The 458,013-nt window shown below is 64.1% G+C and carries 410 protein-coding genes, 3 tRNA genes and 7 pseudogenes (2 of these 420 cut by a window edge); 201 read left to right on the forward strand and 219 right to left on the reverse strand.

The window, feature by feature from the left end; translation table 11 throughout:
- Both ACX1DW_RS14980 and ACX1DW_RS14985 read right to left on the reverse strand, forming a co-directional pair.
- Positions 1-1,065 carry the 5' portion of a sigma-54-dependent transcriptional regulator gene (locus ACX1DW_RS14980; RefSeq protein ID WP_200600611.1) on the reverse strand. It extends 324 nt beyond the left edge of the window, so only the first 1,065 of its 1,389 coding nucleotides appear in the window; its start codon is at positions 1,063-1,065; its stop codon lies beyond the left edge, outside the window.
- Positions 1,058-2,539: a sensor histidine kinase gene (locus ACX1DW_RS14985; protein ID WP_102839452.1), complete on the reverse strand. Its 1,482-nt coding sequence runs from the start codon at positions 2,537-2,539 to the stop codon at positions 1,058-1,060. Before ACX1DW_RS14985 ends, ACX1DW_RS14980 begins: the two co-directional genes overlap by 8 nt.
- Before the next feature lie 149 nt (positions 2,540-2,688).
- Between ACX1DW_RS14985 and ACX1DW_RS14990 the strand changes: the two genes are divergently transcribed.
- Entirely contained in the window at positions 2,689-3,078 is a 390-nt protein-coding gene (locus tag ACX1DW_RS14990) for a DUF4168 domain-containing protein (protein ID WP_458991778.1), read from the forward strand.
- Positions 3,079-3,247: 169 nt separating this feature from the next.
- Here ACX1DW_RS14990 and ACX1DW_RS14995 read toward each other — a convergent pair whose 3' ends face one another.
- From ACX1DW_RS14995 to ACX1DW_RS15005, 3 genes are all read right to left on the reverse strand, one after another.
- Complete coding sequence (locus tag ACX1DW_RS14995) at positions 3,248-3,565, reverse strand: hypothetical protein (RefSeq protein WP_191121578.1); 318 nt, start codon at positions 3,563-3,565, stop codon at positions 3,248-3,250.
- 60 nt (positions 3,566-3,625) lie between these two features.
- Positions 3,626-3,988: a hypothetical protein gene (locus tag ACX1DW_RS15000; protein WP_110778328.1), complete on the reverse strand. Its 363-nt coding sequence runs from the start codon at positions 3,986-3,988 to the stop codon at positions 3,626-3,628.
- Positions 3,989-4,130: 142 nt separating this feature from the next.
- Positions 4,131-5,027, reverse strand: coding sequence for an alpha/beta fold hydrolase (locus ACX1DW_RS15005; RefSeq protein ID WP_200600616.1), 897 nt, complete (start codon positions 5,025-5,027; stop codon positions 4,131-4,133).
- Positions 5,028-5,317: 290 nt separating this feature from the next.
- On the opposite strand from ACX1DW_RS15005, the gene ACX1DW_RS15010 reads away from it, so the two are divergent.
- The gene (locus ACX1DW_RS15010) at positions 5,318-8,107 is read left to right on the forward strand and encodes an AsmA family protein (protein WP_458991779.1); all 2,790 of its coding nucleotides are present in this window, start codon (positions 5,318-5,320) and stop codon (positions 8,105-8,107) included.
- A gap of 595 nt (positions 8,108-8,702) precedes the next feature.
- A complete protein-coding gene (locus ACX1DW_RS15015; protein ID WP_200600622.1) occupies positions 8,703-9,269 on the forward strand; it encodes an RNA 2'-phosphotransferase in 567 nt (188 codons plus the stop codon).
- On the opposite strand, the gene ACX1DW_RS15020 is transcribed toward ACX1DW_RS15015, so the two are convergent.
- From ACX1DW_RS15020 to ACX1DW_RS15075, 12 genes and pseudogenes are all read right to left on the reverse strand, one after another.
- Positions 9,246-9,695, reverse strand: coding sequence for a hypothetical protein (locus tag ACX1DW_RS15020; protein WP_200600624.1), 450 nt, complete (start codon positions 9,693-9,695; stop codon positions 9,246-9,248). The two genes, ACX1DW_RS15015 and ACX1DW_RS15020, sit on opposite strands and share 24 nt — an antisense overlap.
- A 1,279-nt stretch (positions 9,696-10,974) precedes the next feature.
- Positions 10,975-11,975: pseudogene (locus tag ACX1DW_RS15025) on the reverse strand (hemagglutinin repeat-containing protein); the annotation flags it as partial.
- Between the two features lie 66 nt (positions 11,976-12,041).
- Positions 12,042-12,350, reverse strand: a pseudogene (locus tag ACX1DW_RS15030) (transposase); the annotation flags it as partial.
- Between the two features lie 801 nt (positions 12,351-13,151).
- Positions 13,152-13,853, reverse strand: a complete 702-nt coding sequence (locus ACX1DW_RS15035) for a transposase (RefSeq protein WP_200600626.1) — start codon at positions 13,851-13,853, stop codon at positions 13,152-13,154.
- A gap of 848 nt (positions 13,854-14,701) precedes the next feature.
- Positions 14,702-15,085, reverse strand: a complete 384-nt coding sequence (locus ACX1DW_RS15040) for a hypothetical protein (protein ID WP_200600627.1) — start codon at positions 15,083-15,085, stop codon at positions 14,702-14,704.
- 584 nt (positions 15,086-15,669) lie between these two features.
- The gene (locus tag ACX1DW_RS15045; RefSeq protein ID WP_234464354.1) at positions 15,670-16,002 is read right to left on the reverse strand and encodes a transposase; all 333 of its coding nucleotides are present in this window, start codon (positions 16,000-16,002) and stop codon (positions 15,670-15,672) included.
- Positions 16,003-16,282: 280 nt separating this feature from the next.
- Positions 16,283-16,639: a hypothetical protein gene (locus tag ACX1DW_RS15050; RefSeq protein WP_458991780.1), complete on the reverse strand. Its 357-nt coding sequence runs from the start codon at positions 16,637-16,639 to the stop codon at positions 16,283-16,285.
- An 89-nt stretch (positions 16,640-16,728) separates the two neighbouring features.
- Positions 16,729-17,292: a hypothetical protein gene (locus ACX1DW_RS15055; RefSeq protein ID WP_200601150.1), complete on the reverse strand. Its 564-nt coding sequence runs from the start codon at positions 17,290-17,292 to the stop codon at positions 16,729-16,731.
- A pseudogene (locus ACX1DW_RS15060) lies at positions 17,231-17,942 on the reverse strand (transposase). Before ACX1DW_RS15060 ends, ACX1DW_RS15055 begins: the two are co-directional and overlap by 62 nt.
- A 179-nt stretch (positions 17,943-18,121) precedes the next feature.
- Positions 18,122-18,418, reverse strand: coding sequence for a hypothetical protein (locus ACX1DW_RS15065; RefSeq protein WP_200600629.1), 297 nt, complete (start codon positions 18,416-18,418; stop codon positions 18,122-18,124).
- On the reverse strand, positions 18,415-26,682 hold the full coding sequence (locus ACX1DW_RS15070; RefSeq protein WP_458991781.1) for a two-partner secretion domain-containing protein: 8,268 nt from the start codon (positions 26,680-26,682) through the stop codon (positions 18,415-18,417). Before ACX1DW_RS15070 ends, ACX1DW_RS15065 begins: the two co-directional genes overlap by 4 nt.
- An 81-nt stretch (positions 26,683-26,763) precedes the next feature.
- On the reverse strand, positions 26,764-28,479 hold the full coding sequence (locus ACX1DW_RS15075) for a ShlB/FhaC/HecB family hemolysin secretion/activation protein (RefSeq protein WP_411848495.1): 1,716 nt from the start codon (positions 28,477-28,479) through the stop codon (positions 26,764-26,766).
- 348 nt (positions 28,480-28,827) lie between these two features.
- Between ACX1DW_RS15075 and ACX1DW_RS15080 the strand changes: the two genes are divergently transcribed.
- Positions 28,828-29,274 carry a DUF2147 domain-containing protein gene (locus ACX1DW_RS15080; RefSeq protein ID WP_200600634.1) on the forward strand — a complete coding sequence of 149 codons (447 nt, stop codon included), beginning with the start codon at positions 28,828-28,830 and terminating at the stop codon, positions 29,272-29,274.
- Positions 29,275-29,337: 63 nt separating this feature from the next.
- On the opposite strand, the gene ACX1DW_RS15085 is transcribed toward ACX1DW_RS15080, so the two are convergent.
- The 3 genes from ACX1DW_RS15085 to thiI all read right to left on the reverse strand — a co-directional run bounded on the left by ACX1DW_RS15085 (position 29,338) and on the right by thiI (position 34,753).
- A complete protein-coding gene (locus ACX1DW_RS15085) occupies positions 29,338-30,975 on the reverse strand; it encodes a methyl-accepting chemotaxis protein (protein ID WP_200600636.1) in 1,638 nt (545 codons plus the stop codon).
- Positions 30,976-31,311: 336 nt separating this feature from the next.
- Positions 31,312-33,132: a translational GTPase TypA gene (gene typA / locus ACX1DW_RS15090; RefSeq protein WP_063539459.1), complete on the reverse strand. Its 1,821-nt coding sequence runs from the start codon at positions 33,130-33,132 to the stop codon at positions 31,312-31,314.
- A 166-nt stretch (positions 33,133-33,298) separates the two neighbouring features.
- Positions 33,299-34,753, reverse strand: coding sequence for a tRNA uracil 4-sulfurtransferase ThiI (gene thiI / locus ACX1DW_RS15095; protein WP_200600638.1), 1,455 nt, complete (start codon positions 34,751-34,753; stop codon positions 33,299-33,301).
- Between the two features lie 340 nt (positions 34,754-35,093).
- Here thiI and glnA point away from each other — a divergent pair, with 340 nt between their 5' ends.
- The 5 genes from glnA to ntrC all read left to right on the forward strand — a co-directional run bounded on the left by glnA (position 35,094) and on the right by ntrC (position 40,531).
- Positions 35,094-36,500, forward strand: a complete 1,407-nt coding sequence (gene glnA, locus ACX1DW_RS15100; RefSeq protein ID WP_003303004.1) for a glutamate--ammonia ligase — start codon at positions 35,094-35,096, stop codon at positions 36,498-36,500.
- A gap of 165 nt (positions 36,501-36,665) precedes the next feature.
- The gene (locus ACX1DW_RS15105) at positions 36,666-37,220 is read left to right on the forward strand and encodes a DUF4124 domain-containing protein (protein WP_200600640.1); all 555 of its coding nucleotides are present in this window, start codon (positions 36,666-36,668) and stop codon (positions 37,218-37,220) included.
- A complete protein-coding gene (locus ACX1DW_RS15110; protein WP_200600642.1) occupies positions 37,217-37,846 on the forward strand; it encodes a DUF4124 domain-containing protein in 630 nt (209 codons plus the stop codon). Before ACX1DW_RS15105 ends, ACX1DW_RS15110 begins: the two co-directional genes overlap by 4 nt.
- A gap of 169 nt (positions 37,847-38,015) precedes the next feature.
- Positions 38,016-39,098, forward strand: a complete 1,083-nt coding sequence (gene glnL, locus ACX1DW_RS15115) for a nitrogen regulation protein NR(II) (protein WP_017244102.1) — start codon at positions 38,016-38,018, stop codon at positions 39,096-39,098.
- Entirely contained in the window at positions 39,095-40,531 is a 1,437-nt protein-coding gene (gene ntrC, locus ACX1DW_RS15120) for a nitrogen regulation protein NR(I) (protein ID WP_013981495.1), read from the forward strand. Before glnL ends, ntrC begins: the two co-directional genes overlap by 4 nt.
- Positions 40,532-40,615: 84 nt before the next feature.
- Here ntrC and ACX1DW_RS15125 read toward each other — a convergent pair whose 3' ends face one another.
- Entirely contained in the window at positions 40,616-41,062 is a 447-nt protein-coding gene (locus ACX1DW_RS15125; protein ID WP_458991782.1) for a hypothetical protein, read from the reverse strand.
- On the opposite strand from ACX1DW_RS15125, the gene ACX1DW_RS15130 reads away from it, so the two are divergent.
- The 4 genes from ACX1DW_RS15130 to ACX1DW_RS15145 all read left to right on the forward strand — a co-directional run bounded on the left by ACX1DW_RS15130 (position 41,061) and on the right by ACX1DW_RS15145 (position 44,186).
- A complete protein-coding gene (locus ACX1DW_RS15130) occupies positions 41,061-41,543 on the forward strand; it encodes a tRNA (cytidine(34)-2'-O)-methyltransferase (RefSeq protein ID WP_013981493.1) in 483 nt (160 codons plus the stop codon). The genes ACX1DW_RS15125 and ACX1DW_RS15130 overlap by 2 nt on opposite strands.
- Positions 41,544-41,855: 312 nt before the next feature.
- Positions 41,856-42,392, forward strand: a complete 537-nt coding sequence (gene hslV / locus ACX1DW_RS15135; protein ID WP_014821912.1) for an ATP-dependent protease subunit HslV — start codon at positions 41,856-41,858, stop codon at positions 42,390-42,392.
- A gap of 27 nt (positions 42,393-42,419) precedes the next feature.
- Positions 42,420-43,763 (forward strand): ATP-dependent protease ATPase subunit HslU, encoded by a 1,344-nt coding sequence (hslU, locus tag ACX1DW_RS15140; protein WP_063539452.1) that lies wholly within the window; start codon positions 42,420-42,422, stop codon positions 43,761-43,763.
- A 48-nt stretch (positions 43,764-43,811) separates the two neighbouring features.
- The gene (locus ACX1DW_RS15145; protein WP_011911581.1) at positions 43,812-44,186 is read left to right on the forward strand and encodes a gamma-butyrobetaine hydroxylase family protein; all 375 of its coding nucleotides are present in this window, start codon (positions 43,812-43,814) and stop codon (positions 44,184-44,186) included.
- Positions 44,187-44,324: 138 nt separating this feature from the next.
- On the opposite strand, the gene ACX1DW_RS15150 is transcribed toward ACX1DW_RS15145, so the two are convergent.
- Positions 44,325-44,600: a polyhydroxyalkanoic acid system family protein gene (locus tag ACX1DW_RS15150; protein WP_458991783.1), complete on the reverse strand. Its 276-nt coding sequence runs from the start codon at positions 44,598-44,600 to the stop codon at positions 44,325-44,327.
- Positions 44,601-44,848: 248 nt separating this feature from the next.
- Here ACX1DW_RS15150 and ubiE point away from each other — a divergent pair, with 248 nt between their 5' ends.
- The 10 genes from ubiE (at position 44,849) to ACX1DW_RS15200 (ending at position 51,456) form a co-directional block, all read left to right on the forward strand.
- Positions 44,849-45,619 carry a bifunctional demethylmenaquinone methyltransferase/2-methoxy-6-polyprenyl-1,4-benzoquinol methylase UbiE gene (gene ubiE / locus ACX1DW_RS15155; protein WP_063541658.1) on the forward strand — a complete coding sequence of 257 codons (771 nt, stop codon included), beginning with the start codon at positions 44,849-44,851 and terminating at the stop codon, positions 45,617-45,619.
- Positions 45,619-46,242 (forward strand): ubiquinone biosynthesis accessory factor UbiJ, encoded by a 624-nt coding sequence (locus ACX1DW_RS15160; RefSeq protein WP_458991784.1) that lies wholly within the window; start codon positions 45,619-45,621, stop codon positions 46,240-46,242. The genes ubiE and ACX1DW_RS15160 overlap by 1 nt, the downstream gene beginning before the upstream one ends.
- Positions 46,239-47,849 (forward strand): ubiquinone biosynthesis regulatory protein kinase UbiB, encoded by a 1,611-nt coding sequence (gene ubiB, locus ACX1DW_RS15165; protein WP_102839438.1) that lies wholly within the window; start codon positions 46,239-46,241, stop codon positions 47,847-47,849. Before ACX1DW_RS15160 ends, ubiB begins: the two co-directional genes overlap by 4 nt.
- Before the next feature lie 49 nt (positions 47,850-47,898).
- Positions 47,899-48,294 (forward strand): phosphoribosyl-AMP cyclohydrolase, encoded by a 396-nt coding sequence (hisI, locus tag ACX1DW_RS15170; RefSeq protein ID WP_102833503.1) that lies wholly within the window; start codon positions 47,899-47,901, stop codon positions 48,292-48,294.
- Positions 48,287-48,619 carry a phosphoribosyl-ATP diphosphatase gene (locus tag ACX1DW_RS15175; protein WP_011911574.1) on the forward strand — a complete coding sequence of 111 codons (333 nt, stop codon included), beginning with the start codon at positions 48,287-48,289 and terminating at the stop codon, positions 48,617-48,619. The genes hisI and ACX1DW_RS15175 overlap by 8 nt, the downstream gene beginning before the upstream one ends.
- Before the next feature lie 20 nt (positions 48,620-48,639).
- Positions 48,640-48,873, forward strand: coding sequence for a twin-arginine translocase TatA/TatE family subunit (tatA, locus tag ACX1DW_RS15180; protein WP_003303029.1), 234 nt, complete (start codon positions 48,640-48,642; stop codon positions 48,871-48,873).
- Between the two features lie 71 nt (positions 48,874-48,944).
- Positions 48,945-49,367, forward strand: a complete 423-nt coding sequence (tatB, locus tag ACX1DW_RS15185; RefSeq protein ID WP_102833502.1) for a Sec-independent protein translocase protein TatB — start codon at positions 48,945-48,947, stop codon at positions 49,365-49,367.
- Positions 49,364-50,167, forward strand: coding sequence for a twin-arginine translocase subunit TatC (tatC, locus tag ACX1DW_RS15190; protein ID WP_102839436.1), 804 nt, complete (start codon positions 49,364-49,366; stop codon positions 50,165-50,167). Before tatB ends, tatC begins: the two co-directional genes overlap by 4 nt.
- Positions 50,164-50,871 carry a 16S rRNA (uracil(1498)-N(3))-methyltransferase gene (locus ACX1DW_RS15195; protein ID WP_458991785.1) on the forward strand — a complete coding sequence of 236 codons (708 nt, stop codon included), beginning with the start codon at positions 50,164-50,166 and terminating at the stop codon, positions 50,869-50,871. The genes tatC and ACX1DW_RS15195 overlap by 4 nt, the downstream gene beginning before the upstream one ends.
- A gap of 165 nt (positions 50,872-51,036) precedes the next feature.
- Complete coding sequence (locus tag ACX1DW_RS15200) at positions 51,037-51,456, forward strand: UPF0158 family protein (protein ID WP_458991786.1); 420 nt, start codon at positions 51,037-51,039, stop codon at positions 51,454-51,456.
- Between the two features lie 3 nt (positions 51,457-51,459).
- On the opposite strand, the gene dtd is transcribed toward ACX1DW_RS15200, so the two are convergent.
- Together dtd and pip are read right to left on the reverse strand one after the other, a co-directional pair.
- On the reverse strand, positions 51,460-51,897 hold the full coding sequence (gene dtd / locus ACX1DW_RS15205) for a D-aminoacyl-tRNA deacylase (protein WP_458991787.1): 438 nt from the start codon (positions 51,895-51,897) through the stop codon (positions 51,460-51,462).
- Positions 51,894-52,868, reverse strand: coding sequence for a prolyl aminopeptidase (gene pip, locus ACX1DW_RS15210; protein WP_458991788.1), 975 nt, complete (start codon positions 52,866-52,868; stop codon positions 51,894-51,896). Before pip ends, dtd begins: the two co-directional genes overlap by 4 nt.
- 78 nt (positions 52,869-52,946) lie before the next feature.
- Here pip and ACX1DW_RS15215 point away from each other — a divergent pair, with 78 nt between their 5' ends.
- Positions 52,947-53,372, forward strand: a complete 426-nt coding sequence (locus ACX1DW_RS15215; protein WP_156245422.1) for a hypothetical protein — start codon at positions 52,947-52,949, stop codon at positions 53,370-53,372.
- A 21-nt stretch (positions 53,373-53,393) separates the two neighbouring features.
- On the opposite strand, the gene ACX1DW_RS15220 is transcribed toward ACX1DW_RS15215, so the two are convergent.
- From ACX1DW_RS15220 to ACX1DW_RS15240, 5 genes are all read right to left on the reverse strand, one after another.
- Entirely contained in the window at positions 53,394-53,930 is a 537-nt protein-coding gene (locus tag ACX1DW_RS15220) for a lipocalin family protein (protein ID WP_200600652.1), read from the reverse strand.
- A 27-nt stretch (positions 53,931-53,957) separates the two neighbouring features.
- Positions 53,958-54,212 (reverse strand): outer membrane protein assembly factor BamE domain-containing protein, encoded by a 255-nt coding sequence (gene bamE, locus ACX1DW_RS15225; RefSeq protein WP_200600654.1) that lies wholly within the window; start codon positions 54,210-54,212, stop codon positions 53,958-53,960.
- A 71-nt stretch (positions 54,213-54,283) separates the two neighbouring features.
- Positions 54,284-54,886, reverse strand: a complete 603-nt coding sequence (locus ACX1DW_RS15230) for a DUF924 family protein (RefSeq protein WP_200600656.1) — start codon at positions 54,884-54,886, stop codon at positions 54,284-54,286.
- A 3-nt stretch (positions 54,887-54,889) separates the two neighbouring features.
- Positions 54,890-55,900 (reverse strand): class 1 fructose-bisphosphatase, encoded by a 1,011-nt coding sequence (locus ACX1DW_RS15235; RefSeq protein ID WP_063541628.1) that lies wholly within the window; start codon positions 55,898-55,900, stop codon positions 54,890-54,892.
- 182 nt (positions 55,901-56,082) lie between these two features.
- Positions 56,083-58,533 carry a glycogen/starch/alpha-glucan phosphorylase gene (locus ACX1DW_RS15240; protein WP_200600658.1) on the reverse strand — a complete coding sequence of 817 codons (2,451 nt, stop codon included), beginning with the start codon at positions 58,531-58,533 and terminating at the stop codon, positions 56,083-56,085.
- A 204-nt stretch (positions 58,534-58,737) separates the two neighbouring features.
- On the opposite strand from ACX1DW_RS15240, the gene ACX1DW_RS15245 reads away from it, so the two are divergent.
- Positions 58,738-59,139 (forward strand): YkgJ family cysteine cluster protein, encoded by a 402-nt coding sequence (locus tag ACX1DW_RS15245; protein ID WP_020306829.1) that lies wholly within the window; start codon positions 58,738-58,740, stop codon positions 59,137-59,139.
- A 179-nt stretch (positions 59,140-59,318) separates the two neighbouring features.
- Entirely contained in the window at positions 59,319-59,771 is a 453-nt protein-coding gene (locus ACX1DW_RS15250) for a thioesterase domain-containing protein (RefSeq protein WP_020306830.1), read from the forward strand.
- Between the two features lie 59 nt (positions 59,772-59,830).
- Here ACX1DW_RS15250 and cysQ read toward each other — a convergent pair whose 3' ends face one another.
- Both cysQ and nudE read right to left on the reverse strand, forming a co-directional pair.
- Positions 59,831-60,649, reverse strand: a complete 819-nt coding sequence (gene cysQ / locus ACX1DW_RS15255) for a 3'(2'),5'-bisphosphate nucleotidase CysQ (RefSeq protein ID WP_156245419.1) — start codon at positions 60,647-60,649, stop codon at positions 59,831-59,833.
- Positions 60,646-61,212 (reverse strand): ADP compounds hydrolase NudE, encoded by a 567-nt coding sequence (nudE, locus tag ACX1DW_RS15260; RefSeq protein WP_110778352.1) that lies wholly within the window; start codon positions 61,210-61,212, stop codon positions 60,646-60,648. Before nudE ends, cysQ begins: the two co-directional genes overlap by 4 nt.
- 115 nt (positions 61,213-61,327) lie before the next feature.
- Between nudE and yrfG the strand changes: the two genes are divergently transcribed.
- From yrfG to ACX1DW_RS15280, 4 genes are all read left to right on the forward strand, one after another.
- A complete protein-coding gene (yrfG, locus tag ACX1DW_RS15265) occupies positions 61,328-62,008 on the forward strand; it encodes a GMP/IMP nucleotidase (RefSeq protein WP_063541668.1) in 681 nt (226 codons plus the stop codon).
- Between the two features lie 169 nt (positions 62,009-62,177).
- Positions 62,178-64,739 (forward strand): hybrid sensor histidine kinase/response regulator, encoded by a 2,562-nt coding sequence (locus ACX1DW_RS15270; protein WP_458991789.1) that lies wholly within the window; start codon positions 62,178-62,180, stop codon positions 64,737-64,739.
- Between the two features lie 113 nt (positions 64,740-64,852).
- Complete coding sequence (fdhD, locus tag ACX1DW_RS15275) at positions 64,853-65,698, forward strand: formate dehydrogenase accessory sulfurtransferase FdhD (RefSeq protein ID WP_200600665.1); 846 nt, start codon at positions 64,853-64,855, stop codon at positions 65,696-65,698.
- 171 nt (positions 65,699-65,869) lie between these two features.
- Entirely contained in the window at positions 65,870-66,331 is a 462-nt protein-coding gene (locus ACX1DW_RS15280; RefSeq protein ID WP_102839423.1) for a YMGG-like glycine zipper-containing protein, read from the forward strand.
- Positions 66,332-66,435: 104 nt separating this feature from the next.
- Here the strand turns inward: ACX1DW_RS15280 and ACX1DW_RS15285 are convergent, their stop codons facing one another.
- Genes ACX1DW_RS15285 through ACX1DW_RS15300 form a run of 4 tightly spaced genes read right to left on the reverse strand, consistent with a single transcriptional unit; the run spans position 66,436 to position 71,125 of the window.
- Complete coding sequence (locus tag ACX1DW_RS15285; RefSeq protein ID WP_020306837.1) at positions 66,436-66,867, reverse strand: acyl-CoA thioesterase; 432 nt, start codon at positions 66,865-66,867, stop codon at positions 66,436-66,438.
- Positions 66,868-66,905: 38 nt separating this feature from the next.
- The gene (locus ACX1DW_RS15290) at positions 66,906-68,069 is read right to left on the reverse strand and encodes an iron-containing alcohol dehydrogenase (protein ID WP_200600667.1); all 1,164 of its coding nucleotides are present in this window, start codon (positions 68,067-68,069) and stop codon (positions 66,906-66,908) included.
- Positions 68,070-68,093: 24 nt separating this feature from the next.
- Complete coding sequence (locus tag ACX1DW_RS15295) at positions 68,094-69,884, reverse strand: acyl-CoA dehydrogenase C-terminal domain-containing protein (RefSeq protein WP_200600669.1); 1,791 nt, start codon at positions 69,882-69,884, stop codon at positions 68,094-68,096.
- Positions 69,885-69,886: 2 nt separating this feature from the next.
- On the reverse strand, positions 69,887-71,125 hold the full coding sequence (locus ACX1DW_RS15300; protein WP_458991790.1) for a 3-hydroxyacyl-CoA dehydrogenase: 1,239 nt from the start codon (positions 71,123-71,125) through the stop codon (positions 69,887-69,889).
- Positions 71,126-71,226: 101 nt separating this feature from the next.
- Here ACX1DW_RS15300 and ACX1DW_RS15305 point away from each other — a divergent pair, with 101 nt between their 5' ends.
- The 3 genes and pseudogenes from ACX1DW_RS15305 to ACX1DW_RS15315 form a co-directional block, all read left to right on the forward strand.
- Complete coding sequence (locus ACX1DW_RS15305; RefSeq protein WP_458991791.1) at positions 71,227-72,126, forward strand: LysR family transcriptional regulator; 900 nt, start codon at positions 71,227-71,229, stop codon at positions 72,124-72,126.
- A gap of 227 nt (positions 72,127-72,353) precedes the next feature.
- Entirely contained in the window at positions 72,354-72,698 is a 345-nt protein-coding gene (locus ACX1DW_RS15310; RefSeq protein WP_458991792.1) for a con-10 family general stress protein, read from the forward strand.
- Positions 72,699-72,966: 268 nt separating this feature from the next.
- A pseudogene (locus ACX1DW_RS15315) lies at positions 72,967-73,527 on the forward strand (ATP-dependent Clp protease proteolytic subunit); the annotation flags it as partial.
- A gap of 600 nt (positions 73,528-74,127) precedes the next feature.
- Here ACX1DW_RS15315 and ACX1DW_RS15320 read toward each other — a convergent pair.
- The 6 genes from ACX1DW_RS15320 to ACX1DW_RS15345 form a co-directional block, all read right to left on the reverse strand.
- Complete coding sequence (locus ACX1DW_RS15320; protein ID WP_458991793.1) at positions 74,128-75,339, reverse strand: aldose 1-epimerase family protein; 1,212 nt, start codon at positions 75,337-75,339, stop codon at positions 74,128-74,130.
- A gap of 127 nt (positions 75,340-75,466) precedes the next feature.
- Positions 75,467-76,027 (reverse strand): histidine phosphatase family protein, encoded by a 561-nt coding sequence (locus ACX1DW_RS15325; RefSeq protein ID WP_458991794.1) that lies wholly within the window; start codon positions 76,025-76,027, stop codon positions 75,467-75,469.
- A gap of 110 nt (positions 76,028-76,137) precedes the next feature.
- Positions 76,138-76,560: an HPF/RaiA family ribosome-associated protein gene (locus tag ACX1DW_RS15330; protein ID WP_017244747.1), complete on the reverse strand. Its 423-nt coding sequence runs from the start codon at positions 76,558-76,560 to the stop codon at positions 76,138-76,140.
- Positions 76,561-76,686: 126 nt separating this feature from the next.
- On the reverse strand, positions 76,687-77,262 hold the full coding sequence (locus tag ACX1DW_RS15335) for an Sbal_3080 family lipoprotein (RefSeq protein ID WP_458991795.1): 576 nt from the start codon (positions 77,260-77,262) through the stop codon (positions 76,687-76,689).
- Positions 77,263-77,302: 40 nt separating this feature from the next.
- Entirely contained in the window at positions 77,303-78,613 is a 1,311-nt protein-coding gene (locus tag ACX1DW_RS15340; protein WP_458991796.1) for an NTP/NDP exchange transporter, read from the reverse strand.
- 10 nt (positions 78,614-78,623) lie between these two features.
- Positions 78,624-79,541 (reverse strand): aldo/keto reductase, encoded by a 918-nt coding sequence (locus ACX1DW_RS15345; protein WP_458991797.1) that lies wholly within the window; start codon positions 79,539-79,541, stop codon positions 78,624-78,626.
- Between the two features lie 232 nt (positions 79,542-79,773).
- Here ACX1DW_RS15345 and ACX1DW_RS15350 point away from each other — a divergent pair, with 232 nt between their 5' ends.
- Positions 79,774-80,412, forward strand: coding sequence for a hypothetical protein (locus tag ACX1DW_RS15350; protein ID WP_458991798.1), 639 nt, complete (start codon positions 79,774-79,776; stop codon positions 80,410-80,412).
- Between the two features lie 58 nt (positions 80,413-80,470).
- On the opposite strand, the gene ACX1DW_RS15355 is transcribed toward ACX1DW_RS15350, so the two are convergent.
- A complete protein-coding gene (locus ACX1DW_RS15355; RefSeq protein WP_458991799.1) occupies positions 80,471-82,030 on the reverse strand; it encodes an ABC transporter substrate-binding protein in 1,560 nt (519 codons plus the stop codon).
- Positions 82,031-82,392: 362 nt separating this feature from the next.
- Between ACX1DW_RS15355 and ACX1DW_RS15360 the strand changes: the two genes are divergently transcribed.
- Genes ACX1DW_RS15360 through ACX1DW_RS15375 form a run of 4 tightly spaced genes read left to right on the forward strand, consistent with a single transcriptional unit; the run spans position 82,393 to position 87,394 of the window.
- A complete protein-coding gene (locus ACX1DW_RS15360) occupies positions 82,393-82,698 on the forward strand; it encodes a PqqD family protein (RefSeq protein WP_156245405.1) in 306 nt (101 codons plus the stop codon).
- Positions 82,695-83,768 carry a hypothetical protein gene (locus tag ACX1DW_RS15365; RefSeq protein ID WP_458991800.1) on the forward strand — a complete coding sequence of 358 codons (1,074 nt, stop codon included), beginning with the start codon at positions 82,695-82,697 and terminating at the stop codon, positions 83,766-83,768. Before ACX1DW_RS15360 ends, ACX1DW_RS15365 begins: the two co-directional genes overlap by 4 nt.
- Before the next feature lie 6 nt (positions 83,769-83,774).
- A complete protein-coding gene (locus ACX1DW_RS15370; protein ID WP_200600691.1) occupies positions 83,775-85,205 on the forward strand; it encodes a type III PLP-dependent enzyme domain-containing protein in 1,431 nt (476 codons plus the stop codon).
- Complete coding sequence (locus tag ACX1DW_RS15375; RefSeq protein WP_458991801.1) at positions 85,205-87,394, forward strand: urea transporter; 2,190 nt, start codon at positions 85,205-85,207, stop codon at positions 87,392-87,394. Before ACX1DW_RS15370 ends, ACX1DW_RS15375 begins: the two co-directional genes overlap by 1 nt.
- A gap of 15 nt (positions 87,395-87,409) precedes the next feature.
- Here ACX1DW_RS15375 and ACX1DW_RS15380 read toward each other — a convergent pair whose 3' ends face one another.
- Positions 87,410-88,291, reverse strand: a complete 882-nt coding sequence (locus tag ACX1DW_RS15380) for a dienelactone hydrolase family protein (RefSeq protein WP_394375381.1) — start codon at positions 88,289-88,291, stop codon at positions 87,410-87,412.
- 559 nt (positions 88,292-88,850) lie between these two features.
- On the opposite strand from ACX1DW_RS15380, the gene ACX1DW_RS15385 reads away from it, so the two are divergent.
- Positions 88,851-90,872 carry a methyl-accepting chemotaxis protein gene (locus ACX1DW_RS15385; protein WP_458991802.1) on the forward strand — a complete coding sequence of 674 codons (2,022 nt, stop codon included), beginning with the start codon at positions 88,851-88,853 and terminating at the stop codon, positions 90,870-90,872.
- On the opposite strand, the gene ACX1DW_RS15390 is transcribed toward ACX1DW_RS15385, so the two are convergent.
- The gene (locus tag ACX1DW_RS15390; RefSeq protein WP_458991803.1) at positions 90,869-92,794 is read right to left on the reverse strand and encodes a RecQ family ATP-dependent DNA helicase; all 1,926 of its coding nucleotides are present in this window, start codon (positions 92,792-92,794) and stop codon (positions 90,869-90,871) included. The genes ACX1DW_RS15385 and ACX1DW_RS15390 overlap by 4 nt on opposite strands.
- Positions 92,795-93,088: 294 nt before the next feature.
- Between ACX1DW_RS15390 and ACX1DW_RS15395 the strand changes: the two genes are divergently transcribed.
- On the forward strand, positions 93,089-93,331 hold the full coding sequence (locus ACX1DW_RS15395; protein WP_013981452.1) for a DUF2790 domain-containing protein: 243 nt from the start codon (positions 93,089-93,091) through the stop codon (positions 93,329-93,331).
- 74 nt (positions 93,332-93,405) lie between these two features.
- On the opposite strand, the gene ACX1DW_RS15400 is transcribed toward ACX1DW_RS15395, so the two are convergent.
- From ACX1DW_RS15400 to ACX1DW_RS15415, 4 genes are all read right to left on the reverse strand, one after another.
- A complete protein-coding gene (locus ACX1DW_RS15400) occupies positions 93,406-94,008 on the reverse strand; it encodes a nitroreductase family protein (protein ID WP_013981451.1) in 603 nt (200 codons plus the stop codon).
- Between the two features lie 163 nt (positions 94,009-94,171).
- Positions 94,172-95,716 carry a phosphoenolpyruvate carboxykinase gene (locus ACX1DW_RS15405; RefSeq protein ID WP_458991804.1) on the reverse strand — a complete coding sequence of 515 codons (1,545 nt, stop codon included), beginning with the start codon at positions 95,714-95,716 and terminating at the stop codon, positions 94,172-94,174.
- Between the two features lie 217 nt (positions 95,717-95,933).
- The gene (gene hslO / locus ACX1DW_RS15410) at positions 95,934-96,821 is read right to left on the reverse strand and encodes an Hsp33 family molecular chaperone HslO (protein WP_017244738.1); all 888 of its coding nucleotides are present in this window, start codon (positions 96,819-96,821) and stop codon (positions 95,934-95,936) included.
- 120 nt (positions 96,822-96,941) lie between these two features.
- Complete coding sequence (locus ACX1DW_RS15415; RefSeq protein WP_152480691.1) at positions 96,942-97,340, reverse strand: RNA-binding S4 domain-containing protein; 399 nt, start codon at positions 97,338-97,340, stop codon at positions 96,942-96,944.
- A 101-nt stretch (positions 97,341-97,441) separates the two neighbouring features.
- On the opposite strand from ACX1DW_RS15415, the gene rimB reads away from it, so the two are divergent.
- Positions 97,442-97,909, forward strand: a complete 468-nt coding sequence (gene rimB, locus ACX1DW_RS15420; RefSeq protein ID WP_014821964.1) for a retropepsin-like aspartic endopeptidase RimB — start codon at positions 97,442-97,444, stop codon at positions 97,907-97,909.
- Positions 97,906-98,811: a 30S ribosomal protein S6--L-glutamate ligase gene (gene rimK, locus ACX1DW_RS15425; protein WP_014821965.1), complete on the forward strand. Its 906-nt coding sequence runs from the start codon at positions 97,906-97,908 to the stop codon at positions 98,809-98,811. Before rimB ends, rimK begins: the two co-directional genes overlap by 4 nt.
- Before the next feature lie 22 nt (positions 98,812-98,833).
- On the opposite strand, the gene ACX1DW_RS15430 is transcribed toward rimK, so the two are convergent.
- The 5 genes from ACX1DW_RS15430 to ACX1DW_RS15450 form a co-directional block, all read right to left on the reverse strand.
- Positions 98,834-100,165 carry an ATP-binding protein gene (locus ACX1DW_RS15430; RefSeq protein ID WP_200600695.1) on the reverse strand — a complete coding sequence of 444 codons (1,332 nt, stop codon included), beginning with the start codon at positions 100,163-100,165 and terminating at the stop codon, positions 98,834-98,836.
- A gap of 76 nt (positions 100,166-100,241) precedes the next feature.
- Positions 100,242-100,976 carry an osmolarity response regulator transcription factor OmpR gene (gene ompR, locus ACX1DW_RS15435; protein WP_014821967.1) on the reverse strand — a complete coding sequence of 245 codons (735 nt, stop codon included), beginning with the start codon at positions 100,974-100,976 and terminating at the stop codon, positions 100,242-100,244.
- 92 nt (positions 100,977-101,068) lie between these two features.
- Positions 101,069-102,418: an HlyD family type I secretion periplasmic adaptor subunit gene (locus tag ACX1DW_RS15440; RefSeq protein WP_458993410.1), complete on the reverse strand. Its 1,350-nt coding sequence runs from the start codon at positions 102,416-102,418 to the stop codon at positions 101,069-101,071.
- Positions 102,419-102,425: 7 nt separating this feature from the next.
- The gene (locus tag ACX1DW_RS15445) at positions 102,426-104,594 is read right to left on the reverse strand and encodes a type I secretion system permease/ATPase (RefSeq protein ID WP_458991805.1); all 2,169 of its coding nucleotides are present in this window, start codon (positions 104,592-104,594) and stop codon (positions 102,426-102,428) included.
- 21 nt (positions 104,595-104,615) lie between these two features.
- Positions 104,616-105,965, reverse strand: coding sequence for a TolC family outer membrane protein (locus tag ACX1DW_RS15450; protein ID WP_208217269.1), 1,350 nt, complete (start codon positions 105,963-105,965; stop codon positions 104,616-104,618).
- A gap of 305 nt (positions 105,966-106,270) precedes the next feature.
- Between ACX1DW_RS15450 and ACX1DW_RS15455 the strand changes: the two genes are divergently transcribed.
- On the forward strand, positions 106,271-115,078 hold the full coding sequence (locus ACX1DW_RS15455) for a retention module-containing protein (RefSeq protein ID WP_458991806.1): 8,808 nt from the start codon (positions 106,271-106,273) through the stop codon (positions 115,076-115,078).
- A gap of 69 nt (positions 115,079-115,147) precedes the next feature.
- Positions 115,148-115,477: a tryptophan synthase subunit beta gene (locus ACX1DW_RS15460; protein WP_208217267.1), complete on the forward strand. Its 330-nt coding sequence runs from the start codon at positions 115,148-115,150 to the stop codon at positions 115,475-115,477.
- On the opposite strand, the gene ACX1DW_RS15465 is transcribed toward ACX1DW_RS15460, so the two are convergent.
- Together ACX1DW_RS15465 and lapG are read right to left on the reverse strand one after the other, a co-directional pair.
- Positions 115,442-117,424, reverse strand: a complete 1,983-nt coding sequence (locus ACX1DW_RS15465) for an EAL domain-containing protein (RefSeq protein ID WP_458991807.1) — start codon at positions 117,422-117,424, stop codon at positions 115,442-115,444. The genes ACX1DW_RS15460 and ACX1DW_RS15465 overlap by 36 nt on opposite strands.
- A gap of 9 nt (positions 117,425-117,433) precedes the next feature.
- Positions 117,434-118,129, reverse strand: a complete 696-nt coding sequence (lapG, locus tag ACX1DW_RS15470) for a cysteine protease LapG (RefSeq protein ID WP_458991808.1) — start codon at positions 118,127-118,129, stop codon at positions 117,434-117,436.
- Between the two features lie 239 nt (positions 118,130-118,368).
- On the opposite strand from lapG, the gene ACX1DW_RS15475 reads away from it, so the two are divergent.
- From ACX1DW_RS15475 to gshA, 3 genes are all read left to right on the forward strand, one after another.
- On the forward strand, positions 118,369-120,687 hold the full coding sequence (locus ACX1DW_RS15475; RefSeq protein WP_458991809.1) for a Tex family protein: 2,319 nt from the start codon (positions 118,369-118,371) through the stop codon (positions 120,685-120,687).
- A gap of 2 nt (positions 120,688-120,689) precedes the next feature.
- Positions 120,690-121,079, forward strand: a complete 390-nt coding sequence (locus tag ACX1DW_RS15480; protein ID WP_014595543.1) for a PaaI family thioesterase — start codon at positions 120,690-120,692, stop codon at positions 121,077-121,079.
- A 126-nt stretch (positions 121,080-121,205) separates the two neighbouring features.
- Positions 121,206-122,783, forward strand: a complete 1,578-nt coding sequence (gene gshA / locus ACX1DW_RS15485) for a glutamate--cysteine ligase (protein ID WP_458991810.1) — start codon at positions 121,206-121,208, stop codon at positions 122,781-122,783.
- Between the two features lie 33 nt (positions 122,784-122,816).
- Here gshA and argA read toward each other — a convergent pair whose 3' ends face one another.
- The 4 genes from argA to ACX1DW_RS15505 form a co-directional block, all read right to left on the reverse strand.
- A complete protein-coding gene (gene argA / locus ACX1DW_RS15490) occupies positions 122,817-124,115 on the reverse strand; it encodes an amino-acid N-acetyltransferase (protein ID WP_013981432.1) in 1,299 nt (432 codons plus the stop codon).
- Positions 124,116-124,160: 45 nt separating this feature from the next.
- Entirely contained in the window at positions 124,161-125,312 is a 1,152-nt protein-coding gene (argE, locus tag ACX1DW_RS15495; RefSeq protein WP_049341209.1) for an acetylornithine deacetylase, read from the reverse strand.
- A 118-nt stretch (positions 125,313-125,430) separates the two neighbouring features.
- A complete protein-coding gene (locus ACX1DW_RS15500; protein ID WP_152480686.1) occupies positions 125,431-126,696 on the reverse strand; it encodes an inorganic phosphate transporter in 1,266 nt (421 codons plus the stop codon).
- Positions 126,697-126,737: 41 nt separating this feature from the next.
- Positions 126,738-127,415, reverse strand: coding sequence for a TIGR00153 family protein (locus ACX1DW_RS15505; protein ID WP_102839398.1), 678 nt, complete (start codon positions 127,413-127,415; stop codon positions 126,738-126,740).
- A 113-nt stretch (positions 127,416-127,528) separates the two neighbouring features.
- On the opposite strand from ACX1DW_RS15505, the gene ACX1DW_RS15510 reads away from it, so the two are divergent.
- Together ACX1DW_RS15510 and ACX1DW_RS15515 are read left to right on the forward strand one after the other, a co-directional pair.
- Entirely contained in the window at positions 127,529-128,893 is a 1,365-nt protein-coding gene (locus ACX1DW_RS15510) for a CYTH domain-containing protein (protein ID WP_458991811.1), read from the forward strand.
- A gap of 98 nt (positions 128,894-128,991) precedes the next feature.
- On the forward strand, positions 128,992-130,776 hold the full coding sequence (locus tag ACX1DW_RS15515) for a GspE/PulE family protein (protein WP_458991812.1): 1,785 nt from the start codon (positions 128,992-128,994) through the stop codon (positions 130,774-130,776).
- Positions 130,777-130,970: 194 nt separating this feature from the next.
- Here the strand turns inward: ACX1DW_RS15515 and ACX1DW_RS15520 are convergent, their stop codons facing one another.
- Positions 130,971-131,684 (reverse strand): murein L,D-transpeptidase catalytic domain family protein, encoded by a 714-nt coding sequence (locus tag ACX1DW_RS15520; protein ID WP_063541542.1) that lies wholly within the window; start codon positions 131,682-131,684, stop codon positions 130,971-130,973.
- A gap of 224 nt (positions 131,685-131,908) precedes the next feature.
- On the opposite strand from ACX1DW_RS15520, the gene ACX1DW_RS15525 reads away from it, so the two are divergent.
- The 4 genes from ACX1DW_RS15525 (at position 131,909) to ACX1DW_RS15540 (ending at position 139,239) form a co-directional block, all read left to right on the forward strand.
- A complete protein-coding gene (locus ACX1DW_RS15525) occupies positions 131,909-133,501 on the forward strand; it encodes a L,D-transpeptidase family protein (RefSeq protein ID WP_458991813.1) in 1,593 nt (530 codons plus the stop codon).
- Positions 133,502-133,686: 185 nt separating this feature from the next.
- Entirely contained in the window at positions 133,687-138,396 is a 4,710-nt protein-coding gene (locus ACX1DW_RS15530) for a PAS domain S-box protein (RefSeq protein WP_458991814.1), read from the forward strand.
- Between the two features lie 67 nt (positions 138,397-138,463).
- Positions 138,464-138,772, forward strand: coding sequence for a DUF2388 domain-containing protein (locus tag ACX1DW_RS15535; RefSeq protein ID WP_458991815.1), 309 nt, complete (start codon positions 138,464-138,466; stop codon positions 138,770-138,772).
- A gap of 41 nt (positions 138,773-138,813) precedes the next feature.
- Positions 138,814-139,239, forward strand: coding sequence for an OsmC family protein (locus ACX1DW_RS15540; RefSeq protein ID WP_458991816.1), 426 nt, complete (start codon positions 138,814-138,816; stop codon positions 139,237-139,239).
- An 82-nt stretch (positions 139,240-139,321) separates the two neighbouring features.
- Here ACX1DW_RS15540 and ACX1DW_RS15545 read toward each other — a convergent pair whose 3' ends face one another.
- A complete protein-coding gene (locus tag ACX1DW_RS15545) occupies positions 139,322-140,428 on the reverse strand; it encodes a TRAP transporter substrate-binding protein (RefSeq protein ID WP_102839393.1) in 1,107 nt (368 codons plus the stop codon).
- Between the two features lie 295 nt (positions 140,429-140,723).
- Between ACX1DW_RS15545 and ACX1DW_RS15550 the strand changes: the two genes are divergently transcribed.
- From ACX1DW_RS15550 to ACX1DW_RS15565, 4 genes are all read left to right on the forward strand, one after another.
- Positions 140,724-141,275, forward strand: coding sequence for a TRAP transporter small permease subunit (locus ACX1DW_RS15550; protein WP_011911501.1), 552 nt, complete (start codon positions 140,724-140,726; stop codon positions 141,273-141,275).
- Positions 141,268-142,644 (forward strand): TRAP transporter large permease, encoded by a 1,377-nt coding sequence (locus tag ACX1DW_RS15555; protein ID WP_458991817.1) that lies wholly within the window; start codon positions 141,268-141,270, stop codon positions 142,642-142,644. The genes ACX1DW_RS15550 and ACX1DW_RS15555 overlap by 8 nt, the downstream gene beginning before the upstream one ends.
- 88 nt (positions 142,645-142,732) lie before the next feature.
- A complete protein-coding gene (locus ACX1DW_RS15560) occupies positions 142,733-143,938 on the forward strand; it encodes a methyltransferase (protein WP_458991818.1) in 1,206 nt (401 codons plus the stop codon).
- Between the two features lie 97 nt (positions 143,939-144,035).
- Positions 144,036-144,111, forward strand: a tRNA-Thr gene (locus tag ACX1DW_RS15565).
- 86 nt (positions 144,112-144,197) lie between these two features.
- Here ACX1DW_RS15565 and ACX1DW_RS15570 read toward each other — a convergent pair.
- From ACX1DW_RS15570 to ACX1DW_RS15585, 4 genes are all read right to left on the reverse strand, one after another.
- Complete coding sequence (locus ACX1DW_RS15570) at positions 144,198-144,374, reverse strand: hypothetical protein (RefSeq protein WP_458991819.1); 177 nt, start codon at positions 144,372-144,374, stop codon at positions 144,198-144,200.
- Positions 144,375-144,439: 65 nt separating this feature from the next.
- Positions 144,440-145,243 (reverse strand): DNA adenine methylase, encoded by an 804-nt coding sequence (locus ACX1DW_RS15575; RefSeq protein ID WP_458991820.1) that lies wholly within the window; start codon positions 145,241-145,243, stop codon positions 144,440-144,442.
- Between the two features lie 144 nt (positions 145,244-145,387).
- Entirely contained in the window at positions 145,388-145,951 is a 564-nt protein-coding gene (locus ACX1DW_RS15580; RefSeq protein ID WP_458991821.1) for a lysis system i-spanin subunit Rz, read from the reverse strand.
- Positions 145,942-146,499, reverse strand: coding sequence for a glycoside hydrolase family 19 protein (locus ACX1DW_RS15585; protein WP_458991822.1), 558 nt, complete (start codon positions 146,497-146,499; stop codon positions 145,942-145,944). The genes ACX1DW_RS15580 and ACX1DW_RS15585 overlap by 10 nt, the downstream gene beginning before the upstream one ends.
- Before the next feature lie 104 nt (positions 146,500-146,603).
- Between ACX1DW_RS15585 and ACX1DW_RS15590 the strand changes: the two genes are divergently transcribed.
- Positions 146,604-147,053 (forward strand): hypothetical protein, encoded by a 450-nt coding sequence (locus ACX1DW_RS15590; protein ID WP_458991823.1) that lies wholly within the window; start codon positions 146,604-146,606, stop codon positions 147,051-147,053.
- Here the strand turns inward: ACX1DW_RS15590 and ACX1DW_RS15595 are convergent.
- The 34 genes from ACX1DW_RS15595 to ACX1DW_RS15760 all read right to left on the reverse strand — a co-directional run bounded on the left by ACX1DW_RS15595 (position 147,050) and on the right by ACX1DW_RS15760 (position 172,863).
- Positions 147,050-147,679, reverse strand: a complete 630-nt coding sequence (locus ACX1DW_RS15595; protein ID WP_458991824.1) for a DUF7338 family protein — start codon at positions 147,677-147,679, stop codon at positions 147,050-147,052. The genes ACX1DW_RS15590 and ACX1DW_RS15595 overlap by 4 nt on opposite strands.
- 80 nt (positions 147,680-147,759) lie before the next feature.
- Positions 147,760-148,146, reverse strand: coding sequence for a phage tail protein (locus ACX1DW_RS15600; protein WP_458991825.1), 387 nt, complete (start codon positions 148,144-148,146; stop codon positions 147,760-147,762).
- A 10-nt stretch (positions 148,147-148,156) separates the two neighbouring features.
- On the reverse strand, positions 148,157-149,026 hold the full coding sequence (locus ACX1DW_RS15605) for a gp53-like domain-containing protein (RefSeq protein ID WP_458991826.1): 870 nt from the start codon (positions 149,024-149,026) through the stop codon (positions 148,157-148,159).
- The gene (locus ACX1DW_RS15610; protein WP_458991827.1) at positions 149,026-149,619 is read right to left on the reverse strand and encodes a YmfQ family protein; all 594 of its coding nucleotides are present in this window, start codon (positions 149,617-149,619) and stop codon (positions 149,026-149,028) included. The genes ACX1DW_RS15605 and ACX1DW_RS15610 overlap by 1 nt, the downstream gene beginning before the upstream one ends.
- Positions 149,610-150,671, reverse strand: coding sequence for a baseplate J/gp47 family protein (locus ACX1DW_RS15615; RefSeq protein WP_458991828.1), 1,062 nt, complete (start codon positions 150,669-150,671; stop codon positions 149,610-149,612). The genes ACX1DW_RS15610 and ACX1DW_RS15615 overlap by 10 nt, the downstream gene beginning before the upstream one ends.
- The gene (locus tag ACX1DW_RS15620; protein ID WP_458991829.1) at positions 150,664-151,104 is read right to left on the reverse strand and encodes a phage GP46 family protein; all 441 of its coding nucleotides are present in this window, start codon (positions 151,102-151,104) and stop codon (positions 150,664-150,666) included. Before ACX1DW_RS15620 ends, ACX1DW_RS15615 begins: the two co-directional genes overlap by 8 nt.
- Positions 151,101-151,619, reverse strand: coding sequence for a phage baseplate assembly protein V (locus ACX1DW_RS15625; protein ID WP_458991830.1), 519 nt, complete (start codon positions 151,617-151,619; stop codon positions 151,101-151,103). Before ACX1DW_RS15625 ends, ACX1DW_RS15620 begins: the two co-directional genes overlap by 4 nt.
- Positions 151,619-152,716 carry a phage baseplate assembly protein gene (locus ACX1DW_RS15630; RefSeq protein WP_458991831.1) on the reverse strand — a complete coding sequence of 366 codons (1,098 nt, stop codon included), beginning with the start codon at positions 152,714-152,716 and terminating at the stop codon, positions 151,619-151,621. The genes ACX1DW_RS15625 and ACX1DW_RS15630 overlap by 1 nt, the downstream gene beginning before the upstream one ends.
- The gene (locus ACX1DW_RS15635) at positions 152,713-153,849 is read right to left on the reverse strand and encodes a DNA circularization protein (protein ID WP_458991832.1); all 1,137 of its coding nucleotides are present in this window, start codon (positions 153,847-153,849) and stop codon (positions 152,713-152,715) included. Before ACX1DW_RS15635 ends, ACX1DW_RS15630 begins: the two co-directional genes overlap by 4 nt.
- A gap of 137 nt (positions 153,850-153,986) precedes the next feature.
- Entirely contained in the window at positions 153,987-154,610 is a 624-nt protein-coding gene (locus tag ACX1DW_RS15640; protein WP_458991833.1) for a pseudaminic acid biosynthesis-associated methylase, read from the reverse strand.
- A gap of 80 nt (positions 154,611-154,690) precedes the next feature.
- Positions 154,691-156,280, reverse strand: coding sequence for a tape measure protein (locus ACX1DW_RS15645; RefSeq protein ID WP_458991834.1), 1,590 nt, complete (start codon positions 156,278-156,280; stop codon positions 154,691-154,693).
- Positions 156,281-156,412: 132 nt separating this feature from the next.
- On the reverse strand, positions 156,413-156,718 hold the full coding sequence (locus ACX1DW_RS15650) for a phage tail assembly protein (protein ID WP_458991835.1): 306 nt from the start codon (positions 156,716-156,718) through the stop codon (positions 156,413-156,415).
- The gene (locus ACX1DW_RS15655) at positions 156,709-157,068 is read right to left on the reverse strand and encodes a phage tail tube protein (RefSeq protein ID WP_458991836.1); all 360 of its coding nucleotides are present in this window, start codon (positions 157,066-157,068) and stop codon (positions 156,709-156,711) included. Before ACX1DW_RS15655 ends, ACX1DW_RS15650 begins: the two co-directional genes overlap by 10 nt.
- A 15-nt stretch (positions 157,069-157,083) precedes the next feature.
- Entirely contained in the window at positions 157,084-158,568 is a 1,485-nt protein-coding gene (locus ACX1DW_RS15660; protein ID WP_458991837.1) for a phage tail sheath subtilisin-like domain-containing protein, read from the reverse strand.
- Entirely contained in the window at positions 158,565-158,738 is a 174-nt protein-coding gene (locus ACX1DW_RS15665; RefSeq protein WP_458991838.1) for a DUF2635 domain-containing protein, read from the reverse strand. Before ACX1DW_RS15665 ends, ACX1DW_RS15660 begins: the two co-directional genes overlap by 4 nt.
- Positions 158,739-158,740: 2 nt before the next feature.
- Positions 158,741-159,355, reverse strand: coding sequence for a phage tail terminator protein (locus tag ACX1DW_RS15670; protein WP_176481675.1), 615 nt, complete (start codon positions 159,353-159,355; stop codon positions 158,741-158,743).
- Entirely contained in the window at positions 159,352-159,813 is a 462-nt protein-coding gene (locus ACX1DW_RS15675; RefSeq protein WP_095939878.1) for a hypothetical protein, read from the reverse strand. The genes ACX1DW_RS15670 and ACX1DW_RS15675 overlap by 4 nt, the downstream gene beginning before the upstream one ends.
- Positions 159,810-160,148: a phage head closure protein gene (locus ACX1DW_RS15680; protein WP_095939877.1), complete on the reverse strand. Its 339-nt coding sequence runs from the start codon at positions 160,146-160,148 to the stop codon at positions 159,810-159,812. Before ACX1DW_RS15680 ends, ACX1DW_RS15675 begins: the two co-directional genes overlap by 4 nt.
- Position 160,149: 1 nt before the next feature.
- Positions 160,150-160,701: a hypothetical protein gene (locus ACX1DW_RS15685; RefSeq protein ID WP_095939876.1), complete on the reverse strand. Its 552-nt coding sequence runs from the start codon at positions 160,699-160,701 to the stop codon at positions 160,150-160,152.
- Between the two features lie 2 nt (positions 160,702-160,703).
- Positions 160,704-160,946, reverse strand: a complete 243-nt coding sequence (locus ACX1DW_RS15690) for a hypothetical protein (protein ID WP_458991839.1) — start codon at positions 160,944-160,946, stop codon at positions 160,704-160,706.
- 56 nt (positions 160,947-161,002) lie between these two features.
- A complete protein-coding gene (locus ACX1DW_RS15695) occupies positions 161,003-162,313 on the reverse strand; it encodes a phage major capsid protein (RefSeq protein WP_095939874.1) in 1,311 nt (436 codons plus the stop codon).
- Between the two features lie 63 nt (positions 162,314-162,376).
- Positions 162,377-163,327 (reverse strand): S49 family peptidase, encoded by a 951-nt coding sequence (locus ACX1DW_RS15700; RefSeq protein WP_095939873.1) that lies wholly within the window; start codon positions 163,325-163,327, stop codon positions 162,377-162,379.
- A complete protein-coding gene (locus ACX1DW_RS15705; RefSeq protein ID WP_095939872.1) occupies positions 163,320-164,594 on the reverse strand; it encodes a phage portal protein in 1,275 nt (424 codons plus the stop codon). The genes ACX1DW_RS15700 and ACX1DW_RS15705 overlap by 8 nt, the downstream gene beginning before the upstream one ends.
- Positions 164,595-164,596: 2 nt before the next feature.
- On the reverse strand, positions 164,597-164,773 hold the full coding sequence (locus ACX1DW_RS15710) for a hypothetical protein (RefSeq protein ID WP_176481674.1): 177 nt from the start codon (positions 164,771-164,773) through the stop codon (positions 164,597-164,599).
- Positions 164,770-166,593, reverse strand: coding sequence for a terminase large subunit (locus tag ACX1DW_RS15715; protein WP_458991840.1), 1,824 nt, complete (start codon positions 166,591-166,593; stop codon positions 164,770-164,772). Before ACX1DW_RS15715 ends, ACX1DW_RS15710 begins: the two co-directional genes overlap by 4 nt.
- Entirely contained in the window at positions 166,556-167,047 is a 492-nt protein-coding gene (locus tag ACX1DW_RS15720; protein ID WP_176481673.1) for a P27 family phage terminase small subunit, read from the reverse strand. Before ACX1DW_RS15720 ends, ACX1DW_RS15715 begins: the two co-directional genes overlap by 38 nt.
- 157 nt (positions 167,048-167,204) lie before the next feature.
- Entirely contained in the window at positions 167,205-167,567 is a 363-nt protein-coding gene (locus ACX1DW_RS15725; RefSeq protein WP_458991841.1) for an HNH endonuclease, read from the reverse strand.
- On the reverse strand, positions 167,548-167,889 hold the full coding sequence (locus tag ACX1DW_RS15730; protein WP_458991842.1) for a phage holin family protein: 342 nt from the start codon (positions 167,887-167,889) through the stop codon (positions 167,548-167,550). The genes ACX1DW_RS15725 and ACX1DW_RS15730 overlap by 20 nt, the downstream gene beginning before the upstream one ends.
- Before the next feature lie 300 nt (positions 167,890-168,189).
- Positions 168,190-168,720, reverse strand: a complete 531-nt coding sequence (locus tag ACX1DW_RS15735) for a hypothetical protein (RefSeq protein ID WP_458991843.1) — start codon at positions 168,718-168,720, stop codon at positions 168,190-168,192.
- Positions 168,713-169,057: a hypothetical protein gene (locus ACX1DW_RS15740; RefSeq protein ID WP_458991844.1), complete on the reverse strand. Its 345-nt coding sequence runs from the start codon at positions 169,055-169,057 to the stop codon at positions 168,713-168,715. The genes ACX1DW_RS15735 and ACX1DW_RS15740 overlap by 8 nt, the downstream gene beginning before the upstream one ends.
- A complete protein-coding gene (locus ACX1DW_RS15745; protein ID WP_458991845.1) occupies positions 169,054-171,759 on the reverse strand; it encodes a bifunctional DNA primase/polymerase in 2,706 nt (901 codons plus the stop codon). Before ACX1DW_RS15745 ends, ACX1DW_RS15740 begins: the two co-directional genes overlap by 4 nt.
- A complete protein-coding gene (locus ACX1DW_RS15750; protein WP_458991846.1) occupies positions 171,756-171,959 on the reverse strand; it encodes a TraR/DksA C4-type zinc finger protein in 204 nt (67 codons plus the stop codon). Before ACX1DW_RS15750 ends, ACX1DW_RS15745 begins: the two co-directional genes overlap by 4 nt.
- Positions 171,952-172,440 carry a phage regulatory CII family protein gene (locus ACX1DW_RS15755; RefSeq protein WP_458991847.1) on the reverse strand — a complete coding sequence of 163 codons (489 nt, stop codon included), beginning with the start codon at positions 172,438-172,440 and terminating at the stop codon, positions 171,952-171,954. The genes ACX1DW_RS15750 and ACX1DW_RS15755 overlap by 8 nt, the downstream gene beginning before the upstream one ends.
- A gap of 165 nt (positions 172,441-172,605) precedes the next feature.
- The gene (locus ACX1DW_RS15760) at positions 172,606-172,863 is read right to left on the reverse strand and encodes a YdaS family helix-turn-helix protein (protein ID WP_458991848.1); all 258 of its coding nucleotides are present in this window, start codon (positions 172,861-172,863) and stop codon (positions 172,606-172,608) included.
- Positions 172,864-172,968: 105 nt separating this feature from the next.
- On the opposite strand from ACX1DW_RS15760, the gene ACX1DW_RS15765 reads away from it, so the two are divergent.
- From ACX1DW_RS15765 to ACX1DW_RS15840, 16 genes are all read left to right on the forward strand, one after another.
- The gene (locus ACX1DW_RS15765; RefSeq protein ID WP_458991849.1) at positions 172,969-173,730 is read left to right on the forward strand and encodes an XRE family transcriptional regulator; all 762 of its coding nucleotides are present in this window, start codon (positions 172,969-172,971) and stop codon (positions 173,728-173,730) included.
- 138 nt (positions 173,731-173,868) lie between these two features.
- Positions 173,869-174,051 (forward strand): hypothetical protein, encoded by a 183-nt coding sequence (locus ACX1DW_RS15770; protein WP_458991850.1) that lies wholly within the window; start codon positions 173,869-173,871, stop codon positions 174,049-174,051.
- Positions 174,048-174,626: a deoxynucleotide monophosphate kinase family protein gene (locus ACX1DW_RS15775; RefSeq protein WP_458991851.1), complete on the forward strand. Its 579-nt coding sequence runs from the start codon at positions 174,048-174,050 to the stop codon at positions 174,624-174,626. Before ACX1DW_RS15770 ends, ACX1DW_RS15775 begins: the two co-directional genes overlap by 4 nt.
- Before the next feature lie 9 nt (positions 174,627-174,635).
- Positions 174,636-174,920, forward strand: a complete 285-nt coding sequence (locus ACX1DW_RS15780; protein WP_458991852.1) for a hypothetical protein — start codon at positions 174,636-174,638, stop codon at positions 174,918-174,920.
- A complete protein-coding gene (locus ACX1DW_RS15785; protein WP_458991853.1) occupies positions 174,917-175,297 on the forward strand; it encodes a hypothetical protein in 381 nt (126 codons plus the stop codon). The genes ACX1DW_RS15780 and ACX1DW_RS15785 overlap by 4 nt, the downstream gene beginning before the upstream one ends.
- Entirely contained in the window at positions 175,294-175,533 is a 240-nt protein-coding gene (locus tag ACX1DW_RS15790) for a pyocin activator PrtN family protein (RefSeq protein WP_095939855.1), read from the forward strand. The genes ACX1DW_RS15785 and ACX1DW_RS15790 overlap by 4 nt, the downstream gene beginning before the upstream one ends.
- A 62-nt stretch (positions 175,534-175,595) precedes the next feature.
- Positions 175,596-175,946 (forward strand): hypothetical protein, encoded by a 351-nt coding sequence (locus ACX1DW_RS15795; RefSeq protein WP_095939854.1) that lies wholly within the window; start codon positions 175,596-175,598, stop codon positions 175,944-175,946.
- Positions 175,947-175,981: 35 nt separating this feature from the next.
- Positions 175,982-176,803: a YfdQ family protein gene (locus ACX1DW_RS15800; protein WP_095939853.1), complete on the forward strand. Its 822-nt coding sequence runs from the start codon at positions 175,982-175,984 to the stop codon at positions 176,801-176,803.
- 72 nt (positions 176,804-176,875) lie between these two features.
- Positions 176,876-177,376 (forward strand): hypothetical protein, encoded by a 501-nt coding sequence (locus tag ACX1DW_RS15805; RefSeq protein ID WP_458991854.1) that lies wholly within the window; start codon positions 176,876-176,878, stop codon positions 177,374-177,376.
- A complete protein-coding gene (locus ACX1DW_RS15810) occupies positions 177,373-177,924 on the forward strand; it encodes a 3'-5' exonuclease (RefSeq protein ID WP_458991855.1) in 552 nt (183 codons plus the stop codon). Before ACX1DW_RS15805 ends, ACX1DW_RS15810 begins: the two co-directional genes overlap by 4 nt.
- The gene (locus ACX1DW_RS15815) at positions 177,921-178,496 is read left to right on the forward strand and encodes a phosphohydrolase (RefSeq protein ID WP_458991856.1); all 576 of its coding nucleotides are present in this window, start codon (positions 177,921-177,923) and stop codon (positions 178,494-178,496) included. The genes ACX1DW_RS15810 and ACX1DW_RS15815 overlap by 4 nt, the downstream gene beginning before the upstream one ends.
- Entirely contained in the window at positions 178,493-179,032 is a 540-nt protein-coding gene (locus tag ACX1DW_RS15820) for a hypothetical protein (RefSeq protein ID WP_458991857.1), read from the forward strand. Before ACX1DW_RS15815 ends, ACX1DW_RS15820 begins: the two co-directional genes overlap by 4 nt.
- Positions 179,029-179,304: a hypothetical protein gene (locus ACX1DW_RS15825; protein ID WP_458991858.1), complete on the forward strand. Its 276-nt coding sequence runs from the start codon at positions 179,029-179,031 to the stop codon at positions 179,302-179,304. Before ACX1DW_RS15820 ends, ACX1DW_RS15825 begins: the two co-directional genes overlap by 4 nt.
- On the forward strand, positions 179,301-179,762 hold the full coding sequence (locus ACX1DW_RS15830) for a hypothetical protein (RefSeq protein WP_458991859.1): 462 nt from the start codon (positions 179,301-179,303) through the stop codon (positions 179,760-179,762). The genes ACX1DW_RS15825 and ACX1DW_RS15830 overlap by 4 nt, the downstream gene beginning before the upstream one ends.
- A 15-nt stretch (positions 179,763-179,777) precedes the next feature.
- Positions 179,778-179,990 carry a DUF4224 domain-containing protein gene (locus tag ACX1DW_RS15835; RefSeq protein WP_095939847.1) on the forward strand — a complete coding sequence of 71 codons (213 nt, stop codon included), beginning with the start codon at positions 179,778-179,780 and terminating at the stop codon, positions 179,988-179,990.
- Positions 179,987-181,135 carry a site-specific integrase gene (locus tag ACX1DW_RS15840; RefSeq protein WP_458991860.1) on the forward strand — a complete coding sequence of 383 codons (1,149 nt, stop codon included), beginning with the start codon at positions 179,987-179,989 and terminating at the stop codon, positions 181,133-181,135. The genes ACX1DW_RS15835 and ACX1DW_RS15840 overlap by 4 nt, the downstream gene beginning before the upstream one ends.
- Here the strand turns inward: ACX1DW_RS15840 and ACX1DW_RS15845 are convergent.
- Positions 181,132-181,893 carry an NYN domain-containing protein gene (locus ACX1DW_RS15845; protein ID WP_458991861.1) on the reverse strand — a complete coding sequence of 254 codons (762 nt, stop codon included), beginning with the start codon at positions 181,891-181,893 and terminating at the stop codon, positions 181,132-181,134. The two genes, ACX1DW_RS15840 and ACX1DW_RS15845, sit on opposite strands and share 4 nt — an antisense overlap.
- 541 nt (positions 181,894-182,434) lie before the next feature.
- Here ACX1DW_RS15845 and ACX1DW_RS15850 point away from each other — a divergent pair.
- The 7 genes from ACX1DW_RS15850 (at position 182,435) to ACX1DW_RS15880 (ending at position 194,259) form a co-directional block, all read left to right on the forward strand.
- On the forward strand, positions 182,435-182,611 hold the full coding sequence (locus ACX1DW_RS15850) for a helix-turn-helix transcriptional regulator (RefSeq protein ID WP_139113518.1): 177 nt from the start codon (positions 182,435-182,437) through the stop codon (positions 182,609-182,611).
- 263 nt (positions 182,612-182,874) lie between these two features.
- On the forward strand, positions 182,875-184,395 hold the full coding sequence (locus tag ACX1DW_RS15855) for a YfjI family protein (protein ID WP_437235237.1): 1,521 nt from the start codon (positions 182,875-182,877) through the stop codon (positions 184,393-184,395).
- A gap of 212 nt (positions 184,396-184,607) precedes the next feature.
- The gene (locus ACX1DW_RS15860) at positions 184,608-187,106 is read left to right on the forward strand and encodes a type I restriction-modification system subunit M (RefSeq protein WP_458991862.1); all 2,499 of its coding nucleotides are present in this window, start codon (positions 184,608-184,610) and stop codon (positions 187,104-187,106) included.
- Positions 187,099-188,427 (forward strand): restriction endonuclease subunit S, encoded by a 1,329-nt coding sequence (locus ACX1DW_RS15865; RefSeq protein ID WP_458991863.1) that lies wholly within the window; start codon positions 187,099-187,101, stop codon positions 188,425-188,427. Before ACX1DW_RS15860 ends, ACX1DW_RS15865 begins: the two co-directional genes overlap by 8 nt.
- A 1-nt stretch (position 188,428) precedes the next feature.
- Positions 188,429-190,084 (forward strand): ATP-binding protein, encoded by a 1,656-nt coding sequence (locus tag ACX1DW_RS15870; RefSeq protein WP_458991864.1) that lies wholly within the window; start codon positions 188,429-188,431, stop codon positions 190,082-190,084.
- A gap of 147 nt (positions 190,085-190,231) precedes the next feature.
- The gene (locus ACX1DW_RS15875) at positions 190,232-193,561 is read left to right on the forward strand and encodes a type I restriction endonuclease subunit R (protein ID WP_458991865.1); all 3,330 of its coding nucleotides are present in this window, start codon (positions 190,232-190,234) and stop codon (positions 193,559-193,561) included.
- Positions 193,558-194,259 (forward strand): M48 family metallopeptidase, encoded by a 702-nt coding sequence (locus ACX1DW_RS15880; protein ID WP_458991866.1) that lies wholly within the window; start codon positions 193,558-193,560, stop codon positions 194,257-194,259. Before ACX1DW_RS15875 ends, ACX1DW_RS15880 begins: the two co-directional genes overlap by 4 nt.
- Before the next feature lie 53 nt (positions 194,260-194,312).
- On the opposite strand, the gene ACX1DW_RS15885 is transcribed toward ACX1DW_RS15880, so the two are convergent.
- The 6 genes from ACX1DW_RS15885 to ACX1DW_RS15910 form a co-directional block, all read right to left on the reverse strand.
- The gene (locus ACX1DW_RS15885; protein ID WP_045633827.1) at positions 194,313-194,873 is read right to left on the reverse strand and encodes a recombinase family protein; all 561 of its coding nucleotides are present in this window, start codon (positions 194,871-194,873) and stop codon (positions 194,313-194,315) included.
- Positions 194,874-195,425: 552 nt separating this feature from the next.
- A complete protein-coding gene (locus ACX1DW_RS15890; protein WP_313482228.1) occupies positions 195,426-196,994 on the reverse strand; it encodes an anti-phage dCTP deaminase in 1,569 nt (522 codons plus the stop codon).
- A gap of 393 nt (positions 196,995-197,387) precedes the next feature.
- On the reverse strand, positions 197,388-197,879 hold the full coding sequence (locus ACX1DW_RS15895) for a hypothetical protein (protein WP_313482227.1): 492 nt from the start codon (positions 197,877-197,879) through the stop codon (positions 197,388-197,390).
- A 1,108-nt stretch (positions 197,880-198,987) separates the two neighbouring features.
- Positions 198,988-199,341 carry a hypothetical protein gene (locus tag ACX1DW_RS15900; protein WP_139375115.1) on the reverse strand — a complete coding sequence of 118 codons (354 nt, stop codon included), beginning with the start codon at positions 199,339-199,341 and terminating at the stop codon, positions 198,988-198,990.
- A gap of 61 nt (positions 199,342-199,402) precedes the next feature.
- Positions 199,403-200,650, reverse strand: coding sequence for a tyrosine-type recombinase/integrase (locus tag ACX1DW_RS15905; RefSeq protein ID WP_458991867.1), 1,248 nt, complete (start codon positions 200,648-200,650; stop codon positions 199,403-199,405).
- 130 nt (positions 200,651-200,780) lie between these two features.
- Positions 200,781-201,776 carry an IS5-like element ISPsp6 family transposase gene (locus ACX1DW_RS15910; RefSeq protein ID WP_003282265.1) on the reverse strand — a complete coding sequence of 332 codons (996 nt, stop codon included), beginning with the start codon at positions 201,774-201,776 and terminating at the stop codon, positions 200,781-200,783.
- A 620-nt stretch (positions 201,777-202,396) separates the two neighbouring features.
- Here ACX1DW_RS15910 and hsdR point away from each other — a divergent pair.
- The 7 genes from hsdR (at position 202,397) to ACX1DW_RS15945 (ending at position 212,050) form a co-directional block, all read left to right on the forward strand.
- The gene (gene hsdR, locus ACX1DW_RS15915) at positions 202,397-205,864 is read left to right on the forward strand and encodes a type I restriction-modification system endonuclease (protein WP_458993411.1); all 3,468 of its coding nucleotides are present in this window, start codon (positions 202,397-202,399) and stop codon (positions 205,862-205,864) included.
- 91 nt (positions 205,865-205,955) lie between these two features.
- Positions 205,956-207,467 carry an RNA-binding domain-containing protein gene (locus tag ACX1DW_RS15920; RefSeq protein ID WP_458991868.1) on the forward strand — a complete coding sequence of 504 codons (1,512 nt, stop codon included), beginning with the start codon at positions 205,956-205,958 and terminating at the stop codon, positions 207,465-207,467.
- 66 nt (positions 207,468-207,533) lie between these two features.
- Positions 207,534-209,117 carry a class I SAM-dependent DNA methyltransferase gene (locus tag ACX1DW_RS15925; RefSeq protein ID WP_458991869.1) on the forward strand — a complete coding sequence of 528 codons (1,584 nt, stop codon included), beginning with the start codon at positions 207,534-207,536 and terminating at the stop codon, positions 209,115-209,117.
- Positions 209,110-210,480 carry a restriction endonuclease subunit S gene (locus tag ACX1DW_RS15930; RefSeq protein WP_458991870.1) on the forward strand — a complete coding sequence of 457 codons (1,371 nt, stop codon included), beginning with the start codon at positions 209,110-209,112 and terminating at the stop codon, positions 210,478-210,480. Before ACX1DW_RS15925 ends, ACX1DW_RS15930 begins: the two co-directional genes overlap by 8 nt.
- 27 nt (positions 210,481-210,507) lie before the next feature.
- Positions 210,508-210,780 (forward strand): winged helix-turn-helix domain-containing protein, encoded by a 273-nt coding sequence (locus ACX1DW_RS15935; RefSeq protein ID WP_458991871.1) that lies wholly within the window; start codon positions 210,508-210,510, stop codon positions 210,778-210,780.
- A 54-nt stretch (positions 210,781-210,834) separates the two neighbouring features.
- Positions 210,835-211,443 (forward strand): restriction endonuclease, encoded by a 609-nt coding sequence (locus ACX1DW_RS15940; RefSeq protein ID WP_458991872.1) that lies wholly within the window; start codon positions 210,835-210,837, stop codon positions 211,441-211,443.
- A gap of 175 nt (positions 211,444-211,618) precedes the next feature.
- On the forward strand, positions 211,619-212,050 hold the full coding sequence (locus ACX1DW_RS15945) for a hypothetical protein (RefSeq protein ID WP_458991873.1): 432 nt from the start codon (positions 211,619-211,621) through the stop codon (positions 212,048-212,050).
- A gap of 20 nt (positions 212,051-212,070) precedes the next feature.
- Here ACX1DW_RS15945 and ACX1DW_RS15950 read toward each other — a convergent pair.
- Positions 212,071-212,558: pseudogene (locus ACX1DW_RS15950) on the reverse strand (nucleotidyltransferase family protein).
- A 130-nt stretch (positions 212,559-212,688) separates the two neighbouring features.
- Between ACX1DW_RS15950 and ACX1DW_RS15955 the strand changes: the two are divergent.
- Positions 212,689-212,913: a DUF2188 domain-containing protein gene (locus tag ACX1DW_RS15955; RefSeq protein WP_003284021.1), complete on the forward strand. Its 225-nt coding sequence runs from the start codon at positions 212,689-212,691 to the stop codon at positions 212,911-212,913.
- Between the two features lie 32 nt (positions 212,914-212,945).
- On the opposite strand, the gene ACX1DW_RS15960 is transcribed toward ACX1DW_RS15955, so the two are convergent.
- On the reverse strand, positions 212,946-213,584 hold the full coding sequence (locus tag ACX1DW_RS15960; protein ID WP_003284022.1) for a peroxiredoxin: 639 nt from the start codon (positions 213,582-213,584) through the stop codon (positions 212,946-212,948).
- A gap of 47 nt (positions 213,585-213,631) precedes the next feature.
- Positions 213,632-214,207, reverse strand: coding sequence for an RBBP9/YdeN family alpha/beta hydrolase (locus ACX1DW_RS15965; protein ID WP_011911458.1), 576 nt, complete (start codon positions 214,205-214,207; stop codon positions 213,632-213,634).
- 256 nt (positions 214,208-214,463) lie between these two features.
- On the opposite strand from ACX1DW_RS15965, the gene oscA reads away from it, so the two are divergent.
- The 6 genes from oscA to ACX1DW_RS15995 all read left to right on the forward strand — a co-directional run bounded on the left by oscA (position 214,464) and on the right by ACX1DW_RS15995 (position 219,874).
- On the forward strand, positions 214,464-214,643 hold the full coding sequence (gene oscA, locus ACX1DW_RS15970) for a sulfur starvation response protein OscA (RefSeq protein WP_011911457.1): 180 nt from the start codon (positions 214,464-214,466) through the stop codon (positions 214,641-214,643).
- A 270-nt stretch (positions 214,644-214,913) separates the two neighbouring features.
- Positions 214,914-215,912: a sulfate ABC transporter substrate-binding protein gene (locus ACX1DW_RS15975; RefSeq protein ID WP_458991874.1), complete on the forward strand. Its 999-nt coding sequence runs from the start codon at positions 214,914-214,916 to the stop codon at positions 215,910-215,912.
- A 188-nt stretch (positions 215,913-216,100) separates the two neighbouring features.
- Positions 216,101-216,919 carry a sulfate ABC transporter permease subunit CysT gene (gene cysT / locus ACX1DW_RS15980; RefSeq protein ID WP_458991875.1) on the forward strand — a complete coding sequence of 273 codons (819 nt, stop codon included), beginning with the start codon at positions 216,101-216,103 and terminating at the stop codon, positions 216,917-216,919.
- A gap of 10 nt (positions 216,920-216,929) precedes the next feature.
- Positions 216,930-217,805, forward strand: a complete 876-nt coding sequence (gene cysW / locus ACX1DW_RS15985; protein WP_458991876.1) for a sulfate ABC transporter permease subunit CysW — start codon at positions 216,930-216,932, stop codon at positions 217,803-217,805.
- The gene (locus ACX1DW_RS15990; protein WP_283269871.1) at positions 217,802-218,788 is read left to right on the forward strand and encodes a sulfate/molybdate ABC transporter ATP-binding protein; all 987 of its coding nucleotides are present in this window, start codon (positions 217,802-217,804) and stop codon (positions 218,786-218,788) included. The genes cysW and ACX1DW_RS15990 overlap by 4 nt, the downstream gene beginning before the upstream one ends.
- Positions 218,789-218,884: 96 nt before the next feature.
- Positions 218,885-219,874 carry a 2-hydroxyacid dehydrogenase gene (locus ACX1DW_RS15995; protein WP_458991877.1) on the forward strand — a complete coding sequence of 330 codons (990 nt, stop codon included), beginning with the start codon at positions 218,885-218,887 and terminating at the stop codon, positions 219,872-219,874.
- On the opposite strand, the gene ACX1DW_RS16000 is transcribed toward ACX1DW_RS15995, so the two are convergent.
- The 9 genes from ACX1DW_RS16000 to ACX1DW_RS16040 all read right to left on the reverse strand — a co-directional run bounded on the left by ACX1DW_RS16000 (position 219,864) and on the right by ACX1DW_RS16040 (position 231,707).
- Positions 219,864-220,541 (reverse strand): uracil-DNA glycosylase family protein, encoded by a 678-nt coding sequence (locus ACX1DW_RS16000; RefSeq protein ID WP_458991878.1) that lies wholly within the window; start codon positions 220,539-220,541, stop codon positions 219,864-219,866. The two genes, ACX1DW_RS15995 and ACX1DW_RS16000, sit on opposite strands and share 11 nt — an antisense overlap.
- A gap of 10 nt (positions 220,542-220,551) precedes the next feature.
- Positions 220,552-221,088 carry a DUF3299 domain-containing protein gene (locus tag ACX1DW_RS16005; protein ID WP_458991879.1) on the reverse strand — a complete coding sequence of 179 codons (537 nt, stop codon included), beginning with the start codon at positions 221,086-221,088 and terminating at the stop codon, positions 220,552-220,554.
- Positions 221,089-221,141: 53 nt separating this feature from the next.
- Positions 221,142-221,393 (reverse strand): GlsB/YeaQ/YmgE family stress response membrane protein, encoded by a 252-nt coding sequence (locus tag ACX1DW_RS16010; RefSeq protein WP_013981402.1) that lies wholly within the window; start codon positions 221,391-221,393, stop codon positions 221,142-221,144.
- 84 nt (positions 221,394-221,477) lie between these two features.
- Positions 221,478-222,563 carry a 5-(carboxyamino)imidazole ribonucleotide synthase gene (locus tag ACX1DW_RS16015; RefSeq protein ID WP_458991880.1) on the reverse strand — a complete coding sequence of 362 codons (1,086 nt, stop codon included), beginning with the start codon at positions 222,561-222,563 and terminating at the stop codon, positions 221,478-221,480.
- Between the two features lie 76 nt (positions 222,564-222,639).
- Positions 222,640-223,128, reverse strand: a complete 489-nt coding sequence (gene purE, locus ACX1DW_RS16020) for a 5-(carboxyamino)imidazole ribonucleotide mutase (RefSeq protein WP_003297758.1) — start codon at positions 223,126-223,128, stop codon at positions 222,640-222,642.
- Between the two features lie 161 nt (positions 223,129-223,289).
- The gene (locus ACX1DW_RS16025; protein ID WP_458991881.1) at positions 223,290-225,782 is read right to left on the reverse strand and encodes an ATP-binding protein; all 2,493 of its coding nucleotides are present in this window, start codon (positions 225,780-225,782) and stop codon (positions 223,290-223,292) included.
- A gap of 117 nt (positions 225,783-225,899) precedes the next feature.
- Positions 225,900-227,825: a bifunctional sugar phosphate isomerase/epimerase/4-hydroxyphenylpyruvate dioxygenase family protein gene (locus ACX1DW_RS16030; protein WP_458991882.1), complete on the reverse strand. Its 1,926-nt coding sequence runs from the start codon at positions 227,823-227,825 to the stop codon at positions 225,900-225,902.
- Positions 227,826-227,892: 67 nt separating this feature from the next.
- On the reverse strand, positions 227,893-230,628 hold the full coding sequence (locus ACX1DW_RS16035) for an AMP-binding protein (RefSeq protein WP_458991883.1): 2,736 nt from the start codon (positions 230,626-230,628) through the stop codon (positions 227,893-227,895).
- Positions 230,629-230,774: 146 nt separating this feature from the next.
- Positions 230,775-231,707, reverse strand: a complete 933-nt coding sequence (locus ACX1DW_RS16040; protein ID WP_458991884.1) for a LysR substrate-binding domain-containing protein — start codon at positions 231,705-231,707, stop codon at positions 230,775-230,777.
- Between the two features lie 162 nt (positions 231,708-231,869).
- Here ACX1DW_RS16040 and ACX1DW_RS16045 point away from each other — a divergent pair, with 162 nt between their 5' ends.
- Positions 231,870-233,294, forward strand: a complete 1,425-nt coding sequence (locus ACX1DW_RS16045; RefSeq protein WP_458991885.1) for an aspartate ammonia-lyase — start codon at positions 231,870-231,872, stop codon at positions 233,292-233,294.
- A gap of 91 nt (positions 233,295-233,385) precedes the next feature.
- Positions 233,386-234,645: a dicarboxylate/amino acid:cation symporter gene (locus ACX1DW_RS16050; RefSeq protein ID WP_458991886.1), complete on the forward strand. Its 1,260-nt coding sequence runs from the start codon at positions 233,386-233,388 to the stop codon at positions 234,643-234,645.
- Between the two features lie 11 nt (positions 234,646-234,656).
- Here ACX1DW_RS16050 and ACX1DW_RS16055 read toward each other — a convergent pair whose 3' ends face one another.
- Positions 234,657-235,475 carry a helix-turn-helix domain-containing protein gene (locus tag ACX1DW_RS16055; RefSeq protein ID WP_152480667.1) on the reverse strand — a complete coding sequence of 273 codons (819 nt, stop codon included), beginning with the start codon at positions 235,473-235,475 and terminating at the stop codon, positions 234,657-234,659.
- 171 nt (positions 235,476-235,646) lie between these two features.
- Between ACX1DW_RS16055 and ACX1DW_RS16060 the strand changes: the two genes are divergently transcribed.
- The 3 genes from ACX1DW_RS16060 to ACX1DW_RS16070 all read left to right on the forward strand — a co-directional run bounded on the left by ACX1DW_RS16060 (position 235,647) and on the right by ACX1DW_RS16070 (position 239,092).
- Positions 235,647-237,068, forward strand: coding sequence for an alanine/glycine:cation symporter family protein (locus ACX1DW_RS16060; protein WP_458991887.1), 1,422 nt, complete (start codon positions 235,647-235,649; stop codon positions 237,066-237,068).
- Positions 237,069-237,179: 111 nt separating this feature from the next.
- Positions 237,180-238,163 carry an asparaginase gene (locus tag ACX1DW_RS16065; RefSeq protein ID WP_458991888.1) on the forward strand — a complete coding sequence of 328 codons (984 nt, stop codon included), beginning with the start codon at positions 237,180-237,182 and terminating at the stop codon, positions 238,161-238,163.
- A gap of 119 nt (positions 238,164-238,282) precedes the next feature.
- A complete protein-coding gene (locus tag ACX1DW_RS16070; RefSeq protein ID WP_458991889.1) occupies positions 238,283-239,092 on the forward strand; it encodes a substrate-binding periplasmic protein in 810 nt (269 codons plus the stop codon).
- A gap of 3 nt (positions 239,093-239,095) precedes the next feature.
- Here ACX1DW_RS16070 and ACX1DW_RS16075 read toward each other — a convergent pair whose 3' ends face one another.
- The 6 genes from ACX1DW_RS16075 to ACX1DW_RS16100 form a co-directional block, all read right to left on the reverse strand.
- Positions 239,096-239,794, reverse strand: coding sequence for a carbonic anhydrase (locus tag ACX1DW_RS16075; RefSeq protein ID WP_102839317.1), 699 nt, complete (start codon positions 239,792-239,794; stop codon positions 239,096-239,098).
- 41 nt (positions 239,795-239,835) lie between these two features.
- Entirely contained in the window at positions 239,836-240,744 is a 909-nt protein-coding gene (glsB, locus tag ACX1DW_RS16080; RefSeq protein WP_063541246.1) for a glutaminase B, read from the reverse strand.
- A 65-nt stretch (positions 240,745-240,809) separates the two neighbouring features.
- The gene (locus ACX1DW_RS16085; RefSeq protein ID WP_161612128.1) at positions 240,810-241,112 is read right to left on the reverse strand and encodes a P-II family nitrogen regulator; all 303 of its coding nucleotides are present in this window, start codon (positions 241,110-241,112) and stop codon (positions 240,810-240,812) included.
- Between the two features lies 1 nt (position 241,113).
- Entirely contained in the window at positions 241,114-242,055 is a 942-nt protein-coding gene (locus tag ACX1DW_RS16090) for a sodium-dependent bicarbonate transport family permease (protein WP_011911434.1), read from the reverse strand.
- Positions 242,056-242,244: 189 nt separating this feature from the next.
- Complete coding sequence (gene oadA, locus ACX1DW_RS16095) at positions 242,245-244,059, reverse strand: sodium-extruding oxaloacetate decarboxylase subunit alpha (RefSeq protein ID WP_458991890.1); 1,815 nt, start codon at positions 244,057-244,059, stop codon at positions 242,245-242,247.
- Between the two features lie 10 nt (positions 244,060-244,069).
- A complete protein-coding gene (locus tag ACX1DW_RS16100; RefSeq protein WP_111481783.1) occupies positions 244,070-245,485 on the reverse strand; it encodes an acetyl-CoA carboxylase biotin carboxylase subunit in 1,416 nt (471 codons plus the stop codon).
- Positions 245,486-245,723: 238 nt separating this feature from the next.
- Between ACX1DW_RS16100 and ACX1DW_RS16105 the strand changes: the two genes are divergently transcribed.
- The gene (locus ACX1DW_RS16105; protein WP_063541226.1) at positions 245,724-246,683 is read left to right on the forward strand and encodes a LysR family transcriptional regulator; all 960 of its coding nucleotides are present in this window, start codon (positions 245,724-245,726) and stop codon (positions 246,681-246,683) included.
- Here the strand turns inward: ACX1DW_RS16105 and ACX1DW_RS16110 are convergent.
- Together ACX1DW_RS16110 and hexR are read right to left on the reverse strand one after the other, a co-directional pair.
- The gene (locus ACX1DW_RS16110) at positions 246,628-246,840 is read right to left on the reverse strand and encodes a PA3496 family putative envelope integrity protein (RefSeq protein WP_003296781.1); all 213 of its coding nucleotides are present in this window, start codon (positions 246,838-246,840) and stop codon (positions 246,628-246,630) included. The two genes, ACX1DW_RS16105 and ACX1DW_RS16110, sit on opposite strands and share 56 nt — an antisense overlap.
- A 91-nt stretch (positions 246,841-246,931) precedes the next feature.
- Complete coding sequence (hexR, locus tag ACX1DW_RS16115; protein ID WP_014595478.1) at positions 246,932-247,798, reverse strand: transcriptional regulator HexR; 867 nt, start codon at positions 247,796-247,798, stop codon at positions 246,932-246,934.
- A 141-nt stretch (positions 247,799-247,939) separates the two neighbouring features.
- Here hexR and zwf point away from each other — a divergent pair, with 141 nt between their 5' ends.
- The 8 genes from zwf to trhP all read left to right on the forward strand — a co-directional run bounded on the left by zwf (position 247,940) and on the right by trhP (position 256,652).
- Positions 247,940-249,382, forward strand: coding sequence for a glucose-6-phosphate dehydrogenase (gene zwf / locus ACX1DW_RS16120; RefSeq protein ID WP_458991891.1), 1,443 nt, complete (start codon positions 247,940-247,942; stop codon positions 249,380-249,382).
- A 627-nt stretch (positions 249,383-250,009) separates the two neighbouring features.
- Positions 250,010-250,525, forward strand: coding sequence for a diaminobutyrate acetyltransferase (ectA, locus tag ACX1DW_RS16125; protein WP_110778446.1), 516 nt, complete (start codon positions 250,010-250,012; stop codon positions 250,523-250,525).
- Positions 250,522-251,799 (forward strand): diaminobutyrate--2-oxoglutarate transaminase, encoded by a 1,278-nt coding sequence (ectB, locus tag ACX1DW_RS16130; RefSeq protein WP_063541229.1) that lies wholly within the window; start codon positions 250,522-250,524, stop codon positions 251,797-251,799. The genes ectA and ectB overlap by 4 nt, the downstream gene beginning before the upstream one ends.
- 13 nt (positions 251,800-251,812) lie before the next feature.
- Complete coding sequence (locus ACX1DW_RS16135) at positions 251,813-252,214, forward strand: ectoine synthase (protein WP_063541230.1); 402 nt, start codon at positions 251,813-251,815, stop codon at positions 252,212-252,214.
- A gap of 67 nt (positions 252,215-252,281) precedes the next feature.
- Positions 252,282-253,190: an ectoine hydroxylase gene (gene thpD / locus ACX1DW_RS16140; RefSeq protein ID WP_063541231.1), complete on the forward strand. Its 909-nt coding sequence runs from the start codon at positions 252,282-252,284 to the stop codon at positions 253,188-253,190.
- 154 nt (positions 253,191-253,344) lie between these two features.
- Positions 253,345-254,775: an aspartate kinase gene (locus tag ACX1DW_RS16145; RefSeq protein WP_063541232.1), complete on the forward strand. Its 1,431-nt coding sequence runs from the start codon at positions 253,345-253,347 to the stop codon at positions 254,773-254,775.
- A 166-nt stretch (positions 254,776-254,941) separates the two neighbouring features.
- On the forward strand, positions 254,942-255,160 hold the full coding sequence (locus tag ACX1DW_RS16150; RefSeq protein WP_095461209.1) for a YdcH family protein: 219 nt from the start codon (positions 254,942-254,944) through the stop codon (positions 255,158-255,160).
- Between the two features lie 121 nt (positions 255,161-255,281).
- Positions 255,282-256,652, forward strand: coding sequence for a prephenate-dependent tRNA uridine(34) hydroxylase TrhP (gene trhP / locus ACX1DW_RS16155; RefSeq protein ID WP_458991892.1), 1,371 nt, complete (start codon positions 255,282-255,284; stop codon positions 256,650-256,652).
- Between the two features lie 34 nt (positions 256,653-256,686).
- On the opposite strand, the pseudogene ACX1DW_RS16160 reads toward trhP, so the two are convergent.
- Positions 256,687-259,549, reverse strand: a pseudogene (locus tag ACX1DW_RS16160) (putative bifunctional diguanylate cyclase/phosphodiesterase).
- A 249-nt stretch (positions 259,550-259,798) separates the two neighbouring features.
- Here ACX1DW_RS16160 and uvrD point away from each other — a divergent pair.
- From uvrD to ACX1DW_RS16175, 3 genes are all read left to right on the forward strand, one after another.
- On the forward strand, positions 259,799-261,988 hold the full coding sequence (gene uvrD, locus ACX1DW_RS16165; protein ID WP_458991893.1) for a DNA helicase II: 2,190 nt from the start codon (positions 259,799-259,801) through the stop codon (positions 261,986-261,988).
- A gap of 73 nt (positions 261,989-262,061) precedes the next feature.
- Positions 262,062-263,165 carry a TRAP transporter substrate-binding protein gene (locus ACX1DW_RS16170; protein WP_041755207.1) on the forward strand — a complete coding sequence of 368 codons (1,104 nt, stop codon included), beginning with the start codon at positions 262,062-262,064 and terminating at the stop codon, positions 263,163-263,165.
- Between the two features lie 185 nt (positions 263,166-263,350).
- A complete protein-coding gene (locus ACX1DW_RS16175; RefSeq protein WP_152480654.1) occupies positions 263,351-264,193 on the forward strand; it encodes a Tim44 domain-containing protein in 843 nt (280 codons plus the stop codon).
- A gap of 131 nt (positions 264,194-264,324) precedes the next feature.
- Here ACX1DW_RS16175 and ACX1DW_RS16180 read toward each other — a convergent pair whose 3' ends face one another.
- Together ACX1DW_RS16180 and ACX1DW_RS16185 are read right to left on the reverse strand one after the other, a co-directional pair.
- A complete protein-coding gene (locus ACX1DW_RS16180) occupies positions 264,325-265,275 on the reverse strand; it encodes an alpha/beta fold hydrolase (protein WP_458991894.1) in 951 nt (316 codons plus the stop codon).
- Positions 265,276-265,313: 38 nt separating this feature from the next.
- Positions 265,314-265,742 (reverse strand): organic hydroperoxide resistance protein, encoded by a 429-nt coding sequence (locus ACX1DW_RS16185; RefSeq protein WP_011911415.1) that lies wholly within the window; start codon positions 265,740-265,742, stop codon positions 265,314-265,316.
- Between the two features lie 119 nt (positions 265,743-265,861).
- Here ACX1DW_RS16185 and ACX1DW_RS16190 point away from each other — a divergent pair, with 119 nt between their 5' ends.
- The 9 genes and pseudogenes from ACX1DW_RS16190 to ACX1DW_RS16230 form a co-directional block, all read left to right on the forward strand.
- On the forward strand, positions 265,862-266,698 hold the full coding sequence (locus ACX1DW_RS16190) for an AraC family transcriptional regulator (protein WP_156244774.1): 837 nt from the start codon (positions 265,862-265,864) through the stop codon (positions 266,696-266,698).
- Between the two features lie 151 nt (positions 266,699-266,849).
- Complete coding sequence (fdnG, locus tag ACX1DW_RS16195) at positions 266,850-269,924, forward strand: formate dehydrogenase-N subunit alpha (protein ID WP_458991895.1); 3,075 nt, start codon at positions 266,850-266,852, stop codon at positions 269,922-269,924.
- Positions 269,924-270,859 (forward strand): formate dehydrogenase subunit beta, encoded by a 936-nt coding sequence (gene fdxH / locus ACX1DW_RS16200; protein ID WP_458993412.1) that lies wholly within the window; start codon positions 269,924-269,926, stop codon positions 270,857-270,859. Before fdnG ends, fdxH begins: the two co-directional genes overlap by 1 nt.
- Before the next feature lie 57 nt (positions 270,860-270,916).
- Positions 270,917-271,540 carry a formate dehydrogenase subunit gamma gene (locus ACX1DW_RS16205; protein ID WP_102839300.1) on the forward strand — a complete coding sequence of 208 codons (624 nt, stop codon included), beginning with the start codon at positions 270,917-270,919 and terminating at the stop codon, positions 271,538-271,540.
- A gap of 127 nt (positions 271,541-271,667) precedes the next feature.
- On the forward strand, positions 271,668-272,585 hold the full coding sequence (gene fdhE, locus ACX1DW_RS16210) for a formate dehydrogenase accessory protein FdhE (RefSeq protein ID WP_458991896.1): 918 nt from the start codon (positions 271,668-271,670) through the stop codon (positions 272,583-272,585).
- Entirely contained in the window at positions 272,582-273,991 is a 1,410-nt protein-coding gene (selA, locus tag ACX1DW_RS16215) for an L-seryl-tRNA(Sec) selenium transferase (RefSeq protein WP_458991897.1), read from the forward strand. The genes fdhE and selA overlap by 4 nt, the downstream gene beginning before the upstream one ends.
- Positions 273,988-275,904 carry a selenocysteine-specific translation elongation factor gene (gene selB, locus ACX1DW_RS16220; protein WP_458991898.1) on the forward strand — a complete coding sequence of 639 codons (1,917 nt, stop codon included), beginning with the start codon at positions 273,988-273,990 and terminating at the stop codon, positions 275,902-275,904. The genes selA and selB overlap by 4 nt, the downstream gene beginning before the upstream one ends.
- 39 nt (positions 275,905-275,943) lie before the next feature.
- Positions 275,944-276,039 (forward strand) — tRNA-Sec (locus ACX1DW_RS16225).
- Positions 276,040-276,093: 54 nt separating this feature from the next.
- Positions 276,094-276,207 (forward strand): annotated as a pseudogene (locus tag ACX1DW_RS16230) (DNA-binding protein); the annotation flags it as partial.
- Between the two features lie 102 nt (positions 276,208-276,309).
- On the opposite strand, the gene ACX1DW_RS16235 reads toward ACX1DW_RS16230, so the two are convergent.
- The 3 genes from ACX1DW_RS16235 to hdhA all read right to left on the reverse strand — a co-directional run bounded on the left by ACX1DW_RS16235 (position 276,310) and on the right by hdhA (position 279,118).
- A complete protein-coding gene (locus ACX1DW_RS16235) occupies positions 276,310-276,972 on the reverse strand; it encodes a hypothetical protein (RefSeq protein ID WP_458991899.1) in 663 nt (220 codons plus the stop codon).
- A gap of 36 nt (positions 276,973-277,008) precedes the next feature.
- Positions 277,009-277,995, reverse strand: a complete 987-nt coding sequence (locus tag ACX1DW_RS16240) for a hypothetical protein (RefSeq protein WP_458991900.1) — start codon at positions 277,993-277,995, stop codon at positions 277,009-277,011.
- A 355-nt stretch (positions 277,996-278,350) separates the two neighbouring features.
- Complete coding sequence (hdhA, locus tag ACX1DW_RS16245; RefSeq protein ID WP_458991901.1) at positions 278,351-279,118, reverse strand: 7-alpha-hydroxysteroid dehydrogenase; 768 nt, start codon at positions 279,116-279,118, stop codon at positions 278,351-278,353.
- A 312-nt stretch (positions 279,119-279,430) separates the two neighbouring features.
- On the opposite strand from hdhA, the gene ACX1DW_RS16250 reads away from it, so the two are divergent.
- A complete protein-coding gene (locus ACX1DW_RS16250; protein ID WP_125841906.1) occupies positions 279,431-279,748 on the forward strand; it encodes a hypothetical protein in 318 nt (105 codons plus the stop codon).
- Positions 279,749-279,832: 84 nt separating this feature from the next.
- Here the strand turns inward: ACX1DW_RS16250 and ACX1DW_RS16255 are convergent, their stop codons facing one another.
- Both ACX1DW_RS16255 and ACX1DW_RS16260 read right to left on the reverse strand, forming a co-directional pair.
- Positions 279,833-280,297, reverse strand: coding sequence for a glycine cleavage system protein H (locus ACX1DW_RS16255; protein WP_102839294.1), 465 nt, complete (start codon positions 280,295-280,297; stop codon positions 279,833-279,835).
- The gene (locus ACX1DW_RS16260; protein ID WP_458991902.1) at positions 280,294-280,668 is read right to left on the reverse strand and encodes a DsrE family protein; all 375 of its coding nucleotides are present in this window, start codon (positions 280,666-280,668) and stop codon (positions 280,294-280,296) included. Before ACX1DW_RS16260 ends, ACX1DW_RS16255 begins: the two co-directional genes overlap by 4 nt.
- Before the next feature lie 154 nt (positions 280,669-280,822).
- On the opposite strand from ACX1DW_RS16260, the gene cfaB reads away from it, so the two are divergent.
- On the forward strand, positions 280,823-282,004 hold the full coding sequence (gene cfaB, locus ACX1DW_RS16265; RefSeq protein WP_125867690.1) for a C17 cyclopropane fatty acid synthase CfaB: 1,182 nt from the start codon (positions 280,823-280,825) through the stop codon (positions 282,002-282,004).
- A 31-nt stretch (positions 282,005-282,035) separates the two neighbouring features.
- Here cfaB and ACX1DW_RS16270 read toward each other — a convergent pair whose 3' ends face one another.
- From ACX1DW_RS16270 to ACX1DW_RS16280, 3 genes are all read right to left on the reverse strand, one after another.
- The gene (locus ACX1DW_RS16270; protein ID WP_458991903.1) at positions 282,036-282,887 is read right to left on the reverse strand and encodes a universal stress protein; all 852 of its coding nucleotides are present in this window, start codon (positions 282,885-282,887) and stop codon (positions 282,036-282,038) included.
- Positions 282,888-282,901: 14 nt separating this feature from the next.
- Entirely contained in the window at positions 282,902-284,389 is a 1,488-nt protein-coding gene (locus tag ACX1DW_RS16275; RefSeq protein WP_458991904.1) for a SulP family inorganic anion transporter, read from the reverse strand.
- 294 nt (positions 284,390-284,683) lie between these two features.
- Entirely contained in the window at positions 284,684-285,907 is a 1,224-nt protein-coding gene (locus ACX1DW_RS16280) for an HD-GYP domain-containing protein (protein WP_458991905.1), read from the reverse strand.
- A 203-nt stretch (positions 285,908-286,110) separates the two neighbouring features.
- On the opposite strand from ACX1DW_RS16280, the gene ACX1DW_RS16285 reads away from it, so the two are divergent.
- Positions 286,111-287,874 carry a sensor histidine kinase gene (locus tag ACX1DW_RS16285; protein ID WP_063540993.1) on the forward strand — a complete coding sequence of 588 codons (1,764 nt, stop codon included), beginning with the start codon at positions 286,111-286,113 and terminating at the stop codon, positions 287,872-287,874.
- Between the two features lie 31 nt (positions 287,875-287,905).
- Positions 287,906-289,249 (forward strand): sigma-54-dependent transcriptional regulator, encoded by a 1,344-nt coding sequence (locus ACX1DW_RS16290; RefSeq protein ID WP_316958823.1) that lies wholly within the window; start codon positions 287,906-287,908, stop codon positions 289,247-289,249.
- Between the two features lie 212 nt (positions 289,250-289,461).
- Here the strand turns inward: ACX1DW_RS16290 and ACX1DW_RS16295 are convergent, their stop codons facing one another.
- From ACX1DW_RS16295 to ACX1DW_RS16305, 3 genes are all read right to left on the reverse strand, one after another.
- Positions 289,462-290,703: an RNA polymerase sigma factor gene (locus tag ACX1DW_RS16295; protein ID WP_316958822.1), complete on the reverse strand. Its 1,242-nt coding sequence runs from the start codon at positions 290,701-290,703 to the stop codon at positions 289,462-289,464.
- A 2-nt stretch (positions 290,704-290,705) separates the two neighbouring features.
- The gene (locus ACX1DW_RS16300) at positions 290,706-291,062 is read right to left on the reverse strand and encodes a YciI family protein (protein WP_102839286.1); all 357 of its coding nucleotides are present in this window, start codon (positions 291,060-291,062) and stop codon (positions 290,706-290,708) included.
- Positions 291,063-291,147: 85 nt separating this feature from the next.
- Complete coding sequence (locus ACX1DW_RS16305) at positions 291,148-291,609, reverse strand: YybH family protein (protein WP_011911394.1); 462 nt, start codon at positions 291,607-291,609, stop codon at positions 291,148-291,150.
- Positions 291,610-291,905: 296 nt separating this feature from the next.
- Here ACX1DW_RS16305 and ACX1DW_RS16310 point away from each other — a divergent pair, with 296 nt between their 5' ends.
- Genes ACX1DW_RS16310 through ACX1DW_RS16320 form a run of 3 tightly spaced genes read left to right on the forward strand, consistent with a single transcriptional unit; the run spans position 291,906 to position 295,455 of the window.
- Positions 291,906-294,113, forward strand: a complete 2,208-nt coding sequence (locus tag ACX1DW_RS16310; RefSeq protein WP_285360355.1) for a TonB-dependent receptor — start codon at positions 291,906-291,908, stop codon at positions 294,111-294,113.
- Positions 294,113-295,243 (forward strand): PepSY-associated TM helix domain-containing protein, encoded by a 1,131-nt coding sequence (locus ACX1DW_RS16315; RefSeq protein ID WP_285360356.1) that lies wholly within the window; start codon positions 294,113-294,115, stop codon positions 295,241-295,243. The genes ACX1DW_RS16310 and ACX1DW_RS16315 overlap by 1 nt, the downstream gene beginning before the upstream one ends.
- Entirely contained in the window at positions 295,240-295,455 is a 216-nt protein-coding gene (locus tag ACX1DW_RS16320) for a hypothetical protein (protein WP_152480638.1), read from the forward strand. The genes ACX1DW_RS16315 and ACX1DW_RS16320 overlap by 4 nt, the downstream gene beginning before the upstream one ends.
- Here the strand turns inward: ACX1DW_RS16320 and ACX1DW_RS16325 are convergent.
- Both ACX1DW_RS16325 and ACX1DW_RS16330 read right to left on the reverse strand, forming a co-directional pair.
- Complete coding sequence (locus ACX1DW_RS16325) at positions 295,418-298,207, reverse strand: response regulator (protein WP_458991906.1); 2,790 nt, start codon at positions 298,205-298,207, stop codon at positions 295,418-295,420. The genes ACX1DW_RS16320 and ACX1DW_RS16325 overlap by 38 nt on opposite strands.
- Positions 298,204-299,361, reverse strand: a complete 1,158-nt coding sequence (locus ACX1DW_RS16330) for an acyl-CoA dehydrogenase family protein (RefSeq protein ID WP_110778481.1) — start codon at positions 299,359-299,361, stop codon at positions 298,204-298,206. The genes ACX1DW_RS16325 and ACX1DW_RS16330 overlap by 4 nt, the downstream gene beginning before the upstream one ends.
- 152 nt (positions 299,362-299,513) lie before the next feature.
- On the opposite strand from ACX1DW_RS16330, the gene ACX1DW_RS16335 reads away from it, so the two are divergent.
- Entirely contained in the window at positions 299,514-300,677 is a 1,164-nt protein-coding gene (locus ACX1DW_RS16335) for a lactonase family protein (RefSeq protein WP_458991907.1), read from the forward strand.
- A gap of 10 nt (positions 300,678-300,687) precedes the next feature.
- Here ACX1DW_RS16335 and ACX1DW_RS16340 read toward each other — a convergent pair whose 3' ends face one another.
- From ACX1DW_RS16340 to flgB, 12 genes are read right to left on the reverse strand one after another with little or no spacing between them, the layout of a single operon-like run.
- The gene (locus ACX1DW_RS16340) at positions 300,688-301,725 is read right to left on the reverse strand and encodes a hypothetical protein (protein WP_458991908.1); all 1,038 of its coding nucleotides are present in this window, start codon (positions 301,723-301,725) and stop codon (positions 300,688-300,690) included.
- Positions 301,726-301,739: 14 nt separating this feature from the next.
- Positions 301,740-302,648 carry a flagellar hook-associated protein FlgL gene (gene flgL, locus ACX1DW_RS16345; RefSeq protein ID WP_458991909.1) on the reverse strand — a complete coding sequence of 303 codons (909 nt, stop codon included), beginning with the start codon at positions 302,646-302,648 and terminating at the stop codon, positions 301,740-301,742.
- 21 nt (positions 302,649-302,669) lie between these two features.
- The gene (gene flgK / locus ACX1DW_RS16350) at positions 302,670-304,049 is read right to left on the reverse strand and encodes a flagellar hook-associated protein FlgK (RefSeq protein WP_458991910.1); all 1,380 of its coding nucleotides are present in this window, start codon (positions 304,047-304,049) and stop codon (positions 302,670-302,672) included.
- Positions 304,046-305,158, reverse strand: a complete 1,113-nt coding sequence (locus ACX1DW_RS16355) for a lytic transglycosylase domain-containing protein (RefSeq protein WP_458991911.1) — start codon at positions 305,156-305,158, stop codon at positions 304,046-304,048. Before ACX1DW_RS16355 ends, flgK begins: the two co-directional genes overlap by 4 nt.
- 8 nt (positions 305,159-305,166) lie before the next feature.
- Positions 305,167-306,264 carry a flagellar basal body P-ring protein FlgI gene (locus tag ACX1DW_RS16360; protein ID WP_253748924.1) on the reverse strand — a complete coding sequence of 366 codons (1,098 nt, stop codon included), beginning with the start codon at positions 306,262-306,264 and terminating at the stop codon, positions 305,167-305,169.
- 15 nt (positions 306,265-306,279) lie between these two features.
- A complete protein-coding gene (gene flgH / locus ACX1DW_RS16365; protein ID WP_200600817.1) occupies positions 306,280-306,948 on the reverse strand; it encodes a flagellar basal body L-ring protein FlgH in 669 nt (222 codons plus the stop codon).
- On the reverse strand, positions 306,948-307,733 hold the full coding sequence (flgG, locus tag ACX1DW_RS16370) for a flagellar basal-body rod protein FlgG (protein ID WP_102839274.1): 786 nt from the start codon (positions 307,731-307,733) through the stop codon (positions 306,948-306,950). The genes flgH and flgG overlap by 1 nt, the downstream gene beginning before the upstream one ends.
- 14 nt (positions 307,734-307,747) lie before the next feature.
- Complete coding sequence (locus ACX1DW_RS16375; protein WP_110778489.1) at positions 307,748-308,476, reverse strand: flagellar basal body rod protein FlgF; 729 nt, start codon at positions 308,474-308,476, stop codon at positions 307,748-307,750.
- Positions 308,477-308,485: 9 nt separating this feature from the next.
- Positions 308,486-309,676 carry a flagellar hook protein FlgE gene (gene flgE / locus ACX1DW_RS16380; protein WP_458991912.1) on the reverse strand — a complete coding sequence of 397 codons (1,191 nt, stop codon included), beginning with the start codon at positions 309,674-309,676 and terminating at the stop codon, positions 308,486-308,488.
- Between the two features lie 37 nt (positions 309,677-309,713).
- On the reverse strand, positions 309,714-310,379 hold the full coding sequence (locus ACX1DW_RS16385) for a flagellar hook capping FlgD N-terminal domain-containing protein (RefSeq protein ID WP_200600823.1): 666 nt from the start codon (positions 310,377-310,379) through the stop codon (positions 309,714-309,716).
- Positions 310,379-310,807: a flagellar basal body rod protein FlgC gene (gene flgC, locus ACX1DW_RS16390; RefSeq protein ID WP_014595442.1), complete on the reverse strand. Its 429-nt coding sequence runs from the start codon at positions 310,805-310,807 to the stop codon at positions 310,379-310,381. Before flgC ends, ACX1DW_RS16385 begins: the two co-directional genes overlap by 1 nt.
- On the reverse strand, positions 310,807-311,172 hold the full coding sequence (flgB, locus tag ACX1DW_RS16395) for a flagellar basal body rod protein FlgB (RefSeq protein WP_230726742.1): 366 nt from the start codon (positions 311,170-311,172) through the stop codon (positions 310,807-310,809). The genes flgC and flgB overlap by 1 nt, the downstream gene beginning before the upstream one ends.
- A 215-nt stretch (positions 311,173-311,387) precedes the next feature.
- On the opposite strand from flgB, the gene flgA reads away from it, so the two are divergent.
- The 4 genes from flgA to ACX1DW_RS16415 all read left to right on the forward strand — a co-directional run bounded on the left by flgA (position 311,388) and on the right by ACX1DW_RS16415 (position 314,855).
- Positions 311,388-312,065, forward strand: coding sequence for a flagellar basal body P-ring formation chaperone FlgA (flgA, locus tag ACX1DW_RS16400; RefSeq protein ID WP_200600827.1), 678 nt, complete (start codon positions 311,388-311,390; stop codon positions 312,063-312,065).
- A 170-nt stretch (positions 312,066-312,235) separates the two neighbouring features.
- On the forward strand, positions 312,236-313,147 hold the full coding sequence (gene lafA, locus ACX1DW_RS16405; RefSeq protein ID WP_200600829.1) for a lateral flagellin LafA: 912 nt from the start codon (positions 312,236-312,238) through the stop codon (positions 313,145-313,147).
- Positions 313,148-313,521: 374 nt separating this feature from the next.
- Positions 313,522-314,376, forward strand: a complete 855-nt coding sequence (locus tag ACX1DW_RS16410) for a winged helix-turn-helix domain-containing protein (protein WP_200600831.1) — start codon at positions 313,522-313,524, stop codon at positions 314,374-314,376.
- On the forward strand, positions 314,373-314,855 hold the full coding sequence (locus tag ACX1DW_RS16415) for a hypothetical protein (RefSeq protein WP_110778496.1): 483 nt from the start codon (positions 314,373-314,375) through the stop codon (positions 314,853-314,855). Before ACX1DW_RS16410 ends, ACX1DW_RS16415 begins: the two co-directional genes overlap by 4 nt.
- A 36-nt stretch (positions 314,856-314,891) precedes the next feature.
- Here ACX1DW_RS16415 and ACX1DW_RS16420 read toward each other — a convergent pair whose 3' ends face one another.
- The 17 genes from ACX1DW_RS16420 to ACX1DW_RS16500 form a co-directional block, all read right to left on the reverse strand.
- Positions 314,892-315,827, reverse strand: a complete 936-nt coding sequence (locus ACX1DW_RS16420; RefSeq protein WP_196111808.1) for an OmpA family protein — start codon at positions 315,825-315,827, stop codon at positions 314,892-314,894.
- Positions 315,824-316,696, reverse strand: coding sequence for a flagellar motor stator protein MotA (motA, locus tag ACX1DW_RS16425; RefSeq protein WP_110778498.1), 873 nt, complete (start codon positions 316,694-316,696; stop codon positions 315,824-315,826). Before motA ends, ACX1DW_RS16420 begins: the two co-directional genes overlap by 4 nt.
- 21 nt (positions 316,697-316,717) lie before the next feature.
- Positions 316,718-317,452 carry a FliA/WhiG family RNA polymerase sigma factor gene (locus ACX1DW_RS16430; protein WP_102839265.1) on the reverse strand — a complete coding sequence of 245 codons (735 nt, stop codon included), beginning with the start codon at positions 317,450-317,452 and terminating at the stop codon, positions 316,718-316,720.
- 11 nt (positions 317,453-317,463) lie between these two features.
- The gene (locus ACX1DW_RS16435) at positions 317,464-317,913 is read right to left on the reverse strand and encodes a flagellar basal body-associated FliL family protein (protein ID WP_102839264.1); all 450 of its coding nucleotides are present in this window, start codon (positions 317,911-317,913) and stop codon (positions 317,464-317,466) included.
- A 35-nt stretch (positions 317,914-317,948) separates the two neighbouring features.
- The gene (locus ACX1DW_RS16440; protein WP_458991913.1) at positions 317,949-319,106 is read right to left on the reverse strand and encodes a flagellar hook-length control protein FliK; all 1,158 of its coding nucleotides are present in this window, start codon (positions 319,104-319,106) and stop codon (positions 317,949-317,951) included.
- Positions 319,103-319,426: a hypothetical protein gene (locus ACX1DW_RS16445; protein ID WP_230726756.1), complete on the reverse strand. Its 324-nt coding sequence runs from the start codon at positions 319,424-319,426 to the stop codon at positions 319,103-319,105. The genes ACX1DW_RS16440 and ACX1DW_RS16445 overlap by 4 nt, the downstream gene beginning before the upstream one ends.
- The gene (fliS, locus tag ACX1DW_RS16450; RefSeq protein ID WP_102839262.1) at positions 319,410-319,805 is read right to left on the reverse strand and encodes a flagellar export chaperone FliS; all 396 of its coding nucleotides are present in this window, start codon (positions 319,803-319,805) and stop codon (positions 319,410-319,412) included. Before fliS ends, ACX1DW_RS16445 begins: the two co-directional genes overlap by 17 nt.
- Positions 319,805-321,070, reverse strand: coding sequence for a flagellar filament capping protein FliD (gene fliD, locus ACX1DW_RS16455; protein WP_458991914.1), 1,266 nt, complete (start codon positions 321,068-321,070; stop codon positions 319,805-319,807). Before fliD ends, fliS begins: the two co-directional genes overlap by 1 nt.
- Positions 321,071-321,386: 316 nt before the next feature.
- The gene (flgN, locus tag ACX1DW_RS16460; RefSeq protein WP_458991915.1) at positions 321,387-321,827 is read right to left on the reverse strand and encodes a flagellar export chaperone FlgN; all 441 of its coding nucleotides are present in this window, start codon (positions 321,825-321,827) and stop codon (positions 321,387-321,389) included.
- Complete coding sequence (flgM, locus tag ACX1DW_RS16465) at positions 321,824-322,099, reverse strand: flagellar biosynthesis anti-sigma factor FlgM (protein WP_156244808.1); 276 nt, start codon at positions 322,097-322,099, stop codon at positions 321,824-321,826. Before flgM ends, flgN begins: the two co-directional genes overlap by 4 nt.
- A 146-nt stretch (positions 322,100-322,245) precedes the next feature.
- Positions 322,246-322,668: a flagellar FliJ family protein gene (locus ACX1DW_RS16470; protein WP_458991916.1), complete on the reverse strand. Its 423-nt coding sequence runs from the start codon at positions 322,666-322,668 to the stop codon at positions 322,246-322,248.
- Positions 322,665-323,999, reverse strand: coding sequence for a flagellar protein export ATPase FliI (fliI, locus tag ACX1DW_RS16475; RefSeq protein ID WP_458991917.1), 1,335 nt, complete (start codon positions 323,997-323,999; stop codon positions 322,665-322,667). Before fliI ends, ACX1DW_RS16470 begins: the two co-directional genes overlap by 4 nt.
- A 3-nt stretch (positions 324,000-324,002) precedes the next feature.
- Complete coding sequence (gene fliH, locus ACX1DW_RS16480; RefSeq protein WP_156244811.1) at positions 324,003-324,701, reverse strand: flagellar assembly protein FliH; 699 nt, start codon at positions 324,699-324,701, stop codon at positions 324,003-324,005.
- A 1-nt stretch (position 324,702) separates the two neighbouring features.
- Positions 324,703-325,770, reverse strand: a complete 1,068-nt coding sequence (locus tag ACX1DW_RS16485; protein ID WP_110778507.1) for a FliG C-terminal domain-containing protein — start codon at positions 325,768-325,770, stop codon at positions 324,703-324,705.
- Positions 325,742-327,418 carry a flagellar basal-body MS-ring/collar protein FliF gene (gene fliF, locus ACX1DW_RS16490; protein ID WP_458991918.1) on the reverse strand — a complete coding sequence of 559 codons (1,677 nt, stop codon included), beginning with the start codon at positions 327,416-327,418 and terminating at the stop codon, positions 325,742-325,744. The genes ACX1DW_RS16485 and fliF overlap by 29 nt, the downstream gene beginning before the upstream one ends.
- Positions 327,419-327,438: 20 nt before the next feature.
- Positions 327,439-327,759, reverse strand: a complete 321-nt coding sequence (gene fliE, locus ACX1DW_RS16495; protein WP_102839254.1) for a flagellar hook-basal body complex protein FliE — start codon at positions 327,757-327,759, stop codon at positions 327,439-327,441.
- A 19-nt stretch (positions 327,760-327,778) separates the two neighbouring features.
- Positions 327,779-329,161: a sigma 54-interacting transcriptional regulator gene (locus ACX1DW_RS16500; protein WP_458993413.1), complete on the reverse strand. Its 1,383-nt coding sequence runs from the start codon at positions 329,159-329,161 to the stop codon at positions 327,779-327,781.
- A gap of 438 nt (positions 329,162-329,599) precedes the next feature.
- Here ACX1DW_RS16500 and ACX1DW_RS16505 point away from each other — a divergent pair, with 438 nt between their 5' ends.
- The 7 genes from ACX1DW_RS16505 to flhA all read left to right on the forward strand — a co-directional run bounded on the left by ACX1DW_RS16505 (position 329,600) and on the right by flhA (position 336,712).
- Positions 329,600-330,439 carry a FliM/FliN family flagellar motor switch protein gene (locus tag ACX1DW_RS16505; protein WP_458991919.1) on the forward strand — a complete coding sequence of 280 codons (840 nt, stop codon included), beginning with the start codon at positions 329,600-329,602 and terminating at the stop codon, positions 330,437-330,439.
- Entirely contained in the window at positions 330,436-330,807 is a 372-nt protein-coding gene (gene fliN, locus ACX1DW_RS16510; protein ID WP_458991920.1) for a flagellar motor switch protein FliN, read from the forward strand. Before ACX1DW_RS16505 ends, fliN begins: the two co-directional genes overlap by 4 nt.
- Complete coding sequence (gene fliP / locus ACX1DW_RS16515; RefSeq protein WP_267931754.1) at positions 330,804-331,559, forward strand: flagellar type III secretion system pore protein FliP; 756 nt, start codon at positions 330,804-330,806, stop codon at positions 331,557-331,559. Before fliN ends, fliP begins: the two co-directional genes overlap by 4 nt.
- A gap of 851 nt (positions 331,560-332,410) precedes the next feature.
- Positions 332,411-332,683 (forward strand): flagellar biosynthetic protein FliQ, encoded by a 273-nt coding sequence (locus ACX1DW_RS16520; RefSeq protein WP_014595416.1) that lies wholly within the window; start codon positions 332,411-332,413, stop codon positions 332,681-332,683.
- 21 nt (positions 332,684-332,704) lie between these two features.
- Positions 332,705-333,484 carry a flagellar biosynthetic protein FliR gene (gene fliR, locus ACX1DW_RS16525; RefSeq protein WP_267938241.1) on the forward strand — a complete coding sequence of 260 codons (780 nt, stop codon included), beginning with the start codon at positions 332,705-332,707 and terminating at the stop codon, positions 333,482-333,484.
- On the forward strand, positions 333,477-334,619 hold the full coding sequence (gene flhB / locus ACX1DW_RS16530) for a flagellar type III secretion system protein FlhB (RefSeq protein ID WP_102839249.1): 1,143 nt from the start codon (positions 333,477-333,479) through the stop codon (positions 334,617-334,619). Before fliR ends, flhB begins: the two co-directional genes overlap by 8 nt.
- Positions 334,616-336,712, forward strand: coding sequence for a flagellar biosynthesis protein FlhA (flhA, locus tag ACX1DW_RS16535; RefSeq protein WP_110778514.1), 2,097 nt, complete (start codon positions 334,616-334,618; stop codon positions 336,710-336,712). Before flhB ends, flhA begins: the two co-directional genes overlap by 4 nt.
- A gap of 15 nt (positions 336,713-336,727) precedes the next feature.
- On the opposite strand, the gene ACX1DW_RS16540 is transcribed toward flhA, so the two are convergent.
- On the reverse strand, positions 336,728-337,069 hold the full coding sequence (locus ACX1DW_RS16540) for a PilZ domain-containing protein (protein ID WP_326429320.1): 342 nt from the start codon (positions 337,067-337,069) through the stop codon (positions 336,728-336,730).
- A 112-nt stretch (positions 337,070-337,181) separates the two neighbouring features.
- Complete coding sequence (locus ACX1DW_RS16545; RefSeq protein WP_110778515.1) at positions 337,182-337,412, reverse strand: hypothetical protein; 231 nt, start codon at positions 337,410-337,412, stop codon at positions 337,182-337,184.
- 188 nt (positions 337,413-337,600) lie between these two features.
- Here ACX1DW_RS16545 and ACX1DW_RS16550 point away from each other — a divergent pair, with 188 nt between their 5' ends.
- Positions 337,601-339,022 carry an iron-containing redox enzyme family protein gene (locus ACX1DW_RS16550; RefSeq protein ID WP_458991921.1) on the forward strand — a complete coding sequence of 474 codons (1,422 nt, stop codon included), beginning with the start codon at positions 337,601-337,603 and terminating at the stop codon, positions 339,020-339,022.
- 23 nt (positions 339,023-339,045) lie between these two features.
- Entirely contained in the window at positions 339,046-339,993 is a 948-nt protein-coding gene (locus ACX1DW_RS16555; RefSeq protein WP_458991922.1) for a methyltransferase, read from the forward strand.
- 127 nt (positions 339,994-340,120) lie between these two features.
- On the opposite strand, the gene ACX1DW_RS16560 is transcribed toward ACX1DW_RS16555, so the two are convergent.
- From ACX1DW_RS16560 to ACX1DW_RS16575, 4 genes are all read right to left on the reverse strand, one after another.
- Positions 340,121-341,053: an AEC family transporter gene (locus ACX1DW_RS16560; RefSeq protein WP_011911386.1), complete on the reverse strand. Its 933-nt coding sequence runs from the start codon at positions 341,051-341,053 to the stop codon at positions 340,121-340,123.
- Positions 341,054-341,171: 118 nt separating this feature from the next.
- Positions 341,172-341,690 (reverse strand): hypothetical protein, encoded by a 519-nt coding sequence (locus ACX1DW_RS16565; RefSeq protein WP_013981338.1) that lies wholly within the window; start codon positions 341,688-341,690, stop codon positions 341,172-341,174.
- Between the two features lie 59 nt (positions 341,691-341,749).
- Positions 341,750-342,922 (reverse strand): zinc-dependent alcohol dehydrogenase, encoded by a 1,173-nt coding sequence (locus ACX1DW_RS16570; RefSeq protein WP_011911384.1) that lies wholly within the window; start codon positions 342,920-342,922, stop codon positions 341,750-341,752.
- Between the two features lie 235 nt (positions 342,923-343,157).
- On the reverse strand, positions 343,158-344,018 hold the full coding sequence (locus ACX1DW_RS16575) for an NAD-dependent epimerase/dehydratase family protein (protein ID WP_458991923.1): 861 nt from the start codon (positions 344,016-344,018) through the stop codon (positions 343,158-343,160).
- A gap of 131 nt (positions 344,019-344,149) precedes the next feature.
- On the opposite strand from ACX1DW_RS16575, the gene ACX1DW_RS16580 reads away from it, so the two are divergent.
- The 3 genes from ACX1DW_RS16580 to ACX1DW_RS16590 all read left to right on the forward strand — a co-directional run bounded on the left by ACX1DW_RS16580 (position 344,150) and on the right by ACX1DW_RS16590 (position 348,626).
- Positions 344,150-345,070 carry a hydrogen peroxide-inducible genes activator gene (locus ACX1DW_RS16580; protein ID WP_108241253.1) on the forward strand — a complete coding sequence of 307 codons (921 nt, stop codon included), beginning with the start codon at positions 344,150-344,152 and terminating at the stop codon, positions 345,068-345,070.
- Positions 345,071-345,074: 4 nt separating this feature from the next.
- Positions 345,075-347,147, forward strand: coding sequence for an ATP-dependent DNA helicase RecG (gene recG, locus ACX1DW_RS16585; RefSeq protein ID WP_458991924.1), 2,073 nt, complete (start codon positions 345,075-345,077; stop codon positions 347,145-347,147).
- A 75-nt stretch (positions 347,148-347,222) separates the two neighbouring features.
- A complete protein-coding gene (locus ACX1DW_RS16590; RefSeq protein WP_458991925.1) occupies positions 347,223-348,626 on the forward strand; it encodes an HDOD domain-containing protein in 1,404 nt (467 codons plus the stop codon).
- Positions 348,627-348,690: 64 nt separating this feature from the next.
- Here the strand turns inward: ACX1DW_RS16590 and ACX1DW_RS16595 are convergent, their stop codons facing one another.
- The 9 genes from ACX1DW_RS16595 to gspE all read right to left on the reverse strand — a co-directional run bounded on the left by ACX1DW_RS16595 (position 348,691) and on the right by gspE (position 356,320).
- Positions 348,691-349,206, reverse strand: coding sequence for a type II secretion system protein M (locus ACX1DW_RS16595; RefSeq protein ID WP_458991926.1), 516 nt, complete (start codon positions 349,204-349,206; stop codon positions 348,691-348,693).
- A complete protein-coding gene (gene gspL, locus ACX1DW_RS16600) occupies positions 349,206-350,336 on the reverse strand; it encodes a type II secretion system protein GspL (protein ID WP_458991927.1) in 1,131 nt (376 codons plus the stop codon). The genes ACX1DW_RS16595 and gspL overlap by 1 nt, the downstream gene beginning before the upstream one ends.
- A 3-nt stretch (positions 350,337-350,339) precedes the next feature.
- Complete coding sequence (gene gspK / locus ACX1DW_RS16605; protein WP_267936309.1) at positions 350,340-351,308, reverse strand: type II secretion system minor pseudopilin GspK; 969 nt, start codon at positions 351,306-351,308, stop codon at positions 350,340-350,342.
- On the reverse strand, positions 351,305-352,018 hold the full coding sequence (gspJ, locus tag ACX1DW_RS16610; protein WP_458991928.1) for a type II secretion system minor pseudopilin GspJ: 714 nt from the start codon (positions 352,016-352,018) through the stop codon (positions 351,305-351,307). Before gspJ ends, gspK begins: the two co-directional genes overlap by 4 nt.
- Positions 352,015-352,434 carry a type II secretion system minor pseudopilin GspI gene (gspI, locus tag ACX1DW_RS16615; RefSeq protein ID WP_458991929.1) on the reverse strand — a complete coding sequence of 140 codons (420 nt, stop codon included), beginning with the start codon at positions 352,432-352,434 and terminating at the stop codon, positions 352,015-352,017. Before gspI ends, gspJ begins: the two co-directional genes overlap by 4 nt.
- Positions 352,431-353,000, reverse strand: coding sequence for a type II secretion system minor pseudopilin GspH (gene gspH / locus ACX1DW_RS16620; protein WP_394375311.1), 570 nt, complete (start codon positions 352,998-353,000; stop codon positions 352,431-352,433). Before gspH ends, gspI begins: the two co-directional genes overlap by 4 nt.
- A 3-nt stretch (positions 353,001-353,003) precedes the next feature.
- Entirely contained in the window at positions 353,004-353,438 is a 435-nt protein-coding gene (gene gspG, locus ACX1DW_RS16625; RefSeq protein ID WP_003284145.1) for a type II secretion system major pseudopilin GspG, read from the reverse strand.
- 5 nt (positions 353,439-353,443) lie between these two features.
- Complete coding sequence (gene xcpS / locus ACX1DW_RS16630) at positions 353,444-354,658, reverse strand: GspF family T2SS innner membrane protein variant XcpS (RefSeq protein ID WP_013981326.1); 1,215 nt, start codon at positions 354,656-354,658, stop codon at positions 353,444-353,446.
- Positions 354,659-354,805: 147 nt separating this feature from the next.
- On the reverse strand, positions 354,806-356,320 hold the full coding sequence (gspE, locus tag ACX1DW_RS16635) for a type II secretion system ATPase GspE (RefSeq protein WP_368852132.1): 1,515 nt from the start codon (positions 356,318-356,320) through the stop codon (positions 354,806-354,808).
- Between the two features lie 521 nt (positions 356,321-356,841).
- Between gspE and ACX1DW_RS16640 the strand changes: the two genes are divergently transcribed.
- The 3 genes from ACX1DW_RS16640 to ACX1DW_RS16650 are packed head-to-tail and all read left to right on the forward strand — an operon-like array spanning position 356,842 to position 359,734.
- Positions 356,842-357,963: a Re/Si-specific NAD(P)(+) transhydrogenase subunit alpha gene (locus tag ACX1DW_RS16640; protein ID WP_312954904.1), complete on the forward strand. Its 1,122-nt coding sequence runs from the start codon at positions 356,842-356,844 to the stop codon at positions 357,961-357,963.
- Between the two features lie 13 nt (positions 357,964-357,976).
- On the forward strand, positions 357,977-358,294 hold the full coding sequence (locus tag ACX1DW_RS16645) for an NAD(P) transhydrogenase subunit alpha part 2 (RefSeq protein ID WP_003284152.1): 318 nt from the start codon (positions 357,977-357,979) through the stop codon (positions 358,292-358,294).
- A 3-nt stretch (positions 358,295-358,297) separates the two neighbouring features.
- Positions 358,298-359,734, forward strand: coding sequence for an NAD(P)(+) transhydrogenase (Re/Si-specific) subunit beta (locus ACX1DW_RS16650; protein WP_458991930.1), 1,437 nt, complete (start codon positions 358,298-358,300; stop codon positions 359,732-359,734).
- A gap of 70 nt (positions 359,735-359,804) precedes the next feature.
- Here the strand turns inward: ACX1DW_RS16650 and ACX1DW_RS16655 are convergent, their stop codons facing one another.
- Together ACX1DW_RS16655 and ACX1DW_RS16660 are read right to left on the reverse strand one after the other, a co-directional pair.
- A complete protein-coding gene (locus ACX1DW_RS16655) occupies positions 359,805-360,395 on the reverse strand; it encodes an NAD(P)H-dependent oxidoreductase (RefSeq protein WP_014822094.1) in 591 nt (196 codons plus the stop codon).
- 120 nt (positions 360,396-360,515) lie between these two features.
- A complete protein-coding gene (locus tag ACX1DW_RS16660) occupies positions 360,516-361,505 on the reverse strand; it encodes a bile acid:sodium symporter family protein (protein WP_458991931.1) in 990 nt (329 codons plus the stop codon).
- Between the two features lie 87 nt (positions 361,506-361,592).
- Here ACX1DW_RS16660 and ACX1DW_RS16665 point away from each other — a divergent pair, with 87 nt between their 5' ends.
- The 6 genes from ACX1DW_RS16665 (at position 361,593) to ACX1DW_RS16690 (ending at position 365,907) form a co-directional block, all read left to right on the forward strand.
- Positions 361,593-362,393: an AraC family transcriptional regulator gene (locus ACX1DW_RS16665; protein WP_458991932.1), complete on the forward strand. Its 801-nt coding sequence runs from the start codon at positions 361,593-361,595 to the stop codon at positions 362,391-362,393.
- A gap of 164 nt (positions 362,394-362,557) precedes the next feature.
- On the forward strand, positions 362,558-362,758 hold the full coding sequence (locus tag ACX1DW_RS16670; protein ID WP_200596662.1) for a DUF1127 domain-containing protein: 201 nt from the start codon (positions 362,558-362,560) through the stop codon (positions 362,756-362,758).
- Positions 362,759-362,868: 110 nt separating this feature from the next.
- Entirely contained in the window at positions 362,869-363,186 is a 318-nt protein-coding gene (locus tag ACX1DW_RS16675; protein ID WP_458991933.1) for a DUF2388 domain-containing protein, read from the forward strand.
- Positions 363,187-363,296: 110 nt separating this feature from the next.
- Positions 363,297-363,593 (forward strand): DUF2388 domain-containing protein, encoded by a 297-nt coding sequence (locus ACX1DW_RS16680; RefSeq protein ID WP_063540960.1) that lies wholly within the window; start codon positions 363,297-363,299, stop codon positions 363,591-363,593.
- A 44-nt stretch (positions 363,594-363,637) separates the two neighbouring features.
- The gene (locus tag ACX1DW_RS16685; protein ID WP_017245875.1) at positions 363,638-363,958 is read left to right on the forward strand and encodes a DUF2388 domain-containing protein; all 321 of its coding nucleotides are present in this window, start codon (positions 363,638-363,640) and stop codon (positions 363,956-363,958) included.
- Positions 363,955-365,907, forward strand: coding sequence for a DUF7844 domain-containing protein (locus ACX1DW_RS16690; RefSeq protein WP_458991934.1), 1,953 nt, complete (start codon positions 363,955-363,957; stop codon positions 365,905-365,907). Before ACX1DW_RS16685 ends, ACX1DW_RS16690 begins: the two co-directional genes overlap by 4 nt.
- 63 nt (positions 365,908-365,970) lie before the next feature.
- Here ACX1DW_RS16690 and ACX1DW_RS16695 read toward each other — a convergent pair whose 3' ends face one another.
- The 6 genes from ACX1DW_RS16695 to polA form a co-directional block, all read right to left on the reverse strand.
- The gene (locus tag ACX1DW_RS16695; protein ID WP_063540958.1) at positions 365,971-367,017 is read right to left on the reverse strand and encodes a hypothetical protein; all 1,047 of its coding nucleotides are present in this window, start codon (positions 367,015-367,017) and stop codon (positions 365,971-365,973) included.
- A gap of 9 nt (positions 367,018-367,026) precedes the next feature.
- Entirely contained in the window at positions 367,027-370,803 is a 3,777-nt protein-coding gene (locus tag ACX1DW_RS16700) for a hypothetical protein (RefSeq protein ID WP_458991935.1), read from the reverse strand.
- Positions 370,800-371,621, reverse strand: coding sequence for a DUF4123 domain-containing protein (locus ACX1DW_RS16705; RefSeq protein WP_458991936.1), 822 nt, complete (start codon positions 371,619-371,621; stop codon positions 370,800-370,802). The genes ACX1DW_RS16700 and ACX1DW_RS16705 overlap by 4 nt, the downstream gene beginning before the upstream one ends.
- 3 nt (positions 371,622-371,624) lie before the next feature.
- Entirely contained in the window at positions 371,625-373,751 is a 2,127-nt protein-coding gene (locus tag ACX1DW_RS16710; protein WP_458991937.1) for a type VI secretion system Vgr family protein, read from the reverse strand.
- A 184-nt stretch (positions 373,752-373,935) separates the two neighbouring features.
- Complete coding sequence (locus ACX1DW_RS16715) at positions 373,936-374,454, reverse strand: Hcp family type VI secretion system effector (protein WP_003286458.1); 519 nt, start codon at positions 374,452-374,454, stop codon at positions 373,936-373,938.
- A 526-nt stretch (positions 374,455-374,980) separates the two neighbouring features.
- A complete protein-coding gene (polA, locus tag ACX1DW_RS16720) occupies positions 374,981-377,725 on the reverse strand; it encodes a DNA polymerase I (RefSeq protein WP_458991938.1) in 2,745 nt (914 codons plus the stop codon).
- A 76-nt stretch (positions 377,726-377,801) separates the two neighbouring features.
- Here polA and ACX1DW_RS16725 point away from each other — a divergent pair, with 76 nt between their 5' ends.
- From ACX1DW_RS16725 to ppnN, 6 genes are all read left to right on the forward strand, one after another.
- Complete coding sequence (locus tag ACX1DW_RS16725; RefSeq protein WP_003302522.1) at positions 377,802-378,086, forward strand: DUF2782 domain-containing protein; 285 nt, start codon at positions 377,802-377,804, stop codon at positions 378,084-378,086.
- Between the two features lie 25 nt (positions 378,087-378,111).
- Positions 378,112-379,065 (forward strand): homoserine kinase, encoded by a 954-nt coding sequence (locus ACX1DW_RS16730; RefSeq protein ID WP_458991939.1) that lies wholly within the window; start codon positions 378,112-378,114, stop codon positions 379,063-379,065.
- Between the two features lie 162 nt (positions 379,066-379,227).
- Complete coding sequence (locus ACX1DW_RS16735; RefSeq protein ID WP_208217182.1) at positions 379,228-379,854, forward strand: CDP-alcohol phosphatidyltransferase family protein; 627 nt, start codon at positions 379,228-379,230, stop codon at positions 379,852-379,854.
- Between the two features lie 50 nt (positions 379,855-379,904).
- Positions 379,905-380,525: a lysophospholipid acyltransferase family protein gene (locus tag ACX1DW_RS16740; RefSeq protein ID WP_110778541.1), complete on the forward strand. Its 621-nt coding sequence runs from the start codon at positions 379,905-379,907 to the stop codon at positions 380,523-380,525.
- Between the two features lies 1 nt (position 380,526).
- Positions 380,527-381,456: a phosphatidate cytidylyltransferase gene (locus ACX1DW_RS16745; protein WP_458991940.1), complete on the forward strand. Its 930-nt coding sequence runs from the start codon at positions 380,527-380,529 to the stop codon at positions 381,454-381,456.
- A gap of 255 nt (positions 381,457-381,711) precedes the next feature.
- On the forward strand, positions 381,712-383,085 hold the full coding sequence (ppnN, locus tag ACX1DW_RS16750) for a nucleotide 5'-monophosphate nucleosidase PpnN (protein WP_436785009.1): 1,374 nt from the start codon (positions 381,712-381,714) through the stop codon (positions 383,083-383,085).
- A 76-nt stretch (positions 383,086-383,161) separates the two neighbouring features.
- Here the strand turns inward: ppnN and ACX1DW_RS16755 are convergent, their stop codons facing one another.
- The 5 genes from ACX1DW_RS16755 to ACX1DW_RS16775 form a co-directional block, all read right to left on the reverse strand.
- Positions 383,162-383,869: a TSCPD domain-containing protein gene (locus tag ACX1DW_RS16755; RefSeq protein ID WP_063541785.1), complete on the reverse strand. Its 708-nt coding sequence runs from the start codon at positions 383,867-383,869 to the stop codon at positions 383,162-383,164.
- A gap of 63 nt (positions 383,870-383,932) precedes the next feature.
- The gene (locus tag ACX1DW_RS16760) at positions 383,933-386,083 is read right to left on the reverse strand and encodes an adenosylcobalamin-dependent ribonucleoside-diphosphate reductase (RefSeq protein WP_458991941.1); all 2,151 of its coding nucleotides are present in this window, start codon (positions 386,081-386,083) and stop codon (positions 383,933-383,935) included.
- A gap of 181 nt (positions 386,084-386,264) precedes the next feature.
- Positions 386,265-386,420 carry a 50S ribosomal protein L33 gene (rpmG, locus tag ACX1DW_RS16765; protein ID WP_003284185.1) on the reverse strand — a complete coding sequence of 52 codons (156 nt, stop codon included), beginning with the start codon at positions 386,418-386,420 and terminating at the stop codon, positions 386,265-386,267.
- 11 nt (positions 386,421-386,431) lie between these two features.
- Positions 386,432-386,668, reverse strand: coding sequence for a 50S ribosomal protein L28 (gene rpmB / locus ACX1DW_RS16770; RefSeq protein ID WP_102839211.1), 237 nt, complete (start codon positions 386,666-386,668; stop codon positions 386,432-386,434).
- A 296-nt stretch (positions 386,669-386,964) separates the two neighbouring features.
- On the reverse strand, positions 386,965-388,587 hold the full coding sequence (locus ACX1DW_RS16775; protein ID WP_458991942.1) for an AMP-binding protein: 1,623 nt from the start codon (positions 388,585-388,587) through the stop codon (positions 386,965-386,967).
- 170 nt (positions 388,588-388,757) lie between these two features.
- Here ACX1DW_RS16775 and ACX1DW_RS16780 point away from each other — a divergent pair, with 170 nt between their 5' ends.
- Complete coding sequence (locus ACX1DW_RS16780) at positions 388,758-389,543, forward strand: IclR family transcriptional regulator (protein WP_003284189.1); 786 nt, start codon at positions 388,758-388,760, stop codon at positions 389,541-389,543.
- A gap of 3 nt (positions 389,544-389,546) precedes the next feature.
- On the opposite strand, the gene ACX1DW_RS16785 is transcribed toward ACX1DW_RS16780, so the two are convergent.
- Positions 389,547-390,125 (reverse strand): TetR/AcrR family transcriptional regulator, encoded by a 579-nt coding sequence (locus ACX1DW_RS16785; protein WP_003284191.1) that lies wholly within the window; start codon positions 390,123-390,125, stop codon positions 389,547-389,549.
- A gap of 99 nt (positions 390,126-390,224) precedes the next feature.
- Here ACX1DW_RS16785 and ACX1DW_RS16790 point away from each other — a divergent pair, with 99 nt between their 5' ends.
- Entirely contained in the window at positions 390,225-391,109 is an 885-nt protein-coding gene (locus ACX1DW_RS16790) for an alpha/beta hydrolase family protein (protein ID WP_458991943.1), read from the forward strand.
- A gap of 145 nt (positions 391,110-391,254) precedes the next feature.
- Entirely contained in the window at positions 391,255-392,613 is a 1,359-nt protein-coding gene (locus ACX1DW_RS16795; RefSeq protein WP_208217175.1) for a spinster family MFS transporter, read from the forward strand.
- Positions 392,614-392,973: 360 nt separating this feature from the next.
- Here the strand turns inward: ACX1DW_RS16795 and ACX1DW_RS16800 are convergent, their stop codons facing one another.
- From ACX1DW_RS16800 to gabD, 5 genes are all read right to left on the reverse strand, one after another.
- Complete coding sequence (locus ACX1DW_RS16800; protein ID WP_458991944.1) at positions 392,974-394,116, reverse strand: acyl-CoA dehydrogenase family protein; 1,143 nt, start codon at positions 394,114-394,116, stop codon at positions 392,974-392,976.
- A 12-nt stretch (positions 394,117-394,128) separates the two neighbouring features.
- A complete protein-coding gene (locus ACX1DW_RS16805) occupies positions 394,129-395,325 on the reverse strand; it encodes an acyl-CoA dehydrogenase family protein (protein ID WP_013981301.1) in 1,197 nt (398 codons plus the stop codon).
- Positions 395,326-395,368: 43 nt separating this feature from the next.
- Positions 395,369-397,474: a 3-hydroxyacyl-CoA dehydrogenase NAD-binding domain-containing protein gene (locus tag ACX1DW_RS16810; protein WP_458991945.1), complete on the reverse strand. Its 2,106-nt coding sequence runs from the start codon at positions 397,472-397,474 to the stop codon at positions 395,369-395,371.
- Between the two features lie 222 nt (positions 397,475-397,696).
- A complete protein-coding gene (locus ACX1DW_RS16815) occupies positions 397,697-398,905 on the reverse strand; it encodes an HDOD domain-containing protein (protein WP_125872160.1) in 1,209 nt (402 codons plus the stop codon).
- Between the two features lie 157 nt (positions 398,906-399,062).
- Positions 399,063-400,511 carry an NADP-dependent succinate-semialdehyde dehydrogenase gene (gabD, locus tag ACX1DW_RS16820; RefSeq protein WP_256518349.1) on the reverse strand — a complete coding sequence of 483 codons (1,449 nt, stop codon included), beginning with the start codon at positions 400,509-400,511 and terminating at the stop codon, positions 399,063-399,065.
- 312 nt (positions 400,512-400,823) lie between these two features.
- Between gabD and ACX1DW_RS16825 the strand changes: the two genes are divergently transcribed.
- On the forward strand, positions 400,824-401,276 hold the full coding sequence (locus ACX1DW_RS16825; protein WP_458993414.1) for a c-type cytochrome: 453 nt from the start codon (positions 400,824-400,826) through the stop codon (positions 401,274-401,276).
- A 36-nt stretch (positions 401,277-401,312) separates the two neighbouring features.
- Here ACX1DW_RS16825 and ACX1DW_RS16830 read toward each other — a convergent pair whose 3' ends face one another.
- Positions 401,313-402,014: a cytochrome b/b6 domain-containing protein gene (locus tag ACX1DW_RS16830; RefSeq protein WP_458991946.1), complete on the reverse strand. Its 702-nt coding sequence runs from the start codon at positions 402,012-402,014 to the stop codon at positions 401,313-401,315.
- 160 nt (positions 402,015-402,174) lie between these two features.
- Between ACX1DW_RS16830 and ACX1DW_RS16835 the strand changes: the two genes are divergently transcribed.
- From ACX1DW_RS16835 to dctM, 30 genes are all read left to right on the forward strand, one after another.
- A tRNA-Arg gene (locus ACX1DW_RS16835) sits at positions 402,175-402,251 on the forward strand.
- 342 nt (positions 402,252-402,593) lie between these two features.
- Complete coding sequence (locus ACX1DW_RS16840) at positions 402,594-402,695, forward strand: type VI secretion protein (RefSeq protein WP_369806274.1); 102 nt, start codon at positions 402,594-402,596, stop codon at positions 402,693-402,695.
- Positions 402,696-402,715: 20 nt separating this feature from the next.
- The gene (tagH, locus tag ACX1DW_RS16845) at positions 402,716-403,915 is read left to right on the forward strand and encodes a type VI secretion system-associated FHA domain protein TagH (protein WP_458991947.1); all 1,200 of its coding nucleotides are present in this window, start codon (positions 402,716-402,718) and stop codon (positions 403,913-403,915) included.
- Positions 403,916-403,919: 4 nt separating this feature from the next.
- Positions 403,920-404,402 (forward strand): type VI secretion system lipoprotein TssJ, encoded by a 483-nt coding sequence (tssJ, locus tag ACX1DW_RS16850; RefSeq protein ID WP_458991948.1) that lies wholly within the window; start codon positions 403,920-403,922, stop codon positions 404,400-404,402.
- A gap of 2 nt (positions 404,403-404,404) precedes the next feature.
- Positions 404,405-405,736: a type VI secretion system baseplate subunit TssK gene (tssK, locus tag ACX1DW_RS16855; RefSeq protein ID WP_043298692.1), complete on the forward strand. Its 1,332-nt coding sequence runs from the start codon at positions 404,405-404,407 to the stop codon at positions 405,734-405,736.
- A 5-nt stretch (positions 405,737-405,741) separates the two neighbouring features.
- Positions 405,742-406,623: a type IVB secretion system protein IcmH/DotU gene (gene icmH, locus ACX1DW_RS16860; protein ID WP_053527763.1), complete on the forward strand. Its 882-nt coding sequence runs from the start codon at positions 405,742-405,744 to the stop codon at positions 406,621-406,623.
- Position 406,624: 1 nt separating this feature from the next.
- On the forward strand, positions 406,625-410,164 hold the full coding sequence (tssM, locus tag ACX1DW_RS16865; protein ID WP_458991949.1) for a type VI secretion system membrane subunit TssM: 3,540 nt from the start codon (positions 406,625-406,627) through the stop codon (positions 410,162-410,164).
- Positions 410,164-410,895, forward strand: coding sequence for a PP2C family protein-serine/threonine phosphatase (locus ACX1DW_RS16870; RefSeq protein WP_110778557.1), 732 nt, complete (start codon positions 410,164-410,166; stop codon positions 410,893-410,895). The genes tssM and ACX1DW_RS16870 overlap by 1 nt, the downstream gene beginning before the upstream one ends.
- Positions 410,892-411,863, forward strand: a complete 972-nt coding sequence (locus tag ACX1DW_RS16875) for a serine/threonine-protein kinase (protein WP_458991950.1) — start codon at positions 410,892-410,894, stop codon at positions 411,861-411,863. The genes ACX1DW_RS16870 and ACX1DW_RS16875 overlap by 4 nt, the downstream gene beginning before the upstream one ends.
- A 21-nt stretch (positions 411,864-411,884) precedes the next feature.
- Entirely contained in the window at positions 411,885-413,933 is a 2,049-nt protein-coding gene (locus ACX1DW_RS16880) for a type VI secretion system Vgr family protein (protein WP_458991951.1), read from the forward strand.
- Positions 413,934-413,981: 48 nt separating this feature from the next.
- Positions 413,982-416,279 carry a hypothetical protein gene (locus tag ACX1DW_RS16885; protein ID WP_458991952.1) on the forward strand — a complete coding sequence of 766 codons (2,298 nt, stop codon included), beginning with the start codon at positions 413,982-413,984 and terminating at the stop codon, positions 416,277-416,279.
- Complete coding sequence (locus ACX1DW_RS16890; RefSeq protein ID WP_458991953.1) at positions 416,279-416,689, forward strand: lysozyme inhibitor LprI family protein; 411 nt, start codon at positions 416,279-416,281, stop codon at positions 416,687-416,689. The genes ACX1DW_RS16885 and ACX1DW_RS16890 overlap by 1 nt, the downstream gene beginning before the upstream one ends.
- Positions 416,690-416,849: 160 nt before the next feature.
- A complete protein-coding gene (locus ACX1DW_RS16895) occupies positions 416,850-418,721 on the forward strand; it encodes a di-heme-cytochrome C peroxidase (protein ID WP_458991954.1) in 1,872 nt (623 codons plus the stop codon).
- Between the two features lie 20 nt (positions 418,722-418,741).
- A complete protein-coding gene (locus ACX1DW_RS16900; protein WP_458991955.1) occupies positions 418,742-419,878 on the forward strand; it encodes a catalase family protein in 1,137 nt (378 codons plus the stop codon).
- A gap of 144 nt (positions 419,879-420,022) precedes the next feature.
- On the forward strand, positions 420,023-421,171 hold the full coding sequence (locus ACX1DW_RS16905; RefSeq protein WP_458991956.1) for an ABC transporter permease: 1,149 nt from the start codon (positions 420,023-420,025) through the stop codon (positions 421,169-421,171).
- Complete coding sequence (locus ACX1DW_RS16910) at positions 421,168-421,953, forward strand: ABC transporter ATP-binding protein (RefSeq protein WP_458991957.1); 786 nt, start codon at positions 421,168-421,170, stop codon at positions 421,951-421,953. The genes ACX1DW_RS16905 and ACX1DW_RS16910 overlap by 4 nt, the downstream gene beginning before the upstream one ends.
- 1 nt (position 421,954) lies before the next feature.
- Positions 421,955-422,893 carry an MlaD family protein gene (locus tag ACX1DW_RS16915; RefSeq protein WP_063540337.1) on the forward strand — a complete coding sequence of 313 codons (939 nt, stop codon included), beginning with the start codon at positions 421,955-421,957 and terminating at the stop codon, positions 422,891-422,893.
- Positions 422,890-423,513, forward strand: coding sequence for an ABC-type transport auxiliary lipoprotein family protein (locus ACX1DW_RS16920; RefSeq protein WP_458991958.1), 624 nt, complete (start codon positions 422,890-422,892; stop codon positions 423,511-423,513). The genes ACX1DW_RS16915 and ACX1DW_RS16920 overlap by 4 nt, the downstream gene beginning before the upstream one ends.
- A 118-nt stretch (positions 423,514-423,631) precedes the next feature.
- Positions 423,632-424,708, forward strand: coding sequence for an HlyD family secretion protein (locus tag ACX1DW_RS16925; RefSeq protein ID WP_458991959.1), 1,077 nt, complete (start codon positions 423,632-423,634; stop codon positions 424,706-424,708).
- Positions 424,705-427,446, forward strand: coding sequence for a ribosome-associated ATPase/putative transporter RbbA (rbbA, locus tag ACX1DW_RS16930; RefSeq protein WP_458991960.1), 2,742 nt, complete (start codon positions 424,705-424,707; stop codon positions 427,444-427,446). Before ACX1DW_RS16925 ends, rbbA begins: the two co-directional genes overlap by 4 nt.
- Position 427,447: 1 nt before the next feature.
- Positions 427,448-428,575, forward strand: a complete 1,128-nt coding sequence (locus tag ACX1DW_RS16935) for an ABC transporter permease (protein ID WP_458991961.1) — start codon at positions 427,448-427,450, stop codon at positions 428,573-428,575.
- Between the two features lie 214 nt (positions 428,576-428,789).
- Positions 428,790-429,860, forward strand: coding sequence for a dTDP-glucose 4,6-dehydratase (rfbB, locus tag ACX1DW_RS16940; RefSeq protein WP_458991962.1), 1,071 nt, complete (start codon positions 428,790-428,792; stop codon positions 429,858-429,860).
- Positions 429,857-430,729 (forward strand): glucose-1-phosphate thymidylyltransferase RfbA, encoded by an 873-nt coding sequence (rfbA, locus tag ACX1DW_RS16945; protein ID WP_063540331.1) that lies wholly within the window; start codon positions 429,857-429,859, stop codon positions 430,727-430,729. Before rfbB ends, rfbA begins: the two co-directional genes overlap by 4 nt.
- Complete coding sequence (gene rfbC / locus ACX1DW_RS16950; protein WP_014595362.1) at positions 430,726-431,271, forward strand: dTDP-4-dehydrorhamnose 3,5-epimerase; 546 nt, start codon at positions 430,726-430,728, stop codon at positions 431,269-431,271. Before rfbA ends, rfbC begins: the two co-directional genes overlap by 4 nt.
- Positions 431,268-432,182 (forward strand): dTDP-4-dehydrorhamnose reductase, encoded by a 915-nt coding sequence (rfbD, locus tag ACX1DW_RS16955; protein ID WP_111481811.1) that lies wholly within the window; start codon positions 431,268-431,270, stop codon positions 432,180-432,182. Before rfbC ends, rfbD begins: the two co-directional genes overlap by 4 nt.
- A gap of 124 nt (positions 432,183-432,306) precedes the next feature.
- Positions 432,307-434,112 (forward strand): sensor histidine kinase, encoded by a 1,806-nt coding sequence (locus ACX1DW_RS16960; RefSeq protein WP_102839174.1) that lies wholly within the window; start codon positions 432,307-432,309, stop codon positions 434,110-434,112.
- The gene (locus tag ACX1DW_RS16965) at positions 434,109-435,503 is read left to right on the forward strand and encodes a sigma-54-dependent transcriptional regulator (RefSeq protein ID WP_102839173.1); all 1,395 of its coding nucleotides are present in this window, start codon (positions 434,109-434,111) and stop codon (positions 435,501-435,503) included. Before ACX1DW_RS16960 ends, ACX1DW_RS16965 begins: the two co-directional genes overlap by 4 nt.
- A gap of 341 nt (positions 435,504-435,844) precedes the next feature.
- Positions 435,845-436,840, forward strand: coding sequence for a C4-dicarboxylate TRAP substrate-binding protein DctP (gene dctP / locus ACX1DW_RS16970; RefSeq protein WP_125878112.1), 996 nt, complete (start codon positions 435,845-435,847; stop codon positions 436,838-436,840).
- 265 nt (positions 436,841-437,105) lie between these two features.
- Complete coding sequence (locus ACX1DW_RS16975) at positions 437,106-437,732, forward strand: TRAP transporter small permease (RefSeq protein WP_063540325.1); 627 nt, start codon at positions 437,106-437,108, stop codon at positions 437,730-437,732.
- Positions 437,732-439,012 (forward strand): C4-dicarboxylate TRAP transporter large permease protein DctM, encoded by a 1,281-nt coding sequence (dctM, locus tag ACX1DW_RS16980; protein WP_125867620.1) that lies wholly within the window; start codon positions 437,732-437,734, stop codon positions 439,010-439,012. The genes ACX1DW_RS16975 and dctM overlap by 1 nt, the downstream gene beginning before the upstream one ends.
- 78 nt (positions 439,013-439,090) lie before the next feature.
- On the opposite strand, the gene ACX1DW_RS16985 is transcribed toward dctM, so the two are convergent.
- Positions 439,091-439,699, reverse strand: a complete 609-nt coding sequence (locus ACX1DW_RS16985; protein ID WP_458991963.1) for a 2OG-Fe(II) oxygenase — start codon at positions 439,697-439,699, stop codon at positions 439,091-439,093.
- A 153-nt stretch (positions 439,700-439,852) separates the two neighbouring features.
- Between ACX1DW_RS16985 and ACX1DW_RS16990 the strand changes: the two genes are divergently transcribed.
- Positions 439,853-440,617 (forward strand): DUF2059 domain-containing protein, encoded by a 765-nt coding sequence (locus tag ACX1DW_RS16990; protein WP_458991964.1) that lies wholly within the window; start codon positions 439,853-439,855, stop codon positions 440,615-440,617.
- Between the two features lie 10 nt (positions 440,618-440,627).
- Here the strand turns inward: ACX1DW_RS16990 and bipL are convergent, their stop codons facing one another.
- Positions 440,628-441,566 (reverse strand): phospholipase BipL, encoded by a 939-nt coding sequence (gene bipL, locus ACX1DW_RS16995; protein WP_458991965.1) that lies wholly within the window; start codon positions 441,564-441,566, stop codon positions 440,628-440,630.
- 85 nt (positions 441,567-441,651) lie between these two features.
- Here bipL and ACX1DW_RS17000 point away from each other — a divergent pair, with 85 nt between their 5' ends.
- Positions 441,652-442,221: a DUF6436 domain-containing protein gene (locus ACX1DW_RS17000; RefSeq protein WP_458991966.1), complete on the forward strand. Its 570-nt coding sequence runs from the start codon at positions 441,652-441,654 to the stop codon at positions 442,219-442,221.
- A gap of 93 nt (positions 442,222-442,314) precedes the next feature.
- On the opposite strand, the gene ACX1DW_RS17005 is transcribed toward ACX1DW_RS17000, so the two are convergent.
- From ACX1DW_RS17005 to ACX1DW_RS17040, 8 genes are all read right to left on the reverse strand, one after another.
- A complete protein-coding gene (locus tag ACX1DW_RS17005) occupies positions 442,315-443,217 on the reverse strand; it encodes an ABC transporter permease subunit (RefSeq protein ID WP_394375254.1) in 903 nt (300 codons plus the stop codon).
- A complete protein-coding gene (locus ACX1DW_RS17010) occupies positions 443,214-444,110 on the reverse strand; it encodes an ABC transporter permease subunit (RefSeq protein WP_102839167.1) in 897 nt (298 codons plus the stop codon). Before ACX1DW_RS17010 ends, ACX1DW_RS17005 begins: the two co-directional genes overlap by 4 nt.
- On the reverse strand, positions 444,107-445,258 hold the full coding sequence (potA, locus tag ACX1DW_RS17015; protein ID WP_063540317.1) for a polyamine ABC transporter ATP-binding protein: 1,152 nt from the start codon (positions 445,256-445,258) through the stop codon (positions 444,107-444,109). The genes ACX1DW_RS17010 and potA overlap by 4 nt, the downstream gene beginning before the upstream one ends.
- A 146-nt stretch (positions 445,259-445,404) precedes the next feature.
- Complete coding sequence (locus tag ACX1DW_RS17020; protein WP_200600895.1) at positions 445,405-446,490, reverse strand: polyamine ABC transporter substrate-binding protein; 1,086 nt, start codon at positions 446,488-446,490, stop codon at positions 445,405-445,407.
- A 262-nt stretch (positions 446,491-446,752) separates the two neighbouring features.
- Positions 446,753-447,850: a polyamine ABC transporter substrate-binding protein gene (locus ACX1DW_RS17025; RefSeq protein WP_063540315.1), complete on the reverse strand. Its 1,098-nt coding sequence runs from the start codon at positions 447,848-447,850 to the stop codon at positions 446,753-446,755.
- 214 nt (positions 447,851-448,064) lie between these two features.
- Positions 448,065-449,423, reverse strand: a complete 1,359-nt coding sequence (locus ACX1DW_RS17030; protein ID WP_458991967.1) for an aspartate aminotransferase family protein — start codon at positions 449,421-449,423, stop codon at positions 448,065-448,067.
- Between the two features lie 84 nt (positions 449,424-449,507).
- The gene (locus tag ACX1DW_RS17035; protein ID WP_063540313.1) at positions 449,508-450,866 is read right to left on the reverse strand and encodes a glutamine synthetase family protein; all 1,359 of its coding nucleotides are present in this window, start codon (positions 450,864-450,866) and stop codon (positions 449,508-449,510) included.
- Positions 450,867-450,908: 42 nt separating this feature from the next.
- Complete coding sequence (locus tag ACX1DW_RS17040) at positions 450,909-451,655, reverse strand: gamma-glutamyl-gamma-aminobutyrate hydrolase family protein (protein ID WP_444815512.1); 747 nt, start codon at positions 451,653-451,655, stop codon at positions 450,909-450,911.
- Positions 451,656-451,895: 240 nt separating this feature from the next.
- On the opposite strand from ACX1DW_RS17040, the gene ACX1DW_RS17045 reads away from it, so the two are divergent.
- From ACX1DW_RS17045 to ACX1DW_RS17065, 5 genes are all read left to right on the forward strand, one after another.
- Positions 451,896-453,269 (forward strand): glutamine synthetase family protein, encoded by a 1,374-nt coding sequence (locus tag ACX1DW_RS17045; protein ID WP_063540311.1) that lies wholly within the window; start codon positions 451,896-451,898, stop codon positions 453,267-453,269.
- 74 nt (positions 453,270-453,343) lie between these two features.
- Entirely contained in the window at positions 453,344-454,000 is a 657-nt protein-coding gene (locus ACX1DW_RS17050) for a TetR/AcrR family transcriptional regulator (protein ID WP_125867614.1), read from the forward strand.
- Between the two features lie 126 nt (positions 454,001-454,126).
- On the forward strand, positions 454,127-455,008 hold the full coding sequence (aguB, locus tag ACX1DW_RS17055) for an N-carbamoylputrescine amidase (protein ID WP_458991968.1): 882 nt from the start codon (positions 454,127-454,129) through the stop codon (positions 455,006-455,008).
- Positions 455,009-455,101: 93 nt separating this feature from the next.
- The gene (gene aguA, locus ACX1DW_RS17060; protein WP_458991969.1) at positions 455,102-456,208 is read left to right on the forward strand and encodes an agmatine deiminase; all 1,107 of its coding nucleotides are present in this window, start codon (positions 455,102-455,104) and stop codon (positions 456,206-456,208) included.
- A 47-nt stretch (positions 456,209-456,255) separates the two neighbouring features.
- Entirely contained in the window at positions 456,256-456,660 is a 405-nt protein-coding gene (locus tag ACX1DW_RS17065) for a VOC family protein (RefSeq protein WP_458991970.1), read from the forward strand.
- Positions 456,661-456,668: 8 nt separating this feature from the next.
- Here ACX1DW_RS17065 and ACX1DW_RS17070 read toward each other — a convergent pair whose 3' ends face one another.
- The gene (locus tag ACX1DW_RS17070; protein WP_102839157.1) at positions 456,669-457,667 is read right to left on the reverse strand and encodes a GGDEF domain-containing protein; all 999 of its coding nucleotides are present in this window, start codon (positions 457,665-457,667) and stop codon (positions 456,669-456,671) included.
- Between the two features lie 124 nt (positions 457,668-457,791).
- Positions 457,792-458,013, reverse strand: partial view of a delta-9 fatty acid desaturase DesA gene (gene desA, locus ACX1DW_RS17075; RefSeq protein ID WP_161612317.1) — the final stretch only. It continues 969 nt past the right edge of the window; the window shows 222 of its 1,191 coding nt (coding positions 970-1,191); its start codon lies beyond the right edge, outside the window — the gene reads right to left on this strand; the stop codon is at positions 457,792-457,794.

Raw genomic sequence — 458,013 nt, forward strand, 5'->3', positions numbered from 1 at the left:
TCGCAGCTGCGCCAGTGCCGCCGGCGCGATGCCGCGCACCGGCCGCCCGCTGCGCGCGGCAAAGTGGGCGACGAAACCGGCGGCCAGCAGTTCGAGGTCCTCTTCGCGATCACGCAGCGGCGGCACCTGCAGGATGAAGGTTTCCAGACGGAAGAACAGGTCCTCGCGGAAGGCCTCGCGCCCCGCCTCGGTTTCCAGCGGGCGGTTGCTGGCGGCAATGATGCGCACGTCCACGCTCAGCTCGCGCTCCGCACCCACCGGGCGGATCGTGCCTTCCTGCAGCACGCGCAGGAGTTTGGCCTGCAGCGGCAGCGGCATCTCGCCGATCTCGTCGAGAAACAGCGTGCCACCGTCAGCCTGCTGGAACAGCCCCTTGTGCGCGCGGTTGGCGCCGGTGAAGGCACCGGCGACGTGACCGAAGAACTCGCTTTCCAGCAATTCGGCCGGCAACCCGGCGCAGTTGATCGCGAGGAACGGCCCCTTGGCGCGCTCGCTCTCGGCATGCACCGCCCTGGCCACCAGCTCCTTGCCGGTGCCGCTCTCACCGATCACCAGCACCGGCCCCTCGGCGCGAGCAAGTTGGCGGATCTGGTCGAACAAGCCACGCATCACCCGGCTGCGGCCGAGCATGCCGTGGAAGCGATCATCGCTGAGCAGCTGCTGGAAGCGCCGCACCTCGTCGCGCAGGCGCCGTGTCTCCAGCGCCCGGGCCACCGCCAGGGCGAAGTGCTCGAGGTCGAGCGGCTTGGTGAGGAATTCGTCGGCGCCCTCCTTGAGCGCCGCCACCGCCTGCTGGATGCTGCCGAACGCGGTGATCACCAGAAAGGCCGGCGCCGCCTGCATCGTCTTGACCCGTCGCAACAGCGCCATGCCATCGGCACCGGGCAGGCGCAGATCGCTGACCACCAGCGCCGGCTCCCAGCTTTCCAGCGAGCCGACCGCCTCCTCCGCGCTGGCCAGCGCACGCACCTGCAGGCCGCGATCTTCCAGCTCCTCGACCAGCAACTGGCGCAGGCTGTCGTCGTCCTCGACCAGCAGCACCCGCTCCTGCGTCACTTCAGTCATGCTCGACCTCCTCGTCGATCAATGGCAATGCGATACGGAAGGCTGCGCCCGGCAGGTCGCCGTCGACCAGTTCGATACGTCCGCCGCACTCGCCGACCACGCCATGGGCCACTGCCAGCCCCAGCCCGCTGCCCTCACCCACCGGCTTGGTGGTGAAGAACGGCTCGAACAGCGCCGCGCGGTTCGACTCGGCAATGCCGGGGCCATCGTCCTCGACCTGCAACATCAATTCGGCACCATCGCGCCACCAGCGCAGGCGCACCAATCCGCCAGGGCTGGCCTGGGCGGCATTGCGCAGCAGATTGGTCAGCGCCTGCTCGAAACGCGGCGGGTCGACCCGGCAGTACAGGGTTTGCGCCGGTGCCTGCAGCTCCAGCCGAACCTGCAGTGCAGCCAGCTCATCGGCCACCGCCGCGGCTGCCGAATGCGCCAGCACCTCGGCGGGCACCTTGCGCAGCGGCGAGCCGGCGGCGCGGCCGAAATCCAGCAGCTGGCGGACGATGGCACTGAGCCGCGCCACCTGCTGGCGAATCTGCAACAGCGCGCGGCGGTGGGTTTCGCCCAGCTCATCGTCGCGCAACACCCGCTGCGCCTTGCCATCGATCACGCTGAGCGGGCTGCCCAGCTCATGCGCCACCCCGGCTGCCAACCGCCCCACTGCCGCCAGCTGCTGGCTCTGACGCAGGCGCGCCTGCAACTGCTCCTCGCGGGCCTGCTGCTCGGCGACCTGGCGCTCGGCGGCGGCGATACTGTCGAGCATCTGATTCAGCGCGCCGGAGAGCACGACGATCTCCTGCGGCCCGCTGCGCGGCGCTCGATGCTCGCGCTCGCCGGCCGCGACCCGCTCCATGCTGCGCGCCAGCTGCTGCAGATGCTTGCCCACCGCGGAGCGATGGCCGAGCAGGATCACCACCAGCGCCACCCCGGCGAGCAAGCTGCCGAGGCCCGCAGCGATCAGCCGCAGGCGGCGGATGTCCTGCTCGAAATCACCCCAGCGTCGGGTCACCTGCAGCAGGCCATTGATCTGCCCGCCACTTTCTTCCAGCGGAACGAAGTAGGAATACACCGGGCGGCCATTGATGCGCTGATAGGTGCCGGTCCGCTCGCCACCGGCGGTGAGCTGCTGGATCGCCGACTCATCCTGATCCGGTTCCACCGCGCCGGCATAAGCCGCGAGCTTGCCGTCACGGTCGTAGACATAGGCGCCATACACACGACCGACGCCAAGCACCGATTCCAGCACCTGCTGCAGGGTGCGCTCGTGGTTCTTCTCCAGGCTGGCGCTGAGCGGCAGGCGCACCGCCCGCGCGACCAGCTCGACCTCGGCCTGCAGGCGCCGTTCGCTGCTGCGCTCGACCGTCCAGAGCACCACCGAACTGAAGCCGAACATGATCGCCATCAGCGGCACGATGACCTTGAGCAACAGCGCGCCACGCAAGCTCGCCGGACGCTGCCAGATTGATACATGTGTCATTCCGGCACACTACAGCAGGCCACTGGCTACGGCCAGCGCGCCCCGATGAAACGATCAATTACTTATATTTCAATCAGTTACGTTAAGAGTGAGCACCTGGCACGGCTGCTGCACTGTTGAAGGCGTCTTTAACCGAAGCAGGAATGAACATGACCCAGCACAACGCTCGTCTCGCCTTCGCCGGAATCTTCTCGCTGTTCCTCGGCCTGGCCGCCCCCCTTGCATCGGCGCAATCAGCCAACCCGGCCCCCACCGCGCAGCCTGCGGCCGGTGTACAGGCCCAGCAGTTCGGTGAGAAAAAACTGGAAAGCTTCGCCGAGTCGCTCGGCGAGATCATGGAGATCCGCGAGGAATTCACCGGCAAGCTGCAGCAGACCGAAGACGCCGACAAGGCCCGCGATCTTCAGCAGCAGGCCAACGAGAAGATGCTCGGCGTGATCGAGGAAAACGACATCAGCATCGACGAGTACAACGCCATCAACCAAGCCGTGCAGACCGACCCGGAGCTGCGCAACCGTGTGATCGCGATGATGAAGTGAAGCGTTGCTGTAGCGCTGCGTTAAGGCACGTTACGCGACGGGAAATGCCCCGCTCAGCAATGCGAGCGGGGCTGTTTCGCTTCATGTGGCCCGAGCGCGAGCCCCAGCTTCGCGCTCGGCATGCAACGGGTAGCGGCGGCATACGACGCAGCCCCCCTTTGACGAACGGTTACTCAAGCTCGCCTGGTGTAGCTGACTGGTGAGGCGGGTCTGCGGTCACCGTATCCTGTTCGGTCCGATGCAGATTTCGATTAGGTACCGATTCGCTGTCCGACAAACCTTCGACCGGCCGACCGTCCTCCGTGACGATCTGCCCCTGCTCGTTTCGATGTGTTTCGAGCTTCTCCTGAGGGGTCGGAATACCCATCTGACTTGCCCGCGAGCCGGTGTCATCACGAGGGGTACCTGCCGGCCATTGTGCGGCCGCATGCGGTACGGATAGAAAAAGCGTGGCCATTGAAATGGAAGCAAGCAAGTATCTGTTCATGGTGTTCTCCTCTTCCCTGAGCGGTGAGCCCAGCTCAGGGCGGTGGAAGCTTCTGCCCAATCAATTACTCGCTGCGCCTACTGGCTTGCAGACGAGCATGGCAATCGGGCCGCCCGCGGAATATTTACCGGGCACTTGCATGACGACCTCTTCGTTCGGGCTGATCGAAGCAGCGGGTGTAGCCGTCATGGCCGTTTCCTCAGGCAGAGCATGGAATTGGCAGGAGGCGATCTCCGCGCTGCGGTTGGTCACCTTGATCGCCGGTACACCACGAAGATCGACCTGTTCAGAGGATGCCGAAGGCACGCCAAGTTCCTCGATCTCCATATTCATGCCATTCAGACGAGTCACGACCATCGGGTCGTCGGCTAGAGCAGGGAGAGCAGACGCGAGGGCAGCGAACGCCAAAATTGGTCTTTTCATCCGGGTTCTCCATTGAGTCTTACCATGTGAGAACGGTTAGGCACCAAGGAGTTCGCTGGCCCGTCAGGTCACGGCGGGCCTGCAATAATCCGCGCCACCTCTCCCCCTCGGCTTGCAGATGCTCGGGCACGATGTCGTCTTTTCAACTGCCACCCTCTACAGCAGCAAGACGCGCACGAAAGTCGAAGTAGTGTTCAAGCACCCGCTCCGGCGCCTCGACCTGCGGGTAGTGACCGATGCCCTCCAGCAGCACGGTGTCGGGCGTTGGAATCAGCTCGCGGTAGCGCGCCACCATGTGTGCACCGGAGATCGGATCGGCAGCGCCGTCGATCACCCGCAACGGCACATTGCAGCGCTGCATGGCCGTAACCCAGCGCTCGCGTTGCCTGACCCGCTCGGGCATGTAGCGGATCAGCCGGTGCATCACCGCCGGTCCGTCGCTCTCGGCGATCAGGCGCCAGTAATCGTCCAGCTCGGCGTCGCTCGGCTGCGTCTGCGCACCGAACACCCGGCCGAAGGTCGCCCCGAGCGTACGCCGCGAGAACAGCCTGCCCAGCAGGAAGCCGAACGGGCCGAGCAGCAGTTTCTGCACCCGCACCGGATGATGGGTTTCAGGGAACAGCCCGCCATTGAGGAACACGCAACTGGCCAGTGCGATGCGCCCTTCGCAATGCCGCGCCAGCAGCTCCTGAGCCACGCTGTCGCCATAGTCATGCGCCAGCACATGGATCATGCCGTCGATACCCAGTTTCGCCAGCAGTGCCTGCTGCAGGTCGGCCTGCTCGATCAGGCTGTAAGCGTGCCCGCGCGGCTTGGCCGAATAGCCGAAGCCGAGCATGTCGCAGGCAACCAGCCGATAGCGCGCCGCAAGCGGCTGCCAGACCTTGTGCCAATCCCAGCTGGCGGTGGGAAAACCATGGATCAGCAGCAGCGGCTCGCCTTCGCCAGCCGTCCAGTAGCGGATGCGCTTGCCGCCAAAATCGAACTCGCGAGCGCTGGCGCGCCAGCTATCCAGTGCTATGCCGTCGGTGCTACTCATTCGTTTTTCTTGTTTTCGTGGAGACGAAGCCAGTCTAGCGGGGTGCCGTGGAATGACGACTTGCTGTGCCGGCCAGCTTGGTGGCCCGGCGAGTCAGCCGGGCGCTGCTATCCCGTCTAGTCCTTCGCCTTCGACGGTGAGGCCCTCGCCAAGCTGGGGCAGCGAGTAACTGCATCAGGGTCCGTTCGGCCGTCGGTAACCGCAGCGGCCGACCTCTCCCCGCTTATCGGGGTCGCACATAGGACACCCATCGATATCCATCCCATACGGCTTGCCGGAAGGAGGAACAGGTGTCCAAAGCGACCCCATGGCTGCTGGCCGGTCTTGCCGGCGTTCTCGTTCTGCTGGGCGGTCTTGCCCTGCTGGCCGAGTCACCCTGGGCCCGGCAACTGATCGAGCGTCAGCTGAGCCAGCGCCTGGACGGGCGCGCGGTGTCCATCGGCGAATTCGACATCGAATGGGGTTTGCCGCTGGGCGTGCAGCTTCGCGACCTGCGCATCGCCAACGCCGACTGGGCATCGGACGCACCGCTGCTGACGCTCGACGCGTTGCGTGCCCGGCTGGGCGTCGGCGCCCTGTTGACCGGTGACGTGCAGCTGCGGTCGCTCCAGCTGGTTCAACCTCAAGTCCACCTCGCCCGCCAAGCCGATGGCCAAACGAACTGGGCCGCGCTGCTGGGCGACGGCCCGGAGGAAGGCTCGCTGCCGCTCAGCCCCGATCCCTTGCGCATCCGCGACGGCGAGATCCATTACCGCGATGCCCAGCTCGACCTTCAGCTTGACCTGTCGGTGGCGACGCCTCCCAGTGACGAAGGCCCGCGTCGGCTGAACGTGAAAGGTTCCGGCCAATTCCGCGGCCGTCCCGTCAGCCTGACGCTCGTCGGTGACCCACCAGCGCGGGTGCTGGCGGCCGACGCCGCTTATACCCTCTCGCTGAACGCCCAGCTTGGCGCCCTGCAACTGCAGTTCGAGGGACAGAGTGCCTCGCTACCCAGCCTTGAGCAGCTGCAGGGCCAGTTGACGGCCTCTGCGTCGGACGCCATGGCCTTCGATGCGCTGCCGATCGACCTGCCGCCGTTCAGGCTGCAGGCTAGCACCCGGCGCGACGGCTCGCAGTGGGCGTTGAGCGACATCGACCTGCGTACCAATGGCAGTCATCTGACCGGTGCGGCGAGCGTGCAGGCCGGTTCCGAGCCAAGGGTGGCCATCCGCCTCGAAGGCGACCAGCTGGACCTCGACCGCTGGGGCCTGATGCCTCGTCCGACCCGCACGGGCGAGCGCCGCCCCATGGCAGCCGATCGCCTGTTGGGCAATGCCAGCGACCTGCTCGAACGGCTGGGTGAATACCGCGGCGAGCTGTCGCTGCAGCTCGATACGCTGAGCTATGCGGATAACGCGCTGCAGGACGTGGCCATCGAGGCACAGCTGGACGGCCAACACCTTGAACTGGCGCAGCTGCATGTCGAGCAAGGGCAAGGCGCTGTCTCGTTGCAGGGTGGCTTCGATTGGGCGGACGCCGGGCTGTCCAGCGCGCTCGATGCGCAGCTGGACCAGTTCGATCTCGGCCAAGCACTTGCCGCGTTCGGCCAACCCGGGCTTGGCGTGCTGGATGGCGAAATCCACCTGCGCCTGGCGCCAGACGCCGCCTCGATCGAGAACACCCAACTGCTGTACAAGTCACCGCAACAGGACCTGCGCGTGCGGCTAGGCGCCGCCTCGACCGCAGCGGGGCTGGCGTTGCACGGCACGGCCTGGCACCACCAGGTCCCGGTACAGTTCGACCTGCAGCTGGGCGCGCTACCCCAACTCTTTCGGGACGCCACCTGGCCGGTCGAAGGCGTGCTCCGCTCGGGCGACGCGCGCCTCACGCTCGACGGCCATGTAACCGACCCGCTGCAGCTGGACGCCGCCGTGCTGCAGGTGTCGCTCGAAGGCCAGCAGCTGGACCGTCTCGACACCTTGACCGGCCTCGACCTGCCCGCACTGGGCGATTACCGACTCGACGGCGAGTTGCGTTGGGAAGATAAGCAGCTACGGCTTCTCGGGCTTGACGCCCGCTGGGGTGAAAGCGACCTCAGCGGCGATGTGCGGCTCAGCCTGGCCGGACGTCCGATGCTCTGGGCCAACCTGCATGCCGATACGCTGCGTTGGCGCGACCTGCGCCCGACCACCGAGCGTGCGCGCGACAAGCGCCAGCTGTTCTCGGACCGGTCGCTGAAACTCGAGGCCCTGCAGGGCCGCGATGCCATCGTGCGCTTCAGCGCGGACAACCTCGTGGTTCGCGATGTCCCCCTCAACGCCGTGACGCTCAAAGCGATACTCGACGAAGGCGTCCTGGAAATCGAACCGCTGCGCCTGGAACTCGCCAGCGGCACGGCACATGGCACCGTGCGGCTGAATACCCGCGTGCCACGTCCCAGCGGCACGGCGCGCCTGTCACTGACCGGCGCGCGCTTTTCCCCGGTATTGCGCAGCGCAGACTTTCCCAGTGTCGCGCAGGATTCGGCTGCCGTTATCGGTGGCCAGCTGCGATTGGCCGTCAGCGGGCAGTCCGCGGCGGAGATGGCGGCCGGCGCCGACGGCCGCCTGGAGCTAGCCATGTCGGGCGGCCAGTTGGACAGGGTCGCGATCGAGCTACTCGGACTCGACGCGGGCGAAGCCTCGATCGCCGCGCTCATCAACGACGCGCCCACCGACATGAGCTGCGGCTACCTGCGTTTCGACGCCGACGCCGGCATCGCCCATCTGGAACGGTTCTTCGTCAGCACCCAAGACAGCAACCTGACCGGGGGCGGCCAGATCGACCTGGCCACCGAGCGGTTGAAACTGGCATTCGACGCCCACGCCAAAGACTTCAGCCTGCTATCGGGGCAAGCGCCGATCCAACTGCGTGGCACCCTGCGAGATCCGCAAGTGGAAGTGATCACCGACACGCTGGTCGCCCGCGGGCTCGCCAGCGTTCTGGGCGCCATCGTCGCGCCGCCCCTGGCGATTTTGCCGTGGCTCGACCCCGGTTTCGGCGAAGGTTCGGGCATGGGCTGCGACAAGGCGCTGAAGCAATTCGAACGGACCGGGACCTAGCCGTGCGCGTGTTGGAACATCGGTCCAGACCCGTTGCGCTGCACCCGCGTGCAACCGGCAACAGCGGCGCGACCAGAAAAAAGAGAAAAAAGGGGACAGATTTATTTATTCATGATCCCGCCAGCCTGGAAAATAAATCTGTCCCCTTTTCCTTAAGAAAGAGTCATGCGCTACAGCCTGTAGCACCGTTTTCCCAGTAAATTCGCGGCCTGCAGGGCAGTCTGTAGTCGCCTCTGTCTACAGCCGATTTTCGGCAAAACCGCGGCAGCCCAGTAACCACGCGGCTTTGGCGGCACCGGCAAGGTGCGTATGGTGTATAGCCAGATCACCGGGGTTGAAAGGGCCGGCAAACACCGCAAAAACACACCGGATTTAAGGGCAAACACCAGCCAGAGGGTCAAACCCTTCGCCAGCGGCCTGAGCGCTGGCAGCAGTAGCCGATAAGTAGCAGAAGATAGCCGCTCGATAGCTGAGAGATAGCTACAGATAGCTGATAGATAGCACAAAAGTAGTAACTCACCGGCGTGATGCAGGCATGTGGCAAGAATGATGCAAACCGCTGCCAATCAATGAATGATTTGAGGCGTTAGGCAGGATGGATACCAAGCAACTCAACGAGACCAGCAAGTTTCTTAGCTATGTACTCAGACATGAGCCTCAAGCTATCGGTTTGCAGCTGGACAGCGAAGGCTGGGCAGATATCGAATCCTTGATAGCCGGTGCGGCTAAGGATGGACGGACTTTAGATATTTCCCTGATTCAAACGGTCGTCAGCAGCAGCGATAAAAAGCGTTTCAGCATCTCGGATGATGGCCAGCGCATTCGCGCCGTGCAGGGCCACTCAACTACCAGCGTGAGCCTTCAACACGTAGAGAAAGAGCCGCCAGAGTTTCTCTACCACGGCACCGCCACACGCTTCCTTGAGTCGATCCGCCAGCAAGGGTTGATCGCAGGCTCTCGCCACCATGTGCACCTGTCGCAAGACATACCAACTGCTATTGCGGTTGGGCAGCGCTATGGAAAGCCTGTGGTACTAAAAATTGAAGCCCTCCGGATGCACCAACGGGGCTTCAAATTCTTTCAGGCAGAGAATGGGGTATGGTTAACTGCCCATGTGCCAAGTAATTTCACTTCCGAGTCAAACAACCGGCTGCTCATCTGATAAAGACACAGCTTCAGCCAACACATGGAATGCAACATTCTCCGATAGGAACTGAATACTAAAGTGCCTTACCTCTGACGAGCCGCCAGCAGAAACCGAGCCACATATCTCCATACTAGAGCTAACCCACTCTGAATCCATAAATTCTGTTAGTTCACCCAGGCTAAATTTACTTGAGTCACCATAAAACTCAAAAAACATACTTCCGGGAAAAGGAACCCGCATAAAGGCACGCACAGATTTAAAAGCAATCTCCCGCCTTAAACTCTGTACAGTATCAGCACCCTCAATACCCGGCACATCCCTCTCGTATTCAATATCCAATATCACATCCGCCCCTACGGAGCGGAATGATACTTTTGACTCACCGTACCCTGGCAGCCACTCATAAGGATTCAGGATTAACTTTGGCTGACCAATCTTCATGGGCGCACCGACTTTAGTTTTTCTGCGCCTGTCGGCGGAAGTTTATTATTTTTCAACTGATCTGCAGCCAGATCATTGAAGGTCTTGCCAGGATAAGCCTCAACACCCGTTTGATTTCGCCCAAACCACTGACTACGCGGAATTCCGGCCTGTTCAAGCGCCGTCGAGGTTCGTGTATTTAAAATAAGGCGAGTGCCATTCATATCCACATAGCCAACGGGAAGCTGACTCGGCTTAATAGTTCCGACCTTGAGCGCATCCGCCAAGTCATCCACTGTCTTGATCGGTTTACCAGCCAAGTCTGAATATATCTTTTGCCCATCTGGACTAAAGGAGCGGTCAGACTTAATTCTGTTCTGAGCAAAATTAGCCTCTGTCAGCACTCCTCTTTCTGCGTTACCGAGAGCACCCCCTGTTGCTTTTGGACCTTCGCCCACCTTAACCGGATGGTCATATGGTAGCCCAGCCTCCGCATCCGTTTGCCCACTATGCGGATTATGGTTCGTCGCTGGCGGATTGGTTTCCTTAACCTTGATGACTTTGCTGCCTGCACCACCAACCGCCGAGCCTACCAGCAGCGTACCAATGAGACCGCCGCCACCTAATAGGTAGGCATCGTTCTCGTATGAAGCTTCCAGGTCATGCCCTTCGACGCCTTCCGCTATGGCCTTACCCAAGACGCCTTTGAGGTATGCCTCATACTGGGCTACCTGCTCAGCGAAAGGCGTATCCGCCAGTGCCTGGCTGGCCGCCCACATCATCAAGCCTTTCGGTCCCTGAGCAGCTGCCAGCACGAAGCCGACAGCTTCAGCCTGATCCGGGTGAGCCTCTATATAAGAGTTTATCTCCGAGACTCGCCCCAGAATCACTTGCTCTGGACGCAGGCTTCCCGGCGTGACCGTCTGATCTGGTAAGACCACAGCATCAGCCAGCGACAGTAGGTTGGCTTCAGCTAACCCTTGCTCTGCCTGCTTAATGAGTTCTGGCTGCGTCGAAAAGGCATTGGTGATGCCTCGCAACTCGGCCAGCACCTGGTCTTGGAACGCCTGATCAGCCAACAGTGCCTTGGCCTGCTCCAGGCTCATGCCCGACATAATCAGACCGTATAGCGCCTGCTCAGCAATCTCGGCACCACCGGCTTCGACTGCGCCTTCCGCCAGCGCCCTGCCCGTCAGTTTCTCCAGTTCGTTCAGGGTCGCATTGGCCAGTACGCCAAGCTCCTTGAAATTCGCCTTGGCTGTTTCGTCGTAATTGGCAAGCTGTTTCCCCCAATTCTTGATTGTCTCAACCGGATCACCTACCGCCTCCAGCGACGACTTGCTTACATAAAGATCGGTACGCTCTTCCTTATCCTTGGTGATCTCATAAGCCTTGCTGACATCGCGGTTCAGCCCGGCCGTGGAGTCCTGGCTCGTTTCCGCGTCATTACGAACGATGATTTCCCCCGCCCCCACCGTGGCGCGGACGATCTGCTCGCGGTCCCGTTCGTATTGGTAGCCTTCGACGCTCCAGCCGCTTTCGCCTTGCGTACCCTTGCCGACCTGGCTGGCGTCCTGCTGGGTACCACCGTCACCCAGGCCATAGCTACCGCCCACGTTGAGGTAGTAGCTGCGTTCCTTGTCCTTGCCCGCGATATCGCTGAAGCCCAGGGTACCGGTGTCCAGCTTCAGGTTGCCGCTATCGGAGGCGATCAACGCGCCGTCAATCTGGGTGTGGTTTTCCGTGCGGATATCCAGCCGGTCCCGGGCTGTGATGCGGGTCTGCTCCTGTACCCAGTTGGTCTGGCCAGTGGTCTTGCCGTAACCGACCGAACCGCTGACACCCGCCCCCGGCCCGATGGTGACAGTGGCGCTCAGGTCGAACTCCTTACCCTTCACCTCGCCGGTATCCGGCAGCGACGACACGTGCAGGTCGCGACCCACCCGGCCGATAACCTCGTCGCCCCGCAGCTGCGCACCGGCAATGCTGGTGTCCTTGCCGCTGCTGAAGCTCAGGCGCTCGCCGGCATAGAGGTACGCCTCCTGCTGGCGTTCGCCTTCGCGCTCCAGATGGCCCTTGCCCAGGTTGACGCTGGCGTAGACGCCTATACCTTCGGTGCCAAAGGTCAGGCCGACTTCACCCCCCGGCGCTACGGCGTTCGCTCTCGCTGCTGCTGGCGTTCTGGACCGCACGAATGTTGAGGTCGTTGCCAGCCTTGAGGTCGATGTCCCGACCGGCCTGAACCTGGCTGCCGATCAGACTCAGGTCGTGACTGGCTTGCAGGTTGATGTCGCGACCGGCGGCGGGGAAAAAGGGGACAGATTTATTTAATTAGCCAACCTAACCGGCCGAAAAATAAATCTGTCCCCTTTTTGTACACAGCGTTCCAGATCGGCCTTCCAACCGATTGCGATACCGCGTGGCTCGTGCGGCGAGTGCTTTCATCAACTGACCAAGCCCGGCCATGGCCTCACCCGGTGCCAGTAGCAGGTGAACATGGTTCGTCATCAAGCAGTACGCGTAGACCTTGACGCCAAAGGCATCCTTCAGCTCGCGTAGATCAGCCAGGTAGCGCTGGTAATCTTCGTCAGCAGCGAATACGACCTGGCGGTTGTGACCTCGCTGGACGACATGGTGCGGGTAGTTCGGCAAAACAAGGCGGCCCATCCTGGGCATAGCGGCGCTCTCCATTGCTTGGAAAGACGTCAGGGTAGCGGAGGCGCGAGAAACAGGTTGTAGCGCCTCTCACGAACGGGGCCGAAAAATAGATCTGTCCCCTTTTCTTGTCAAGAAGCAGTTCGGACGGCGTGATGCACAGTCGCCTTCAAGCAACTCAAAAACACACATCAGCAACTGAAAAAGAACAGAAAAACAACACGAGACAACAGAAAGAGGACACCTGACAACTGAAAAGCAACACCGGCACGAGGCCGGTGCTGGGAGACTAATTAAATAAATCTGTCCTCTTTTCTTAAAAAATAGATCTATCCCCTTTTTCCGCTAGTTGCTTTTGGACCATCTAATCAGGCAAAACAACCAAAGAACTCCACAGTGGCGGAAGACCGAGCTCCTCCATGTAAGCCCCATAATCTACGAAAGTTTCAACTCCAATGGCTTCAGGCGAGAACCATGTCGCTTCACATTCTTGGCAAACATACAATATCTTTTCACTCGACTTAATCCGGGCTTTACAAATATCGCCTTGAGCACATCTTGGACAAAGCATTTTAACCCTCTACTTAACTGGGTACGCAGTAATTATCTTGTTCGCTCCAGGCCGAACAATGATTTTTATGCTGGTCTCGCCAGCGGTTCCGATAACACGTTCCATTGGAACAATATATGCGCCAGGGTCTTCTGACACAGAGCTTCCTTTCTTAAGCCACGCCTGATCGACCAAACCTAAAATCTCTTTCCGATCCAAATTAAAGACACTGTGCGTCGTTTTGTTTGGGTTGAGCGAAAAAGGGGACAGATTTATTTTTCCGTGAACGCTCGCGGCCTGCCTTGCCCTCTCCGCTCGATTCGCAGCCCGGCAATCCGCTCTACTTCGTCTACGAAGCGGCTATCCCCCGTCAGCTGGCCGCGCTGCAGGCCTTCACGAATCAGGGATAGCTCCGCTTGCGATACGGCGCCATGAACGAACGTCCGATATCGCTCGCTCCGCTGCTGCGCAGTGTTCCCTAACGCCAGGTAGCAAGGATCGGTATCCAGCCATCCCGTTGAATCACCAGTGTCTATTCGGCTGGTATAGCTAGACCAGCGGTATTCGCTTGGGTCAGCCACCATCCATGCTCGGACCGGGTTCAGCTCGATATAGCGAGAACAAGCCAATAGATAGGTATCGGTTTGGACGACGCTCGATCTATAGCGGCTTTCCCACAGCGTTCCAGATCGGCCTTCCAACCGATTGCGATACCGCGTGGCTCGTGCGGCGAGTGCTTTCATCAACTGACCAAGCCCGGCTATGGCCTCACCCGGTGCCAGTAGCAGGTGAACATGGTTCGTCATCAAGCAGTACGCGTAGACCTTAACGCCAAAGGCATCCTTCAGCTCACGCAGATCAGCCAGGTAGCGCTGGTAATCTTCGTCAGCGGCGAATACGACCTGGCGGTTGTGACCTCTCTGGACGACATGGTGCGGGTAGTTCGGCAAAACAAGGCGGCCCATCCTAGGCATAGTGGCGCTCTCCATTCCTTGGAAAGACGTCAGGGTAGCGGAGGCGCGAGAAGCGATCTGCCGCGCATCTCACGAACAGGACTGGAAAATAAATCTGTCCCCTTTTTTACCCTTGGAAGACATCAGGTTAGCGGAGCCGCGAAAATTGGTTTGCAGCGCACCTCACGAACATAGCCGGAAAATAAATCTGTCCCCTTTTCCTCGTTCGTTACTCGTTACTCGTTACTCGTTACTCGTTACGTTATCAGCGACACCATTTACTCGCTTTCCGTTTATGATTGTTGTGTACTGACGTTCAGCATATGGAACACTTCCATATATTTCTCGCACACCACTTTCATAGCTCTGTGCCTTGTCGATGGCTCGACCGCCGCTGATGGTCACGGGCTTGGTGGTTTCTAGAGCCTGACCAGTTGCTTTTGCACCAACTCAACAGCCGATTTTTTCCTACACCGGCCCCCAATAACCATGAAATGGATCTTGAGGAGTAACTAATCTCCAAGTAGCAGATGAGCCTAGGCACTTAAACCACTTTTCCTCAAAACCTGGCCCCGCGTAGCTTTCCTGAACAGAAACCTGCACCACCATCCCAGCCTTAACTTGGTCTGCGAGCCAAGCAGAGAATCGTGCATATTCCTGAAGGGATGAAAACCCCTCTATGATTTCCCAACTACAATCACTCATTGTTTTATCCAAGAAGAGTCGATTTTAATGGGAAAAAGGGGACAGATTTATTTAATTAGCCAACCTAACCGGCCGAAAAATAAATCTGTCCCCTTTTTGTATCCCCTTTTTGTACTGTCCCCTTTTTGTACTCTTTTTCTACTTTTCCCGTTGCGTTGGGCTGTTCACTTGGCATTGCGTAACACAGCTGTAGCTTCCCGCTTGGCTACTGGGGCTAGCCCATCTAAAAGACTTTGATCCATGGCTGCCCGGCGCATAAGGATCATCCCTATTGACTCACCGCAGGAAGCAAGAACGATATCGGATTCGTTATGGTCTTGCCCAACCAACATAAGCGCTGCTAGCACACTTTCGTCATCGAAGGCACCAAGGTCCATCGCTGCATCATCACGCTCATCTACTCGGGATTTTTTGTCCAACAAAATTTCAATTAAGCAATTCGCTTCTGACATATCTTTATCTCCACGACTGCTCAAGCGGTAAGTGAGTTCCGACAGCGCGCCCACCTGTTTGCCCTGTAAAGGGATTGACATACGTACCTTGACCATCTAAGCGTGCGTCAAACCGAGGCTGCTGACTGCCACTCCCTAGCCCGTCTCTAGTGCCGGCCACTGGCTTTATTTTCAAGCGCCATGAGAAACTTCCGTCAGGGTTTTTCACACCCCATACTTCAGGACCTTCCCCTATTTGCTTGACCCAGCCCTTACTATTTGCCCAGCCGCGCAAAGTACGAACATTCTGCTGCCCCAGTTTAGAAAGCGATTGGGCCGCCTCATGAAATTCTCCTTTTAAACCACCCGCTTTAACCCCAGCCCAATACTCATATGCCTTGTTTACCTGAGCCGACCCAATGATGGTATCCGTACCAGCCGGCCTGGATGGCCTAGACCCAGCAACCCCTGCGGCAAAGAACAATAGGGGACAGACCACGTTTTTCTAAATATCTGGCGCACTCTTGGGGCGCCCTGGCTTGCCTCTTGTGACTCTTCGCCCCAACGCTGCCTCAACTTCGGCAGAAAATTTCGGACTTCCCAGTGCGTAGTTTCCATTTGTTGCGGCACGTAACTGATCAACAAGCCCTGGGTCTAGCTGATAGCGGAACAATTCTCTATAAGCCTCAGACCTGAGCATCTCATGCTCGACCCAGTGCCTCATAGAGAGGATGTGGACAGCGCAGCGCTGAGAACTCACCCTGCGCATTGGCCCGGTAGCTCGACCAGCGATATTCCGCCGGGTGCTCAACCATGCCTGCACGGATAGGATTCATCTCAATGTATCGATAGCAAGCCAACACATATGCCTCTTCCTGCATGAGGCAAGAGCGAAAACGACCTTCCCACAGCATCCCGCTACGGCGGTATGTGCGATTAACATACTGCACGTAACGCTGCCCTAGCCCCTTCATCATGAGTCCTGCACTATCAGGGCTTTCGGGTGTGACCAACAAATGAACATGATTGGTCATCAGACACCAGGCATGGATCGTACATCCATGTTTTTTTGCTTGTTACGCCAATACATCCTGATAAAAAAGATAATCCTCATCAGCGTAAAAACAGCCGGAGCGATTGTCCCTCTCTGAATCAGGTGAAGTGAAACGCTTGGCAATGATATGCGTGCTCGACGTGGCATACAGACCTCCTTCCATGGAATTCCATAACCCTAGACCAATAAACGTGGTCTGTCCCCTATTGTTCACATGTCCCCTATTGTTCACAGCGCGCTAGCAGTTGCTTTTGGACCATCTAAATCTCTAGCTTAGACAAAGCCACGTCATCTGAAACTCTAACCACGCTATCAATGATGGACAAGTTATCCTCAGACTCCAAAACGCTAAAGCCACAATCCCCAAAAGCGAAATACACACCAACACAACCATCTTCCACACCCGAAATAACATACTTGTAAACAGCAAGCAGATCCTTGCCAAAGTATCTATCCAACTCATCCGACCTCTGAATCGGGTACGCGAAATCATCGGAAATCTCATCCAGCCCCAACAGCTCTGGTTCAGAACCAACGGACAAAATCCTTAACACACCCTCCCCAATATCTAACGAAACCCACCCCGACCTTGAAAATCTAAAAAACAGAACCAGCATTTTACAAACCAAAGATCCCGACATAAAAAATGACCGAAATCTAAACTCACAAATTCTCTCGCCAATTATCATAGAGCTATATCTCACAACTAAAACTTTGAGGATTTCTCTGGAATTAAAGTATCAAACTCATACTTACCACCAGGCAACACTCGCAAGCTCACAGTGCTATTGGTCTTGGAGCTGTAGACATGAATAAGATCATGACCTCCTCGAACAGCAGACTTAGTAATTAATTCACTAACAGCTGTAGCGTTTTCCAATGTTTCTTTAACTGTCAGCTTAGCCTGCTCAACACCTGCACGACTGGCCTCGTAAGGTAACCTACCTTCACCTATTTTCGCACCCAACTTTTTGTTTAGGTTTGCTGCTTGAGAGCCAAGAAACGCATCAACTCCACCGAGCTCAGGAAGTTTTTGAGTTCCTTTTGCGCCGCCCTGCAAAAGCAAATCAGCTCCATACTTTGCCTCAAGCGACGCTAGCGTTTCCTTAGAAACTTTTTCTCCGATGCGCCGAACAGCTGCAGCCTTGCTGGATGGTGTCGGGAACGCAAGATCTATGGCTATCGAAGCATCGAAAAAGGGGACAGATTTATTTTTCCGTGAACGCTCGCGGCCTGCCTTGCCCTCTCCGCTCGATTCGCAGCCCGGCAATCCGCTCTACTTCGTCTACGAAGCGGCTATCCCCCGTCAGCTGGCCGCGCTGCAGACCTTCACGAATCAGGGATAGCTCCGCTTGCGATACGGCGCCATGAACGAACGTCCGATATCGCTCGCTCCGCTGGCACGCAGTGTTCCTTAACGCCAGGAAGCAAGGATCGGTATCCAGCCATCCCGTCGAATCACCAGTGTCTATTCGACTGGTGTAGCTAGACCAGCGGTATTCGCTTGGATCGGACACCATTCGTGCACGGACAGGGTTCAGTTCGATATAGCGAGAACAAGCCAATAGATAGGTATCGGTTTGGACGACGCTCGATCTATAGCGGCTTTCCCACAGCGTTCCACAGCGTTCCAGATCGGCCTTCCAACCAATTGCGGTACCGTGTGGCTCGTGCGGCGAGCGCTTTCATCAACTGACCAAGCCCGGCCATGGCCTCACCCGGTGCCAGTAGCAGGTGAACATGGTTCGTCATCAAGCAGTACGCGTAGACCTTGACGCCAAAGGCATCCTTCAGCTCGCGTAGATCAGCCAGGTAGCGCTGGTAATCTTCGTCAGCAGCGAATACGACCTGGCGGTTGTGACCTCGCTGGACGACATGGTGCGGGTAGTTCGGCAAAACAAGGCGGCCCATCCTGGGCATAGCGGCGCTCTCCATTGCTTGGAAAGACGTCAGGTTAGCGGAGATGCCAGAATTGGCTCGCAACGAAACTCACGAACAGCGGGGAAAAAGGGGACAGATTTATTTAAATAGCCAAGCCAACCGACCGAAAAATAAATCTGCCCCCTTTTCGTTGATTATTAGTATTTGTACTTCTCCCGCTAATACCCTCTAAAAAAAAACATTAAAAAAAAGCCTACCAGCACAAAACCACCCATCAAATCTCTTCCGTACTTCATGTCTGTCTCTCCCAAAATCCCAAGACCTATGGAAATACGCCACCCACTAATATATGAGAAATATGCTTGACCAAACAAAGCCTGTACAAGCAGGGATGTAAACATGATTTCTAAATCATCTATTAGGGTTACACCATTCAACGCTGCTGAGCACAGCATTATCAAAAGCAACTTATACCTTAAAGGATAAAGTTTCCTTTCCAAACTACTTTGAATCATCGCATCGTCTCGTCGACTATATTGCTCCAGACGTCCGCTAAGTCTAGCGCAGTTGTAGCTTTATCCGCCGCGGCGGCAGGAACCCCTGACTTTATAGCAAATTGTTTGAAGCCTAAGCTCAAAGCAGCAGCAGAAGCAGCACTTTTTAAATCTTCTTTCAAGTATCCCGCTAACAGGCTAGCGGTTGTGGAGCCGGTACCAAGAAGCGCAGAAGCGCCACCTGTAGCAACTAAAGAACCATAACCTAACGCTTTACTTGTCTTTTCAATGGTGTCTACGTCTGCAGCTTTAATCCAAGCTATCGTTCCTGCATCTGAGAAGTCCAAGTTGGCACCAACAACTTGGCAGTCAGCGCTTCCACAGGAGAAATACCGCGGGTTGTACACCTTACCATCAACTACAACAGGCACCCGGTAACCATCCCCGGTCTCATCTAGCACATACCCTGTCAGTCTGTCCCTTTTTTCATTTGGGCGGACGACCGAGTAGTCATACCTAGGCACACTACGCACCTCATCATACAAGCCCCATCCATAGGCATCAGTACTCTCTTTGATGAACGCTATTACTTCATCGTCCGCGTTGGCAAACACCTGTAAGAATTGCTTATCCCCCACAGGTATCCATTTTCCATCCGGATCATACATTCCATCCTTCGTAGCAACTATGTCAGTGCCGGGGCTTACATCCGTACCCTTTATCGACGTCAGTCTCAACTGCTCCTCGATTTGCTCTGCTGTGTACTTCCCCTTACTTTCCGCAGCCAACCGCTTCGCCAAGACCTTTTCACTAGGATGCAATTGCCGATTATAAGCCGTTGCGTTCTTCGTCAATTGCGCTGTCTTGGCTAGGTCTCCCTCCGTCCAAGCTGCCGCTGCAACGCCTATAAGTTGCGACGCGGCAAGCTCAAGGTTTTTGTCTGCTTTAACCAATTCGGATAGCTGTCCAACTAACGCCTCGTTCGCACCTGCTGCGAGCGCTCCCGTTTCAAACGTGCCGCCAGCTGCTTTACTAAGCATGCCCCCCACTATCGCGTGCAGCGCAACTTTCTGGGGCGATCCATCTTCCCATTTGCCCTTGGCATAATCGCCCACAGCGTTGAACGCTACGGCCTGCAGGACCCCTTGCAGCTGGCTGGTCAGTGCGGCATTTAGATTGTCACTGAAGCTCCCGCCATTAATGACCGTCCCTACTCCAGCCTGGACGACCCCCGTTGCAGTTGCGTGCCCTGCATAGCCGAGCACATCCTTGAATGAGCCGAGATCGAAGCCTTTAGTGACCGAATTGGTTGGGTTTGTTTTACCGCCAAACGCCGGGTCAACGACCCCAGCCACCAGACCGGCAGTAATACCAGCCGCAGCGTAGCTCTTAAGGCTGTCAGACGAGTGAGTTTCTTTGAGTACGGCCGCCAAGTTGCCCTTGTTATTGATCGTGCTAACGGCCGTCTGAGAGACGGATGCATGGAATGCGCCTTGTGCCATAGCTCCTACGATCGTTCCGGCTGTACCGCCACCAACGGCACCTCCCGCTGCTGCAGCAATCGCCGTTCCGGCGCCAGCGGTAACAACGGACAGCACAATTGCAATAACAAGAGCTGCGCCACCACCTAACCCTGAGCTTTCGTACTCGAAGCTGTCATGAATCTCCTTCACCCGCCGCCAATCCACATCCCCGCGCGCTTCGGCTTCCTTGATCCACGCCAGCTCAGGATCGGCCTTGACCATGGCGTCGATGGTCTGGCTGACGGTCTGCTGGTTGACGTGCTTGATGTCGATCTTCAAGCCGTCCACCGCATTAATAACCGTCTCGCCTTTCGCAATCAGTACGCTCTGCCGCAGGGTTTCGTCTGTGGTGCCTTTGCCCTTGGCCGATTGCCAGGCAAGGCTGCTCTTGCTCTTCTCGTGGCTCTCCTGATCCAGGTCTTTCACCGCCTCGAAGGTGATAGCGCCGCCGCTATCCAGCGTGAGGTCATTACCGCTTTCCAGCCGGGCTTTCTGATAGAGCTGATCGCCTTCGCTGACGAGCGTCAGGTCACCGCCGGTGGTGATGGTGCTGCCGATGTTGCGAACCGTGGTCACCTCGTCGCGCTGGGTTTCCTTGCTACCGAAGCTGCCTTTCGATTGTTTGTCATAGAGCGAGTATTCGCTGTTTTGCGCGGCGAGCAGGTTCAGTTCTCCACCTGCGTATAGATAGGCCTCGTCACCGGCGCTGATGCTGCTGGCGACGATATTGGTGTCGCCATCCGAGATTGCGGTTAAGTCGCCGCCGGCAATGAGTTCGGCGCTTTGCTGGGTGACGCTATCGCGCACCACATCGACCTTCTTGCCACCACCCTTGCGGTGATGTTCGAAGTGGGACTCGTTGGCCGCCGAGGCGATGGTGATGTTTTCCCCCGCCTCCAATGCCATGTCGCCTCCCGCTTGGACCTTGCTGCCGATCACGGCCAGGTCTCGATCAGCCTGGAGCGTAAGGTCGCCGCTGATCTTCACATCCGAGGTGTGCTGGGCGATGGCCTGAATGTCGGTCGTGGACCTGCGGTCGCGCCGCGACATGGTGTCCTGTTCTCGCTGACTGGCAATGACCAGGTCGCGACCTGCAGTGAGGCTGGCATCCCCCCCGGCGCTGATGGCACTTCCGACGTTGAGTAGATCGCGCCCGGCTGATAGCTGAAGATTGTTGCTCGCCTCGATACGCGCCGCGCTATCGGCAAAATCTTGCCGGTCCTGGTAGCTCGCGCCACGAGTAACCACGTGTGTGGTGACGCTGCGCTCGTTGATGATGTCGCCGGTCAGCGCTACGGCCGACACATCGCGGCCCGCGATGATGCCGCCTGCAGTGTTGCGAATGCTGTCGGTCGCCAGTAGCTGCAGGCGCTCGTTGGCCTGCATCAGACCGCTGTTGTTGATGTTGCCGGCCGTGACATCGAGGCTCTGGCTGGCGCGCAGGGTGCCCTGGTTGTTCAGGTTGCCGCCGCTGATAAGGGACACATCGCGGCCCTGAATCAGCGCGCCGGTGGACGCAAGCCTGCCTTCGGCCTGGGCCAGGTAGAGCACCGGCACCAAGACCTTCTCGCCCATGACTTCGTGCTCCTCCATCCAGACGATGTCGTGGGTCAGGGCTGCAACCTGCTCGGAGGTGAGCGAGATGCCAAGGCTCAAGCCAAGCGCGTCTTTGCTGGCGATGGCGTTGTCCATCAAGTAGCGGAACATGGCCTCGTCGCTGGTCAGACCTGCAAGGTAACGCTGGCCGGTGCGCGCGACGATGGCTTCGCGAATCAGGCGTTGCTCGTACAGGCCATCGCCAAGTCGCTTCTGCGTCGCATCGGTGTCATAGCCGAGATTGCCGAGCAGGTAGTCCGAGCTCATGAACTGCCTGAGGTCGGTGAGTGCCGGATTGGTTTCGATCAGGTACTTGTGGGCACCCGCCGCGCGGCCGGTTGACGGCACAGCCTGAATCCCTCTAGGCGGCTGAGGCGACGCCGTGCCAGCAGCCGCGCTCGCGGTTGCGTCCTGACTGCTCTGGTTGCTGAGGCGGAACAGGCCATGCTCGCCCTGCGGCAAGGTGAAGCCCGGCAGAGTCAGCGGGTTGACCTGCTTTTGTTGCAGGTCGGGCGGTAGTTGGGGGTTGAGCGTGACGTAGGTGGCAATGGTATTGCCGGGCTGAGTCGTACCGACCCGATTGCCGCCTGACACATAGGCGAAGCCGGGGCGCCGCACGCTGTTGTTCAGTTCCGTGGTCGCGTTGACCCTGACGGAGCCGGCGGCCTGGATGATGCCGCTGTAGTCTGCGGCGTTGCTGTAAGTTGGCGAACTTGGGCTGGAGATGATGTAAACATGTCTGGAGATGAAGCTGTTCAACTCCGCCTCGATATCACCGGGGTTGTACGTGGGGCTTCCAATCCAGTTACGTGCGTTGAACGCGTCCGCTTCTTCACGACGCTCTTGAACCCTGTCCATGTAGACCCGGTGAGCATGAACGTCACGGATGGTCGTTACATCTCCGACTTGAGCGCCTTGGTTATTGAAAGTGCCCGTATCAATGCGGAGGTCACCGCCTGTCGCGACGAGGCTGTATCGATTGTCGAAGGTGGCACTGGATATTGTTAGGTTCCGCCCGGCAAGTAACTGCGCTTGGGGGCTCACGTTCGTCGCTTCAGTACGGTCTATCTCGATCAGGTCGAAGTGCGAGCTTTCCTTGGAGCCTCCGCAGTCACCACATCCTTTGTAGATGAAGCGCGCCGAGAGCTTTCTGCTAGCAATATCCAACGACTCGCGCGCGTTTTCAAAGGCACGGGCGGCGATGATCATGGTGCCGTCGCTCTCCACTGCGCCGGATATGTTTCGGAAGGTTTGACCCAGCGCTCCCGCATCGTTCGCAGCAAAGGAGAAATCGCCAAGACTGTAGATATCGCCTCGCAGGTTGCGCAGGTCAGCGCCACGCACGGCCAGGTCTCCACCGCTGAAGATCAGCCCTCTGTCGTTGAGTAGAGCATTTGTCGCCAATCGAACCTGCTCGGCCCCGCCAAGCGTCCCGTAGTTGTTCAGCGTCGCGCTGCGCAGGGTGAAATCGCCGGTAGACGTTACTCGGCCGCGGTTTATGGCCAGCCCTGCGATATCCAGCGAGGTGACCGCGCCGCCAGCGATACGGCCGCTTGTAGCGAGGTCGAGGGAAGCGGCGTTGAGCGTAAGGCCACCGAGGCTGGTGAGCTGGCCGCCGCCGCTGTAACTAGCGGTGAGGTTCAGGCTCAGATCGCGATCGCTGGCAATCACGCCGTTGTTGACCCAGCGACCGCCGGTTGCGACGAGGCTCTCGCCTGCCAACAACTGGCCGCTGGCTGTCTGGGTGAAGTCGCCGACATTGAGTTCCAGACGCTTGGCCTGGATAACGCCGCTGTGGGTCCAGTTGGCGGCATCGAGCTTTAGCGCGCCATTGGTGATCAGCGTGCCGCCGGCCGCGGTGGCCAAGCTGCTGGCGAGGCCGAAGGTGCCGCTGCCTACGTGGCGAACGGTGCCGCCGTCGTTCAGGAAGCTGCCAAGGTTCAGACTCAGATCACGGCTGGCTGATTCGATCAGGCCGCGGCGGTTGTCCAGCGCGCCACTGGTGGTGATCACTGTGCTTTCCAGCTGGCCGAGGGCGCGTAGCGCGCCACTGTCGTTGGTCAGGCCTGCGCTGTGTACGGTCAGGCCCTTGGCGCTTTCGACAAGGCCGGCGCTGTTGTTCAGGATGCCGCGCAGACTGAAATCGATGTACTGGGCGCCAACCTTGCCGGCGCTGTTGTCCAGTGCCTCCGCCTCGATCTCTATGGCATCGCGGGCGTACAGACCACCACCAACATTGAGCAGGTCGCCGGTGGTGATGCGCGAGTCGCCGCCGATGGCGGAAAGATGGCCTTGGGAATTGTCCAGGCGACCGGCCTGGACGCTGAGAGTTTGTGCCTGGGTGGTGCCGCCAACGTTGCCGAACAGGCCGGACGTGGCCAGCTTCAGCTGGCCGACCAGGCTGTTGAGAATGCCTCCATTGCCGTTGTCCAGGCTTGCGGCTTCGACGTCGATATCGCCCTGCTGGCTGAGGATGCTGCCGCCGCGGTTATCCACGGCACCGGCCGTTTTGACCAGCACGTTTGCTTGGCCCTGCAGAGCGCCCTGGCGGTTGTCGAGATCTCCGGCCGCCACCGTTACGGAATCGGCCTGGCTGAAGACGAGGCCGTCCGCGCTGTTGTCCAGCGTGCCGATCGCCTGGATGGCCAGGCTGGCCTGCGCGCCGACGGTACCGCCCGCATTGGTAAGGCTTGCGGCGAAAAGGTCGAGCAGCCCCTGGCTGGTAATCCGTCCGCTGCGGTTGTCGATATCTCCAGCGTGCAGCAGCAGGTCGCGGCCGCTAGCCAGGCGCCCACCGTTGTTGAGCAGGGCGGCACCGAGCAGCAAATGGAGGGCGCCGGTGGCGGTCAACTGCCCGCTGCTGTTGTCCAGTGATTCGGCGCGCAGATGCACATCCGAAGCGCCGCCCAGCTGACCGCCGACGTTGCGCACGGTGCCTGCCTGGAGCTCGAGCTCACCGGTGGCGCTGATCAGACCGCCGCTTCCGTTGTCCAGGGCAGCGTCCAGCTCGGCGGTGATCGCCCCTTCACTGGAGATGATGCCGTTGCCGCGGTTATCCAGGCTGGCCGCATGCAGCTGCTGGTCGCCCCGGCTGACGAGTGCGCCTTCGCCACTGTTGTCCAGGTGCCCGCCGAGTTCCAGCTTCAACCCGCCATTACGGCTGGACAGGGTGCCGCCCTGGCTGTTGTCGAGGCTACCGCCGCTGACTGTCACACCTTGCCAGCCGGAAACGAGACCGCCCTGGTTGTTCAGCTGCCCGGCTTGAGCATCAAGTGTTTGTGCCGCGATCAGGCGGCCGCCCTGGCCGTTGTCGAGCCGCTCGGCGCCGACCGTCAATGAAGACGATGACGATGCTTCGCCACCGCGATTATCCAGCGTGTCGGCGCCGGCCAGGCTTACCGGCCCCTTGCCGTGGATCAGCCCGCCGCGGTTGTCTAACTCGCCATTGTTGAGCTGCAGGGCTACCGCCGCCTCACCGATCATGCGTCCGCCCGCCTGGCTCAGCGAGCCGAGATCGGCTGTCAGATCGCCGCGGGCCGAGACCTCGCCGCCATTGCTGGAGTCCAGGCGGCCGGCATTGAGATCGAGCACGCCATCGCTGACGATCAGGCCACCGTCGCGGTTGTCGATCAGGTCAGCAGCACGAACCGAAACCTGCGTGCCACTGACCAGGCCACCGCGGTTGTTCAGCGCATCGGTTTCCAGTCGCGCCTGCCCCTGTGCAGTAATGCGGCCCTGCTCGCCGTTGTTTAGCATCCCGGCAGCAACCGTCAGATCACCGAGCGCGACGATATCGCCACCCCGGTTATCCAGGCTGTCACCGCGTAGTTCGGCATTGCCGCGGCTTTGCAGCAGACCATCGCGGTTGTCCAGTTGCGCGGCATCGATCGTGACCTGCTGGCCGCCCAGCACGCGGCCCTGCTGGTTGTTCAACGCGACGGTATCGATGCGAGTCGTGCCGGCGCTGAGCGTGCCGCCCTGGTTGTCTAGCGTCTGGCTCGCCTTTGCCGCAAGGGTGCGCCCGGCTATCAGCGTGCCGCTGTTGCGGATGGTCTCGGCGGCGAGCGTCAGGTCGGCACTGGCGTTGCGGCTGTTGTCCGCTTTGACGCCCGCTTCGACGATACCCTGGTTGGTCAGCTCTCCAGCGCGAAGCACGGCGCTGTCGCCTGTTGCCAGGCTCTGTCTGTTGATCAGGCCGTCCTGCGCTGTGATAAGAGCGGCACCCGTAGCGTAGGTATCGCCATTCAGTTCGACTTGCTGCGCGGCAATCTGCAGATCCCTGGCGGCAGCACTGCGCCCCATGCTCAGCCGGCCACTGGCATCAATCTGAATATCCCCCGCGCTGGCCGCCATGTCCCCGGCCAGCTTCACGCCGACACCCGCTTCGGTGCCGACCAGGCGAATCGCCCCGGCGTACATGCCGCCGAATGCCGAGCTGTCGATGGCGAGCAGCGGCTTTTCGCTGCCGTCCGGCGTTTTCGCGGTAACGCTGAGGTCATCGGCCTTGACCACATTGCGACCAGCGATGACGTTCAGCTTGTTGGCATGCAGTTCAGCGTTGATCTTCGCGCTGCGGGTAATGAGGTCGAACTGGTCGACGTTGCTGGCGTTGAGACCCTGCCCTTCGATGGCGATCTGGCCACCATTGACGTCGAAACGATCGAGGCGGCCATTCTCGATGACCGGGGTGCCGGTGCTGAGGGTGACGCGCGGGGTATTGATGAAGCCGCAGCCATCGCAGCTGATGCCATGCGGGTTGGCGACGATCACGTGGGCCGACTTGCCAGCCACTTCCGTGTAGCCCTGCAACCGGCTTGCGTTGCTGCCCGTGACCTCGTTGAGGATCATCCCGGCGGCTTTGCCGTTGAGTTTGCTGTTACCCAGGATGATGCCGCCAAGCTGGGTGCTCTGGGTGGCCGTGGTGGCATTGTTGAGGATCAACCCCTGCTGGCCGACGTTGTAGTCCTTGAACTTGTTGTACGACAAGCCGTTGCCGTTGGGTGCGGCGATGTTGACGACCGGTACGCCATTGCCCGCCTGACCGATAGTCACACCGCTGCCCGCCGCTGCCGCTAGCTCGGCCGCCGCACTGACGATGGGGTTGAGAAACATCACGCCAGCGAGTATCGCGGCAATGTTCTGGAAGAAGGGGCTGCGCACGTCCATGTGATGACTCCGGCTTGCTCAAATCAACAGAATTCGGGAAGAGACCGACGCTTCAAGCCCGCCCTACAGGCGGGACGGTATTCAGAAAAACAGATCGATGCGGAAATACACCGGGCGCTCACGCTCGGTAATGTCGGGCCGCTCCAGCGAGTGGGCGAACGTCAGCGAGGTGGCCAGATGTACGCCGCGAGCGGTGAGCTCCAGGGCGTGGCCTGACATGCGTCCATGCTGATCCGGGTTGTAACGCCCGCCGTGGATCACGCCGACGTCGTAGGCATAGGCCAGGCCATACTCGTGCAGGAAAGGTCGCAACGCTTCCCAGCTGACCGGCCGCCGCCAGCGCAACTGGTTGCGCCAGTACCCACCGGTGTCGCCGGACAGTGACTGCTCCTTGAAGCCGCGCACCGAGGCCAATCCGCCAATGCTGATGCGCTGCGGGCTGTAGAGCACGTCTTCACTCTTCTGGCCATTGAGCAGGCTGTCAAAACTGAACGACTCGCCCCACAGCTGGAACGGCTGGAGTGCGCTCAGGGTCAGGGTGTACTTGTGGTAGCGCGCCTCGGGCTCGCCTGAGAGCGGGTCGCCACGACGCTGGGCATCAAGGGCACCGATGCCGTGCTGCCAGCCGGCATCGACGTTGACGAACGCAGTGCCAATCCGCCGGCCATGATTGAAACCCAGCTGCATCTCGGAGAGGCGCTGGCTGGACACATCCAGCAGGCTGTTCTCGATGTAGTTGCGGGTGCGCAGGTGGGACAGACCGACGTTGATCGCCGTCTTGCTCACGGCATCGCGGTGCAGCACACGCTCGGCGCCGAGCTGATGGCTTTTGCTTTCACCGTCAAGTTCGAAGGCGAAGCCTGCCGCATCGTTCTGCGTACGGTAGTAGCTCTGGTTGTAGCCGTAGCTGAACGTCCACCAGCCATACGGCAGTGTGTAGAACAGGCCCTGGTTCGCCGAATGGCGGTAGTGGTCGCTGACCGCATCACCGCCAGCACGCAGGCTCAGCTGGTCGGCAAGCCCCAACGGGCTGTCCCAGTCGAAGCCCAGCCCCCACTGCTGTTCGCCGGTACTCTGCTCACCGTTGTTATGCCGGTTGAGACTGACGCGCCACGGCTTGAGCGGATCGCCCTGCAACTGGACTCGACTGCCGCCCACCGCCTGCCCCGGCAGCAATTCCAGCTGTGCGGGACGCGATGGCAGTCGGTTGAGCTGGTCGATCAGTTGTTCCAGCTCACGCAGGTCGACGATCTGACCGGTGCGGCCCGGGAACGCCATGGCCAGCTCGCGTTCGCTGGCCATCGCCGATTGCTCGAGCCCCTCCAGCTTGCCCTCGACGACCAGCACTTCCAGCTCGCCATCAGCCATGTCCTGCTGCGGCAGATAAGCGCGTGAGGTGACGTGGCCATGGTCGATATAGAACTGTGTGACGGCCTTGAGCAGCGCATTGAGCTGACTGGCCCCGAGGCATAGATTGACGAAGGGCGCCAGCAACGCGGTCTGTTGCTCGGCGGAGATACGAGTGGCGCCTTCAAGACGGATGGTCTTAATTTCGAAACAGCGCTCGTCCTCGGCCGGCGGCGCGGGCGGGAGCTGCGCCTCGCGCCCCGGCAACTGCTGGAGCTCTTCGATACGCCGGCGCTGCTCTTCGAGCAGACGTTCCTGGCGGTCACGAATCAGATCGCGATCACCCGGCAGAGGGGTGTTGGCCGGCGGGACTTGCGCGAAAATCGGTGCGGGAAAAATGCAAATGACAGAGAACAGCGAGGCGAACAGCAGCCGGCGCATCGTAACCATCCTTGGTCAGGCAAAACGAAGGCGGCGATGATGGGCGCAGTGCCATCATCGGACAACTACCTTCGGTCCTGTATGCGTACGCAAAACGCAAACGGTTTCGCATATCTGAAACGACCCTGACTCGGATGCGGAACTTTTCGATTGGACAAGCTGCTCGACTCGCCGTCTATCGGCAACATGCCCAATCGAGACAGCGACATCGGTTTCGCCAGCCACGCCGAAACCAGCGGAAACAGGACGAGCGAGACGGCGTATGTGACGAGAACCGACCGGTCAGGCGGTCGGGGGCAACGGGGCGCAATTGCCGGTGGTAGAGTCGGCGGCGCCCTTCTGATCACTGGAGAAACCATGCGTCCACTGTTCAATGCCCTGTTGCTGGCCCTGCCGCTCTCGCTCTCCTCGTTCGCCTCAGCCGCCGAATCGCCTGCCGGGCGCTGGCAGACCATCGACGACGAGACCGGCAAGCCCAAGTCCATCGTCGAGATCCAGCAGGCCGCCGATGGCACGCTGACCGGCAAGGTGGCGCAGATTCTGCAATCGGAGCACGGGCCGAACCCGCTCTGCAGCGAGTGTGAAGGCGAGCGCAAGGATCAGCCCATCACCGGCATGACCATCCTCTGGGACCTCAAGCCGGACGGCGAGCAGGCCTGGAGCGACGGCACCATCCTCGACCCGGCCAAGGGCAAGACCTATCGCTCCAAGGCCCGCCTGCTGGATGGCGGCGACAAGCTGGAAGTGCGTGGCTACATCGGCATCGAGGCGCTGGGCCGCAGCCAGACCTGGGTTCGCCAGTAAGCCGGACCGCGTACAACACCCAGGTATTTTGCCAGGGGCTGTTCGTCCGTGCGGCGCACGGGGTCAGCTGCGGAAGTAGTTGACCTTGCGATTCAGCTCCTCGGCCAGCATGGTCAGGTCCTGACTGGAGGACGCCACCTGGTTCGATGCCGCTGAGCTGGCGACGGTCGAATCATGGATGCGCGTGACGCTCTGGTTGACCTCTTCGGCCACCGCGCTCTGCTCCTCGGAAGCTGTCGCGATCTGCGCGTTCATCTCGTTGATCGAGCCCACTTCCTGGCGAATCTTGGTCAGCGCATTTTCCGCCTGCAGCGTCTGTTCGACGGTCTGCTGTGCCAACTGCTTGCTCGACTGCATCACCTCCACCGCCCTGCCGGCGCCGGCCTGCAGCGAGGTGATCATCTCGCTGATTTCGCTCGACGACAGCTGCGTGCGGTTGGCCAGCGAGCGCACCTCGTCGGCCACCACTGCGAAGCCGCGACCATGTTCGCCAGCGCGCGCCGCCTCGATGGCGGCGTTGAGCGCGAGCAGGTTGGTCTGCTCGGCGATGGCGCTGATGACCTGCAGGATCTTTTCGATATCGCCGCTTTGCGCCGAGACCTGGTTGACGGTTTCGGTCGCGCTTTCCAGCACCTTGGCCAGGTTATGGATGGAAATGGCCGTCTCGCCGACGATTCGCGTACCGGTCTCGACCTGCTCGTCGGCGCTCTTCGCCGCAGCGGCGGCACGGGCGGCGAAGCTCGCCACCTCGTTCACCGTCGTGGCCATCTGGTTGATCGCCGTGGCGACCTGTTCGGCCTCGGCCGACTGGTGCTGGATCTGCTGGTTGCTGTTCGCCGAGGAGGTACGCAACTCACCCGAGGCGACGCCGACGCCATCGGCGGCAGCGCGCACCTCGGCAATGATCGCGGTGAGGCGGCTGGCCATCTTCGCGGTCGCCCCCATGACGCTGTCCGGGTACGGGGTGACGATTACCTGGCCGAGATCGCCATTGGCCAGGTTGCCGATCACACGGGCTACCTCGTCCGGCTCGGCACCGAGGGTCGAACGCAGCTTGCGGATGATCACCACGGCGATGGCCACGCCCAGCAGAACCGCCACGCCGGTCACCGCGACGATGAGCGCGAGGAAGCCGCTGGCGGTCTCGCGGACCACGGTCACGTCCTGATTGATGCTCGATTCCTGGTGATCGATGAATGCGTTGATCAGCCGCAACCATTCGGTATAGGCGCCGGCGACGTTTTCCAGGAGAAAGTCGTAGGCACGCTCCGAGCCCTCGCTGAAGCGCAGCTCGACCACCTGCTGGGTCAGCGCGTTGGTCTTCGCCTCGATGGTCTCGATCTGCAGCATCAGCTGCTTTTCCACGGTATCGGCGGAGGGCTGCGCGAGCATCGTCTTCATCGGCGCCGCCGAGTCGGCGTACAGCTGCGCCAGTCGCTCGATCTCCGCCACCTGCTCACGGGCAAACGCGGGATCAGCCGCACTGACGGCATCGCGCACGGCAATGGCACGGTCGTGCACGCTGCCGCGGAAGTTGATCGCATAGCGCTGCTTGAGGCCGGCCTGCGAGCTGATCTGGCTCATGCTGCGGTCGATGATGTCGACTTTGAGCGCACTGACCACGGCGACCGCCACCATCAGCGCCAGGATCACCAGAAACCCCAGGCCCAGGCGCATGGATACCGACATCTGCTTGTTCATCGAACTCTCCTTGCGAGGCTGCGCGGCAGCCCATCAGCCAGTCGTTGGCGCTTCGAGCGATACACGAAGCGATGCAAAACTTGTACAAGATAATGCCACCATGACAGTACCTGTACAAGTTTTATCGACGTAGTGTCGAGCGAAAGCGGGCTGAATCTGGACATGCCTGCCGGCAAGGTGTGCTCTCGCAGGCTCAAGGGCGAGGGTTGTAGAGGTCTTGTAGAATTTTCGCAGGCCGCTCGCTGCGCGCTCGGCACGCCTGAGCAGGTCGGCCTGGCAATCCGCAGACAGCAAAAAGGCGCCCGAAGGCGCCTTTCTGTTGTCTCGCAACGGGTGTTAGACCTTGGCGCGCTCGTAGCGCTTGCGGTCGTTCTCGTTGAGCATCTTCTTGCGCAGGCGGATCGATTTCGGCGTCACTTCCACCAGCTCGTCGTCGGCGATGAACTCCAGCGCCTGCTCGAGAGTGAACTTGATCGGCGGAACCAGGGCGATGACCTCGTCCTTGCCGGAAGCGCGCATGTTGTCGAGCTTCTTGCCCTTGGTGGGATTGATCACCAGGTCGTTGTCACGGCTGTTGATGCCGCACAGCTGGCCTTCGTAGATGTCCTGGCCGGGCTCGAGGAACAGCTTGCCGCGGGCCTGCAGGGTTTCCAGCGAGTAGGTCAGCGCGGTACCGGTGGCCATGGAGACCAGCACGCCGTTCTGGCGGTTGGTGACTTCGCCGGCCTTGATCGGGCCGTAGTGGCTGAAGGTCGAGGTCAGGATGCCGGTGCCCGAGGTCAGGGTCAGAAAGTTGTTGCGGAAGCCGATCAGGCCGCGCGCCGGGATGGTGTACTCCAGGCGGATGCGGCCCTTGCCGTCGGGAATCATGTTGGTCAGATCGCCCTTGCGCAGGCCCATCTGCTCCATCACCGGCCCCTGGTGCTGCTCTTCGATGTCGATGGTGACGTTCTCGTAGGGCTCCTGCTTCTCGCCGGCCTCGTTCTCGATGATCACCACTTCCGGGCGCCCGACGGCCAGCTCGAAGCCTTCACGGCGCATGGTTTCGATCAGTACCGACAGGTGCAGCTCACCACGGCCGGAGACCTTGAACTTCTCCGGGCTGTCGCCCTGCTCGACGCGCAGCGCCACGTTGTGCAGCAGCTCCTTGTCCAGACGGTCCTTGATGTTGCGGCTGGTGACGAACTTGCCTTCCTTGCCGGCGAACGGCGAGTCGTTGACCTGGAAGGTCATGGAAACGGTCGGCTGGTCGACGGTCAGCGGCGGCAGCGCCTCGACAGCGCTCTGGTCGCAGAGGGTGTCGGAGATGTACAGCTCGTCCATGCCGGACACGCAGACGATGTCGCCGGCGGTGGCTTCGGCCACCTCAACCCGCTGCAGGCCGGAGTGGCCCATGATCTTCAGAACACGACCGTTGCGCTTCTTGCCGTCGGCGCCAATGGCAGTCACCGGGGTGTTGGTCTTCACGGTGCCGCGAGCAATGCGGCCGATACCGATGACGCCAAGGAAGCTGTTGTAGTCCAGCTGCGAGATCTGCATCTGGAACGGGCCGTCGACGTCCACCTTGGGCGCCGGAACGTGGTCGATGATGGCCTGGAACAGGGCATCCATGTTGTCGTCCATGTTCTCGTGGTCCATGCCGGCGATGCCGTTCAGGGCGCTGGCGTAGACGATCGGGAAGTCCAGCTGCTCGTCGCTGGCACCGAGGTTATCGAACAGGTCGAAGATCTGGTCGATGACCCAGTCCGGACGCGCGCCCGGGCGGTCGATCTTGTTCACCACGACGATCGGACGCAGGCCGGCCTTGAACGCCTTCTGGGTCACGAAGCGGGTCTGCGGCATGGGGCCGTCCTGGGCGTCGACCACCAGCAGCACGGAGTCGACCATGCTCATCACGCGCTCGACCTCACCGCCGAAGTCGGCGTGGCCGGGGGTGTCGACGATGTTGATGTTGTAGCCGTTCCACTTCAGCGCGGTGTTCTTGGCCAGGATGGTGATGCCGCGTTCCTTTTCTTGGTCGTTGGAATCCATCACGCGCTCGTTTTCCGCTTCTTTGCGGTCGAGGGTGCCGGACAGGCGCAGCAGCTTGTCGACGAGGGTGGTCTTGCCATGGTCGACGTGGGCGATGATGGCGATGTTGCGAAGATTCTCGATCACTGATTCGTTTCTCTGTAGATAGCTTCGAACTCGGGCTCGAAGCTGGGAATTGTCCGGACGACGTCAGGCTGTCCGAGTTGTAACGACTGGGCCTTGCGATCAGCAGCGGTCGGGAGGGCGGTGGCGAATGCTGCCACCCAACAGCCCCGGCTGTTTCACCGATGCGTCAGGCCGGACGATAGACGCGAACATTCACATGCCCCTCGCTCAGCAGATGGTGAGCATGCAGGCGGCTCATGACACCTTTGTCGCAATACAGCAGGTACTGGCGGTTTTCATCCAGTTCCTTGAAACGGTTGTTCAGCGCGTAGAACGGCAAGGTCTGAACTTCGATGCCGGACAGTTCGAGGGGTTCGTCCTCGGCGGCATCGGGGTGACGAATGTCGAGGATGACCTGGCCGGCCGTCGCCTCGCTGACCTCCTCGACCTTGATGTCTTCGCCCAACTCGTCGATCACCCGGTCGATCGGCACCTGGCGGGCACTGGCCAGGGCGCGCTCGAGGATGGCCATGTCGAACTGCTTTTCCTCGTGCTCGACGCGATAGCGCTTGGCGCGGGTGGTGGGGTTCTTGGAGATCACGCCGCAGTACTCGGGCATGTTCTTGGCGAACTCGGCGGTGCCGATCTGGAAGGCGGTATCGATGATGTCCTGCTTGTGGCTGGCGATCAGCGGGCGCAGCACCAGCATGTCGGTGGCCGAATCGATCACCGAGAGGTTCGGCAGGGTCTGGCTGGAGACCTGGGAAATCGCCTCGCCGGTGACCAACGCGTCGATATGCAGGCGCTCGGCGATCTCGGTCGAGGCACGCAGCATCATGCGCTTCAGGACCACGCCCATCTGACTGTTGTCGACCTTCTGCAGGATTTCGCCGACCACTTCCTCGAACGGCACGCTGATGAACAGCACGCGGTGCGAGCTGCCGTATTTCTTCCATAGATAGTGGGCGACTTCCATCACGCCCAGCTCATGGGCGCGGCCGCCGAGGTTGAAGAAGCAGAAATGCGTCATCAGCCCGCGGCGCATCATCTGGTAGGCGGCGACGGTGGAGTCGAACCCCCCGGACATCAGCACCAGGGTCTGTTCCAGCGCACCCAGCGGATAGCCGCCGATGCCGTCGTGCTGCTCGTGGACGACGAACAGGCGCTGGTCGCGAATTTCCATGCGCACTTCGACCTCCGGCGCCTTCAGCGAAATGCCGGAGGCGCCGCACTGCTGGCGCAGCTGGCTGCCGACATGGCGTTCGACGTCCATGGAGCTGAACGGGTGCTTGCCGGCGCGCTTGCAGCGCACCGCGAAGATCTTGCCCGGCAGGCGCTCGGCGTAGTGCGCCTTGCACTTGGCGACGATGTCGTCGAGATCGCCCAGCGGATACTCGTGCACCTCCAGGCAATGGGCGATGCCGGGCGTGCAGCGCAGGCGCTCGATCATCTCGCGCAGCGGCTTCGATTCGCTGAGCGCGGTTTCCACCTCGATGTTGTCCCACACGCCTTCGACCCGCACCTCGGGGTCGAGCTCGCGCAGCACGGTGCGGATGTTCTTCGCCAACTGGCGAATGAAGCCCTTGCGCACCGGCGGGCTCTTGATGGTGATTTCGGGGAAAACCTTGACGATCAGCTTCATGGAAACAGCGCGGGTGCCGGTGTGGCTGGAAAAGAGGGGCGCGGAGTATAGCGGAAACTGCTCAAGTTTTAATCGGTTTCTTTGAGTCGCGCCCATATGCACCAAAAAGATGCGTAACCGAGACCGCTCGCACCATTAGCGCGCACGTTTTCGTACAGGAAGCTAGGATTTAGCACGCCCCATCGCCGCGGCAGCGCAGTGGCGGGCCTGCAGTTCCAAGACGGAGCACTGGCATGCAATTTGCTCCCTTGTGAGGCAGGTCGCCTTGGCGGAACATCGCCGCCCGGCTTCACCCTGATTCGGAAGCTCACTGTCACGCTTCCACCACTTGGAGAACACCATGTCGAAGTCGCTTCAACTGATCAAAGATTACGATGTGAAGTGGATTGATCTGCGCTTCACCGATACCAAAGGCAAGCAGCACCACGTCACCGTCCCGGCTCGTGATGCCCAGGATGAAGACTTCTTCGAGCACGGCAAGATGTTCGACGGTTCGTCCATCCATGGCTGGAAAGGCATCGAAGCCTCCGACATGATCCTGATGCCGGTCGACGAGACCGCTGTGCTCGATCCGTTCACCGAAGAGCCGACCCTGATCCTGGTCTGCGACATCGTCGAGCCGAGCACCATGCAGGGCTACGACCGCGACCCGCGCTCCATCGCCAAGCGCGCCGAGGAGTTCCTCAAGTCCACCGGCATCGGTGACACCGTTTTCGTTGGCCCGGAGCCGGAGTTCTTCATCTTCGACCAGGTCAAGTTCAAGTCGGACATCTCCGGCTCGATGTTCAAGATCTACTCCGAGCAGGGCTCCTGGATGACCGACCAGGACGTCGAAGGCGGCAACAAGGGCCACCGCCCGGCCGTCAAGGGCGGTTATTTCCCGGTTCCGCCGTGCGACCACGACCACGAAATCCGTACCGCCATGTGCAACGCCATGGAAGAGATGGGCCTGGTCGTCGAAGTGCACCACCACGAAGTGGCCACTGCCGGTCAGAACGAAATCGGCGTGAAGTTCAACACCCTGGTCGCCAAGGCTGACGAAGTTCAGACCCTGAAGTACTGCGTGCACAACGTCGCCGACGCCTACGGCAAGACCGCCACCTTCATGCCGAAGCCGCTGTACGGCGACAACGGCTCGGGCATGCACGTGCACATGTCGATCTCCAAGGACGGCAAGAACACCTTCGCTGGCGAAGGCTATGCCGGCCTGTCCGAGACCGCCCTGTACTTCATCGGCGGCATCATCAAGCACGGCAAGGCGCTGAACGGCTTCACCAACCCGTCGACCAACTCCTACAAGCGTCTGGTCCCGGGCTTCGAAGCACCGGTCATGCTGGCCTACTCGGCGCGCAACCGCTCGGCCTCGATCCGTATTCCGTACGTTTCCAGCCCGAAAGCCCGTCGTATCGAAGCGCGCTTCCCGGACCCGGCTGCCAACCCGTACCTGTGCTTCGCTGCACTGCTGATGGCTGGCCTGGATGGCATCCAGAACAAGATCCATCCTGGCGATGCCGCCGACAAGAACCTGTACGATCTGCCGCCGGAAGAAGGCAAGCTGATCCCGCAGGTCTGCGGCAGCCTGAAGGAAGCCCTGGAAGAGCTGGACAAGGGCCGCGCGTTCCTGACCAAGGGCGGCGTGTTCTCCGACGAGTTCATCGATGCCTATATCGAGCTGAAGTCCGAGGAAGAAATCAAGGTGCGCACCTTCGTGCACCCGCTGGAATACGACCTGTACTACAGCGTCTGATCCAGTTCGCGTGACAGGAAGGCCACCCTCGGGTGGCCTTCTTCGTTTCTGCCCGGCGACTGCGATCCATGCAGCTTGTCACGCCTCGCAAATCGCAGCGATCGTGCTTGCCTGAAGGCCGTTGCAGTGCAAGGCTTCGACGGTCCACCTCCTGCGGAGCCTCCCATGCGTAGCGCCCTGTTCAGCCTGCTGTTCATCCTCAGCGTCCCGGCCTTCGCCGAGATCTACAAGTACACCGACGAGCAAGGCAACACGGTGTTCACCAACCAGCCGCCAGAAGGCGTGCAGGCCGATACGGTGGATCTGCCACCGGCCAATACCGTGAACATCCGCACGCCCGAGCCGCCACCGCCATTGCCGGACAGTCAGCAGACGCAGCAGGCGCCCTACCAGACGTTGCAGGTAGCCGGCATTCCCGATGACGAGGCGCTGCGCGCCAACAACGGCAGCTTCGTCGTCAGCGCCCTGCTGGAACCGCCGCTGCAACCGGGCCATACCTTGCGCTTCATGCTCGATGGCATCCCTCAGGCCGCCGCCAGCGCGGCCACGTCCCTGCAACTGAACAATGTCGAACGCGGCGACCATCGCCTGCACGTCGAGGTACTGAGCGGCGAGCGCATCATCCAGCGCAGCGAGCCGGTGTTGTTCACCGTGCAGCGGGTCAATACCTCGAGCCCCGCACTGCGTCCGCCGCCACCGAAGCCGAGACCTGCTCCTTGAGCATCCTTCGCAACGTCACAACCATCCTGCTGCTCGGCACCGCTCTGCCTGCGCTGGGCGGCATCTATTCCTACACGGATGCCGAGGGCAACCGGGTCTTTACCGACCGCCCTAGCGGCCAGGCAGTGGAAGAGGTGCAGCTGAAGCCCTCCAACAGCATGGCAACCCAGCCGACACCCGCCCCGCGTGCGGTCCAGCCGCCGAAGCAGCAGGCGGCAGCCATCCGCTATCAGCTGCAGATCCTCAGCCCGGCCGCAGACGAGGCGATCCGCAACAACGCCGGCACAGTCAGCGTCACCGTAGAGGCCGAGCCCGCGCTGCAGCCCGGCCATTTCTACCAGCTGCTGCTCGACGGCGAGCCATTCGGCGCCCCAGGCGAGCAGACCAGCTTCCAGCTGAGCAATGTCGATCGCGGCACCCATCAGCTGGCGGTCGCGGTGGTAGACGCACAGGAGCGGGTCCTGCAACAGTCAGAAAGCCGGTCCTTCCATCTGATTCGCACCTCATTGGCCCAGCGGCGCATGGTCAATCCGTGCAAGAAAGCCGATTACGGCGTGCGCCCGGAATGCCCGCTCAAGGACAAACCGGTAGAAAAACGCGACATTCCCTTCGTGCCCTTTCTATGATCATTGAGTGCACCTGTTTGGTGCGCCCAATGAACGAGCCGATCGTTCGTCACCAAATTGGGTCACCGAACAGCCCGTAGGGCTGCAGCATCACACCGATCCGCGCCGCAATGGCGCGCTTGGTTTGGTTCTTGCATTTCCTGCACGAACCTTCGGATGCAGACCAGCCATGATCAACGAAGCCCTGCAACGCCTGCTGATCGAGAACCTGACCACCGCAACGCTGCTGCTCAACTCGCGCTTGCGTCTGGAATACATGAACCCGGCAGCCGAAATGCTGCTGGCCGTCAGCGGTCAGCGCAGCCATGGGCAATTCATCAGCGAACTGTTCACCGAATCACCGGAAGCCCTGGCGGCATTGCGCCAGGCTGTGGAAGAAGCCCACCCCTTCACCAAACGCGAGGCAACCCTGACCTCCGCCACCGGCCAGTCGCTGACCGTCGACTACGCGGTGACCCCGGTGCTGACGCGCCAGGAGACCATGCTGTTGCTGGAAGTGCTGCCGCGCGACCGGCTGCTGCGCATCACCAAGGAAGAGGCCCAGCTGTCCAAGCAGGAAACCACCAAGATGCTGGTGCGCGGCCTGGCCCACGAGATCAAGAACCCCCTGGGCGGCATTCGCGGCGCGGCGCAGCTGCTGGCCCGCGAGCTGCCGGAAGAACACCTGAAGGACTACACCGAAGTCATCATCGAGGAAGCCGACCGGCTGAGAAACCTCGTCGACCGCATGCTTGGCTCGAACAAGCTGCCGTCGCTGGCGATGACCAACATCCACGAAGTGCTCGAACATGTGGCCAGCCTGATCGAGGCCGAATGCCAGGGAAGCATCATTTTGGTGCGCGACTATGACCCGAGCATTCCCGAGGTCCTGATGGACCGCGAACAGATGATCCAGGCCGTGCTCAATATCATGCGCAACGCCATGCAGGCCCTGGCCGGGCAGAACGAGCTGGGCCTGGGCCGCCTGACCCTGCGCACCCGCACGCTGCGCCAGTTCACCATCGGCCATATCCGTCATCGCCTGGTGGCGCGCATCGAGATCATCGACAACGGCCCGGGCATCCCCGCCGAACTGCAGAACACGCTCTTCTACCCGATGGTCAGTGGTCGCCCGGACGGAACCGGGCTGGGCCTGGCCATCACCCAGAACATCATCAGTCAGCACCAGGGTCTGATCGAATGCGAGAGCCACCCCGGCCACACCGTGTTCTCGATCTTCCTACCGCTGGAACAAGGAGCCACATCAGCATGAGCCGAAGCGAAAACGTCTGGATCGTCGACGACGACCGCTCCATCCGCTGGGTCCTGGAAAAGGCCCTGCAACAGGAAGGCATGGCCACGCAGAGCTTCGACAGCGCTGACAGCGTGCTGGCCCGCCTCGCCCGCCAGCAGCCGGATGTGATCATCTCCGACATCCGCATGCCCGGCCTCAGCGGCCTGGACATGCTCTCGCAGATCCGCGAGCAGTACCCGCGCCTGCCGGTGATCATCATGACCGCGCACTCCGACCTGGACAGCGCGGTGGCTTCCTACCAGGGCGGCGCCTTCGAGTACCTGCCCAAGCCGTTCGACGTCGACGACGCCGTGTCGCTGGTCAAGCGCGCCAACCAGCACGCCCAGGAGCAGCAGAACCAGCAGCAGCCGGCCAACCGTCATCACACACCGGAGATCATCGGCGAGGCACCGGCGATGCAGGAGGTGTTCCGCGCCATCGGTCGCCTCAGCCATTCCAACATCACCGTACTGATCAATGGCGAATCGGGTACCGGCAAGGAGCTTGTCGCTCACGCGCTGCACCGCCACAGCCCGCGTTCGGCGTCGCCGTTCATCGCGCTGAACATGGCGGCGATCCCCAAGGACCTGATGGAATCCGAGCTGTTCGGTCACGAGAAAGGCGCCTTCACCGGTGCGGCCAACCAGCGCCGCGGCCGCTTCGAGCAGGCCGACGGCGGCACCCTGTTTCTCGACGAGATCGGCGACATGCCGGCCGACACCCAGACCCGCCTGCTGCGCGTGCTGGCCGATGGCGAGTTCTACCGGGTCGGCGGCCACACGCCGGTGCGGGTCGACGTGCGCATCATTGCCGCCACGCACCAGGACCTGGAAACCCTGGTGCAGGCCGGCAAGTTCCGCGAAGACCTGTTCCACCGCCTGAACGTCATCCGCATCCACATTCCGCGCCTGTCCGATCGCCGCGAGGACATCCCGGCACTCGCCGAGCACTTCCTCGCCAGCGCCGCGCAGGAACTGTCGGTGGAGACCAAGGTGCTCAAGCCGGAAACCAAGGAATACCTGCAGCATCTGCCCTGGCCGGGCAACGTGCGCCAGCTGGAGAACACCTGCCGCTGGATCACCGTGATGGCGTCCGGGCGCGAAGTGCATGTCGACGATCTGCCGCCGGAGCTGCTCAACCAGCAGGCCGAGGCACAGCCTGCGCACAACTGGGAACAGGCGCTGCGCAACTGGTCCGATCAGGCCCTGGCGCGCGGCCAGAGCAACCTGCTCGACGAGGCGGTGCCGGCCTTCGAGCGCATCATGATCGAGACCGCGCTCAAGCACACCGCCGGCCGCCGCCGCGATGCCGCGCTGCTGCTCGGCTGGGGTCGCAACACCCTGACGCGCAAGATCAAGGAACTGGGCATGCGCGTCGATGGCAGCGATGACGACGACGGCGACGACAGCTGACCATACGCTGACCCGACCTGCGAAAAAGAACCCCGCCACTGGCGGGGTTCTTCTTTTCTGACGCACCAGCCATGTGCAAATCCATCATGGCCGCCAGGGCGACACGCTGACCTGCACCCGCCAGCCGCCGTCGCCGCGCGCGCCCTGCCACTGCCCCTGCAGCCGCCGTGCCGCCACCAGATGCAACAGCAGGCCCTTCTCGGTCTGCTGCACGCGCCAGGCCACCGGCATGCCGTCGATCTGGAGCTGCCCGGATTGCGGCTCGCCCTCGGCCTGGAACAACAGGGCGAACGCCCCCTCCAGATGCTCGTCATAGGTATCCGGCTTGCGGTCGAAGCGCAGCGACAGCCCCTGTGGCAGCACCTGCACCGCCTCCAGCTGCACCGGCCCGGGCGCGGTGAGCCGGCCGATCATCAGCCCCACCAGCAGCCCGATAAGCACCAGCGAACCGAAAAAGGTCCGGCGTATGCGGCGCATCGGGTCCTGCGCCCCGGTAGAATGCCGCAGATCTTCAACCTCGGTGCTGCGCATGTTTCACGTGATCCTGTTCCAACCGGAAATTCCGCCCAATACAGGCAACATTATCAGGCTCTGCGCCAACACCGGCTGCCACCTGCATCTGATCGAGCCGCTGGGTTACGAGCTGGACGACAAACGCCTGCGCCGCGCCGGCCTGGATTATCACGAATACGCCACGCTGGAGCGCCACGCCGACCTGCCGAGCTGCCTCGCGCGGATCGGCATCGACGCCGCCAACCCGGACGGCCCGCGGCTGTTCGCCTTCACCACCAAGGGCTCGCAGCCCTTTCACGAGGTGCGCTACCGGCGCGGCGATGCGCTGCTGTTCGGCCCGGAAAGCCGCGGCCTGCCGCCAGAGATACGCGATGCCCTGCCCAACGAGCAGCGCCTGCGCCTGCCGATGCGCCCCGACAGCCGCAGCCTGAACCTGTCGAACACCGTGGCCGTCGCGGTGTACGAGGCCTGGCGCCAGCACGGCTTCGCCATGGAGTGAATCGCAACCTTGCGACAAAGCGCCGTGAACATTCCGGCCTCGGCTCCGTCGTAAACGGACAAGCTGGCGAGGTGCCGGCGGCCAAGTCGATTCCGGTCAGGTTACGCAAGATGACCGCCGCCGAGGTCGCCGGCAACGTGCCGCGCCAGCCCCGTCACCCGCAACGCAGCGAACAGCCCCGGCCTGACTGAGCGCCTCGCGCAGAACCGCGATTGCAGGTGAAGCTCGCCGACAGCTGTTGAAAAGCCGGCAGCAGTCCCCCATATCAACCGCATTCGGGCATTCATCGCCCCGCAGTGTGGAGATTTTCCCTTGACCACCATCGTTTCAGTGCGCCGCAACGGCAAAGTCGTCATGGGCGGCGACGGCCAGGTTTCCCTCGGCAACACCGTCATGAAAGGCAACGCCAAGAAGGTCCGCCGTCTCTATCACGGCCAGGTCCTGGCCGGCTTCGCCGGCGCCACCGCCGATGCCTTCACTCTCTTCGAGCGTTTCGAAGGCCAGCTGGAAAAGCACCAGGGCCATCTGGTGCGCGCCGCCGTCGAGCTGGCCAAGGACTGGCGCACCGACCGCTCCCTGAGCCGTTTGGAAGCCATGCTCGCTGTGGCCAACAAGGATGCCTCGCTGATCATCACCGGCAATGGCGACGTGGTGCAGCCCGAAGACGACCTGATCGCCATGGGCTCCGGCGGCGGCTTCGCCCAGGCCGCGGCCAAGGCCCTGCTGCTCAAGGCCGGCGCCGACATGTCGGCCCAGGAAATCGCCGAGACCGCGCTGAACATCGCCGGCAGCATCTGCGTGTTCACCAATCAGAACCTGACCATCGAGGAGCTCGACAGCGCGATCTGATCGCCTGTCGTTCCGGAGTACCGCACCATGTCCATGACGCCCCGCGAGATCGTCCACGAACTCAACCGCCACATCATCGGCCAGGACGACGCCAAGCGCGCCGTGGCCATCGCCCTGCGCAACCGCTGGCGGCGCATGCAGCTGCCCGCCGAGCTGCGCCAGGAAGTCACACCGAAGAACATTCTGATGATCGGCCCCACCGGCGTCGGCAAGACCGAAATCGCCCGCCGCCTGGCCAAGCTGGCCAACGCGCCGTTCCTGAAAGTGGAAGCCACCAAGTTCACCGAGGTCGGCTATGTCGGCCGTGACGTCGAATCGATCATCCGCGATCTGGCCGACGCGGCGCTGAAGATGCTGCGCGAGCAGGAGGTGCACAAGATGCGCCACCGCGCCGAAGACGCCGCCGAAGAACGCATCCTCGACGCCCTGCTGCCACCAGCGCGCCCGGTAGGCTTTTCCGAAGAGCCGGTGCAGAGCGGCGATTCCAACACCCGTCAGCTGTTCCGCAAGCGCCTGCGCGAAGGCCAGCTGGACGACAAGGAGATCGACATCGAGGTCGCCGAGAGCCCGGCCGGGGTGGAGATCATGGCCCCGCCCGGCATGGAGGAGATGACCAACCAGCTGCAGAACCTCTTCGCCAATATGGGCAAGGGCAAGAAGAAGAGCCGCAAGCTGAAGATCAAGGAAGCCTTCAAGCTGATCCGCGACGAGGAAGCCGCGCGCCTGGTCAACGAAGAAGACCTCAAGGCCCGCGCCCTGGAAGCGGTGGAGCAGAACGGCATCGTTTTCATCGACGAGATCGACAAGGTCGCCAAGCGCGGCAACACCGGCGGCGCCGACGTTTCCCGCGAAGGTGTGCAGCGTGATCTGCTGCCGCTGATCGAGGGCAGCACGGTCAATACCAAGCTGGGCATGGTCAAGACCGACCATATCCTCTTTATCGCCTCCGGCGCCTTCCACCTGTCCAAGCCCAGCGACCTGGTGCCGGAACTGCAGGGTCGCCTGCCGATCCGCGTGGAACTCAAGGCGCTGTCACCGCAGGACTTCGAGCGCATCCTCACCGAGCCGCATGCGGCGCTCACCGAGCAGTACCGCGAGCTGCTGAAGACCGAAGGGCTGCACATCGAGTTTCTCGAGGACGGCATCAAGCGCATCGCCGAGATCGCCTGGCAGGTCAACGAGAAGACCGAGAACATCGGTGCCCGGCGCCTGCACACCCTGCTCGAGCGCCTGCTGGAGGAGGTCTCCTTCAGTGCAGCCGACCTGGCCGGCAAGCAGCAGGGCGAACCAATCCGCATCGACGCCGCCTACGTCAACGAGCACCTCGGCGAACTGGCTCAGGACGAAGACCTGTCGCGCTACATTCTCTGACCGTCACGGCCGTGGCGATTGCCACGGCCGATTTTTCCGGAGCGTCGCATGCGCATCCCCACTGCAATCAAACTGCACAAGGCGTCCAGAACGCTGGAACTGGAATACGGCGCCGACGAGCGCTACGTGCTGCCCGCCGAGTTCCTGCGCGTGCATTCGCCATCGGCGGAAGTCCAGGGCCACGGCAACCCGGTGCTGCAGACCGGCAAGCTGAAGGTCGCGCTGGAGCAGATCGAGCCGGCCGGCCAGTACGCCCTGAAGCTGACCTTCAGCGACGGCCACGACAGCGGCCTCTACACCTGGGACTACCTCGAACGCCTGGCACTGAATCAGCAGGCGCTGTGGGACGCCTATCTCGCGGCACTGGCGGCCGCCGGCAAGTCCCGCGACCCCGATGAGTCGGTGGTCAAGCTGATGCTCTGAAAGGGAAACCGTAGGGTGGATCACGCTTCATCGATCCACCGAACAGCGTCGATGCTCCGCGGCCGCGGATGTAAAAATCGACAGCCACCCTACGTTCCGCGCACCTTATTGCGACCGATAGGCTGAAGGCCAGCTGCCTCAGGCCAGCGCCTTGTCCAGTGCCCGCTCGATCTGGTCCTGGATACTGCTGCCCATGGCCGAGAGCAGCAGACCGAGGTTGAGCAGCACCTTGACGCTGTCCTCGTAGACTTCGATGCGCCCGTCCGCACCGCTGCGCCTGACCGCCAGCACATCGCCCTGCCATTGGCAGCTCACGCCGAACTCGCGAGCCAATCGCGCGGCCAGTTCGTCGGCCTTTTCACGCGCGGCCTCGCGGCCGAGATTGTGGGAACGTTCGACGATGATCTGGGCCATGACGACTCCTGGCTGCCCGAAAAGGCGCGCACTATAGCAAAGCGCCGACAGACGGCGCGGCCGGTCAATACCCTGCCGCCAACGGCCATAGCGCTCGCACCCACACCGGGCAGCCACAGCCCGCGCCATGACGCCGCGAACTGCGACATGTCGCCGCTAGTCCTTTTGCCAGCTGTCGGCAGCTCGACGCTTATCAGCCGGCTTTTTAGGTTTAGAATGCCGGGCACATTCTTCCCGGCGAAAGTGACATGACCGACCCTCGCAAAGCGCATGACGCAGAACCGACCACCCATTTCGGCTACAAGAACGTGCCGGAAAGCCAGAAGGCGCAGAAGGTGGCCGAGGTGTTCCACTCCGTGGCCGCCAAGTACGACCTGATGAACGACCTGATGTCGGGCGGCGTGCATCGGCTGTGGAAGCGCTTCACCATCGAGCTGTCCGGCGCCCGCCACGGCAATCGCATCCTCGACATCGCCGGCGGCACCGGCGACCTGACACGGCAGTTCTCGCGCATCGTCGGACCCACCGGCGAAGTGGTGCTGGCCGATATCAATGCCTCGATGCTCAAGGTCGGCCGCGACAAGCTGCTGGACAAGGGTGTGGCCGGCAATGTCAGGTTCGTTCAGGCCGATGCCGAGAAGCTGCCCTTCCCGGACAACTATTTCGATGTGGTGACCATCGCCTTCGGCCTGCGCAACGTCACCCACAAGGAAGACGCCATCGCGTCGATGCTGCGCGTCCTGAAGCCGGGCGGCCGGCTGCTGGTGCTGGAATTCTCCAAGCCGACCAACCAGCTGTTTTCCAAGGCCTACGACGCCTACTCGTTCAGCCTGCTGCCGATGATGGGCAAGCTGATCACCAACGACGCCGACAGCTATCGCTACCTGGCCGAGTCGATCCGCATGCACCCGGATCAGGAAACCCTCAAAGGCATGATGGAGACCGCCGGTTTCGAGCGCGTCAGCTATCACAACATGACCGGCGGCATCGTCGCCCTGCACCGCGGCATCAAACCCTGATGTTGCGCGCTGCCCTGCTGGCCGGTGCCGAGCGTGGCATCAATCGCGTCTTGCGCCTGGATCCCACGGCATTGCCGCGACTGGCACGCCTGAGCGGCCGAATCATCGAGATCGACTGCACGGCGCCGGCCTGGCGCCTGTTCGTTCTCGCCGACGAAGAGGGCCTGCGCCTGGCCAGCAACTGGGGCGCGGATGGCGATTGCCGCCTGCGCGCGTCTGCGAGCAGCCTCTTGCGCCTGGCCGTCAGCCGCAACAAGACCGCCGTGCTGCATGGCCCTGAGGTCGAGATCGACGGCGACAGTGGGCTGCTGATGAACCTCGCTGAGGTGCTGCAGGATCTGGAGCTGGACTGGGAATACGAAATTTCCCGCTGGCTCGGCCCGGTCGGCGCACAGCTACTCGGTTCCAGCCTGCGCAGCCCTGTGGACTGGGTACGCGACAGCGCCGACTCGCTGCGTCAGGACCTTGCCGACTACCTCAGCGAGGAATCGCGGATGCTGGTCGGCCAGGCCGAAGCCCAGGCGCGTTTCGACGAGCTGGATGACATGAAACTTGCCCTCGACCGACTCGAAGCGCGCATCGAGCGCCTCGCCCTCAACCTGAATCCAGATCGCCCCGAATGAAGCTGTTCGCCGCCGCCCGCCGCCTGTTTCGCATCCTGCTGGTGGTGATCCGCTACCGCCTCGATGACATCATTCTCGACCTGCCGATGCCCTGGTGGCTGCGCGCCACCAGCTACCTGCTGCCCTGGCGCTGGATCCCGCGGCGGCGCAGCGAGCTGTCGCGCGGCGCTCGCCTGCGCCTGGCGTTGGAAGGACTCGGGCCGATCTTCATCAAGTTCGGGCAGATCCTCTCCACCCGCCGCGATCTGCTGCCGCTGGATATCGCCGAAGAGCTGGCGATGCTGCAGGACCGCGTGCCGCCCTTCGATTCAGCCGTTGCCACGGCACTCATCGAGCGCCAGCTGGGTGCGCCGGTAGGCGAGATCTTCGCCCGTTTCGACAGCAAGCCGCTGGCCTCCGCTTCGGTGGCGCAGGTGCATGCGGCCAAGCTGCGGTCCGGCGAGGAAGTGGTGGTCAAGGTGGTGCGCCCGAACCTTCGGCCGATCATCAGCCAGGACCTGGCCTGGCTGTTCATGCTGGCCAATACCGCCGAGCGCATCTCCATCGACGCGCGCCGCCTGCACCTGGTGGAAGTGGTCGACGACTACGCCAAGACCATCTACGACGAGCTCGACCTGCTGCGCGAAGCGGCCAACGCCAGCCAGCTCAAGCGCAATTTCGAGGGCTCGGCGCTGCTTTACGTGCCGCAGGTCTACTGGGACTACTGCCGCCCGCAGGTGCTGGTGATGGAGCGCATCTACGGCGTGCCGGTGACGGACATGGCCGGGCTGGCGCGGCAGAACACCGACATGCGCCAGCTGGCCGAGCGCGGCGTGGAGATCTTCTTCACCCAGGTGTTCCGCGACAGCTTCTTCCACGCCGACATGCACCCCGGCAACATCTTCGTCAGCACCCACCAGCCCTGGAGCCCGCAGTACATCGCAGTGGACTTCGGCATCGTCGGCAGCCTGACGCCCGAGGACCAGGACTACCTGGCGCGCAACCTGATGGCCTTCTTCAAACGCGACTACCGCAAGGTCGCGCAGCTACACATCGACTCGGGCTGGGTGCCGGCCGAGACCAAGGTCAACGAATTCGAGGCGGCGATCCGCACCGTCTGCGAGCCGATCTTCGAGAAGCCGCTGAAAGACATCTCCTTCGGTCAGCTGCTGGTGCGTCTGTTCCAGGTGGCGCGGCGCTTCAACATGGAAGTGCAGCCACAGCTGGTATTGCTGCAGAAGACCCTGCTCAACATCGAAGGCCTCGGCCGCGAGCTGTACCCGGATCTCGACCTCTGGAGCACTGGCCAGCCCTATCTCGAGCGCTGGATGCGCGAGCGCATGAGCCCCAAGCAGCTGATCAAGAACGTGCACGCGCAGATCGAACAATTGCCGCACCTGGCCAACATGACCCGCGAGCTGCTCGAACGCATGGCGCACCCGCATGCGAACAACCCACCGCCGCCCTGGCGCGAGCGTCACCACGGCTGGCCGCTGCGGCTGATCGGTGCGGTATTGCTCGGCAGCGGCGCGACCCTGGCAGCCAGCGCGGACAGCCTGACCGCCTTAACCGCCTGGCCGGCATGGGTGATGCTGGTGGCCGGCGTCTTCATCGTGGTGCGCCGATAGCCATCCCTGGTGCAGGCTGGCACACTTGGCCCATTGAGCGGAGAATCCGATGAACTGGCTGGACGAAATCAACTGGAACGCCGACGGTCTGGTGCCGGCGATCGCCCAGGACCACAAGACCGGCCGCGTGCTGATGATGGCCTGGATGAATCGCGAAGCCCTGGCGCTGACCGCGCAGGAAAACCGCGCCATCTACTGGTCGCGTTCGCGCAACCGGCTGTGGCGCAAGGGCGAGGAGTCCGGACATGTGCAGCAGCTGCACGAGCTGCGCCTGGACTGTGACGCCGACGTGATCATCCTGATGGTCGAGCAGATCGGCGGCATCGCCTGTCACACCGGGCGCGAAAGCTGCTTCTACCGCGTGTTCGAGAACGGTGCCTGGAAAGTCGTCGAGCCGGTTCTCAAGGACCCGAACGCCATCTACGCGGAGCACAAGCATGAGTGACACCCTCACCCGCCTGGCCGAGGTGCTGGAGGCCCGCAAGGGCGCGGCGCCGGACAGCTCCTACGTCGCCAGCCTGTATCACAAGGGCCTGAACAAGATTCTCGAGAAGGTCGGCGAGGAATCGGTGGAAACCATCCTCGCCGCCAAGGATGCCGCCGTCAGTGGCGACTCCAGCGACCTGATCTACGAAACCGCCGATCTCTGGTTCCACAGCCTGGTCATGCTCGCCGCTCTCGGCCAGCACCCGCAGGCCGTGCTGGATGAACTGGATCGACGCTTCGGTCTCTCCGGACACGCGGAAAAAGCCGCGCGTCCGCAAACCTGATTCACATCGGAGATATCACCATGGGTTTTGGCGGCATCAGCGTCTGGCAACTACTGATCATCCTGCTCATCGTCATCATGCTGTTCGGCACCAAGCGCCTCAAAGGCCTGGGCTCCGATCTCGGTGATGCGATCAAGGGCTTCCGCAAATCCATGGGCACCGACGAGGAGAAGCCCGGCGTCGAGGACAAGCAGAACCAGACCATTGACGCACAGGCGCGCAAGGTCGAAGAACCGACCAAGAAAGACCAGTGATTACGTTCCATGCGGCCGAGCGGCGACCTTCGCTGCCCGGCCGCTCTCCCTATTGATGTGAGCACGTCCTGATGTTCGATATCGGTTTCACCGAACTGCTATTGGTCGGCCTGGTGGCATTGATGGTGCTCGGTCCGGAACGCCTGCCCGGTGCGGTTCGCACCACGGGACTGTGGGTTGGCCGGCTGAAACGCAGCTTCAGCAACATCAAGGCCGAGGTGGAGCGCGAGATCGGTGCCGACGAGATCCGCCGGCAACTGCACAACGAGCGCATCCTCGATCTGGAGCGGGAGATGAAGCAGAGCATCATGCCGCCGTCGCCCTCCAGCAGTCCGACCACCACAACCCCGCCGACGTCCGCAGACGGCGCCGGCCAGGCCGCGAGCACAGCAAGCAGTAGTTCCAGCGATACGCTGACGCCCGCTGCGAACCCACCCGCTCCTGGCACCGAGACCGCTCAGCCCCTTCGCTCCGACAGACCATCCGAACCATGAGCAAGCCTTCCATCGACGACCAGGAAATGCCGCTGGTCGCGCACCTGACCGAGCTGCGCAAGCGCCTGCTGCGCTGCGTGGTCGCCATCGCCCTGCTCTTCGCCGGGCTGTTCTACTTCTCGCAACAGATCTACGCGCTGGTCGCCGCGCCGCTGCGGGCCTATCTGCCCGAAGGCGCGACGATGATCGCCACCGGCGTCGCCTCGCCGTTCCTGACGCCGTTCAAGCTGACCCTGATGGTCGCGCTGTTCCTCTCCATGCCGATCATCCTGCATCAGATCTGGGGTTTCATCGCCCCCGGTCTGTACAAGCACGAGAAGCGCATCGCCGTGCCGCTACTGGTGTCGAGCATCTTCCTGTTCTACGCCGGCATGGCCTTCGCCTATTTCGTGGTGTTCCCGATCATGTTCGGCTTCTTCGCCAGCGTGACGCCCGAGGGCGTGTCGATGATGACCGACATCGGTCAGTACCTGGACTTCGTCCTCACCCTGTTCTTCGCCTTTGGCGTGGCCTTCGAGATTCCGGTGGCGACCTTCCTGCTCATCTGGGTCGGCATCGTCGATGTGGAAACCCTGCGCAAGAGCCGCCCGTATGTGATTGTCGGCTGCTTCGCCATTGGCATGGTGCTGACGCCACCGGATGTGTTTTCGCAGACCCTGCTGGCCGTGCCCATGTGGCTGCTGTTCGAAGCCGGCGTGATTTGCGGCAGCATGGTCAAGAAGCGTGAGGAGCCCTTCCGCGGCGACGCCGAGGACGACGAAGCGGAAGCCAGCGACCAGCCGCCCGCGCCGCGCCCGTGAACCTGTTGCTGCTCGAACCGACCGACTTCATCGCCGGTGACCGGGTCCTGCTGCGCGACCGCCGCCTGACCCACATGCGCGAGGTACATCGTGCCGAGGCTGGCGAGCACCTGAAGGTTGGCCTGGTTGGCGGCAATATCGGCAGCGGCCAGTTGCTGCGCCTGGACGCCGCCGAGGCCGAGCTGCAGGTGAGCTTCGATCAACCACCGCCGGCCAAGCTGCCGGTGACCCTGCTGCTGGCGCTGCCACGACCGAAGATGCTGCGCCGGGTGCTGCAGACCGTCGCCGCCATGGGTGTACCAAAACTGGTCCTGCTCAACAGCTACCGAGTGGAAAAGAGCTTCTGGCAAACGCCCTTCCTCGAACCGTCCGCCATTCGCGAGCAGTTGATCCTCGGCCTCGAACAGGCGCGCGATACCGTGCTGCCCGAGGTCGTCATCGAAAAGCGCTTCAAGCCTTTCGTCGAAGACCGCCTGCCGCAGCTGGCGGTAGGCACCTGCGGCCTGGTCGGCCACCCTGGTGATTTCCCGCCCTGCCCTCGCGCGATCAGCGAGCCAGTCACCCTGGCGATCGGTCCGGAAGGCGGCTGGATTCCCTACGAGGTGGACAAGCTCGCCGCCGCCGGCCTGCAGCCGGTGCAGCTGGGTGATCGCATCCTGCGTGTGGAGACGGCGGTCACCGCATTGCTGGCACGGCTGTTCTGACCCCGGGATCGTTTCGATCGAAAGCGACCGGTGCCAGCTGCACGCCGATGAACGTAACGCACCCACCCGATACGAGGGAGTCAGAGATTGGGACTGCTCACGCCTCGGCGCGCCTGCGCCGCGGCCTCGACATTCCAACGAATCCCTAAAAGAGCCGTTCTTGCCATGCGACCACTGACTATCGACATGCACCGTCTGGAATATGCTCTGGACGGACGCGACATCGCCGAGTACTACCTGGATCTCGAAAGCGGCCAAATCCGCGCGATCTTTCCCGGTGATCCTCCTCCCAGGGCTATGGAGAAGTATGACGTCAAGGAGGACCGCTACCTGCACATCGAACCGCTGGACCTCGCGCAATCGATCGCCATGCGCGAGGCCTTCCTGTTCACCCAGCACGATCCCATCGCCCATGCGGTGCTCAGCAATGCGCTCAAGGGGCGCAAGCCGCTACGCACCTTCGACTTCAAGCTGGAGGACTTCCCCGAGGTCAGGGAGGCCTGGCTGCGCTACCAGACCGTACAGCTACGCGAATACGCTATTACCTGGTTGCGCGACAACGATCTGGAACCGATGCGCCACTGAAGCTCAGCTTTCGAGGAGAAAGGTCACCGGGCCGTCGTTGGCCAGATGTACCTGCATCTCCGCGCCGAAGCGCCCACAGGCAACCAGGGGATGCTGGTCGCGCGCCTGCGCCAGCAGATAGTCGTACAGCGCCTCGCCTTGCGCAGGTGGCGCCGCGCTGGAAAAACTCGGGCGCAGGCCGCTGCGGGTGTCGGCGGCCAAGGTGAACTGCGAAACCAGCAGCAGGCCGCCGCCGATGTCCTTCAGCGACCGGTTCATCTTGCCCTGCTCGTCGCTGAACACCCGGTAGTTGAGCAGCTTGTGCAGCAGCTTGTCGGCGCGCGCCTGATCGTCTTCGCGCTCGACACCGACCAGCACCAGCAAACCCTGATCGATGGCTCCGACCACCTCGCCAGCCACCTCGACCCGCGCCTGGCGAACCCGTTGGATCAGCCCCTTCATTCGGCATCCGCCGGCGGCAGGTCGAGCAGGCGGTGGGCGATCTCACCGGTGGCACGGACCAGCGCATCGGTGATACCGACTTCCGCCGCCGAGTGCCCGGCATCGCGGATGATCTGCAGCTCGCTGTTGGGCCAGACCTGGTGCAGTGCCCAGGCGTTGTCCAGCGGGCAGATCGCATCGTAGCGGCCATGCACGATGATGCCCGGCAGGTGGGCGATCTTCGGCATGTCGCGTAGCAGCTGATCGGGTTCAAGGAAGGCGTGGTTGACGAAGTAATGGCACTCGATGCGCGCCATCGACAGCGCCCGGTGCGGATCGGCGAAGCGCTCGACGACGTTGGAGTTGGGTCGCAGCGTCGCTGTGCGGCCCTCCCAGCACGACCAGGCCTTGGCCGCGTGCATCTGGGCGATCTGATCGCTGCCGGTAAGGCGACGATAGAAGGCTGACATCAGATCATCGCGCTCCTCGGGCGGAATCGGCGCGAGGAAATCCTGCCAGTAATCAGGGAACAACCGGCTGGCGCCTTCCTGATAGAACCAGGACAGGTCCTCGGGCCGGCAGAGGAAGATGCCACGCAGGATCAGCGCGTGCACGTGTTCGGGGAAGGCCTGGGCGTAGGCCAGCGACAGCGTCGAGCCCCAGGAGCCACCGAACAGCACCCACTTGTCGATACCCAGATGCTCGCGGATGCGCTGAATGTCGGCGATCAGGTGCGCGGTGGTGTTGTTCTCCAGGCTGGCATGCGGTGTCGAGCGACCACAACCGCGTTGGTCGAAGGTGATGATGCGGTACAGGGTCGGATCGAAGAAGCGCCGGCTGATGGCGTCGCAACCACCGCCGGGGCCGCCGTGGACGAACAGCACCGGCAGGCCGTCCGGCGATCCACTCTCGTCGACGTAGAGCACATGCGGTTCTTCCACCGCCAGCTCGTGCCGGGCGTAGGGTTTGATCTCCGGATACAAGGGCTGCATGGCACACTCCTGATCTGCGGCGGGCCGGCCGGCCCGCATGACGTTTGCGGCATCATAGCGAGGTTCGGGGAGTTGAGCATGTCAGCATGGAAAATAGCGGCGCTGGCGGTACTGCTGGCACTTGTCGGCTGCGGACGGGACGATCCGCAGGCGGCGCTGCAACGCGCGGCAGAACAGCTGCAGACGAGCCTGGAGAGCAAGCAGACCGGGGAGTTGATGACGCTGCTGCATGCCGATTTCCAGGCCCAGCGACAGTACGATCAGGAATGGGCGCGGCGCACGGCGACGCTGATGTTCCTGCGCCACCGCAACGTCCGGGTGATCGCCCTGAGCCAGCGCAGCTGGATCGATGCGACTTACCCGGACCGCGGCTATACCGAGGCGCAGGTCGCGCTGACCGGCGCCGAGGCGCTGTTGCCGCAGCAGGCCGGGCACTATCAGGTCAGACTGGAATGGCGACAGGAGAACGGCAACTGGCAGCTGGCGCGCCTGCAATGGCAGTAAGGGGCGCCGAGCGCTGAACGCTCATCGCCGCCAGATCAGCTCGGAGGTGTCGTAGCCCCTGCGTTCGGCCTCGCTGAGCAGGCGCTCCCGCGTCGCCTGGTCGACCTCGGCGTCGCGCGCCAGCAGCCAGAGGTACTTGCGGTCGGGGCTGCCGACCAGCGCGGTGCTGTAGCCCTCGTCGAGGTAGAGCACCCAGTAGTGTCCCTTGGTCAGATCGGGGAACAGCCGGCTGAACCAGTTATCGAAGCGCACCCACAGTCGATCGGTGCGCCCTGCCTCCTGCGGTACCGCCTCACCCTTGGCTTCCTGCCATTCGCCATCTTCCGTCTCGCAGCGATTGGTCACCGCGACATGGCCATCATCCTTTAACTGGTAGTGCGCTTCGGAACGCAGGCAGTCACGCTGAAAGAACATCGGCAGGCGTGCCAGCTCGTACCAAGTGCCCTGGTAGCGCTCGAGGTTCACCTCACCCACGGTTTCCGGCGGCCGCTCACGCCCGCCTCCCACACAGCCACTCAACAGCATCATCAAGCACAGCAGGGCGACACTTGCACGCATCGGATATCTCCAGGGTTGCATCAGCGGTTATTGCAGCCCCTTGCCGGAAAACATCATCACCTTGTCGCCGGCGAACTGGACGCTGATGAAGCGGTTCTTCTCACCCCAGGTACAGCTGGACATGCCCAGCGCGCCGGCGCATTCCGAAGGCTTGCCGAGCAGCTTCTCCACCTCCCCCCGCTCCATGCCGGGCTTGAGCTTGGCGAAGTTCTCCTGGGTGATCGGGCTGCAGGCGGCCAGCAGAACCGTGCAGACAATCAGCAATGGGGTACGCAATGACATATCGAGCTCCTTGCTTCTTTTTAAGTTCAGCATTGCCGAGCGAGGTTTCTGCAGCACTACGGCGGCAGCACTTAGAACGACGAACCCGGCTGCTGCAGGAATGATCGTTCGGCGTCGCTGCTGCGACGTCCGAGAATGGCGTTGCGATGCGGGAAGCGGCCGAAGCGGGAGATGACGTCCCGATGGCGCTCGGCATAGTCGAGAAAGCCGGCGAACAGCACCTGCTCGTGCTCGGCAGCGATGTCGCGCAGGGCCGTGAAGTGCGCCACAGCCAGATCCTGCACCGCCAGGTTCTCCGCGTGTTCCAGCACCAGATAGATGAATACCCGCTGGATCGGCGAGAGCAGCATGTCGCCGCCATGGGCCAGTCCATCGCGGACCAACTGCTGTGCGCGCTCATCGCCGGCGAAGGCCCGCGGGGTGTCGCGGTGGATCATGCGTGGCAGCTGGTCGAGCAGCAGTACCAAGGCCAGCCAGCCCTCGGGCAGTTCGGCCCAGTCCGGCAGCTCTCCGTTCAGCGCCTGTTCGACCAGTGCACCGAAGCGTTCGCGGGCCTCGGCATCCTGCTCTGGGCGGTAACCGAACCAGAGGCGCTGCTTTTCAGCCGCGATCTCGCTTGCGCTGGTGCCCTGGCCGAACCACCAGTGGAGCAAGTCCTGCCAGGGCGCCTGCACCGGTCAGCCCTGGTGGTAGCCGGTGACGCGCTCGACTTCTTCCTTCGAGCCGAGAAACACCGGCACGCGCTGGTGCAGGGAATCCGGCTGAATCTCGAGGATGCGCTGGGAACCGGTGGTGGCGGCACCGCCGGCCTGTTCGATGATCATCGACATCGGGTTGGCCTCGTACATCAGGCGCAACTTGCCAGCCTTGTCCGGCTCGCGGGCGTCGCGCGGGTACATGAAGATGCCGCCACGGGTGAGGATACGGTGCACGTCGGCGACCATCGAGGCGATCCAGCGCATGTTGTAGTTCTTGCCCAGCGGGCCTTCCTTGCCGGCCAGCAGCTCGCTGACGTAGCGCTTGACCGGTTCTTCCCAGTGGCGCTGGTTGGACATGTTGATGGCGAACTCGGCGGTGCTCTGCGGCACGCTGAGGTTCTCATGGGTGAGCACGAAGCTGCCCAGCTCGCGGTCGAGGGTAAAGCCCATGACGCCGTGGCCGAGGGTCAGCACCAGCATGGTCTGTGGGCCGTAGATGGCGTAACCGGCGGCGACCTGTTTGGTGCCCGGCTGCAGGAAGGCTTCCTCGCCGAGAGCGTCGTTCTGGCTGAAGCAGGCATCCGGGCAGCGCAGCACGGAGAATATGGTGCCTACCGAGACGTTCACGTCGATGTTGCTGGAGCCGTCCAGCGGGTCGAAGACCAGCAGATAGGCGCCCTTCGGGTACTTGCCGGGAATCTGGTAGGCGTTATCCATTTCCTCGGACGCCATGCCGGCCAGGTGGCCGCCCCACTCGTTGGCTTCCAGCAGGATTTCGTTGGAGAGCACATCGAGCTTCTTCTGCACTTCGCCCTGCACGTTCTCGCTACCGGCACTGCCTAGTACGCCGCCCAGCGCGCCCTTGGAGACCTGATGGCTGATCGCCTTGCACGCACGCGCCACGACCTCGATGAGAAAGCGCAGATCCGCCGGGGTGTTGTTGCTGCGAGTCTGCTCGATGAGGAAGCGACTGAGGGTTACGCGTGACATGGAAATGACTCCGGAGGAAGGATAAACCCGCGCAGTTTAGCAGGCCGTAGGAAAACTAACTCCCCTCAGACCGGTTCGCCCCCCGCAGAGTTCAGCGCAGCGGCGAGCAGATTGCCAGCACGAGCGCAACGCCCCGCAGGTTCCGGCTGCCCGCCAGCGAAAAAGCGCCGGCGGGCCTGCCGTCACATCACTTTCCAGATTTCCCGGGCGTACTCGCGGATGGTGCGATCGGACGAGAACCAGCCCGTGCGCGCGGTATTGAGCACCGAGGAACGCCACCAGCGGGCCGGATCGCGCCAGCGCTCCTCGACCTCCAGCTGGGCCTGCCAGTAGGCCTCGAAATCGGCGCAGACCATGAAGGTATCGTGCCAGCTGATGCCATCAACAAGGCCGGTATAGCGCCCGGCGTCACCCGGCGAGAAGGCACCGCCGCGAATGGCCGAAAGCACCTCGGCCAGCCGCGGCGAAGCGGCGATGATGGCTTCGGCGTTGTATTCGTTGGCCTGCTTGCGCACATTCACTTCCTGCGCGGTGAGCCCGAAGATGAACATGTGCTCCAGGCCGATCTGCTCGCTCATCTCCACGTTGGCGCCGTCGAGGGTGCCGATGGTCAGCGCACCGTTGAGGGCAAACTTCATGTTGCTGGTGCCGGAAGCCTCGAGCCCGGCGGTGGAAATCTGCTCGGACAGGTCCGCCGCGGGAATGATGTCCTCGGCTAGGCTGACGTTGTAGTTGGGCAGGAACACCACCTTGAGCAGCCCGCGCACCGTGGGGTCGGCGTTGATGGTGTTGGCGATGTCGTTGGTCAGCTTGATGATCAGCTTGGCCTGGTGATAGCTGGCCGCCGCCTTGCCGGCGAAGATCTTCACCCGCGGCACCCAGTTGCCGCCCGGATCGGAGCGAATCGCCTGGTACAGCGCGACGGTGTGCAGCAGGTTGAGCAGCTGGCGTTTGTACTCGTGGATGCGTTTGACGTGCACGTCGAACAGCGCATTCGGATCGACACTGATGCCCAGCCGCTCCTGAATCACGTTGGCCAGATGACGCTTGTTGGCCAGCCGCTGTTCGGCGAAGCGCTGGCGGAACGCGGCCTGCTCGGCATAGGGCTCGAGCTCGCGCAGGCGGGTTTCCGGCTCGTCGAGGACCTCCTCGCCGAGGTGCTCCACCAGCAACTGGGTCAGCTGCGGATTGGCCTGATAGAGCCAGCGGCGGAAGGTGATGCCATTGGTCTTGCTGTTGATCCGCTGCGGATAGAGGCGATGCAGGTCGGTGAACACGGTCTTGCGCATCAGCTGCGTATGCAGACCGGACACGCCGTTGGTGCTGTGCGAACCGAGGAAGGCCAGGTTGCCCATGCGCACCCGCCGGCCGTGCTCCTCCTCGATCAACGACACCGAGCGCAGCAGCTCGGCGTCGTGGATGCCGCGCTCGCGCAGGTTGTCCAGGTGGTAGGCATTGATCAGATAGATGATCTGCATATGCCGTGGCAGCAGGCGTTCCATCAGCCCCACCGGCCAGGTCTCCAGGGCCTCGGGCAGCAGGGTGTGGTTGGTGTAGGACAGGGTGGCGGTGGTCAGCCGCCAGGCATGCCGCCATTCGTAGCTGTGCACATCGACCAGCAGCCGCATCAGCTCGGCCACGGCAATCGCCGGATGGGTGTCGTTGAGCTGGATCGAGGTGTAGTCGGGCAGGCTGTCCAGCGAGCCGCGCTGCTTGAGATGGCGGCGCAGCAGATCCTGCAGCGAGGCGGCGACGAAGAAGTACTCCTGGCGCAGACGCAGCTCCTGACCGGCCTCGGTGCTATCGGCCGGATAGAGCACCCGCGAGATGCTCTCGGCGCGGGCCTCTTCCGCCGCGGCGCCGATGTGGTCGCCGGCGTTGAAGCGCGCCAGGTGGAAGTCCGCTTCCGGCCGCGCGCGCCACAGGCGCAGCGTATTCACCCCGGCACCGCGCCAGCCGACGATGGGCGTGTCGTAGGCGATCGCCCGCACGCCCTCGGCCCAGTGCCAGAAATGCTGGACCTCGCCCTGCTCGTTGGTGGTCGCCGTGACGCTGCCGCCGAAGCCGATCAGGTACTTGACCTCTGAGCGCTCGAACTCCCAGGGATTGCCGAAATCCAGCCAGGTCTCGGTTTGCTCGTGCTGCCAGCCGTCGACGATCGCCTGGCGAAACAGGCCGTGGTCATAGCGAATGCCATAGCCGTGGGAGACCACACCAAGGGTCGCCATGCTCTCCATGAAACAGGCCGCGAGCCGCCCGAGGCCGCCGTTGCCGAGCGCCGCGTCCGGCTCCAGCAGACGGATGCGATCGATGTCCACATCCAGCCCGGCCAGCGCCTCGCGCGCCACCTCGAACAGGCCCAGGTTGCTCAGGCTGTCGACCAGCAGACGACCGATCAGGAACTCCAGCGAAAGGTAGTAGACCCGCTTCTGCCCGCCGGTATAGGCCTCGCGCGTGCAGTCCATCCAGCGGTCGATGGTGCTGTCGCGGGTGGCAAGGGCGACCGCATGGAACCAGTCATAGTCGGAAGCGTTCTCCGGATCCTTGCCCACCGAGTAGGTGAGCTTGCGCAAAACCCGCTCGCGAAAAGCGGCGACTTCTTCGGCGGTGACAGTGGCTGATTCCTGCGTCATGGACAGACCTCGGTTAGCGAAGACACACAAGAGGGACTCACGGCAGCCGCGCCCGTTCACCTCTGATTTGGCGTTTCCGAAAAGGGTTACAGGTTTCCTTTACATCTGCGCTACCGCCTGTCCGGTGGCCGGCGCCGGAAGGCACTGGTATTTGGCGCGCGAGCCGTTATGATCCGCGCGCCCAACCGCACCGAAAGACCTCCCGTGAAGACAAGACTGATCGCCTCCGCCGACCCGGAACGCCTGGAAACCTGGGTGCGCTACAGCGCCGGCCTGTGCCGCGACTGCCATGCGACCTGCTGCACCCTGCCGGTGGAGGTGCGCATCGATGACCTGATCCGCCTGGAGCTGGTGGATGCCTTCGAGCGCGACGAGCCGGCGAAGAACATCGCCAAGCGTCTGAGCAAGGCCGGCATCGTCGAGCACTTCAACCACAAGCACGAGATCTTCACGCTGACGCGCCTGACCAATGGCGACTGCCTCTACCTGGACCGCAAGACGCGTCTGTGCACGGTCTATGCCAAGCGTCCGGATACCTGCCGCAACCACCCGCGCATCGGACCGCGCCCCGGTTACTGCGCCTATCGCAGCAAGACCAACGGCTAGCGGCGCACCAGCGAACGTCACCGCCAACCGCCACGGCACCGGCCCGGGGCACGCAGGGCCGGGCGCGCAGCGGATCTGGCGACCCTGGACTAATGCCTGAACGGACTGGCCAAAGCGTGACTCAGGAGTCATGCTTGGCGTCTGTCTGTATCTTCGCAACGTTTAGGAATCTACCCGGCATGAGCCGCGATAGCCGCTACCTGGAAGCCATCCTCCATCACGACATTCCGCTGACCCGCTCGCTGGGGCTGCGTGTCGAGCGCTGGGAAAACCACGAGCTGCGCCTGCAGGTGCCGCTGCAGCCGAACATCAATCACAAGAGCAGCATGTTCGGCGGCAGCCTCTACTGCGCTGCCGTGCTGGCGGGCTGGGGCTGGCTGCATCTGCGCCTGCGCGAAGCCGGTATCGAGGACGGGCATATCGTCATCCACGAAGGCAAGATCGAATATCCACTGCCGGTGGTCGACGACGCCATGGCCATCTGCTCGGCACCGAGCCCCGAGGCCTGGGAGCGTTTCGAGGCGATCTATCGCCGGCGCGGGCGCTCGCGCCTGGAACTACACAGCCGCATCCTCGCCGCCGACGGTCGCGATGCCGTGCGCTTCACCGGGCAGTTCGTACTGCACAAGTGATCGGCTGCGCCAGGGCGGCGCAGCACATACTCTGTCGATCGCGCGCCTGGCTCGCGCGATCAGTCGCGGCCAGCCAGCTCGATCAGCATCTCGCGCCAGTCGACGCCAGCCGGCAGCGCCAGGAACGACGGATTCAGATAGCTTTCCCGCGCCTCGTAGCGCAACGGCGCACCTCCCACCTCCAGCACTTCGCCACCGGCGCCTTCCAGCACGCCCTGTGCCGCTGCGGTGTCCCATTGTGAGGTTGGCGCCAGCCTTGGATAGCAATCGGCCGAGCCTTCGGCGAGCAGGCAGAACTTCAGCGAGCTGCCGACATTGGCCAACGCCAGTTCCCCGAAGCGCTCGCGCATGCTGTTCAGCAGCTGCTCCTGCGCCGGGCTGCTGTGGCGCCGGCTGGCGACGACGGTGAAGGCTCCCGTGGGGTGCTGACGCACGCGCAAGGGCTGCGCCGCGCCATCGGCCTCACTGCGCCAGGCGCCGAAATCCTTGCCGCCGTAGTAGCAGCGTCCGGATGCCGGAATGCCGACCACGCCGAAGCGCACCTCGCCCTGTTCGATCAGGGCCACATTGACGGTGAATTCCGCGCTGCCGGCGATGAACTCCTTGGTGCCGTCCAGCGGGTCGACCAACCACCAGCGCGTCCAGCCGGCACGCTCGGCCAGCGGCACCTCGCAGTCCTCCTCGGAGAGCACCGGGATGCTGCCGTCGAGCGCCTTTAGACCATCGAGCAACACATGATGTGCCGCCATGTCCGCCGCCGTCACCGGTGACTGGTCGGCCTTGGCCTGCACCTCCAGCTCGCTGCGCCAGTGCGGCAGGATCGCCTCACCGGCCTGGCGCACCAGATCGATCACCGTCGAAAGATAAGGATGACTCATTGGCCGAACTCCCCGCGCTGGGTCAGCAGATCACGCGCCAGATAGAGCGCCGCCAGTGCGCGGCCTTCGCTGAACTGTGGATGCTGTACCAGGCTGGACAGCTCGTGCAGGCTGACCTTGTCGAGCCGCATCGGCTCGGGTTCGTCGCCTGGCAGCCGCTCTGGATAGAGATCGCGGGCCAGCACGACCTGGATCTTCTGGCTCATGTAGCCAGGTGAGAGCGACAGTTCGGTGAGCAGCTCCAGGCGCCGGGCGCCGAAGCCGGCTTCCTCCTTCAGCTCGCGGTTGGCCGCCTCCAGCACGTCCTCGCCCGGCTCGATCAGCCCCTTGGGCAGCGACAGCTCGTAGCTGTCGGTCCCGCCGCAATACTCTTCGACCAGCAGCGCGTTCTCGGCGTCGGCCAGCGCCACGATCATCACCGCGCCATAGCCGCTGCCCTTTCCGACCAGGCGCTCGTAGGTACGCTCCACGCCGTTGGAAAAGCGCAATTGCAATTCCTCGACGCGGAACAGGCGGCTGCTGGCAACGATTTCACGAGCTAGCACGGTGGGTTTCTGGCGCATGGGAAACTCCTGGAAACGCGAGCGGCTATCATAACCCGTGTTCCCGCGCTGGCCGCGAATGCTTTGCGACCAGCTGAACGCCCTGTTCGTCCCCTTCGCCGACCCGAGCCCGCCCATGACCGCCACCCTGCCCTGGCCCGACATCGACACCGTCCTGCTCGACATGGACGGCACCCTGCTGGATCTTCACTTCGACAATCACTTCTGGCTCGAGCTCTTGCCGCAACGCTACGCCGAGCTGCACGGCATCAGCCGCGCCATGGCCGAGCTGGAGCTGGCGCCGCTGTTCAACGAACACGTCGGCAAGCTCACCTGGTATTGCCTGGACTACTGGTCGCGCGAGCTGAACCTGCCGATCCGCGAGATGAAGCGTGAGATCGCCGAGCTGATCGCCCTCAGACCCAGCGCCGACGAGTTTCTCGCCGCGCTGCGCCAGGCTGGCAAGCGCGTGGTGCTGATCACCAACGCCCACCGCGACTCGTTGTCGCTGAAGCTGGAAAAAATCGAACTGGCGCCCTGGTTCGACCGCCTGATCAGCTCCCACGACTATGGCTACCCGAAAGAGGAAGCGCAGTTCTGGTATGCGCTGCGCCAGGATCTGGAGTTCGACCCGTCACGCGCCCTGTTCATCGACGATAGCCTGCCGATCCTGCGCAGCGCCCGGCGTTTTGGCATCGCCCACCTGCTCGCGGTGCGCGAGCCGGACAGTCGCCGCGCGCCGAAGGATACCGAGGAGTTTGCCGCCGTCGAGGATTATCGCGACCTGGCGAGCAGCCTGACCGGCCCGCTGGCGTGACGGCTGGCTCTGCCGTGGGCCAGCCAGAAGCCTTACACTACGCAACAATTGCCGCCGGCAGAACCGACTCAGGATGAGTTAGGGCCGAGCAACATCGAAACAGCGAACGCCGGTCGTCGAGACCCGGCATTCGCGGTTCAAAAGCCACGGATGATCGATAGGAAGTGACATGGCAGCAGTAGGCGCCGAGTTCTGGCCCCACAGTCAAAGCGAGATGAGCGAGCGCATTCGCCGGCATGCCTGGAACGAAAGCGTGCTCGGCCCGCTCGATAGCTGGCCGCAGACGCTGCGGTTGCTGCTCGACACCATCCTCGAAGCGCCGCTGCCCATGTGCATCCTCTGGGGCGATCAGGCGCTGCAGCTGTACAACGACGCCCATGCCCGGCTTATCGGCGACCGCCACCCGGCCGAACTGGGCATGCCGGCCTGCCGGCGCTGGGGCGCGACCTGGGAGCTGCTCGCCCCGGCATGCGACAGAGCCCGTCGCGGCGAGCCGCGAACGCTGCGCAACCAGCAGCTGGCGGTCGAGCGCGACGGCCAGCGGGTCGAGGCCTGGTTCGACCTGGCACTGAGCCCGATACGCAACGAGCCGCACGGCATTGGCGGATTGCTGCTGTGCCTGAGCGAAACCAGCGAACGCGTGCGCACCGAAACCCGGCTGTCGCAGACCGCCCTGCACTACAAGCTCAGTGCCGAAGTACACCGGATCAGCGAGCACCGCCTGCAGCTGGCGCTGGAGGCCAGTGACCTGGTCGGGATCTGGGATTGGGACATCCGTAGCGGTGGCATTCCGGACCATGCCGAGTTGCTGCGCATTGCACCGGTCGAGCGCTCGGGACCGACCGGACTGCGTCATCAGGCATTCTTCGAGCACGTTCATCCGGACGACATACCGCGCCTGCAGGCCGCGCTGTCGCGATGTATCGACGGCCGCGAAGAACTCGAGGTGCGCTATCGCCTGCGCAGCCCCGACGGCACCATGCGCTGGGCCCTCGCGCGCGGTCGTCGGCATTGCGACGAGCACGGCCAACCGCAGCGCTTTCCCGGCGCGGTAATGGATATCACCCGGCAACAGGCCAGCGAGGATGCACTGCGCCAGAGCGAAGCCGAGCTGAAGATGATCACCGACGCCCTCCCGGTGCTGATCGGCTATATCGACGAGGACGAGCGCTTCCGCTTCAACAATCGCTATTACACCGAATGGTTCGGCCACCCACTGAGCTGGCTGCGCGGCAGACCTGTGCGTGACGTGCTCGGTGAGAAAGCCTATGCCGAGCGACGTGACTGCATCCGTGCCGCACTGGCCGGCCAGCACGTGACCTTCGAGGCTTCCAGTCCGCATCGTGACGGGCAGCCGCGACGAATGCTGGTGCACTATCTGCCGCGTCGAGACAGCCAGGGCAAGGTGCTAGGTTTTTTCGTCATGGCGCTGGATGTCACCGAACGATGGCGCGCCGAGCAGGCCCTGCGCGAACTGAACGAGACTCTGGAAAGCCGCATCCAGGAGCGCACCCAGGCGCTGGCCGAAGTCTATGAACGGTTGCTCAAGGAAATGGCCAGCCGCGAACAGGCTCAGGAAGCGCTGCGTCAGGCGCAGAAGATGGAAGCGGTCGGCCAGCTGACCGGCGGCATCGCCCACGACTTCAACAACATGCTGACCGGGATCATCGGCGGCCTCGACCTGATCCAGCGCTATATCCAGTCCGGCCGCCATGATGAAACCCAGCGTTTCATCGACGCCGCGGTGACCTCGGCCAACCGCGCCGCGGCACTGACCCATCGTCTGCTGGCCTTCGCGCGTCGGCAGCCGCTGAATCTCAAGTGCGTCGAACTCAACCAGCTGATCGAGTCGATGCACGATCTGCTGAGCCGCACCCTGGGCAGCCATATCCGCATCAGCAACCAGCTGCAAGCCGGTCTGTGGCCGGTCTCGAGCGACGAGAACCAGCTGGAAAGCGCGCTGCTCAACCTGGTCATCAACGCTCGCGACGCGATGCCCGACGGCGGTTCCCTGCTGCTCGAGACGCGCAACGTCGAGCTTCGACAGCAGAGCGAGATAGGTGAACTGGCGCCGGGACGCTACGTCATCCTGAGCCTGACCGACAGCGGCTGCGGCATGAGCGCCAAGGTCCTGGCCAGCGTCTTCGAGCCTTTCTTCACCACCAAGCCGATCGGCCAGGGCACCGGGCTGGGCCTGTCCATGGTCTACGGCTTCACCCGCCAGGCAGGCGGGCACGTTCAGATCGCCAGCGAACCGGGCAAGGGAACCCAGGTAAGCCTCTATCTGCCGGTCTTCGACAGCCAGCCCGAGGCGATACCGCTGACCAGCGAGGTGCATGGCCCGCTGCGCGCTCGGCAGGGCGAGACGGTGCTGGTGGTCGAAGACGATCCTGCCGTGCGTCTGCTGGTTCTCGACGTGTTGCAGATGCTCGGCTACCAGGCCCTGGAAGCGGCGGATGGCAACGCCGCGGTGCGCATCCTGGAAAACACGCCCGACATCGACCTGCTGGTGACCGATGTCGGCCTGCCGGGAATGAACGGGCGCCAACTGGCGGATATCGCACGGCAGCAACGCGCCGGCCTGCCGGTCCTGTTCATGACCGGTTATGCCAGGCAGGCGGCCAGTTCGGACTTCCTCGAACCAGGAATGGACATGATCAGCAAGCCCTTCAACCTGGACGCGCTGGCCAAGCGCGTGCGCGACATGCTGGCGAAGGCCGACCAACGGTGAATCGTCTTCGGCCGGGCGGGGTCATAACCCTACCGGCTGCCGGCAACCTGATCGGCGCTCGCAGCGCAGTTGCCCGACCTCCGGCCCTGAAACCGACCCTTACGAGCCTGCCGATGAACGCGCCTTCCCGTCTGCCCGCCGGTATCGCAACGGCCACGCCAACGCCCAGCGGTGCCAGCCAGCGCTATCACTATCAGCCGATCGACGAGGCCGAACGGTGCATCGTCGACCTCGCCGAGGAATGCGCGCTGGCGATCGCCTATAACGGGCTCAATCAGGCCGTGATGATGATTTCTCCGGCGGACCTCGAGGATTTCGTCGTCGGCTTCAGCCTGGCAAACGGCATCGTCGAGTCGCCGAACGACATCTATGACATTCATCTGCACGGCCATGGCAGCGCCCGGCGGGCGGAAGTCGAGATATCCAGCCGCAGCTTCTGGCAACTCAAGCGGCAGCGCCGCCAGCTCCCCGGCAACAGCAGTTGTGGCCTGTGTGGCGTCGAAGCGCTGGAACAGGCCCTGCCGCAGCTGCCGATCATGCCTCCAGCGGCGCTGCCGCCTGCACACTGGCTGCACGACCTGCGCGAGCGCATCTCCGCTTATCAGCCGCTGGGACGCGACTGCGGCGCGGTACATGCTGCCCTGTTCATGGACAACCAGGGGACGATACGTCTGGGGCGGGAAGATATCGGTCGGCACAACGCGCTGGACAAGCTGATCGGTGCCATGGCGCGCGACGGATTGGAGGCTGCCGGCGGCCTGGCTATCGTCACCAGTCGCTGCAGCCTGGAGCTGGTGCACAAGGTTCAGCGCGCAGGCATCCCGACCCTGGTCAGCCTGTCCTCCCCCACCGGTCTCGCGACACGCTGGGCGCAGCGACACAACCTGAACCTGATTCATCTGCCGCATCGCAGCCCGCCGCGCGTCTACAGCCCGGCGGCAAGCGCCACCCGCGATTGAGCTGCTGGCGCCGCACAATCGACTTAAGACCTCCGCCCGCAACGCAAGTTCCGGCCGAAAATCAAAGAGTTAGCAAACAGGAACTGCATCACGCATTTCATCGGAAAGCCCTTGCCGGAAGCGAAGCGGCACGTGAGGATCGCGGCGCAATTCCACATATGGGATCACACCATGAAGTACGCCTCGATTTTCCTGTTGTCCACCAGCCTGCTCAGCGCAGCCGCCTTTGCCGGCAGCAACACCGAAGCCGCCGTTGGCGGTGCCCTCGGTGGCGCGCTCGGTTCCGTGGTGGGTGAGCATCTGGGTGGCTCGACTGGCGCGACCATCGGCGCCGGCGTCGGCGGTGCGGCAGGTGGCATGGTCGGCGCCGACAAGCGCAGCCGTACCGAAGCGGCCATCGGTGGTGGCCTCGGCGCGGCCGGCGGCAACGTCATCGGCCAGCAGGTCGGCGGCAGCACCGGCGGTCTAATCGGCGCAGCCGTCGGCGGCGGTGCCGGTGGCGCAATCGGCAACGCCTACGGCGACGATGATGACGACCGCTACCGAGGTGATCGCCGTTACCGCGACCGCCACTACTATGGCCCGCCCGGCAAGGCCAAGGGGCATTACAAGCATCGTCACAAACACCATTGATGCCTGAGCAGGCCGCCGGCCTGCTGCAGCATCCCTCGAGAACGCCCGGATTCGCCCTGCCGAGTCCGGGCGTTCTCGTTTCTCTGGCTCGATGAATCCAGCCGCTACGCCAGAGCCTCCAGCGCCGCGCGCAGGCGCGGCGGGATCGCCGTCGGCCGGTTGCTCGCCCGCTCGACGAAGACATGCACGAAGCGGCCCGCCGCGCTGGCCTCCTGCTCGCCCCCGCGGAAGATCGCCAGCTCGTACTGCACCGACGAGTTGCCCAGCTTGGCCACCCGCAGGCCCACCTCGATCAGGTCCGGATAGGCGATCGAGGCGAAGTAGTCGCAAGCCGAACTGACCACGAAGCCGACGATGTCGCCATCCTGGATATCCAGCCCGCCCTGCTGGATCAGGTAGTTGTTCACCGCCGTGTCGAAAAACCCGTAATAGACGACGTTGTTCACATGACCGTAGATGTCATTGTCGTGCCAGCGCGTGGTGATGGGCTGAAAGTGCTTGTAGTCGCGGCGCAGGTGTTTGGGTTGCTCGGGCATGGTCGTTCTCGCGGTACGCAATGAAGAGGAAGACTGGCTCAGTAGGCAGCCTGATAGATCGCCAGCGCATCGGCCTCGCTGACCTCGCGCGGATTGTTCACCAGCAGCCGCTGCTGCAGCATCGCCTCCTTCGCCAGCTGCGGCAGCATGTCCTCCGGCACGCCGGCATCGCGCAGGCGGGTCGGCAGGCCGACTCGGGCGCTCATCTGCTCGAACTCCTCGATCAGCTGCTCGGCGTAGGTGGACGGATCATCCGTGCGCAGGCGCTCGCCGAGGATGATCGGTGCCAGTTCGCCGTAGTGTGTGGCCGCCGCGCTGACGTTGAAGCGCAGCACCTGCGGCAACACCAGAGCGTTGGACAGGCCGTGGGGAATGTGGAAATTGCCCCCTAGCGGATAGGCCAGCGCGTGTACGGCGGCGACCGGCGCGTTGGCGAACGCCTGGCCGGCCAGGCAGGCGCCCAGCAGCATGGCCTGGCGCGCCTCGCGGTTGCTGCCGTTGTGCACCGCCTCGTCCAGATTGGCCGCCAAGAGGCGCAGCGCCTCGCGGGCCAGCAGGTCGGACATGGGGTTCTTCTTCAGCGCGCTGGTGTAGGCCTCGATGGCATGCACCATGGCGTCGATGCCGGTGGCTGCGGTCACTGCCGGCGGCAGGCCGAGGGTGAGATCGGCGTCGAGCAGCGCCAGGTCCGGCAGCAGCAGGGGCGAAACCACCCCCATCTTGGTCGTCTCACCGGTGGTGATGATGGCGATCTGCGTGACTTCCGAGCCGGTGCCGGCGGTGGTCGGCACCTGGATCAGCGGCAGGCGCAGGCCGCGGGCGTTGCCGACGCCATAGATGTCCTGCAGCGATTGCGCGCAATCAGGATGGGCCAACAGCGCAACCAGCTTGGCTACGTCCATGGAGCTGCCGCCGCCGAAGCCGATGATCAGATCCACCCGGGACACCCTGGCCTGCGCCACCGCCGCCAGGACGATGTGCTCGGGCGGGTCGGCAACGACCTGATCGTAAACGGCGACCTTCAACCCTTCCGTCTCGAAGCCCGGCAGGACTTCGTCGAGCAGGCCGAAACGGGTGATGCCCGGGTCGGTCACCACCAGCACCGAGCGCGCCCCACGCTCCTTGCAGAGGCTGGCCAGCCGGCGCGACGAGCCAGGCTCGCAGATCAATTGAGCGGTTGTGGCAAAGCTGAACGGATGCATCGGTGCCTCCTGTGATCGATTAGCTCAAAACGCGAAGTCGCTTTCCGGCAACGCCATCAGACAATCCGCGCCACCCTGAATGGCTTCCCGATGCGCACTCGCCCGCGGTAACACACGGCGCAGATAGAAATCCGCACTGGCCAGCTTGGCCTGATAGAAAGCCTCCTCGCCGGCGCCCTGCTCCAGCGCATCCTGCGAACGCGCCGCGGCCTGCAGCCAGAGGCCGGCCAACAAGACATAGGCCGAGTACTGCAGGAAATCCACCGACACCGCGCCGATCTCCTGGGGATCGCGACCGGTGGCGGCGATGATCTCGGCCGTCAGCTCGCGCCATTCGCCGATGCGTGCCTGCACCCTGCTGGCCAGTTCGTGCAGTGCCGGGCGATCGATCTGCTGGTCGCAAATCTCGCTGAATTCCGCCTGCAGCGCCGACAGTTCCGCGCCGCCGTCACCGAGCAGCTTGCGACGGATGTAATCCAGCGCCTGAATGCCGTTGGTGCCCTCGTAGAGTTGGGTGATGCGGCTGTCGCGCATCAGCTGTTCCATGCCCCATTCGCGGATATAGCCGTGGCCGCCGTAGACCTGCACGCCGAGGCTCGCCACCTCCTGACCCATGTCGGTGAAGAATGCCTTGACGATGGGGATCAGCAGCGCAGCGCGCTTGCTCGCCGCCTTGCGGTAGCTCGGCTCGGGATGGCCGTGTTCGAGGTCCAGCTGGCGGGCGCAGTAGGCCGCCAGCATGCGGCTGCCTTCGACCAGCGTCTTTTGCGTCAGCAGCATGCGGCGCACGTCGGGGTGCACGATGATCGGGTCGGCTGGCTTGTCCGGATGCTGTGCGCCTGCCAGCCCACGAGACTGCAGGCGCTCGCGGGCATAGGCCAGCGAGCCCTGATAGGCCTGTTCGGCAATGCCAAGCCCCTGCAAGCCGACCTGGAAGCGCGCGTCGTTCATCATGGTGAACATGCACGCCAGGCCCTGATTGGGTTCGCCGACGATCCAGCCGGTGGCGCCGTCGAAGTTCATCACGCAGGTCGCCGCGCCCTTGATGCCCATCTTGTGCTCGATGGCGCCGCAGCTCAGCGCATTGCGCGCCCCCGGCGTGCCGTCGGCATTGGCGATGAACTTGGGCACCAGCAGCAGGCTGATGCCCTTCACCCCGGCCGGCGCATCCGGCAGGCGCGCCAGCACCAGGTGCACGATGTTCTCGCTCATGTCGTGCTCGCCGCCGGAGATGAAGATCTTGCTGCCGCTGACCTTGTAGCTACCGTCCGCCTGCGGCTCGGCGCGGGTGCGCAGCAGCGCGAGGTCGGTGCCGGCCTGCGGCTCGGTGAGGCACATGGTGCCGCTCCAGCGGCCGCTGACCAGCTTCTCCAGGTAGGCATTCTTCAGTTCATCGCTGCCGTGCTTGTACAGCGCCAGCACCGCGCCCTCGGTCAGGCCGGAATAGATGCGAAAGGACAGCGACGCGCCCATCAGCATCTCGTGGAAATTGCAGGCCACCAGCTGTGGGAAGCCCTGGCCGCCGTATTCGGTCGGCCCGGTCATGCTCGCCCAGCCGTTGTCGACGTACTGCTTGTAGGCCTCGACGAAGCCCTGCGGCGTGCGCACTTCGCCGTTTTCCAGGGTCACGCCTTCTTCGTCGCTGTTGCGATTGAGCGGCGCGATCTCGCCGCCGGTGTAGCGCGCAGCTTCTTCCAGCACACCGTCGATCAGCTCGCGGTCCAGGCCGTTGCCGAGCAATTCGCAATGGCCGGTGGCGTCGAACAGCTCGTGCAGCACGAAGCGCATGTCACGCAGGGGAGCCTTGTATTCCATGCTCATGCCTCCTTCTTGTAGTCGGCGAAGCGGCCGCCGAGCGTGGCCAGGCTGTCGATCAGTCCGGCCGGCTGCCAGTGCTCGCCGTGGCGCTCGGCCAATGTGTTGAGGCGCTCACGAATGGCCGGCAGACCCTGACGGTCGGCCCAGGTCATCGGGCCACCGACTTCGGCCGGGAAGCCGTAACCGTAGAGGTAGACGGTGTCGATATCGGCGCTGGACTCGGCCATGCCTTCCTCGAGAATCTTGGCGCCCTCATTGACCAGGGCCAGCAGGCAGCGCTCGAGGATTTCCTCCGGACCAATTTCGCGGCGCTCATAGCCGAGGCGCTCGGACTCGCGCTGCACCAGGGCGTCCACTTCCGGGTCGTGCTCGGCCTGGCGGCTGCCCTCGGCGTAGCGGTAGTAGCCCATGCGCGACTTCTGGCCGAAGCGGCCCAGCTCGCAGAGACGGTTATCCACCTGCACCTCGGCCTCGTCCTGACCCTTTCCGGCCAGCTCGCGGGCGCGCCATTCCAGGTCGATACCCACCACGTCATACATGCGGAACGGGCCCATGGCGAAGCCGAAGCCCTGCAGCGCGGCGTCCACCTGATGGGGATAGGCACCTTCGAGCAGCATTATCCGCGCCTCGCGCACGTAGGTGGCGAGCATGCGATTGCCGATGAAGCCCGGGCAGTTGCCGGCGACCACGCTGACCTTGCCCATGCGCTTGCCGAGGGCCGTGGCAGCCTCGAGCACTGCTGGCGCCGTCTTCGCTCCGCGGACGATTTCCAGCAGCTTCATGATGTGCGCCGGGCTGAAGAAGTGCAGGCCTACCACCTGCTCCGGGCGCCCGGTGACAGCGGCGATGGCATCGATATCCAGCGCCGAGGTGTTGCTGGCCAGGATGCCGGCCGCCTTCACGATGCCGTCCAGCTCGCGGAAGATCTTCTGCTTGAGTTCGAGGTTTTCGTAGACGGCTTCGATCACCAGATCCACATCGGCCAGCGCCTGGTAATCCGCCGCCTTGGCGATGCGGGCCCGGCGCGCCGCCGCTTCGGCCTCGTCGATGCGCCCCTGCCGGACGTTATTCGCGTAGGTATCGGCGACAACGCCCAACGCCTGTTCGAGCATCTCGGGATTGTTGTCCAGCCACAGCACCTGCACACCGGCGTTGGCCAGGCTCATGACGATGCCGCGGCCCATGGTGCCCGCGCCGATCACGGCGGCGGTCTGGATATCGAAGCGGGGTTGGCTCATGTGAACGGTCCTCGTCGCAGGCTGGAAAAAGTGGAGACCAACCATAGACGAAGACGCTACTATTTTTGAAATTTAGTCTTGTGATGTTTCGGATTCATCAAGTGAATATCTACAACTTCGACCTCAACCTGCTCCGCGTGCTGGACGCCCTGCTGCGCGAGCGCAACGTCTCGCGTGCCGCCGAACGCCTGTCGCTCAGCCAGCCGGCCGTGAGCAACGCGCTGGGTCGCCTGCGCGAACTGCTTGACGACCCGCTGCTGGTGCGCGTCGGCCGGGCCATGCAACCGACGCCACGGGCGCTGGCACTGGAGGCACCAATCCGCCATGCGCTGCAACAGATCGAACACAGCCTGATCGCCGGCGAGGCCTTTGATCCGGCGTGCAGCCAGCAGCGTTTTCGCATCGCCGTGACCGACTACGTCGAACTGATCTGCATGCCGGCACTGATGCGGCGCCTGGCCGAGCGGGCGCCGGGCATTCGACTGGCGATCCAGCACCTGACACCCAGCCTGCCCACAGAGGCGCTGGACAATGGCGAAGTCGACCTGGTGGTGGGACGCTTCCTCGACGTGCCATCGCGCTTCCATATCCGACACTGGGCCAGCGAAACGCTGCAGGTGGCGGTGCGCCGGGATCATCCACTGGTGATGGACGGCCTCGACCTGCCAGCCTTCCTGCGCCTGCGCCATCTCTGGGTGCATGGCGGCCAGACCCGCGGCATGGTCGATCAGTGGCTGGAGGGCCAAGGCCTAGCCCGCGAGGTCGTCTACACCACACCGAACTACCTGCAAGCCGCACACATCGTTGCTAGCAGCGACCTCGCGGCGGTGCTGCCGGCGCAGCTGGCACGCCATTTCGCCGATCTACTGCCGCTGCGGTTGTTCGATCTGCCGTTCGAGCTCGGTCCCTTCGAGCTGGATATCGTCAGTGTGGCGCAACGGCAGAATGATGCGGCGCTGCAATGGCTGATCGAGCAAATCATGGCTTCACGCCGAATCTAGCCAGGCCGCTCCGGTATAGCGGCACTTCAATATGGTCACAGGCGAATAATCTTTAAAAAGCGCAGCGGCCTAATATCAAGCTGCAACTATCACCGTTCGTCTCAAGTCTTGCCAGAGTTTGAACTACACCTTCCCGACAACCCTCAGAGTTAATGAGGCGTCACTGGCTGTTCTTAGGTAAGCCAAGCGCTATTAAACCGAAACCACACAACTCCGCGGAGGCAATTATGGCTGACAATAAAGACAGCATGAGCGTGAACGAAGCCGGGCGTAAAGGCGGCGAAGCAACCGCAGCAAGCCACGACAAGGAGTTCTATCAGGAGATCGGCAGCAAGGGTGGCCAGAACAGCGGTGGCAACTTCAAGAACGACCCGGAGCGGGCCTCGGAGGCGGGCAGCAAGGGCGGCCAGAACAGCGGCGGCAACTTCAAGAATGACCCGGAGCGTGCCTCGGAAGCCGGCAGCCAGGGTGGCCAGAATAGTGGTGGCAATTTCGCCAACGACCGGGAGAAGGCATCCGAAGCAGGCCGTAAGGGTGGCCAGAATAGCCACGGCGGCGGCCGCAATAGCTGATAGTCAGCGCAATAAAAAACGAGGCGGGAAGTTCATGACTTTCCGCCTCGCTTTTTCTTAAGAGATAACTACAAATACGAAACTCGATAATTAAAGCGCCGGCACACCGCACTTACGATTGTTATCTCCATACATAATCCCGCAACAAAACGCCCAGCCGATCTGTCGAAGCAAGAGCAGGGGTTACTCGACGCGCGTCGCAACATGCAATATCAGTCGGGGCATTCCGAATCGTATATGCAATTGACACGTATCCACGCAGCAGGCAGATGCTCTCATGACCACTCATATCATCCATTTCACTGCGCCAATCAACACCGTGAATACGGCTCAGCTGATCAGCCACTGTACCCAGGCCGTGCAACAGGGCGCGTCCGAGCTGGTGGTCAAGATCGCCACCATGGGTGGAGAATGCAGCTATGGCTTCTCGCTTTACAATTTCCTGCGCACTCTACCTGTTCCCGTCCACACCCATAACCTTGGAACGGTCGAGTCGATGGGCAACATCGTGTTCCTTGCCGGGCAGCGCCGAACGGCCTGCCACCATAGCAAGTTCCTGTTTCATCCGTTCCACTGGACACTGAACGGCTCGGTGGATCACGCGCGGATATCGGAATACGCGATGAGCCTGGACCGGGATCTGGAGCTATACGCCCGTATTGTCGCCGAACGCACTCGCGGCGCCGACGAGCAGCTGGACATTCGCGCCTATCTTTGCGGCGCACCCAGGATCCTCGAACCCGACGACGCGCTGCGCTGCGGTCTCATCGATGCGGTGGACGAGCTGGCCCAGCCGATCGACGCTCGATGCTGGTGCGTTCCCTGCTGAGCAGTTAGAACGGAGTCAGCGGCGCGTGCTTGTTTCATCGTCCGACAGGCAACAAAAAACCCGCCGTAGCGGGTTTTTTCTGACCATTCCGAATCCTTCCGGTTGCCGTCCTGGCGATGGTCGATCCTCCTTGATCCTGAGCGCGTCCTGCGCTTCAGAGACGGGCAAAGATTAAGCTGCGCCGTGGCGCAGACAAAGCGCCAATGGCTGAGCTGCGTGTAAGCCTTTCGCTATAGGGAGCGCCGCAGTCGATGCAGCGCGGAAAAGCAAAAACCCGCCGAGGCGGGTTTTTCTGACCATTCCGAATCCATTCGAGTGCCGTCCTGGCGATGGTCGATCTTCCTGATCCTGAGCGCTTCCTGCGCTTCAGAGTGGGTGTAGATTAATTACATGCCCTGATCGGCAAAAGGGTCGAACGCCGCCGCCTCTTGTAAGCCTTTTGCTATAGCGGCAGAAAGCGGAAACTTTCAGAACCCAGCCGCGCCTCGCATTTGCCCTGCAAGGCCCGATATAGAGCGCTCCAGCGCAGATAATGCAGCGTATTGAGGGCGCATCGTGGCGACGAGCTGCAGCACTCGCAACACGTCGTCAACAGCCGTATTAGTCCCTGGTCAGGTCAACCAGCGGCTCGTCACGAATTTCAGTCTCGCGACCGGCCTGTACCGCTTCGATCCGTTTGCGCGCGGCGTCGACCGCGGCGCTATCGGCCAGCAGCTCGTAGGTCACGCGAAAATGCTTCTGCTCGCCCGGCTCGATCTTCGGCACCAGCCCCAACGGCCGTTGATAGCGGCGGTTGTAGGAAAAGCTGGTACCCGGCTCGAGGCCGGTCACGTATCCCTGCTTCTCGGTATCGGTGTTCTTCCACAGCGAAAACACCGGCAGCTCGGCGGTATTGAAGCCGACACTGACGCCGAGATTGCCGGCGCGGTTGTGCAGCATGGTCAGGGTCTGGCCCTGTTCGTCCGCATAGGGCACCACGTTGAACACCGTCTCGTCGTAGCCCCTGGTCGGGCCGCGATAGCGCTGCCAGTCGCTCAGCTCCTTCGCCGCGCGGGGGTTGAACGGTGAGACCTGCTTGACCGGCGCCACGAAGCGCGCGCCATCCTCCAGCAGCGGCGTGCCGAAATTGGTGTGGTACAGCACCTGGTATTCCTTTGCGTAGTCGCCCTGATTGGTCAGCGTGTCGTGCAACGAGAATCCGCTGCGGCCGGGCTCTGTGCTGAGCTCGGTGAGGATTGCGAAGTCGAGTTTCTTGAAGGCCTTCTCCTGCAGCTCGCCACGCAGGCGGATGGCATAGGGCGGCTTCTCGTCGATCTGCAGCACTACCCGCGAGGCCGGAATGTTCGCCGCACGGCCATGCAGCGTGAGCAGTTCGCCGTTGTCTTCGCCGGGGTGGCCGATCCACTCGAAGCCGCAGCGGGTGACCAGTTCATTGAAGCCCTCGAGCCAGCCCAGCCCGCCGCGCCCGTTGAGCTCGATAAAGGCCGGGTTGACCACTTCATCCACCGGCGAATCCCAGCCCAGGCGTACCTCGCCGGCCACCGCTTCCAGCACGTTCATGCCGCGCGTGGGCACAACGGTCATGCGCATGTTGCCGTTGTCGATCTCGATCAGGTTGACGCCTTCCTGCCGCCCGCCATGCAAGGTACGCATGCTGACCGAGAATGGCTTCGGCGCGTCGATGCCCAGCTCTTCGCTGGTGATGCGCCAGTTCTTCGCCGGTTTGTCGTGGTCGATCAGCACCTGTTCCCAGGCCATGGCAGGAGTGGCCAGGCAGATGCCCAGGCCGAGGAGAAGCTGCAAACGGGTCATGGGGGTTCCCTTTGTTGTTATGACTCCTGCTCAAGGTAGCTGAAACGTTTCATCTGGCAAGCCAAAGCGGTTGCCGAATGACCGAAGGCAGGTGGAACACGCGCGGAAGGTGTGATCGGAGCAGGCTTTAGCCCTTGCTGTAGCGACTCGGCTGCCAGTAGCCGATGAGCAGCGGCAGCGATGGACCACGCCAGCCGCGCCGGCGAAGTTGCCGGGCGATCAGCGCATTCATGATCTTGTGTCCCATCAGCAGCACGCTTTCATTGGCCTCGGCCAGCTCGATCAAACGCTCTGCCGCTGCGCTGGCACGCCTGGTGGACTCGCCGATGTGCTCGGTATGGCTGGCAAAGCCGAGAAACCAGGCGGTGCGAAACACCAGGCGCCAGAAGCGCGACGGCAACAGCGGCAGCCCCCAGTCCGGATAAGGCAGGTGCGCCTCGGCGAACAGCGGATCGGGCCGTTCACAGCAGTCGCACTCCAGATGCGAGCGCGATTCGATGCAACGCTGCAAGGAGCTGCAGAACACGATGCCAACCGAGCCTGCCAGCGCGACCAGACTGTCCGGGCGTTCGGCGGCGACGACCTCCGCCGCGTTGTAGCGCTCGACCCAGGTCTTCATGCCGACCGGTGTGCTCCAGCGCGCTGCACCGTGATCGGGTCTACCGTGCCGCACGAGGATGATCTGCATCTGACTACCGGATACACGGGGCCGGCCGCCAAGGCGCAGGGCGGCAGCAGGGGGATAGAATGAGAATGAAGCTGGTGGAAACGCCCCGGCGCGCAGCCGGGGCGACAGGATCACTTGTCGAGCTCGTCCTGCTTTTCCAGGAACTCCTCTTCGAGCATCGCATCCTTGACGGCCTGTGGTGACTCGTCACGCAGGGGGTCATTCAATTCACCGCCAGACAGGACCCGGCTGTCCAGCTTGCCCATCAGATGCTCGAGGGCATGGTGCATCTTCTCGGCAGCACCATCGACCGCCAGCTGCATCGACTCGGCCTTGTGCGTTACGGAAACCGCCTGATGGCCTTTCGGCCGCGCCTCGATCTGGCAGCGCTTGTCGTCGGCGCCGGCCTTCTGCGCGTTCTCGTCGCTGATATGCACCTCAATGCGGGTGAGGAAATCGTCAAACCGTTCCAGGCGATCCTCCACGGTCGTGCCGACCCACTCGTGCAGCTCTACGCTGCCGGGAATGTGGTTGCTATTGACCTGAACATGCATACGACTGCTCCTGATAATTGACGGGTCTACGAAGATTCGAGGGGCCGGTCTCTTCGAAGGTTCAGGTGCTTCGTCCGGTTGCGAGCTCAAGTGGGTCGGCTGGCTGCTGGCTACGATGTGCTTCAGTCATTCCTGCATCAGCTCGCGGTAGCGCTGCTGGTATTGATCGTATGGAAGGTTCTCGCGCATAAGCAGCTCGAGCTGATGCTGACGATAGGCATCTTCGCTCAGCGGTGCGTCGAGCATTTTCTCTGCAACGGCCCCGAGACCATGGGCGCCGTTGGGAAAGAGTTGATCGGTCAGTTCGGCGATCTTGTCCTCGGCACTGATGAACTTGTCTGGCCGGCCGCCACCCCAGCGAGCGTCATACTCCGCCTGGCCAACCTGGCGACCGTTCTCGTAGACGCGAATATCGGCATAGCTCATATAAAGCAGCAGATCCCAGCGCCAGGTTCCTGTATAGGTCGTGGCGAGAGCGCAACGAGAGGGGCTACTGCCTGCGGCGAGCTGGCGAGTCTTGAAACCCTTGTCTCGAAGCAGTTGTTGATAGGTGGTGTTGAAGCCGGAGCGCAGCCCGACAGCAGGTATCGTGCAGATCTCGGGCGGCAGCTCAGCCGAAAGGCTGGCGGGCGTTACGGTCTGCTTGATACTGCAGCCGGTCATGAAGAGCGTGGCGAGAAGTACGGGCAGCGCTGTGCGCATGTTGACATCCTTGTCCGGATAGAAAGACGGCATTGTGCCATCACAACGACGATCTAGTCGCTTCCTTCCCCTGATCCGCACGGTCAGCCCGACCACCGAGCAGCCAACCCAGCACACCCCAGACAACCGCACACATCGCGCCCACCAGCCCCACCAGCCAGGCGCCCTGACCGAGGCTGTCGAGCAGGCTCTTGGCCCAGCCGCTCACGGCATCGCCGCCGCGATAGACCACGGTATCGATGAAGTTCTTCGCCTTGTACTTGCTCTCGGCATCCAGCGGCGCGAAGAGCATCTCGCGGCCCGGGCGGACGAAGGCATATTCGCCGACGCGGCGGACGATCATCACAGCGGCCAGCACGGCAAAGGTCGGCGCCAGCGCCAGGCCAATGAACCCGAGGCAGACAAGTGCCGGCACCGCTGCCAGCAGAATCCGCACGCCGAGCCGCTGCGCGATGCGCCCTGTGATGAATAGCTGCGACAGCAAGGCACCCGCCTGCACCACGAAATCGATCGCACCGAACACCCGTACCTGCTGGGCACGATCAGGGAACAGCTCGGCGACCAGCCGTGCCTGTTCGAAGTAGAGAAAGGTGCTGGCTGTGGTCAGCAGCAGCACGAACACCGCGATGCCGAGCAGATAGCCCGAGCCCAGCACCCGCGTCAGGCCACTGAATGGATTGCCCGCTACCGGTCGCCGTGGACTTTCGGCGTGTTCGGCACCGGGGCGGCCGGCACCAAGCAGTTCACGCCAAGCCATCAGGTAATGCTTGATGGCCACCGCGGCGGCCAGCAGCAGCGCTGCCAACAGCATCAAACCAAACTGTCCTAACACGACCACTAGCAATGCACTGAGCGCCGGTCCGACCAGCCCGCCGACGCTGGCACCCGCGGCGATGGAGGCGAACAGCCGGCGCGCCTGGGCCGCATCGAACACATCGGCCATCAGGCTCCAGGCCACCGAGACCACGAACAGGTTGTAGACCGAGATCCACACGTAGAACACCCGCGCCAGCCAGATGCTGTCTTCGAGCAGGAAGAACAACCCGGCGAACACGAGCAGGTTGACACAGAAGAAGCCGTACACCCAGTCGATGTAATGGACGCGCGCCACCCGCGAGTTGAGCCAGGCGAACAGCGGCACCGCCACCAGCATGGCGATGAAGGTCGCGGTGAATAGCCATTGCAGGTTCTCGACACCACCCTGAATGCCCATGGACTCGCGGATCGGGCGCAGCATGAAATAGCCGGCGAACAGGCAAAAGAACAGGCCGAAGCCGGCCAGCGCCGCGCGGAGTTCGCCGGGGTGGGCATTGATCAGCGCGGCGAGGCGCGCAGCCGGAGCGACGGGCATTCGGCTCGGCTCAGCGGAAGGCGTCGACGATCATCTGCCGCTGCCGCTCATGGGGCAGACGGCCCTGGCCGGCAAGCAGGTTGTCGGTCATGTAGCGCGGGTTGGAGGTGGCCGGTATGACCACCGTTACCGCCGGCTCGGCGAGGATGAACTTGAGCAGCAGCTGCGCCCAGGAGCTGGCGTCGATCTCCGCGGCCCAGTCCGGCAACGGCTTGCCCTTGACCCTGGACAGCAGGTTGCCACGGGTAAACGGCCGGTTGATCAGCGTGGCGATGCCGTGGTCGGCGCAGTACGGCAGCAGCTGCTTCTCGGCGTTGCGCTCGCCCACCGAATAGTTGAACTGCACGAAGTCGACCTGCTCCTGCTTCAGGGTGTCCAGCAGGCGATCGTGGGCCGATTCCAGATAGTGCGTTACGCCGATGTAGCGCACCCGCCCCTCCTGCTTGAGTTCACGCAGCAGGCCGAGCTGGGTGCGGGTGTCCTGCAGGTTGTGCACCTGGATCAGGTCGATGACCTCGGTCTGCAGGGCCTCGAAGCTCGCCTCGATCTGCGCCAGGCCGCGCTCGCGGCCGGTCGAAGACACCTTGCTGGCGAGAAACACCTGGCCGCGCTCGCCCAGGCGCTCGACCAGCTCACCGACGACGCGCTCGGCATTGCCATAGCTCGGCGCGGTGTCGATCACCGAGCCACCACCCTCGACCAGCACCCGCAGCACCTCGAGCAGGCGGTCCATGCGCGGATCGTCAAGGCTGACATTGTGCGTGATCGAGGTGCCGAGGCCGATGACGGGCAGCATCTCGCCGGTTGACGGGATCGCGCGGCGCTGCACTTGCTGCGCCGCGAGGCCCAGCCGCGGCAGCCACGCGCCGAGGGCAGCGGCCGCCATACAGATCGTGGACGCTCGCAACAGCTGACGACGGCGATACATGGGCTTTCCTCCTGCAGGGCGATTGGCTTCTACACATGGCAAGGAGGGCAAGTATGGCTCCGGCTGCGACAACCGCAGGCGGGCACGACGGACGACAGCTTCCGATTGCGGCCGAGCGCGGCTGTTTCGGACAATCGGGCAGCTGCGACAACCGCTGCTTGAGCCTGATCAGTGAGCGTTGCTGTCAATGAGCCATAGTGTCTGGTATCCACGGCTCTAGCGGACGACGAACATGGCTGAGCTCAGCGCCTCCCTGAAACAGGCCAAGCGGTACCGGCTGACACTGGCCCTGTTGCTCGCAGCCGCGCACGGCCAGGCGGCTGCCGCGCCGCCAGCCTGCACCGGGGCGGATTTTTACTTTCCCCCCGGCAGCTTCCCACGACATTACCCGGCGTCCGACGAAGAGCGCAGACGCTGGTATGCCGAGCCCCTGGCGCGCCTGGGAGAACCCTCGCTGTCCTGCGGTCATTCGCCCGATCTACAAAGCTATCGCCTGCTCTGGCTGAACGGCCTGGCCCATCCGGTGACGATCCGCATCACCCGCAGCGGTGACGCGGTCATGCTGCATGCCTTTCAGCTGTCCGGTTGGGGCAGGTCCGACCCGGGCAAGCTTGCCGCCTACTCGCACAGGCGCCTGGCCGAAGCCGACTGGAACAGGTTGCAGGCAGCCTTGGCGGCCGCCGACTTCTGGCGTCTGCCGACCTCGGGCAATCTCTACGGCATACATGGCGGACAATGGGTCATCGAGGGCAACGACCAGGGTCGTTACCATCTCGTCGATCGCTGGAGTCCTGCCAGCGGCACCTATCGCACCCTTGGCGATCTGTTCTTCGAACTGGCCGACTGGGCGCGCCCCTACCCGAATCAGTGACGCCGCAAAATGCAGAAGGCCCGCCGAGGGCGGGCCTTCAAGGGCAGGAGCCGGAACGTCACTCCTCGCTGCGTGACACGCCCCAGTAGAACTGCATCGGCGCGGTGATCCCCTGCAGGTCGCTGCGGAACGCGACCGGTTCGAAGAACTGCCCCAGCACGCCGAAGGCCCCGATATCCCACAGGCGCTGTTGGATGCGCTCGGCAAGCGCCACCTTCTGCGCCCCGTCCGCCCTCGCCGCCGCGGCACGCAACTGCTCCAGTTCGGCATCTTCCGCCCAGCCATACCAACCACTCTGCGGGTCGCCGGAGAACGCAATGGACGAGGTATCGCTGAGGTCGACGGCGTTCCACCAGGTGTGGAAGATGCTCCAGCCGCCATCGGCCACCGAATCGCGCCGCTCACGCTGCTCGAGCAGGGTCGCCCAGTCCATGTCGCGAACCTGCACGGTCATGCCCAATTCCTTGAGCAACTCCACGGTCACCTGGGTGAAGGCCGCCATGACCGGGGTATCGGTCGGATTCAGCACGACCACCGGCGTGCCGTCGTAACCGGCGTCCTTGAGTGCCTGCCTGGCGGCCTGCAGGTCGCCCCGCTTCATGATCTCGCTACCGGCCTCATTGGCCAGCGGCGTGCCACAGGGGAAGACCGAGTAACAGTTGCGCCAGTAGCGGGCGTCGCCCAGCGCAGCGGACATGTAGGCATCCTGCTGCATGGCCATCAGCACGGCACGGCGCACACCCGGATTGTTGAACGGCGCCTGCTGATGGTTGAAGCGCGCCATGGCGACGTTACCCAGCGGATCGGTGGAGGCGACGGTGATATCGGCGTTGCCCTCCATCAGCGAAACCAGTTGCGTGGAAGGCGATTCGACATAATCGACCTTGCCGTCGATGAGTTTCTGCACGGCCTCCTGCTGCGACGGGTAATAGCGCCATTCGACCACCTCCACGCCCGGGATCTTCGCCCCGGCCGCCTGTGACTGCACATCGTGGCGCGGCTTGTAGTTCGGATTGCGCACGTAGACCACCTTGTCGGCGGTGGTGCGCTCGGGCCGGTAGATGAACGGACCGGAGCCGACCGCCTCGGTAATCGGGCTGAACGCATCGGCCTGCGCCAGACGCTTGGGCATCATGAACGGCACGTTCACCGAAACCTTCGCCAGGGTGCGGATGATGCTCACGTCCGCCTCCTTCAGCACGATGGTGAAGCGCTGCGCGTCATCGACGCTGATGCTGCTGATGTTCTGGAACAGCTGCTGCCCGGCACCGTCGCGCTTGCCCCAGCGCTGCAGCGACGCAACGCAGTCCTCGGCCGTCACCGGCTGGCCGTCGTGCCATTGCAACCCTTCGCGCAGCTGAAAATGCCAGGTCTTCAGGTCGCTGGAGGACGTCCACTTCTCGACCATTTGCGGGCGCTGGCGCAGCTCTTCATCCAGCGCGAACAGCGTGTCATAGACCATGTAGCCGTGGCTGCGCGTCACGTAGGCAGTGCTGGTGACCGGGTCCAGGGTCGTCAACCGCGCGTGCGAGGCAATCACCAGCTTGTCCGCACAGCCCGCAAGAAGCAGTGCAGCAGCCATGGCCGATAGCGTGAAAAGCATCTTCTTCTGGTACATCGCCGACCTCCTCCGGTCTCGACACAAACCTGTCTTCGCTGATCCGGGCTCGTGCAGAGGCTCGACGCTATCGTCACGGGCTCGACGGGAATGCCCTGCCTGCGTACCTGCACCTGCAGCCGGCAAAAGACGCAGCAGCGGAACACGGCAGATTCACCCAGCTCATTCACGCTGAGATTAGTCCTTGTGCATTAGCTCGTACCGCCTCAAGTGATGGCCTTTTGACCCTAATCAATCGCCGATGAAAAATAATCTGGACTGCATCCGGACATGACTATGATCAATAAGGGAAGGCAAAAGGCTACTACCGTGGAAGGCGCCTAACCCGCAGTCTCGCAGTACACACGGGGGTTTGAAGTGCCATGCCGAAGCAGTCTTTTCCAAGCAGCAAGGACCCCGGTTCGCTTGATCGACGCCTGCAGTTCTACGGCGACGAGTTCGTTTTCGATTCCGTCTCCGGCATGTTCTACAGGATTAATCCCAGCGCCAGTTTCATGCTGAAATCTCTCGCCGCCGGCACGCCCGTCGCGGACCTGCCAGCGAGACTTCAGGCACGCTATGAGCTGGACAGCGCAACAGCCAGTCGGGACGTTCAGCTCTTCCTCAACAGCCTGACAGCGCTGGAGCCGCTTGGCCGCCTGTTCGACCCAGCGAGGGGCGCGCCATGATCAATGTCGCCATCACTGGCCTGCATCGCGGTAATAATCCACAGCCCGGCGCAGCGGTAGCCGCCAGCCTGCGCCGCCGTTTCCCCAAGCTGCGTATCGTCGGTCTGTCCTACGACCCGCTGGAAAGCGGCCTGTACTGCCATGACGGGGGCCGACCGGACGTCGCCTACCTGATGCCCTTTCCCGGAGCGGGCGCCAAGGCGACGCTGGACAGGCTGGACGAGATACTGCAAACCGAACCGATCGATTACCTGATCCCCTGCCTGGATTCGGAGCTGGACAACTACATCCAGCTGCAACCGGAACTCAAGGCGCGCGGCATCGGCTGCCTGCTGCCGAGCCAGCAGACGCTGGACGAGCGCGCCAAGGCCAACCTGGATACCTTCTGCGCACGACTCGATGTACCGACGCCGCGAACCCTGATGGCCAACGACCCGGACACCCTGGCTGCACTGGCCTTGCAGCTGGGCTATCCGGTCTACGTCAAGGGACGCTTCTACGAGGCCCATCTGGCGACGACGCCGAAGGAGCTGTACGAAGCCTTCAACAGCATCGCCAGCGTCTGGGGCACACCAGTGCTGGTGCAGGAACTGGTGGTCGGCGAGGAGTACGACATCCTCGGTTTGGGCGACGGAGAAGGCGGCCTGCTGGCCTCCTGCTCGATCCGCAAGATGCTGCGCACCTCGGCCGGCAAGGGTTTCGCCGGCGTGGTGGTAGCCGACCCCGAGCTCGACGAACTGGTCGCCCGCGTGATCGGCGCGCTGCGTTGGCCGGGCCCCTTCGAACTCGAGTTCATCAAGGTGCCGGGCAAGCGCCATGCCCTGTTCGAAATGAACCCGCGCTTCCCCGCCTGGGTGGATTTTCCCTCCCAGCTGGGCTGCAACATGCCCGCGCGCCTGCTCGAGCAGCTCATCAGGCTGGACGTCACCCCACTGCAAAACTGCACCGCGGGGCAGATGTTCATCCGCCACAGCATCGATCTGGTAACCGATATCGCCGAGGTGGCGCAAATGACCATCAGCGGCCAGCGCGTCTGCATCGCAGACGAGTGCACGATAACCTCGAGGTGATCCGACGTGACTCAGGACTACAGCCAACCGCTCATCAGCAACGAGCTGGGCAGCAACAGCCCATATGCGGCGGCCGAGCGCAACAGCTTCGCCCGCGGCGTTCACGCGCCTACGCTGTTCGAGATCGACGGCAATCCGATCCCGGCGCTGGTGGCCGACTTCGGTTCGCCGCTGTTCGTCTTCTCCGAGCATGCGCTACGCAACAAGGCGCGCCATGCCCGTGAGGCATTTCGCCGTCGTTACCCGAAAACCAGCTTCGCCTGGTCGCTGAAGACCAACCACCTGCAGGCCGTCTGCCAGATCCTGCACCAGGAAGGCTGGATCGCCGAAGTGGTTTCGGATTTCGAGTACGAGAAGGCCCGCTACCTGGGCTTTGCCGGGCCGGACATCGTCTTCAACGGGCCGTACAAACCGCGCGCCATACTCCGCCGCGCCATCGACGAAGGGGCATTGCTGCACATCGACAACTGGGACGAGCTGAGCCTGATCGAGGAGCTGACCCGCGACCGCAGCAAGCCGCTCGACGTGGGCATACGCGTGTGGCTCGACGCGGGTATTCGGCCGGTCTGGTCCAAGTTCGGTTTCGCCCTGGCCAATGGCGAGGCGGAGCGCGCCGCCGAGCGCATCGTGAAGAACCCCAGGTTGCGTCTGCATACGCTGCACACGCACATCGGCACCTACATTCTGGAACCCTCGGCCTACCGCACTGCGACGCAGAAGCTGCTGGCACTACGCGACACCATCCAGCGCAAGCACGGCCACCTACTCGACTGCCTCGACCTGGGCGGCGGCTTTCCGTCCAACAGCCTGCTGCATGGCATGACCGGGCCGGCCGAGCAGGTCGTGCCACCGATCGAAGCCTACGCCGACGCCATCACCGAGGTGCTCAACCGCCTGCCGGAAAAGAAGCGGCCACTACTGCGGCTGGAAACCGGACGTCATCTGGTCGACGAGGCTGGCTACCTGCTGACCAGCGTGGTGGCGGTGAAGGGCATTCATCGCCAACGTGCGGAAAACGAAGGCCTGTCCGCCCGTGACTACAAGGAACAACTGATCGCTGGCGAGGACAGCAAGGTCAACTACATCGTCGATGCCGGGATCAACCTGCTCTACACCAGCGCCTGGTACCGCTTCGAGGTGCGGCCCTCGCGCCTGGTCAACGAACCGCCCATGCCCTCGCGCATCTATGGCTCGCTGTGCATGGCCATCGATGTGATTCGCGACCATATCGACCTGCCGCCACTGGAAGTGGGTGATGTCCTCAGCGTGCACCCGGTGGGTGCTTACAACCTCAGTCAGTCGATGCAGTTCATCGCCTATCGACCGGCCGTCGTGCTGATCACCGAAAGCGGTGTACCCGAACTGATCCGCGCCGCGGAAACCCTGGAAGAGGTACAGCGGCTCGAACGGCTACCGGCCAGCCTGGTTGAACGCTGATGGACGCGCCGAACCTCGGAGCGGCCACCAGCGATGGCTCTGCGCATGCTGTCCACCGCTTCTCGACGCCGCTCGTCTCGATCCTTGGACCGGCACTCGGCGGCGCCTTTCTGATTCCGCATCCCTGGATCGGTGCACTGCTTTGGCTGGGCCTGTTCGAGAATCTGCGCTTCGCCGCCTTCGCCCTGTTCGGCACTGTGCTGGCCGAGGGCATCCTGCGGCTGTTCCAGATTCGCGACCATTCCCCGGCCGAGGGCAATCTCAAAGCCAACGCCCTGCTCGCGGCAATCGCCGCGGCATGGCTGACGGAGTATTCAGGCCTCGCCGTCGAGGCCCAGATTCTCGTGGTGGCCTGCACCGTCAGCGCCACCACGATCCTGGCAACAGCCACCTTGCGTCCGCTGTTGCGAGCCGGGCTGCCGCCGCTGGTGGTCAGCTACTGCATGGTCTCCGTGTTCCTGTTCGCGATCTTTCCGCACTGGACGCTTTCGGCCATGGCGTCGATGCAATGGTGGCCGGTACCGGAGACGCTCCAGCAGTGGCTGGTGACCTACTTCCGCACCCTCGGCGCCCTGCTGTTCTCTCCCACGCTGGGGATTGGCATGATCATCGCGCTGGCCGTTCTGCTCTGGTCCCGGCTTGCCTTCTTCGCCGGCACGCTGGGCTGGATCGCCGGAATCGTCACTGCCGTCCAACTGAACCAGCTGGGTGTGGTCTTCTACTGGATGCCGACGGCCTACAACTCGTTTCTGGCGGGTGCAGCCCTCGGCGCGATCTTTCTGGTTCCCAGCCGCATCAGCCTGCCCCTGGCAGCACTGGGTGGCGCCACGGCAGCGTTGCTGGCCGCGGGCTTTCAGCATCTTTCGCCCTATACCGCGATCGGTTATCTGCCGCTCGCCTCGGCGCTGACGATCTGGGTCGCGCTGAGCGCGCTGGGCATGACCGAAAACTTTCTCGTGCGCCGCAACCGAACCATGGCGCTGTCGCCAGAAGCCGCATGGCAGCGGTTGGACTACTGGTCACGGCGCAGCGGCAGCGGCCCGTTCCTGATCGTGCCGCTGTGCGGCAAGTCGCGCATCGCGCAGGGTGAAGACGGCCTGCTCAGCCATGTCGGCCCCTGGCGCCATGCCCTGGATTTCCAGCCTGCCGTTTCCACCGAACCGGGGCCCTTCGACGGTATGGTCATGGCTCCGGGATCGGGTTATGTCGAGCGTATCCATGACGGGGTCAGCGACAACCCTGCAGGCATCTGCAACTACGCAGATAACTGGGGAAACTACGTAATGATCCGCCTCGACCAAGGCGGCTGGGCGCTACTGGCGCATCTGCAACAGGGCTCTATTCTGGTCAGCCCCGGCGCACGGGTGGAGGTCGGCGCATTCATCGCGCGCATCGGCAACTCCGGACGCTCACCGACACCTCACGTGCACCTGCAATGCCAGGCAGCGGCCGATCCGAGTGCACCGACGATCGCCTTTCGGCTGGCCAACTTCCTCACGGCGCCGGACATCACGCAGCCATTCCAGCACTGGCATGCGACTGCGATGCCCTCACAAGGCACGCTGCTCTCGCCGGCACCGGCCAACCACAACGTGCAGGCGCTGCTGGCCAGCGCAGCCCCGGGCATCGCAGTCTGGAGCATCGAAACGGAAGGACAGCTGCCAAAGGGAATCCTCGGGCGGCAGGGCGACACCGAGCGGATCAACGTGACTCTAGACGCCGCCGGCCAGCACCTGCTGCGTGGCGAGCGTGGGGGGCTGATGACCGTGCAACTGGCCCCCGACGCCTGGCGCATCAGCGAGGTACAGCAAGATTGCACGGCCTTGCTCTGGCTGACGGCGCTGGCGGCACCATCGATACCCTATGCAGCGGCGCCAGGAATGAAGTGGGACGACCTCGCCCCGCTGCTGGCGTCGCGCATGCGCAGCGGGCTGCCACGGTTTCTCGCGCCCTATCGCGCCAAGCCCTTCGTGCGGGTCCGCTGCCATTGCACCGCGGCACCGGACAATGAAGGGCATGGTCTGGCCGTTGTCAGCGAGCCGAGCGGTTCGCTGCCCTGGCTGCCAACCCGGCTGTCATGCCGCCTGGACCGTCTCTGCGGGCCGGTATTCCTGCAGGCGGATTTTCCTCATGGCCGGATCACCTACACGCTGATCTCGTTCGAGCCGGGCCTGCCATTCGATCGCTGAGCTCCCGCCAGCGCCTCAGTTGGCCAGCGCCACGTTTCGCCCGTTGCGCGCAGCACGTGCCAGTTGCTGCTCCTGTGTCAGGTTGCCAAGCAGAAACCGCAGCATCCGGTCCCGGCTGTCCAGCGTCGCGGCCGGGTCACCCCCGATCAGCTTGCCCTGGAAGCTCTGCGGTGGCAGGCGCAGGTCGAACGAATGCGCCGCATCGGGGTAGACCTTCACCTCCAGCGGTGCCCCCTCGCCACGCACGCCCTGGCATTCGCTAGCCGGCACCCAGTTGTCGCGACCACCCGCCAGGATCAGCAGGGGCGCACTCAGCGATACTCGTGAACGCCCCAGCTCACCGCACCAGGGGTAATAGGCCACGACGCCGCGGAAAGCGGCCTCGCCGTTGCCATAACGCTGCGGGGCGGATTCCTTGGCGGCACGAATCGCCACGGCGCCGCCATTGCTCTGCCCCATGAGAAAAATATTGTCCGCCGCGACGAAGTCCTGACCGGCCAGATAGCGCATCGCATCGAAGGCATCGCTGGTGCGATAGGACAGTGCCCGATACAGGGCCGGGTTGTTCGAACAGAGTTTGCCTCCGCCGTACTGTCGCGGCCCGAAGCTGTCCAGGTTGAGCACGACGAAGCCACTGTCGCGCAGAAACTCGGCATGCGTGCGCAACCCATCGCGCACGGCTGGCTGCCAACCGCCGCAGCCGTGCATCAACACGATGGCCGGGAAGGGGCCACTGCCTTCGGGGCGATACAGTTCGGCATTGAGCAGCAGCGAGCGTGCGGTATGCGGATCGGACGCCTGCAACTGCACGGTTCGGCTGCTGGCCTGGGAAGCGATGGGCAACAGGAAGAGAGCGGCGCACAAGGCAAGGCGCCGCAGGATGCGCTTGTCGTTCATAGTCGGAAAACCTGAAGATAAAGAATCAATAAGTTACAGAATATATTTAAGCAAACACTTTAAATATAAATAACAGCTATCACTAACCCACCCAAGAAAGAAAAGGGCAATTATAACCAGATCCGCTGAAACCTATTAGATAGAACCAACCTCGTTATTTCAGGAAGTCGGCAACAAATCGAATAACTTTAATTCTCTTAGTTATTGATCCGCTTATAACCAAACAGGCATTCGTGCATGTAACGACCAGCAGAATCACCTGCTACAGCAGCCCGTTCCGTTCGATCGTTGGTAATAACGAACAACAAAATCTGCACCCCCAGACATAACGAGATGGCCTTTCGACGAAGAAGCTGAGCGATATATTGGTACTTTCGTACAACAACTATCGAGGCATGGTCAGCGCTGGTGGCAGTCGCTACGTTCACGGCATCAGGCGAGACGCCGAACGGTGCTCAAGCGCTGACTCTGGCTGTCGATATCCAAGCTGAGAAGTTCAGCATCACGGCGCATTTCCAAGCTGCCCGATGCCAGCAGCCCCAACATGAGAGTAACGACCATGTCCCTGTTCTCCCGCTTCAAGGCCGGTGCCGGCTCTTCCTCTGGTGTCTGCAGCCTGCACGTCAGTGCCCGGCAGTTAGCCGAAGCGCTGGCCGGACTTCGCTTCGAGCCGACCTATGTAGCGGGATTCGTGTCGCCTCATGTGGACATCGACACGGTGGCCCGGCAACTGCGCCAGCGATTCCCGCATGCGGCGATGAGCCTGTGCAGCACCGCTGGCGAGCTTTCCAGCCAGAACCGCCAACTCTATTGCGCCACGAGCGGCCAGTGGGATGGCGTCGTCCTGCAACTGTTCGATGCGAGCGTCATTGCAGCGGCCGAGGTGGTGCATGTGCCGCTGGCCAGCGAAGACATCCGCAGCGGCGGCCAGCGCCTGCCGATGGCCGAACGTATCGCCCGCCTGACTGCCTCGATCAAGCGTTTGCAGGTGACGATGAAGATCGACTACCGCGACACCCTGGCCAACATCTTCTTCGACGGCCTGTCCGCCTCGGAGTCGTTCTTCATGGAGGCCCTGTACGAGTCCGGGCGCTTTCCCTGCCTGTTCGTCGGTGGCTCGGCGGGCGGCAAGCTGGATTTCCAGCGCACCCAACTCCACGACGGCCAGCGCAGCTACCAGAACCATGCGCTGATCGTCTTCCTCAAGTGCGCCCGCGACGTCCGCTTCGGCGTCTTCAAGAGCCAGAACTTCGAGCCCACGCCGCTCAGCCTGAGCGTACTCAGCGCCTCCCTGGAGGATCGCTACATCAGCCAGGTGGTCGACGCTCGCGGTAACATCCGCACGATGGTCCAGGCGCTCTGTGAGGCGCTCAAATGCGCGCCGCAGGAGTTGGAGCAACGGCTCTCGGACTACTCCTTCGCCATCCGCGTCGGCGAGGAAGTGTTTGTCCGCTCGATCTCGCAGATCGACTTCGTCAACGAGCGCGTGCATCTGTTCTGCGACGTAGCGCCCGGCGAAGAGCTGATCATGGTCAAGCGCACGCCGCTGGCCGAAACCACCCGCCGCGATTATCAGCAGTTCATGCGCAACAAACCCGGCAAGCCGATCGTGGGCATCCTCAACGACTGCATCCTGCGCCGGCTGAACAACGAACGAGCGCTCGGCAGCATGGACCCGGTGTTCGATGACGTGCCGGTGGCCGGTTATTCAACCTTCGGCGAGATCCTCGGCCTCAATCTCAACCAGACACTGACGGCGGTGTTCTTCTTCCGCACCAACGGCAAGGACGAGTTCCACGACGAGTACACCGACAACTTCATCGCCTACCACGGTGAATTCAAGGCGTTCTTCCTGCGCCGGCAGATCAAGAAACTCACCGGCCTGAGCCAGGTGGTGGTCAAGCAGATCGAGCAATTCAAGCGCCAGGACTACAGCAGCGCGGTGGACATTAACGGGCTCGACGAGCATATCCGGCCGGTGTTCCGCGGCCTCGCCGACCTCGGTCAGGTGCTCTCGCAGGCCGACGAGGAACGCCGCTCGATGTCCGAACAGCTGAGTCAGTGCGCCACTGAACTGCACGGGTCGATGGACGACCTGACCCTGAACATCAACCAGCAGGGCACCGTCATCGAACAGGCCGGCAGCTCGGTCAAGCAGATGGTTCACCAGGCCGACGAGGTGGTCAGCAGCGCCCGCGACCTGGCGCAGTCGAGCCAGCGCATCCAGTCGGTGGTGCAGACCATCCAGCAGATCGCCGGGCAGACCAACCTGCTGGCGCTCAATGCCGCGATCGAGGCGGCACGCGCAGGCGAGCAAGGCCGCGGTTTCGCGGTGGTGGCGGACGAGGTGCGCAAGCTGGCCGAGATCACCGGCAAGAATGCGGAGGAGATCGGCACCGACATCGATCGCCTGGCCAGCGAGATTCGCGCGGTGGCGCAGCATATCGAGACCCAGTCGGCCGGTGTCGGCTCGCTGACCGGACTGCTCGATGCGCTGGAAAATTCGAGCAACCTCACCGCCGGCACCTCACGCCAGACCAAGGGCGTCGCCGACCGGCTGATCGGCCTGACCGCGCGCTAACCAGCCAGGCGCGCGCGAACCTCGGCGTAGGGATAGGCCTCCAGCGAGGCGAAGCCGGGGAGCTGGCGCGCCTTGAGCTTGGCGAACACCGGTACGCTGATGCCGCAGAGAAAGCGCGTCAGGCACTCGGCGCTCGGCGCACCGCCCTTGAGCTGCGTGTAACGCTCACTGAACGCTGCGCAGCGGGCGGCCAGGTCGATCTGCTCCAGCGGCGCCAGTGCCGGCGGTTCCGGCAGCTTCGCGACCTGACCGTTGCAGACCGAGCAATGCCCACAGCGCTGTGGTGCCTGCCGATCACCGAAATAGGCGGCCAGCCGCTGGCTCAGGCATTCGGCGGATTCGAACAGCGCCAGCATGTTGTCGATGCGAGTGATCTCGCTGGCTTCGTGCTGCTTGAAATAGGCGTGCAGCTCGGCGCTCAGCGCCTCGGCTTCGAAGTGCGGATCGAGCAGCGCATAGACCTCGGTCATCTGCTTGCTCTCCAGCTCGATCCAGCCCTTTTCCTGGAAATACTCCAGCGCCTTGACCACCCGCGCCCGATCGGCGCCGTGCTGCCCATAAAGCGCTTCGAAATCCAGCGTGCACCAAGTCCGCGCCCGCGCCGAGGTGTGCACGATGGCTTCGACGAACTGTCGCCGCTCGCCTTCGAACTTCGTCACCAGCGCCTCGGGCTCGAGCAGGTACTTGAAGCGGTACTCGGCGAAGTAGGCAAAACGCGGTGCGATGATGCCGCGCAGCTCCAGCTGCACCAGCAGGGTTTTCAGCGGCAGCTGGCGGATGTTGCTCTGATCGGACAGCTGGTTGAGCATCAGCTCCCATTGCCCGCCGGCGCCAGCCTGCAGCAGCTCGTCGAGCACGCAGCGGATGCCCTCGCGTTCCGGCGTATCGCCGTAGACGAAGTTCTGTAGCACGCTGAGGCTGTCGCGATTGGCCAGCACCAGGCAATCGGACGGCCGCCCGTCGCGCCCGGCCCGGCCGATCTCCTGGCTGTAGTTCTCCACCGACTTGGGCAGGTCGTAGTGCACCACGTTGCGGATGTCCGCCTTGTCGATGCCCATGCCGAACGCGATGGTGGCGACGATGCAGTTCAGCTCGCCGGCCATGAAGCGGCGCTGGATCGACTCACGCATCTCGTGAGCCATGCCAGCGTGATAAGCGCTGGCCGGAAACCCCCGCTGCGCCAGATGCTCGGCGACCTGCTCGGCGGTCTTCTGCTGGGTGACGTAGACGATGGTCGGCTGCCCAGCCTTGTCCTCTAGCCATTCCACCAGCCGGCGCGGCTTGTTGAAGCCGCTGACCGGCTCAACCAGCAGATTGAGATTGGGCCGGTAAAAACCGGTCGTCACCACGTCGTCGGTGGCAATCGAGAATTTGGTCTGCATGTCGGCGATCACCGGCGGCGTCGCCGTGGCAGTCAGCAGCAGTACCTGGGGAATGTTGAACTTGCGCTGATAGTCGGGAAGCTTGAGATAGTCCGGACGGAAGTTGTGCCCCCACTCGGAGATGCAGTGCGCCTCGTCCACCACCAGCAGCGAGATCGGCACCTGGCTGATGAAGTGGCGGAAGCGCTCGTTCTTCAGCCGTTCCACCGAGATCATGAGGATCTTCAACTCGCCGGACTTGGCGCGCGCCATGGTTTCGCTCGTCTGCTCGCGGCTCTGCGCCGAATCGATGCTGCCGGCGGCGATGCCATGCCGCTGCAGAAAGGCCAGCTGATCCTGCATCAGCGCCAGCAAGGGTGAGACCACCAGGGTCAGGTGCGGCAACAGCAGAGCCGGCAGCTGGTAGCACAGGGATTTGCCCGAACCGGTAGGAAAGATCGCCGCCGCAGAGCGCCCCGCCACTACGGCGCGAATGGCCTGTTCCTGGCCCGGACGCAGGCTGTCGTAGCCAAACGTCTGCCTGAGGGTCTGTTCGATCATGCGGCGTCGCTCCTGTGACGGGAGGCAGGAGGGTAGCAAAAGACAGCAGAGGGCACTGCGCATCGACCCGCCTCGTCGGCCGGGTGCGACGCCGAGGATCCTTGGGGACGGTGCAGCAGCGGAACGGCCAGGCATTTCCCTCAATCGCGCGGATTGGAAACCGCAATTACCGTTAGGCGCCTATCTACTTCTACGATGCCTGGGCTCCTGACAACAAGCACAAGCGACGCCGGTTCAGGTGATCCGGCAGGCAAAAACAGGACGGACCTATGAACCAGAACAGGATGCCCCGCCATGCGTGCAACCCTTATTGCCACTGCCCTGCTGTTTACCTCGCTGGCCCAGGCTGATGATGCCAAGGCCCAGCCCTACACCTACGGCACCCGACTGGATGTCGCCTCGGTGCTGTCGGTGAAGATCAAGCCGACCCCCTACTGCGAGGTGACCGACGCGGAGATGACCTATCGCGACTCCACCGGTACCGAGCGCAAGCTGGCCTACCGGACGCTGTCCGAGGCCTGCAGGAATCAGAACTGAGCGCCACGAACATGGAAGCTAGGGCCGGGCGGGAGCACGCAACGCGCCCTCCCGCCCGGTCTTGATGAGCGCGATCAGAAGCGGTCGCGAATCACCACCTCGTCGAACGGCAGCTTGCCGACACGCGGCTTCGGCTCGGCGGCGCGCTTGCCCACCGCGACCATCAGCGCGATGACATGGTTGTCCGGCAGGTTGATCAGCTTGCCGACCGCGTCGAAATCGAAGCCATCCATGGGGCAGGAATCCAGGCCCTTGGCCCGTGCCGCGAGCATCAGCGTCTGCGCCATCAGACCGCAGCTGCGCATGGCCTCGTCACGCTGCACCTGCGGCTTGCCACGGTAATAGGCATCGATGGCGCCGGCCATGTAGTCCTGCACCTCGCTCGGTGCGCCTTCCCAGACGCGGCGGACATTCTTTTCCCAGCTGTCGACCTGGGCGCAGATCACCACCAGCATCGAGGCGTCGGTCATCTGTGCCTGATTCCAACCCACCTCGCGGATCTGCGCGCGCAGCGCCGGGTCGCTGACCTCGACGAAGCGCACATGCTGCAGATTGAAGGCAGAAGGCGCCAGCAGTGCCAGTTGCAGCAGCTCGTCCTTTTCTTCACGGCTCAGCTGGAAGCTGGGGTCGTAGGCCTTGACGGCGCGGCGGGTGCGAATGGCTTCTTCGGTATGCATGACGAGTCCTCACGGGAGAAAGGTGGCGTCATGCTAAGGGTGTCGACCGATCGAATCCACGGGACTTCACCGATCACAATCATCGAGCCGCTCGATGCGTTTCCGGTGCTGCATAAACGAAAAAGCCGCCCGAAGGCGGCTTTTCGATGACTCGGCAAGCAGCTTAGAGCTGCGGACCGGCGTTGCGGATGGCGTCGGAAACATCGAACTTCTTGAAGTTCTCGATGAACTTGCCAGCCAGTTCCTTCGCGGCCTGGTCGTAGGCGCTCTTGTCGGCCCAGGTGTTGCGCGGGTTCAGCAGCTGAGTATCGACACCGGCAACGGCCTTCGGCACGTCCAGGTTGATGATCGGCAGGTGCTCGGTTTCGGCACCGATCAGCGCGCCGCTCTGGATCGCCGCGATCACCGCACGGGTGGTCGGGATGTTGAAGCGCTTGCCGACACCGTAGCCACCACCGGTCCAGCCGGTGTTGACCAGGTAGACCTTGGAGCCAAAGCCGTTGATGCGCTTGATCAGCAGTTCGGCGTACTCGCCAGCCGGGCGCGGGAAGAACGGTGCACCGAAGCAGGTGGAGAAGGTCGACTTGATGCCGCTGCCCGAACCCATCTCGGTGGAACCGACCAGCGCGGTGTAGCCGGAGAGGAAGTGGTAGGCAGCCTGCTCGTTGTTCAGGATCGACACGGGCGGCAGTACGCCGGTCAGGTCGCAGGTGAGGAAGATCACCGCGTTCGGCTCGCCACCGAGATTCTTCTCGGAACGCTTCTCGACGTGCTGCAGCGGGTAGGCGGCGCGGCTGTTCTGGGTCAGGCTGGCATCGGCGTAGTCAGGCAGACGGGTACGCTCGTCGAGGACCACGTTCTCCAGTACAGCGCCGAACTTGATGGCCTTCCAGATTACCGGCTCGTTCTTCTCGGACAGGTCGATGCACTTGGCGTAGCAGCCACCCTCGATGTTGAACACGCGACCAACGCCCCAGCCGTGCTCGTCGTCACCGATCAGGTAGCGGCTCTCGTCGGCCGACAGGGTGGTCTTGCCGGTGCCGGACAGACCGAAGAACAGGGTGGTGTCGCCGTCTTCGCCAATGTTGGCGGCGCAGTGCATCGGCAGCACGTCGACGTCCGGCAGCAGGAAGTTCTGCACGGAGAACATGGCCTTCTTCATCTCACCGGCGTACTGCATGCCAGCGATCAGGACCTTTTTCTCGGCGAAGTTGATGATCACGCAGCCGTCGGAATTGGTGCCGTCACGCTCGGGTACGCACTGGAAGAAAGGTGCGTTGAGGATGCGCCATTCGCTCAGACCGGCTTGGTTGAACTGCTCGGGAGTGATGAACAGGCAACGGCCGAACAGGTTGTGCCAGGCGGTTTCGGTGGTCATCTTGACCGGCAGGTAGTGCTCGGGATCGGCACCAACATGGACATGGGAAACGAAGCTGTCACGCTCGCCGAGGTAGGCTTCGACGCGGTTCCACAACGCCTCGAAGTTGCCGGCCGGGAACGGACGGTTGATCGGGCCCCAGGCGATCTTCTGCTGGGTGCTAGGCTCTTCGACGATGAAGCGGTCAGCCGGAGAACGACCCGTGCGGTGCCCGGTCTTCACCACCAGAGAGCCATTGGCGGACAGTTCGCCCTCTCCGCGCTTGACGGCTTCTTCAATCAGTTGAGCGGTGCTGATGTCGGTGTACACGGCGTTGGTGGCTTGCGTCATGAGTGTTCCCGTCGGCCCTGGGCCGATTCCTCCATGCTGTTGTAGCCCGCCGAACAGCGAACTACATCGAAAAAAGTGCGCGCGATTATGCCAGATAATGCGCCGCGCTGGGTATGAGGCCGTGATGGCCAAATAGTTCACTGTCGGCGCGAGGCCGCCGGCATCACCGGGCAGCCCCGCGGAACCTTGATGCAGACGCGTTGCGCGTCAGGCTGATTCAGTGGCGGGTATCAGACGGCGCCTCGCTGCCGCCGCCGGCAAACAACTGGGCCACGTCCGCGGCGTCGTAGGTGTATTTCTCGTTGCAGAACTGACAATCGATGCTGACCGTTCCGCCCTGCTCAGCCACCAGCTGCAGGGCGTCTTCCTCACCCAGGCTGACCAGAGCACGGGCGGAGCGCTCGCGCGAGCAGCTGCAGCGAAAGCGGATCGGCAGCGCATCGAACAGGCGCAGCTGCTCCTGGTGGTAAAGCCGATGCAGCAGCGTCTCGCTGTCCAGGCCCAGTAGCTCCTCGGCGGTCAGCGTGTCGGCCAGAGTGCGCAGGTGCTCCCAGCTGGCGTCACGCTCCTCCGGATCCTTGAGTCGATCGGCCGGCAATTGCTGCAGCAGCAGACCGCAGGCGCGACGACTGTCGGCATTGAGCCAGAAACGCGTCGGCAGCTGCTCGGAAGCGGCGAAGTAGTCGGTCAGGCAGGCTGCCAGGTTGACCCCCTCCAGCCCGACGATGCCTTGATAACGCTGGCCGTTGGCCGGGTCGATGGTGATCGCCAGCATGCCTTCGGGCATCAGCTCGCCCAGCGTTGCGCCTGGCTGAATCTGCTCGGCGTGATAGCGGGCGATGCCACGCACTTCGCGCGCGCTGGAACACTCGACCATCAACAGCGGCACGGCACCGCTGGAGCGGGCCTGGAGGATCAGCAGCCCGTCAAACTTGAGCGTGCCGACCAGCAGCGCGGCCGCGGCCAGCAGCTCGCCGAGCAATTGGGCCACAGGTTCTGGATAGGCGTGCTTGGCGAGCACGTGCTGGTAGCTTTCCTCGAGCGTGGCGATCTCGCCGCGAACATCGGAATCATCGAAGAGAAAACGCTGGGTTTGATCGGGCATAGCCGGAAAGCTCGCAGGTACGGCGGAGGAGGCGGGCAATTTTAGGCGCAAAGCCGGCCCGGACCAAGGGCAAGCGCCGGACGGCCTCGCACGTGATGCGGTCCGCCGGCGTTGCGCAGCCTAATCCGGCTTGAAGTCACGCAGCAGCTGAATCTGCCGCCGCTGCTTTTTGCTCGGCCGGCCGTCGGTCTGCATGCCGAGGGCACCTGCCTTGCGCTGGGCTGCCGCTTCCTCGCGAGCAGCCAGGCTCTGCGGCGTCTCTTCATAGAGCGTCTGCGCCTCGGGTGCGCCGCGGCGCACCGCCGATAGCGCGCGGATAACCACCGTACGCGTGTCGAAGCCAACGCGAATCACCAGTTCATCGCCCACCTTCGGTTCCTTGCTCGGCTTGCAACGCTCGCCGCGACAGTGCACCTTGCCTCCTTCGATGGCCGCCTTGGCCAACGCGCGAGTCTTGAAGAAGCGCGCGGCCCACAGCCACTTGTCCAGGCGCACCTTGTCGTCGTCTTTTTCAGCCATCGTCCAGCTCTAACTCCTACACATCGTTCTAGGGTGTTACAGACGGATGCAGTTGTCATGCACCCCAACTAGAATGCCGCCAAATTCTTCGGACACGCCCATTGAAGAGACTCGACCCCCACACCGTGATCGGACTGCGTGAATGGATCGCCCTGCCGGATCTCGGCGTGGTGGGCCTGCGTGCCAAGGTCGATACCGGGGCCAGCACCTCGGCGCTGCACGCCACCGACATCAGCGAATTCGAACGCGATGGGCAGCGCTGGGTTCGCTTCACCGCGCACCTGGGCACGCTGGTGCAGCGGCGCCATCGCTGCGAGGCGCCGCTGGTCACCCGCAAGCTGATCAAGAGCTCCAACGGCCAGGTGCAGACGCGTTACGTGGTGCGCACCCTGCTCGCGCTGGGCAGCCACGTCTGGCCGGTGGAGTTCACCCTGACCTGCCGCAAGACCATGCGCTACCGCCTGCTGCTCGGCTCTAAGGCACTGGTCGACGGTCAATGGCTGATCGATCCGTCGCGAACCTATATCCAGGACAAACCCCAGATCCTCACTTCTTCCGGTGCTCAATGAAAATCGCCGTGCTGTCGCGCAATCCGCGTCTTTATTCCACCCGTCGTCTGGTCGAAGCCGGCGAGCAGCGTGGCCATGAAGTGGTGGTGATCGATACGCTGCGCGCGTACATGAACATCGCCAGCCACAAGCCGCAGATCCACTACCGCGGCAAGCCGCTGGAGGGCTTCGACGCGGTGATCCCGCGCATCGGCGCCTCGGTGACCTTTTATGGCTGCGCCGTGCTGCGCCAGTTCGAGATGCAGGGGGTGTTCCCGCTCAACGAGTCGGTGGCCATCGCCCGCTCGCGCGACAAGCTGCGCGCCCTGCAGCTGCTCTCACGTCGCGGCGTCGGTCTGCCGGTAACAGGCTTCGCCCACTCGCCGGACGACATTCCCGATCTGATCCAGATGGTCAATGGCGCCCCGCTGGTGATCAAGGTGCTGGAAGGCACCCAGGGCATCGGCGTGGTGCTCTGCGAAACCGAGAAGGCGGCCGAATCGGTGATCGAGGCCTTCATGGGGCTCAAGCAGGACATCATGGTGCAGGAGTACATCAAGGAAGCCGGCGGCGCCGACATCCGCTGCTTCGTGGTCGGCGACAAGGTCATCGCCGCGATGAAGCGTCAGGCCAAGCCAGGGGAATTCCGCTCCAACCTGCACCGCGGCGGCTCCGCCAGCCTGATCAAGATCACCCCGGAAGAGCGCATGACCGCCATCCGCGCCGCCAAGGTGATGGGCCTCAACGTCGCCGGCGTCGACATCCTGCGTTCCAACCATGGTCCGCTGGTGATGGAGGTCAACTCCTCGCCGGGCCTGGCCGGGATCGAGGAGACCACCGGCAAGGACGTCGCCGGGCTGATCATTCAGTACCTGGAAAAGAACGGCGGCCCGCACCTGACCCGCACCAAGGGCAAGGGCTGATCCCACCGCGCGGCGAGCCGGCTTATTCGGCCGGCTTGCCCTGCACCGCATCGCGCGGCAGCAGCAGCCCCAGCGGCAGGCTGACCCGCGCCTCCAGGCCACCGCCCTCGCGATTGCGCAGCTCGACGATGCCACCGTGCTGCGAGGCGATACGCTTGACGATGGCCAGGCCCAGCCCGGCGCCCTGCCCACCACGGGCGCGATCGCCGCGGATGAAGGGGTTGAACAGGCCTTCCAGCTCGGCCGGATCAATCCCCGGCCCGCGGTCGAGCACGCTGAGCACCACATAGGGCGCATGCTGGTCGCCGGAGACATAGGCCGCTACCTCGACCCCGTCACCGCCATAACGCAGCGCATTTTCAATCAGGTTGACCAAGAGCCGCTTGACCGACACCCGGCGCAGGGCGAACGGCGGCATCGGCTCGACGCACAGACGCACGATTTCCTGCTGCTGGTTGTAGGGCGCCACCACTTCACGGATCAGCTCGCCGAGGTCGGTGGTTTCCACCGGTTCATCGCTGCCGTCGCGGACGAAGGCGAGGAACTGATCGAGGATCGCATTCATGTCCTCGACATCACGAATCATGTCATCGGTCAGCTCGTCATCGCTGCTCATCAGCTCCAGCGACAGGCGCAGGCGCGTCAATGGCGTGCGCAGATCGTGGGACACCCCGGCCAGCATCAGTTCGCGCTCACGGCCAGCCTGCTCGACGTCCTCGGCCATCTGGTTGAAGGCGCGATACACCTCGGTCATCTCGCTCGGCGTGTCGCCGATTGGCAGGCGCACGCGCCGGCCCTTGCCGATCTGCCGCGCGGCGAAGACCAGCCGCTTGAGCGGCAGGTTGAGCTGACTGACGAAGATCCACGCCGCACCGGTGGACAGCAGGCCGATGCCAAGGAACCAGCCGAGTACGCTCCAGATGCGCTGGCCACGCAGCGGATAGGCGTACAGCGGCACCTGCACCCAATCCGGCCCCAGGCTCGGCGCGCGCACCCAGATCGCCGTGGACGGCTGGATGCGCACGCGCACCTCGGTGTCGTCGCCCAGCTCGTCGCGCATCTGCCGCTGGAAGATCTCGGTGTAGGGCCAGTGATACTCGCTGCGCGGCACGTTCTGCTCGGCCACCAGTTGCAGGCCGGCGGCGCGGCCGATGCGGTCGCGGTCCTCCAGGTCGGCAGCCCAGTAGGCGCGCAGGGTCAGCGCCGCCCCGTGGCTGTACTGGCGGTCAACCAGCACGTCCTCGTTGGTCATCAGATAGACCAGCGTCAGGACCTTGGAGAACAGCACCACGATCAGCACCATCCACAGGGTGCGGGCGAAGAAGCTTTGCGGGAACCAGAGCGGAGTCTTCATGAAGTCCCGGCGGCAGCCCCAGAACGGCAGGCCGCGAGCGTGACGCGCTCGCAGCCTGAAACAGGCCGCAGCCGACTCACTTGTTGCCGTCCGGCACGAACACGTAACCCACACCCCAGACGGTCTGGATGTAGCGCGGCTTGGACGGGTCCGGCTCGATCAGCCGGCGCAGGCGGGAAATCTGCACGTCGATGGAGCGTTCCAGCGCATCCCACTCGCGGCCGCGGGCGAGGTTCATCAGCTTGTCCCGGGTCAGCGGCTCGCGGGCGTGCTGCACCAACGCCTTGAGCACGGCGAACTCACCGGTAGTGAGCATGTGCACTTCGTTGCCCTTTTTCAGCTCACGGGTCGCCAGCGACAGCTCGTACTCGCCGAAGGTGACGGTCTCGTCCTCGCTGGCCGGGGCGCCGGGCACCTGCGGTGCCTGCCGGCGCAGCACCGCACGGATGCGCGCGAGCAGCTCGCGAGGGTTGAACGGCTTGGCCAGGTAGTCGTCGGCGCCCTGCTCCAGGCCCTGGATGCGGCTGGCCTCGTCGCCCTTGGCGGTGAGCATGATGATCGGAATCTGGTTGTTGCCCTCGCGCAGCCGGCGGCACGCGGAAAGCCCGTCCTCGCCCGGCATCATCAGATCGAGCACCACCAGCTGGAACAGCTCGCGGCTGAGCAAACGGTCCATCTGCTCGGTATTTTCCACGGTACGGACGCGGTAGCCCTGCTCGTCGAGAAAACGCTCGAGCAGACGTCGCAGACGGGCATCGTCATCGACGATGAGGATTTTTTCGCCTTCGCTGGCTGGCGCAGTGCTGCTCATGGAAACTCCCAGATGGTCGACGGCGCATTATTGCGCAGTGTGGATCGGCCCTACTGACAGCCATTGTTAGCAGATTTTTCCTTCGCCACCACCTAGCGCTCGCGAAGTGCCTCGGCCTTGGCGCGGATGATCGGCTTGAGCAGATAGCTCAGCACGCTCTTGTGGCCGGTGATGATGTCTACCGAAGCCATCATGCCGGGGATGATCAGCAAGGGTTTCTCATCGCTGCCCAGGTGACTCTTGTCGGTGCGCAGATGGATAAGGAAGAAGCTGTTGCCATCCTCGTCGGTGATGCTGTCGGCGCTGATGTGTTCCAGCTCCGCCTTCAAGCCGCCATAGACGGTGAAGTCGTAGGCGCTGAACTTGACCATCGCCTCCTGCCCCGGATGCAGGAAAGCGATGTCCTGCGGGCGAACCTTGGCCTCGACCAGCAACGTGTCGTCGAGCGGGACGATTTCGACGATGTCGCTGCCTGGCTGGATGACGCCGCCAATGGTGCTGACGAGCATCTGCTGGACAACGCCGCGAACCGGGGAGGTGACGAGCGTACGGCGCACCCGGTCTTCCAGTGCCTTGCCGGTGGATTTCAGCTTCGACAGCTCGGTGCGTGCCTCATTGAGCTGAGTCAGAGCCTCGCTGCGGAAACGCCCGCGCGTCTCACCGATCTTGCTTTCGATCTCCTTGATCGCCGCATGGGCGCGAGGCAACGCCAGGGTGGTGGCATCGAGTTGCCCGCGACTTTCCACCTCAGCCCGCTTGAGCCGCAGCACTTCCACCGGTGAGATGGCGCCGCTTGAGACGAGCGGCTCGGACATCGCGATTTCCTTGCGCAACAGGGCCAAGCTGCTGCGGAACTGCTCCTGCTTGGAGTTCATCTCGCGCACTTCCTGACGACGCTGGGCAAGCTGCTCTTCCAACCCGCCGATTTCAGCGCGCAGCTGGTCGCGACGGCTCTCGAACAAGGCGCGCTCGCTGTCGGCGAGGTTGGGGGCATCACGCAGCACATTCTCGGGCATCGCGAGGTCGCGTCCCTCAACCTCGGCCGACAGGCGCTCCACTCGCGCTGCCAGCGCCAGGCGGTCAGCTTCGGTTTCACCCACGTTGGAGGCGAAACGCGTGTCGTCCAGACGCAGCAGCGGATCGCCGGCCTCGACGATCTGTCCCTCGCGAACGAACAGCTCGGCGACGATGCCGCCCTCCAGGTTCTGGATCTTCTGCAGGCGTGACGAGGGAATGGCCTTGCCTTCGCCCCGGGTGACTTCATCGACGATGGCGAAATGCGCCCAGAGCACCAGGAACAGCACGAACGCGACCAGTCCCCATATCGTCAGGCGCACCAGTCGCGGTGCATCCTCGATGAGCGCCTTGCGCACCTCCGGCAGAGGTTCGCCACGGGAGCCGAACACCGAGCCGACTCCACCGCGCGCCTGGATCGGGGGGATCGAATGCTTAGCTGACACGGATCTGCCCCTTCTTCAATGCCTCGAGGATCACCGCCTTCGGCCCATCGGCGACGATCTGGCCGCGGTCGACGATCACCAGCCGATCGACCAGGCTCAACATCGAGGTGCGGTGGGTTACCAGCAGCAAGGTCTTGTCGGCAACAACCCCTGCCAGCTGCTGTTTCAAGCGTTCCTCGCTGGTGTTGTCCAACGAACTGGTCGGCTCGTCGAGCAGCAGGATCGGCGGATCGAGCAACAAGGCGCGCGCCAGCGCCACGCACTGGCGCTGGCCGCCGGACAGGTTCTGGCCACGCTCGCCCACCTGCAGTTCGTAACCCTTGGAATGCAGACGGGCAAACTCATGCACGCCTGCCAATTCGGCCACTTTCAGCACCCGATCGTCTTCGACGTAGCGCGCGCCCATCAGCAGATTGTCGCGCAGCGTGCCGGAAAATAGCTGGATATCCTGGGCCACATAGCCGATGTTGTTGCGCACGTCGCCCACATCCAGCTGCCGCAGGTCGATGCCGTCGACCAGCAGGCTGCCGGCATCGGGCTGATGCAGGCCGACGATCAGCTTGGCCAGCGAGCTCTTGCCGGAGCCACTGCGCCCAATGATGCCCACCTTCTCGCCTGGACGAATGACCAGACTGATCTGCCGCAGGGCGGCGTCCTTTTGTTCCGGGTAGTTGAAATCCACGCTGCGGAATTCGATCGCACCCTGCAGGTTTTCCCGCTTCAACGGCCGCTCACCACTCTGCCGTTCCTGTGGCAACGCCATCATGTCGTTTACCGAGCGCACCGTGACCTTGGCCTGCTGATAGCGGGTAAGCAGACCCGCCACCTGACCGAGCGGTGCCAGGGCGCGACCGCTGAGCATGTAGCAGGCAATCAGCCCCCCCATGCTCAGCTGACCGTCGATGATCTGATACACGCCAAGCACGATCATCACCACACCAGCGAACTGCTGCAGCGCCATCGTCGAATTGAGCGCCAGGCTCGACAGCATGCGCGCACGCAACTCAAGCCGGCTCAGGCTGCCGATGGTCTGCTCCCAAAGATGCTGGCGCTCGCTTTCCGCGTTGTTGACCTTCACCGCATCCAGGCCTGCCAACGTTTCGATCAGGCTCGACTGGCGCTCTGCCGACAGCGCCATGGTGCGCTCCAGAGTGTCGGCCAGGGGCCGTTGCAGCGCGAAGCTGAGTGCTGCAACCAGCGGGAAAGCCAATAGCGGCACCCACGCCAGATGCCCGCCGATCAGCGCAATCACGGCAATGATCAGCAAGGTGAATGGCAGATCGATCAGACTCGCCAGCGTCAGCGAAGCGAGAAACTCGCGCAGTGACTGGAATTCGTGGATGTGCTGGGCGAAGGTCCCGACACGCGCCGGGCGGTGGCGCATCAGCATGCCTGCCACCCGCTCGAACAGCGTGGCGGAAATGATCAGATCGGTTTTCTTGCCGGCCAGATCCAGACACAGCCCGCGCAACGTCTTGAGCAGCAGATCGAACACGAACGCACCGCTGATGCCAATGGCCAGCACCCAGAGCGTCGCCTCGGCCTGGTTCGGTACCACACGGTCGTAGACGTTCATGACGAACAGCGGCGTGACCAGCCCAATGAGGCTGATCACGAAACTGGCGGCAACCGCGTCGATATACAGCCAGCGTGAACGCTTCAGCGTGTCGCGAAACCAGTGAGTCGTTCGCGGAATGAGTTCACCGCGATCCAGATCGAAGCGGTGTTGCGGCTGAGCGAAGAAGGCCTGCCCGGTGTAGTCTTCCTCGAGGATTTCACGCGCGACATCCAGCTCCCCACCCTCGGACTCGCTGGGCATCACCCGCGCCCGCCCGTCGGGCTGCCAGCCCAGCAGCAATGCGCAACGCCCGTCATGCAATAGCAACAGTGCGGGCAGCGCGAGGGCGGATATCTGAGTCAGCTCACGACGCAGCCAACGACCGCGCAGACCAGCCCGGGCTGCCGCACGCGGCAGCAGCTCAGGGGTCAGTCGATGATCGGCGAGTGGCAAACCGGCGCTTAGCGTCGCCCGGCTGGCTGGCTTCTGGTGGAAGGCGCAGAGCGACAGCAGGCCATCCAGCAGCGGATCGTCATGACTCGAGCGCGGGTCGAGGCGCAAGGCCGGCTCGGGCGTTACAGCATCCTGAGAGTGCATCATGGGACCCGACGGGCCGCCCTCTTAATTCATCGCGGGCAACTGGACCTGAGCGCGCACGTCATCCATCGGCACGGCGGCCAGGGGCGCCACGACCCCCTGGTTGCGCAACAGAGAGCCGCTGACCGCCTGGATGCGGTAATGGCTCAAAGCCTCACTAAAGCGCACGTCTTCGAGACGGCGCGCAGCGGTGAACAGCTCGTTCTCGCTGTCGAGCAAATCCAGCAACGTACGCTCACCCAGGGTGAACTGTTGCTGGTAGGAATCGCGCACACGGCTGCTGCGATCGACGTATTCCTGAGCAATCGGAAGCTGCTGGCGTGCATTGTTCAGCGCGTTCCAGGCCAGCCCCATCTCCTCGCTGAGCAGACGCAGCGCGTTGTTGCGAATATCCATGGCCTGCCCGACCTGGTTGGCGCGAGCGCGTAGATCAGCACTGTTGCTGCCGCCCGCGAACAGGTTGTAGCGCATGCGTACCATGGCCTGCCATTCGTTCTCGTGCCCGTTGACGCCGTCGATGTCGTTATTGGCGCCACTCGCGAGCTCCAGCGCAAAGCGCGGGTAGAACTCGGACTTGGCTGCCTGCACCTGCGCCTCGGCGGCGTTCACGTCCGCCTGTGCCGAACGCAGCTGCGGGTTTTCCATCAGCATCTTTTCACGGGCCTGCTCGAGGCTCTGCGCCAGATCCACCGCAGCCAGCGCCGGCCGGCTCAAGTCGGTCGGCATCTGCCCCACCAGCGCCAGGTAGTTGACCTGGCTATCGGCAAGGTTGGTCTGTTCTGTAATCAGGTTGTTGCGCGCCTGGGCCAGGCGAGCCTCGGCCTGGTCGAGGTCGGCCATCCGCCCGACGCCCTGGCGGCTGCGAAGACTAATCTGATCGAAGATTCGCTCGTGGCTGCGCAGATTCTCCTCGGCCAGACGCACTAGCGCCTCACGGCGCAGAACATCCAGGTACACCTGCGCCACTTCCAATGCGGTGCGCTCCGCACTGCCCAGCAACTCATAGGCCCGTGCATTGACCGTAGCGCGCTGGCGCTTCACTTCGCTGGAGGTGGCGAAACCGTCGAACAGCATCTGCTGGGCCGTCAGGCTCGCCTCACCGCGGCTCAGCGTACGATAACCGTGCTCGTCACCCTGACGGGTACTGACACTGTCAGTGCCCTCTCGCCCATAACCCGCCACCAGATCCACTCGGGGCAAATAGCCGCCCTTGGCGGAGCGCAGCTGCTCCTCGGCCGCCATACGAGCGTGAACGCCGGCGCTGATTTCCGGGTGGGTATCGAGCGCGCTGCGCATTGCCTCCTGCAAAGACTGGGCATGAGCGGCGGCCGAGACGGCGAAAAACAGGGGAAGCACCAGGGCGAAAGGCTTCATGAAGACGAGTTCCGAAAGGTTGGGCGAGTGGCCAGGCCGACACGACAACAGAGTGCAAACGGAACCCATACGGGTGCGTAATACCACCACTGCCAGAGCGTTTTCGGCTTAATGAAAAGATGCGCCTGATATCACAGTGACATCAGTGCATGCATTGTTTAACATCACGCTATCAAGGGTCAATAGATTGACCCTCCACTCGTCTAATTTTTCTAGCGTCAAAAATATAACGTATATCATCCACCGCTCGGCGGCACTCTATCAGGCCCCAAGCCGGTCTACATCTACCACTCGGAGCAAAGAGCATGGGCTCTAACTACGTCGTCGTGAAAAGCGTTATCGGCCAGGCGTTTGCGATATCGGCGGACGGCGTTCGCCGCGCTTTGTTCGAAGGTGACCGGCTATTCAGCGGTGAGCAGGTGCTGACCGAGGCAGGCAGCGCCGTATCGCTGGAGCTACCGAATGGCGAGATAGTCAGCCTCGGCGAATCGGCGTTCTGGCAAGCCGGCGAGCTGGCAGACACAGGCGATTCCGAGTCGATATCGGAGCTTGAGCAAGCAATTGCCGACGGCTTCGACCCCACCACTGATCTGGAAGCGACTGCTGCCGGTCCTGGCGCAGGCGGCGGGGCCGGCGGCTCCGGTGGCGGCCATACGGCTATCGTGCTGGACGAAACAGGTGAACAGGTGCAAGCCACCACCGGTTTCAGCACCGATGGCTTGGCCTCTGCAGCACTCGCTACCGAGGAGGACAGCGCCGCGCCGACCAGTTCTTTCGTCGACACCACCGCACCGGCCGCTCCAAACGTTTCCCTGCAGCTCGACAGCGCTGACCCGAACGACCGCATCACCAACAACGGCGCTCTGAACATCAGCGGCACCGAAGCCGGTGCGACCGTCGAGTACAGCATCGACGGCGGCAAGACCTGGACCTCGACCTTCACCCCGGTCGAAGGCAGCAATACCGTCTCCGTGCGCCAGACCGATGTGGCCGGTAATACGTCCGGCGCGACTACCGTCAGCTTCGTGCTCGACACTCAGGTCGCTGCACCCACCGTTTCGTTGACTAGCGACACGGGTGCAAGCAGCTCGGACAACGTCACCAACTCCGGTGCCCTGACCATCGGCGGCACCGAAACCGGCGCCACCATCGAGTACAGCACCGATGGCGGCCAGACCTGGACCGACAGCTTCTCGGCCGTCGAAGGCAACAACACCGTCTCCGTCCGCCAGACCGATGTGGCCGGCAACATCTCCGGCGCCACCACCGTCAGCTTCGTGCTCGACAGTCAGGTCGCTGCGCCGACCGTTTCGCTGCTGGCCGATACCGGCACAAGCGGCACTGATGGCATCACCAACTCCGGTGCCCTGACCGTTGGCGGTACCGAAACCGGCGCCACCATCGAGTACAGCACCGACGGCGGCCAGACCTGGACTTCGTCCTTCACTCCGGTCGAAGGCAGCAACACCGTATCCGTCCGCCAGACCGACGTGGCCGGCAACACCTCTGGTGCGACTACCGTCAGCTTCGTGCTCGACACTCAGGTCGCCGCACCTAGCGTTTCGCTGACTAGCGACACGGGTGCAAGCGGCTCGGACAGCATCACCAGCTCGGGCGCCCTGACCATTGGCGGTACCGAAACCGGCGCCACCATCGAATACAGCACCGACGGCGGCCAGACCTGGACTTCGTCCTTCACTCCGGTCGAGGGCAACAACACCGTTTCCGTGCGTCAGACCGACGTGGCCGGCAATACGTCCGGTGCCACCTCGGTCAGCTTTGTGCTCGACACCCAGATCGCCGCCCCCACCGTTTCGCTGACTAGCGACACCGGCACAAGCGGTTCGGATCTCATTACCAACACGGGCGCGCTGAGCGTTGGCGGAACCGAAACCGGTGCCACCATCGAGTACAGCGTCGACGGCGGCCAGACCTGGGCTTCGTCCTTCACTCCGGTCGAAGGCAGCAACACCGTCTCCGTGCGTCAGACCGATGTGGCTGGCAACACTTCCGGCGCGACTACTGTCAGCTTTGTACTCGATACACAGGTCGCCGCACCGACCGTTTCGCTGACTAGCGATACGGGCACAAGCGGCTCGGATCTCATTACCAAATCGGGCGCTCTGACCGTTGGCGGTACCGAAACCGGCGCCACCATCGAATACAGCACCGACGGTGGCCAAACCTGGTCCTCGTCCTTCACGCCGGTCGAAGGCAGCAACACCGTATCCGTCCGCCAGACTGATGTGGCCGGTAACGTATCCGGCGCGACTACCGTCAGCTTCGTGCTGGACACTCAGGTCGCTGCACCGACCGTTTCGTTGCAGGCCGATACCGGCACAAGCGGTACTGACGGCATCACCAACTCGGGCGCCCTGGCCATTGGCGGTACCGAAACCGGCGCCACCATCGAATACAGCACCGACGGTGGCCAAACCTGGTCCTCGTCCTTCACGCCGGTCGAAGGCAGCAACACCGTATCCGTCCGCCAGACTGATGTGGCCGGCAACACTTCTGGTGCGACTACCGTCAGCTTCGTGCTCGACACGCAGGCACCAGCAGTTCCGGCCGGCCAGCAATTCACCTATGACGAGAACCAGCCCACTAATGCTCTGATCGGCAGTGTCAGCGCGCTGGACGCCGTGGGTGTGGTTGCCTTCCGCTTCGCCGATAGCGGCAATGAAATGAGCGCTGACGGCTATTTCCACATCGACGCCCAGGGCCGCATCACGCTTACCCCGGCAGGCGCCGCGGCCGGCGTCAATGACTTCGAACAGGCACCCAATAGCCACGGCTACACCATCGAAGCCATAGACGCCGCGGGCAATGTCTCCGCCGCCAACGTCACGCTGTCCGAAGCCAACCGCAATGACAACGCGCCGCAGGCCGTTAACGACTCGCTGCAGGCCGTTGAAGACACACCTGTTACGTTCCTGGCGGAGCAACTGCTGGGCAACGACAGCGATCTGGACGGCAATGGCCTGACCATCGCGAGCGTCACCAGCGGCGCAGGCGGCACCGCCGTGCTCAACGCCGACGGCTCCGTGACTTTCACGCCGAATGCCAACTTCAATGGCACAGCTGATTTCAGCTATACCGTCAGCGATGGCACCCAGATTTCCGCGCCGGCCACCGTGACGGTCGAGGTGTCAGCCGTAAATGACGCGCCTGTCGCCGGGGCCTCGCTGGGGCAAGGCATCGAGGACAGCGGCGTGGTTGAGGGCCAGCTGGTTACAAGCGACGTGGATGCCGGCGACAGCCTGACCTTCGGCCTCGACGGAACCGCTCCGGCGGGCTTTACCCTGGCCAACGACGGCAGCTGGACGCTGGACACCAGCGATGCCGCCTACCAGTACCTGGCCAAAGACCAGACGCTGACCCTGCAGGTACCCTTTACCGTTACCGACGCGAGCGGCATCAGCAGCAGCGACAACCTCACGCTGGTCATCACCGGTACCAACGACTTGCCGGTAGCCCAGGCGGCCAGCGCCAGTGCCATCGAGGGAGCGACCACATCCGTTGGCGCGGTAAGCGCAGCTACAGATGGTTCGGCGATCGTGCTGACCGTCACCACCACCAGCGCGGGGGAAGCCGTCAGCTTCGACTGGCAATTCGCGACCTCGGACTACCTGCCCTTCAACGACTTCGCTTTCGTGCAGGTCAACGGCCAGCCGGTTCAAGTACTGAGCAACGTCGCCAGCGTCGGCAATTACGGTAACTCGGGTATCCAGAGCTTTAGCTATCAGTTCGGTGCGCCCGGCACCTATACCCTGGTTCTTGGTGTCGCCGATGCAGGCGACAGCGGCATCGGCTCCACCCTGTCGCTGAGCAACCTGTCAGCCAATGCGGCATTGAGCCTCAGCGCAGGTGCGGTGACCTCAACGGCCAATGGCTGGACCCTGACCACCAATGGCGCCAGCAACGCGGACCTGGCTGGCCTCCTGCAAGTGGGTACCGTCACCGGCCAACTGGTCGCCAGTGATGTCGATCAGGGCGCGACCTTGACCTTCAGCGTGAGCGGGACCGCCCCGGCAGGCTTCAGCCTCTCCAGCGACGGCCGCTGGACCTTCGACGCGACAAACAGCGCCTACGACTCGTTGGCAGCGGGCGCGACCCAGGACCTGGTCATCCCCTACCAGGTGACCGACGAACACGGCGGCGTAGCCGATAGCACGCTGACCATCACCATTACCGGCACCAACGACGCCGCCGTGATCAGCGGTGATGTCGCCCAGTCCGGCGCCGAGACCGATGCCCCGCTGACCCTCAACGGCACCCTGACCAGCACCGATGTCGATAACGCCGACAACAGCTTCACCGCGACCAGCCTCGTCGGGACCAACGGCACCCTGACCCTGGCGGCCAACGGTCAGTGGACCTTTGTCGCCAACAGCGCCTTCAACGAGCTGAACGTCGGCGAGCAGGTGCAGGAAACCTTCACCGTCACCAGCATCGACGGCACCGAGCAGGACGTTACCGTCACCATCACCGGTACCAACGATGCCGCCGTGATCAGCGGTGATGTCGCCCAGTCCGCCGCCGAGACCGACGCCCCGCTGACTCTCAACGGCACCCTGACCAGCACCGATGTTGATAACGCCGACAACAGCTTCTCCGCGACCAGCCTCGTCGGAACCAACGGCACCCTGACCTTGGCCGCCAACGGTCAGTGGACCTTTGTCGCCAACAGCGCCTTCAACGAGCTGAACGTTGGCGAGCAGGTGCAGGAAACCTTCACCGTTACCAGCATCGATGGCACGCCGGCCACCGTGACCGTCACCATCACCGGTACCAACGATGCCGCCGTGATCAGCGGTGATGTCGCCCAGTCCGCCGCCGAGACCGACGCCCCGCTGACTCTCAACGGCACCCTGACCAGCACCGATGTTGATAACGCCGACAACAGCTTCACCGCGACCAGTCTCGTCGGGACCAATGGCACCCTGACCCTGGCCGCCAACGGTCAGTGGACCTTTGTCGCCAACAGCGCCTTCAACGAGCTGAACGTTGGCGAGCAGGTGCAGGAAACCTTCACCGTTACCAGCATCGATGGCACGCCGGCCACCGTGACCGTCACCATCACCGGTACCAACGATGCCGCCGTGATCAGCGGTGATGTCGCCCAGTCCGCCGCCGAGACCGACGCCCCGCTGACTCTCAACGGCACCCTGACCAGCACCGATGTTGATAACGCCGACAACAGCTTCTCCGCGACCAGCCTCGTCGGAACCAACGGCACCCTGACCCTGGCGGCCAACGGTCAGTGGACCTTTGTCGCCAACAGCGCCTTCAACGAGCTGAACGTCGGCGAGCAGGTGCAGGAAACCTTCACCGTCACCAGCATCGACGGCACCGAGCAGGACGTCACCGTCACCATCACCGGCACCAACGATGCGCCCATCGCTGTATCGGATAGCCTGAGCGCCACCGAAAACACGCCGGTCACCTACGCGGCGAGCCAGTTGCTGGCCAACGACAGTGACGTCGATAACGCCAATCTCACCATCGCCAGCGTTACCAGCGGCACCGGCGGTACTGTCGTGCTCAATGCGGATGGCTCAGTCACCTTCACACCAGACGCCAACTTCAATGGCGTCGCGAGCTTCAGCTATACCGTCAGCGACGGTGTGCAGAGCTCCGCAGCAGTCAGCGTGACGGTCAACGTCGCCGCGGTGAATGATGCGCCGACCGGGACCGACGCCACCGTCAGCCTGGTCGAGGATGGCCCCGTTCAGTTCAGCGCAGCGAACTTCGGCTTCAACGACCCGGATGCAGGCGACAGCCTGCAGGCGATACGCATCGATAGCCTGCCAGGCGCCGGCGCTCTGCAACTGAACGGCACGGCGGTCACCGCTGGGCAGGTCATTGCGGCAACCGACCTAGACAAGCTGACCTACACGCCCGGACAGGACGGTGCCGGCAGCCAGTACGCAACATTGACGTTCTCGGTGAGCGACCAGAGCGGTCTGTTCTCTGCCACGCCAAACACCCTGACCTTCGACGTCGCGCCAGTCGCCGACACGCCGGACGTCAGCATTACCGTGGGTGCCGCCAGCACGACCACCACCAGCATCACCAGCGCCAACGCGAACCTCAGCGGGCAGGGCTACACCGTCATTGCGCTGAACGGTGATGGCAGCACCGGCAGCATTTCGCACAACAGCAGCCCGGTCGGCTTCGGTGTACAGGGGAACAGCTCTAACGGCAGCGCGAATGAGCTCGGCGGTGCCGAACGCCTGGTCGTGGCATTCGACGCCCCTGTTGCCAGCGCAACCGTTCAATTGGCTTGGCTGAATTCGAGCGAACATGCCGCCTACACGCTTTACGACAGCAACAATGTCGTCATCGGAGTCGGCACCATCTCCGGCGGCAGCGACGGAATCGACCCAGGCATTGCACTGACGAGCACCAACGGCAGCGCGATCAGCCGTATCGAGTTCAGTGCACCGGGCGCCGGGGATGACTTCCTGATCCATTCGATCACCTTTGCCAGCAGCACCAGCTATCCGCTTACCATCACCGCCGCACCGACTGACATCGACTACTCCGAGTCGATCAGCAGCATCACCCTGGAGCTGCCTGCCGGTGCCACGCTGTCGGTGGGCTCGGCCAACCCCGACGGCACTTGGTCCGTGCCGCTGGCCGGTGATGGCACCTACAGCGTATCGGTGGACGCGACCACCCACGCGGTGACCCTCAGTGGCCTGACGATGAACCTGCCCGGCAGCCCGACGGGCAGCCTGGAAATTACTGCAACCGCCGTCGCCCAGGATGGCAGCAGTACCGCCTCGGCGAGCACGCACATCACCATTGGCGATACCACCGCACCGGAAACGGAAGACGTGACAGTCGGTGCTGACGAGGACGCCAGCGCTGTAACGGTCACACTGAGCGCAACCGATACCGGCAGCAGCATCGCCAACTTCACCGTCACCAGCCTGCCGACCCACGGCACACTCAGCTACAACGGCCAGCCGGTTGTCATAGGCCAGACCATCCCGGCCGAAAACAACCAGGCCACGATCAGCTTCGTGCCGGACGCCAACTGGAACGGCAGCACCGCCTTCCAGTACCGCGCCAGTGACGCCGCCGGCAACCTGGATCAGAGCCCCGCAACGGTGTCGATCCAGGTGAGCGCGGTCAACGATGCGCCGGTCAACCAGCTGCCGAGCGGCTACACCATGGCCGAAGACGGATCGCTCAAGCTGAGCGGGCTGGCAGTGTCCGATGTCGACGCCGCCAGTGGCTCGGTTACGGTCACGCTGGCCGTCCAACAGGGGGTGCTGGAGGCTGCGTCCAGCGCCGGTGTCAGCGTGAGCGGCTCGGGCGGCAGCACGCTGGTGCTGACCGGCAGCCTGGCAGACATCAACGCCTACCTGGCCCAGCCGGCTACACAGCCGACGTACACCCCGGAGCATGACGCCAGCGGTACGGTCACGCTGACCATGACCAGCAACGACAACGGCAACATGGGCAGCGGCGGAGCACTGAGCGACACCGATACGACCGCCATTCAGGTCACGCCTGTGGCCGACGCCATCGGATCAAGCGACGTGTCCGTCGTCGTCGGCGCACCCAGCTCGAGTGCGATCGACTTCAGTACCGGCAACATTGCTGGCCTGGACGGGGCCTCGACCTTTACCTTCCCGAGCGGCATCTCGATCTCTGCGATCGATACCAGTGGCGCCGGCAAGGTATTCACCTTTTCCACCGGCTCGTTGCTTGCGGTACGCAGCGCCAATGCCAACGGCGACAACCGCATCGATGGCACCGAAGCGATCCGGATCGATTTCCCGGTCGGCATCCATTCAGCAAGCATGCGCCTGAAGAATGCGAGCGACGACAGCGTGCAGTTCAAGAGCGAGCTGGATGTCAGCCAGCTGCCGGGCAACCACCTGATCACCGGCACCCTCACTTCCAGCGGCGCAACGGCCACAAGCGCGACGCTCAAACTCCAGCTTCTGCTGACCGACGCCAACGGCAACAATCTCGCGCCTGTGACCGCCACCGTGAATTCCAACGGTACCTGGTCGGCGAGCTACAACTACAGCGGTACCGTGACCAAGGCCGTGCTGGTGGCGACCGTGGACGGCAGCCTGTTCAACCAGGGTGGCAATACCGAGGCCAACGTCGGTTTGTCGAGCAGCGTCGAAATGACAATGCTGAGCATCGGTCAGGACGCCAGCAACACCTTCAAAGCAAAGAACAACGGCTTCCAGATCGAGTACCTGGCCTTCGACACGGGCTCATCCGGCGCCATCAACTATCACTACCCGATCGATGTGTTCGCCCAGGTCAGCGACACCGTGGGGGTCGCCGAAACCATCAGTGCGATGTCGCTCAGCGATCTGCCAGCCGACGCGGCCCTGAGTGTTCGCTTGCAAGACGGCAGTTACATGGAGATCACTCCTGACGCCAACGGGCAGTTCGACCTGAGCAACTATGTATCGCTCCTGGCCACCTCGACCGCAGTGTCGGGGACCGACCAGCTGCAATTGGTGACCAGCACAACGCTGCCGACCGACTTCGCACCGACCTTGACGCTCACGGTCAATGACGGCGCCAGCACGGCCATCACGGTCATCGGCGGCTCGGCCAGCTCCACGCACAGTGGCGCAGCGGGAGACGACTACCTCAGCGGCGGCGCGGGCGATGACCTGCTCTACGGATTGCAGGGCAACGACACGCTGAACGGTGGCACCGGTAACGACCTGTTGGTCGGCGGTGCCGGCGACGACATCCTGATCGGCGGGCTGGGCGACGACCAGCTCACCGGCGGAAGCGGAGCCGACACCTTCACGTGGAACGCCGGAGACCTGGGCAAGGACAGCATCCTCGACTTCAATGCCACCGAAGGAGACCGCATCGACCTGCGCGATCTACTCCAGGGCGAAAACGACGGCAACCTCCTCAGCTATCTGCGAGTGGACACCACCACGTCCACCTTGCAGATAAGCACCACCGGCGTCCTGAATGACACCGGCAGCAATGCCGACGTCACCATCAAGCTGGAAACCGGCGGCGCCGCGGTCGATCTGTCTTCGTATGGCTCGAATCCTACGGACATCATCAATTCGCTGGTTGCCGACCAAATCGTCAAGGTCGATCACTGAAGGTGACGCACGGATACCCGCCGCGAGCCGCTGGCGGGTATCGTCGCTACTCCCATACGAGGATGCCGAGTGTTCTATATCACGCGTGATTCCAGCGGACGGCTGCTGCGGGTCGAGCCGTCGCCCTTCGACGACATGACCGGCGAACTGCCTGACGACGACAGCGAAGTGCGCGCCTGGCTCGCCGCTCAGGACAGCCTTGCCCACTTGCGCCAGAGCGACCTGGAGATGGTGCGGGTACTGGAGGACTTGATCCACGCCTTGATCGACAAGGGCGTGCTGCGGATCACCGACCTTCCGGATTCGGCTCAGGCCAAGCTGGCAGGGCGGAGCCGGGCGCGCAATGCGCTCGGCTCGACTCGCTTACTGGTCGACGATGACGACACCGGCGTGATCTGATCGGCTAGTGCTGTCCTGCAACGGCGCCGGATTGCCTAGCAGCCGGCCCTGGCCACCTTCGAAGCCCAGCGCTCGGAGGGTCATCCACGCCCCTTCTGTCTCCACCTGTTCGGCGATCAACGGCAGATCGATGCTGTGCGCGGCACGTTGCATGGCCTGGATGAACAGATGCTTGTCCTCTTCGGTATCGACGCCGCGCAGGTAGCTGCCATCGACCTTCAGATAGCCCAGCCCCAGGCGGGCCAGATTGCCGATCATGCTGAAACGTCCACCGAAGTGCTGAATGCCCAATCCGAATCCCAGCTGGCGCAGGCGGCGGGCCAGCTGTTCGAGGCTTGCCTGGTCCGGTAACTGGGCTTCGTCCAGTTCGATCGTCAGCAGACCGGCCACGTCGCCATGGCGCGCCAGCAATTCGAACACGTCCTCGCGCGAGACCGGATCTGCCAGCGTGCTGCCACAGAGGCTGATCGCCAACGGCGAGTGGTGAACTTCGAGCGTCTCCAACGTCTGACGCAGCATCGCCAGATCGAGGCGTGCCGTCCAACCGAAGCGCTCCAGCCAGGGGAGGAAGCGTGCCGCCGGAACCACGTCGCCCTGCTGGTCCACCAGCCGGGCCAGTACCTTGCTGTGGATGAGCCGCTGCGGTTCGAGGGCGCTCATCACAGGCTGGAAGTACAACTGAAGCAAGCCGTTCTCCAGAGCACCATCGAGCAACCGGTACCAGTCCTGGTGCTGTTCGGCGACGGGCACCTGAACGTCAGGTTCATAGCAGGCCCAGGCCTGGCGCGGCTGGCTCGCAGCCTGCGCCAGTGCCTGATCGAGAGCGGCATAGAGCGCCGGGACACTATGTTCTTGCGAGAAAGCCGTCAGGCCGATATGGGCCACCGGCAGCACATCGGCGAGTCCGGTTTGCTGCAGTGACGCCAATGCATGCTCCATCTGTTCGGCCAGGCGTACCGCTTCGAGCCGATCAAGCCCTACCGCGAGCAATGCAAACTCGCCACCGCGCGTGCGCCCGGTCAGGAAGCGATCGCCAGTGACCTGGCGCAGCTGCTCTGCCACCGCGCGCAGCAGCTCATCCGTGCGTGCACCGCCGAGACGCTGATTGAGTCCGGTGAGGTCATTGATACGCAGCAGGAACATATAGCCGCTACCGGCCAGGTCCTCTCCGCTCAGGCGAGCCTGCAGCTGCATGTCGAAATGCCGGCGATTGCTCAGGCCGGTCAGGCCGTCATGATAGGCCTCGTCACGCAGGCGCTCGCTGCGCCGCGCCTCCTCATCGAACAGCGCCTTGAGCTTCTCCACCATGAGGTTCATGGCCAGCACCACGCGACGCAGTTCCGGGGTTTCCGGTAGCTGCGGCACGCTGAGGAACTCACGCCGTGTAATGGCCTGGGACTGCTCGACCATATCGTCGAGCGGGCGCAGCTGGCGTCGCAACAGCGCCGCGCCCAGCAATGCACTGACGACGCCACAGAGCACCAGCCAGCCGAACATGCCGAGGGTGCTCTGCCACAGGCGCGAAACGGCGAACATCGGATGGCTGACCACCTCTACCCGGGCGGCCTGCTGCCAGCCCCGGCTGACGATCGCCTCACCGCCCTCTGGCTGCAAATCGATCAGGCTGACGAACCATTGCGGCGCACTGCCGGCGTCCGGCTCGGCCTGCCGCTCGAGCATCGGCAGGCCGGTTTCCAGTTCGATCACACGGATCGACTGGTAATAACCACTATCGAACAGCGAGCTGACCACCAGCTCGACCATGGCCGGGTCGTCTATATTGGCGGTCAGCGACAAACCCAGCGCCGTAGCAGCATCCTGCGCGTGTGAACGCAGCTGGTTAGCGTATTGATCACGCGAACTTTCCAGGCTGACCACGAAGCTACCGGTGAACGCGGCGAGCAGAAACAGGCAGATCGCCAGCAACAGCTGTTTGAACAGAGACATGTGAAACTCCTACGATCCGGACCCGGCCGGAAAACCTTCCGCTTGCATCTTTTTCAGCAAATCCTGCCAGCGCGACAGCTTCTTGCTGTCACTGACCTGCTTGTCGCCACTTCGCCCTGGCAGCCACAGCCCTTCGCCGTTGAACGCATAAACGGGAACCAGATCGTTGCGCTGCGTCGCCGGCAGAATGCCGCCGACCAGATTGTCCAGAACCAGGGGCACCGCACCCGGCTGCTCGTAATAGGTCAGGACCATATGCGCCTGATTGAGCCGGACGGCCTTGACGTAGGTGATACGCAGCTTGTCGGCCGAGACACCGAGACGGCGCAAGGTCACGTACTTGGCGATTGCAAAGTCTTCACAGTCGCCACCCCCGACGCGCAAGGCTTCGACCGGGGTGGCCCAATAATCGGTCTGTCGCCAGAGCCCGACGTCATCCTCAAAGCGCAGCTGGTGATTGAAGAAGTTGTTCACCGCACGCAGCTTGTCGTGCTCGGCTGCCGATCCCTGCTCGCCCAACAGCTGCTGCCACGCCAGCAGGCGCTCGCGTCCTTCGCCCAGCGAGCCATAGCGTTTTTCAGCCAGATCCAGAATGCGCGGGAAATCCCAGTCGTCCGCCACGGCCCAGACGAGTTGAGCCAGGCCCAGCGCGCCGAGCAGAGCGATGACGTAGCGAAAGGGGGCAAGCCGCGTCTGGCCAAACATGACTACAACTCTTGACGGCGGGCGGAATGGTGTTCGGCCGCCACTGATGGCTCAGTGCCACTTTAAAGCTGGATGGTGGCGGCAGGACCGGTAAAACACAAGCACCACACCCACTCACGCGACGGCTGGCGGGGCGAGCCCGAAGGATACCTCTCTTGAGCGACCGAATCAGGCCCTCGGCAGTTATACTTGCCCGCTTTTCTGGCCGGCCGGCCGTCATTCCGCCCGCAGGACACCACATGGACAGCATCAATTCCCGTATCGCCAACGAGCTGGGCGTACGCCCGCAACAGGTCGCCGCCGCCGTGGCGCTGCTCGACGAAGGCTCCACCGTTCCCTTCATCGCCCGCTATCGCAAGGAAGTCACCGGCAGCCTCGACGATACCCAGCTGCGTAACCTGGAAGAGCGCCTGCGCTACCTGCGCGAGCTGGACGAGCGGCGCGTCTCGATCCTCGCCAGCATCGAGGAACAGGGCAAGCTGACCCCCGAGCTCAAGCGCGAGATCGACCTCGCCGACACCAAGACCCGCCTCGAAGACCTCTACCTGCCCTACAAGCAGAAGCGCCGCACCAAGGGCCAGATCGCCCTGGAAGCCGGTCTCGGCGAGCTGGCCGATGCGTTGTTCGGCAATCCCGAGTTGAATCCTGAAAGCGAAGCCACCCGTTTTATCGACGCCGAGAAGGGCTTCGCCGATGTGAAGGCCGTACTCGAAGGCGCCAAGTACATCCTCATGGAGCGCTTCGCCGAGGACGCCGACCTGCTGGCCAAGCTGCGCGACTTCCTCAAGCACAACGCCACCCTCAGTGCCCGCGTCGTACCGGGCAAGGAAAGCGAAGGCGCCAAGTTCAGCGACTACTTCGAACATGACGAGGTGCTGAAGAACACTCCCTCGCACCGGGCATTGGCGATCTTCCGCGGACGCAACGAGGGCATCCTCAGCGTCAGCCTCAAGGTCGGCGACGAGACCCCGGGCAGCATGCACCCGGGCGAAGGCATGATCGGCGAGCGCTTCGGCATCGCCAACCGCGGCCGCGCCGCCGACAAGTGGCTGGCCGAGGTGGTGCGCTGGACCTGGAAGGTCAAGCTCTACACCAGCCTGGAAACCGACCTGCTCGGCGAGCTGCGCGACAAGGCCGAAGACGAGGCGATCTCGGTGTTCGCCCGTAACCTGCATGACCTGCTGCTGGCTGCGCCGGCCGGCCCGCGCGCGACCCTGGCGCTGGACCCGGGCCTGCGCACCGGCTGCAAGGTCGCAGTGGTCGACGCCACCGGCAAGCTGCTGGAAACCGCCACCGTCTACCCGCACGCCCCGCGCAACGACTGGGACGGCACCCTGGCAATCCTCGCCAAGCTGTGCGCCAAGCATGCCGTCGATCTGATCGCCATCGGCAACGGCACCGCCAGCCGCGAGACCGACAAGCTGGCGGGCGAGCTGATCAAGAAGGTACCGGGTCTGAAGCTCACCAAGATCATGGTCAGCGAAGCCGGCGCCTCGGTGTATTCGGCCTCGGAGCTCGCCGCCCGCGAATTCCCGGATCTGGACGTCTCCCTGCGCGGCGCCGTCTCCATCGCCCGCCGCCTGCAGGACCCGCTGGCCGAGCTGGTGAAGATCGACCCGAAGTCCATCGGCGTCGGCCAGTACCAGCACGACGTGTCCCAGCTCAAGCTGGCGCGTTCGCTGGATGCCGTGGTCGAGGACTGCGTGAACGCCGTCGGCGTCGACGTCAACACCGCTTCCGCCGCGCTGCTTGCCCGCATCTCCGGCCTCAACGCGACGCTGGCGCAGAACATCGTGCAGTTCCGCGATGCCAACGGTGCGTTCAAGTCCCGCAGCGAGCTGAAAAAGGTCCCGCGCCTGGGCGAGAAGACCTTCGAACAGGCCGCCGGCTTTCTCCGCGTAATGAACGGCGACAACCCGCTGGACGCCTCCGCCGTACACCCGGAAACCTATCCGCTGGTGCAACGCATCGCCCAGGACACCGGCCGCGACATCCGCTCGCTGATCGGCGACTCGGCCTTCCTCAAGCGTCTGGACCCTAAGCAGTTCACCGACGAGACCTTCGGCCTGCCCACCGTCACCGATATTCTCGGCGAGCTGGACAAGCCCGGCCGCGACCCGCGCCCGGAGTTCAAGACCGCCGAATTCCAGGACGGCGTGGAGAAGCTCAGCGATCTGGAGCCGGGCATGGTGCTCGAAGGCGTGGTGACCAACGTCACCAACTTCGGCGCCTTCGTCGACATCGGCGTGCACCAGGATGGTCTGGTGCACATCAGCGCGCTGTCGGAGAAGTTCGTCAAGGATCCCTACGAGGTGGTCAAGGCCGGCGACATCGTCAAGGTCAAGGTCATGGAAGTGGACATCCCGCGTCAGCGCGTCGGCCTGTCCATGCGCATGAGCGACACGCCCGGCGCCAAGGCCGATGGGCCGCGGGGCGGCGCCGGCAAACCACGCGGCAATGCGCCGCGTAGCGAGCGCCACGCCAGGGAGGACAAGCCGGCACCGGCCAACGCCGCCATGGCGGCGCTGTTCGCCAACGCCAAGCAGCTGAGGAAGTAGGCATGAGCATTCAAGTCGAGGCGGTGGGCAACTCCAGCGCCTTCGGCCGCCTGCTCGGCCTGGAGATTCACCAGGTCGGCAATGGCGAGGCCGTGCTCGGCCTGACCATGCACGACGGTCTGCGCAACCTGCACGGCAAGCTGCATGGCGGCGCGCTGTTTTCGCTGATCGACACCGCCATGGGCCAGGCGAGCCACAGCCTGGGCGATGGCTCGCCGAACAGCGTCACGCTGGAATGCAAGGTCAACTACATCCGCCCGGTGACCGATGGCGAGCTGCGTTGTCGCGCCTGGGTGGTGCACGGTGGCCGGCGGACCCAGGTGCTCGAGGCCGAGGTCCATCAGGGCGACAAGCTGATCGCCAAGGCCCAGGCGACCTTCGCCTGCCTCTAACGGCCTGTGCCACCAGCCGCTCGCGGAGTCGGCACGCCTGCCCTGTGGTCGAAGCAACGCTGCCTCTTGTGAAGCGGCGTTTCCATCCCCATATTGGCGCGACTGTCGCGTGAAGGAATCCACAAGTTGAGCGCTCTTCTCACCCACCGCCTGGCATTGCTGGCCGAGGCTCCCCACCTGCCGCTGCTCAACCAATGCCTGCACGGAATCGAGCGCGAATGCCTGCGCGTCGATGCCCACGGCCATCTGGCCATGACGCCGCACCCCATTGCGCTGGGCTCGGCGCTGACCCACCCGCAGATCACCACCGATTATTCCGAGGCGCTGCTGGAGTTCATCACCGGCACCGACCAGGACCCTCGCAATACCCTGGCCGAGCTGGAGGCGATCCATCGCTTCACCTACGCCAAGCTCGGTGATGAATACCTGTGGAGTCCGTCGATGCCCTGTCCGCTGCCGAGCGAAGCGGACATCCCCATCGCCGAATACGGCAGCTCCAACATCGGGCGGCTCAAGCATGTCTATCGCCAGGGCCTGGCGCTGCGCTACGGCAAGACCATGCAGTGCATCGCCGGCATCCACTACAACTTCTCGCTGCCGGAGGCGCTGTGGCCGGTGCTGCAGGCCGATGATGGCGATACCCGCACCGAGCGGGACTACCGCTCCGCGCGCTACATCGGGCTGATCCGCAACTTCCGCCGCTACAGCTGGCTGCTGATGTACCTGTTCGGCGCCTCGCCGGCACTGGACGCCGGCTTCCTGCGCGGGCGCCCGCATCAGCTCGAATCGCTCGACGCCGACACCCTGTACCTGCCCTACGCCACCAGCCTGCGCATGAGCGACCTGGGCTACCAGAACAATGCCCAGGCCGGCCTCACGCCCTGCTACGACGACCTGTCGAGTTATACCGAAAGCCTCTACCGCGCAGTTTCCACGCCGTATGCACCCTACGAGGCAATAGGCATCAAGGACGCCGCCGGCAACTGGCAGCAGCTCAACACCAACGTGCTGCAGATCGAGAACGAGTACTACTCGAACATTCGCCCGAAACGCGTCACCGCCACCGGCGAACGCCCGCTGCAGGCCCTACGCGCACGCGGTATTCAGTACATCGAAGTGCGCTGCCTGGACATCAACCCGTTCCTGCCGCTGGGCATCGACCTCGCCGAATCACGCTTCCTCGACGCCTTCCTGCTGTTCTGCGCACTGGCCGACAGCCCTTGCCTGGCCGATGGCGAGTGCAGCGCGGCCACCGACAACTTCCTCAAGGTGGTCAAGGAGGGGCGACGCCCCGGGTTGCAGCTGCAGCGCTGCGGCGAGGCCGTGCCGCTCGGCGAGTGGGCCGGGCAGCTGCTCGACGAAATCGCCGAAGTGGCCGCCCTGCTCGACCGCAGCCATGGCGACAGCCGGCATGCCGAGGCACTGGCCGAACAACGCGCCAAGGTCGCCGACAGCAGCCTGACGCCCTCGGCGCGCGTGCTCGAGCAGTTGCGCACGAACGGCGAGAGTTTCCGCCAGTTCGCCATGCGCCAGACGCTTGCCCACGCCGACTACTTCCGCAGCCAGGCGCCAAGCGCCGATGAACTGCAGCAGTTCGAAACGGCGGCGCGGCAGTCGCTGGAGCGCCAGGCGGCGATGGAAGCTGCAGACGAGCCGGACTTCGACAGCTTCGTCGCCGATTACCAGCGCAGCCTGACGCTCTAACCGGCCGGCGGGCGCAACGCCCGCCAGCAGGCGTCAGAGCGGCTTTTCGAAGATCTTCGAATTCCGCTGGAAGTTGTACAGCGAGGCCCGCGCGGCCGGCAGACGGTCGACGCTGATGGGCTCGAAGCCGCGCTCCTGGAACCAGTGCGCGGTACGCGTGGTGAGCACGATCAGCTTCTTCAGCCCCAGCGCCCGGGCACGTTCCTCGATGCGTTCGAGCAACTCGTCGCCGCGCCCGCCATGACGGTATTCGGGATTGACCGCCAGGCAGGCCAGCTCGCCGGCATCCGAGTCGGCGATCGGATAGAGCGCCGCGCAGGCGATGATCAACCCGTCGCGCTCGACGATGCTGAACTGCTCGACCTCGCGTTCCAGCACCTCGCGTGAGCGCCGCACCAGAATGCCCTGCTCTTCCAACGGGGTGATCAGATCGATCAGCCCGCCGACATCCTCGATGGTCGCCTCGCGCAGTTGCTCGAACTGCTCCTGGGTCACCAGCGTGCCCGCACCGTCACGGGTGAACAGTTCGTTGAGCAGCGCTCCGTCGTCGACATAGCTGACCACGTGGCTACGCCGCACGCCGCCGCGGCAGGCCTGCGCCGCCGCATCCAGCAGCTCGGCCTGGTACTGGCTGCCGAGGCGCTCGACATAGGCCGGGATCTGCTGCGGACGCAGCTCACGCACCAGCTTGCCGCTTTCGTCGAGCAGGCCGGTCTCGGCGCCGTAGAGCACCAGTTTGTCGGCCTGCAGATCGATGGCGGCGCGGGTGGCGACGTCCTCGCAGGCCAGGTTGAAGATCTCTCCGGTGGGGGAGTAGCCCAGCGGCGAGAGCAGCACGATGGTGCGCTCGTCCAGCAGTCGACCGATGCCCTTGCGATCAATGCGCCGCACCTCGCCGGTGTGGTGCAGGTCAACGCCATCGAGCACGCCTATCGGTCGCGCGGTGACGAAGTTGCCGCTGGCCACCCGCAGGCGTGCGCCCTGCATGGGCGAAGCGGCCTTATCCATGGAAAGCCGCGCCTCCAGGGCGATGCGCAGCTGGCCGACGGCATCGATCACGCATTCCATGGTCGGACCGTCGGTGATGCGCAGGTCGCGGTGGAAGCGCGGCGTGATACCGCGCGCCGCCAGCCGCGCCTCGATCTGCGGACGCGAACCGAACACCAGCACCAGGCGCACGCCAAGGCTGTGCAGCAGCACCAGGTCGTGGACGATATTGGCGAAGTTGGCATGCTCCACGCCGTCGCCCGGCAGCATGACGACGAAGGTGCGATCACGGTGCGAGTTGATGTAGGGCGAGGAATCGCGGAGCCAGGTGACGTAGTCGTGCATGGAAAAGCCTTTGTGGCAGGTCTTGTTCGTCGGGTGGGCGGCCGGTCAGGCCTGGGGTTGCAGGCAGTAGTGCTCAATCATCCGACGCAGCAGCTGCACGGTCGGTTCGATGCGCTCGAGCTGCAGGTACTCGTCGGGCTGGTGCGCGCAGGCGATGTCGCCGGGGCCGAGCACCAGGGTCTCGCAGCCGAGCTGCTGAAGATAAGGCGCTTCGGTGGCAAACGCCACCGCCTCGGCACGGTGCCCGGTGAGGCGCTCGGCAAGACGCACCAGCTCGCTTTCGGCCGGCTGTTCGAAGGGCGGCACCGCCGGAAACAGCGGGGCCAGGTCGATCTTCACCTGGTGCTGCTCGGCCAGCGGCTGCAGGCGCTGGCGAATGATCCCGCGCAGCTGCTGCGGGTCCATGCCCGGCAGCGGGCGCAGGTCGAACTCCAGCGCGCATTGCCCGCAGATGCGGTTGGGGTTGTCGCCACCGTGGATACAGCCGAAGTTGAGGGTCGGCTTGGGCACGTCGAACAGCGGATTGTCGTACTCGGCCTGCCACTGCCGACGCAGCGTCATCATCTCGCCGATCACGCCGTGCATGGCTTCCAGCGCGCTGTGGCCGTAGGCGGGGTTGGAAGAATGTCCGCTCTGCCCGAGGATGTCTATGCGCTCCATCATGATGCCCTTGTGCAGACGCACCGGCCGCAGCCCCGTGGGCTCGCCGATCAACGCCGCGCGGCCGAGCGGCCGGCCGGCTGCGGCCAGGGCGCGGGCACCGGACATCGAGCTTTCTTCGTCGCAGGTGGCGAGGATCAGCAGCGGACGACGGAACGGCTGCTCCAGCAAAGGCCGCACCGCCTCGATGATCAGCGCAAAGAAGCCCTTCATGTCGCAACTGCCGAGCCCGTACCAGCGGTCATCGGCCTCGCGAAGGCGCAGCGGATCGGCCGCCCACAGTTCACCATCGAACGGCACGGTGTCGCTGTGTCCGGCCAGCACCAGGCCACCGGGACCGCTGCCGTAGCTGGCCAGCAGATTGAACTTGCCGGGCGCGACCTCCGGCGTCTCGCAGGCGAAGCCCAGCTCGCCGAGCCAGGCGGCCAGCAGCTCGATCACCGGACGGTTGCTCTGATCCCAGCCAGGCTGCGTGCAACTGACGGAGGGGGCGGCAATGAGCGCGGCGAACTGCTCCTTGAGCGAAGGAATGGGCACCGGTGACCTCCCGTGATGCGATCGGAACGAAGGTGCAGTGAAGCACGAAACGCGCGACGGCGGGACCCGCAGACGAAAACGCCCCGCCGAGGCGGGGCGTCGATCGCGTCGGCTCGACTCAGGTAAAGATGAACTTGAGCACGGTGAAAAAGACGATCGCGAGGAAGGCACCGGCCGGCAGGGTGATCAGCCAGGACATGAAGATCGAACCGACCACGCCCAGGTTCAGCGCACCGATACCACGGGCGATACCGATGCCAAGCACGGCACCCACCAGCGTATGGGTGGTGGAAACCGGCAGGCCGATGGCCGAGGCGCCGACCACGGTGGTCGCGGTGGCCAGTTCGGCGGCGAAGCCGCGGCTCGGGGTCAGCTCGGTGATTTCCTTGCCAATGGTGGCGATCACCTTGTAGCCGTAGGTGGCCAGACCGATGACGATACCGAGCGCGCCCAGCAGCAACACCCAGCCCGGCACCGCGGACTTGGCAGCGATGTCGGCCGCACCACCGGACTCGATCACACCGACGATGGCAGCCAGCGGACCGACGGCGTTGGCCACGTCGTTGGCGCCGTGGGCGAAGGCCATCGAACAGGCGGTAAAGATCATCAGTACGGCAAAAACCTTCTCCACGCTGGCGAAGTGGAAGGTCTTGTCCGCCTCCACGTCCAGCTTGATGCGGCTGAGCAGCGCCACGCCGAGCAGCGCCACCAAGAGACCAATGCCGAAGGCGATGACCACGCCCTGCTGGCTGCTCAGGTGCAAGCCAACATGCTTGAGGCCTTTGGTCACCGTCATCAAGGCGACCATGAAGCCGGTCAGGAACATGTACAGCGGGACGAAGCGTTTGGCGTTCTCGAAGGGATGATCGGTGTTGATGATCAGTTTCTGCACGCTCATGAACAGACCGAAGGCCACGATCCCTGAAAGCATTGGCGTGACCACCCAGCTGGCGACGATCGGCCCGATGGCCTCCCAGTGCACCGCATCGGTGGATACGCCGACGGCCGCGAAGCCGATGACCGCGCCGATGATCGAATGCGTGGTGGAAACCGGCCAGCCCTTCATCGTCGCGATCAGCAGCCAGGTACCGGCCGCCAGCAGCGCCGACATCATGCCCAGCACCATCAGATCGGGCGGGATGACCTCGGCATCGACGATGCCGTTCTTGATCGTCTCGGTAACCTCGCCACCGGCCAGGTAGGCCCCGCAGAACTCGAAGATCATCGCCACGATGATCGCCTGCTTGATGGTCAGCGCACGGGAACCGACCGAAGTGCCCATGGCGTTGGCGACATCGTTGGCGCCGACGCCCCAGGCCATGAAGAAACCGAATGCGCAGGCGAGAATCAGGAGTACGAAGCCGTAATCCGCAATAAGAGACATAAGGAAAACTACCTGTTGAACCCAGAAAGGACGCTGGCGCCTCAGCGCGCCAGCAATTGTTCCAGACGGTTGCCGACGCGCTCGGCGCGGTCGGCTACATCACCGATCCATTCGATGATCTTGTAGAGGAAGATCACGTCGACTGCTGGCAGGTCCTTTTCCAGATGAAACAGTGCACGGCGTACCGTGATCTGCATGCGGTCGGTTTCGCGCTCGATCTCCTCGAGCTCCTCGACCATCTTTTCGACGAGTGTGGCTTCACGGCCGCTGAAGCCGGTCTCCAGCAGCGAATCCAGTTCCTTCAGCGCCTTCAGCGCCTGGGCGCTGGCGTCGACGCTGCGCTGCACGTAGGCCAGCATCTGCGGCTGCAGCGCCTGCGGGATGGTCATGCAGCGGCCCAGCATCAGACCGGCGATGTCCTTGGCGCGGTTGGCGATCTTGTCCTGTACACTCAGCAGGTCCAGCAGGTCGGAGCGCGGCACCGGCAGGAACAGGCTCTTGGGCAGGTGCTGGCGTACGCTCTTCTTCAGTTTGTCGGCTTCGTTCTCCAGCTGCGCCATCTGCTGCTGGATCTGCTCGACCTTTTCCCAGTCTTCGGCCATCACCGCCTGGAACAGCGGCACCAGGTTCGCTGCACATTCATGCGACTTGGCCATATGCTGCTGCATCGGGCCGATTGGCGAACGTCCGAACAAGCTGACGAAAGGATTGACTGGCATAGGGTATGGCCCCGGCTTGAAAGAGGCGGCAAGTATACGGACAGGCCATCACGCCTGCTACCGTGCGTCATCAGACTGCAACATCAACACATCATAGGCACCCAGTCGGCACCATGCAGAAAGAAACCGAAATCAAGCTACGCGCCAGCCGCGAAACCCTGCTCGCCCTGCGCGAACATCCGCTGCTGAAAAAGCGCAACAAGAGTGGCTGGTCGCGCCATGAATTGTTCAACCAGTATTACGACACCCCGGACCGCGCACTCGCTCAGGCCCGGGTCGCGTTGCGCCTGCGCCGCGACGGCGAGCAATTCATCCAGACCCTGAAAAGCCGCGGCCAGAGCGTCGCCGGTCTGTCCGAACGCAACGAGTGGGACTGGTACCTGGACAAGGCCAAGCTCGACGTGAAGAAGCTCGGCGACGACTGCTGGCCGGCCAGCCTCGCCGAACTCGACAAGAAGACCCTCAAGCCGATCTTCACCACAGACTTCGTTCGCGAGAAAGCCGAGATCGCCTGGGGCCGTGGCAAGACCAGGGTCGTCATCGAGGCCGCGTTGGATCTGGGACAGGTCAAGGCCGGCAAGCAGTCCGAGGAGATCTGCGAGCTGGAACTGGAACTGCGCCAGGGCGAACCCGAAGCGCTGCTGGAACTGGCCGCCGAACTGGCCGCCGATCTGCCGCTGATGCCCTGCGACATCAGCAAGGCCGAGCGCGGCTACCGCCTGTACGACGCCGATGGCTACAGCCTGCAGCTGCCAGCCCCGGAGCTGACGCCCGGCATGGCGCTGGACGATGCCATCGTCGCCCTCGGCTGGCAGTTGCTCGGCAACAGCCAGCGCCTGGCCGAGCAGTACCGCTTCAATGGCCGCTGGAAGCTACTGGGCGAGTGGCTACAGCAGCTCATCGAACTGCGTGCCCTGCTCGGCAGCCTCGGCCAGGCCGCCCCGCGTGCCAGCAGCCGAGAACTGCGCGAACTGCTCGATATGCTGATCCAGGACTGGCGCCCACGGGTCGAAGCCGGTCAGGACGATGAAAGCGTGCGCAAGGCCGCGCCGGCGCAGTTCACCGGCGAGCTGAGTCAGACCCGCTGGGGCCTGCTGTCGCTGAAAGCCTCGCTGTGGCTGCTGCAACGCCGCTGGACCGAAGGCCGCAACGCCCGCGGCGATCGCCAGGGCGCGGCCGAGCTGGGCAAATGGCTGCCGCACCTGCTGGCCGAAGAAGCCAAAGCTCTGCAATTGCCACGCTACCAGCAGCAACCCGAAGACCTGGCCGAGCAGAGCCCGCGCATGGAACGCATGCTGGTCTGGCTGCACCTGGCGCGCGGCGTGCTGGAGCTGCCGGAAACCGACCGTCTCTACGGCGAACTGGCCAAGCTCCACGAAATGGCCCGTCAGCCGCTGGACGAAGCAGCGCGCGAGCAACGCGTCGAGCAGGCCCATCGGGTCTGGACGCTCAAGGCCTGGAAGCTGCTGGAAAAATAACGGCATCAACGCTGCGCAAAGTTGAACCCCGGCAGCAGACAGCGTCGGGGGTTTAACGGCAAGCTTGGTTTTTTGCGCCGCCACGTCGAAGGAACTCCATGTCCGTGCTGAACTCGCCCACTCAGGACCGCCCTCTCGATCTAGCCGACCTGTTGCGCGAGCTGGTCACCCAGGGCCGAGTCGCCCAGGACAGCGCCGAGCAATGCCTGACGGTGCGCCGCAGCGCGGTGGCCAACCAGCAGCATCCGTTGGAATTTCTCGCCGCGCAGCAGCTCGACGATCTGCGCCGGCCGGGCAAGAAGCTTGACCTGGAGACGCTGACCGTCTGGCTCGCCGAGCACGCCGGCCAGCCGTACCTGCGCATCGACCCACTGAAGATCGACGTCGCCGCCATCACCCCGCTGATGTCATACGCCTTCGCCCAGCGCCACAGCATTCTTGCCGTAGCGGTGGACGCCAGCGCCGTGACCATCGCCAGCAGCCAGCCGTTCGTACACGGCTGGGAAGCCAACCTGACCCACGTGCTCAAGCGCCCGATCAAGCGCGTGGTGGCCAACCCGGCGGACATCCAGCGCTTCACCGTGGAGTTCTACCGCCTGGCCAAGTCGGTCAGCGGCGCCAGTGGCAGCGAGCAGAAGATCAGCGGCGTCGGCAACTTCGAGCAGCTGCTCAACCTCGGTGCCAGCGACCAGGAACCGGACGCCAACGACTCGCACATCGTCAACATCGTCGACTGGCTGTTCCAGTACGCCTTCCAGCAGCGCGCCAGCGACATCCACATCGAGCCGCGCCGCGAGCAGGGCACGGTGCGTTTCCGAATCGACGGTGTGCTGCACAACGTCTATCAGTTCCCGCCGCAGGTGGCGATGGCGGTGGTCAGCCGGCTCAAGACGCTGGGGCGGATGAACGTCGCGGAAAAGCGCAAACCGCAGGACGGGCGGGTCAAGACCAAGACCCCGGACGGCGGCGAAGTGGAGCTGCGCCTGTCGACCCTGCCGACCGCCTTCGGCGAGAAGATGGTGATGCGCATCTTCGACCCCGAAGTGCTGCTCAAGGGCTTCGACCAATTGGGTTTTTCCGCCGACGACCTGCGCCGCTGGCAGAGCATGACGGGCCAGCCCAACGGCATCATCCTGGTCACCGGGCCGACCGGTTCGGGCAAGACCACCACGCTCTACACCACGCTCAAGCAGCTGGCGACGCCGGAAGTGAACGTCTGCACCATCGAAGACCCGATCGAGATGATCGAGGGCGCCTTCAACCAGATGCAGGTGCAGCACAACATCGACCTGACCTTCGCCAGCGGCGTGCGCGCGCTGATGCGCCAGGACCCGGACATCATCATGGTCGGCGAGATCCGTGATCTGGAAACCGCGGAGATGGCCATCCAGGCCGCGTTGACCGGCCACCTGGTGCTCTCCACCCTGCACACCAACGATGCCCCCAGCGCGATCACCCGCCTGCTCGAACTGGGCGTGCCGCACTACCTGCTCAAGGCCACGCTGCTCGGGGTCATGGCCCAGCGTCTGGTGCGCACGCTGTGCCCGCATTGCAAGGCGCCGGTGCAGCTGGATGCCGATGACTGGAGCGCGCTGACCCGGCCCTGGAATGCCCCTTTACCGACCACCGCGCAACGGGCGGTCGGTTGCCTGGAATGTCGCGATACAGGCTTCCGCGGCCGGGCTGGGGTTTACGAGATCATGCTGCTGAACGATGCGATCAAACCGCTGATCACCGCCGACACCGATATCGTCGCCCTGCGCCGCCAGGCCTTCAAGGACGGCATGCGCAGCCTGCGTCTGTCTGGCGCGCAGAAGATCGCCGCCGGGCTGACGACCATGGAAGAAGTGCTGCGGGTAACGCCGCAGAGCGAGCAGAAATAGCCGGCGGCTCAAGGCGTTCGTAGGGTGGATGTCGCTTTTTACATCCATCGCGACTCCGGCCAGTGGATCGGTGAAGCGTGGTCCACCCGGCACCAGCTGGGGCAGCGGCCTGGCCGCGAATAGCTCGCGCCCAATCAGCATCAGCGGCCGAAACCACCGATGGGCCTGCCTTACACCTGAGGCTGAACGACGATTCAGCCATCCGCCCTTGCAGCGAGAATGCTCGCCACCTGATTGGGCTTGCAGTTGAGGTAGGCCGAGGACTGCAACCACTGCTGGTCCGGGTACCAGGAAAACATGAACTGGCCGCCCTTGAGACTATCGACCACCATCCGTGCCACCTCCGGCCGAACCGCCGGGCAGCCCTGGCTGCGGCCGATGCGACCCTGGGTGGCGATCCAGGACGGATTCACGTAGGCGGCCGGGTGAATGACGATAGCGCGTTCACGGGCGCGATCATTGATACCTGGTTCCAGGCCGTCCATGCGCAGCGAGTAGCCGTGCTTGCCACTGTAGCTCTCGGCAGTGCGGAACAGGCCGATGCTGGACTGGTGGCTGCCGACCTTGTTGGAGAAGCGGGTGGCATGGTTGTCGCCAGATTTCTGCCCATGCGCGACCAGATCCTCGAGCAGCAACCGCTCCTGCTCCAGGTCGAAGATCCACAGCCGCTTTTCGCTCGACGGTCGCGAGAAGTCGATCACCGCCAGGCGCTGGGCCGCAGCGGCACCATTGTTCACGGCGCACTGCATGGCCGCGACCGCATGAGTCAGGACCTGCCGGTCCAGCTTGGGGGCCAGCCGGGCCAGGCTGTCGACCATCGGCTGATAGGTGGCGGTGGCCGCCCAGACAGGCACAGCGAAAACGAAAAGACCCGCCGCCAGGCAGGCACGTCGAAGAATGGACATCATGAACGACAAACCTCATCGGCCACGGCCTGACGACTTCCTGTCTGGCCGGTGCCTCATGCCCGCGGCACATTGCAGCAGCGGAGCAATTAAGCCGGGCGGGACGAACGAGCCCCAACTTCCCGGCACGATATGTTCTTATGGACCGGACGGCTGAACAGCGAAGCCGGCGCCGTGGCCCCACGGGGCGCAGTCTAGCAGCCACCGCAACGGCTTGGAGCGAGACCTTGGTTAAAAAATGTGCATCCCGTCTGACCCTGTGGCTATGCCTGGCCCCCTGGCTGGCCGTTGCCGCTCCGTCCGCTGCCGCGCAGACACCCGTGTCCGCCGCCTTGCAAGGGCTGCCGCACGGCTGCCCGACGCTGCCGGCGGAGCTGCCTGACGGCGCCCTGCAACGCCTCCGGCAGTTCTACCAGGCAACCGGCGAGCGCCCGGTCTGGACGTCCTACCCCATGCTCGACGAACTGCTGCGCCAGCTTGCGATGCTGGCCGATGACGGCCTCGATCCGGCGCAGTACCAACCCGAGCGGGTCCGCCATGAACTGCAGCGCAGCAGCACCGATCCATGGGCTCGCGAATGCGCCGACATCCTGGCCAGCCATGCCTACCTCGAAGCGCTGCAGCATCTATCGCATGGTCGCCTGCTTCAGGCCGAGGTCGAACCCCTCTGGCGCAACCCGCAGCTGCCCGAGCGCGACGATGGCGAACGGTTGCTGCAGATCGCTGTGCAGGGCCTGGCCGATCTGCCCGAGGCGTTCGATCGTGCCCGCCCTGAGCTGGCGCTCTATCGCGACCTGCGAGCGGCCTATGCCGATCTACGCCAGCGCCCACTGCCGGCATGGCGAGCCGTGCCGACAGGACCGACCCTGCGCCCGGGAATGACCGACCCGCGGGTACCCCTGCTGCGCGAGCTGCTGCTGGCCGGCTCAGGTACGGCGGTGGCCCTGAACCAGCACTACGACGGCGAGCTGGTGCAGGCGGTCAAGCGGTTCCAGACCCAGCACGGCCTGGAAGACGACGGCGTGGTCGGTTCCGCGACCCTGACCGAACTGAACGTCAGTCCGGCCAGCCGCCTGGATCAGCTGCGCATCAACCTGGAGCGCCTGCGCTGGGTCAGCCGCGATCTGGAAGCTCAGTCGCTGCTGGTGGATATCGCCGGAGCCCGGCTGATCTACTTTCGCGACAGTTGCCCGTTCTGGCAGACGCGTACCCAGGTCGGCCGGCAGGCGCGGCAGACGCCGCCGCTGAAATCGCAGATCACGCGCCTGACGCTCAACCCCACCTGGACGGTTCCGCCGACCATCCTCAAGCAGGACAAATTGCCCCTGATCCGCCAGGACCCGGGGTACCTGGCACGCAACCAGATGCGTGTGCTCGACGCCAAGGGCAACAGCCTGGACCCGCAGCACGTCGACTGGAACAACCCGCGCGGCATTCTGCTGCGCCAGGATGCCGGGCCGGCCAACCCGCTCGGGCAGGTGGCAATCCGTTTCGACAATCCCTACTCGGTCTACTTGCACGACACGCCAAGCCAGCCATTGTTCGACCGCGCCGCTCGCGCCTTCAGCTCCGGCTGCGTGCGCGTCGAGTCGGCTTTGCAACTGGTCGATCTGTTGCTGGAAGACCACGAGCGCCCCGAAGTCGCCACTCTGCTGCAATCGGGCAAGACTCACGAATACCGCCTGGCCCGCCCGACGCCGATCCTGATGGCCTATTGGACGGCCGACACCGATGCCGACGGTCACCCCCGCTATCGACCGGATATCTATCACCGCGACGCCGCGCTGAACGCCGCGCTGAACGCCGCCAGCAACCGTTGATCGGCCGCAGCCCGATCACGTCGGGAAATGCACTCCATTCGTCGGGGATTTTGTCCGTTGCAGCCTGAACCAAGCAGGCTCGGCGTAGTCTTTTGCTGACCGCTCGGCAACCGAATCGATGCCGAGTGTTTCGCCATGGGATTCGCCTGAATTACTCAGTGCAATGGATAGCCGAGCAGGACATTTTGAACGCCGACCACAGTGCCCCCGCCGCGACCTGGAATGAAGCCGAGCGGTTGACCGCCTTGGCCCGCTATCGCGTGTTCGACGGCACGCCCAACACGGAACTTGATGAGCTGGCAGCGCTGGCCGCAGAGCTGTTCGCCTGCCCGGCGGCAGCGATCCACCTGATCGATCAGCACCAGCAGCATTGCATAGCCGCGTTCTCCATCGAACAACAGCCGCAGGAGCGCGCTTGTTCGGTGCCGGCGCAGGCTATCGAGCAGGCAGATCCGCTATTCGTTCGACGGGCGGACGAGCTCCGCGCCCCTGTCCGAATGCCCCGCCTCGTCGACGGCCAGCACGCCGACTTCTGTGCCGCCGCCGTACTGCGTGACGCGGACGGACTACCGCTGGGCACGCTGTCTATCTATGACCGCCAACCACGCGAGCTCAGCGCACGCCAGCGGGCCCAGCTAGAGGCATTGGCACGCCAGGCCATGGCGTTGCTGGAACTGCGGCGCATATGCAACGAACAGGCGCGTAGCCGGCAGATCATCGACAGCGCGCAGAATTACGCCATCATCGCCACCGATCTGCGCGGCCTCGTCACCAGCTGGAACAGCGGCGCGCAACAGCTGCTCGGCTGGTCGGAGGACGAGGTTTGCGGCCGTCATGTCGAACTCATGTTTACCGAGCAGGATCGCGCCGCCGATGTCCCCGAGCAGGAAATGCGCACCGCTCTGGAGCAGGGCCGTGCGCTCGACGAGCGCTGGCACCAGCGCAAGGATGGCGAACAGTTCTGGGCCAGCGGCATCCTCACGCCGTTGCTGGAGGATGGACAGCCGCTGGGTTTCGTCAAGATCCTGCGCGACCTGACCGAGTCGCGGATGCGACAGGCTGCGGCCCGCGAAACCGAAGAACGCTATCGCACCCTCGTCGACCTCAGCCCGCAGGTGATCTGGCAGTGCGATGCAGATGGCAGCCTGAGTTTCTGCAACAGCTACTGGACCGACTTTACCGGCCTCGCAACCGAGCAATCGCACGGTGACGGCTGGCTGCAGGCGGTCACCGAACCCGATCGCCAGCGTGTCGCCGAGCAATGGCGGGCCGCGCTGCGTCGGGAGCTGCCGTTCAAGCTTGAGCTGCCGCTGCGCGATGGCGACGGCAGTCAGCGCTGGTTCCAGGCGAGCGCAGCGCCGGTCTACGACGCCGGCGGCAAACTGCTGCACTGGGTTTGCGTCGCCCAGGATGTCGATGCCCGGCGGCGGCTGGAGATGCAGCGCCTGGAAAGCGAAGCCTTCACCCGGCTGCTGCTGGACTCGGCCAACGAAGGCTTCTATTCCATTGATCGCAGCGGCGCGGTCACACTGTGCAATGATGCCTTCCTCAACATGCTCGGCTTCACCAGCCGCGAAGAAGTGCTCGGCAGGCAGCTGCACCAGCTGATTCATCACAGCCACCCGGACGGTACCCCCTACCCGGTGCAGGACTGCCCCATCCAGCACACCGCCACGACCGGCGAGCCGCGGCATGTCGAACACGAGCTGTTCTTCCGTGTCGATGGCAGCAGCCTGCCGGTGGAATACCGCGTCGCACCGATCTATCGCGACGGCGAGCTGCAGGGGGCCATCTGCACCTTCAGCGACATCAGCGAACGCACCCAGCATCAGGCCTTGCAAGCGTTCCTGCTGGAGCTGAGCGACTGCCTGCAGGCCAGCAGCGAGCGTGTCGACGTCTGCTGCGTGCTCGACGAACGCCTGGCGAAACTCATGCGTTGCGACTGCATCGCCTGGGGCTGGCTGGAAAACGCACGGCTCTCGGTGCAGGCGCAATGGCCGGCCCCAGGCGCAACGAGCCGCATCAGCCAGCATGACCTGGCTGCCGTTGCCACCGACCTGAGCGAGCGGCTGGCTCGAGACAGCATCGTTGTGTTCGACCCGGACCACGCGCCGAGCGAGCCCTTGCGCCGCAGCCTGGCCGCCGACGCCTTGCTGCTGACCGAATTGCCAGGAGCCGAGCCCGGTAACCAGCAGGCAGTACTGCTGTTCATTCGCAGCCAGCCGAACCGCTGGAGCGCAGACGATATCGCGCTCACTCGTGAGGTGCTCGAGCGCATTCGTCGCGCCGCCGAGCGCGCCTGTGCGAACAAGGCGCTGCGCGAAGCCGAACAGCGCATCAGCCTGGCCAACGAGATCGCTTCGACCGGCGTCTGGGAATACCGCGACAGCCAGCACTCGCTGCACTGGGATGCGCAGCTCAAGGCCATGGCCGGACTGTCACCCGATGAGCCGGGACTGGACGTGCAGGAGATCCTCGCCCGCGTCCATCCGGATGATCGGGGCAAGCTGTTCAAGGCACTGAGCGATACGCTGAAGGGTGAGGGCGACGGCGAGTTCCAGCTCGACTACCGGATGTTCGACACCCGTATCAACAGCTTCATCTGGCTGGCCAACCGCGGACGCCGGCTGGTCGATGGCAACGGCGAAGTGCGCATTCTCGGCACGGCTCGCAACATCACCGCCGAGCGCAGCGCCGCCGAGCGCATGCAGCGCATGAACGAGATGCTCGAGCAGCAGATCCGCGACCGCCAGCAGGCCGAACAGCGGCAGACGGCGCTGATCGAACTGGGCGACCTCCTGCGCGAACAGCACGACAGCCAGACCATCGCGCATGCGGCGGTCAGCGTGATCGGCAGGACCATCGGCATATCCCGCGTCCTGTTCGCCAGCGTCGATCTCTCCAGCCAGAGCGCCACCATTGAGCGCTACTGGAGCGATGGCAGCTCCGACAGCAGCAGCGAGACGGTCTATTTCGCCGATTACGGCGACTTCTTCTACGATCTGCAGGAAAACGAGCTGGTGGTGATCGAGGATGTGCTGCACGACGCCCGCACCGCCAGTCACGCGGAGAATTTCGCCGAAAGCCTGATCCGCAGCATCGTCTGCGTGCCACTGTTCGAGCAGGGCCGTCTGGCTGCTGTGATGATGCTGCTCGAAGACCAACCGCGGGCCTGGCTGGACGACGACATCTCGTTCATTCGCGAGGTCGCCGACCGCGCCTGGTCCGCCGACGAACGCATGCGCGCCGAGCGTGCCCTGCGCGAGAGCGAGGAGCAGTTCCGCACCCTGGCTGACAACATGAGCCAGTTCGCCTGGATGGCCGACCCGAACGGCCGCATCTACTGGTACAACAAGCGCTGGTACGACTATACGGGCACCACCCAGGAAGCCATGCGCGCCCTGGGCTGGCGTGCGGTGAATCACCCGGACCATCACGAGCGGGTCAGCGCCTCGATGAAGCGTGCCTTCGCCATCGGCTCGATCTGGGAGGAAACCTTTCCGCTGCGCGGCAAGGATGGCAAGTATCGCTGGTTTCTCTCGCGCGCCCTGCCTATTCGCGACGACTTCGGCCAGGTTACCCACTGGTTCGGCACCAATACCGACGTTACCGCTCAGGTCGCCGCCGAGGAGGCGCTACGCGAGCTCAACGACAGCCTGGAACGACGCGTGGCCGAGCGCACTCGTGAACTGGCGGCGATCAACAGCCGGCTGCATATCGAGATGGCCGAGCGCGAACGCGCCGAGGAAGCACTGCGACATGCACAGAAAATGGAAGCCATCGGCCAGCTCACCGGTGGCCTGGCGCACGACTTCAACAACATGCTCACCGGCGTGCTTGGCGCCCTGGACCTGATTCAGCGCCGCGTCGCCAACGGCAGCACCAGCGATCTGGACCGCTATATCGATGCCGCCACCACCTCCGCCAACCGTGCCGCGGCGCTCACCCATCGCCTGCTCGCCTTCGCCAGACGCCAGTCGCTGGATCCCAAGCCCGTCGACGTGAACCTGCTGGTGGTGTCGATGGAGGATATGCTGCGCCGTACGATGGGCGAGCACATCCAGCTGGAGGTCGAGCTGCAGGCCGATGCCTGGCAGGCCTACACCGACGGCCATCAGCTGGAAAACGCCCTGCTCAACCTGGTGATCAATGCACGCGACGCCATGCCCAACGGCGGTAGGCTCGGCGTGCACACGCAGAACCTGCATATCCAACAACGCCAGCCAGATGCCCCCGAACCGGGCGACTATGTCGTGCTGAGCGTCACCGACAATGGCGCCGGCATGTCTGCCAAGACCATCGCCAAGGCGTTCGACCCGTTCTTCACCACCAAGCCGATCGGCCAGGGAACGGGGCTGGGGCTGTCGATGGTCTACGGCTTCGCCAAGCAGACCGGAGGCCATGTCAGCATCGACAGTACGCTGGGCAAGGGCACCCGGGTCACGCTTTACCTGCCGCGCAATCAGGCCGCACGGAACCCCCAGCACCAGCCGGAACAGCCTGCCGAGACGCCCAGTGCGCAGCACGGCGAAACGGTACTGGTCGTCGAGGACGAGGCCGCGGTGCGCATGCTGGTGGTCGAAGTGCTGCAGGAGCTGGGCTATCAGGTGCTGGAGGCGTTCGACTCGGCCAGTGCACTGCCTTACCTGGACGGCGACCAGCGTCTCGACCTGCTGGTCAGCGACTTCGGCCTGCCAGGCCTCAACGGTCGACAACTGGTGGAACGCGCGCGCCAGGGCCGCCCCGATCTGAAGGTCCTGTTCATCACCGGCTACGTGCCGGACGATGAAATGCGCAACGACTTCCTTGGGCCCGGCATGGACATCCTCACCAAGCCGTTCAGCATCGACATCCTCGCCGCGCGCATCCGGCGCCTGATCGACGGTCGCGACTGAGCGCAACCGGAACTCCGATCGGCGTCGCGCACTCTCAGGAAGGACGACAGCACAGAGGTTTCCGCTCATGCGCAAGATACGACTCGCGGCGCTTACCCTCGCCCTGGCACCCCTGGGCACGGCCATGGCCGATGGCCTGGTGCGCGACATCCTTTCCTCCGGCGCGACCACCGCATCCACCTACCTGACCTTCAAGGACAACAAGCTCGTCGTTCCGGCGCGCGAGGATGCCGGCACCTTCGTCGCCAGCAATGGCGAGATCCGCGGCCCGTACCTGGAGGCCGCACTGCAGCAGATGCGTCGCGAGCAGCCCGACCTGCAAGCCAGCGACATGGAGCTGGCAACTGCCATCCTGGCGGCCGAACAGCCGCGCTGAGCGGCGTGCCAAACCCGCAACCCATATCCGGAGGACAGTTCATGAAGAAGAGCGCTTCGGCCGTCTGGCAAGGCGGCCTGAAAGACGGCAAGGGCACCATCAGCACCCAGAGTGGCGCGCTGAAGGACAACCCCTACGGCTTCAATACCCGCTTCGAGGACACGCCCGGGACCAATCCGGAGGAGCTGATCGGCGCGGCCCACGCCGGCTGCTTCTCAATGGCCTTGTCGATGATGCTCGGCCAGGCCGGCCTCACCGCCGAACGCATCGAGACCCACGCCGAGGTGACGCTGGACAAGGATGGTGAAGGCTTCAGCATCACGGCGATCGACCTGACCCTCAGGGCACGCATTCCGGGTGCGAACGACGCTCAGTTCCAGCAGATCGCCAACCAGGCCAAGGAAGGTTGCCCGGTGTCCAAGGTGCTCAACGCACGCATCAGCCTGAACGCGACGCTGGAAGGCTGATCGCTCTTCCAACGCGCGGAGCTCGGGCGAAAAAAAACGCCACACCGTTGCCGGTGTGGCGTTTTCGCATCCGGGGTATCTATCAGCCGCGGATGTTGTAGATGTCCTTCTCGTTCAGCTCGGCGTACTCGTACAACCGCTTGAGATAGGCACTCTGCTGTTCCCACACCTTGGCGGCCACCGGGTCGGCGTTGGCGGACGCATCGACCACCTCGGCGGCGACTTCCTTCAGGCGGGCCAGCACATCGTCCGGCAGGCGGCGGACTTCCACGCCCTGCTCGCGCAGCTGCTCCATGGCTTCCATGTTCTTGGCGTTGTAGTCGTCGAGCATGTCGCCGTTAACCGCACGGGCAGCGGCCCGGACGATGGCCTTGAGGTCATCCGGCAGGGTTTCCCAGGCCTTCAGGTTGACGTCCAGCTCGAAGGTGACGTTCGGCTCCTGCCAACCCGGGGTGTAGTAGTACTTGGATGCCTTGTGCAGGCCCAGCGCCAGGTCGTTGTACGGGCCGATCCACTCGGTGGCGTCGATGGCACCGGTCTGCAGTGCGGTGAAGATCTCGCCGGCTGGCATGTTGACCACCGTACCGCCCATCTTGGTCAGCACTTCGCCGCCCAGGCCCGGGGTACGCATCTTCAGACCCTTGAAGTCGTCGACCGAGTTGATTTCCTTGTTGAACCAGCCGGCAGTCTGTACGCCGGTGGCGCCGCAAGCCATCGGCAGCACGCCGAACGGCTTGTAGACCTCCTCCCACAGCTCCATGCCGCCGCCGCGATGCAGCCAGGCGTTCATTTCCTGCGCGTTCGGGCCAAACGGCAGCGCACAGAAGAACTGCGCCGCCGGCACCTTGCCTTTCCAGTAATAGGGAGCGCCATGACCCATCTCGGCCGTGCCGCGCGACACCGCGTCGAAGACTTCCAGAGCCGGAACCAGCTCGCCCGCGGCATACACTTTGACGGTCAACCGGCCGTTGCTCATCTCGTTGACCAGCTTGGCAAAGTTCTCCGCCCCGACGCCTACGCCCGGGAAGTTCTTCGGCCAGGAGGTGACCATCTTCCAGTTGAATGTCTGCTGCTCGCTGGCCTGCGTGCTTTCGCCTGCGGCCGGCTTTTCACTCTTGTCGTTGCAGCCGGCCAGTGCGGTGGCCGCCAGGCCTACGCCAGCGGCGGTGAGAATGTCACGACGTTTCATGAGGTTACTCCTTGTTATTTGTTCTTATTGCGCAACGGCAAGGCTACGCTTTTTTGCCGGATCGCCTTGCGCCTTTCGTTCCGTTTCGAGCGCCTGAGTCAGGCTGAGCGCTGGCTCGCACGGCGAAACCTGCGCCGGAAATGCATACGCCACTTCGGGCTCGACTAACATTAGAGCCTCCGGCGCCTCAAGCCTAGCGCATAAGCTAAAAGTCGTAGGCCGATTGCTGCAACGCGCCAGTGCTGCAAGAATCGACCCCTCCCGCCAACCTTGCGTCTACTAAGAAGGACTACCAATGTCCCAGAGCCCCCCGCCCCTGCTGCGCGTGGCTGGCCTCATCGATGCGCTCAACATGCGCCTCGGCCAGCTATGTGCCTGGATCACCCTGTTTCTCGTCATTGGCACCGCCATCGTGGTGGTACTGCGCTATGGCTTCGGCATCGGCGCAATCGCCCTGCAGGAAGCGGTGATGTACGGCCATGCGCTCGTTTTCATGGGCGCCGCCGCCTGGACCCTGCAACGCAACGGCCACGTCCGCGTCGACATCTTCTATCAGAAGTTCAGCAGCCGCCGGCAGACCGCCGTCGATGGCCTCGGCCATCTGCTGTTCCTGCTGCCGGTGTGCCTGTTTCTCGGCTGGAACAGCTGGGATTACGTCAGCAGTTCCTGGGCGACGTACGAGGGCTCCAACGAGTCCGGCGGGCTCAAGTTCGTCTACCTGCAGAAGAGCATCATTCTGCTTCTGGTCGCCAGCCTCGCCCTGCAGGGCATCTCCGATCTGATCAAGGCAGGCTACCGCCTGGCCGGTCGCCTGCCTGAAGCAGAGCAGGAGGTGAAGCATGGGTGAGATCATGGCCATCCTGCTGTTCATCAGCATCTGCTTCGCCCTGATGTCGGGCTACCCGGTCGCCTTCACCCTTGGTGGCATGGCACTGCTGTTCGCCGGCATCGGCGTGGTCACCGGCTCGTTCGACGTGGGTTACCTGCACGCGTTACCGAACCGCATCTTCGGCATCATGAACAACCAGACGATGCTGGCCGTGCCGCTGTTCGTCTTTATGGGCGTGATGCTGGAGAAATCGCGCGTTGCCGAAGACCTGCTGGAATCGATGTCGCGACTGTTCGGCACCCTGCGTGGCGGCCTGGCGATTTCGGTCTGCGTGGTGGGCGCGCTGCTCGCGGCCAGCACCGGCATCGTCGGTGCCACCGTGGTCACCATGGGCCTGCTGGCGCTGCCGACCATGCTGCGTCGCGGCTATGACCCGGCCATCGCCACCGGCACCCTGGCCGCCACCGGCACCCTCGGCCAGATCATCCCACCATCGATCATCCTGGTTCTGCTGGGTGACGTGATGTCCAGCGCCTTCCAGCAGGCGCAGCTGAAGATGGGCATCTTCTCGCCGAAGACCGTCTCGGTCGGCGACCTGTTCGTTGGTGCGCTGATCCCTGGCCTGGTGCTGGTGGGCCTGTACATCCTCTACCTCGTCGCGGTGGCGATCTTCCAGCCGAAGAAGCTGCCAGCGCTGCCGCAGGAAGAGCTGGGGCCGATCGAGTGGGGCAAGCTGATCGGTGCGTTGCTGCCACCGCTGGCGCTGATCACCGCAGTGCTCGGCTCGATTCTCGCCGGCTACGCCACGCCGACCGAGGCCGCCGCCATCGGCGCGCTGGGCGCGACGCTGCTGTCGATCGCCAAGGGCCAGCTGAATTTCGCCCAGCTCAAGCAGGTCGCCTTCGGCACCACCGAGATCACCTCGATGGTGTTCCTCATCCTCATCGGCGCCTCGCTGTTCTCCCTGGTCTTCCGTGGCTTCGGCGGTGAAGCGCTGATCGAGGATGCCCTGCACTCGCTGCCCGGCGGCGTGCTCGGCGCCTTCCTGGTGGTGATGCTGGTCATCTTCCTGCTGGGCTTCATCCTCGACTTCATCGAGATCATCTTCGTGGTGGTGCCCATCGTCGGCCCGATCCTGCTCGCCATGGGCTTGGACCCGGTCTGGCTCGGTGTGATGTTCGCCATCAATCTGCAGACCTCGTTCCTCACCCCACCCTTCGGCTTCTCGCTGTTCTACCTGCGCGGCGTCACGCCACGCAGCGTGCCCACCAGCGTGATGTACAAGGGTGTGCTGCCTTTCATCATGATCCAGATCGGCATGCTGGTGGTGGCGTACATGTGGCCGGGCCTGGTGACCTGGCTGCCGGAACAGGTCTACGGCAAGTAGCCCGACACAACGCCCGTCCTCGACGGGCGTTGTGCTTTATGGCAGGCGCTCCCGCTACAATCGGCGCCTGTTCATATACCCGCCGCCGATGTCCGCCGCCCCCAACCTGCTCGAGCGCTTCCAGGCACTGGACCGCTTCCTCACTGCGCACCAGTCGCTCTGGCGGCCGCGGCCGTTCGTCTGCCAAACGCTGCCATGGGAAGCCGAGCACCCCGAACTGGCCGCCTGGCTGCGAAGCCGCTCGCTGGCCGATGCCGAGGCCGCGCACAACCAGCCGACGACGCTCGGCGCACCCGCACCTTTTCCTGAGCTGGCTCACCTCGCCGACCGACTGAGCCATCTCGACGCGTTGCCCGCCGGCGAATCGCCAGCCATGGACCATCGCTACGCGGTGGACGTGCCAGGCCGCAAGGCGCTGCAGATTCAGGCCTTCGGCGCCCGCCTACGGTTCGCCGAGGCGCCGACGCACTGGCTGGACTGGTGTGCCGGCAAGGGCCATCTCGGGCGCTATCTCGCCCGCGATGGCGCCGCACTGACCTGCCTGGAATGGGATGAAACACTGGTACGGACAGGCGCGCATATGAGCGAGCGGCTCGGCATCCCGGCCCGACACCGCTGCCAGGACGTGCTCGCAGCCGATGCCGGCGACCAGCTACAGGCCACGCACACCCCCGTCGCACTGCACGCCTGCGGTGATCTGCATGTACGCCTCCTGCGCCTGAGCATTGCCAAGGGCTGTCGCCAGCTCGCCATCTCCCCCTGCTGCTACAACCGCACCCGGGACGAAATCTACGTGCCACTCTCCGAAGCCGGCCGGGCCACGGCGCTGCAACTCAGCCGCGACGACCTCGGCCTGCCGCTGAGCGAAACCGTCACCGCTGGCGCGCGAGAACGGCGCAACCGTGACCATTCGATGGCCTGGCGGCTGGGTTTCGATCTGCTGCAGCGACGCTTGCGCCAGCAGGACGACTACCTGCCGACGCCCTCGCTGCCCAGCGCCTGGCTGAAGAAGGACTTCGCCGACTACTGCCGCGACCTGGCCGCCCTCAAGCAACTGCCCGCCCCGGGCGAGCAGGACTGGGCCGCACTGGAGCGGGCCGGCTGGCAACGCCTCGCCGAAGTGCGCAACCTCGAACTGGTGCGCGGCCTGTTCCGCCGCCCGCTGGAACTCTGGCTACTGCTCGACCGCGCCCTGCTGCTGGCGGAGCACGGCTACCGCGTGCGCCTCGGCACCTTCTGCCCCAGCGAACTGACGCCGCGCAACATCCTCCTGCTGGCCGAGCGCTACCGATAACGCGCAAATGTGAAGCGGCCTGAATAAGCCGGCGCAAGTGACCGTCAGCTAACGGTTTACTCGCCGCCCGCAATGGATATAATGGCGACCCTCACTTGCCGGTATAGCTCAGCTGGTAGAGCAACTGACTTGTAATCAGTAGGTCCCGGGTTCGATTCCTGGTGCCGGCACCATATAAATCAAAGGCTTGCAGCGATGCAGGCCTTTGTTTTTTGTGGCTTGCGTAATATTCGACGTAATAAAACGGCAGGGCATGGCCCTACCGGTCTACGCCCCACTCCCTGGCAGCAGCCTCAAAGCCGACCCACTTCCCTCGCTTATCCAGCCCCCGATCTGCCACCAGGCGCGCGGCGATCGCTTCCACATCTACCTCCCCCTTCGCCATGGCGAGCAGTAGTTCGGTAGGCAGCGGCTGGAGGTGCTCAAGCAGGTTCATGCGGGTGTTCCTTCGTGGTTTTGTTGGGGCCAGTAACGCTCTGGCGCCGACACATAGCAAGCGCCTCAGAGTCCATCGAACAGCCCCCCAAGCTCGGCAGGCGTCCAGTTCATGATCACCAGCTCGCCCGTTGCATCGGCCATGCCCTGCCGCTGGTTGGTCACGCTGTAGCGGATATCGATTCGCTCCATGTGGAAGCCAGCAAACGCCTCGCGGATATCGGGGTGGTCGTTGATGCTGACCATCACCTTGCCCTTGCAGCGCCGCATGAAATCGGCCATCGCCAGGTACTGCTCAAAGGGGAAGTCGACGCCATAGCCCTCGGTCTGCCAGTAGGGCGGGTCCATGTAGAGGAAGGTGTGCGGCCGGTCGTAGCGCTCAGCGCACTCCAGCCAGGGCAGATTCTCGACATACACCCCAGCCAGCCGCTGCCACGCCGCTGAAAGGTTCTCCTCGATGCGCATGATGTTGGGGGCCGGCCCGGTGGTGGCCGTGCCGAAGTTCTGCCCCGACACCTTGCCGCCGAAGGCATGGTGCTGCAGGTAGAAGAAGCGCGCAGCGCGCTGGATATCGGTGAGGGTCTCCGGTCGAGTGATCTTCTGCCACTCGAACAACTGCCGGCTGGAAAGCGCCCACTTGAACTGGCGCACGAACTCCTCAACGTGGTTCTGCACCACGCGATAGAGCGACACCAGGTCGCCGTTTATATCGTTCAGCACCTCGACGGGCGCTGGCTGGGGGCGAAGGAAGAAGAGCGCGGCGCCGCCGGCGAAGACCTCGACGTAGCACTCATGAGGCGGGAACAGGGGAATGAGACGGTCGGCCAGACGGCGCTTGCCGCCCATCCAGGGGATGATGGGTTGGGTCATGTGCAAACCTTTTACTGTATGAATGAACAGTGCTAGGCTCTCGCCCGCTTCGTGCACGAGGCGGGAGCCGTGGCTGGGCTTGCAGGCGTGATCTGCGGGCTCGGTAGCCGGCCTGGTGTTGGCGCACCGGGCCGGCTGCTCCTTTCAATGGCGCGCGGAGACTTTCCGCGCGTAGTCCTGACAGGCTTTCAGGGCGATCAATCCTTGGTCGCCGTCGTCGGTGATGCCGACAATTCGTTGAGCATGCGCTGGGTCAAGTTCGGCTCGCGCGGCGCCATGAACCACGCCTCCGGCTCCGGTACCGGCTGGCACTCCGCAGAGTGCAGCTCCAGCTGCTGAGTCGATGAGGACTGACAGCCGGAGTTCAGTAGTAGCGAGACGATCGCGCAGGCGATCAGCAGCGGTCTTTGCATCGACAGATTCCTTGTGGTGAGTGGCTGAGGATTGGCGCAGCTGCTGCTCAAGCTGCAGGCGCTTGTCCTGCTCGCTGCGCAGCTGGGCCGATGAGGCCCGGGCAATCTCGCCCAGAGTGTTGGCATGCAGCAGGTCGCGCTCTGCGATCTGCCCTTCCAGCGTCCGCCCCTGCTCTGCCAGTTGCTCGCCAAGCCGCCAGCCATTGACCAGCCAGCCAGCGCCGAACAGGGCGGCCGCGAGCAGCCCAACGGCGAGCAGGCGGAACTGGGGCGGTATCAGGCTGCTCATTTGCATCCCAGCACCTCCCGCGCCTTGCCCCACAACTGGCGGCGCTCGGCGATGCCGTTGGTGCCACCGTTGATGCGCCTGGTGATATCGAGGAAGCGATCGCCATCGGCAAGGACATTGAGCCCCTTGCTGAACCAGAACCAGGCTGCCGACTTCGCCGCCCACTCCGGCTGCTCCAGCAGCTCGGGCTCCCGCAGCAGGCGGTCATCACCGAACAGCCCGATGCTGCACATCAGGTAGTTGTGCCGGCCAGTGATCTGGATGAGGCCCCGCCCACGGTAGAACTGGCCGTCACCATCAGCCTCGGGCGTATTGCCCAAGCGCTCTGCCAGTGGGCCGGTGTCGTACTTCGCCAGGTAGGCGCCGCCCCCCAGCTCGCGCACGTACTGCAGGTGCCCGGACTCATGGCCGACCTGCGCCAGGAAGGCAGCCACGCGGCGTGGCGTGTTGATCTGGAACTCCGCCATGGCCTGGTTGATGGCGGAAATAAAAACGCCCGCTTTGGCGCGGGCGTTCGGGAGAATCTGCAGCAGCTGCTGCTCAGTAATTCGCATGGACCCTCCGGGCATGAAAAAGCCCGCACACGGCGGGCTTGAGAAGTAGGTCACACACCCCGATATTGATGGGGCAACGTCACATCACAACAGGGAGCTCCACAATGGAAATCGTTCAGGACATCAACCAACTGCCATATCAGGTCGCCCGCTTCAAAGCCGCATGGAAGTCAATCGGAGAACAACTCGATTACTTCGTTGAGCATTGGCCGGCGATTTGCGAGAAGCACTTTGCCCAAGCAGTATCCATTGAGAAAGCAAAGACCTCGATTTGGCAGATGGACGGGAAAGCCCTTGGCAAGCCGTTCAGCGTTCAAGCCACCCCGCTCGTGATGGGTGACGAAGAATCCCAAAAGCTCTACGCCGAGCTGGTTATCAGCACACCAAACACCAAGAACGGTGAGTCGGTAGAGCTGGGCCGCCTGCTGATAGACAGGGAGTCTGAGGTGTTCAGCGCGAGCGGCGATAAGCTGCTGGGTAATCACGACGATTACGCAAGCTACAAGCTGTTCAGCAGCATCATTAACGCCGTCCTGCGCTCTTCCGCAGCCTAATCAATCGCCTTGATCGGGTTCACCTCGAAGGTGAACCCCTTCCACTGGCGCGACATATCCCCGCTATAATCCTCGGCGAAGTCGCTCGGCTCCGGCTTGAAGCCGAACTGCACCACCAGAGCACGTGTCGCAGACCACTGCCAGACCCAGTAGAAGCCGTAATAGCGGCGCCCGGTGCGCCGGTGAGTGGCCAGCAGGAAGCGCCAGCCGCCTGCGCCTGGGTCATCCTCCACCTCAGCCTTGCCCCAGTAGCGGTAGTCGCACTCAGTCACCGGGCAGCCGAACAGCGGCGAGAAGCGCGGGTTGTTCGCCGGGTTGCGGATCGCCAGCCACCAGAACATCGAGAACCAGTGAAAGGCGCCCAGGCCAAACGGGCTATTCAGGTGCCACCAGCCACGCCGGTCACCAACGGCGCCGTCGCGGTCATTGCTCCAGAGCCACGCCCAGTCCGGCAGGGTGACCAGCAGCCATTCACCAGCAGCCTGACTGAAGGGCTGCGGCGGGCCTTGCACACGGCGGAATGGCAGAGCGATCGGCACCACCAGCAGCCCGGCGAGTATCAGCAGAACGCGCAGTGGCAGCAGGCAGGCCCATTGCAGGGCCGCCCGGAATACATGGGTCAGCATCGTGGGATTTCCTCGGGATCAGAAACGACAAAACCCCGCACGGGGCGGGGCTTTTCAGGGGGGGGGGGGCGGGCGATAGGTTATGCCGCCGGCGGCGACTCTAGGGAGGCCAGCTCCGCGCGCAGGGCGGTAGCCTGGCTATCCAGATCGGTCAGGCGGGCTCGGTCGGCATCGGTCGCACTACCAACCAGAATGGCGCGCAACGGGCGAGCGCTGGCAGCGTCTACGGCGGACAACTTAGCCAGCAGCTCGGCACGGCGGCGTGCGGTGAGCTCGGCTGCCGACGGCGGCGCGGGGTCTTGCAGGCAAGGCCGGCCGCCCTTGTCCACTCCAATAACCTTACCCGCGGCCTGGCCATTGATAAGCGCGGCATGTTCCTCGGGCGTGATTTCCACCACGTCCAGAGGCATGTTGGCACCGTGGATTTCGGCAGCGTAGAAGCCACCATTAGATGCGGAAAAGAACATGGGATTCTCCTTAGTAGCCGATGGCGATCCATTTCGCAGCGATAGTTTGAGACGTGCCGGTTGCCAAGTTCCGTCTCTCAAGGCTAAATCCCGAAGGTGCTGGGTCTGTCGTGCCGATTCCAGCACTCGCCTGTACACTTGTCAGTTGCGCCGTAACCGAGGCGTTCAGACAAGCATTAGGGAACGCAATAGGGAAGGTTACCGCAGTCGATATGCCGCTAGATGCAGCAACTGATGCCCCAGCGACAGAACCCCACTGAATAATCAGACCGCTCGGCAGCTTCTGCCAGCCACTGGCGCTCAGCAGGCTCTGATTTATCACCTCTAACGCAGAAACCCGACCAGAAAGCCCGGCGGGGGTATAGCTAATAACTTCAACCGTGTTCGCAGACGTAGCCCGCAGAATGCAGGTATCACCTGCTGCCGTGACAATATTGGCGCCGGCCTGCGTCACCAGGCTCGCACTATTGGTCAAGGTCAGCACACCGGCAAAGCGCACGAAGTAGCAGCGGCCTGCAGCCACGGTGAACCCACTGATGGTCGTAGTGCCCATGATGTTGATGTGCCGGGTGTTCGGCGCCGCCGTTGTCAGGTTGACCGTGGCCGCCGACGCCACGTCGATTCTTGCAGTGTTCAGGGTGTCGATTGTGTTATCGACAATCATCTTCCCGATTGCAGCTGCTAGCTGGCCATTGTTCGCAGGATCCAAAGCAAACCCAGCTGCCTCAATGACATTTGCCACCTCCTCCTGCAACGCATTGAACCACTCAGCCTGCAGCCGGGTGGCGAGGATGGCGTTGGCTGGATCGCCATTGCGGAAACCATGTTTGCCGGGGCCGAACAGGTCCTGCGCAGCGGTGAGTGTACTGATTCGACGCATCAGGCATCTCCATAAGCAAAGTGAAGGATGGTGTGGGCCGGGGCCTGCTTGCTGACCACGCACTCCACCGTGGTGTCGCCCCAGGTGGAGAGCGCCTCGTCGCAGTCCGACTCGGCTTCCATGTCGCGGCGGCGCTCGCCGCCGGGCAGGTTGAGGATCCAGACAGAGCTCCACGGGTCCGGGTCGAGGCCGGCATCGCAGGCGCTCTCGCAGGTCATCGGGCGGAACTCGGTGATGGTCGCGCCTGGGTAGCCCAGGCCCTCAGCCACGCCGATGTAGTAGCTGCGGCTCATGCCGCCTTGGGCCAGGAACTTGGCCACCACGGCCGCCCTCCGCTCCGCGAGGGTGGCGCCGGGCAGCGTGCATTCATCCGGCAGGCCCAGCACTGCCTCCCAGCGGGCCAGCAGCTCATAGGTGGTGCGCGGATCGCTCTCGCGCAGCAGCTCATCCGCCCGACCATGCACGCCGGCCAGACCTACGCCACCAGCGCCCAGCAACTGCTCGTGGAAAGGGTCGAGGTCTGCCTCCCAGGCAGGGCCGGGCGGCAGCAGGGCCTGCAGCTGCCGGCCATAGTCATCTGCGCTTATAGCCATGTGATCACTCCCATGACGGGGAAGTGGCCAACCGCGAGCACCAGATCCGCCGGCGGCACCGCCAGCACGTGGTTGGTTTCACCCGCCGCCAGGCTAATGGCCTCTGTCATGCGGCTGCGCAGCAGCGTGCCGCCTGGCTCGCCCTCACGGCGCAACAGATCGGCCAGCTGGCTCTGCACCTGCGCCCGCACTTCCGGGGTATCCGGCGTCAGGTCGATGCTGAAGGCGATCGGCTCAGCCACCGGCGCCAACACGAACACGGCGGTGGTCACCGGGCAGCGCGCTTCGATGTAGGCCAGAACAGCCGCGATCACTTGCGGGGTCGGGATCGGGCTGGCCAGGCGATCGCAGACAATACGCACCACCACCGTGTTGGGGCCCTGCTCCTGCGGATAAACCCAGGCGCGCGTGACCGACGGGTGGGCGGCCAGCGCCCAAGACTCGTAGTCCGCCCGACTGCCGCCCTGCGGCGGCTGGCTGAGGCGGCGCAGCACCTTGGCCCGCAGTCCCTCGATATCTTCCTGCTCGGCACCGCCGGCAACGCCGCCCACCGGCACGGCCGTCTGCGACTGCACACCGGCAATCGGTGAGATCAGAGTCAGCAGCTCACCCTCGGCCAGGTTGCCGGCACTGCCGGTTTGCTCGCAGACGATCTCGACAAGCTTGGGGCTGACATCGATCACCACGCTGGCGACCGGCTTGTAGAGCAGCCCGGCTTGGCTCTGCCAGCGAGCCGAGAGCGGGATGCTTGCCCCGACACTACCCACCACCGGAACACTTCCGCTCGCGGCCTCGGCTGGCGCGTACCACTCGCCGAGCATGTTGGCCCAGCGTTCGACGCTTTCCTGATCGCCCAGGTCGGGCAGGTACTGCCGGGCCTGCCAGTCCAGATAGCCATAGAGCCCGTTGATGCCCTCGCCCAGCACCCGGGCATACACCTCGGCATCCGACCGGCGTAGCTCATCGGCCTCGCCGAGGCGGGTGAGCAGGTCGGTGCGCAGGCGGTTGATCAGTGCCGGCAGCGCCGGCCGGGAGAATTGCGACTCAGCCACGGATGGCACCCCAGATGTCAGCGAAGCGAATGTCCAGACGCGCCCCGCTGGGCTCGTCCACCAGAATGCGCATATCCAGCCGATCGACGCCGTTGCGCGTGGCTTCCACCTGAATGCGCTCGGCCACCTTGTCCACCACCATCCACTCCAGGGCCTCCTTGGCCAGGTCGCGTGCCTTGGCTACCGTGCTGGCGGTCAGGGTCTCGCGGGCCAGCAGCCACAGCCGCGAACCCCAGCGGTCACCCGTCACTGGCGAGTAGGTGTCCCCCCAAAAGCCCATGCGCGGGCTCTCGGGAGTTGGCAACTCATCGCCCTCTCGAGCTCTGGCCCAGGTGAACAGACTGCTGATAACCGCACGGGCCAGCCGGCTCTCGCGCTCGCCTGTCGCCACGCGACCGGCGCCATCGAGGATCAGCGGAAAATCGAAACTCACAGCACACCCCCAGTCTCACCACCGCTATCGCCAGGGTGGCGATGGCTCTCGTCGATGCGCTTGCCATTGGCCCAGACCTGCCCGGTAAACACGGTCTTACCGATCACATCCACATCGGCCTGCAGAATGACCTTGGCCGTCATCACCTTGACCTCGGCGGCAGCCAGCACTTCCACCTTGCCGCCGTTGCGCAGCACCACCCGGGTGCCTTCATGGTTGAACAAAGCCACCTCGCCGGGCTGCAGATCGACCGGCCGATACCGGCGGTCGGTCTGCACCAGGGCCACGCCATGCGTGCGGCGCCCACCGAGGAATGCGATCAGCCCTTCCGCTCCCGGCAAGGCAACACCAGTGAGACCGTAGGGCTCGAAAAGCTCCACCCCTTCCTTGGCTTCACCCTCCAGCAGCGCCACCTGCAGGCTCTGCAACTTGCCCTGCCGGGGCACCGCCGTGAGCACCGCGCGGGCCAGCAAGTTGCCCAGCCCGCGCGCCACACCTGCCAGCGCTTTTCTCATCACTTGAACTCCACCAGGGTTTCACCTTCGCCCACCGAGAAGCCTTTGCTGCCGGCCTTTTTCTTGCCCTGCGCCTTGGGCACCTCGGGCAGCAGCTCGAAGGCCGCCACCGGTGCCACCGTCAGCGTGGCCGTGGTGCCCGTCTCGCCCTGCAGGTACTCCACCTCGGCGATGAGCATCTCCATGTCGAAGCCGATGATCGGGTCACGCACCTGCACCCGCATGTTGGGCAGCCAGAGTTGGCCGCTACGCTGCCGCCAGCCCTGTACCACATAGGTGGTCTGGTAGCTCTTGCCTGCACGGCACGCGGCCTCCCAGCGCACGCGATCGCGGTAGGCGGCCAAGTCGCCCTGGCCGTCGGCGCGCAGGTCGAGGATGCGGCGCCGCCGGATGCCGGGATCGCCGACCGTGGCCACCTGGCCCGCCACCGCAACGCCGAAGTCATCGTCATTACCGGCGCGCTGCCCACGGCAGCGGTACTCGGAATAACGCTCCTTGAAGTCCAGCCCGGCCGAGGCCGAGAGCACATTCACCCCAACCTCCAGCGCCGTGTCCGCCTTGAGCAGGCCGGCCCGGGTCAGCACCTGGTTGCCGTCGGCATCGTCCGTGGCCAGCAGCGCCTTCTGCGTGAGCAGGCGATCGATGCTCTCGAACACCGACTCACCGGGATCTATCTGGTGCTCGAGCACCGTGCCGGTGGCCACGGACGCCAGCACCTTGATGTTGTAGGGCTCGGCCAACGCCCGGGCGATCAGCTCGACGCTGACACCGCGCCACTGCCCGGGCGAATGCACCGCGGAACAGTCGATCAGGTCAGCCGTCTTGCTACGGCCATTGACCCCCACCGTTACCTGCTGGCCGTCGTAGCTGATCGGCGTGGCATCGATGTAGCCAGTCAGCACCTTATCGTTGCCGAGCCAGACCTCGCAGAGGTCACCCGGCGCCACGCGCCGGGCCACACTACTGCCGGGCCAGCGGTCGGTCACTTCCAGCGAAAAGTCCCGCGCCTGCCGTTCGATGCCGGCCGTCACGCGCACCTCTTTCCAGCCCTCGTGGCCGGCGCCATTGACCCGCAACTGCACTCGCTCTTTGGTCATGCCGAGAGCACCTTCAAAGGATCGGGTGGAACAAAGGACGGATGCCGCAGGCCATTGCGGGCGACCAGCTCATCGCTGCGACTAGCATCGCCGTACAGGTCATACGCCAGCACGGCGGCCGGCAGCGTGGCGCGCGGCGTATAGGTACGCAGCCGGGAAGCGGTGGCCGACTCGGCCAACACATAGCGGCTGACGCCAGAGCGCAGATCCGCCAGCGCCTCGAAGCTGGCCTGCGGAAGCCCCTGCCGCTCGACCTCGCGGTCGATCACGGCCGTCAGCTGCCCGCGCCAGGCCTCCAGGTCATCGAATACCGGCGACTCGACCGCGACGATCTGCTGCGCTGCCTGAACGATGCTCGCCGAGGTCACCAGATCGAGCAGGGCCTGGCTGTTGGCTACTGACTGCTGCCGGCCAACACCCGCAGCAACGCTGGGCGTGACTGGGCGCGGCGTGGTGCTGTACAGCCGGGCCGCCTGCAGACCGGAAAGCCCGGTACCGCCCTGGAACATGCCCAGCAGGGCAGAAGCAAGACCACCCGCATTGCCCAGTAGATCGCTCCACTGGGCCGTTTCCACTCGGCGGTAGATGGTTTGCGCGGAGCTGACGATGCGGCCGATATCGGTGACCGCTTCGGTACTGACCCACTCGGGCAAGCCATCCACCTGGAACACATCCGTGAAGCGCGCCGTGGATACCTGCTGCAGGCGATCCGCGAGGGACAGCACCTGCAGCGATGGCACCTCCTGCGCGCTGGGGTACTGATTCTCGCCGGCCTCGGTGAAGCTGAGGCTGATCTGGCAGAGCCCGCCATCCTCCATGGAGTGGCGCACCCGACACGCCGGGTTGGCGACTACCTGCAGGCGCCCGTAGAAGGGGTGCACCAGCTCGCCCGGGCCTTCTGCGCGCAACGCCTTGAGCAGCTCGTCGAGCCGTGCCAGGTAATCCTTACCGACCAGCCTGGCCTCGATATCGATGGACTCGGTACTGCGCCCCATGTCCTCGACATAGCCCTGGTCGCGCTTGGGGTACTCGTGCAGCTGGTTGCGCCGACCGATGCCGGAGACATCGTCCGCCAGGTATTCAAACGCCACGCCCCGGAACGAGGCAGGCTGCAGTCTGTCGCGCCAGGTCATGGTTTCTCCAGGCAATAAAAAACCCCGCGCTAGCGGGGTTTTAGGAAAAAACACAATCGAGAGACCAAACATCCCCAAAGATATTTATCCGTGAGCAAGCTTGATCTATGACCGATACTTGAATTTCAAAGCAGAGATTATAGCTGTTTCTTCTCAAGCAAGAACCAACTTATATCATCCTGAGGGAAACAGTTATCTCGATGATACAAAAACCCATAATCAACCAAGCGCAGGCCATATTTATCAATCAAGTCGCCTGCAAAGTCGCGCTTAAACAGCCTATCATGATTCCCCCTATACTCAACCACAACAGGAGTCGGATTATAGTACTCGCAAACTAAAATATAACGCTTAGACAAGTTATAAAGATTGCTATAAACCTTATCCAACTCATCTGGGTTGATGTGTATCAAAACACCTTTTGTAAAGCTAAGATCATATTGCTCATCACTCGAAAGAGGGTCCAATATCGTCCCCTCGACAATCTTAGCCACATCTAAATCTCTAGCTTTTTGCGCTGCCTCTTTATTAATTTCGTACCCACAAAGCTCGAGCCCATTATTAATCCTATTAAGAGCTTGCAAATTAAGCCCTGCATTGCAACCCAATTCAACAAGAGAACCAACGCCAGGAGCAGAACTTAAAATCCGGCTAAACGCCGCAACATTCGAAGAAACTCTATCTTCACCAGCATTCCTAGCTACATATTCATTACCAAACTCGCCTGCCCAAAATTCTTCCTGCTGCGTTTTATATGCCACGATAAATCCCTATTGCGCTTCAGTGAGGAAATAATCTTAGACAAATACAATCCACAAGGCTAGATCAAAGCAGAAACAACCTACGGCAACCCAAGTGAGCGATACCCAACATCGGCCTCCATGGTGACCCCGGGCTGACTGGTCGGCATGGGTTTCACCAGGGTGCCTGGTGGCGTGTTCTCGAACTTCACCACCATCTGACCGCTCAGGTTCTGCTTGTTGGCGCCTGCCAGGGCCCCCTTCGGCGCCACCGTGGCCGGCGCGGCTTCGCCCTGGCCACCTTCGATCCCAAGCCCCTCGATCATCCAGTCAGGCATCAACTCGGTCACTTTCTTGATCTGGTCACCGATGATCTTGCCCAGGTCGATGCCGAACAGGTACTTCACCAACCCATCGAAGGCTTCCATGATCAAGGTGACCGGATTGAACTCCTGCCAGAGACGGAACATGCCCTGCAGGAAGCCCTCATCAAAGGCCGCCAGCACCGCATCGAACTTGTCGGTGAAGTACTTCACGATGCCATCCCAGTTGGCATAGATCAGCGCCGCACCGGCGGCGATGGCAGCGATCCCCCAGCCAACCGGCCCCATGGCCACCGCCAGAGAGAGAAACCCCGAGGCCAGGCTGGCCAGCGAAGCCAGCACGTTGATGCTGAACACGGCGGCAACAGCGATCGCTACCCCCTTGAGCCCGCCCAAAGCCTCGACCACCGACCCAATACCACCCGCGAACGCCTTGACGTCGCCCCAGACGGCCTTCCAATCGACGGCCATGACCCAGCTTTTCAGCTCGCGGAATGCACTCACCAGCTCATCAGATACAACCTGCGCAAAAGCCTGCAGCGAGCCGTCTGCCTCCATGGCTGCCAGGGTATCGAGCACACCCTTCAACTCACCCTTGAGCTCGTCGAAGATGCCGGCATCGCCGATCATCTTGAACACACGGGTGAAGGTGTCCTGCAGGTTCGACCACATGCCGTCCCAGGTGCCGGACAGCTTGTCCATCGCGCCGCCATAGCGGCCGTTCCAGATGCCTTCGATCGTCGCCTGAATCTGCTCCCGCGAATTTTTCTTCGCGGTGGCCACCATGGCCTTGCCGTTCTCCTGCCAGCGGTAGACGATCTTGTCCCCCGCTGTCTCAGCCGTGATCCCGAACTCCTTGAGGCGCTCGTTCTCGCCGGTCATGGCATCGGCCAGCGCTTCTACAGCCTGCTCAAGCGGCTTACCCATTGCAGCCGCCGCATCGCCAGCAGACTTCAGCGCACCAGCCTGAGGGTCGATACCATAGGCCTTGAGCTTCACGAAGGCATCGGTGACGCCGTTCAGCTCATAAGGCGTCTTGGCCGCAAAACCAGCCACCCAGTCCATGGATGATTTGGCCTTCGCCGAGCTGCCCTCCAGGGTCTCCAGCACCGTCTGGAATTTCTCGAATTCCGCCGAGGTGCTGATCAGCTTGGTGCCCAGGTCTCCGACACCGCCGATACCCGCCGCGCCGAAGATCACGCCAAAGCTGAGCGCAATACCTCCCAGCGCCGACTGCAAACCCTGGCCGGCATTACTGATGTCGCCAAGCGCTCGCTTGAACGGCCGCAGCTGCCGCTCCAGCTTCTTCAATGGCGCCGTCACCCGGTCGATGACCGAGAGCACCGCCGTGTAGGACGCCTTAGCCACCGGCTGCCTCCTTGACTTCCTGTTCGATGCGAAGCGCCTGCCGCTCCCACAGCAGGCGCTGGGAGTGCGGCAGCCGCAGAACTACCTGAGGGGACACGCCAAAGAAGCGCGCGAGGTCGAAGCAGACCTCGATTATTCGCTCTCCTCCTCCCCCGTCTCCCCAGGCATCAAAAAAGGGAGCAGCTTGAGGAAGGCCGCCTTGCGATCACCGGGCGCCATGGCCAGGGCCGCACTGCGCGGCACCTTGCCCAGCTTGACGATGTAGCTGATGGTCACGGCCGGCAGCTCTTTGATACCGCGATCAGCGGTGAGCATGAACGGCTCGCCCAACTCAACCACCAGTTGCCCGGTAGGCTCGGCCAGCTGCAGCACCTCGATGGTGCGGCCGTGGGCCTCGACAGGCTTCTGCAGCACAACGCTCAGGTCATTCAGATCCATTTGCCGTCCTTCCCTTCAAACTTGAGATTCATCTTGCCCTCGGCAGCATCCAGCTCCTTGGCACCCGCGACCCAGGCCTGTGAGAGCACGCCGGTCATGCCATTGGCCAGCTCGGCGGTGATGACCATGTCATCGGCCTCGCTGAGCTTGGTCATGGGGAAGCCCTTGGGCACGAACACTTCGATGTCGATGAAGGGAACCCGCGGCGTTTCCTTGTAGCCGGCCACGCCGGAGAGGCCGGAAAGCCCCTCCTTCTCGCTGAGGTCCAAGGAGCAGGTGAGCTTGCCAGCCAGCTCCAGCTGGTCGCCGTCGACACTGATGAAGCAGGTGCCTGCGATTCGGTTTTTCATTGGGGGCTCCCGTTATCAGTAGTTGAGGCGGAACTGGTTGAGCACCGCGAAGATGCGCAGTTGGTTCACCAGGTCCGGCGGATACAGCACGTTGACGCGGTCCGGGTTGGTCTCGTCGATCTCGACGACCAGGTTGGCCGCGAACAGATCGGAACGCTCGGTGATGCCGAGCTTCTCCAGCGCCACGTAGTCAGCCACCAGTTGCGCCTTGATCATGCTCGGCGTGGCCACGCCCTCCGGCACTCGCTGGCCGTCCGAGCGCAGGGCATGCCGCCCGAAGCGGCTGGTCACGCCTGTGCGCAGGTAGCGCATCACGTAGGCCAGCTGGTGGATGTTCTCGCTGTTGAGGTAGCTGGTGTCGGGGCTGCCCCAGGCGTTCTTCTGGTACGTGGTGATGGAGCGCTCGATGCGCACCACGCCATCCTTGCCGTGGTAGTGGGTGGCGATACCACTGGAGAGCAGGGTCTGCTTCTCGGTGATGGTGTGCCGCTTGTTGGTCGGCGGCGACAGGACATTGAGGATTTCGCCGGTCTGGGTCGGGCGCGCCACATGCGCCGACAGCAGCGCCGCCTCGCGGGCGACACGGGCAGCGATGTACTCGAAGTCGCAGGCGCCGATGCTCGGCTCCAGGCCGAAGACCGTTGCGTGCTGGTCGTTGCGCGTCACCCCGAAGGCCTGCAGGCCGCCGAGGCTGTCGCGCTTGGCGCTGTAGACGTGGCCGTAGATCTGCCGCGCCCAGCTCCAGCGACCGGCGATATCGTTCATCTCGGCCTTGAGCGCATCCAGGCTGGCGGAATCCGCGAAGGGCGTGCCGATGAAGTCGTACTCATTGTCGCCCAGGTTGGCGATCACCCCGGTCAGATCAGGCGCGCCAGCCCCGGCAGTCGCCGCAACTACAGCGCCGGCTGTGATACCAGCCGGCAGCTGCTCGCCGCCGATCACGCCGCGACGGTTGAGGCTGATGGCAATGCCATTGCCGGCCTCGCCCTTGAACTTGGCGGTGATGGTCAGCACGCCAGCTGCTGCCGCGGCAGTGACCGGCAGACGGGTGTTGGCAGTGATTGCCGCCGCCAGGGCCGTGGCCACCTGTGCGGCGGTATCGCCGGAGGCGATCGCCACAGGCAGACGGGTGAGGCCGATATAGATCGCCGCGACCTTGGCCTCGGCCGCCACGCCGGTGAAGGTGATGGTCTGCACCGCAGCCACACCTGCAGCCGGCTCCGCCAGCGGCGCACACCACAGCTCGGTGAACAGGTTGCCTGCGCGGAACTGCTCGACCATGGCCGCCAGCATCGAGTCCTGGCCGAACATGGCGCGGGCCTGGTCGGCGCTCGAACAGAGCACCGGCACGTTCGCCTCAGCCGGGCCAGCGGACTTGAGACCGAGCAGCAGGGCACGCATGTCCGGGTTGAAGCTGTTGGCCTTGCTGTTGTCCAGCTCGACGTAGAAGAACGGGACGCGAAGCCCCGAGGGAATTTGGGAGAAGGTCATGCTGCTCATTTGGCGCTCGTCCTCGGCTTCTGCTGCTTGGGTTTAATTTCGGTCACGTCCCCGTCCTGCAGACGGCGGAACCAGTACTGGCTCGGCTCCACCAGGCACCCGTCTTCGGGCAAAGGCAGGCCGGTGGCCGGGTCGGTCACGACGCGGCCAGGTTGTGGCTTGAGGTGCATGGCTACTCCAGGGGGATATCCGCGCCCGCCTCCGCACGACCATCGGGGCCGGCGGTACGCGGGTTGGGTTGAGCGGGGTCGTAGTTCTGGCCCGGCACGTTGTTCGGGTCGAACATGGGGTCAATCACATCGGCGCGCACATGGATACTGGCCAGCCGAGGTAGGGCCTCCTTCATGCCGGGCTGGGCGGTGTCCTCGACATCGAGCTCAGTCTCGGCCGCGAACTCCAGCTGGTAGTAGAGCCTGGCACCGTCCATTAACAGGCCCTGCCCGCCCTCGTAGATCAGCCCGTCGTACTCCGGTCCGGGCGGCCAAAGCAGCAGCGAGCGCCACAGCTCAGCACGCAGGCTATGCACGGTGGTTACGGCAGCTTGGCCGCGGCGGTCGGCGCTGTTGTCCAGCACCATGACTACTGCCACTCGATCTGTGAGCGCCTGGCGGTAGCGGTTCTGGCTCTCCTGCTCGCCCGCCCGGTCATCCATGGGGATGACGAAGGCAGCCGGCAGGGCGACCTTGGCGTTCTGCGGCAGCGCCGCGAACTCGGCCGCACCGGCAACCCGCTGAGCGAAGCTCGGGCAGGTGGCGCGGATCCGCTCGATCACGTTGTCCAGGTTCATCGTTTCACCTTGATCGAAGTAGCCATGGCCCTGGACAACTGCCGGTTGAATCGCGCCCGGTAGCGCCGCATGGCCATGGTCGTTGCGTTCTTACGCTTGGCCATAGTCGCGGTGCCATACACCAGGAAGGCTGGATAGAACGGACTTTTGAGCCCCTTCTTGGTCGAGGGGCCTATCCAGGCGGCCAAGTCGTTCTGACTGCGCCGAGCCAGCACGCTCTCGGCCAGCTTGCCGGTACGCTTGGCCGGGAGGTCGCCGGGCGAGGAGGCCTGGTAAGCGCTGCCCCCCTGGAGCGGGTACTGTCGACCGCCACCGCCGGCACCCAGCAGCGCCTGAATTTCCTGCGCTACGTCCTCGGAGGTGTCCACCACAATGCGGCGGATTGCGTCGAGGTCGAAACGCCAACCCAAGTAGCCAGTGACGGCAACGCGAACGAAGGGATGTCGAGTCGCGCTCATCGCTGCAGCTCCTCGCAGTCCATAAGCGTCCAGCGACCCCGTTCCTCCCAGTCGCTGACACGGCGTATGCGAAAGCGACGGGCGCCCTTGGTGATCTCGTGATCCGCTGTGATGCCTGGCCGATAGCGGATCACGATCCGATGGGTAATGGCGTCACCAACCTGGCGGCTACCAATCCAAGTTGCGCCACCCACCGGGAACAACCCAGCCCACACCGATGCCGACTGAACATGGGTCTGATCGAGGCCGGTGAAGGCATCGGGTACGTCCTGGCGCAGGGCAATGGCCACCCTGTGCCGGAGCTGGCCGGCGCGGTATCCAGATGCTGCAGCCATGTCAGAACCTCGGCGGGACGGTTATCTCGGCAAGTAGCGAGTCGGTGAAGCCGGAAGGCAGCTCAGCCAGGATGGTGCCGACCACCAGGGTCTCGCGGAACTCAAAGGCGGTGGCCGCATTCATCAGCAGCCACGAACGCACCCCCGGGTAGGCATCCGGGTCGAACCCCGCCTTGTAGCGAACACGAAGCACACCAGCAGGACGGCCTTGCGGGAAATGCAGGAAGCTCTCCCGCTGGCCACGCTGGAGGTACAGAGGGGCGCTCAGCAGCTCAGTACTGCCGTCTGCCAGCACGCGGTGGACTGATACCACCTCGCCAGCCTGGCCGACATCGAGCGCCGCGCCGGATGCTCGCCCCTCAGCCCAGTCCTCTTCATACTCGGCCGCACGAATCGCGGCACCGGTGCGCTGTTCGGCCTGAGCCGTGACTCCCGGGATGATGATCTGCTCGATCAACTCCGGCTGCAGATCATCCGGCTCGACACGGCACTGGCGCGCCACATCAGCCAGGGTGATCACAGGATCACCGATGTACGCGATGCGTCTGGCCATAGTCAGGGCTTCTCGTCGGCGTCTTCGTTCTGCGTATCAGCAGCGCCGTCTGCAGCCTGCTGTGCAGCGGGTTGAGATTGTTGTTGGGCAGCTTGCTGGCGGGTGGCCGCCTTGCCCTTGCCGGCCAGTTCGGCCACACCGGCCTCGACCAGTTGCTCAGCCTTGTCGGCGGGGAAACCAGCCAGCTCAGACGGGCCGTAGCCGTTCCACGGCTTGGTGAATTTCACGATAGTGGGCTTGCTCATTTCATCACCTGCGATCAGGAGTCAGGGAATGCCCCGCCTTGCGGCGGGGCGTTCAATTACATGCCGGCGCCCCAGGTGACGGCGGTACCCACAGCGACAGACTCGACATGGCGCGGACCGAAGTCGTGCTTGCTGATCACGCGGATCAGGGTCTGGTCGCGCTGGAAGGCGCTGATCATGTCGCCGTTGCCGTCCTTGTAGGTGGCCTCGGTGCTGATGGCGATCGCCAGGGCCTCGTCCTCACCGATGTAGCAGTCGGCGAAGTTGACGAAGTAGATCTCGGATTCATTGCCACCGGCACCGAGGTTGGTCGGGATCTGCGTGGTGAGGGCGAACTTGTAGCCCTTGAGCAGGCCGGCATCGATCTCCGGGTAGGCCTTGTTGCCGTTGCCATCGCGCAGCGACTGCAGCCAGCGGATGGTGCGCGGGTGCATGATCCAGCCGCAGGCAGCCAGGTCGACGTTGGCCACTTCCAGGCGAAGCATCAGGCCACCCAGGAAGGTGTCGATATCGGCCAAGGTGACGCCAGCAGGCTGCGGCACGATGTTGCCGGCGGGCGCCCAGTAACGCAGGCCCTTGGGCAGCACGCCAACGCCGGAGCCGCGGATGAAATGCAGGTCCTCAGACAGCGCCATGCTGGTGGCCAGGTCGGAACTGACCTGCTGATCCACACGCGGGCTGACGCCAGCAACCGCCAGCAGATCGTTGGAGATCGGCACGATGGCCGCGGCCTTCTTGGCCGACAGCTTCAGGTCACCGAAGGTCATGCCGGTCAGGGAGATATCCGTCTCGGTACCGATATAGCTGACCGAGGTATTGCCGGTGATGCGCGGGATGGTCAGGTTGCCATTGTTCAGCGGCAGGCTGACGGCACCCATGCGGCGAACCACCGACTTCGGACGCAGCGATTCGATCACGCCGCCGCTGAAGTTGGTCGGTACCAGAACACCACCTGCGCCCGGAGTGACGGTCGACAGTGCCATCTGCACGTCGGAGTTGAAGCCCTGCTCCTTGGCCATCTCGGCGGCCTGGTGCTGGTTGCCGCCAGCTTGAACGATCAGGCGAACCATCTGCGCCATGGCCACCTTCGGGTCGGTGTCCTTGTGCAGCTGACTGACCACGGCGGGCGGACCCGCGATGCCTTGAGCGCCTTCGCTGACCGGTACGGCAGCGGCCGCACTGGCCCGCTCGGCAATTTCCGCACGGCTGATCTTGTCGGTCAGCGCATTGATCTGACTTTCCAGGCTGGTGAATTGGGACAGCTGTTCGGCAGTCAGGCTACCGCCATCGGCCTCGATCTTGGCCAGCGCCTGCAGCTGGTCATTGAGCTTGGCGCGTTCGCTACGCATTTGAAGTACAAGGGACATACGTGCCTCCTGGGCATGAAAAAGCCCGCACATGGCGGGCCTGGTTGACTGCCGCGAACGCGGTCAGAGTCGGGTCTGGATATTGAGCGCGGCGGCGCGTAAGCCGATGCGGCCCTGTTGGCGCATCGCCCGGCTGTTGGCCACTGCTCGGGAAATGTGGTCCACGGCATCCTGCGGGCTCTGCAGACGATCGGCCAAGCCGGCCGCAATGCCTGCCTTTCCACGGTACAGGGCGGCCTCCGTCGCCATTACCTGCTCGGGCGTCAGGCCGCGATACTCGGCCACAGCGCTGACGAACAGCTGGTAGCTCTCCTGCACGATGTCCTGCAGAACCTTCAGCGACTGGTCGCTGATCGGCTCGTGCGGGCTGAGGTCGTTCTTGTGTGCCCCGGCAAAAACCGTGGTGACCTTCACGCCCATGTTCTCTTCCAGCTTGGAGCGATCCATGTGGCTGGCAATGACACCGATGGATCCGACGCCACTGGTCTGGCTCACCACCAGCTCGGAGCAGGCCGAACCGATCAGATAGCCGCCGCTGTAGGCCATGAAGTTGACCAGACCCGTGATGGGCTTTTGCTGAGCCAGCGCGCGGATATCAGCGGCCAGCTCGAAGGCGCCGACGGCTGACCCTCCCGGGCTGTCGATGTCCAGCACGATGTGCTCGACCAGCGGGTCTGCTACTGCCGCTTTCAACTGCTGTCGCAGGCCCTCGTAGCTGGTCATGGTCTCGCAGGGGTTCATGTGGCTACCGCGGCTCACCAGCACCCCGTGCACCGGCAGCACCTCCACGCCGGTCTGCGCGATGGCCGCCCGGCGCTGCTCCTCCATGCGCTCCATGCGGACGCTGGAGTAGTCGTCATCCTCCATGACTTGCGGCGTAGCGGGTGCCCCGATGTTGATGATGTTCAGATTCATCGTGCGGTTTGCCCACTGCACACCCAGGTCGAGCATGTCGGGCGTCACCAGCAACGGCTGGTTGAACAGCAGGCTGGAGGCTCGGAGGTATTTACTCATTGGCCAGGATCCTTTCGATCTCGCGCTGCTGCAGCTCGAGCTGCGCCCGCACGTTCGGGTTGTTCAGGTCAGGCATGCCCTTGCTGGCGTCCACCATGTTGAGCGGCTGCAGGTACACGTCACCACCGGGGACCGGCGGCATATTCTCCAGTCGGCGGATATCGTTGACCGATAGCCAACCCCACTGGCGCCCGATGGCATAAGCCTCGTAGCGGCTCTTCTGGTCGCCACGCAGCAGGCCGGACAGGTTGAACTCGATGAAGTACTCGCGGCGATCCTGCGGCAGCAGGAAGTCCCGCATCATGGCCTGTTCGTGCCGCTTGACCCACGGCAACAAGGCGAACACCACAAACTGAATCAGTAGCTGTTCGATGGTGTTGTAGTTTGCCTTCTCAAGGTCATTCACCATCGGCAACGGGATCTTGTACATCCTCGCCACATCGGTGCCAGTGAGCTTGAGGATGTTCACGATCTCGGCATCGACGTGGTTCATCGACACCGGCTTGAAGGCCATGCCCTCCTGCAGGAAGGCGACCTTCTTGGCGTTGTCCATGCCGCCGAACTTGCTACCCCACTGATCGAGGATGCGATCGATGGTCGCCTGGTCCTTGATGGCCGGCGCCTCGCGGGGGCGCTCGATTACACCCGACACGGCTACACCATTGGCAAACGACTTGCCGGTGTACTGCCGCACGGCCTGAGCAAGCCCAACGGCTTCGGCGTGCAGCTCGATGGGTGACATTCCCACGTAGTGATTGAGACTGCCCCAACGCACGTGGTGCACCATGCGCATGGGTACCGGCTCATTGCTACCGATGCGGTAGTACGGCAGCAAGTCGGCACCCTTGAGCACCTGCGTGGCATCGTTCATCAGCGGCCACAGAGCCTTGACGTTGCCGTCGTCGCGCCGATCGATCCAGCTGAAGCTGTTGCCTCGCAGGCCGCAAGCCATTTGCTTGCATTCCTGAAATTCGTAGGGCGTCTGGAATCCGTTGGGCTGGTAGCGCAGCACGTCATACAGCGGGTGGTTGATTGCTGCCTCCCGCTGCCCCTTATCCCTGCGGTGATACAGCTCCAGTGGGAGCTGCCCCATGCTCTCGGCCAGCAGAGTCACACAGTTCTGCAGGATAGGCACACCAAGCGCAGTTTCTGGCGTGACCTTGATGCCCGTGCTGTTGCGACCAGAGCCGATCAGGCCGCGCCAAAAGTTGCTGCTACCGTCGCTGACACTGCCATGCCCACTGGAGAGCACGCTGGAAAAGAACATGCTCAGCCTCCTTTGGCCATAGCGGCGGCCGCAGCCGCCTTGTCAGCAAGGCGAGCCCAGGCCAGCAGCCCAACGCCCGCAACGATGAATGCAGCCGGCACATGCAACATGGCCACGCCCGCCACCAGCAGGCCGAAGCCAAACAGCCCGGCCAGCCAGGACAGGATGACCAACTTCATATTCCGACCCCTTCTTCCTCGTAGATTGATTTGCCGCTGCCGGCCGCGGTCGCGCCGCTGATGCCGGTAGCCATGATGGCGGCGACAATCCCGTCGATTCGCCCGATTGCCTTGGCCTTGTCTACCTTGCGGTTGCCTGCAGGGTCCGACACGGTGATGGCGTTACCGGCGTTCCAGGTGAGCACCGGGTTGCCGTCGTGACGCAGGGTTTCGATCTCCACCGGAGCACTATCCAGCAGCTCGTAATCCTCCGGCGCCAGATCGATCACCTCTGGCTCTGGCGCTATGCCAAGCAGGCGCCGCTCGAACTCGTCAACCGCCGGCCCCATGTCCTTGAAGCCCTGGCCGAACCCGACCAGCTCAGGCAGCTCGATGCTGTGCTCCGCCATCAGCTCGCGCAGGTCTTCGATACGCCAGCGGTCGTAGGCGATCTGCTGCACCTCGAAGTAGTGGCAGATGGTCTGCAAGCGCCGCAGCACATGCAGCTTGCCGATCGCCCGGCCGGGCGTTGTCTCCAGGTGCTTCTCTTTGATCCACAAGGCATAGGGCACCTTGTCCCGCTGCTCGCGCTTGTCCAGTTGGTGATCTGGAATCCAGAAGTACGGCAGCAGGCGCCAGTGCGGATCGGCCGCGGTCGGGTAGAACAGCAGCACGAAGGCGGTCAGGTCAGTCGTGCTGGACAGGTCGAGACCAGCAACGCAGGGACGATTGCGCAGCACGCGCATCGGCACGCGCTCCTCGGCCTGGCTCCAGACGTCCCAGCCAATCCACGGTGAGTCAGCCTGCGTCCACTCACAGAAGTTGAGGCGCCTTACCACGGCCTCCTTGGCTGGCAGGCCGCGCGCTTCCTGCACCTGCTCGCGCAGGTACTTACGCCCGGGGATGCCATCGGTCTGGCCCTCAGGGATGTAGTCCAGCGACGGGTTGACCTTCGGCCAGCAGGACTCATCGGTGAACGGGTCATCCCCTTCATCCAGCGAGCAGATGAAGGCGAAGAAGGTGTCGTTCTCCTCCTGCCCCGAGCAGATTCGCACGCCAAGGTCATGGTGCTGACCACAGACCGTCTTCTTGTCCGAGCCGCTGTTGGTGATCATCACGATCATCGCGCGGCGCCGGAACTTGGTACCGGCACGCATCATGTTCACTGCGCTGGCCGTCTTGTGCTCGTGCAGCTCGTCGATCAGAGCGATGTGCGGCCGCGGGCCTGACTGACCATCGTCGGAACTGATCGCCCGGAAGAAGCTGTTGGTCGAGGGGTAATACAGGTTCCATACCTTCTCGTCCCGCCCGGACTGCACCAGGCGACTGCACAGGGCCGGCGACATGGTGACCATGCTCACCGCATCGCGGAACAGGATCTGCGCCTGATCGCGCTTGGTCGCGGCAGCGTATATCTCGGCTCGCTGCTCCTTGTCGGATACCAGGCCATAGAGACCGATGCCGGCCACCAGCGGCGACTTGCCTGAGCCCTTGCCGGTTTCGATGTAGGCCATGCGGAACCGCCGGTAGCCATCGTCCGTGTACCAGCCGAAAAGGCTGCCCACCACGAACGCCTGCCACGGCGCCAACAGGAACGGCTGGCCCTCGTAGTCGCCACCATTGAGGCACAACACGTCCTCGAAGAAGCCGATGGCGCGGTCTGCAGCATCCTGCCTCCAGACCAGGCCACGCAGGGCGCCGGTCTCCAGGTCTCGCAGATGGCGCCGGCAGGCGTTGCGCACATGTGGCCCGGCGACGATCTTGCCGTCCAGCACATCCAGCGCGAACGCCTTGACCCGGCACTCAGTTGAAGTAGCGGTCTGCTGCGTCTCGTGCGTCATTGGGGAATAGCTCGCCTTGAGGCGCGGCGGCCTTCATGTTGCGCCGCGCGATCGGCGAGAAGCCGAACAGGGCTCCCGCCTGGTTGGCCCGGCGCTCGGCATCATTGGCCAGCTGCCGCCAGATGCTAATCTGCTTGGCGCCGCTGGCGTAGGTCTGCACATCACCGGCACCGTCAGCCTTGGCATTCTGCTCGGCGATCATGCGGCGGAAGCGAGTCCAGTCGGCAACCGCCTCGCAGTAGGTAGCCAGCGCCATCATGTCCAGGGTGCTGACCCAGCCCAGGCTGAGCAGGGCAGCCACTACCCGGTCCCACTCTTCAGCAGCAGCCGGGCTCAGGAAGTCAGGCTTAGGCGGCGCGGCGGTTGGTACCGCAGGCTCATGCGCTGCGGCCTGCAACGCGGCCACGCTCTGCTTGCCAGGGTTCCCACGCAGCAGGTGAACGGTTGCGGGCAACCCGGGGCGCCCTGAATTGCCATTCCCGGACATATCCATCTCCAGAATCTTTAGACCCCCCACCCTCCATTTTTCCCGGCGTTGCGAACGAAGGGGACCGGGCGGTCTAGAAGGTGAGCGGCGGAATGTTTTTCACCCCCCCTACCCCTGGGCAGGGCTATGCCCGGCGGTTCCAGTGGTGAGCGGGGTCCGTGGGGCGGCCCGAGGCATCGCACCCGACGCGGCGCCCGGACTTCTCCAGGCGCTGCTTCACCGAGTCGTGGCAGTGCTTGCACAGCGACTGCCAGTTGTCGCGCGACCAGAACAGGCGCCATGCCTCACTGATGCGCTCAGCAATCCCGCTCTGCTTGGCCTCGGTCAGCCGCGGCGGAATCTTGTGGTCCACAACCACAGCAGGCACCGGCCGCTCGGCGGTGCTGCACTCGGCGCAGTAGGGATGGCGGCGCAGGTGATCCTCGCGCGCCAACTGCCAGCGGTAGCCGTAGCCACGCGCGTTCGAGTTACTGCGCGCCGTTGTCATCGTGCGAGCGCTCCCAGCGCACACCGAGCTTCGAGCGCATCACATCCTCGAACAGGAAGATGGCCCGACCACCCATGTGGCCACTGATGCCGACGATGGCCGCCGACCACAGCGGGTCGAGCCTTGCCGCCTCGCACAGGTAGAAGGCGATCACGCCAACGAATGCACTGGTGGACACCTCGCCCACCAGCTCAGCCAGGCTGAACTTCTGAACCTTGCCGCTCATGACACGCGCCCGATAGTTGGTGAAGCCGCCCCAGGCGGCCAGCAGCAGCACCCACGCATAGGTGAGCAGCCCGTAGCTGGTCGGGTCCTTATCCACGGTGCGACCTCCAAGGAAGAAAACGCCCGCTGCCACGGGCAGAGCCTGCCCGCATTCGGCGTGCAGGGAATCGGAAAAAGAAAACCCCGCCGGGGTGGGCGGGGTTTTGCAGGTGCCCGGAGTGGGGACTCACGGGCGGCGCACAGCACTGTGCCTAGTGGTCGAGAGGCGCACCTATCGAATCGTGCCGCCTTTGTACCCCCCGACCGACAAACCGAAAAGCCCCTGTTATCGGTACATTCTGACGGGGGCTGACGGGGGCGCACCGGGGCGCACCGACGCCGAACAGCCGACGAACGGTCACGCCTTTTTAGCCCCATGCAGCTCCGCACCACGCCGGGAGTGGGCCTTTGCGGCCTGCTGCACCGATGCCTTGCGCAGCCGATCGCCCTCGCGCTTGGCCGCCGCGAGCTGGGCAGCGCTGCGCTGATGCCGCGCCTTCAGCTCCGCAGCCACCAGCTCATGCAGCCGATGAACCAGCCGCAGGTACATCCGCTCGCCGGCATCGCTCACCTTCAGTTCCAGGTCATACAGCTGATCGCGCAGAGCCAGCGCCGGGCACGGCAGGTAACGCTTGCGGGCCAGCTTCGCCAGCAGCACCCCATCCTCGGCATCGCGCTCGACAGCAGCCACCGCGGCAGCCACCTCGCTGGCCAGGTAGTCCACCCCAGCCCCGGCCAGCAGCACCCGGTGCCCGCTCACCCCACCGCGCGGCGCCGGCCCGCCGTACTGGATCAGCGCCCCCATCGGACTGGCCAGGCCGCCACTGGGGCCGCACTTGCGCTGCTGCTCGCCCCAATGCCGCATCACGTCCTCGATCGCCTCAATCATCGCCCTGCTCCCCATCACCAGAACCAACCCAACACAAAGACGCCCAACCCAACACAAACCCAACACACAAAAAACCCTTTAAAAACAGCACCTTGATTAATGCTGTGTTAAGTGTGTTGGGTTTGTCGGGTTTTTCAGTCCTCGCGTAAGGAAAAAACGCCTCGCCACCATCGAGCCACTGGGAAAAATTCGCGCACGCCTGCGCGCGTGGAAAAACCCAACACACCCGCAACAGCCCGCCACAACCCGCGCCAATCGTGGCTTGCGCCTGTGTTGGCTCGCAAAAACCAACCCGACACAACCCAACACAACCCAACACACAATCGCGCGCAGTCATGCCGCAGCCCCCTTCAGGTGTTCCCAGGCATCCACGTTCCAGCCCGCCATGCGCGCGGCATCGCGCCACTTCGTCACGTGCTTGCCCAGGTCGGCCGAACTGGTGGATGGGGGCAGGGAAGCCCCCGGATCGCAGGGGAAGAAGAAGGCCCCGAAGCGCCTGCTGTTGCCATCCGTCCACGGGATGGCCCGGGTCTTCTGCACCTCGGCACTGATGAACAGGCTGAACTTCGTCTGGCTCATCGCGTGCTCCTTGTTGCGCGAGCACCACTCGAGGAACAACGCATACAGGTCGCTCGACAGGCAGGCGCCCCACAACCCGGTGCCCAGCTCGCTGGTGCGCCACAGATGCAGGAAGGTCTGCCACCCCGCCCTGCTCAGGGCCACCAGCCGCTGGCGGGCCTCGGTCTGCGGCGGCCGGGTGCGCTGGTCGAAGTCGTCCAGATCGACCGACAGCAGCCACGCATACAGCGCCGCCACCCCGCCGCCCTCCAACTCACGGCCGATCGCCTTCTGGCGTTCTTCCGGCAGGGTCTCCAGCGGCCACATCACCAGCATGCGCCGGTCACTGTCGCTAATCGGCCACGGCATGATCTCGTTCGACAGGAACACCGCGTTCATATGGTTGGCTTCCTCCCAACCGTTGATGAACTTGCTCTCCATGCGCACCGTCTTGCCGGTGATCAGGTGCTTGATCTTGCCCACCTGGTTGTAACGCTGGTCACGCGAGACCACTTCCTCGAACACCGCCCACAGCTTGCCGCTCTGCCAGGCGTTGAAGTTGCTCTCCAGCTGCGTCTGCCCCACCGTGGCCGCGTACTTCCCGTACAGCATCCCCATGGTGTCCGCGAACAGCAGGCTCTTGCCCGAGCCCTCCATCGTCGAGTGCATAAGCACCGCCGTGTCCATCTTGGCGCCCAGGTGCTGCAGCGGGTAGGCCATCCAGCGCGTCAGCCACTCGGTGGCCTTCTCATCGTGGTTGCACAGGAAGCTGATCAGCCAGCGCAGGTTCGCGCAGGCCTCGTCATCCCGCACCGGCTCCAGCGGCAGACCCTCGAAGGTGTTGATGTACACCGCCGGGTCCTTCGTCATCGTCGGATCGAACACGATGTGGTCCACGTCCACCACACGCCGAGTCGGGCTGTTCAGCCACAAGCTGTAGCCGTCACCCAGCGCCATCTTCACAGCACCCTCAGGGATGCGCCGCTTCTTCGCCGCGTCCCACACATCCTTGGTCCCGTCGATGTACACATAGCGCTCGATGGCCGGCACACCCAAGGCACCGCCCTTCTTGCCGTCCATGCGGCGGGTCTCTTCCACATCCCGCACCCACTCTTCACTCACCCGCTTCTTGCGGTCAGGGTCGGTGACGGCAGCCCACTCCTTGAACAACTCCTTGCCCACATGCGCCTCAAAGCCGGCGCGCTTCATCTTTTTCGCCTTGTCGAAGTCCCACACATGAGTGGTCCCTTCCACCAGCGCATAGCGCCGCAGCAAGGCCTCCAGAGTCAGGGCCTCCCCCTGCCCCCCGTTGTCGGAGGAGCCGGCCGGCGCTACCGGCGCATCACCCGAGGATGGGGCCGGGGGAAGGTCCGCAGCATCAGGGCGAGCAGCCCGCTGCCGCGCAGGCGCCTCGATACCCAGCGCCTTGGCGGCAGCCTTGATCGCCGCCGGCACGTCGCCGTTGTGCTCGAGTATGCAGAACACATCGAAGGCATCATTCTGGTGCCCGTTCGCCAGCGGGTCAGACCCGTGGTGCGAATACACCCGGCCATCCTCGCTGATGGTCACACCCGGCAGCCCGGTACTGCTCTGCGGGCACAGCCACTTCTTGCCGCGGCGCTGGTACCCGTGGGCCGCCAGCAGGCTCTCCACCTGGTTCGCCCGGTTGAAGGCATCGATCACCTTCGGCAGATCGCCGCCACCCTGCTGCGCCGGCCGTGCTGGCTTCTTCACCGCCGCCGGCTGCTGAGCCTTCGGCGCCCATGGGCAAACCTCCTCGGCCATCCGCTTGAAGATGTCCCAGTTGGTCCAGATGTTCAGCAGATCGCGCGGCAACTCCGGCAGGCCATCCGCCGAGGGCGGCGTGCGCCAGGTGTACGGCTTGCCGGTACCCGGGTGAATCGAGGGCGGCAGCACGTCCTGCACCAGGCCGGCGCGCAGCTCGAACACCGTGAAGCGCTTCAGGCCATCGGCCTTCGCACGCATCTCCTGCTCCAGCTGCTTGTCGCCCGTCTCCTTGGCCCGCAGCTCAGCGGCCTTGGCCAGCTTGAACTTGCTCCCATCCGGGTCCTGCTCGTTCGGCCAGCTCAGCGAGTGGCGGGTCAGCTCTACGCCTTCCGGCAGCCGGAACAGAATGCGAAAGCGCTCGGGGTTGCCTACCGCCGTCGGGTAGACCACCGCGAGCGCATCCAGATCCATGCCCAGCAGGTCGCCCAGCACCTGGCGGGTACTCGGCACATCATCCACGTCCAGCGAGCAGACCCGGCTCGGGCCCAGCACCACACCCATGTTGTGCCGCGGATGTTCCTGCCAGAAGCGTTCGGCTTCGCCTGCCTCGGTGAAGTACCCGCCGGGCTGGTTCCAGCCATTGCCCTTCGGGGCCTTCTCGCCCGGGGCGATCGGCACCAGGGCCAGGTTGAAGGTTTCGATGTAGCGCCGCGCCCAGGCGGCAATCGGAGTGGCGGTCCCTGCCTGCGTCATACGCGCCGCTCCCGCAGCGCCTGACACTCAATGCAGGTCTGGCACCCTGGCACCGCCTCACGGCGCGCCTGGGGAATCTCATCACCGCACGACTCGCACTCCAGCGCACTCTCGCCGCTGTACTGCACCCGGCTGGCAATCGCCCGCTGGCGTTCGGCCTCGGCAGCCTGCTCAGCCATTTCCAGATAGCGCTCATCCATCGTTGCGCGCCTCCATGGCCTGCCGCGCGCCGGCCATGATGCCCAGCACCGCGCGGATAACCCGGTTGCCGTGGTACTCCAGCAGGGCGACCTCATCAGCCTCCCATTTGTTGTCCTCGGCACCCTTGTGCAGGCTGCGCACAAACTGCCCCTCGGTTTCCAGCAGCTTGCCCACGGCCTCCAGCGCATCCTTGGTGGCCGGCACTGGATCCGGGCGGTACCACACCGCCCCGGCCGGGCGCATCAGCGCATCCAGCAGACGGTCATCGCGCGTCAGGGCGATGATCTCCTCCAACTCATCCGGGGTCGGCCAGCGGCGTTCCTCGTCGAGCTTGAGCTTCTTCTGCAGAGAATCCAGATCCATGACCATGTCATGAGCGAGGGACGTGATGCCCCCCTTGTAGTCGCGCCCGGAGCGGTAAAGCGCCTGGCGGAGAGAAAGAACCGGACCCGCGTCCGGCAGTAGGTCTGTGCGACTCATAACCGTAAATGCCCCCTTTACGGTGTAGCCATCGCGCAGGGCAGGCCCTACTCTATAGCTACGACCGATGCAGTGCTGTGTCGTCGTAAGCCGAAGCAAGGAGGTCAGAGTCCTTGCCCGGCACCCCGCCGGCGCGGGAGGTCAGAGTCCCGCGCCGGCAATTTATCAAGCCGCATGCGGCTGCTGCAGCTCCTCCGGAATGCAGAAAACATCAGGGCGGAGCTCTTCGCGTGAAACGCCAGTCAGCAACTCCACGCGCAATACCAGCTCAGCCGGCAGCTCGCCCTTTTTCAGCCAGTACGAAACCAGCTGCTGCGATACAGGCCGCTCTGCCGTAGATACGAGCAGCGCAAAAGCGGTCTGCCCACCTGCTTTAGTGATTGCAGTGGAGAACGCCTCACGCTTCTTTTCGGAGATGTTCATAGGAACCTCACTGATCGTGCTTGGCACCAATTTACGAGTTTTTTTGTAAACACTCAACAGCTTTATACGTTTGCTGGCGAACAAAGGATTTTGTAGCCTCGCACCATGATCAATCTCGACTACACACCTAGCCAGGTCGCCAAGCTATTCAAGGCCCGCCGGGAAGAGCTGAAGCTCACCCAGACCGAAGTCGCCGACCTGACAACCAAACGACTGCCGCCAGGCGATAAGCTGACGCAGCAGTCCTACGCTGCCTTCGAGAAAGGGAAATCCCAGACCTCGCGGCACGCCCCCACCATTGCCACGGTTCTCGGGGTATTACCTGACTACCTTGCGCTGACTGGCGGAACCATCGACCCCAGCAAGAGCCCACAACGAGAAGCCGAAGCCGTCATGCTCGGCCCTGTCTCGGTGTGGGATGACGACACGCCTCTGGATGACGACGAAGTAGAGGTCCCATTGCTCAAGGAAGTAGAGCTGTCGGCCGGATCAGGCCGCACCGCCATTCAGGAGTTCAGCTCCGCCAAACTGCGCTTCGGCAAGTACACCCTGCGCCGCCAAGGCATCCAGCCAGAAAGCGCAGTTTGCGTCTCGGTCTACGGCAACAGCATGGAGCCAGTGCTGCCGCACGGAAGCACCGTCGGCGTCGATCGCGCGAAAACATCTGTAAAGGATGGGGATATCTACGCGCTAAGCCACAATGGCCATCTACGCGTGAAGATGCTCTATCGTCTCCCAACAGGGGGCATCCGGATGCGCAGCTTCAATCAAGCCGAACACCCCGACGAAGAGTACAGCCAAGAAGACATGGCCACGCAGGACATCGAAGTCATAGGTCGCGTCTTCTGGTACTCCGTCCTCCGCTGATATTTAGCGCGCCAAAAGCCCGCCACGTGCGGGTTTTTTGTTGCCTACAAAAAAACAAAACAAAAAACCCTGTTGCTATTAACGTGTTTTCTTGTAATCTGAGCGCGTACCCACACTCTGACCTTTGGAGTACGCGACATGCAAACGACACAGCACGCACCCACCCCCTGCCAGGTGCTTATGCACCCGGCCAGCAATCTCGCCCGCATCTTTGAAGTCCGCCGCCTGGCGCGCGATGCCGGCTGCCAGTACGTCACCAGCGAGCAGCGCCGCGCCCAGCGCAGCAACAGCTTCGGCCCGCAGGGAGGTGACGCAGCATGAAACAGCTGATCATCGGCCTGCACGGCCTCGCCCGCACCGGCAAAGACACCGCTGCCCGCTACCTGGCCGCGCACTACGCCCTGCTCTCCTACGCCTTCGCCGAGCCGCTCAAGGCCGCGATCATGCAGATGTTCAACCTGACCGCCGAACACATCGAAGGCGCCCTCAAGGAAGAACCGCTGCCGGGCATTGGCAAGTCCCCGCGGCAGCTGATGCAGCTGCTCGGCACCGACTGGGGCCGCGACATGGTGCACCGCGAGCTCTGGCTGCTGCTGGCCGAGCAGAACCTCAACCACATGGCATCCCTGCACCAGGACCCGATCACCGGCTTCATCCTGCGCGACGTGCGCTTCGAGAACGAGGCCGACTGGGTGCGCAGCAAGGGCGGCGTCATCGTCCATATCCATCGGCCCGAGGCCCAGGCGGTGGCCAGCCACGCCAGCGAGAGCGGCATCGGGGTGCACGACAACGACTTCGTCATCCACAACGACGAGGACTTGCCGCACCTCTACAAGCAGCTGGACCGCCTCATGGGCGTCCTGATCCGCCGCCAGTCCCTGCGCAGCGCAGCCTGAGGGCAGCCCATGAACCGGACCATTCGTGAAGCCGCCCAGGTGCTGGGCCTGCGGGAGAGCGCCTTGCGCGCTCACCTGCGCAGCACCAAGGCCGTGAACAACGACGGCTCCCTGGCTGCCAAGCACGTCGGCGGTGGCCACCTGTTCATGGATGCCCGCAGCCGCTGGGTAGAGCAGCGCAAGCAGTACAGCCACTACGCCGTGCTGATGGTCACCGAGGCCGGCATTGCCTGGCTCGCCGCCCAACTGGGCGTGACCGTCACCATCACCAAGCACAAGGATGCCGCCGCATGAATCCGCACAAGCCTACCGCCGCCGAGCATGCGATCGGCGCGCTCAAGCTGGTCGAGCTGCACCTCGACTTCCCCACGGTAATCGACCGCGCCACCGTGCGCGGCGCCAGCCGGGAGGCCATCGAGCGCCTGCAGCAGCCGCAGGACGCCAACGCGCGCCACCTGCCGGCGCTGTTCTGTGCCCTGTTCCACCGCCTGCCGCGCGGTTACGTGCCTCACGTCACCGTCACCACAGACCCGCAGCGCCCCTTCGGCGTGGTGGTCACCGACCCTGCTGACAACGTGGTCGCCCGCCAACTGGGCAAGACCATCGAAGGCCTGGTCGAGCTTGTGGCAGCCCAGCTCCCCATGGCGGGGGCCGGGGAGGCCCTGGCATGAGCACAACCCACGCGCGCCTGCTGCTGCAGTGGCAGACCGAGGTACTGACCATCACCCAGGTGCGGGAGAGCTATTTCCCCCACCTGAAAACCGACAAGAGCCTGCTCGCGCTGATCAACCGCGGCAAGGTGAAGCTGCGCACGCGCAAGTTCACCGACTCCCGGCTGGAGAAGCCCAAGGTGTTCCTCCAGGACCTGGCCGAGTACCTCGACGCCCAGGCCGAGCAGGCAGCCTAGCAACACGGTGCCCGGCCGCTCCGGGCAACTCTCTGACGATCCACAACAACGAGGCACAGCACATGAGCAAGAAAGCACGACCCTTCATCGACACCCTGCGCGAAATCGAGGCCGGCGGTCTGCTGGACGAGCTGACCGAAGTCCAGCACTCACTGGTCGACGCCATCCGCCTGACCGGCAAAGCCGGTGAGCTGACCATCAAGCTCGCCTACAAGCCAGACGGTGCCGGGCAGATGACCATCAAGGCCGACGTGAAGGCCAAGGAGCCGGTGCTGTCGCGCGGCACCTCGCTGTTCTTCCTCACCCCGGAAGGCAACCTGACCCGCCGCGACCCACGCCAGCAGGAAATCCCGCTGCGCTCGGTGACCGACGACACCCCACCGACCGAAGCCCTGCGCACGGTCAACGAATAACCCCTCTCTGACACCGCTCACAAGGAGCACACCCCATGCAACAAGCCATCAACCAGCTCGTCACCCTCGCCCAGGCACTCGGCAAGCCGATCGATCATCCCGGTCTGGCGTGCCCCATCGCCTTGGTGCCGCAAGGCGTTGAGCTGCAGGGCCTGGAAAAGCACCTCCCGGCACCGGTCCGCACCCGCCAGCGCCTCACCGTGCTGGACGCGCTGACCTTCATCGCCTACATCACCCGCTTCGCCACCCCGGCCACAGCTGTGTTCTGCAATGGTCCGGAAGGCCGCACCTTCCGCGCCGTGTTCGACTACCACCAGCCCGACCAGCCCGCCTGGGGCGAGCACACCGCCACCTACTGCTGCCCGCTCACCATCGAGTGGGGCAACTGGAAGGACGCCGACCGCAAGCGCATGGATCAGGCCAGCTTCGCCGAGTTCATCGAAAACAACGTGAAGGACATCGTCACCCCGCCGGACAACCCTGCAGCACCGAGCGCAGCGGACATGCTGGAGATCAGCCGCACCCTCGAGGCGAAGAAGAACATCAGCTTCCGCCAGGGCACCCGACTGGACAACGGCCAGGTACAGCTCACCTACAACGAGCAGATCGAGGGCCGCGCGGGTGAAGCCGGGCAGCTCAATATCCCCGAGCAGTTCTATATCGGCCTCAAGCCGTTCCTCGGCGGCGAAGCCTTCCTGATCACCGCCCGCTTCCGCTACCGCATCAGCGAAGGCCGCCTGTCGATGTGGTTCGAGCTGGTGCGCCCGGACAAGGTGCTCGAGGAGGCCTACAACGCCGTCCGCAAGCAGATCGCAGACAGCATCGGCGACGTGCCGGTGTACGAAGCGACCCTCTAACCGTTCAGCAACACCCCGCCGCCGGACTCTGACAACTATTCCCGGCGGCGGGTCCTAACGAGGACACAGCACATGCAGAACATCACCGTACTCCAGCTCGGCGCCGCCCTGGCCATCATCATCGGCCTTGCCCTCGCATGGCTCGCCTTCCGCGCTGCCCAGCAGGCCCGCGCCATTGGCTACGACCAAGGCTACGACGACGCCCGCAACGCCCAACTCGTCCGCATCGAACTGCTCCAGGGCGAGCTGGATAGCCTCAGCGGCCTTGCCGCCGACATCGAAACCGCCCGCCGCCTTGAGCGCGACGAGCTGATCCAGGACGCCGACCGCCGCATCGCCATCTACGCCAGCCGCTCCAACCCCTTCACCGAGGCCGACCTGCTCACCCTGCAAACGGCCGCCGAGCAGCTGGGCCTGCTGAGCCGCACCTTCCACGGCTTCGGATCCACCAACAACGCCACCCAGGCCAGCCACATCGCCCAGCAGACGCTGAACATGGCCGAACGCCTGCGCGCCGCACTGGCCGCACGTAACGACCAGCAGGAAGCACGCACCCTGGAGGCCGCAGCATGATCAACGCCACCCACTACGTGCTCGACTTGGAAACCATGGGCAAAGGCCCGCGCGCCGCCATCGTGGCCATTGGCTGCGTGCGCATTGAGCAAGGCGCCATCACCGACACCCTCTACCGCCGCGTGTGCCTGGAGTCATCGCTGCAGGCCGGGCTGGTGGCAGATGCCAGCACGGTGAACTGGTGGCTGAAGCAGGACGCCGCCGCCCGCGCCGAGGTGGACGGCAGCCAAGCCTCCGTGCTGCTCGCTGTCGCACTCACAGGCCTGAATAACTTCATCGCAGAAGGCAATGCGCTTGTGTGGGGCAACGGCAGCAGCTTCGACAACGTCATCGTTCGCAGCGCGCTCGACGCCTGCGGCATGGGCAACCTCTGGCATTTCTGGAACGACCGCGACCTGCGCACCCTGCTGGCCCTCTACCCCGAAGCCAAGGCACTGCCTTTCGAAGGCACCAAGCATCACGCCCTCGATGACGCCATGCACGAGGCCAAGCAACTGCTGATGGCGCTGAATCTCCATCAGACCCTGCAGGTGGGGGCATTGGTATGAGCTGGATACTGACCCGCAGCGGCCGCAAGTTCGACCTGGCCAACCCCACCGCCGACATGGTGGACCCGACCGATATCGCCCACAGCCTGAGCATGCAGTGCCGTTTCAACGGCCACACCAGCAGCTTCTACAGCGTGGCCCAACACTGCTACTTGGTGGCCGATCTGGTACCGACCGAGCACCACCTGGCCGCCCTGCTGCACGACGCCACCGAGGCCTACGTGGGCGACCTGGTGCGCCCGCTTAAGGAAGGCATGCGCGACTTCGCCAACAGCCACGGCGACGAGTGCCTGTACGACCTCACCGAGCGCCGGGTCTGGATCGCCATCTGCCAGCGATTCGACCTCGACCCGATCCTGCCCGACTGCGTGAAGCACGCCGACCTGGTAGCGCTGGCCACCGAGAAGCGCGACCTGATGCCCAGCCACGCCGAGCCGTGGCCCTGCCTCGAGGGCATCCAGCCTCACGCCGGCTACATCGACCCATGGCAGCCCAGCTATGCCGCCATCCACTACCACCAGCGTCTGCTGCAGCTGCTCAGCACAACGCATCGCCGGAGGGCTGTGGCATGAGCGTATTCGAGGTACGCGGCGGCAACGACCGCCGCAGCATGATCAAGCGCTATGAGCGCAAGTCGAAGCAAGACGCCATCCGCGAACTCGTCGACTTGATCCACTGCAACTGGAGCCAAATTGAACAGCTGGAGGCTCGGCCTGCCGTAGCCGTGCCAGATGGCTATGCGCTGGTTCCGTTCCTCCCTACTCCGGAAATGGTGCGGGCCGCCGAAGAGGCTCACATGCCATTCGGTGATATGGAGCTGGCGGTGAGACTGGCGATCCTGAGCGCTCCGGCTACAGCCGCCGCGCCGCCGCCAGTGCAACAGGCAGAGCCGCTACACATCACCCACCGTCCACTGATCCGCAACGCCATTAACTTGCTTGGCATACGCCGCCCTGTCGCGCCGGACGTTGCGCGAGTGATTGAAGGGCTTGAAGCGATGCTTGAAGGCGCACCGACGCCCACCCATTCCGCAGATGAGCATTGGCTGGAAGTGGCTAGGGTTGCCGAGGCTCAACAGCTAGAGCAGCAGAGCGAGGGGGCAGCATGACCGGCCCAGGAACCAAGCTCCGGCAGCGTTACCTCGAGCGCATGCAGAAGGTAGCCATCGGCGCGAAGCTGGAGCGAAACGGGCGCGAGTGGCTGGTCATGCAGCAACAGCGCACCGAAACCGGTGTCGTGCTCCAGCTGCGCTGCAAACACCACAATCTCCGACTCTATGTCGGAGTAACCATGGACGGCCCGGAGCTGTGGCACAGCGGCCTACGCTCCGTAGGCCTACCACCCTCCCAGCGCGAGATGTTCACAGGAGGCGCGGCATGAGCACCCGCAAGCCTCACAACATGCGGGCCCGTCTGGCGCGCACCTGCCGCGCCACCCTGCGCAGCAACAACGTCGCCGTGGTCAACATCGACCCCAGCGGCCGCCAGGGCCTGGTGAACTGGAAGAACGCGAAGTCCATCGCGCCCGGGCGCGCGATCGCCGACGCCGTGTGCGACTTCGCTCACCCATGGTGCATTTACATCAGCGCCCTGTGCATCGACCAGTTCGGCCAGCGCTACATCAAGAGCATCGAGGTAGAACCCCAAGGCCTCTACCTCGCCGACCAGCTGACAGACGTCATCGAGGCCTGCTACCGGCAACACCTCGACGGCTGCAACAAGCAGCACATCGTGGGCTCCGGCTGGATCGCCATCCCCAACAGCGTGTCCCTGGACGAAGGACAGGCCGCACGCATTTTCGACGCTGTCGGCGCGTGGCCGGCAGCGGCAGCAGCCTGATAGGAGGGCGCGGAGATGAGCAGCAATGTCGCCGGCATCCTAGACTTCGAAGACCTGCAGAAGGTGACGGGCTACCAGCGCCGCGCCGACGTCGAGCGCACGCTCCGCAAGCAAGGAATCCGGATATTCCACGGCCGCCTAGGCCCGTGGACAACCACCGATCTGATCAACCAGGCGGGCGGCCTCAAGCCCGGCAACCAGGAACACTACGACCCGAGCATCGTATGAGACGTGGACGCAAGCGGCAGCACAGCCCGCACATACCCAAGCACATCGACCAGGCCGCTCTCCCAGCGGCCGTTTACTTCGACCATCGCGGATCTGGCGTGTGGTACACCCTCTATCTGGACGAGGCCGGCAAGCAGCGCCGCACCAACCTCGCCGGCCGGGATGTAACCCTGTCCGAGCTGCACCGGATCATGGAAGAGCGCGCCGGCATCGACCGCGACAGCCTGACCTTCCTCGCCGAGCAGTTCCACAAGAGCGACCAGTTCAAACGCCTGGCCAAGAAGACCCAGGACGACTACTGCTACTCACGCGACGTGCTGCTGGGCATCCCTACGAAGCTGGGCAAGCCGCTGGGCGAGCTGGCCGTGCGCAAGTTCACCCCGCCGCTGGTGCAACGCGTGGTGGATCGGATCGCCTTGGATGGCACACCATCCAAGGCAGCCCACGCCCTGCGCTACCTGCGCCGGCTGATGCAGTGGGGCCGCAACCGTGGCTATGTCGACGTCAACCCGGCCCAAGGCATCGAGGCACCGAAGGAGCGCAAGCTGCGCCGCCTTCCAGAGCCTACGGCGATGGCCGCGCTGATCCAGTTTGCCCAGCAGCAGGGCAGACTGACCCGCGGCGAGAAAGGCGCCTGCGCGCCGTACCTCTGGTACGTGATGGAGATCAGCTACCTGTGCCGCCTGCGCGGCATCGAGACCGTCACCCTCACCGATGCGAACGAGACCCCCGAAGGCGTGCTCACCAACCGCCGCAAGGGCAGCCGCGACAACATCGTGCGCTGGACGCCACGCCTACGCGCGGCGTGGGATGCAGCCAAGCAGGTGCGAGCCGATATTTGGGAGAAGAAGAAAATGCCGGTGCCGATCGCGGCCGAGCAGCGCCGGCTGATCGTCGCCGCCCACGGCGGCGCCCTGCAGAAGACCAGTCTGGACACGGCCTGGCAGCGCCTAGTCACCCAGGCAATCGAGAAGGGAGTCATGACCGCCGAGCAACGCTTCGGCCTGCACGACTTCAAGAGGAGGGGCATCACCGACACGGAAGGCACCCGCGCCGACAAGCAGCAGGCCTCAGGCCACCGCAGCGAGGGGATGCTGGACGTCTACGACCACAGCGTGCCGGTGGTTAATCCAGCGGGGGATTAAACTTCGCCTGGCACTGCAGGCAGAACGACAGCCTGCTCGGCTGGAGCCGCCGCCACAGCAGCAGGGCGCGCGGCGGCGCCAGGCTTGGGGCAGGTAGAACGGAGACCATCGATGTGCTCCATCAACCCGTCCGGAATACTCTGCCACATGGGGTCGAGAATGAAGTCGATCCCTTCCCGGCGCGCAAGCTTCGCCGCCGGAACAAAGTCAGCATCGCCAGCGATCAGAACGATCTGGTCCACCTGCTTCTTGAAAGACAGGGACGCAACATCAACCCCAATCCGCATATCAACACCCTTCTGCTTGGTGTCGATTCGCACATCATCAGCGGTCAGGTCCGCCACCTGAAGCTGCCCCTTTAGCATCAAAGCAATCTTGTCAGGCCGGATAGTCCAACGGACATCCTTTGAGAGATGCCCCATTCGAAGGGCCAGCTTCCGCTTATTCAACAGCTGCCGGTGCAGCTCCTTACGAAAAACCGCTTCCTGCGAAAGCGCGAAGTCGACAGAACGCTTGCTGATCGGGTTGTGGTACTTCTTGTCCAGAGGTGGACAGTCGTAGAAGAAAATCCTGTAAAGCTCACGGCGAGGGCCCTTGCCTTGGCCTCCACCATTGGGCTTCGAAGCAGGAGCCAAATGCGCTATCGCCCACCGATGGATCAGGTCAGCCGCCCGCTGGGCATCATAGGCATTGTCCGGCTCAATCTTTCGAAAACGCTTGATGAAAAAAGCACCGTCCACAAGGATCGCCGTTGGCATTTCACCGCTCCAGAAAGCATAACGCCCAAGGGTTCGGCACGTCCTGGATAGGGTGGACGGCTTACTGCCTTGGGCGGGATGCGGCGAAGATTAGTGTTAGCAGTTGCTAAAAGCAAGCGGTGACGTAAAAAACGGCGTCAACATTACGGAGCACGCGGCCGCCAAGGTGGCTAAACCCGTAATAAAGAATGCTCTAAGTGTATGATATTGTTATAGCGGGCTGGTTACTTGTAATCAGTAGGTCCCGGGTTCGACTCCTGGTGCCGGCACCATAGAAATCAACGACTTAGGCTCACCGCAAGGTGGGCCTTTTTCGTTTCTGCTCAACACTTTGCTCAACACTTCCACCTTGCTCAACGTTATCGGCCAACCCTAGCCGAAAGTCAGGCAACACTTTGCCAGTCCAAGGCGCCCGTGTTCGGGCTCGGACGACTTCCCGTTCGGTGATTTTCTAAACTGACAAGAATCTGGTCAGATTAGGCCCCAAAACGATTTCACGAACCGGCACAGTGTTTCCAGACATCAACGAGGAGCACCTGCCATGTCGCAACAACCCTTCCTGACCAACGCCGAACTCTGTCAGTTGCTGCGCTGCAGCCAAACCACGCTTTGGCGCCTGCGCCGCGATACCCCTGGGTTTCCCCAGCCCTGCCGACTCGGTCGCCGACTGCTATGGAACCGCGAGCAGGTTGAGCAAGCCGTCGGCCTCGCACGCTGAGCACCAAGCTGCGACTTCAGATCCCGCACGCATACCACCCTCTGGGGCACCTCCAATCCGGCACGACGCGCTACATCGTGAGCGCAACCGCGCTGCCGCGACGTGGCAATGAGTGCGGGCACCTGCTGGCAGTGGTGCACGCACCCACCCGGAGAGTCTGTTGATCGCCTCCGGGATCAAGGCGAACGCCACGCTGAGGCTGCGCGGCTTCCAGCCTGAACCTTTAAGACCTCCAACCTGCGCCTGTGCCAGGAGGCCCACGCATGACCGCCACTTTTTTGAACGCGACGACACTTCCAGAGCCGATACCCTTGCAACCCGCTCTGGAAGCCGCCACGCCCTACCCCCTCAAAGCCCTTGGCGACATCTTGGGAGGCGCTACAACGGCCATCATCGAGGCCGTCCAGGTTCCCGATGCGCTGGCCGCTCAGTCAGTCCTCGCTGCTGCAGCAATGGCTGCTCAACCACACGCTAACGTACAGCGTGCCGGACAACTCATTCCTCTTTCGTTGTTTTTCCTGACCGTTGCGGAGTCAGGCGACCGAAAAAGCGCTGCCGACCGCCTGGCGCTGAGTGCCCACCATGATCGACAGCGCCAGTTGTTGGACGGCTACAAAGCAGAGAAGCAAGATTACCGCGACAAACGCGACGCCTACCAACGCTGCCGCGACCTGATCCTGGACAGGGCCAAGGGCTCGCCCGAGGCTGTGACCGCCGAACTGGCCAAACTGGAGGAGCCTGCCACGCCGCTGATGCCGTTCATCCTGGCTGAGGAACCAACTCTAGAGGGCCTGCAGAAATCGTTGTTGAACGGCCACCCCTCGCAGGGGCTTTTCAGCGACGAAGGTGGGCAATTCTTTGGCGGGCATGCCAGCAGACCCGAGAACATGCTCAAGAGCGTTGCGGGGCTATCCAAACTGTGGGACGGGGCGCCTATCATCCGCACTCGCGCCGCAGAGGGTGAAAGCGCTTCCCGCAGCGGCTGCCGCCTGAGCGCGCACCTGATGGTTCAGCCAATAGTCGCGCATGAGGTGCTAGCCAGTCCTCTGATGCAAGGGCAAGGATTTCTGGCGCGCTTTCTGCTGGCCTGGCCGCAGTCACTCGCCGGTAGCCGCCTCTACCGTGACATTGATCCTTTGAGCGACGTCCGCTTGCAGCGCTACTGGCAGTGCATGGCCCACTTACTGAAGCGCGCGACGCAGTTTGACGAAGCTGGGCAACTGCTGCCTCCGACGCTGCCCTTGGAGCGCGACGCCTTGGTTGCGTGGATCGCCACTCACGACGCCATCGAAGTACAACTTGGCAAAGGGGGCGATCTTCAAGAGATCAAGCCCACGGCCGCCAAGGCCGGGGAAAACCTACTACGCATTGCGGGGGTGTTGGCAGTCGTCGAGAACGCCGAGGCTATCACCCGCCCTGTCGTTGAGCGCTCCGCCATCCTGATGCATTGGTATCTCGCAGAAGCGTTGCGCCTTAGCAACCCAGCGAAGCCGGAGCCCCAGCTGCTACAGGCGCAGAGTCTGTTCGACTGGCTGCATGCCAAAGGCTGGCACAGCTTCGAAGCGCGCACCCTGCAACGGGAGGGGCCGCGCTTCGCCCGCAAGAGCGCCGCCCTGCGTGACAAGCTGCTGTCCATCTTGGTGGAGCATCACTACCTCCTGAGCAGCGACGGAAAACACTTCCGGATCAATCCCGTGGCGACACCGGCGACACCGGCGACAAAGCCCGTGGCTCAGGTGGCTTTCACTGGCGACACCCTTGCGACTACTGGCGACAAACCCTAGTTGTCGCCACCTGTCGCCATGCTGTCGCGTAGCGCTATAGCCGCCCCCACCGGCGCTGTCGCCAGTGTCGCCGTTGTCGCCACCTCTACAATCGACGTAACTCAACTCTAGGCGTGCTCAGCTGCAGCCCGCCGTCCGGCTTGGGTTAGAATCCCCGGCATTTATGCCATCAGGACAGGCACCTGCGACAGGTGCCCACACGGGATTCAGTAATGCCCCTCACGCTTCAACAACTGGAACGCCACCTGTTCAAGGCCGCCGACATCCTGCGCGGCAAGATGGATGCCTCGGAGTTCAAGGAATACATCTTCGGAATGCTGTTCCTCAAGCGCTGCTCAGATGTGTTCGAGGAGCGCTACGAGCAGGTCATTGCCGAGGAGCTGAAAGCGGGCAAAAGCAAGGCCGAGGCCCATATCACGGCGGAAAACCCTCGCTGGTACAAGCGCGATGGCAATTTCTGGGTGCCCAGCCAGTCGCGTTTCAAGCATCTGGTCAACGAAGCGCACATTAATGTCGGCGACCTGCTGAACAAGGCCTTGGCCGGTATCGAGGAAAACAATTCCTCCCTGGAAGGGGTTTTGGAACACATCGACTTCACCCGGAAAGTTGGCCAGAGCAAGATTCCCGACCAGAAGCTGCGCCAGCTCATCACCCACTTCGGTGATGTGCGCCTGCGCAACAGCGACTTTGAATTCCCCGACCTGCTCGGCGCCGCCTATGAGTACCTGATCGCTGAATTTGCCGACTCCGCGGGCAAGAAAGGCGGCGAGTTCTATACGCCACGTTCGGTGGTGCGGTTGATGGTGCACCTGCTCAAGCCGACTCTGGCCCACGATATATATGACCCCTGCTGCGGCTCGGGCGGCATGCTGATTGCAGCCAAGGAATACATCGACGAGCACGGCGAGGATGGTCGCAAGGCCAACCTGTTCGGCCAGGAGTTCAACGGTACCGTCTGGTCCATCGCGCAGATGAACATGCTCCTGCATGGCATCAGCAACGCCTGGCTGGAGAACGAAGACACCCTGGCTGACCCGCGCCATATCGAAGGTGGCGAACTGCGCCGCTTCGACCGCATCCTCACCAACCCGCCCTTCTCCATCAACTGGGGCCACACTGAAAAAAACGCCGACGGCAGCCTGGCCTGGAACCCGACCTTCCGCGAAGAGCGCTTCCGTTTCGGCGAGGTGCCGCTGGGCTCCAAGAAGGCTGACCTGATGTTCCTCCAGCACATGCTCGCCGTGACCCGCGACGAGGGCATGATCGCCACCGTACTGCCCCACGGCGTGCTGTTCCGTGGCGGTGAGGAAAAAGCCATTCGCGCCGGCATCATCGAAGCGGATCTGCTCGAAGCGGTGATCGGCCTGCCCGCCAACCTTTTCTACGGTACCGGCATCCCAGCCTGCATCCTGATCCTGCGGCAACAGAAGCAGGAAGGCGCCAACCGGGTCAGCGCCAAGCCCGCCGCGCGCGAGGGCAAGGTGCTGTTCATCAACGCCGACCGAGAGTTTTTCGAAGGCCGCGCGCAGAACTTACTGCTGCCCGAACACATCGAGAAGATCACTACTGCCTACGAGGAATTTCGCCAGATCGACGGCCTCAGCGACGTGGTAGACATCGCCACCCTGCGCGACAACGACTACAACCTGAACATCCGGCGCTATGTGGACAACGCGCCGCCGCCCGAACCTCATGACGTGCGCGCCCACCTGCTCGGCGGCGTGCCCAAGGCCGAAGTACAGGCCAAGGCCGCACTGTTCAGCGCCCACGGCCTCGATCCGCTGGACCTGTTCGCCGAACGCGACGCACAGTATTTCGACTTCAAGCCCGAACTGACCCAACGCGCCGACCTCAAGCCCGCCATCGAGGGCAATCCCGGTCTGCAGCTCAAGGAAGCGTCGATTCGCGCCGCCTTCGAGGCGTGGTGGAGCGAACACAGCCCGCGCATCACCGCCCTGGCTGGGAAGCTGGACGACAGCGTCGCGCTGGTCAGCCTGCGCGGCGAGCTGCTGGCCAGCTTCAGTGAAACCCTGGAGCGTATCGGCCTGCTCGATCCCTTCCAGGTCCGCGGCATCGTCGCCGGCTTCTGGTACCAGAGCAAATACGACTTCCTTGGCCTGATGGCACGCGGCAGCAGCGGCGTGATGGATGCCTGGCGCACCAGTATCGTCACTGCCCTGGAAGACAAGGCTAGCAAGCAGAACCCGCTGGAGCACAAGCTGGTGAAATTCCTGCTTGGCGATTTCGTCGCCGGGCTGGCCGAGTTGGAAGCAAAGAAGGCCGAACTGGAAAGCCAGATCAAGGCCGCTACCCCAGCCAAGGGCGAGGATGGCGACGAGACCGAGAGTGAGGCGGAAACCGGCGACGATGAGGAAAACGCCGTTGATGAAGCCCAGCTCAGGGACTGGAAGGCCGAGCTGACCAAGGTAAAAAAGCAGCTCAAAACTCAGAAGGACAACTTCGCCAGCCACCTGAACAAGGCCGTCGACGGCCTGGACGAGCAGCAGGCCGGCGAGCTGCTGCTGACCATCCTGCACAACGATATGCAGGCCATCGTCGAGCGCTACATTGCTGCCCAGCGCAAGCAGATCGTCGCCGCCTTCGAGAACTGGTGGGACAAGTACCGGGTAACGCTGAACGAGATCGAGCAGAAGCGCGATGCAGCGGCGGAGGCGTTGCAGGGATTCTTGAAGGGGTTGGGGTATGTCTGAGATTTCTTGGTCTACCCGATCCATCCGGGAGTGCTTGGCAGAAAGCTTTGCAGGCGAGTGGGGTGCGGAGCCTCTGCCAGGAAATGCTCGCGTTCTGCGCGCTACCGATATTGACGATGAGGGTCACGTCATTGGCTCTGGCGCTTTGCGACGCCTCCCCCTTGGCAAGCTGACGAGTCGGCAACTGGAAGATGGCGATATTTTGTTGGAAGGCTCCGGTGGCGGGCCTGACAAACCTGTAGGGCGGGTTGCATTTTTCGATGCTGTCGAGCATCAAGGCCCCGCAGTTTGCTCGAACTTCTTCAAAACTCTGCGCCCTGACCGGCGCGTGGCCGAGCCTAGATTCCTGTGGCGGAAGCTGATGTGGTTTTACCGTCAGCCAACGCTGCTGACTTTCCAGCAGCAGACCACTGGCATCATCAACCTCAAGTTTGAGGAGTACCTCAATGCGACTATCGAGGTTCCGGCTGACCTGGCTGAGCAACGTGTCATCGCCCAACTCCTCGACACCCTCGACACCGCCATCCGCGAAACCGAGGCGCTGATCGACAAGCTCAAGGCCGTCAAACAGGGCCTGCTGCACGACCTGCTGACCCGCGGCATCGATGCCAACGGCCAACTGCGCCCGCCACAGAGCGAAGCGCCGCAGCTTTACAAGGAGTCTCCGTTAGGGTGGATTCCGAGGGAGTGGGAAACCACCCTCCTCGGGACATGTACGTCGTGGTCAAGTGGCGGAACGCCAAGCCGTGCTGTTGCTTCCTACTGGAAAGGCGATGTTCCGCTGTTAACCCCGAAAGATATGAAGTCCTTTGAACTCAACGACACGATTGAGCATGTTAGCGCTGCTGCGGCTAACTCAGGCTCGAGGCTGATGCCAGCTGAAACGGTGTTCATTGTGGTCAGAGGCATGATCCTTGCGCATTCGTTCCCTGTCGTGCTGGCAGCATGTCCTATGGCTTTCAATCAAGATGTGAAAGCCATTAGTGCAGGGGAACAGCTCCATTCGCGTTTCTTGGCGTATTGGTTAGTCGCCAATGCCGATGGATTTCTCCGAAAGGTTACAGAGGCTACTCACGGCACCAAAAAATTGGACATGGAAAACCTTGTGGGCTTTCCAATGGGGCTCCCTTCACTACAAGAGCAGGCCGCTATTACCGCTCGCCTGGAAGCTGCTTCTAAAAAATACGTAACGGAGGCTGAATATCTGTCCCAGTTGTCGGAAATGAAAACCGGCCTAATGGACGACCTCCTCACCGGCCGAATCCGCGTCACTCCACTGCTGGAATCCATGCAGCAGCCTGTTGCACAAACGGGAGCCTGATATGACCCCGCACCTGCCGCCCCGCGAATCCCTCACCGTCGAGTTTAAGAGCGACCTGAAGAAGCTCCCCGACCGCGAGCTGATCGAGGCGCTGGTCTGTCTGGCCAATGCCGAGGGCGGCGAGTTATGGCTGGGCGTCGAGGACGACGGCACGCCCACCGGCCTGCATTCCGACCATCGCCTGCTGGAAGGAATGGCCGGCATGGTGGCGGCGCGCACGTCGCCATCATTGTCCGTGCAGGCCGAGGCGGTCGAGGTGGGCGGCGTGACCGTGGCGCGCATCCGCGTACCCAAGGCCCAGGGCGAGGTGGCCACCACCAACGGCGTCTACCTGCGCCGCCGTCTCAAGCACGACGGCACCCCCGAATGCGTGGCCATGCTGCCCCACGAGCGGGCCAGCCGCGCCTCTAGCTTCGGCCTGATCGACGTGTCGGCCCAGCCGGTGGCCGGCGCCAGCCTGGCAGACCTCGACCCGCTGGAGCGCGAGCGCCTGCGCCAGGCCGTGCAGCAGTACGGCGGCGACCGCGTGCTGCTCGAACTGGACGACGAAGCCCTCGACGGTGCACTGACACTTACCGCACGCCAGCCTGATGGTTCGCGCGTGCCAACCCTGACCGGCCTGCTGCTGGTTGGCCGGGAAACGTCCCTGCGCCAGTTAGTGCCCACCCACGAATTCGCCTTCCAGGTGCTGGCCCAGCAGGCGGTGCGTTTCAACGAGTTCCGCCGCTTCCCGCTGCTCAAGGCGCTGGACTGGCTGGAAACCAACTTCCGCCCTTACAACCCCGAGGAAGAGCTGCAGGTCGGCCTGTTCCGCGTGCCGGTGCCCAAGGTGGACATGGGCGCCTTCCGCGAAGCCGTGGCCAACGCGCTGATCCACCGCGACTATCACCGCCTCGGCGCGGTGCATGTGCGCCTTGAAGACGAAGCGCTCGTAGTCAGCAACCCCGGCGGGCTGGTAGATGGCGTGACCCTGGCCAACCTGCTGGTCACCGAACCGCGCCCGCGCAACCCGGCCTTGGCCGACGCCATGAAGCGCATCGGCGTGGTCGAGCGCTCCGGGCGCGGCGTGGACAAGATCTTTCGCGGCATGCTCAAGTTCGGCCGCCCGGCACCGGATTACGGCTACACCACCGCACAAAGCGTGGTGCTGCGCCTGCCCACTACCGAAGCCGACCTCGACTTTCGCCGCTTGGTGGTCGAGCACGAGCGCGCCACCAACGCCGAGCTGCCCATCGACAGCCTGATAGCCCTGGCCGCCCTTCGCGCGACCAAACGGGTGTCGGTGGATGAATTGGCCGGGCAGATTCAGCGCGATACCGCGAGCGCCAAACGCACCCTGGAAGCCCTGACCGAGGCTGGTCTGGTGGAAGCACATGGCTCCACCCGGGCACGCAGTTACACCCTGTCGGCCAGTTTGTATCAGGCCGTAGGTAACAAGGCGGCTTACACCCGGCAAGCCGGCTTCAGTCCTATCCAGCACGAGCAAATGGTTCTCAACTATGTGCAGCAGCATGGGCAGATCAAACGGGCCGAGGTGATGGAGCTGTGCCGGTTAAGCGAGGGGCAGGCGAAAGATCTGCTCAAACGCATGAAGGGTAGCGGCGCCCTGGCGTTGCACGGAAGGGGGCCCGCCTCGGCCTATCAGCTCCCCGAATAGCCGATCGATCGGATGGATCGGATGAAATCGGATGGAATCGGATGGATCATCCCTCTGGTTGGGAATTGCGCCCTTCGAGACCGCGCAGGGGTTATGGATGTTATGGGGGTTTTGCTCCCATAAAGGCCGGATTAAAAGGAGTGGCCTGTGGGTTGGGAATTGGAAGATGTCGAGAAGCCCTTTGTTACGCAGCTGCAAGGTTTGGGCTGGACACCTGTAGAAGGTAGCCTCGACGACCCGGCACTGACCGGGCGTGGCAGTTTCTCCGAGGTGATACAGGAGGCGCTGTTGCGAGATCGGTTGCGCGCGCTCAACCTGCGCGACGGCCAACCCTGGCTGGATGATGAGCGACTGTCCGAGGCAGTCGCGGCCATTAACCGCCTGGGTACGGCGAAACTCATGGAAGCCAACCAGAAAGCCACCGAGCTGCTGCTCAAGGGCATCACCGTCGATGGCCTACCTGGCTGGGATGGTGGACGCGGGCAGACCATCCAGTACATCGACTGGGATACTCCAGCCAACAACCGCTTCAGCGTAATCAACCAGTACCGCGTGGACTGCCCTGCCGGTTACGACAGCGGCAAGAAATTCATCGTCCCCGATCTGGTGTTGCTGGTGAACGGCATCCCGCTGGTGGTGGTGGAGTGCAAGAGCCCTTCCATCCCCGAACCGCTGGCCGAGGCGGTGGACCAGCTGCGGCGTTACAGCAACCAGCGCAAGGCGGACGCCGAGGTCGAGCACAACGAGGGCAACGAGGCGCTGTTCGCCAGCGTGCAACTGCTGATTGCCTGTAGCTTCGACGAAGCTCGCGTCGGCTGTATCGGGGCCGGCTTTGCCCATTACGCACAGTGGAAGACGGTAGTCGGCCCGGATGGCAGTGGCAGCGAGCAGGCGGTCGCCGAGTCGCTGGGCAAGGCGAAGCTGTCGGAGCAGGAGCGCTTGGTGGCGGGCATGTTGTCGCCCGAGCATCTGCTCGATCTCATCCGCCATTTCATGCTGTTCATGCAGGTGGGCGGGCAGACCATCAAGACGGTTTGCCGTTACCAGCAATACCGCGCGGCGAACCATGCCATCAGTCGCCTGAAGGGCGGACAAACCCGCGCGCAGCATGGCGAAAGCGACCAGCGCGGCGGCATCGTCTGGCACACCCAGGGTTCGGGCAAGAGCCTGACCATGGTTTTTCTGGTGCGCAAGATGCGTACCGATGAACAGCTGCGGCGCTTCAAGGTGATCGTGGTCACCGACCGTAAGGATCTGCAGAGCCAGTTGGCCGCCACCGCCACCTTGAGCGGCGAGGCACCGGAAGTGGCCGCGAATATCGCGGGCGTGAAAGCCCTGGCCCGGCGCGAAGGGCCGGGGCTGGTATTCGCCACCATCCAGAAGTACCGCAACCCCGAGCTGGAAGAAGAAGCCTCCGGTGCCATTGAGATCGGTGAGATAAATCCGGCTGCCAAGGCGGCTGAAAAACGCGCTCCCTACCAGGGGAACAAGCCGTTTGAAGTACTCAACACCGGCGAGAGCATTCTGGTACTGGTGGACGAGGCGCACCGCACCCAGGCGGGCGATCTGCACGCGAACCTGCTGGCCGGCCTGCCCAACTGCGCGCGTATCGGTTTTACCGGCACGCCGATCATCATGGGCGACAAGAAACGCACCCATGAGATTTTCGGTGCATTCATCGATAAGTACACCATCCGCGAAGCCGAGGCCGATGGCGCCACGGTGCCCGTGCTGTACGAGGGGCGCACGGCTCAGGGCGCGGTGAAGGATGGGGCCAGCCTCGATGAGCTGTTCGAGGATCTGTTCCGCGAGCACACCCAAGAAGAACTGGAACTGATCAAGAAGAAGTACGCGACCAAGGGCCATATCTTCGACGCGCCGGCACTGATTGCCGACAAGGCGCGGGACATCATCCGGCACTATGTCACCAACATCCTGCCCAACGGCTACAAGGCCCAGGTGGTGGCCTACAGCCGGATAGCGGCGGTGCGTTATTACCATGCGCTGCAGGCCGCCCGCGATGAATTGCTGGCAGAGGCCGACGCCCTGCCAGCCACTGACAAGGCACTCGACGACGAAGCCCTGTGCCAACGCCCGCCCAAGCTGCAAGCGCGGGTGCAGGCCTGGCGCTATCGCGAGACGCTGCAAGCGCTGGAGTTCGCGCCGATCATTTCCGGGACCAATAACGATCCCTCCGAATGGAAGGTGTGGACCGACGGAGCCAAGCACGAACAGCTGATCAAGCGCTTTAAGAAGCCACTGCACCACGAGCAGCCGGGCAAGGCCGATCCGCTGGCATTCCTGATCGTCAAATCCATGCTGCTGACCGGCTTCGATGCACCCATTGAAGGCGTGATGTACCTCGACCGTCCGATCAAAGAGGCCGAGCTGTTGCAAGCCATTGCGCGGGTCAACCGTACCGGCTTCGGCAAGCGTTGCGGCATCGTGGTGGATTACTACGGGGTCGCCAACCATCTGCGAGAAGCCTTGGCGGCCTATGCCGACGAGGATATCGAGGGCGCGCTGACCAGCATTAAGGATGAGGTGCCGGTGCTGCGTGATCGGCATCTGCGCGTCATCGATGTGCTACGTCGTCAGGACATCGAAAACCTGGAAGACGCTGAAGCCTGCATTGCCGCTCTGGCGGAGGAGAAAGTACGGGCTGAGTTCACGGTAAAACTCAAAGCGTTTCTTGCCTCCCTGGATACCGTGTTGCCGCGTCCCGAAGGCCTGCCGTTCGTCAAGGATGCCAAGCGACTGGCCTATATCCATGCCCGTGCACGCAGCCGTTACAAGGACCTGCCGCAGTTGGGCAAGGACGTCGGCGTCAAAGTCCGCAAGCTGATCGACGATCACGTTATCTCGTTGGGTATCGACCCAAAGATTCCGCCGATCCAGCTGACCGATGCCAATTTCGAGAAGGAGCTGTCGCGCAGCGCCAACGATCGCGCCAAGGCGTCGGAAATGGAACACGCCATCCGCTCGCATGTGCGCAAGCATGCCGACGAAGACCCAGTGCTGTACCGCAAGCTCTCGGAGCGGCTGAATGAGCTGCTCAAGTCTCTGGGTGAGCAGTGGGATCAATTGGTGGTGCAGATGCAGAAGATCATCGACGAACTGCGCAGCGGCCAGTTGAGCGAGGAGAACACACCGCTGGACGTGCCGGAGCATTACGCACCGTTCCTGCGCACGCTGCTGGATGTCGTCTGCGCTGAGCGTGATGCGCAACCTGCCGAGCTGCTGCGACTCAAGGATGTCACGGTAGAACTGGTGGATTTGCTGGTCGATGAGCTGCAAAGCCACCGCGATATCTGGAGCCCACGCAAACGCGCCGCCCAGGAAGAACTGGCCGGACAGCTGTTCGATCACCTGATGCGCCTACGCCCACCGTTAGTGGATACCGACACGGCGGGGCTGCTAGCCGACCGTATGCTCGACCAGGCGCGCGCCAACCATGACAGGTTGATGCGGGTGTGAGCAGTCAGACACTGACCGTCGGCGACCTGCAGTTGTCGCTGCGCCGCAGTACGCGGCGCAAGACCCTGCAGATCACCGTCGAGCGCGATGGGGCGCTGATTCTCTCCAGCCCGCCGGACGTGGATGAACAAACCCTGCGGGAATTTGTGGCGGAAAAAACCTTCTGGATTTACTCGCGCCTGGCCGAGAAGGAGCGCCTGCAGCGGGCTATCCCTACCAAGGAATATGTGGATGGTGAGGGCTTTCTCTATCTGGGGCGCAGTTATCGTCTGAAGTTGGTGGACGAGCAGGTTGTACCCCTGAAGCTGACCGCCGGGCGTTTTCACCTGCTGCGCAGCGAGCTGGCACGCGCCCGCGAGCATTTTATCCGCTGGTACAGCGAACATGCCCGCAACTGGCTGGCAGTCCGCGTCAAGAATCACCAGGCGCGTATGGAAGTGACACCTGGCGGCGTGCGCGTGCAGGACCTGGGCTATCGCTGGGGGTCATGCGGAAAAGGCGCAGTGTTGTATTTCCACTGGAAAACCATCCTGCTGCCCAAGCACATCGCCGAATACGTTGTTGTGCATGAGATGGTGCACCTGCACGAGCCGCACCACACCCCGGAGTTCTGGCTACGCTTGGAGCGCGCCATGCCCGATTACGCCCAGCGAAAGAGCTGGCTGGCCGAACATGGCATTGAGGTGGAGGGGGTTTGACGCTCTTCCCCTGGATGGGAAGCTTTTCCCTACCAGGGATAAGGTTGTACTCGCTATGCCGGAGCCCGCAGATACTCATAGAGTGTGGCCCGGCTGATGCCGAACTCGCGAGCCAGCGCGGCTTTCGGTTCGCGCGCTTCAACACGACGCCGTAGCTCTTCGAGTCGGCTGTCACTCAGCGCTTTTTTCCTCCCTCGATAGACACCGCGCTGTTTCGCCAGGGAAATACCCTCGCGTTGCCGCTCACGAATCAAAGCCCGCTCGAACTCCGCGAACGCCCCCATGACTGAAAGCAGTAGGTTGGCCATCGGCGAATCCTCCCCGGTGAAGGCCAGCGACTCCTTCACGAACTCAATACGCACTCCCCGCCCGGTGAGCTGCTGCACCATGCGCCTCAAGTCATCGAGATTACGAGCCAGACGATCCATGCTGTGCACGACCAGCGTGTCACCCTCGCGCACGTAACTGAGCAACGCTTCGAGCTGCGGTCGCTGTGTGTCCTTGCCGGAGGCTTTGTCGATGAACACCTTGCTCACCTGAACGCCTTCGAGTTGCCGATCAGGGTTCTGGTCGAGCGTACTGACCCGTATGTAGCCGATCCGTTGTCCGTGCATATTGCCTTCCCAGCGAAATGTGTATGGCTGAGATTTTAAAGGCAGCCGGACAGATGCCAAATTACTGGAAAATCGACCCTATCCAGACAGGTTGGAGCGGGAGTTCGGGGTGTCTGGTTAGGGTATAGGCCATTCGGACAATGGGTGGCGACTATCGGCCAATTGCAGTCATACGTATGGGTGTAGGGCTAGTAAGTCAGCTGGACCTACGCTGGGGTGATAGCGAAATGGATAACTAGTGCCACAGCCCCTGAGCTAGCTCAGAGGTGGCTAAAAGAACCTGGAGCGGTGGAGAATTTTCCGGAGGAGCTTGGCCTGATGCGCATGCTCGCTAATGCAGCTACGCTCCTTTGGAAAGGAGACAATTACCCCTGTCGTTGCAGGTTTGCACGCAGATGCAGATAGAGGGGGCGCTGCATTTACTGGTACTGGCGCTCCGGCAGGCATGTCGAGGTATGCCCGTGGCTCGAAGCTAAAAGACAGTTGCATCACGCTCTCGGCCGCAAGGTCCGAATCCAACTGGCTCATGTTAAGCTCCTGTAGCAAGGCGCCTTAAAGGGCGCGGGATTCTAGCCCCTTAACCACCAACCCTTCAAGGGTCGACACCGCCTCGATTGAGATCTGAGCAACAGGCTCAGCATCTCTGGTGATCATCCGGCCATCCTTCTTCCGCCCTCCTGGATGGGCAGAGAAAAACTTGAGGTACCGTGATGGTGCGACCCCGTCAAAAGGCAAAACACGCACCTTCGTGGCGTCACTCTCATTTTCAGTTATAGCATCCTGATGGAGCTTTGTGGCAAGGCTTTTGCGATAGGGTTCTAGGAAAATTACTTCTTTGATACCTGCTGCGACAAGGTGCCTGGCACATGAGTGGCAGGGGTAAGTGGTCACGAAGAGCTTTGCGTTTCGAATCTTCATACCGTCTGTCGCCCCAGCATTCAGCAGAGCATGCATCTCCGCATGTACAGCCCTAGAAAATTCGATCAGTCCCTTGAGGTGAGTATTTTTACTAATAACAGTGAGAGCCAGAGCTTTCTTTTCCTCTGAGACAACCTCTGCATCTAGCAATTGTTTAACAATGTAGTCAGCTATTACTTTTTTCTCAAAGTCATTTGAGCACATGCCCCCTTTCATATTCCAGCAGCGACGGTCCTCGTCAGAGCTCAGCCCATCACCTTCCGTTTGGTAGAGACCGCCAAATGCCTTGGGAACATCGTTCCATCCAGTAGCGATGATTTCCCCATCTTCGCTAGAAATAGCCGCTCCCACCTGGCGAGAGAGGCATGCCGAGTTTCTAGCAGCGGAGAATGCCGCATACATAGCGCGCTCGTTGGACGTCGGGGTTGCAACCACGGTGCCAAGCATGAGGTCCAAAAAGCGCTTCACCCTGTTGCGTCGATGCGAGTCAGTAATTTTCTCAACGCGTAGGAAAAAATCCGAAAGAGGGAAGGTATCTTCAACACGTTGACCGTTATCGATCTCTTCACCCGAATCTCTATCAATCAGCTCATGCAGAGCAGCACCTTTTAAGGAGCTTTCTAGTCTAGATACGCGCATCTCGATTGGTGAGTACACCCCAACGACATAAAGCATGTCCCCATATATCGAGCGCAAAAGCCGCAGTTCATCAATGTGTTTGATCGAGTCAATAATGTGACACCACTTCAGTGTCACATTAGGCACCAAACTATCGCCATCATCGTCACTGAACATGTCAGGATGCTCAGATTTTTTTGCTTCTTCTGCCTTTAACTGCTCCCCAGCCCTGGCAAGACTGATTTTTCTGACAGCGAGCTTGGCCAAGACAGCATTGCCATGGGCTTTTCTAAGCTCATTTCCTGCATCAATCAGTTCCTTGATTGATGCGTTTTGTGGAAGTGATTCCTGATTCCTGATTTCTTCACTTAGCCTAATTGTTTCAACGCGTTCATAGCCGTAATCGGTGCTTTTCAACAATTCTTCAAAACTTTGAGCCACCTCATGTAGCGGCGTGCCGAGCGGACCGCACAGGGCGATAACAATCTGGGGAGTAAGCGTTTTCTGTATGGCTATGACGTCGTCGAAATTGGAATCTTTTTTTGAGCCGTGGACGACCTTTAGTGCTTGTTCTGGGGCTGCCATAGCGCATGTCCTTTGCTGAGCGGTGATAACGGAAAAACTGATTCTAGTATGTCTGCTTCGGGCTGTGCCACATGCCTGATTCTTAGAGTTTTGAAAACATACTGGTAAACGTCACTGCTCGGCTCATTTAAGATGCTTGCCTTCGTGAGCACGAATGACAGCAGTTGTTGGAAGCGGACGCCACTAACGGCAGTAATCGGCCGATAATAGTCATTCCAAAACGCAGTGCACATCCGGCGCTAGCCTCACCTCACCACCATCAACTCATCCCATCTCGCCCTAACGAGCCACGATAGCGCTTGGTGCGTTTTTGAGGCTTTGAGCACCCTGGGAGCCACTACCCACCTGAAAAGCTCACAGCGACGTTCTGACGCCTTCTCATGGCGATAGATCTCAGCCACAGACAGGGACCTGCAACCTCTGCTGCTCAAACGTAATTCGATTCATAAGGCAATGCTCAACCGGATAGCCTTGGATGTGCCGCTCAGGCGGTTGAGCCGAGCCCACGAAATAGCAAGTACCCAGCTTGAACCTCAGCCCGCCTGAGGAGTACTTCTTGCTCAACAGGCAAGCCTCATTTCCCTGGATGGCGTAGCCGAAAATATCACCCCAGCGGAAACTCACTCCGCCGCATTCAAGGCCAAGGTCTGTGACTTGCAGGATTTCCTGTATCGTGAGGCCGCCAATCGCAAGCGCGAAAAATCTCCCGTTCGGAATAATCGGGGGGAAGAACCGTCCTGGGCCAATTTCTCGAAAATTCATCTCGCTCTCGCTTCTGACGCGTCCAGGACGATCAGCCAATACCGTTACGCCTGAACCTCGACGGCTGCGAACAGGCCCCATCAGGCCACCACAACGGCACAATGAATCATTCAGTTCGCGCACTCGCTTCACCAACATCCGCTACGCGACACAAATCCCCAACTTTTTGTGAAAATCTCATCTCGTAATAGATTTATACGGAATGAGGTCCACTTTTTTTTCGTTGTTTAGAACGACCGAGTATTAGAACGCGAAGCTTAGAACAGGGCTCAAACCCGCATGGTTGCTGGGTTCTTCCCGTTCTAAGCTTCACGAAAAGCAGGCCAGCGTTCTAAGCTTTGCGCTGCCCGTTCTAACCAACCCGTTCTAAGACTCGCTGGGAAGCTTAGAACGGGGCTGAAACCCGCATGGTTACTGGGTTCCGCCGTTCTAAGCTTCGCGAAAAACAAGCCCGCGTTCTAAGCTTCGCGCCGCCCGTTCTAAACAACCCGTTCTAACACTCGCCGGGAAGCTTAGAACGGGGCTGAAACCCGCATGGTTACTGGGTTCCGCCGTTCTAAGCTTCGCGAAAAACAAGCCCGCGTTCTAAGCTTCGCGCCGCCCGTTCTAAACAACCCGTTCTAACACTCGCCGGGAAGCTTAGAACGGGGCTAGAACCCGCATGATTGCTGGGTTCTGCCGTTCTAAGCTTCCCCGTCGCTCAAACCAAACCGTTCGAGCTCGCAACGAATCATAGAAGGGGTCTAGGACCCCGCGGGCCTCAGTCACCGCCACCAATAATCGATACGCGTGGACACCCACGGCGGATTCTGCCGCCTCCTGTTGCCGTTTCGCATCCACAGCGGCAACCAGCGCGAGTTTTTGCCGTATTCGTTTGGTTATCTGTCGTCATGACCACTCCACTACGGCAACGAAGCTAAGCTATTCCGCATGCGTGGCGTCGTCCTAGAGAGAGGTATTACTGCATCAGCTAGGGTTCTCAGTATCTGGGGGTATAGTCGCCAAAACCAGCTATCGAGGACCCGGTATGGATACAGCGTCAACCCTGCTACAGGCAATTGCTTTCGTGCTCTTCAGCGTTACGGTCGCAGCTCTAGTTGGCTTTCGGCTCGCAAGACATTTAGACAACAAGCAACGGTCGTCCCGCCCAAGAAAGAGGGAGAATTAACTGGGGACTACGTTCAGCCGCTTGGCGGCCTGACACACAGGCCGCAAACGCCTTAGCTGGATTTCAATTTACGAACCAACGGCCAAATTTGTACGTCGCCATAAACGATCCGATCAATCCCATCCACTGCACGATCGCTGCCCCACCCATATAGCTAGCCAACTGCTGGGAAGCACCGAAGAGCAAGGTAAACATGATCAGGGTCAGAGGAATACTCAGCACCTTCATCAGAACGCTGCCACGCAGTGGGCTTGGCTCAACTTCTACATCCCAATGTTCTGATAAGCAGAAGGGACAACAGCTGGAGATTGGCTTTCCCCCGCCAATTCGCCATCCCCATCCACCGGCAATGCTTCGGCTAAATATTACTTTTGGAACCATCATCCGCTTGCAGCGGTTACACAGAACGCGGGACATAGGCGGGTCTCCTTGTACTTGATGGAGAAATGCTATCAAGCACCGAACCGAACCCAAGTCCCTATGCGGGGTTATCCAACATTGCGTCTAGATAGGCTGCCCATTTGCCTAGGTCCTCACGCTTTTCTTTCAGATAGCTGTAACGGTCATAGTGCTTTGCTTGAACTCCGCTCCGGCCATGAGAAAGCAGCCATGCCCTTCGCTGCTCATCAACACCAAGCATCGCCAAATGAGTCTCAATGGTCGCTCGCATCGTGCGCCAAGTGAAGGTGCGAGTCAGGCCCTGTGCCGACAACACAGAGCCAAGCTCGGAAAATATCTTCTGCGCCGTATGCGCAGATATTTTCCGCACACCGTCAAGCGAAAACGGACCCGCGCCAGTCCGAGGCGTCAGCAACGGCGCTAGTACCTCTTCGACCCTTCCAGATATAGGCAAAAGATGATCCCTAGGAGGCGTTCCTTTGCCTCCCTTGTAATCGACCAAGCGGAGAACCGTACCGTGCTCAGGATCTTCTGACAGGTCAGCCCAAGTTGCGCGCAATAACATCTGCACACGCTGCCCTGCCAGATAAATCATCGCGTTAGCTATTGGCTGACGGCGCCCTGGCAGCGCAGCAACAGCGCGAAGCACTTGTCTCAGTTCGTCAGCGTTCAATGCCTCCGTGTTTGCACGCTCCGCACCCTCAATCGTAGGGAGATCGGCTACTGGGTTGTATCTGAGCCCAAATAGCACGGCATCGCCTGCTCTCAAGGGATTCAGATCGTGCTTCAAGCCAAACGAAAACGCAGCACGCAAATAAGCCCGAAGACGATTAGCGGCGGTTAGCTTGCCATTCGTTGCGCTCGCCTGTGTTTTTCGCCGCCCACGCCCCTTGGATGCGGGCTTCCGGTTAATGCAATGGCGCAGGATCTGGGAAATATCTTCTGGCTGAATTTCTTTTGCCTTAGTGCCGGCTAGATCCGGGAATGCACCGATTACATCAAGCCGTAGGGCACCCTTTACTCCTCGGGCGCTTGTCTTCCCACGTCGCTCCATGTCCGCTACGTAAGCCAGCAAAAGCTGCTCAAAAGACCCCTGGCGAGCGGCTTGGCTTTCGATCCGTTGCTGCTCGACCTTCAACCGTTGAACATGATTTTCGTAAGTTTCGAGCGTTGGAAAATCACGAGCAGCCGCAGCAACTCGTTCTGCCTCCTGACGCCAGTACGCTATGCCTCTAACCTGACCACCAGCGGATAGCGCTCCAAACTGACCGAGTTTCTTGCGCTCTTGCCTGCCACCCCGGCGTACCGCTAGGGAGACGCTGAACAATTAGCCAATTCTCACCGTCCCCCTTTTTCAACCCGGTTTTTTCAACCTACCGGCCTTATTCTGCGTTTCTTGGGCCGATTTCTACCCTGATTTTGCTGATTAGCGGGCCAGCCCCGCCTTTCGGACGGACTTATCCCGCCGTCCGTTGCAAATACCGCTTGGCCAGTACCAGATTGGCCAACCCAAACAGACTGAACAACTGCGCCGTATTCTTTTCCAGTCCACGGTAGCGAACCTTACGATGATTGAAGCGCACCTTGATCACCTGGAAGGGATGCTCGACCTTGGCACGCAGCTGCGCCTTGGCGTATTCGACTTTGCGCTTGACTCGGTACAGCACGCTGTCTTTGCCGTGATGTTTGTAACTGCTTGGCCGTGCTGCAATCGACCAGACAACGTCCCGTTCAGCATGCTCCGGTCGCTTGGCCGCACCAGTGTATCCAGCGTCACCCGAAACATAGGTTTCGGCGCCGTGCAGCAACTGATCGACCTGGGTGACATCCGCCACGTTGGCGGCAGTCCCTACCACGCTGTGCACGAGTCCCGATGTGGCGTCGACACCAACGTGGGCCTTCATCCCGAAGTGCCATTGATTGCCTTTCTTGGCCTGATGCATCTCAGGATCACGCTTACCTTCTCGGTTCTTGACCGAGGGCGGCGCGGCGATCAGGGTAGCGTCGACGATAGTGCCTTCCTTGAGCAGCAGACCCCGGCTGGCCAGATGCTGGTTAATCGTTTCAAACAGCACCCGCGTTAGCTGATGGGTTTCCAGCAAGCGGCGAAATCGCAACAAGGTAGTGGCATCCGGTGCCGACTCACGGCCCAGGTCGATGCCGATGAAACCACGAATGGCCTGGCTGTCGTAGACGGCATCTTCGGTACCTTCATCGGAGAGACCGAAACACTGCTGCACGACATACATGCGCAGCATGCGCGACAACCCAATCGCAGGGCGTCCACGCTTGCCTGTGGTGTCGCTATAGAACGGCGCCACTTGCGCCTCCACTTGTGCCCAGGGCACCAGCTGTTCAAGGTCAGCCAGGAAGCGATCTCGGCGAGTCTGCTTTTTCTTGCCGGTATATTCGAGTTCGGAGAAGGTCTTCTGCACGCGCGTAACAAAGCTCATGGAGGGGGCTGGTTGAGGGGGCTCAGTGTGCCAAGGGTGGGGGCGGCTGGCTATTTATGCAGTGTCTCCCTAGGTAAACCTCAATGTCCCCGCTGGGGCGCCGCTCAAGAAGCATCGAACCGGACCCGCGCACACCGAGCTGTTCGGAGAATGTACGTGTGGGCGTGACCACCCCATTCTTATTCATCTCACCCGTAGCAGCCCATTTTTTAGCCTGGGTATCACTCAGTTTGTGCCCCACGAAAGCGCGCTCCTGTTCCATTCAGGTCAACACTTTGCTCAACACTTCGATGCAAATCAATGAAATTATCGGAACGTTCCCGAAAGGCAAAATCATCCTAAGTTATTGATTTATATAGGATGTGAAACTTCATGAAAACCCCTGAAATTTCAAAATTGGGGACTTGTAATCAGTAGGTCCCGGGTTCGACTCCTGGTGCCGGCACCACGATTTGAAGGCTCGCAGAAATGCGGGCCTTTTTCGTTTCTGCCGAGCTTAAGCTAGCCTCGAAGCAGTACAGATCCCGGCCCCGGTTCAACCTCCGTGCCTGCTCTGGCATCATCCATTGACGAATAGCCGATCCAGGATGGCTGGGATGGATGATTTCAAGGGATGGACCATGGCCGAGAGCAGTAACTTCGACTTTCTCAAGGAACACGACCCGGTCTTCCTTCAGCTAGCCAGCAGCGCCGAGCGCGTCTTCGCAAGCGACCCCAATACCACGCTGATCAAGCTGCGCCAGCTCGGCGAGGCACTGGCGCAGGATCTGGCGGCGCGGGCGGGCGTCGAGCTGGACGCCACCATCTCCCAATCCGACCTGCTCTACCGGCTAGGCCGCGAGATCCAGCTCGACGGCAACATCCGCAGCCTGTTCCACACGCTGCGCATCGAGGGCAACAAGGCCACTCACCAGTTCCGTACCCAGCACCGCGAGGCGTTGGATGGTCTGAAGGTCGCCCGGGCGCTCGCCATCTGGTATCACCAGTCGTTCGGAAGCGCCGGCAACTGCTTCAAACCGGGCCCTTTCATAACCCCTGCCGACCCCAGTGCTCCGCTGCGCGAGTTGCAAGCGCAGATCGAGAAGCTGCGAACCGAGCTGGGCGATAGTCGTCAGCAGTTGGAGAGCAACCACCAGCTGGCAGAACTGCTGGCACGGGAAAAGGCGGAGCAAGCCAGCCTCGCCGGTGAGATGAATGAGGAAGCGCGCGTCTACGAGCAGATCGCCCGGGAGCGTGAAGCGGAACTGGCCAGCGCCCGCACCGAGTTCGAGGTGCGCCTGCAGATGCTGCAGAAACAACTGGAGAATCAGCCACAAGCCGCCGAGCAAGTCACCCGCAAGACGCAGCAAGCCACCAGCCAGTTCGACCTCAACGAAGACCTCACCCGCATCCTCATCGACCAGCAGCTCAACGATGCCGGATGGCAGGCCGACTCGCTCGATCTCACCTACAGCAAGGGCGCTCGCCCGGAGAAGGGCAAGAACAGGGCCATCGCCGAATGGCCAACCAGCAAGCCGAAAGAAAACGCCGACTACGTGCTGTTCGCCGGGCTCACTCCGGTCGCCATCGTCGAAGCCAAGCGCAAGCGCATCAACATTGCCGACCGCATCCCACAGGCCGAGCGCTATTCGCGCCAGCTGATCATCACCGCTGACCTGCAACCCGCCGGACAAGAGGCGGGCTGGACCGACGGCCAGGGTGGATATTTCCAGGTCCCGTTCGCCTTCGCCTGCAATGGCAGGCCCTACATCAAGCAGCTCGCCGAGCTATCCGGCATCTGGTTCCGCGACCTGCGCAGCCCCGCGAACCTGCGCCGCCCACTACAGGACTTCCATCGGCCGGATGGTCTGCTCGATCTGCTCAAACGCAGCCGTGAAGCGGCCGAGGCGATGCTTCAACAGGAAGGCTTCGCCTATCTCAAGCTGCGCGACTATCAGGAAAACGCCATTCGCGCCGTCGAGCAGGCGCTCGCCGACAACCGCCGCCAATGCCTGCTGGCCATGGCCACCGGCACCGGCAAGACGCGCACCATCATCGGCCTGATGTACCGCCTGCTGAAGGCCGAACGCTTCCGCCGTATCCTCTTTCTGGTCGACCGCAGCGCCCTGGGTCAGCAGGCCATCGAGGCGTTCAACGAAGCGACGCTCGAGCAGAACCATACGCTCGCGCAGATCTACGACATCAAGGAGCTGGGCGACATGGCCGCCGAGGCCGAAACGCGCGTTCAGGTCGCCACCGTGCAGGCCATGGTCCGGCGCATCTTCCAGTCGGACAACCCGCCGCCCATCGACGCCTTCGACTGCATCATCGTCGACGAAGCCCACCGCGGTTACACCCTCGACCAGGAAATGACCGAAGGTGAGCTGGCAGTGCGCGACCACAGCCAGTACCTCTCGCAGTACCGCCGCGTGCTTGATTACTTCGACGCCTGCCGCATCGGCCTCACCGCCACGCCGGCCAAGCACACCAGCGAAGTGTTCGGCGCGCCGATCTTCACCTACAGCTATCGCGAAGCGGTGGCCGACGACTGGCTGATCGATCACGAACCGCCGATCCGCTACCAGACCCTGCTCAGCCAGAACGGCATTCACTTCGCCAAGGGCGAGAGCGTCAGCGTCATCGATACTGCCACTGGCGAGGTGGACGTGGCCGAGCTGGAGGACGAGCTGGATTTCGAGATCGAATCCTTCAACCGCCGCGTGATCACACCCGGTTTCGACAAGGTGATCTGCGCGCAGCTGGCCCAGGAGCTGGACCCTTCAGGCGATGAGAAAGCGATGATCTTCTGCGTCAACCAGGCCCACGCCGAGCGCGTGAAGAACCTGCTCGACGAAGCCTTCAAAGAGGTTCACGGCGATGACTACAACCAGGCCGCCGTGCAGATCATCACCGGGCAGAGCGACAAGGTCGAACAGCTGATCCGCCAGTACAAGAACGAGCGCTACCCGAGCATCGCCATCACCGTCGACCTGCTCACCACCGGCATCGATGTGCCACGCATCTGCCACCTGGTGTTCATGCGCCGGGTACGCTCGCGCATCCTCTATGAACAGATGAAGGGCCGCGCCACGCGTCGCTGCGACGAGATGGGCAAGACCGTGTTCCGGATTTACGACCCGGTCGACCTGTACGCCAGCCTCGAACCCGTGGACACCATGAAGCCGCTGGTGAAAGACCCGAGCATCAGCCTGGAACAGCTGGTCAGCGAGCTGACCAATCCCGCCAGCCTCGACGCGCCCGGCAGCCAGCCCGACAGCAGTCATGCCCATGATGTGCTCGACCAGCTCAGCCAGCGGGTGATGCGCATCCTGCGCAAGGCCAGCCACAAGGCCGAGAGCAAACCGACCCTCAAGAGCAAACTCGACGAGTTGGAAGACACGTGGGGAGTGGCACCAGACAAACTGCACCAGCACCTGCACGGGCTCGGCCCGCAGCAGGCCGCGCAGTTCATCCGTCAGCACAGCCAGCTGCTCGACCAGCTAGCCACCGTCAATGCCCTGCTCGGCTCGGAAAACTACCCGGTGATCTCCACCCACACGGACGAGCTGATGGTCCGCGAGCAGAACTACGGCGCCAACCAGAAGCCCGCCGACTATTTGGAAAGCTTCAACGACTTCATCCGGAACCAGCTCAACCAGTCGGTGGCCCTCGGTGTGGTGGTCAATCGCCCGCAGGACCTGACCCGAGAGCAGTTGCGCGAGGTGCGCCTGCTGCTCGATGGGCATGGCTATAGCGAAGTGAATCTCCAAAGCGCATGGCGCAACCAGACCAACCAGGAAATCGCCGCCAGCATCGTCGGCTTCATCCGCCGCGCGGCCCTCGGCGAAGCCCTGCTGCCATTCGAGCAACGGGTGGCCAAGGCCATGGAGAAGATTTATACCCTGCAGCAATGGACACCAGTTCAGCGCAAGTGGCTGGAGCGCCTGGCCAAGCAGCTAGTGCATGAGGTCGTGATCGACGAAAAGCAGATCGGCGAGGCGTTCCGGAACGACGGCGGCAGCACCCGGTTGGACAAGATGCTTGGTGGCAATCTCGGCGTGGTGCTGGAAGCGCTGAACGACAATCTTTGGGTGCAGCAAACGGGGTGAAGCTGCCTCGCCGGTGATTGGCCACTGTGCTTATTAATAACGGACAATGGCTGCTGCCTGACTCCAGTACCGCGATTTCCAGAGACACCCCATGACCCCTGTCGAGCTTCAACAGATCCTTGCCCGTGGTGAAGACAGCCGCCACCAGTTCAAGCGCGACTTCAATAACATCGATGCGCTGGCGGCCGAACTGGTGGCGTTCGCCAATACCTCCGGCGGCTTTCTGCTGATTGGCGTGGACGACTCCGGCGCAGTGAGCGGGCTCAGTGCCGCCGACGTTGCGCGGCTCAACCAGATGCTCTCCAACGCCGCCTCGCAGAACGTCAGGCCAGCGATCAACCCCTTATCCAGCAACCTCCTGACCGAATGCGGCCTGGTCATGGTGGTGACGGTCGAACCCGGTCTGAACAAGCCCTATGTCGACAGTCACGGGCGCATCTGGGTCAAAAGCGGTGCCGACAAACGTCGGGTCACGGCCCGTGAAGAGCTGCAGCGCCTGTTCCAGCAGGCCGGGCTGGTATGCGCCGATGCTGTTCCGGTGGTGGGCAGCAGCGCAGCGGATATCGACGCCAAGGCGCTTGGCGACTACTTCCAACGGCGCTTTCGAGAGAGCCCCGAGCAAGCGGGCCTGGAGACCGCCCGCCTCCTGGAAAACCTCGGCCTCGCCAGCGGCGGCACACCCAACCTGGCCGGGCTGCTGCTTTTCGGTCGGGCGCCACAACGCCTGTGCCCCGCCTTCGACATTAAGGCCGTAGCGTTTCCAGGCACCGTGCTGCACGACCGCCATTACCTCGACAGCGAGGACATCGATGGCAACCTGCCGGAGCAGTACCGCCGCAGCCTGGCGTTCATCAAGCGCAACCTGCGGCACGTGCAGCGTCAGCAAGGCTTCAACACCCTCGGCCAGCTAGAAATACCGGAAGAGGTGTTCGAGGAGCTGCTGGTCAATGCCCTGATTCACCGCGATTATTTTGTCAGCGCCTCCATTCGACTGATGATCTTTACCGACCGGATCGAGCTGATCAGCCCTGGGCACCTGCCGGATGTGCTCGACACGGAGAAGATCCGTTTTGGCCTGTCCAACCGCCGCAACCCGACCCTGACCTCCCATGCCGTGCACATCCTGCCCTACCGCGGGCTGGGCACCGGCATTCCGCGCGCGCTCGATGCCTGGCCGACCATAGAGCTCCACGACGACCGGGAGGGCAACCAGTTCAGGGTGGTGATTCAGCGGCCCCAAGAAAGCGGGACTGCTTCGGGACCAGGTCGGGACCAGGTAGGGACCAAGTCGGGGCCAAGTCGGGACCAGGTCGGGGCCAGGCCGGGACCGAGTTCGGAACAGGTGGACGCCCTTCCCCGCTTGCCGCAGGAACAACTAGCGCTATTGCGCAGGATGACCGGCGAGCACGCCACCCCCGAGCTGATGGCGTTCACCGGGCGCAGTAACCGCAGCAAGTTCCGCGAACAGGTACTGGCTCCGCTGCTGGCGCTTGGCCTGGTCGAGACGACAATTCCAGACAAGCCCACCAGCAGCAAGCAACGCTATCGCCTGACTGCCGCCGGCCGCGCGCTACAGGCTGAACAGGGCACCGCCCAAGACTGAACAGGCACAACACACCGATGCATCGCATAACCCGGCGCATCCAACACTTTTCGCCACAGGTACCCCATGACCAATTCCGACATCGTCCAGAAGCTCTGGAACCTCTGCGACGTCCTGCGCGACGACGGCATCAATTACAGCGACTACGTCACCGAGCTGGTGCTGCTGCTGTTCATCAAGATGGAATACGAGCAGGTGCAGAACAACGACAGCTTCGGCCACAAGCTGCCCGAGGGCGCGCGCTGGCCGGAACTGGCTGGCAAGTCCGGGCTCAACCTGCTCGACCACTACCGGCAGATGCTGCTGGACCTGGGCAAGAACCCGGACCCGCTGATCGCCGCCATCTATGCCGATGCCCAGACCCGCCTCAAGGAGCCGCGCCACCTCGAGCAGCTGATCAAGAGCCTCGACGGCATCGACTGGTTCAGCGCCCGCGAGGATGGCCTCGGCGATCTCTATGAAGGCCTGCTGGAAAAGAACGCCAGCGAGACCAAATCCGGCGCCGGCCAGTACTTCACCCCGCGCCCGCTGATCGACAGCATCGTCCGCTGCATCAAACCGCAGCCGGGCGAAACCATTCAGGACCCGGCCGCCGGCACCGCAGGCTTTCTCATCGCCGCCGACGCCTACATCAAGCAGCACACCGACGACCTCTACGACCTCGACGACAAGGCCCGCCGCTTCCAGCGCACCGAGGCCTACGTGGGCGTCGAGCTGGTGCCCGGCACCCGCCGCCTGGCGCTGATGAACTGCCTGCTGCACGGCATGGAAGGCGACGCCGAGGGCGTGGTGCACCTGGGCAACGCCCTCGGCCAGACCGGCGCCGGGCTGCCGAAGGTGGACATCATCCTCTCCAACCCGCCATTCGGCACCGCCAAGGGCGGCGGCGGGCCGACCCGCGACGACCTCACCTACAAGACCAGCAACAAGCAGCTGGCCTTTCTCCAGCACATCTACCGCGGCCTCAAGCCCGGCGGGCGGGCCGCCGTGGTGCTGCCGGACAACGTCCTGTTTGAGGCCGGCGTCGGCACCGACGTGCGCCGCGACCTGATGGACAAGTGCAACCTGCACACCATCCTGCGGCTGCCCACCGGCATCTTCTACGCCCAGGGCGTGAAGACCAACGTGCTGTTCTTCCAAAAGGGCAGCGCGGACAACCCGAAGCAGGACGAGGGCTGCACTCAGCGCGTGTGGATCTATGACCTGCGCAGCAATATGCCCAGCTTCGGCAAGCGCACCCCCTTCGGCCCCGCCCACCTCAAGCCCTTCGAAGATGCCTATGGCGAGGACCCGAATGGCGGTAGCCCCCGTGCCGAAAACGTCGAGGGCATCGGTGAAACCAGCCGCTTCCGCTGCTTCACCCGTGAGCAGATCCGCGAACGCGGCGACTCGCTGGATATCAGCTGGCTCAAGGACGAAAGCAGCCTCGACGCCGCCGACCTACCCGCCCCGGAAGTGCTCGCCGGCGAAGCCATGGCCGAACTGACCGAGGCGCTGCATGAACTGGAAGAGCTGATGAAGGCGTTGGGTGCAGGCGATGAGGTCGTGGCGCAGAAGCAGTTGATGGCGGAGGTGATGGGGTTGGAGCTGCCCGAGCAACAACCGCAAGCGGTAGGACATAAGCTCCAAGAGGGGAGCGGAGATGAGTAAGTTGCCGAGAGGGTGGCAGTTCGTTTCTTTAGGTGAGATAGGTACCGTGCAAAGCGGCGTCGGTTTCCCTAACGAGCACCAAGGCTTAAATTCCGGTGATTATCCCGTCTACAAGGTCGGCGATGTTTCTCGGGGAGTCACGCAGAACAACGGAAAACTTCAAAATGCAAAAAATTACGTATCCACTGAAACCGCCAATCTACTTAAAGGCCAAATTTTTGATGCGGGATCAACTTTATTTGCCAAAATTGGCGAAGCACTGAAGCTCAATAGGCGCGGCTATGTCATAAGACCTGGCCTGGCCGATAACAATGTCATGGGATATAAGTCACTACCAGGAGTTGATGATCGTTTTATCTACTATTTTCTTCGCACTCAGGATTTTGCGGAATATTCACGCTCAACTACCGTGCCATCTATTCGCAAGGGCGATATAGAAGAAATTAATATCGCCCTTCCGCCGACAGCCGAACAAACCCGCATTGCCGCCAAGCTCGACGAGCTGTTGGCCCAGGTCGATACCCTAAAAGCCCGCATCGACGGCATCCCCGCTCTGCTCAAACGCTTCCGCCAATCAGTCCTCGCCGCCGCCGTTTCCGGGCGGTTGACGGATGAATGGCGCAGCACTCACGGCGTGGGCTCAAATTGGGACAGGACTGCCCTCGACTCAGTATGCCGCGCCGCATTCGATGGTCCATTTGGCTCCAAGCTTAAGTCTGATGACTATACGAGCGAGGGCGTTCGGGTGGTGCGGTTAGAAAATATCGGCCACCTAAATTTCATTGCTGAGAAGAACACGTTCATAAGCCTCGAGAAATTCAAAGAGCTTTCCAAAAACAAGCTTGCGCCAGGAGATATTCTTTTCTCTTCGTTTGTGGATGAGGAAATAAGGGTCTGTCAGCTGCCTGAAAGCGGAGAGGTCTTCATCAACAAGGCGGATTGTTTCTGTCTTCGCATAGATAAAACGGCTGCAAGTCCTGTTTTCGTAATGTATGCGTTGGCTGCAAGGCGTACTTATCGCCAGATCAGAGAAGCGGTGCATGGTGCAACGCGGCCTCGAATCAATCTCGGGTTCCTGAAGAGTTTTGAGATCAGCCTTCCCTCGCTTGAGGAACAAACCGAAATCGTCCGTCGCGTCGAACAGCTCTTCGCCTTCGCCGACCAACTCGAAGCCCGCCTCAAAGCCGCCCAGGCGCGCATCGACCGCCTGACCCAGAGCATCCTCGCCAAAGCCTTCCGCGGCGAATTGGTACCCCAGGACCCCAACGATGAACCGGCCAGCGTGCTGCTGGAACGCATCAAGGCCCAACGCGCCGCTGCGCCCAAGGCCAAACGCGGTCGCCGGGCCGCTGCGCTGAGCTAAGCCACTTCATCAGGAAGAAAACGAACCATGTCCGTGCCGACCTACGATCAGTTCATCGAACCCATCCTGCGTTTTCTCGCCGCCCACCCGGAGGGCGCCACGGCGAGCGAGGCCCACGAAGCGGCTGCCCAGGCATTGGGCCTGAGCGAGGCGCAGCGGCAGGAAACCACCAACAGCGGCCAGGCCACCTACAAGAACCGTGCAGGCTGGGCGCATGACCGCCTCAAGCGCGCCGGCTTTTCCAACAGCGCCAAGCATGGCTACTGGAAACTGACGGGCGACGGACTTGCCTTCGCGTAAAGCAACCCGGCACCGCTGAGCCCAGAGCAGGTCAAGCATCTGGCGATGAGCTACATGAGCGTGAAGCTGAAGCCGGCGCCGGACGCCGCCTCGCTGGATGAGAGCAGCGACACACAAGCGCTGATCACCCAGGCAGAAATTGCCACCAGCAGCCCACAGGAGCGGCTGGATCAGGCGCTGCTCGAGCTGCGCACCAGCGTCGCCGGTGATCTGCTGGATAGTCTGCTGCAGGCCAGCCCGACGCGCTTCGAGCATATCGTGCTCGACGTGCTGCATAGCCTGGGCTACGGCGCCAACCGCCAGGCGCTGCAGCAGGTGGGCGGCAGCGGTGACGGCGGCATCGACGGGGTGATCTCGCTCGATGCGCTGGGGCTGGAGAAGGTCTATGTGCAGGCCAAGCGCTGGCAGAGCACGGTCGGCCGCCCCGAATTGCAGGCCTTCTACGGCGCCCTGGCCGGGCAGAAAGCGCGACGCGGCGTGTTCATGACCACCTCAGGCTTCACCGCCCAGGCCATCGACTTCGCACGCTCGGTTGAAGGCCTGGTGCTGGTCGACGGCAAGCGCCTGGTCAACCTGATGCTCGATCACGAGGTTGGCGTCAGCTCGCAGCTCTACAAGGTGCCGAGGCTCGACAGCGACTACTTCGACGAATCGCTCGGCTGATAGATGCCACACCGGGTTGTAGGCCGGGGGAAGTGAAAGGCTCGCAGAAATGCGGGCCTTTTTCGTTACTGCGCGGCGCACTGGCATGGGCGCCCACCTGTAAGTTTCGCCCGCCGCGTTGCCTCCTGGACATGAGCGTGTAGAATCCCGCGCCCCAAAATCAGGAGACAGAACGTTGGTGATTCATTACTCCGCCTCCAATGGCAATGTCGCATGTGGGCGCACGGGATCGAGCCTGAACAGTTCGGCGGACGCCACTCAGGTTTCCTGCAAGCTGTGCCTGCGCAGCGTGGAAAAGGCGGTAAGCGAGCCTGTACGCAAGACACCGAGCCTTGCCGAACTGCGGGCTGCCGCAAAGGCGGCGAAGACAGTGGCGGTTGCACCCGCGGCGGTCGCGATGACTGCAACCACTGCTCCCACTGCGGCGGTGAAGCCGGCGAGCACGCGAACACCCGCAGCGACAATCAAGGCCGCTCCGACTGCGCCCGACGCGGCAGCGAAGCCGGTTGCCGTTCCGTCCGTGCGTGCCGAATGGCACAAGCGCCTCGAGCAGCTGCCGGGACGCAACCGCCAGCCACGTGGCGTCGCGCGGCAGGCCTTCATCTAGAACGCCAAGCGTCGCGGCGCTCAGCCTTGCACGATGCGCAGGTCCGGCCAGGTTTCGGACCAGCGCTTCGCGGCCAGGCGATCGAGATGGACCTGCCGTTTACGGCCACGAAAGGCCGCGGTGGGACGGACGATCAGAGCGAAAAGGTCGTCCAGACCCAGGGGGGTGGCGACCTCGATCTCGCCTTCCTCGCTCAGTCTGACCCCGATGGCCGTGGCCGTTTCCGGCCAATGGCACATCGCGTCTGCTGCGGTCCTATAGGGCCGATCGCCGTTGTGCAGATGCATGCGCGCCTGGTTCTTCACCGACCATTCGAGCGAGGCGTCGGCACGCCGCAATCTCGCTTCGATCTCGGCGTCCGCCGCCGCGTCGCAGCGCCCCCGGTCGAACCAGATGACGTCGATGTCAGCCGGCAATCCGGCAAGGCGAGCGCCCTGTCGTGGGCAAGGCAGCGCATGCGCAGCGGATCGGCGGCGATGATGTCGCGCAACTGGGCGTGTGTCGGCATGAGCTCGGCCCTGGCGGCTGGAAGCGGCCAGGCTAGCAGTTGGCGCACGACGGCGCTGCGGTGCCCCGTCTTAGCGAACCCCTGTTCTGTCTAGCACTCTAAACCGCAACCCACAGCGGAGGACTCATGCATGGACAACTACCACATCAATGTCACCGATTCGGGCTGGGAACTGCGCAAGCAAGGGGCGACCCGCGCCTCGAAGACCGCTGCCACCAAGGACGAGATGCTGCAGGTCACCGCGGCCTTTCTCGAAGGCAGGACGGCTTCGGTAAAGATCCACAAGAAGGACGGCACCATCCAGGAAGAGCGCACCTACCCGCGCAGTGCCGATCCGCGTCGCAGCGAGGGCTGACCAAGACTTAACCTCCCAGCCGGGATCCTGTCTCAGCGATTGGGCTGCGGCGTCAGGCGCAGGTACGGCTTGACCGCGCGATAGCCCTTGGGAAAGCGCTGCTTGATCTCCTCCTCGTCCTTGAGCGAGGGCACGATCACCACCTCGTCGCCGTCCTGCCAGTTGGCCGGGGTCGCGACCTTGTGGTTGTCGGTCAGTTGCAGCGAATCGATTACCCGCAGGATCTCGTGGAAGTTGCGCCCGGTGCTCGCCGGGTAGGTGATGGTCAGACGCACCTTCTTGTTCGGGTCGATGACGAACAATGAGCGCACCGTCAGGGTGTCGTTGGCGTTGGGATGAATCAGGTCATACAGCTCGGAGACCTTGCGGTCGGCATCAGCCAGGATCGGGAAGTTGACGCGGGTGTTCTGCGTCTCGTTGATGTCGTCGATCCACTTGATGTGCGAATCCACCGGGTCCACGGACAGGGCGATGGCCTTGACGTTGCGCTTGGCGAACTCGTCCTTCAGCTTGGCGGTGAAGCCCAGTTCGGTGGTGCACACCGGGGTAAAGTCGGCCGGGTGCGAGAACAGCACACCCCAGCTGTCACCCAGCCACTCGTGGAAGCGGATGCGGCCTTCGCTGGAGTCCTGTTCGAAATCGGGGGCGATGTCGCCGAGGCGGATGCTCATCTTCGTTCTCCTTTCTTGCATTGGTTGCGGCATTGGTTGATAGCGGTTCAGGCGCGCCGTTGCGCCTGTCGCTCGATCCGGCTCTGCAAGCGGTACAGGCTGGCGAAGCCCTGCTCCCAGCGCCGATGTCCGGAGGCCACGTTGATATGCCCGGCGCCGGCCAGGATCGTGGTCTCGCTGCCCCAGGCGTGGCCCATCTCGACGGCACGCGCGGCACTGGCGGCAGTGTCGTTGTCCGAGCCGATCAGCAGGCTGGCGAATGGCAAAGGCTGGCGAGGGATCGGGGCGAAGTTGCGCAAGGGTTCCGGGCAGCCGCTGCGTTCGACATCCGCGGGGGCCACCAGCAGGGCGCCGCGCACCCGTTGCAGCAGCTGCGCAGGCGCCTGAGCCGCCCAGTGCGCAACCGTGATGCAGCCCAGGCTGTGCGCCACCAGAATGACCGGTTCGGCATGGGCGGCAATGCTGCGCTGCAGCTCGGCGACCCAGTCTTCACGACGCGGAAGGAGCCAGTCCTGCTGCTCCACTCGGGCGCTGCCCGGCAGGGTGCGTTGCCAATGGCTCTGCCAGTGCTCATCGGGCGAGCCGTGCCAGCCCGGCACGATCAGATATCGGATGCTGCGCATATCGGCGCCTCCTGTGATTCATGACGGCCAGTCTAGACAGCAGATCGAACAACTTAAAAAGAATAACGAATTCTTTATTTATTCTTTTTCAGCCTATCTGACCGCCTGATAAAGAGTCGTCTTCTTATTCCATACCGATCTATAAATGTTATTAAACAATATTTTTAAGAATATTTCGCCCGCACCTATGATCCGCTCACGCCTTGCTGGCTACGGCCGTTCCGGTCGTCACGAAAGGCTTTCACGGAGAACAGCAATGACCGCGACCATTCGCAACCTCGAGGGGCAGGACGAAGCCAGCATCCTGCGCGAGATCCACAGTGCCCTGAGCGGCCTCAAGTTCGGCTCGGTTGAAATCACCGTGCACAACGGCCAGGTCGTGCAGATCGAGCGCAAGGAGAAGTTCCGCCTGCAGCCGACCGGCAAGAACGCCTGACCCCGACTACCCCATCCATCAGCCCGACTGGACCACCGGAGGGCGTGACCATGAAACGAGCCGAGACCATGAACACGCACCGGTACTGCAGCTGTCGCCCGCGAATGCGGAGCTAATTAATCGAGTCACTGAAAACCACCTGACACAGCTAGACCAGGTTGCAACCCGCCGGGCTGCTTCTGCCTCGCCCTGCCTGTCTTCCAGCGTCGTTTCAGCGACCGCCCCTGAAGCGCCAACACATACCAAATTAGTTTTTTCAGGAGCTGCACCATGTCCATTCGTCGCTTCGCCCTCGCCGCCCTGGCGAGCGCGCTGATCGCCGGCCCCGCACTGGCCGCCGATACCCTGCTCAACGTGTCCTACGATCCGACGCGCGAGCTCTATGTGGAATTCAACGACGCCTTCAACAAGCACTGGCAGGCCCAGGGCCATGAGCCGATCAAGATCCAGCAGTCCCATGGCGGCTCCGGCAAGCAGGCCCGCGCGGTGATCGACGGCCTGCGCGCCGATGTGGTGACCCTGGCCCTGGCGGGCGATATCGACGAGCTGCATCGCCTCGGCAAACTGATCCCCGCGGATTGGCAGACCCGCCTGCCGGACGCCAGCACGCCCTATACCTCGACCATCGTGTTCCTCGTTCGCAAGGGCAATCCGAAGGGCATCAAGGACTGGGACAACCTGGTCAAGCCGGGCGTCGAGGTGATCACGCCGAACCCGAAGACCTCCGGCGGCGCACGCTGGAATTTCCTCGCCGCCTGGGCCTACGCCCAGCAGAAATACGGCGACGAGCAGCAGGCCCAGGCCTTTGTCGAGAGGCTCTACAAGAATGTGCCGGTGCTCGATACCGGCGCCCGCGGCTCGACCGTCACCTTCGTCAACAACGGCATCGGCGACGTGCTGCTGGCCTGGGAGAACGAGGCCTTCCTGGCCCTGAAGGAACAGGGCGGTGAAGATTTCGAGATCATCGCGCCTTCGCTGTCGATCCTTGCCGAGCCACCGGTGGCCGTGGTGGACAAGAACGTCGAGCGCAAGGGCACGCGGGCGCTGGCCGAGGCCTATCTGAACTACCTGTACAGCGAGGAAGGCCAGCGCATCGCGGCGAAGAACTTCTACCGGCCACGCAACGAGGCCGTAGCGGCCGAATTCAAGGATCAGTTCCCGGCGCTGAAGCTGGTCACCATCGACGGGGACTTTGGTGGCTGGAAGGCCGCACAACCGAAGTTCTTCAATGATGGCGGCGTTTTCGACCAGATCTATCAGGCCGAATGAAGCTACTGCACTTGCTCATACTTCGTTGAAGACCGGCTCGGGCCTGCTCATTTACAGCCCGTAAACTCCGCGGCCCTCGCCGGTCTTCGCCTTGTCTGAGCTGCCCTCGTGACGCTTCAGCCGAAACCTCCTCAATCGGATCGCTATGACCACGGCGGATTCTTGTCCGCCCTGTCGAAGGAATAGTCATGTCCCGCCGAACCTCCCCCGTCATACCCGGCTTCGGGCTGACGCTGGGCTACACCCTGGTGTACCTCAGCCTGTTGGTGCTGATTCCCCTGGGTGCGCTGTTTCTCAAGACCACCGAACTCTCGTGGGCGCAGTTCATCGCCATCGTCAGCGCGCCGCGCGTGCTGGCGGCGCTCAAGCTGAGCTTCGGCACCGCCTTCGCGGCCGCCGTGCTCAATGGCGTGATCGGCACGCTGCTGGCCTGGGTGCTGGTGCGCTATCGCTTCCCCGGCCGCAAGGTCATCGAGGCGATGATCGACCTGCCCTTCGCCCTGCCGACCGCGGTGGCAGGCATTTCCCTCACCGCGCTGTACGCGCCGAACGGACCGATCGGCCAGTTCGCTACCGAGCTGGGCTTCAAGATCGCCTACAGTCCGCAGGGCATCACCCTGGCACTGACCTTCGTGACCCTGCCCTTCGTGGTGCGCACCCTCCAGCCGGTGCTCGCCGATATCCCGCGTGAAGTGGAAGAAGCCGCAGCCTGCCTTGGCGCGCGTCCGCTGCAGGTGGTTCGCCATGTGCTGCTGCCAGCGCTGCTGCCCGCCTGGCTGACCGGCTTCGCCCTGGCCTTTGCCCGCGGCGTCGGCGAGTACGGCTCGGTGATCTTCATCGCCGGCAACATGCCGATGAAGACCGAGATCCTGCCGCTGCTGATCATGGTCAAGCTGGACCAGTACGACTACGCCGGCGCCACGGCCATCGGCGTGCTGATGCTGGTGGTGTCTTTCATCCTGCTGCTGGCGATCAACCTGCTGCAGCGCCGCATTGCCCACGGCTGAGGAGGCCAGCATGACTACCGCTTCCCTGCCCGTGTCGGCGAATGCCCGCGCCACCACTACCCGTCGCGGCAAGCAAACGGCCCGCCGCCTGTTGATCGGCGCGGCCTGGTTGACCTTCGCGCTGTTCCTTCTGCTGCCGCTGTTGATCGTCCTCGGCGAAGCCTTCAAGCAAGGGGTCGGCACTTTCTTCACGGCGATCCTCGAGCCCGATGCCCTGGCCGCGCTCAAGCTCACCCTGCTTGCCGTGGGCATCTCGGTGCCGCTCAATCTGGTGTTCGGCGTCGCCGCCGCCTGGTGCGTGAGCAAGTACGAGTTCCGCGGCAAGAGCCTGCTGGTGACCCTGATAGACCTGCCGTTCTCGGTCTCCCCGGTCATCGCCGGCCTGATCTACGTGCTCTTGTTCGGCGCCCAGGGCTATTTCGGCGAGTGGCTGAGTGATCGCGATATCCAGATCGTCTTCGCCGTGCCGGGCATCGTCCTGGCGACGCTGTTCGTCACCGTGCCCTTCGTCGCCCGCGAGCTGATCCCGCTGATGCAGGAGCAGGGCAGTACCGAAGAGGAAGCCGCGCGGCTGCTCGGCGCCAGCGGCTGGCAGATGTTCTGGCACATCACCCTGCCGAACATCAAATGGGGCCTGATCTACGGCGTGGTGCTCTGCACCGCGCGGGCAATGGGCGAGTTCGGCGCGGTGTCGGTGGTCTCCGGGCATATCCGCGGGCTGACCAACACCCTGCCGCTGCACGTCGAGATTCTCTACAACGAATACAACCACGTCGCCGCGTTCAGCGTGGCCAGCCTGCTGCTGGCCCTGGCGCTGGTGATCCTGCTGTTCAAGCAGTGGAGCGAATCGCGCATCGCGCGCCTGAAAACCGGAGCACAGCCATGAGTATCGAAGTCCGTGACGTCAACAAGCGCTTCGGCCAGTTCCAGGCGCTGCAGGCGATCGACCTGCACATCCAGAGCGGCGAACTGGTCGCCCTGCTCGGCCCGTCCGGCTGCGGCAAGACCAGCCTGCTGCGCATCATCGCCGGACTGGAAACGCCGGACAGCGGCAGCATCGTGTTCCATGGCGAGGATGTCTCCAGCCGCGATGTGCGCGACCGCAACGTCGGCTTCGTCTTCCAGCATTACGCACTGTTCCGCCACATGACGGTGTTCGACAACGTGGCCTTCGGCCTGCGCATGAAGCCGAAGAAGCTGCGCCCGAACGAAGCGGTGATCGCCGCCAAGGTGCACGAGTTACTGAATCTGGTGCAGTTGGACTGGCTCGCGGACCGTTACCCCGAACAGCTCTCCGGTGGCCAGCGCCAGCGCATTGCCCTGGCCCGCGCGCTGGCAGTGGAGCCCAAGGTGTTGCTGCTCGATGAGCCGTTCGGCGCGCTGGACGCCAAGGTGCGCAAGGAACTGCGCCGCTGGCTGGCGCGGCTGCACGAGGACGTGCACCTGACCTCCGTATTCGTCACCCACGACCAGGAGGAGGCGATGGAGGTCGCCGATCGCATCGTGGTGATGAACAAGGGTGTGATCGAGCAGATCGGCACGCCGGCGGAGGTGTACGCCAACCCCGCCAGCGAGTTCGTCTACCACTTCCTCGGCGACGCCAATCGCCTGCAGCTGGACGAACAGCGCAGCGTACTGTTCCGCCCGCATGAGGTTTCCCTGAGCCGTGAAGCGGTGGCCGAGCACCTGGCCGGCGAGGTGCGCGACATCCGCCCGCTCGGCGCGCTGACCCGCGTCACGCTGAACGTCGCAGGGCAAGCCGAGCCGATCGAAGCGGAGGTCGGCAACGACCACGCCAGCCTGGTGGGCGTGCAACGCGGCAGCACGCTGTACTTCCAGCCCAAGGGGCAGGCACTGCGCGCAGGCTGATGCGTGCCGCCGGTCATATCGGGCGACAGAAGCGACTTGGCCGCGGCGGGCAACTGTCGCACCCTGTCGGCAGTCGCCCCTTATCGCGAGGCTCCCATGCGCATCACCCTGTTCAGCAGCAAGCCCTATGACCGTGACAGCTTCCAGGCCGCCAACCACGCCCATGGCTTCGAGCTGCACTTTCTCGAGACCCGCCTGGACCCTGACACCGCGGCCCTGGCGACGGGCGCCGAAGTGGTCTGCCCGTTCGTCAACGACGTGCTCTCCGCCCCCGTGCTGGAGCAGCTCGCGGCCGGCGGCACGCGGCTGATCGCACTGCGCTCGGCCGGCTACAACCATGTCGATCTGCCCTGCGCCAGGCGTCTCGGCCTACCGGTGGTGCGGGTGCCGGCCTACTCGCCGCATGCCGTGGCCGAGCACACCGTGGCACTGATCCTGGCGCTCAATCGCCGCCTGCCGCGTGCCTACAACCGCACCCGCGAAGGCAACTTCTCGCTGCAGGGGCTGACCGGCTTCGATCTGGTCGGCAAGCGCGTCGGCGTGGTCGGCAGTGGGCAGATCGGCGCGGTGTTCGCGCGGATCATGCAGGGCTTCGGCTGCGAGGTGCAGCTCTATGACCCCTACCCCAACCCGGAGCTGGAGCGCCTCGGCATGCGTTACGTGGCGATCGACGAGCTACTGGCCGGCAGCGATATCGTCAGCCTGCACTGCCCGCTCACCGAAGAGACCCGTCACCTGATCAACCAGCAGAGCCTGGCGACCATGAAACCGCACGCCATGCTGATCAACACCGGCCGCGGCGCGCTGATCGACACGCCGGCGCTGATCGGCGCGCTGAAGAGCGGCCAGCTCGGCTATCTGGGGCTGGATGTCTACGAGGAAGAAGCCGGGCTGTTCTTCGAGGATCACTCCGGCCTGCCGCTGCAGGACGATGTGCTGGCGCGGCTGCTGTCGTTCCCCAACGTGATCGTCACCGCCCACCAGGCCTTCCTCACCGAGGAGGCGCTGGCAGCCATCGCCGGCACCACCCTGGGCAACGTCGCTGCCTGGCAGGCCGGGCAGCTCGCCAATCAGGTCAGCGACTAGCCTCGAGCTGGCGCAGGCGCGCTTCCAGCAACACGGGGAAGCGTTTGAACCAGGTCTGGTTCAGCGGTGAGGGGTGCGGCAGCGGGTGCAGGGTGAAGGTTCGTGCATGGCCTTGCGCGTCTTGCAGATCGATATCGAGGTTGGCCGTAAAGCGATCCTCACGCTGCCAGAACGCCTCCAGGCGCTGGCGCGCTTCGCGCGGCTGGCCGATGGCGAACCAGAGAAAGGCCTCGCGACCGAGAGTGACGATATGCCGGCCATGCCAGCTGTCGATCAGCAACTGGCGCATCAGCGGCTGGAAGCGGCGCTTCACCGCCATGGACCAGGCCTTGTTGCCGATGGGCTTGTACGGCACGGTGTTGATCCAGAAGTAGTGCCGCCCCAGCGCCCGTCCCGCCTCGAAGTCCGGCATTTCAGCGCCATGCAGGTGGCGATAGAGCACGCGCCGGACGATCTGTCCGCCGGACCCAATGAAGGGTTCGCCATGACGCACCTCCTCGCGGCCCGGGTCGCGGCCGAAGAAGCAGAGCGGTGCGTCAGCGTCGCCAAGCCCGATGATGGGTTCCAGCGGATCACGTTCGAATGCCTGGTAGACCGGCAGATCGATGCCTTCGGTGTGCGCAGCCAGCTCACGTAGCGCCTGACGGAGTTCGGTGGGCAGCGCCATGACCTGCGGCTCAGAGGTCGCTTTCGTCGACCAGCTCGACCGCCGCCGCTTCCAGGACATAGGCGGCATCGGCCAGGTCGTTGCTGACCGGCTCGATCTGCAGGCGACCGTCGACCCACAGCGGCGCGTAGATGTCCTCCAGGGCGATGCCCTTGGGGTAACGCACCAGCACGATCTGGTTCGGTGGCGGCGGCGGCACGTGAATGCAGGCGCCCGGATAGGGCACGAGGAAGAACTCGGTGCTGCGTCCGCGGGCGTCGCTTTCCAGCGGCACCGGGTAACCGCCGAGGCGGATCTCGCGGCCGTTCAGCTCGGCGACCGTCTTGGCCGAGTACATCACCGGCGGCAGCCCGGCCTCCTGCTTGAGCCCGCCCTGATCGCTGAAGCCCAGGTCCTCGGGCGTCGCGTGGTCGATTTCCGGCATCTCCTCCAGCGCCTGGCGATCCTCGGGCGGCATCAGTTCCAGCCAGTCGAGTTCCGATGGCACGGCATGAACGGTGGCAACGAGGGCGAAACAGCAGAACAACGAGGCGAGAAATGAACGCATGAGGTCACTACGTGAGAAGGGAACGGGGCCGCAGGGCGCGGCCCCGCGGCGGGTCAGTGCTTGCGGCTGGTGACCATGCCGTAGATCACCAGCAGGATGATCGCACCGACCACGGCGCCGATAAAGCCTGCGCCCTCGCCCGCCTGGTACAGGCCGAGCGCCTGGCCGCCGTAGGTCGCCAGCAGCGAGCCGCCGATACCCAGCAGGATGGTCATGATCCAGCCCATGCTGTCGTCGCCCGGCTTCAGGAAACGCGCAACGAGGCCGACGATCAGGCCGATGATGATGGTGCCGATGATGCCCATGGTTGTGCTCCTCAGGTCCGAAAGGTGGGTAACCAATGGACCCGAGGGGGCTACCGCCGTTCGCCGTCGCCGGACGGCCGGGCGTCAAGAGTGCGGGATCAGCGTCTCTACTGCGGTGATCTGGCGGTCCAGCGTGGCGCGATCAGGGCAACGCAGCGTCGCATGGCCGACCTTGCGTCCGGCCTTGAAGGCCTTGCCGTAGTGGTGCAGGTGGCAATCCTCGATGGCGATCACCTTGTCCACCGGCGGCACTTCGCCGATGAAGTTGAGCATGGCGCTCTCGCCCAGCTTGGCGGTCGAGCCCAGCGGCAGGCCGGCGACGGCACGCAGGTGGTTCTCGAACTGGCTGCACTCGGCACCTTCGATGGTCCAGTGGCCGGAGTTGTGCACACGCGGGGCGATCTCGTTGGCCTTCAGCCCGCCGTCCACCTCGAAGAATTCGAAGGCCAGCACGCCGACGTAGTCGAGCTTCGCGAGCACGCGACCGACATAGTCCTCGGCCAGCGCCTGCAACGGATGGTTGCTGCTGGCCACCGACAACCGCAGGATGCCGCTCTCGTGGCTGTTGTGCACCAGCGGGTAGAAGCAGGTTTCGCCATCGCGGCCACGCACGGCGATCAGCGAGACTTCGCCGGTGAACGGCACGAAACCTTCCAGGATGCACGGGACGCTGCCCAGCTCGGCGAATGCACCGGCAACATCGGCCGGCTTGCGCAGCAGCTTCTGGCCCTTGCCGTCATAGCCCAGGGTACGGGTCTTGAGCACGGCGGGCAGGCCGATGCCGGCTACCGCGGCGTCGAGATCGGCCTGGGACTGGATGTCGGCGAACTCCGGGGTGGGAATGCCGAGCTCCTTGAACATGGATTTCTCGAACCAGCGATCGCGAGCGATGCGCAGCGATTCGGCGCTCGGGTAGACCGGCACGAACTGCGAGAGGAAGGCCACCGTCTCGGCCGGCACGCTCTCGAATTCGAAAGTGACCAGGTCCACCTCGTCGGCCAGCCGGCGCAGGTGATCCTTGTCGTCGTAGTCGGCGCGGATGTGCTCGCCGAGGGCCTGGGCGCAGGCGTCCGGCGCGGGGTCGAGGAAGGCGAAGCTCATGCCCAGCGGAGTGCCCGCCAGGGCCAGCATGCGGCCCAGCTGGCCGCCACCGATCACACCAATTTTCATATCAACGGCCCTTCACTAAGGCGGCAGATCCAGCGCGCGGCGGGCGCAGCGCTGGGAAGCAAAGTTAAATTCCGGCTCAACCGCGCGGGTCCGGATTATCGAGCACCGTCTGGGTCTGCTCGTCACGGAATTTCTTCAGCGCTTGGTGATACTCGGGGAATTCATGGCCGAGGATGCTCGCCGAGAGCAGCGCGGCGTTGATCGCGCCGGCCTTGCCGATGGCCAGGGTGGCGACCGGCACGCCGGCCGGCATCTGCACGATGGACAACAGCGAATCGACCCCGGAGAGCATCGACGACTGCACCGGCACGCCGAGCACCGGCAGATGGGTCTTGGCGGCGCACATGCCCGGCAGGTGGGCGGCACCGCCGGCACCGGCGATGATCACGCGCAGGCCGCGCGCTTCAGCCTGTTCGGCGTACTGGAAGAGCAGGTCGGGGGTGCGGTGGGCGGACACCACCGTCACTTCATGGGGAATGCCCAGCTTTTCCAGCATCTCGGCGGTGTGGCTCAGGGTGGACCAGTCGGACTTGGAGCCCATGATCACGCCTACCAGTGCGCTCATCGTCGTGCCTCTCGTCGGGCGCCCGCGGGCGCGTCAATAACAACAAACCACGCAAAAGAGCGTGGCCTGGATGGGCGCGAACCGGCCAGAACCGCCCGCGCGCGAAAGCCGCGCAGTATAGCGCAAGGCATGACTGGCCAGTACCCCGGACGGTCGACCGGTTACCGCGCTGGGTGCGGCACGAGCCGCGGCAGCTCGATCCAGAAGCGGCTGCCCACACCCGGCTCGCTGTGCAGGCCCATCTGGCCGTTCATCAGGCGGGCGAACTCCAGACACAGCGACAGGCCGATACCGGTGCCCTGAATCATGCTGTTCTCCCGCCCGAGCCGCTGGAAAGGCTCGAACACCTGCCCCTGCTGCGCCGGATCGATACCCAGCCCGGTGTCCTCGACCAGCAGACGAACCAGCGTCGGGGTGGTTTCCGCGCGCAAGGCGATGCGGCCCTCGGGGATGTTGTATTTCATCGCGTTGGACAGCAGGTTGAGCACCACCTGACGCAGGCGCCGCGGCTCGGCCAGCACCTGCAGGTCCTCGTCGGGCAACGACAGCTCGAGCTGCAGGCCCCGCTGCTGCACTTCCAGCGAAACCAGTTCGGCGCATTCGCGCATCAGGCCGCAGACATCGACGGCCTGCAGTTCCAGTTGAGGCGCTTCCTGCTGCAGGCTCGACCATTCGAGAATCTCGCCCAGCAGCTGGTTGAGATGGCGGCTGGCCAGCAGGATCTCGTCGAGGTATTCGGCCGCTTCGGCCTGGCTTTCGTCATCGCAGTCCATCCGCATCAACTGGGCGAAACCGAGGATGGCGTTGAGCGGCGTGCGCAGTTCGTGGCTGATGCCCGACAGCAGCCGGCCCTTGGCTTCGCTCGCGGCCTGGGCCTGCACAGTGGCGGCGCGCAGCTCCTCCTCGACCCGCTTGAGCGCATCGATGTCGACGTGGGTACCGGCCAGCACCCGCGGCGCACCAGTATCCGGGTCGTGCTCGAGAACCCGCCCGCGGCTGAGCAGCCAGTGATATTCGCCAAGCGCGTCGGCGAAGCGGTACTTGGCCTCGTAGCGCGATTGCAGACCCAGCTTGATGCGCTCGATCTGGGCCAGCGCCTGCTGCAGGTCGTCAGGATGGATACGCTGGCGGAACTGGCTGTCCGACAGCTGCGCGGCCGGCAGCCCGAAGCGCGCCACCAGGTTGCCGCGCACGCGCAGCGATTGGTTGACCATGTCGTATTCCCAGAGGCTCTCGGTGGCGCTTTCCAGCACCAGTTCCAGACGTCGCTGGGTGTCGCCGCGTTGAACCTCGCTGGTTGCCAGGCGAGTGCCGAGCTCCAGCGTCTGGCGCGACATATCGTCAAGTTCGCGGATATCGGCGTGCACCGCAGCCGGTCGCCAGCGGCCGCGGCCGATCTCCTTCATCATCTGCGAGATACCGGCGATGGGATCGCGCAATGCCTGGCTGAGCTGGCGCGCGCGCAGCCACATAACCGCGTAGAAGCCGATGTAGAACAGCAGCAGCCCGGCGATCAGCAGATAGCCGATCTGCCGATAGCGGCTGGCCAGGGCATTGGTCTGGCGAAACACCGCGGCCTCGTCCACCACCGTCAGCAGGTGCCAGCCGGTCTGCGCCACGGTAGTCCAGGCCACCAGCTGCGGCCTGCCGCCGAGCATCACCTGCTGTACGCCACGGTCGGAGCCAGATATCGCCGCAGCCAGCTCGGCGGTTTCGCGGCGGCGATCGAGGCGGAAGTCCTCGGGCTTGAACATCTCGCTGCGGATCGCATCCAGATAGGAGTGCTCGGTCAGCTCGGCCAGGCCGAAATCCTCTTCGCCGGGCTCCGGCAGCGCCATGATCGACAGGTCGTCGCTGACCAGCATGGCGTAGCCGCCCCAGGGCACCTGCAACTGGCCGATCTGTTCGAGGATGCCGCTGACGGTGATGTCGATGCCGACCACGCCTTCGAGGAAATCATCGCGATAGACCGGCGCGATCGCCGACATCATCCAGCCATGCCCGGCCGGATCGAGGTAGACGTCGGTCCAGACCACGCCACGCCCCGGGTTGTGCTCGGCGTCGGCCAGGTAATAGAAGTTGTACTGGGGGATGTCCATGTCCGCCGGGTACTGGTCGAGGGTGAAGAACCACGGATAGATGTGGTTGAAGCTGTCCCAGCTGTTGAAGTAGAGGCTGGCGACCAGCGGATTGCGCGCCTCGATCTCCTTCATCAGCGGCTCCAGCTGCCGCAAGCGCGCGATCTTCTCCAGGTCGTGGCGCTCGGCCGGCGTGGCGTTGGAGTAGAAGACCGCGGCGCCACCGTTGTTCTCAGGACTGTAGCGCACCCCGTCGCCACTCAGCGCCAGCTCCGGCGGCGCGACCGGCGCGTCACCCAGCAGGGCCTGTGCGGTGAGGTTGCGATAAAGCTCGGTGAGCGAGGCGACCTGTTCCAGCTGCTCGCTGATCAGCCGCGACTCGAGGCTGGCCGACGCCTGCAGATCGTTCAGTGCAGTCTCGCGCAGGTGCTCGATCTGGGCGTCGCGGATCGCGCTGTTGGTCAGCAGGTAGATGGCAATCAGCCCCGCCTCCACCAACACCAGTGGAATCAGCGCACTGCGAACGAAAGCCCGCCAGATCCATTGACGCAGGCCGATTGGTTTTGGGGTGGGCACGACAGGGCTCCAGCGGCCGCACGAAACAGGCAATCCGCAAGGGGGCGGGCCGCTCGCGATCATAGCATCGCTGCCGCAGCCACAAGCTAGGGCCTTTGGCTAATCCGCAATGAACCGTCAGCCAGTGCTGGCCATGACACGCGTAGCCGGGGCAGCGCGGCGGCATTGCTTGGCCATGGCGGCCAGGCGTACCGCCACGTTAGCCGTTCCGTAACCGGCGTAGTCGTTGCAGCGCTGCAGGATCTCGAAGAAGAAACGCCCCTCGAACGGCTCGGTGTAGACGTGGAACAGTTCGCCGCCGTCGGCATCGCGGTCGTACAGCACGTTGTAGCGGGCGAGCTCGGCGAGCAAAGCGTCGTCGAAATCGAAGCGCGCGGCCAGATCATCGTAGTAATTGCGCGGAATCTTCAGCAGCGGCACCCCGGCCGCCTGCGCCCGTGCAACCTCGGCGAAGATGTCGTCACAGGCGAATGCCACATGATGCACGCCGGCGCCGCGGTAGCTGGATAGCGTTTGACCGATCACGGTGTGGCGGTCCTGCGAGGTGTTCAGCGGCAGCCGCACCCGCCCGCAGGGACTGCGCATGGCGCGGCACTTCATCAGGCCGTAGGGATCGGGCAGCAGCAGCTCGTCGTCCGCCTCGAAGTCGAACAGACTGCGGTAGAACAGCACCCAGCTGGCCAAACTCTCGGCCGGCAGTGCGGTGGCCATGTGATCGATGCGCTGCAGGCCAGTGCCTGCTGACGCGACGGCGTGCAGGCGGAAGTCGATGTCGTAGTTGCTCTGCCCCGGCGCGCCGGACTCGAGCAGATAGATCAGGCTGCCGTCCGGCGCACGCACGGCCGGAATCTGCCGCTCGTTCGGCCCGATAAGCCCGCGGTAGGGCTGCCCGCCGAAGGCGCAGGCGCGCGCCAGGGCCGAGGCCTCGTCGTCGATCTTCAATGCCATGGCACAGACCGATGGCCCGTGCGCCTCGAAATAGTTGTGTGCGAACGAGTACGGCTCGGCATTGAGCACGATGTTTATCTCTCCCTGGCGATACAGCTGCACCGCCTTGGAGCGATGCTGGCCGACGTGGGCGAAGCCCAGCCGCTGCAGCCAATCGCCCAGCCGCGCCGCGTGCGGCTCGTCGACCGCGAATTCGAGAAAGTCGATGCCCTCGTAGCACGGCGCCGGCGGTGGTGTGAACAGTGCCTGGGTGGCCGGCGCGGGCCTGGCGGTAGCGCTCAAGCGCTGGCCGGTCAGTTCCTCCAGGTGCAACAGGGCGCGCAGGCCATCGGCAGCCACACCACGCGGCGGCGCGGCGCGGAAGCCATCGTTGAACACTTCCAGTGACAGGGGACCGCCGTAGCCGGCCTGCAGTACGGGCGCAAGGAAACCCGCCAGATCGAATTCGCCCTGGCCGGGGAAACAGCGGAAATGCCGGCTCCACTCCAGCACATCCATGCTCAGCAGCGGCGCATCGGCCAGCTGCACGAAAAAGATCCGTTCACCCGGAATATCGACGATTGCGTTGGGATCGTCGCGCAGGGCGAGGGTGTGGAAGCTGTCGAGGATGACGCCCAGCGCCGGATGGTCGACCTGCTGCACCAGCGTCCAGACATCGCGCCAGGTCTTCACGTGACGGCCCCAGGCCAGGGCCTCGTAACCGACCCGCAGGCCACGCGCACCGGCGCGCTCGGCGATGAGGGTGAGGTCGCCGAGCAAGGTCTCGCGGTCGCCCAGCGCATCGGCCTGCACATTGCTGCACAGCAGCATCAGCTCGGCGCCGAGTTCCTGCATCAGGTCGAACTTGCGCTCGGCGCGATCGAGGTTGCGCTGCAGGCGCTCGCGCGGACAGCCCTCGAAATCGCGAAACGGCTGGAACAGGGTGATCTCGATCCCCAGGTCCTCGCAGCGTCGACGAATGTCCTGCGGGCTGCCGGAGTGATAGAGCAGGTCATTCTCGAACAGTTCGATGCCGTCGAAGCCGGCGGCGGCCACGGCTTCCAGTTTCTCCGGCAAGGTACCGCTCAGGGATACAGTGGCGATCGAGCGTTTCATGCGGTTACTCCTGTTACCGAGGGACGCGGGAAGCTGTGCGGCAGCAGCGGGCTCGACACGTGCATGATCAGGGCACCAGGCCATCGCGCTCACCCGGCTCGGTCAGCGGCAACATCAAGCCACTCTGACCAGGCATCGCCGCAGCCGAATCCTCCAGCAACGCGCGCAGTGGCGTGGCGATGGAGGCGGTGTAGTCCTTGACGCAGCGGTGATGGCCGCCGAGTACGTCGTAACTCTCGAAGCTGGTGCCCATGTCGCGCCAAGCCCGGCTGGTGTAGTCGGCGGAGAAATACACCACCGGCGCGTCGATGCGCTCGGGCAGGTAGCGCGCCATCACCAGCGAGTAGCGCAGGAAGCGCACTCGCACCTCGCGATCACGCGCTGTGGGTGGCGTCGGCACATGGCCGGCCAGGCGCTGGCGCACCATGCGCACGCTGCGCCGCGAGATTTTCCAGACCAGGTTGGCGATGCGCTTGGGATAGGGCCACTTGCTGGTCTCCCCGAAGCGACTGAGGGCCTCGTAGGCGCGGGCCAGGTGCATGTCCGGCAGCACGTGGTCGAGGCTGCGCAGAATGACGCGCGACCAGGGCCGAACATTGGCGGTGGGCGGATCGATCAGCGCCACGATCTCCACCTCATGGCCCGCCTCGATCAGCAAGCGGGCGGCCTCGAAGGCCACCAGTGCGCCATTGCAGTAGCCGCCGATGCGATACGGCCCCTGCGCCTGACGTTCGAGGATCAGCGGCAGGCGCTCACGCGCCATCTGTTGCACCGACGCCGGTATCGGCTCGTTGGCCATGCCATGGGGGGCGATGGCGGTCAGCGGCTGCTGCGGGCCGAGCAGCCGAGCCAGGCGCCGGATGTAGTAGCCGCCGTGGGCGAAATCGCCGTGGAACCAGAACAGCGCCGTGCGCCCCGGCTGGGCGTTGAAATCGATGACCGGAATGACGTGGTTGGCAAGGTTCTCCAGCCGCGCCGCCAGCTCGCGGGCGGTTTCGGCCTCGATCAGCAGTGATTCGGGAATCACCCGACCGAGCATCTGCTCCAGTTCGGTGAGCATTTCGGTAGCCAGCAGCGAATCACCGCCGCTGTCGAGAAAGTTATCCTCTGGGCCGACCGCCTCGGTCTTCAGCAGGCGCCGCCAGATGGCTAGCACGTCCTGCTCCAGCTGCGAAGCCGCGACCGCGCCGGTCGACAGGCGGGCACGCTCGTTGCGCTGCTGGACGTAGGCGTCAGCCAGGCGATGGCGCAGCACCTTGCCGGTCAGCCCGCGCGGCAAGGCCTCGATGATCTGCACACGTCGCGGCACCTTGAAGTAGACCAGCTCGTCACGCAGGAAACGCTGCAGCTCGGCGCTCGTCACCTCCATTGCCGGACGCAGTACCACGGCCGCTGCGACATCCTGGCCGAGGCGCTGATGGGGTACGCCGAACGCCGCGGCTTCCGCCACGGCCGGGTGGCGCAGCAGCGCGGCATCGACTTCCGAAAGGCTGACCTTCTCGCCACCGCGGTTGATCACCTCGCGCAGACGCCCGTGCAGGTGCAGGAAGCCTTCTTCATCGAGGCTGCCGATGTCGCCGGTGTGGAACCAGCCGTCGCGCAGCACCTCGCGGTTGAGCGCCTCGTCGCCGAGGTAGCCAGGCATCACCGTGGCGCCACGCACGCGGATCTCGCCGCGCTCGCCAGGGGCGACCGGCTGGCCGTCCTCGCCGACGATGCTCAGGGTCTCCGGCCAGGGTCGCCCGACCGTGCCGGCCTTGCGCGCGTCCGGGGTGTTGGCGGCGATCTGCGCGGCCTCGCTGGAGCCGTAGTGCTCCAGCAGCGGGAAGCCCAGGGTGCGATCGAAGCTGTCGATGATCTCCTGCCCCAGCGGGGCGCCGCCGGATGAGGCGAAGCGCAGCCGTTGTGTGCTCAGCCCTTCGGGGTGCGCACGGGCTGCCTCGAGAATCGCCAGGTGCAGTGCCGGACCGGCGGAATACCAGCTGGGGCGCAGGCTTGCGAACCACTCGTGCAGGTCCACCACCGCCGGGCTGAGCGGAAAGGCGACGCTGCCGCCGGTGAGCAGCGGCGTGAGGATGGTGACCTTCAACCCGTGGGAGTAATAGGGCGCTGACACGCACAGGCAACGATCGCCGGCATCCAGGCCGAACCAGCGCTGCCACTTGCGTGCAGCGGTCAGCATGTTGCGATGGGTAAAGGGAATCAGCTTGGGCAGCGCCGTGGTGCCGGAGCTGCGCAGGATGAACGCCGGGGCGTCTGGCTCGGGCAGCTCGTCCGGCGCCGGCTGCGCCGCAACCGGCATCGCAAGGCGCAGTGCCGGGCTGCCATCTTCCGCCGCTTCGGCACTGATCAACATGAGTCCGTGGCGCTCGGCGGCCGCGCGGCCCTGCTGGTCGCCATCGCTGCCGATCAGCAGGGCATCGAGCGGCAGCTGCTGGAGAAACTGGTCCAGCTCGGCCGGTCCGAGGCGCGGATCGAGCGGTACGGCAACCGCGGAACAGGCGATGGCAATGATCGCGACCGCCGCCTGTGGCGCTTCCGGCAGCAATACACCGATCCGCGCTTCGCGGCCGAAACCGGCCAGGCGCAACTGGCGATGGGTCCGCTCGATCATCTGCTGCAGGCCGCGATGGTCCAGCGGCGCGAAGCGGGTCGAAAGCACCGCCGCTCGATCGGGCGAGGCTTGCGCGATGCGGGTCAGCGCGGCATGCAGGGTGACGGGCGCGATGCTGGCGGTCGCCGGGGCGGGCATAACGAAGCCCGCATCCATATCGGGGACGGTGGCGTCGGAGTCGTGGTTCACGGCTGTCTGTCCTTGGCTAGAGTCCGGCCTGGCCATGGTCGGATTGCTCAGCTAAGACAGCAGTACGAGAAAAAGTTGCCCGGCGCCGCGCAACAAAATGTGTGCAGTTAGCCGCTTGTTACGTACATTTGGCTGCGCGGAGCGCTTTAACCTGCCGTTTCGCCCGCCTGTCGCCGCGCTTGCTCGGCACGGTTTTCCAGCCTTCGCCAGAGCAGGCGCACCGCGCCCTTGCGCATCAGCGAGCAACGATACAGGCGGATTTCCAGCGGTACGCGCCATTGCTCGCCGCCGCAGATCGCCAGTTCGCCGCGCTGCAACTCGGGTTCGACGCTCAGCCGCGGCACCCAGGCGATGCCCAGCCCCTGCAGGGCCATGCTCTTCAGGCTGTCGGCCATGGCCGTCTCGTAGACGGTGGTCGAACGTAGCGCGCGCTGGCGCAGCAGCAGGTTCACCGATCGACCGAGAAAGGCGCCGGCGCTGTAGGCCAGCAGCGGCACGGTCTGGCCGCTGTCGACGTCATGCAGCGGCACGCCGTCGGCACCCACCGCGCAGACCGGCAGCATCTCGGTGCGGCCCAGGTGCAGCGAAGGGAACAGCTCCGGGTCGAGCTGCAGGGCGGCATCCGGGTCGTAATAGGCGAGGATCAGATCGCAGCCGCCTTCGCGCAGCACATGCACGGCTTCGCCGACGTTGGTGGCGATCAGTCGGGTGGCGATGTTCAGCCCGTCGCGGCGCAGGCCGGCGATCCACGCCGGGAAGAAGCCCAGCGCCAGCGAGTGCGCCGCGGATATTTGCAGCACCTCGCCCTGCTGGCCTTCGACATGGTGCAGATGGCGCACCACTTCGCCGAGCTGCTCGACCATGTTGCGCGCACTGACCAGAAACAGCTGGCCAGCCTCGGTCAGTTCGATCGGCGTGCGCGAACGGTTGATCAGCTGTAGGCCGAGCGCCTCTTCCAGCGAGCGTATCCGCCGACTGAAGGCCGGCTGGGTGACGAAGCGGCGTTGCGCGGCCTGGGAGAAGCTGCGGGTCGCCGCCAGCGCGACGAAATCTTCCAGCCACTTGGTTTCCAGATTCACCTGAACATCCCTCGATACGATTACGCCCAATACAAAGTCACGCGGTCATTATGCCGATTCGGCATGGGTCAGCCGGTAACGGCATTGGCCTGAGAACGCCCGGGAGCCTTATTTTATGCGCACTGCAGCACTGCCTGCGCCTACCGAAGCCACATTACCATCATGTCCGAAGTTGCATCATCGCGAGTCGAAAAAGACCTGCTTGGCACCCTCCCCGTTCCTTCCGACGCCTACTACGGCATCCAGACACTGCGCGCCTTGCACAACTTTCGCCTTTCCGGCGTGCCGTTGTCGCATTACCCGAAGCTGATCGTCGCTCTGGCGATGGTCAAGCAGGCGGCGGCGGATGCCAACCGCGAGTTGGGCTACCTGCCCGAAGCCAAGCACGTGGCGATCAGCCAGGGCTGTGCCCGGCTGATTCGCGGCGAGTTCCACGAGCAGTTCGTGGTGGACATGATCCAGGGCGGCGCTGGCACCTCGACCAACATGAATGCCAACGAGGTGATCGCCAACCTCGGTCTGGAAGCGATGGGCCACGCCAAGGGCGAATACCAGTACCTGCACCCGAACAACGACGTGAACATGGCGCAGTCCACCAACGACGCCTACCCCACCGCTATTCGCCTGGGCCTCTTGCTCGGCCACGACACGCTGCTGGCCAGCCTCGACAGCCTCTGCCAGTCGCTGACCGGCAAGGGCCACGCCTTCGCCCATGTGCTGAAGATGGGCCGCACCCAGCTGCAGGACGCCGTGCCGATGACGCTCGGCCAGGAGTTCCACGCCTTTGCCACCACCCTCGGCGAGGATCTGCAGCACCTGCGCGGCTTCGCCCCGGAGCTGCTGCTGGAAGTGAACCTCGGCGGCACGGCCATCGGCACTGGCATCAATGCCGATCCGCGCTACCAGGCCATCGCCGTGCAGCGTCTGGCCCAGATCAGCGGCCAGCCGCTGCGCCAGGCCGCCGACCTGATCGAGGCCACCTCGGACATGGGCTCGTTCGTGCTGTTCTCCGGCATGCTCAAGCGCCTGGCGGTGAAGCTGTCGAAGATCTGCAATGACCTGCGCCTGCTCTCCAGCGGCCCGCGCACCGGCTTCAACGAGATCAACCTGCCGCCGCGCCAACCCGGCAGCTCGATCATGCCGGGCAAGGTCAATCCGGTGATCCCGGAAGCGGTCAACCAGGTCGCCTTCGAAGTGATTGGCAACGACCTGGCGCTGACCATGGCCGCCGAGGGCGGGCAGCTGCAGCTCAACGTCATGGAGCCGTTGATCGCCTACAAGCTGTTCGATTCGATCCGCCTGCTGCAGCGCGCCATGGACATGCTGCGCGAGCACTGCATCGAAGGCATCACCGCCAACGAAGACCGTTGCCGCGAGCTGATGGAAAGCTCCATTGGCCTGATCACCGCGCTGAACCCCTACATCGGCTACGACAACAGCACCCGCCTGGCCCGCGAGGCGCTGCTCGGCGGCCGTAGCGTGCTGGAGCTGGTGCGCGAAGAGCGGCTGCTGGACGACGCCATGCTGGCCGAGATCCTGCGCCCGGAAAACATGATCGCGCCACGCCTGGCACCGCTGGTGGTGTGATCGCTCCCCTGCGCCCGGCTCCGATGCCGGGCGCTTGCTTTACGGGCCGCCAGCCCGGCCCGTTCGCACAATAAAAACAACAGGAAAACCCATGACTCAGAGTACGACCCTCTCCGCTCCCCTGCGCCTGCTCGTCCGCCTGCCGCTCTGGCAGCAGATCCTCATCGGCCTGGCCCTCGGCGTCGCCGCCGGCATGGCCTTCGGCGCAGACGCGCAGCTGCTGGCACCCATCGGCACGCTGTTTCTCAATGCGATCAAGATGCTCATCGTGCCGCTGGTGTTCGTTTCGCTGGTGGCTGGCATCACCTCGATGCAGGACAGCGCCAAGCTCGGCCGCATCAGCCTCAAGACCATCGCCATCTATCTGGTGACCACCGCCTTCGCGGTCAGCATCGGCCTGCTGTTCGGCGCGCTGTTCAGCCCCGGCGAGGGGATGAACATGGTCGCCAGTGGCAGCGAGCAGGCCAAGCAGGCGCCCTCGCTGGTGTCCATTCTGGTCGGTCTGGTGCCGTCCAACCCGGTCACCGCCTTCGCCGAGGGCAACATCCTGCAGATCATCGTCTTCGCCATCGCCCTGGGCGTAAGCATCAACCTGATCGGCGAGCGCGGCGCGCCGGCGGTGCGTCTGTTCGATGCGCTGGCCGAGACCTTCTACAAGCTCACCGATCTGGTGATGCGCGTCGCACCGATCGGCGTCTTCGCCCTGACCGCCGGCGTGGTCGGCAGCCATGGAGCTGAAGTACTGCTGCCGCTGGCGGGCGTGATCGGCGTGATCTACCTCGCCAGCATCGCCCACGTGCTGCTGGTCTACGGCGGCCTGCTGGGTCTGCTGGCGCGGCTCAATCCGCTGCGTTTCTTCCAGGGCATCGCCCCGGCGCTGGCGGTGGCCTTCAGTACGTCGAGCAGCTCCGGCACCCTGCCGGTGTCCATCGAATGCGCGCGCAAGAATCTCGGCGTGTCCGAGGGTGTGGCGGGCTTCGTGTTGCCGGTGGGCGCCACCATCAACATGGACGGCACGGCGATCTACCAGGGCGTGCTCGCACTGTTCATCGCCCAGGCCTTTGGCATCGACCTCACCGCCGGGCAGTACGCGATGATCATCCTCACCGCGACGCTGGCCTCCATCGGCACCGCCGGCATTCCCGGCGCCGGGCTGATCATGCTCGGCCTGGTGCTCACCGCCGCCGGCCTACCACTGGAAGGCGTGGCGCTGATCGCCGGAATCGACCGCATCCTCGACATGGCTCGGACTACGGTGAACGTCGCCGGCGACCTGATGACCACCACACTGGTCGGTCGCAGCGAGGCGGAACTCGACCGCGCGGTGTACGACAGCAGCAACAAGGAGTGAAGGCGCGCCGGCTAGTCGATCTGGAACAGCCCCGCCTCCACGCGCGGCGTCGCCAGGCGCTCGCGAATCTCCGGATCGATGCGCGGGTCGTCCGGACTGTAGAGCATCACCTGGCGATAGGCGCTGACCCGGTTGATCTCGCGCCCCAGGTACTCCCAGACCACCGAGGTACAGGCCGGGGTGCGACGGTCGCCGGAGGAGACGCCGGTCTTCAGGCCGTTGAGGCGGGTGATGCGACTCTTGAAACTGGGGATGAGGATGGTCTGGCTCATCTCGTTGAGCGTCAGCGATTCGTAATCGATCAGGAACAGCCGGTCCTGCAGGCCGAAGGCGGCGCCCAGATAACGACAGCGCACCCAGTCCTCGGCCTGGCCGAGGGTAGGGCTGGCGCGTTCCTGGCGCTCCTGGCGCTCGAACAGGTACAGGCCGTTTTCCTCGCGCAGATGCACCAGGGAGATCAGCACGCTGCCCGGCACCGACATGCAGTTGGCGTATTCGAAGTAGTAGCCGCAATAACGCGACAGGCTGGTGGTCTGGTCGCGCAACGGCTGCAGCAGGGCCAACAACGGATCGGTCCGCGGCAGCGCCTGGGCTTCCGGATGACGCGCGCCGACCAGCCGGGCGAACTGTTCGGGCGGCATTTCCAGCTCGTATCCCTCGACGCCGAAGAAGTCGCCAATGCGCTTGAGATTGAACGGCGTCGGCCGGCTCTGCCCACCCAGGTACTTGTTGAACTGGGCGCGGTTGATGGCGAGCTTGCGACACACCTCGGCGATGGAACGGTAGTGGCTGCACAGCAGCTTGAGATTTTCAGCGAGGTGAGAGGTCACAGGAGTTGGCCCCAGTCTGACGCGAGTGTCGCAAGTCTAGCATCAACTCGCGCCACATCGCGGCCAGCCGCGAAATTGCTCCACGAGCCACGCTGTTGAAACATCCCCCGCTTGCACGGCGCAGCGGCGCGCGCCGGACACCCTAACAACGACAACAAGGTGAACATCGCCATGCTCGACCTTCTCAACGACCTTATCTGGAGCAAACTGCTGATCGTCATGCTGATCGGCTTGGGCTTGCTCTTCACCATCCGTTCTGGCTTCGTCCAGTTCCGCTATTTCGGCAACATGTTCAGCATCTTCGGCCACGCCTTCGAGCGGCAGCCGGGGCAGCTCTCTTCCTTCCAGGCGCTGATGCTCTCGGTGGCCGGCCGGGTCGGTGCAGGCAACATCGCCGGCGTCTCGGTGGCGATCATGCTCGGCGGCCCGGGCGCGATCTTCTGGATGTGGGTGGTGGCCCTGGTGGGCATGGCGACCAGCTACTTCGAGTGTTCACTGGCCCAGCTGTACAAGCGCCGAGAGCCCGACGGCACCTACCGCGGCGGCCCGGCCTTCTACATCCAGCACGGTCTTGGCCAGCGCTGGCTGGGCATCGTCGTCTCGATCCTGCTGCTGATGACCTTCGGCTTCGGTTTCAACGCCGTGCAGTCCTTCACCGTCGCCAGCTCGCTGCATGACACCTTCGGCGTACCGACCGTGGCCAGCGGCATCGCCCTGACCCTGGTGATCGGCGGCATCATCTTCGGCGGCATCCGCCGTATCGCCAAATGGGCCGACGTGCTGGTGCCGGTCATGGCGTTTTCCTACCTGGGCATGGCGCTGTTCGTCATCGGCAGTAACTTCAGCGCGATTCCGGAAACCTTCGGCCTGATCTTCCGTAGCGCCTTCGGCCTCGAGCAAGCCTTCGCCGGCGGTATCGGCGCGGCCATTCTGATGGGCGTCAAGCGCGGCCTGTTCTCCAACGAGGCGGGCCTGGGCAGTGCGCCGAACGTCGCTGCGGTGGCCGAGGTCAAGCACCCGGTGGCGCAGGGCATCGTTCAGTCGCTGTCGGTGTTCATCGACACCATCATCCTGTGCAGCTGCACCGCGCTGATCATTCTGCTCTCCGGCGTCTACGAGCCGGGCATGGACCAGGCCGGCGTGGTGCTGACCCAGACCGCCGTCGCTGCCGTCGTTGGCGAGTGGGGCCGGGTGTTTGTCAGCGTCGCACTGCTGCTGTTCGTGTTCACCACGCTGATCTACAACTACTACTTGGGCGAAAACGCGCTGGGCTTCTTCACCGAGAAGCGCACCCCGGTGGTGATCTACCGCGTGCTGGTGATCATCCTCGTGCTCTGGGGTTCTGTGCAGGACCTGGGCACCGTGTTCGCCTTCGCCGACGTCACCATGGGCCTGCTGGCCATCGCCAACCTGATCGCCGTGGCCCTGCTGTTCAAGGTCGGCCTGCGCCTGATGCGCGACTATGACCGACAGGTCCGCGCCGGCATCGAGCAACCGGTGCTCGATCCGAAGGACTTCGCCGACCTGGACCTCGACCCGGCCGTTTGGCAGGCAAACGCGCCAGCCACGACGGATGCCTCCTCGCGCCACTGACAGCGCGACGCGACAGGCCGGACACCCGCCGCTCCGTTAACATGCGGCGGCGGGTGCCAGCCCTACCCGCCTTATTTTTTCGACGGCTGCGCCGACGAGCGAGGAGCGTGCGTGAACCCATCTATTCAACGTCTGCTGGTGCTCTACACCGGCGGCACCATCGGCATGCAGCAAAGCGCCGCCGGGCTGCTGCCGGCCTCCGGCTTCGAAGCCCGCATGCGCGAGCAGCAGGCGCACGAGGCCGGGCCGCTGCCGAACTGGACCTTCCACGAACTGCAGCCGCTGCTGGACAGCGCCAACATGCAGCCGCGCCACTGGCTGCAGATGGCCGAAAGCATCCGCAGCGCGGTGAGGGTGGACGGCTGCGACGCGGTCCTGCTGCTGCATGGCACCGATACCCTGGCCTACAGCGCCGCCGCGCTGTCCTTCCTGCTGCTCGACCTGTCGGTACCGGTGCTGCTCACCGGCGCCATGCTGCCGGCCGGCAGGGAGGGCAGTGACGCCTGGCCCAACCTGTTCGGCGCCATGCGCGCCCTGCAGGCCGGGCAGGTGCAAGGTGTGCAGCTGTACTTCAACGGTGCGCTGCTGCACGGTGCGCGGGTCAGCAAGCTGCGCAGCGACGCCTTCGATGCCTTCGCCGAAGCGCCGCGCCAGCGCCTGGCGAACGCCACCGCCGAGCGAGCGCCGGCATTGCTGCCGCAGCACTTGGCGCAGGTCATGGTGCTACCGCTGTATCCCGGTGTCGGCGCGGCCCAGGTCCAGGCGCTGGTGGCCGGCGGTGCCCAGGCGCTGCTGCTGGAATGCTACGGCAGCGGCACCGGGCCGGCCGACGACGTCGATTTCATCGCGGCGCTGCGCCAGGCGCACCGCCACGGCGTGGTGCTGGCGGCAATCAGCCAGTGCCCGGGCGGCCATGTGGATTTCGGCGTCTATGCCGCCGGCAGCGCGCTGCGTGATGCCGGGCTGATCTCCGGCGGCGGCATGACCCGCGAAGCGGCGCTGGGCAAGCTGTTCGCCCTGCTCGCCGCCGGCCTCGATCAGGCCCAGGTGGAACACTGGTTCGGCCGCGATCTGTGCGGCGAAATGGCCGGCTGAACAGCCAGAAAATGCGCGCTGCCCCGCATGGCAGGCGCAGCTGGCTGGCAGTGTGCCCGCCGCACCACTACCCTTGCTTACGCCGACAACAACAAGAAAAGCGTCAAGGAGCCGATGCCATGGCCAGATCCGGTACCACCGGGGCGCTGTTCGCCCTGCTCATCGGTGCAGCATTCGCCGCCCAGGCCGAACTGCCCGCCAATTACGAAATCACCCTGCAAACCGACAGCTTCCCGCCCTTCAACATGGGCCCCAACAGCAAGACCTTCGCCCGCGGTGACAACATCGAAGGCATCGGCACCGATACGGTGCGCGACATCTTCCGCCGCGCCGGCATCGCCTACAACCTGACCCTGCGCGGCCCCTGGAGCCGACTCTACGAGCAGACCCAGCAGCAGCCCGCCCATGGTCTGTTCTCGGTGGCGCGCACGCCGCAGAACGCCGGTCAGTTCAAGTGGGTCGGGCCGCTGTCGCACCACGACAGCGTGCTGCTGGCGCCCGCCGGCAGTGGCCTGAGGTTCGACAGTCTTGCCCAGGCCCGAGGCTATCGGGTCGGCGCACATAGCGCCGGTAGCGTCAGCCTGTATCTGGAGAGCCAGAGCCTGGACATCAGCAACAGCCTCAACGATGCCGAGAACCTGCGTAAATTGATGACCGGGCGGATCGACCTGTGGGCGGCGGCCGATCCGGTGTGGCGCTATCACGCCCGGCAGCAGGGCATCGATGAGAGCCAGCTGCAGGTCGTGCTGAGCTATCGCAGCGAACCGCTGTACCTGGCGCTGAGCCCCGACACCCCGGACGAGGTCATAGGCCGCCTGCAGAAGGCCCTGGACGAGGTGATCGCCGAGGGCTATGCCGGTTGCAGCAAGACACCGGACCTGTGCTACCTGATCCAGCACCGCAGCAAGGCACTGGCCGGCAACCGCTGAACCTCAGCTCGCGCGGTAGCGCGGCCGCGGCGTGGCCATCGGCAGCGGTCCGTCGCCGATCACCCGCCACTCGCCGCGCTCGGCATCGTATGCGCGGATCTCGCTGGTTTCGATGTCGTACAGCCAGCCATGGATGAACAACTCGCCACTGGCCAGCCGTGCGGCAACCGACGGGTGCGTGCGCAGGTGGTCGAGCTGCGCCACGACATTCTCCTGGGTGAGGATGCCGAGGGTGTTGTGGTCGGCGCAGCCGCAGTTCTGCTCGACGACGATCTTCGCCACCTCGGCATGGCGCAGCCAGCCCTTCACCGTGGGCATGCGTTTCAGCTCGGCTGGATTGAGCACCGCCTTCATCGCCCCGCAGTCGGAATGCCCGCAGACGATAATGTGCTGCACGCCGAGGGCCATGACGGCGAATTCGATGGCGGTCGAGACACCGCCGTTCATCTGCCCGTAGGGCGGTACCACGTTGCCGACGTTACGCGTGACGAACAGATCGCCCGGTGAGCTCTGGGTGATCAGCTCGGGGATGATCCGGGAATCGGCGCAGGTGATGAACATGGCCCTTGGCGTCTGCTCATGGGCCAGCTTCTTGAACAGCTCGCGCTGCTCGGGATACACCTCTTCGCGAAAGCGCCGCACGCCGGTGACGATCTGTTCGAGGGCCTCCTCGGCGGTTTCGCTTCTTCTGTCGTCACTCATGTCGCTTCTCTCCAATGGTTGTAGGTGATGGGCCGCTGCCGTCAGAAGACGGACCAGCCGATGCGCTGCGAGAGCGCCTCGAGTGCGGCCATGCCGATCAGCGAATTGCCGGCGGCGTTGAGTTCCGGGGACCACACGCAGACGCTGAAGCGTCCGGGCACCACCGCGACGATGCCGCCGCCGACGCCGCTCTTGCCGGGCAGACCGACCCGGTAGGCGAAGTTGCCGGCCTCGTCGTAGAGGCCACTGGTGGCCATGATGGCATTGACCTGCTTGGTCTGGCGCGGCGAGAGCACGGCCTCGCCGCCCTGCGGACAGATGCCGTCGCGGGCCAGGAAGCCGAACGCGCGGGCCAGGTCGACGCAGGTCATGCGCAGCGCGCAATGATGAAAGTAGCTGCGCAGCACCGCCTCGACGTCGTTATGGAAGTTGCCGAACGCCTGCATCAGGTAGGCCATGGCGGCGTTGCGTGCGCGATGCTGGTATTCGGACTCGGCGACCTTGGTGTCCGAGACGATCAGCGGGTTGCCCGACAGGTGCCGGACGAAGTCGCGCATCGACAGCTCCGGAGTGGCGAAGCGCGACTGGTTGACGTCGCAGATCACCAGCGCGCCGGCGTTGATGAAGGGGTTGCGCGGGCGGCCGCGCTCGAATTCCAGCTGCACCAGCGAGTTGAACGGCTGCCCGGACGGCTCGTGACCGAGGCGCTCCCACAGCGACTCGCCCCGATGGCCGATGGCCTGCACCAGGCTGAACACCTTGGAGATGCTCTGGATCGAAAACGGCGTCCGCGCATCGCCGGCCTCGAACAATTCGCCCTCGGCGCTGCACACGGCAATCCCCAGCTGGTCGGCTGGCACGTCGGCCAGCGCCGGAATGTAGTCGGCCACACGGCCGCGCCCGAGCAGCGGGCGTACTTCGTCGAGAATCTCCTGCAGCAGGGCGTGCATCGGCAGCTCCGTCGGTTCCTGGTCGAGGATGGACGTCCGCCGGCCAGGCGGCATCACAGCGCGGATCAGAACTTCTCCGGGCGCAGCACTTCCACCTCGGTCAGGTAGCAGACCATGGCGAAATTCGCGTAGTAGCGCGCCTGCAGGTGCTCGGCGATGCGCTCGGCGACGTCGCGACTGCAGATCACTTCCAGGCGGATGTTGCCATCGGTCTCCCAGCCGGCGCTGCGGACGCCGCGACTGCCGCTGCCGCGGGCGTCCGACAGGGTCCAGCCCGGAGCGCCGAGGGTTTTCAGGTCGGCCTCCAGCTTGTGTTCCAGTGCCGCCTCGCAGATCACGGTCAGCAGTGTTCGGTTGTGCGCGTTCATCTCAGAACCCCCAGGCGATCAGCCGCTCGGCCAGGGCCAGGTAGAGCGGAATGCCGATCAGGATGTTGAACGGAAAGGTGATGCCCAGCGACGCAGTCAGCGACAGCGACGGATTCGCCTCCGGCACCGCCAGACGCATCGCCGCCGGCACCGCGATGTAGGACGCACTCGCCGCCAGCGTGGCGAGCATCGCCGTGCCGCCCAGCGAAAGCCCCATGAAGCGCGCCAGCAGTGCACCGATCAGCGCACCGATCAGCGGCATGACCAGCGCGAAGGCAGCCAGCTTGGCACCGTAGCGTTTGAGCGAGCCGAGCTGCCCGGAGGCGATCAGACCCATCTCCAGCAGGAAGAACGCCAGTACCGGTTTGAACATGCTGGTGTACAAGGGTTCGAGCGGTTTGATCGCCTCCTTGCCGGCGATCGCACCGATCAGCAGGCCACCGAGCAGCAGCATGATGCTCTTGCCGAGGAAGATCTCGCGGCCCAGCTCCTTCCAGTCGGTGTCCTTCGACACCCCCTTGGCCAGCAGGATGCCCACCAGGATCGCCGGGATCTCGAGGATCGCCACGAACAGCGGCATGTAGCTTTCGAAGAACACCTCGCGCGCCGCCAGGTACGCCACCACCACGGCGAAGGTACCGGCACTCACCGAACCGTAGTGCGCCGCCACCGCCGCGGCGTTGACCCTATCGAAGCGCAGGCCGCGCAGCAGGCCGAACGCCAGGATCGGCAGCAGCACACCCAGCGCCAGCACCAGCAGCGACTGGCCGAGCAACGCGGCACTGGCCTGCTCGGCCAGCTCCACCCCGCCATGCAGACCGATCGCCAGCAAGAGCACGATCGACAGCGTCTCGTAGAGCGCTGGTGGCAACTTCAACTCGCTCTTCACCAGCCCGGCGAACAGGCCGAAGACGAAGAACAGCACTACCGGGTCGATACCCATCTAGATTCTCCACAGCTCGGAAATTGAACCGCTCCCTGGCATCCACAGGCTCGAAAAAAAGGAGCCGCTGGGGCTCCCAAAGGGGACACATTGCCAGCGTGCTACGTTCCGCCGCCCGCTACAGCGCGCGGGCAGGCGGATCGAAACGACGCTGGCGTGGCGCGATCGGCTCGCCACGCCACCCTTCACTCAGCCCTCGATCTCTATCAAGACTTCTCCCGGGTTCACCCGGTCACCTTTGGCGACGTGAACGGCTTTAACAGTGCCGGCGATCGGTGCCTGGATCTCGGTCTCCATCTTCATCGCCTCGCTGACCAGCACGGTCTGCCCGGCCTTCACCACGTCGCCAACGGCGACCAGCACGTCGACCACGTTGCCCGGCATGGTGGTGCTGACGTCGCCCGGCGCGCTGGCCTGCTTGCGCCCGCTGCCGCCACCGCCGACGAAAGCGTTCAACGGCTCGAACACCACTTCCTCCGGCATGCCGTCGATGGACAGGTAGAAGTGCCGCTTGCCCTCGCCCTTGACGCCGACACCGGTGATGTCGACACGGTAGCTCTCGCCGTGGACATCGATGACGAACTCGGTCGGCGTACCTTCGACGCTGGCCGCTGCGACATTGCCATCGGGAATCGGCAGCAGCACTTCCGGCTGCAACGTGCCTGCTTCGCGCTCCTCGAGGAACTTGCGGCCGATGTCCGGGAACATGGCGAAGGTCAGCACGTCTTCTTCGCTCTTGGCCAATCCGCCGATGTCCTTGCGCAGCTTGTCCAGCTCCGGTGCCAGCAGGTCGGCCGGGCGGCACTCGATGACCTCCTCGCTACCGATGGCCATGAAGCGCAGGCGCTCGCACACAGGTGCCGGCGCCTGACCGTAGCGGCCCTGCAGGTAGAGCTTCACCTCGTTGGTGATGGTCTTGTAGCGCTCCCCGGCGAGCACATTGAAGAACGCCTGGGTGCCGACGATCTGCGAGGTTGGGGTAACCAGCGGAGGATAGCCGAGGTCCTTGCGCACCTTGGGGATCTCGGCCAGCACTTCATCCATACGGTGCAGCGCGCCCTGCTCCTTGAGCTGGTTGGCGAGGTTGGAAATCATCCCGCCGGGCACCTGGTTCACCTGCACACGGGTATCGACGCCGGTGAACTCGCTTTCGAACTGGTGGTACTTCTTGCGCACGGCGTAGAAGTACAGACCGATCTCCTGCAGCAGCTCCAGATCGAGGCCGGTGTCGTATGGCGTGCCGCGCAGCGCGGCGACCATGGACTCGGTGCCCGGATGGCTGGTGCCCCAGGCCATGCTGGAGATGGCGGTGTCGATGCGATCGGCGCCGTTCTCCACGGCCTTGAGCTGGCACATACTAGCGACGCCAGCAGTGTCGTGGGAGTGGATCACCACATCCAGCTCGGGCAGTGCGGCCTTCAGCGCCTTGACCAGTTCGCCCGTGGCATAAGGGGTCAGCAGGCCGGCCATGTCCTTGATGGCAATGGAGTCGACGCCCATGGCCGCCATCTGCCGCGCCTGCTCGACGAAGGCCTCGGTGGTGTGCACCGGGCTGGTGGTGTAGGCGATGGTGCCCTGGGCGTGCTTGCCGCTCTTCTTCACCGCACGGATGGCGGTTTCCAGGTTCCGCACGTCGTTCATCGCGTCGAAGATGCGGAACACGTCGATGCCGTTCTCTGCCGCCTTGGCGACGAATGCTTCGACCACATCGTCGCTGTAGTGGCGATAGCCGAGCAGGTTCTGCCCGCGCAGCAGCATCTGCAGGCGGGTATTGGGCAGCGCCGCCTTGAGCTGACGCAGGCGCTCCCAGGGATCTTCCTTGAGGAAGCGCACGCAGGCATCGAAAGTGGCGCCGCCCCAGACTTCCAGCGACCAGTAGCCGACGCGGTCGAGCTTGTCGCAGATCGGCAGCATGTCTTCGGTGCGCATGCGGGTGGCCAGCAGCGACTGATGGGCGTCACGCAGGATGGTGTCGGTGACGGAGATTTTCTTCTGGACGGTCATGGTGCGTTCCTCACAGGCCTGCGTGGGCGGCAATGGCGGCGGCGATGGCCAGGGCCAGTTCGCCCGGCTTGCGTTTGATCGAGTAGTTCAGCAGTTCCGGATGGTTGTCGACGAAGCTGGTGTTGAACTGGCCGCTGCGGAAATCCGGGTTGGCGAGAATCTGCTGGTAGTAAGTGGCGGTGGTCTTCACGCCCTGCACGCGCATGTCGTCCAGCGCGCGCGAGCCACGGGCCAGCGCCTCTTCCCAGGTCAGCGCCCAGACCACCAGCTTCAGGCACATGGAGTCGTAGTACGGTGGAATGGTGTAACCGGTGTAGATCGCCGTGTCGGTGCGCACGCCGGGGCCACCGGGCGCGTAGTAGCGGGTGATCTTGCCGAAGCAGGGCAGGAAGTTGTTGCGCGGGTCTTCGGCGTTGATGCGGAACTGCAGGGAGAAGCCGCGATGCTGGATGTCCTCCTGCTTGACCGATAGCGGCTGGCCCGAAGCGATGCGGATCTGCTCACGAACGATATCGATACCGGTGATTTCCTCGGTGATGGTGTGCTCCACCTGCACCCGGGTGTTCATCTCCATGAAGTACACCTCGCCATCGGCGAGCAGAAACTCCACGGTACCGGCGTTCTCGTAGCCCACCGCCTTGGCCGCGCGCACGGCCAGGTCGCCGATGTAGGCACGCTGCTCGGGGGTGAGCTGCGGGCTCGGCGCGATCTCGATGAGCTTCTGGTTGCGCCGCTGGATCGAGCAGTCGCGCTCGAACAGGTGCACGGTGTTGCCGAAGCTGTCGGCCAGCACCTGCGCCTCGATGTGCTTGGGTTCGACGATGCACTTTTCCAGGAACACCTCGGCGCTGCCGAAGGCCTTGGTCGCCTCGGAGATCACCCGTGGATAGGCCGATTCCAGCTCCGCCCGCGAATTGCAGCGGCGAATGCCGCGGCCGCCACCGCCGGAGGTGGCCTTGAGCATCACCGGGTAACCGATGCGCTCGGCTTCGTCCAGCGCCTCGGCGAGGTCCTTGACGTTACCTTCGGTGCCCGGCGTTACCGGCACGCCGGCCTTGATCATGCTGCGCCGGGCTTCGGTCTTGTCGCCCATGCGACGAATCACTTCGGCGCTGGGACCGACGAACTTGATTCCACGTTCGGCGCAGATATCCGCCAGTTCCGCATTTTCGGAGAGGAAACCATAGCCCGGATGCAAGGCATCGCAGCCGGTTTCCACCGCCAGATTCACCAGCTTGCGCGGGTTCAGGTAGCCGGCCAGCGGGTCCTCGCCGATGAAATAGGCTTCGTCGGCGCGCTTGACGTGCAGCGCATGGCGGTCGGCTTCGGAGAACACCGCCACCGAGCGAACGCCCATTTCGGCACAGGCGCGGACGATGCGTACCGCGATTTCCCCGCGGTTGGCGATCAGCAGCTTCTTGATCACGCTGTCTTCCCTCGGATCGTTGAGCAGGCAACCCGCGAGCGGGTCATGATCACTCGCATTTGCAACGAGTCATTTCACCCTACGCCCGTGAGGGCGATTACTGAAAATGAATAATTGTTTTCCTGAGGATAAGTATTTACTTATATACACCTGCTGTGCGCCTGCTTTCTGACCGAATAGACAGGAAATTCGCGAATTGACTCGCCGACCATAAAATGAGCGAAAGAACGGGAAAACGATGCGAAAATCATTGATGCGCATGACATTGCGCCAGCTTCAGGTGTTTCGCGCAGTCTGTGAGACGCTTTCCTACAGCCGTGCCGCTGAGGAAATGGCGCTTACCCAGCCAGCAGTGAGCCTGCAGATCCGCCAGCTGGAAGAATTGGTCGGCCAACCGCTGTTCGAGTACGTCGGCAAGAAGCTCTACCTGACCGACGCCGCCGAAGCGCTGCAGCGCGCCAGCACCGATATCTTCGGCCGGCTCGACAGCCTCGACATGCAGCTGTCCGATCTGCTGGGCTCGCTACAGGGGCAGCTGAACCTGGCAGTGGAATCCAGCGCCAAGTACATCACCCCGCACCTGTTCGCCGCCTTCAAGCGGCTGCATCCGGAGGTCAGCCTGCAGCTGGTGGTGGTCAATCACGCTCAGGCGGTCAAACGCCTGTCGGTCAGCCGTGACGACCTGCTGATCATGTCTCAGGTGCCCACCGACATGGACCTGGAGTTCATGCCGTTCCTCAACAACCCGATCATTGCCGTGGCCCCGCCTGAGCATCCGCTGTGCCATGCGGCCACGCTGTCGCTGCAGGATCTGACCAGCTATCCGCTGCTGACGCGCGAACCCGGCTCCGGCACACGCAGGGCCGCAGAAGATTACCTGCGACAGAAACGCGCCCACTTCACCCAGACCATCCAGGTCGCCTCGCTGGATGCACTGCGTGAATGCGTGGTGGCCGGCCTGGGGCTGGCGCTGCTGCCGCGCCATGCGGTGCATCTGGAGCTGGCCTGCGGGCTGCTGCGTGAGCTGCCAGTGCAGGAACTGCCGCTGCAACGCAGCTGGTGCGTGGTTCATCCGCGCGGTAAGCGCCTGAGCCCGGTGGCCCAGGCGTTCTTCGCCTTCCTACGTGAAGAGCGTGCGCAGATCAGTGCGCTGGCGGAGCGCTTCGCCGGCTCGCCGATGACTCCAGCAGCGAGCTGAGCACCAGCGCATCGGCATAGTCGTTCAGTTCGGCATGCAGCTGACGCTGCTCGGTGTAGCTCTCGATGGCACGACGAAAGCGCATGCGGCGCTCGTCCTGCTGCTTGCGACGGGCCTTGCTGTCGAGTGGGGTGCTGACGTCGGTTTGCCGGAGCATGAGCGGTCTCCCAGAACAGGTAACGGGAGACCAGCATCGGTGCTGTGAGTGACAGGATGAAGTCAGCGTGATGACGCGGCGATGAAGACGCTCAGTCCTCGTGGGCCTTGACCGTCTTCGGCGACAGCCGAAGGCTGCGCAGGCTGCGTTTCACACTCTTGAGATGGTTGACCAGGCTCGGCCCACGGGCCATGGCCACGCCCATGGCCAGCACGTCGATCACGACGAGGTGAGCGATACGTGAGGTCAGCGGAGTGTAGATCTCGGTGTCTTCCTGCACGTCGATCGCCAGATTGATGGTGGCCAGCTCGGCCAGGGGTGTCTGGCTCGGGCACAGGGTGATCAGCGTCGCGCCGGATTCACGCACGACGTTGGCGGTGATCAGCAGATCCTTGGAGCGACCGGACTGGGAAATGCAGATCGCCACGTCGGTCGGCTTGAGCGTCACCGCCGACATCGCCTGCATGTGCGGATCGGAATAGGCCGCAGCCGAAAGCAGCAGGCGGAAGAACTTGTGCTGGGCATCGGTGGCCACCGCGCCGGAGGCGCCGAAACCGTAGAACTCGACCCGCTCGGCCTTGGCCATGGCGGTGATGGCGCGCTGCAAGGCATCCGGGTCGAGCCGCTCACGCACCTCCATCAGGGTGTGCAGCGTGGTGTCGAAGATCTTCAGCGCGAAGTCAGCCACCGAATCGTTCTCGCTGATGGCGAACTGGCCGAAGCTGGCGCCAGCGGCCAGGCTCTGCGCCAGCTTGAGCTTGAGGTCCTGGAAGCCGAGGCAGCCGATGGCCCGGCAGAAACGCACGATGGTCGGCTCGCTGACGCCGACGGTGTGTGCCAGATCGGCCATGGAACTGTGCATCACCGAGGCCGGATCGAGCAGGACATGGTCGGCCACCTTCAACTCCGACTTCCGTAGCAGACTTCTCGACTGGGCGATGTGTTGCAGCAGATTCACGTGGCGGGCTCGCTATGCTCACGACTGAGGGCTCGTTCGGGCGCGACAGGCACCGCTCGGCCATCAGCGGGTTGTAGTGGGGCGGTAGTTATACTACAAGCCTCGCCATGACGCCCATTTTTTGCCCCTGGGAGAGATTCGATGTCGATTACCTGTGACATGCTCGTGTTCGGCGGGACCGGTGACCTGACGCTGCACAAGCTGCTGCCGGCGTTGTATCACCTGCATCGCGACGGCCGCCTGCATGCCGACGTGCGCATTCTCGCCCTGGCGCGCAAGAAGCTCGACCGTGACGGCTACCTGGCCCTCGCCGAGCGCCATTGCCGCGCCCAGGTCGCGCGCAGCGACTTCAACCCCGAGACCTGGCAAGCCTTCGCCCAGCGCCTCGACTATTTCGCGATGGACGCCTCCCAGCGCAGCGAATATGCGCGTCTGGCCCAGTATCTCGGCCGGGCCGATGGCCGCGTGCGGGTCTACTACCTGGCCACCGCGCCGGATCTGTTCGAGCCCATCGCCGCCAACCTGGAAAGTGCCGGGCTGGCCGGTGACGATGCGCGCATCGTGCTGGAAAAACCCATCGGCCATTCGCTGGATTCGGCACTGGAAATCAACGAGGCGATCGGCTCGGTATTCCCCGAAGCGCGCATCTACCGGATCGACCATTATCTGGGCAAGGAAACGGTGCAGAACCTCATGGCGCTGCGCTTCGCCAACGCGCTGTTCGAGCCGATCTGGCGCGCCGGGCATATCGACCACGTGCAGATCACCGTGGCCGAAACCCTCGGCGTGGAAAACCGCGGCGGCTACTACGACAACGCCGGCGCCATGCGCGACATGCTGCAGAACCACCTCCTGCAGCTGCTCTGCCTGGTGGCGATGGAGGCGCCGGTGCGTTTCGACGCCAAGCACATCCGCGGCGAGAAGGTGAAGGTGCTCGAAGCGCTCAAGCCGATCACCGGCAACGACGTGCTGGACAAGACCGTACGCGGCCAGTACGGCGCCGGGCGCATCGGCGGCCACGACGTGCCGGCCTACTACTTCGAGCCGAACATCGACAACGACAGCGACACCGAAACCTTCGTCGCGGTGAAGGCCGAGATCGACAACTGGCGCTGGGCCGGCGTGCCCTTCTACCTGCGCACCGGCAAGCGCATGGCGCGCAAGCGCTCGGAGATCATCATCACTTTCAAGCAGGTGCCGCACCTGCTGTTCGCCAAGGGCGAGGTCAACCGCCTGATCATCAGCTTGCAGCCGGAGGAGAGCATCAGCCTGCAGCTGATGGCCAAGGCACCCGGCAAGGGCATGCAGCTCGAGCCGGTGGAACTGGACCTCAACCTGGCCCATGCCTTCAGCAGCACCCGCCGCTGGGAGGCCTACGAGCGTCTGCTGCTGGATGTCATCGAAGGCGATTCGACGCTGTTCATGCGCCGTGACGAGGTGGAAGCGGCCTGGAACTGGGTCGACCCGATCCTGCGCGGCTGGAGCAGCTACTACCGCAAACCACGGCCTTACGCCGCCGGCGAGGATGGCCCGGAGCAGGCGCACCAGTTCATCGAGCGCCAGGGCCATCGCTGGTGGCAATGAGGCACCCAGAAGAACTAATCCGAACTTCGCCGCAGCCGCCGAATAACGCGTGATAGAGCGGATCGGCGGACTTTTCACAATCGCTGAACATGGCCGGCTGAACTAGTGCAATCAACTAACCCAGAGCAGGCCATGATTCGCCTACATATTCCGGTCATATCAGCGACATATAATCAGCGAGCCGCCCCTTATATCTAGGGCCTTCTCGGCTAGTTCAACCAGCGCATCCACCGGACACACTCCGCGACCGGCGCAGATCAATCGGCCTTTCGCCGCCTGCGCCAAATCCGGACACCGTAGATCACAGCAAAAGCCAGCAACTGCAAGGCCTGCAGCCGACAGAATGAGGATTCAGGCGAACTTCTGCGGCAGGCCTACGTCCAACTTCCCGAGCCACTCCGCAAACTTCCACGCAGTTCGCCTTTCGCTCGACAGTTGTCGAGACCGAAACAGACTGAAACATCCGCTGCGTCGGCGCAGGAACAACGCGGGCTCTGGCGGTATATAGGCGTCGCCGCACTTCGCATATCAGGAAACATGGGTTGAGAAACTTTCCAAGATATGCCTACCCTAAAAAGGAATTCAATCAACAACCCCAAAGGCATTGTTTTGAGTTTCCCCACCGTAATGCTCCGTCGCCCAACCGACGGCGACGGTTACAACCTGCATCAGCTGGTGGCGCGCTGCCAGCCCCTCGATACCAATTCGGTCTACTGCAACCTGCTGCAGTGTTCCGACTTCGCTGACACCGCCATCGCCGCAGAGAACGCCCAAGGCGAGCTGGTCGGTTTCATTTCGGGTTATCGCCCTCCTTCGCGGCCGGACACATTGTTCGTCTGGCAGGTCGCCGTCGACAGTTCGATGCGCGGCCAGGGGCTGGCCCTGCGCATGCTGCTGGCGCTGACCGAACGGGTCGCCCGTGAGCACGGCGTGCGCTACATGGAAACCACCATCTCCCCGGACAACGCGGCGTCCCAGGCGCTGTTCAAGCGGGCCTTCGACAAGCTGGGTGCCGACTGCACCACGCGCACGCTGTTCTCGCGCGCCGAGCATTTCGCCGGACAGCACGAGGACGAGGTGCTCTACCGCGCCGGCCCGTTCACCGTTTCCCATCTAGAAGAAGAGCTCAAGGAGCACGCATGAAAACTTTCGAACTGAACGAATCCAAGGTTCGCAGCTACTGCCGTTCCTTCCCCGTGGTCTTCAATCAGGCCCAGGGCGCCGAACTGGTCACTCAGGACGGCAAGCGCTACATCGACTTCCTCGCCGGTGCCGGCACGCTCAACTACGGGCACAACCACCCGGTGCTCAAGCAGGCGCTGCTCGACTACATCGAGAGTGACGGCATCACCCACGGCCTGGACATGTACACCGCGGCCAAGGAGCGTTTCCTCGAAACCTTCAATCGCCTGATCCTCGAGCCGCGCGGCATGGGTGACTACCGCATGCAGTTCACCGGTCCGACCGGCACCAACGCGGTCGAGGCGGCGATGAAGCTGGCGCGCAAGGTTACCGGGCGCAACAACATCATCAGCTTCACCAACGGCTTCCACGGCTGCAGCATCGGCGCGCTGGCCGCCACCGGCAACCAGCATCATCGCGGCGGCTCCGGCATCAGCCTCACCGATGTCAGCCGCATGCCCTACGCCAACTACTTCGGCGACAAGACCAACACCATCGGCATGATGGACAAGCTGCTCTCCGACCCGTCCAGCGGTATCGACAAGCCGGCCGCGGTGATCGTCGAGGTGGTCCAGGGCGAAGGCGGCCTGAACACCGCATCGGCCGAGTGGATGCGCAAGCTCGAGAAGCTCTGCCGCAAGCACGAGATGCTGCTGATCGTCGACGACATCCAGGCCGGCTGCGGCCGCACCGGCACCTTCTTCAGCTTCGAGGAGATGGGTATCCAGCCGGATATCGTCACGCTGTCCAAGTCGCTGTCCGGCTACGGCCTGCCGTTCGCCATGGTGCTGCTGCGCCAGGAGCTGGACCAGTGGAAGCCGGGCGAACACAACGGCACCTTCCGCGGCAACAACCACGCTTTCGTCACCGCCGCCGCGGCCGTCGAGCACTTCTGGCAGAACGACGAGTTCGCCAACAGCGTGAAGGCTAAGGGCAAGCGCATCGCCGACGGCATGCAGCGCATCATCCGCCGTCACGGCCCGGATTCACTGTTCCTCAAGGGCCGCGGAATGATGCTCGGCATCAGCTGCCCGGATGGCGACATCGCTTCGGCCGTCTGCCGTCACGCCTTCGACAACGGCCTGGTGGTCGAGACCAGCGGCGCCCACAGCGAAGTGGTCAAGTGTCTCTGCCCGCTGATCATCAGCGAAGAGCAGATCGACCGTGCGCTTTCCATTCTCGACAAGGCGTTTGCCGCCGTGATGGGTGAGCAGACCGCCAACCAGGCTTCCTGAGGAGGACCCGCAGATGATCGTGAGAAAACTCGCCGACTGCGAGCAGACCGACCGCAAGGTCCACAGCAAGACCGGTACCTGGGACAGCACACGCATGCTGCTCAAGGACGACAACATGGGCTTCTCGTTCCATATCACCACCATCTACGCCGGCACCGAGACGCACATCCACTACCAGAACCACCTGGAGTCGGTGTACTGCATGAGCGGCAACGGTGAGGTCGAGACCATCGCCGACGGCAAGATCTACAAGATCGAACCCGGCACGCTGTACATCCTCGACAAGCACGACGAGCACCTGCTGCGTGGCGGCAGCGAGGACATGAAGATGGCCTGCGTCTTCAACCCGCCGCTCAACGGCAAGGAAGTGCATGACGAGAGCGGCGTCTATCCGCTGGAGGCCGAAACCGTCTGATACCGGTTTACCGGGGCGGCCACCGCGCCGCCCCACCATCACCAGAAAGGAGGTAAGCGTGAACCCTATGCAAGCCGACCTGTATCCCTCGCGCCAGGAAGACCAGCCCAGCTGGCAAGAACGCCTGGATCCGGTCGTCTACCGCAGCGACCTGGAGAATGCGCCGATAGCGGCGGAGCTGATCGAACGTTTCGAACGCGACGGCTACCTGGTCATCCCCAATCTGTTCAGCGCCGATGAAGTCGCGGTATTCCGTGCCGAACTCGAGCGCATGCGCCAGGACCCGGCCGTCGCCGGCTCCGGCAAGACCATCAAGGAACCCGACAGCGGCGCGGTCCGCTCGGTGTTCGACATTCACAGCGACAACCACCTGTTCGCCCGTGTAGCAGCCGACGAACGAACTGCCGGCATCGCCCGCTTCATCCTCGGCGGTGATCTGTACGTGCACCAATCGCGGATGAACTTCAAGCCCGGCTTCACCGGCAAGGAGTTCTACTGGCACTCGGACTTCGAGACCTGGCACGTAGAGGACGGCATGCCGCGCATGCGCTGCCTGTCCTGCTCGATCCTGTTGACCGACAACGAGCCGCACAACGGCCCGCTGATGCTCATGCCCGGCTCGCACAAGCACTACGTGCGCTGCGTTGGCGCCACGCCGGAGAACCACTACGAGAAATCCCTGCGCAAGCAGGAGTTCGGCGTGCCCGATCAGAACAGCCTGAGCGAGCTGGCCAGCCGCTTCGGCATCGACTGCGCCACCGGCCCGGCCGGCAGTGTGGTGTTCTTCGATTGCAACACCATGCACGGCTCCAACGGCAACATCACACCCAGCGCGCGGAGCAATCTGTTCTACGTCTACAACCACGTGGATAATGCCGTGCAGCCGCCGTTCTGCGAGCAGAAACCCCGCCCGGCCTTCGTCGCCGAGCGTGAGAACTTCAAGCCGCTGGACATTCAGCCGCAACAGTATCTCTGAGGCGATCGGGCGCGTCTGATGACGGGCCCGATCCCCCGGCTCGGCCGATCGCTTATTGGCCCAGGGATGAACTCACTTCCAGCTCGTTGATCGACAGGTGCGCCAGCCGCGCCGGGCCCGTCAACGGCCTGCCAGATTCGGACGCAATAAAAAGATGCATACCGTAGAAAAGATCGGCGGCACGTCGATGAGCCGCTTCGAGGAAGTCCTCGACAATATCTTCATCGGCCGCCGGGAAGGCGCAGCGCTGTACCAGCGCATCTTCGTCGTCTCGGCCTACAGCGGCATGACCAACCTGCTGCTGGAACACAAGAAAACCGGCGAACCCGGCGTCTATCAGCGCTTCGCCGACGCCCAGAGCGAAGGCGCCTGGCGCGAGGCGCTGGAGCACGTGCGCCAGCGCATGCTGAGCAAGAACGCCGAGCTGTTCAGCTCCGAGTACGAGCTGCACGCCGCCAACCAGTTCATCAACTCGCGCATCGACGATGCCAGCGAGTGCATGCACAGCCTGCAGAAGCTCTGTGCCTACGGGCACTTCCAGCTCTCCGAGCACCTGATGAAGGTGCGCGAGATGCTCGCCTCCCTCGGTGAAGCGCACAGCGCCTTCAACTCGGTGCTGGCGCTCAAGCAGCGCGGCGTCAACGCGCGCCTGGCCGACCTCACCGGCTGGCAGCAGGAAGCGCCGCTGCCGTTCGAGGAGATGATCGCCAGCCACTTCGCCGGCTTCGACCTCAACCGTGAATTGGTGGTCGCCACCGGCTATACGCATTGCGCCGAAGGCCTGATGAACACCTACGACCGCGGCTACAGCGAGATCACCTTCGCCCAGATCGCCGCCGCCACCGGTGCCCACGAGGCGATCATCCACAAGGAATTCCACCTCTCCTCCGCCGACCCGAACCTGGTCGGTGCCGACAAGGTGGTGACCATCGGTCGCACCAACTACGACGTCGCCGACCAGCTGTCGAACCTCGGCATGGAAGCGATCCATCCGCGCGCGGCCAAGACCCTGCGCCGTGCCGGCGTCGAGCTGCGCATCAAGAACGCCTTCGAGCCCGAGCACGGCGGCACGCTGATCAGCCAGGACTACAAGTCCGAGAAGCCCTGCGTGGAGATCATCGCCGGACGCAAGGACGTCTTCGGCATCGAGGTGTTCGATCAGGACATGCTCGGCGACATCAGCCACGACATGGAAATCAGCAAGTTGCTCAAGCAGCTCAAGCTCTATGTGGTGAACAAGGATTCCGACGCCAACAGCATCACCTACTACACCTCCGGCTCGCGCAAGCTGATCACCCGCGCCGCTCGCCTGATCGAGGAAAAGTATCCGGCCGCCGAGGTCACCGTACATAACCTGGCGATCGTCTCGGCGATCGGTTCGGACCTCAAGGTCAAGGGCATCCTGGCCAAGACCGTGGCCGCGCTGGCCGAGGCAGGTATCAGCATCCAGGCGATCCACCAGTCGATCCGCCAGGTGGAGATGCAGTGCGTGGTCAACGAGGAAGACTACGACGCCGCCATCGCCGCGCTGCACCGCGCGCTGATCGAGCCGGAGAATCACGGCGACGTGATTGCCGCGGCCTGATCCAGGTGCAGGACCGAAACGCCGGGCTCGTCCCGGCGTTTTGCTGTCTGGACGCATGACACCGATCAATACCGCCGGCACCGCGCAGGATGACTATGGAGACAAGAAGCAGGCCACGGTTTACGACTGACCTGCTCACCCGCTCATCCACAACGCAGGAGTTGCCATGTTTCCCGAGTACCGCGACCTGATCACTCGTCTCAAGGCGGAAAACAAGACCTTTGCCCGTCTGTTCGACGAGCACAACGACCTCGACCAGCACGTAAAGAACATCGAAGCGCACATCGTGCCGGGCACCGACAGCGAGGTGGAGAATCTGAAGAAGCAGAAGCTGCAGCTCAAGGACCGTCTCTACGAGATGCTCAAGGAAGCATCCGCGGCCTGACGGCCCGGCGCCCTGCCCCGCGGGGCGCCGTCACCTCTCTGCAACCATCGAAGACGACGCGCAATCGCCGGGCAAGCGCAGTAAAATGCCGCGCTTTCGATACCCCTGCGAGTTCCGCGCCATGAGCACCCCCAACCGCACCGAGCTGCTGTCGCCTGCCGGCACGCTGAAATCCATGCGCTACGCCTTCGCCTACGGCGCCGATGCGGTGTATGCCGGGCAGCCGCGCTACAGCCTGCGCGTGCGCAACAACGAGTTCGACCACGCCAACCTCAAGCTCGGCATCGACGAGGCCCACGCGCTGGGCAAGCAGTTCTACGTGGTGGTCAACATCGCGCCGCACAACGCCAAGCTGAAGACCTTCATCAAGGATCTGGAGCCGGTGGTGGCGATGGGACCGGACGCGCTGATCATGTCCGATCCCGGTCTGATCATGCTGGTGCGCCAGCACTTCCCGCAGCAGACCATCCACCTCTCGGTGCAGGCCAACGCGGTGAACTGGGCGACGGTGAAGTTCTGGGAAAGCCAGGGCGTCAGCCGCGTGATCCTGTCCCGCGAGCTATCGCTGGAGGAGATCGGCGAGATCCGCGAGCAGGTGCCGGGCATGGAGCTGGAGGTGTTCGTCCACGGCGCGCTGTGCATGGCCTATTCCGGCCGCTGCCTGCTGTCCGGCTACATCAACAAGCGCGACCCCAACCAGGGCACCTGCACCAACGCCTGCCGCTGGGAATACAAGACCCACGAGGCGAAGGAGGATGAGCTGGGCAACTCGGTTCATCTCTACGAGCCCATCGCCGTACAGCCGGTCGCGGCGCAGGACGACCCGACTCTGGGCGTCGGGGCCCCCACCGACAAGGTGTTCCTGCTCGAGGACGTCTCGCGTCCTGGCGAGTTCATGGAGGCCACCGAGGACGAGCACGGCACCTACATCATGAACTCCAAGGACCTGCGCGCCGTGCAGCACGTCGAGCGTCTGGTGCAGATGGGCGTGCATTCGCTGAAGATCGAAGGCCGTACCAAGAGCCACTACTACGTGGCACGCACCGCGCAGGTCTACCGCAAGGCCATCGACGATGCCCTCGCCGGCCGACCGTTCGACAGGTCGCTGATGGACACCCTCGAATCGCTGGCCCACCGCGGCTACACCGAAGGTTTCCTGCGCCGTCACGTGCATGACGAATACCAGAACTACGAACGCGGCTTCTCGCTCTCCGAGCGCCAGCAGTTCGTCGGCGAGCTGACCGGCGAGCGGCGCAACGGGCTGGCCGAGGTGAGGGTGAAGAACCGCTTCGCGGTTGGCGACCGGCTGGAGCTGATGACGCCGCAGGGCAATCTCAACCTGCGTCTTGAGCGGCTGGAGAACAAGCGCGGCGAAGCCATCGAGGTGGCGCCGGGCGACGGCCATACGGTGTACCTGCCGGTACCAGAAGACGTCGATCTGCGCTACGCCCTGCTGATGCGCGAACTGGACGGCAGCACCACGCGCGGTTGAGCGCGGAGCTGGCGTCGCATTGCGACGCCGCAGCCTAGCGCAGCAGCTCGGCGAACTGCTCGGCCGGCACCGGCGGGCTGAGCAGGTAGCCCTGAATCTCGTCGCATTGGTTGGCCTTGAGGAAATCCATCTGCGCCTGGGTTTCCACGCCCTCGGCCACCACCTTGCGTTCCAGACTGTGGACCATGGCGATGATCGCCCGGGTAATCGCCGCATCCTGACTGGAATGCTCCAGCTCACTGATGAACGAGCGGTCGATCTTCACGTAATCCACCGGGAAGCGCTTGAGGTAACTCAGCGACGAGAAGCCGGTGCCAAAATCGTCGATCGCCAGTCGCACGCCCAGCGCGCGCAGCTGCTCGCTGATGCTCGCTGATGCTGATGGCGTTGTCGATGTCGTCCAGCAACTGGCTTTCGGTCAGTTCCAGCTCCAGCATGGTCGCCGGCAGGCCGGTTTCCTCCAGCACCTGGCGCACCAGGCTGACGAAGTTGCCCTGGCGCAACTGCTTGACCGAGAGGTTCACCGAGACGCGGATCTCGGCCAGCCCCTGCAGCTGCCATTGGCGCGCCTGGCGGCAGGCCTCGCGCAAGACGAACTCACCGAGCGGAATGATCAAACCGGTCTCTTCCGCCAGCGGGATGAAGTGCGCCGGCGCGACCAGTCCGCGCTCGGGATGACGCCAGCGCACCAGCGCTTCGGCAGCATCCAGGGCATCGTTGGCCAGCGTCAGACGTGGCTGATAGAACACTTCCAGCTGGCCGAAATCCAGCGCCTTGCGCAGCTGATTCTCCAGCTGCAGGTACTGCATGCTCGACGCCTGCGGACGGTCGGTGAAGAACTGCAGCGTGTTGCCGCCCAGGTGCTTGGCCTGCTGCATGGCCATGTTCGCCTGGCGCAGCAGCACTTCCGCATCACGGCTGTTGTCCGGCATCAGGCTGACGCCGATCGAGGCGCTGATGACCAGCTCCTGCTCGTCGATGATCACTGGCTTGCGGATGCGCTGCAGCAACCGGCTGCCCAGATGCGCGAGGCTGCTGAGACTGCCGTAGGCGTCGATCAGCACGACGAACTCGTCGCCGGACAGCCGCGCAATGGTGTCGGCCTCGCCCAGGGTCTGGGTGATCCGTCGCGACATCTCGCGCAGCAGCGCGTCGGCGGCCTCGTGACCCAGGCTTTCGTTGAGCAGCTTGAAGCGGTCCAGATCGATGTAGAGCACCGCCATGTTGCGGCCATTGCGGCGCACCCGTTGGCAGGCCTCGTGCAGACGCTCCTTGAGCAGGCCGCGGTTGGCCAGCCCGGTGAGGTCGTCGTAATGGGTCAGGTAGCGCAGGCGCTCCTCGATCTTGCGCCGCACGCTGAGGTCGGAGATGAAGGCAACCACATGGGTGACGCTGTCGTTGGCATCGCGTACCTCGCGCAACTGCACCCACTGCGGGTAGACCTCACCGCTCTTGCGGGTCTCGATCAGCTCGCCCTGCCAGTGACCGTGCAGTTCCAGCGCTTCGCGCATGGTCTGGTACTGCCGCTGGCTCTCCTGCGAGCCGGCGATTCGCGCCACGCTGTGACCGATCAGCTCCTCGCGGTCGTAGCCGCATAGCGCGCAGCAGGCATCATTCACCGCCAACACACGGTAGCGGGCGTTCATGATCACCATGCCTTCGCTGGCGGCTTCGAACACCGTGGCCGCCAGGCGCTGCTGCTCGGCCTGGCTGCGCAGCTCGCTGATGTCACGGCGGGTACCGATCATGCGCAACGCTCGCCCACCGGCATCGCGCTGGATCACCCGGCCGCGGTCTTCGAGCCAGAGTTCGCTGCCATCAGCGCGCAGCGCCCGATACTCCACGGTAAAGAATTCGGTTTCACCCTTAAGATGGGCGATCAGTGTCGCACGGACGGCTTCCAGATCGTCGGGATGGATGTCCGGCAGCGGCGAGCCATGCTCATCGCGACGATCGGGCAAGCCGACACCGAATACCACTTCCAGCCGGGAGTGGTGGACCCGGTTGTTCGCCAGGTCCCAATCCCACAGACCGAGGCCGCTGGCATCGAGCGCAAGATTGAGCCGTGCTTCGCTTTCACCGAGTTCTTCCGCGGCCCGGGCAAGCTCCACCGTACGTTCGGCCACACGCAGCTCGAGGCCATCGTAAGCGCTGCGCAGCTGCTGCTCGGCATGGCAACGCTGTTCGATCTCCGACCCTAGCCGGCGATTGAGCAGCTCGGCCTCGCGACCGGCCCTCTCCAGCCGTTCGATCAGGCGCTGCCGGTGCAGGCGTTGTTCGATACTGTCAGTGATCAATCGACTGATCTGCCAGGCGGTCAGGCTCAAGGTCGCCAGCACGATCATCGCCAGCAGCCCCCAACCTTGCTGCAACGGATGGCCGCTGGTCATCAACAGCAAACCGGTCGGCAGCAGGCTGGGCACTGCGAAACAGAAGAAAGCAGGAAGGCAGACGCCATAAGCGACGCTGGCGGCGACGACGACCGAACCGATCAAACCGTACAGCAGCGCCTGCGTGGCGAAAGCATCGGCGGGTATCAGCGCGACCATTGCATAGCTGAGGCTGACCGCACATATGCTGCTGCCGAGAAAGAACCGCCAGCGCCAGTGCGCATCGGCCTGCCCCTCAGGGCTCGCCTTGCCGAACGCCATGACCTGCTGCAGCCACAGCAGGCCCAGCGCGAGCATCCAGCCGATCCAGCCGCCGAGTTCGATGCCGCCGTTGTCCTCCCACAGCACCACGCCGCAGATCAGCGTCGAGAGCAACAGCAACAGCGCCGGGACACGCGACCCCAGATAGAGCAAACGCGTGCGTTCGGCAATGTGGTCGGAGGGCGCCATCCCATCTGCAACAGCGGTCGCAGCCCCCGGGAAGGCGGTTCGAATGGAATCGGTCATGTCTGTTGTTCTAGTAATAACTGCACCCGAATCAGGCTCTCTCGGAACCAAAACACGGCCGATAATGGCACGTTGCTAGTCTCGCGTCATACATGCTGCATCGGAAATTGGTCTGTGGGCCGTGCTCACCGACCAACGGAGTTCCGGCATAAGCCATAAGGCGAAGCAGGCTCCCGCCGCGATGCATGGCGCTCGGCCAAACGGACCACAGGGCGAGCGCAGCGCAGGCATTTCCAATAGAATGCCGCGATGCATGACGATCTCTCTCTTCTCCTGAATTCCCTCAACGATGCCCAGCGCCAGGCCGTGGCCGCACCGCTTGGCCGGCAACTGGTATTGGCCGGCGCCGGCTCGGGCAAGACTCGCGTTCTGGTGCATCGCATCGCCTGGTTGCATCAGGTCGAGCGCGCATCATTGCACTCGATCCTTTCGGTGACCTTTACCAACAAGGCTGCCGCCGAGATGCGCCAGCGCATCGAGCAACTGCTGCATGTGAACCCGCAGGGCATGTGGGTCGGCACCTTCCATGGCCTGGCCCATCGCCTGCTGCGTGCCCACTGGCAGGAAGCGAAGCTGGCGGAGAATTTTCAGATTCTCGATTCCGACGACCAGCAGCGCTTGGTCAAGCGGGTGATCCGCGAGCTTGGCCTCGACGAACAGCGCTGGCCGGCGCGCCAGGCGCAGTGGTGGATCAATGCGCAGAAGGACGAAGGCCTGCGCCCGCGCAACATCCAGGCCGGTGGCGACCTGTTCCTCGCCACACAGCTGAAGATCTACGAAGCCTATGAAGAGGCCTGCGCCCGCGCCGGCGTCATCGACTTCTCCGAGCTGCTGCTGCGTGCGCTGGATCTGTGGCGCGACCACCCCGGCCTGCTCGAGCACTACCAGCGGCGCTTCCGCCACGTGCTGGTGGACGAGTTCCAGGACACCAACGCCGTGCAGTACGCCTGGCTGCGACTGCTGGCCAAGGGCGGCGAGAGCCTGATGGTGGTCGGCGACGACGACCAGTCGATCTATGGCTGGCGCGGCGCGCGCATCGAGAATCTGCACCAGTTCAGCGCCGACTTCCCGGATGCCGAAACCATCCGCCTGGAACAGAACTACCGCTCCACCGCCTGCATCCTCAAGGCCGCCAACGCGCTGATTGCCAACAACCAGGGTCGTCTCGGCAAGGAGCTCTGGACTTCCGGCTGCGAGGGCGAGCCAATCAGCCTGTACGCGGCATTCAACGAGCACGACGAAGCGCGTTACGTGGTCGAAAGCATCGAGAAAGCCATCCGCGACGGCATGAGCCGCAGCGAGATCGCCATCCTCTACCGCTCCAACGCCCAGTCGCGGGTGCTGGAAGAGGCGCTGCTGCGCGAGAAGATTCCCTACCGCATCTACGGCGGCCAGCGCTTCTTCGAGCGTGCCGAGATCAAGAACGCCATGGCCTACCTGCGCCTGATCCAGACCCGCGACAACGACGCGGCACTGGAACGGGTGATCAACGTGCCGGCCCGCGGCATCGGCGAGAAGACCGTTGAATGCCTGCGCCAGCTGGCGCGTGAGCAGGGCCTGTCGATGTGGGCCGCGCTGCACCAGGCGGTCGGCACCAAGGCGGTGTCCGGGCGCGCCGCCAGCGCGCTGAACGGCTTCGTCGAGCTGGTCGACACCCTGGCGCTGAAGGTCGAGAAACTGCCGCTGCATAGCATGGCGCAGCTGGTCATCGAGGAATCCGGGCTACTCGCCTACCACCGCGACGAGAAGGGCGAAAAGGCCCAGGCGCGGGTGGAAAACCTCGAGGAACTGGTCTCCGCCGCGCGCGCCTTCGACAACTACAGCGAAGAGGACGACGACGTCCAGTCGCCGCTGGCCGCCTTCCTCGACCACGCCTCGCTGGAGGCCGGCGAGCAGCAGGCCGGCGATCACGAGGACAGCGTGCAGCTGATGACCCTGCACAGCGCCAAGGGTCTGGAGTTCCCGCTGGTGTTCCTGGTCGGCATGGAAGAAGGCCTGTTCCCGCACAAGATGAGCCTGGAGGAATCCGGCCGTCTGGAAGAGGAACGCCGCCTGGCCTACGTCGGCATCACCCGCGCCATGCAGCAGCTGGTGATCACCTATGCCGAGACCCGCCGGCTGTACGGCAGCGAGACCTACAACAAGGTCTCGCGCTTCGTCCGCGAGATTCCGCCGGCGCTGGTGCAGGAAGTGCGGCTGAACAACACGGTGACGCGCTCGTTCAGCGGCAAGAGCATGAGCGGCTCGTCGCTGTTCGACGGCGCTGGCGTGCCGGAAACACCGTTCAACCTCGGCCAACGCGTGCGCCATTCGCTGTTCGGCGAAGGCACCATCCTCAACTTCGAAGGCGCCGGCGCCCAGGCGCGGGTGCAGGTGAATTTCGAGGACGAGGGCAGCAAATGGCTGATGCTCAGCTACGCGAAACTTGAAGCCCTGTGAGCTTGACGCTAACGTCAACCAGCCATACCAACCAGCCACTCCTATAAGAAGAATCTTCCAAGGATACCGACCCATGAAACGCCGCCATCTGTTCGGTGCTGCCGCTGCCTTGCTTGCCACCCTCGGCCTCGCCGGTTGCAACGACGACAAGAAAGTCGAAACCACCGGCCAGCAGGCCGCCAGCGAGCCCGCCAAAACCTACACCTGGAAGATGGTCACCGCCTGGCCGAAGAACTACCCGGGCCTGGGCACCGCCGCCGAACGCCTGGCCGAGCGCGTCAAGGTGATGAGTGACGGTCGCCTGACCATCAAGGTCTACGCCGCCGGCGAACTGGTGCCGGCGCTGGAAGTGTTCGATGCCGTTTCGCGCGGCACCGCCGAACTGGGCCACGGCGCTGCCTACTACTGGAAGGGCAAGGTGCCCACCGCGCAGTTCTTCACCTCCGTGCCGTTCGGCCTGTCGGCCATCGAGATGAACGCCTGGCTGAGCAAGGGCGAAGGCCAGAAGTTCTGGGACGAGGCCTATGCCCCGTTCGGCGTGAAGCCGATGGTGGTCGGCAACACCGGCATGCAGATGGGCGGCTGGTACAACAAGGAGATCAATTCGCTGGACGACCTCAAGGGGCTGAAGATCCGCATGCCGGGCCTCGGCGGCGAAGTGCTGACACGTCTCGGTGCGACCACCGTCAACCTGCCTGGCGGCGAGGTGTTCACCGCGCTGCAGACCGGCGCCATCGACGCCACCGACTGGGTCAGCCCGTACAACGACCTCGCCTTCGGCCTGCACAAGGCCGCGAAGTACTACTACTACCCGGGCTGGCAGGAGCCGCAGGCGGTGCTCGAGCTGCTGGTCAACCAGAAGGCGCTCGATACCCTGCCCGAGGATCTGCAGGCCATCCTCACCGAGGCGACCCGTGCCGCCAGCCGCGACATGATGGATGACTACGTCTACAACAACGCACTGGCGCTGGATCAGCTCAAGCAGCAGGGCGTCGAGCTCAAGCGCTTCCCCGACGAAGTGCTCGGCGCCATGCAGGAGCAGTCGGAGCTGGTGCTCGGCGAGCTGGCCGCGCAGAGCGAGCTGAACGGCCGTATCTGGGCGTCGATGAAAGCCTTCCAGGCGCAGGTCAAGCCGATGCACGAGATCTCCGAGAAGGAACTGTACAACTGGCGTTGACCTGCCGTGCGCGCGGAGCCGCCGGGCTCCGCGCGCCGATCAGGGCCAGCCGACTCTTGGTCAGCCTGGCCGGACGCGACCAACGGTCGCAAGCAAAAGCTCGTAACATACTGCCCCTCGCCAACCCTTGCCCGGCTCGGCAGGATGGCGCGCGTACCTCCACTTAATTCAAGCGGGAACACTCAATGCAACGTGTGCTTAGCATTTTCATGGCGCTGTGTATCAGCCTGACCTTCGCGCTGGACGCCCACGCCAAGCGCTTCGGCGGCGGCAAGAGCTTCGGCTCTGCACCGAGCCACCAGACCCGCCAGGCGCCCCAGCAGACCCAGGCCGCACCGAATCAGGCTGGCCGTCAGACGCCCGCTGCCGCCAGCGGCGCCTCGCGCTGGCTCGGCCCGCTGGCCGGTCTGGCCGCCGGCGGCCTGCTCGCCTCGATGTTCATGGGCGATGGCTTCGAAGGCATCCAGTTCATGGATATCCTGATCTTCGGCCTGATCGCGTTCCTGCTGTTCCGCTTCCTCGCCGCCCGACGCCGCCAGCAGCAACCAGCCATGGCCGGTCACGCGCCAATGCAGCGCGAGATGCCGCAGCAGCCGGCGACGTCCATCTTCGGTGGCAGCGCCGCCCCGGTCGCCGCCGCTCCGGTGATCAACGCCCCGGCCTGGTTCAACGAGCAGAGCTTCGTCGCTGCGGCCCGCGAGCACTTCCTCTCGCTGCAGCAGCACTGGGATGCCAACGAGATGGACAAGATCGCCGAGTTCGTCACCCCGCAGCTGCTGGGTTTCCTCAAGCAGGAGCGCGCCGAGATCGGTGATGCCTATCAGTCGACCTACATCGACGATCTGCAGATCCAGCTCGACGGCGTCGACGACAACGCCGAGAAGACCACTGCCACCCTGACCTTCAGCGGCGTGGCCAAGACTTCGCGCTTCGACCAGGGCGAGCCCTTCAGCGAAAGCTGGCGCATGGAGCGTGTGCAGGGCGAGAACCAGCCCTGGCTGGTCGCCGGTATCCGTCAGAACGCCTGATCGGCGTCGTGTAGAGAATCCGGTCTGCCTTAACGCAGTCTGCAAAACAAACCCCGCCATCTGGCGGGGTTTGTCGTTTCTGAGCGGCAAGCGGCGCGATGCTCCGAGCCGCTCGACGAGGCTGCTACACATCACTTCTTGAGGAACGCCAGCAGATCGTTGTTAAAGCGTTCCTTGTGGGTGTCGGTCAGGCCATGCGGGGCTCCGGGATAGACGATCAGCTGCGCACCCTCGATCAGCGCGGCGGATGCCTTGCCCGAGCTGTCCAGCGGCACGATCTGATCATCGTCACCGTGGATCACCAGCGTCGGCACATCGAACTTCTTCAGATCCTCGCGGAAATCGGTGGCCGAGAAGGCGGCGATGGAGTCGTAGGTGTTCTTGTGCCCGGCCTGCATACCCTGGGCCCGCCAGTTGTCGATCAAGCCCTGGGATACCTTGGCGCCCGGGCGGTTGAAGCCGTAGAACGGGCCGGAAGCCAGGTCCAGATACAGCTGCGCGCGGTCTTCCAGCGAAGCCTTGCGGATGCCGTCGAAGACTTCCAGCGGCAGGCCACCCGGGTTATCTGCGGTCTTCAGCATCATCGGCGGCACGGCGCTGACCAGCACAGCCTTTTTCACCCGCCCGGTGCCGTGGCGACCGATGTAGCGCGCCACCTCGCCGCCACCGGTGGAGAAGCCGACCAGGGTCACGTCCTGCAGGTCCAGTGCCTCGATCACCGCGGCCAGATCGTCGGCGTAGTGGTCCATGTCGTTGCCTTCCCAGGGCTGACTGGAACGGCCATGGCCGCGACGGTCATGAGCGACCACACGATAGCCCTGCGAAGCGAGGAACATCATCTGCGATTCCCAGCTGTCGGAACTCAGCGGCCAGCCGTGGCTGAAGGTAACCACCGGGCCATCCTTCCGGCCCCAGTCCTTGTAGTAGAGCTGCACGCCATCGGCGGTGGTGATGGTGCTGGCGGTCTGCGCGGCGACTACGCTGCTGCCGGGCTTCACCGGTTGTGCGGCCTCGGCGGCGAAGGCGGGTTGCAGCGCGATGGCCAACAGCGAGAAGGCGAAGGTGCGAGTGATCGAGTTCATGGTGTGGGTCTCCTGTTCGTAGGTACGGGGGTCTGGATTCAGTCAGCGAGGATCAGCGTGACGTCGATGTTTCCGCGGGTGGCGTTGGAGTAGGGGCAGACCACGTGGGCCTGCTCGACCAGCGCCTGCAGCACGTCGCGGGCGATGCCGGGGGCGCTGATGGTCAGCTCGGCCTCGATGCCGAAACCGGTGGGTATCTGGCCGATGCCGACCTTGCCGGTGATGCGGGTATCGGCCGGCAGGGCGACCTTCTGCTTGCCGGCGACGAACTTCAGGGCACCGAGAAAGCAGGCCGAATATCCGGCAGCGAACAGCTGCTCGGGGTTGGTCCCGGCACCACCGGCGCCGCCCAGTTCACGCGGCGTGGACAGCTGCACGTCGAGCGCCTGGTCGGACGATGTGGCGCGACCTTCGCGGCCGCCGGTGGCGGTGGCAGTAGCGGTGTAGAGGATCTTCTCGATGGACATGGCGGTGACTCCTGTTTTCTGAAGTTGCCGGAGCGGTGTTGTCCGGTAAGCGCTATTCTGCTCACCAGAAAAAACTGTTGGTGACGTAAAGTCCGGAAAACTTGATCAGGAGTACTTACATGTCCGATCGCCTCGCTGCGTTGATGACGCACTTCCCGATGCACGCCCAAGTGTTCAATGCCGGGCCGCTGTGTGGCATCAACACGCTGCAGAGCGATGGCGTGCACGGGCAACTGCACCTAATACGCCGCGGCGAGGTGGAAGTCCGCTATGGGCGCGAGGTGCTGCAGGTCTCGCAACCGAGCCTGCTGCTGTTTCCGCGGCCGCTGACGCACCGCTTCATCACCGCGCCGGGCTGCGAGGTGGACATGGTCTGCGCAAACCTGGCGTTCGAGGGCGGCAGTGCCAACCCGATCGCCTCGGCGCTGGCCGATCTGGTCTGCCTGCCGCTGGATGGGGTCATGGGTGCCGAGCCGGTGCTCTCGCTGCTGTTCGAGGAGGCCTTCGAACAGCGCTGCGGGCGCATGGCGCTGATCGAGCGTCTGGTGGAAGTGGTGATGATCCAGATCCTGCGTCAGCTGATGGAAAGCGACGAGGTCAGCGGCGGGCTGCTCTCCGGCCTCGCCCATCCGCGTTTGCGCAACGCGCTGGTGGCGATGCACGAAGCGCCGGCGCAGGACTGGACGCTCGAAGAGCTCGCCCGCGTCGCGGGGATGTCGCGCAGCGTGTTCGCCACCAGCTTCCGCGAAACGCTCGGGCAGACGCCCGGCCAGTACCTGCAGGGCTGGCGCGTGCGTCTGGCACAGAAGGCGCTGCAGCGAGGGCGACCGCTGAAGGTGATCGCCACCGAGGTCGGCTACGGCAGCGAAGCGGCGCTGTCACGTGCATTCAAGGCGCAAGCTGGGCAGTCGCCACGGGAATGGAAGAACCAGCTCGCCATGCCGGCCGGCGCCTGAGTGCCCAGCCGGTCCATCCTCGACACCCTTGCGATTGCGGGCACAAGCGAAGCGCAGCATTAATCCTTCACTTCTTGAAAGCTTGGCTAAGCTGCTAAAGCAGACGCCGGCAAAGTATCGGCGTTCCAGCCTGATGAGAAGGAGAACACCGATGGACATGAACCGTCGACAGTTCTTCAAGGTCTGCGGTGTGGGCCTTGGGGCGTCGAGCATGGCGGCATTGGGCATGGCCCCACCGACGGCATATGCCGAGTCGATCCGGCATTTCAAACTGACCAACACCCGTGAAACCCGCAACACCTGCCCCTACTGTTCCGTCGGCTGCGGGCTGATCCTCTACAGCCAGGGCAGCGGCGGCAAAAACGTCGCGCAGAACATCATCCACATCGAAGGCGACTCCGATCACCCGGTCAACCGCGGCACGCTCTGCCCGAAAGGCGCCGGCCTGCTGGACTTCGTCCACAGCCCCAACCGCCTGACACATCCTGAAGTCCGCGAAGCGGGCAGCAACGAGTGGAAGCGCATCGAGTGGAGCGATGCCCTCGACCGTATCGCCCGGCTGATGAAGGACGACCGCGACGCCAACTTCATCGAGCGCAACGACAAGGGCCAGACGGTCAACCGCTGGCTGAGCACCGGTTTCCTCGCCGCCTCGGCATCATCCAACGAGGCCGGCTACATCACCCACAAGGTGGTACGTTCACTGGGCATTCTGGGGTTCGATAACCAGGCGCGTGTCTGACACGGCCCGACGGTGGCAAGTCTTGCCCCGACGTTTGGCCGTGGAGCCATGACCAATCACTGGAGCGATATCCAGAACGCCGACCTGGTCCTGATCATGGGCGGCAACGCCGCCGAAGCGCACCCGTGCGGCTTCAAATGGGTCACCGAAGCCAAGGCGCGCAACAAGGCGCGGCTGGTGGTGGTCGATCCACGCTTCACCCGCTCGGCCTCGGTCGCGGACCTGTATGCGCCGATCCGTACCGGTACCGACATCGCCTTCCTCGGCGGGCTGATCAACTACCTGTTGGAAAACGACAAGATCCAGCACGAGTACGTGGTCAACTACACCGATGTCGCGTTCATCGTGAAGGAAGGATTTGGCTTCGAGGATGGCCTTTTCAACGGCTATGACGCCGAGAAGCGCAGCTACCCGGACAAATCCACCTGGAGCTACGAGCTGGATGAGGACGGCTTCGCCCGCGTCGACAAGAGCCTCACTCACCCGCGCTGCGTCTACAACCTGCTCAAGCAGCACTACAGCCGCTACACCCCGGAGGTGGTCAGCAACATCTGTGGTACACCGCAGGACAGGATGCTCCAGGTCTGGGAAACCATCGCCGAGACGTCCGCACCGGGCAAGGCCATGACCATCATGTACGCCCTGGGCTGGACGCAGCACTCGGTCGGCTCGCAGATGATCCGTACCGGCGCCATGGTGCAACTGCTGCTCGGCAACATCGGCATGCCTGGTGGCGGCATGAACGCCCTGCGCGGGCATTCCAACATCCAGGGCCTGACCGACCTGGGCCTGCTGTCCAACCTGTTGCCTGGCTACCTGACCCTGCCGCTGGAGGCCGAGCAGGACTACAACGCCTATATCGCCAAGCGCACCGCCAAGCCGCTGCGCCCGGGGCAGCTGTCCTACTGGCAGCACTACGAGAAGTTCCACGTCAGCCTGATGAAAGCCTGGTATGGCAAGAGCGCCACAGCGGAGAACAACTGGGGCTACGACTGGCTGCCGAAGCTGGATATTCCTGGCTACGACGTGCTCAAGGTGTTCGACATGATGTACCAGGGGCAGGTCAACGGCTATTTCTGCCAGGGCTTCAACCCCATCGCCTCGTTCCCCAACAAGGCCAAGGTCAGCGCGGCGCTGGCCAAGCTCAAGTACCTGGTGGTCATGGACCCGCTGGCCACCGAGACCTCGGAGTTCTGGCGCAACGCCGGCGAATACAACGACGTCGACACCGCCAGCATCCAGACCACCGTGTTCCGCCTGCCGACCACCTGTTTTGCCGAGGAGGATGGCTCGCTGGTGAACAGCGGGCGCTGGCTGCAGTGGCACTGGAAGGCAGCCGAGCCGCCAGGCCAGGCGAAGACCGACGTGGTGATCATGGGCGGACTGTTCCACCGGCTGCGTGAGCTGTATCGCAAGGAAGGCGGCGCCTACGCCGAGCCACTGCTGAACATCGACTGGTCCTACCGCCAGCCCGAGGAGCCCTCCGCCGAGGAGATCGCAAAGGAGTACAACGGCAAGGCGCTGGGCGATGTGCTCGATCCGCAGAGCGGCGCGCTGCTGGCCAAGGCCGGCGAACAGTTGCCCGGCTTCGGCCTGCTGCGCGCCGATGGCAGCACATCGTGTGGCTGCTGGATCTTCAGCGGCGCCTGGACCCAGGCCGGCAACCAGATGGCCCGGCGTGACAACGCCGATCCCTACGGCATGGGCCAGACCCTTGGTTGGGCTTGGTCCTGGCCGGCCAACCGGCGAATTCTCTACAACCGTGCCTCGGCCGATCCTGCGGGCAACCCGTGGGACCCGCAGAAGAAGCGCCTGGTCTGGTGGGATGGCAGCAAATGGGGCGGCACCGACGTGCCGGACTTCAAGGTCGACTCGCCGCCCGAAGCCGGCATGAACCCCTTCATCATGAACCCCGAAGGGGTGGCGCGGCTGTTCGCCGTGGACAAGATGAACGAGGGGCCGTTTCCCGAGCACTACGAGCCGTTCGAGACGCCGATCGGGCGCAACCCGCTGCATCCGGACAACCGCCAGGCGACCAGCAATCCCGCCGCGCGGGTGTTCAAGAACGACATGGAGTTGTTCGGCACGGCGGAGGAATTCCCCTATGCGGCGACCACCTACCGGCTCACCGAGCACTTCCACTTCTGGACCAAGCACTGCCGGCTCAACGCGATCACCCAGCCCGAGCAGTTCGTCGAGATCGGCGAGGTGCTGGCCAAGGAGCTCGGCATCGCCGCCGGCGAGCGGGTCAAGGTGTCGTCCAACCGCGGCTATATCAAGGCGGTGGCGGTGGTGACCAAGCGCATCAAACCGCTGACGGTGGATGGCAAGACCGTGCACCAGATCGGCATCCCGCTGCACTGGGGCTTCGCTGGCGTGGCGCGCAACGGTTACCTGACCAACACGCTGACGCCGTTCGTCGGTGACGCCAACACCCAGACGCCGGAGTTCAAGTCGTTTCTGGTCAACGTGGAGAAGGCATGATGGCTACTCAAGACGTGTTTGCCCGCTCCGCCACGACCACCGAGCGGCCGTCGATCCGCGAGGTCGGCGAAGTGGCGAAACTGATCGACACCTCCAAGTGCATCGGCTGCAAGGCCTGCCAGGTCGCCTGTTCGGAATGGAACGAGCTGCGCGACGAAGTCGGCACCAGCCACGGGACCTACGACAACCCGATCGACCTCACCGCCGAATCCTGGACGGTGATGAAGTTCGCCGAGTACGAGAACCCCGGCAACGGTAACCTCGAATGGCTGATCCGCAAGGACGGCTGCATGCACTGCGCCGACCCGGGCTGCCTCAAGGCCTGCCCGGCACCGGGGGCGATCGTGAAGTACGCCAACGGTATCGTCGACTTCAACCAGGACCACTGCATCGGCTGCGGCTACTGCATCACCGGTTGCCCGTTCGACATCCCGCGCATCTCCGAGAAGGACAAGAAGGCCTACAAGTGCACGCTCTGTTCCGACCGTGTGTCGGTCGGGCTGGAGCCGGCCTGCGTGAAGACCTGCCCCACCGGCGCCATCGTCTTCGGCAGCAAGGAGGACATGAAGGAGCATGCCGCCGGGCGCATCGCCGACCTCAAGGAGCGGGGTTTCGACCAGGCCGGCCTGTACGACCCCGATGGTGTCGGCGGTACGCACGTGATGTACGTGCTGCACCATGCCGATCAGCCCTCGTTGTACAACGACCTGCCGGACGAGCCCACCATCAGCCCGCTGGTCAGCCTGTGGAAGGGCGTGACCAAGCCCCTCGCGCTGCTGGGCATGGGCGCGGCGGTGCTGGCCGGCTTCTTCCACTACACGCGGGTCGGCCCGATCCGCGTCGAGGAGGACGACAAGGCCGAACTCAGCGAGCCCGTGGTGCACCAGGTCGATCCTTCGGTGCATGTGGTCGATCCCAAGGAGCCGCGACCCTGACGGCGTGGCCCCGTTCGCGGGGCCGCCTTCGGTGTCCGCTCGCTCAAGGAGTCAACGATGAACAACAACGAGATCGAACGCTACAACCCCTCGCAACGGACCAACCACTGGATCGTCGCGATTCTCTTCGTCCTCGCCGCGCTGTCCGGCCTGGCACTGTTCCATCCGGCGCTGTTCGGCCTCTCCGGGCTGTTCGGCGGCGGCACCTGGACGCGCATCCTGCACCCCTTCATCGGGGTCGCGATGTTCGTCTTCTTCCTCTGGCTGGCGATCCGTTTCGCCGGGCACAACCGCATCGAGGCGCGCGACCGCCAGTGGCTCAGGCAGATCAACGACGTGGTGCACAACCGCGAGGAAAAGCTGCCGGAAGTCGGCCGCTACAACGCCGGGCAGAAGGTGCTGTTCTGGGTGCTGATCCTCAGCATGCTGGTGCTGCTGCTCAGCGGCATCGTCATCTGGCGCGAATACTTCAGCAGCTTCTTCGGCATCGTCTCGCTGCGCTGGGCCAGCCTGCTGCATGCGGCTGCCGCCTTCGTGCTGATCGTCAGCATCATCGTGCACATCTACGCCGCCATCTGGATCAAGGGGTCGATGGGCGCGATGCTCTACGGCACCGTCAGCCGGGCCTGGGCGCGCAAGCACCATCCGGCCTGGTACCGGGAGATCAGCCAGCGCAAGTAAACCTCGCCACAGCGCGACGAAGGTTCCCGCAACCGCGGGAATCTTCGTTCGTGCATGCCATCGAAAGCCGAGCGATAACCGCTGACGGACTATGCTGTTCGGCATATCACAAGAAAAGGAGTCCTGCGTGTCAGGCACCATTCTCGAACCCGGGCAGATCGAAGCCGCTGCCAGCAAACCACCCTTCACCAACCTGCCACCACGCGATCTGTTCGCCCTGCGCAGCGAGCGTCTGACCAAGCTCGCCGAAGATCATCCGCTGGCCGACTACCTGCGCCTGCTCGCCGGCGTATGCCAGGCCCAGCAGCAGGTGCTGGACAACCCGCCTGCCAGCGCACCGCTCGACCCTGCGCGCACCCGCGAATGCTTCAAGCAAGCCATGCCGCCGCTGGCCGCCGACACCCTGGTGCGCGAATGGGCGTGGCTGCCGCTGCTCGATGCCTGGCTGGATGCCTTCGCGGTGCCGGACAACCTGTCGGTCATCGCTGCCATCGACCAGCTGCGCCGCGCCGACAGCGGCCAGCGCAAGGCCTGGGCCGTGGCGCTGGTCAGTGGCCAGTACGACAGCCTGCCGCCGGCGCTGGTGCCCTTTCTCGGCGCCGCGCTGCAACTGGCCTGGACCCACTGGCTGCTCCAGCTCGACCTCTCCGACCTGCGCGAACGCGAAGACCAGACCCTCTGCCCCTGCTGCGGCGCACCGCCCATGGCCGGGGTGATTCGCCACCGCGGGCAGCTCAACGGCCTGCGCTACCTGGTCTGCTCCCTGTGCGCCTGCGAATGGCACTACGTGCGCCTGAAATGCAGCCACTGCCGCAGCACCAAGAAGCTCGACTACCTGCACTTCGAAGGCTCGCCCAACGGCATCAAGGCCGAGGCCTGCCCCGAATGCAACGGCTACCTCAAGCAGCTCTATCTCGAATTGGCACCGGACGGCGAAAGTCTGTCCGCCGACCTGGCGACGCTGGACCTCGACCTGCTGCTGGCCGATCAGGGCTACAACCGCCAGGCACCCAACCTGCTGCTGGCACCGGGGAACGAGGCATGAGCAGCAGCCATCTGCCCTCGGTGGACAAGCTGCTGCGCGATCCGGCCTGCCAGCCACTGCAGCAGCGCTATGGTCGTCAGGCGCTGCTGGCGACGCTGCGCGACCTGCTCGACGAACTGCGCGAACCGGCTCGCCGTGGCCAGCTGGCCGCGCTGGAACTGTCCGAAGCGGTGCTCGCCGGGCGCGCCGGCGAACGCCTGGCCAGCCAGCATAAGAGCCGCGTGCGCCGAGTGTTCAACCTCACCGGTACGGTGCTGCACACCAACCTCGGTCGCGCCCTGTTGCCGGATGAAGCCATCGAGGCGATCACCCTTGCCGCGCGCTACCCGCTCAACCTGGAATTCGATCTCGCCACCGGCAAGCGCGGCGATCGCGACGACCTCATCGAAGGGTTGATCCGCGAGCTGACCGGCGCCGAGGCGGTGACTGTGGTGAACAACAACGCTGCCGCCGTGCTGCTGGCCTTGAACAGCCTCGGCGCACGCAAGGAAGGCATCATTTCCCGTGGCGAGCTGATCGAGATCGGTGGCGCCTTCCGCATCCCGGACATCATGGCCCGCGCCGGCGTGAAGCTGCATGAAGTCGGCACCACCAACCGCACGCACGCCAAGGATTACGAAGCGGCCATCAACCCGCGCTCGGGCCTGTTGATGCGCGTGCATACCAGCAACTACAGCGTGCAGGGTTTCACTGCCAGCGTCGCCACCGCCGAGCTGGCGCGCATCGCCCATGCCCACGACCTGCCGTTGCTGGAGGATCTGGGCAGCGGCAGCCTGCTCGACCTCTCGCGCTGGGGCCTGCCCAAGGAGCCGACGGTGCAGGAAGCGCTGCGCGACGGCGCCGACATCGTCACCTTCAGCGGCGACAAGCTGCTCGGCGGCCCGCAGGCCGGGCTAATCGTCGGCAGCAAGGCGCTGATCCAGAAGATCAAGAAGAACCCGCTCAAGCGCGCCCTGCGCGTCGACAAACTGACCCTTGCCGCGCTGGAAGCGGTGCTCAACCTCTATCGCGACCCCGACCGCCTGGCCGAACGCCTCACCAGCCTGCGCCTGCTCAGTCGTCCGCAGGCGGAGATCCGCACCCAGGCTGAACGCATCGCCCCGGCGCTGGCCGCCGTGCTCGGCGAGAGCTGGCAAGTCGCAGTAACCGATGCCCTGGGTATGATCGGCAGCGGCGCGCAGCCGGTGGCCCGCCTGCCCAGCGCCGCCCTGTGCATCCGTCCGCAGCAGCCCAAGCGCCTGCGCGGCCGCAGCCTGCGCCAGCTTGAAGAAGCGCTGCGCTGCCTGCCGATTCCGGTCCTCGGGCGCATCGACGACGATGCCCTCTGGCTCGACCTGCGCCAACTGGACGACGAACCGGCCTTCCTCGAACTGCTGCCAAATCTGCAAGAGGAGCTGGCCCGTTGATCGTCGGGACCGCCGGCCATATCGACCATGGCAAGACCGCACTGCTCCACGCCCTCACCGGGCAACAAGGCGACCGCCGCCGCGAGGAGCGCGAGCGTGGCATCACCATCGACCTCGGCTACCTCTACGCCGACCTCGGCGAAGGCAGCCTCACCGGTTTTATCGACGTGCCGGGCCACGAGCGCTTCGTGCACAACATGCTGGCTGGCGCCAGCGGCATCGACTGCGTGCTGCTGGTGGTGGCCGCCGATGACGGCGTGATGCCGCAGACCCGTGAACACTTGGCCATTGTCGAGTTGCTCGGCATCCGCAGGGCACTGGTGGCGCTGACCAAGATCGATCGCGTCGAGCCGGCGCGCATCGCCGAAGTCGAGCAACAGATCGAAAACCTGCTGGCCGCCGGAGCACTGGCCGGAACGCCGATCTTTCCGGTTTCCAGCATCCGCGGCGATGGCATCGACGCCCTGCGCGCCGCGCTGATCGACGAAGCCGCGCGTACCGGCGCCCGCAGCGACAGCGGCCACTTCCGCCTGGCCATCGACCGCGCCTTCAGCGTCACCGGCGCAGGCGTGGTGGTCACCGGCACCGCCTTTGCCGGGCGCGTGCGAATCGGCGACGAACTGCTGCTCGGCCCCGCCGGCAAACGCGTGCGCGTCCGCGGCCTGCACGCGCAGAACCGTGAAACGGCCGAAGCCCATGCCGGCCAGCGCGTGGCCCTGAATCTTGTCGGCGAGCGGCTGGCAGTGGAGCAGATCCATCGCGGCGACTGGCTGCTGCACCCACTGCTGCACGCACCGACCCAACGCATCGACGTCGACTTCCAGCTGCTGCCCGGCGAAGCCCACGAACTCAAGCACTGGACGCCGGTGCACGTGCACCTTGGCGCCCAGGACGTCACCGCGCGCGTCGCCCTGCTCGAAGGCACGAGCCTGGCGCCGGGCGAACGCGCCTTCGCCCAGCTACTGCTCAACGCACCGAGCCACGCGGTACATGGCGACCGCATCGTCCTGCGCGACCAGTCCGCCCAGCGCACCCTTGGCGGTGGCCGTGTGCTCGACCCGTATGCGCCACCGCGCAATCGCCGCCGCGCCGCGCGGCTGGAGCAACTTCGCGCCCTCGATCAGCCGAGCCTGGAGCAGGCATTGCCGCCACTGCTCGCCAGCGCCACCAACGGCATCGACCCGCAAGGCCTGGAACGCCAGTTCAACCGCCCGCGCGAAGGCTGGCAGCTCCCGCACGGCGTATTGGAGATCAGCACACGGCTGGGCCCACGGCTATTCGACCAGGCCCGCTGGCGCGAACTCGAAACCGCGCTGCTCGACTCACTCCAGCGTTTTCACGAAGAACAACCCGACGAACTTGGCCCCGACCGCGACCGCCTGCGTCGCTATGCGCTGCCGCAGCTGGAGCGGCCGGTATTCATCGCCTTGCTGGAACAGGCACTGGCCGCCGGCCACATCGAAACCAGCGGCCCGTGGCTGCACCGCCCCGATCACCGGGTGCGCCTGAGCGATGCGGAAGAAGATTTGAAAGCGCGCCTGTGGCCATTGCTCGAAGCCGGCCATTTCGACCCACCCTGGGTCCGCGACCTGGCCCGCGACCTCGGCGTCGACGAAACACAGATGCGCAACCTGTTACGCAAGCTTGCCCGTCTCGGCCTGCTGCAACAGGTGGTGAAAGATTTGTTCTACCCCGAGTTCACCATTCGCCAACTCGCGGGGCATGTACTGCAATTGGAAGCGCAAAGCGGCGTGATCCGCGCTGCCGCCTTCCGCGACCGCATCCAGCTCGGCCGCAAACGCAGCATCCAGCTGCTCGAACACTTCGACCGCATCGGCCTCACCCGCCGCTTCGGCAACGAACGCAAAGTCCGGCAGGACAGCGCCTTGGCGATCCAGCCAGGCCTGGGGTAGGCTGGTCGCCGCTTCCTTTCTCACAGCAAAACCAGATAAGGAAGGCAATCGCACCCGGTGGTGCGGCCGGGCTTCAAACCCGGTTGGGGACGGCAGCCGTTCCCGGGTGAGTTCGACTCTCACTGCCTTCCGCCAATTTGGTTACAGAACCACCTCTGAGCTGGAAAAATAAATCTGTCCCCTTTTTCATTCCCGCAGTACGCCCTATGGCTGGCGAATGGACAGATCGCCCCAGAGATCGGCCAGACCAGCCCCGATTACGACGAAGCCAACCGAAACTTGAGCCAACCCAGCGCGGGATAGCAATCATGCGGAAAGTAGCTAGGCGATGGTATGCCCGAGCGCAGGGATACAAGCTATCCTAATAAGTCAGGACATTGAATCAATTATAATTTCAGCTATTTTTCATTTAGTTGAGCCAAGCATCTCCAGGAACATATCTTTATGCGCTTCCTTATACCCATCAACAAAGCTCCAACCAGTGAAGATACTCCAAAGGTACCTGCATAGAGTTTTTATGTCGTCATACTCTTGCTTAACTAACTCAAGGCGATGAAGGGCTTGAGAGAGGCGCTTAAAATATCGAAATGCTTCTTCATCATAAACGTGCGCCGACCCCAAAAGAAACTTCAATTCATCGTTAAGTATAGTTATCTCGTACTTTATTTCCGCCAGATAATATTCGTTTGCGAGAAGTGCGTTCGATACAGCATCCCAACGATTTTCACCAAGACAATTGCTATTCTTAAAATACCTCCTGAACTCCTCTCGACTCAATAAGTTCTCCCTATTCTGATATTCTTGCGAGTTACTCAGAACGAGAAAAGTATTAATACAGGACTCTTTGAAGGTACGGTATTGCAGCTCCATACTTCTATAAATATCGTTTCTTCTCTTTTTCTCGGGCAGATAGACCACAACAAAATAAAATACAATACTTATCAGAAACCCTTGCCCCAAGGAGTTAGCTAATCCAAGCAAACCCCCATTCTCAAAAGCAGCAAAAATTACACCAAAACATATAGCTGCCACTACAATTAACAGCAAGATCACCTTCTTTCCAGGCATAGCTTTTCCTTTAGCACCTTCTTTTTCTCTTGCTAACTAGTTTTGCGGCTGAAAATAATACAGTCCGTTCTGTGTAAGCTTTTCTGCTACGAAATGGGGTATACGCAACTCATCAAGCCCACCAGCTCCCCTGTACTCCATCAGTTCACGCGAATAGTTAGGAATAGAATCTACAAGATTCCATATCAGGCTTTCTTTTTCATGGCGCCGTGAAGGGTTGCTAAAGATTAAATTAAAAGAGCCAGAAAAATCCCAATGCCTTTGTATTCTATCCTTTGTCCAATACTGGTGATGCCGGTGATACGTATTGGTTAGCAGCACCACATCAACATTATTATATTCCTCTCTAGGCCAAAATGAATCAGGCGTAAATAACCCCTGCACACCATACATGTAAAAAAACCATTTCTGCATATCCATCGGATCAGCACAGCCTACAGCCAAAATATTTAGTTCATTTTCTCCCGACTGCGGCTTGAACTTGCCATGCGCGGATATAAGAAAATCCTTCAGCTTATTATCCATGTGCTGTTGCTGAATTAGTTCCTGCCCTAGATCGACTGCAGGATTAGCTTCTGGATCCAATAAACGCTCAAGAATGCCAACCACTTCTTTATAGTTTTCCATCCTTCCAAAAGCACCAACCTTAAAATTCTTCCTCGCGTCGATTGCATTTTTTACGGAGAAGTCCGGGCATTTAATCTCTAAATTATATCTTGTTTCATTTATTGAGAACGCACAATCCACATCCTTTGGAGGATTTATTTTAGGCTCATAAGCGAAAGAACTGCTAAAGCGTGAAGCAATATAAGATGCAATGACAGTTTCAACAGCAGCCTGTAAATATTGGCACTCTTCAAACTTGTTGCCACGCAGCTGCAGCTTATTACACAGGGCTTCGGCTTGCTTTGTGCTTAGTTTTGGCATTAAATACCCAAGGGCAGTCATAAATGATTCGTAATATTCGATACCTTCTTTACCAAACAAATATGTATTATCTTTGTTCGTAACTGAGAGATTCACTAATACAAATCCTTTCGAGTAATGGATTCGACACTGTATATCGTCAGCGCCGCCAGCAGACAACCTGCGCAACATGTCAGTGTCGAAAAAGCGTCGAAACTAATGCTGTTTAGAGCAAGAAAAAGCAGCTAGACCCGGTGACAGGCCTAGAAAAGCCGAAGACAGCGGATCACTGCAAGCCAAAAAAACGAGTTCGACTCTCACTGCCTTCCGCCAATTCACTCCAGAAGCCTAACCAGATAAATCTGCCCCCCTTTCTCAAAGCGAGCTCGGCAGGCGCTGACGTCGGCTGCGATGAAGATGCCCGGCCTGAAGGTCCCAATTGAGGTCTGATGATGGCCGCCTCCGGGAGTATTCAGCCCAACTCCTGCACCCCACCGCCGGAAACCGTGAGGATCTGGCCGCTGATCCAGGCCGCCGCAGGTGAACAGAGAAACAGCGCCGCGTTGGCCATATCCTGCGGGTCACCCAAACGCTGGAGGGGCGTATGCGCCAGCATTTGGCGTTCGATGTCCTCGGTGAGCACGCCTTTAAGCGCATGGGTGAGCGTTGCGCCTGGGGCGATACCGTTAACGCGGATTCCGCGCGGTCCCAGGTCGAAAGCGATGTTGCGGATCAGGTGATTGGCCGCGGCCTTGGAAGAGCCGTAAGAGGCCATGTGCTGGTTGCGGTTCTCGCCGGCCATCGAGGTGATCGCCAGCATCGCTCCGCCACCGGCCTGCTCCATATGCGGAGCCGCCAGCTGCGCCAGGCGAAACAGAGAAAACACGTTCAGCTCGTAGGCTCGACGGAAATCTGCCATCGGCATGTCGAAGGCCTTCGGGCCGCCGCCACCGGCGTTGCTGACGAGCAAGGTGAGCTTGCCGAAGTCGTCCACGCAGTGCTCGACCAGTTGCGCAAGCTGGGTCTCATCGGTGATATCGCAGGCGCAGGCGGCGGCCTGACCACCGGCAGCGACGATCTCATCACGCACCCCTTCGGCAGCTGCTAACGACAAATCGCTGACCAACACTGCCGCACCTGCGGCGGCAAACGTTTGCGCGATCGCCTGGCCGATCCCCGCACCGGCACCGGTAACGACCGCAACCTGACCATCAAGACGAAAATCTTCGGGGCGATACATGGCAGCCTCCTCGGGTAGAGGGAGTATGGGCGGTCACCTGCAGGGCTTTCCTAAAAAGCTACGTGTCCTTTGTCCGGCGACCCTGCTTCGCCGAAGCATACCGCGCGCGTCGTTCAGCTGAATTGATGTCCGACGCCTGGCTCTCACAGCCTTCCGCCAACCGTTCCACCTCTTCTGCCGTTGTCCTGCGCCGCCAGCTGCCAGTTCGAAATGCGACAGTCTGACCTATCAGGCGATATCAAAACGCTATCGCCATATCGTGCGAAGCGCGTCACAATCGCGGCTTTTCTTTCCAGGGACAGGAGAGACGTTTTGAGTGACCGGATCGATGAGCGTCGTGCATTGCATGCGCTACGGGACCATATCGATTGTCTGCTGGCTGCTGGCGCATCCCTTGTGGGGCGTGATCCGGTGCAGCTGAATTTTCAGGGCAGGACGCTGATCGTTCAGCACGGCATCCTGCTCAACGAGAACGGCCATCAGGATCTGATCGAGACGCTGGCCGAGCTGGAGTGGGCGAACAAGCGCACCCGCGATCTGGCGATCGATATCTGCATTCGGCAGCTGGACCACGCGATCAAGCGAAGCTGTGACAAGGTGCTGGACAGTTCGACGCCGGACAAATCCTGAGCGCTATCGCGGCGCAATCGGATCGCACCTCGGCATCTTGTTGGGATGTGGGCCGAAGCCCAGGCTACCGCACCTGCCGCACCGTTACTTCCACTGCAGCGCCTGCACATGGGCGTTGGCCGGGTCGAAGTTGTCCAGGCGCATGCGTTCGTCGATGGCGGCTTCGGCTGCCTTGCCCAGCGGGAACTCCTCGCGCACGGTGGCCCAGCCCTCCGGCTTCAGGCGGACCATCCAGCCATCGCCGTAGCAGTCCTGATTGATCAGCGCCGGTCGCTCGAGTAGCGCTTCGTTCACTGCGAGCAGCTCGCCGCTGACCGGGCTACGCGCCGAGGACGCGGCCTTGGCGAACTCGACCACGCCGAAGCTGCGCTCACGCTCGATGCGGGCGCCGACGCGCTTGGGGGTGAAGGCGAATATCTCACCATAGAGCGCGCAACCGTAAGCGGTCAGGCCAAGGGTGACGCTGCCGTCGGCCTCTTCGCGCAACCACAGGCTGTGCTCCGGGGCGTAGCGCAGCGAGTCGGGGAACTCCAGGCCGTGCAGATTCATAGGGTCAGCACCCGTTCGTATTCGAGGATCATCTGCGCCAGCTCGCCGCCACTGGAGATTTCATCCAGCTCGGCGATCAGTGCCGTGGGGTCGAGCTGGACACCGGGCTGGCGACACATCAGCAGCCGCGCGCCGGCCTGCCTGGCGTTGCGGATGAAATGCAGCAAGGGCTCGCCGCCATCCACTGCGCGCAGCGTTTCGGCCACTTCACGGCGCGCCAGCTGCACGCCCTCGCCCGTTAGGTAGAGCGTAACCTCGGCATCCATGCAGGCGAGCAGCGTGGCGATGTGAAACGGTGCGGCGCAGCGCGCCGGAGTGCCGGGGCCGCTGGCGACCAGAATCAGTACGCGCCGGGGACTCGGTTCGCTCATCAAGCATCTCCTTGCGGACGCGCTCGCAACTGCGCGCGAAGCGGCGCATCTGCGCTCATATCCGGCTATAGCAGGAAACTATCATGACCATAGCCTACAGTTTGGAACTCATGGTCTAGCATTTTTGAACAATGCACAGATAGGAGATCTACGCATGCTGGCGACATTGCTACCGGCCCTGAAAGACCTCGGCCTGCCGCTGAAGCTGCAGTTGTGGGATGGCAAGGAGATGGATATCGGCCCCGCCCCCTCTGTCACGCTGGTCATAAAAGACCCCAACCTCGTCACACAACTGGCGCGCCCCAGCCTGGATGTGCTCGGCGCAGCCTATGTCGAGGGGCATATCGACCTGCTCGGACCGGTGGAAGAGGTCATCTACATCGGCGACGTCATCAGTCGCGCACTGTCCGTGGATGACTTCGCAACGCCCACGCGCGAGGCGCATGACAAGGCCACCGATGCCGAAGCCATTTCCTATCACTACGACCTGTCGAACGACTTCTACCGGCTCTGGCTGGACCGCGACATGGTCTACTCCTGCGCGTACTTCGAGAGCGGCGAAGAGGATATCGATCAGGCGCAGCAGGCCAAGCTGCGCCTGATCTGCCGCAAGCTGCGGCTCAAGCCCGGCGATCGCCTGCTCGACGTGGGCTGCGGCTGGGGCGGGCTGGCACGCTTCGCCGCGCGCGAGTTCGGCGCCGAGGTTTTCGGCATCACCCTCAGCCGCGAGCAACTGGCGCTGGCCCGCGAGCGGGTGGCAGCCGAGGGGCTGCAGGACCGCGTGCAGCTGGAGCTGATGGACTACCGTGACCTGCCGCAGGACGGCCGTTTCGACAAGGTGGTGAGCGTCGGCATGTTCGAGCACGTCGGCCATGCCAATCTGCCGCTGTACTGCCAGCGGCTGTTCGGCGCGGTCCGGCCTGGCGGTCTCGTGCTCAACCATGGCATCACCTCGCGCCACCTGGACGGCCGCCCGGTGGCCCATGGCGCCGGCGAGTTCATCGATCGCTACGTGTTTCCCCACGGCGAGCTGCCGCACCTGGTGGGCATCAGCAGCTGCATCAGCGAGGCGGGGCTGGAAATCGTCGATGTGGAAAGCCTGCGCCTGCATTACGCGCGCACGCTACAGCTGTGGAGCGAACGGCTGGAAGCGCGGCTGGCGGAGGCCCAGGCGCTGGTGCCGGAGCGGGCGCTGCGGATCTGGCGACTGTACCTGGCAGGTTGTTCCTATGGCTTTCGCCGCGACTGGATCGACCTGCATCAGATTCTCGCCACCAAACCGTTGCCCGATGGCGGGCATGAACTGCCCTGGACCCGTGCCGACCTCTACCGCTGAGCGCCGCTGTTCGGCGGCGCGAGGGGCTTGATCAGCGCAGCAATAGCAGCGGCGTGCGGGTCGTGCGGATCATGCTGGTGGTGGTGCTGCCAACGAAGAACTGGCGAATGCGCGAGTGGCCGTAGGCGCCCATCACCAACAGGTCGATGCCATGCTCGGCCTGATAGGCATGCAAGGTCGGCTCGACTTCGCCGGCGCGGATGGCGGTGTGTACCTCGAGACCACCAGCGGCCAACGCATCGCGCGCAGCGTTCAGCTGCGTCAGCACCGCGTCGTCTTCGTTGCCGACCATCACCAGATGGATCGGCAGGCCCTTGAACAGCGGGCTGGCGGCCAGCATCTCGACCCCCTTGAGTGTCGTGGCGCTGCCATCGAAGGCGAGCATCAGGCTGCGCGGCGGCGTGAACTGACCGACGGTGACCAGAATCGGCCGATGCATGGTGCGGATCACGCTCTCCAGCTGGCTGCCGATGTGCTGGATGTCGTCGCCGCTGTCTTCACCCTGGCGGCCGATCACCAGTAGCCGAGTGTCTTTCTGCAGATCACGCAGGGTCTCGACCAGATCGCCGTGACGCTGACGGCACTCGGGCTGGGCGACACCCGCGGAAATCGCCCGCTGGCGCGCCGCATCGAGCATCATACGGCCCTCCTCCAGCGCCAGCTTGGCGCGTTTCTCGTCCAGGGTGGCCAGTTCTTGCAGAAGGAATTCACGGCTGCCGAGGCCGATGATGCCGCTCAGGTCACCCGACACCGGGAACTGCCGGCGGTCCAGCACGTGCAGCAATGTCAGCGGCGCGCCCAGCCGTTGACTGGCCCAGGCGGCACAATCGCAGACCGCGGCTGCTTGCGGGGAGCCGTCGATACAGGCCATTACGTGGGTCATTGTCGTTCTCCTGGTCAGTGGCTCATCAGCTTGTCGATGGCGTCGGGTTTGTCGTGCACGCCGAAGCGGTCGACGATGGTGGCGCTGGCTTCATTGAGACCCAGCACATCGACCTCGGTGCCCTCGCGGCGGAACTTGAGCACCACCTTGTCCAGCGCCGAGACCGCGGTGATGTCCCAGAAATGCGCCTGCGACAGGTCGATGGTCACCCGGCTCAGCGCTTCCTTGAAGTCGAAGGCAGCCGTGAACTTGTCGGCCGAGCTGAAGAACACCTGACCGACCACCTGATAGCGACGGCCGCTGGCGTCGGCATCCAGCGCCGAGTCGATGCTCAGGTAGTGTCCCACCTTGTTGGCGAAGAACATCGCCGCGAGCAATACGCCAGCCAGTACACCGTAGGCCAGGTTGTGGGTGAAGACCACCACCACCACGGTGACTACCATGACGATGTTGGTCGAGAGCGGGTAGTGCTTGAGGTTGCGCACGGAATCCCAGCTGAAGGTGCCGATCGAAACCATGATCATCACCGCCACCAGCGCGGCCATGGGAATCTGGCCGACCCAGTCGCTCAGGAACACCACCATCAGCAACAGCACCACGCCGGCGACGAGCGTCGACAGTCGGGTGCGGCCGCCTGATTTCACGTTGATCACCGACTGGCCGATCATCGCGCAGCCGGCCATGCCGCCGAACAGACCGGAAACGATGTTGGCCACGCCCTGGCCCTTGCACTCCCGGTTCTTGTCGCTGCCGGTGTCGGTCAGCTCGTCGACGATGGTCGCGGTCATCAGCGACTCCAGCAGGCCGACCACGGCCAGCGCTGCCGAGTACGGGAAGATGATCGCCAGGGTTTCGAGGTTGAGCGGCACTTCCGGCCAGAGGAAGACCGGCAGGGTATCGGGCAGCTCGCCCATGTCGCCGACGGTGCGGATATCCAGGCCGAAATAAACTGCCACGGCGGTCATGCTGAGGATGCACACCAGCGGCGACGGGATGACCTTGCCGAGCTTCGGCACATAGGGAAACAGGTAGATGATGCCAAGGCCCGCGGCGGTCATGGCGTAGACGTGCCAGGTGACGCCTGTCAGCTCCGGCAGCTGGGCCATGAAGATCAGGATGGCCAGCGCATTGACGAAGCCGGTGACCACCGAGCGCGAGACGAAGCGCATCAGCGAGCCGAGACGCAGGTAGCCGGCGCCGATCTGCAACAGGCCGCAGAGCAGCGTCGCTGCCAGCAAGTACTGCAGGCCGTGCTCGCGCACCAGGGTCACCATCAGCAGCGCCATGGCGCCGGTGGCCGCGGAGATCATCCCGGGGCGCCCACCGACGAAGGCGATCACCACGGCGATGCAGAACGAGGCATACAGGCCGACCCGCGGATCGACCCCGGCGATGATGGAGAAAGCGATGGCTTCGGGAATCAGCGCCAGGGCGACGACGAGACCGGACAGCAGATCGCCACGGAGATTGGAGAACCAGTTTTGTTTGATCGTTTGCAGCATCGGACTATCCAGAGCAAAAGCACCACCATGCAGACCATGGGCGGTCGGCAGCGATACAAGGCGAGATTTTTTGGTTTGAATGGTTCAGCTGTCGCTGGGCAATACGCGCGGACAGCAGCGTACGACTACCCCATGACAGGCAGTCGCAGGATGACGCGAGGGGGGCACAGCGCTATGGCGGACCAGGCAGCCAGGTCATGGGCATTACGGGCTCTGTTGCTGAGCGATTCGCCGGGCGAGTCGCGTTCGGGGGCGCTAGTCTAGCGGCAAGCGCCCGCCTTGACGACCGCCAATCTAGCGCCAGAGCTCGTCCAGATCGCTGAAGCCCCAGTCGGCAGGGTCTTCCCGACCGACGATGCGGTCGCTGCACTGCGGGTTTGACAGCTCCAGTTCCTCGAGCGGAATCGCTGCCCGGGTGCGCGTGGAGTAGAACAGCCTCAGCCGGGGCGCCGTCAGCTGCTGCGGATGATGCTCGATGACCACGCCGAGCCGCCCCGACTGCAACCGTACCAGCGAGCCCAGCGGGTAGATGCCTACGGCACGTACGAAGGCATGCAGCAGGCGCGTATCGAAATGTCCCTGCCACTGGGCCATGCGCGCCAACGAACCCGAGGCGTCCCAGGCCGCTTTGTACGGGCGATTCGAGGTGATTGCGTCGTACACGTCGCAGATCGCGCCCATGCGTGCCAACAGGCTGATCTTTTCGCCCGCCAGCCGGTGCGGGTAGCCGGTGCCGTCGACCTTTTCATGGTGATGCAGGCAGACGTCCAGCACCGCATCGGATACCGAGGTCAGCGCGGCGAGCAGCATGGCGTGGCCGCGCTCGGGGTGGCTGCGCATGATGGCGTACTCGTCTTCGCTCAGCTTGCCCGGCTTGTTGAGCACATCCAGCGGCATGGCCATTTTGCCGATGTCGTGCAGCAGCCCGGCCATGCCGGCTTCCTGAACCTGGTCCTCGGGTAGGCCGAGCTGGCGGGCGAGCGCGACCATCAGTGCGCACACCGCCACCGAGTGCATGTAGGTGTATTCGTCCTTGGTCTTCAGCCGCGCCAGGCCGAGCAACGCCGAGCCATTGCGCGCCAGAGACGCGGATATCTGCTCCACCAGCGGCAGGCATTGCTGCGGGTCGACGGCCTTACCCAGTCGCGCCTCGGTGAACAGCGAGGTCACCTGTTCCTTGGAGCGCTTGAGCAGTCGACTCGCCCGCTGCAGTTCGTCCTGCACGCTGCACGGTTGTGTCGGCGCGACGCTTTCCACGTCCGGCTGCAGCAGGGCTGGATCCGGCGGTGCCGCCAGAGGTTGCGCCTCGGCGGCGGGAGGCGTCGCCGCTTCGACATCGACGCCCTTGCCCAGGTCGATCCACACCGCCTGGATGCCGCTGCTGCGCAATGCTTGCAGATCGGCTGGGTCGCTCAGCAGGAATTTACTGCGCCAGAACGGGTGATCGAACCAGCTGCCTTCCAGCGCATACACGTACATTCCGAAACGCAGCTGGCTGACCAGAATTTTCCTGAGCAAGGCGACCTCGACCGATTGAGCGACGCTGATGGCCGCGCAATCGTCTCCCGCTCGCGACCCAGCGGACTCGCCAAGTATATGAATGATGGCACTTTGCCTCCACCGGCTTGGATCAAGACTTTGGTGGCGATTGCCTCGCCGGTCGGATCTACACCGACCACGGCTTTCGCTTACCATCGACGCGTCCCTTCGCGAGCCAAGCCATGCCTGCCCTTCCCAACCGCTTCCGTGTCAGCCTTATCGTGGCGCTGATTCTCGTCGGCCTGCTGCTCAGCATGTATTGGGCCGGGCGGCTGGCCGAGCAGCGCGCCTGGGCCGAGCGCGGGCAGGAATCGCAGGGGCAGCTGGAATTGTATGCCCAGGCCATCCATACCCAGGTCGAGCGCTTCCGCTCAGTGCCGGCGCTGCTGGCGCTGGACAGCGACATCCAGGCGCTGCTCGCCGACCCGGGCAATCGCCAGTTGCGCAGGCAGCTCAACCAGCGCCTGGAGCAGCAGAATCATGCCGCCGGCTCTTCGGTGCTCTACCTGCTGGACCGCAACGGCGAGACCATCGCCGCCAGCAACTGGCGCGACTGGAGCAGCTTCGTTGGCAACAACTATGCCTTTCGCCCTTACTTCCGCGATGCCGTGGCCAATGGCAGCGGGCGCTACTTCGCGGTCGGCGTCACCACCGGTATTCCCGGCTACTTCCTCTCCAGTTCGGTGAAAAACGCCGCCGGCGAGCTGCTCGGCGTGCTGGTGGTCAAGCTCGAACTGGAGGATATGCAGCGCGACTGGGTCGGCCAGCCGGGCATTCTGCTGATCGCCGACTCGCTGGATATCGTCATCCTCACCAACCGCCCGGCCTGGCGCTTTCGCTACCTGAGCCCGCTGAGCGACGAGGAGCGCAGCCGGCTGGTGGATGTGCGCCGCTATGCCGAGCAAACCCTGCAACCCTTGCCGAGCAGCCAGGTGCAGCAACTCGGCGAAGGCAGCGAGCGACGCCTGGTGGACGGCCCGGATGGCCGCCGCGAGTACCTCTGGCAGCGTCTGGCATTGCCCGAGGAAGACTGGACGCTGCACCTCTTGCACGACCCGCAGTCGGTCAGTGCCAGCGTGCGCAGCTACCGCCTGGCCGCGGCCGGCGTGTGGATGACCCTGGCGTTCCTGCTGCTCTACCTGGCACAGCGGCGCAAGACCCATCGTGTCGAGCTGCGCAGCCGCAGCGAACTGGAGCGCCTGGTACAGGAGCGCACCCGCGAGCTGCACACTGCCCAGGACGAGCTGGTGCATGCCGCGCGCATGGCCGCGCTGGGGCAGATGTCCGCAGCGCTGGCCCACGAGATCAACCAGCCGCTGACCGCGCTGCGCATGCAGCTGGCCAGCCTGCGCCTGCTGCTCGACAGTGGCCGCGAGGGAGAGGTGCGCGAGGGGCTCGGGCATGTCGAAGGCCTGCTGGAGCGCATGGCCGCGCTGACCAGCCACCTGAAGACCTTCGCCCGCAAAAGCCCGGCCGGACTGCAGCAGCACCTGGCGCTGGCCGATGTGCTGGAGCAGGCGCTGCAACTGCTCTCGCCGCGCATCCGCAGCGAGCAGGTCGAGGTGTTCCGCCAGGTGCCGGCCGAGGCCAGGGTGAATGGCGATGCGATCCGCCTCGAGCAGGTGCTGATCAACCTGCTGCACAACGCGCTGGATGCCATGGCCGAGCGACCGCAGCGGCGCCTGCGCATCCTCTGCGAGCGCGCCGGTGACGCCTGGCAGCTCAGCGTTGCCGACAACGGCGGCGGCATCCCTGGCGAGCAGCTGGATCAGGTGTTCGAGCCCTTCTTCACCACCAAACCGGTGGGCCAGGGGCTCGGTCTGGGCCTGGCGGTCTCCTACGGCATCGTGCGCGACATGGGCGGCACCCTCGAAGTCAGCAATGACGAGCAGGGCGCGGTGTTCACCCTGACGCTGCCGGCTGCCGAAGCGCGCGCCGCCGAGTAAACTGCCGCGACGCGACCGCGAGGAGCAGGCAATGAGCGGGCAGGTAATCTTCATCGACGACGAGGCGGCGATCCGTCATGCCGTGCAGCAGTGGCTGGAGCTGTCCGGCTTTCAGGTGCGTACCTTCTCCCGCGCCCGCGAGGCGCTGACAGCGCTGGATCGCGACTTTCCCGGCGTGCTGATCAGCGACGTGCGCATGCCCGATCTCGACGGCCTCGGCCTGCTCGAACAGCTGGTAACGCTGGACGCCGACCTGCCGGTGATCATGGTCACCGGGCACGGCGACGTGCCCATGGCCGTGCAGGCACTGCGCCAGGGCGCCTACGACTTCATCGAAAAACCCTTCACCCCGGAACGCCTGCTCGACAGCGTACGACGCGCCATGGACAAGCGCCGGCTGGTCTGCGAGAACCGCCAGCTGCGCGAGCAGTTCGCCCGCAAGGGACGTATCGAATCGCAGCTGCTTGGCGTATCACGGGCGATGGTCAACCTGCGCCGGCAGGTGCTGGAGCTGGCCGGGACCGACGTCAACGTGCTGATCCGTGGCGAGACCGGCAGCGGCAAGGAACAGGTCGCGCGCTGCCTGCATGACTTCAGCCCGCGCGCCGGCGGGCCGTTCGTGGCGCTGAACTGCGCGGCGATCCCGGAGACCATTTTCGAAAGCGAGCTGTTCGGCCACGAGAGCGGCGCCTTCACCGGCGCCCAGGGCAAGCGCATCGGCCGCATCGAGCATGCCGCCGGCGGCACGCTGTTCCTCGACGAGATCGAAAGCATGCCGCTGGCGCAGCAGGTCAAGCTGCTGCGCGTGCTGCAGGAAAAGACCCTGGAACGGCTCGGCTCGAACCGCAGCATCGAGGTCGACCTGCGGGTGATCAGCGCGGCCAAGCCGGACCTGCTGGAAGAGGTGCGCGGCGGACGCTTCCGCGAGGACCTGCTGTACCGGCTGAACGTCGCCGAGCTGCACATCCCGCCATTGCGCGAGCGCCGTGAGGACATTCCGCTGCTGTTCGAACACTTCGCCAGCCAGGCCGCCCAGCGCCACGGTCGCGCCGCCCCGCCGATGACGCCCGGCGAGCTGACGCAGCTGCTCGCCCACGACTGGCCGGGCAACGTGCGCGAGCTGATCAACGCCGCCGAACGCCACGCCCTCGGCCTCAGCGCACCGGCCCCGGCGAGCAGTGGCGGACAGTCGCTGGCCGAACAGATGGAAGCCTTCGAGGCGCAGTGCCTGCACAACGCCCTGCAGCAGTGCAAAGGCAATATCGCCGAGGTCATGACTCAGCTGCAGCTGCCACGACGCACCCTCAACGAGAAGATGCAGCGCCACGGGCTGAGCCGCAGCGACTATCTGCCGGCTGGTAGTTGCGACAACTGATCATGGCGCCGCTCTCGTCGCCGCAGCGCGACGCCGCTCCGTAGGGTGGGTGAAGCCCACCATCGCGCTACGACGTGGCATGGCGAGACACGGTAAGCATCGCGCTGCCGCAAGCGGTGGGCTGAAGCCCACCCTACGCCAGAATGTCAGCTGCGGATGGCAGCATCGCTGGGCGTTGAACGCTTGCATCCGCAAGCGTCGAACCCGTCGAGTCAGCTGTCCAGCCCATCCAGCTGCCTCTGCAGAAAACGTCGCTCCGGCTCCAGCTGCACCAGTCGCAAGGCGCTGCGGTACGCTTCGCGGGCCTCGTCGGGGCGCGCCAGTTGGCGCAGCAGATCGGCGCGGGCGGCATGGCTGAGGTGATAGTCCTGCAGTTCCCCCTGCGCCAGCAGCTCGTCCACCAGCAATAAGCCCGCCTCGGCACCGTCGCGCATGGCCACAGCCACCGCGCGGTTCAGCCTCACCACAGGTGACGGGCTGAGCTGCAGCAACACGTCGTAGAGCCGCACGATCTGCGCCCAGTCGGTCTGCGCGGCGCTCGGCGCCTCGGCATGCACGGCAACGATGGCCGCCTGCAATGCGTAGGGGCCGAAGGCGCGCGTGCTCAGGGCACGCTGCACCAGCAGTGCACCTTCGGCGATCTGCTGCCGATCCCACAGGCTGCGATCCTGCTCTTCCAGCCGCACCAGCTCGCCGGAAGCATCGCTGCGCGCGGCGCGCCGGGCATCGTGCAGCAGCATCAGCGCCAGCAGCCCGGCGACCTCCACGTCGGGCAGCAGCTCGTAGAGCAGGCGGCCCAGGCGAATGGCCTCGACACAAAGATCGGCGCGGGTCAGCGCCGCCCCGGCGGATGCCGAATACCCTTCGTTGAACACCAGGTAGATCACCCGCAGCACACTCTCCAGGCGCATCGGCAGTTCGGCGCGCTCGGGCACCCGATAGGGCAGCTGGGCATCGCGGATCTTCGCCTTGGCCCGCACGATGCGCTGGGCGATGGTGGCCGGCGGCGCCAGAAAGGCCCGGGCGATTTCCTCGGTGGTCAGGTCGCAGACCTCGCGCAGGGTCAGCGCCACGCGGCCATCCGCCGGCAGGGCCGGATGGCAGCAGGTGAAGATCAGCCGCAGACGATCGTCTTCCATCTCGTCCACCTCCGCTGCCTCGGTTGCATCTTCCAGCTGCTCGGCCAGCAGCCGCAGCGAGGCATCGAAGCGCGCCCGCCGGCGCAGGGCATCGATAGCCTTGAAGCGGCCGGTGGATACCAGCCAGGCGCGCGGGTTATCCGGAACGCCGTCGCGCGGCCACTGCTGCAGGGCTGCAGCGAAGGCGTCTTGCAGGGCTTCCTCGGCACGATCGAAATCGCCCAACAGACGAATCAACGTGGCCAGGACCCGACGCGATTCGCGGCGATAGACCGCCTCGACCTGCGCCGCCGCGAAGGCTCCGGTGAGCGGCATGCTCAGCGCTGCGGCAGCTGGCGCAAAGGCCGGACCTCGACACAACCGAGGCTGGCCGGCGGAATCTTCGCCGCGATGGCCTCGGCCTCCTGCTGATCCGCCGCCTCGATCAGGTAGAAGCCGGCGAGCTGCTCGCGGGTTTCGGCGAAGGGGCCATCGACCACCGAGGTGATGCCATCACGCACGCGCACCGTGCGTGCGGTACGCACCGACTGCAGCGGTTCGCCGGCGAGCATATGGCCGCTGGCGCGCAGCTCCTCGCCGCAGCTCAGGCAGCGCGCGACCAGCGCCTGCCACTGTTCATCGGTCAGCGCATCCACACGCTGCTCGTCGTAATAGATCAGGCACAGGTATTTCATGCAAAAGCTCCGGCTGCCAGGGACGCAGAAAAGCTAGCAGCCGGGAGCGAAGCCTGCCTGAACGAACGACGAAGCTGCGCGGCGCTCAACCGACCTGCTGCGTCGCCGAAGGTGTCGACGACATGCATACCTGGCCGGTTTCCATGTCGAAGGGCATCGAGAAGTGCTCGTGAATCACTTTCCACTCGCCGTCGCGCCGCGCCCAGACCCGCGTGCCGCGCATCCACGCCGTCTGCATCTCGCCTTCGGCGTTCGGCCCGCCGCAATGGGTGAGCATGCGGCTACAGGCCAGCTCGCCGCCGACGTCCACGTGCAGCTCGTGAGTCTCGAAGAAGCCTTCGCCCTGGCAGAACTCGAAGCAGCGCTGCCAGTGCGCGCGGTACTCGGCCACGCCCTTGAACTGCAGCGCGCCCACTGCATCGAAGGCGACCACGTCCGGCGCGTACTGCGCCATGATCCGGTCGAGATCCTTGGCACCGATGGCCTGCTCGAAGGCGTCGTGCAGCTGGCGAATGGCGGTTTCGTCCTGGCGGGTTGTGTTGTTCATGTCCGTCTCCTGTTTTCTGGTTGAACGGGGGTTCAGCCAGTAGTCGTCCGGCGTGTTCATGAATCGACAGGCAGCGCGAAACTTTTTTTTTGCAGAAGCGCGGAACGCGACAGGCCTCGGGCCAGAGCGCTTGGTACCGCCAACACGCCACCGCGTCGCGACACCGCTAAGCGGAATACAGTTGCGAATTGTTATCTTTTATTTACGATAGTGGCTCTCAGATGGCACAGGCTCTCATTGTCCGCCGAGCCGTCCCCTTCACCCCTCTCACAGTTCAACGTCCGGTCAGGTCCGCCATGCCCACGCTTCGCTTCCCGCGTAAAACCGCACTGCTGCCCGTTTGCCTTGCCGCCAGCTTCGCTGGCTCACCGCTCATGGCCCAGGAACCACTCGAAGAGCAGGCTCAGGGCACTGCCACCGAGCCGGTCGAACTGCAATCGGTGGAGATCACCGCCAGCGCCGACGCTTCGGCCGACGGTCTGACCCAACCCTACGCTGGCGAACAGGTCGCCCGAGGCGGGCGCGTGGGTATTCTCGGCAATCGCGACTACATGGAAACGCCGTTCACCTCGACGTCCTATACCTCGCAGCTGATCCAGGACCAGCAGGCGCGCAGCGTGTCCGACATCGTGCAGAACGATCCTTCGGTGCGCGTGGCACGGGGCTTCGGCAACATGCAGGAGCTGTATGTCGTGCGCGGCTTCCCGCTGTATTCCGATGATATTTCCTATAACGGACTCTACGGTCTGCTGCCGCGCCAGTATGTGGCCGCGGAATTCATCGAGCGCGCGGAGGTATTCCGTGGTGCAAGCGCCTTTCTCAATGGCGCCGCACCGGGTGGTACGGGTCTGGGCGGCGCTATCAACCTGCTGCCCAAGCGTGCGCCGAACGAGCCCCTGAGTCGCATGACATTTGGCGCCAGCTCCGGCGGCCAAGGCACGGTTGCCGCCGACCTGGGTCGTCGCTTCGGTGAGCAGAACCAGTTCGGTGTTCGTCTTAACGCAGCCAAGCGCGCCGGCGAGACAGGCGTTGATGAAGAAGACCAGACGCTGGACATGTTCGCGCTGGGTCTGGACTACCAGGGTGACCGCCTGCGCTTGTCGGCAGACATCGGCCACCAGTATCACTTCATCGACAATCCACGCCCCAGCGTTACGCCGAGCGGTGGCCTGCCCAGTGCTCCAGATGCTGACGATAACTTCGCGCAATCCTGGACCTATTCGAAAGAGAAGCAGACGTTTGGCACCTTCCGCGCCGAATATGACTTCACCGATGCAGTAACGGGCTGGCTGGCAGCTGGTGTGCGGGAGGGTGAAGAGCAAAATCGCCTGGCCAACCCTCGCGCTACAGCCTCTGGTGCGACCACGGCGTCGCGCTTCGACAATTACCGCGAAGACAGCATATTTACCAGCGAAGCCGGCTTGCGTATGCGCCTGCAGACCGGAGCGGTCTCACATCAGCTCGTGACGTCGGCGGCAATCTTCGATTCGCAGGAGAAAGGGGCCAACCAGTTCTACTCCCCTGTCGCGGGTAACCTGTACGACCCATTCGACGCGGCACTGCCCACAACCGTTACCTACGATGGCGGAGTCCTGTCTGATCCGCAGGTAACAGAGCGCATCCATACCAAGAGCATGGCTCTAGCCGACACGCTGGGCTTCATGGATGACCGTCTGCTGGTCACGCTTGGCGCGCGTTGGCAGGGTATCGAAACCAAGAGTTATTCCTCGCAGACCGGTAATCGCAGCGGCCAATACGACGACCATGAAGTCACCCCGGTCGCCGGGATCGTGTACATGCTGACCGACGAACTCTCGGTCTACGCCAACTACATCGAAGGTTTGACCAAGGGCGAAACAGCCCCTGCGACATCCGGCGGCCTCCCCGTGCTGAATTCCGATTCGACGTTGGCGCCTTACGTCGCCAAGCAGACCGAAATCGGCCTCAAGTACGATGGAGGCAATCTGGGTGGCAGCATTGCGGTGTTTAGTACCGAGCGGCCTTTCGGCATTGTTGAAAATCAGGTCTTCCGCGAAGGCGGAGAGCAACGCAACCGCGGCATCGAGCTGTCGGTGTTCGGCGAGCCCGTCTACGGCGTGCGTCTGCTGGGTGGCGTCACCCTGCTGGATGCCGAGCAGAAGAAGACGCTCAATGGCGCCAACGACGGCAACGATGCCATCGGCGTTCCCAAGTTGCAGGCCAACCTCGGCGGCGAATGGGACGTGCCCGGTATGCAGGGGCTGACGCTGACCAGCCTGGTGGTGCATACCGGCAAGCAGTACGCCAGCGCCAGCAATGACCTCCGCTTGCCATCGTGGACCCGCCTGGATCTGGGCGCACGCTATCGCATGACCATCGAAGACCGTGACGTTACGCTTCGGGCCGGGCTCGACAACGCTACCGGTCGCGATTACTGGGCCTCGACCGGGGGCTATCCGGGCTCGAACTACCTCGTCCTCGGCGCCCCGCGCACGCTTTCGGTCAGCGCTACGGTCGACTTCTGATGCAGGCAGTCACCCTGCGGCGGTGGGGCTGGGTCCACAAGTGGTCCAGTCTCGTCTCTACGCTGTTCATCCTGATGCTGTGCCTGACCGGCCTGCCGCTGATCTTCTCCCACGAGATCGATCACCTCACCGGCAACGAGATCGAGGCGCCAGCGATGCCCGAGGGCACGCCGCGCGCTGCGGTCGACCGGGTCGCGGCCGAAGCTGTGAAGGCCTACCCCGGTCTGGTGCCGCTGTACTTCTTCGCCGAAGAAGACGCGCCAGATGTCTGGTACGTCAAGCTCGATACCCGCGTCGACACCGACGAGAGCGAGTCGACGCTGATCCTCTCCGACGCCCGTACGGCCGAGGTGCTCGGCGCGCCGAACTTCGACGAAGGCTTCATGAGCGTGATGTACCGCCTGCACGTGGACCTCTACGCGGGGCTCGCCGGTAAGCTGTTCCTCGGCTTCATGGGACTGCTGCTGATGGTGGCGATCGTCTCCGGCGTGGTGCTCTATGCGCCCTTCATGCGCAAGCTGCGCTTCGGCGAAGTGCGTCAGGAGCGCACCGCCCGCACCCGCTGGCTGGACCTGCACAACCTGCTTGGCATCGTCACCCTGGTGTGGGCCCTCGCGGTGGGCTTCACCGGGGTGATCAATACCTGGGCGGACCTGATCTTCCAGGCCTGGCAGGCCGAACAGGTCGCCGCACTGCAAGCCGGTGAGACCCGCGTGCTGCTCGCGGCCGACGCCAGCGAGGCGCCGGCCGCCGATGGTTCGCTGCAGATCGCGGTCGAGCGTGCGCTGGCCGCCGCACCCGGCATGGCGATCTCGATGATCGCCTACCCCGGCACCCTGCGCGCCACGCCGGAGCATGTCGCGGTGATCCTGCGCGGCGACACGCCGCTGACCTCGCGCCTGACCCAGGCGCTGCTGGTCGATCCGGCCAATGGCGAGGTACTGGAAGCCGGCGCGCGTCCCTGGTACGTCACCGCGCTGCAACTGTCCGAACCGCTGCATTTCGGCGATTACGGCGGTCTGCCGCTGAAGGTGCTCTGGGCGTTGCTGGATATCCTCACCATCGTGGTACTGGGCAGCGGGCTGTACCTGTGGCTCAAGCGCGGTGCGACGGCGGAGGTGCGGGCATGATGCGCATCTGGCTTTGGCCGCTGGTGGTCGCCGTGGCGTCCATCATCGGACTGGTCGCCGGCCTGGTCTCTGAAGGCGCTGGCGACTGGCTGAGCTGGCTGGCCCTCACCGCACCGGTGGTTATCGGCGTGCACGGTCTGTGTCGCTACCGTGGCCGATCCCGGTCGCGCCCGTTCACATCTGCAGAACCTCGGCAAGCTGGTCGAAGCTGAACGGTTTGGGCAAAGAGCGGGACGGCAGGGCACTGTCGATGCGGCCCTCGCCGGAGACGAACACCAGCTTCAGCCACGGCTGGGCTTCCAGGGCCTCGGCCGCGAAGTCGGGGCCTGAGCGCCCGGGCAGGTTGACGTCCAGCAGCAGCTGGTCGAAGCGCTGGTCGTGCAATGCCTGCGCCGCCTGCTCGGCATTCGGGTAACCCCGGGCGCGGTAACCCAGCTCCTCGACCATCTCGCAGGCCAGCGCCAGCAGCTGTGGCTGGTCCTCGACCACCATCACCCAGCGTTGCGCGGGGGCCTGGCCGTCGCCGCGCTGCGCACTCAGCAGCTGACGCACCTTGCGCGCCAGGTCTTCCTGCCGGTAGGGCTTGCTCAGCAGCTCTACGCCGGGGTCCAGGCGCCCGCCATGCACGACGGCATTGCGCGTGTAGCCGGAAGTGAACAGCACCGCGATGTCCGGCTGCAGCAGCCGTGCCTGCCGCGCCAGCTCGGTGCTGCGCAGCGGCCCGGGCATGACCACGTCGGTGAACAGCAGATCGATGCCGATACCGCTCTGCAGGATGCTCAGCGCGCTCTGCGCATCATTGGCGCGCAGCACCGAATAGCCGAGCCCGCTGAGCAGCTCGATCACGGTGGCCTGCACCGGCAGGTCGTCCTCCACCACCAGGATGGTTTCGCTGCCGCCCACGACAGGGCCGACGATGTCCGGCAACGCCTGCACCTCGGGCTGCTCGGTGCGCGGCAGGTAGAGCTTGACCGTGGTGCCGCTACCCTGCTCGCTGTAGAGGCGGATATGCCCGCTGCTCTGCTTGGCGAAGCCGTAGGCCATGCTCAGCCCCAGACCGGTGCCGTGGCCTTCGGGCTTGGTGGTGAAGAAGGGCTCGAAGGCCTGCTCGATGATCTCTGCCGGCATGCCGACACCGGTGTCGGACACCGCCAGCAGCACGTACTGACCCGGTGCCACGTCGGCCTGGGTTGCGGCGTAATGCTCGTCGAGCATGGCGTTGCCCAGCTCCAAGGTCAGCTTGCCACCCTCGGGCATGGCGTCGCGGGCGTTGATCGCGAGGTTGAGTACCACCTGCTCGAGCTGGTGCGGATCGACCATGGTGGTCCACAGGCCGCCAGCGACCACGGTTTCGATCTCGATGTGTTCGCCGATGGCCTGGCGCAGCAATTCGTCGAGGTCGCGCAGCAGCCGGCCGAGATTGGTCGGTTGCGGTCGCAACGGCTGGCGGCGGGCGAAGGCCAACAGCTGCCGGGCCAGCTTGGCGCCGCGCTCGACGGCCGAACTGGCGGCATCGACACGCTTGGCCGCGGCACGGTTGTCCTCGGCCAGCGGTTGCAGCAACTGCAGATTGCCGGCAATGACCTGCAGCACATTGTTGAAATCGTGGGCCACGCCGCCGGTGAGCTTGCCGATGGCCTCGAGCTTCTGCGACTGGTACAGCGCCTGCCGGCTCAGCTCCAGCTCGCGGGTGCGTTCCTCGACCAGCTCCTGCAGGCGCTCGCTGGTGCGCTGCAGCTCCTGCTGCGCCAGCACCTGGGCGGTGACGTCATGGCCCTGGCAGAAGATGCCGCTGATCTGCTCGTCCTCGCTGAATACCGGCTGGAAGATGAAATTCACGTAGCGCCGCTCGGCCTTGCCGCCGGGCTGCGGGCGCACGCGTACGGCGAGGTGGCGGCCGAGGTAGGGGCGCCCGGTGACATAGACCTGCTGCAGCAGGTCGGACAGCGCACGGCTCTCCAGCTGCGGAAAGGCCTTGTAGGCAGGCAGGCCGAGCAGCTCACGGGCGCCGACCAGCTCATGGAAGGCGCGATTGGCAATCTTCAGTTCGTGCTGCGGCCCTTCGGTGATGGCAATGAAGCCCGGCGCCTGGTCGAACAGCCGCTGCAGGTGCGTGCGCTCCTCGACGAGTCGGCGCCCGTACAGCTCGCTGGCGCGCCGCTCGGCGACCAGCGCCGAGACGTCACGCAACGTCAGGGCCGCCCCCACCACTGCGCCATCGGTCGCACAGACCGCGGCCACGACGACCTCCAGCACGCGCCCCTGGGTCGATTCCTCGAACTGCAAGGTCTGGGTCGAGTCGCAATCCAGCGCCTGCGCCAGTGCCTGCGCCAGGTCGGCGTTCCAGAAGGGCAGCCCGCTCACCGCCTGTCCGAGCACCTCGGTCTGCTTCAGGTCGAACAGCTCGGCCGCGCCGGCGCTCCAGTAGAGCACCGCGCCAGCCCGGTCGAGCCCGACGATGGCATCGCGCGCCGCATCGATGAAGTGATGCAGATAGAGTTCTGCCGTCGGCTGCGGACGCCTGCTCGACTGGCTGCTGCTGACCGTGGCATTGGCCCGCGCCAGGGTGGTACGCAGGCGCGCCCGGCGGCGCACACTCGCCAGCGCCTGATCGAGCCGCTGACACAATGTGTCGCTGTCGAGCGCGACGATCGACCAGTACGGCCCCAACATAGGCGCCGGACCGAGTTCGCGGTGCAGCCGCTCGACGTGCGCGTCCTCGCTGAGAAACAGCAGCTGCGCGGCCCGCCAGCGGCTGCGCAGCTGCCGGGCCAGGGCGATCACGCGCGGCAAGCCGGGCGCCAACAGCACCAGCGCCGGCTGATCCTCCCCGAGCGGCGGGGCACTGCCGTCGAGACAGTGCAGCTGCAGATCCTGCTCCGCTGCCCAGCTGCCGATCCGCTCGCGCAAGCGACCGTCGCCGGCATCGAGCAGCATGACCTGATCGAGCAGCAGCTCGTTCATAGCAATGGCAGCCCCAGCAGGCTGCGTCCGGTCCACAGCTTCAGCAGACCGGTGGTGGGCGTCATCACGTGGCCGGCGCGGGCGTCGCGCAGCAGCCGGGAGACGCGGCTGCTGTCGCGGTAGGCCGCCCCGCCGCAAATACTCATCGCCTCGTTGGCCAGGCGTACCGCCGTCTCCGCCGCTTCGGTCTTGCACGCCAGGATGTACGGCAGCGCCTCGGGATGCGCGGCATCGCCACGCCGTGCGGCCTCACGCACCAACGCGCGGGTTTTCACCAGATCGGTCCAGAGTTCGCCATAGCGCACCTGCAGCGTCTCCACGTCGCGCAGGGACTCGCCGGAATGGCTGTAGCGACGCGAGTGCAGGTGCAGGCCCGCCTCGTCCAGCGCAGCCTGGGCGATGCCCAGGTAGGTGCCGGCCATGGCCATGAGGAAGAACGGCGCCACCACTTCGAACACGTACCAGACCTGATCGCCCGGCTCGCCGAGCAGGTTGCGCGCCGGCACCCGCACCTGTTCCAGGCGCAGCGGCCGGGACGAGTTGCCGCGCATGCCGAAGCCGTCCCAGGCGTCGAGCCAGTGCATGCCGGCGCCGTCCTTGTCGACGATCAGGCAGCTGAAATCGCCGGCTTCGGCGTCCGCCGCCACGGTGGAAACCACGTAGGAATCGGCATGCCCGCCGTTGGTGACGAACTGCTTGGTGCCGTCGATGACGAACTCGTCGCCGTCGGCATCCAGGCGGGTTTCCGGCAGGTAGAAATGCGCGCCGGTGCCCTGCTCGGACAGTGCCAGGGTGGTGATGTGCCGCCCCGCGGCGATCTCCCGCAGATAGTGCTCGCGCTGATGCTCGGTGGCCTTGGCGGCGATCACCGCAGTCGCCACGCAATGCATGCCGTAGCACAGCGCCGACGATGGGCAGGCCCGCGCGATGCTTTCGGTGAGCACGCAAAGCCCCAGCAGCCCCTGCCCGCGGCCGCCCAGCTCGACCGGCACCTGCAGGCCGAGCAGGCCGGCTTCGGCGAGCGCCTGCATGGAGTCGGCGGGCCAGCGGCATTCGGCGTCGACCTCGGCCGCCAGCGGGGCGATGCGATTCTCGGCCAGATCGGTGGCGATGCTCTGCAATTCGACAAGCTGAACGGGGAGCAAATGGTCCATGAGACGTCCTGGATTCTGGAAAGGCCGGCATCCACCCGGGTGCATATCAGACCCTGGTGGTCAGGTATTGTTCGCGCCACCGCACGGCGGGAGCATCACGCCACGACGGCGGTCATAGTCGCATGACTTCATCGACAAAAGGCAAACGGCCCATGCGCCTCCGACTCGCACTGGCTCTGCTGGCCGGCGCACTACTGACCCAGGGCGCCCAGGCCGGGAACGACGACATGCATATTCTGATCGGCAGCTACACGCACGACAGCGACAGCCCAGGCATCCTGCGCCTGCGCTTCGATCCCGCGCAGGGGCGGCTCGAATCCGAACCCGTGCAGACACTGGCCGGCGACAATCCCTCCTGGCTGGTGCTGGATGACAAGCGCGACCGGCTTTACGCCACCCATGAGAACGGCCCGGCCCATGCCGACCCGGTCGGCCGCGTCGGCGCCTGGCAGCGCGACGCCAAGGGCGACTACCAGCCCATCGGCCAGGCCATCACCCTCGGCGACGAACCCACCCATGCCAGCCTCAGTCACGACGGTCGCTACCTGTTCGTCAGCAACTACGGTTCGCGCCCCAACCCCGGCGGCAGCCTGGCGGTCCTGCCGCTGGCCGAGGATGGCCGGCCCTTGCCGGTCACGCAGATCACCGCGCACCAGGCCAGCGGTGTGCATCCCGAACGCCAGCGCTCGGCCCATGTGCATTCGGCGGTGCCCAGTCCGGACGGCACACGCCTTCTGGTCAGCGACCTGGGCGCCGACCGGGTATTCGTCTACCGCTACGACCCGAGGCATGCCGAACGCCCGCTGCGGCCGGATGAGCCCGCCAGCATCGAGCTGCCCGCGGGCAGCGGCCCGCGCCATCTGGTGTTCCACCCCAATGGCAAACACGCCTATCTCGCCCTGGAGCTGAGCGCCCAGGTGGCGGGCTTCGACTACACCGACGGCACCCTGACCCGCCGGCAGCTGCTGGACCTCAAAGAGGCCGATAGCGAAGTGCGTCATTCACCCGGCGCGATCCACACATCGGCCGATGGCCGCTTCCTCTATGTCAGCGACCGCGGCGACTACAACCACATCATCGCCTTCGCCATCGAAGCCGACGGCACGCTGCGCGAAATCCAGCGCCGCCCGAGCGAAGGTCGCGAACCACGGGAATTCGCCATCACGCCGGATGGGCGTTTCATGCTGATCGCCAATCAGCTGAGCGACAGCCTGGTGCTGCTGCGCCGCGACCCGGACAGTGGCCTGCTGGGCGAAACGCTGCAAACCCTGACGCTCGGACGGCCGTCGGATATCAAGCTGCTCGCGCCGAACTGAAGCGCGCCGCTCAGGACAGCAGGCTGACCACCGCGAAGCGGCTGATGTTGGCCTGCGCCACCACTGTCTCGGTGACGGCGGCATAGCTGGACGGGCTGCGCTGCATCAGGTTGAACACCGAGTGGGAAAAATCACTGGCCCACTGCTGCTCGTCGGCATCGGCCTGGCGCGCGAGAAAATCGCGGATCTCACGCTGGCGCTGACCCAGCTGCTCGCGCAGCGCACTGACCTTTTCCAGCCCCGCCACCACGGTATCGAGCATGCGCCGCAGTTCGCGCAGCGAGTCCAGCGATGGCTCCTCGGGAAACTTCAGCAGCTGATCTTCCTCGCTCTGCACGCGCTGGTAACGACCTTTGGCGAACAGCTTGTCCTCACCCTGCACCGCCAGCTGATCCTTGAGCTGCTGCCAGTCGCTTTCGCGGGCAGAGAAGCGCAGCCGGCCGTTGTCGTCGAGTTCGGCGCGAATGCCGGACTGGCCCAGGCTGCCGTTGAAGCGGCGCAGGATCTGCTCGTCGCTCATGTCATCGTCGAGCACCACCGCCACCGGTTCGGCCAGCTGGCGGCCGCCGCTGAACAACAGCGTTTCGCGGCCGGACTGGCGGATCGCTTCGAGGGAATCGAGCCCCTGCAGGCTGAAGCGGCTGCGCACCGGCTCGCTCAGGCGCAGCTTGAGTGTGGCATCCAGCGAGTTGGCCGAGCGCTTGCTGCGTTCACGCAGCAGCTGCTCCACGTCCTGCAGGGCATGGCGGATGCTATCCGCCCCCGAACCGGAGGTCGGCGAGCTGATCTCGCGGCTGAGGCTGAGCTTGAGCTGGGAAAGGCGGCCATGAAGGTCGTTCAGGTAGCTTTCCGCCGACTGCATCGAGGACAGCTGCTGGTTGAGCTGCAGGCTGAAGCTGGTGCTCTTCTTGCTCGCCACCTCCGCATGCGCGGCATCGGCCAGCACCGATGTCCGTTGCGTCGCCGCCGGGGTTTCCGGCAGCAGCGTCTGGCGACGCTCCTGGGGGTTGATCGCGGAAACAGCCGGTAGCGGCTTGCCAATCTTCATCAGGCTTCCTCGCCTCAGAGCATGCCGAACAGGGTCAGGCCGTTGATCTTCATGTAGGTTTTCTGGGTGGCCTGCAACGACAGCTGGTAGTTGTTCAGGTCGATGCTGGCGCCGGCGTAATCCAGTCGCGACAGTTCGCCATCGATCTTCTGGTTCACCAGCGAGACGTCCTCGTTGCTGCTGCCGAGCAGGGTCAGGGTGTTCTGCCGCCCACCGAGATCGGTAACCGCGCCGAGCAGCCTGCCGTGGGTGGCGTCGAGGCTGTCCATGCTCGCGGCGATCTGCGCGCGGACGGCCGGGTCGCTCGAATCCAGCGCCGGGTCCTTGAGCGTCTGCACCAGGCTGCGCAGCTCGTTGAGCATGCCGACGCCGGCGCCGAATATCTGCGCAGCTGTGACGTTCTCTTCCACCAGCACGCCGTTGGCCACCGCGGCCTGGCGATGCTGGTCGTTACCCTGCATGACGTAGACACCGCCAACCAGGGCGATCGCCGGCTGGTTGGCGCGGGTGCCGGAGAACAGGTAGCGGCCCTCCTCGTCGCGCACGTTGGCGAAGCTGAGCACGGTGCCTTCGAGAGTTTCCAGCTCGTTGGCGATGGCCGACAGGTCCTCGTCGGTGTTGCTGCCGTTGGCCGCCCACAGCAACAGGTCACGGATGCTCAGCATGCTGTCGGAAGTCGCCTTGAGATTGGCTTCCTGCTTGGACAGGTTGCCGGAGACGTTGGCGATGTTGGTGCGGTACTGCGTCAGGCTGGCTTCCTCGCGCTGGATGCGCAGCACGCGGACCGCCGAGATCGGGTCGTCGGATGGCACCAGCATGCGCTCGCCGCTGGCCATCTGTTGCATCAGCTTGCCGAGTTTCTCGGAGCTGTTGTTCAGCGAACCGTGCATGGTGGCGGTGATCTGGGCGTTGGAAATGCGCATGGTGTTTTCTCGTCAGTCGGCTCAGAACATTGCCAGTACGGCGTTGAACAGGTCGTTGGAGGTGCTGATGACCTTCATGTTGGCCTGATAGGCCTGCTCGTAGGCCATCAGGTTGACCGCTTCCTCGTCCAGGTTCACCGCGCTGACGCTGTCGCGCTGGGCCTGGGCCTGCTCGGCGACGACGGTGGCAGCGGCGAGGTCGGCCTGGTTCTGCCGGCTGGCACTGCCGACGCGGCCGACCAGGCCAGCATAGGCATCGTTGAGGGGGACATCGCTGCCGGCCACGTTGACCTTGGCCGACTTGAGCTCCAGCAGAGCCAGCAGGTTCTCGTTGTTGCCGACCTCGCCCGTGCCGCTCTGCCCGGCGGAGGAGAAGGCCAGCTGTTCCGGAGCCAGCGCCGTCACCGCAAGCATGCCGCTGGTGCTGCCGGGGGTGTAGACGAACAGCGGCTGGCCGGGATCGCCATTCAGGTCGAAGCCGCCAGCCAGGGTGTCGTTGACGCTCTGCGCCAGGGCCGCAGCCATGTCGTGCAGGTCGTCCTGGGCCGGCCGCAGCGCGCCGTACTCCATGTCGTAGAGCGCGCCGAGCGAGCCGCCGAGGCCATCCTGCACCAGCGGGAAGGTGGTCTTGGCGAACACCAGGGCCAGCTCCTGTTCGCCGGCCAGGTTCTGCTCGACCGTCAGTTGCCCCGCGCTGCCACCGGCGACCAGCGGCTGGCCGTTGGCCAGGGACACGGTCAGCGTGCCGTCGGCGACCTCCTGCACACGCATGCCGGCGTACTGGCTGAGGTCCTTGATCAGGTTCTCGCGGTAGTCGCGCAGCGTGGCGGTATCGCGCCCGGCCGACTCCATCTTGAGGATTTCCACGTTCAGCTCGGCGATGTTGTCGGACAGCCCGTTGATCTCCGCGACCATTGCCACGCGCTGACCCTGCAGGGCGTTGAGCTGGGTGCCGATGTTGCTGTTCAGGCCGTTGAAGCGCTGCGCCAGCTGCTTGGCCTCGCCGATGATCTGCTGACGCAGGGGAATGGATTCCGGCGTGGAGCTGGCCTCGCTGAGCGCGGCGAAGAAATTGTCCAAGCCGACGCTGACGCTGGAGCCTTCGCTGTGGATCAGGCCTTCCAGCGCCGAAAGGTACTGCTGGCTGGTGCCGTAGTAGTTCTTGTCGGTGCTGGCGCGCCAGAGCTGCTGGTTCTGGAAATCGTTGGACAGCCGGCGAATGCTGCTGACCTGCACGCCACCGCCGATGCTGGTGGCGGTCTGCCCGCCGACCGAATGCAGTTCCGGGCCGAGGCGGCTGAAGCCGGGCGTGTTGACGTTGGCAATATTCTGCCCGGTCGCGGTTAGGGCGATCTGCGAAGCGCGGACGCCGCTGTAGCCAATCTGACTCAAGACACTCACGACAGCACTTCCTTCGAATCGATGCGGATCGGTTGGGCGAACGCCACGGAGAGATGGCGCACGACGACCGGTGGTTGTCTATTCAAGGCGACTGCCGCGGGCGGCTCATTAAGCGCAACGGATGCCGGCTGTTGCGTGCCGATGCGCTCGCCCTCCAGCGTGGCCAGCATTTGCCCGCGGGACAGTCGCTCTGCGGTGCCCAGGCTGGCCTGCGCCGCCGGCAACCGGCCGGCCGACTGTAGCGCGGCCTGCGGCTCGCGCGGCTGGCTGTTGGCGGCCTGCAGGTCCTTGAGGATGTTGCGCGTGTAGTCGCGGGTTTCCTGGTAGGGAATCTTCTGGATCCAGTTCGCCGCATCGATCTCGCCGCGGCGCGGATCACCATGCTGCTTCAACCACTCGTCGACCTTGCCGGGGCCGGCGTTGTAGGCGGCCAGCGCCAGCGCCTCATGGCCGTCGTAGCGCTCGAGCATCTTGTTCAGGTAGGCGCTGCCGAGGCGCTTGTTGTACTCGGCATCGCGGGTCAGGCGCGCCTCGTCGAATGGCAGGCCGAGTTCGGCGGCCATGTCGCGGGCGGTTCCGGGCATCAGCTGCATCAGCCCGCGAGCGCCCTTGGGCGAGACGGCGGCGACGTTGCCGCTGGACTCGTGCTTGATGACGCTGTCGACCAGCGCACGAAAGCCGGCCTTGCCCGCCGACCAGGCGCTGTCCAGCGCTTCGACGCCGCGCTGCCAGGTGCCGCGCAGGGCATGCTGGCCGCCCTGCCCGACACTGGCCAGGCCGAGTGCCGCCGGTGCCGCCGCGGTGCCGTCGCGGCCGCCGGAGAGCTGCTGCACCAGCATGTCGGCGATCCCGGTCTGGCGCTTGCCGGCCAGGGTTTCGGCCAGCACTTCGTCGTAGAAGTCGCGCATGGTGTCCAGCTCGCGGCTGCGCATCGGGTTGCCGGCCGACAGCACGTCGCCGGCCTTGCGCATCTGCTTGAGGATCTGCTGCAGGAACATGGCCTCGAACTGCTCGGAAACCATCTCCAGCTGCTGGCGGCGCGCGGCGCTGGGGCCGTCGCTGCGCGCGCGCATGGCATTGAGGTGGTGCGGTAGGGAAACAATGCTCATGGGCGGCCTTACATCACGATCAGTTCGGCGTTCAGTGCGCCGGCGCGTTCCAGTGACTGGAGGATGCTCATCACGTCATCCGGGGTCGCGCCCAGGCTGTTGATGGTGCTGATGATGCTTTCCAGGCTGGCGCCTTCCGGCCACTTGAACATGGCCTTGCGGTCCTGCTCGACGGCCACGTCGGACTGCGGTGTAACCACGGTGTCGCCACCGGCGAAGGCGTTCGGCTGGCTGACTTGCGGCCGCTCGCTGATGGTCACCGTGAGCGAGCCATGGGCCACCGCCGCGGCCTTTACCCGCACGCCTTCGCCGACCACCACGGTGCCGGTGCGGCTGTTGAACACCACCTTCGGTCGCACACGACCTTCTTCGACGTCCAGGCGTTCGAGCATGGCCATGAAGCTCATGCGCTGGGTACTGGTGACCGGCGCACGAATCGAAATCTTGGTGGCATTGAGCGCGGTGGCGGTGCCCTTGCCGAAGTAGGCATCGATGGCATCGACCACACGGGTGACGGTCTGGAAGCTCGGCTGACGCACGTTGAGCATCACATCCGGGCGCTCGGTGAAGTCGGTGGGGATCATCCGTTCCACCGTCGCGCCGTTGGGGATCAGGCCGCTGTTGGAGGTGTTGATCGCCACCTTGGAGCCGCTGGCACCTTCGGCATTCACGCCGCCGACCACCAGCGCGCCCTGTGCCACGGCGTAGATTTCACCGTCGACGCCCTGCAGCGGGGTCATCAGTAGCTGGCCGCCGCGCAGGCTCTTGGCATCACCCAGCGAGGACACGGTGACGTCGATGCTCTGCCCCGGGCTGTAGGACGGCGGCAGCGTGGCGGTAACGGTCACCGCAGCGACGTTCTTCAGCTTCGGGTCGACGTTCGGCGGCAGGTTCACGCCGAACTGCTTGATCATGTTGGCCACCGACTGGCTGGTGAACTTCACCTGGTTCTTGTCACCGGTGCCATCCAGGCCGACCACCAGACCGTAGCCGATCAGCTGGTTGCCACGGATGCCTTCGATATCCACCAGATCCATCAGCGGCACGGCCTGCACCGGCAACTGCCAGCACAGTGCGACGGCGGCGAGAAACAGCTTCACACGCATCGGGAAAACTTCCACTTAGAGGGGGAACAGCGGGTGGGCGAAGAAGCGCGTCAGCCAGCCGGCGGAGTTGCTGTCGTTGAGCACACCGCGGCCGGCGTAGGAGATCCGTGCGTTGGCGACGTTCTGCGAGGACACCTGGTTGAAGCGGTTGATGTCGTCCATGCGCACCAGGCCGGCGAGGCGGATGTACTCGTCGCCCTGGTTCAGCCGCAGCGCCTTCTCGCCCTTGACCAGCAGCGTGCCGTTGGGCAGCACGCGGTGCACGGTGACGGCGATCGAGCCGCGCAGGGTGTTCTGCTGCGAACTCTTGGCCGAGCCGCTGAAGTCGCGCTCGGCCGAGGCCGAGGTCTCGACGTCCGGGTAGGTCTTGCCGAGTACGGTGGGCACGCCGACGCCGACGCTGGACTGCTTGCCAAAGCTGGTGCCGGCGCTCTTGCTCGACTGGGTCGATTCGTCCAGCACGATGGTGAGGATGTCGCCGATCCGCACCGCGCGCTTGTCGCTCACCAGCGAGCCACCGTAGCCGGAGCGGAACAGACCGCCGCCAGTGGTCGGTGGCAGGCTGTAGTCGAGTTCCAGCGGCTCGTACTCGCTGGAATCCTCGTCCGGCAGCATCTCGTCGAAACTGGCGCAGCCGCCGAGCAGCAGAAAGGCGAACAGGAGGGCGATCGGCTTCATCGGCATCACACGGTCTGGTTGAGGAACTGCTGCATGCCGCTGGCGGCATCGAGAACCTTGGCGTTGGCCTCGTAGGCGCGCTGGATGGCGATCATCGCCACCATGGCCTCTACGACCTGCACGTTGGAGCCTTCCAGCACGCCCTGCTTGAGCTGGCCGAGGCCTTCCTCGCCCGGCACGCCTTCCACCGGCTCGCCGCTGGCGACGGTTTCGCGATAGAGGTTGCCGCCCAGCGCTTCCAGCCCGCCGGGGTTGGTGAAGTTGACCAGGGTGATCTGCCCGAGCTCCGACGGCAGGGTGTCGCCGGCCAGCACCGCAGTGACGATGCCGTCGCTGCCGACGGTGAAGCCGGTGCTGCCTTCGGGCACTTCGATCGCCGGGTTCAGCGGCAGGCCCTGGGCGTTGACCATCATGCCTTCGGCATTCAGCTGAAACTGGCCGTTCTCGGTGTAGAAGATATCGCCGTTGGGCGCCTCGACCTGGAAGAAGCCGCGGCCGACGATGGCCAGGTCCATCGGCTGGCCGGTGGTCTGGATGCTGCCCTCGGTGAACACCTTCTGCGTGCCGGCGACGCGCACGCCGCTGCCCAGCTGGATGCCGGACGGCACGGTGTTGATCTCGTCGGCCTGCGCGCCCGGCTGTTTCTCGATGACGTAGAACAGGTCCTCGAAGACCGCGCGGTCGCTCTTGAAGCCATTGGTGTTGACGTTGGCCAGGTTGTTGGCAACGGTGGACATGGCCTTGTCCTGGGCGGCCAGGCCGGTCTTGCTGACCCAAAGTGCAGAATTCATGCGTTATCTCCCGATCAGCTGCCGCGGATCATTCGGTTGCCGGCGTCGGAAAGGTCCTCGGCGGCTTTCATCATCTTCACCTGGGTTTCGAACAGGCGGTTCAGGCTCATGGTCGAGGCCAGCTCGTCGATCGCCGAGACGTTGCTCGACTCGAGAAAGCCGCTGGCCAGCCGCACGTCCTCGCTGGGCTGCGCCGGCTCGCCGTCGCGGGTCACCAGCAGGCCGGCCTGGTTCTTCATCAGGTTGGCCGCCGGCACGTCGACCAGGCGGATGCGGTCGACCTCGGCCATCATCCAGTCACCGGGAGCCATGATCGACACGGTGCCGTCATTGCCGATCTCCAGGCGGTCATGCTCGGGCAGGACGATGGGGCCGCCCTCGCCGAGTACCGCACGACCGTTGAGTGTCAGGCGCCCTTCGGCGTCCACCTGCATGCTGCCCTGGCGGGTGTAGGCCTCGCCCTCGCCGTCTTCCAGCACGATCAGGCCGTTGCCCTTGACCGCGAAGTCCAGCTCGCGACCGGTGGCCACCATCGGTCCGGCCGCCAGGCTGACGCCGTTGTTCTCGATCAGCGCCATGTGCCGGCTGTCGTAACCGTAGCCTTCCACCGCCACGGCCTGGGCGCGTTCGAGGTCGGCGCGAAAGCCGGGCGTGTTAACGTTGGCCAGGTTGTTCGAGCGCACCTGCAGCGACATCATCGTGCGGCTGGCGGCCGTCATCGCGGTGTATCCCAAGCGATCCATGGGTCAGCCTCAGAGTGCGTTGAACAGGACCTGGGTCAGTTCCTTGTTGGTGGAAATGACCTGGGTGTTGGCCTGGTAGTTACGCTGGCCTTCCATCAGGCCTACCAGCTGCTGGGTGAGGTCGACGTTGGAGCTTTCCAGCGCGCCGGAAGCCAGGGTGCCGTACTGGCCGACGCCCGGGGCGCCGAGCATCGCCGCGCCGGAGGCGGCGGTCTCGGTCCAGGCAGTGCCGCTGATGTTCTTCAGGCCTTCGGCGTTGACGAAGCTGGCCAGTACCACCTGGCCCTGCAACATGCGCTCACCATTGGAGTAGCTGGCGTAGACCTTGCCGTCCTTCTCCACGCTCATGCCGGTCTGCTCGCCTGCCGCGTAACCGGTGGCGCGATTGGTGGTGACGCTGAATTCCGAGCCGTACTGGCTGGTGCCGCTGTAGTCCAGATCGATGGCCAACGGGGCCACACCGCCGGTCAGCGGCGCCGCCAGGGGGACCGTGCCGATCGGCGCGGCGAGCACGCCGGCACTGTCGAAGGTCAGCGCCTGCGGGCCACCGGCCAGCGCAGTACCGTCGACGTAGTAATGGGCATTCCAGCTGTTGTCGGCCGTCTTGACGAAGTACTGGGTCAGGGTGTGTTCCTTGCCCTGGGAGTCGAACAGCTTGGTGGTGTAGGTGGAGTTGTAGCTGTCCGCCGCCAGCGGATCGAAGGCCACGGCTGGTACCTGCTGGTCGGCATCCAGGTTGGCAACGAAGCTCAGCGCGTCGCTGGCGCGAGCAGGGATGCCGCCGGAGCGCAGCTGCAGGTCACCGACGATGCCGGTCTGCAGATTGCCGGTGGCATCGGCCGGATAGCCCTGCAAGCGCTGACCGAGGCTGTTGGTGATGTAGCTGTCCTTATCGGTGCCGAAGATGCCGGCGCGGGTGTAGCCGACGTCGCCATTGCTGGCGCGGGTGACGAAGAAGCCGCCGCCGGAGATCGCCAGGTCCAGGGTGCGATTGGTGGTGGTCAGCGCGCCGCCCTGGCTGATGCTCTGGGTGGTGCCGATCACCTCCACGCCCATGGCCTGGGTCTCGGCGTAGAGGCTGCCGAAATCGGTGCGCGAGGACTTGAAGCCGACGGTGCCGGAGTTGGCGATGTTGTTGCCGATGGTGTTCAGTTGTTCGTTGACGGCGGACAGGCCGGTCAGGGCGATGCTGAAGCTCATGATTGCGTCTCGACTCTGCTGGATGGAGGTTCGGGCGTCAGGCGTTGCCGGCGCCGAACTCGAGAATGTTGTAGAACGGCACCGAGCCGACGCCGTCGATCTGCAGCACCGGGCCTTCGGCGCTGACGCGCACGTTGCCGACCAGACCGGCGACTTCCACCTGCGGGTACTCGCCGTTATCCGACTCGATCACCACGCTGTACTGCCCGGCCGGCAGGCCGAGGTGCTGCGGGTCGATGTCGAACGGCACCTGGCCGGGCGCACGGGCGCCGAGCTCGATGGTGGTCTTCTGGCCGTTGGAATCGGTCAGCACCAGCGCCGTGCGGTTGGAGGCGTGCGCCAGGGTGAACTGCCCCTGCAGCGGCTGGCCGTCGAGCTGCAGGGTTTCGGTCGCCACCCGCACCTGCTGGCCGACCAGGCCGGCGGCGGTCAGGGTCTGCAGGTTGTCCATCAGTACCAGGTTGTTCTGCGCCAGGCTGGTCATGTTCTCCATGCTCTTGACCTGGGACATCGCCGAGAACTGGTTGAGAAACTCGGTGCTGTCGACCGGCTTGGTCGGGTCCTGATACTTGATCTGCGCGACCATCAGGCTGATGAAGTTGTTCTCCATCGTGGTGGCGTCGCTGACGTTCACCGCGCGCTTGACCTGATCGATGCTGTTGCCGGCCAGGCTGGCGTCCAGTGCGGAATTGACGCTACTCATCAGACTTCTCCCAGGCGCAGCAGGCTCTGCTGCATGCTCTTGACGCGGTTGAGCACCTCGACACCGGTCTCGAAGCTGCGGGTGGCCGACATCATGTCGGTCATCTCCTCGATCTCGTTGATGTCGGGGTAGTAGACGTAGCCCTCGCCGTCGGCCAGTGGATTGCCCGGCTCATAGCGGCGCTTGGGCTCGGCGCCGGAGGTGACCACGTCGAGCACCTGCACATGGGCGCCGCCCAGGCCGACGCCGCGGGTCAGTGAGTTGTTCTCGTACACCGCGGCGAACATCGGTTTGCGCGCCTGGTAGACGTCCGCCGGGTTGGCGGCCGCCGAATCGGTGTTGGCCAGGTTGCTGGCCACGGTGTTCAGCCGCACGGTCTGCGCGTTCATCGACGAACCGGCGATGCGGTAGATGGAATCGAATGACATCAGCGGCCCTCGATGGCCTGCTTCAGACCACGGAATTTCATGGTGATGAAGGTCAGGCTGGTCTGGAAATCCATGGAATTGCGCGAGAATTGCGCCTGCTCGACCGACAGCTCGACGGTGTTGCCATCCTGCGAAGCCTGGGTCGGTACGCGATAGAGCATCCGCGGATCGTTGCCGGCGATGCTCAGGCGCGACGAGGCGCCATCGTCCAGGCGCTGCATCTCGGCGCCGAAGTCGATGTCGCGGGCCTGAAAGCCCGGGGTGTCCTCGTTGGCCAGGTTCGCGGCGAGAATCTCGCTGCGCTGCATGCGCAAGCCCAGCGCGCGTTCGTGAACGCCGAGTGCGTCTTCAATCCGTATACTCATTCGCCGATACCCTTGAAGCATGAGCGGTGTGTTCGATCGAATGAGCGTCTGCAGCATTCGTGCCGCGTCGCGCAAAAGCAGGTAACTCTTTGTTTTTTATCGATAAAATCTCAAGCACAAAGCACTCGACGGGCCGTAACCTTCCGCTTGGGAGACGCTCGCGCAGGCCAGGCGGAAAAGTTGCTTCCGCCTCGACGGCGCTGCTCCTGCTGCTCATGCCGTTGCTTGCCTTCGGGCAGAACGGCAGCGACCGGCAGATCATCGAGGCGGTCGATCGACACCTGAACGAACGACTGCAGCGTGAGGCCAAGCGCCAGGGCTGGCAGGGCGCACGCCTGACGCACGACACCAGCCTGCCGGCCAGCGCCGCGCGGCTGCCCCGCTGCAACCAGCCGCTGCAGGTTCGCCCCGCGGGCAACAATCCCTCGCTGCTCGAGCGTCAACGGCTGGCCGTGCGCTGCCCAGGTGAGAACGGTTGGACCCTGGAGCTCACCAGCCAGGCCGGCGTGTGGCTGCCGACGGTGCATGCCCAGGGCATCATCGAACGCGGCCAGACCATTGCCGGCTCCGACCTCAGGCTCGAACCGATCGACATCGCGCGGGCCCAGCGCGGCTACTTTCATCGTCTGGAAGAGGTGCAGGGCATGGCCGCCAAGCGGCGCATCCGCGCCGGGCAGACACTCACCCCATCACTTCTGGCACAACCGCTGGCGGTCAAACGCGGCCAGCCGGTGAAGATCATCGCCAGCAACGACGGCATAGAAGCCTCCACCAGTGGCGAGGCGCTGGCGGACGGACAGCCGGGCGAGGTAATTCGCGTGCGCAACGTACGCAGCGGCAAGGTGATCGACGCTCAGGTGGTGGAGGAAGGCGTGGTGAGCAGTACGTTCTAACCGGCGCGCGCTCGGTGGTATACGCCGTGTGAGGGCGTGGCAGTTCATTGGAGGGCAAGTAGAAAATTTTTGGCGCCAGGATTTAATCCTTCGCACAGGGCTGTCGCCTTACCCCTTCAGCAGGCAGTCAAGCCAGCTCCTACAGCCCACTTAGCACGAAGGAATTCATCATGGCCCTGTCCATCCATACCAACTACTCCTCGCTGGTTACCCAGACCAACCTCGGCAAGACCAACAATGCCCTGGGCACCAACCAGCAGCGCCTGGGCACCGGCCTGCGCATCAACAGCGCCGCCGACGACGCCGCCGGTCTGCAGATTGCCACCCGCCTGAACGCCCAGAGCCGCGGGATGGGCGTAGCCATGCGCAACACCAACGACGCCGTTTCCCTGCTGCAGACCGCCGAAGGCGCGTTCAGCGAAATGACCGACATCCTGCAGCGTATGAAGGACCTGTCGACCCAGGCCGCGAACGCCACCAACAGCGGCGCCGACCTGATCGCACTGCAGGCCGAATACGACGAACTGGGCAAGGAAATGTCCAACATCGTCAAGAACACCAAGTTCGCCGGTAACAGCCTGTTCAGTAACGGCACCACTACCGACGGCAGCCTCGGCAAGTTCTCCGCCGCCATGACCTTCCAGATCGGTTCCAGCGCTGGCGAGACCCTGACTCTGGACGTCAGCGCTAAGCTTACGGGGCTCGCGACCGCACTGGGCAACGCTTCGGACACCTACGCCGTTCCGGGGACCCCGGGCGTTGAGCTGGCGACTACCCAGGACCCGACAACTGCCGTCAACACCAACGCCAACGCCAATATCACCGTTCTGGAAACCGCTCTGAACTCGGTTGGCGAACTGCGCGCCCTGTTCGGTGCCAACATCAACCGCCTGAATCACACCAACAACAACCTGGCCAACATGAAGGACAACACCGAGATGGCCAAGGGCCGCATCATGGATGCCGACTTCGCCGCCGAATCGGCCACCATGACCAAGAACAGCATGCTGCTGCAGTCCGGCATTTCCATGCTCAAGCAAGCCGGCCAGATGCCGGGCATGGTCATGGGCCTGCTGGGCTGATGAGCGCCGGGTTGGCCCGCGCGGGCCGACCTGCTCCGCTACAAATGAAAAACGCCCCGACTGGTTCGGGGCGTTTTTTTGCGTGTCGAACACACTGCGGTCGTCCATCCGACCAATGGACAGGCACCGCATCAGCCATGCCGATACACTTCTCGTCCCGCCCCGAGCCCAGCAATGGCGCGCCCTGCACGCTCTCCGACCTGACCAGCGAGTCGCGAAAACATCGCTGTGATGTCATATAGCTATCATGCATGACAGCTATAAGCCTGATTAGTTCCCTTGTAAGTTCAAAAAAACGGCGCCAATATACTGCCGACCAGTTCACGGTACTCCCTTGTCCTAGATCACAGTCACCGCACCTTTTTCCGAGCCCTATGACCTCATCTCCGCCCAGACAGGCCACCGACGGCATCGCCTGCCCGCTTCTGCGAAGCGGACGCGAAGGATGCCTGGCTCGCTTCGATCGCACGCTCTACCAGCTCAGCCTGACCCTCGGCGACGAGGTGGAACGGGTCGATCTCGGCTTCTCCGGCAGCCGCGTTCTGGAACGTCTGCTGCACACCCCTGGGGAAGTGGTTTCACGCGAAGAGCTGCTGCGCTATGCCTGGCAAGACCGGGTCGTCGGCCAGGGCAGCCTCAACCAGCAGATCTACACCCTGCGCCAGGTGCTGCACGACAGCGCTAGTCAGATCATTCAGACATTGCCGAGGCGGGGCTACCTGTTCAACCCGAACTACCTGATCGATGCCGAGAACACGCCAGCTGCACAACCCGCCGACACGCCGGTCGCAGCGAGCGAGCCGATGGCGATGCCGGACGTGGCTGCGCAGATCACTGCGGCCAAGCTGCACGGCAGGCGTTCGCCATGGCTCGCCCCCACCGTATTGAGCACCACCGCAGTGATACTGCTGGGCGTCCTCGCACTGGGCTATCGCTTCATTCAGGCCCCCAAGAGCGCCCTGACCCACAGCCACTCCATCGGCCAGCTGGAAGTGCTGTACGTGGAAAAGAGCCAACAGATGCTCGAACGCATGGTGCAGGAGACCCGCCGACTAGTGACCAGCCTGGCCGGCCTCAACACGCATCCGAGCCGCCTCATCGTCAACATGTCGCCCGGATTCTACGAGCTGCGCTGTCTGCGCAACGATGGTCATGTGAACTGGCTGAAGATCCACCGCAGCCAGGTCAATGTCGTCTCCAACGAAACACTGCAAGGATGTCTGCGATGAGTATTCACTCCGAGACCGGCATAGCGAGCAAGCGCATGCTACGCGTGATGGTGCCCACTGCCCTGGCACTCTGGGCGTTCGTCGCGATGGGCACCACTACCAACTACAGCACCAGCCTGGATGGGCGCTACGCGTCCAGCGGGCAGGTCCTGCTCAGCAACGGCCAGTTGGTGCAGGTCAGCCAGAGCATGGTGTTCAAGGATGGCCGCTTCTATTCGATGACACGCAACAGCCCGACCATCGTCGAGGCGTCGGGCCGAGTGGAAACCGATTTTCTCGGGCGCGCCCAGCTAGTGGTGGAGGAAGGCGATATCAACGGCCTGCCGGCGACCAGCGGGCTCGACGACGAACTGCTGTTCAACCTCTTCTATGGCAAGCACAAGGGTGCTCGCATCACCCTCGAACAGGTCGGCGCCTGCCTCTACGGCGTCGAAACCCAGCAGGTCTACTGCGCCGAACAGGCCGTGGCGCAGCGCTGAGGGCCAACGCCCGGCCAGCGTGCGCCCCGCCAGCGCTCAGCTTTCCTCGCTGGGCTCCCCGCTGTATTGCGCACCGCTCTCGGAGAAACGCACCTTGCCGTAGCTGTCGCCGAACAGCTCCTTGTACAGCGTCTCCGCCGAATCGGTCAGCAAGAGAATCTCCACCCGCCGGTTGGCACCGTCTTCCGGCGCCTCGGGGCGCAGCGGCATGACATCCGCCTGGGCCGTCACCTGCAACACCGAGCGCGCCGGCAGGCCGGCCGACACCAGCACGTTGCGCGCACGCAAGGCGCGGTCCCCGGACAGGTTCCAGTTGTCGTAGCCTGACTGCAGGCGGTAGGGCGTGGCGTCGGTGTGACCGCTGATGATCAGCTTGTTCTCGACTTTGGACAGCACCCCAGCCAGAACGCCAAGCAACTTGGCGAAGTGCGGGTTGAGCACCGCGCTGCCGCGCTGGAACATGAAGCGCTGCTGGTCGTCCTTGATCAGGATGCGCAGGCCCTGCGGCACCACGTCCACTTCCAGATTGGCCAGCGCGTCGACCTGCCCGGCGACCTCCTGCATCAGTGCCGCCAGCGCCTGCAACTCGGCGGTCGAGGCATAGCGGCGGGTGCCGTCGGTGGGCGTCTCGCCGTCCCGGCTTGCCGTCTCGTCATGCCGAGGCGACGGTTCGTCCGGCGCCGGGCGCAGCGGCACACCATCGAGTTCCAGCGGCGAGGTGCTGGTGCCGTCGAAGATGCCGGCACCGCCATCGACCAGCGGATTGCTTTCCTGATCGCCCGAGGCCGGGTTGGTCAGGTTCATCTGCGGCTGGATGATCCACAGCACCATGAACAGCGCCATCATGGCCAGGGTGAAGTCGGCGAAAGCCACTTTCCAGGCGCCGCCGTGCTCGTCGCCGTGGCCCTTCTTGCTTCGGCGCCTGATGATGATCTCGCGTTCGCCGGCCTTGCCCTTGTCTCGGCTCTTCATGCCGCGTCCCTTTCTTCCTCGTACTGGTTGACCCAGACCTCGAGTTGACGGAAGGCCGGCTTGACGTCCTGTTCGATCAGCTTGCGTCCGGCATCGACCGCCAGCAGCGTCGGCTTGCCGGCCAGATGCGCGACCAGGGTGGTGCGCACGCATTCAAGCGCCGACAGCTCGGTCTTGATCCGCTGCCCCATGGCATTGGACAGCGGCTCCATCAGGCAGTAGCAGAAGAAGATGCCGAGGAAGGTACCCACCAGCGCCGCAGCGACGTGGGCGCCGATCTCGGCGACGCTGCCGCCGATGCTGCCCATGGTGATGATGATGCCCATGATCGCGGCAAGGATGCCGAAGCCCGGCATCGCCTCGCCGATCTTGAACAGCGAGCGCGACGGCTGCATCAACGCATGTTCCATCGCCTCCAGCTCCTGCTCGAGGAAGCCCTCGAGTTCGTGGGCGCTGATCTTGCCCATGGCCATCAGGCGGAAGTTGTCGGCGATGAACGCCATCAGGTTCTTTTCCTGCAGGATCAGCGGGTAGCGCACGAACAGGTCGCTCTGCTCCGGCTCCTCGATGTGCGAATCGAGCACCTTGAGACCGCCCACGTCGACCATTTCCAGCAGCTCATAGAGCAGCATCAGCAACTGGCGCTGGAACTCCTCGCCACGACGCTGATAGGCGAACACGCCCTTGATCTGGTGCAGCATCTCGATCAGCACCTCCTTCGGATTGCCGACCACCAGGCTGCCGATCGCGGCGCCAAGGATGATCACCACTTCCGCCGGCTGCCAGAGCACCCGCATGTCGCCGTTGGCCATGGCGTAGCCACCGAGGACGCAACCGATGATGATGAACGCACCTAATACTTTCTGCATGACGTTACTGACTTCTCTCGGTTAAGGGTCCACCGACCCCAGAAAGCGACAGGCCTTGCCGATCGCCTGCTTGCTCAACTGACAGACCCTGGCGTCGCTGACTTCCAGCACCAGGGCGATTTCCTTGAGGCTCAACTCGTGCTGGTAATACAGCGTCAGCACCAGCCGCTCGCGCTCGTCCAGCCGCGCCAGCGCCTGCTCCAGCAGGCGCTCCTTGAGCAGCCGTTCCTCGAACAGTTCGGCGGCATCGGGGAAATGCTCGTGACCGCTCTGCAGCAGTTCGTCGAGGCTCTCGATGGCCTCCGACGAATCGGCCCAGAGGAAGGCCTGGTAGTCCTTTTCATCCAGCCCGGTGAACGCCTTGATCTCCTCGTCGCTCGGCGTGTGGCCGAGCTGGCGGGTGAGTTCGCGGATCGCGTCGCGCACCTTGTGCGCCTGCTGCCGGACCTGCCGAGGCCGCCAGTCCTGACGGCGCAGCTCGTCGAGGATGGCACCGCGGATGCGCAGCGCGGCGAAGCGACCGAACTGCTCGTCCGGTTCGCCGTAGCGACGCAGGCCTTCGAGCAGCCCGATCATGCCGATCTGCTCCATGTCTTCGCGGTCGAGCACCTGGTTCGCCTGCAGCGACAGCTGGCGCACGATGCGCTTGACCAGCGGCAGGTACTGCATCATCCAGCGCTGCTCGTCGGCCGGCGCGAACAGCGCGTGGCCGGCCGGGCTGGCGGTGTAGCAGTCGACGGGGCAGGTGGCGTTCATGGCGCGGGCCTTTATTGAACGATCAGCTTGTTGACCAGCACATGGTGGAACGGCACCACCGCCTTCTTGCTGGCGAAGTCGGCGAACAACGCCTCTTCCAGGCGCGCCTGCAGCTCGCCGATGGGCATCGCGCGCAGCTCGGCGAATTCCAGCCCGGACAGGTAGCTGACCACCGAGTTGCGCACCAGCGGTTCGATCTGCTCGAAGTTCTTCGGCTCATCCGAAGCTTCGGCCTGCAGCGCCAGGTCGAGCACGAAATAGCGCTCGCGACCGTCCCCCCGCAGGCTGACGATGACCTTGGGCACGGCATAGAACTCGTACTGCACCGGCTCGATGGTTTCGGCCACCACTTCACCGCCGGCCATGCCCGGCTTGAGCAGCCAGTAGGCGGCACCGACGCCGCCGGCCACGGTGACGACATTGAGCAGCAGCATCAGAAGAACGAGACGGGGCGTCGACATAACCAATTCGGATCCTGTAGTTGAAAGTGAGCCGGTCAGACCGTGACCAGCACATCGTTGGCAAGCCCGGCCGAGCGCCCGCTGCGCTCCGGCAGCGCGGTTGCAGCCGCGGCAAGCACCTGCTCCTCGTCACGGCTTTGCCGAGGCTGACCCTGGCGGTCCCGGCCGCTATCGGCACCAACCTGCACGTTGACCTGCACGAAATGCTGCGCGACCAGTTCCTGCCGCAGCCGGTCGCTGGTCTGCTGCAGCAGGCGCGCGACATCGGCGTGTGCGGCGCTGAGCTGGACCGTGAGGCGTCCGGATTCATGGCTGAGGTGGATTTCCAGACTGCCCAGCTCCGGCGGATCGAGGCGAATGCTGGCGCTCTGCTGACGCTGCTGCAGCTGCACCTCGACGTGCTCGCGCAGCGCATGCAGCATCTGCTCGCCCCACTTGGCCTCCGGCGCCTGCAACCTGAGTAGGCGCTCGGCGCCTTGCAGCGACGGGCTGGCGGGTCGCTCGCCGGTGAGCAGCGGCGCCTCGCCTACTTCGCCCGGCGCAGCGGGCTCGAGCGGTGCCAGCTGTTCGGTCGGCAGCTGCGCGTCGAGCAACGACGCGCTCGCTGTCGGCGCAGTCCACGCCGCGGCGGTCTCTAAGCCTGGCCGCAGCACCGGCGCCGGCTGGCGTTCAGCGGAAGCCGCGCCCTGGCGCTCGCCGACCGTCACAACCGGCCATGGCAGCGGCTGGCCATGCTGCTGCCGTTCGACGAAGCCCTCGACCTGCGCAACGGCCTGCTCGGTTGCCGCAGCAGCGACCGGCTCGGCCGGCAGGGGCCAGGCCAGCGGCTGGGCAGTGCCCGCCTCGCGCGCCTGCACCACCACCTGCTGCTGACCGAGCATGCCCTGCAACCACTGCTCGGCAGCGGTTTCCTCGAGCGGCTCGCTGTCGGTGCGCTCGGCCTCGGAGCCGGCCGGCGGCGCCACTGGCGATGGCAGCGGCTCAGGTGGCGGCGCGGTCTGTTGCAGCGTCTGCTCCGGATCGGCGATGGCCGCACGCAGCAGGCGCTCGCGGAAGCCGGACGCGATCGGCGCAGCCGTCCCGGGAGGCACCGCGCCCCGAGCGCTCATCGAGGCCGGGCGGGGTAGCGCGCCGGTCAGCTCGGAGCCGCCTGCGGCGTCTCCGGCAATGCGCTGTGCAGGCAACTGAATCACCGGCCATCTCCTGCGGCGAACATGTCGATACGTTGGTAGGCCGCACGCCCTTCGGCGTACTCCAGGTGATTCACCAGCAGCAGGCGCAAGCGCTCACACTCCTCGGCACAGGCTTCCAGCGCCTTTCCGTGCAGCGTTCGGAGCTGCGCCCTGGCCGCCTGCACGGCCGGATCGGCCGCAGGGTCGCGCGGCAACTGCTCGAGGCACTGCCGAATCGCCCCATCCACCTCGCCGACGGCACGCCAGTCACCGCTAGCCAGGGCAGCGGTGAGCTGGGCATGCAGCGCCTGCAGGCGCTGCGCATCACTTGCGTGCGGCACTGATGCCCTCCCAGCCTTCGCGCAGGACGCCCACCAGCTTCACCACTTCGTCCAGCCCATCGAGCGACAACGTCACGCTGACGTCCGAAAGGCGGTAGATGCAGTACTCGTACAGCCTGGCCAGGCTTTGCACGACCTCACCGCCGCCCTCCTCGTCCAGCGCACCGTTGAGGCCGTTGAGGATGTTCATGCATTTTTCCAGCGAGGCGCCTTTCTGCTGATAACGCTTGTGCTCGATATGCCCACGGGCGCGCGCCAGCTCGTCGAGCAGGCCGTCCATCAGCACCAGCACCAGTTCGTAGGGCGAAGCGGAAGCGGCGCGCGCTTCCAGGTCCACCGCGCGATAGCTGTCGTAACTGTCGTTGGGGAGGTAGGTCATCAGAACATTCCGGAGGTCTGCTCCATGCTCTGCATGGTCTGCATCATGGAGGTGAACTGCTTCAGATAGCGGGAGTAGTAGGTGTCGTAGCGCTGCTGCAGGTTCTCGAACTGCTCGTCGATGCGCCGCAGGTTCAGGTCCAGCGTGTCCATGCGGTTCTTCAGCATGCCGTTGGCACTGCTGGTGTAGCTGGCGACCGTCTTGTCGATGCTGTCGAGCAGGTTGTCCTTGCCGGTGAACAGCGCCTCGAAGGCGGCCGGATCCTTCGCCACCGCCGCCTCGAAGCGGCCGGCGTCGATGGTCAGCTTGCCGTTGCGGTCGGCGCTGATGCCGAAATCGATCAGGCTGCTGCCGCCGAAGTCGGTGCGCAGCAAGCCGTTGAGGCGACTCTCGATGGAACGGATGCTGGAATCACCAGCCAATGCACCACGGGCGCTGCTGTCGCTACCGCTGGCAGTCAGCGAATCGAAGCTGGTCATCAACGCGTTGAACGCATCGATGAAACTCTGTGCCTTGCCCTTGGTGGCACTCTGGTCCTGCCCGACAGTCAGCGTAAGCGCCGAGTCGCTGGCGGTGTGTACCTTGTTCACGGAGAGGCTGACGCCGTCGATGACGTTGTCGAAGCTGTTGCTCGAGCTGGTCAGCAGGATGCCACCGCTGCCGAACGAGCCGCCCATGCGGATCTGTGCATCGGCCGCCGTGGAGAGCGTGGTGGTCGTGGCCGTGGTGCCCGCGAGCGACACCGCGAAGGCATTGGCAGCGCCACTTTCGGCACTGGTCATCACCAGGCTGACTTCGCCATTGCTGCGCACGAGCGTTGCCTGTACGCCGAGATCCGCGGCATTGATCGCCTTGGCTGCATCGTCGAGCGTGGCGTAATCGGCCAGCGCAAAATCCTGCCCTTCGAGGGTCAGGGTTCCGCTCAGGCTGCCATCGACCAGCCCCTGCACGGCGACCTGCTGCTTGCTGGCCAGCTGTTCGACATAGAACTGGTAGCTGCCGGGCTGGGCCTGGGTGCCGACCGTCGCACTGGCATAGCCGTCCTGGCTGAACGAGGCACTGTTGACCAGCATCGTGGCGTTGCCGGTCTTCAGGCCGGACATGGCTGACTTGAACGTGGTCAGGGATGTGCGCAACTTGCTCAGCGCGTCACGCTGGGTCTTGTAGTTGCTTTCATTGCGATTGAGCCGGTCCAGCGAAGACTGAACTTCGTAGGTCGCCAGCTGCGTCGCCATCTGCTTTACGTAATCTGAATCTATCGCCATTGCCGATCCCCTTCCTGTGCTCTCTAGAGCAAGTTGAGTGCCAATACACAAATCGTTGATTTAAAAGCACTTTTGCGCGATTGGCGCAGAAGAAGCACTTCCGCTCGACGGCCGCGACAGGAAACGGGGAAATGCCGCTTCCGCCTCGCCCGGACGGCGAAACCTCTCAGAACAAAGGCGACGAAGAAGGGGGGGCGACTTAAGCCGGTCGACGAAACAACACGCAGCCCAGGACTGGAGCGGGCTGCTCAGGCTGCGGAGATCGAGTAACGGGACGGCCGTGGTCGTGCCGGCGGGGCCGGACGCGATGGCAGAGTCAGTACGGCTGCGGCTGGTACAGCCGCGCATCGTGGCTGCCGGCCAGCAGCTGGCCGAGGATTTCGTGGTGCATGGCGAGCAGTTTGCCGTTGCGCTCGTTGATCTGCTGGCACTGGCTGGCCAGCGCGCCGAGCTTCTGCCAGAGCGTGCGCAGGCGCGTCGCCTGGTCGTCGGGATAGCAGCCGAGCAGCCGCTGCATGCCTTCGGCATCGGCCTGCAGGCGGAAGGCGCCGAGCACCTTGGCCCGGCGCTGGGCGCGCAGGGCGAGGGTTTCGACGCGCGTGGTGATCTGCAGATTGAGGCGATCGATTTCCGAGCTGTCGCGCTCGAGCAGGAACGCGTAGAGCGCCTGCATCAGGTCGCGCAGGGCCAGGTAATCGTCGCCATCCTGCTCCAAGTCGTCAGCGGCGACCGCGAGCAGCTTGTCACGCTGGTTCACGCATCGCTTCCGCGGTGATAGGCGAGCATGCTGCCGGCCAGCGCGGCGGGATCGGTGGAGATCTCGCCGCGCTGCAGCGCCTGCTTGATCGCCGCAACGCGGTCCAGGTCGATGTCCGGCATGGCGCGCAGGGCGTCGTGCATCTGCTCCAGCGGCAGGCTTTCCGGCTGGCGCACGGCGGCTTCCGGCGTCGGGCGCGCGGTGGGCTGGCGGGTGGAGCTGGCCTCGGTGGCCGGTGTCAGGGCGGGCTTGAAGTGCCGGCTGATTTCCATGATTTCTTTCCAACTCGGTGGTTACAGCCAAACAGGCGACCGCCCGGGCACGAAACTTAAATGCCTGTTCACAGCCCAGGCGCGGCTAGTCTACCGACCGCCGGGAGCCGCCTCCACGCCCGCCGCGACAGGCCGATGGAAGGCGCTCAATGGCTGGCACGCCAGTGGGCCTGGGCGGCCAGCCCGTCCTGGATTTTCTGCTCCTGCTGGGCGAGCAGCTGCTGCCATTGCTGCAGCTTGCCCTCGATCACATGCTCGACCACCTTCTCGCTGCGCATGGCCTGCAGCAGCTCGCGCTGGATGCGCTCCAGCGCCTGCTCGGCCACCGCCAGCTCGCGGCGTTGCAGCTCCACCATCTTGTACAGGGTGGCCTTGTAGCGCTGCTGGTTGTCGCGCTGCAGCGGTGTGCACATCGGCACGGAAAAGCCGCACAGGCGGCTCAGGCCGGTGATGTTGTTGCGGTAGCGCTGGCAGAGGTTCTGCTGGTACTGCACGCGGCCGAGCATCTGCCGCACCCGGTGGCTGCGCAGGCTGGCCAGGCGGCCGAGGGTCTCGATCTGCTGTTTCATCGCGGTTTCCCGAGGATGTTCTGCAAGGTGGCGACGCTGGTTTCCAGCTCGGCGGCTTCGCCGACGTCCTGGCGCAGAAAGCGCTCGATGGTCGGTGCCAACTGCACCGCACGATCGGTCTTGATGTCCGCCCCCGGCGTGTAACCGCCGAGCGGGATCAGCTCCTTGATCTTCTCGAAGGTGCTGTAGCACTCCTTGAGCTGGCGTGCCGCGCCCAGGTGCGCCGGCTGGCCGACCTGGCTCATGCAGCGGCTGACCGAGGCGCAGACGTCGATGGCCGGGTAATGCCCGGCTTCGGCCAGGCGTCGCGAGAGCACGATGTGGCCGTCGAGAATCGCCCGCGCGCAGTCGACGATGGGGTCCTGCTGGTCATCGCCTTCGGCCAGCACCGTGTAGATGGCGCTCAGGCTGCCATTGTCGCTGGCGCCATTGCCGGCGCTTTCCACCAGCTCAGGCAGCATGCCGAACACCGACGGCGGGTAGCCCTTGGTCGCCGGCGGCTCGCCGAGGGCCAAAGCGATCTCGCGCTGAGCCATGGCATAGCGGGTCAGCGAATCCACCAGCAGCAGCACGTCATGGCCCTGGTCGCGGAAATAGGCGGCGATGCTGTGACAGAGCTCAGTGGCCTTGAGGCGCATCAGCGGCGATTCGTTGGCCGGTGCGACCACCACCACGGCCTTCTTCAGGCCCTCATCGCCCAGCGAATGCAGGATGAATTCCTGCACCTCGCGGCCACGCTCGCCGATCAGCCCGACCACCACCACATCGGCCTTGGTTTGCCGGGTGATCATGCCCAGCAGCACGCTCTTGCCCACGCCCGAGCCGGCGAACAGGCCGACGCGCTGGCCCTTGCCCAGGGTCAGGGTGGCATTGATGGCGCGCACGCCGACATCCAGCGCTTCGCTGACCGGCTTGCGCTTGAGCGGATTGACCGAGGGCAGCTCGGCCGGCAGCGGGTCGCGCCCGCCGAGTTTGCCCAGCTCGTCCAGCGGCTCGCCGAGGCCGTTGAGTACGCGACCGAGCCAGGATTCGTCGATATGCAGCTTGGCCTCGTCCGGCGCCGGGAACACCCGCGAGCCGGCGGTCAGGCCGACCGGCTTCTTGAACGGCATCAGGTAGGTGATGTCGCGGTTGAAGCCCACCACCTGCGCTTCCAGCATGCTGCCGTCGCCCTGCTCGACATAGCAGCGCTGGCCGGTCATGCGCTGGCAGCCGAGGCTCTCCAGCAGCATCCCGGAGACCCGCACCAGCCGCCCGCTGACCTTGGCCAACTGTACCTTGTCTAGCGAGCGCAGGGCCTCGTCGAGGCGAAAGCTGTCGCGCAGGGCCATGGCTCAGCCCTGCGCCGTGATGTGTTCGGCGAGGGTTTCCATGCACGAGTCCAGCCGCTGCTGGCAGCCGATGTCGGCTTCGGCCTGGGCGGTGAGCACGCGGCATTCGCCGAGCGCGAGCTTCTCGTCCGGTACCAGGCGCCAGGCGGCGGCGCGTTCCGGCGCCAGCTCGCGGATGCGCGCGCACTCTTCCGGGTTGAGATGGATGCGCACATCTTCCTGATCACCCGGCATGGCGCTCAGCGCTTCCTCGGCGAGGGTCAAAAGTTGCGTCGGATGCAGCGTCAGCTCGCAGCGGATCACCTGGCGCGCAACCTTCTGCACCAGCTCCAGCAGTTCCTCGCGGCGCGCCTGCTCATATTCGGCACGAAAGCGTTCGAACGACTCGATCAGCCGGTCCAGCGGCCGGCCGGCTTCGTCGAATGCGCGCTGGCCCTGCAGCCGGCCGTCTTCCAGGCCCAGCGCCTTGCCATCCTCGACACCACGCTGGAAGCCCTCGCGGTGCCCGGCCTCGCGGCCCTGCTCCAGCCCTTCGCGGTAGCCCTTGTCGATGCCTTCCTGGAAACCGTCGGCCACCGCCCGCTGCAGGGCTGCCGGGTCGCCGGCCAGGCTCTCCGCCGCCGGGCCTTGTGGCTTCACCCGCGGCGGAAAGCGGAACGGACGCCAGCTGCGGTCGGCACCCTTGATCACCTTGACCGTCATCTCATTCCACCGTCTGTTCGCGGAACAGCTGAACCTGCAGCTCGCCATCGGCGGACATCTCGCGCACCACGGCCATAATGTCCTTGCGCACCTGCTCGACACGGCTCAGCGGCACCGGGCCCTGACGCCGGTTGATCGATTCCATCTGCTGCGCCTGGCGCTTGGGCATGGCGCCCTGGATGGCCTTGACCAGCTCCGGCTCGGCGCCCTTGAGCGCGACCACCCACTCGTCCAGCGGGATGACTTCCAGCAGAGTCTGCAGCACGTCCTGGTTCTGCCGCGAGAGGATGAAGAAGTCATACATCTCGTCTTCGATCTTGCCGACCAGCTCCTCATTGTGCGCGCGCAGCAGCTCGAACATCTGGTCGCGGTTGCCCTTGAAGCGGTTCATGATGTCCGCCGCCTGCTTCACGCCACGCACCTGCGAGCCCTGGGTGCTGAGCACCTTGAGGCTGCGGTCGATCAGCTGCTCCAGCTCGGCGATGACGTCGCTGTTGACTTCCGAGAGGTTGGCGATGCGGTAGAGCAGCTCGTCCTGGCGCTCGGCCGGCATGCACTCGAGCACCTCGGTGGCCATGCCCGGCGGCAGGAAGGCAAGGAACACCGCCTGCATCTGCGCATGCTCCTTGGCGATCAGCGCGGCGAACTGCTTCGGATCGAGCCACTCCATCTTGGCCATCTTGGCGCGGATCTCCTCGCCGTAGATGGAATCGAGCAGCGAACGGGTGATGTCGCCGCCCAGCGCCTTGCCGAGCATGCCGGCCAGGTAGGAACGCGAGGCGCCCTTGATACTGCTCTGCTCCTTGTAGTCGTCGAAGAAGCGGCTGATCACATCGGAGACCATCGGCTGCTTGACGTTGGACAGCCGCGCCATGGCCTGGCTGATGCTGATGATTTCCTCGCGGGAGAAGTTGCGCAGGATGCCGGCGGAAATCTCGTCACCCATGCTCAGCATGAGGATTGCCGCCTGATCCAGCGAACTGACCGAGCGCAGCTGCACCGGCCGCGCCTTGATCTCGCGGGACGATGCCTGGCCGTCTTCAGCCGGCTGGGTTGAGGTCTCTTTCATTGCGCCCTATCCAATGCTTGATAACTTCCGAGACCCGCTCGGGGTCGTTCTTGGCGAGCATCTGCAGATGCTCGATCTGCAGTTCCAGGCCCGAGCCCGGCGCCGGCAGGCGGATTTCCGAAAGCGGGTTGAGCTCACCGAAGACGTGTGGCCCGCCAGGTTCGCGCGGGCTGGCCAGTGCCGGCCGGTTGTCGCCTTCCAGCGCGGCCGGTGCGCTCGGCTCGACCAGGCTGCCTTCCAGCCCGTCGCCCTGCGGCAGCGCCGCGACGCTGCGCTGGGTCAGGTTGCGTACCGCCGGGCGCACCACGATCAGCAGCAACAGCAGGGCGATCAGCCCGGCCACGCCGATCTTGGCCAGCGCATGAACCTGGCTGTTCTCCCACCAGGGCAGGACGTCATCGATCTGCTCGACGGCAGCGAATGGCAGCACGCTGAGACTGAGCAAGTCACCGCGCGCCTGCTGGAAACCGACGGCGCTGCGCACCATCGCTTCCAGCTCGGCGCGGGCCTCGTCGGTCCAGCCACCCTCCGGCGCGGCCGCGGCATTGAGCACCACCGCCACGCTCTGCTGGCGCAGGGCGAAGCCGGCATGCTTGACGTGCACCACGCTCTGGTCGTAATCCAGTTGGCGGGTCGACTCCTCGCGCAGCGAGGTGGCGCCCTTGGTTTCCGCCTTGACCGGCGCAGGTTCCTCGCCCTCCTTCGGCGGCGCCACCGGGCGGTTGGCCAGCGAACCGGGAATGCCCAGCGCCAGCTGATCCAGCGCGCTCTCGTTGCGCAGCACCTCGTTGCGCAGGCGCGGCGTGTCGCCGTAGGACTGGAAGGTCTCTTCCTTCTGACTGAAGTCGATATCGGCGGCAACACTGATGCGGTAATTGCCCAGGCCCAGCACCGGCGCCAGCACCTGCTCGATATTGGCCACCGCCTTCTGCTGGTAATCCTCCACCGCCTGCCAGTTCTGCGCCGGCCCGCCGCCGACGTTGAGCCCGCGCGAGAGCAGCGCGCCGTACTGGTCGACCACGCCGACATCTTCGGGCTTGAGATTGGGCACGCTGTTGGCGACCAGATTGATGATGGCGCCGACCTGATCGTGGCTGAGCGTATAGCCCGGCTCCAGCTGCAGCATCACCGACGCCTTGCTCGGCGCGCGCTTGCTGACCACGAAGGAGCTGTTCTCCTCCTGCGCCAGATGCACTCGCGCCTGCTGCACGCCCTTGAGCGCCATCACCGTGCGCGCCAGTTCGCCTTCCAGGCTGCGCTTGAGGCGCACGTCCTGGACGAACTGGCTGGTGCCGAGCGGCTCTTCCTTGTCGAACAGTTCGTAGCCGGCCGGCTGCGCGACCTTCACGCCCTTGGCGTTGAGCAACAGGCGCGCCCGCGCCAGCTGGTCCTCGCGCACCAGAATCTGGCCGCTCTGCGGATGGATACGGTACTGCAGCGCCTCGCCGTCGAGTACCTGCATCACCTCGGCAGCGGGAAACGACTCGCCGGCGCCGTGCAGCGGGCGGAACGAGCCGTTGTCGCGCCACAGATAGAAGGCCACGGCCACCGCCAGCGCGGCGGCGATCACCGCCATGCCGGCCAGCGTCACACGCGGATCGAGTTGCAGCCCGCCTTCGGGCAACCGGGATTTCAGTTTCTGCAGCACGTGTTAGCTCTCTGGGCCGATCAAAGCGGCATTCGCATGACGTCATCGAACGCCGTGGTCAGTTTGTTGCGCACCTGTAGCAGCGCCGAGAACGACACGCTGGCCTTCTGGCTGTCGATCATCGCGCCGACCAGATCGTCGCTCTTGCCGCTGTCTACCGCGGCGACTGCCGCGCTGGCCTGATGCTGCTGGGCATCGACCGAGCGCATCGCCGCCATGAACAGACCGCCAGCGTCGGCCGCCGGCTGACTCGCCGGCTTGATTGCCGGGCTCCCGGCGACCTCGGCCAGCTGTTGCATGCGGCTCAGCAGATCCTGCTGTACCTGGTTGATGGAACTCATGGTCGTGCTCCCCGATGGTTCAGAAATTCAGCTCGATGCCCTGCTCGCGCATGGCGTTGAGGCGGTAGCGCAGCGCGCGTGAGGTCATGCCCAGGCTGGCGGCGGCCTTGGCCTTGTGGCCGTCGAAGCGGCGGATGGTGTCGATCACGTGCTGGTATTCGGCCCACTTGCCGCTGGCGCGCAGCGCCGCCTTGCCGTTCTCCGCGGCGAGCGCCAGCGGCCGCTCGCTGCGTGCCGGCATGCCTGCCGGCACCGCCAGGCCCAGGTCCTGCGGCTGGATGAACAGTCCGTTGCGCAGCACCAGCGCGCGCTGCACGGTGTTTTCCAGTTCGCGGGCGTTGCCCGGCCAGTCGTGCTGCAGCAGCGCGCGGCAGGCGTCCTCGGTGAGCAGCTCGTCGTGGGCTTCCTGCGGCGCGTATTTGCTGATGAAGCGGCGGGCCAGCGGCAGCACGTCTTCCTTGCGCTCGCGTAGCGGGCTGATATGCAGCGGCAGCACGTCGAGGCGGAACATCAGGTCGGCGCGGAAGCGGCCCTCGGCCACCTCCTGCTGCAGGTCGCGGTTGGTCGCGGCGATGATGCGCACGTTCAGCTCGATCTCGCGGCGCCCGCCGAGGCGCTCCACGCGCTGTTCCTGCAGCACGCGCAACAGCTTGGCCTGCAGCCCCAGCGGCAGTTCGCCGATCTCGTCGAGCAGCAGGGTGCCGCCGTTGGCCAACTCGAACTTGCCGGGCTGGGCGCTCACCGCGCCGGTGAAGGCGCCCTTCTCATGGCCGAAGAGAATGGATTCGAGCATCTGCTCGGGGATCGCCGCGCAGTTCACCGCGACGAAGGGCGCGTCCGGGCTGGCGGAGAAGCGATGGATGTAGCGCGCCATCAGCTCCTTGCCGGTGCCGGTCTCGCCGGTGATGAGGATCGGCGCACGGGTCAGGGACACGCGCTGGGCCATGGCCAGTAGGCGGCGACCGGCCTGGGAGCAGGAAACGAAGCTTTCCTGGGCGGTCTCGGCACAGACCTGGCGGCGCAGCAATGCGCCCAGCTGGGTCTCGCTGAACGGAGACAGCAGATAGTCGACGCAACCCAGTTCCAGCAGCGTGGCGGCCTTTTCCTGGTCGGCGTACTCGACTACCGGAATCAGACAGACACTACCTGCACGCCGCACAAGACTTTCCACCTGCGCATACAAGGAGCGCGCCGGCAAACTTGCAACCACCACGAAGATCAATGCCAGGCGATCGAGCCGAGCCTTGTCGAGTTCGGCGAAATCATTGAAACGCGCAACTTCGCAACCCTGCCTGCGCAAACCGGCCTGCAGAAATTCGCAGGCTTCGGCCTGGGCACTTCCGATAATGGCGACTTTCTTCGCCGGCAATTCATCGAATAGCTCGTCGCATGCGTAGTTCATTGCCTGACTGACACTTTTCAATGTGACCACCTTGCCCTCCGGGAGGCGCCGCGCTCGTGCGCAACGAATCAGCGGAGATGCGGGAAGATAAAAAATCGATTTAATTTTTCGGAAGTCTTTGCCGTCTTTGCCCACTGACTCGCAATCGAACCAGCACGCTCGCAAAGGTACTTCCCGAACAAGTGCGCGCACGCTATCAGCGCGCCAGCACCGTCGCCCAATCAGTTCTGCTTAATTGAAATCAACCGATGCCAGATGAGCTCAAAAGAGGTCATTTGATATCTCTTGATTTAACCCTCTCACGCGCCCATGCCTAGGATGGCGGCACGCTAGAGCCGTGCCCGGAAAAACACCCGCGCCAGCCAGCCCACTCGTCTGCACCAATGGCCAGCGGCATCGCCGCCGTGTTCACCGACCTCAGGACATACAGTTCACAACATGACTGGCAATGCAAAAGTCCACCATGGCGTGCCCGCCCAAAGCCTGACTGTATTGAAACCGCAGAAGCTGGGACGGCATCACCACAAGATTCCGCAGTACATCAAGGAAAGTACCAACAAGAATCCGCGACTGATCGGCGATTATTTCCTGCGTAATTACCGCATAAATCTCGAACTGAACCGCATCGATGTTCAGGAAGAGCGCAGCGAAGAGCCGGACTGCATCTATCGCTCGGCCATGGGCAAAGTGGGTTTTTCCATCGACCGTGCATTATTGACCGAGGCACTTGAGTGTTATTACGGCGGCACCGTCATTGCCAGCCAGGACACGCCGCCGATCAGCACCTCGGAACAGCGCATGCGCAATCGGCTGGGCATGGATATCACCGATATATTCGCCCGCTCGATATTGTCCGGCGAGACCTTCGGCAAACTCGACAGTTATCGCAACGACTACGAGGAAACCAGCTGGGAGTATGTGGCCGAGTACGAGTACATCAGCCATATCACCGGCAGCCGTTCCTCCATCTACCTCTATCTGGACACCGAGCTGGTCGATGAACTGACCAGCCGCCTGGCCGGCCCGCCCGCGCCGCGCCAGCCCGGCAACCCCCTCGATCACATCAAGCACCTGCCGGTACGCCTCGATTGCGTGGTGGCCGCGGCGCAGATGCCGCTGGCACAGGTGCTCGCCCTGCAGCTCGACGACATCCTCATGCTGCGCCCGCTGGACCGTTACGAAGTGCGCATCAACCAGCAGAAGCTCTTTCGCGGCACCATCTTCGAAGAGGATGGCGCCCTGTTCCTCACTTCACTTGAAAGCGTGAACCCCCAATGAACGGCCATCTTTCCGACAACGAATTCGAAAGCCTCATCAACGAAGGCGAACTGAGCCTGGATGCGGTCGACGAGCCGGCTGTACCGACCCCTGCGGCCGCGCCAGCGCCACGCCAGGACCTGAGCTTCTTCGGCAAGATTCCGGTGAACGTCACCCTGGAAGTCGCCTCCGCGGAAATTTCCCTCAAGGAGCTGATGGAGTGCGACACCAGCAGCGTGATCGTGCTCGACAAGCTGGCCGGCGAGCCGCTGGACGTAAAGGTCAACGGCACCCTGTTCGCCAAGGCCGAGGTGGTGGTGATGAACGGCAACTACGGCCTGCGCATCGTCGAACTGTCCGGCACCAGCCTGGACGCCTTCGCCCCATGAGCCTGCGTCGCGGCCTGAGCCTGCTCGGCCTGCTGCTGATCGGGCTGATGCCCCTGGCAGCCCAGGCCGCCGGCGGCGAGATCACGCTGTTCAACCTGAACGATACCGAGAATGGCCAGGAGTTCTCGGTAAAGCTGCAGATCCTCATCCTCATGACCCTGCTCGGCTTCCTGCCGGCGATGCTGATGATGATGACTTGCTTCACCCGCTTCATCATCGTGCTGGCCATCCTGCGCCAGGCCATCGGCCTGCAGCAGAGCCCGCCGAACCAGGTGCTGATCGGCATCGCGCTGATCGTCACCCTGCTGGTGATGCGCCCGGTCTGGCAGGAAATCCACAGCCAGGCCTACGAGCCGTTCCAGAACGACGAGATCACCCTCGAACAGGCGCTGGACTCGGCCAAGGGCAGCCTGGCCGGTTTCATGCTGGCGCAGACCAACAAGAACTCCCTGGAAACCATGGTGGCGCTGGCCGGCGAACAGCTGCCGGAAGACCTCGACGAGCTGGATTTCTCGCTGCTGCTGCCGGCGTTCGTACTGAGCGAGCTGAAGACCGCGTTCCAGCTGGGCTTCATGATCTTCGTGCCGTTCCTGGTGATCGACCTGGTGGTGGCCAGCGTGCTGATGGCGATGGGCATGATGATGCTCTCGCCGATGATGATTTCGTTGCCGTTCAAGCTGATGGTGTTTGTGCTGGTTGATGGCTGGGCGCTGTTGATGGGGACGTTGACCACCAGTATTCAGCCGTTTTAGGTGATGGGGATGAAGGCGTTGGCCAGGTGGTGGGGTTTGGAGAGCGGGGAGGCAGTGGGCTTTGGCCGCGAAGCTTTGCCTTTGCCGGCTCTGACATCGGTATTCGGCGCCACGCTTTCCTCGGCTGGAACTACAGGTTGCGCCTTGCACGGCGCGTCACTTTTTCTTGTCTGGCCAAGAAAAAGTAACCAAAAAGAAGGCCACCCCTACATCCGGACTGGGCGCCCCCGGTTTGCTGCGCAAAACTTCCCTCGCTTCGGCGCAGCTCCGGGGGTCGGACTAGGCGCCCCCTCACGAAGGGCCATCACTGGCCCATCGCTCCTCGCTCGGCATCCATGCCTCGCGCCCCCCTACGCAACGCCTACGCTCGGCCTCCTGAAGGGGATTAGGGACCGAGGTGCCTGGAAGTGTCCAAGCAACGAAAGCAAAAAATCTCTTCGCTTGTTCCTACGCGCACGGCCTGACAGGCGACACCAAACGCCCCTTTCAGAAGGCCGAATGGAATCGCTGCGCAGAGGGGCGAGCGGCATGGATGCCGCGAGAGCCGTGAAGGGCCATGGATGGCCCTTGCGCGGCGGCCCTCGGAGCAGCGATGAAGTGAGGGAAGTCGAGCGCAGCGAGACCCGGATGCAGGGGCAAGACCTTTTGGTTCCTTTTGGGGCGACTGCCAAAAGGGACTCGCCCAGCAGGGCGAAACCAATGCGTCGGCCAACCCGGCCAATGGGCATTAGCCCCAGAAGCCCAAGCCCAAACGCTTCGTGGCCAAGCCCGCTCCCACAACAAGCAAAGCCAAAGCTGCAGTTCGCCGCCTGCCCGAGCGGTGCATTCACCGTCACCTCAAAGGTGCCCCAATGCTAACCCCCGACACCGCCGTCCATATCGTCTCCAACGCCATCCACGTGATCGTCCTGGTGGTCTGCGTGCTGATCGTCCCGAGCCTGCTCGGCGGCCTCTTGATCAGCATTTTCCAGGCCGCCACCCAGATCAACGAACAGATGCTGAGCTTCCTCCCGCGCCTGCTGATCACCCTCGGCATGCTGGTGTTCGCCGGGCACTGGATCCTGCGCACGCTGAGCGATCTGTTCATCGAAACCTTCCAGCAGGCGGGTCGCCTGGTCGGCTGAATCATGCCCAACGATCCCCTCATGCACGCCGGCCAATACCTGCAATCACTGCTCGCCTACTGGTGGCCGTTCTGCCGGATCATGGCCGTGTTCAGCCTGGCGCCGATGTTCAGTCACAAGGCGATCAGCGTGCGTGTGCGCATCCTCCTGGCGCTGGCGCTGACCCTGGTGCTGGGCGCGGCTCTGCCGACACCGCCGGTACTCGATCCGCTGTCGCTGGCCGGCATCCTCGCGGCCATCGAGCAGATCGCCATGGGGCTGCTGCTGGGCCTGGCGCTGCTCCTGGTGTTCACCGTGTTCACCCTGATCGGCGATATCGTCTCGACCCAGCTCGGCCTGTCCATGGCGGTGTTCAATGACCCCATGAACGGTGTCTCCTCGGCGTCGATCATCTACCAGCTGTACTTCATCCTGCTGGCGTTGCTGTTCTTCGCCATCGACGGCCACCTGGTCACGGTGAGCATCATCTACCAGAGCTTCGTCTACTGGCCGATCGGCAGCGGGCTGTTCTACGACGGTCTGCAGACCATCGCCTGGTCGATGGCCTGGGTGCTTTCGGCAGCCCTGCTGATCGCTCTGCCGATCGTCTTCTGCATGACCCTGGTGCAGTTCTGCTTCGGTCTGCTCAACCGTATCTCGCCGGCGATGAACCTGTTCTCGCTGGGCTTTCCCATGGCAATCCTCGCCGGTCTGTCGCTGATCTACCTGACCCTGCCGAACCTGGCCGAGGCCTACCTGCACCTGACCCGCGACCTGCTGGACAAGATCGGCGTCCTGCTCCGGAGCGGCGGCCATGTCTGAGCAGAACAGCAGCCAGGAAAAGACCGAGGAGGCCTCCGAGCAGAAACTCAAGAAGAGTCGCCAGGATGGCCAGGTCACCCGCTCCAAGGACGTCGCCACCACCGTATCGCTGCTCGCCACGCTGCTGGTGCTCAAGCTCAGCGCCGGGTTCTTTCTCGACGGCATGCAGCAGAGCTTCAGCTACTCCTACATCGACTTCCGGCAGAGCGAGATCGGCGTCGATGACCTGCAGCTGATCCTCACCCACAACCTGCTGGTGTTCATCAGCGTGCTGCTGCCGCTGCTGCTGACGCCGATCCTGGTGATCGCCTTTGCCCTGGTGCCAGGCGGCTGGGTGTTCGCCTCGAAGAACTTCGCGCCCAAGTTCAGCAAGCTCAACCCAATCACCGGGCTGGGGCGGATGGTCGGTGCGCAGAACTGGAGCGAGCTGGCCAAGTCGCTGCTGAAGATCTCCGCGCTGCTCGGCATCGCCGCCTGGCAGCTGTATTACGCCGCACCACGCCTGATCGCGCTGCAGCGCACCGACATCTTCAGCGCCATCGGCGGCGCCTTCTCGCTGACCTTCGACCTGGCGCTCTCACTGCTGCTGGTGTTCGTGCTGTTCTCCTTCATCGACATCCCGCTGCAGCGCTTCTTCTTCCTCAAGAAAATGCGCATGACCAAGCAGGAGCGCAAGGAAGAGCACAAGAACCAGGAAGGCCGCCCCGAGGTGAAGGCGCGCATCAAGCAGCTGCAGCGTGCGCTGGCGCAGCGGCAGATCGCCAAGGTGATCAAGGATGCCGACGTGGTGATCGTCAACCCGACCCACTATGCCGTGGCGCTCAAGTACGACCCGAAAAAGGCCGAGACACCTTTCGTCATCGCCCGCGGCGTCGACGAGATGGCGCTATACATCCGCAAGATGGCCCAGGCCAACGCGCGTGAAGTGGTCGAGCTGCCGCCGCTGGCGCGGGCGATCTACTACAGCACCCAGGTCAACCAGCAGATTCCGGCGCCGCTGTATACCGCGGTGGCCCACGTGCTGACCTACATCCTCCAGCTCAAGGCCTGGAAGCAGGGCCGCCGGCAAGGCAAGCCCGCGCTGGCCAGCAACATCCACATCCCCGAAGAACTGTTCAACCGAGCACGCTCATGAACCTGATGCAGAAACTCACGCCCACCTTCCGCAGCGGTCGGATCGGCATTCCGCTGATCATCCTGTCGATCCTGGCGATGATCATCCTGCCGCTGCCACCGCAGCTGCTGGACATCCTGTTCACCTTCAACATCGCCATGGCGGTGCTGGTGCTGCTGGTCAGCGTGTCGTCGAAGAGCCCGCTGGATTTCTCGCTGTTCCCCACAGTAATCCTGATCACCACGCTGATGCGCCTGACCCTCAACGTCGCTTCGACACGGGTGGTGCTGCTCGAGGGCCATACCGGCACCGGCGCGGCGGGCAAGGTGATCGAGGCCTTCGGCGAGGTGGTGATTGGCGGCAACTTCATCGTCGGCCTGGTGGTGTTCGTGATCCTGATGATCATCAACTTCATCGTCATCACCAAGGGCGGCGAGCGCATCTCCGAGGTCACAGCGCGCTTCACCCTGGACGCCCTGCCGGGCAAGCAGATGGCCATCGACGCCGACCTCAACGCCGGCCTCGTCACCCAGGAAGAAGCCAAGACGCGACGCCAGGAAGTGGCCAAGGAAGCGGACTTCTACGGGGCCATGGATGGCGCCTCGAAGTTCGTCCGCGGAGACGCCATCGCCGGCATCCTGATCCTGCTGATCAACCTCTTCGGCGGTTTCGCCATCGGCGTGTTCGTCCATGACCTGGGCGCCGGCGATGCCTTCAAGCAGTACGCCCTGCTCACCATCGGTGACGGCCTGGTGGCGCAGATTCCGGCGCTGCTCCTGTCGACTGCAGCGGCGATCATCGTTACCCGCATCAACGAATCCAGCGACATCACCAGCCAGGTGCAACGCCAGCTGCTGGCCAACCCGGCCTCGCTGTACACCGTGGCCGGCATCCTCTTCGTGCTCGGCCTGGTGCCGGGCATGCCGCACCTGGCGTTCATCGGCTTCGCCGCACTGATCGGCTTCATCGCCTGGCGCGTCTCGCTGCAGCAGCCACCGGCCGAGGGCGCCGATCTCAAGGAGATCCAGCAGCTCGGCCAGGCGATGGACAAGGAAAAGGCCCAGTCGCTGGCCTGGGAGGACATTCCGCTGGTCGAGCGGCTGTCGGTATCGCTCGGCTACAAGCTGGTCGGGCTGGTCAACGAAGCCTCCGGCGCCCCCCTGACCGCGCGGGTACGCGGCGTGCGCCAGACGTTGTCCGAGCACCTCGGCTTCCTCCTGCCGGAAGTGCAGATCCGCGACAGCCTGCGTCTGAAGGCGTCGCAGTACGACATCTACATCAACGGCGAGAAGATCGATGGCGCCGAACTGCACGCCGACCGCCTGATGGCGATCCCGTCGCCGGAGCTGTACGGCGAGATCGACGGCATCCTCGGCACCGATCCGGCCTATCGCATGCAGGTGGTGTGGATCCAGCCGACGGACAAGTCCCGTGCGCTGAACCTCGGCTATCAGGTAATCGACTGCGCCAGCGTCATCGCCACCCACCTGAACAAAGTGATCCGCGAGCATCTGCCGGACCTGTTCAAGCACGACGACGTCGAACACCTGATGCAGCGCCTGACGCTGCAGGCGCCGAAACTCGCCGAAAGCCTGAAGGGCGCGCTGAGCTATACCCAGCAGATGCGCGTGTACCGTCAGCTGCTGCAGGAGGAGGTGCCGCTGCGCGACATCGAGACCATCGCCAGCACCCTGCTCGAATGCAGCGAGACCACCAAGGACCCGGTGCTGCTGGCCGCCGACGTGCGCTTCGCACTGCGCCGCAGCATCGTTTCGATGGTCGCTGGCGACCGCCGCGAGCTGGGCGTGTTCGTGCTGGAGAACGCTTTGGAGAACACCCTGCTCAACGCCCTGGCCATCGCCCAGCAGGCCGGGCCGGTCAGCCTGGACAACATCCCGGTGGAGCCCAGCCTGCTCAATCAGCTGCAGAACAGCATGCCGGTGGTGAAGGAAAAGCTGCGCAAGGACGGCCATCCGCCGATCCTCACCGTGATGCCGCAGCTGCGCCCGCTACTGGCGCGCTATGCACGGGTGTTCAGCCCGGGGCTGCATGTGCTTTCGCAGAACGAGATACCCGACCGGGTCGGGGTGAACATCCTCGGCACGCTGGGCTGATGCCTTCCGCGTGCCTCAGTAGAGCTTGCGCCGCCGCGGTGCCTGCTGCGCCACCATGGCGGTGAACTCGGCCGACGGCCGGTCGAGGGCGAAGCCCATCTCGAAGCTGTCGCGCCGCGAGTCCTTGCGCGACCACTGGCAGATCACCACCACCTCGATCTGCCGCACCCGCTCGCCGTGCTCCGGCACGTGCAGCACCATCTCGTAGCATCCGCCGACCGCCAGCGGCTGGCTGGCGACCAGGCGCAGGCCGCCGAGCGAGAGATCGGCGACATAGCCCATCGGCTCACCGTTCAGGCGGTTGCTGACCTGGATGCTGCTGATGTGGCGAAAGCTGAAGCGACTGTGTTGGCGCATGTCCGTTGCTCGGCTGATGGCAGTGATAGAGCCAGCAGGCGACCCAACGCCCGTCGGAGTTAAGTCGCCGCCATCGGCCGCGCGCCGGACACCCCGCAAAACGTGACCCGTATCACCCGCGCCCTCGCTCCGGGTCGCTATTCGACGAATCGTGCAGCGCTTCCTCGTCGCTCACCTCCTCGGCCAGTCCCGGCGGCACGTTGTAGGCGCCGCCCGGGACGTCGCTCTCATCGCCGCCAGCAATCTCACCCTGGGTCGAGGTGGTTTCGGGGTTCTGTTCGTGGGCATCACCGCTCTGGTCGATGGACTCGATGCTCTCGCGGCCCGGTTCGTTCTCGCTCATACGCACTCCTCGTTCGCTGTCGAAACCCCGGCCGATCCGGGGTGCCTGGTAAGTGTAGAAAGAGCCGCGCGCTCGGAAGTTGCAGCGTTAGCCCGGCTTTCTGGACCAATGGCCACTCGGCGGGGCAGCTGAACTAAACCAGTGGCGGGGCAGCCAAAACTCAACTGGAACTGCCATAGAACAGAATCATGCAACTGACTTCCCGCAGCCTGCCGAGCACCCCTGCCATCAACCCGGAGCCGGAACAGCCGTCACGGGCGCTGTACTTCGCCCTCGTCCGCGAGGTCGACGACCAGGCGCGGGAGACTGCCGCCGATTACCTGCGCATCCAGCTCGAAGCGGCCACCGCCCTGCCCTGCGACCTGCCCGACGACCCCGCCGGTCTGGACGCCTGGGTGCTGCAGCGCACCGAAGCGGTCGGCGGTCAGTACCAGGCTTATCTCGAGCAGCGTCGCGCCGGCGGCCCGCGCCGCTATTTCCCGAGCAAGGCCCATGCGCTGCATTTCCTGCGTGGTGTGGCGCCGACCAAGCTGGTGGACGGCGCCTGGCTCTACGGCCTGTTGCAGCGCTGGGACGATGCGCGTTTCACCGCGCTGATCCAGACCTACCTGGAGGAGCTCGGCGACGGGCTGCCGGAGAAGAACCACGTGGTGCTCTACCGCAAGCTGCTGGCGAGTCAGGGTTGCGACGACTGGCAGGAGCTGGACGACGAACATTTCGTCCAGGGCGCCATCCAGCTGGCGCTGGCCGAGCACGCCGAGCAGTTCCTGCCGGAAATCATCGGCTTCAACCTCGGTTACGAGCAGCTGCCGCTGCACCTGCTGATCACCTCTTACGAGCTGACCGAGCTGGGCATCGACCCCTACTACTTCACCCTGCACGTCACCGTCGACAACGCCGACAACGGCCACGCGAAGAAAGCCGTGCAAGGTCTGCTGGATGCCTGGCCGCAGGTAGGCGACAGCGCCGAGTTCTATCGCCGCGTGCGCGATGGCTATCGCCTCAACGACCTGGGCGCCAGCACCGTCTCGGTGATCGGCAACTTCGACCTCGGTCGCGAGGTGCAGCGCATCTTCGAGAAGAAGGCCGCGGTCGGCCAGTTCGTTCATTCCGACTACTGCCGCTTCGAAGGCCGCACGGTCAACCAGTGGCTCGGCGATGACGTCGAGCAGTTCCTCGCGGTGCTGGACAAGCGCGGCTGGATCAAGCGCGGCCACGACCCGCAGGAAAGCCGCTTCTGGCAACTGATCGTCGGCGAACAGGCGCCCATGTTCGGAGTGTTCAGCGCCTACGAACAGCAGATGATCCATGACTGGATCGCCGCCGACTGGCAGGCCGAGGGTAAGCGCAGCCCGCGCGGTGCGCTGCTGCAACGCCAGGCGGCGTTCAACGCACGGCGCGCCGCGCCTGCGCCGGCCATGCCGCAACCCGCCGAGCACGCCAGTGGCAACGATTTCGACGAGGAGCTGCAGCTGCTCGAACAACAGGTCGCCCGCCTGCCCGACCGCGCCGCGCGCATGCGCCTGCTGCTGCCACTGCTGGCACCGCAGCGCCACCACAGCGCCGCGGGCCTGCTGGCCACGCGGCTGTTCAACGGACTGTTCAACTGACGAGATCGATCAAGGAAAGCACCATGACTATGGACACTGCGCAGGACCGCGCATTGCTGCATCTGGGCCAGGCCCTGCGCGATCGCGGCTATCACTTCATCACGCCCACCCCGCTGACCCACGAACGGGTCAACCAGCGCCCGGAGAATGCCCTGGCCGACGACCTGCACGGGGTGTTCGGCTGGAGCCGGCCCTTCCAGCACGAGCTGCTGCCGGGCGCGTTGTTCAGCCTGATGGACCAGGCGCAGGTGCTGGAAGCCTGCGGTTCGCGCTGGCGCTCGAAGGTGCGCCTGTCGAGCCTCGACGGCCAGCTGTTCCTGCACTCGGCATTTCCCACCAGCGCCAGCGACGCGGTGTTCTTCGGCCCAGATACCTACCGTTTCGCCAACGCCATCCGCTGCCATCTGAACCAGCACACCGGGATGATCCGCCGCGCGGTGGACATCGGCTGCGGCTCCGGCGCCGGGGCGATTCTCACCGCCCTGGCGCGGCCGCAGGCCGAGGTGCTGGCGGTGGACATCAATCCCGAGGCGCTGCGCCTGACCCGCATCAACGCGGCGCTGGCCGGTGCCGACAACCTGCGCGCCCTGCACAGCGACCTGCTGAGCGCGGTGGACGGCGAATTCGATCTGATCCTGGCCAACCCACCCTATCTGGTCGACGCCGACCAGCGCGCCTATCGCCACGGCGGTGGACCGCTGGGCGCCGGGCTGTCGCTGGCGATCCTCGATGCGGCGCTGCAGCGCCTGGCGCCGGGCGGAACGCTGCTGCTGTATACCGGCGTGGCGATGCTGGACAACCAGGACCCGTTCCTCGCCGAGGTGCGCCGACGCCTGCAAGGCGGCGCCTTCAGCTGGACCTATCGCGAGCTGGACCCGGACGTGTTCGGCGAGGAGTTGCTCGGTGGCGCCTACGTCAAATGCGACCGCATCGCCGCCGTGGTGCTGGAAGTGACGCGACCAGCGAACTGACCGTAGGGAAAGGGGGCGCATGGAAAACGCTTCGCGGTTTTCCACGGGGTGGCCATCCACCCTACGGCAGATCAGGCGTAGGGTGGATAACGCCGCAGGCTTATCCACGGGCAAGAGAGCGCGCAGTTCAGACCGGCAACAGCAGCAGGATCAGCGACAGGGTCAGCAGCGAGCCGAGCGTCGAGTACAGCACCACCCGCGATACCCGCGAGCCCTCGCGGCCATAGAACTCGGCAAGCATGTACGGCCCGGTGCCGGTCGGTAGCGCACTCAGCAGCAGCGCCGAATAGGCCCACAGGGTCGGTAGTTCGAACACCTGAAACGCCAGGTACCAGGTGATCAGCGGCTGTACCACCAGCTTCAACCCCACCAGCGGCCAGACGCCCTGCACCCGACCGGCCGGCTGCGGCTGGGCGAGGAACAGGCCCAGCGAGACCAGCGCGCAGGGCGCCGCCGCTGCGCCCAACAACTTGAGCAGAGTGGCCAGCGGCACCGGCAGCTGTACACCGCCGGCAGCCCATAGCGCGCCGAGCATGGGCGCGATCACCAGGGGGTTGCGCACCAGCGCCCCGCTCACCTTGCCCAGCGTGCGCAGCAGCCCCTGGCCGGCGTGCAGCCCGGTCTCCACGCAGGCCAGGGCGATGGCGAACAGCACGCACACGACAATGATCGAAGCGACCATCGCCGGCTGCAGTGCCTCGTCGCCGAGCACCAGCATGCACAGCGGAATCCCGACATAGCCGGTATTGGCATAGGACGCGCCCAGCGCATCCAGGCTGGCATCGACCAGCGGCTGCTTCTGCAGCAGACGATACGCAAGGGTGAAGGCGAACACGCCGAGGCAGCCGATGGCGAAGGCGGCGATGAACCCCGGTTGCCAGAGCTGCTCCCAGGTGGAGGTGGCGACGACGCTGAACAGCAGTGCCGGCAGGCCCAGCCAGACCACGAAACGGTTGAGTTCCGAAGCGCCGGTCGGCCCCATGCGCCCACTGCGGCGGCACAGGTAGCCGAGCAGGATCAGGGCGAAGACGGGCAGGACAACGTTGATGACCGAAGACATGGGCTCTCATCTGAAGCGTCGTCGCTGAGCCCAGCGGGCGGACGACCGGAACGGCCGGCCACCTTAACAAAAACTTCGCCGAACCGAGAGCGCAGGCGCCCCGGCTCGGCGCAGTACGTCAGTGCAGCGAGGGCGAGTAGCCGTTGGGTTCGGCGCGGGCCGCAGCGAATTCCGCCTCGACGCAGCCGCGAGCCTGCTGCGTGCCTGCGGGGAAACCGCTGCGATCGCTGTAGTCCCACTCGACCGCTGGCACCCGTTCGGCATCCAGACCCTTGGCGCAGCTCAGGTCCAGTGCGGTGATGCCGGCCACCGCACCGGCGGCGATGGCCGCATTGGCCGGCTCGTTGCCGTGTTCGATGCTCCAGCCGAGGCCGGCCAGGTCCAGCGCGTCACCGCCGATACGGCCGTAGATCCAGGGCTTGGGATCATCCGCCAGCAGAATGCCGACGCCGGTGGCGATTTCGCGCAGACCGCAGGCACGGATCACTCCATCGCTGCCGGGCATGCCGATGAAACGCGCGACCTGACGCGGCGCCACCAGCTGGACGACGCCCAGGCCGATGCTGAACCAGCCCAGTCCCCGCGCCAGCGAGCGCGCCGAATGGTTGGGCCGGGTGACTTGACGTGGAATGCTCATAAGACTCCTCGCTCGATATCGTGGCTCGGCCGATCCCTACTGCAGGATCGGCGACCGGTTCATGGCTTCAGGACCACCTTGATGCAGCCGTCATGCTTGTCGCGGAAGGTCTTGTACATCTCCGGACCCTGCTCGAGGCTGACGCTGTGAGTGATGACGAAGCTCGGATCGATCTGCCCCTCCTGGATGCGGTTGAGCAGGTCGTCGGTCCAGCGGTTGACGTGGGTCTGGCCCATGCGGAAGGTCAGGCCCTTGTTCATCGCGGCACCGAACGGGATCTTGTCGATCAGCCCGCCATAGACGCCGGGAATCGAGATGATCCCTGCCGGACGGCAGACGTAGATCATTTCGCGCAGCACGTGCGGCCGGTCGCTCTCGAGCATCAGCGCCTGCTTGGCGCGGTCGTACATCGAATCGATCGAACGCGCCGCGTGCGCCTCCATGCCCACCGAGTCGATGCACTTCTCCGGACCCTTGCCGCGGGTCAGCTCCTTGAGCCGCTCGAGCACGCTTTCCTCGTCGAAGTTGATGGTGATGGCGCCGCCGGCGCGGGCCATGGACAGCCGCTCGGGCACGTTGTCGATGCAGATGACCTGCTCGGCGCCCATCATGATCGCGCTGCGGATGGCGAACTGGCCGACCGGGCCGGCGCCCCATATCGCCACCGTGTCGGTGGGCTGGATATCGCACTGCGCCGCGGCCTGCCAGCCGGTGGGCAGGATGTCGCCGAGAAACAGCACCTGCTCGTCGGTCAGGCCATTGGGGATCACCACCGGGCCGACATCGGCGTAGGGCACGCGCACATACTCGGCCTGGCCGCCGGCATAGCCGCCGGTGAGGTGGGTGTAGCCGTAGAGCCCGGCGGTGGTATGGCCGAACACCTTGTCGGCGATGTCCTTGTTGCGATTGGTACGCTCGCAGACCGAGAAATTGCCGCGCCGGCACTGGTCGCATTCGCCGCAGACGATGGTGAAGGGCACCACCACGCGGTCGCCGACCTTGAGCTTCTTGTTCGCCGAGCCGACCTCCATCACTTCGCCCATGAACTCGTGGCCCATGATGTCGCCGTGCTGCATGCCGGGCATGAAGCCGTCGTACAGGTGCAGGTCGGAGCCGCAAATGGCGCAGGAACTGACCTTGATGATGGCGTCGCGCGGGTCCTCGATGGAGGGATCGGGGACGTGGTTGTCGCAGCGGATGTCGTGCTTGCCGTGCCAGCGAAGGGCTCTCATGGACAATCTCCTGATCGGGTGTGCGGAAACGCCGCCTGGTCAGGGCACGGTGAAAACGATGGTTCCGTTCTCACATGGCCTATGAATGTTCCTTTGCTGCCTCTGTCGCTCCTCTGCGGCCGGTGCGGCGTGCTGTCAGGATTTAGTAAGCAGCGCCGGACGAGAGTTGCCCGCTGGCCGACGGGCTGCATGCCCGCCACGCCGCAGCGGGCGGTGAGCGCAACGGCATCCGTCCCTAGTGGCGGTCGCGCCCGAGCGCGGCGTAGCCGTCACGGTAGCTGGCGAACCGCGGCTTCCAGCCTAGGGCTCGGGCCCGAGCGTTGCTGCAGCGCTTGCTGCCGGCACGGCGGGTCATGCTCTGCTCGGCCCAGTGGGTGACGCCCAGCCGCTCGCGCAGCCAGTCGACCACCTCGTGCAGCGGCGCCGGGTCATCGTCGACACCCAGGTAACAGGGCTGCAGCGCAGCACCACTGGCGTCGCTCTGCAGCAGGAAAGCCAACAGGGCAGCGGCATCGTCGCGGTGAATGCGGTTGCTGTACTGCGGCGGATCGCGCTCGACCCGCAGGCCGGCACGCACCTGGTTCTGCAGCCAGGGGCGACTCGGGTCGTACAGCCCGCCCATGCGCACGCAGGTGGCCGGCAGGCCGCAGCCGAGGGCCAGTTGCTCGGCCTCGAGCATGACCTGCCCGGTGAAGCCGGTCGGCTCGGTGGGCGAATCCTCGTCGATCCATTCGCCGTCGCGCTGGGCATAGACGCCGGTGCTGGAAACGAACAGCAGACGGCGCGGCTGCTGTTCATGCTGTCGCAGCCAGCGAAGCACGTTGCGCAGCCCCTCGACATAGGCCTGACGATAGCCGGCCTCATCATGCTCGGTGGCGGACGCGGCATAGACCAGATAATCCAGCCCGCCGTTAGGCCAGCAGCGCGGACAGGTGGGATCGGTCAGGTCGCCCTTGACCGGCAGGATCGGCACCGGCAGCTCGGCGGCGTTGCGCCGCAGACCGTACACCCGCCAGCCGTCACGGCCGAGCTGCAGGCCCAGGCGACTGCCCACGTCGCCGCAACCGGCGATCAATACGCTAAGGCGCTTGCCCATCTTCTGCTCCCTCAGTGGTACCCGAACGCGGGCCGTATGCAATGGAGTGTACCGGCTTTCCACGCATGCCACTGGTTGGTTAAGGGCTACGCAAAAGGCTATGCTTGCCGGCAATCTGATGGATGCTGACTATGACTCTGACCGAACTGCGCTACATCGTCACCCTCGCCCAGGAACAGCACTTCGGCCGTGCCGCCGAGCGCTGCCACGTCAGTCAGCCGACCCTTTCGGTTGGCGTGAAGAAGCTCGAGGACGAGCTGGGTGTACTGATCTTCGAACGCACCAAGAGCGCCGTGCGCCTGACCCCCGTGGGCGAAGGCATCGTCACCCAGGCACAGAAGGTGCTGGAGCAGGCGCAGAGCATTCGCGAGCTGGCCCAGGTCGGCAAGAACCAGCTGGCGGCACCGCTCAAGGTGGGTGCGATCTACACCGTCGGCCCCTACATGTTCCCGCACCTGATCCCGCAGCTGCACCGCGTGGCGCCGGACATGCCGCTGTATATCGAAGAGAATTTCACCCACGTCCTGCGCGACAAGCTGCGCACCGGCGAGCTGGACGCGATCATCATCGCCTTGCCGTTCCAGGAAGCCGACGTGCTGACCAAGCCGCTGTATGACGAGCCGTTCTACGTGCTGATGCCGGCCGATCACCCGTGGACCGCCAAGGAAACCATCGACGCCGACATGCTCAACGACAAGTCGCTGCTGCTGCTCGGCGAGGGCCATTGTTTCCGCGATCAGGTACTCGAAGCCTGCCCGACCACCCGCAAGGGCGAGGCGGCCAGCCACACCACGGTCGAATCCAGTTCGCTGGAAACCATCCGCCACATGGTCGCCTCGGGCCTGGGCGTGTCGATCCTGCCGCTGTCGGCAGTCGAGAGCCACCACTACTCCCCCGGCGTACTGGAAACCCGCCCACTGACGCCGCCGGTGCCATTTCGCACCGTGGCGATCGCCTGGCGCGCCAGCTTCCCGCGGCCCAAGGCCATCGAGATCCTCGCCGACTCGATCCGCCTGTGTTCGGTAGGCAAGCCGCCGTCGGCGAAAGCCTGAGGCCATGAGCGAACTGGCGACCGTTCCGGTCACCGCACTCAAGGGCGTTGGCGCCGCACTGGCCGAGAAGCTCGCCAGGGTCGGCCTGGAAACCCTGCAGGACGTGCTCTTCCACCTGCCGCTGCGCTACCAGGACCGTACCCGCGTGGTGCCCATCGGCGCGCTACGCCCGGGGCAGGACGCGGTGATCGAAGGCGTGGTATCCGGCGCCGATATCGTCATGGGCCGCCGCCGCAGCCTGCTGGTGCGCCTGCAGGACGGCAGCGGCACGCTGAGCCTGCGCTTCTACCACTTCAGCCAGGCGCAAAAAGAAGCGATGAAGCGCGGCACCCAGCTGCGCTGCTATGGCGAAGCCCGTCCCGGGGCCTCGGGACTGGAGATCTACCATCCCGAATACCGCGCGCTGACCGGCGAGCCGGCGCCGGTGGAACAGACCCTGACGCCGATCTACCCAACCACCGAGGGCCTGACCCAACAGCGCCTGCGCAACCTCAGCGAGCAGGCGCTGAGCCGACTCGGCCCGCACAGTCTGCCGGACTGGCTGCCGGCGGAGCTGGCCCGCGAGTACCGGCTCGGCCCGCTGGATCAGGCCCTGCGCTACCTGCACCGGCCGCCACCGGACGCCGATCTGGAGGAGCTCGCCGAGGGCCGCCACTGGGCCCAGCATCGCCTGGCCTTCGAAGAGCTGCTGACCCATCAGCTGTCGCTGCAGCGCCTGCGCGAGCGGGTACGCGCCCAGCAGGCACCACAACTGCCGCCGGCGAAAAGGCTGCCGCAGCGCTTTCTCGCCAACCTCGGCTTCAGCCCCACCGGCGCGCAGCAGCGCGTCGGCGCCGAGATCGCCTATGACCTGGCCCAGCACGAGCCGATGCTGCGCCTGGTGCAGGGCGACGTCGGCGCCGGCAAGACCGTGGTGGCCGCCCTTGCCGCCCTGCAGGCGCTGGAAGCCGGTTACCAGGTGGCGCTGATGGCGCCCACAGAAATCCTCGCCGAGCAGCACTTTCTCAACTTCAGCAAGTGGCTCCAACCGCTCGGCATCGAGGTCGCCTGGCTGGCCGGCAAGCTCAAGGGCAAGGCCCGCGCCACAGCGCTGGAGCAGATCGCCGGCGGCTGCCCGATGGTGGTCGGCACCCATGCGCTATTCCAGGACGAGGTGGTGTTCAAGCGCCTGGCCCTGGTGATCATCGACGAGCAGCACCGCTTCGGCGTGCAGCAGCGCCTGGCCCTGCGCCAGAAGGGCATTGATGGCCGGCTCTGCCCGCATCAGCTGATCATGACCGCCACGCCTATTCCGCGCACCCTGGCGATGAGCGCCTACGCCGATCTCGATACCTCGATCCTCGACGAACTGCCGCCGGGCCGCACTCCGGTCAACACCCTGGTGATCGCCGACAGCCGCCGCCTGGAGGTGATCGAGCGGGTGCGCATCGCCTGCAACGAGGGCCGCCAGGCGTACTGGGTGTGCACCCTGATCGAGGAATCCGAGGAGCTCACCTGCCAGGCCGCGGAAACCACCTTCGAGGATCTATCCGCTGCCCTCGTGGGCCTGCGTGTCGGGCTGATTCACGGCCGCATGAAGCCGGCCGAGAAGGCCGCGGTGATGGAGCAGTTCAAGCGCGGCGAGCTACAACTGCTGGTCGCTACCACGGTGATCGAGGTCGGGGTCGACGTGCCTAATGCCAGCCTGATGATCATCGAGAACCCGGAGCGCCTCGGCCTGGCCCAGCTGCATCAGCTGCGCGGGCGGGTCGGCCGCGGCAGTGCAGCAAGTCACTGCGTACTGCTGTACCATCCGCCGCTGTCGCAGCTGGGTCGCGAGCGACTGGCGATCATGCGCGAGACCTGCGACGGCTTCCTCATCGCCGAAAAGGACCTGGAGCTGCGCGGCCCCGGCGAGATGCTCGGCACGCGCCAGACCGGCCTCCTGCAGTTCAAGGTCGCCGATTTGATGCGCGACGCCGAGCTGTTGCCAGCGGTGCGTGATGCCGCGCAGGAACTACTGGCGCACTGGCCGCAGCACGTCAGTCCGCTGCTCGAGCGCTGGCTGCGTCACGGCCAGGAATACGGTCAGGTATGACAACCATCCGTCGCCGCAACGTCCGCGCCTGACGGCTTCGCTATACTCCGGCAGGTCACCACCACGGGTCCGCTCATGAATACTGCTGTCGACACCGAAAGCTGCTCCGAACCGCCCATTCTGATCACCAAGCTGTTGAAAGACCTCGGTGTGAGTTACCAGATCCAGCGCGATCGCCCCAACTTTCCTGCCGCGCAACGGGTTCAGGCGGTCCTCCTGGATGACGCCATCGGCGCGATGCTGGTGCTGTTCCCGCAGGACCATCTGCTCGATCTGGCACGCCTGGCCGAACTCACCGGCCGGGAACTCGCTGCGGTCAAACCAGAGCGGCTGGCGCGCATGCTCGCCAAACACGAGCTGAGCCGCTTGCCCGGCGTACCCTCGCTGACCAGCTCGCCCTGCCTGTACGAAGAGCGCCTGCTGCAGCAACCAAGGCTGCTGTTGGAGTCCGGCCAGCTCGGCATGCTGGTGGAGGTCAGCAGCAGCGATTTCAAGCGCATGCTGAGCAAGGCCAGCGCCGGCAACTTCGCCGTGCCGCTGAGCGGCATCCGGCCGAACCTCGACCGCCCGCACGACGACCGTGCGGAGATCAGCCAGGCGGTGCAGAGCTTCACCGCGCGGCGCATCCAGAAGCGCCTGGAAGAGACCATCGAGATCCCGCCGCTGTCGCATACCGCACAGAAGATCATCAAGTTGCGCGTCAACCCCGATGCGACCGTCGACGACATCACCGGTGTGGTGGAGACCGACCCGGCGCTGGCGGCGCAGGTCATCAGCTGGGCCGCATCACCCTACTACGCCGCCCCAGGGCGCATCCGCTCGGTGGAAGATGCCATCGTCCGCGTGCTGGGCTTCGACCTGGTGATCAACCTCGCCCTCGGCCTGGCGCTGGGCAAGACCCTCAGCCTGCCGAAGGACCAACCGCAGGACGCCACGCCCTACTGGCAACAGGCGATCTACACCGCTGCGGTGATCGAGGGGCTGACCCGCGCCATTCCCCGCGAACAACGCCCGGAGCCGGGCCTGAGCTACCTGGCCGGGCTGCTGCACAACTTCGGCTACCTGGTCCTGGCGCACGTCTTCCCGCCGCATTTCTCGCTGATCTGCCGGCATCTGGAAGCCAACCCGCACCTGTCGCACAGCCATGTCGAACAGCATCTGCTGGGCATCACCCGCGAGCAGATCGGCGCCTGGCTGATGCGTCTGTGGGGCATGCCCGAGGAGCTCGCGGCCGCCCTGCGCTTCCAGAACGACCCCGGCTACGACGGCGACGATGCGGCCTATCCGAACCTGGTCTGTCTGGCAGTACGCATGCTGCGCAATCGCGGCATAGGCAGCGGACCGGATACGCTAATTCCCCAGCAACTGTTCGACCGCCTCGGCATCAGCCGCGAGCGAGCCGACGACGCGGTGGCCAAGGTGCTCGCCGCGGAGGCCGCACTGCGGGCACTGGCCATGCAGTTCAATTCGCCACACTGACGACCGCCGGCGCTGCCGGGTTGCGCGTATAGCCGCCAGCCCGACGGCATGCGGCCGGTGCGTTTCAACTACCGGCGCGAAAGGTCACCCGGGCGTTGACCAGACCATCTCCGGCACGCTCCAGGCTGACCTCGACAACGCTGACGCCTTGTCCCTGCAGCGTATCGAACCAGCGCAAGAGCAGCGCATAGGACGCGCCGGGCAGGCTCACCTGCAGGCCGCCATCGCTGCTGTTGTCGAAACTTTCGATCCGCAGATTGCCCTGCTGCGCGCTCTCGGTGATCACACCCTGCAACTGCTCCGGCGCCAGCTCGACCTGGTTGCTGCGCTCCATCTGCCGCGCCAGTTCGGTGTTCTGCTCCATGTAGGCATGCAGTTCGCGCTGCGCCTGGTAATACTCGCGGGCGTCGGTAGCCTGACGCTGGGCCGGCAGCCACAGCCAGAGATAGAACAGCACGGCGAGCAGGAAGGCACCGAGCAGGCTCAGCGAGGTGCGCTCGCGGGGTGCCAGACGCTGCCAGCGCTGCCAAAGCGGCGAATCCGCGAGGCGCACGGCCAGTTGTTGCTTGAGATTCATCATCAGCCTCCGATCACCACCCGCGCACTGACACCATCGCCTTCGCGACTGGCCGAGCCCAGCTGCACGCTCTGACCGGTATCACCCAGGCGTTGGCGCAATGTTTCCAGCGTGGGAAAGTCCATGGCCTGCACCTGCAACGCCAGGTCGCCACGGTCCTGGTTGTAATCGAGCTGGCCGATGGTCACCGGAATGCCGTCCTCCAGGGCCGCGGCGGCATGATCGAGCAGACGCAGAAAGCCGGCCTGTCCTCCGCTGCCGCGCGCCAGGTGATCATCGAACTGCGCGCGCATGTTGACGATGCGGGTGTCCTCGGGAAACAGCTCTCGGTACAGCGCCAGGCTGGCCTCGGCGTAGGCGTCGCCCTGGCGCTGGAAGTACCAGGCCTGGCCCAGGTTGAAGCCCAGCTGCACCAGCAGGATCAGCCCGGCGACGGCGAACAGCGGTTTCCAGTATCCGAGGCCGGTGTTGCCGACCTCCACGGCGAAGTCGCCTTGGGCAAGGTTGATCGCCGCCGCGCGCTGCGCGGCGAGAAACGCATAGGGGTCGTCCACCTGCCGGTAGTCGTCGAGCGCCAGCGGCGGCTCGGCCACGTTGCCCTGTGCGTGCCAGGGTGCCGGGCAGAGCGTGGCGAGCTGCGGCCAGTCCGCGCCGGCGAAGGCCAGCCGGGTCTCGCCCTCGCCGCCGAGCAGGCCACGCTCACCGATGAACAACAGCTGCGTGCCCTCCCGCGGCAGCAGATCGGCGTCGACATGAATCGCCACGATCAGCAGGCCGAGCTCGCGCAACTGGCCAAGCCAGTCATCCAGCAGCTGGCGGCGGATCGCCACGACCCGCAGGCGGCCGTCTGGCAGTGCTTCGCCGAGGGCCAGATGCAGATCGTCGACGTTTTCCGCCAGCAGCTCCTCGGCGGCATAGGCCAGCGCCTGCTGCATCCAGCGCGCCTTGCGCGTCGGCAGGGTGATGGCGAAGAAGCTGCAGACCTCTGTCGGCAGGATCAGGCTGATGGCGCCGGCCGCGCTGCAGTCGCCCAGCGGCTGCCAGCGGCCGGGTTCATCCTTGGGCAGCCAGTAGACGCGGGTCTCGGCGTCGAGCCGGGCCGGGCAATCGGCGGGCAGAAACAGGCAATCCATGGTCTAGCGTTCTCCGTCGGATGGGAGGGTCTGCCGGGCAGGCTGACCGAGATTTCGCGCGAGCACACGGACGCTGCCGTCCTGCTCGCGTTGCAACAGGCTGACCAGCGCCAGCCGGCGGTCGCCCAGGCGCACTTCGCTGGTGGCCTGGAAGAATTGACTGCCAACCGCCAGCGCAGTGCCCTGCAGCGTAGTGCCGGCCAGCGCCGGCTGCGCGAGAAACGCCGCGCTGTTGCGAAACGGCACGGCGCGGCGCAGCTCAACCAGCGACTCGGCCGCACCCAGGCTGAGGTTGTCGCTCAAGCTGGAGAGCACCATCGCGCTGGCCGTGTTGACGTTCAACGGCACGTTCGGCGGCAGCGCGACGACGTAGGGTGCCAGCCGCTGGAAATCCTCTTCACGCATGTCCAGCAACAGGCGCAGCTCGGACAGATCATGCAAGCGGCGACCGGCGCTGCGATAGGGCGTATCGAGGCCGAGATAGACGTTGTCTTCGGCTCCCAGCTCACCGCTCGGCTGCTGGTCGGGATCGATCCAGTCGAGCAGGCGCTCGGCATAGGGCGCGCTGATCTGCAGACGCAGCAGCAGCCGGCGGAATTGCTCGACCGCGGCGGGGTTGGGCTGCTGGTCGCGCAGCAGGTCGTTGAGGTTGAAGCGTCCGGCGAGATCCTCGATACGCACGAGGATCTCGCCCTGATCGATCTCGAACGCCGGCAGCGGCTGCGCCCAGGGTTCGAGCAGATGATCGATCGCGGCGGCGCCAGGCTCGCCGCCCTTCAGGTCGCGGGCCAGTATCGCCTGCGCCAGCGCCTCGCCGCCCAGGGCGTAGTGCCAGGCCTGGCGTGCCTGCAGCTGGTTGCTGCTGGCACGAATGCTCAGCTGCTGGCGCGCCACCATTGCCGCGCTGACCACGGTGACGATGGCCACCACCAGCAGCACGGTGATCAGCGCCACGCCGCGCTGACGACTCATTGCGGCAGCTCCCCTTCGAACGGCTCGGGCACACCCTCGGCGCCGGGCAATGCCTGCTGCATCGTCTGCTCGGCGGCATCGGGCAGGCGCAGCAGACGGGTGATGCGGCCGTAGCGGGCGTGATCGACACTCAGCTCCAGGGCGACCGGCAGGCGTTCGGCGGCGTTCTCCGGGCTACCGCGGCCGAAATCGAACGGCGGCCACTCTTCGTGCCACACGGTGTCCTCGTCGAGGTAGCGCAGCTGCAGGCCCTGGACATTGTCCAGCACGCGTTGCACGCGCGGTTCGCTGTCGATGTCGCGGTCCAGCACCACCCAGTAGACGCGCTCGAGGTTATCGCCGGCCAGACGCCAGCGCACCCGCTGCAGATTGGCGCGCCGCAGCCCGGTGGGATTGCGCCAGCCGGCGCGGGTCAACTCCAGCACCGGCGCGCCATCCTCACCACCCAACTGGCCGATAAAGGCGTTGCGTTCGTCGCCGAAACCGTCGCGAATCGGCCGCCCGACCACCTGCTGCAGGTCGCGTTCGAATGCCCACACCGCGCGGCTCAGCTCGCGCAATTGCAGTTCCTGCGCACGCACCGCCTCGTCGCTCTGCAGCACCGCTTCGAGCATGCGATAGGTGCCGAGGCCCAGCAGCGCGAACAGGGCGATGGCGATCAGCAGTTCGAGCAGGGTGAAACCGGCACTGGTGCGCGCGTGAGCGTTCATTGGCGCGCGGCTCCTGGGCCGACACCGATGAAGCCGGTGAGGCTGGTGACCGCGCGCTCGGGTAGCGGGTCGCTGCGGCCACGCGATGTCTGCAGCGCCACCCAGACAGTCACCCGCAGCAGGCCCGGATCGGCGCTGGCCTCAATTTCACTGAGGGTCTGCCACTGGCGGCCGCCGTATTCCAGCGCCTGGGTTTCGCGGCCGATGGCAGGCGGGGTCTGCTGCAACTGCAGTTCGCTGATGCGGTTATCGGCGATCCAGCCGGCCAGGGTCAGTTCTTCCAGGCGTCCGGCATTGCTCAGGCTGCGCCCGGCCGCGGTGAGCACCACCGCCGAAACGCTGGCGAAGATCGCCAGCGCCACCAGCACTTCCAGCAGGGTGAAACCGCGGCCAACCCTGGCCAGAGATGCTCTCATCGCCTGTCTCCGAGCGGCTCGGCCTCGGGCAGGCGGAAGCCGTCGCTGGCGATCAGCCAGGCGTCGCCGCCCGACTTGCGCTCGGACAGACGCAGGCTGAACGGCGACAACTCGCCACTGGAGAGAATCAGCAACTGCGGCTCCAGCCGCGGCGCGCGGCGTGCGGATCGCTCGCTGTCTTGGGACAACCCGGCGCGATCATCTTCGCGCCGGATCGGAGCCAGCAGTTCCAGCGGCGTGCCGTCCAGTTCCAGGTCCAGGCGCATCCACTCCGGCACCTTGTGCACCTTGCGCCGCTCGACGTCCAGCCAGCGCGTGGTTGCCTCGTCGTAACGCAGTACACGATAGCCCTCGCTGTTGACCAGCAGGCCGTATTCGCGACTGTCGAGCACCGCCTCGTCGCTGAGCACACCGATCAGCGCCGCCAGCCGACGCGCCTCGTCACGCAGCTCGCGCGAGGTGCTCGAGCCTCCGACGCTGAGCACCGCCACGCTGACCAGAATGCCCAGCAGGACGATCACCACCAGCAGTTCGATCAGCGTGAAGGCGCGGGCGCGTTGCCGCATCGATTACAGGTCCCAGTTACCGATGTCGGCGTTTAGATCGCTGCCGCCCGGCTTGCCGTCGGCGCCGAAGGAATAGAGGTCGAACTGGCCCTGGGTGCCTGGCGACAGGTACTGGTAGTCGTTGCCCCACGGGTCCTTGGGCAGGCGCTTGAGGTAACCGTCGCGGTTCCAGTTCTTCGGTTGCGGGTTGCCGGAAGGCTTCTTCACCAGCGCATCCAGGCCCTGCTGGGTGCTCGGATAGGCGAAATTGTCCAGCTTGTACATGTCCAGCGCCGCGGCGATGGCCTTGATATCGCCCTTCGCCACGGTGACCTTGGCCTGGTCCGGGCGGCTCATCACCTGCGGCACCACCAGCGCGGCGAGGATGCCGAGAATGACCACCACCACCATGATCTCGATGAGGGTGAAGCCCCCTTGCGTACGTCGTTGCAACTTCATTGTCGTTACCCCACCAGTTGGTTGAGAGAGAGGATCGGCATCAGGATGGCCAGCACGATGACCAGCACCACCGCCCCCATGAACACCAGCATGAACGGCTCGAACAGGCCGACCAGCAATGACACCTGGGCGGCAAGGTCGTTCTCCTGATTGCGCGCGGTTCGCGCCAGCATCTGATCCAGTTCACCGGATTTCTCCCCGCTGGCGATCATGTGCAGCATCATCGGCGGGAATTCCCCGGTGGCATCCAGCGCACGGGTCAGGCTGCTGCCTTCACGCACCTTCTGCGCCGCCTCGACCACCCGCTCGCGGATGCGCAGGTTGGCGATCACCGCAGCGGCGATGGACAGCGCCTCCACCAGCGGCACGCCGCTGCGTGTCAGGATCGCCAGAGTGGAGGCGAAGCGCGCCGTGTTGGTCGCCCGGCTCAGCCGACCGATCAGCGGTATCCGCAGGATGAACGCATGCCAGCGCAGGCGCAGCGCCGGGTCGCGCAGGGCGGCACGCATGGCAAGGAACGCGCCGACGAGGCCGAGCACGATCAGCCAGCCCCAGTTCTTCACCACGTCGCTGGTGGCGATCAGCCCGCGGGTCAGCGCCGGCAGTTCCTGCCCGGTGTTGACGAACACCTTGACCACGTCCGGCACCACGTAGCCGAGCAGCAGCACGACGATGGCCAGCGAGGCGACCATCAGGATTACCGGATAGAGCAGCGCCAGCTGGATCTTCTGCCGCGACTGCTGACGCTGGTCGGTGTAGTCGGCCAGTTGATCGAGCACCAGCCCGAGATGGCCGGCATGTTCGCCGGCCGCCACGGTGGCGCGATAGAGCTCGGGAAAGGCCGACGGATATTCGCGCAGCGCCGCGGCCAGGCTGTGGCCCTCCATCACCCGCGCACGCACGGCCAGCAGCATCGACTTGATCTTCGCCGAGGTGGATTGCGCGGCCGCCGCGCGCAGGGCCTCCTCGATGGGCAGCGCAGCCTGCACCAGCGTCGCCAGCTGCCGGGTGACCAATGCCAGATCGCGCGCCGACAGGCCGCGGCCGAAGCTGAAACCGCCGCGACTGACGTCTTCCTTGGACTTGGCCTGCTTCACCTCCAGCGGCGCCCACTGCTTCTCGCGCAGCAGCTGGCGCGCCTGACGCGGGCTATCGGCCTCGATCAGCCCCTTCTGCTCGCGGCCGCGGGGGTCGAGGGCGAGGTATTCGAAGGCGGCCATCAGGCGGTCTCCAACAGCGGCGATCCGCGGTGACCGCTTCCACAAAGGCATTGCACAGTCGACGGAGCGGCCGCGAATGGCGCCACCATGCGACGTCGGTCAGGCTGCGGATGCCTCTGCAGGCGCGTCGGAAGCAACCTCATCCCCTCACTCCTCACGCGTCACCCTCAGCACCTCCTCGATGGTGGTCACCCCCTCGCGCACCTTGCGCAGCCCGTCCTCGCGGATGCTCGGGCCCAGTACCCGGGCATGGCGCAGCATGTCCTGCTCGCTGGCACGGGTGTGCACCATGGTGCGCAGGGTGTCGTCGAACAGCACCAGCTCATAGATGCCGGTACGCCCGCGGTAACCGAGGCCACGGCATTGCTCGCAGCCTTCGGCGTGGTACAGCGTCGGCGCCTCGGCTGGGCTGACGCCGAGCAGCTCGCACTCGGCGGCATCGGCGATGTAGGCGCGTTTGCAGTCATTACACAGCACCCGCACGAGGCGCTGGGCCAGCACGCCGAGCAGCGACGAGGAGATCAGAAACGGCTCGACGCCCATGTCCACCAGGCGCGTGACGGCGCCGATGGCGCTGTTGGTGTGCAGCGTGGAGAGCACCAGGTGGCCGGTGAGCGAGGCCTGCACGGCCATGTCGGCGGTTTCCTGGTCGCGGATCTCGCCCACCATCACCACGTCCGGGTCCTGGCGCAGGATGGCGCGCAGGCCGCGGGCGAAGGTCATGTCGACCTTGGTGTTGACCTGGGTCTGGCCGATGCCTTCGAGGTGGTACTCGATGGGATCCTCGACGGTGAGGATGTTGCGCGTACGGTCGTTGAGGGTCGTCAGCGCGGCATAGAGCGTGGTGGTCTTGCCTGAACCGGTTGGGCCGGTGACCAGGATGATGCCGTGGGGCTTCTTCACCGCCTGCTCCAGCTGGCGGCGGTCCTGCTCGTTCATGCCGAGATGACGCAGGGTCAGGCGCCCGGCCTGCTTGTCCAGCAGACGCAGCACCACCCGCTCGCCGTTGGCCGAGGGCAGCGTGGAAACGCGGATATCGACTTCGCGACCGCCGACCCGCAGCGAGATACGCCCATCCTGCGGAATGCGCTTCTCGGCGATGTCCAGCTTGGCCATGACCTTAATCCGCGACACCAGCAGCGCCGCCAGCTCGCGCTTGGGCTGCACCACTTCGCGGAGGATGCCGTCGACGCGGAAGCGGATCACCAAGCGCTTCTCGAAGGTTTCGATGTGGATATCCGAGGCGTTCTCGGCAATCGCCTCGCCGAGGATCGCGTTGATCAGGCGGATGATCGGCGCGTCGTCCTCCTGCTCCAGCAGGTCCTCGGTTTCCTGGATCTGATCGGCCAGGCTGGCCAGGTCGAGGTCGTTGCCCAGCCCCTCGACCATCAGCATCGCCGCCGATGAATCGTGCTGGTAGGCGGCACCGAGCGCCTGATCGAAATCCGCCTGGGCCAGCCACTGCATCGGCAGACGCATGCCAACGACCCGCTGCGCCTCCTGTACGGCAGTCAACGCGGCGCCCTCGCGCAGGCCGAGGTGCAGCTCGCCGCCACGCTCCAGCAGGATCACACCGTGCCGACGCGCAAAGGCGAACGGCAGGCGGCGCTGGGCCGGCTGTTCGAGCAGCGTGGTGACTTCGTTTACATCGAGTTCGGGCATCGTCCAGCTCCACCAGCGACACGCAGCGACCCGACGTCACTGCGTTCGAAACACTCCAATCGGGTCCAACCAGCCTAGTTGGACTACAAGGATTGAATGACATTTCAACGTGCGCGCGTTTTTCCCGCATATCGACTTAACCCGACACCAAGGTCGGAGATGCTTGGCACCGCTGACGAATACCCCGTCAATGGCGCGTCATTCATGATGCGGCCGTGTCGTGTGCCTGGCGCGGACGAATTGGTCGTACGCAGAGCCAAACAGGACGCAATCTGCAGCGAAGCACGGAAAACAGGCAGTCATCCTGCGACCGGCGCGTCAAATACAATCGTTTGATTGAAACAGTTGTTTGATTTTTTCAAGGCTTGCAGAATGCCGCGCCGGGCGATCCGTTTTTGCGCATCGCCCGGCTGGCTTCACCTGTTCCACACCCCGTTCGCCAGAGCAGCGAGCGGGTGAAAAGCACGTCGGTGCGCGGTTCGCCGCAGTACCGGTCATGATCACGCAGGAGAACAACAACAATGCACATCGGTGTTCCTCTCGAAACCCACTCCGGGGAGACGCGCGTCGCCGCGACCCCGGAAACCGTCAAGAAACTGATCGGCCAAGGGCACCGGGTGACGCTGCAAAGCGGCGCCGGGTTGCTTTCCAGCGTGCCGGACAGCGCCTATGAAGCGGTCGGCGCAACCATCGGTGATGCGGCCGCGGCCTTTGCCGCCGAGCTGGTGCTGAAGGTCAATGCGCCGGACGAGGCCGAACTGGCGCAGATGCAGTCCGGCAGTGTGCTGCTGGGCATGCTCAACCCGTTCGACAATGCCTGCATCGCGCGCATGGCTGCCCGCGGCATCACCGCCTTCGCCCTGGAGGCCGCGCCGCGTACGTCCCGTGCACAGAGCCTGGACGTGCTCTCGTCGCAGGCCAACATCGCCGGCTACAAGGCGGTGCTGGTCGGTGCCCATCACTACCCGCGCTTCATGCCGATGCTGATGACCGCCGCCGGTACGGTGAAGGCCGCGCGCGTGCTGATCCTCGGCGCCGGCGTCGCCGGGCTGCAGGCCATCGCCACGGCCAAGCGCCTGGGTGCGGTGGTCGAGGCTTCGGACGTGCGCCCGGCGGTGAAGGAGCAGATCGAATCGCTCGGCGCCAAGTTCGTCGACGTGCCGCTGGAGACTGACGAAGAGCGCGAATGCGCCGAAGGCGTCGGCGGCTATGCACGGCCGATGCCGGCCTCGTGGATGGCGCGTCAGGCGCAGGCGGTGCACGAGCGTGCGCTGCAGTCGGACATCGTCATCACCACCGCGCTGATCCCCGGCCGCAAGGCGCCGACGCTGCTGCAGGAAGCCACCGTCGAGCAGATGAAGCCCGGCTCGGTGATCGTCGACCTGGCGGCCGGGCATGGCGGCAACTGCCCGCTGACCGAGATCGATCAGGTGGTGGTGCGCCACGGCGTGACCATCGTCGGTCACGCCAACCTGGCGACGCTGGTGCCGGCCGACGCCTCGGCGCTGTACGCGCGCAACCTGCTGGATTTCCTCAAGCTGGTCATCGACAAGGACGGCCAGTTCCAGCTCAACCTCGAAGACGACATCGTCGCCGCGTGCCTGATGTGCCGCGACGGCCAGGTCGTGCGGACCAACGGTTAAGGGAGACGCGAACATGGATCTGATTTCGGACGGCATCTACAACCTGATCATCTTCGTGCTGGCGATCTACGTCGGCTACCACGTGGTCTGGAACGTCACCCCGGCCCTGCACACGCCGCTGATGGCGGTCACCAACGCGATCTCGGCGATCGTCATCGTCGGCGCCATGCTGGCCGCCGCGCTCACCGTCACCCCGCTGGGCAAGGCCATGGGCACGCTCGCCGTGGCGCTGGCCGCGGTCAACGTGTTCGGGGGCTTCCTGGTCACCCGGCGCATGCTGGAAATGTTCAAGAAGAAGGACCGCAGCGCGGCCAAGGCGGAGGGCAAGTAAGCCATGAGCATGAACCTGATCACCCTGCTCTATCTGGTCGCCTCGGTGTGCTTCATCCAGGCGCTGAAGGGTCTGTCCCACCCCACCACGTCACGCCGCGGCAACCTGTTCGGCATGATCGGCATGGGTATCGCGGTGCTCACCACCGTGGGCCTGATCTTCAAGCTCGGCAGCGAGCTGGCCACCGCCGGCATCGGCTACGTGATCGTCGGCCTGCTGATCGGCGGCAGCGTCGGCACCGTCATGGCCAAGCGCGTCGAGATGACCAAGATGCCCGAGCTGGTCGCCTTCATGCACAGCATGATCGGCCTGGCCGCGGTGTTTATCGCGATTGCCGCGGTGGTCGAGCCGCAGTCGCTGGGCATCGTCGAGCAGATCGGCTACGCGATTCCGGTGGGTAACCGCCTGGAGCTGTTCCTCGGCGCAGCCATCGGTGCCATCACCTTCTCCGGTTCGGTGATCGCCTTCGGCAAGCTGTCCGGCAAGTACAAGTTTCGTCTGTTCCAGGGTGCCCCGGTGGTATTCAAGGGCCAGCACATGGTCAACATGGCCGTGGGCCTGGCGATCATCGGCCTGGGCCTGGTCTACACCTTCACCGGCAACCTGACCGCCTTCGCCATCCTGGTGGCGCTGGCCTTCGTCATCGGCGTGCTGATCATCATCCCCATCGGCGGTGCGGACATGCCGGTGGTGGTGTCCATGCTCAACAGCTACTCGGGCTGGGCGGCCGCCGGTATCGGCTTCTCGCTGAACAACTCGATGCTGATCATCGCCGGCTCGCTGGTGGGCTCTTCCGGCGCGATCCTCTCGTACATCATGTGCAAGGCGATGAACCGCTCGTTCTTCAACGTGATCCTCGGCGGCTTCGGTGCCGACGCCGATGCCGGTGGCCCGGCGGGCGCGCAGCAGGAGCGCAACGTGAAGTCCGGTTCGGCCGACGACGCCGCCTTCCTGCTGACCAACGCCGACACCGTGATCATCGTGCCCGGCTACGGCCTGGCGGTGGCCCGCGCGCAGCACGCGCTGATGGAGCTGGCCGAGAAGCTGACGCACATGGGCGTGACCGTGAAGTACGCGATCCATCCGGTCGCCGGCCGCATGCCGGGGCACATGAACGTGCTGCTGGCCGAAGCCGAGGTGCCCTACGAGCAGGTCTTCGAGATGGAGGACATCAACTCCGAGTTCGGCCAGGCCGACGTGGTGCTGGTGCTCGGCGCCAACGACGTGGTCAACCCGGCGGCGAAGAACGATCCGAAGTCACCGATCGCCGGCATGCCGATCCTCGAGGCCTACAAGGCCAAGACCGTCATCGTCAACAAGCGCTCCATGGCCAGCGGCTATGCGGGCCTGGACAACGAACTGTTCTACATGGACAAGACCATGATGGTCTTCGGCGACGCCAAGAAGGTCGTCGAGGACATGGTCAAGGCCGTGGAATGATCGCCTCGCGCTGAAACGAAAAACCCCTCCCGGCCATGCCGCGAGGGGTTTTTCTTTGCCTGTTCAAAGGTCAGACGCTGAAGCCGAACACCTCGCCCAGGTGCCGCCGATAGCGTTCGACATCCGCCTCGATCTGCGGCCGTTTCATCACATCGACACTGAGGAAGGTCGGCAAGCCCTGCATGCCGAGAAACTCGTTGGCCTTGTGGAACGGCAGGTAGACGGCGTCCACGCCCTTGCCGGCAAAGAAGTCGCTGGGATCGTCGAAGGCCTGCTGCGGCGCATTCCAGGTGGCGGAAATCATGTAGCGCTTGCCCTGCAGCAGACCGCCGCTGCCGTACTTCTGCGAGGCGTCGGAGCGGGTGCGGCCGTCGTTGGCGTAGAGGCTCCCGTGACCGGCGGTGAACACCTCGTCGAGGTATTTCTTCACCGTCCAGGGTGCGCCCATCCACCAGCCGGGCATCTGATAGATCAGCGCATCCGCCCAGAGAATCTTCTCGACCTCCTGCTGCACGTCGTAGCCGGCGTCGATCTCGGTGGTGCGGACTTCGAAGCCGGCCGCCGTCAGGGTTTCGATGGCTGCCTGATGCAGTGTGGCGTTGTACTGGCCGGCGGAATGGGCGAAGGCCTTGCCGCCGTTGAGTAGCAGAATCTTCTTCATGGAAATGCCTCAGCAACAGAATGGCGCGCAGCTTAGCCACCCCTGCGCACCGCTCCCAGACCGTAACGGGCAAATGATATTTGCGCTGCAGGCACGAATCCGTCGCTGATTGGCTTCGAGTCAGCCCGCTTTTGCCACCGCTGTTGTATCTGGCCGCGCCGCATAGCGCTGCGCCAGCACCGCGCAGACCATCAGCTGAATCTGGTGGAACAGCATCAACGGCAGGATCAGCGTGCCCAGCGCGCCGCCGGCGAACAGCACCTGCGCCATGGGAATGCCGGTGGCCAGGCTCTTCTTCGAGCCGGCGAAGAGAATGGTGATGCGGTCCTCCAGATCGAAGCCCAACCAGCGCGCCACCAGCCAAGTGATTAGCAACGCCAGCGCCAGCAGCAGACAGCAGGCCAGCACCAGGCCCAGCAGCTGCGGCAGCGGCACCTGCTGCCAGATGCCCTCGACCACCGCATGGCTGAACGCGGTGTAGACCACCAGCAGGATCGAGCTCTGGTCAACGTTCTTCAGCCAGCCCTTGTTGCGCGCCACCCAGTCGCCGATCCAACGCCGCGCGATCTGCCCGGCAATGAACGGCAACAGGAGCTGCACGACGATCTTGCCGATGGCATCCAGCGTCGAGCCGCCTTCGCCCTGGGCGCCCATCAGCAGCAGCACCAGCAGCGGCGTGAGGAAGATGCCGATCAGGCTCGAAGCCGCCGCGCTGCACACCGCCGCCGGGATATTGCCGCGCGCCAGCGAGGTGAAGGCGATCGCCGACTGCACCGTGGCCGGCAAGGCACATAGGTAGAGCATGCCCAGGTACAGCTCGGCGCCGATCATCGGCGTCAGCAGCGGACGCAGCGCCAGGCCGAGCAGCGGGAACAGCACGAAGGTGCAGCTGAACACCAGCAGATGCAGGCGCCAATGGCCCATGCCGGCGAGGATCGCACTGCCCGATAGCTTGGCGCCGTGCATGAAGAACAGCAGGCCGATGGCCAGGTTGGTGATCCACTCGAACACCGCCACGCCTTGCCCGCGCGCTGGCAGCAGCGTGGCGATGGCCACCGCACCGAGCAGGGCCAGAGTGAAGTTGTCCGGTAACAAGCGAGGTCTGGCCATCGGCGCTCCTGATTGTGTGGCTTGCGGCAGGTTGCCAGCGAGTCTACTGTCGCCCTGGATATCCGACTAACGCCATAAGCCAGACAAATGTCGAGAAAAGGACAAAGCGGCCTCGTGCAACGCAGCATCCCAGCCATGGATGCACTGCCGCGCCCGCTGTTCGCCCGCAGCGAATCCCTGGCCGAACGGACCACCACGCCGCGCCACAGCCATCCGTGGGCACAGCTGTCCTACGCCATCAGCGGCGTGCTGCGCGTGCATACCGAGCGCGGGCGCTTTCTCGCTCCGCCGCAGCGCGCCATCCTGATTCCGCCGGGCCTGCTGCATGAGGTAATCAGTTCGCCGCAGACCGAGATGCGCAGCCTGTACATCGACCAGCACGCCTTGGCTTGGGCGCCCGAGCATTGCCAGGTGCTCGCGGTCAGCCCGCTGCTGCGCGAGCTGATCCGCGCCTTTGGCGCACTGCCGGCGGAGTACGACGAGCAAGGTGCAGAAGGCCGCCTGGCAGCGGTGCTGCTGGACCAGCTGCGGGCGGCGCCGGCAATCGGCTATTCGCTGCCCTGGCCCGGGGATGCCCGGCTGCGTCGGCTGTGCGAAGCGCTCTATGAGCAGCCCGACCTTTCACTCAGCCTGAAACAATGGAGCGAGCGCCTCAAGGTCTCGGAGAAAACTCTGACCCGCCAATTCCAGCGCGACACCGGCCTCAACTTCCGCGCCTGGCGCCAGCGTCTGCGCCTGCTCAGCGCGCTCCCTCTGCTGGAGCAGGGCCAGCCGGTTACTGACGTCGCCCTGGCGTGCGGCTACGAATCCACCTCGGCGTTCATCGCCGCGTTCGGTCAACAGTTCGGCACTACGCCGGGTGCGTTGGCACGCGCACCGGACCGATAAGCAGCGCAGCGAGAACAGTTGGCGCATTCGCGACCAATACAGTTGCAGCCATTCTCGAACTGCACCGGCACAATCGAGAATCCCTGTGGCTGTTGCACTTGCCTGACGCGCGCGATCCTGTTCTCCCATAACCCGCACCCGGTCACACCGGGAAGGAGCGCAGCATGGACCGCACGCTATCTCGTCCTTATGTCGCCACCCGCGCCCGGCGCAACTGGCTACAGCTGCTGCAAGTATTGCAGCGCTGGCAACGCAACTACCGTACCCGCCAGCAACTGGCGCAGCTCGACGACCGCCAGCTGGCGGATGTCGGCATCAGCCATAGCGAGCGCTCGGCAGAGCTGGACAAGCCGTTCTGGCGCTGAGGCGTTCTTCTGCGCTCGCCGATTCGAGCTATGTTGCCTGCTACAAGGCCGTAGCGACGGGAACGTCGTACCCATGGCGCGGTCTAGAGCCTCACCACTGGAGATCTGCCATGTCCCGAATCCTGCTTCCCTTCCTCGCCGCCGGCCTGCTGCTGAGTGGAGGCGCGTCCGCGGCCAGCTTCACCGCTACCACCGACATGGTGGTCGGCGGCCTGATCAACACTGTCGATGCCACCTCGGACCTCACTTCATCCCTGCGCGACGACAAGCTGGCGCTCGACGCCCGGGACGACGCCGCACGCTTTGTCGCCAGCCGTGGCGATCTGCGCGGCGTCCATCTCGAAGCGGCGCTGCGCCACATTCGTAGCCAGCAGCCGCAGTTGCAGGCCAGCGATCTGCAACTGGCTCAGGCGATCCTGGCGCTCTGATGCATGCAGCAGCATAAGCGCTGCTGCAACCTGAGGAAGCAACCGAGCGCTGGCTCTGCAGCCAGCGTTTCGCTAGCCTTGGCGCCGTTTTTCCCGGCGACAGGTTCCGCATGCGTTCGTATTCAATCGTTCTCTTATTTCTCGGCCTCGCCGCTGGTACCGCCCAGGCTTTCGATGTCACCACCGCGGGTGTCGTGCAGACCAGCTATGTCAGCAGCCAGCTGACCAGCGCTCCCTTCGACAACAAGCTGATCGCCGAGGCCCGCGAAGACGCGGCCGGTTTCGTCGCCAGCGAAGGTCAGCTCACCGCGGCTCGCCTGCAAGCCGCCATGGCGCGGCTGCGCCAGGAGCACCCGGAGCTTGCCGCCAGCGACCTGGAACTGGCCGAAGCGATCCTCGTCCAATAACCGCCCCGGCCTGCCGGTGCCCAGACCCGAGAGAGATTCCATCGATGAACAAGCTATTGCTCGCCGCCCCGCTGGCGCTGGCCGTCGCCGCGGGCACAGCCCAGGCGCAGACCCTCGTGGCCACCAGCAACATCGTCGTGCGTGCCCTGGACCGCAGCATCAACTTCACATCCGACGTGACCAGCCGCATCAGTGACATGAAGGTCGTCGTCGAGGCGCGTGAAGACGCCGCCAGCTTCGTCGCCAGCGCCGGCGAGATCCGCGGTGCCCATCTGGAAGCGGCGATCGGCACCCTGCGCAGCGAGTTCCCCGCAGCGCGCAACGCCAGCGACCTGCAACTGGCCGAAGCCATCCTCGCGCTGTGACCCGCCTCGGCGTCTGGCTGCTGGCGAGCGGCCTGAGCCTGGCCAGCATCGCGGCTCATGCCGAGCTGCGCCTGGTTCTCGACTCACGCACGCTGGACGCCGAGCAACGCGCCGCCAGCCAGGCGCTGCTGGACGAAGCAATGGCCGCACTGCCACCCCGCCTGGTGCAGAGCCTCGATCGCGAGGTGCGCGTGCAATGGCGCGACAACCTGCCGGAACAGGCCTATGGCCGCGCCGGCGGCAAGCGCCTGGAGCTCAATCAGCGCCTGCTGCCGGCGCTCACCGACGGCAGCGCCGCCAACGAGAAAACCCATCGTCCCCACGGCACGGTGCGCCGCGAGCTGCTCGCCACCGTCATTCATGAAGTGGCGCATCTGTACGATCGCGCGCGCCTGTGGTCGCCGGATCAACACCTGCTGCAGGGCCATTGCCGTCAGCGCGCCAGCAATCTCGGACAGATCGGGCTGCCGGACGACTGCCGCGGGCAGACCGACCGCCGCTTCACCCTCAGCGACGACCCGCGCCTGCTCGATCTGGCCGGCTGGCCGCAACGGGTCGGCAAGCGCGGCCTGCGCGAACAGGACAACGCACAGCTGGCGCGCAGTCCCGATCCGTACGAGCTGACCAGCCCGCTGGAATTCGTCGCGGTGAATCTCGAATACTTCCTGCTCGACCCCAACTACGCCTGCCGCCGCCCATCCCTGCACCGCTACTTCAGCGAGCACTTCGGCTGGGCACCGGAGCCTGCCGACTGCACGCCGGGCTACCCCTTCCTCAACGCCGGTCGCGAGTTCGGCCGCACGCCCCTGTTGAGCCTTGACCCTGCACGTGTCTACGAGGTCGACTACCTGTTCGCCGAAGCCAACGACGCCTGGGTCAGCCGCTGGGGCCATAGCATGCTGCGCCTGGTCATCTGCGCGCCCGGCCGCGAGCCCGGCCCCGCTTGTCGACTCGATCTGGACCACCACCTGGTATTGTCCTTCCGCGCCTTCGTCGATGACGTGCAGCTCTCCAGCTGGGACGGCCTCACCGGCGTTTACCCTTCGCGGCTGTTCATTCTGCCGCTGGGCCAGGTGATCGACGAATACACCAAGGTGGAGCTGCGCGGGCTGGCCTCGGTGCCCTTGAAACTGCACCCCCAAGAGATTCGCCAGCTGGTCGAGCGCAGCGCCGAACTGCACTGGAGCTACGACGGCGACTACTACTTCCTGTCCAACAACTGCGCGGTGGAAACCCTGAAACTGCTGCGCAGCGGCACGGCGCGCAGCGATCTGGTCGCACTGGACAGCATCATGCCCAACGGGCTGCTGGAAGTTCTCATCCACCGCGGCCTGGCCGACGCCAGCGTGCTCGACGACGCCCGCGAGGCGCTGCGTCTGGGCTACCGCTTCGACTCCTACCGCGACCGCTACCAGGCCATGTTCGCCGTGCTCAAGGAACGCCTGGGCCTACCACAGCACAGTGTCGAGCAGTGGCTCGAGCTCGACGCGGCCGAACGCCAGCCATGGATCGACCGCGCGGACCTGCGTGCCGCCGCCGCCCTGCTGCTGGTCGAGCAGGCCGCCCTGCGCCGTCAACTGCTGCTCGCCCAGGATGAGCTGAAGAACCGCTACCTCGGCGGCCGCGGCCGCGACGCCAGCCTGAACAAGGCCGACGGCGCCCTGCAGGAAATCCTCGCCAGCAGCGGCTACCTCAGCCGCCCGGCCGAACTGCTCGACGGCGACGGCTACGGCCTGCCACAACCCAACGAATGGACCCGCCTCGAACGCGAGAGCGAACAACGCCAACTACGCTTGAATCAGCTGAGCGAAGAACTGGACCAGGAAGTCCGGGTGCTGCTGGGCGATGAGCGGCGGGAGGAACTCGAAGCGATCGAAGTGAACCTGGCCCAGATCGGCGAGCATCTGCGTGGGTTGCACAAGGCTGGGGGTGGGCTGGAGTTGCCTTAAAAGCTGGTTCCGATAGGCCTACCGGGAACTATAGGACGGCATATGGCTCCCAGCCGGCCGCAGTCAATCGGCATATCGCACATGGCGGTCCATGAGGTTGAGGCGGCCAGTGATGCCGTAGGCTTTGACGCGGGCCAGGTTCTGCGTCAGTTGCGCCTCCCAGGTCTTATCGTCCATATCACGCCAGTAGCGCTCGGGGCGGGCCGTACGGCGGTCATGCTCTGCCGTTACCGGATCGCTCGCGCGGTGCTGCTCGAACAACGGGATATCCGGCAGGGGGCGGCTGGTGTCCATGTAGTTCTGCAGAAAATCCCAGGCGGCGAAGTGCGGTGCCATGCTGGAGTCCTTGGGCACGATGGGGGAAAGATCGATGGCCAGGTCGTGATAGCGATGCACCAGATGCAGTTGATGCCAGATCAGTCCCTGCCTGTCGGGGCCGCTGCTGATATAGGCATCGAACTCATGAAAGGGGTAGGTGAACTCACCGATAGTGCCACTGCGTTTGTACTCGCCCATATTGTCGTAGTCGAAGATCGTGACCATGCCAGTGCGTCGGTTGAACTCCCACAACGGGCCCTTGGAAGGGCGAACGACCCAATTGGTGAACTTGTTAACGACCAGGGAGCCTATGGCCCAGCAGGCGAGGGGAACTCCCAAAAACCAAGGCGCCGTCTTTAGAACAACACTAGTTAAGCCTTGGGTAAAACCGTCTGGATGAGCATCAGCTACAAGTAGCCAGCTTATAGGCGACATAATCATCATCACCCAAAAAACAAAGCGGCCCGCTCCCAGTAGATAAAACCAGAAGGTCGTGCGTTTGGAGAATGGGGCATAGCGAATACGCTCGTGATCATTGATCTGGTGATAATCACGTTGCGCGAACTTTTCTTCCTGGCGAAGTCCGGCGGCCACGTCCTGCTGGTATTTCTCTTGGGCACGTAACCCGGCTGGCGTGCTTTGCCGCAGCATGCTGAGAGGCACGATGTCCTCGGTATGACCCCAGGGCAGGCGCGAGCTGCCAAAGCGGAACAACCAACTGCGCTTGACCGCTGCCGGCTGGTCGGGAATGCGCGCTGGCTGGTAGGCGCTGGAACTGTAGTGGGCAGTCATGGGGCATCCTTACGGCTGGCTGTCCGAATGGGTCTGTTCATCGGCCCAGAAGGGCTGATTGGTTTTGCTGAACTCGGGTTTATCATGCCGCTTCGGGTCGTAACGCAGGACATCGGTCGGGGGCGGCGCCGGGAACACCCAGTTACGATCCTCTCCTTGCAGGATTATCTGGGCGCGCACGGCCAGGCTGTAAGTCTGCCATCGATGTGGGGGGGTACGTGGCATGCTCTGCGAAACCGGCACCTCGTAGAACAGTTCCAGGGCATCGGGGTATAGGCGCTGGGCCAGGGGTTGGATGGGGCTCAGGGTATGATTGCTGGACTGCACCATGTCGCGCGGGCTAAGGCGGTGGCTACTGCTGCGCAGTTGGCTGACCGCGCTGATATTGGCGCTGCCCAGGGTGGCGGCGAGCCCAGGGAGGTTGCTTTCGATACGCACCTGGGTATTTGAGCGGCGCATTGCATGGTATTCGGCGGGGTCGAGCAGGCCCATGGCGCCACTGAAACGTGCCTGTTCCGGGTTGGCACCAATGCGGATACGGATGCCGGCAAACAGGCTGACCAGACGGTAGAAGGCCTCCTGCGGATCGTTCCAGAGGTGGGGCACCTTAGCGCTGCGGTTGCCGCCGAAGGGGCCGTTGGTCAACCACTCCTCGATGGGGCTGTCGTCCAGCCACCAGACCAGCGCCGCCCCCGCCAGAATCAGCAGCAGAGTGGCCCAGGCAACAGGGCCCATACCCAGGAAGACCGCACCACTGGTGGTAAAGAAGCCGCCGATCACTCCCACCAGGCCACCCACGGCCATCAGCCCGTAGCCCCAGGCGGCATCGTCGCCCAGGCTGACTTCGTGCAGGGCATCGTAAATGCTGATACCGACGAAGAGCGTGCCGGCGAAGCTTTGGAAGGCCAGTTTGCCGGTTACTTCCGTGATCAACTTCTGGCCAAATACTCCAGCCACTTTTGGAGGGATTCTCAGCACTACCCGTTCGGCGTACCTATTCTGAAAGTTTTGTATCAGCGGATGGTTGTGCGCGACTTTATTGGCTAGAAACTCCATGGCTAATAGCAAATCAGTTCCTGCACTGATTAGTCCCACAGCAGACCTAAATTCACCTTTATTTCTTATTGCTGCATCTCTAGCCTCAAACTCCGCTCGCACATTAAAAAACTCCAGAATCAACACGCCAGCCGGAAAGACCGTGGAGCCGAGCACGCCGCGTGCGCTTCGGCGCCAGCCGCGTTCTTGTTGGGCCAGCCGCTCTTGCGCCTGTTTCAGGGCATTGTTGGCTTCGCTCAGGCGGCCACGGGCGGCCTCCCGGCGCTCTCGCGCCTGCTGGAGGTCGTTTTGGATACGCAGTTCTTCGGCAATCTGCCGGTTCAGCTCGCTGATCAGGCGGGCGGTACGGTGATTCTTGGGGATGGCCAGTAACAAGAGCTCTTGAGCCTGCTGGTCGGTGCCGGCCCGATTGGCTGTGCGACCATTGCTGCTGGCCAGTAACTGACCCTCCATATCCAGCAGTTCACCAAAGATCCGACGCGCGTTTTGCGGCGCCGCTGGGAGGTCAGTCAAACCGAAGAAGTAGTAGTTCTTCTGGTTAGCGGCCGTGCGGCGAATGAACACCATGTCACCGAACTCCTGTTGCAGCATGCTGCGCAGCAGTTGCAGGTCCTTGGTATACAGCCGGTATTTTGCAGGAAATGTCTGGTTACCCAGTTCCTCTTTCAACACGTTACTGCGTTCTTGCTCGTGGTGCAGGTCGCTCTCGTGGTCATGCACGTCCAGCTGCCTGCGCCTGTTCTGATCTGCAGCCTGGACGTACTCTGTGCTGGCGCCACTCAACTCTTTTTGCGCCTCCTTCAGGGCGCTGCTCAGGTTCTCCCATACGGTTATCAGCGCGGCAGCGCCGCTTTTGGCGGAAGGCAGGAGCAAGAAGTCCGGTTGCTGCATCAAGCCTGCGAGCATGTTGCCTTCCAGAGTAGCCGGCTCTTCGCTGGGCGGTGCATTGAGCTGCGCCACCTGGTTCAAGGCATCGGCACGGTAATGGCCTTCGCCGTTGTTCGGTGTTTGCACCGCTTGATAGGGCTTGAGCAGGGTGTCGTCGTCCGCCTCTGGCCACAACATCCGGTGCAGAGGCTGGCTGGCGCTCTGCGCAATCTTGCATAGCAGTCTCCTGCCCGCGCTTGTGCGTGGGGCATCGCCTGCCGCCAGGAATGGATCCTGTTGATCGACCGTGCGCGCTAGGCAGACGAATAGCTGACTGCAAAGCTGGAAGGCGCCGGCGTAGTCGAGCCCTTCCAGGCAAAAATGGTCGCCCAGCGCATGCTGGTTGGAAGCCTGTTCCAGCCAGGCAGCAAGGTTGTCTTGTGCGGCCTTGAGGCAGGTCATGGCCAACTGGCGAGCATGCTGGCCCGAACACAGGTCGATCTGCTGACGACCCTCTTGGCTGACCTGGCTGATGAAGCGGTGCAGCGGGTTGCTTTGCCCGCCGATATAGGGTGGAACCATCATGCGCTGAATCAACAATGCCGAGGCGTGATGGGCATGGAAGGTGGCCCGTTGCGCGCAGAGCTGCAGCACCGCTTGGGCCTGGTTGGTGCGCGCCAGTAGGTGGCGCATGCGGTAGAGGCCATCCTCCACAAGTACACCGGCGATCTGGCGTTCTTTGACCGTGGCCAGCATGTCGGTTTCGGCCGCAGCGGCCTGCCAGTGTTCACGCTCGTTGGTTGCGCTGCAGACATGCTGGAGGTTCTGTAGCGTGTCGCCCAGTTCGACAGCCCAAGCGCCGGTCTCCGGGCGTAGGTCATCCTGCGTCTGCTGTGCGTGCGTTGGCCCTGGGGTGGACTCACCGCGCTCGTGAAGTTGATGAACCTGCCGAGCATACTGCTGGCTCTGCACGGGGTACTGGCCGCTCAGATCGTGCAGATACTTGAGCGGTTGATCGAACAACCATTCACGAGCAGGGTCACGCGGACGATGGGCGGGGACATTGCGCAGGTAGAAGGCTTGCTGCTGGCTTGGAGCCCGGTAAGTGGTGTTGCCGAAGCTGCGTTCGGCCACGGCCAGGCCCAAGCGATTGCAACGGGCGCGACGCAGGCGAGCATTGCGCTCCATGGCGTTCAGGCGAACGGCAGGCCATTGCACCTCGGCATAAGCTACCTCGATATCCGGGGCCGCGCGGTTGTTCCATCTGGCTGGCAGCCAAATCTCACTCAGCCCTTTGCCACTGGCCGTGCGGGCGCCGTCTCGAAAGTGCTCGCCATTGCGAAAGTCACTCAGGCGTACGTCGTGATAAGTCACCTGCCCCTCAGCCTGACGAATCTCGAGTTCACGCCACACTTTGCCGCGATAGAACAGGTAGATGAAGCCGGGGCGCACATGCACGGGGTATTCACGGTGCTGGTGGTTGGCGCTGATACCGAGCATGGTGCTCATGGGTACTACAGGGACGATGCAGTTCCACTGCCGCTCACGCTGGCGCGGGGTAATGCGTGTGTCATCCATCAGCGGTACGCGAATGGGGCTGCCGCGCTCTGCTTCGATCTCCAGCCAGAGATGGCGCTTGGGTTGCTGCTGCCAATCCCAGATATGCAGCGTACTGCTCCGCTGAGAATCGGCTACAAGCTCTTGTTTGGCCTGCTGTGTTAGCCACTCCTGCAGCTCATGATCGGTTTCGTCATAGATCACCACTCGCTGTTCCGGCGGGTGATCTTTGCCAATCACTTCGACAATCAGCTTGCCAGCTTCACAGGCCGGATTGCCGGACAGACTCCCTACTTTGGCATTCATCCTTGACTCTCCGAGGGGGCTGGTGTGGCTTCCAGCCAGGATTGCAGTTGCTGCAGACGAAACTGCACCTGGCCCGATGCGATCTGGGGATGGCTTAGGTGCTGGGGATAGGTGAGCCGGGCTTCGAGGTATGCGCCCAGGCTCTTCTCGTCGTCGAACCCAGAGGCAAGACCCTGCTGCAGATAGCCCAAGATCTGGTTGAACTCAGCCTGTGAATGCTTCTGCCAGCGTTCATAGGCAAATGCCTCTAGTTGCTGCCGTTCGAGCGCAGCGATCTGCATTTTGTCGAGTATCAGCCTGCCTTCCGGCGGCGCCCCATGATTGGTCGACTCGCTCCGAAGGCTGTGCCAATGGCTGATGTTCTCGCTGCGGTCTGCCCAGGTGGAGCCATGCCAGAACAACTGCTCGATGGGGCCTAGCCAGGTGTTAACGATCTCGGTCGCCGCGAAAAGGTAACTGGCCACCTGTGGGTCGTAATAGCGCAGTATGCCCTTACGCTCACCTTCAAACTGCACGACCAGCATTGCGCGCAAATGGGCCAACAGCTCATCAACTGGCCGCCCGGAACTCAATAACACGCCAGGCCATTGCTCTGGTGCTTGGCGATACGCAGTCAACCAGGCGCTATCCGCCGTCAGTTGTATCAGCCAAGGTCCTAGTTCGACATGAGCGCCCAGCTCGGTATCAGCAAACAGAGCTTCTGGTCGTGGATCAGGTTCTAGCTGGTAAATCCGCTGCAGCAGCGGCTCATCCAATTCAAGCAGCATGAAGAGTGGGGTAGAAAGATTGGGAAGCCCTGCGAGTATCTGTACAGACATCACTCAGCTCCCTAACTGGGCGGCATGACGACAAGGACAGTTGGTCAGCGGGCATTGCATTGGCGTACCGCCCCGAGGCTTCTGACACAACTCGATTAGCGGTGTATGGCTGAATCTCGCTTGCTTCAGTCGATGTTCAAGCACAGCCCCAGACACATCCGCATCTGCCGGCCTAACTTGCCCCGGCAATACCGGCGCCGCACCCGAACCTTTCCCCGGACTTCCACCCGAGTTCATCCTGATCAAAGGCCCGACCATGGTGATGCCGCTGGCATCGAGTTTGATAAAACTGCCACCAGCCTTGAAGGTCAGTTCGCTGCCGGCTTCGAGCACGACCTTGAGGCCGCTGGAGAGGTGAATTTCATTGCCCGCCTCGATGAACTGGCCGGTGCCGATCTTCAGGTGCTGGCTATTGCCCACGGTGAGGTGGTCGTTGGCGCGGATTTCTGTCTTGCGGTCGGCGTGGGTGGTGCGGTGTTCTTCGGCGCGGAATTCGCTGTAGCTGTTGGCCTCCACCGTGTCGTGGCGCTCGTGGCCGACGCGGATCTTCTGGTCGTGCTCGATGTTCTCGTCCCAGTCGCGCTGGGCATGGAGGTAGATCTGTTCGGCGCCCTTGCGGTCTTCGATGCGCAGTTCGTTGTAGCCGCCACCGCCCGGCGAGCTCAGGGTCTTGAACACCGTGCGGGTCTTGTTGGCCGGCAGGTCGTAGGGGACCTGGTGTTCCTTGTGGTACAGGCAGCCGGTCACCAGCGGCTGGTCGGGATCGCCTTCGAGGAAGGTCACCAGCACTTCCATGCCGACCCGCGGAATGGCGATGCCGCCATAGCGGTCGCCAGCCCAGCTGGAGGAGACGCGCAGCCAGCAGCTGGTCTTGTCATCGGCCTGGCCGTGGCGATCCCAGTGAAATTGGACCTTCACCCGTCCGTACTCGTCGCAGTGGATCTCTTCGCCGGCAGGGCCGGTGACCACGGCGGTCTGGCTGCCGAGCACCTTGGGCTTCGGATGGCGAAGGGCCGGACGGAAAGGGATGTCCCAGGGGGTGGCGCTGAAGCGGTTGCGGTAGCCCTGATGGAAGTCGGCGTTGCCTGGAGCGCCCTCACCCCCAGCCCCTCTCCCGGAGGGAGAGGAGAGCTCCAGTATCGACTCCTCCAACACCTGCGGCTGCTTACCTTCATGCAGCAATTCGGTCAGCAGCCAGAGCTGGTTCCAGTCGCTGCGCGGGTGTTCGCCGAGCGGGAGGAAGTGCCCACTCACCAGCCGCGGCTGGTCGCTTTCGCCTTCGGCCAGTTCGTAATCGTGGCGGTGGCGCTCCAGGGCGCGCTGCGACAGGTGCTTGCCGCGGGCGCGCTCGGTGAAGCGGCCAGGGTAGTCGTAGTCCTCGAGATCCGGCTGTAAATCGCTGTGGAACGCGGCCTCCATGGTCAGGCGTGGCTTCTCGAAATCGTAATCGCGACGCGTGACCCGGCTGGTACGGGTTTCCAGGCGCAGGCCGAAACGCTTGATCACCGGCTGGTCGGCGACCAGACCGCTGTCCTGTTGATAGGCGGTGGCGGTGAGCTTCGGGAAGACCGTCTGGTCATCGCCGAAGACCAGCACATGGCCGCTCGCACCGTGCTGGAAGTGATAGTGGATGCCCTCTTCCTCGCACAGACGATGGATGAAGTGCAGGTCGGTTTCGTCGTACTGCACGCAGTACTCGCGCGGCGGATAGACCACCGGGCCGAGCCCGAAGCGGTAGGCATCGGCCTGAATGCCATGCTCCTCGAGCACCTGGGCGATGATCTGCGGCACGCTGAGGTGCTGGAAGATGCGCTGATTGGTGCGATGGGCGAGGTAGGCCAGCTGCGGCACGAGCGTGAGGCGATAGCGGGTCAGACGCTTGCCGGATTCACCCTGGGCCGCCTGATGCACCAGCCCATGAACACCACTGCCATCCGGCGCGAAGGCGAGGAAGGCCGGGCGATGCAGCAGGCTTTCCAGGTCCAGATCGGGGCGCTCGCTGACCAGTTCCAGGTCGAAGCGATAGGGCTGGTTGATGGCCTCGCGGCCCCGGAATTCGAGCACCTTGAAGTCGTGCTCGACACCTTCGAGGGAAAGCGTGAAGTGGGCCTGGTTGGCTGGGGCGAACATCCATGTTCCTCCTGTTCAGTCCATGTATCAGCGCATGGGCGCTTGCGGAGCCCCGTTTAACACAGGCCGTCCGCTCTAGAATGCTTGGTTCGCGCATTCCGGAGCGACGTTGACGGAATCTGTTCAGTGCTTCGCAAAAAAGCGTTCGGCCAGGCGAGCCTGGCCGAAGCGGGACCGCGGCGAATCAGCCGGCGATCGGGGTGCGCCAGTCGTCAGAGCCGGAGGTGCCGGATACCTCGTGGGTCCAGACGATCTTGCGGTAAGTGAAGTACACGTCTTCCAGATGGGTGAAGTGGGACATGTTCGGGTCCTGGCAGTTGGGCATGCGCGACTGCACGTCGACGATCACCGCATCTTCCAGTTCGATGGTGAAGTAGTGTTCCTGAGTACCGGTGGACGAGGTGCGATACCACTCCAGACGGCACTTGTTCAGGCGCTCGCCGGACGTCAGGGCGTTGAAGATCAGCGGCGACGACTTGTCGAACACTTTGGTGATCATCAGAGGCTTGTGTACACGCTGGCCAGTCGGCTGACCGGACTGCGGGTCACGCGGGATGATGACCTGATGCTGGAAGGCCTGCACCAGGATCTGGTCCTCATGGCCTTCCTGGAAAATGTTGCCAACCGAGTCCTCGGTGAAGGTGCCAGCGGTGATCAGGCCTTGCTTGGTGCCTTCGAGGGACAGATACGCGGGTGTTGGCATGGGTGCTCTCCTTGTCTGAAATGAGTGCCGAATGGCCATTTCATAACAACAAGCACCGTGCCATTTACGAAAAACTCTTATTTTTCAAAAAGATATAGAGAAAAAGCATACGCATTAAACGGCAGGCGTGATGCCCAGCACAGAAAGCTGTGCAAGAACCTGCGCAGCCGCGGCAACAACTTGCGCAACGCCGCCCCAACGCTGGCAGATCGCGTTGCGAACAGCTTACGCACAAGGTTATCCACAGAACACCTGCGCAAGAACTTGCGCAGGCCCATTACTGCTGCTCAGCGTCTTTCCACTTTTCTCCAGGCAAAAAAAACCTCGAACTTCATTGGGGGAGGGGGAAGTTCGAGGTCGAATCCGGACCGCTAGGGCGGGGTCCAGAGATCTGCCAACACTTAACACAACAAGGAGCATCGAAGGGCTTTTACACCCTTCGCATGCTCTGACCGGAGCGTTGCGCCGTAAGTTCAACGCAAACGAAAAAAATTTCGTCGACTACCGACATTTTTCGGCAGCTCGATCAGTGCGCCTCGTCCCAGTTGTTGCCAACCCCCGCCTCGACCAGCAGCGGCACGTCCAGCTGGGCGGCCCCGCTCATCAGCGGGCAGATGGCTTCGCGGACTTGCTCGACCAGGTCTTCGCGCACTTCCAGCACCAATTCATCGTGGACCTGCAGGATCACCCGCGCATCCAGCCCGCTGTCCTGCAGCCAGCCGTCCACGGCGATCATGGCGCGCTTGATGATATCCGCCGCGGTGCCCTGCATCGGCGCGTTGATCGCGGTACGCTCGGCGCCCTTGCGCATGGCGCCGTTCTTCGAGTTGATCTCCGGCAGGTACAGCCGCCGACCGAACAGCGTCTCGACATAGCCCTGCTCCGCGGCCTGGGTACGGGTGCGCTCCATGTAGGCGAGCACGCCGGGGTAGCGGGCGAAATAGCGGTCGATGTACTCCTGCGCCTCCTTGCGGCCGACGTCGATCTGCTTGGCCAGGCCGAAGGCGCTCATGCCGTAGATCAGGCCGAAGTTGATGGCCTTGGCGCTGCGGCGCTGGTCGTTGCTGACATGCTCCAGCGGTACACCGAACACCTCGGCGGCCGTGGCGCGGTGCACGTCCAAGTCGTTCTGGAACGCGTGCAAGAGGCCGGCATCCTGCGCCAGGTGGGCCATGATGCGCAGCTCGATCTGCGAATAGTCCGCCGCCAGCAGCTTGTAGCCCGGCGCAGCGACGAAGGCCTGGCGAATGCGCCGCCCCTCGGCGGTGCGGATCGGGATGTTCTGCAGGTTCGGGTCGCTGGAGGACAGCCGGCCGGTGGCGGTCACCGCCTGGTGGTAGCTGGTGTGGATGCGCCCGGTGCGCGGGTTGATCTGCTGCGGCAGCTTATCGGTGTAGGTGCCCTTGAGCTTGCTCAGGCTGCGGTGCTGCATGATGACCTTTGGCAGCGGGTAATCCTGCTCGGCCAGTTCGGCCAGCACGCTTTCGGCGGTGGACGGCTGGCCGCCAGCGGTCTTGGAGATCACCGGGCAGCCGAGCTTGTCGTAGAGGATCGCGCAGAGCTGCTTGGGCGAGCCGAGGTTGAATTCCTCGCCTGCGATGTCGAACGCCTCGCGTTCCAGCTGCACCAGCTTGTCGCCCAGCTCGACGCTCTGCTGGCCGAGCAGCTGTGCATCGACCAGCGCGCCGTTGCGCTCGATGCGCGCCAGCACCGGCACCAGCGGCATCTCGATCTCGGTCAGCACCTTGAGCAGCGATGGCGTCTGCTCCAGCTTGCCGAGCAGGGTCTGGTGCAGGCGCAGGGTGACGTCGGCGTCCTCGGCGGCGTACGGGCCGGCCTGCTCGATGGCGATCTGGTCGAAGGTCAGCTGCTTGGCGCCCTTGCCGGCAATGTCCTCGAAGCGGATGGTGCCGCGGCCGAGGTACTTGAGCGCCAGACTGTCCATGTCGTGGCGGGTGGCAGTGGCGTCCAGCACGTAGGATTCGAGCATCGTGTCGAAAGCCATGCCGCGCATTTCGATGCCGTAGTGCATCAGCACGTTCATGTCGTATTTGCCGTGCTGGCAGATCTTGGTCTTGGCCGGATCCTCCAGCAGCGGCTTGAGCGCGCCGAGCACGGCATCCAGCTCGAGCTGCTGCGGCACGCCCATGTAGGAATGGCGCAGCGGCACGTAAGCCGCCTGGCCCGCTTCGACGGCGAAGGACACGCCGACCAGCTCGGCGCGCTGCGCATCGAGGCTGGTGGTTTCGGTATCGAAGGCAAAGCACTCGGCCGCCTTCAGACGCGCCAGCCAGCGCTCGAAATCGGCCTGGTCCAGCAGGGTCTCGTACTGGGCATCGGCCTGGATCGAACAGCCTTCTGGCTGCACCTCGCAGTTCTCCCCCGCCGCCTTGGCCTCGCGCAACAGCTCGTCCAGCCACTGCTTGAACTCCAGCTCGCGATAAAGGGCGATCAGCGCCTCGCGGTGCGGTTCCCCGGGCATCAGGTCTGCCACCTCGACATCCAGCGGCACGTCGATCTTAATCGTCGCCAGCTCGTAGGACATGAAGGCGGCATCGCGATGCTCCTCCAGCTTGGCACCCAGTGACTTGGCACCGCGAATCGGCAGCCCGGCAACCTGGTCGAGGTTCTCGTAGAGCCCCTTGAGCCCGCCCGGGATGCCGTTGAGCAGGCCACATGCCGTCTTCTCGCCCACGCCTGGCACGCCAGGAATGTTGTCGACCTTGTCGCCCATCAGCGCGAGGAAGTCGATGATCAGCTCGGGGCCGACACCGAACTTGGTTTTCACACCCTCGATGTCATAGACGCTGCCGGTCATGGTGTTGACCAGCGTGACATGCGGGCAGACCAGCTGGGCCATGTCCTTGTCGCCGGTGGAGATGACCACGTCGCGGCCGAGCGCCGCGCACTGGCGCGCCAGGGTGCCGATGACGTCGTCCGCCTCCACGCCATCGACGCACAGCAGCGGCATGCCGAGCGCGCGGACGCTGGCATGCAGCGGCTCGACCTGCACGCGCAGGTCATCCGGCATTGGCGGGCGGTGCGACTTGTAGTTCTCGAACAGCGCGTCGCGGAAGGTCGGGCCCTTGGCGTCGAAAACCACGGCGAAGGGGCTGTCCGGATATTGCCGGCGCAGGCTGAGCAGCATGTTCAGCACGCCCTTGACCGCGCCGGTCGGCTTGCCGGTGGAGGTGGTCAGCGGCGGCAAGGCATGAAAAGCGCGATAGAGGTAGGACGAACCGTCCACCAGGACGAGGGGAGCTTGGCTCATGAGCGGAATCAACCTTTTCGGCGGGCCCGGAGCTAGAATGCCAAGGACCACTTATCGACAAAGGGACAAGGTTACCATGCGCGCTCTCAAACACCTGATGCTGGCCAGCCTGCTGGCATGCGCCCCTCTGGCCGGCTTCGCCCAGGAGTCGGTCGAAGGTGAGCCCGACGTAACCATCCGTCAGGAAGGCGATCGCACCGTCGAGGAATATCGCGTCAACGGCTTCCTCTACGCCGTGAAAGTCACGCCCAAGCACGGCAAGCCGTATTTCCTGGTGCGCGCGGACGGCAACGACGGCAACTTCGTCCGTTCCGACCAGCCGGACATGCTGATCCCCTCCTGGAAGATCTTCAGCTGGTAATCCATCAACCGCCCGGGAGGACAGCATGTCGGTATTCACGCCCCTGCAACGCGATGAACTGGAAGCCTTTCTGGCACCGTACCGGCTCGGCCGGCTGCGCGATTTTCAGGGCATCGTCGCAGGCAGCGAGAACAGCAATTTCTTCGTCAGCCTCGAACAGGGCGAATACGTCCTGACCCTGATCGAGCGCGGCCCGAGGCAGGATCTGCCGTTCTTCATCGAACTGCTCGACGTGCTGCACCGCGCCGGCCTGCCGGTGCCCTATGCGCTGCGCACCGAGCACGGCGAGGCGCTGCGCGAGCTGGCGGAGAAGCCCGCGCTGCTGCAGCCGCGGCTGCCCGGCAAGCACGTGGTCGAGCCCAATCCGCATCATTGCGCCGAAGTCGGCCGGCTGCTGGCCCGTCTGCATCTGGCCACCCGCGAACACATCCTCGAACGCGCCAGCGACCGTGGCCTGGACTGGATGCAGGAACAGGGGCCGAGCCTGGCGCTGAGCCTGTCCGAGGACCAGCTGCCGCTTTTGCGCGATGGCCTGGCAGAGATCGCCGAGCTGCGTCCGAAACTCCTCGCCTTGCCACGCGCCAACCTGCACGCCGACCTGTTCCGCGACAACGTGCTGTTCGAAGGCAGCCACCTGACCGGCGTGATCGACTTCTATAACGCCTGCTCCGGGCCGATGCTCTACGACCTGGCGATTGCCGTGAACGACTGGTGCTCGCACCCCAACGGCGAGATCGACGGTGAGCGCAGCGAGCCCTTGCTGGCGGCCTACTCCGCGCTGCGCCGCTTCACTCCGGCCGAAGCCGAGCTCTGGCAGCCGATGCTGCGCGTGGCCTGCGTGCGCTTCTGGCTGTCGCGGCTGATCGCGGCGCAGCGTCACGAAGGCAAGACGGACGTGCAGGTGAAAGATCCCGGCGAATTTCATCGGTTGCTGAAAGCACGCCAGCATCCCTCCAGCGCGCTGCCTTTTGCCTTCTAGGCCGCCGGTACCGGCACCGCGCGGCGAAAGCGTTCAACACCTCGCAAATTTTCCAGCGCAGCTTGCGACAGCGCGGGCTTTACCCCAAAGTGCCGGGCGCACAGGATGCGCGCCGGCCTGAGCCGAAATGCGCGACGCCCCATCATCGAAAGGAATCGATGCATGCCCTCCATCTATCAGCTCAAACCCCGATTTCAGGCACTACTGCGCCCACTGGTCCAGCGCCTCCATGACAGCGGCATCACGGCCAATCAGGTCACGCTGGCAGCGCTGGTCGTGTCGCTGGCAGTCGCAGCGGCGGTTGCGCTGCTGATCGAGCACCTCTGGGTCTTCCTGCTGATCCCACTGTGGATGCTGCTGCGCATGGCACTGAACGCCATCGACGGCATGCTGGCGCGGGAATTCGGCCAGCAATCGAAGCTCGGCGCCTACCTCAACGAACTCTGCGATGTGGCCGCCGATGCGGCGCTCTATCTGCCTCTCGCGCTGGTGGCCGGCGTCTGGCCTGCTGCCGTGGTACTGGTGGTGGTGCTTGCGGCTCTCACCGAGTACGCCGGTGTGCTCGGTCCGATGGTGGGCGCATCACGTCGTTACGATGGCCCGATGGGCAAGAGCGACCGGGCCTTCGCCTTCGGCGTGCTGGCCACTGGCGTCGCCCTGGGCCTGTTGCCAGCCGCCTGGATCAACGGCTTGTTGCTGCTGATCGCCGGGCTGTCGATCCTCACGCTGAGCAACCGGGTCAGACAAGGCCTGGCGGAAACCGTATCGGCGCCCGCCGAAGCGGACTGAACCGCCACCGCCCGCACCACCGACCTCCGCCCGCTATCGAGGAACATTCCATGCTCGGCGCCCTGCTCGCCTTCGCGATCACTTCCGTTGCACGCCTGCTGACCGGTACGCGCAGCCTCTGGATCGGCTGCGCGCCGCTCAACAGGCAACGCATCTACTTCGCCAACCACAGCAGCCACGGTGATTTCGTGCTGCTCTGGGCATCGCTGCCGCCTGACCTGCGGCGCAGGACCCGCCCCGTCGCCGGCGCCGATTACTGGCAGAGCAGCGCATTGCGCCGCTTCGTCATCCATCGTCTGTTCAATGGCGTGCTGGTGGATCGCGAGCGCAGCGGCCCGGAGTCGAATCCGCTGCAACCGATGCTCGACGCCCTGGCCGCCGGCGATTCACTGATCCTCTTCCCCGAGGGCACGCGCAATCTGGAAGAAGGCCTGCTGCCCTTCAAGAGCGGGCTGTATCGCCTGGGCCTGGCGTGTCCGGACGTGGAGCTGGTGCCGGTGTGGATCGCTAACCTCAATCGGGTGATGCCCAAGGGCCGCAGCCTGCCGCTGCCACTGCTGTGCAGCGTCAGCTTCGGCACGCCCATGAGCATCGAAAAGGACGAGGACAAGGACGCGTTTCTGCAGCGCGCTCGCCTGGCTCTGCTAGAACTGGCCCCGAAGGAAGACTGACATGGATCGCAATACCCTGCTGCTGTTCGCCGGTATCGGCGCCCTGCTCGCCCTGGCCTCGCTGATCGGCTTTGTCCTCAAGCGTCGTAGCGGCGGCGAGAGCGCGGTGATCGACAACCTCAATGCGCGCATCAATGCCTGGTGGGTGATGGTCGCGCTGATCGGCATCGCCTTCTGGCTTGGCCACACGGCCGTGGTGATCCTCTTCTACCTGGTGTCGTTCTTCGCATTGCGCGAATTCATGACGTTGACGCCGACACGCAGCAGCGATTATCCGGCGCTGGTCGCGGCGTTCTATCTGGTGCTGCCGCTGCAGTATCTGCTGGTGGCGGTCGGCTGGTACGGCCTGTTCGCCATCTTCATTCCGGTCTACGTGTTCCTGTTGCTGCCCATCCTGGCGTCGCTGGGTGGCGACACCACGCGCTTTCTCGAACGCGCCTCGAAGGTGCAATGGGGCCTGATGATCGCAGTCTTCTGCGTTTCCCACGTCCCTGCCCTGCTCACCCTGGAAATTGCCGGCTACGAAGGTCGCAACCTGTTGCTGATTGCCTGGCTGATCATCGTCGTGCAGCTCTCCGACGTGTTGCAGTACGTCTGCGGCAAGTTGGCCGGCAAGCGCAAGATCGCCCCGCGCCTGTCGCCGTCCAAGACCGTCGAAGGCTTCGTTGGCGGGATATTCCTAGCGACACTGATCGGCGCGGCGCTGTTCTGGATTACCCCGTTCGCCTGGTGGCAGGCGGCCCTGATGGCGCTGCTGCTGAACCTGCTGGGCTTCTTCGGCGGCCTGGTGATGTCGGCGATCAAGCGCGACCGTGGCGTCAAGGACTGGGGGCACATGATCGAGGGCCACGGCGGCATGCTCGACCGGCTGGATTCGGTCTGCTTCGCCGCGCCGATCTTCTTCCACCTGGTGCGCTACGGCTGGACCTGAGCTACCACGAACGACGCGCAGCAGGGCGAACCGCCGCCCACCGGGAAGGTCGAACCAGGACCACGGGCCAGCGAGCGGCGCTGCTGCTCGCACGGTGAACGCGGATCGCCACCGCTGCCATATCCTCGCGTTAAGATGTCGTCACATACGCTGTCGCCAGCACGCTGGGCCAACCCCTGCTGCCGGCGATCACGCAGCCGCCGTTTCGATGCATCAGCTCCTCGATGGCGTGGCCATCGCATTCAGGAACCATCAATGACCCAACCCCTCGTAATCAATGCCTCGGTGAGCCCCAAAGGCAGTCTGGAAACGCTTTCCCAGCGCGAAGTACAGCAACTGAGCGAAGTCGGCTCCGGCAGTACCCACAAGCTGTTCCGCCAGTGCGCGCTGGCCATCCTCAACACCGGCACCCGCATCGATAACGCCAAGACCATCCTCGAAGCGTACGAAGACTTCGAGGTGCGCATCCTGCAACAGGACCGTGGCGTACGCCTGGAGCTGTTCAACGCACCGGCCGATGCCTTCGTCGACGGCGAGATGATCGCCAGCACCCGCGAGATGCTGTTCAGCGCCCTGCGCGACATCGTCTATACCGAAAGCGAACTGAGCAACGCACGCATCGATCTGGACAGCTCGCAAGGCATCACCGACTACGTTTTCCACCTGCTGCGCAACGCCCGCACGCTGCGCCCAGGCGTCGAGCCGAGTATGGTGGTGTGCTGGGGCGGTCACTCGATCAGTACCGAGGAGTACAAGTACAGCAAGCGCGTCGGACACGAGCTGGGCCTGCGCAGCCTGGATGTCTGTACCGGCTGCGGCCCCGGCGTGATGAAGGGGCCGATGAAGGGCGCCACCATCGGCCACGCCAAGCAGCGCCGCGTTGGCAGCCGCTACCTGGGCCTGACCGAGCCGGGCATCATCGCCGCCGAGGCGCCAAACCCGATCGTCAACGAGCTGGTGATCCTGCCGGACATCGAGAAGCGCCTGGAGGCCTTCGTGCGGGTCGGCCACGGCATCATCATCTTCCCCGGCGGCGTCGGCACCGCCGAGGAATTCCTCTACCTGCTCGGTATCCTGCTGCATCCGGACAATCGCGACGTGCCCTTCCCGGTGATTCTCACCGGACCAAGCGATGCGGCGGACTACCTGCAACAGCTGCATGACTTCGTTGGCGCCACCCTCGGCGAGGAAGCGCAGAAGCGCTACCAGATCATCTTCAACGACCCCGCCGAAGTAGCGCGCCAGATGACCGAGGGGCTGCGCGAAGTACGACGCTTCCGCCGCGAGCGCAACGATGCGTTCCACTTCAACTGGCTGCTGAAGATCGAGGAAGGTTTCCAGCGACCGTTCGACCCGACCCACGAGGCGATGGCGAGCCTACCGCTGCGCCGCGACCTGCCGCCCCACGAGCTGGCCGCCAACCTGCGCCGCGCGTTTTCCGGGATCGTTGCCGGCAACGTCAAGGACAAGGGCATCCGCCGCATCGAGCAGTACGGCCGTTACGAGATCCACGGCGATACCGCGATCATGCAGCCGCTGGACAAGTTGCTACAGGCCTTCGTCCAGCAGCACCGCATGAAACTGCCGGGAGGCGTGCCGTACACGCCCTGCTATCGCGTGGTGACCTGAGCGCGCTTCGCCTGGCACCAACGAAAAAGGCCCGAGGCATCAGCCCGGGCCTTTTTTCATCCGACCGCGTGAGCGGTCAGCCACATTTGGAGTTGCCGCAGTTCAGGCAGGTGGCGCAGCCATCCATCTGCACCACGGCCTGGGTGTTGCACTTGTTGCACAGCTGCGCGCCGGCCGGAAAGCCTTCACCCGGCTCCACCGCCACCGCGCCCTGGCTGGCCTCGTAGGCGGCGCGCTTCTCGGCCAGGTACTTGAGCTGGGTTTCGTCCAGCGCATGGCCTTCGAGCATGCCGATGGCGATCAGATGGCGCTCCAGCACCGCACCGATCTCGGCGACGATCGACGGCATGTAGACGCCGCCCTTCTTCAGGTAGCCGCCGCGCGGATCGAACACTGCCTTGAGCTCCTCGACGAGGAAGGTGCAGTCACCGCCCTTGCGGAACACCGCGGACATGATCCGGGTGAGCGCGACGATCCACTGGAAGTGGTCCATGTTCTTCGAGTTGATGAAGATCTCGAACGGCCGGCGCTGCTCGTGCGGCGTGCCGGCGTTGAGCACGATGTCGTTCACGGTGACGTACAGCGCGTGCTCGAACAGCGGCGACTTGATCTTGTAGGTCATGCCGATCAGGGTTTCCGGGCGCTGCAGGCTCTCGTCCATCTCCACCACGTTGACGGCCTTGCTCGCCGTGCCGTCGCTAGCGCTGGCCGCGGTCGCGGGGCGCTCGAGGGTCTCGTCGACGACCTTGAAGCCCTTGATGCGCTGGGTGATCTTTACGGTCATTGTGCAATCTCTCCTGCCGGGCGGCGCTCGCGGCCCGGCGTCCAAACGGTTGGCGGGCCGGCTTCAGTACTTGCCGTAGTAGCCTTCTTTGAGGGCGTCGAACAGGTTGGCGGCGGTGTTCACCTCGCCGTCATATTCGACCTCCTGGTTGCCCTTGAGCTCGACCACGCTGCCGTCTTCGAGGGTGAAGCGGTACAGGGTCTTCTCCAGGTCGGCCTCCTTGACCAGCACGCCCTGGAAGGCCGCCGGGTTGAAGCGGAAGGTGGTGCAGCCCTTGAGGCCCTGGCGCCAGGCATAGCGGTAGATGTCCTTGAACGCCTCGAACGGGTAGTCGGTCGGCACGTTGGCGGTCTTGGAGATCGACGAATCGACCCAGCGTTGCGCGGCGGCCTGGATATCCACGTGCTGGGTCGGACTGACGTCATCGGCGGTGATGAAGTAGTCCGGCAGCTTTTCGCCCGGCTCGTCGGATCCCGGCTTGGCGCGCTCGTTGATCAGCGTGCGATAGGCCAGCAGCTCGTAGCTGAACACCTCGATCTTCTCCTTGGCCTTGCGGCCCGGACGGATCAGGTTGCGCGAATAGTGATGGGCGAAGCTCGGCTCGATGCCGTTGGAGGCGTTGTTGGCCAGGCTCAGGCTGATGGTGCCGGTAGGCGCGATGGAGCTGTGATGGGTGAAGCGCGCGCCCTGCTCGGCCAGCGCCTCGATCAGCTCGGGCGCGTACTCGGCGATCTTCTGCATGTAGCGCGAGTACTTGGCATGCAGCACGCGACCGGCAATCTGGTCGCCGACCTTGTAACCGTCCTTGGCCATTTCCGGACGCTTGCGCAGCATTTCGGCGGTAACTTCGAAGGTCTGGCTCAGCAACGGTGCCGGGCCCTTTTCCTTGGACAGCTCCAGCGCCTGCTCCCAGCCGACCAGCGCCATCTCGCGGGAAACTTCCTCGGTGAACACGCAGGCTTCCGGGCTGCCATAGCGCAGCTTGAGCAGGGTCAGGGTCGAGCCGAGACCGAGGAAGCCCATGCCGTGGCGGCGCTTGCTCTCGATCTCGTGGCGCTGCTGCTCCAGCGGCAGGCCGTTGATCTCGACGACGTTGTCCAGCATGCGGGTGAAGACGCGCACCACTTCGCGGTACTTGTCCCAGTCGAAGCGCGCTTCGACGCCGAACGGGTCGATGACGAAGTGGGTCAGGTTGATCGAGCCCAGCAGGCAGGAGCCGTACGGCGGCAGCGGCTGCTCACCGCAGGGGTTGGTCGCGCGGATCGCCTCGCACCACCAGTTGTTGTTCAGCTGGTTGACCCGGTCGATGAGGATGAAGCCGGGCTCGGCGTAGTCGTAGGTGGAGACCATGATCATGTCCCACAGATGCCGAGCCTTGACCCGCCCGTAGATCTTGCAGGCCACCAGGCCATCGTCGCGCACGATGTAGCCGTCATGCACCGGCCATTCGCGCCAGACCACCTCGGCATCGTCGGCCAGATCCAGCTCGGCGGCTTCCTTGGCATGCACCGGGAAGATCAGCGGCCACTCGCCGTCGGCCTCGACGGTCTGCATGAACTCGTCGGTGATCAGCAGGCTCAGGTTGAACTGACGCAGGCGGCCGTCCTCGCGCTTGGCACGGATGAACTCGCGCACGTCCGGATGGCCGACGTCGAAGGTACCCATCTGCGCGCCGCGGCGGCCGCCGGCCGAACTCACGGTGAAGCACATCTTGTCGAAGATATCCATGAACGACAGCGGGCCGCTGGTGTGCGCGCCGGCGCCGGAAACGAATGAGCCGCGCGGACGCAGGGTGCTGAACTCGTAGCCGATGCCGCAGCCGGCCTTGAGCGTCAGCCCGGCCTCGTGGACCTTGCCGAGAATGTCGTCCATCGAGTCGGTGATCGAGCCGGAGACGGTGCAGTTGATGGTCGAGGTGGCCGGCTTGTAGTCCTGCGCGCCGGCGTTGGAAATGATCCGCCCGGCCGGGATGGCGCCATTGCGCAGCGCCCAGAGGAAGCGCTCGTACCAGTGCTCGCGCTGCTTGGCCGGTTCGACGTCGGCCAAGGCACGGGCGACTCGCTGCCAGGTGTCATCGACGGTCTGGTCGATGGGCGTGCCGTCCTTGCTGCTCAGGCGGTATTTCTGCGACCAGATGTCCTCGGAAGCCGCCTGCAGGGCGATGCTGGAAGTGCTCTTGCTGTCTGCCGCGATGGGCCCGTCCGTCTTCGCCATGCGCTGCGCATCCTCGTGCCGAAAGTGGGAGAAAGGGGAAACCCGTACGATAGCGAATTTCCTTGGGGAGCATATGACTCTTGTCAAATTACCCGGAGCGCTGACGAACGATGCGCGATGTCCGGCCCAGAAACGAAAAAACCCGCCGAATGGCGGGTTTTTCCTTCAAGGGGCCGATCAATTACTTGATCTTGGCTTCCTTGTAGATCACGTGCTTGCGAACGACCGGATCGAATTTCTTGATTTCGATCTTGTCGGGGGTGGTGCGCTTGTTCTTGTCGGTGGTGTAGAAGTGGCCGGTACCGGCGCTGGACACCAAACGGATCAGGTCACGCATGATTGCTCTCCTTAAACCTTTTCGCCGCGGGCGCGCAGCTCGGCCAGAACGACGTCGATGCCACGCTTGTCGATGATGCGCATGCCTTTGGCACTCAGGCGCAGACGCACGAAGCGGTTCTCAGACTCGACCCAGAAGCGATGATGCTGCAGGTTCGGCAGGAAACGACGACGGGTTTTGTTGTTTGCGTGGGAAATGTTGTTCCCGGTTACCGGACCCTTACCGGTAACTTGACAGACTCTCGACATGCCTCAGCCCTCTAAAACCACATGCCCAACCCGGCATGGGTTGGCCGCTTGAATTCACTTGTCAGTTCGGCGCTCAGCGCCACGATTCATGGGGGTCTTACCGGCCACGCTGCGAGCGAAGATACCGGGCCCCTAGAAAAGAGCGCTGCTTTATATCAGAAAGCCCCCTGAGCAACAAGCGCGGATTGTTTTTTCCACCCGGCTGCGCTGGGCTCGCCGAGCCCCGCCGGCAAGCCCGTGGGGCGCGCGCTGCAACAGCCCCGCTCGTCGCCTCGCTACATATATATAGGCAGCGATCAGCTCGCCGCTGCCCGCGCCTCGTCACGCAGCTGGCGGCGCAGCAGCTTGCCCACCGCCGTCTTCGGCAACTCGTCGCGGATCTCGATGGCGCTCGGCAGCTTGTAGCCGGTCAGGAACTGGCGGCAATGCTCGAGCAGGGCCTGATCATCGGTTGCCTCCCGCAGGCTGACGAAGACCTTCACCGCCTCGCCCTTGCGCGCATCAGGGATCCCCACCGCCACGCATTCGCGTACCGACGGGTGCTGCATCAGCACATCCTCGATCTCGTTGGGGAACACGTTGAAGCCGGACACCAGGATCATGTCCTTCTTGCGATCGACGATCTTCACGAAACCCTCGGCATCCAGCAGCGCGATGTCACCGGTCTTGAGCCAGCCGTCCGCGGTGATCACTTTGGCCGTCTCCTCCGGTCGCTGCCAGTAGCCTCGCATCACCTGCGGCCCGCGCAGCCAGAGCTCGCCCGGCATCTCCGCCGGTACGTCGTTGCCGTCGTCGTCCACGGTGCGCAGCTCGGTGTCGATCAGCGCCTGGCCGATGTAGCCCTCGCGGTAGGGGCTCAGCTGAGTACCGGTCGCCACAACCGGCGATGCCTCGGTCAGGCCGAAACCTTCGCGGATCGGCGCACCGGTCAGCGCCTGCCAGCGACGCCCGACCTCGCTGTTGAGCGGCGCACCGCCGGATGTCGCCCACTTCAGGTGGGAGAAATCGATGCTGCGAAACTCCGGGTGATTCATCAGCCCGACAAATAGCGTATTGATGCCACTGAGCAGACTGAACGGATAGCGCTGCATGGCACTGATAGTTTCGTCCAGGTTGCGCCCGTCCCGGATGAACACCGTGTGCAGGCCCATACCCACCGAACTCAGGCAGTTCGTGGCAAAGGCCATGATGTGATACAGCGGCAGCGGCGCGATGCGCACGTCCTTTTCCGGCTCCAGCAGGCCCGGCTTGTCGAACAGCTCGATGGTCTGCAGCACGTTGGCCAGCAGATTGCAGTGACTGAGCATCGCGCCCTTGGACACACCGGTGGTGCCGCCGGTGTATTGCAGCAGCGCCAGCCGGTCGAGCCCGGCGACGCAGTCCAGCGCCGGGCTCTGTTCGCCCAGCCGCAGCGCCTGCATGAAGCGCTCTGTTGCCGGCTCCTGGCTGTCATAGACCGGCGCCTGCAGATCCTCGACGCTGGTGAGGATGATCCGTTCCAGTGCGGTGTCCGCCTGCACCGCCCGCACCAGCGGCAACAACCGGTCGAGCACCAGGATCGCCCTGGCGCCGGAGTCTCGGAACTGATGGCGCGCCTCGGCGGCGGTGTATTGCGGATTGGTATTGACGATCACCAGCCCTGCCTTGAGTGCGCCAAACACGGCGATGGGATATTGCAACGAGTTGGGCAACTGCAGCGCCAGCCGGTCGCCGGGTTGCAGTCCAGCGTGATGCCGCAGGTAGCGTGCGAACGCGTCGGCAAGGCTGCCCAGCTCGGCGTAGGTGAGGTGGTCGTCGCCACAGGAAAATGCCGTGCGCTGCGGGTGCTTGCCGCAGGCCAGGGTCAAGAGGTCATGGACGTTCTGGTAGCCGCCACGGGCCAGTTCGGCAGCCACGTAGCCTTGCACGGAAGCGGACATCGACATTCTCCAAAAATGAATTATTGTTTTACTGTGCGAAACTGGATGTCGAATCTGATACTAGACGATCGATTTTCACCTCGCAATGATCGCCATTGGCCGCACTGCTCGCGATCGGGCGATCTGCTATCGTTCGCCCCCGCTGCCCACTAGCCAGAAAGACCGAGACCATGAGCGACGACATCGAAGACACCGGCACACCCAAGGATCGCAAGTTCGTCGAGGCCCTGGCCCGTGGGCTGGACGTACTGCGTGCCTTCACCCATGGCTCGGTGGTGATGGGCAACCAGGACATCGCACGCATCACCGGGTTGCCCAAGCCCACGGTGTCGCGCATGACCTACACGCTGACCAAGCTCGGCTATCTCAGCTATTCGCAGCAGCTGGAGAAATACCAGCTCGACTCCGGCGTGCTGGCGCTGGGCTACGCCTACGTCTCCAACCTGCGGGTGCGCCAGCTGGCCAAGCCCTACATGGACGAATTCGCCCGCCGCACCAACACCACCGTGGGTCTGACCTGCCGCGACCGGCTGTCGATGATCTACGTGGAAAACTGCCGCCCGGCCGAGGTCACCACCCTGCGCATGGACGCCGGTGTGCGCCTGCCGCTGGCCACCACCGCCGCCGGGCGCGCCTTTCTCGCCGCCACCCCGGAGAAGGAACGCGAGCATCTGATGGCCGCTCTGGCCGCCAAGTATGGGGATGGCTGGGCGGCGATCCGCGACTCGCTGCAGGCGTCGTTCGAGGAATTCGCCCGTCACGGCTTCTGCCTGTCGCTCGGCGACTGGGACCGCAACGTGATGGCCGCCGGTGTACCGCTGCACCTGGCCGACGGCAGCATCATGGCACTCACCTGCGGTGCGCCGTCATTCCAGCTCAGCGAGGACACCCTGAAGAACTCGCTGGCCCATCAGCTGGAAATGCTCGCTCGGGATATCGAAAGCCTCGGCGTCTGACCGTCAGGCCCTGACGCTGGCCCAGGCGATGTCCGCGAGCAGCTCGCGGCAGTCGGCCAGCGCGGTGCGGGAACGCCCCGCCAGCCAGTTGCGCGCCATGTCATGACAGGGTCCGATCACCACCGCGAGAAAGCAGTCGCCGGGCATCCGCCGAAAGGCTCCGCTTTCTCGGTGACGGCGCAGGATCGCCCCGACCCGCTCACCGTGGGCGCGATTGACCTCGCGCAGCCGTTCGCCCATCTCCCCGGCCTCGACCCGCCCGCGGTTGTGCAGAACGAAACGCGCCCAGTCCGGATTGGCCACCACCCAGTCGATATAGCTGGTGACGAAAAGCCGGACACAGGCCTCGGCATCCAGCGTCTCGATCAGCCCGGCTTCGAGCAGCGCGGCATACTCACCGATGCCTTCCAGATACAGCGCGGCGATGATCCGCTCACGATTGCCGAAGTGGTGATAGAGGCTACCGATGCTGGCGCCGGAACGATCACGAATCATCTCGATGGTAGTCGCTTCCACGCCGAACTCGGTGAAACAGGCGAGTGCGGCCTGAAGGATTTCCTGCTTGCGGCTACTACGGGCCATCCGGCCTCCCGTCTGACTAGAATAATTTTCTAGAATTATCTTCTACCCTTCGTATACTGCACCGATCGCAGCAATCGCAGAAGCGCGGAGAACAACAAGATGGCGACGATACAGGTTGAAGAACGCACCATCGACAATGGCAACGGCCATGCCCTGTCCAGCTACTGGTATCAGCCGAGCAGCGCGCCATGTGGCGTCGTGCTGATCGCGCCGGCGATGGGCGTGCCGCAGCGCTTCTATACCGACTTCGCCACCTGGCTCGCCGAGCGCGGCTATCAGGTAGTGACCTTCGATTACCTGGGCATTGGGCGCTCGCGGCGGGTGCCGCTCCGCCAGCTGAACGTGGACATCCTCGACTGGGCGCGCCATGACTGCAGCGCGGTACTGGACAGAGCCGCCGAGGCCGCCGGTGAGCTGCCGCTGTACTGGATCGGCCACAGCGTCGGTGCGCAGATCCTGCCGCTGGTCAACGGCCATGAGCGCCTGACCCGCATCGTCACCATCGCCGCCGGCAGCGGCTACTGGCGCGAGAACAGCCCGCAGATCCGCAACAAGGCCTGGCTGCTCTGGCATGGCCTGGCGCCCGTGCTGACCGCGGTGGCCGGCTACTTCCCGGGCGGACGCATCGGGGCGGTCGGCGACCTGCCCGCCGGGGTGATTCGCCAGTGGCGGCGCTGGTGTCTTCATCCGGACTACCTGGTCGGTGTCGAGGGCGAGCCCATGCGCCAGGCCTTCGCAGCCGTGCGCACACCCCTGACTTCGCTGTCCTTCAGCGACGACGAAATGATGTCGGCGCGCAACACCGAATCCCTGCATGGCTTCTACAGCTCGGCACCAAAAACCATGCAGCGCATCGCGCCCGCGGAAATCGGCGCCACGCGGATCGGCCACTTCGGCTTCTTCCGTCGCAGTTTCGCCGATAACCTCTGGACGCCTCGTCTGTTGCCAGAGCTGATGCCGGGTCAACGACAAACGGTGGCGTGAGGCTTAAAGCATTAGTTTCGCAGAGCGGAACACTGCTAGCATATTTCGAAACATATGCGAGGGTTATTCACCTTGCCGTATGGCTGATCTCCGACAAAAGTGAGGATGGGCTGGTTACAGCCCTCCTCGCCAATGGAGCCTTGCCATGCACAACAACAATAACGGCTACCCCTCGAGTACCCGCGCCTGGGTCACGGTCGCCATCCTCATGCTCGCCTACGTGCTGTCCTTCGTCGATCGGCAGATCCTCAATCTGCTGGTCGAACCGATCCGCCGCGACCTGGACATCACCGATACCCACATGAGCCTGCTGATGGGCTTCTCGTTCGCGGTGTTCTACACCATCTGCGGCGTGCCCATCGGCCGCCTGGCCGACCGCAAGAGCCGCCGCGGCATCATCGCCATCGGCGTGCTGGTGTGGAGCCTGATGACCGCGCTGTGCGGCACGGCCAAGACCTTCTGGCAGTTTCTCGTGTTTCGCATTGGCGTCGGTGTCGGCGAGGCGGCGCTATCGCCCTCGGCCTACTCGCTGATCGCCGACAGTTTCCCGCCCAAGCTGCGCGGCACCGCGATGAGCGTCTATTCGATGGGCATCTACATCGGCTCCGGTCTGGCCTTTCTGCTCGGCGGGCTGGTGGTCAAGTTCGCCTCGGCGCAAGGTGATGTGGAGCTGCCGGTGCTCGGCATGGTCCGACCCTGGCAGCTGATCTTCCTCGTGCTCGGTGCAGCCGGCGTGCTGTTCACCGCCGTGCTCTTGCTGATCCGCGAGCCGTCGCGCAAGGGCGTCGGCGCCGGCGTCGAGGTGCCACTCAGCGAGGTGGCGGGCTATATCCGCCAGAACCGCCGCACCGTGCTCTGCCACAACTTCGGCTTCGCCTGCCTGGCCTTCGCCGCCTACGGCAGTTCGGCGTGGATTCCGACGTTTTTCATCCGCACCTACGGCTGGTCGGCCAGCGACGTCGGCGTGCTCTACGGCTCGGTGGTGGCAGTGGCCGGCTCGATCGGCATCATCGCTGGCGGGCGGCTGTCGGACCTGCTGCACCGCCGCGGTTATCGCGACGCACCGCTGCGCGTGGGCATCATCTCCGCCGCGCTGACCCTGCCGCTCAACCTCGCCTACCTGGCCGGCACCGGCGAACTGGCGCTGGCGCTGATCGCCCTGCACGTCTTCACCATCGCCATGCCCTTCGGCGTGGGCCCGGCGGCGATCCAGGAGATCATGCCCAACTCCATGCGCGGCCAGGCCTCGGCGGTGTACCTGTTCGTCATCACCATGGTCGGCCTCGGCATCGGCCCGACCGCGGTGGCGCTGGGCACCGATTTCGTCTTCGGCGACGACAACGCCCTGCGCTACTCGCTGCTGATCGTCACCGGCATTGCGCTGATCGGCGCGATAGTCCTGCTCGGCATGGGGCTAAAGCATTACCGCGGCAGCCTGGACCGCTTGCAGGAATGGAAGCCGCAGGGCGTAGCGCCAGCCGAGGCAGAGGCGAAACCGGCCTGATCGGACGCGGGACGCCAGGCGCGGGTGCCGACCACCGCGTGGATGTGAAAAGCGACATCCACCCTACGAACTGCCACCGGTGTGAACGACTACATCGCGAGCCTGCCGGCCCTGGCAGGCCCCGATTGGCACGCAACGGTGGAAGAGGCTTCGCCGTCTTCCACCCCTACGAAACTGCCACCTTGCGCGCAGCGCCGTAGGGTGGGCTTCAGGCCACCGTTTGGTTGCTGGCGCGAGCTGAAGCGGAACGCCGCCCTACGATGCCTCCGCCACACCTGCCCGCAGTCGGCTAAGCACCTGATCCATTCTGCAAAGCAAAACCGGGCCACAGGGGCCCGGTCGTGTGTCGCGGTTGGCGCGTTACGCCACCTGCATCAACTTGGCGTACGCCTTCAGGTGGTGGTCGTCGTCACCGAACTGGTGGGCGATCATCACCAAGCGCTTGGCGTGATGGGCAAGGTTGTATTCCCAGGTCATGCCGATGCCGCCGTGCAGCTGGATGGCTTCCTCGGCCACCTTGCGCGCGGCGCGGGCGCAGATGTATTTGGCGGCGGCGATGATACGGCTGCGCTCGTCGTTGTCTTCGCCATCGGCAAAGGTCGCGGCGAGGATCGCCATGCTGGTGGCCTGCTCCAACTCGGTCTGCATGTCCACCATGCGGTGCTGCAGGACCTGGAACTTGCCGATCGGCACGCCGAACTGCTTGCGCGTCTTCAGGTAATCGAGGGTCAGCTTGCAGGCCTCATCCATGCTGCCCAGCGCATCGGCGCACTGCGCGGCGATCGCGCGGCCCTGCTGGTAGCGCATCGCGGGCAACGCATTACCCAGCTCGCCAAGCAGCGCCTCGGCACCCACCTGCACGTTGTCGAGGAACAAGTCGCAGCCCTTGCGCCCGTCGATGGTCGGGTAGACGCGACGGCTGACGCCCTGGGCGTTCGGATCGATGAGGAAAAGGCTGATGCCGGCCTCGTCGCGGCTGTCGCCGGAACTGCGCGCGGAAACGATGATCTGCCCGGCACTGTGCCCGCCGATGACCACGGCCTTGCGTCCGGAGAGCCGATAGCCGCCGTCGACCGCTTCGGCGCGGGTCTGTACATCGTTCAGGTTGTAGTGGCTCTGCGGCTCGTCGAACGCGACCGCCAGTTGCAGCGAACCGGCGGCGACCTGCGGCAGCAGGTCCTGCTTCTGCGCGTCGGAACCGAGCTGGTTGATCAGGCCACCGGCGAGGATCACCGATTGCAGATACGGCTCCAGTGTCAGGCCGCGGCCCAGCTCGGTCATGACCAGCATGGTTTCCACGCCGCTACCACCAAAGCCGCCGATCTCCTCGGAGAACGGCACCGCGGTCAGGCCCAGTTCGCCCAGCTGCGACCAGAATTCGGCGGAAAAGCCCAGCTCGGACTCGCTGAACTTCTCGCGCTGTTCGAACGGATAGGCGTCGCGCACCAGGCGCGCCGCGGTGTCTTGCAGCATCTGCTGCTCTTCGGTCAGTTTGAAGTCCATGGCGTTGTCCCCTTACAGCTCGAGAATCATCTTCGAGACGATGTTCTTCTGGATTTCGTTGGAGCCGCCGAAGATCGACAGCTTGCGCATGTTGAAGTAATCGCCGGCCAGCGATGCGCTGTAGTCGGCGTGCAAGAGCTCGCCTTCGTAGTCCAGCTGCAGCTCCTCTTCGAGGAACGGCAACGCGTAGGGGCCGATGACCTTGCGCAAGAGGTGAGTGATCGCCTGACGGATCTCGGTGCCCTTGATCTTGAGGATCGACGACTCGGCGCCGGGTACGCCGCCCTCCTTCGCCGCCGCGAGGATGCGCAGGGTGCTCATCTCGATGGCCATCAGCTGCATCTCGACCTCGGCGACCTGAGCGCGGAACAGCGGGTCTTCGAGCATCGGCTTGCCGTCGCAGACTTCCTTCATGGCGATGCGCTTGAGATGCGCCAGCACCGCCTTGGACGAGCCGATGCCGGCCAGGCCCGTGCGCTCGTGGGTCAGCAGGTACTTGGCGCAGGTCCAACCCTGGTTTTCCTCGCCGACTAGGTTCTCCACCGGCACGCGGACATTGTCGAAGAAGACCTCGTTGACCTCGTGGTCGCCGTCCAGGGTGATGATCGGCCGCACACTGATGCCCGGGCTCTTCATGTCGATCAGCAGGAAGCTGATGCCGCGCTGCTGCTGGGCCTCGGGGTCGGTGCGCACCAGGCAGAAGATCATGTTGGCGTGCTGACCAAGGGTGGTCCAGGTCTTCTGGCCGTTGACCACGTAGTGGTCGCCGTCACGCACGGCGCGTGTCTTGAGGCTGGCCAGGTCGGAACCGGCACCGGGCTCGGAATAGCCCTGACACCACCAGTCCTCACCGGAGAGGATGCGCGGCAGGTAATGGTCGATCTGCTGCTGGGTGCCGAACTTGATGATCACCGGGGCGACCATGTTGACGCCGAAGGGCACGGTACGCGGTGCCCCGAAGGCGGAGCACTCCTCGTCGAAAATGTGCTTTTCCACCGGGCCCCAGGTGGTGCCGCCCAGCTCCACCGGCCAGCCCGGCGCATACCAGCCGCGCTTGACCAGGATCTGCTGCCAGCGCTGGTGATCTTCCTTGGACATGTGCTTGCCGAGCTTGACCTTGGCGGCGATGTCCGCCGGCAGCTCGCTTTTCAGAAAGGCGCGTACTTCATCGCGGAAGGCGAGCTCTTCGGCCGTGTAGTTGACGTTCATGGGAAGGTCCTCATGGTGCGTTCGGAATGCAGGTCGGCGGGGCTCACTGCCCGGCCTGCCATTCGGTAAAGGTGCGGCCTTCGGCGGCCAGTTTTTCCAGCAGCGGCGCCGGCTTCCACCAGTCGCCGCAACGCGCGTGCAGTTCTTTTACTCGCGCCAGCACCTTGTCCAGGCCGACGCTGTCGGCGTAGTACATCGGCCCGCCGCGGAAGGCCGGGAAGCCGTAGCCGTTGAGGTAGATGACGTCGATGTCGCTGGAGCGCTGGGCAATGCCTTCCTCGAGAATCTTCGCGCCCTCGTTGACCAGCGCGAAGATGCAGCGCTCGACGATGTACTGCTCGTCCAGCGCCTGCCGCTCGATGCCTTTTTCCCGCGACGCGGCTTCCAGCATGGGCGCGAGGTCGGGATTCTCCTGCGGGGTGCGGTTGCCGGGTTCGTAGCGGTAGTAGCCGGCACCGGTCTTCTGCCCTAGCATGCCGGCGGCGCAGAGCTTGTCCGAGACGGTGGGGAAATCCAGGTGCGCCGGCAGCGTCGCGCGCTGGCGCTTGCGGATCGCCTGGCCGATGTCGAGGCCGGACAGGTCGCGCATGGCGAACGGTCCCATGGCCATGCCGAAGTTGCGCAGCGCACCATCGACCTGCTGCGGCGTGGCACCTTCCTCCAGCAGGAATTCGGCCTCGCGGCCGTACTGGAAGACCATGCGGTTGCCGACGAAGCCGTCGCAGACGCCGACCACCACCGAGACCTTCTTCAGCTGCTTGCCGATCGCCATGGCAGTGGCGAGCACTTCATCGCTGGTCCGCTCACCACGCACCACTTCCAGCAGGCGCATGACGTTGGCCGGGCTGAAGAAATGCAGGCCGACCACGTCCTCGGGGCGTTTGGTGAAGGCGGCGATGGCGTTCAAATCGAGTGACGAGGTGTTGGAGGCGAGGATCGCACCGGGTTTGCACACCGCATCCAGCTGCTCGAAGACCTGCTGCTTGACGCCCATCTCTTCGAATACGGCCTCGACCACCACGTCGGCATCGGCCAGGGCGCCGTAGTCGGTGACGCCGGTGATCAGCGCGAGGCGCTGCTCCATAACATCCTCGGTCAGGCTGCCGCGTTTGACGCTCGCCGCGTAGGTGTCACGGGCGCGCTGCAGGCCGCGTTGCAGCGCCTCGTCGTTGATTTCCAGCAGCTTCACCGGCACCCCGGCATTGGCGAAGCTCAAGGCGATGCCGACACCCATGGTGCCGCCGCCGATCACCGCAGCCGTGTCGATCGAGCGAGGTTTCACGTCTGCCGGCAGATCGTTGATCTTGCCGGCCTGGCGTTCGGCGAAGAACGAATGGACCAGCGCACCACGCTGTGGCGAGTTCAGGCACTCGGCAAACAGCTCACGCTCGCGCTTGAGGCCTTCGGCCAACGGCAACTTCGTCGCCGCCTCGACCGCCGCGATGCAACGCAGCGGCGAAAACAGTCCAGGCATGCGCTTGGCCACTTCAGCATGCTTGGCGCGAATCAGCGCCTCGTTGTCGGCGCTCTCAAGGCCTCTGGTCTGCTCGCCGGTGCGTCGCGGTGCGCGGCCTTCATCGACCATACGACGGGCATAGGCCAGGCCAGCGTTCACCAGATCACCCTCGAACAGCTCGTCGACGATGCTGTGCTCGACCGCCTCGGCAGCACTGATCGGCGTGCCGCTGACGATCATCTCCAAAGCCTTCTCGACGCCGGCCAGACGCGGTAGCCGCTGGGTGCCGCCGGCGCCCGGCAACAAACCCAGCTTCACTTCCGGCAGGCCGACCTTGGCGTCCTTGCGCGCGATGCGGTAATGACAACCCAGCGCCACTTCCAGCCCGCCGCCGAGCGCGGTGCCATGAATGACTGCGACGCTCGGCTTGTTGCAGCCTTCGATGACTTCAATTACGTCTGGCAGGCTCGGCGCCTGTGGTGGCTTACCGAATTCCTTGATGTCAGCGCCGGCGATAAAGGTGTTGCCCTCGCACACCAGCGCCACGGCGCGCACCTGCTGGTCCGCTTCGGCACGCTGAAAGGCCTTCAGCAGCCCCTCGCGCACCGACTGGCCGAGAGCGTTGACCGGTGGATTGTTGACCGTGATCAGCGCGATATCGCCCTGAACTTCGAGCCGTACGACATCTGTCATGACTGGCCTCCGCTGTGTGAAATGCTGATTGGAATTGTAATTTCACGGAATCATGTTTCGCACTGCAGAATAAATGACTCATTTCCGCGTGTCGATAGCACCACACGGCCAGCGCATTCGAGCGAAAAGAAGGCGCAGAGCCGCGCCAGACAAGGGATGGTGCGCGACCCAGGGGCGATCGGTCGCGGCTATCAATACAGGGAATGTCGGATCAGAAGCAGGCTAGCCCGCGACGGCATGGCGAGGCGCGCGCGCTAGCAGATCAGGATCGATGCGCAGCAGGCGCACCGTCCGCTCGCCGGCCAGACTGGCCGGCTCGGCATCGGCGGGCAGTTCGATCAGCAGCCGCGTCAGGTTGAGCACCAGCGCTTCGCGGCGCAGTACACCGGCACCCAGCGCGTAGTAGGCGCTGATCACCTGGCGCAGCTCCAGTGGCAGCGCCCACTGTGCCCGCAGCGCCGAGCCGAAGCCGGCCGCGCGCTCGCGCAGGCAGCGTTGCAGATCCGCTTCATCCAGCGCGCCGCCACTGTCGAGCCACTCCTGCAGGCTGCGCAGCAACGCCAGCTCGCCGATGTTCTGCAAAAGCCCGGCGCTGAAACAGAGCTCGACATCCAGCTTCAGCTGGCGCGCCAGCCAGCTCGCCAGCCGTGCCGTGCGCAGCGCCTGGTTACCGAGCTGACCGGCAAGCTCGGCAAGGCGAGGCTCGGGCAACCGCGCGTTGTGTTGCAGGGCCAGCTCGGTAACCAATTGCAGACTGCGCGCCGCACCGAGCTGGCGTCTCGCCTGCGCCAGCCCAAGGCAGGGCGCCGCCGGCTGCGCCGCGCCATTGCTGGCGACGCTGATCAGCCGGGCCGTGACCTGCGGATCGCGGGCCAGTAGCTCCTCGAGTTCGGCGAAATCCTGGTCACCACCTTGCAGGCGCTGCAGGGCGACCAGCACCGCTTCCTGCAGCGGCGCGCCGCGGTTATGCGGGCGCATGCGCTCGAGAAAGCGGTCCACAGTGTCTGTCACTGCAGGCGTCGTTACCCCGGCACGTCCGGCCGAGCGTGGCAGCAACCTGTCCAGCCGCTGGCGCAGGTCGTCGAGATCGTAGGGTTTGCCCAGGTACGCAGAGGGCGCCAATGGCAGCACGGTGCGGACGCTGGCGGTATCGGTACGCGCGCTGATCAGCACGCAGGGCAGGCGCTGGGTCGGGCCGTGACGACGCAGTTCACGCAACAGCTGGCGACCATCGAGACCTTCCAGCTCACCATCGATGATCAACAGGCTGGGCACCTGACGCTTGCACAGCTCCAGCGCGGCATGCCCGTCCGCCGCGGGTTGCACACGCATACCGGGGCGCAGTTCGCGCACCAGCTGACAAAGCTGGTCCGCGCGCCAGGGCTCGTTGTAGGCAACCAGAACGAAGGAAACTTGGGCAGAGAGGCTCACTGCACGGCTCGCTGGAGATGTCACCACAGCCTAGCGACGGGGTAGGTCGATGGCGAGAGATCCTCGAGACGAGAATCGCGCCAATGGGGGCGCGATTCTGCACGGACTGATGGCATACAGCCAGCCTCTGACCCTGAGGCTAGCTGTCGCAGGTCGCTCAGATACCCATGCAGAGATACTTGATCTCCAGGTAGTCCTCGATGCCGTACTTGGAGCCCTCGCGGCCAAGGCCCGAGGATTTCACACCGCCGAACGGCGCCACTTCGGTGGAGATCAGTCCGGTGTTGATGCCGACCATGCCGTACTCCAACGCCTCGGCGACGCGGAACACCCGGCCCAGATCGCGGGCATAGAAGTAGGAGGCCAGGCCGAACTCGGTGTCGTTGGCCTTGGCGATCGCCTCGGCCTCGTCCTTGAAGCGGAACAGCGGCGCCAGCGGGCCGAAGGTTTCTTCCTTGGCCACCTTGGCGCTGTCCGGCACATCCACCAGCACGGTGGGTTCGAAATAGCTACCGCCCATTGCGTGAGCCTGACCGCCTGCCACCAGTCGCGCACCCTGGGCGACGGCATCCTCGATATGCTCGCGGACCTTGCTGGCAGCACGATCATCGATCAGCGGGCCGATGTCGGTGCCCTCTTCCAGGCCATTGCCGACCCGCAGCTTGGCCACCGCCGCCTGGAATTTCTCGGCAAAGGCGTCATACACGCCGTCCTGCACATAGATGCGGTTGACGCATACACAGGTCTGCCCGGCGTTGCGGTACTTGGACTGCATGGCGCCCTTCACCGCCTCGTCCAGGTCGGCATCATCGAAGACGATAAATGGCGCGTTGCCGCCCAGCTCCAGAGACACCTTCTTGATCCCCGGCGCGCACTGCTCCATCAGCTTGGCGCCCACTTCGGTGGAGCCGGTGAAGGAGATCTTGCGGACCTTGGGGTTGGCGGTCAGCTCGTTGCCGATGTCGCCGGCCGAGCCGGTCACGACGCTGAGCACGCCCTTGGGAATTCCGGCGCGCTCGGCCAGCTCGACCATCGCCAGCGCCGAGAACGGCGTCTGCGATGCCGGCTTGATCACCATGGTGCAGCCAGCCGCCAGCGCCGGGCCGGCCTTGCGGGTGATCATCGCCGCCGGGAAATTCCACGGGGTGATCGCCGCGGTCACGCCGATCGGCTGCTTGATGACGAGGATGCGCTTGTCCTTCTGGTGACCGGGGATGGTGTCGCCGTAGATGCGCTTGGCTTCCTCGGCGAACCACTCGATGAAGGACGCCGCATAGGCGATCTCGCCCTTGGCTTCGGCCAACGGCTTGCCCTGCTCCAGCGTCATCAGCCGACCCAGGTCGTCCTGATTCTCCATCAGCAGCTCGAACCAGCGACGCAGCTTCTGCGAGCGCTCCTTGGCGGTCAGATCACGCCAGGCCGGCAGCGCCCGCTCGGCGGCATCGATGGCGCGGCGGGTTTCGGCGGCGCCCATCTTCGGCACCGTACCGAGAATCTCGCCGGTGGCCGGGTTGTTCACGCTGATGGTCTGGCCACTGTCGGCATCCAGCCAGGCGCCATCGATATAGGCCTGCTGGCGGAACAGCGCGGTGTCTTTGAGTTGCATGGCAGTCTCCTCGGGCATCGTAGCGGCAGGCCCGCTGCGGAAAGTTTGGCGAACGCGACGATCATCTGAACCGTCCTTCGCCGCCCGGTTCCTGCCGCCGCATTGCACTGCGAACGACCATGCTAGGACCGCAGCCGGCCGGCCGGCAAGCTCATGGCGCTTGGCATTGTCGTGCCATTGACCAGCCTGATGCCTGCGCGGCCTGTCACGCCTTGTTACCCAAACCCGGGTACGGGTCGGGGTATAGTTGCGCGCGAGCGGCACAGCCGCCGAACAACCAAGGATCGATAAGGAGTTACCGTGAAAGCATTGATGACAGGCGCCGTGGCCGCCGTCCTGCTGGCCAGCACTGCCGTCCAGGCGCAGATGAAACTGGAAGAGATGGTCGAAACCCGCCAGGCCGGCTACCAGTTCATGTCGTGGAACATGGGCAAGATCAAGGCTCAGGTAGTCGACGGCAAGGAGCCCTACGACCAGGCCAAGGTGGCAGCCGCAGCCAATGCCATCGCCGCCATCGCCAACTCTGGCATGGGCAGCCTGTACAGCCCGGATACCACCACCGAGCAACTGGGCAAGGCCACCCGCCTGAAGCCTGAGTTCTTCCAGAACCTCGATGAGGCCGGGCAGATCGGCCGCAAGTTCACCGCCGCCGCCAACCAGCTTGCCAAGGTCGCCGCAGAAGGCGATCAGGCCGCGATCAAGAAGGCCTTCGGCGACGTCGGCGGCAGCTGCAAGTCTTGCCACGACAAGTTCCGCGCCGACTGATCGTCCAAGCCAGCCGTCACCTGCCTGTCGGCTGGCTTACCAGTCCAGGCTGGGCGCTACCGCCGCCGGCTCAGGCTTCAGCCAGTCCCCCACCGCCTGCACACCCCATACGCAAGCCGCACCCAGCGCGATCGCCAGAACCGCGGTGGGCAGCGAGCCGCCCCGCGCGTCCTGCTGCGTCGGATGCTCGCGCTCTGCCCGTCCCGCGATCATCGCCCGCACCAGTGGCCGGCGCATCACCAGCGTGTAATAGATGATGGCCGCAAGGTGCATGCCGATCAGCACCAGAAGCAGCCACTTCGCCTGCCGATGCAGGCCGCTCAGCGCGCTGCCGGTTTCGCTGCTGACCAACGCATAGAGCGGGCCCTGGAAGGCGATGTCGTCGGTCGCCATCAGCCCGCTGGCAACCTGGAAGCTCACCAGCAGCAGCATGGCCAGCACGGAGAACGCGCCAAGCGGGTTGTGCCCGGCTTCGCGCCAGTTGCCCTGCAGATAGTCCTTCACACCGAACGTCGCGGCGAAGATCCGTGACCAGCGGGCGTACGTGGAACCGACGAAGCCCCAGATCAGACGGAACACCAGCAGCCCCAGCACCAGCAGACCGAGCCGGCCATGCCAGAGCATCAGGTTGCCGCCGATCCAGCCCGTGACGATGGCCGCGATAACCGCCCCGGCGAACAACCAGTGAAACAGCCGCAGCGGCGCGTCCCAGAGTTTGATATGGCCTGACATCTCCATCCCCTTGCCATCGAACACCCACGGCCCCCGGCCGCGACACGCAAGCGTACCAGCCGGCCCGGTCATCGGCAGCTGCGAAAAAGCCGCACCCGGGCATATCCGCCCAGCCGCACCAGCATGGACGCCCGTCAACGACATGCGTATGATTGCCCCCCGCAACGCATCCGTAGCTCAGCTGGATAGAGTACTGCCCTCCGAAGGCAGGGGTCGTGGGTTCGAATCCCGCCGGATGCGCCATACAGATAGTCGTTTCGAGTCCCACTCGAAGCACTCCGACAAAGTCCGCTCGCTGCGGGCTTTTGCGTTTCTGCAGGTCCGTCAGCGATCAGTAGATCGCCTGCCAGCATTGCCGGACCGATGCAAGCCAAACCCGCCGTGCGGCGACGCCGAACCGCCCCAATCTGACCTCACGCTCGTTTTAGATGCATCCGCCGGGCGTTCTGTGAACCGGTTCACCGAGCCCGCGGGACAACTGAACTTCAATGCCCCGCTCAGGTCGCGCCATGCGCACCTTGCCCCCACACACGACTTCAAGGAGGAAATCGCGTGCCCGTGCGCTATTACGCCCTCGTTTCGCTCATCGCCGCCGCGCTGCTCGCCGGTTGCACCGGCAACTACAAATTCGACGATGACCACTATCGCCCGCTGGGTGATCCGCAAGCCTTGAATCGCGGCCAGTAACCGCAAGGAGCGACACGACCATGGAACTGGTCTTCGATATGGTGGGCGCCCAGCAATTCGTGCCGGGTCTGCTGACCACCAAAACCTTCAAGCAGGCCGGCGGTGTGATCGGCCGCGCAGAGGGCTGCGATTGGGTGATCCCCGACCGCAAGCGCGTCCTCTCTGGTCGTCACGCGGTGATCAGCTACCGCGACGGCGCCTTCTTTCTCACCGATACCAGCAGCAACGGCATCCAGCTCAAGGACAGCGGCGCCAGCCTGGCCAAGGGCCAGCCGCAGCGCATCGAGCATGGCAGCGTCTACTGCCTGGGCGACTTCGAGATCCGCGCCCGGCTGATCCAGGATCCGGCGCTGTTCGAAGGTGACATCGGTCGTCCGCAGCCGGCTGGCAGCATCATCCCCGACGATGCCTTCCTCGACCTCGATCCGCTGGTCGCGATGGAACAGCAAGAGCGCGTCTATGCCGAGGTCGACGACCTCGACCTCGCCCTGGTAGCGCCACAGCGCCAGGCGCAGCAGCAGCGCGACTACGCGCGCATCGACATGGAAAGCCTGCCGTTGCCGGAGCTGGTCATGCCGCAGGCAGCACCGCAAGCCAAGCGCGAAGCGGAGCCCGAACGACTGCCGCAGGGATTCTGGGCGCGTTTCGGCGAGGCGCTGGGCATCGATCTCGACGATCTCGACGAGGACCAGCGCCAGGCCTTGGCGCTGAATGCCGCCCGTCTGCTCAAGCAGAGCGTCGGCAGCCTGCAGCAAAGCCTGCGCACCCGCAGCGAGCTGAAGAACGAGCTGCGCCTGGCGCTGACCACCGTGCAGAGCGCCGGCAACAACCCGCTCAAGCACAGCGCTGATACGGGTGAGGCCCTGAGCGCCCTGCTGCGCGGTGGCAAGCCAGGCCAACTCTCGGCCGAACAGGCCATCGGCCGCGCCTTCCGCGACCTGCAGGCGCATCAGGTGGCACTGCTGGCGGCCAGTCGCGCGGCCGTTCACGCGATGTTCGAGCAGCTGGCACCAGAACAGCTGGCGCTGCGTTTCGAACGCGAAGGCCGCAAACCGCTGATCGCTACTGCCGGCAGTCGCTGGCGTGCCTATCGCCGCCTGCATCACAGCCTCGGCCAGGATGCCGACTGGAGCGAGCGACTGTTCGCCCGCGACTTCGCGAAGACCTATGAGGAGCAGGTGCGCCTGATCGCCACGCTCGACTCAACCCATCAAGGATGATCCCATGCCTCGTCGCATCACCCTGGCCATGCTGGCCTCGCTGCTCGTGCTGGGCGGCTGCTCGGCACTGTCGCCGTACTCCAAGCTGACCAAGCTCGACCTCGAACTGCACGGCAGCGACCGCCTCAACCCCGACCTCAACGGCCGGCCGTCGCCGATCGTGCTGCGCCTGCTGGAGCTCAAGCATCCGGTGGCGTTCGAGAATGGCGACTTCTTCGCCCTCTACCAGCGGCCCAAGGAAGCCCTGGCGCCGGACCTGGTGACCTCCGAGGAACTGGAACTGCGTCCCGGCGAAAGCCGTGAGCTGAAGCTCTCGGTGCAGGACGGCAGCCGCTACGTCGGCGTGCTGGCCGCCTACCGCGACCTGCCGGAAGCCAGCTGGCGCTACGTCATCGCGCTGCCGCCGCAAGAGCGCACCCGCATCGCCCTGAGCCTGGACGAGCGCGGCATCGCGCTGTTCGACCCGCTCGCCGAAGAAGGAAAATAAGCATGAGCCTGCACAAGGTTGTCTGGCAGGAAGGCATGCTGCTGCGCCCGCAGCACTTCCAGCAAAGCGATCGATACTACGATCACCAACTCAAGGCGCGCACCCAGAAGCTGAGCAGCTATGCCTGGGGATTCTTCAATCTGGAGATCGACCGCCAGTTCCTCAACATGGGCAAGCTGGTGCTCAGCCAGGCCAGCGGCATCCTCCCGGACGGGACCTTGTTCGAGCTGGGCAGCGAGCGCGAGCCTCTGGCTCTGGACATCCCGCCGAATACCGGCAGCACTCCGGTTTATCTCGCGCTGCCGCTGGTCACCGGCAACCACATCGAAACCCGCCGGCCGGAGCAGAAGGACGTGCTGGCGCGCTATACCGCCCACGAACTGGACGTCGCCGACTCCAATGCCGGCGACAGCAGCACCAGCCAGGTCAGCACCGGCCTGCCAGATTTCCGCCTGCTGCTGGGTGAGCAACAGAGCGACCAGGCCTACGTGAAACTGCAGCTGTGCGAGGTGTTGGACACCACGCCGGACGGGGTCATCAGCCTCGACCCCGAGTTCATCCCCACCTATGTAAACTTCCAGGCCTCCGCCTATCTGCTGTCCTGCCTGAAGGAAGTGATCAGCATGCTCGCCCACCGCGGCGATACCCTTGCAGAGCGAATCAGCGCCACAGGCAAGGTGGGTGGCGCCGAGGTCGGCGACTTCATGATGCTGCAGCTGATCAACCGTCACGAACCGGTGCTGCGCCACTACCTGGGCGTGGAGCAGGTGCATCCGGAGCAGATCTATCGCGACCTGCTTGGCCTGCTCGGCGAGCTGGCGACCTTCTCCAGCGAAAGCAAGCGCCCGCGCCTGGACGGTCGTTACCAGCACAGCGACCAGGGTGCGAGCTTCCGCAAGCTGATGGACGCGATCCGCCAGGTGCTGTCGATGGTGCTGGAGCAGCACGCTATCGAGCTGCTGCTGCAGCAGCGTCAGTACGGCATCCAGGTATCGCCGCTGCATGACCACAAGCTGCTCGGCACGGCGTCCTTCGTGCTCGCCGCCAGCGCCCAGTGCGATTCGGAAACCCTGCGCACGCGGCTGCCGGCGCACCTGAAGATCGGCCCGGTGGAGCGCATCCGCCAGCTGGTCAACCTGCATCTGCCGGGCATCCGCCTCAAGCCGCTGCCGGTGGCGCCGCGGCAGATCCCCTTCCACGCCGGCAAGACCTATTTCGCGCTGGAGCTCAACGCCGAGGACCAGGCGCAACTGGAGCGTTCCGGCGGCTTTGCCTTCCATGTGTCCGGTGACTTCGCCGGGCTCGAACTGAAATTCTGGGCGGTCAGGGATTGAGCGACATGATCAAGGAAATGGATTACGGACAGGACGACCGCACGGTCATCGTCAATCGAGCAGGAGACGCCCCGGCGCAGAGCCCGCTGACCGACTTCGACACCCCGCCGCGCTTCGAGCAGCTGGAGGAGCGGATGATCTACGCCGCGCGCCTGCGCCCGGCGGAAACCTTCAACATCAGCCTCAACCCGCTGGTGGCCGCCGCCTCGCCGCTGCTGTCGGAAGTGGTGCGCTTCAAGCACAGCCTGGAAAGCGAGGACCTGCAGGCTCTGCACGGCCAGTTGAGCAGCGCGATCAAGCTGTTCGAGCATCGCGCGCTGCATGACGGCGCCGAAAGCAGCCAGGTGATGGCGGCGCGCTACGTGCTCTGCACCGTGCTCGACGAGGCCGTGGTGACCACGCCCTGGGGCAACGAGAGCGAATGGTCGCAGATGAGCCTGCTGTCCTCCTTCCACAACGAGACCTTCGGCGGCGAGAAGTTCTTCCAGCTGCTCGAGCGGCTGTCGCGCAACCCGGTCAAGCACCTGCCGATGCTCGAGCTGATGTACCTCTGCCTGTCCCTCGGCTTCGAGGGCAAGTATCGCGTGCTACCGCGCGGCATGCTCGAACTGGAAGCGGTACGCGACAGCCTCTACCGGCAGATCCGGCAGATGCGCGGCGATATCCCGCGCGAGCTGTCGCCGCATTGGGAGGGCCTCAAGGACACCCGCCGGCGCCTGGTGCGCATCGTGCCCTGGTGGATGGTCGCGCTGTTCACCCTGGTCTGCCTCGGGGTGATCTACGGCGGCTTCGCCTGGGTCCTCGGCGAACAGCGCGAGGCCGTGCTGCAACCCTATCGAGTGCTGGACATGGATGCCGGCGGTTCCACCTTTTCAGGGATGAAATGAGATGAAGACGTTCTTTGGCAAGCTCGGCGCCGTGCTGCGCCGGACCTGGGTCTGGAGCCTGCTGCTGGTCTTGCTGCTGGCGGTTGTGGTGTGGTTCGTCGGGCCGCTGCTGGCGGTCGACGACTACCGCTTCTGGGAATCCTCGACCGCCCGCCTGCTGAGCATCAGCGTGCTGTTTCTCGGCTGGGGCCTGGCCATGGTCTTCGCCAGCTGGCGCGCCAGCGCGCGCAAGAAGCGCGACGCCGAGGATCAGGACGTTCAGGAACAACTGCGCCGCGACGGCCTGATCGGCGAGGAGCAACAGGAGCTGCGCCATCGCTTCAGGCAGGCGCTGCGTACCCTGAAGACCTCCAGCCTCTATCGCGGGCGCAGCGAGAAATGGCGCAGCGAGCTGCCCTGGTACCTGCTGATCGGCCCACAGGGTAGCGGCAAGACCAGCCTACTGGATTTCTCCGGGCTGGATTTCCCGCTCAACCGCAGCGAACAGCAGCGCCTGACCAAGGATGTCTCCGGCACCCGCTTTGCCGACTGGTACTTCGCCGATCATGCCGTGCTGATCGACACCGCCGGCCGCTATCTGACCCAGCCCGACGCTGCCGTCGACGGCAGCGCCTGGGACACCCTGCTCGGTCTGCTGCGCAGGCGTCGTGCCCGTCCGCTCAACGGCGTGCTGGTCAACCTGCCCGTGGACCTGCTGCAGGGCGGCAGTGAACTGGAGCTGGAGAACCTTGCCCGCCAGACCCGTCAGCGCCTGCACGAGATCCATCAACGTCTGAGCGTGGACGTGCCGGTCTACCTGGTGCTGAGCAAGGCCGATCGGATACTCGGTTTCGACGAGTTCTTCGAGCAGCTGTCGCGGGAGGAAAGCGACCAGGTGCTCGGCGCGAGTTTCCGCAAGGAACAGAATGGCAGCGACGCGCAGGTCGTGCGCCAGGAGTTCGAGGAACTGCTGCGCCGGCTGAACAGCCAGGTGATCCTGCGCATGCATCAGGAGCGCGATACCCAGCGCCGTGGCCGCATCCTCGACTTCCCCCATCAGCTGGGGCAGATCGGCGAGCATCTGAGCCTGTTCATCGAACTGGCCTTCGCCGGCAACCGTTACCAGCGTGCCAGCCAGCTGCGGGGCTTCTACCTGACCAGCGCGCCGCAACTGCGCGAAGGTCTCGACCCGCTCACCGCCGGCATCGGTCGTCAGCTCGGCCTGGCCAGCAGTGCACTGCCAACCTTCCGCAGCGGCCGTGCGCGCTTCATCAATCAGCTGCTCAGCCGGGTGATCTTCCCGGAAGCCGAACTGGCGGGCCTCGACCAACGCGAGGTGCGCCGCATCGACTGGGGCCAGCGTGCCCTCTATGCCGGTGCCTTCGGCTGCCTGCTGCTGATCGGCGGCGCCTGGGCGCTGAACTTCTCGGGCAACCATGAGCGCCTGGAACAACTGCGCGGCATCGCCCAGCAACTCGGCAGCGAGCGCAAGTCCATCGATGCGGGAGACGAGGCGCTACGTACGCTCAAGGCTCTGGACGCGAGCTATGCGGCGACCGAGGTGTTCCCGCCGAAAGACGAGGTGTCCTGGCTGCGCCGGGGCGGCCTGTATCAGGGCGAGGCGGTCGACCCGACGCTGCACGAGGCCTATCGCCGCGATCTGGAGAAACTGCTGCTGCCACGTGTCGGCCGGCAGCTGGAAGCGCAGATTCGCGCCAACCTGAACGACCGCGAGCAACTGCTCGGCAGCCTGCGCGCCTATCTCATGCTGAACCTGGCCGAACGCCGTGATGCGGCGTTTCTCAAGGACTGGCTGGCCGCCGACTGGTCGCTGCGCCATCCGGGCAATGCCGTGGCGCAGCAGGGGCTCAACACGCACTTTGCGCGCCTGCTGGAGGAATCCTTCGCGCCGTATCAGCTGAACGAAAAACTGGTGGCCAAGGCCCGCGCCCAGTTGCGCAGCGAATCGCTGGCGGCAGTGGTGTACCGCATGCTGCGCGACCAGGCGCGCAACCTTCCCGACTATCGTCTGAACACGCAGCTCGGTCCGCAGGCATCCCTGTTCGTCGGCGGTGACTATGCGATTCCCGGCTTCTATACCCAGCGCGGCTATCACAAGCTGTTCGTCGCTCAGGGCGCCGATCTGGTCAGTGAGATTCTGCGCGACAACTGGGTGCTGGGCGAAGGCGACAGCCTCAGCGCCAAGGACCTCGGCCGCCTGCTGACGGAAATGGAGCAGCTGTATTTCCGCGACTACGCCGTGCACTGGAGCGAAGCGATCGCCCAGCTGAACATCCTGCCGGCCGCCAGTGCGGCGCAGGGTGCCGCACAGCTCGCCGGGCTCACTGCCGCCAACTCGCCGCTGCTGCAACTGCTGCTGGAAATACGCGAGAACACCCGCTTCGCCGGTGTGACCGAAGCGACCGCCGAGGCCGGCGAGCTGGCCGAAGCGGCGCAAGGCGCCGGTGGCAAGCTCGGCAAGGCGGCCAAACTGGCCACTGCCGCGGCGGAGCAGGCCCAGGCTGCGCTCCTGAAGAACATACCCGACACTGCACGCAAGACCCTGGAGCGCCGCTTCGCGCCGTTGCACCAGCTGCTGGATGAGAACGGCGCAGCCGGCGCCGAGTTGAGCGCCAGTCTGCAGGCCCTCGACGCCCTGCAATCGCAGCTGGCCTCGCTGGCCCATGCCAGCGCACCGGAACAGGCCGCCTTCGAGATGGCCAAGGCACGCATGGGCGGTCAGCGCGACGCCATCAACCAGCTGCGCAACAGCGCTGCACGGCTGCCGCAGCCGCTGGGCAAATGGCTGGGCCTGCTGGCCGAGGACAGCTGGTCGCTGGTGCTCAGCGATGCCTACCACTACCTCAACCAGCGCTATCGCAACGAGCTCTATGCCAGCTATCGCGGTGCCCTGCGCGAGCGCTATCCGTTCAGCGCCCATAGCGCCAGCGACGTCGCCCTCGCCGACTTCCGCGAGTTCTTCAAGGCCCAGGGCCTGGCGGACAGATTCTTCGAGCGCTACCTCAAGCCTTTCGTCAGCGGTAGCGCCGGCCAGTACCAGCTGCGCCGAGTCGATGGCCGCGGCCTGCCGCTGTCCGAGCAGTTCCTTGCACAGATGAGCCGGGCGCAGACCATTCGCCGCAGCTTCTTCGCCGAGAACCCCAACGAGCCGCTGATCCTGTTCAAGCTCGAACCGTACTCGCTGGATTCGAGCCTCGGCCGGGCCGACTTCCGCTTCGGCAATCAGCAGATGGAATATCGCCACGGGCCAATCGTGCAGACCGCGTTCCGCTGGCCGGCCGAAGCCGACGACGGACGCACCAGCCTGGTGGTGGAGGAACTCGGCGGCCGTCGCGTGGGTATCGAGAAGAACACCGGGCCCTGGTCGCTGTTCCGCCTGATCGACCTGATGCAGGTGGATTACCACAGCGGGCGCGACGTGCTTATGCTCAAGGCCGATCTCGGCGGTCTGCGCGCCAACTATCTGCTGCATGCGCAGCGCTCGCCGAATCCGTTCGACCTCGCGCTGCTGCGCGGCTTCAAGCTGCCGGCGACGCTGTGATGAACGCAACCGCGTGCAGCTGGCGCAGCGCCGCGCGCACCGACACCGGCAAGGTGCGGGCGCGCAACGAAGATGCCTTCCTCGATCTGCCGCAGGCCGGGTTGTGGGCCGTGGCCGACGGCATGGGCGGACACCAGAACGGCGCGCTGGCGAGTCGCCTGATCGTCGAGCAGCTGGCCGATCTGTCCTCTACGGGCGACCTGCCAGAGCGGGTGCTGGCGCTGCGGTGCTGCCTGCACGAGCTGAATCGCCGACTCAGCCAGGAACTGACGGTCACCGCCGAACGCCCGGACCCGGTGATCGGCAGCACCGTGGTCGCCCTGCTCGTGGAGGATGACCGCGCGGCATGCATCTGGGCCGGCGACAGCCGCTGTTATCTGTGGCGCGGCGGCCGTCTCTATCAGCTGTCACGCGACCACTCCTTGTTGCAGCAACTGATCGACGAGCAGCAGCTCAGCCCCGAGCTGGCCGCCAAACACCCGGCCGCTAATGCGCTGACCCGCGCCATCGGCGCCAGCGAAAAGCTGGAACTGGATATCCTCGAATTCGCCGTATTCCCGGGCGACACCCTGCTGCTGTGCAGCGATGGGCTCTACCAGAGCATGTCGGCCGACGCGCTCGGTGCAGCCCTCAGCCTGCCGTCCACGCAGTTAGCGCTAGAGCGGCTGTTTCGCCAGGCGCTCAAGGGCCCGGCGCGGGACAACCTCAGCGCCGTGGTGATCCGCCGATGAACGCCCAGCCCGCCTGCGATCTCACTTATTTTGCACTGGCCTCCACCGCGGCCACGCCGGTGTCGGAGGCACCGAAAACGCCTGTCGGCGAGCTGCCGGAAGTCCTCGGCGGCCGCTACCGGATCGAGCGCCTGCTCGGCGTCGGCGGCATGGGTGCGGTCTATCGCGCGCGTGACCTGCTGCGCGAACAGTTCGGCGATCCGGAGCCCTACGTGGCGCTGAAGACCCTCAGTGAAGACTTCGCCGAATACCCCGACGCCAGCGCGCTGCTCTACAGCGAATACGCATTGACCACGCGCCTCAGCCACCGCCATGTGGTGCGCCTGTACAACTTCGATATCGACCCGGCGAGCCAGCGCGCCTTCATCACCCTGGAGCTGCTGAAGGGACCGACCCTCGACCAGCTGCTGTGCGAGCGCCCGCAGGGCATGCCCTGGAGCGAACTGCAGGGCATCGCGTTGCCGCTGCTGGAAGCGCTGAGCTACTCCCACAGCCTGGGCGTGCTGCATGGCGATCTGAAACCAAGCAACGTGATGCTCGCCGATGACGGCCTGCGCCTGTTCGACTATGGCCTCGGCCAGCCGCTGGAAGGCCTGCTACCCGGTCTGCCGCGCCTGTGCCGCACGCGCTTCGCCGCCTGGACGCCGCGCTATGCGGCACTCGAGCTGCTCGACGGGGGCGAGCTGACCGCCAGCGCCGACATCTATGCGCTGGCCTGCGTGCTCTACGAACTGGCCAGCGGCAGCCATCCGTTTCGCCGGCTCAGCGCTCGCCAGGCGAAGGCGATGGAACTGGACCGTACCCTGCAATGCCCGCCGCAACTGCCCGCGCACTGCTGGCCGGCACTGCGTCTGGCACTGGCATTCGACGAAGCACAGCGCAGCATCGATGCAGCGGGCCTGTTGCGCGCCTTCAGTCGCCCCGTACCGAGCCGCTGGCAGCGCTGGTTCGGCCACTCCCATGGATGATATCAGGACAAGGAAAGCCCAATGTTCAACGCGGCCAACGAAACCCACTTCAGCCTGACCCTGGAAGACGTCGAACACGACTTCAAGCTGCTCGAGTTCCGGGGCCGCGAGGCCATCAGCCAGCCCTATCGCTTCGACCTGGAGCTGGTCAGCGAGCGCCCCGATCTGGATTTGCAGGCACTGTTGCATAAACCCGCCTTTCTCGCCTTCGACCCGGCTGGCAAAGGTATTCATGGCCTGGTCCACCGCATCGCCCAGGGCGAATCCGGCCAACGCCTGACTCGCTACCGCCTCACGCTCGTGCCGCAGCTGGCCTACCTCGCCCATCGCACCAATCAGCGCATCTTCCAGCACCTCAGCGTGCCGCAGATCATCGCCCAGGTGCTCGAGGAACACGGCATCCAGGCCGATGCCTATCGCTTCCAGCTCGGCCCGGTGGTCTACCCGCCGCGCGAGTATTGCGTGCAGTACGACGAAACCGACCTGCACTTCATCCAGCGCCTGTGCGAGGAAGAAGGCATTCATTACCACTTCGAGCACAGCACGGCCGGCCATGCGCTGGTCTTCGGCGACGACCAGACCAGCTTCGCCAGGCTCGGCCAGCCGACCGCCTACCTGCAGGACAATGGCATGACCGCCGACGAGCCAGTGATCAAGCGCTTCGCCGTGCGCATCGCGACCCGCACCAGTCGCGTCAGTCGCCGTGATTACGACTTCGAACAACCCAGGCTGCGGATGGAGGCGGCCTACCGCGGCGAGCCGGCGGCGAACGCCATGCCGCAGCCCGACCTGGAAGACTACGACTACCCCGGCCGCTTCACCGAGCGCGCCCGCGGCAAGCACCTGTCGCAACGCGCACTGGAACGGCATCGCCACGACTATCGCCTGGCCGAAGGCGACAGCGATCAAACAGGACTGGTCAGCGGCCATCTGCTGGAGATCTCCGACCACCCGCGCCGGGAATGGAACGACCTCTGGTTGCTCACCGAGGTGCTGCACGAAGGCAAGCAGCCGCAGGTGTTGGAAGAGTCGATCACCAGTCATGTCGATAACGGTGACGGTTTCGTCCAAGGCTACCGTAACCGCTTCAGCGCCACGCCCTGGGACATCCCCTTTCGCCCGCCACTGAATCATCCGAAACCGAAGGTGCTCGGCAGCCAGACCGCCGTGGTCACGGGACCTGCCGGCGAAGAGATCCACTGCGACGAATACGGACGAGTGAAGGTCCAATTCCACTGGGATCGCCACGGCCAGGCCGATGACAAGACCAGCTGCTGGCTGCGCGTCTCCTCCAGCTGGGCTGGCGACCGCTACGGCGGCATCGCCATCCCGCGGGTCGGCATGGAAGTGCTGGTCACCTTCCTCGAAGGCGATCCCGATCAACCGCTGGTGACCGGCTGCCTGTACCACAAGGAGCATCAGGTCCCCTACGACCTGCCGGCGAACAAGACCCGCACGCTGTTCAAGACCCTGAGCAGCCCGGGTGGTGGCGGCTACAACGAACTGCGCATCGAAGACCGCAAGGGCGCCGAACAGATCTACATCCACGCCCAGCGCGACTGGGACGAGAACATCGAGCACGACCAGAAGATCCGCGTCGGCCACGAACGCCACGACACTGTCGAAGCCAACAGCTACAGCGAATTCCGCGCCGAAGAACACCTGACTGTTGCCGGCGACCGCAAGGTGGAAGTCAAACCCGACGACCACCTCACCGTCGGCCAGACCCAGCACATCAAGCTCGGCACCGCCCAGCTGACCAAGGCCGGCCGCGAGATCCACCTCAAGGCCGGGCAGAAGATGGTCATCGAAGCCGGTGTCGAACTGACCCTCAAGGCCGGCGGTAGCTTCATCAAGCTCGACCCGGGCGGCATCACCGTCTCCGGCCCGCTGGCGCGAATCAACGCCGGCGGCGCGCCGGGCAAGGGCTCTGGGATCAAGATCAAGCCACCGGTACTGCCAGGGGTCGCGGATAGCGACAAGGCCGGGAGCTTGTTGGAGCAGGCACTGCCGGGCGAAGCGGGCAGCCTGCTCCGCAAACGCAAGCGCTCGCTCAATTTCTCGGGCTAAGAACAGTGCCGGCTGCGCAGCCGGATCGAACGCAAGGAAGCATCGAACATGGCCGAACACAAGCCGATCAATTGGACTTACCCGTTTCCCAGCAAGGACACCAGCCACAATCCGCTGCAACTGCTTACACATATGGCCCAGGCCAAAGGCGGGTTCTACCCCACCGGCGAAAACGGCTTATGGCATGGCGGCGTGCATTTCGATGAAGGCACGGCCGCTGCATTCGACCAGTCGAGCGTGCGCTGTATCGCCGACGGAGAGGTGATTGCCTACCGTATCGATGAATGCTACCCGGTCAGCGAATTCACCGACGAGATTCCCATGGTCAAACGAGCGCCCTTTTCCACGGGGTTCGTTCTGGTCAAGCACAGCCTGCAGCCGCCGCCTTTGAAGAACGCTGACGGCAGCATCGTCGAAGGGCAAACCCCTCCAAGCCTCACTCTCTACAGCCTGTACATGCACCTGCTGGATTGGGCGGGCTACCAGGCACAAGCGGACCTTCCGCGCCCCGCCTTCTGGGAAACCAAACGCTATACCGTGAATACGCAGCACGATGGCCTGAGCGTTCGCGCAGGCCCGAGCAAGCACACCACTAAGCTCTCAGAGCTGTCCAAGGGTGCCGAGATCACCATCGGCGAGACGGAAGGCGAGTTCAGCAAGCTGGTCAGCCTGATCAGCGGGACGGCACAACCCGCCCTATCAGCTGACGACGAGGGGCAACTGCCCGGCTATGTATCCACCAGCTTGCTCAAACCGCACAGCGAGCCAGCGAAATACGACAAGGTCGTCGTTCTCGACAGCGGGTTGCCGATCAAGGCGGGTGACCTTATTGGCCATCCCGGTCTGTACCAGAACCACGACAGCGCCGCTCAGCACATGGTCCATGTCGAACTGTTCAGCTGCGACGATGTGCCCGCCTTCATCGCCCAGAGCCGCGCCTGGGCCAGCCGCTTGCCGGACGACCAGAAAACCCTGCTCAAGGTCTACAAAGGTGCGAGCAAACTGATCACCCATCGGGGCGATATCAATGCCGAGGACCCGCCCAAATTGGACGACGATGGCACGCAGATCGACGTCGACCTGATCATTCCGCAGTCCTTGCTGGATGGGCGCCCCACTTCGAGAAAAATCCAGGTCAAGGATGGCGCGGACAACACTATGCACTGGTGGCGGCTGGATGGTCTGTTCGCCGACGCTAATGGCAACCCCATCGACGGCTGGCTCGCCGAGCAGGAGCTGATCACTACTCGTCATAGCCCGTGGGAGTGGGAGGGTTTTGAATGCCTTGAGGATGCCGATCCTCCCATTTCGGGATTCGTCTATTACCTCAACGCGGCGCTTCGCCTGTCCGACGACGAAAAAGCCAGCTACCAGGGCGCCATCGACCAGGCCGACAAACGTCCGGTGCGCAGCCGCCTCTACGACATCATCGACACCAATCGCGACGGCAAGATGACCTCCCAAGAAATCCAGAAGGCACTGGAAAAGCCTTGCCACGCCCAATCCATCTCGCAGCTCGTCACGCGGCATGAAAGCGAGTGGTTTTGGAATGCAGCGTGTTGGGACGAACTCGATGAGCTGATGGGCCACCGCTCCGATGACCCCAATCAGGATTGGGCGGAAGAGAAGAACCGCATCAAAACTCTAAGCTGGTGGGGCGATATCGCCGGGCGCTACTCTATCAGCGCAGATGGGAAAGCTTGGCACTTTCAACCACTTGCCCTGATCGGCATATTCAGCACTGTAGCGCGTGCCAACCACACGATTAGCGAAGGGAGAATAACGTTTGATGCCGAAGGGAATAATATTCCAACCTCTCCGTTCTTCAGCCGGGTCGTTCACTGGCCTGGAAACGATCTATCGGGCGTCACTCTCGGTCGCGGTTATGACATGGGTTCACGGACCGAAATAGAAATCTACGCTCATATGACAACTGCCGGCATTGCGCATGATCAAGCAACTAAGATTGCCCAGGCGCACGGAAAGAAAGGCGTGGCTGCTCAGCAATTTCTGAGAGATAACAAATCATCTATTGGGCAAATAACTCCCGAGCAGGAAATACTTCTTTTCAACATTATCTACCCAAACTACGTAGATCGCGCTATCAGAAATTATGACCAGTGGACTGCGAGCGAGCCTGATAGGGCCGATTGGAACGCCCTAGATCAGGTTATCAGGGATGTGCTGGTAGATTTCGTCTATCAGGGTTTTACAAAGGGGCCCAACCCGATGAAGGCTGGAATGAGGAATGATAAAGCCGAGCTGATACGCTACATAGAAAATACGCCTGCCATCAGGCAGTATGAGCCGGGGCGAAACAGAGCTCGTTACCTTAGGAATAACTAATGTTCAATATCCGAAAAATAACTCTAATTTTTTTTCTTCTGTTTGCACGTACAGCATTAAGCAATGATGTTAATGATCCGTGCGAAGAGATTGAAGCTTCTTCTCAAATAGCCCTGTGCGCGCAGCACAATAAAGAGCAATCAGACAATCATCTTAATTCATCGTACAAGGCCACTCTGAATCGAATCAGACATCAGTATAAAAACTCACCTTTGCTAGCAGACCAATACGTTTCTCTATTAAAGACGGCGCAGCGAGAGTGGATCGATCTGCGAGACGCAGATTGCAAGCTTGAAGCCTTTGAAATAGAGGAGACCGCAGAGGCTTACCAAGTAACGATTGATAATTGTATCTCAAGGATGAGTGATGACAGGGCGGACTATCTGAATCGCATTGCCCCTGACATATGAGGACACTGGAAACAACCGGTGTAAGCGTCGTTCGAGATAAATATGGGGTGGACCACACCCACGCTAATATCTGTCACCCATAAAGAATGACGCCGTATTGCCATCACCCCACAACCCTGCCATAAACGCGCATTCGCCATGACGCTACAAGGATGTACCGATGCGATCGCTGCGCCGAGCCCTGGGGGCTGTCTTGTTGTTGGCTTTGCTGGCCGTGGGGGTCGGGCTGTATTTCGTGGCCTACCCGAACCTTCCAGAGTATGAAGCGCCCGAAGCGCTGCATTATCTGGAGCAGTGGGACGCCACGCAGCGACAGACCTACTACTACACGCCGCAGGGCACCCAGGTTAAGGGGCTGGAGTACGACTGGTTCCGTGCGCTGGAAATGTCCTTCAGCCGGGAAAAGTTCGCCACGCCCGACTACCTCGCCCGCTTCGGCTTTCTGGTCGATCCCGCGCAACAAGCCACCGCGCTGAACCCCGGCAACCTGCCGGTCGGCTTTGCCCGCCACGAGGATGATGAGACCGGTCGCGCCTATCTGGATGTGACCTGCGCGGCCTGCCACACCGGCGAGTTGCGCTACGGGGGTCAGGCCATTCGTATCGACGGTGGCGCGGCGATGCATTCGCTGGCCTCCACCGTGCCGACCCTGCGCGGTGGCGCCTTTGGCCAGGCGCTGGGCATGAGCATGGCCTTCACCTATTACAACCCGCTCAAGTTCCGTCGCTTCGCCGAGCAGGTGCTGGGCGAGCGCTACGAGCAGGACCGCGCGCAGTTGCGCCACGACTTCAAGCAGGTGCTCGACCGTCTGCTCGGCACCGCCTACAACGACTGGCACCGCGGACTCTACCCCACCGAAGAAGGCTTCGGCCGTACCGATGCGTTCGGCCGCATCGCCAACAGCGTGTTCGGCGATGCCATCGATCCGGCGAACTACCGCGTGGCCAACGCGCCAGTGAGCTACCCGCATCTGTGGGATATCTGGAAGTTCGACTGGGTGCAGTGGAACGGCTCGGCCATGCAGCCGATGGCACGCAATATCGGCGAGGCGCTGGGTGTTGGCGCCACACTGCGGCTGCTGCACGAGAACGGCCAGCCCATCGCCGAAGCCGAGCGCTACGCATCGGGCGTTCGCGTACGCGACCTGCACAGGCTGGAAACCACGCTCATGCAGCTGGCCCCGCCTCGCTGGCCCGAAGACGTGCTGGGCGCGATCGATCTAGAGCAGGCCAGCCTCGGTCGCGCGCTGTACAAGGAAAACTGTGCGCATTGCCACGACGCCAGGCCCAAGCCAGTCGACAAGCGTTTCGCTGCCGAACGCGACCCCGAGTGGCACATGAAGGTGATCCCCACCTCCTTCGTCGGTACCGATCCGACCACAGCCGACAATATTGCCGACCACCGCTTCGACCTGACCCGCCTGGGCTGGACCCAGGATGAGCTGGATCGCCTGGATGTGCAGCTGTATGGCGCGTCATCCGGCCCGCTCGATCTCGCCAGCCTGTCCAGCGCCAAGGGGCTGGCCTATATCACCGCCTACGTCGAGGAGCGCGCCTACCGTGACGCCGGCATCGGCGAGGCCGAGCGCGCGGAATTCGACGGCTTCGGCCTGCCGATCGGCGTGCAGGAACTGCGCGGCTACAAGGCACGCCCGCTGGACGGCATCTGGGCGACGCCGCCCTTCCTGCACAACGGCTCGGTGCCGACACTGTTCCAGCTGCTGTCGCCGGTGGCCGAACGGCAGAAACAGTTCTGGGTCGGCAGCCGCGAATACGATCCGCAGCACCTGGGCATTCGCACCGAGCGCTTCGACGGCGGCTTTCTGCTGAATACCGCAATCACCGGCAACAGCAACCGCGGCCATGAATTCCGCGCCGGCTGCCGCGGCAATGGTGTGATCGGCCGGGCATTGGCGCCGCACGAGCGCTGGGCGCTGGTCGAGTACCTAAAGGTGCTTGGCGACCCCCGCTTCGAGCCGCGCCTCGAGGACTTGCCGGCGCGCCCCCACAACCCCGGCCCACGCTGCCCCTGACCCGTACAAGGATCTGCCTCATGCTGACAAGACTCTGGCTCTGGATCGGCCGCCTGCTGGGCCGGCTGCTGCTTGCCATGACCGCCCTGGGCCTGGCCGGCTGGGCGATTGCCGCCGTGCACTTTCACTTCACCCATCGTGGCCCCGTCTCCAGCGAAGAAGTCATCGCGCCGAGCGAAGCGGCCGACACCCAGGCGATCATCGCCGACGCAATCGCCGTGGTGGAACAGCACAGCGAGAACACCCGCGTGCTGCGCGACGCCCATGCCAAGGCCCACGGTTGCGTGCGCGCCGAAGTCAGTGTGCGCGCCGACCTGCAGCCCGCACTGCGCCAGGGCGTTTTCAGCGAGCCGGGCAAGACCTGGCAGGCCTGGGTGAGGCTATCCAACGGCAACGCCTACCCGCAGTTCGACCGCATCCGGGACGCCCGCGGCATGGCGATCAAGCTACTCGACGTGCCAGGGGAAAAGCTCACGCGTGACCCGCGCCATGCCGGCGAACAGGACTTCGTGATGTTCAACCACCCTGTGTTCTTCGTCCGTGACGTTGCCGAATATCGCAGCAACTTCGCTGCCCAGGCGCAGGGCAAGAAGGCGCTGGCGTTCTTCCCGAGCATCGATCCGCGCAGCTGGGAGCTGCGCCACCTGTTCATCGCACTGCAGACCCTGGCGCCGGCACCGGAAAGCCCGGTCGCGACCACCTACAGCTCCGTGGCGCCATACAAGCTCGGCCCGCACAACATCAAGTACCGGGTTATCCCGACGCCGGAAAACTGCCCGACCTACCAACTGCCCGAGCAGAACCGCGACCTGCCGAATTTCCTGCGCAGCGCGCTCTACCAGCAGCTGTCCCTCGACCGCGCACCCGCCTGCTTCGCCCTGCAGGTGCAGCGGCAGAACACCGAGCACTACATGCCCATCGAGGACACCAGCATCGAGTGGGACGAGGCCATCGCACCATTCGAGACGGTCGCCGACATCCGCCTGCCGCCGCAGGACTTCGACAGCCCCGAGCAGAACCTCGCTTGCGACAACCTCAGCTTCAACCCCTGGCATGCACTGCCGGAACATCGCCCCATCGGCGGCATCAACCGGCTGCGCAAGGCGGTGTACGAGGCGATCAGCAGCTACCGGCTCGAGCGTAACGGCGCACTTTGACGCCGCCGTGGCGGTCCATGAATCAGCAGCCGACGCGCGCCGCCGGTTGCCGACCACGGGCCACCCGGTCCTGTCTTGCCGGGCGGAGCCCTGCTAGCATCAATCAGGACTCCATCGCCCGACATAGGCACCCGTTTGCAGAAGATGAGCGCCACCCTGTCCTCGTCTCCCGGTTCGGTGACCCTCGATCAAGGGGCTTCACCATTGCGGGCGCGCATCGTCGGTGACTGGACCCTCGCCCATTACGCAGCACTGCGTCGAGAGGTGCAGCGGCTCAACGCGCGGATCGACGAGCGCAGCCAGATCGAGCTGAGCGAACTGGGCGCGCTGGACACGGCGGGCGCCGGCCTGCTGGTGGAGCTGCTCGGGCCCGAGCGAATCGCCGCCATCGAAGCCTGGGCGCCGCAGCTACCGGCCGAACGCCTGGCGCTGCTGCGCACCGTCGCCACCGCCCTGAATCAACCGGATGCCGCCGAGCCGCCGCGCGGCTATGCCTTCGGCGACGTGCTGGCACATATCGGCGGCGCCGTCGCGGCGCTGTGGAAGCAGCAGCGCGCGCTGCTCGGCTTCATTGGCCTGACCCTGCAGACGCTGCTGCTGACGCTACCGCGGCCGCGGCGCTGGCGGCTGACCTCACTGGCCGTACATATCGAGCAGACCGGGCTGGACGCGGTGCCGATCGTCGCGCTGCTGACCTTTCTGGTCGGCGCGGTGGTGGCCTTTCTTGGCGCGACGGTGCTCGCCGACTTCGGCGCGACCATCTACACCGTCAACCTGGTGGGTTTTTCCTTCCTGCGCGAGTTCGGCGTGCTGCTGGCGGCGATCCTGCTCGCCGGGCGCAGCGCCAGCGCCTTCGCCGCGCAGATCGGCTCGATGAAATCCAACGAGGAAGTCGACGCGATCCGCACCCTAGGCCTGAGCCCGATCGAGCTATTGGTGCTGCCGCGCGTGCTGGCGATGCTGATCACCCTGCCGATCCTGACCTTCGTCGGCATGCTCAGCGGCATCGCCGGCGGCCTGGTGGTCTGCGTGCTGGCGCTGGACATCTCGCCGACGATGTTCTTCAACATCATGGCGCGCGACATCGCCGTCAGCCATTTTCTGGTCGGGCTGGGCAAGGCGCCGGTATTCGCCTTCGTCATCGCGGTGATTGGCTGCCTGGAAGGCTTCAAGGTCAGCGGCAGCGCGCAGTCGGTGGGCGAGCACACCACCTCCAGTGTGGTCCAGGCGATCTTCATGGTGATCCTGCTGGACGCCATCGCCGCGCTGTTCTTCATGGAGATGGGCTGGTGACGAGCGACGAAGCACTGATCCAGGTACGCGGACTGGTCAACCGCTTCGGCAACCAGACCGTGCACGACGGCCTCGACCTCGACATCCGTCGCGGCGAGATTCTCGGCGTCGTTGGCGGATCGGGCACCGGCAAGTCGGTGCTCCTGCGCAGCATTGTCGGCCTGCGCCGACCAAATGCCGGCAGCGTCAGCGTGTTCGGTGAAAATCTGCTGGAACTGTCGGCCGAGCGCCGCTCGCAGGTGGAACGACGTTTTGGCGTACTGTTCCAGCGCGGCGCGCTGTTCACCTCGCTGAATCTGCAGGAGAACGTCGCGCTGCCGCTGATCGAGCACGCCGGGCTCGAGCGCCGCGACGCCGAACATCTGGCGCGGCTGAAGCTGGCACTGGCCGGTCTCCCGGCCAATGCCGCCTGCAAGTATCCCGATGAGCTCTCCGGTGGCATGGTCAAGCGCGCCGCCCTGGCCCGCGCGCTGGCGCTGGATCCTGAAGTGCTGTTCCTTGACGAGCCCACTGCCGGCCTCGACCCCATCGGCGCGGCGGCCTTCGACCAGCTGATTCTGACCCTTCGCGACGCGCTGGGCCTCAGCGTGTTTCTGGTGACCCACGATCTGGATACGCTCTACACCATCTGCGACCGGGTGGCCGTGCTGTCACGCAAGCGCGTGCTGGTGGCCGATCGCCTGGAGGTGGTGGAAGCCACCGACGACGCCTGGATTCGTGACTACTTCCACGGCCCGCGCGGCCGGGCGGCGCAACAGGCCGCCGACTTGTTGGAGAGCTGAAATGGAAACCCGCGCCCACCACGTAATGATCGGCCTGTTCACCGTCCTGGCAGTCGGCGGCGCGCTGCTGTTCGCCCTCTGGCTGGGCAAGTCGAGCATGGACCGCGAATACAACTATTACGAGATCAGCTTCAATCGCGCGGTCAGCGGGCTGTCCAACGGCAGCTCGGTGGAGTACAGCGGCATCAAGGTTGGTGATGTCGAGGCGCTGTGGCTGGAGCCGGACGATCCGCGCAAGGTGCGCGCGCGCATCCGCGTGTATGCCGGCACGCCGATCAAGCAGGACACCCGCGCGCGTCTGGCGCTGGCCAACATCACCGGCAGCATGATCATCCAGCTGCACAGCGGCACGCCGCAGAGCCCCCCGCTGGAAGGCAAGCGTGGCGAGCCGCCACTGATCATCGCCGACCCCTCGCCGCTGAGTGCGCTCTTGGAGAACGGCGAAGATCTGATGACCAACATCAACAACCTGCTGCGCAGCGCCAACCTGATGCTCTCCGAGGACAACGCCGAGCGCATCGGCCGCACCCTGGCCAATCTCGAACAGGCCACCAGCGTGCTGGCCGAACAGCGTGGCGACCTCAGCGAAGCGCTGACCCAGCTCAGCCAGCTGGGCCAACAGACCAACACCGCGCTGGCGGAGATCACCCGGCTGACGCAGAACGCCAATGGCCTGATCGATGACGAAGGGCGCCAGCTGCTGAGCAGCGCCGGCGAATCCATGGCCGCGCTGGAGCGCGCCACGTCGCGCCTGGACGAGCTGCTGTCGAGCAACCAGGGCGCATTGAACAACGGCCTGCAGGGCTTCAGCGACCTGGGCCCGGCGATCAACGAGCTGCGCGGCACCCTCGGCGCCCTGCGCCGCGTCACCCAGCGCCTCGAAGACAATCCCAGCGGCTTCCTGCTCGGCCGCGAGAAGATCCAGGAGTTCACCCCATGAGCCGCCTTGCGCTGTTCCGCCCCCTTGCCCTCGCGTGCGTGCTCGGCACACTCGCGGCCTGCACCCTGCTGCCCGATGCCGAACCGATCCGCGTGTACCTGCTGCCCACCGCCGAGCTGCCGGCCGTCCAGCCAGGCGAGCGACTGCGCCAGGCACTGCGCATCCACACCCCGCATGCCAGCCGCATCCTTGCCGGACCGCGCATCGCCGTGGTGCCGGATGGCAACCAGATCAGCAGCTACCAGGGCGCGCGCTGGAGCGATGCCGCGCCGACCCTGCTGCGCGACCGGCTGATCGAGCAGTTCCGTCAGAGCGGACCGGTGGCGGTGAGCAATGAGGACAGCAACCTGTTCGCCGAGCTGGAGCTGTTCAGCGAACTGCGCGCGTTCCAGAGCGAGTACGTCGATGGCCAGCCGCAGGTGCTGGTCAGGCTAGATGCTCAGCTGGCGACGGCACCGGAGCAGCGCATCCTTGCCAGCCGCCGCTTCGAGGTCCGCCAGCCCAGCGCCAGCCCGCAGCTGGAAAGCGTGGTGGCGGCCTTCGGCGAGGCCAGTGACGAGCTGAGCCGCCAGCTGCAACGCTGGACAATTGAGGTGGCAAAAAGCTATTCCGCGCAGTGAAGTCCGGCGAACCGGTCATATAAACGCGTTAAACAGCAGTTTTATTGACTCAGGCTAAGCGCGGCCCGCCGAGGCATCGCTTAGCATGCAGACCAGTGCTTCACGATAAGGAACGCCCATGAAAGCGCCAGCCCAGAAAAAACTTCGCCGGGTGCTGTCCGCGCTCGCCGCGCTGGTCGTCGTCGGCCTGCTGGTATGGTCGGAACTGCGTCCCGACGGCCTGGGCGACGGCTTCGCCAGCGGCAATGGGCGCATCGAGGCCACCGAGATCGACGTTGCAACCAAGCTCGGTGGACGCATCCGCGAGATCAGCGTCGACGAAGGCGACTTCGTCCAGCCCGGCCAGGTCATCGCACGGATGGACACCGAGGTGCTGGAGGCTCAGCTCAACCAGGCCCGCGCCCAGGTGCGCCAGGCGGAAAATGCCATCCTCACCGCCCAGGCGCTGGTCACCCAGCGCGAGAGCGAGAAGGCCACCGCCGAGGCCGTGGTGCTGCAGCGCCGTGCCGAGCTGACCGCCGCGCAGAAGCGCCACCAGCGCACCAAGACGCTGGTCGACCGCAACGCCATGCCGCGCCAGCAGCTGGACGACGACCTCGCCGCCATGCAGAGCGCCCAGGCCGCGCTGGCCGCCTCCCGCGCCCAAGTGCTGTCCGCCGACGCCGGTATCGCCGCCGCCAGGTCGCAGGTGATCGAGGCACAGTCGGCGCTGGAGGCAGCACAGTCCAGCGTCGTACGGCTGCAGGCGGACATCAGCGACAGCGAGTTGAAGACCGACCGCGTGGCCCGCGTGCAGTACCGCGTCGCGCAGCCGGGTGAGGTGCTCGGCGCCGGTGGCAAGCTGCTCAATCTGGTCGACCTGGCCGACGTCTACATGACCTTCTTCCTGCCCGAGCGCCAGGCCGGCCGTGTCGCCATGGGTTCGGAGGCACGCCTGGTGATCGATGCCGCACCGCAGTACGTGATTCCGGCCAAGATCACCTACGTCGCCAGCGTCGCGCAGTTCACGCCGAAGACGGTGGAAACCGAAAGCGAGCGCGAGAAGCTGATGTTCCGGGTCAAGGCGCGGATCGATCCCGAGCTGCTGAGAAAGCACATGGAACAGGTCAAGACCGGCCTGCCGGGCGTCGCTTACCTGAAGCTGGACGCCGACGCTGAATGGCCGGCGCACCTGCAGATCAATGTCGGCCAATGAACCAGTCCCCTGCCCCGGTCGCCGAGATCAGCGGCGTCAGCCTGCAGTACGGCAAGACCCGCGCGCTGGATGACCTCAGCCTGAGCCTGCCGGCACGCTGCATGGTCGGCCTGATCGGCCCGGATGGCGTCGGCAAGTCCAGCCTGCTGGCGCTGATCGCCGGTGCGCGCAAGCTGCAGCAGGGCCGCGTGCAGGTGCTCGACGGCGACATGAGCGATGCCGGCCACCGTCGCGCGGTCTGCCCGCGCATCGCCTACATGCCCCAAGGCCTGGGCAAGAACCTCTACCCGACGCTGACGGTGTTCGAGAACCTCGAGTTCTTCGGCCGACTGTTCGGCCAGGACGCCGCCGAGCGCCGCTGGCGCATCGCCGAGCTGACCCGCAGCACGGGCCTCGCGCCCTTCGTCGAGCGCCCGGCGGGCAAGCTCTCCGGCGGCATGAAGCAGAAGCTCGGCCTCTGCTGCGCGTTGATCCACGACCCCGACCTGCTGGTCCTCGACGAGCCCACCACCGGTGTCGACCCGCTGTCGCGTGCGCAGTTCTGGGAGCTGATCGAGCGCATCCGTGGCGAGCGCCCGCAGATGAGCGTGCTGGTGGCCACCGCCTACATGGACGAGGCGCAGCGCTTCGACCATCTGGTGGCGATGGACGCCGGCCAGGTGCTGGCCACCGGCACGCCGGCCGAACTCCTGGCGCGCACCGGCAGCGACACCCTGGAGCAGGCCTTCATCCGCCTGCTGCCGGAAGCCAAGCGCAGCCAGCACCGCGAGCTGATTATCCCGCCGCAGCCGCCGAGCGACAGCATCGCCATCGAGGCCCACGGGCTGACCATGCGCTTCGGCGATTTCGTCGCCGTGGACCGGGTCAATTTCCGCATCGCCCGCGGCGAGATCTTTGGTTTCCTCGGCTCCAACGGCTGCGGCAAGACCACCACCATGAAGATGCTCACCGGCCTGCTGCCCGCCAGCGAGGGCGAGGCGCTGCTGTTCGGCAAGCCGGTGGACCCGCACGACATGCAGACCCGCCAGCGCGTCGGCTACATGTCCCAGGCCTTCTCGCTGTACAGCGAGCTGACGGTGCGGCAGAACCTCGACCTGCACGCGCGGCTGTTCCACCTGCCGGCCGAACGGCGCGACGCGCGGGTGCAGGAAATGCTCGAACGCTTCGACCTCACCGACGATGCCGAGAGCCTGCCCAGCAGCCTGCCGCTGGGCGTGCGCCAGCGCCTGTCGCTGGCGGTGGCGGTGATCCACAACCCGGAGATCCTGATCCTCGACGAACCCACCTCCGGGGTCGACCCGGTCGCCCGTGACGGCTTCTGGGAACTCCTGGTGCAGCTGTCGCGCGAGGACGGCGTGACCATCTTCATCTCCACCCACTTCATGAACGAGGCGCTGCGCTGCGACCGCATCTCGCTGATGCACGCCGGGCGGGTACTCGACAGCGACACGCCGCAGGCGCTGATGGCCAAGCGCGGGCTGCCGACGCTGGAACAGACCTTTATCGCCTACCTGGAGGAAGCCGCCGCCGCACATGCCGGGGAGCAGCCGGCAACGCCGCCCGCCGCACCGGGCAAGCCCTCCCAGGCCACCGGCAACAACGGACGCCAGGCCCGCTTCAGCCTGCGCCGTCTGCTCAGCTACACCCGCCGCGAAGCCATGGAGCTGCGCCGCGACCCGATCCGCGCGACGCTGGCAATGCTCGGCAGCGTGCTGCTGATGTTCATCATGGGCTACGGGGTCAGCTTCGACGTCGAGAACCTGACCTACGCCGTGCTCGACCGCGACCAGACCACCACCAGCCAGCACTACCTGCTGAACATGGCCGGCTCGCGCTACTTCATCGAGAAGGCTCCGCTGGCCAACCATGCCGAGCTCGATCAGCGTCTGCGCAGCGGAGACATCAGCCTGGCGGTGGAGATCCCGCCGAACTTCGGCCGCGACCTCAAGCGCGGCGCCATACCGCAGGTGGCCTTCTGGATCGATGGCGCCATGCCCATGCGCGCCGACACCATCAAGGGCTACGTACAGGGCATCCATCTGAACTACCTGCAGCAGCTGGCCCGTGAAGCCGGCGTCGACGGCCAGCTCACGCCAGCGGACGTCGCCATCCGCTACCGCTACAACCCGGACGTGCAGAGCCTGCCGGCCATGGCACCGGCGATGATCCCGCTGCTCCTGATGATGATCCCGGCGATGCTCACCGCCCTCGGCGTGGTGCGCGAAAAGGAACTGGGCTCGATCACCAACTTCTACGTCACCCCGACCACCCGCCTGGAATTCCTGCTCGGCAAGCAGCTGCCCTATATCGCGCTGGGCATGTTCAACTTCGCCACCCTGGCGCTGCTGGCGGTGTTCGTCTTCGGTATTCCAATCAAGGGCAGCATCCTCACCCTCTGCCTCGGCGCGCTGCTCTACGTGGCCTGCGCCACTGGCCTGGGACTGCTGATGTCGGCGATTTTCAACAGCCAGATCGCGGCGATCTTCGGCACGACCATCGTCACGCTGCTGCCGGCGATCCAATTCTCCGGGCTGATCCACCCGGTCTCGGCGATGGAGGGCGCCGGCGCCTTCGTCGGCAAGCTCTACCCGACCAGCCACTTCCTGATCATCAGCCGCGGGGTGTTCTCCAAGGCCCTCGGAATGGCCGAGCTGTACCCCTATTTCATTCCCATGCTGCTGGCCATTCCGCTGCTGACCCTGCTCAGCGTCGCCGGCCTGCGCAAGCAGGAGAAATGACATGGGCGGCCTGCAACGCAAGCTCGGCAACATCCTCCAGCTCGGCCTCAAGGAGCTGCGCAGCCTCTACCGCGACCCGGCGATGCTGGTGCTGATCATCTATTCGTTCACCCTGGCCATCTACGAAGGTGCCACGGCAATTCCCGAGGCGCCGCACCGGGCCAGCATCGCAGTGGTCGACGAGGACCGCTCGCAGGCGTCGCTGCGCATCATCAACGCCTTTCAGCTGCCCTACTTCATCGAGCCGAAGGCCATCAGCCATCAGGAGATGGACAGCGGCATGGACGACGGCCTCTACACCTTCACCCTGAACATCCCGCCGCGCTTCCAGCAGGACCTGCTCGCCGGCCGCCAGCCGACCATCCAGCTCAACGTCGATGCCACCCAGGTCAGCCAGGCGTTCACCGGCGCAGGGCACATCCAGCAGATCATCGCCAGCGAGACCGCCGAATTCGTCCGCCGCTACCGCAGCGAAGACGTGCTGCCGGTCGAAGCGGTGGTGCGCACCGCGTTCAACCCCAACCTCAGCCGCGCCTGGTTCGGCGCGGTGAACGAGGTGATCAACCAGATCACCATGCTGGCGATCATCCTTACCGGCGCGGCGCTGATCCGCGAGCGTGAGCACGGCACCATCGAGCACCTCTTGGTGATGCCGGTGACACCGTTCGAGATCATGGTCGGCAAGGTCTGGGCCATGGGTCTGGTGGTGCTGGCGGCAGCGGCGTTCGCCCTGCGCTTCGTCGTCGAGGGCTGGCTCGATATCCCGATCCAGGGCTCGCTGTGGCTGTTCGCCGGCGGCGCGGCGCTGCACCTGTTCGCCGCCACCTCGATGGGCATCTTCTTCGGCACGGTGGCGCGCTCCATGCCGCAGCTGGGCCTGCTGGTGATCCTCACGCTGATCCCGCTGCAGATCCTCTCCGGCGGAGTGACGCCGCGCGAGAGCATGCCGGAGCTGGTGCAGAGCATCATGCTGGTGGCGCCGACCACGCATTTCGTCGAACTGGCTCAGGCGATCCTGTTCCGCAATGCCGGCACGGCCATCGTCTGGCCGCAGCTGCTGGCGCTGATGGTGATCGGCACGGTGTTCTTCATCGGTGCGCTGTCGCGCCTACGGGTGTCGTTGCGCTAGCGGCTACGCTTTCTTCACTACGCCCGCGTCGCCAGACCGACCGCTCTAGCCCGAAGCTTTATGGCATCACGCCAGCATCCTAGATTTATGTTGGTAACCAAACGGTCACCCGGCGCCCCACCACACCCGGGAATTTTTGCATCGACGGCCGGTCTATCGTGCCGACATGCTAAGAGCCTGACGCTCGACAGCGCGCCAAGGAAGCCCCATCACTATGCGCATTCTCGTTACTGGCGGTGCCGGATTCATCGGTTCCGCACTGATCCGTCACCTCATTCTCGATACCGAGCACAGCGTGCTCAACCTGGACAAACTGACCTATGCCGGCAACCTCGAGTCGCTGGCCAGCGTGGACGACAACCCGCGCTATCAGTTCCTCCAGGCCGACATCGCCGATCGTGAGCGGGTCAGCGAGGCGCTGCTGGAGTTCCAGCCGGACGCCATCATGCATCTGGCCGCCGAATCCCACGTCGATCGCTCCATCGACGGCCCGGCCGAATTCATTCAGACCAACATCGTCGGCACCTACCAGCTGCTGGAGGCCGCCCGCGCCTACTGGCAGACGCTGCCGGCCGAGCGTCGCGCGGCGTTCCGCTTCCACCACATCTCCACCGATGAGGTGTACGGCGACCTGCACGGCGTCGACGACCTGTTCACCGAGACCACCCCCTACGCGCCCAGCTCGCCCTACTCGGCCAGCAAGGCCTCGTCGGACCACCTGGTCCGGGCCTGGCAGCGTACCTACGGCCTGCCGGTGCTGATCACCAACTGCTCGAACAACTACGGGCCGTTCCACTTCCCCGAGAAGCTGATCCCGCTGGTGATTCTCAACGCGCTGGATGGCAAACCGCTGCCGGTCTACGGCGACGGCTCGCAGATCCGCGACTGGCTGTTCGTCGAGGACCACGCCCGCGCGCTGTTCAAGGTGGTCAGCGAGGGCAAGGTCGGCGAGACCTACAACATCGGCGGCCACAACGAGCAGAAGAACATCGAGGTGGTGCGCGGTATCTGCGCGCTGCTGGAAGAGCTGGCGCCGAACAAGCCCGCCGGCCTGGCCCGCTATGAAGACCTGATCACCTTCGTCAAGGATCGCCCGGGCCACGACCTGCGCTACGCCATCGACGCCAGCAAGATCGAGCGCGAGCTCGGCTGGGTGCCGCAGGAAACGTTCCAGACCGGCCTGCGCAAGACCGTGCAGTGGTACCTGAACAACCTCGAATGGTGCCGTCGCGTCCAGGACGGCAGCTATCAACGCGAGCGCCTCGGCGCCCTGGAGAACGCATGAAAGGAATCATCCTCGCCGGAGGCTCCGGCACCCGTCTGCACCCCATCACCCTTGGCGTATCCAAGCAGCTCCTGCCGATCTACGACAAGCCGATGGCCTACTACCCGATCTCGGTGCTGATGCTCGCCGGCATCCGCGACATTCTGGTCATCTCGACACCGCAGGATCTGCCGCAGTACCAGAACCTGCTGGGCGACGGCAGCCAGTTCGGGGTCAACTTCAGTTACGCCGAACAACCTTCGCCGGACGGCCTGGCCCAGGCCTTCCTGATCGGTGAAGAGTTCATCGGCGACGATTCAGTATGCCTGATCCTCGGCGACAACATCTTCCACGGCCAGCACTTCACCGAGAAGCTGCAGCGCGCCGCGCGTCAGGAGAAGGGCGCCACGGTGTTCGGCTACTGGGTCAAGGATCCGGAGCGCTTCGGCGTGATCGACTTCGACGCGGACGGCAAGGCGCTGTCCATCGAGGAGAAGCCGAAAAAGCCGAAGTCCAGCTACGCGGTGACCGGCCTGTACTTCTACGACAACGACGTGATCGAGATCGCCAAGTCGATCAAGCCCTCGCCGCGCGGCGAGCTGGAGATCACCGACGTCAACATGGCCTACCTCGAGCGCGGCGATCTCAATGTCGAGCGCTTCGGCCGCGGCTTCGCCTGGCTCGACACCGGCACCCACGACAGCCTGCTGGAAGCCTCGCAGTACGTGCAGACCATCGAGCACCGCCAGGGCCTGAAGGTCGCCTGTCTGGAGGAAATCGCCTACCAGAACAAGTGGATCGACCGCGAGCAGCTGCTGCGCCGCGCCGATGCGCTGGGCAAGACCGGCTACGGCCAGTACCTGTTCAAGCTGGCGGGTGAAGACGCATGAAGGTCGTCGAAACCAGCATTCCCGACGTACTGATCATCGAGCCCAAGGTCTTCGGCGACGAACGCGGTTTCTTCTACGAGAGCTTCAACGCGGCCGCTTTCGAAGCGGCCACGGGGCTCAAGCGTCAGTTCGTCCAGGACAACCACTCCAAGTCCCAGCGCGGCGTGCTGCGTGGCCTGCATTACCAGATCCAGCAGCCGCAGGGAAAACTGGTGCGGGTGGTCGCCGGCGAGGTATTCGACGTCGCCGTCGACCTGCGCAAGAGCTCGCCGAGCTTCGGCCGCTGGTTCGGCACCCACCTGAGCGCGCAGAACCAGCGCCAGCTGTGGATACCCGAAGGCTTCGCACACGGCTTCGTGGTGCTCAGCGAAAGCGCCGAGTTCCTCTACAAGACCACCGACTACTACGCGCCTGAGCATGAGCGCAGCCTGCTGTGGAACGACCCCGAGCTCGGCATCCAATGGCCGTTCGACGAGGCGCCACAACTGTCCGCCAAGGACCAGGCCGGCAAGCTGCTGCGCGATGCGGAGCTGTTTCCATGAAAATCCTGATCACGGGCAGCACTGGGCAGCTCGCCCGCGAATTGCAAGTGGAACTGGCTGGCACCGGCAAACTGCTCGCCCTCGGGCACAACGCACTGGATCTCGCCGTGCCCGAACAGATTCGTGAGCAGGTGCGCCTGTTGCGGCCGGACCTGATCATCAACGCGGCGGCCTATACCGCCGTTGACCCGGCGGAAAGCCACCGCGAGCAGGCCTTCGCGGTCAATGCCCGCGGTCCGCAGGTGCTCGCTGAAGAAGCCGCGCGGCTCGGTGTGCCGCTGATCCATTACTCCACCGACTACGTGTTCGACGGGCGCAAGGCCGAACCCTACGACGAAAACGACCTGCCACAGCCGCTCAATGTCTATGGCGCCAGCAAGCTGGCCGGCGAACAGGCGATCCAGGCCGTCGGCGGCGAACACCTGATTCTGCGCACCAGCTGGGTCTATTCCCAGCATGGCAAGAATTTCCTGCTGACCATGCAGCGCCTGCTGCAGGAGCGCGATGCGCTGTCGGTGGTCAGCGACGAGATCGGCGCGCCGACCTGGGCCGCAACCATCGCCCGCGTCACCGCCGAGCTGGTGCGCAAGCGCAACGCCGGGCAGGCCGGGCCGAGCGGGTTGTATCACCTCAGCGCCAGCGGCGAGGCCTCCTGGTACGGCTTCGCCTGCAGCATCGCCGAGCGATTGCGCCAGGAAGGACGCCTGCGTGCCGAGATCACCCCGATCCTGTCCAGGAACTACCCGACCGCGGCGCAGCGTCCACTTAACTCGCGGCTCAACTGTGCGCGACTGCGGCAGGATTGGGGGGTCACCCTCCCCGACTGGGAAACCGCTCTGCACGAGTGCCTCAACAGGGCCCGCGGCTTCGACAGCGAAGAGGCCCCGCAGCCCGTCGCCGCGGGACGCTGATCCAGCTGGTCACCGCGCCGCTTGGCCACGCCGCAGTCAGGCGTTTTTCCGCCGCCTCGACCACCGACGCTGAACGCCGGCACGCTCTGCGTGCATAATGCGCCGGACCCTCAGGCGCCCACGCATGACCGTACCGCTCCCTCCCCGCCGCCCACGCTGGCGCAATCTCGCCCTGCTGGCCTTGCTGCTGGCGCCCTTGCTGTGGCCGTTGCAACAGCTCGCCGAGCGCTATTACCGCAACGAACTGACCGAACAGAACCGCCAGACCCTGGACCTGTACGTCGCCAACCTGCTCGGCACGCTGAATCGCTACGAGGTGCTGCCGCGCATCCTCGGCGATCTGCCCGCTCTGCGCGCCGTGCTGCAGGAGGATTCGCCACAGGTGCGCGACAACGCCAATCGCCTGCTCAAGCGGCTGCGCAAGCAGACCGGTGCCGACGTCATCTACCTGATGGCGACCGACGGCAACACCCTGGCCGCCTCCAACTGGGACGAGGAAGACAGCTTCGTCGACCGCAACTTCGCCTTCCGCCCCTATTTCCGTCAGGCCATGGAAGGTCGCCTGGGGCGCTTCTTCGGCCTCGGCACGACTTCCGGCAAGCGTGGCTACTACTTTGGCGCGGCGGTGCGCGACGGTGATCAGGTGCTCGGCGTGCTGGTGGTCAAGGTCGACCTCGATCACACCGAGACACTCTGGGGTAGCACGCCGGAGCAACTGCTGGTGACCGACAACTTTGGCGTAGTGATCCTCACCTCGCGACCGGAGTGGCGGTTCCGCGCCACCCGCGGGCTGGGCGTCGACGAGCGCGAGCAGATTGCCTTCGACCAGCCCTATCCGACCCTGTATCCGCAAGACCTGACACTGGACATCGACGCCTGGCTGATCCAGAGCCGCGAGTTGAAGGAGACCGGTTGGACGGTGCGTATTCTCGCGCCGGTGAACCTGGTCGAACGCCCGGTGCGCACCGTCGTCGCCATCGGCGCCGCCACACTGCTGGCGCTGCTGCTCTGGCTCGGCCTGCTGATGCAGCGCCGCCGGCACTTCCTCGAACGGCTGGCGCTGGACAGCCAGGCACGCCAGCAGCTCGAGCAGCGGGTGCAGGAGCGCACCCGCGATCTGGAGGCGCTGAACAGCCGGCTCAAGGTCGAGGTGCTAGAGCGCGAGCAGGCCCAGCAGGAACTGGTGCGCGCCCAGGACGAACTGTTGCAGGCCGGCAAGCTGTCGGCGCTGGGCACCATGTCGGCGAGCATCAGCCACGAACTCAACCAGCCGTTGGCGGCCATTCGCAGCTACGCCGACAACGCCGGTGTGCTGCTCGAGCACGGCCGCACCAGCGAGGCACGCGACAACCTCCGGCTGATCAGCGAACTGACCGCGCGCATGGCCTCGATCATCGCCCACCTGCGCGCCTTTGCCCGCCGCGACCAGCACGCGCCGGAACGGGTGGCGCTGCAGCCGGCGCTGGACGATGCCCTCGCCCTGCTCGCCAAACGCCGCCAGGCCATGGGTGTCGAGCTGATCCGCGATCTGCCGGAGGCCACCCTCTGGGTGCAGGCCGGCGAAACGCGGCTGCGGCAGATTCTCGCCAACCTGCTGGCCAATGCCCTCGACGCCCTGGCCGAACGCCCGCAACCACGGCGTATCTGGCTACGCGCCGAACGCGAAGGCGACGGCGTGCTGCTGAGCCTGCGCGACAATGGCCCAGGCTTCTCTGCCGAGGCATTGCAGCGCGCCCGCGAACCCTTTTTCACCACCAAGACCAGCGCTCAGGGCCTGGGCCTCGGCCTGGCGATCTGCGATACCCTGATCCGCGCCCTGGGCGGAGAGCTGCGCATGAGCAACCATCCCGAGGGTGGCGCGCAGCTCGGCCTGTTCCTGCGTAGCGCCGAACCCGGCGTGGCCTTTCCCAGCGAGGACCATCTCCAATGAGCAGCGACACCCCGATCAGTGCCCAGGCCCAGGTGGTGCTGATCGACGACGATCCGCATCTGCGCCAGGCGCTGAGCCAGACCCTCGACCTGGCCGGGCTCGAGGTGGTCAGCCTGGGCGATGCTCGCGGCCTGGCTGCACGCCTGCCGGCGGACTGGCAGGGGGTGGTGGTCAGTGACATCCGCATGCCTGGGATCGACGGGCTGGAGCTGCTGCAACAGCTGCGCGCACGCGACAACGAGCTCCCGGTGATCCTCATCACCGGGCACGGTGACATCCAGCTGGCGGTGCAGGCCATGCGCGCCGGCGCCTACGACTTTCTGGAAAAGCCTTTCCCCAGCGAAGCGCTGCTGGACAGCGTGCGCCGCGCCCTGGCGTTGCGCCAGCTGGTGCTGGACAACCGCTCCCTGCGTCTGGCCCTGGCCGACCGCCAACAGCTGTCGGCGCGCCTGCTCGGCCAGTCCCGGGCGATGCTGCGCCTGCGCGAGCAGATCGGCGCACTGGCCGGCACCCAGGCTGATGTCCTGATCCTCGGCGAGACCGGCGCCGGCAAGGAGGTGGTGGCGCGTGCGCTGCACGACCTGTCGAACCGGCGCAACGGCCCCTTCGTCGCGATCAACGCCGGCGCCCTGGCCGAGTCGGTGGTGGAGAGCGAGCTGTTCGGCCACGAGCCCGGCGCCTTCACCGGCGCGCAGAAGCGCCGGATCGGCAAGTTCGAGTTCGCCAATGGCGGCACGCTGTTCCTCGACGAGATCGAGAGCATGAGCCTCGATGTGCAGGTCAAGCTGCTGCGCCTGCTGCAGGAGCGGGTGGTCGAACGGCTCGGCGGCAACCAGTCGATCGCCCTGGACATCCGTGTCATCGCCGCGACCAAGGAAGACCTGCGCGTGGCCGCCGACCAGGGCCGCTTTCGCGCCGACCTGTACTACCGGCTCAATGTCGCGCCGTTGCGTATCCCTTCGCTGCGCGAACGCAGCGAAGACATCCTCCTGCTGTTCCAGCATTTCGCCGAAGCCGCCGCCCAACGCCATGGCCTGCCGATCCGCGAGCTGCAGCCGGAGCAGCGTGCCGTGCTGCTGCAACACGCCTGGCCGGGCAACGTACGCGAACTGCAGAACACCGCCGAGCGCTTCGCCCTCGGGCTGGGGCTGGGCCTGGACGTGCCGGGCAGTGAGCCAGCGACCAGCCTCGCCAGCGGCGGCAGCCTCGGCGAGCAGGTCGATGCCTTCGAGCGCGCGTTGATCGCCGCCGAGTTGAATCGTCCGCATGGCTCGCTGCGCAGCGTCGCCGAAGCCCTCGGCCTGCCGCGCAAGACGCTGCACGACAAACTGCGCAAGCATGGCCTGAGCTTCGCCGACGCTGGCGGAAGCTCGCCCGATGACAACGATTAGATGGCGGAAAACCGCCATCCACCCTGCCTTTCAACGGCTCCGCTTTGCTCCCCTGCATCGCCCTCGACGCTTCACGGCCGCCGCTGGAATCGTGAAAAGGTGCGACCTAGACGCGCTTGTCGGTAATCCGACATACAAAGTTCAACCTTCGGCTGGGTAAACTTCCGGCGCCCAGGTGGTACTGCTGCTTCTGGCACAGGCATTGCTCCTGCAACCCAACGAACTGAATGGAACGAGTCGCAACCGGCCATCGCCCTGCGCATTTGCCGCCTAGACTTGCCCTGCCGGTTCCTGCCGGAGACGCCCCGTGGCGCTCCATCCACAACAAGAGGAAACATCCAATGTTCAAACTGACTGCCAAGGCGCTGGCATGCGCCCTGTCGCTGAGCATCGCTGGTCTGGCCCACGCGGCTGACCCGATCACCATCAAGTTCTCGCACGTGGTCGCCGAAAATACGCCGAAAGGCCAGGGCGCCCTGATGTTCAAGAAACTGGTGGAAGAGCGTCTGCCGGGCAAGGTCGAGGTGCAGGTTTACCCGAACTCCTCGCTGTTCGGTGATGGCAAGGAAATGGAAGCCCTGCTGCTGGGCGACGTTCAGCTGATCGCCCCGTCGCTGGCCAAGTTCGAACACTACTCCAAGGGCGTTCAGGTCTATGACCTGCCGTTCCTGTTCGATGACATCGCGGCAGTCGACCGCTTCCAGAAGAGCGAGGCCGGCCAGAGCCTGCTGCGCTCCATGGAAGACAAGAACATCACCGGCCTGGGCTACTGGCACAACGGCATGAAGCAGCTGTCGGCCAACAAGGAACTGCGTGAGCCGAAAGACGCGCGCGGCCTGAAGTTCCGCGTACAGGCGTCTGCCGTGCTGGACGAGCAGTTCAAGGCGCTGCGTGCCAACCCGCGCAAGATGAGCTTCGCCGAGGTGTACCAGGGCCTGCAGACGGGCGTGGTCAACGGTGCCGAGAACCCCTACTCGAACATCTACTCGCAGAAGATGCACGAAGTGCAGAAGCACATCACCGAGTCCGACCATGGCCTGCTGGACTACATGCTGATCACCAACACCAAGTTCTGGAACGGCCTGCCTGCCGATGTACGTGGCGAGCTGGAAAAGATCGTGGAAGAAGTCACTGTTGAAGTGAACAAGCAGGCCGACGCCCTGAACCAGAAGGCCAAGGCTGACATCCTCGCCGCCGGCACTACCGAAATCCTCGAGCTGACGCCGGAAGAGCGCGCCAAGTGGCGCGAAGCCATGAAGCCGGTCTGGAAGAAGTTCGAAGGCGAAATTGGTGCTGACCTGATCAAGGCTGCCGAAGCTGCCAACCAGGCTAAATAAGCCTTTGCCGAGGGGCGGGCTCCCCGCCCCTTTGCTGTACTACCCAGCGATACCCGACAGCTCAGTGAAAAAACAAAGCAGCTAGCGAAGACGAAGCCCGCACCAAGGGCAGACAGGTCAGGCCAAGGCGATCCCGGGCCGCGCCGCTTCGATGGCGACAACAAGAGTTTTTCATTGCTCTGTCCCCCAGCCTGCCCTGGCTGGTTCACGGCGCACCTCCGTGCTGCCTTCGATACAACAAGCAGTCCATCGGGAGATGTCATCCATGAACGCCCTCTGGCGCGTCTGGGACCACTTCGAGGAAGGTTTCATCGCCTTTCTGTTGGCCGCCATGACACTGGTGACCTTCGTTTACGTGATCCTCAACAACCTCTACACCCTTTTCTACGACCTGGGCGACCGCTTCGAGGGAAGCGCCGACTTCTGGTTCGCCATCGGTGATTTCATCATCGGGCTGGCCCAGTCCATGACCTGGAGCACCGCGCTGACCAAGGCGCTGTTCGCCTGGCTGATCTTCTCCGGCCTCGCCTATGGCGTGCGCACCGCCGGCCACATCGGCGTCGATGCACTGGTCAAGCTGGCACCGCGGCATATCCAGCGTGTCATCGGCATCATCGCCTGCCTGTTCTGCCTGGGGTACGCCGGCCTGCTGACCGTGGCCAGCTTCGAGTGGATCCAGACCCTGTTCATCGCCAACATCGGCGCCGAAGACCTGGGCCATATCGGCATCAAGCAGTGGCACATCGGCATGATCGTGCCGTTCGGCTTCGCCATGGTGTTCATCCGTTTCGCCGAAATCTTCGTACGTATCCTGCGCAACGAGCAGACCGGCCTCGGCCTTGCCGATGAAGCGGCCGATGCGTTGAAGCATGGCGAAGAGGAGCCCAAGTAATGACCATCCTGTTCCTGTTCGTCGCCCTCTTCGTGCTGATGTTCATCGGCGTACCGGTGGCCGTGTCCCTCGGCCTGGCCGGCTCACTGACCATCATGATCTTCAGCCAGGACTCGGTGCGCTCGCTGGCGATCAAGCTGTTCGAGACCTCCGAACACTACACCCTGCTGGCAATCCCGTTCTTCCTGCTGGCCGGTGCCTTCATGACCACCGGCGGGGTGGCCCGTCGTCTGATCGACTTCGCCAACGCCTGCGTCGGTCACATCCGTGGCGGTCTGGCGATCGGTGCGGTGCTGGCGTGCATGCTGTTCGCCGCGCTGTCCGGCTCGTCGCCGGCCACCGTGGCCGCGGTCGGCTCCATCGCCATCGCCGGCATGGTGCGCTCCGGTTACCCGCAGGCCTTCGGCGCCGGCATCGTCTGTAACGCCGGTACCCTGGGCATCCTGATTCCGCCGTCGGTGGTCATGGTGGTCTATGCCGCCGCCACCGAAACCTCGGTGGGCAAGCTGTTCATGGCCGGCGTCGTCCCGGGCATCCTGCTCGGCGGCGCGCTGATGGTGGCGATCTACATCATCGCGGTGAAGAAGAACCTGCCGGCACTGCCGCGCGCCAGCTTCCGCGAGTGGCTGTCCGCCGCACGCAAGGCGGTCTGGGGCCTGCTGCTGATGGTGATCATCCTCGGCGGCATCTATTCGGGCATGTTCACGCCCACTGAAGCGGCAGCCGTCGCGGCGGTGTATTCGGCCTTCGTCGCGCTGTTCGTCTACAAGGATCTGACCTGGCGCGAGTGCCCGAAGGTGCTGCTGGAGTCCGGCAAGCTGAGCATCATGCTGATGTTCATCATCGCTAACGCCATGCTCTTCGCCCACGTACTGACCACCGAGCAGATTCCACAGGCGATCACCGCCTGGGTGATCGAAGCCGGGCTGCAGCCGTGGATGTTCCTGCTGGTGGTGAACATCGTGCTGCTGGTCGCCGGGGCCTTCATGGAGCCGTCGGCGATCATCCTGATCCTGGCGCCGATCCTGTTCCCGATCGCCGTTCAGCTGGGCATCGACCCGATCCACCTGGGCATCATCATGGTGGTGAACATGGAAATCGGTTTGATCACGCCACCGGTGGGCTTGAATCTGTTCGTCGCCTCGGCGGTGACCGGCATGCCGGTGACCCAGGTGATCCGCGCGGTGCTGCCATGGCTGGCCCTGATGCTGAGCTTCCTGGTGATCATCACCTACGTGCCGTCGATTTCCCTGGGTCTACCGAACATGCTCGGCATGTAGCACGAAGCACTGACTTCCCTTTAGCCCGGCCTGTGCCGGGCTTTTTTTTTCGTTCGCGCGAATGCCGATACGTGCTCGTCAGAGCGCCAGCACATCCGCCGGTCGCCGGCGGAACCAGCCAGTCAGCGACAGACGGTCGGCCTGGGTCACCAGCACTTCATGGGGAAAATCGCCGGAAAGGAACACCACCAGATTGCCGGCCAGCGGGGGCACGTCCAGCTGCGAGCCGTCGGCCAGGTGCATCCGCAGTTCGCCAGCGTGGGCGGGCTGCCAATCCGGATTCAAATAGAGCACGGCGGTGACCGACCGGCTGTCGTCATCGCGAAAGCGGTCCAGGTGGGTCTGGTAGAAGGCGCCCGGCGGGTAGAAGGCGAAATGGCACTCGAACTCCTCGAGCCCGAGGAAGAGCTCGCGGTTGAGCTGCTGGCGCAGGCCGTCCATCAGCTCGAGGTAGTCGTCGCAGACCGCCGACTGGCCTGGCTCCAGCCACTGGATATGGTCGCTGCGAATGCCTTCGCGCACCGCCTGCGCCTCGCCGCGGCCGACCGCGGCGGGCGCCAGCGCGCCCTCGGCCTCGCGCCTGCGGCACTCGTCGGCCAGCTTGTGGGTCACATCACTGGGAAGGAAAGAACTCTGCAGCGACCAGCCGCGCTCGGCCAGGTCGTCGATGATCGAAGAGAACGGCAAGGAAGTGACTCCGAAGGAATACCGCAGGAGTCTAGGGTCTGTTGAGACTCCGCTACAAGCTGCGTCGCTGTGCCAAGCACAGCCACATTCGCGCGCCTCGACAAGCGGCTGTCGGGGCACGGAAAATGAACCGCCCGCCAGACAGGAGTTTCCATGCGCGCCTTCTTGACCTGTGTACTGCTGACCTTGAGCTTCAGCAGCTTCGCCGACACCTATCAGGAACTCTACGAAACCGCCGGCTGGACCGAACAGCGGGCCAATTTCTCCGATGCGCTGACCGCCGCGCAGCAGCGCTACAAGGACACATTGCCGCCCGCGGTATTCCAGACCCTGGTGACCAACAGCAACCGCCGCTTCGCCTCGCACGCCATCGACCAGCGCGCGCAGCAGGCGCTGCGCGAGCACTTGGCCGAACCGCAACCGGCGCTGGAGTTCTTCCAGTCGCCCCTGGGCCGCAAGATCGTTTCGGCAGAGGTGCTTGCCGCTCGCCGCGAACAGCTGGCTCAGCACGCTTCAGGCCTGCCGCGGATGGAAGCGGGCAGCAACCGGCAGCTGCTGATCCGCCATCTGGCGCAGGCGCTGCCGGCCAGCGAAGCGGGTGCCGAAGTCAGCTTGGCGCTGGCTGGCGTCGCCGCCGACAGCCTCAGCCAGATGATTCCCGGGCTGCTCGGCGGCAACCAGGCGCAGAGTCTACTGAGCAGCCAGCGCCAGCGGATGATCGAACAGATCGAGGGCGACCTGGATAACACGCTGCTGTATGTCTACCGCGATCTGTCCGATGCCGAGCTCGAGCAATACCTCGAGTTCGCCCGCTCCGATGACGGCAAGGCGTACTACCAGGCCGCGCTGCAGGCTCTGCGTGCCGGGCTTGCCGTGGGCATGAGCGGCACCGAGCTGGAGCCGCAACAGGGCATCTGACCGGCCGGCGTTAGCCGAGACGCTCGCGGAGAAAATCGAAATAGGCGCGACGTATCTCCTCGCGCTCGTTCACCAGATGATGGCGCGCATCGGGCAGGCGCAGGATTTGCGCAGCGGCGAACTTGCTTTCGAGAATGGGCAGGTTGTGTCGCCAGTCCACCGTCATGTCGGCCTCGCCCTGCACGATCAGCGGCGCATGCGCGCTTTCGGCGGCGCCTTCGATGCGCGGAATCCAGCGCGACAGCGCACCGACCCAGGCGGTAGGCAGAATATCGGCCTGCAGCGGATCGCGCGCCTGGACGAACTCGAGAAAGGCCGGGTCGCCGGAGTTGTCGCTGAACGAGCGACGAATCTGCCGCACGAACGGCCGCAGCAGCTCATAGCTCAGGCGCGAGCGCAACCAGGCCCTTGGCCGTACCAGCGGCGCGAGGAGGATGGTCCGCCCGAGGTCCGGGTTCTCCGCTTGGTGTAACAAGTGGTCCAGGGCAATGGCGCCGCCGGTGCTCTGGCCAAGCAGATGCCAGGGCCGCGGCAGATCGAGTTGGCGAGCCTGCTCGAACAGTCCGGCCAGCACCGCCTGGTATTCGTCGAACTCGTTGATGCTGGCGACGGGCCCGCTGGACAGGCCGTGGCCAGGCAGGTCGCAGGCCAGCACGGCGAAGCCCATCTCCAGCCCCCAGTCGACCACATGCCGATACAGGCCCATGTGGTCATAGTAGCCATGCAGGATCAGCAGGCTGGCGTGCGGCTGTTCCGGCCACCAGGCCTGCGCGACGACATCGTAGTCGTGCACGCGAAAGCGCCCCAGGCGGCGCTGAATGGACTGGCGATGGGGCAGATCGAGGCCGTAGTAGGCCTGATAGTGAAGGGTCTCGACGCTCGCCTCGACGGCTTCGGACAGAGCCGGCAGGCTGTTGCGCAGACGCTCGGGCTGGATACGCGCGGACATGGACATTCTTCGATTGCGTTGAGCTGGGATATTCAGCTCTGCATCGCCGCATGGCAAGCTTGCGCACCTTTTCCGGGGTTCCGTCATGACTAGTCGCCGCAAGTATCTGATCGCCGCGTTGATCGCCCTGCTGTGGGCCGGTGCCATGCTGGCTGCGTTCTGGTGGTTCGAGGCGCGCTACCTGCGCACCTTCGAAGGCGAGCGCGCCGAGCTGTTCTCGGGTGATGCGCTGCAGCTGCCCGCCGCCCTGCAAGGACCCGGCCCGGTCCGCTTCGTGCACTTCTGGGATCCCGGCTGCCCGTGCAATGTCGGCAACCAGCAGCATCTGCAGGAGCTGCTCGAGCGCTTCGCCGATCAGCCGGTCGCCTTCTACGAGGTGCGCAAGCCCGGCAGCCAGGGTCGCCTGCCGCAACCACTGGCCTCGCTGAAAGCGCTGGAGGGGCTCATCGGTGCCGAACAGCTGCCGGCCAGCCCCGCGGTGGGCATCTGGGACCAGTATGGTGAGCTCGTCTATATCGGGCCCTACAGCGAGGGGGCGGTGTGCAGTTCGGACAACAGCTTCGTCGAACCGATCCTCGAAGCAGTGCTCGCGGGGCGCAAGGTGCGCGCGACCCATTCCCTGGCGGTGGCCTGTTTCTGTGACTGGCAGGGTTGAGGCTTAGCGGCAGCGTAGGTACGCCGGTGATGGCTTCCTAGGCGCCACGAAAAAGGGCGCACCGCTGCGCCCTTTTTCGCTTCCCGGTAACGCTCAGCTATGCGCCGAGGGTGGCACCAGCACCTTGCGGCTGTCGATCACCTGGCGCCAGGTGGGATTGCCAGCGGTTTCATCCATCGCCTGCTGCATCGCGCGGATGCGGCGCTTCTCGGCACGCCGGGTGAGATACCAGGCAAGGAAGGTGGCCAGCGACACGCTGAGCAGGATCAGACTGGCCACCGCGTTGATCTCCGGCTTCACGCCCAGGCGCACGGCGGAGAAGATCTCCATCGGCAGGGTGGTCGAGCCGGGACCTGAGACGAAGCTGGCCAGCACCAGATCGTCCAGCGAGAGGGCGAAGGACAGCATGCCGCCCGCGGCCAGCGACGGTGCGATCATCGGCATGGTGATCAGGAAGAACACCTTCCACGGCCGCGCGCCGAGGTCCATCGCCGCTTCCTCTATGGACAGGTCGAGCTCGCGCAGGCGCGCCATCACCACCACCGCAACGTAGGCCGAGCAGAACGTGGTGTGAGCGATCCAGATGGTCACCAGCCCGCGCTGCGCCGGCCAGCCGACCAGTTGCGCCATCGCGACGAACAGCAGCAGCAGGGACAAACCGGTGATCACCTCGGGCATCACCAGCGGCGCGGTGACCAGGCCACCGAACAGCGTGCGACCGCGGAATACCGGGATACGCGTGAGCACGAAGGCGGCCATGGTGCCGAGCGCCACCGCGGCAACCGCGGTGTAGGCCGCGACCTCCAGCGAGCGCATCACCGCGCCCATCAGCTGGGAGTTGTCGAGCAGGCCGGCGTACCACTTCAGCGACCAGCCACCCCACACCGTCACCAGCCGCGAGGCGTTGAACGAGTAGATGACCAGGATGACCATCGGCAGGTAGATGAACAGCAGCCCGAGCACCAGGATCAGGTTGGAAAAGCTCCAGCGCTTCATAGCTTGCCCTCCAGTTCCTTGGCTTGGTTCCGGTTGAACAGGATGATCGGTACCAGCAGGATCGCCAGCATCACTACCGCCAGTGCCGAGGCCACCGGCCAGTCGCGGTTATTGAAGAACTCCTGCCAGAGCACCTTGCCGATCATCAGCGTCTCCGGACCGCCGAGCAGTTCGGGGATGACGAACTCGCCCACCACCGGAATGAACACCAGCATGCAGCCGGCGATGATGCCGTTCTTCGACAGCGGCACGGTGATCTTCCAGAAGCTGGTGAGGTTGCGCGCGCCGAGGTCGGAAGCTGCCTCGAGCAGGCTCGGGTCGTGCTTCACCAGGTTGGCGTAGAGCGGCAGGATCATGAACGGCAGGTAGGAATAGACCACGCCGATGTACACGGCCATATCGGTGTTGAGAATCTGCAGCGGCGCATCAATCAGGCCGAGCCCCTGCAACAGTCCGTTGAGTATGCCGTTGCTGCTGAGGATGCCCATCCAGGCATAGACGCGAATCAGGATGGCGGTCCAGGTCGGCATCATGATCAGCAGCAGCAGGACCGTCTGCAGGTCCTTTCGCGCGCGAGCAATGGCGTAGGCCATCGGATAGCCGATCAGCAGGCAGAGCAGCGTGCTGAAGAAGGCGATCCGCAGCGAGCCCAGGTAGGCCGCCAGATACAGCTCGTCTTCGCTGAGGAAGATGTAGTTGCCCAGGTTGATCAGCACCTGCAGCTGCTGGTCGGCATAGGCGAAGATGTCGGTGTACGGCGGAATGGCCACATCCGCTTCGGCAAAGCTGATCTTCAGCACGATGGCAAAGGGCAGCAGGAAGAACAGCATCAGCCACAGGAAGGGCACGCCGATGACCAGTCGGCGTCCGGTGTTCAGGGGCGAGCGCTTCATGCCTGCAACACCACGCCGCTGTCATCCCACCAGTAGACGTACACCTCTTCTTCCCAGGTCGGCAGCTTCACGTGGCGCTCGGCGTTGGCCATGAAGGCCTGCAGCACACCGCCGGACGGCAGCTTGATGTAATACACCGAGTGGCCGCCGAGGTAGGCGATGTCGTGCACGACGCCCTTGGCCCAGTTATAGCCGGGCCTCTCCAGTTCCGGCAGTTCGGTGCCGATCAGCAGTTTTTCCGGGCGGATCGCGTAGGTGATCTGCTTGTCCTGAGCGCGGGTACTGATACCGTGACCGACGTAGATCGGGTTCTCCAGACCGGGCGAGGCGATGATGGCGTGGTCACCCATGTCCTCGACCAGCTCGCCGTCGAACAGGTTGACGTTGCCGATGAACTCGCAGACCAGACGGCTCGCCGGCGTCTCGTAGATATCCATCGGGCTGCCGACCTGGGCGATCCAGCCCAGATGCATGATGGCGATGCGCTCGGCCATGGTCATGGCCTCTTCCTGGTCGTGGGTGACCATCACGCAGGTCACACCGACGCGCTCGATGATCTGCACCAACTCGAGCTGCATCTGCGAGCGCAGCTTCTTGTCCAGCGCGCCCATGGGTTCGTCGAGCAGCAGCAGCTTGGGGCGCTTGGCCAGCGAACGGGCCAGGGCGACGCGCTGGCGCTGGCCACCCGACAGCTGGTGCGGCTTGCGCTTGGCATACTGGGTCATCTGCACCAGGCCGAGCATCTCCTTCACCCGCGCCTCGACCTCTTCCTTCGGCAGGCCATCCTGCTTCAGGCCGAAGGCGATGTTCTGCTCCACCGTCATGTGCGGGAACAGCGCGTAGGACTGGAACATCATGTTGATCGGCCGCTCGTAGGGCGGCATGTCGGTGATGTCCTGGCCATCGAGGAAGATGCGCCCCTCGGTGGGCCGCTCGAAGCCGGCGAGCATGCGCAGCAGCGTCGACTTGCCCGAACCCGAGCCGCCGAGGAGGGCGAAGATCTCGCCCTGGTGGATGCTCAGCGAGACATCATCGACCGCCACCGTTTCGTCGAACTTCTTGGTGACGCGGTCGATCTTCAGCAGCACCTGCTTGTTCTTGCTCTCGCCACTGAGGGCTTTCTTGTAGGCGCTGGAGGCAACGGCCATGCGCGAACTCCCGAAATGAAAATGGTTGGCCCGGCCATTGCCGGAAATCTAATGATCGTTGCAGCGGGCACGCCTGCTGGCACACCCCGGCAGAGCGGGCTGCGCTCGGCCAAGGCAGGCCGGGCCAAGCGCAACCGCTCCGGAGTTCACTTGCCGGATTTCACCTTGGTCCAGGTGCGCGTCATCAGCCGCTGAACCTTTGGCGGCAGCTCGGCCGAAACGTAAAGCCGGTCGAGCACTTCCTGCGGCGGGTACACCGATGCGTCCTGCCGCACCTCCTGGTCCATCAGCTCGCCCGCCTTGAGGTTGGGATTGGCGTAACCGACATAGTCGCTCACCGCGGCAATCACCTCGGGACGCAGCAGGTAGTTGATGAAGGCGTGGGCTTCGTCGACGTTACTGGCATCGGCAGGGATGGCCAGCATGTCGAACCAGAGGTTGCCGCCTTCCTTGGGAATGGCGTAGGCGATCTCGATGCCCTTGCCGGCTTCCTCGGCGCGGGCGGCGGCCTGGAACACATCACCGGAGAACCCGGCGGCGACGCAGATATTGCCATTGGCGAGGTCGGAAATGTACTTCGACGAGTGGAAATAACGCACATGCGGCCGCACGGCCAGGAGCTTCTCCTCGGCCTTCCGATAATCCGCAGCGTTCTCGCTGTTGGGGTCCAGGCCCAGATAGTTGAGCATGGCCGGGATCATCTCATCGGCCGAATCGAGGAAGGCGATGCCGCAGCTGGCCAGTTTCGCAGCGTTCTCCGGCTCGAAGATCACCGCCCAGGAGTCGATTTTGTCGACGCCGAGCGCCGCCTTGACCTTCTCGACGTTGTAGCCGATGCCGTTGGTGCCCCACAGGTAAGGCGCCGCGTAGGCGTTGCCGGGGTCGTTCTTCTGCAGCTGCTTGAGCAGGGCTGGATCGAGGTTTTCCCAGTTCGGCAGCTTGGATTTGTCCAGCTTCTGGAAGGCGCCGGCGCGGATTTGCTTGCCGAGGAAATGGTTGGAGGGCACCACCACGTCGTAACCGCTGCGGCCGGCGAGCAGCTTGCCTTCCAGGGTTTCGTTGGAGTCGAAGACATCGTAGACGGGCTTGATCCCCGTCTCCCTCTCGAACTCTTCCAGCGTCGTTTCGCCGATGTAATCCGACCAGTTGTAGACATGTACGGTGGCAGCCTGGGCGGCTGTCGCTCCGGCTACCGCGGCGGCGACGATCAGCGACTTGAGGGTCGAGCGCATGGGTTGAGTCCTCTTGTTACAGGCCGCGCATGTCCCGGCGGGAAAGGCCGGCCTATTTATTGGAAAAACCTCTGGAAATCAACAGATTTGGTGCAACTGCCGCTGCAGTTTCAGGGCAGGTGGAGACGAGGGCAGATGACGTGGCTGCAAGGGCTTCAAGCATTCCGTGTCCTCGTGCTGGTGTTCCAAGCGCGGATTGCCCCTGCGCCCGGATCGGGTGCATGCACCGGCCGGCATCGCCCGGCCGGTGCATGCAGTCGCCTCAGCGACCCGACTTGATCTTGGTCCAGCTGCGCGTCATGGCACGCTGGGTCTTCGGATCCAGATCGGGGAAGGTGTACAGCTTCTTCAGCACGTCCTGGCTCGGGTAGATGCCCGGGTCGGTGCGGATCGCCTCATCCAGCAGCGGGGTAGCCGCGGCGTTGCCGTTGGGGAACTGCACGTAGTTGGTGATGGAGGCCATCACCTCAGGCTTCATCAGGTAGTTGAGGAAGACGTGGGCACTCTCGACGTTCTTCGCGTCGGCCGGCACCGCCAGCATGTCGAAGAAGCTACCGGCACCTTCCTTCGGAATCTTGTAGCTGACGTTGACCCCGTTGGCCGCTTCCTCGGCGCGCGACTTGCCCTGGTAGATGTCGCCGGAGTAGCCGATCGCCACGCAGATGTTGCCGTTGGCGAGGTCGGAGATGTACTTGGAGGAGTGGAAATAGGCCACATGCGGACGGATCTGCATGAACAGCTCCTCGGCCTTCTTCAGTTCGTCGGCCTTGCCGCTGTCCGGGGCATAGCCCAGATAGTGCAGCGCAGCCGGCAGCATTTCGGTCGGCGAGTCGAGGAAGGCGACGCCGCAGGACTTCAGCTTCTCGATGTTCTCCGGCTTGAACACCAGGTCCCAGGAATCCACCGGGGCATTGTCGCCCAGCGCGGCCTTGACCTTGTCGACGTTGTAGCCGATGCCGATGGTGCCCCACATGTAGGGGATCGAGTACTGATTGCCCGGGTCACTAGGTTCCAGCGCCTTGAGCAGATCCTTGTCGAGGTTTTCCCAGTTCGGCAGCTTGGACTTGTCCAGCTTCTGGAACACGCCGGCCTTGATCTGCTTGGCCAGGAAGGGGTTGGAGGGCACTACCACGTCGTAACCGGAGCTGCCGGCCAGCAACTTGGCTTCCAGCACCTCATTGCTGTCGAAGACGTCGTAGACCACCTTGATGCCGGTTTCCTTGGTGAAGTTCTCCAGGGTGTCTTCGGCGATGTAGTCGGACCAGTTGTAGACGTGCAGCACCTTTTCCTGGGCCTGCGCAGCTCCGGCTAGGGTGCCGGCCAGCGTCATGGCAAGTAGGGTCTTGGCGAAGGGATTCATCCGTGCAGCTCCTGTTGTCATCGTTAGTAGGGGCAGTGGAACAGGCCATGAACAGCGTGGCGGCCTGGGTGTGCCGGCATCGACACACCCCGTGGTAGGTCTGGCTTCCAGCACGCGCGCAGTCTGGCAAGGTCAGGCCCTTTTTTTCAACAAGCCGAGCGCAATCGGCGGTGCGAAGGGCAACCCAGGCCCAGCCTCCACCGGCTGCCGCGAATCAACCACGCACGTCCTTGGCCGTTGCATCCAGACACAGCCGTACCTTGCCGATCAGCTCGTCGATCTGCTCCTCGCTGATCACCAGCGGCGGCGAGATGATCATGGTGTCGCCAACCGCACGCATCACCAGGCCGTTGCGGAAGCAGTGCTCGCGACAGCGCATGCCCACATCGGCATCGACGAAACGTTCGCGGGTCTTCTTGTTTTTCACCAGTTCCAGCGCGCCGAGCAGACCGACACCACGGGCTTCGCCCACCAGCGGATGCTCGACCAGTTCCTGCCAGCGAGACTGCAAATAGGGTGCCGTCTTCGTCTTGACCCGCTCGACGATCTTCTCCTCGCGCAGGATGCGGATGTTCTCCAGCGCCACCGCGGCGGCCACCGGATGCCCCGAATAGGTGAAGCCGTGATAGAACTCGCCGCCCTCGTTGAGCGTCTGCACCACTCCGTCACGCACGATGACGCCGCCCATGGGGATGTAGCCGGAGGTCAGGCCCTTGGCGATCGGCATCAGGTCGGGCGTGAGGCCGTAGTAGTCGCTGCCGAACCATTCGCCGGTCCGGCCGAAGCCGCAGATGACCTCGTCGGCCACCAGCAGGATGTCGTGGCGCGCAAGGATTTCCTTGATTCGGGGCCAGTAGCTGTCCGGCGGGATGATCACGCCGCCGGCGCCCTGAATCGGCTCGGCGATGAAGGCGGCGACCTTGTCCTCGCCAACTTCGAGAATCTTCTGCTCCAGCTGGTCGGCGATGCGCAGGCCGAACTCCTCCGGGCTCATGTCGCCGCCCTCGCCGTACCAGTAGGGCTGGTCGATGTGCTCGATGCCGGGGATGGGAAAATCGCCCTGCTCGTGCATCGCCTTCATCCCGCCCAGGCTGGTACCGGCAACCGTGGAACCGTGATAGCCGTTCCAGCGGCCGATGATCACCTTCTTCTCCGGCCGGCCCTTGATTGCCCAGTAATGGCGCACCATGCGCAGCACGGTGTCGTTGGCCTCGGACCCCGAGCCGGTAAAGAACACATGATTCATGCCGGCCGGGGCGATGTCGGCAATCGCCTTGGCCAGCGCCACGGCGGGCGGGTGGGCGGTCTGGAAGAACAGATTGTAGTACGGCAGCTCGCGCATCTGCTTGGTCGCGGCCTCGACCAGTTCCTCACGGCCGTAGCCGAGATTGACGCACCACAGCCCGGCCATGGCGTCGAGGATCTTGTGCCCTTCGCTGTCCCACAGGTACACACCCTCGCCGCGGGTGATGATGCGCGTGCCCTTGGCGTTCAGCGCCTTGTAGTCGGTGAACGGCGGCAGGTGATGGTCGCGGCTCAGCGCTTGCCAGTGCAGGGTTTGCGAATCGCTCATCAGTCACCTCTCGTTAAAGTTCGTGCATGGTCGGTGGACGCCAAAATCGCATCCACCCTGCGGCCGGCTCCGGCGGAAGCGGCCTTACACCGACAGCATCAGGAATTCCCGCTCCCAGGAGCTGATCACGCGGTGGTAGTTCTCCTGCTCGGCGCGTTTGACCGCCACGTAGCCGGTGATGAATTTCGGGCTCAGGTATTTCTCCAGTTCGCGGCAGGTTTCCATCCGCTCCAGCGCCGCTTCCAGGGTCAGCGGCAGGCGCAGGTTGCGCCGCTCGTAGCCGCGGCCCTTGACCGGCTGGCTCGGCGGCAGCTGCTCGACCATGCCGATGTAGCCGCACAGCAGGCTGGCGGCGATGGCCAGGTAAGGGTTGGCGTCGGCGCCTGCCAGGCGGTTCTCGACACGGCGGTTCTGCGGATCGGAATCCGGCACGCGCAGGCCCACGGTACGGTTCTCTTCGCCCCATTCCACGTTCACCGGCGCCGAGGTGTCCGGCAGGAAGCGGCGGAACGAGTTGACGTTGGGCGCGAACATCGGCAGCAGCTCGGGGATGTACTTCTGCAGGCCGCCGACGTGGTGCAGGAACAGCTGGCTCATGGAGCCGTCTTCGTTGGAGAAGATATTGCGCCCGGTGTTGAGGTCGATGACGCTCTGGTGCAGGTGCATCGCGCTGCCCGGCTCGCCGGTCATCGGCTTGGCCATGAAGGTGGCGGCGACGTTGTGCTTGAGCGCGGCCTCGCGCATGGTGCGCTTGAACACCAGGATCTGGTCGGCCAGGTGCAGCGCCTCGCCGTGACGGAAGTTGATCTCCATCTGCGCGGTGCCTTCCTCGTGGATCAGGGTGTCCAGGTCCAGGCCCTGCGCTTCGCACCAGTCGTACATGTCCTCGAACAGCGGGTCGAACTCGTTGGCGGCATCGATGGAGAACGACTGGCGGCCGGTCTCCTGGCGACCGGAACGACCGATCGGCGGCTGGAACGGCAGGTCCGGGTCCTCGCAGCGCTTGGTCAGGTAGAACTCCATCTCCGGCGCGACGATGGGCTGCCAGCCACGGTCGGCATACATCTTCAGCACACGTTTGAGGATGTTGCGCGGCGACAGCTCGATGGGGTTGCCCATCTTGTCGTAGGTGTCGTGGATCACCTGGGCGGTGGGCTCGATCGCCCAGGGCACGAGGAACACCGCGTTCGGATCGGGCCGGCAGAACATGTCGATGTCGGCCGGGTCGAGCAGTTCGTAGTAGATGTCGTCCTCGACGTAATCGCCGGTCACGGTCTGCAGCAGCACGCTTTCCGGCAGGCGCATGCCCTTCTCGTCGAGAAACTTGTTGGTCGGTGAAATCTTGCCGCGAGCGATCCCGGTCAGGTCGCTGATCAGGCACTCCACTTCGGTGATCTTGCGTTCTTTCAGCCAGCCGGTGAGCTGGTCGAGCTTGATACTCATGTTGACCTCGGGTTGCTGGGAAGTGGCCGTACGGGGTCGGCCTCAGCGTTGTCGTGCACGTGCCTGGCAGGCTTCGGCGAAGCCCTGGAACAGCGCCAGATAGTGCGGGTGCGAGTGGACCTGCCATTCCGGATGCCATTGCACGCCGAGGGCGAAGTTCGGCGCGGCTTCCACGGAAAATGCCTCAATCAGCCCGTCGGGGGCCAGCGCCTCGATGCGCAGGCCGGCGCCGAGGCGCTCGACACCCTGTCCGTGTACCGAATTGACCTGTATCTGCGCCGGCAGGCCGAGGCGCTCGAGCAGCCCGCCCGGCTGCACATGCAAGGCATGGCTGAGACCATACTGCACATCCAGCGGATCCTCGGGACGCTCGCGATGATCCTGATAGGGGCCGGCTTCGTGCACTTTCTGGTGCAGGGTGCCACCAAAGGCCACGTTCATTTCCTGAAAGCCCCGGCAGATGCCGAACACCGGAATGCCGGCCTCGACCGCCGCGCGGATCAGCGGCAGGGTGAGGCGGTCGCGAAACGGATCATGATGAGTGCCCGGCTCACTCTCTGGCCCACCATAGTGATGCGGCTCGACGTTGGACGGCGAGCCGGTGAACAGCAGGCCATCGAAGTTTTCCAGCAGGGTCGCGGGATCGATCAGCTCGTCCAGTGCCGGGATCACCAGCGGCAGTCCAGCGATCGCCGCGGCACGCAGGTACTTGTCGCCGGCTATATGAAAGCTGTGGTGGCCGAGCTGCTTGGTGCAGGCCGATACGCCGATCAGAGGCTTGCGCGACATGGGATACTCGTCGTTCGAATGGGGCATACCGGAGAGTAGTCTTGTTCATTTTTATAGACAATAGCCCGAACTTCGGCCACGTGCGCTGCGCTCGTCACAGCGCAAGGATGCCCCAAAAAAGGCCCAGCATGGGCACTCATGGGGCGCCGGCCGGCTACTATTGACAGTGATCAGGCTTTTCGATTGACTCCCAGACAAGCATCTGATGATTGAAATTTTTAACAATTAAGGTAATTCATCATGGCCCCGCCGCGTGCCGTTCAGCTCAACGAAGCTAACGCATTTCTCAAGGAACACCCGGAGGTGCAGTACGTCGATCTGCTGATCACCGACATGAATGGAGTCGTGCGCGGCAAGCGCATCGAGCGCGCCAGCCTGCACAAGGTCTACGAAAAGGGCATCAACCTCCCCGCTTCGCTGTTCGCCCTCGACATCAACGGCATCACCGTGGAAAGCACCGGTCTGGGCATGGACATCGGCGACTCCGACCGCACCTGCTTCCCGATTCCCAACACGCTGTGCAAGGAACCCTGGCAGAAGCGCCCCACCGCGCAGCTGCTGATGACCATGCACGAGCGTGACGGCGACCCCTTCTTCGCCGACCCGCGCGAGGTGCTGCGCCAGGTGGTGAGCAAGTTCGACGAACTGGGCCTGACCATCTGCGCCGCGTTCGAACTGGAGTTCTATCTGATCGATCAGGAGAACATCAACGGCCGGCCACAACCGCCGCGCTCACCGATTTCCGGCAAGCGCCCGCACTCGACCCAGGTCTACCTGATCGACGATCTCGACGAGTACGTCGACTGCCTGCAGGACATCCTCGAAGGCGCCAAGGAGCAGGGCATCCCGGCCGACGCCATCGTCAAGGAAAGCGCCCCGGCGCAGTTCGAGGTCAACCTGCATCACGTCGCCGACCCGATCAAGGCCTGCGACTATGCGGTGCTGCTCAAGCGGCTGATCAAGAACATCGCCTACGACCACGAGATGGACACCACCTTCATGGCCAAGCCCTATCCGGGCCAGGCCGGCAACGGTCTGCATGTGCACATCTCGCTGCTCGACAAGAATGGCAACAACATCTTCGCCACCGAGAACCCGCTGGACAGTCAACCGCTGCGCCACGCCATCGGCGGCCTGCAGCAGACCATGGCCGCCTCGATGGCCTTCCTCTGCCCGAACGTGAACTCCTATCGCCGCTTCGGTGCGCAGTTCTACGTGCCGAATGCGCCGTGCTGGGGCATGGACAACCGCACCGTGGCGCTACGCGTGCCGACCGACAGCCCGGACGCGGTACGCATCGAACATCGGGTCGCCGGTGCCGACGCCAACCCCTACCTGCTGCTTGCCGGCATCCTCGCCGGGGTGCACCACGGCCTGACCAACAAGATCGAGCCGGATGACCCCATCGAGGGCAACTCCTATGAGCAGGTCGAGCAGAGCCTGCCGACCAACCTGCGCGACGCCCTGCGCGAGCTGGACGACAGCGAGATCATGGCGCGCTACATCAGCCCCGATTACATCGACATCTTCGTCGCGTGCAAGGAGAGCGAGCTGGCCGAGTTCGAGCATTCGATCTCGGACCTCGAGTACAACTGGTACCTGCATACCGTCTAGCCGCGGGCCCGTGTGCTGCGGGGCGACCGCCACGGCGGTTTGCATCCGCCGCCGGGCTGGCATCAAATAGGCCGATGACCAAGCCCAGCCCCGCGACCACCAGTCGCCGCCCACGCGCCAGCAGCCAGGCGCGCATTCGCCAGATCCTCGCCAGCGCCCGTGAACTGCTCGCCGGGCAAGGGGCCGCGACGTTGTCGGTGTATGCGGTCGCCGAGCATGCGGGCATTCCGCCTTCCTCCGTCTATCACTTCTTCTCCGGCGTGCCGGCACTGCTCGCGGCGCTGACGGCGGATGTGCACGCGACCTTCAGAGCGAGTCTCGAACAGCCCATCGATCACCACAGCCTGACCAGCTGGCGCGACCTGTCGCGGCTGATCGAACAGCGCATGCTCAAGGTCTACGAGCAGGACAGCGCCGCTCGCCAGCTGATCCTGGCGCAACACGGTCTCGGTGAAGTCACCCAGACCGACCAGCGCCTGGATCTGGAACTCGGCCAGGCCATGCAGGCGGTGTTCGAGCGGCATTTCGCCCTGCCTCCGCTGCCGCAGGACATCGATGTATTCGCCCTGGCCGTGGAACTCGGCGACCGCGTCTATGCTCGATCCATACAGCTGTACGGCAGCCTGACGCCGCGCATGGCCGAGGAAGGCATGCGGGTGTTCGATGCCTATCTGGGCCTGTATCTGCCGCCGTGCCTGCCGAAGCGAGAATCGCCGATCGTTAATCGATAGATATCGACAAACGGCGTTCCTAATCGGTCGTAAACGCATTCACTGCACTATCAATCCGGATAACTATCGAATAAATTTGCGCCTTCGATAGCCGCCGCCCTTTCAACCGCAGCCGCGAGGTGCTCCATGTCCCGAGTCGTTACCGTAGCCGCCACCCAGATGGCCTGTTCCTGGGATCGCCAGGCCAACATCGCCAATGCCGACAGGCTGGTGCGCGAGGCCGCCGCCAAGGGCGCGCAGATCATCCTGATCCAGGAGCTGTTCGAGACCCCGTACTTCTGCCAGAAACCCAATCCGCAATACCTGCAGCTGGCCATACCGGTGGAACAGAACCCGGCGATCCAGCATTTCCAGAAGCTCGCCGCCGAACTGCAGGTGGTGCTGCCGATCAGCTTCTTCGAGCTGGCCGGGCGGGCACGCTTCAATTCCATCGCCATCATCGATGCCGACGGCAAGCTGCTCGGCGTCTACCGCAAGAGCCACATCCCGGACGGCCCCGGCTACCACGAGAAATACTATTTCAACCCGGGCGACACCGGCTTCAAGGTCTGGAACACCCGCTACGCCAGGATCGGCGTGGCCATCTGCTGGGACCAATGGTTCCCCGAGACCGCACGCAGCATGGCGCTGATGGGTGCCGAACTGCTGTTCTACCCGACCGCCATCGGCAGCGAGCCGCACGATGCGAGCATCACTTCCCGCGACCATTGGCAGCGCGTGCAACAGGGCCATGCCGGCGCCAACCTGATGCCGCTGATCGCCAGCAACCGCATCGGCCGCGAGGAGCAGGACGGCTACGACATCACCTTCTACGGCTCGTCGTTCATCGCCGACCAGTTCGGGGCCAAGGTCGAGGAATTGGACGAAACCAGCGAGGGCGTGCTGGTGCACCAGTTCGATCTCGACCAGCTCGAACATATCCGCAGCGCCTGGGGCGTGTTCCGTGATCGCCGGCCGAACCTGTACGGCTCGATCAAGACCCTGGACGGTGAAACGCCGTCGGAATGAACGTAGGGTGGAAAACCGCGCAGCGTTTTCCACCAGGGACGCACATGGTGGAAAAGGCCTGCGGCCGTTTTCCACCCTACCAGGATCTCAGCCATGACCACCCTCAGTTCCACGCCCCGCCAAGACGGCTACTTCATGCCCGCCGAATGGGCACCGCACAGCCAGACCTGGATGGTCTGGCCGCAGCGCCCGGACAACTGGCGGGACAACGCGGGACCGGCGCAGGCGGCGTTCACCGCCGTCGCCAAGGCGATCGCCCGTTTCGAGCCGGTGACCGTTTGCGCCAGCGCCGAGCAATACCTGGCGGCGCGCGCCGCGCTGGATGACCCGCGCATTCGCGTGGTGGAAATCAGCAGCGACGACGCCTGGGTGCGTGACACCGGACCGACCTTCGTCATCGACGACAACGGCGGTCTGCGCGGCGTCGACTGGACCTTCAACGCCTGGGGCGGCGAAGACGGCGGGCTCTACGCCGACTGGCAACGCGACGACGAGGTGGCGCGCAAGATCCTCGAGATCGAGTACTGCGATCGCTATCGCACCGAAGGTTTCGTGCTTGAGGGCGGCTCGATCCACGTCGACGGCGAAGGCACGCTGATCACCACCGAGGAATGCCTGCTCAACCGCAACCGCAACCCGCAGCTGTCCCGCGAGCAGATCGAGGCGGTGCTGCGCGAGCACCTGGCGGTCGACAGCATCATCTGGCTGCCGCACGGCCTCTACAACGACGAGACCGACGGCCACGTCGACAACTTCTGCTGCTTCGTCCGTCCGGGCGAAGTGCTGCTGGCCTGGACCGACGACGCCAACGACCCGAACTATGCACGGTGCCAGGCCGCCCTGGCGGTGTTGCAGCGCGCACGCGACGCCAAGGGCCGCGCGCTGACCGTGCACAGGATGCCGATCCCCGGCCCGCTGCATGCGTCGGCCGCCGAGTGCGCCGGTGTCGAGGCACTGGATGGCAGCCAGCCGCGCGACCCGTCGATCCGCCTGGCTGGCAGCTACGTGAACTTCCTGATCGTCAACGGCGGCATCATCGCGCCGGCCTTCGGCGATCCGCTGGATGGCGAAGCCGAGCGCATCCTCACTGAGGTATTCCCCGAGCACGAAGTGGTCATGGTCCCGGGTCGGGAGATTCTTCTGGGCGGCGGCAACATCCACTGCATCACCCAGCAGCAACCGGCGCCCTTCGTGCGCTAACGGCAGAACGGCGCGCCTGGGCCATGGCGCCAGGCAGGGAGGGTCCGATGGACTTTCTGGTCAACCTGGACGTCGACGACCTGGAGCGGGGCGTGGATTTCTACGGCTCGCTGTTCGGCCTGCAGGTCGGGCGCAGACTGGGCGGGTACGCGGTGGAACTGCTCGGCGGACCTGCGCCCATCTACCTGTTGCAAAAGAACGCCGGCAGCGCAGCGACACCAGACGGCAGCCAGCAGCGCCACTACGGGCGGCACTGGACGCCGGTGCATCTGGATTTCGTCGTCGACGATATCGAATCCGCCACGGCAAAGGCGATCGCCCAGGGTGCGCGGCTGGAACAGCCGATCACGACCGAAACCTGGGGCAGCCTGGCGTTGCTGGCCGACCCTTTCGGCCACGGCTTCTGCCTGATCCAGTTTCTCGGTCGCGGTTATGACGAGCGGTTCGACTAACGGCCGCGTCAGCCGACGATCACCTGGTTCTTGCCGAGGCGCTTGGCGGTGTACATCGCCGCATCGGCGCGGGCGAATACCGCGCTTAGCTCGGGGTCGCTGGCCTTCAGGTAAGTCAGACCCAGGCTGGCGGTGACGCGGAAACGCTCGCCATTCTCGGCAGTGAACACCACCCGCTCGATCTCGCGCTGCAGGCGCTCGGCGATCTGCTCGGCCAGGTCCGGCTGGCAGCCGGGCAGCAAGGCGGCGAACTCCTCACCGCCGATACGGCCGAAAAGGTCGCTCTGGCGCAGGACCGAAGCGCCACAGCGAGCGACCTTCTGCAGCACCTGATCGCCCATCTGGTGGCCGTGGGTATCGTTGATGCGCTTGAAGTCGTCGATGTCCAGCAGCAGGAACGCCAGCGGCGAGGCGAACTGCCGGGCACGCTCGAACTCGGTTCGCGCGCACTCGAAGAAGTGCCGGCGGTTGCTGCTCTGGGTCAGTACGTCGGTGGTCGCCAGACGCTGCAGTTCGCCTTCGAGCTGCTTCTTCTCGGTGATGTCCTCGGCGATGCCGACGATGATCGGGCCGTGGCCATGCTCGGCGCGGCGGCCGAGGAAACACTTGTCGCTCAGCCAGCGCAGCTGACCGTCGCCGCGGATGATGCGGTACTCGCGGGTCTCCACTGCACCCTCATCGAGCACGGCAAGCATCGACTTCTGCGCATACTCGACATCGTCCGGGTAGATCGCGTTGCGCCACTCACCGTAGTCGGCCAGCAGCAGCGCTGGCGAGCGGCCGAAGATGCGCTCGTAGGCCGGGCTGACATAGATCATCCGCTGCGCCTGCCAGTCGAATGCCCAGAGCACCGCGTTGACGCCGCCCAGCAGCGTGCTGAACAACTGCTCTCGCTCGCCCAGACGCTCCGCCTCCGCGCGCGCGTGCATCAACGCCAGCAGCGTCTGCGCATCACTACCCGGCAGCATGCTCATTCTCGAATCACCCTGGTTGCTCGCCAGCTGCATAGCCTTCTTCCTGAAACGACCGCCACCCAGGTGGCGGTACTGCAATGTAAGAGTGCTGTTCAGAGAGCTTGCAGCAGGCAAAGTTCCGGGCGCCGCTACGCCCCGGGCTTGAGCCGATCGAAGGTCATGCCGGGACGACGGATGGCCGCAGCGAATAGGTCCGCAGATGCTCGGCGAACTCACGCAGCGACTGGATGCCGCTGGCCTCGGCTTCCTGTACCCATTGCTTGATGGCCGCCAGCATGTCGTGGCCGTTGGCACTGGTCCGCGTCCAGATCTGCTGCAGCGCCAGACGCTTCTCGTAGATCACCTTGAGCGCCTGGCTCTGCTCCAGCATGACCTCGAT

The organism is Stutzerimonas sp. KH-1, from assembly GCF_054483855.1.

Excerpts from the sequence above, each read along its gene's own strand:
- ACX1DW_RS15200 (WP_458991786.1), top strand. The coding sequence starts at position 51,037 with ATGCGACCACTGACTATCGACATGCACCGTCTGGAATATGCTCTGGAC.
- ACX1DW_RS15085 (WP_200600636.1), bottom strand. The coding sequence starts at position 30,975 with ATGAACAAGCAGATGTCGGTATCCATGCGCCTGGGCCTGGGGTTTCTG.
- ACX1DW_RS16885 (WP_458991952.1), top strand. The coding sequence starts at position 413,982 with ATGGCCGAACACAAGCCGATCAATTGGACTTACCCGTTTCCCAGCAAG.
- ACX1DW_RS15005 (WP_200600616.1), bottom strand. The coding sequence starts at position 5,027 with ATGAGTAGCACCGACGGCATAGCACTGGATAGCTGGCGCGCCAGCGCT.
- ACX1DW_RS16990 (WP_458991964.1), top strand. The coding sequence starts at position 439,853 with ATGCGCGCCTTCTTGACCTGTGTACTGCTGACCTTGAGCTTCAGCAGC.
- ACX1DW_RS16105 (WP_063541226.1), top strand. The coding sequence starts at position 245,724 with ATGCGAAAATCATTGATGCGCATGACATTGCGCCAGCTTCAGGTGTTT.
- ACX1DW_RS15665 (WP_458991838.1), bottom strand. The coding sequence starts at position 158,738 with ATGCACCTCAAGCCACAACCTGGCCGCGTCGTGACCGACCCGGCCACC.
- ACX1DW_RS16295 (WP_316958822.1), bottom strand. The coding sequence starts at position 290,703 with ATGCCGCTCACCGGAGCCTTCGCGGCGGCGCAGGTCGAGGCGGTCTAT.
- ACX1DW_RS16470 (WP_458991916.1), bottom strand. The coding sequence starts at position 322,668 with ATGAAACAGCAGATCGAGACCCTCGGCCGCCTGGCCAGCCTGCGCAGC.
- ACX1DW_RS17030 (WP_458991967.1), bottom strand. The coding sequence starts at position 449,423 with ATGAGCGATTCGCAAACCCTGCACTGGCAAGCGCTGAGCCGCGACCAT.
- ACX1DW_RS17045 (WP_063540311.1), top strand. The coding sequence starts at position 451,896 with ATGGCCCCGCCGCGTGCCGTTCAGCTCAACGAAGCTAACGCATTTCTC.
- ACX1DW_RS15705 (WP_095939872.1), bottom strand. The coding sequence starts at position 164,594 with ATGTTCTTTTCCAGCGTGCTCTCCAGTGGGCATGGCAGTGTCAGCGAC.
- ACX1DW_RS15355 (WP_458991799.1), bottom strand. The coding sequence starts at position 82,030 with ATGTACCAGAAGAAGATGCTTTTCACGCTATCGGCCATGGCTGCTGCA.
- flgC (WP_014595442.1), bottom strand. The coding sequence starts at position 310,807 with ATGTCATTCGATTCCATCTACCGCATCGCCGGTTCGTCGATGAACGCG.
- argA (WP_013981432.1), bottom strand. The coding sequence starts at position 124,115 with ATGCACGACTACGTCACCTGGCTCCGCGATTCCTCGCCCTACATCAAC.
- ACX1DW_RS15735 (WP_458991843.1), bottom strand. The coding sequence starts at position 168,720 with ATGATTGAGGCGATCGAGGACGTGATGCGGCATTGGGGCGAGCAGCAG.
- ACX1DW_RS16975 (WP_063540325.1), top strand. The coding sequence starts at position 437,106 with ATGAACGCCCTCTGGCGCGTCTGGGACCACTTCGAGGAAGGTTTCATC.
- trhP (WP_458991892.1), top strand. The coding sequence starts at position 255,282 with ATGAGCACCCCCAACCGCACCGAGCTGCTGTCGCCTGCCGGCACGCTG.
- ACX1DW_RS15725 (WP_458991841.1), bottom strand. The coding sequence starts at position 167,567 with ATGACAACGGCGCGCAGTAACTCGAACGCGCGTGGCTACGGCTACCGC.
- ACX1DW_RS14995 (WP_191121578.1), bottom strand. The coding sequence starts at position 3,565 with ATGAACAGATACTTGCTTGCTTCCATTTCAATGGCCACGCTTTTTCTA.
- ACX1DW_RS15925 (WP_458991869.1), top strand. The coding sequence starts at position 207,534 with ATGACCAATTCCGACATCGTCCAGAAGCTCTGGAACCTCTGCGACGTC.
- ACX1DW_RS16310 (WP_285360355.1), top strand. The coding sequence starts at position 291,906 with ATGCCCACGCTTCGCTTCCCGCGTAAAACCGCACTGCTGCCCGTTTGC.
- ACX1DW_RS16360 (WP_253748924.1), bottom strand. The coding sequence starts at position 306,264 with ATGCGTGTGAAGCTGTTTCTCGCCGCCGTCGCACTGTGCTGGCAGTTG.
- ACX1DW_RS15850 (WP_139113518.1), top strand. The coding sequence starts at position 182,435 with ATGTCGCAACAACCCTTCCTGACCAACGCCGAACTCTGTCAGTTGCTG.
- ACX1DW_RS15810 (WP_458991855.1), top strand. The coding sequence starts at position 177,373 with ATGATCAACGCCACCCACTACGTGCTCGACTTGGAAACCATGGGCAAA.
- ACX1DW_RS15520 (WP_063541542.1), bottom strand. The coding sequence starts at position 131,684 with ATGATGTCCATTCTTCGACGTGCCTGCCTGGCGGCGGGTCTTTTCGTT.
- cfaB (WP_125867690.1), top strand. The coding sequence starts at position 280,823 with ATGCTGGCGACATTGCTACCGGCCCTGAAAGACCTCGGCCTGCCGCTG.
- ACX1DW_RS15835 (WP_095939847.1), top strand. The coding sequence starts at position 179,778 with ATGAGCAGCAATGTCGCCGGCATCCTAGACTTCGAAGACCTGCAGAAG.
- ACX1DW_RS16880 (WP_458991951.1), top strand. The coding sequence starts at position 411,885 with ATGTTCAACGCGGCCAACGAAACCCACTTCAGCCTGACCCTGGAAGAC.
- ACX1DW_RS17000 (WP_458991966.1), top strand. The coding sequence starts at position 441,652 with ATGACTAGTCGCCGCAAGTATCTGATCGCCGCGTTGATCGCCCTGCTG.
- ACX1DW_RS16415 (WP_110778496.1), top strand. The coding sequence starts at position 314,373 with ATGAGTATTCACTCCGAGACCGGCATAGCGAGCAAGCGCATGCTACGC.
- ACX1DW_RS16150 (WP_095461209.1), top strand. The coding sequence starts at position 254,942 with ATGTTTCCCGAGTACCGCGACCTGATCACTCGTCTCAAGGCGGAAAAC.
- ACX1DW_RS15740 (WP_458991844.1), bottom strand. The coding sequence starts at position 169,057 with ATGACTGCGCGCGATTGTGTGTTGGGTTGTGTTGGGTTGTGTCGGGTT.
- polA (WP_458991938.1), bottom strand. The coding sequence starts at position 377,725 with ATGAGCCAAGCTCCCCTCGTCCTGGTGGACGGTTCGTCCTACCTCTAT.
- ACX1DW_RS16965 (WP_102839173.1), top strand. The coding sequence starts at position 434,109 with ATGAGCAGCGACACCCCGATCAGTGCCCAGGCCCAGGTGGTGCTGATC.
- ACX1DW_RS15070 (WP_458991781.1), bottom strand. The coding sequence starts at position 26,682 with ATGGACGTGCGCAGCCCCTTCTTCCAGAACATTGCCGCGATACTCGCT.
- ACX1DW_RS16555 (WP_458991922.1), top strand. The coding sequence starts at position 339,046 with ATGACTATGGACACTGCGCAGGACCGCGCATTGCTGCATCTGGGCCAG.
- ACX1DW_RS15930 (WP_458991870.1), top strand. The coding sequence starts at position 209,110 with ATGAGTAAGTTGCCGAGAGGGTGGCAGTTCGTTTCTTTAGGTGAGATA.
- ACX1DW_RS16305 (WP_011911394.1), bottom strand. The coding sequence starts at position 291,609 with ATGAACAACACAACCCGCCAGGACGAAACCGCCATTCGCCAGCTGCAC.
- ACX1DW_RS16135 (WP_063541230.1), top strand. The coding sequence starts at position 251,813 with ATGATCGTGAGAAAACTCGCCGACTGCGAGCAGACCGACCGCAAGGTC.
- ACX1DW_RS16320 (WP_152480638.1), top strand. The coding sequence starts at position 295,240 with ATGATGCGCATCTGGCTTTGGCCGCTGGTGGTCGCCGTGGCGTCCATC.
- ACX1DW_RS15860 (WP_458991862.1), top strand. The coding sequence starts at position 184,608 with ATGCCCCTCACGCTTCAACAACTGGAACGCCACCTGTTCAAGGCCGCC.
- hslU (WP_063539452.1), top strand. The coding sequence starts at position 42,420 with ATGTCCATGACGCCCCGCGAGATCGTCCACGAACTCAACCGCCACATC.
- thpD (WP_063541231.1), top strand. The coding sequence starts at position 252,282 with ATGCAAGCCGACCTGTATCCCTCGCGCCAGGAAGACCAGCCCAGCTGG.
- oscA (WP_011911457.1), top strand. The coding sequence starts at position 214,464 with ATGACCGCGACCATTCGCAACCTCGAGGGGCAGGACGAAGCCAGCATC.
- ACX1DW_RS15350 (WP_458991798.1), top strand. The coding sequence starts at position 79,774 with ATGGCTGAGCTCAGCGCCTCCCTGAAACAGGCCAAGCGGTACCGGCTG.
- ACX1DW_RS15890 (WP_313482228.1), bottom strand. The coding sequence starts at position 196,994 with ATGGCAGCCCCAGAACAAGCACTAAAGGTCGTCCACGGCTCAAAAAAA.
- ACX1DW_RS15175 (WP_011911574.1), top strand. The coding sequence starts at position 48,287 with ATGAGTGACACCCTCACCCGCCTGGCCGAGGTGCTGGAGGCCCGCAAG.
- ACX1DW_RS15765 (WP_458991849.1), top strand. The coding sequence starts at position 172,969 with ATGATCAATCTCGACTACACACCTAGCCAGGTCGCCAAGCTATTCAAG.
- fliP (WP_267931754.1), top strand. The coding sequence starts at position 330,804 with ATGAGCCTGCGTCGCGGCCTGAGCCTGCTCGGCCTGCTGCTGATCGGG.
- ACX1DW_RS17025 (WP_063540315.1), bottom strand. The coding sequence starts at position 447,850 with ATGAATCCCTTCGCCAAGACCCTACTTGCCATGACGCTGGCCGGCACC.
- ACX1DW_RS16000 (WP_458991878.1), bottom strand. The coding sequence starts at position 220,541 with ATGGCGCTGCCCACCGAACTCCGTCAGGCGCTACGTGAGCTGGCTGCG.
- gspE (WP_368852132.1), bottom strand. The coding sequence starts at position 356,320 with ATGCCCGAACTCGATGTAAACGAAGTCACCACGCTGCTCGAACAGCCG.
- ACX1DW_RS15145 (WP_011911581.1), top strand. The coding sequence starts at position 43,812 with ATGCGCATCCCCACTGCAATCAAACTGCACAAGGCGTCCAGAACGCTG.
- ACX1DW_RS15755 (WP_458991847.1), bottom strand. The coding sequence starts at position 172,440 with ATGAGTCGCACAGACCTACTGCCGGACGCGGGTCCGGTTCTTTCTCTC.
- ACX1DW_RS15560 (WP_458991818.1), top strand. The coding sequence starts at position 142,733 with ATGTCCGCCGCCCCCAACCTGCTCGAGCGCTTCCAGGCACTGGACCGC.
- ACX1DW_RS15805 (WP_458991854.1), top strand. The coding sequence starts at position 176,876 with ATGCAGAACATCACCGTACTCCAGCTCGGCGCCGCCCTGGCCATCATC.
- ACX1DW_RS15595 (WP_458991824.1), bottom strand. The coding sequence starts at position 147,679 with ATGCTGACCCATGTATTCCGGGCGGCCCTGCAATGGGCCTGCCTGCTG.
- ACX1DW_RS15700 (WP_095939873.1), bottom strand. The coding sequence starts at position 163,327 with ATGAGTAAATACCTCCGAGCCTCCAGCCTGCTGTTCAACCAGCCGTTG.
- tssJ (WP_458991948.1), top strand. The coding sequence starts at position 403,920 with ATGCCTCGTCGCATCACCCTGGCCATGCTGGCCTCGCTGCTCGTGCTG.
- fdxH (WP_458993412.1), top strand. The coding sequence starts at position 269,924 with ATGGCTACTCAAGACGTGTTTGCCCGCTCCGCCACGACCACCGAGCGG.
- rfbC (WP_014595362.1), top strand. The coding sequence starts at position 430,726 with ATGAAGGTCGTCGAAACCAGCATTCCCGACGTACTGATCATCGAGCCC.
- recG (WP_458991924.1), top strand. The coding sequence starts at position 345,075 with ATGAGCGAACTGGCGACCGTTCCGGTCACCGCACTCAAGGGCGTTGGC.
- ACX1DW_RS15065 (WP_200600629.1), bottom strand. The coding sequence starts at position 18,418 with ATGATTCAAAGTAGTTTGGAAAGGAAACTTTATCCTTTAAGGTATAAG.
- ACX1DW_RS15405 (WP_458991804.1), bottom strand. The coding sequence starts at position 95,716 with ATGACGCAAGCCACCAACGCCGTGTACACCGACATCAGCACCGCTCAA.
- glsB (WP_063541246.1), bottom strand. The coding sequence starts at position 240,744 with ATGCACGCCCTGCTGCAGGAGATTCTCGACGAAGTACGCCCGCTGCTC.
- ACX1DW_RS15800 (WP_095939853.1), top strand. The coding sequence starts at position 175,982 with ATGCAACAAGCCATCAACCAGCTCGTCACCCTCGCCCAGGCACTCGGC.
- ACX1DW_RS15990 (WP_283269871.1), top strand. The coding sequence starts at position 217,802 with ATGAGTATCGAAGTCCGTGACGTCAACAAGCGCTTCGGCCAGTTCCAG.
- ACX1DW_RS16890 (WP_458991953.1), top strand. The coding sequence starts at position 416,279 with ATGTTCAATATCCGAAAAATAACTCTAATTTTTTTTCTTCTGTTTGCA.
- gspJ (WP_458991928.1), bottom strand. The coding sequence starts at position 352,018 with ATGAACGCTCACGCGCGCACCAGTGCCGGTTTCACCCTGCTCGAACTG.
- gspI (WP_458991929.1), bottom strand. The coding sequence starts at position 352,434 with ATGAGAGCATCTCTGGCCAGGGTTGGCCGCGGTTTCACCCTGCTGGAA.
- ACX1DW_RS15570 (WP_458991819.1), bottom strand. The coding sequence starts at position 144,374 with ATGAACCTGCTTGAGCACCTCCAGCCGCTGCCTACCGAACTACTGCTC.
- ACX1DW_RS16775 (WP_458991942.1), bottom strand. The coding sequence starts at position 388,587 with ATGTCCGCTTCCGTGCAAGGCTACGTGGCTGCCGAACTGGCCCGTGGC.
- flgA (WP_200600827.1), top strand. The coding sequence starts at position 311,388 with ATGCCGTTGCTTGCCTTCGGGCAGAACGGCAGCGACCGGCAGATCATC.
- ACX1DW_RS16700 (WP_458991935.1), bottom strand. The coding sequence starts at position 370,803 with ATGAATGCCAAAGTAGGGAGTCTGTCCGGCAATCCGGCCTGTGAAGCT.
- ACX1DW_RS15580 (WP_458991821.1), bottom strand. The coding sequence starts at position 145,951 with ATGCAAATGAGCAGCCTGATACCGCCCCAGTTCCGCCTGCTCGCCGTT.
- ACX1DW_RS15865 (WP_458991863.1), top strand. The coding sequence starts at position 187,099 with ATGTCTGAGATTTCTTGGTCTACCCGATCCATCCGGGAGTGCTTGGCA.
- ACX1DW_RS16655 (WP_014822094.1), bottom strand. The coding sequence starts at position 360,395 with ATGAAGAAGATTCTGCTACTCAACGGCGGCAAGGCCTTCGCCCATTCC.
- fliS (WP_102839262.1), bottom strand. The coding sequence starts at position 319,805 with ATGACCTACCTCCCCAACGACAGTTACGACAGCTATCGCGCGGTGGAC.
- ACX1DW_RS16570 (WP_011911384.1), bottom strand. The coding sequence starts at position 342,922 with ATGAGAGCCCTTCGCTGGCACGGCAAGCACGACATCCGCTGCGACAAC.
- tatC (WP_102839436.1), top strand. The coding sequence starts at position 49,364 with ATGAGCAAGCCTTCCATCGACGACCAGGAAATGCCGCTGGTCGCGCAC.
- motA (WP_110778498.1), bottom strand. The coding sequence starts at position 316,696 with ATGCAGAAAGTATTAGGTGCGTTCATCATCATCGGTTGCGTCCTCGGT.
- ACX1DW_RS16780 (WP_003284189.1), top strand. The coding sequence starts at position 388,758 with ATGAGCGACGACATCGAAGACACCGGCACACCCAAGGATCGCAAGTTC.
- fliR (WP_267938241.1), top strand. The coding sequence starts at position 332,705 with ATGCACGCCGGCCAATACCTGCAATCACTGCTCGCCTACTGGTGGCCG.
- ACX1DW_RS15550 (WP_011911501.1), top strand. The coding sequence starts at position 140,724 with ATGTCCCAGAGCCCCCCGCCCCTGCTGCGCGTGGCTGGCCTCATCGAT.
- ACX1DW_RS15480 (WP_014595543.1), top strand. The coding sequence starts at position 120,690 with ATGAGCATTCAAGTCGAGGCGGTGGGCAACTCCAGCGCCTTCGGCCGC.
- pip (WP_458991788.1), bottom strand. The coding sequence starts at position 52,868 with ATGCAGCCCTTGTATCCGGAGATCAAACCCTACGCCCGGCACGAGCTG.
- flgG (WP_102839274.1), bottom strand. The coding sequence starts at position 307,733 with ATGAATTCTGCACTTTGGGTCAGCAAGACCGGCCTGGCCGCCCAGGAC.
- ACX1DW_RS16580 (WP_108241253.1), top strand. The coding sequence starts at position 344,150 with ATGACTCTGACCGAACTGCGCTACATCGTCACCCTCGCCCAGGAACAG.
- ACX1DW_RS16290 (WP_316958823.1), top strand. The coding sequence starts at position 287,906 with ATGAGCGGGCAGGTAATCTTCATCGACGACGAGGCGGCGATCCGTCAT.
- tagH (WP_458991947.1), top strand. The coding sequence starts at position 402,716 with ATGGAACTGGTCTTCGATATGGTGGGCGCCCAGCAATTCGTGCCGGGT.
- ACX1DW_RS16730 (WP_458991939.1), top strand. The coding sequence starts at position 378,112 with ATGTCGGTATTCACGCCCCTGCAACGCGATGAACTGGAAGCCTTTCTG.
- ACX1DW_RS14990 (WP_458991778.1), top strand. The coding sequence starts at position 2,689 with ATGACCCAGCACAACGCTCGTCTCGCCTTCGCCGGAATCTTCTCGCTG.
- ACX1DW_RS16925 (WP_458991959.1), top strand. The coding sequence starts at position 423,632 with ATGAAAGCGCCAGCCCAGAAAAAACTTCGCCGGGTGCTGTCCGCGCTC.
- cysT (WP_458991875.1), top strand. The coding sequence starts at position 216,101 with ATGTCCCGCCGAACCTCCCCCGTCATACCCGGCTTCGGGCTGACGCTG.
- gabD (WP_256518349.1), bottom strand. The coding sequence starts at position 400,511 with ATGCAACTCAAAGACACCGCGCTGTTCCGCCAGCAGGCCTATATCGAT.
- ACX1DW_RS17050 (WP_125867614.1), top strand. The coding sequence starts at position 453,344 with ATGACCAAGCCCAGCCCCGCGACCACCAGTCGCCGCCCACGCGCCAGC.
- ACX1DW_RS15035 (WP_200600626.1), bottom strand. The coding sequence starts at position 13,853 with ATGCCTAGGATGGGCCGCCTTGTTTTGCCGAACTACCCGCACCATGTC.
- potA (WP_063540317.1), bottom strand. The coding sequence starts at position 445,258 with ATGGCCGTTGCCTCCAGCGCCTACAAGAAAGCCCTCAGTGGCGAGAGC.
- ACX1DW_RS16740 (WP_110778541.1), top strand. The coding sequence starts at position 379,905 with ATGCTCGGCGCCCTGCTCGCCTTCGCGATCACTTCCGTTGCACGCCTG.
- ACX1DW_RS15745 (WP_458991845.1), bottom strand. The coding sequence starts at position 171,759 with ATGACGCAGGCAGGGACCGCCACTCCGATTGCCGCCTGGGCGCGGCGC.
- ACX1DW_RS15080 (WP_200600634.1), top strand. The coding sequence starts at position 28,828 with ATGCGTCCACTGTTCAATGCCCTGTTGCTGGCCCTGCCGCTCTCGCTC.
- rpmB (WP_102839211.1), bottom strand. The coding sequence starts at position 386,668 with ATGTCGAGAGTCTGTCAAGTTACCGGTAAGGGTCCGGTAACCGGGAAC.
- ACX1DW_RS15445 (WP_458991805.1), bottom strand. The coding sequence starts at position 104,594 with ATGATGCACTCTCAGGATGCTGTAACGCCCGAGCCGGCCTTGCGCCTC.
- ACX1DW_RS15335 (WP_458991795.1), bottom strand. The coding sequence starts at position 77,262 with ATGCGCACAGCGCTGCCCGTACTTCTCGCCACGCTCTTCATGACCGGC.
- ACX1DW_RS15250 (WP_020306830.1), top strand. The coding sequence starts at position 59,319 with ATGAGCCGCGATAGCCGCTACCTGGAAGCCATCCTCCATCACGACATT.
- ACX1DW_RS16260 (WP_458991902.1), bottom strand. The coding sequence starts at position 280,668 with ATGAGCGAACCGAGTCCCCGGCGCGTACTGATTCTGGTCGCCAGCGGC.
- rfbD (WP_111481811.1), top strand. The coding sequence starts at position 431,268 with ATGAAAATCCTGATCACGGGCAGCACTGGGCAGCTCGCCCGCGAATTG.
- rpmG (WP_003284185.1), bottom strand. The coding sequence starts at position 386,420 with ATGCGTGACCTGATCCGTTTGGTGTCCAGCGCCGGTACCGGCCACTTC.
- ACX1DW_RS15660 (WP_458991837.1), bottom strand. The coding sequence starts at position 158,568 with ATGAGCAGCATGACCTTCTCCCAAATTCCCTCGGGGCTTCGCGTCCCG.
- tatB (WP_102833502.1), top strand. The coding sequence starts at position 48,945 with ATGTTCGATATCGGTTTCACCGAACTGCTATTGGTCGGCCTGGTGGCA.
- fliE (WP_102839254.1), bottom strand. The coding sequence starts at position 327,759 with ATGAGTTCCATCAACCAGGTACAGCAGGATCTGCTGAGCCGCATGCAA.
- ACX1DW_RS16760 (WP_458991941.1), bottom strand. The coding sequence starts at position 386,083 with ATGGCGAAGACGGACGGGCCCATCGCGGCAGACAGCAAGAGCACTTCC.
- ubiB (WP_102839438.1), top strand. The coding sequence starts at position 46,239 with ATGAAGCTGTTCGCCGCCGCCCGCCGCCTGTTTCGCATCCTGCTGGTG.
- ACX1DW_RS15150 (WP_458991783.1), bottom strand. The coding sequence starts at position 44,600 with ATGGCCCAGATCATCGTCGAACGTTCCCACAATCTCGGCCGCGAGGCC.
- flgL (WP_458991909.1), bottom strand. The coding sequence starts at position 302,648 with ATGCGCATTTCCAACGCCCAGATCACCGCCACCATGCACGGTTCGCTG.
- bipL (WP_458991965.1), bottom strand. The coding sequence starts at position 441,566 with ATGTCCGCGCGTATCCAGCCCGAGCGTCTGCGCAACAGCCTGCCGGCT.
- ACX1DW_RS17020 (WP_200600895.1), bottom strand. The coding sequence starts at position 446,490 with ATGCGCTCGACCCTCAAGTCGCTGATCGTCGCCGCCGCGGTAGCCGGA.
- ACX1DW_RS16735 (WP_208217182.1), top strand. The coding sequence starts at position 379,228 with ATGCCCTCCATCTATCAGCTCAAACCCCGATTTCAGGCACTACTGCGC.
- ACX1DW_RS16420 (WP_196111808.1), bottom strand. The coding sequence starts at position 315,827 with ATGAAGAGCCGAGACAAGGGCAAGGCCGGCGAACGCGAGATCATCATC.
- ACX1DW_RS15935 (WP_458991871.1), top strand. The coding sequence starts at position 210,508 with ATGTCCGTGCCGACCTACGATCAGTTCATCGAACCCATCCTGCGTTTT.
- ACX1DW_RS15325 (WP_458991794.1), bottom strand. The coding sequence starts at position 76,027 with ATGCAGATCATCCTCGTGCGGCACGGTAGACCCGATCACGGTGCAGCG.
- ACX1DW_RS15655 (WP_458991836.1), bottom strand. The coding sequence starts at position 157,068 with ATGAAAAACCGAATCGCAGGCACCTGCTTCATCAGTGTCGACGGCGAC.
- ACX1DW_RS15965 (WP_011911458.1), bottom strand. The coding sequence starts at position 214,207 with ATGCGCAGCATCCGATATCTGATCGTGCCGGGCTGGCACGGCTCGCCC.
- ACX1DW_RS16725 (WP_003302522.1), top strand. The coding sequence starts at position 377,802 with ATGCGCGCTCTCAAACACCTGATGCTGGCCAGCCTGCTGGCATGCGCC.
- ACX1DW_RS16205 (WP_102839300.1), top strand. The coding sequence starts at position 270,917 with ATGAACAACAACGAGATCGAACGCTACAACCCCTCGCAACGGACCAAC.
- ACX1DW_RS15220 (WP_200600652.1), bottom strand. The coding sequence starts at position 53,930 with ATGCGTGCAAGTGTCGCCCTGCTGTGCTTGATGATGCTGTTGAGTGGC.
- dctP (WP_125878112.1), top strand. The coding sequence starts at position 435,845 with ATGTTCAAACTGACTGCCAAGGCGCTGGCATGCGCCCTGTCGCTGAGC.
- ACX1DW_RS16680 (WP_063540960.1), top strand. The coding sequence starts at position 363,297 with ATGCGTTCGTATTCAATCGTTCTCTTATTTCTCGGCCTCGCCGCTGGT.
- ACX1DW_RS14985 (WP_102839452.1), bottom strand. The coding sequence starts at position 2,539 with ATGACACATGTATCAATCTGGCAGCGTCCGGCGAGCTTGCGTGGCGCG.
- ACX1DW_RS16435 (WP_102839264.1), bottom strand. The coding sequence starts at position 317,913 with ATGTCGACGCCCCGTCTCGTTCTTCTGATGCTGCTGCTCAATGTCGTC.
- ACX1DW_RS16670 (WP_200596662.1), top strand. The coding sequence starts at position 362,558 with ATGGACCGCACGCTATCTCGTCCTTATGTCGCCACCCGCGCCCGGCGC.
- ACX1DW_RS16375 (WP_110778489.1), bottom strand. The coding sequence starts at position 308,476 with ATGGATCGCTTGGGATACACCGCGATGACGGCCGCCAGCCGCACGATG.
- ACX1DW_RS15885 (WP_045633827.1), bottom strand. The coding sequence starts at position 194,873 with ATGCACGGACAACGGATCGGCTACATACGGGTCAGTACGCTCGACCAG.
- ACX1DW_RS17005 (WP_394375254.1), bottom strand. The coding sequence starts at position 443,217 with ATGAAGCGCTGGAGCTTTTCCAACCTGATCCTGGTGCTCGGGCTGCTG.
- ACX1DW_RS15815 (WP_458991856.1), top strand. The coding sequence starts at position 177,921 with ATGAGCTGGATACTGACCCGCAGCGGCCGCAAGTTCGACCTGGCCAAC.
- ACX1DW_RS15015 (WP_200600622.1), top strand. The coding sequence starts at position 8,703 with ATGGATACCAAGCAACTCAACGAGACCAGCAAGTTTCTTAGCTATGTA.
- ACX1DW_RS15455 (WP_458991806.1), top strand. The coding sequence starts at position 106,271 with ATGGGCTCTAACTACGTCGTCGTGAAAAGCGTTATCGGCCAGGCGTTT.
- ACX1DW_RS16545 (WP_110778515.1), bottom strand. The coding sequence starts at position 337,412 with ATGAGCGAGAACGAACCGGGCCGCGAGAGCATCGAGTCCATCGACCAG.
- ACX1DW_RS15040 (WP_200600627.1), bottom strand. The coding sequence starts at position 15,085 with ATGGTCAAGGTACGTATGTCAATCCCTTTACAGGGCAAACAGGTGGGC.
- fliH (WP_156244811.1), bottom strand. The coding sequence starts at position 324,701 with ATGACGGTCAAGGTGATCAAGGGTGCCGACCGCAGCTGGCGTCCGTTC.
- hsdR (WP_458993411.1), top strand. The coding sequence starts at position 202,397 with ATGGCCGAGAGCAGTAACTTCGACTTTCTCAAGGAACACGACCCGGTC.
- ACX1DW_RS15780 (WP_458991852.1), top strand. The coding sequence starts at position 174,636 with ATGAACCGGACCATTCGTGAAGCCGCCCAGGTGCTGGGCCTGCGGGAG.
- ACX1DW_RS15280 (WP_102839423.1), top strand. The coding sequence starts at position 65,870 with ATGAAGTACGCCTCGATTTTCCTGTTGTCCACCAGCCTGCTCAGCGCA.
- ACX1DW_RS16015 (WP_458991880.1), bottom strand. The coding sequence starts at position 222,563 with ATGAAAATTGGTGTGATCGGTGGCGGCCAGCTGGGCCGCATGCTGGCC.
- rfbB (WP_458991962.1), top strand. The coding sequence starts at position 428,790 with ATGCGCATTCTCGTTACTGGCGGTGCCGGATTCATCGGTTCCGCACTG.
- ACX1DW_RS16235 (WP_458991899.1), bottom strand. The coding sequence starts at position 276,972 with ATGCCTGGAAAGAAGGTGATCTTGCTGTTAATTGTAGTGGCAGCTATA.
- ACX1DW_RS16520 (WP_014595416.1), top strand. The coding sequence starts at position 332,411 with ATGCTAACCCCCGACACCGCCGTCCATATCGTCTCCAACGCCATCCAC.
- ACX1DW_RS16805 (WP_013981301.1), bottom strand. The coding sequence starts at position 395,325 with ATGAACGTCAACTACACGGCCGAAGAGCTCGCCTTCCGCGATGAAGTA.
- ACX1DW_RS16385 (WP_200600823.1), bottom strand. The coding sequence starts at position 310,379 with ATGAGTAGCGTCAATTCCGCACTGGACGCCAGCCTGGCCGGCAACAGC.
- thiI (WP_200600638.1), bottom strand. The coding sequence starts at position 34,753 with ATGAAGCTGATCGTCAAGGTTTTCCCCGAAATCACCATCAAGAGCCCG.
- ACX1DW_RS16715 (WP_003286458.1), bottom strand. The coding sequence starts at position 374,454 with ATGCCAACACCCGCGTATCTGTCCCTCGAAGGCACCAAGCAAGGCCTG.
- tssM (WP_458991949.1), top strand. The coding sequence starts at position 406,625 with ATGAAGACGTTCTTTGGCAAGCTCGGCGCCGTGCTGCGCCGGACCTGG.
- ACX1DW_RS15710 (WP_176481674.1), bottom strand. The coding sequence starts at position 164,773 with ATGAAGTTGGTCATCCTGTCCTGGCTGGCCGGGCTGTTTGGCTTCGGC.
- ACX1DW_RS16505 (WP_458991919.1), top strand. The coding sequence starts at position 329,600 with ATGACTGGCAATGCAAAAGTCCACCATGGCGTGCCCGCCCAAAGCCTG.
- ACX1DW_RS16895 (WP_458991954.1), top strand. The coding sequence starts at position 416,850 with ATGCGATCGCTGCGCCGAGCCCTGGGGGCTGTCTTGTTGTTGGCTTTG.
- flgM (WP_156244808.1), bottom strand. The coding sequence starts at position 322,099 with ATGGAAATCAGCCGGCACTTCAAGCCCGCCCTGACACCGGCCACCGAG.
- ACX1DW_RS15360 (WP_156245405.1), top strand. The coding sequence starts at position 82,393 with ATGCCGAAGCAGTCTTTTCCAAGCAGCAAGGACCCCGGTTCGCTTGAT.
- ACX1DW_RS17070 (WP_102839157.1), bottom strand. The coding sequence starts at position 457,667 with ATGCAGCTGGCGAGCAACCAGGGTGATTCGAGAATGAGCATGCTGCCG.
- ACX1DW_RS16430 (WP_102839265.1), bottom strand. The coding sequence starts at position 317,452 with ATGAACGCCACCTGCCCCGTCGACTGCTACACCGCCAGCCCGGCCGGC.
- ACX1DW_RS15625 (WP_458991830.1), bottom strand. The coding sequence starts at position 151,619 with ATGAGAAAAGCGCTGGCAGGTGTGGCGCGCGGGCTGGGCAACTTGCTG.
- ACX1DW_RS15690 (WP_458991839.1), bottom strand. The coding sequence starts at position 160,946 with ATGAGCAAGCCCACTATCGTGAAATTCACCAAGCCGTGGAACGGCTAC.
- ACX1DW_RS15400 (WP_013981451.1), bottom strand. The coding sequence starts at position 94,008 with ATGCATACCGAAGAAGCCATTCGCACCCGCCGCGCCGTCAAGGCCTAC.
- ACX1DW_RS16695 (WP_063540958.1), bottom strand. The coding sequence starts at position 367,017 with ATGACTGCCCACTACAGTTCCAGCGCCTACCAGCCAGCGCGCATTCCC.
- ACX1DW_RS16185 (WP_011911415.1), bottom strand. The coding sequence starts at position 265,742 with ATGTCCATCGAGAAGATCCTCTACACCGCTACTGCCACCGCCACCGGC.
- ACX1DW_RS15785 (WP_458991853.1), top strand. The coding sequence starts at position 174,917 with ATGAATCCGCACAAGCCTACCGCCGCCGAGCATGCGATCGGCGCGCTC.
- tatA (WP_003303029.1), top strand. The coding sequence starts at position 48,640 with ATGGGTTTTGGCGGCATCAGCGTCTGGCAACTACTGATCATCCTGCTC.
- ACX1DW_RS16595 (WP_458991926.1), bottom strand. The coding sequence starts at position 349,206 with ATGATGAATCTCAAGCAACAACTGGCCGTGCGCCTCGCGGATTCGCCG.
- ACX1DW_RS15790 (WP_095939855.1), top strand. The coding sequence starts at position 175,294 with ATGAGCACAACCCACGCGCGCCTGCTGCTGCAGTGGCAGACCGAGGTA.
- ACX1DW_RS15340 (WP_458991796.1), bottom strand. The coding sequence starts at position 78,613 with ATGCCCGTCGCTCCGGCTGCGCGCCTCGCCGCGCTGATCAATGCCCAC.
- ACX1DW_RS15000 (WP_110778328.1), bottom strand. The coding sequence starts at position 3,988 with ATGAAAAGACCAATTTTGGCGTTCGCTGCCCTCGCGTCTGCTCTCCCT.
- aguA (WP_458991969.1), top strand. The coding sequence starts at position 455,102 with ATGACCACCCTCAGTTCCACGCCCCGCCAAGACGGCTACTTCATGCCC.
- ACX1DW_RS15795 (WP_095939854.1), top strand. The coding sequence starts at position 175,596 with ATGAGCAAGAAAGCACGACCCTTCATCGACACCCTGCGCGAAATCGAG.
- ACX1DW_RS16180 (WP_458991894.1), bottom strand. The coding sequence starts at position 265,275 with ATGAACTCGATCACTCGCACCTTCGCCTTCTCGCTGTTGGCCATCGCG.
- ACX1DW_RS15270 (WP_458991789.1), top strand. The coding sequence starts at position 62,178 with ATGGCAGCAGTAGGCGCCGAGTTCTGGCCCCACAGTCAAAGCGAGATG.
- ACX1DW_RS15845 (WP_458991861.1), bottom strand. The coding sequence starts at position 181,893 with ATGCCAACGGCGATCCTTGTGGACGGTGCTTTTTTCATCAAGCGTTTT.
- flgE (WP_458991912.1), bottom strand. The coding sequence starts at position 309,676 with ATGAGCTTCAGCATCGCCCTGACCGGCCTGTCCGCCGTCAACGAACAA.
- ACX1DW_RS16030 (WP_458991882.1), bottom strand. The coding sequence starts at position 227,825 with ATGAAACGCTCGATCGCCACTGTATCCCTGAGCGGTACCTTGCCGGAG.
- ACX1DW_RS16010 (WP_013981402.1), bottom strand. The coding sequence starts at position 221,393 with ATGGGCATCATCGGCACCATCATCATCGGCCTGATCGTCGGCCTCGTT.
- ACX1DW_RS15555 (WP_458991817.1), top strand. The coding sequence starts at position 141,268 with ATGGGTGAGATCATGGCCATCCTGCTGTTCATCAGCATCTGCTTCGCC.
- ACX1DW_RS15215 (WP_156245422.1), top strand. The coding sequence starts at position 52,947 with ATGTCAGCATGGAAAATAGCGGCGCTGGCGGTACTGCTGGCACTTGTC.
- ACX1DW_RS17065 (WP_458991970.1), top strand. The coding sequence starts at position 456,256 with ATGGACTTTCTGGTCAACCTGGACGTCGACGACCTGGAGCGGGGCGTG.
- ACX1DW_RS15395 (WP_013981452.1), top strand. The coding sequence starts at position 93,089 with ATGCGTGCAACCCTTATTGCCACTGCCCTGCTGTTTACCTCGCTGGCC.
- tssK (WP_043298692.1), top strand. The coding sequence starts at position 404,405 with ATGAGCCTGCACAAGGTTGTCTGGCAGGAAGGCATGCTGCTGCGCCCG.
- ACX1DW_RS16075 (WP_102839317.1), bottom strand. The coding sequence starts at position 239,794 with ATGAGTGACGACAGAAGAAGCGAAACCGCCGAGGAGGCCCTCGAACAG.
- ACX1DW_RS16045 (WP_458991885.1), top strand. The coding sequence starts at position 231,870 with ATGTCCGAAGTTGCATCATCGCGAGTCGAAAAAGACCTGCTTGGCACC.
- ACX1DW_RS16870 (WP_110778557.1), top strand. The coding sequence starts at position 410,164 with ATGAACGCAACCGCGTGCAGCTGGCGCAGCGCCGCGCGCACCGACACC.
- ectB (WP_063541229.1), top strand. The coding sequence starts at position 250,522 with ATGAAAACTTTCGAACTGAACGAATCCAAGGTTCGCAGCTACTGCCGT.
- ACX1DW_RS15995 (WP_458991877.1), top strand. The coding sequence starts at position 218,885 with ATGCGCATCACCCTGTTCAGCAGCAAGCCCTATGACCGTGACAGCTTC.
- ACX1DW_RS16270 (WP_458991903.1), bottom strand. The coding sequence starts at position 282,887 with ATGACCCACGTAATGGCCTGTATCGACGGCTCCCCGCAAGCAGCCGCG.
- ACX1DW_RS16145 (WP_063541232.1), top strand. The coding sequence starts at position 253,345 with ATGCATACCGTAGAAAAGATCGGCGGCACGTCGATGAGCCGCTTCGAG.
- ACX1DW_RS16085 (WP_161612128.1), bottom strand. The coding sequence starts at position 241,112 with ATGAACGCGCACAACCGAACACTGCTGACCGTGATCTGCGAGGCGGCA.
- ACX1DW_RS16790 (WP_458991943.1), top strand. The coding sequence starts at position 390,225 with ATGGCGACGATACAGGTTGAAGAACGCACCATCGACAATGGCAACGGC.
- ACX1DW_RS15380 (WP_394375381.1), bottom strand. The coding sequence starts at position 88,291 with ATGAACGACAAGCGCATCCTGCGGCGCCTTGCCTTGTGCGCCGCTCTC.
- ACX1DW_RS15125 (WP_458991782.1), bottom strand. The coding sequence starts at position 41,062 with ATGCGCAGCACCGAGGTTGAAGATCTGCGGCATTCTACCGGGGCGCAG.
- ACX1DW_RS15600 (WP_458991825.1), bottom strand. The coding sequence starts at position 148,146 with ATGTTCTTTTCCGCATCTAATGGTGGCTTCTACGCTGCCGAAATCCAC.
- ACX1DW_RS15575 (WP_458991820.1), bottom strand. The coding sequence starts at position 145,243 with ATGACCCAACCCATCATCCCCTGGATGGGCGGCAAGCGCCGTCTGGCC.
- dctM (WP_125867620.1), top strand. The coding sequence starts at position 437,732 with ATGACCATCCTGTTCCTGTTCGTCGCCCTCTTCGTGCTGATGTTCATC.
- ACX1DW_RS16090 (WP_011911434.1), bottom strand. The coding sequence starts at position 242,055 with ATGGGTATCGACCCGGTAGTGCTGTTCTTCGTCTTCGGCCTGTTCGCC.
- ACX1DW_RS16745 (WP_458991940.1), top strand. The coding sequence starts at position 380,527 with ATGGATCGCAATACCCTGCTGCTGTTCGCCGGTATCGGCGCCCTGCTC.
- ACX1DW_RS15545 (WP_102839393.1), bottom strand. The coding sequence starts at position 140,428 with ATGAAACGTCGTGACATTCTCACCGCCGCTGGCGTAGGCCTGGCGGCC.
- ACX1DW_RS16070 (WP_458991889.1), top strand. The coding sequence starts at position 238,283 with ATGGCCAGATCCGGTACCACCGGGGCGCTGTTCGCCCTGCTCATCGGT.
- flhB (WP_102839249.1), top strand. The coding sequence starts at position 333,477 with ATGTCTGAGCAGAACAGCAGCCAGGAAAAGACCGAGGAGGCCTCCGAG.
- lapG (WP_458991808.1), bottom strand. The coding sequence starts at position 118,129 with ATGTTTGGCCAGACGCGGCTTGCCCCCTTTCGCTACGTCATCGCTCTG.
- icmH (WP_053527763.1), top strand. The coding sequence starts at position 405,742 with ATGATCAAGGAAATGGATTACGGACAGGACGACCGCACGGTCATCGTC.
- ACX1DW_RS15345 (WP_458991797.1), bottom strand. The coding sequence starts at position 79,541 with ATGTATCGCCGTCGTCAGCTGTTGCGAGCGTCCACGATCTGTATGGCG.
- zwf (WP_458991891.1), top strand. The coding sequence starts at position 247,940 with ATGTCGATTACCTGTGACATGCTCGTGTTCGGCGGGACCGGTGACCTG.
- ACX1DW_RS15650 (WP_458991835.1), bottom strand. The coding sequence starts at position 156,718 with ATGGATCTGAATGACCTGAGCGTTGTGCTGCAGAAGCCTGTCGAGGCC.
- ACX1DW_RS15300 (WP_458991790.1), bottom strand. The coding sequence starts at position 71,125 with ATGAGCCAACCCCGCTTCGATATCCAGACCGCCGCCGTGATCGGCGCG.
- ACX1DW_RS15310 (WP_458991792.1), top strand. The coding sequence starts at position 72,354 with ATGGCTGACAATAAAGACAGCATGAGCGTGAACGAAGCCGGGCGTAAA.
- ACX1DW_RS15750 (WP_458991846.1), bottom strand. The coding sequence starts at position 171,959 with ATGGATGAGCGCTATCTGGAAATGGCTGAGCAGGCTGCCGAGGCCGAA.
- hslO (WP_017244738.1), bottom strand. The coding sequence starts at position 96,821 with ATGCCCGATCAAACCCAGCGTTTTCTCTTCGATGATTCCGATGTTCGC.
- ACX1DW_RS16650 (WP_458991930.1), top strand. The coding sequence starts at position 358,298 with ATGAGCATGAACCTGATCACCCTGCTCTATCTGGTCGCCTCGGTGTGC.
- rbbA (WP_458991960.1), top strand. The coding sequence starts at position 424,705 with ATGAACCAGTCCCCTGCCCCGGTCGCCGAGATCAGCGGCGTCAGCCTG.
- ACX1DW_RS16825 (WP_458993414.1), top strand. The coding sequence starts at position 400,824 with ATGACAGGCGCCGTGGCCGCCGTCCTGCTGGCCAGCACTGCCGTCCAG.
- ACX1DW_RS16640 (WP_312954904.1), top strand. The coding sequence starts at position 356,842 with ATGCACATCGGTGTTCCTCTCGAAACCCACTCCGGGGAGACGCGCGTC.
- ACX1DW_RS15605 (WP_458991826.1), bottom strand. The coding sequence starts at position 149,026 with ATGCGTCGAATCAGTACACTCACCGCTGCGCAGGACCTGTTCGGCCCC.
- ectA (WP_110778446.1), top strand. The coding sequence starts at position 250,010 with ATGCTCCGTCGCCCAACCGACGGCGACGGTTACAACCTGCATCAGCTG.
- ACX1DW_RS15320 (WP_458991793.1), bottom strand. The coding sequence starts at position 75,339 with ATGACCCGTTTGCAGCTTCTCCTCGGCCTGGGCATCTGCCTGGCCACT.
- ACX1DW_RS15160 (WP_458991784.1), top strand. The coding sequence starts at position 45,619 with ATGTTGCGCGCTGCCCTGCTGGCCGGTGCCGAGCGTGGCATCAATCGC.
- ACX1DW_RS15840 (WP_458991860.1), top strand. The coding sequence starts at position 179,987 with ATGAGACGTGGACGCAAGCGGCAGCACAGCCCGCACATACCCAAGCAC.
- fdhD (WP_200600665.1), top strand. The coding sequence starts at position 64,853 with ATGAACGCGCCTTCCCGTCTGCCCGCCGGTATCGCAACGGCCACGCCA.
- ACX1DW_RS16060 (WP_458991887.1), top strand. The coding sequence starts at position 235,647 with ATGCTCGACCTTCTCAACGACCTTATCTGGAGCAAACTGCTGATCGTC.
- lafA (WP_200600829.1), top strand. The coding sequence starts at position 312,236 with ATGGCCCTGTCCATCCATACCAACTACTCCTCGCTGGTTACCCAGACC.
- ACX1DW_RS16340 (WP_458991908.1), bottom strand. The coding sequence starts at position 301,725 with ATGAAGATTGGCAAGCCGCTACCGGCTGTTTCCGCGATCAACCCCCAG.
- ACX1DW_RS15365 (WP_458991800.1), top strand. The coding sequence starts at position 82,695 with ATGATCAATGTCGCCATCACTGGCCTGCATCGCGGTAATAATCCACAG.
- ACX1DW_RS15375 (WP_458991801.1), top strand. The coding sequence starts at position 85,205 with ATGGACGCGCCGAACCTCGGAGCGGCCACCAGCGATGGCTCTGCGCAT.
- ACX1DW_RS15385 (WP_458991802.1), top strand. The coding sequence starts at position 88,851 with ATGTCCCTGTTCTCCCGCTTCAAGGCCGGTGCCGGCTCTTCCTCTGGT.
- flgB (WP_230726742.1), bottom strand. The coding sequence starts at position 311,172 with ATGAGTATACGGATTGAAGACGCACTCGGCGTTCACGAACGCGCGCTG.
- cysW (WP_458991876.1), top strand. The coding sequence starts at position 216,930 with ATGACTACCGCTTCCCTGCCCGTGTCGGCGAATGCCCGCGCCACCACT.
- ACX1DW_RS15330 (WP_017244747.1), bottom strand. The coding sequence starts at position 76,560 with ATGCATGTTCAGGTCAATAGCAACCACATTCCCGGCAGCGTAGAGCTG.
- flhA (WP_110778514.1), top strand. The coding sequence starts at position 334,616 with ATGAACCTGATGCAGAAACTCACGCCCACCTTCCGCAGCGGTCGGATC.
- ACX1DW_RS16900 (WP_458991955.1), top strand. The coding sequence starts at position 418,742 with ATGCTGACAAGACTCTGGCTCTGGATCGGCCGCCTGCTGGGCCGGCTG.
- ACX1DW_RS15685 (WP_095939876.1), bottom strand. The coding sequence starts at position 160,701 with ATGGCCAGACGCATCGCGTACATCGGTGATCCTGTGATCACCCTGGCT.
- ACX1DW_RS15240 (WP_200600658.1), bottom strand. The coding sequence starts at position 58,533 with ATGACGCAGGAATCAGCCACTGTCACCGCCGAAGAAGTCGCCGCTTTT.
- ACX1DW_RS17035 (WP_063540313.1), bottom strand. The coding sequence starts at position 450,866 with ATGAGTATCAAGCTCGACCAGCTCACCGGCTGGCTGAAAGAACGCAAG.
- ACX1DW_RS15540 (WP_458991816.1), top strand. The coding sequence starts at position 138,814 with ATGAAGAAGAGCGCTTCGGCCGTCTGGCAAGGCGGCCTGAAAGACGGC.
- ACX1DW_RS15475 (WP_458991809.1), top strand. The coding sequence starts at position 118,369 with ATGGACAGCATCAATTCCCGTATCGCCAACGAGCTGGGCGTACGCCCG.
- glnL (WP_017244102.1), top strand. The coding sequence starts at position 38,016 with ATGATCAACGAAGCCCTGCAACGCCTGCTGATCGAGAACCTGACCACC.
- rfbA (WP_063540331.1), top strand. The coding sequence starts at position 429,857 with ATGAAAGGAATCATCCTCGCCGGAGGCTCCGGCACCCGTCTGCACCCC.
- ACX1DW_RS15465 (WP_458991807.1), bottom strand. The coding sequence starts at position 117,424 with ATGTCTCTGTTCAAACAGCTGTTGCTGGCGATCTGCCTGTTTCTGCTC.
- ACX1DW_RS16050 (WP_458991886.1), top strand. The coding sequence starts at position 233,386 with ATGACTCAGAGTACGACCCTCTCCGCTCCCCTGCGCCTGCTCGTCCGC.
- ACX1DW_RS15585 (WP_458991822.1), bottom strand. The coding sequence starts at position 146,499 with ATGCGAATTACTGAGCAGCAGCTGCTGCAGATTCTCCCGAACGCCCGC.
- ACX1DW_RS17010 (WP_102839167.1), bottom strand. The coding sequence starts at position 444,110 with ATGAAGCGCTCGCCCCTGAACACCGGACGCCGACTGGTCATCGGCGTG.
- ACX1DW_RS15515 (WP_458991812.1), top strand. The coding sequence starts at position 128,992 with ATGTCCGTGCTGAACTCGCCCACTCAGGACCGCCCTCTCGATCTAGCC.
- nudE (WP_110778352.1), bottom strand. The coding sequence starts at position 61,212 with ATGCGCCAGAAACCCACCGTGCTAGCTCGTGAAATCGTTGCCAGCAGC.
- ompR (WP_014821967.1), bottom strand. The coding sequence starts at position 100,976 with ATGAGCAGCACTGCGCCAGCCAGCGAAGGCGAAAAAATCCTCATCGTC.
- ACX1DW_RS15940 (WP_458991872.1), top strand. The coding sequence starts at position 210,835 with ATGAGCGTGAAGCTGAAGCCGGCGCCGGACGCCGCCTCGCTGGATGAG.
- ACX1DW_RS16830 (WP_458991946.1), bottom strand. The coding sequence starts at position 402,014 with ATGGAGATGTCAGGCCATATCAAACTCTGGGACGCGCCGCTGCGGCTG.
- ACX1DW_RS15630 (WP_458991831.1), bottom strand. The coding sequence starts at position 152,716 with ATGACCAAAGAGCGAGTGCAGTTGCGGGTCAATGGCGCCGGCCACGAG.
- uvrD (WP_458991893.1), top strand. The coding sequence starts at position 259,799 with ATGCATGACGATCTCTCTCTTCTCCTGAATTCCCTCAACGATGCCCAG.
- ACX1DW_RS15590 (WP_458991823.1), top strand. The coding sequence starts at position 146,604 with ATGGAAATCGTTCAGGACATCAACCAACTGCCATATCAGGTCGCCCGC.
- ACX1DW_RS15920 (WP_458991868.1), top strand. The coding sequence starts at position 205,956 with ATGACCCCTGTCGAGCTTCAACAGATCCTTGCCCGTGGTGAAGACAGC.
- ACX1DW_RS16960 (WP_102839174.1), top strand. The coding sequence starts at position 432,307 with ATGACCGTACCGCTCCCTCCCCGCCGCCCACGCTGGCGCAATCTCGCC.
- yrfG (WP_063541668.1), top strand. The coding sequence starts at position 61,328 with ATGACCGCCACCCTGCCCTGGCCCGACATCGACACCGTCCTGCTCGAC.
- ACX1DW_RS15235 (WP_063541628.1), bottom strand. The coding sequence starts at position 55,900 with ATGTCACGCGTAACCCTCAGTCGCTTCCTCATCGAGCAGACTCGCAGC.
- ACX1DW_RS15775 (WP_458991851.1), top strand. The coding sequence starts at position 174,048 with ATGAAACAGCTGATCATCGGCCTGCACGGCCTCGCCCGCACCGGCAAA.
- ACX1DW_RS15610 (WP_458991827.1), bottom strand. The coding sequence starts at position 149,619 with ATGGCTATAAGCGCAGATGACTATGGCCGGCAGCTGCAGGCCCTGCTG.
- cysQ (WP_156245419.1), bottom strand. The coding sequence starts at position 60,649 with ATGAGTCATCCTTATCTTTCGACGGTGATCGATCTGGTGCGCCAGGCC.
- hdhA (WP_458991901.1), bottom strand. The coding sequence starts at position 279,118 with ATGTATCGCCCCGAAGATTTTCGTCTTGATGGTCAGGTTGCGGTCGTT.
- ACX1DW_RS16550 (WP_458991921.1), top strand. The coding sequence starts at position 337,601 with ATGCAACTGACTTCCCGCAGCCTGCCGAGCACCCCTGCCATCAACCCG.
- ACX1DW_RS16875 (WP_458991950.1), top strand. The coding sequence starts at position 410,892 with ATGAACGCCCAGCCCGCCTGCGATCTCACTTATTTTGCACTGGCCTCC.
- ACX1DW_RS15675 (WP_095939878.1), bottom strand. The coding sequence starts at position 159,813 with ATGAGCGCGACTCGACATCCCTTCGTTCGCGTTGCCGTCACTGGCTAC.
- ACX1DW_RS15910 (WP_003282265.1), bottom strand. The coding sequence starts at position 201,776 with ATGAGCTTTGTTACGCGCGTGCAGAAGACCTTCTCCGAACTCGAATAT.
- gspK (WP_267936309.1), bottom strand. The coding sequence starts at position 351,308 with ATGAGTCGTCAGCGCGGCGTGGCGCTGATCACCGTGCTGCTGGTGGTG.
- ACX1DW_RS16755 (WP_063541785.1), bottom strand. The coding sequence starts at position 383,869 with ATGACCGTAAAGATCACCCAGCGCATCAAGGGCTTCAAGGTCGTCGAC.
- ACX1DW_RS16675 (WP_458991933.1), top strand. The coding sequence starts at position 362,869 with ATGTCCCGAATCCTGCTTCCCTTCCTCGCCGCCGGCCTGCTGCTGAGT.
- ACX1DW_RS15505 (WP_102839398.1), bottom strand. The coding sequence starts at position 127,415 with ATGCCAGTCAATCCTTTCGTCAGCTTGTTCGGACGTTCGCCAATCGGC.
- ACX1DW_RS16800 (WP_458991944.1), bottom strand. The coding sequence starts at position 394,116 with ATGGACTTCAAACTGACCGAAGAGCAGCAGATGCTGCAAGACACCGCG.
- ACX1DW_RS16935 (WP_458991961.1), top strand. The coding sequence starts at position 427,448 with ATGGGCGGCCTGCAACGCAAGCTCGGCAACATCCTCCAGCTCGGCCTC.
- gspL (WP_458991927.1), bottom strand. The coding sequence starts at position 350,336 with ATGGATTGCCTGTTTCTGCCCGCCGATTGCCCGGCCCGGCTCGACGCC.
- ACX1DW_RS16795 (WP_208217175.1), top strand. The coding sequence starts at position 391,255 with ATGCACAACAACAATAACGGCTACCCCTCGAGTACCCGCGCCTGGGTC.
- ACX1DW_RS16590 (WP_458991925.1), top strand. The coding sequence starts at position 347,223 with ATGAATACTGCTGTCGACACCGAAAGCTGCTCCGAACCGCCCATTCTG.
- ACX1DW_RS16255 (WP_102839294.1), bottom strand. The coding sequence starts at position 280,297 with ATGAATCTGCACGGCCTGGAGTTCCCCGACTCGCTGCGCTACGCCCCG.
- ACX1DW_RS16315 (WP_285360356.1), top strand. The coding sequence starts at position 294,113 with ATGCAGGCAGTCACCCTGCGGCGGTGGGGCTGGGTCCACAAGTGGTCC.
- ACX1DW_RS15075 (WP_411848495.1), bottom strand. The coding sequence starts at position 28,479 with ATGGTTACGATGCGCCGGCTGCTGTTCGCCTCGCTGTTCTCTGTCATT.
- ACX1DW_RS16665 (WP_458991932.1), top strand. The coding sequence starts at position 361,593 with ATGTCGAGAAAAGGACAAAGCGGCCTCGTGCAACGCAGCATCCCAGCC.
- ACX1DW_RS16785 (WP_003284191.1), bottom strand. The coding sequence starts at position 390,125 with ATGGCCCGTAGTAGCCGCAAGCAGGAAATCCTTCAGGCCGCACTCGCC.
- ACX1DW_RS15535 (WP_458991815.1), top strand. The coding sequence starts at position 138,464 with ATGCGCAAGATACGACTCGCGGCGCTTACCCTCGCCCTGGCACCCCTG.
- ACX1DW_RS15020 (WP_200600624.1), bottom strand. The coding sequence starts at position 9,695 with ATGAAGATTGGTCAGCCAAAGTTAATCCTGAATCCTTATGAGTGGCTG.
- ACX1DW_RS15825 (WP_458991858.1), top strand. The coding sequence starts at position 179,029 with ATGACCGGCCCAGGAACCAAGCTCCGGCAGCGTTACCTCGAGCGCATG.
- ppnN (WP_436785009.1), top strand. The coding sequence starts at position 381,712 with ATGACCCAACCCCTCGTAATCAATGCCTCGGTGAGCCCCAAAGGCAGT.
- ACX1DW_RS15105 (WP_200600640.1), top strand. The coding sequence starts at position 36,666 with ATGCGTAGCGCCCTGTTCAGCCTGCTGTTCATCCTCAGCGTCCCGGCC.
- ACX1DW_RS17040 (WP_444815512.1), bottom strand. The coding sequence starts at position 451,655 with ATGTCGCGCAAGCCTCTGATCGGCGTATCGGCCTGCACCAAGCAGCTC.
- ACX1DW_RS16285 (WP_063540993.1), top strand. The coding sequence starts at position 286,111 with ATGCCTGCCCTTCCCAACCGCTTCCGTGTCAGCCTTATCGTGGCGCTG.
- ACX1DW_RS16275 (WP_458991904.1), bottom strand. The coding sequence starts at position 284,389 with ATGCTGCAAACGATCAAACAAAACTGGTTCTCCAATCTCCGTGGCGAT.
- ntrC (WP_013981495.1), top strand. The coding sequence starts at position 39,095 with ATGAGCCGAAGCGAAAACGTCTGGATCGTCGACGACGACCGCTCCATC.
- ACX1DW_RS15870 (WP_458991864.1), top strand. The coding sequence starts at position 188,429 with ATGACCCCGCACCTGCCGCCCCGCGAATCCCTCACCGTCGAGTTTAAG.
- fliD (WP_458991914.1), bottom strand. The coding sequence starts at position 321,070 with ATGGCGATAGATTCAGATTACGTAAAGCAGATGGCGACGCAGCTGGCG.
- ACX1DW_RS16410 (WP_200600831.1), top strand. The coding sequence starts at position 313,522 with ATGACCTCATCTCCGCCCAGACAGGCCACCGACGGCATCGCCTGCCCG.
- ACX1DW_RS16355 (WP_458991911.1), bottom strand. The coding sequence starts at position 305,158 with ATGAGCATTGTTTCCCTACCGCACCACCTCAATGCCATGCGCGCGCGC.
- ACX1DW_RS16170 (WP_041755207.1), top strand. The coding sequence starts at position 262,062 with ATGAAACGCCGCCATCTGTTCGGTGCTGCCGCTGCCTTGCTTGCCACC.
- ACX1DW_RS15955 (WP_003284021.1), top strand. The coding sequence starts at position 212,689 with ATGGACAACTACCACATCAATGTCACCGATTCGGGCTGGGAACTGCGC.
- ACX1DW_RS15670 (WP_176481675.1), bottom strand. The coding sequence starts at position 159,355 with ATGAACCTGGACAACGTGATCGAGCGGATCCGCGCCACCTGCCCGAGC.
- ACX1DW_RS15450 (WP_208217269.1), bottom strand. The coding sequence starts at position 105,965 with ATGAAGCCTTTCGCCCTGGTGCTTCCCCTGTTTTTCGCCGTCTCGGCC.
- ACX1DW_RS15855 (WP_437235237.1), top strand. The coding sequence starts at position 182,875 with ATGACCGCCACTTTTTTGAACGCGACGACACTTCCAGAGCCGATACCC.
- ACX1DW_RS16660 (WP_458991931.1), bottom strand. The coding sequence starts at position 361,505 with ATGGCCAGACCTCGCTTGTTACCGGACAACTTCACTCTGGCCCTGCTC.
- gspH (WP_394375311.1), bottom strand. The coding sequence starts at position 353,000 with ATGCGGCAACGCGCCCGCGCCTTCACGCTGATCGAACTGCTGGTGGTG.
- ACX1DW_RS15680 (WP_095939877.1), bottom strand. The coding sequence starts at position 160,148 with ATGGCTGCAGCATCTGGATACCGCGCCGGCCAGCTCCGGCACAGGGTG.
- ACX1DW_RS15900 (WP_139375115.1), bottom strand. The coding sequence starts at position 199,341 with ATGTCCCGCGTTCTGTGTAACCGCTGCAAGCGGATGATGGTTCCAAAA.
- ACX1DW_RS16705 (WP_458991936.1), bottom strand. The coding sequence starts at position 371,621 with ATGTCTGTACAGATACTCGCAGGGCTTCCCAATCTTTCTACCCCACTC.
- ACX1DW_RS16300 (WP_102839286.1), bottom strand. The coding sequence starts at position 291,062 with ATGAAATACCTGTGCCTGATCTATTACGACGAGCAGCGTGTGGATGCG.
- oadA (WP_458991890.1), bottom strand. The coding sequence starts at position 244,059 with ATGACCGTCCAGAAGAAAATCTCCGTCACCGACACCATCCTGCGTGAC.
- ACX1DW_RS15295 (WP_200600669.1), bottom strand. The coding sequence starts at position 69,884 with ATGGAATACAAGGCTCCCCTGCGTGACATGCGCTTCGTGCTGCACGAG.
- ACX1DW_RS16500 (WP_458993413.1), bottom strand. The coding sequence starts at position 329,161 with ATGAACTACGCATGCGACGAGCTATTCGATGAATTGCCGGCGAAGAAA.
- hisI (WP_102833503.1), top strand. The coding sequence starts at position 47,899 with ATGAACTGGCTGGACGAAATCAACTGGAACGCCGACGGTCTGGTGCCG.
- ACX1DW_RS15960 (WP_003284022.1), bottom strand. The coding sequence starts at position 213,584 with ATGAGCATCCGCCTCGGCGACATCGCCCCCGATTTCGAACAGGACTCC.
- ubiE (WP_063541658.1), top strand. The coding sequence starts at position 44,849 with ATGACCGACCCTCGCAAAGCGCATGACGCAGAACCGACCACCCATTTC.
- ACX1DW_RS15500 (WP_152480686.1), bottom strand. The coding sequence starts at position 126,696 with ATGTCTCTTATTGCGGATTACGGCTTCGTACTCCTGATTCTCGCCTGC.
- ACX1DW_RS16710 (WP_458991937.1), bottom strand. The coding sequence starts at position 373,751 with ATGTTCGCCCCAGCCAACCAGGCCCACTTCACGCTTTCCCTCGAAGGT.
- ACX1DW_RS15830 (WP_458991859.1), top strand. The coding sequence starts at position 179,301 with ATGAGCACCCGCAAGCCTCACAACATGCGGGCCCGTCTGGCGCGCACC.
- ACX1DW_RS16920 (WP_458991958.1), top strand. The coding sequence starts at position 422,890 with ATGAGCCGCCTTGCGCTGTTCCGCCCCCTTGCCCTCGCGTGCGTGCTC.
- ACX1DW_RS16915 (WP_063540337.1), top strand. The coding sequence starts at position 421,955 with ATGGAAACCCGCGCCCACCACGTAATGATCGGCCTGTTCACCGTCCTG.
- fliI (WP_458991917.1), bottom strand. The coding sequence starts at position 323,999 with ATGGCCCTGCGCGACAGCTTTCGCCTCGACGAGGCCCTGCGCTCGCTA.
- ACX1DW_RS16575 (WP_458991923.1), bottom strand. The coding sequence starts at position 344,018 with ATGGGCAAGCGCCTTAGCGTATTGATCGCCGGTTGCGGCGACGTGGGC.
- ACX1DW_RS15285 (WP_020306837.1), bottom strand. The coding sequence starts at position 66,867 with ATGCCCGAGCAACCCAAACACCTGCGCCGCGACTACAAGCACTTTCAG.
- ACX1DW_RS16645 (WP_003284152.1), top strand. The coding sequence starts at position 357,977 with ATGGATCTGATTTCGGACGGCATCTACAACCTGATCATCTTCGTGCTG.
- ACX1DW_RS15770 (WP_458991850.1), top strand. The coding sequence starts at position 173,869 with ATGCAAACGACACAGCACGCACCCACCCCCTGCCAGGTGCTTATGCAC.
- ACX1DW_RS16810 (WP_458991945.1), bottom strand. The coding sequence starts at position 397,474 with ATGACAGATGTCGTACGGCTCGAAGTTCAGGGCGATATCGCGCTGATC.
- ACX1DW_RS16685 (WP_017245875.1), top strand. The coding sequence starts at position 363,638 with ATGAACAAGCTATTGCTCGCCGCCCCGCTGGCGCTGGCCGTCGCCGCG.
- ACX1DW_RS16110 (WP_003296781.1), bottom strand. The coding sequence starts at position 246,840 with ATGCTCCGGCAAACCGACGTCAGCACCCCACTCGACAGCAAGGCCCGT.
- rimK (WP_014821965.1), top strand. The coding sequence starts at position 97,906 with ATGAAAATCGCCGTGCTGTCGCGCAATCCGCGTCTTTATTCCACCCGT.
- ACX1DW_RS16190 (WP_156244774.1), top strand. The coding sequence starts at position 265,862 with ATGTCCGATCGCCTCGCTGCGTTGATGACGCACTTCCCGATGCACGCC.
- ACX1DW_RS15390 (WP_458991803.1), bottom strand. The coding sequence starts at position 92,794 with ATGATCGAACAGACCCTCAGGCAGACGTTTGGCTACGACAGCCTGCGT.
- glnA (WP_003303004.1), top strand. The coding sequence starts at position 35,094 with ATGTCGAAGTCGCTTCAACTGATCAAAGATTACGATGTGAAGTGGATT.
- gspG (WP_003284145.1), bottom strand. The coding sequence starts at position 353,438 with ATGAAGTTGCAACGACGTACGCAAGGGGGCTTCACCCTCATCGAGATC.
- ACX1DW_RS16330 (WP_110778481.1), bottom strand. The coding sequence starts at position 299,361 with ATGGACCATTTGCTCCCCGTTCAGCTTGTCGAATTGCAGAGCATCGCC.
- ACX1DW_RS15975 (WP_458991874.1), top strand. The coding sequence starts at position 214,914 with ATGTCCATTCGTCGCTTCGCCCTCGCCGCCCTGGCGAGCGCGCTGATC.
- ACX1DW_RS16540 (WP_326429320.1), bottom strand. The coding sequence starts at position 337,069 with ATGCGCCAACACAGTCGCTTCAGCTTTCGCCACATCAGCAGCATCCAG.
- ACX1DW_RS16335 (WP_458991907.1), top strand. The coding sequence starts at position 299,514 with ATGCGCCTCCGACTCGCACTGGCTCTGCTGGCCGGCGCACTACTGACC.
- ACX1DW_RS15635 (WP_458991832.1), bottom strand. The coding sequence starts at position 153,849 with ATGACCTGGCGCGACAGACTGCAGCCTGCCTCGTTCCGGGGCGTGGCG.
- ACX1DW_RS15415 (WP_152480691.1), bottom strand. The coding sequence starts at position 97,340 with ATGGCTGAAAAAGACGACGACAAGGTGCGCCTGGACAAGTGGCTGTGG.
- ACX1DW_RS16560 (WP_011911386.1), bottom strand. The coding sequence starts at position 341,053 with ATGTCTTCGGTCATCAACGTTGTCCTGCCCGTCTTCGCCCTGATCCTG.
- dtd (WP_458991787.1), bottom strand. The coding sequence starts at position 51,897 with ATGAAGGGGCTGATCCAACGGGTTCGCCAGGCGCGGGTCGAGGTGGCT.
- ACX1DW_RS16005 (WP_458991879.1), bottom strand. The coding sequence starts at position 221,088 with ATGCGTTCATTTCTCGCCTCGTTGTTCTGCTGTTTCGCCCTCGTTGCC.
- ACX1DW_RS15695 (WP_095939874.1), bottom strand. The coding sequence starts at position 162,313 with ATGTCCCTTGTACTTCAAATGCGTAGCGAACGCGCCAAGCTCAATGAC.
- selA (WP_458991897.1), top strand. The coding sequence starts at position 272,582 with ATGAGCAGCAGCCATCTGCCCTCGGTGGACAAGCTGCTGCGCGATCCG.
- ACX1DW_RS15430 (WP_200600695.1), bottom strand. The coding sequence starts at position 100,165 with ATGAAGACTCCGCTCTGGTTCCCGCAAAGCTTCTTCGCCCGCACCCTG.
- ACX1DW_RS15510 (WP_458991811.1), top strand. The coding sequence starts at position 127,529 with ATGCAGAAAGAAACCGAAATCAAGCTACGCGCCAGCCGCGAAACCCTG.
- purE (WP_003297758.1), bottom strand. The coding sequence starts at position 223,128 with ATGAGCGCACTGGTAGGCGTGATCATGGGCTCCAAGTCCGACTGGTCC.
- ACX1DW_RS16325 (WP_458991906.1), bottom strand. The coding sequence starts at position 298,207 with ATGAACGAGCTGCTGCTCGATCAGGTCATGCTGCTCGATGCCGGCGAC.
- ACX1DW_RS16565 (WP_013981338.1), bottom strand. The coding sequence starts at position 341,690 with ATGAGCATTCCACGTCAAGTCACCCGGCCCAACCATTCGGCGCGCTCG.
- aguB (WP_458991968.1), top strand. The coding sequence starts at position 454,127 with ATGTCCCGAGTCGTTACCGTAGCCGCCACCCAGATGGCCTGTTCCTGG.
- ACX1DW_RS15760 (WP_458991848.1), bottom strand. The coding sequence starts at position 172,863 with ATGAACATCTCCGAAAAGAAGCGTGAGGCGTTCTCCACTGCAATCACT.
- fliN (WP_458991920.1), top strand. The coding sequence starts at position 330,436 with ATGAACGGCCATCTTTCCGACAACGAATTCGAAAGCCTCATCAACGAA.
- ACX1DW_RS15715 (WP_458991840.1), bottom strand. The coding sequence starts at position 166,593 with ATGACGCACGAGACGCAGCAGACCGCTACTTCAACTGAGTGCCGGGTC.
- ACX1DW_RS15820 (WP_458991857.1), top strand. The coding sequence starts at position 178,493 with ATGAGCGTATTCGAGGTACGCGGCGGCAACGACCGCCGCAGCATGATC.
- ACX1DW_RS15045 (WP_234464354.1), bottom strand. The coding sequence starts at position 16,002 with ATGACCAATCATGTTCATTTGTTGGTCACACCCGAAAGCCCTGATAGT.
- bamE (WP_200600654.1), bottom strand. The coding sequence starts at position 54,212 with ATGTCATTGCGTACCCCATTGCTGATTGTCTGCACGGTTCTGCTGGCC.
- ACX1DW_RS16905 (WP_458991956.1), top strand. The coding sequence starts at position 420,023 with ATGAGCGCCACCCTGTCCTCGTCTCCCGGTTCGGTGACCCTCGATCAA.
- ACX1DW_RS16485 (WP_110778507.1), bottom strand. The coding sequence starts at position 325,770 with ATGAAAGAGACCTCAACCCAGCCGGCTGAAGACGGCCAGGCATCGTCC.
- ACX1DW_RS15130 (WP_013981493.1), top strand. The coding sequence starts at position 41,061 with ATGTTTCACGTGATCCTGTTCCAACCGGAAATTCCGCCCAATACAGGC.
- xcpS (WP_013981326.1), bottom strand. The coding sequence starts at position 354,658 with ATGGCCGCCTTCGAATACCTCGCCCTCGACCCCCGCGGCCGCGAGCAG.
- ACX1DW_RS15290 (WP_200600667.1), bottom strand. The coding sequence starts at position 68,069 with ATGCATCCGTTCAGCTTTGCCACAACCGCTCAATTGATCTGCGAGCCT.
- ACX1DW_RS16175 (WP_152480654.1), top strand. The coding sequence starts at position 263,351 with ATGCAACGTGTGCTTAGCATTTTCATGGCGCTGTGTATCAGCCTGACC.
- ACX1DW_RS15050 (WP_458991780.1), bottom strand. The coding sequence starts at position 16,639 with ATGCTGGTTCTGTTTTTTAGATTTTCAAGGTCGGGGTGGGTTTCGTTA.
- flgH (WP_200600817.1), bottom strand. The coding sequence starts at position 306,948 with ATGCCGATGAAGCCGATCGCCCTCCTGTTCGCCTTTCTGCTGCTCGGC.